303 protein-coding genes, 1 tRNA gene, 1 other RNA gene and 3 pseudogenes are annotated in these 357,100 nt (G+C 70.8%); 153 read left to right on the top strand and 155 right to left on the bottom strand.

The features are described from left to right. Window positions 1-1,000: 1,000 nt before the first annotated feature. Window positions 1,001-8,641 carry a polymorphic toxin-type HINT domain-containing protein gene (locus ACTOQ1_RS05025; protein WP_440064736.1) on the top strand — a complete coding sequence of 2,547 codons (7,641 nt, stop codon included), beginning with the start codon at window positions 1,001-1,003 and terminating at the stop codon, window positions 8,639-8,641. Then, on the top strand, window positions 8,638-9,039 hold the full coding sequence (locus tag ACTOQ1_RS05020; protein WP_440064735.1) for an Imm10 family immunity protein: 402 nt from the start codon (window positions 8,638-8,640) through the stop codon (window positions 9,037-9,039). The genes ACTOQ1_RS05025 and ACTOQ1_RS05020 overlap by 4 nt, the downstream gene beginning before the upstream one ends. 194 nt (window positions 9,040-9,233) lie before the next feature. Here ACTOQ1_RS05020 and ACTOQ1_RS05015 read toward each other — a convergent pair whose 3' ends face one another. Both ACTOQ1_RS05015 and ACTOQ1_RS05010 read right to left on the bottom strand, forming a co-directional pair. Next, a complete protein-coding gene (locus ACTOQ1_RS05015; RefSeq protein WP_440064734.1) occupies window positions 9,234-10,277 on the bottom strand; it encodes a tyrosine-type recombinase/integrase in 1,044 nt (347 codons plus the stop codon). A 245-nt stretch (window positions 10,278-10,522) separates the two neighbouring features. Next, entirely contained in the window at window positions 10,523-10,717 is a 195-nt protein-coding gene (locus ACTOQ1_RS05010) for a type II toxin-antitoxin system RelE/ParE family toxin (RefSeq protein WP_440064732.1), read from the bottom strand. A 720-nt stretch (window positions 10,718-11,437) separates the two neighbouring features. Here ACTOQ1_RS05010 and ACTOQ1_RS05005 point away from each other — a divergent pair. From ACTOQ1_RS05005 to ACTOQ1_RS04995, 3 genes are all read left to right on the top strand, one after another. Next, window positions 11,438-11,821: a type II toxin-antitoxin system RelE/ParE family toxin gene (locus ACTOQ1_RS05005; RefSeq protein ID WP_440064731.1), complete on the top strand. Its 384-nt coding sequence runs from the start codon at window positions 11,438-11,440 to the stop codon at window positions 11,819-11,821. Beyond that, on the top strand, window positions 11,818-12,159 hold the full coding sequence (locus ACTOQ1_RS05000; RefSeq protein ID WP_440064729.1) for a helix-turn-helix domain-containing protein: 342 nt from the start codon (window positions 11,818-11,820) through the stop codon (window positions 12,157-12,159). The genes ACTOQ1_RS05005 and ACTOQ1_RS05000 overlap by 4 nt, the downstream gene beginning before the upstream one ends. 109 nt (window positions 12,160-12,268) lie before the next feature. Then, window positions 12,269-12,409: a hypothetical protein gene (locus ACTOQ1_RS04995; protein WP_440064727.1), complete on the top strand. Its 141-nt coding sequence runs from the start codon at window positions 12,269-12,271 to the stop codon at window positions 12,407-12,409. A gap of 207 nt (window positions 12,410-12,616) precedes the next feature. Here ACTOQ1_RS04995 and ACTOQ1_RS04990 read toward each other — a convergent pair whose 3' ends face one another. Next, window positions 12,617-13,552: a general stress protein gene (locus tag ACTOQ1_RS04990; RefSeq protein WP_440064725.1), complete on the bottom strand. Its 936-nt coding sequence runs from the start codon at window positions 13,550-13,552 to the stop codon at window positions 12,617-12,619. A 302-nt stretch (window positions 13,553-13,854) separates the two neighbouring features. Between ACTOQ1_RS04990 and ACTOQ1_RS04985 the strand changes: the two genes are divergently transcribed. Beyond that, window positions 13,855-14,022 carry a hypothetical protein gene (locus tag ACTOQ1_RS04985; RefSeq protein ID WP_440064724.1) on the top strand — a complete coding sequence of 56 codons (168 nt, stop codon included), beginning with the start codon at window positions 13,855-13,857 and terminating at the stop codon, window positions 14,020-14,022. Window positions 14,023-14,137: 115 nt separating this feature from the next. Here ACTOQ1_RS04985 and ACTOQ1_RS04980 read toward each other — a convergent pair whose 3' ends face one another. Further along, a complete protein-coding gene (locus tag ACTOQ1_RS04980) occupies window positions 14,138-15,577 on the bottom strand; it encodes a GuaB1 family IMP dehydrogenase-related protein (protein WP_440064723.1) in 1,440 nt (479 codons plus the stop codon). Between the two features lie 134 nt (window positions 15,578-15,711). On the opposite strand from ACTOQ1_RS04980, the gene ACTOQ1_RS04975 reads away from it, so the two are divergent. Then, complete coding sequence (locus tag ACTOQ1_RS04975) at window positions 15,712-16,179, top strand: GyrI-like domain-containing protein (protein ID WP_440064722.1); 468 nt, start codon at window positions 15,712-15,714, stop codon at window positions 16,177-16,179. A gap of 161 nt (window positions 16,180-16,340) precedes the next feature. Here the strand turns inward: ACTOQ1_RS04975 and ACTOQ1_RS04970 are convergent, their stop codons facing one another. Then, window positions 16,341-16,853 carry a hypothetical protein gene (locus ACTOQ1_RS04970; protein WP_440064721.1) on the bottom strand — a complete coding sequence of 171 codons (513 nt, stop codon included), beginning with the start codon at window positions 16,851-16,853 and terminating at the stop codon, window positions 16,341-16,343. 64 nt (window positions 16,854-16,917) lie between these two features. Then, window positions 16,918-17,157 carry a helix-turn-helix transcriptional regulator gene (locus tag ACTOQ1_RS04965; protein ID WP_440064720.1) on the bottom strand — a complete coding sequence of 80 codons (240 nt, stop codon included), beginning with the start codon at window positions 17,155-17,157 and terminating at the stop codon, window positions 16,918-16,920. 173 nt (window positions 17,158-17,330) lie between these two features. On the opposite strand from ACTOQ1_RS04965, the gene ACTOQ1_RS04960 reads away from it, so the two are divergent. Continuing rightward, window positions 17,331-18,065, top strand: coding sequence for a polysaccharide deacetylase family protein (locus ACTOQ1_RS04960; RefSeq protein ID WP_440064719.1), 735 nt, complete (start codon window positions 17,331-17,333; stop codon window positions 18,063-18,065). A 118-nt stretch (window positions 18,066-18,183) separates the two neighbouring features. Here the strand turns inward: ACTOQ1_RS04960 and ACTOQ1_RS04955 are convergent, their stop codons facing one another. Continuing rightward, window positions 18,184-18,918 carry a nitroreductase family protein gene (locus ACTOQ1_RS04955; protein WP_440064718.1) on the bottom strand — a complete coding sequence of 245 codons (735 nt, stop codon included), beginning with the start codon at window positions 18,916-18,918 and terminating at the stop codon, window positions 18,184-18,186. Between the two features lie 164 nt (window positions 18,919-19,082). Continuing rightward, window positions 19,083-20,216: a CaiB/BaiF CoA transferase family protein gene (locus ACTOQ1_RS04950; protein WP_440064717.1), complete on the bottom strand. Its 1,134-nt coding sequence runs from the start codon at window positions 20,214-20,216 to the stop codon at window positions 19,083-19,085. 225 nt (window positions 20,217-20,441) lie between these two features. Between ACTOQ1_RS04950 and ACTOQ1_RS04945 the strand changes: the two genes are divergently transcribed. The 4 genes from ACTOQ1_RS04945 (at window position 20,442) to ACTOQ1_RS04930 (ending at window position 25,920) form a co-directional block, all read left to right on the top strand. After that, on the top strand, window positions 20,442-22,112 hold the full coding sequence (locus ACTOQ1_RS04945; RefSeq protein WP_440064716.1) for a serine/threonine-protein kinase: 1,671 nt from the start codon (window positions 20,442-20,444) through the stop codon (window positions 22,110-22,112). A gap of 70 nt (window positions 22,113-22,182) precedes the next feature. Further along, window positions 22,183-23,163, top strand: a complete 981-nt coding sequence (locus ACTOQ1_RS04940) for an NAD(P)-dependent oxidoreductase (protein WP_440064715.1) — start codon at window positions 22,183-22,185, stop codon at window positions 23,161-23,163. A gap of 133 nt (window positions 23,164-23,296) precedes the next feature. After that, a complete protein-coding gene (locus tag ACTOQ1_RS04935) occupies window positions 23,297-24,646 on the top strand; it encodes an FAD-binding oxidoreductase (RefSeq protein WP_440064788.1) in 1,350 nt (449 codons plus the stop codon). A 14-nt stretch (window positions 24,647-24,660) separates the two neighbouring features. After that, window positions 24,661-25,920 (top strand): class I SAM-dependent methyltransferase, encoded by a 1,260-nt coding sequence (locus ACTOQ1_RS04930; protein WP_440064714.1) that lies wholly within the window; start codon window positions 24,661-24,663, stop codon window positions 25,918-25,920. Between the two features lie 219 nt (window positions 25,921-26,139). On the opposite strand, the gene ACTOQ1_RS04925 is transcribed toward ACTOQ1_RS04930, so the two are convergent. Continuing rightward, entirely contained in the window at window positions 26,140-27,672 is a 1,533-nt protein-coding gene (locus ACTOQ1_RS04925; protein WP_440064713.1) for a long-chain-fatty-acid--CoA ligase, read from the bottom strand. Window positions 27,673-27,836: 164 nt separating this feature from the next. Between ACTOQ1_RS04925 and ACTOQ1_RS04920 the strand changes: the two genes are divergently transcribed. The 3 genes from ACTOQ1_RS04920 (at window position 27,837) to ACTOQ1_RS04910 (ending at window position 32,433) form a co-directional block, all read left to right on the top strand. After that, entirely contained in the window at window positions 27,837-29,414 is a 1,578-nt protein-coding gene (locus ACTOQ1_RS04920; RefSeq protein WP_440064712.1) for a GMC family oxidoreductase, read from the top strand. A 334-nt stretch (window positions 29,415-29,748) separates the two neighbouring features. After that, the gene (locus tag ACTOQ1_RS04915) at window positions 29,749-31,014 is read left to right on the top strand and encodes a cytochrome P450 (protein WP_440064710.1); all 1,266 of its coding nucleotides are present in this window, start codon (window positions 29,749-29,751) and stop codon (window positions 31,012-31,014) included. Between the two features lie 144 nt (window positions 31,015-31,158). After that, the gene (locus tag ACTOQ1_RS04910; protein WP_440064709.1) at window positions 31,159-32,433 is read left to right on the top strand and encodes a cytochrome P450; all 1,275 of its coding nucleotides are present in this window, start codon (window positions 31,159-31,161) and stop codon (window positions 32,431-32,433) included. Window positions 32,434-32,467: 34 nt separating this feature from the next. On the opposite strand, the gene ACTOQ1_RS04905 is transcribed toward ACTOQ1_RS04910, so the two are convergent. Then, a complete protein-coding gene (locus tag ACTOQ1_RS04905; protein ID WP_440064708.1) occupies window positions 32,468-35,062 on the bottom strand; it encodes a hypothetical protein in 2,595 nt (864 codons plus the stop codon). Between the two features lie 550 nt (window positions 35,063-35,612). On the opposite strand from ACTOQ1_RS04905, the gene leuS reads away from it, so the two are divergent. Then, complete coding sequence (leuS, locus tag ACTOQ1_RS04900) at window positions 35,613-38,081, top strand: leucine--tRNA ligase (protein ID WP_440064786.1); 2,469 nt, start codon at window positions 35,613-35,615, stop codon at window positions 38,079-38,081. A gap of 221 nt (window positions 38,082-38,302) precedes the next feature. On the opposite strand, the gene lexA is transcribed toward leuS, so the two are convergent. Next, window positions 38,303-39,013, bottom strand: coding sequence for a transcriptional repressor LexA (gene lexA / locus ACTOQ1_RS04895; protein ID WP_350975199.1), 711 nt, complete (start codon window positions 39,011-39,013; stop codon window positions 38,303-38,305). 748 nt (window positions 39,014-39,761) lie between these two features. Between lexA and ACTOQ1_RS04890 the strand changes: the two genes are divergently transcribed. The 4 genes from ACTOQ1_RS04890 to ACTOQ1_RS04875 all read left to right on the top strand — a co-directional run bounded on the left by ACTOQ1_RS04890 (window position 39,762) and on the right by ACTOQ1_RS04875 (window position 44,567). Further along, window positions 39,762-40,028 (top strand): LysM peptidoglycan-binding domain-containing protein, encoded by a 267-nt coding sequence (locus ACTOQ1_RS04890; protein WP_440064707.1) that lies wholly within the window; start codon window positions 39,762-39,764, stop codon window positions 40,026-40,028. Window positions 40,029-40,481: 453 nt separating this feature from the next. Continuing rightward, entirely contained in the window at window positions 40,482-40,943 is a 462-nt protein-coding gene (gene nrdR / locus ACTOQ1_RS04885; RefSeq protein ID WP_362682135.1) for a transcriptional regulator NrdR, read from the top strand. An 84-nt stretch (window positions 40,944-41,027) separates the two neighbouring features. Then, window positions 41,028-43,865 (top strand): vitamin B12-dependent ribonucleotide reductase, encoded by a 2,838-nt coding sequence (locus ACTOQ1_RS04880; RefSeq protein WP_440064706.1) that lies wholly within the window; start codon window positions 41,028-41,030, stop codon window positions 43,863-43,865. Between the two features lie 231 nt (window positions 43,866-44,096). After that, complete coding sequence (locus ACTOQ1_RS04875; protein WP_440064705.1) at window positions 44,097-44,567, top strand: NUDIX hydrolase; 471 nt, start codon at window positions 44,097-44,099, stop codon at window positions 44,565-44,567. A gap of 38 nt (window positions 44,568-44,605) precedes the next feature. Here ACTOQ1_RS04875 and ACTOQ1_RS04870 read toward each other — a convergent pair whose 3' ends face one another. The 8 genes from ACTOQ1_RS04870 to ACTOQ1_RS04835 all read right to left on the bottom strand — a co-directional run bounded on the left by ACTOQ1_RS04870 (window position 44,606) and on the right by ACTOQ1_RS04835 (window position 52,043). Then, window positions 44,606-45,520, bottom strand: coding sequence for an amidohydrolase family protein (locus tag ACTOQ1_RS04870; RefSeq protein ID WP_440064704.1), 915 nt, complete (start codon window positions 45,518-45,520; stop codon window positions 44,606-44,608). A 64-nt stretch (window positions 45,521-45,584) separates the two neighbouring features. Continuing rightward, window positions 45,585-46,856: a vWA domain-containing protein gene (locus tag ACTOQ1_RS04865; RefSeq protein WP_440064702.1), complete on the bottom strand. Its 1,272-nt coding sequence runs from the start codon at window positions 46,854-46,856 to the stop codon at window positions 45,585-45,587. Further along, the gene (locus ACTOQ1_RS04860; RefSeq protein ID WP_440064701.1) at window positions 46,849-47,790 is read right to left on the bottom strand and encodes an AAA family ATPase; all 942 of its coding nucleotides are present in this window, start codon (window positions 47,788-47,790) and stop codon (window positions 46,849-46,851) included. The genes ACTOQ1_RS04865 and ACTOQ1_RS04860 overlap by 8 nt, the downstream gene beginning before the upstream one ends. 116 nt (window positions 47,791-47,906) lie before the next feature. Beyond that, a complete protein-coding gene (locus ACTOQ1_RS04855; protein WP_440064700.1) occupies window positions 47,907-48,209 on the bottom strand; it encodes an EthD family reductase in 303 nt (100 codons plus the stop codon). A gap of 31 nt (window positions 48,210-48,240) precedes the next feature. Continuing rightward, a complete protein-coding gene (locus ACTOQ1_RS04850) occupies window positions 48,241-49,278 on the bottom strand; it encodes a xanthine dehydrogenase family protein molybdopterin-binding subunit (RefSeq protein ID WP_440064699.1) in 1,038 nt (345 codons plus the stop codon). A gap of 3 nt (window positions 49,279-49,281) precedes the next feature. Then, the gene (locus ACTOQ1_RS04845; RefSeq protein WP_440064697.1) at window positions 49,282-50,667 is read right to left on the bottom strand and encodes a xanthine dehydrogenase family protein molybdopterin-binding subunit; all 1,386 of its coding nucleotides are present in this window, start codon (window positions 50,665-50,667) and stop codon (window positions 49,282-49,284) included. Beyond that, entirely contained in the window at window positions 50,664-51,182 is a 519-nt protein-coding gene (locus ACTOQ1_RS04840) for a (2Fe-2S)-binding protein (protein ID WP_440064695.1), read from the bottom strand. Before ACTOQ1_RS04840 ends, ACTOQ1_RS04845 begins: the two co-directional genes overlap by 4 nt. 57 nt (window positions 51,183-51,239) lie before the next feature. After that, the gene (locus ACTOQ1_RS04835) at window positions 51,240-52,043 is read right to left on the bottom strand and encodes an FAD binding domain-containing protein (RefSeq protein ID WP_440064694.1); all 804 of its coding nucleotides are present in this window, start codon (window positions 52,041-52,043) and stop codon (window positions 51,240-51,242) included. A gap of 139 nt (window positions 52,044-52,182) precedes the next feature. Between ACTOQ1_RS04835 and ACTOQ1_RS04830 the strand changes: the two genes are divergently transcribed. Together ACTOQ1_RS04830 and ACTOQ1_RS04825 are read left to right on the top strand one after the other, a co-directional pair. Then, a complete protein-coding gene (locus tag ACTOQ1_RS04830) occupies window positions 52,183-52,872 on the top strand; it encodes a GntR family transcriptional regulator (protein WP_440064692.1) in 690 nt (229 codons plus the stop codon). A 247-nt stretch (window positions 52,873-53,119) separates the two neighbouring features. Further along, a complete protein-coding gene (locus tag ACTOQ1_RS04825; protein ID WP_440064691.1) occupies window positions 53,120-53,380 on the top strand; it encodes a hypothetical protein in 261 nt (86 codons plus the stop codon). A 180-nt stretch (window positions 53,381-53,560) separates the two neighbouring features. Here ACTOQ1_RS04825 and ACTOQ1_RS04820 read toward each other — a convergent pair whose 3' ends face one another. After that, on the bottom strand, window positions 53,561-54,376 hold the full coding sequence (locus tag ACTOQ1_RS04820) for an SDR family oxidoreductase (RefSeq protein ID WP_440064689.1): 816 nt from the start codon (window positions 54,374-54,376) through the stop codon (window positions 53,561-53,563). On the opposite strand from ACTOQ1_RS04820, the gene ACTOQ1_RS04815 reads away from it, so the two are divergent. Next, entirely contained in the window at window positions 54,375-54,554 is a 180-nt protein-coding gene (locus tag ACTOQ1_RS04815; RefSeq protein WP_440064688.1) for a hypothetical protein, read from the top strand. The genes ACTOQ1_RS04820 and ACTOQ1_RS04815 overlap by 2 nt on opposite strands. A gap of 121 nt (window positions 54,555-54,675) precedes the next feature. On the opposite strand, the gene ACTOQ1_RS04810 is transcribed toward ACTOQ1_RS04815, so the two are convergent. The 3 genes from ACTOQ1_RS04810 to sigJ form a co-directional block, all read right to left on the bottom strand. Beyond that, the gene (locus ACTOQ1_RS04810; protein WP_440064687.1) at window positions 54,676-55,395 is read right to left on the bottom strand and encodes a pyridoxamine 5'-phosphate oxidase family protein; all 720 of its coding nucleotides are present in this window, start codon (window positions 55,393-55,395) and stop codon (window positions 54,676-54,678) included. 657 nt (window positions 55,396-56,052) lie between these two features. Further along, window positions 56,053-56,517: a carboxymuconolactone decarboxylase family protein gene (locus tag ACTOQ1_RS04805; protein ID WP_440064686.1), complete on the bottom strand. Its 465-nt coding sequence runs from the start codon at window positions 56,515-56,517 to the stop codon at window positions 56,053-56,055. After that, entirely contained in the window at window positions 56,514-57,401 is an 888-nt protein-coding gene (gene sigJ / locus ACTOQ1_RS04800) for an RNA polymerase sigma factor SigJ (protein WP_440064685.1), read from the bottom strand. The genes ACTOQ1_RS04805 and sigJ overlap by 4 nt, the downstream gene beginning before the upstream one ends. Window positions 57,402-57,475: 74 nt before the next feature. Here sigJ and ACTOQ1_RS04795 point away from each other — a divergent pair, with 74 nt between their 5' ends. From ACTOQ1_RS04795 to sthA, 5 genes are all read left to right on the top strand, one after another. Further along, complete coding sequence (locus tag ACTOQ1_RS04795) at window positions 57,476-61,024, top strand: protein kinase domain-containing protein (RefSeq protein ID WP_440064684.1); 3,549 nt, start codon at window positions 57,476-57,478, stop codon at window positions 61,022-61,024. A gap of 300 nt (window positions 61,025-61,324) precedes the next feature. Next, a complete protein-coding gene (locus tag ACTOQ1_RS04790) occupies window positions 61,325-62,089 on the top strand; it encodes an SDR family oxidoreductase (protein ID WP_440064683.1) in 765 nt (254 codons plus the stop codon). A gap of 155 nt (window positions 62,090-62,244) precedes the next feature. Beyond that, on the top strand, window positions 62,245-63,564 hold the full coding sequence (locus tag ACTOQ1_RS04785; protein WP_440064681.1) for a serine/threonine protein kinase: 1,320 nt from the start codon (window positions 62,245-62,247) through the stop codon (window positions 63,562-63,564). 58 nt (window positions 63,565-63,622) lie between these two features. After that, entirely contained in the window at window positions 63,623-63,868 is a 246-nt protein-coding gene (locus ACTOQ1_RS04780) for a hypothetical protein (RefSeq protein WP_440064680.1), read from the top strand. A gap of 174 nt (window positions 63,869-64,042) precedes the next feature. After that, window positions 64,043-65,446 carry a Si-specific NAD(P)(+) transhydrogenase gene (gene sthA / locus ACTOQ1_RS04775; protein ID WP_440064679.1) on the top strand — a complete coding sequence of 468 codons (1,404 nt, stop codon included), beginning with the start codon at window positions 64,043-64,045 and terminating at the stop codon, window positions 65,444-65,446. Between the two features lie 141 nt (window positions 65,447-65,587). On the opposite strand, the gene ACTOQ1_RS04770 is transcribed toward sthA, so the two are convergent. Beyond that, window positions 65,588-66,136 carry a TetR/AcrR family transcriptional regulator gene (locus ACTOQ1_RS04770; RefSeq protein ID WP_440064677.1) on the bottom strand — a complete coding sequence of 183 codons (549 nt, stop codon included), beginning with the start codon at window positions 66,134-66,136 and terminating at the stop codon, window positions 65,588-65,590. 93 nt (window positions 66,137-66,229) lie between these two features. On the opposite strand from ACTOQ1_RS04770, the gene ACTOQ1_RS04765 reads away from it, so the two are divergent. The 4 genes from ACTOQ1_RS04765 (at window position 66,230) to ACTOQ1_RS04750 (ending at window position 68,437) form a co-directional block, all read left to right on the top strand. Continuing rightward, window positions 66,230-66,856, top strand: coding sequence for a DUF2867 domain-containing protein (locus ACTOQ1_RS04765; protein WP_440064676.1), 627 nt, complete (start codon window positions 66,230-66,232; stop codon window positions 66,854-66,856). After that, window positions 66,853-67,317: a hypothetical protein gene (locus tag ACTOQ1_RS04760; protein WP_440064675.1), complete on the top strand. Its 465-nt coding sequence runs from the start codon at window positions 66,853-66,855 to the stop codon at window positions 67,315-67,317. Before ACTOQ1_RS04765 ends, ACTOQ1_RS04760 begins: the two co-directional genes overlap by 4 nt. Before the next feature lie 150 nt (window positions 67,318-67,467). Beyond that, on the top strand, window positions 67,468-68,016 hold the full coding sequence (locus tag ACTOQ1_RS04755) for a hypothetical protein (RefSeq protein ID WP_440064674.1): 549 nt from the start codon (window positions 67,468-67,470) through the stop codon (window positions 68,014-68,016). Window positions 68,017-68,146: 130 nt separating this feature from the next. Further along, window positions 68,147-68,437 (top strand): hypothetical protein, encoded by a 291-nt coding sequence (locus ACTOQ1_RS04750; RefSeq protein WP_440064673.1) that lies wholly within the window; start codon window positions 68,147-68,149, stop codon window positions 68,435-68,437. Window positions 68,438-68,519: 82 nt separating this feature from the next. Here the strand turns inward: ACTOQ1_RS04750 and ACTOQ1_RS04745 are convergent, their stop codons facing one another. Further along, a complete protein-coding gene (locus tag ACTOQ1_RS04745) occupies window positions 68,520-68,882 on the bottom strand; it encodes a hypothetical protein (protein ID WP_440064671.1) in 363 nt (120 codons plus the stop codon). Between ACTOQ1_RS04745 and ACTOQ1_RS04740 the strand changes: the two genes are divergently transcribed. Continuing rightward, on the top strand, window positions 68,872-69,342 hold the full coding sequence (locus tag ACTOQ1_RS04740; protein WP_440064670.1) for a M28 family peptidase: 471 nt from the start codon (window positions 68,872-68,874) through the stop codon (window positions 69,340-69,342). The two genes, ACTOQ1_RS04745 and ACTOQ1_RS04740, sit on opposite strands and share 11 nt — an antisense overlap. 1,318 nt (window positions 69,343-70,660) lie before the next feature. On the opposite strand, the gene ACTOQ1_RS04735 is transcribed toward ACTOQ1_RS04740, so the two are convergent. Beyond that, window positions 70,661-71,317, bottom strand: coding sequence for an NADPH-dependent F420 reductase (locus ACTOQ1_RS04735; RefSeq protein WP_440064669.1), 657 nt, complete (start codon window positions 71,315-71,317; stop codon window positions 70,661-70,663). 63 nt (window positions 71,318-71,380) lie between these two features. On the opposite strand from ACTOQ1_RS04735, the gene ACTOQ1_RS04730 reads away from it, so the two are divergent. Continuing rightward, window positions 71,381-71,764: a winged helix-turn-helix transcriptional regulator gene (locus tag ACTOQ1_RS04730; RefSeq protein WP_440064667.1), complete on the top strand. Its 384-nt coding sequence runs from the start codon at window positions 71,381-71,383 to the stop codon at window positions 71,762-71,764. Between the two features lie 264 nt (window positions 71,765-72,028). Here ACTOQ1_RS04730 and ACTOQ1_RS04725 read toward each other — a convergent pair whose 3' ends face one another. From ACTOQ1_RS04725 to ACTOQ1_RS04715, 3 genes are all read right to left on the bottom strand, one after another. After that, the gene (locus ACTOQ1_RS04725) at window positions 72,029-73,201 is read right to left on the bottom strand and encodes a low temperature requirement protein A (protein ID WP_440064666.1); all 1,173 of its coding nucleotides are present in this window, start codon (window positions 73,199-73,201) and stop codon (window positions 72,029-72,031) included. Between the two features lie 97 nt (window positions 73,202-73,298). Beyond that, a complete protein-coding gene (locus ACTOQ1_RS04720) occupies window positions 73,299-74,114 on the bottom strand; it encodes a DoxX family protein (RefSeq protein ID WP_440064664.1) in 816 nt (271 codons plus the stop codon). Window positions 74,115-74,193: 79 nt separating this feature from the next. Next, window positions 74,194-75,738: an MFS transporter gene (locus ACTOQ1_RS04715; RefSeq protein ID WP_440064663.1), complete on the bottom strand. Its 1,545-nt coding sequence runs from the start codon at window positions 75,736-75,738 to the stop codon at window positions 74,194-74,196. Window positions 75,739-76,208: 470 nt separating this feature from the next. Here ACTOQ1_RS04715 and ACTOQ1_RS04710 point away from each other — a divergent pair, with 470 nt between their 5' ends. From ACTOQ1_RS04710 to ACTOQ1_RS04680, 7 genes are all read left to right on the top strand, one after another. Beyond that, complete coding sequence (locus ACTOQ1_RS04710) at window positions 76,209-78,101, top strand: tetratricopeptide repeat protein (RefSeq protein WP_440064662.1); 1,893 nt, start codon at window positions 76,209-76,211, stop codon at window positions 78,099-78,101. Between the two features lie 379 nt (window positions 78,102-78,480). Continuing rightward, window positions 78,481-80,847 carry an AAA family ATPase gene (locus ACTOQ1_RS04705; RefSeq protein ID WP_440064661.1) on the top strand — a complete coding sequence of 789 codons (2,367 nt, stop codon included), beginning with the start codon at window positions 78,481-78,483 and terminating at the stop codon, window positions 80,845-80,847. Window positions 80,848-81,095: 248 nt separating this feature from the next. Beyond that, window positions 81,096-82,079 (top strand): ABC transporter permease, encoded by a 984-nt coding sequence (locus ACTOQ1_RS04700; RefSeq protein ID WP_440064660.1) that lies wholly within the window; start codon window positions 81,096-81,098, stop codon window positions 82,077-82,079. A 7-nt stretch (window positions 82,080-82,086) separates the two neighbouring features. Then, the gene (locus ACTOQ1_RS04695; protein ID WP_440064659.1) at window positions 82,087-82,995 is read left to right on the top strand and encodes an ABC transporter permease; all 909 of its coding nucleotides are present in this window, start codon (window positions 82,087-82,089) and stop codon (window positions 82,993-82,995) included. 39 nt (window positions 82,996-83,034) lie between these two features. After that, window positions 83,035-85,194 (top strand): dipeptide ABC transporter ATP-binding protein, encoded by a 2,160-nt coding sequence (locus ACTOQ1_RS04690; protein WP_440064784.1) that lies wholly within the window; start codon window positions 83,035-83,037, stop codon window positions 85,192-85,194. A 142-nt stretch (window positions 85,195-85,336) separates the two neighbouring features. Further along, window positions 85,337-87,049 (top strand): ABC transporter family substrate-binding protein, encoded by a 1,713-nt coding sequence (locus ACTOQ1_RS04685; protein ID WP_440064658.1) that lies wholly within the window; start codon window positions 85,337-85,339, stop codon window positions 87,047-87,049. Window positions 87,050-87,103: 54 nt separating this feature from the next. Continuing rightward, complete coding sequence (locus tag ACTOQ1_RS04680) at window positions 87,104-88,192, top strand: DNA glycosylase AlkZ-like family protein (protein ID WP_440064656.1); 1,089 nt, start codon at window positions 87,104-87,106, stop codon at window positions 88,190-88,192. A gap of 159 nt (window positions 88,193-88,351) precedes the next feature. On the opposite strand, the gene ACTOQ1_RS04675 is transcribed toward ACTOQ1_RS04680, so the two are convergent. The 5 genes from ACTOQ1_RS04675 to ACTOQ1_RS04655 all read right to left on the bottom strand — a co-directional run bounded on the left by ACTOQ1_RS04675 (window position 88,352) and on the right by ACTOQ1_RS04655 (window position 92,597). Further along, complete coding sequence (locus tag ACTOQ1_RS04675; RefSeq protein WP_440064655.1) at window positions 88,352-89,311, bottom strand: biotin-dependent carboxyltransferase family protein; 960 nt, start codon at window positions 89,309-89,311, stop codon at window positions 88,352-88,354. After that, window positions 89,308-89,934 carry a 5-oxoprolinase subunit B family protein gene (locus ACTOQ1_RS04670; protein ID WP_440064653.1) on the bottom strand — a complete coding sequence of 209 codons (627 nt, stop codon included), beginning with the start codon at window positions 89,932-89,934 and terminating at the stop codon, window positions 89,308-89,310. The genes ACTOQ1_RS04675 and ACTOQ1_RS04670 overlap by 4 nt, the downstream gene beginning before the upstream one ends. After that, entirely contained in the window at window positions 89,931-90,686 is a 756-nt protein-coding gene (locus tag ACTOQ1_RS04665; RefSeq protein ID WP_440064652.1) for a LamB/YcsF family protein, read from the bottom strand. The genes ACTOQ1_RS04670 and ACTOQ1_RS04665 overlap by 4 nt, the downstream gene beginning before the upstream one ends. Window positions 90,687-90,693: 7 nt before the next feature. Further along, the gene (locus ACTOQ1_RS04660) at window positions 90,694-92,205 is read right to left on the bottom strand and encodes a hypothetical protein (RefSeq protein WP_440064782.1); all 1,512 of its coding nucleotides are present in this window, start codon (window positions 92,203-92,205) and stop codon (window positions 90,694-90,696) included. Window positions 92,206-92,408: 203 nt separating this feature from the next. Then, complete coding sequence (locus ACTOQ1_RS04655; RefSeq protein WP_440064651.1) at window positions 92,409-92,597, bottom strand: hypothetical protein; 189 nt, start codon at window positions 92,595-92,597, stop codon at window positions 92,409-92,411. Window positions 92,598-93,271: 674 nt separating this feature from the next. Here ACTOQ1_RS04655 and ACTOQ1_RS04650 point away from each other — a divergent pair. The 3 genes from ACTOQ1_RS04650 to ACTOQ1_RS04640 all read left to right on the top strand — a co-directional run bounded on the left by ACTOQ1_RS04650 (window position 93,272) and on the right by ACTOQ1_RS04640 (window position 98,346). Beyond that, window positions 93,272-95,365: a SpoIIE family protein phosphatase gene (locus ACTOQ1_RS04650; protein WP_440064650.1), complete on the top strand. Its 2,094-nt coding sequence runs from the start codon at window positions 93,272-93,274 to the stop codon at window positions 95,363-95,365. A gap of 244 nt (window positions 95,366-95,609) precedes the next feature. Beyond that, window positions 95,610-97,271, top strand: coding sequence for an RNA polymerase sigma factor (locus ACTOQ1_RS04645; protein WP_440064648.1), 1,662 nt, complete (start codon window positions 95,610-95,612; stop codon window positions 97,269-97,271). Window positions 97,272-97,380: 109 nt separating this feature from the next. Beyond that, complete coding sequence (locus tag ACTOQ1_RS04640; protein ID WP_440064647.1) at window positions 97,381-98,346, top strand: hypothetical protein; 966 nt, start codon at window positions 97,381-97,383, stop codon at window positions 98,344-98,346. Between the two features lie 77 nt (window positions 98,347-98,423). Here ACTOQ1_RS04640 and ACTOQ1_RS04635 read toward each other — a convergent pair whose 3' ends face one another. After that, on the bottom strand, window positions 98,424-99,164 hold the full coding sequence (locus tag ACTOQ1_RS04635; RefSeq protein ID WP_440064646.1) for a YaaA family protein: 741 nt from the start codon (window positions 99,162-99,164) through the stop codon (window positions 98,424-98,426). A 45-nt stretch (window positions 99,165-99,209) separates the two neighbouring features. Between ACTOQ1_RS04635 and ACTOQ1_RS04630 the strand changes: the two genes are divergently transcribed. Continuing rightward, entirely contained in the window at window positions 99,210-99,968 is a 759-nt protein-coding gene (locus ACTOQ1_RS04630; RefSeq protein ID WP_440064645.1) for a GNAT family N-acetyltransferase, read from the top strand. A 17-nt stretch (window positions 99,969-99,985) separates the two neighbouring features. On the opposite strand, the gene ACTOQ1_RS04625 is transcribed toward ACTOQ1_RS04630, so the two are convergent. Further along, entirely contained in the window at window positions 99,986-100,216 is a 231-nt protein-coding gene (locus ACTOQ1_RS04625; RefSeq protein ID WP_030920243.1) for a DUF7455 domain-containing protein, read from the bottom strand. Between the two features lie 240 nt (window positions 100,217-100,456). On the opposite strand from ACTOQ1_RS04625, the gene ACTOQ1_RS04620 reads away from it, so the two are divergent. Next, entirely contained in the window at window positions 100,457-102,529 is a 2,073-nt protein-coding gene (locus ACTOQ1_RS04620; RefSeq protein ID WP_440064643.1) for a DNA gyrase/topoisomerase IV subunit B, read from the top strand. 223 nt (window positions 102,530-102,752) lie between these two features. Here ACTOQ1_RS04620 and ACTOQ1_RS04615 read toward each other — a convergent pair whose 3' ends face one another. After that, complete coding sequence (locus ACTOQ1_RS04615) at window positions 102,753-103,247, bottom strand: beta-class carbonic anhydrase (protein ID WP_440064641.1); 495 nt, start codon at window positions 103,245-103,247, stop codon at window positions 102,753-102,755. A 166-nt stretch (window positions 103,248-103,413) separates the two neighbouring features. On the opposite strand from ACTOQ1_RS04615, the gene ACTOQ1_RS04610 reads away from it, so the two are divergent. Both ACTOQ1_RS04610 and ACTOQ1_RS04605 read left to right on the top strand, forming a co-directional pair. Continuing rightward, window positions 103,414-103,731 (top strand): hypothetical protein, encoded by a 318-nt coding sequence (locus ACTOQ1_RS04610; protein WP_440064640.1) that lies wholly within the window; start codon window positions 103,414-103,416, stop codon window positions 103,729-103,731. A 165-nt stretch (window positions 103,732-103,896) separates the two neighbouring features. After that, window positions 103,897-104,262, top strand: coding sequence for a VOC family protein (locus tag ACTOQ1_RS04605; protein ID WP_440064639.1), 366 nt, complete (start codon window positions 103,897-103,899; stop codon window positions 104,260-104,262). 276 nt (window positions 104,263-104,538) lie between these two features. Here the strand turns inward: ACTOQ1_RS04605 and ACTOQ1_RS04600 are convergent, their stop codons facing one another. Then, window positions 104,539-107,034: a DNA gyrase/topoisomerase IV subunit A gene (locus ACTOQ1_RS04600; RefSeq protein ID WP_440064638.1), complete on the bottom strand. Its 2,496-nt coding sequence runs from the start codon at window positions 107,032-107,034 to the stop codon at window positions 104,539-104,541. 224 nt (window positions 107,035-107,258) lie between these two features. Continuing rightward, complete coding sequence (locus ACTOQ1_RS04595; RefSeq protein ID WP_440064636.1) at window positions 107,259-107,873, bottom strand: GNAT family N-acetyltransferase; 615 nt, start codon at window positions 107,871-107,873, stop codon at window positions 107,259-107,261. Window positions 107,874-108,212: 339 nt separating this feature from the next. Here ACTOQ1_RS04595 and ACTOQ1_RS04590 point away from each other — a divergent pair, with 339 nt between their 5' ends. Then, entirely contained in the window at window positions 108,213-110,282 is a 2,070-nt protein-coding gene (locus ACTOQ1_RS04590; protein WP_440064781.1) for a RecQ family ATP-dependent DNA helicase, read from the top strand. A 153-nt stretch (window positions 110,283-110,435) separates the two neighbouring features. Here ACTOQ1_RS04590 and ACTOQ1_RS04585 read toward each other — a convergent pair whose 3' ends face one another. Continuing rightward, window positions 110,436-113,309: an ABC transporter substrate-binding protein gene (locus tag ACTOQ1_RS04585; protein WP_440064635.1), complete on the bottom strand. Its 2,874-nt coding sequence runs from the start codon at window positions 113,307-113,309 to the stop codon at window positions 110,436-110,438. 166 nt (window positions 113,310-113,475) lie between these two features. Then, window positions 113,476-114,369: a carbohydrate kinase family protein gene (locus ACTOQ1_RS04580; protein WP_440064634.1), complete on the bottom strand. Its 894-nt coding sequence runs from the start codon at window positions 114,367-114,369 to the stop codon at window positions 113,476-113,478. 211 nt (window positions 114,370-114,580) lie between these two features. Here ACTOQ1_RS04580 and ACTOQ1_RS04575 point away from each other — a divergent pair, with 211 nt between their 5' ends. Continuing rightward, window positions 114,581-117,199: a bifunctional acetate--CoA ligase family protein/GNAT family N-acetyltransferase gene (locus ACTOQ1_RS04575; RefSeq protein ID WP_440064633.1), complete on the top strand. Its 2,619-nt coding sequence runs from the start codon at window positions 114,581-114,583 to the stop codon at window positions 117,197-117,199. 5 nt (window positions 117,200-117,204) lie between these two features. Here ACTOQ1_RS04575 and ACTOQ1_RS04570 read toward each other — a convergent pair whose 3' ends face one another. Next, entirely contained in the window at window positions 117,205-117,738 is a 534-nt protein-coding gene (locus ACTOQ1_RS04570; RefSeq protein WP_440064631.1) for a hypothetical protein, read from the bottom strand. A gap of 498 nt (window positions 117,739-118,236) precedes the next feature. Between ACTOQ1_RS04570 and ACTOQ1_RS04565 the strand changes: the two genes are divergently transcribed. The 3 genes from ACTOQ1_RS04565 to ACTOQ1_RS04555 are packed head-to-tail and all read left to right on the top strand — an operon-like array spanning window position 118,237 to window position 120,784. Continuing rightward, on the top strand, window positions 118,237-118,827 hold the full coding sequence (locus tag ACTOQ1_RS04565; RefSeq protein ID WP_344918415.1) for a DUF5998 family protein: 591 nt from the start codon (window positions 118,237-118,239) through the stop codon (window positions 118,825-118,827). Next, entirely contained in the window at window positions 118,824-119,951 is a 1,128-nt protein-coding gene (locus tag ACTOQ1_RS04560) for an alkaline phosphatase family protein (RefSeq protein ID WP_440064630.1), read from the top strand. The genes ACTOQ1_RS04565 and ACTOQ1_RS04560 overlap by 4 nt, the downstream gene beginning before the upstream one ends. Beyond that, the gene (locus ACTOQ1_RS04555) at window positions 119,948-120,784 is read left to right on the top strand and encodes a sulfurtransferase (protein ID WP_440064628.1); all 837 of its coding nucleotides are present in this window, start codon (window positions 119,948-119,950) and stop codon (window positions 120,782-120,784) included. The genes ACTOQ1_RS04560 and ACTOQ1_RS04555 overlap by 4 nt, the downstream gene beginning before the upstream one ends. On the opposite strand, the gene ACTOQ1_RS04550 is transcribed toward ACTOQ1_RS04555, so the two are convergent. From ACTOQ1_RS04550 to ACTOQ1_RS04535, 4 genes are all read right to left on the bottom strand, one after another. Beyond that, entirely contained in the window at window positions 120,724-123,387 is a 2,664-nt protein-coding gene (locus tag ACTOQ1_RS04550) for a CHAT domain-containing protein (protein ID WP_440064627.1), read from the bottom strand. The two genes, ACTOQ1_RS04555 and ACTOQ1_RS04550, sit on opposite strands and share 61 nt — an antisense overlap. Continuing rightward, on the bottom strand, window positions 123,388-123,852 hold the full coding sequence (locus ACTOQ1_RS04545; protein WP_440064626.1) for a hypothetical protein: 465 nt from the start codon (window positions 123,850-123,852) through the stop codon (window positions 123,388-123,390). It lies immediately after the preceding gene. Continuing rightward, on the bottom strand, window positions 123,849-124,421 hold the full coding sequence (locus ACTOQ1_RS04540) for an RNA polymerase sigma factor (protein WP_440064625.1): 573 nt from the start codon (window positions 124,419-124,421) through the stop codon (window positions 123,849-123,851). Before ACTOQ1_RS04540 ends, ACTOQ1_RS04545 begins: the two co-directional genes overlap by 4 nt. A gap of 61 nt (window positions 124,422-124,482) precedes the next feature. Next, window positions 124,483-125,550, bottom strand: a complete 1,068-nt coding sequence (locus ACTOQ1_RS04535; protein ID WP_440064623.1) for a S8 family peptidase — start codon at window positions 125,548-125,550, stop codon at window positions 124,483-124,485. 206 nt (window positions 125,551-125,756) lie between these two features. On the opposite strand from ACTOQ1_RS04535, the gene ACTOQ1_RS04530 reads away from it, so the two are divergent. Beyond that, window positions 125,757-126,251 (top strand): DUF3145 domain-containing protein, encoded by a 495-nt coding sequence (locus tag ACTOQ1_RS04530; RefSeq protein ID WP_344747901.1) that lies wholly within the window; start codon window positions 125,757-125,759, stop codon window positions 126,249-126,251. A gap of 313 nt (window positions 126,252-126,564) precedes the next feature. Here ACTOQ1_RS04530 and ACTOQ1_RS04525 read toward each other — a convergent pair whose 3' ends face one another. The 6 genes from ACTOQ1_RS04525 to ACTOQ1_RS04500 all read right to left on the bottom strand — a co-directional run bounded on the left by ACTOQ1_RS04525 (window position 126,565) and on the right by ACTOQ1_RS04500 (window position 132,990). After that, a complete protein-coding gene (locus ACTOQ1_RS04525; RefSeq protein ID WP_440064621.1) occupies window positions 126,565-127,986 on the bottom strand; it encodes an acyl-CoA carboxylase subunit beta in 1,422 nt (473 codons plus the stop codon). 306 nt (window positions 127,987-128,292) lie between these two features. Further along, window positions 128,293-129,525: a beta-ketoacyl-ACP synthase II gene (fabF, locus tag ACTOQ1_RS04520; RefSeq protein ID WP_440064620.1), complete on the bottom strand. Its 1,233-nt coding sequence runs from the start codon at window positions 129,523-129,525 to the stop codon at window positions 128,293-128,295. Between the two features lie 57 nt (window positions 129,526-129,582). Further along, window positions 129,583-129,822 (bottom strand): acyl carrier protein, encoded by a 240-nt coding sequence (locus tag ACTOQ1_RS04515; RefSeq protein ID WP_350945978.1) that lies wholly within the window; start codon window positions 129,820-129,822, stop codon window positions 129,583-129,585. Window positions 129,823-129,887: 65 nt separating this feature from the next. Continuing rightward, the gene (locus ACTOQ1_RS04510) at window positions 129,888-130,844 is read right to left on the bottom strand and encodes a beta-ketoacyl-ACP synthase III (RefSeq protein ID WP_440064617.1); all 957 of its coding nucleotides are present in this window, start codon (window positions 130,842-130,844) and stop codon (window positions 129,888-129,890) included. Window positions 130,845-130,851: 7 nt separating this feature from the next. After that, complete coding sequence (locus ACTOQ1_RS04505) at window positions 130,852-131,763, bottom strand: ACP S-malonyltransferase (RefSeq protein ID WP_440064616.1); 912 nt, start codon at window positions 131,761-131,763, stop codon at window positions 130,852-130,854. 117 nt (window positions 131,764-131,880) lie between these two features. After that, entirely contained in the window at window positions 131,881-132,990 is a 1,110-nt protein-coding gene (locus tag ACTOQ1_RS04500) for a PucR family transcriptional regulator (protein WP_440064779.1), read from the bottom strand. A 185-nt stretch (window positions 132,991-133,175) separates the two neighbouring features. Between ACTOQ1_RS04500 and ACTOQ1_RS04495 the strand changes: the two genes are divergently transcribed. After that, window positions 133,176-133,418, top strand: a complete 243-nt coding sequence (locus ACTOQ1_RS04495) for a hypothetical protein (RefSeq protein WP_440064614.1) — start codon at window positions 133,176-133,178, stop codon at window positions 133,416-133,418. On the opposite strand, the gene ACTOQ1_RS04490 is transcribed toward ACTOQ1_RS04495, so the two are convergent. The 9 genes from ACTOQ1_RS04490 to ACTOQ1_RS04450 all read right to left on the bottom strand — a co-directional run bounded on the left by ACTOQ1_RS04490 (window position 133,411) and on the right by ACTOQ1_RS04450 (window position 141,258). Further along, complete coding sequence (locus ACTOQ1_RS04490) at window positions 133,411-133,893, bottom strand: DUF350 domain-containing protein (RefSeq protein WP_440064613.1); 483 nt, start codon at window positions 133,891-133,893, stop codon at window positions 133,411-133,413. The genes ACTOQ1_RS04495 and ACTOQ1_RS04490 overlap by 8 nt on opposite strands. Window positions 133,894-133,915: 22 nt before the next feature. Then, window positions 133,916-135,076 carry a glutathionylspermidine synthase family protein gene (locus ACTOQ1_RS04485; protein WP_440064611.1) on the bottom strand — a complete coding sequence of 387 codons (1,161 nt, stop codon included), beginning with the start codon at window positions 135,074-135,076 and terminating at the stop codon, window positions 133,916-133,918. Window positions 135,077-135,107: 31 nt separating this feature from the next. Next, entirely contained in the window at window positions 135,108-135,515 is a 408-nt protein-coding gene (locus ACTOQ1_RS04480; RefSeq protein ID WP_440064610.1) for a hypothetical protein, read from the bottom strand. A 121-nt stretch (window positions 135,516-135,636) separates the two neighbouring features. Further along, window positions 135,637-136,779, bottom strand: coding sequence for a sensor histidine kinase (locus ACTOQ1_RS04475; protein ID WP_440064609.1), 1,143 nt, complete (start codon window positions 136,777-136,779; stop codon window positions 135,637-135,639). Then, entirely contained in the window at window positions 136,776-137,429 is a 654-nt protein-coding gene (locus tag ACTOQ1_RS04470; protein WP_362681917.1) for a response regulator transcription factor, read from the bottom strand. Before ACTOQ1_RS04470 ends, ACTOQ1_RS04475 begins: the two co-directional genes overlap by 4 nt. Window positions 137,430-137,565: 136 nt before the next feature. After that, window positions 137,566-138,771, bottom strand: coding sequence for an ABC transporter permease (locus tag ACTOQ1_RS04465; protein WP_440064607.1), 1,206 nt, complete (start codon window positions 138,769-138,771; stop codon window positions 137,566-137,568). After that, window positions 138,768-139,688: an ABC transporter ATP-binding protein gene (locus ACTOQ1_RS04460; RefSeq protein ID WP_440064606.1), complete on the bottom strand. Its 921-nt coding sequence runs from the start codon at window positions 139,686-139,688 to the stop codon at window positions 138,768-138,770. Before ACTOQ1_RS04460 ends, ACTOQ1_RS04465 begins: the two co-directional genes overlap by 4 nt. After that, the gene (locus tag ACTOQ1_RS04455) at window positions 139,685-140,731 is read right to left on the bottom strand and encodes a peptidoglycan-binding protein (protein WP_440064604.1); all 1,047 of its coding nucleotides are present in this window, start codon (window positions 140,729-140,731) and stop codon (window positions 139,685-139,687) included. Before ACTOQ1_RS04455 ends, ACTOQ1_RS04460 begins: the two co-directional genes overlap by 4 nt. Beyond that, window positions 140,728-141,258, bottom strand: coding sequence for a hypothetical protein (locus ACTOQ1_RS04450; protein ID WP_440064602.1), 531 nt, complete (start codon window positions 141,256-141,258; stop codon window positions 140,728-140,730). Before ACTOQ1_RS04450 ends, ACTOQ1_RS04455 begins: the two co-directional genes overlap by 4 nt. A 426-nt stretch (window positions 141,259-141,684) precedes the next feature. Here ACTOQ1_RS04450 and ACTOQ1_RS04445 point away from each other — a divergent pair, with 426 nt between their 5' ends. Next, complete coding sequence (locus ACTOQ1_RS04445) at window positions 141,685-142,494, top strand: protein kinase domain-containing protein (RefSeq protein WP_440064601.1); 810 nt, start codon at window positions 141,685-141,687, stop codon at window positions 142,492-142,494. 41 nt (window positions 142,495-142,535) lie between these two features. On the opposite strand, the gene ACTOQ1_RS04440 is transcribed toward ACTOQ1_RS04445, so the two are convergent. Both ACTOQ1_RS04440 and aceE read right to left on the bottom strand, forming a co-directional pair. Beyond that, window positions 142,536-144,116 carry an alpha/beta hydrolase gene (locus tag ACTOQ1_RS04440; RefSeq protein ID WP_440064599.1) on the bottom strand — a complete coding sequence of 527 codons (1,581 nt, stop codon included), beginning with the start codon at window positions 144,114-144,116 and terminating at the stop codon, window positions 142,536-142,538. Window positions 144,117-144,210: 94 nt separating this feature from the next. Beyond that, on the bottom strand, window positions 144,211-146,958 hold the full coding sequence (gene aceE / locus ACTOQ1_RS04435; protein ID WP_440064598.1) for a pyruvate dehydrogenase (acetyl-transferring), homodimeric type: 2,748 nt from the start codon (window positions 146,956-146,958) through the stop codon (window positions 144,211-144,213). Window positions 146,959-148,082: 1,124 nt separating this feature from the next. Here aceE and ACTOQ1_RS04430 point away from each other — a divergent pair. The 12 genes from ACTOQ1_RS04430 to ACTOQ1_RS04375 all read left to right on the top strand — a co-directional run bounded on the left by ACTOQ1_RS04430 (window position 148,083) and on the right by ACTOQ1_RS04375 (window position 154,640). Next, a complete protein-coding gene (locus ACTOQ1_RS04430) occupies window positions 148,083-148,490 on the top strand; it encodes a secondary thiamine-phosphate synthase enzyme YjbQ (RefSeq protein ID WP_329084204.1) in 408 nt (135 codons plus the stop codon). A gap of 123 nt (window positions 148,491-148,613) precedes the next feature. Beyond that, window positions 148,614-149,042 carry a DUF3052 domain-containing protein gene (locus tag ACTOQ1_RS04425; RefSeq protein WP_329084203.1) on the top strand — a complete coding sequence of 143 codons (429 nt, stop codon included), beginning with the start codon at window positions 148,614-148,616 and terminating at the stop codon, window positions 149,040-149,042. Window positions 149,043-149,125: 83 nt separating this feature from the next. Continuing rightward, window positions 149,126-149,584, top strand: a complete 459-nt coding sequence (locus tag ACTOQ1_RS04420; protein ID WP_440064597.1) for a peroxiredoxin — start codon at window positions 149,126-149,128, stop codon at window positions 149,582-149,584. A 131-nt stretch (window positions 149,585-149,715) separates the two neighbouring features. Next, on the top strand, window positions 149,716-149,958 hold the full coding sequence (locus tag ACTOQ1_RS04415) for a hypothetical protein (RefSeq protein ID WP_440064596.1): 243 nt from the start codon (window positions 149,716-149,718) through the stop codon (window positions 149,956-149,958). A 212-nt stretch (window positions 149,959-150,170) separates the two neighbouring features. Further along, on the top strand, window positions 150,171-151,184 hold the full coding sequence (locus tag ACTOQ1_RS04410; protein ID WP_440064594.1) for an ROK family protein: 1,014 nt from the start codon (window positions 150,171-150,173) through the stop codon (window positions 151,182-151,184). A 32-nt stretch (window positions 151,185-151,216) separates the two neighbouring features. Continuing rightward, window positions 151,217-151,291 (top strand) — tRNA-Val (locus tag ACTOQ1_RS04405). Between the two features lie 232 nt (window positions 151,292-151,523). Beyond that, the gene (locus ACTOQ1_RS04400; RefSeq protein WP_362851602.1) at window positions 151,524-151,727 is read left to right on the top strand and encodes a hypothetical protein; all 204 of its coding nucleotides are present in this window, start codon (window positions 151,524-151,526) and stop codon (window positions 151,725-151,727) included. Next, the gene (locus tag ACTOQ1_RS04395; RefSeq protein WP_440064593.1) at window positions 151,633-152,142 is read left to right on the top strand and encodes a type II toxin-antitoxin system VapC family toxin; all 510 of its coding nucleotides are present in this window, start codon (window positions 151,633-151,635) and stop codon (window positions 152,140-152,142) included. The genes ACTOQ1_RS04400 and ACTOQ1_RS04395 overlap by 95 nt, the downstream gene beginning before the upstream one ends. A gap of 645 nt (window positions 152,143-152,787) precedes the next feature. Then, window positions 152,788-153,150 carry a type II toxin-antitoxin system RelE/ParE family toxin gene (locus ACTOQ1_RS04390; protein ID WP_350977175.1) on the top strand — a complete coding sequence of 121 codons (363 nt, stop codon included), beginning with the start codon at window positions 152,788-152,790 and terminating at the stop codon, window positions 153,148-153,150. Further along, window positions 153,147-153,485, top strand: coding sequence for a helix-turn-helix domain-containing protein (locus tag ACTOQ1_RS04385; RefSeq protein ID WP_440064592.1), 339 nt, complete (start codon window positions 153,147-153,149; stop codon window positions 153,483-153,485). Before ACTOQ1_RS04390 ends, ACTOQ1_RS04385 begins: the two co-directional genes overlap by 4 nt. Before the next feature lie 481 nt (window positions 153,486-153,966). Beyond that, window positions 153,967-154,332 carry a type II toxin-antitoxin system RelE/ParE family toxin gene (locus tag ACTOQ1_RS04380; protein WP_440064591.1) on the top strand — a complete coding sequence of 122 codons (366 nt, stop codon included), beginning with the start codon at window positions 153,967-153,969 and terminating at the stop codon, window positions 154,330-154,332. After that, on the top strand, window positions 154,332-154,640 hold the full coding sequence (locus ACTOQ1_RS04375; RefSeq protein WP_440064777.1) for a helix-turn-helix domain-containing protein: 309 nt from the start codon (window positions 154,332-154,334) through the stop codon (window positions 154,638-154,640). The genes ACTOQ1_RS04380 and ACTOQ1_RS04375 overlap by 1 nt, the downstream gene beginning before the upstream one ends. A 293-nt stretch (window positions 154,641-154,933) precedes the next feature. Here ACTOQ1_RS04375 and ACTOQ1_RS04370 read toward each other — a convergent pair whose 3' ends face one another. After that, window positions 154,934-155,176 carry a hypothetical protein gene (locus tag ACTOQ1_RS04370; protein ID WP_440064589.1) on the bottom strand — a complete coding sequence of 81 codons (243 nt, stop codon included), beginning with the start codon at window positions 155,174-155,176 and terminating at the stop codon, window positions 154,934-154,936. Between the two features lie 117 nt (window positions 155,177-155,293). Here ACTOQ1_RS04370 and ACTOQ1_RS04365 point away from each other — a divergent pair, with 117 nt between their 5' ends. Then, complete coding sequence (locus ACTOQ1_RS04365) at window positions 155,294-155,860, top strand: hypothetical protein (protein ID WP_440064588.1); 567 nt, start codon at window positions 155,294-155,296, stop codon at window positions 155,858-155,860. Between the two features lie 778 nt (window positions 155,861-156,638). Here the strand turns inward: ACTOQ1_RS04365 and ACTOQ1_RS04360 are convergent. The 3 genes from ACTOQ1_RS04360 to ACTOQ1_RS04350 are packed head-to-tail and all read right to left on the bottom strand — an operon-like array spanning window position 156,639 to window position 157,347. Beyond that, window positions 156,639-156,968, bottom strand: coding sequence for a helix-turn-helix domain-containing protein (locus tag ACTOQ1_RS04360; RefSeq protein ID WP_031170124.1), 330 nt, complete (start codon window positions 156,966-156,968; stop codon window positions 156,639-156,641). Then, window positions 156,965-157,195, bottom strand: coding sequence for a type II toxin-antitoxin system RelE/ParE family toxin (locus ACTOQ1_RS04355; protein ID WP_440064586.1), 231 nt, complete (start codon window positions 157,193-157,195; stop codon window positions 156,965-156,967). The genes ACTOQ1_RS04360 and ACTOQ1_RS04355 overlap by 4 nt, the downstream gene beginning before the upstream one ends. Beyond that, the gene (locus tag ACTOQ1_RS04350) at window positions 157,177-157,347 is read right to left on the bottom strand and encodes a hypothetical protein (protein WP_440064585.1); all 171 of its coding nucleotides are present in this window, start codon (window positions 157,345-157,347) and stop codon (window positions 157,177-157,179) included. Before ACTOQ1_RS04350 ends, ACTOQ1_RS04355 begins: the two co-directional genes overlap by 19 nt. A gap of 114 nt (window positions 157,348-157,461) precedes the next feature. Here ACTOQ1_RS04350 and ACTOQ1_RS04345 point away from each other — a divergent pair, with 114 nt between their 5' ends. Together ACTOQ1_RS04345 and ACTOQ1_RS04340 are read left to right on the top strand one after the other, a co-directional pair. Next, the gene (locus tag ACTOQ1_RS04345; protein WP_440064583.1) at window positions 157,462-157,599 is read left to right on the top strand and encodes a hypothetical protein; all 138 of its coding nucleotides are present in this window, start codon (window positions 157,462-157,464) and stop codon (window positions 157,597-157,599) included. A gap of 121 nt (window positions 157,600-157,720) precedes the next feature. Continuing rightward, window positions 157,721-158,296 carry an SMI1/KNR4 family protein gene (locus ACTOQ1_RS04340; protein ID WP_440064582.1) on the top strand — a complete coding sequence of 192 codons (576 nt, stop codon included), beginning with the start codon at window positions 157,721-157,723 and terminating at the stop codon, window positions 158,294-158,296. Window positions 158,297-158,850: 554 nt separating this feature from the next. Here the strand turns inward: ACTOQ1_RS04340 and ACTOQ1_RS04335 are convergent. Both ACTOQ1_RS04335 and ACTOQ1_RS04330 read right to left on the bottom strand, forming a co-directional pair. Then, a complete protein-coding gene (locus tag ACTOQ1_RS04335) occupies window positions 158,851-159,156 on the bottom strand; it encodes a hypothetical protein (RefSeq protein WP_440064580.1) in 306 nt (101 codons plus the stop codon). A 166-nt stretch (window positions 159,157-159,322) separates the two neighbouring features. Beyond that, complete coding sequence (locus ACTOQ1_RS04330) at window positions 159,323-160,525, bottom strand: poly(ethylene terephthalate) hydrolase family protein (protein WP_440064579.1); 1,203 nt, start codon at window positions 160,523-160,525, stop codon at window positions 159,323-159,325. Window positions 160,526-161,322: 797 nt separating this feature from the next. Between ACTOQ1_RS04330 and ACTOQ1_RS04325 the strand changes: the two genes are divergently transcribed. Together ACTOQ1_RS04325 and ACTOQ1_RS04320 are read left to right on the top strand one after the other, a co-directional pair. Next, entirely contained in the window at window positions 161,323-161,949 is a 627-nt protein-coding gene (locus tag ACTOQ1_RS04325; RefSeq protein ID WP_440064578.1) for a ClpP family protease, read from the top strand. Further along, window positions 161,946-162,536 (top strand): ClpP family protease, encoded by a 591-nt coding sequence (locus ACTOQ1_RS04320; protein ID WP_440064577.1) that lies wholly within the window; start codon window positions 161,946-161,948, stop codon window positions 162,534-162,536. The genes ACTOQ1_RS04325 and ACTOQ1_RS04320 overlap by 4 nt, the downstream gene beginning before the upstream one ends. Before the next feature lie 27 nt (window positions 162,537-162,563). Here the strand turns inward: ACTOQ1_RS04320 and ACTOQ1_RS04315 are convergent, their stop codons facing one another. After that, window positions 162,564-162,920 carry a helix-turn-helix domain-containing protein gene (locus ACTOQ1_RS04315; RefSeq protein WP_355564273.1) on the bottom strand — a complete coding sequence of 119 codons (357 nt, stop codon included), beginning with the start codon at window positions 162,918-162,920 and terminating at the stop codon, window positions 162,564-162,566. Between the two features lie 261 nt (window positions 162,921-163,181). Continuing rightward, window positions 163,182-163,928: a LysR family substrate-binding domain-containing protein gene (locus tag ACTOQ1_RS04310; protein WP_440064575.1), complete on the bottom strand. Its 747-nt coding sequence runs from the start codon at window positions 163,926-163,928 to the stop codon at window positions 163,182-163,184. A gap of 55 nt (window positions 163,929-163,983) precedes the next feature. Here ACTOQ1_RS04310 and ACTOQ1_RS04305 point away from each other — a divergent pair, with 55 nt between their 5' ends. After that, window positions 163,984-164,355, top strand: a complete 372-nt coding sequence (locus ACTOQ1_RS04305; RefSeq protein ID WP_440064574.1) for a DUF5997 family protein — start codon at window positions 163,984-163,986, stop codon at window positions 164,353-164,355. A 214-nt stretch (window positions 164,356-164,569) separates the two neighbouring features. Here ACTOQ1_RS04305 and ACTOQ1_RS04300 read toward each other — a convergent pair whose 3' ends face one another. From ACTOQ1_RS04300 to ACTOQ1_RS04285, 4 genes are all read right to left on the bottom strand, one after another. After that, the gene (locus tag ACTOQ1_RS04300) at window positions 164,570-165,688 is read right to left on the bottom strand and encodes a hypothetical protein (protein ID WP_440064572.1); all 1,119 of its coding nucleotides are present in this window, start codon (window positions 165,686-165,688) and stop codon (window positions 164,570-164,572) included. Between the two features lie 277 nt (window positions 165,689-165,965). Next, a complete protein-coding gene (locus tag ACTOQ1_RS04295; RefSeq protein ID WP_440064571.1) occupies window positions 165,966-166,439 on the bottom strand; it encodes a VOC family protein in 474 nt (157 codons plus the stop codon). Window positions 166,440-166,991: 552 nt separating this feature from the next. Next, complete coding sequence (locus ACTOQ1_RS04290) at window positions 166,992-167,477, bottom strand: RrF2 family transcriptional regulator (protein ID WP_440064570.1); 486 nt, start codon at window positions 167,475-167,477, stop codon at window positions 166,992-166,994. 47 nt (window positions 167,478-167,524) lie between these two features. Further along, on the bottom strand, window positions 167,525-167,824 hold the full coding sequence (locus ACTOQ1_RS04285) for a winged helix-turn-helix transcriptional regulator (RefSeq protein ID WP_440064568.1): 300 nt from the start codon (window positions 167,822-167,824) through the stop codon (window positions 167,525-167,527). Window positions 167,825-168,016: 192 nt separating this feature from the next. Between ACTOQ1_RS04285 and ACTOQ1_RS04280 the strand changes: the two genes are divergently transcribed. From ACTOQ1_RS04280 to ACTOQ1_RS04265, 4 genes are all read left to right on the top strand, one after another. Continuing rightward, window positions 168,017-168,532: a cupin domain-containing protein gene (locus tag ACTOQ1_RS04280; RefSeq protein WP_440064567.1), complete on the top strand. Its 516-nt coding sequence runs from the start codon at window positions 168,017-168,019 to the stop codon at window positions 168,530-168,532. Between the two features lie 83 nt (window positions 168,533-168,615). Beyond that, the gene (locus ACTOQ1_RS04275; protein ID WP_440064565.1) at window positions 168,616-169,530 is read left to right on the top strand and encodes an ATP-binding cassette domain-containing protein; all 915 of its coding nucleotides are present in this window, start codon (window positions 168,616-168,618) and stop codon (window positions 169,528-169,530) included. Further along, a complete protein-coding gene (locus ACTOQ1_RS04270; RefSeq protein WP_440064563.1) occupies window positions 169,527-170,369 on the top strand; it encodes a hypothetical protein in 843 nt (280 codons plus the stop codon). Before ACTOQ1_RS04275 ends, ACTOQ1_RS04270 begins: the two co-directional genes overlap by 4 nt. A gap of 391 nt (window positions 170,370-170,760) precedes the next feature. Next, the gene (locus ACTOQ1_RS04265) at window positions 170,761-171,024 is read left to right on the top strand and encodes a hypothetical protein (protein WP_440064562.1); all 264 of its coding nucleotides are present in this window, start codon (window positions 170,761-170,763) and stop codon (window positions 171,022-171,024) included. 472 nt (window positions 171,025-171,496) lie between these two features. Here ACTOQ1_RS04265 and ACTOQ1_RS04260 read toward each other — a convergent pair whose 3' ends face one another. From ACTOQ1_RS04260 to ACTOQ1_RS04230, 7 genes and pseudogenes are all read right to left on the bottom strand, one after another. Next, window positions 171,497-171,952, bottom strand: a complete 456-nt coding sequence (locus tag ACTOQ1_RS04260) for a GNAT family N-acetyltransferase (RefSeq protein ID WP_440064561.1) — start codon at window positions 171,950-171,952, stop codon at window positions 171,497-171,499. Between the two features lie 124 nt (window positions 171,953-172,076). Then, a pseudogene (locus ACTOQ1_RS04255) lies at window positions 172,077-172,217 on the bottom strand (family 1 glycosylhydrolase); the annotation flags it as partial. Window position 172,218: 1 nt separating this feature from the next. Then, window positions 172,219-173,823, bottom strand: coding sequence for an FAD-dependent oxidoreductase (locus tag ACTOQ1_RS04250; protein ID WP_440064559.1), 1,605 nt, complete (start codon window positions 173,821-173,823; stop codon window positions 172,219-172,221). Window positions 173,824-173,825: 2 nt separating this feature from the next. After that, the gene (locus tag ACTOQ1_RS04245) at window positions 173,826-174,677 is read right to left on the bottom strand and encodes a carbohydrate ABC transporter permease (protein ID WP_440064558.1); all 852 of its coding nucleotides are present in this window, start codon (window positions 174,675-174,677) and stop codon (window positions 173,826-173,828) included. Next, on the bottom strand, window positions 174,677-175,612 hold the full coding sequence (locus tag ACTOQ1_RS04240; protein WP_440064557.1) for a carbohydrate ABC transporter permease: 936 nt from the start codon (window positions 175,610-175,612) through the stop codon (window positions 174,677-174,679). The genes ACTOQ1_RS04245 and ACTOQ1_RS04240 overlap by 1 nt, the downstream gene beginning before the upstream one ends. A 13-nt stretch (window positions 175,613-175,625) precedes the next feature. Next, window positions 175,626-176,957 (bottom strand): extracellular solute-binding protein, encoded by a 1,332-nt coding sequence (locus ACTOQ1_RS04235; protein ID WP_440064555.1) that lies wholly within the window; start codon window positions 176,955-176,957, stop codon window positions 175,626-175,628. Window positions 176,958-177,120: 163 nt separating this feature from the next. Then, a complete protein-coding gene (locus ACTOQ1_RS04230; protein ID WP_440064553.1) occupies window positions 177,121-178,140 on the bottom strand; it encodes a LacI family DNA-binding transcriptional regulator in 1,020 nt (339 codons plus the stop codon). A 246-nt stretch (window positions 178,141-178,386) separates the two neighbouring features. Here ACTOQ1_RS04230 and ACTOQ1_RS04225 point away from each other — a divergent pair, with 246 nt between their 5' ends. The 8 genes from ACTOQ1_RS04225 to ACTOQ1_RS04190 all read left to right on the top strand — a co-directional run bounded on the left by ACTOQ1_RS04225 (window position 178,387) and on the right by ACTOQ1_RS04190 (window position 188,447). Beyond that, complete coding sequence (locus ACTOQ1_RS04225; RefSeq protein ID WP_440064552.1) at window positions 178,387-180,555, top strand: family 16 glycoside hydrolase; 2,169 nt, start codon at window positions 178,387-178,389, stop codon at window positions 180,553-180,555. 121 nt (window positions 180,556-180,676) lie between these two features. Then, window positions 180,677-181,174 (top strand): DUF2975 domain-containing protein, encoded by a 498-nt coding sequence (locus ACTOQ1_RS04220; RefSeq protein ID WP_440064551.1) that lies wholly within the window; start codon window positions 180,677-180,679, stop codon window positions 181,172-181,174. Beyond that, window positions 181,174-181,458, top strand: a complete 285-nt coding sequence (locus ACTOQ1_RS04215) for a helix-turn-helix domain-containing protein (RefSeq protein ID WP_440064549.1) — start codon at window positions 181,174-181,176, stop codon at window positions 181,456-181,458. The genes ACTOQ1_RS04220 and ACTOQ1_RS04215 overlap by 1 nt, the downstream gene beginning before the upstream one ends. A 607-nt stretch (window positions 181,459-182,065) precedes the next feature. Further along, window positions 182,066-183,505, top strand: coding sequence for an MFS transporter (locus ACTOQ1_RS04210; RefSeq protein ID WP_440064548.1), 1,440 nt, complete (start codon window positions 182,066-182,068; stop codon window positions 183,503-183,505). Between the two features lie 36 nt (window positions 183,506-183,541). Continuing rightward, the gene (locus tag ACTOQ1_RS04205; protein WP_440064546.1) at window positions 183,542-184,633 is read left to right on the top strand and encodes a lipase family protein; all 1,092 of its coding nucleotides are present in this window, start codon (window positions 183,542-183,544) and stop codon (window positions 184,631-184,633) included. An 83-nt stretch (window positions 184,634-184,716) separates the two neighbouring features. Continuing rightward, window positions 184,717-185,259: a hypothetical protein gene (locus ACTOQ1_RS04200; RefSeq protein ID WP_440064544.1), complete on the top strand. Its 543-nt coding sequence runs from the start codon at window positions 184,717-184,719 to the stop codon at window positions 185,257-185,259. A 152-nt stretch (window positions 185,260-185,411) separates the two neighbouring features. Next, window positions 185,412-185,900 carry a hypothetical protein gene (locus ACTOQ1_RS04195; protein WP_440064542.1) on the top strand — a complete coding sequence of 163 codons (489 nt, stop codon included), beginning with the start codon at window positions 185,412-185,414 and terminating at the stop codon, window positions 185,898-185,900. A 489-nt stretch (window positions 185,901-186,389) separates the two neighbouring features. Then, a complete protein-coding gene (locus tag ACTOQ1_RS04190) occupies window positions 186,390-188,447 on the top strand; it encodes a hypothetical protein (RefSeq protein ID WP_440064541.1) in 2,058 nt (685 codons plus the stop codon). Window positions 188,448-189,034: 587 nt separating this feature from the next. Here ACTOQ1_RS04190 and ACTOQ1_RS04185 read toward each other — a convergent pair. The 3 genes from ACTOQ1_RS04185 to ACTOQ1_RS04175 form a co-directional block, all read right to left on the bottom strand. Continuing rightward, window positions 189,035-189,973 (bottom strand): MerR family transcriptional regulator, encoded by a 939-nt coding sequence (locus tag ACTOQ1_RS04185; protein ID WP_440064539.1) that lies wholly within the window; start codon window positions 189,971-189,973, stop codon window positions 189,035-189,037. Between the two features lie 61 nt (window positions 189,974-190,034). Continuing rightward, window positions 190,035-190,685, bottom strand: a complete 651-nt coding sequence (locus ACTOQ1_RS04180; RefSeq protein ID WP_440064538.1) for a LysE family translocator — start codon at window positions 190,683-190,685, stop codon at window positions 190,035-190,037. A 250-nt stretch (window positions 190,686-190,935) separates the two neighbouring features. After that, entirely contained in the window at window positions 190,936-194,388 is a 3,453-nt protein-coding gene (locus tag ACTOQ1_RS04175; protein ID WP_440064537.1) for a S8 family serine peptidase, read from the bottom strand. Window positions 194,389-194,562: 174 nt separating this feature from the next. Between ACTOQ1_RS04175 and ACTOQ1_RS04170 the strand changes: the two genes are divergently transcribed. Then, on the top strand, window positions 194,563-195,531 hold the full coding sequence (locus ACTOQ1_RS04170) for a helix-turn-helix transcriptional regulator (protein WP_440064536.1): 969 nt from the start codon (window positions 194,563-194,565) through the stop codon (window positions 195,529-195,531). Window positions 195,532-195,612: 81 nt separating this feature from the next. Here ACTOQ1_RS04170 and ACTOQ1_RS04165 read toward each other — a convergent pair whose 3' ends face one another. After that, window positions 195,613-196,503, bottom strand: a complete 891-nt coding sequence (locus ACTOQ1_RS04165) for an NmrA family NAD(P)-binding protein (protein WP_440064534.1) — start codon at window positions 196,501-196,503, stop codon at window positions 195,613-195,615. Window positions 196,504-196,574: 71 nt separating this feature from the next. After that, complete coding sequence (locus ACTOQ1_RS04160) at window positions 196,575-196,841, bottom strand: Scr1 family TA system antitoxin-like transcriptional regulator (protein ID WP_440064533.1); 267 nt, start codon at window positions 196,839-196,841, stop codon at window positions 196,575-196,577. 109 nt (window positions 196,842-196,950) lie between these two features. Between ACTOQ1_RS04160 and ACTOQ1_RS04155 the strand changes: the two genes are divergently transcribed. Next, window positions 196,951-197,427, top strand: coding sequence for a hypothetical protein (locus ACTOQ1_RS04155; protein WP_440064532.1), 477 nt, complete (start codon window positions 196,951-196,953; stop codon window positions 197,425-197,427). Between the two features lie 392 nt (window positions 197,428-197,819). On the opposite strand, the gene ACTOQ1_RS04150 is transcribed toward ACTOQ1_RS04155, so the two are convergent. Beyond that, the gene (locus tag ACTOQ1_RS04150; RefSeq protein ID WP_440064531.1) at window positions 197,820-198,026 is read right to left on the bottom strand and encodes a DUF397 domain-containing protein; all 207 of its coding nucleotides are present in this window, start codon (window positions 198,024-198,026) and stop codon (window positions 197,820-197,822) included. Continuing rightward, window positions 198,017-198,844, bottom strand: a pseudogene (locus tag ACTOQ1_RS04145) (helix-turn-helix domain-containing protein). The gene ACTOQ1_RS04150 and the pseudogene ACTOQ1_RS04145 overlap by 10 nt, the downstream one beginning before the upstream one ends. Window positions 198,845-199,336: 492 nt before the next feature. On the opposite strand from ACTOQ1_RS04145, the gene ACTOQ1_RS04140 reads away from it, so the two are divergent. Then, on the top strand, window positions 199,337-199,813 hold the full coding sequence (locus ACTOQ1_RS04140; protein ID WP_440064530.1) for a hypothetical protein: 477 nt from the start codon (window positions 199,337-199,339) through the stop codon (window positions 199,811-199,813). Between the two features lie 10 nt (window positions 199,814-199,823). Here the strand turns inward: ACTOQ1_RS04140 and ACTOQ1_RS04135 are convergent, their stop codons facing one another. Both ACTOQ1_RS04135 and ACTOQ1_RS04130 read right to left on the bottom strand, forming a co-directional pair. Further along, window positions 199,824-201,824, bottom strand: coding sequence for a hypothetical protein (locus ACTOQ1_RS04135; RefSeq protein ID WP_440064529.1), 2,001 nt, complete (start codon window positions 201,822-201,824; stop codon window positions 199,824-199,826). A gap of 28 nt (window positions 201,825-201,852) precedes the next feature. Continuing rightward, entirely contained in the window at window positions 201,853-202,161 is a 309-nt protein-coding gene (locus tag ACTOQ1_RS04130; protein WP_440064528.1) for a hypothetical protein, read from the bottom strand. 209 nt (window positions 202,162-202,370) lie between these two features. Here ACTOQ1_RS04130 and ACTOQ1_RS04125 point away from each other — a divergent pair, with 209 nt between their 5' ends. From ACTOQ1_RS04125 to ACTOQ1_RS04100, 6 genes are all read left to right on the top strand, one after another. Then, the gene (locus ACTOQ1_RS04125) at window positions 202,371-202,667 is read left to right on the top strand and encodes a hypothetical protein (protein ID WP_440064526.1); all 297 of its coding nucleotides are present in this window, start codon (window positions 202,371-202,373) and stop codon (window positions 202,665-202,667) included. 384 nt (window positions 202,668-203,051) lie between these two features. Next, window positions 203,052-207,557 carry an Ig-like domain-containing protein gene (locus tag ACTOQ1_RS04120; RefSeq protein WP_440064525.1) on the top strand — a complete coding sequence of 1,502 codons (4,506 nt, stop codon included), beginning with the start codon at window positions 203,052-203,054 and terminating at the stop codon, window positions 207,555-207,557. 76 nt (window positions 207,558-207,633) lie between these two features. Continuing rightward, window positions 207,634-208,194 (top strand): hypothetical protein, encoded by a 561-nt coding sequence (locus ACTOQ1_RS04115; protein ID WP_440064523.1) that lies wholly within the window; start codon window positions 207,634-207,636, stop codon window positions 208,192-208,194. Next, a complete protein-coding gene (locus ACTOQ1_RS04110; protein ID WP_440064521.1) occupies window positions 208,191-208,802 on the top strand; it encodes a hypothetical protein in 612 nt (203 codons plus the stop codon). Before ACTOQ1_RS04115 ends, ACTOQ1_RS04110 begins: the two co-directional genes overlap by 4 nt. Window positions 208,803-209,050: 248 nt before the next feature. Beyond that, window positions 209,051-211,171: a phosphocholine-specific phospholipase C gene (locus ACTOQ1_RS04105; RefSeq protein WP_440064519.1), complete on the top strand. Its 2,121-nt coding sequence runs from the start codon at window positions 209,051-209,053 to the stop codon at window positions 211,169-211,171. 56 nt (window positions 211,172-211,227) lie between these two features. Further along, on the top strand, window positions 211,228-211,593 hold the full coding sequence (locus ACTOQ1_RS04100; protein WP_440064517.1) for an MmcQ/YjbR family DNA-binding protein: 366 nt from the start codon (window positions 211,228-211,230) through the stop codon (window positions 211,591-211,593). Window positions 211,594-211,959: 366 nt separating this feature from the next. Here the strand turns inward: ACTOQ1_RS04100 and ACTOQ1_RS04095 are convergent, their stop codons facing one another. Both ACTOQ1_RS04095 and ACTOQ1_RS04090 read right to left on the bottom strand, forming a co-directional pair. Next, window positions 211,960-212,400 carry a hypothetical protein gene (locus ACTOQ1_RS04095; RefSeq protein ID WP_440064516.1) on the bottom strand — a complete coding sequence of 147 codons (441 nt, stop codon included), beginning with the start codon at window positions 212,398-212,400 and terminating at the stop codon, window positions 211,960-211,962. Between the two features lie 630 nt (window positions 212,401-213,030). After that, complete coding sequence (locus ACTOQ1_RS04090) at window positions 213,031-214,281, bottom strand: amidohydrolase family protein (protein WP_440064515.1); 1,251 nt, start codon at window positions 214,279-214,281, stop codon at window positions 213,031-213,033. Window positions 214,282-214,485: 204 nt separating this feature from the next. Between ACTOQ1_RS04090 and ACTOQ1_RS04085 the strand changes: the two genes are divergently transcribed. Both ACTOQ1_RS04085 and ACTOQ1_RS04080 read left to right on the top strand, forming a co-directional pair. Further along, window positions 214,486-214,716, top strand: a complete 231-nt coding sequence (locus ACTOQ1_RS04085) for a hypothetical protein (RefSeq protein ID WP_440064514.1) — start codon at window positions 214,486-214,488, stop codon at window positions 214,714-214,716. Then, complete coding sequence (locus tag ACTOQ1_RS04080; RefSeq protein WP_440064513.1) at window positions 214,658-215,044, top strand: type II toxin-antitoxin system PemK/MazF family toxin; 387 nt, start codon at window positions 214,658-214,660, stop codon at window positions 215,042-215,044. Before ACTOQ1_RS04085 ends, ACTOQ1_RS04080 begins: the two co-directional genes overlap by 59 nt. A gap of 148 nt (window positions 215,045-215,192) precedes the next feature. Here ACTOQ1_RS04080 and ACTOQ1_RS04075 read toward each other — a convergent pair whose 3' ends face one another. Continuing rightward, window positions 215,193-216,695: a pyridoxal phosphate-dependent decarboxylase family protein gene (locus ACTOQ1_RS04075; RefSeq protein ID WP_440064512.1), complete on the bottom strand. Its 1,503-nt coding sequence runs from the start codon at window positions 216,693-216,695 to the stop codon at window positions 215,193-215,195. Window positions 216,696-216,756: 61 nt separating this feature from the next. Between ACTOQ1_RS04075 and yczR the strand changes: the two genes are divergently transcribed. Further along, the gene (gene yczR, locus ACTOQ1_RS04070) at window positions 216,757-218,100 is read left to right on the top strand and encodes a MocR-like transcription factor YczR (protein ID WP_440064511.1); all 1,344 of its coding nucleotides are present in this window, start codon (window positions 216,757-216,759) and stop codon (window positions 218,098-218,100) included. Window positions 218,101-218,153: 53 nt separating this feature from the next. Here yczR and ACTOQ1_RS04065 read toward each other — a convergent pair whose 3' ends face one another. Beyond that, window positions 218,154-218,411 (bottom strand): hypothetical protein, encoded by a 258-nt coding sequence (locus ACTOQ1_RS04065; protein WP_440064510.1) that lies wholly within the window; start codon window positions 218,409-218,411, stop codon window positions 218,154-218,156. A 503-nt stretch (window positions 218,412-218,914) separates the two neighbouring features. On the opposite strand from ACTOQ1_RS04065, the gene ACTOQ1_RS04060 reads away from it, so the two are divergent. After that, complete coding sequence (locus ACTOQ1_RS04060) at window positions 218,915-220,495, top strand: TROVE domain-containing protein (protein ID WP_440064509.1); 1,581 nt, start codon at window positions 218,915-218,917, stop codon at window positions 220,493-220,495. Window positions 220,496-220,845: 350 nt separating this feature from the next. After that, window positions 220,846-222,111 (top strand): hypothetical protein, encoded by a 1,266-nt coding sequence (locus ACTOQ1_RS04055; RefSeq protein WP_440064507.1) that lies wholly within the window; start codon window positions 220,846-220,848, stop codon window positions 222,109-222,111. 76 nt (window positions 222,112-222,187) lie between these two features. On the opposite strand, the gene ACTOQ1_RS04050 is transcribed toward ACTOQ1_RS04055, so the two are convergent. From ACTOQ1_RS04050 to ACTOQ1_RS04030, 5 genes are all read right to left on the bottom strand, one after another. Further along, window positions 222,188-223,189 carry a LacI family DNA-binding transcriptional regulator gene (locus ACTOQ1_RS04050; RefSeq protein WP_362851128.1) on the bottom strand — a complete coding sequence of 334 codons (1,002 nt, stop codon included), beginning with the start codon at window positions 223,187-223,189 and terminating at the stop codon, window positions 222,188-222,190. A gap of 43 nt (window positions 223,190-223,232) precedes the next feature. Next, on the bottom strand, window positions 223,233-224,045 hold the full coding sequence (locus tag ACTOQ1_RS04045) for a carbohydrate ABC transporter permease (protein ID WP_440064505.1): 813 nt from the start codon (window positions 224,043-224,045) through the stop codon (window positions 223,233-223,235). A gap of 77 nt (window positions 224,046-224,122) precedes the next feature. Further along, on the bottom strand, window positions 224,123-225,025 hold the full coding sequence (locus ACTOQ1_RS04040) for a carbohydrate ABC transporter permease (protein ID WP_440064504.1): 903 nt from the start codon (window positions 225,023-225,025) through the stop codon (window positions 224,123-224,125). Then, window positions 225,022-226,332 carry an ABC transporter substrate-binding protein gene (locus tag ACTOQ1_RS04035; protein ID WP_440064502.1) on the bottom strand — a complete coding sequence of 437 codons (1,311 nt, stop codon included), beginning with the start codon at window positions 226,330-226,332 and terminating at the stop codon, window positions 225,022-225,024. Before ACTOQ1_RS04035 ends, ACTOQ1_RS04040 begins: the two co-directional genes overlap by 4 nt. 38 nt (window positions 226,333-226,370) lie before the next feature. Next, window positions 226,371-226,523, bottom strand: coding sequence for a hypothetical protein (locus ACTOQ1_RS04030; RefSeq protein ID WP_440064500.1), 153 nt, complete (start codon window positions 226,521-226,523; stop codon window positions 226,371-226,373). Window positions 226,524-226,669: 146 nt separating this feature from the next. On the opposite strand from ACTOQ1_RS04030, the gene ACTOQ1_RS04025 reads away from it, so the two are divergent. Both ACTOQ1_RS04025 and ACTOQ1_RS04020 read left to right on the top strand, forming a co-directional pair. Beyond that, window positions 226,670-228,691 (top strand): beta-galactosidase, encoded by a 2,022-nt coding sequence (locus tag ACTOQ1_RS04025; RefSeq protein WP_440064499.1) that lies wholly within the window; start codon window positions 226,670-226,672, stop codon window positions 228,689-228,691. Between the two features lie 92 nt (window positions 228,692-228,783). Then, the gene (locus tag ACTOQ1_RS04020) at window positions 228,784-230,310 is read left to right on the top strand and encodes a glycoside hydrolase family 53 protein (RefSeq protein ID WP_440064498.1); all 1,527 of its coding nucleotides are present in this window, start codon (window positions 228,784-228,786) and stop codon (window positions 230,308-230,310) included. Window positions 230,311-230,502: 192 nt separating this feature from the next. On the opposite strand, the gene ACTOQ1_RS04015 is transcribed toward ACTOQ1_RS04020, so the two are convergent. From ACTOQ1_RS04015 to ACTOQ1_RS04005, 3 genes are all read right to left on the bottom strand, one after another. Beyond that, window positions 230,503-231,942, bottom strand: a complete 1,440-nt coding sequence (locus ACTOQ1_RS04015; protein WP_440064497.1) for a pectate lyase family protein — start codon at window positions 231,940-231,942, stop codon at window positions 230,503-230,505. A gap of 271 nt (window positions 231,943-232,213) precedes the next feature. Then, on the bottom strand, window positions 232,214-233,077 hold the full coding sequence (locus tag ACTOQ1_RS04010) for an NAD(+)/NADH kinase (RefSeq protein ID WP_440064496.1): 864 nt from the start codon (window positions 233,075-233,077) through the stop codon (window positions 232,214-232,216). 113 nt (window positions 233,078-233,190) lie between these two features. Further along, a complete protein-coding gene (locus ACTOQ1_RS04005; RefSeq protein ID WP_440064494.1) occupies window positions 233,191-233,625 on the bottom strand; it encodes a hypothetical protein in 435 nt (144 codons plus the stop codon). 244 nt (window positions 233,626-233,869) lie between these two features. Between ACTOQ1_RS04005 and ACTOQ1_RS04000 the strand changes: the two genes are divergently transcribed. The 4 genes from ACTOQ1_RS04000 to ACTOQ1_RS03985 all read left to right on the top strand — a co-directional run bounded on the left by ACTOQ1_RS04000 (window position 233,870) and on the right by ACTOQ1_RS03985 (window position 238,929). Next, window positions 233,870-234,754: a sulfotransferase family protein gene (locus ACTOQ1_RS04000; RefSeq protein ID WP_440064492.1), complete on the top strand. Its 885-nt coding sequence runs from the start codon at window positions 233,870-233,872 to the stop codon at window positions 234,752-234,754. Continuing rightward, entirely contained in the window at window positions 234,751-235,950 is a 1,200-nt protein-coding gene (locus ACTOQ1_RS03995; protein ID WP_440064491.1) for a glycosyltransferase family 4 protein, read from the top strand. Before ACTOQ1_RS04000 ends, ACTOQ1_RS03995 begins: the two co-directional genes overlap by 4 nt. Window positions 235,951-236,530: 580 nt before the next feature. Continuing rightward, a complete protein-coding gene (locus ACTOQ1_RS03990; protein ID WP_440064489.1) occupies window positions 236,531-237,826 on the top strand; it encodes a family 2B encapsulin nanocompartment shell protein in 1,296 nt (431 codons plus the stop codon). A gap of 62 nt (window positions 237,827-237,888) precedes the next feature. Then, entirely contained in the window at window positions 237,889-238,929 is a 1,041-nt protein-coding gene (locus ACTOQ1_RS03985; RefSeq protein WP_440064488.1) for a family 2 encapsulin nanocompartment cargo protein polyprenyl transferase, read from the top strand. Window positions 238,930-238,975: 46 nt separating this feature from the next. On the opposite strand, the gene ACTOQ1_RS03980 is transcribed toward ACTOQ1_RS03985, so the two are convergent. Together ACTOQ1_RS03980 and ACTOQ1_RS03975 are read right to left on the bottom strand one after the other, a co-directional pair. Beyond that, entirely contained in the window at window positions 238,976-240,127 is a 1,152-nt protein-coding gene (locus ACTOQ1_RS03980; RefSeq protein ID WP_440064487.1) for an acyl-CoA dehydrogenase family protein, read from the bottom strand. Window positions 240,128-240,314: 187 nt separating this feature from the next. Next, a complete protein-coding gene (locus ACTOQ1_RS03975; protein WP_440064485.1) occupies window positions 240,315-241,049 on the bottom strand; it encodes a hypothetical protein in 735 nt (244 codons plus the stop codon). Window positions 241,050-241,385: 336 nt separating this feature from the next. On the opposite strand from ACTOQ1_RS03975, the gene ACTOQ1_RS03970 reads away from it, so the two are divergent. The 4 genes from ACTOQ1_RS03970 (at window position 241,386) to ACTOQ1_RS03955 (ending at window position 246,129) form a co-directional block, all read left to right on the top strand. Further along, the gene (locus ACTOQ1_RS03970) at window positions 241,386-243,023 is read left to right on the top strand and encodes an ABC-F family ATP-binding cassette domain-containing protein (RefSeq protein ID WP_440064483.1); all 1,638 of its coding nucleotides are present in this window, start codon (window positions 241,386-241,388) and stop codon (window positions 243,021-243,023) included. A gap of 85 nt (window positions 243,024-243,108) precedes the next feature. Continuing rightward, the gene (locus ACTOQ1_RS03965; protein ID WP_362681620.1) at window positions 243,109-244,089 is read left to right on the top strand and encodes a LacI family DNA-binding transcriptional regulator; all 981 of its coding nucleotides are present in this window, start codon (window positions 243,109-243,111) and stop codon (window positions 244,087-244,089) included. A gap of 476 nt (window positions 244,090-244,565) precedes the next feature. Continuing rightward, window positions 244,566-245,117, top strand: a complete 552-nt coding sequence (locus ACTOQ1_RS03960) for a hypothetical protein (protein ID WP_440064481.1) — start codon at window positions 244,566-244,568, stop codon at window positions 245,115-245,117. A 37-nt stretch (window positions 245,118-245,154) separates the two neighbouring features. Then, window positions 245,155-246,129 carry a hypothetical protein gene (locus ACTOQ1_RS03955; RefSeq protein ID WP_440064480.1) on the top strand — a complete coding sequence of 325 codons (975 nt, stop codon included), beginning with the start codon at window positions 245,155-245,157 and terminating at the stop codon, window positions 246,127-246,129. Window positions 246,130-246,192: 63 nt separating this feature from the next. Here ACTOQ1_RS03955 and ACTOQ1_RS03950 read toward each other — a convergent pair whose 3' ends face one another. Then, the gene (locus ACTOQ1_RS03950; protein WP_440064479.1) at window positions 246,193-246,708 is read right to left on the bottom strand and encodes a hypothetical protein; all 516 of its coding nucleotides are present in this window, start codon (window positions 246,706-246,708) and stop codon (window positions 246,193-246,195) included. 130 nt (window positions 246,709-246,838) lie between these two features. Here ACTOQ1_RS03950 and ppgK point away from each other — a divergent pair, with 130 nt between their 5' ends. The 3 genes from ppgK (at window position 246,839) to hrpA (ending at window position 254,449) form a co-directional block, all read left to right on the top strand. Next, the gene (gene ppgK, locus ACTOQ1_RS03945) at window positions 246,839-247,570 is read left to right on the top strand and encodes a polyphosphate--glucose phosphotransferase (protein WP_440064477.1); all 732 of its coding nucleotides are present in this window, start codon (window positions 246,839-246,841) and stop codon (window positions 247,568-247,570) included. Between the two features lie 443 nt (window positions 247,571-248,013). Next, complete coding sequence (locus ACTOQ1_RS03940; RefSeq protein WP_440064476.1) at window positions 248,014-250,314, top strand: glycoside hydrolase family 6 protein; 2,301 nt, start codon at window positions 248,014-248,016, stop codon at window positions 250,312-250,314. A gap of 241 nt (window positions 250,315-250,555) precedes the next feature. Further along, complete coding sequence (hrpA, locus tag ACTOQ1_RS03935) at window positions 250,556-254,449, top strand: ATP-dependent RNA helicase HrpA (RefSeq protein ID WP_440064475.1); 3,894 nt, start codon at window positions 250,556-250,558, stop codon at window positions 254,447-254,449. 9 nt (window positions 254,450-254,458) lie between these two features. Here the strand turns inward: hrpA and ACTOQ1_RS03930 are convergent, their stop codons facing one another. Further along, complete coding sequence (locus tag ACTOQ1_RS03930; protein ID WP_440064474.1) at window positions 254,459-255,082, bottom strand: Uma2 family endonuclease; 624 nt, start codon at window positions 255,080-255,082, stop codon at window positions 254,459-254,461. A 241-nt stretch (window positions 255,083-255,323) separates the two neighbouring features. On the opposite strand from ACTOQ1_RS03930, the gene ACTOQ1_RS03925 reads away from it, so the two are divergent. After that, window positions 255,324-255,992, top strand: a complete 669-nt coding sequence (locus ACTOQ1_RS03925; protein ID WP_440064472.1) for an HAD family hydrolase — start codon at window positions 255,324-255,326, stop codon at window positions 255,990-255,992. A gap of 263 nt (window positions 255,993-256,255) precedes the next feature. Here the strand turns inward: ACTOQ1_RS03925 and ACTOQ1_RS03920 are convergent, their stop codons facing one another. The 6 genes from ACTOQ1_RS03920 to ACTOQ1_RS03895 all read right to left on the bottom strand — a co-directional run bounded on the left by ACTOQ1_RS03920 (window position 256,256) and on the right by ACTOQ1_RS03895 (window position 262,306). Next, window positions 256,256-257,329 (bottom strand): pectate lyase family protein, encoded by a 1,074-nt coding sequence (locus tag ACTOQ1_RS03920; protein WP_440064471.1) that lies wholly within the window; start codon window positions 257,327-257,329, stop codon window positions 256,256-256,258. 11 nt (window positions 257,330-257,340) lie between these two features. After that, complete coding sequence (locus tag ACTOQ1_RS03915) at window positions 257,341-258,396, bottom strand: pectate lyase family protein (RefSeq protein WP_440064469.1); 1,056 nt, start codon at window positions 258,394-258,396, stop codon at window positions 257,341-257,343. Between the two features lie 721 nt (window positions 258,397-259,117). Then, window positions 259,118-259,447, bottom strand: a complete 330-nt coding sequence (locus ACTOQ1_RS03910; protein ID WP_362843718.1) for a DUF5709 domain-containing protein — start codon at window positions 259,445-259,447, stop codon at window positions 259,118-259,120. Window positions 259,448-259,528: 81 nt separating this feature from the next. Then, complete coding sequence (locus ACTOQ1_RS03905; RefSeq protein ID WP_440064467.1) at window positions 259,529-260,023, bottom strand: NUDIX domain-containing protein; 495 nt, start codon at window positions 260,021-260,023, stop codon at window positions 259,529-259,531. A 100-nt stretch (window positions 260,024-260,123) separates the two neighbouring features. Beyond that, window positions 260,124-260,669: a GNAT family N-acetyltransferase gene (locus ACTOQ1_RS03900; protein ID WP_440064465.1), complete on the bottom strand. Its 546-nt coding sequence runs from the start codon at window positions 260,667-260,669 to the stop codon at window positions 260,124-260,126. A gap of 221 nt (window positions 260,670-260,890) precedes the next feature. Further along, window positions 260,891-262,306 carry a glycosyl hydrolase gene (locus ACTOQ1_RS03895; RefSeq protein WP_440064464.1) on the bottom strand — a complete coding sequence of 472 codons (1,416 nt, stop codon included), beginning with the start codon at window positions 262,304-262,306 and terminating at the stop codon, window positions 260,891-260,893. Between the two features lie 291 nt (window positions 262,307-262,597). Here ACTOQ1_RS03895 and ACTOQ1_RS03890 point away from each other — a divergent pair, with 291 nt between their 5' ends. Then, window positions 262,598-263,719 (top strand): sensor histidine kinase, encoded by a 1,122-nt coding sequence (locus tag ACTOQ1_RS03890; RefSeq protein ID WP_440064462.1) that lies wholly within the window; start codon window positions 262,598-262,600, stop codon window positions 263,717-263,719. Window positions 263,720-263,797: 78 nt separating this feature from the next. Continuing rightward, window positions 263,798-264,459 (top strand): annotated as a pseudogene (locus ACTOQ1_RS03885) (response regulator). A 55-nt stretch (window positions 264,460-264,514) separates the two neighbouring features. On the opposite strand, the gene ACTOQ1_RS03880 reads toward ACTOQ1_RS03885, so the two are convergent. Both ACTOQ1_RS03880 and ACTOQ1_RS03875 read right to left on the bottom strand, forming a co-directional pair. After that, a complete protein-coding gene (locus ACTOQ1_RS03880; RefSeq protein ID WP_440064461.1) occupies window positions 264,515-265,348 on the bottom strand; it encodes a helix-turn-helix transcriptional regulator in 834 nt (277 codons plus the stop codon). 41 nt (window positions 265,349-265,389) lie between these two features. Beyond that, a complete protein-coding gene (locus ACTOQ1_RS03875; RefSeq protein WP_440064459.1) occupies window positions 265,390-266,322 on the bottom strand; it encodes an SDR family oxidoreductase in 933 nt (310 codons plus the stop codon). A gap of 392 nt (window positions 266,323-266,714) precedes the next feature. Here ACTOQ1_RS03875 and ACTOQ1_RS03870 point away from each other — a divergent pair, with 392 nt between their 5' ends. Beyond that, on the top strand, window positions 266,715-267,716 hold the full coding sequence (locus ACTOQ1_RS03870; protein WP_440064458.1) for a hypothetical protein: 1,002 nt from the start codon (window positions 266,715-266,717) through the stop codon (window positions 267,714-267,716). Window positions 267,717-267,794: 78 nt separating this feature from the next. Here the strand turns inward: ACTOQ1_RS03870 and ACTOQ1_RS03865 are convergent, their stop codons facing one another. Next, entirely contained in the window at window positions 267,795-268,949 is a 1,155-nt protein-coding gene (locus ACTOQ1_RS03865) for an alkaline phosphatase PhoX (RefSeq protein WP_440064457.1), read from the bottom strand. A 198-nt stretch (window positions 268,950-269,147) separates the two neighbouring features. Between ACTOQ1_RS03865 and ACTOQ1_RS03860 the strand changes: the two genes are divergently transcribed. Next, a complete protein-coding gene (locus ACTOQ1_RS03860) occupies window positions 269,148-269,786 on the top strand; it encodes a TetR/AcrR family transcriptional regulator C-terminal domain-containing protein (RefSeq protein ID WP_440064455.1) in 639 nt (212 codons plus the stop codon). 18 nt (window positions 269,787-269,804) lie between these two features. Here ACTOQ1_RS03860 and ACTOQ1_RS03855 read toward each other — a convergent pair whose 3' ends face one another. Further along, window positions 269,805-270,239 (bottom strand): Lsr2 family DNA-binding protein, encoded by a 435-nt coding sequence (locus ACTOQ1_RS03855; protein WP_440064454.1) that lies wholly within the window; start codon window positions 270,237-270,239, stop codon window positions 269,805-269,807. A 31-nt stretch (window positions 270,240-270,270) separates the two neighbouring features. On the opposite strand from ACTOQ1_RS03855, the gene ACTOQ1_RS03850 reads away from it, so the two are divergent. Continuing rightward, entirely contained in the window at window positions 270,271-270,789 is a 519-nt protein-coding gene (locus ACTOQ1_RS03850) for a trypsin-like serine protease (RefSeq protein WP_440064452.1), read from the top strand. A gap of 52 nt (window positions 270,790-270,841) precedes the next feature. On the opposite strand, the gene ACTOQ1_RS03845 is transcribed toward ACTOQ1_RS03850, so the two are convergent. After that, a complete protein-coding gene (locus tag ACTOQ1_RS03845) occupies window positions 270,842-271,648 on the bottom strand; it encodes a hypothetical protein (RefSeq protein ID WP_440064451.1) in 807 nt (268 codons plus the stop codon). Between the two features lie 179 nt (window positions 271,649-271,827). On the opposite strand from ACTOQ1_RS03845, the gene ACTOQ1_RS03840 reads away from it, so the two are divergent. Continuing rightward, window positions 271,828-272,328, top strand: coding sequence for a DUF5753 domain-containing protein (locus ACTOQ1_RS03840; RefSeq protein ID WP_440064449.1), 501 nt, complete (start codon window positions 271,828-271,830; stop codon window positions 272,326-272,328). A 134-nt stretch (window positions 272,329-272,462) separates the two neighbouring features. Next, window positions 272,463-272,690, top strand: a complete 228-nt coding sequence (locus tag ACTOQ1_RS03835; RefSeq protein WP_440064448.1) for a DUF397 domain-containing protein — start codon at window positions 272,463-272,465, stop codon at window positions 272,688-272,690. A 195-nt stretch (window positions 272,691-272,885) separates the two neighbouring features. On the opposite strand, the gene ACTOQ1_RS03830 is transcribed toward ACTOQ1_RS03835, so the two are convergent. Continuing rightward, window positions 272,886-273,239 carry a hypothetical protein gene (locus ACTOQ1_RS03830; protein WP_440064446.1) on the bottom strand — a complete coding sequence of 118 codons (354 nt, stop codon included), beginning with the start codon at window positions 273,237-273,239 and terminating at the stop codon, window positions 272,886-272,888. 191 nt (window positions 273,240-273,430) lie between these two features. Between ACTOQ1_RS03830 and ACTOQ1_RS03825 the strand changes: the two genes are divergently transcribed. Beyond that, the gene (locus ACTOQ1_RS03825; protein ID WP_440064444.1) at window positions 273,431-274,210 is read left to right on the top strand and encodes an arylamine N-acetyltransferase family protein; all 780 of its coding nucleotides are present in this window, start codon (window positions 273,431-273,433) and stop codon (window positions 274,208-274,210) included. 56 nt (window positions 274,211-274,266) lie between these two features. Here ACTOQ1_RS03825 and ACTOQ1_RS03820 read toward each other — a convergent pair whose 3' ends face one another. Then, complete coding sequence (locus ACTOQ1_RS03820; RefSeq protein WP_440064442.1) at window positions 274,267-276,045, bottom strand: ABC transporter ATP-binding protein; 1,779 nt, start codon at window positions 276,043-276,045, stop codon at window positions 274,267-274,269. 78 nt (window positions 276,046-276,123) lie between these two features. On the opposite strand from ACTOQ1_RS03820, the gene ACTOQ1_RS03815 reads away from it, so the two are divergent. Continuing rightward, complete coding sequence (locus ACTOQ1_RS03815; RefSeq protein ID WP_440064441.1) at window positions 276,124-276,540, top strand: MarR family winged helix-turn-helix transcriptional regulator; 417 nt, start codon at window positions 276,124-276,126, stop codon at window positions 276,538-276,540. Window positions 276,541-276,656: 116 nt separating this feature from the next. Here the strand turns inward: ACTOQ1_RS03815 and ACTOQ1_RS03810 are convergent, their stop codons facing one another. Further along, complete coding sequence (locus tag ACTOQ1_RS03810) at window positions 276,657-277,724, bottom strand: amidohydrolase family protein (protein WP_440064440.1); 1,068 nt, start codon at window positions 277,722-277,724, stop codon at window positions 276,657-276,659. Window positions 277,725-277,866: 142 nt separating this feature from the next. Between ACTOQ1_RS03810 and ACTOQ1_RS03805 the strand changes: the two genes are divergently transcribed. Then, window positions 277,867-279,966 (top strand): M6 family metalloprotease domain-containing protein, encoded by a 2,100-nt coding sequence (locus ACTOQ1_RS03805; protein WP_440064439.1) that lies wholly within the window; start codon window positions 277,867-277,869, stop codon window positions 279,964-279,966. A 425-nt stretch (window positions 279,967-280,391) separates the two neighbouring features. Here ACTOQ1_RS03805 and ACTOQ1_RS03800 read toward each other — a convergent pair whose 3' ends face one another. Then, on the bottom strand, window positions 280,392-281,264 hold the full coding sequence (locus ACTOQ1_RS03800; protein WP_440064438.1) for a hypothetical protein: 873 nt from the start codon (window positions 281,262-281,264) through the stop codon (window positions 280,392-280,394). A 160-nt stretch (window positions 281,265-281,424) separates the two neighbouring features. Here ACTOQ1_RS03800 and ACTOQ1_RS03795 point away from each other — a divergent pair, with 160 nt between their 5' ends. Beyond that, window positions 281,425-282,222 (top strand): tyrosine-protein phosphatase, encoded by a 798-nt coding sequence (locus tag ACTOQ1_RS03795; RefSeq protein WP_440064437.1) that lies wholly within the window; start codon window positions 281,425-281,427, stop codon window positions 282,220-282,222. A 133-nt stretch (window positions 282,223-282,355) separates the two neighbouring features. Here the strand turns inward: ACTOQ1_RS03795 and ACTOQ1_RS03790 are convergent, their stop codons facing one another. Together ACTOQ1_RS03790 and ACTOQ1_RS03785 are read right to left on the bottom strand one after the other, a co-directional pair. Then, complete coding sequence (locus ACTOQ1_RS03790) at window positions 282,356-283,417, bottom strand: Gfo/Idh/MocA family oxidoreductase (protein ID WP_440064436.1); 1,062 nt, start codon at window positions 283,415-283,417, stop codon at window positions 282,356-282,358. Between the two features lie 81 nt (window positions 283,418-283,498). Then, window positions 283,499-284,407, bottom strand: coding sequence for a proteasome assembly chaperone family protein (locus ACTOQ1_RS03785; RefSeq protein ID WP_440064434.1), 909 nt, complete (start codon window positions 284,405-284,407; stop codon window positions 283,499-283,501). 102 nt (window positions 284,408-284,509) lie between these two features. On the opposite strand from ACTOQ1_RS03785, the gene ACTOQ1_RS03780 reads away from it, so the two are divergent. Further along, a complete protein-coding gene (locus tag ACTOQ1_RS03780; RefSeq protein WP_440064432.1) occupies window positions 284,510-284,902 on the top strand; it encodes an ankyrin repeat domain-containing protein in 393 nt (130 codons plus the stop codon). Between the two features lie 71 nt (window positions 284,903-284,973). Further along, complete coding sequence (locus ACTOQ1_RS03775) at window positions 284,974-285,969, top strand: 4-epi-cubebol synthase (protein ID WP_440064431.1); 996 nt, start codon at window positions 284,974-284,976, stop codon at window positions 285,967-285,969. A gap of 6 nt (window positions 285,970-285,975) precedes the next feature. On the opposite strand, the gene ACTOQ1_RS03770 is transcribed toward ACTOQ1_RS03775, so the two are convergent. Further along, window positions 285,976-288,090, bottom strand: a complete 2,115-nt coding sequence (locus ACTOQ1_RS03770; RefSeq protein WP_440064429.1) for an ATP-binding protein — start codon at window positions 288,088-288,090, stop codon at window positions 285,976-285,978. A 211-nt stretch (window positions 288,091-288,301) separates the two neighbouring features. Here ACTOQ1_RS03770 and ACTOQ1_RS03765 point away from each other — a divergent pair, with 211 nt between their 5' ends. Further along, entirely contained in the window at window positions 288,302-288,469 is a 168-nt protein-coding gene (locus tag ACTOQ1_RS03765) for a hypothetical protein (RefSeq protein ID WP_362682527.1), read from the top strand. Window positions 288,470-288,564: 95 nt separating this feature from the next. Here the strand turns inward: ACTOQ1_RS03765 and ACTOQ1_RS03760 are convergent, their stop codons facing one another. Both ACTOQ1_RS03760 and ACTOQ1_RS03755 read right to left on the bottom strand, forming a co-directional pair. Next, complete coding sequence (locus ACTOQ1_RS03760) at window positions 288,565-289,548, bottom strand: ABC transporter permease (RefSeq protein WP_440064428.1); 984 nt, start codon at window positions 289,546-289,548, stop codon at window positions 288,565-288,567. After that, on the bottom strand, window positions 289,545-292,316 hold the full coding sequence (locus ACTOQ1_RS03755) for an alpha/beta fold hydrolase (protein WP_440064426.1): 2,772 nt from the start codon (window positions 292,314-292,316) through the stop codon (window positions 289,545-289,547). Before ACTOQ1_RS03755 ends, ACTOQ1_RS03760 begins: the two co-directional genes overlap by 4 nt. Window positions 292,317-292,533: 217 nt before the next feature. Between ACTOQ1_RS03755 and ACTOQ1_RS03750 the strand changes: the two genes are divergently transcribed. After that, window positions 292,534-293,694: a hypothetical protein gene (locus ACTOQ1_RS03750; RefSeq protein WP_440064424.1), complete on the top strand. Its 1,161-nt coding sequence runs from the start codon at window positions 292,534-292,536 to the stop codon at window positions 293,692-293,694. On the opposite strand, the gene ACTOQ1_RS03745 is transcribed toward ACTOQ1_RS03750, so the two are convergent. Both ACTOQ1_RS03745 and ACTOQ1_RS03740 read right to left on the bottom strand, forming a co-directional pair. Further along, window positions 293,652-294,683, bottom strand: a complete 1,032-nt coding sequence (locus tag ACTOQ1_RS03745; RefSeq protein ID WP_440064423.1) for a copper resistance D family protein — start codon at window positions 294,681-294,683, stop codon at window positions 293,652-293,654. The genes ACTOQ1_RS03750 and ACTOQ1_RS03745 overlap by 43 nt on opposite strands. Further along, window positions 294,680-295,267, bottom strand: coding sequence for a copper resistance CopC family protein (locus ACTOQ1_RS03740; RefSeq protein WP_440064421.1), 588 nt, complete (start codon window positions 295,265-295,267; stop codon window positions 294,680-294,682). Before ACTOQ1_RS03740 ends, ACTOQ1_RS03745 begins: the two co-directional genes overlap by 4 nt. Window positions 295,268-295,570: 303 nt before the next feature. On the opposite strand from ACTOQ1_RS03740, the gene ACTOQ1_RS03735 reads away from it, so the two are divergent. The 4 genes from ACTOQ1_RS03735 to ACTOQ1_RS03720 all read left to right on the top strand — a co-directional run bounded on the left by ACTOQ1_RS03735 (window position 295,571) and on the right by ACTOQ1_RS03720 (window position 299,839). After that, window positions 295,571-295,828 carry a hypothetical protein gene (locus tag ACTOQ1_RS03735; RefSeq protein ID WP_440064419.1) on the top strand — a complete coding sequence of 86 codons (258 nt, stop codon included), beginning with the start codon at window positions 295,571-295,573 and terminating at the stop codon, window positions 295,826-295,828. A gap of 75 nt (window positions 295,829-295,903) precedes the next feature. After that, on the top strand, window positions 295,904-297,409 hold the full coding sequence (locus ACTOQ1_RS03730) for a condensation domain-containing protein (protein WP_440064417.1): 1,506 nt from the start codon (window positions 295,904-295,906) through the stop codon (window positions 297,407-297,409). Then, on the top strand, window positions 297,396-298,673 hold the full coding sequence (locus tag ACTOQ1_RS03725; RefSeq protein WP_440064415.1) for an MFS transporter: 1,278 nt from the start codon (window positions 297,396-297,398) through the stop codon (window positions 298,671-298,673). The genes ACTOQ1_RS03730 and ACTOQ1_RS03725 overlap by 14 nt, the downstream gene beginning before the upstream one ends. A gap of 236 nt (window positions 298,674-298,909) precedes the next feature. Continuing rightward, complete coding sequence (locus tag ACTOQ1_RS03720) at window positions 298,910-299,839, top strand: DMT family transporter (RefSeq protein ID WP_440064413.1); 930 nt, start codon at window positions 298,910-298,912, stop codon at window positions 299,837-299,839. Here ACTOQ1_RS03720 and ACTOQ1_RS03715 read toward each other — a convergent pair. The 5 genes from ACTOQ1_RS03715 to ACTOQ1_RS03695 form a co-directional block, all read right to left on the bottom strand. Continuing rightward, entirely contained in the window at window positions 299,784-300,386 is a 603-nt protein-coding gene (locus ACTOQ1_RS03715) for a TetR/AcrR family transcriptional regulator (RefSeq protein WP_440064412.1), read from the bottom strand. The genes ACTOQ1_RS03720 and ACTOQ1_RS03715 overlap by 56 nt on opposite strands. 66 nt (window positions 300,387-300,452) lie before the next feature. Continuing rightward, a complete protein-coding gene (locus ACTOQ1_RS03710; RefSeq protein WP_440064410.1) occupies window positions 300,453-301,835 on the bottom strand; it encodes a sensor histidine kinase in 1,383 nt (460 codons plus the stop codon). A gap of 196 nt (window positions 301,836-302,031) precedes the next feature. Continuing rightward, window positions 302,032-303,132 (bottom strand): o-succinylbenzoate synthase, encoded by a 1,101-nt coding sequence (gene menC / locus ACTOQ1_RS03705; protein ID WP_440064409.1) that lies wholly within the window; start codon window positions 303,130-303,132, stop codon window positions 302,032-302,034. Window positions 303,133-303,372: 240 nt separating this feature from the next. Beyond that, the gene (locus ACTOQ1_RS03700; RefSeq protein WP_440064408.1) at window positions 303,373-304,404 is read right to left on the bottom strand and encodes a dipeptidase; all 1,032 of its coding nucleotides are present in this window, start codon (window positions 304,402-304,404) and stop codon (window positions 303,373-303,375) included. Window positions 304,405-304,606: 202 nt separating this feature from the next. Further along, complete coding sequence (locus tag ACTOQ1_RS03695; protein ID WP_440064407.1) at window positions 304,607-306,046, bottom strand: flavin-containing monooxygenase; 1,440 nt, start codon at window positions 306,044-306,046, stop codon at window positions 304,607-304,609. A 258-nt stretch (window positions 306,047-306,304) separates the two neighbouring features. On the opposite strand from ACTOQ1_RS03695, the gene ACTOQ1_RS03690 reads away from it, so the two are divergent. From ACTOQ1_RS03690 to ACTOQ1_RS03665, 6 genes are all read left to right on the top strand, one after another. After that, window positions 306,305-307,141: a Nif3-like dinuclear metal center hexameric protein gene (locus ACTOQ1_RS03690; RefSeq protein WP_362681469.1), complete on the top strand. Its 837-nt coding sequence runs from the start codon at window positions 306,305-306,307 to the stop codon at window positions 307,139-307,141. Continuing rightward, window positions 307,138-307,878, top strand: coding sequence for a zinc ribbon domain-containing protein (locus tag ACTOQ1_RS03685; protein WP_440064406.1), 741 nt, complete (start codon window positions 307,138-307,140; stop codon window positions 307,876-307,878). Before ACTOQ1_RS03690 ends, ACTOQ1_RS03685 begins: the two co-directional genes overlap by 4 nt. Continuing rightward, complete coding sequence (locus tag ACTOQ1_RS03680) at window positions 307,875-309,311, top strand: bifunctional RNase H/acid phosphatase (protein ID WP_440064405.1); 1,437 nt, start codon at window positions 307,875-307,877, stop codon at window positions 309,309-309,311. The genes ACTOQ1_RS03685 and ACTOQ1_RS03680 overlap by 4 nt, the downstream gene beginning before the upstream one ends. A 287-nt stretch (window positions 309,312-309,598) precedes the next feature. Next, an RNA gene (rnpB, locus tag ACTOQ1_RS03675) (RNase P RNA component class A) lies at window positions 309,599-309,994 on the top strand. A gap of 404 nt (window positions 309,995-310,398) precedes the next feature. Further along, window positions 310,399-310,689, top strand: a complete 291-nt coding sequence (locus ACTOQ1_RS03670) for a hypothetical protein (RefSeq protein ID WP_440064791.1) — start codon at window positions 310,399-310,401, stop codon at window positions 310,687-310,689. Then, on the top strand, window positions 310,686-310,895 hold the full coding sequence (locus ACTOQ1_RS03665; RefSeq protein ID WP_440064776.1) for an Imm21 family immunity protein: 210 nt from the start codon (window positions 310,686-310,688) through the stop codon (window positions 310,893-310,895). The genes ACTOQ1_RS03670 and ACTOQ1_RS03665 overlap by 4 nt, the downstream gene beginning before the upstream one ends. 66 nt (window positions 310,896-310,961) lie before the next feature. Here the strand turns inward: ACTOQ1_RS03665 and ACTOQ1_RS03660 are convergent, their stop codons facing one another. The 4 genes from ACTOQ1_RS03660 to ACTOQ1_RS03645 all read right to left on the bottom strand — a co-directional run bounded on the left by ACTOQ1_RS03660 (window position 310,962) and on the right by ACTOQ1_RS03645 (window position 314,870). Further along, on the bottom strand, window positions 310,962-311,948 hold the full coding sequence (locus ACTOQ1_RS03660; protein ID WP_440064403.1) for a zinc-dependent alcohol dehydrogenase family protein: 987 nt from the start codon (window positions 311,946-311,948) through the stop codon (window positions 310,962-310,964). Window positions 311,949-312,028: 80 nt separating this feature from the next. Further along, on the bottom strand, window positions 312,029-312,625 hold the full coding sequence (locus ACTOQ1_RS03655) for a TetR/AcrR family transcriptional regulator (protein WP_440064401.1): 597 nt from the start codon (window positions 312,623-312,625) through the stop codon (window positions 312,029-312,031). A gap of 303 nt (window positions 312,626-312,928) precedes the next feature. Continuing rightward, window positions 312,929-313,408: a lamin tail domain-containing protein gene (locus tag ACTOQ1_RS03650; RefSeq protein WP_440064775.1), complete on the bottom strand. Its 480-nt coding sequence runs from the start codon at window positions 313,406-313,408 to the stop codon at window positions 312,929-312,931. A gap of 262 nt (window positions 313,409-313,670) precedes the next feature. Next, window positions 313,671-314,870 (bottom strand): MFS transporter, encoded by a 1,200-nt coding sequence (locus tag ACTOQ1_RS03645; protein ID WP_440064399.1) that lies wholly within the window; start codon window positions 314,868-314,870, stop codon window positions 313,671-313,673. Window positions 314,871-315,061: 191 nt separating this feature from the next. Here ACTOQ1_RS03645 and ACTOQ1_RS03640 point away from each other — a divergent pair, with 191 nt between their 5' ends. Next, on the top strand, window positions 315,062-315,976 hold the full coding sequence (locus tag ACTOQ1_RS03640) for a LysR family transcriptional regulator (RefSeq protein WP_440064398.1): 915 nt from the start codon (window positions 315,062-315,064) through the stop codon (window positions 315,974-315,976). 17 nt (window positions 315,977-315,993) lie between these two features. Here ACTOQ1_RS03640 and ACTOQ1_RS03635 read toward each other — a convergent pair whose 3' ends face one another. Further along, on the bottom strand, window positions 315,994-316,944 hold the full coding sequence (locus ACTOQ1_RS03635; RefSeq protein WP_440064396.1) for an NBR1-Ig-like domain-containing protein: 951 nt from the start codon (window positions 316,942-316,944) through the stop codon (window positions 315,994-315,996). 443 nt (window positions 316,945-317,387) lie between these two features. Between ACTOQ1_RS03635 and ACTOQ1_RS03630 the strand changes: the two genes are divergently transcribed. The 7 genes from ACTOQ1_RS03630 (at window position 317,388) to ACTOQ1_RS03600 (ending at window position 326,356) form a co-directional block, all read left to right on the top strand. Further along, a complete protein-coding gene (locus ACTOQ1_RS03630) occupies window positions 317,388-319,481 on the top strand; it encodes a BTAD domain-containing putative transcriptional regulator (RefSeq protein WP_440064395.1) in 2,094 nt (697 codons plus the stop codon). 144 nt (window positions 319,482-319,625) lie between these two features. Beyond that, complete coding sequence (locus ACTOQ1_RS03625; RefSeq protein ID WP_440064393.1) at window positions 319,626-320,186, top strand: NADPH-dependent FMN reductase; 561 nt, start codon at window positions 319,626-319,628, stop codon at window positions 320,184-320,186. 112 nt (window positions 320,187-320,298) lie between these two features. Then, window positions 320,299-321,381 (top strand): CE1758 family FMN-dependent luciferase-like monooxygenase, encoded by a 1,083-nt coding sequence (locus tag ACTOQ1_RS03620; protein WP_440064773.1) that lies wholly within the window; start codon window positions 320,299-320,301, stop codon window positions 321,379-321,381. Further along, entirely contained in the window at window positions 321,378-321,992 is a 615-nt protein-coding gene (locus ACTOQ1_RS03615) for an FMN reductase (protein ID WP_440064391.1), read from the top strand. The genes ACTOQ1_RS03620 and ACTOQ1_RS03615 overlap by 4 nt, the downstream gene beginning before the upstream one ends. Window positions 321,993-322,649: 657 nt before the next feature. After that, window positions 322,650-323,621, top strand: a complete 972-nt coding sequence (locus ACTOQ1_RS03610) for an ATP-binding protein (RefSeq protein ID WP_440064389.1) — start codon at window positions 322,650-322,652, stop codon at window positions 323,619-323,621. A gap of 268 nt (window positions 323,622-323,889) precedes the next feature. After that, complete coding sequence (locus ACTOQ1_RS03605; RefSeq protein ID WP_440064387.1) at window positions 323,890-324,759, top strand: alpha/beta hydrolase family protein; 870 nt, start codon at window positions 323,890-323,892, stop codon at window positions 324,757-324,759. A 115-nt stretch (window positions 324,760-324,874) separates the two neighbouring features. Further along, window positions 324,875-326,356, top strand: a complete 1,482-nt coding sequence (locus ACTOQ1_RS03600; RefSeq protein ID WP_440064385.1) for a carboxylesterase/lipase family protein — start codon at window positions 324,875-324,877, stop codon at window positions 326,354-326,356. On the opposite strand, the gene ACTOQ1_RS03595 is transcribed toward ACTOQ1_RS03600, so the two are convergent. Continuing rightward, the gene (locus ACTOQ1_RS03595) at window positions 326,334-327,446 is read right to left on the bottom strand and encodes a PucR family transcriptional regulator (protein WP_440064384.1); all 1,113 of its coding nucleotides are present in this window, start codon (window positions 327,444-327,446) and stop codon (window positions 326,334-326,336) included. The two genes, ACTOQ1_RS03600 and ACTOQ1_RS03595, sit on opposite strands and share 23 nt — an antisense overlap. A gap of 276 nt (window positions 327,447-327,722) precedes the next feature. Here ACTOQ1_RS03595 and ACTOQ1_RS03590 point away from each other — a divergent pair, with 276 nt between their 5' ends. Both ACTOQ1_RS03590 and ACTOQ1_RS03585 read left to right on the top strand, forming a co-directional pair. After that, window positions 327,723-328,241: a LuxR C-terminal-related transcriptional regulator gene (locus ACTOQ1_RS03590; RefSeq protein WP_440064383.1), complete on the top strand. Its 519-nt coding sequence runs from the start codon at window positions 327,723-327,725 to the stop codon at window positions 328,239-328,241. A 159-nt stretch (window positions 328,242-328,400) separates the two neighbouring features. Next, the gene (locus tag ACTOQ1_RS03585) at window positions 328,401-330,440 is read left to right on the top strand and encodes a glycosyl hydrolase family 28-related protein (protein ID WP_440064381.1); all 2,040 of its coding nucleotides are present in this window, start codon (window positions 328,401-328,403) and stop codon (window positions 330,438-330,440) included. Between the two features lie 173 nt (window positions 330,441-330,613). Here ACTOQ1_RS03585 and ACTOQ1_RS03580 read toward each other — a convergent pair whose 3' ends face one another. The 4 genes from ACTOQ1_RS03580 to fxlM all read right to left on the bottom strand — a co-directional run bounded on the left by ACTOQ1_RS03580 (window position 330,614) and on the right by fxlM (window position 334,604). After that, complete coding sequence (locus tag ACTOQ1_RS03580) at window positions 330,614-331,375, bottom strand: ABC transporter permease (protein ID WP_440064379.1); 762 nt, start codon at window positions 331,373-331,375, stop codon at window positions 330,614-330,616. Window positions 331,376-331,411: 36 nt separating this feature from the next. Further along, window positions 331,412-332,422 carry an ATP-binding cassette domain-containing protein gene (locus ACTOQ1_RS03575; RefSeq protein ID WP_440064377.1) on the bottom strand — a complete coding sequence of 337 codons (1,011 nt, stop codon included), beginning with the start codon at window positions 332,420-332,422 and terminating at the stop codon, window positions 331,412-331,414. Between the two features lie 304 nt (window positions 332,423-332,726). Further along, window positions 332,727-333,182: a DoxX family protein gene (locus tag ACTOQ1_RS03570; RefSeq protein ID WP_440064375.1), complete on the bottom strand. Its 456-nt coding sequence runs from the start codon at window positions 333,180-333,182 to the stop codon at window positions 332,727-332,729. A gap of 249 nt (window positions 333,183-333,431) precedes the next feature. After that, entirely contained in the window at window positions 333,432-334,604 is a 1,173-nt protein-coding gene (gene fxlM / locus ACTOQ1_RS03565; protein WP_440064373.1) for a methyltransferase, FxLD system, read from the bottom strand. A gap of 233 nt (window positions 334,605-334,837) precedes the next feature. Here fxlM and ACTOQ1_RS03560 point away from each other — a divergent pair, with 233 nt between their 5' ends. Continuing rightward, window positions 334,838-335,293: a hypothetical protein gene (locus ACTOQ1_RS03560; RefSeq protein WP_440064371.1), complete on the top strand. Its 456-nt coding sequence runs from the start codon at window positions 334,838-334,840 to the stop codon at window positions 335,291-335,293. Window positions 335,294-335,447: 154 nt separating this feature from the next. On the opposite strand, the gene ACTOQ1_RS03555 is transcribed toward ACTOQ1_RS03560, so the two are convergent. From ACTOQ1_RS03555 to ACTOQ1_RS03520, 8 genes are all read right to left on the bottom strand, one after another. Next, a complete protein-coding gene (locus ACTOQ1_RS03555) occupies window positions 335,448-335,876 on the bottom strand; it encodes a VOC family protein (protein WP_440064369.1) in 429 nt (142 codons plus the stop codon). A gap of 8 nt (window positions 335,877-335,884) precedes the next feature. After that, window positions 335,885-336,877, bottom strand: a complete 993-nt coding sequence (locus tag ACTOQ1_RS03550) for an NAD-dependent epimerase/dehydratase family protein (protein WP_440064367.1) — start codon at window positions 336,875-336,877, stop codon at window positions 335,885-335,887. Between the two features lie 68 nt (window positions 336,878-336,945). After that, a complete protein-coding gene (locus ACTOQ1_RS03545; RefSeq protein WP_440064366.1) occupies window positions 336,946-339,204 on the bottom strand; it encodes a SulP family inorganic anion transporter in 2,259 nt (752 codons plus the stop codon). A gap of 72 nt (window positions 339,205-339,276) precedes the next feature. Beyond that, window positions 339,277-340,878: a hypothetical protein gene (locus tag ACTOQ1_RS03540; protein ID WP_440064365.1), complete on the bottom strand. Its 1,602-nt coding sequence runs from the start codon at window positions 340,876-340,878 to the stop codon at window positions 339,277-339,279. A 183-nt stretch (window positions 340,879-341,061) separates the two neighbouring features. Continuing rightward, window positions 341,062-341,580 (bottom strand): YbhB/YbcL family Raf kinase inhibitor-like protein, encoded by a 519-nt coding sequence (locus tag ACTOQ1_RS03535; RefSeq protein WP_440064363.1) that lies wholly within the window; start codon window positions 341,578-341,580, stop codon window positions 341,062-341,064. Between the two features lie 589 nt (window positions 341,581-342,169). Continuing rightward, window positions 342,170-345,220 carry a DEAD/DEAH box helicase gene (locus ACTOQ1_RS03530; protein WP_440064772.1) on the bottom strand — a complete coding sequence of 1,017 codons (3,051 nt, stop codon included), beginning with the start codon at window positions 345,218-345,220 and terminating at the stop codon, window positions 342,170-342,172. A 443-nt stretch (window positions 345,221-345,663) separates the two neighbouring features. Beyond that, window positions 345,664-346,473, bottom strand: coding sequence for an ABC transporter permease (locus tag ACTOQ1_RS03525; RefSeq protein WP_440064361.1), 810 nt, complete (start codon window positions 346,471-346,473; stop codon window positions 345,664-345,666). Beyond that, window positions 346,470-347,456 (bottom strand): ATP-binding cassette domain-containing protein, encoded by a 987-nt coding sequence (locus tag ACTOQ1_RS03520; protein ID WP_440064359.1) that lies wholly within the window; start codon window positions 347,454-347,456, stop codon window positions 346,470-346,472. The genes ACTOQ1_RS03525 and ACTOQ1_RS03520 overlap by 4 nt, the downstream gene beginning before the upstream one ends. 243 nt (window positions 347,457-347,699) lie before the next feature. On the opposite strand from ACTOQ1_RS03520, the gene ACTOQ1_RS03515 reads away from it, so the two are divergent. Both ACTOQ1_RS03515 and ACTOQ1_RS03510 read left to right on the top strand, forming a co-directional pair. After that, window positions 347,700-348,308, top strand: a complete 609-nt coding sequence (locus ACTOQ1_RS03515; protein WP_440064357.1) for a PH domain-containing protein — start codon at window positions 347,700-347,702, stop codon at window positions 348,306-348,308. Then, window positions 348,305-350,281 (top strand): PH domain-containing protein, encoded by a 1,977-nt coding sequence (locus ACTOQ1_RS03510; RefSeq protein ID WP_440064355.1) that lies wholly within the window; start codon window positions 348,305-348,307, stop codon window positions 350,279-350,281. Before ACTOQ1_RS03515 ends, ACTOQ1_RS03510 begins: the two co-directional genes overlap by 4 nt. A 57-nt stretch (window positions 350,282-350,338) precedes the next feature. Here the strand turns inward: ACTOQ1_RS03510 and sepH are convergent, their stop codons facing one another. The 3 genes from sepH to ACTOQ1_RS03495 form a co-directional block, all read right to left on the bottom strand. Further along, window positions 350,339-352,255 (bottom strand): septation protein SepH, encoded by a 1,917-nt coding sequence (gene sepH / locus ACTOQ1_RS03505; protein WP_440064353.1) that lies wholly within the window; start codon window positions 352,253-352,255, stop codon window positions 350,339-350,341. A gap of 598 nt (window positions 352,256-352,853) precedes the next feature. Then, complete coding sequence (locus ACTOQ1_RS03500) at window positions 352,854-354,167, bottom strand: D-arabinono-1,4-lactone oxidase (RefSeq protein WP_440064351.1); 1,314 nt, start codon at window positions 354,165-354,167, stop codon at window positions 352,854-352,856. Between the two features lie 140 nt (window positions 354,168-354,307). Then, window positions 354,308-355,498 (bottom strand): MFS transporter, encoded by a 1,191-nt coding sequence (locus tag ACTOQ1_RS03495; protein WP_440064349.1) that lies wholly within the window; start codon window positions 355,496-355,498, stop codon window positions 354,308-354,310. A 171-nt stretch (window positions 355,499-355,669) separates the two neighbouring features. Between ACTOQ1_RS03495 and ACTOQ1_RS03490 the strand changes: the two genes are divergently transcribed. Next, the gene (locus tag ACTOQ1_RS03490) at window positions 355,670-357,025 is read left to right on the top strand and encodes a lytic murein transglycosylase (RefSeq protein WP_440064347.1); all 1,356 of its coding nucleotides are present in this window, start codon (window positions 355,670-355,672) and stop codon (window positions 357,023-357,025) included. Window positions 357,026-357,100 lie beyond the last annotated feature (75 nt).

Below are 357,100 nucleotides of genomic sequence, written 5' to 3'. Positions count from 1 at the left end.
CATCGCTCGCGCGGCGCTTGTCCTCACCCATTTCGAGCACAGTTATCTACCGGCTATTCGCTGAGATCACGTCAGTGCGCAACCACTGAGAATCGGTGGTTGCACACGCTTCTTACCGTGAGCTTTCTCATACTTCCCGCCGGCGGCCTCGGGAGTGGGCGGTGTGGAGTTGCTTGGGCTGGGATCGCTCAGTGACCTTGCCGGCAGCGGCCTACGTTTTCTCCTCCACCGGCTCACCTGTTCTGAGCTGCGGCTTCAGACTGAAAAGCTCATTCTCAACGACTTCCGGTCCGCCCGTTTCCGAGAGGCGTCCTTGATGCACATTAACCGGATGTGATTGTCACGTTGCCGTCCGGTGACTTCTTTCCCGATGCGAAGGAAAGGGTGCGGGCCTCGGGGCGGCCGCAAGGTCCGCAGGTCCGAAGCTGTTTGCGAAGGTGATGCCGATAGGGCCGCGCAACTCATCCACGTTCGGGCGACGTAGTGCGATTGACGCGTCACCGAGAGACGTTTGCCTTTTTCGCGAATTTTGATGTATGTTCCTGACCGTTTGCCGTGATCATCCTCCGACCTTCCTGTTGGCGCGTCTGAAAAGGCGTGCGGACGGTCGACGTGAAGAGGCTTTGTTCGCTTAGGGTTTCGGTCTGGAGGATGGCGGCTCATGAATAGGCTGCGCTCGTTTCTGCGAGAAATTCACTGGTTCCGTTGGTTCACGGTCACCGTACTGACGGTGACCATTCCAGGACTCGTGCAATTGGTCGCCCGGCCGTTCTCGGCGGGCCCGGCGGCTTACGCGAACGCGGCTACCTCGCTCCTGGACGGCCAGGGCGCGCCGGTCACCCCTGAGCAGTTGACGGGTTCAGCGGCAGGCTTTCCATCACTGGTCGACTCGGCGGCCACGGCGACGACGGCGAAAGTGGCCGAGACTTCCCCGGCCGATGGCGTCGCCAAGAGTGGGAAGAGGCCTGCGGGGGCGTTGTCGGTTGACGCCAAAGACGTTGTGCCCGCTAAGAAGTTCACCCGCTCCTCCCCGGGCAAGCCCGGTGCGGGGGTGTTGTTGCCGCAGGCTCGTGACAGCGCGTCGTTGATGGGCATGACATTCGCGGCCTACTACCCCGATGACCGATCCATGGTGGACACCCTCACCCCGGAGTTGCGTGCCGATGGCTACAACGGCCTAGGAGGATGGTCTTACGAGTACCGCTACAAGGTCTGTGTGCTGGAGAACGGCAATCTCGGCGCCTGCACGCTGTCGGAATGGCGGTCCTGGGTCGACGCCGGGTGGAAGGTGCCGGCGGGCACCCTGCAGTGGGGCAAGACGTACGTGTGGGAGGTGACGATCCGCGACACCACCACCCAGGAGACCGGCACCCTGTCGAATCTGAGCTTCCTGACCGCGGTGCGCCAGCCCGTGGTGAGTTCCCAGCTGGCCACCCGCGGCGCCAACGGCCAGGAGTTCCACCAGCTCGCGGGGAACTACACCACCACCTTCACCGACGCCTCCGTTGCCACCGCGGGCCCGCCGTTGTCGGTGGTGCGCTCCTACAACAGTCTTGATGCGCGCACCGACGGGATGTTCGGGGCCGGTTGGTCGACCCGGTTCGACATGAAGATCCAGCCCGAGGCAGGCACTCCGCAGTCGCTGCTGGTGACCTATCCTGACGGCCGCAGGCTGCGCTTCGGGTACAAACGCACCGTCGGGGGGATCACCTCCTTTCAGCCTCCGCCGGGCGTCAACGCCACGCTGGCCACCGTCTCCGGCGGTGGCTGGCGGCTGAAGGATTCCGCGTCGACCTCTTATGTCTTCGATGCCCAGGGGCGTTTGAGCACGCTGACCGACAGCCGGGGCCGCGCGCAGAGCCTGGTTTATGACGCGGGTGGCAAGCTGGCCACGGTCACCGCGACCGGCGGCCGTTCCCTGGCCTTCACCTGGACCGGGGATCGCGTCACGGCCGTGTCCACTGCCCCGGTCGACGGCCAGCCGCTGACGTGGACCTACATCTACGACGCGCAGCGTCTGAGTCAGGTGTGTGCGCCGGTGGCGGCGCCCAACTGCACCACCTACGGCTACACCAGCGGATCGCGGTATCGGGGGGTGGTGCTCGATGACCGCCCGCTGGGGTACTGGCGGATGGGTGAGGTCCGCACCATCAGCTATCCGGAAGGCACCTCCAGGTGTTTTCCCGACGAGAGCGGTCAAAACGGCTGCACCTCCCTGCCTTCGGGGGTGCAGACCGGCAAGCCCGGCGCGCTGAGCGGGACCACGAATGCCTCCGCCAACTTCCAGGGCAGCGGCACCAACTCGGGCATCGAGCATTGGGGGCTGTTTCCCAAGCTGGGCAAGAGCATGTCGGTGGAGTCGTGGTTCAAGACCACCGACTCGGGCTTCATCTTCTGGGCCGGCGGTAGCTGGTTCCCCTACCAGCTTTGGTATGGGGTTCCTGGCCTGTATGTGGGCACCGACGGCAAACTGCGCGGGCTCCTGGATTCGATGATGGAGGGCACTCCTACCCCCGTCACCTCAGCGCAGGTGGTCAACGACGGCCAGTGGCACCACGCGGTGATCACCGCTGGTGCCGGGGTGACGAAGTTGTATGTCGACGGCGCCGCCGCCGGCTCGATCAACATGGGGGTGGAGTCGATGAGCTGGATGGGCAGCACCATCATCGGCAGCGGCGCCGCCACCTCATCACTGCCCGGCTCCCCGACGGGCCGATCCGATCCCACGGAATTCGGCTTCAAGGGGAGCATCGACGAGGTCGCGGTCTATGACCAGGTGCTCAGCCCCGCCCAGGTCAGCGCTCACTACGCCGCCCGAGCCGAAGCGCCGTTCAAATTGAACACGATCACGCTGCCCTCAGGGCGCCAATGGATGGCCACCACCTACAACCCGGCCAACGACCGGGTCGCCACCCACGTCGACCAGCACGGCGGCACCTGGAAACTCGGCGAGCCGACCTACTCTTTCGACTCCGTCGACCTCACTGAGCTGATGACGGTCTCGGTGGCCGACCCCAACAACAACACCCTCAAATATGTCCACGACGCCTGGCGCAACCACCGCCCGGTCAGCCGAACGGACCAACAGGAAAAGGTCACCAAGTTCCAGTACGACACCGGCGGTTTCACCACAAAGGTCACCGATCCCAACGGCGTCGTCACCGAGCAGCTCAACAATGCGCAGGGCAACCCCATCGAGGTCAGAACCTGCCGGGAGACAGGGAGCTGTCAGAGCACCTACCGGGAGTTCTACCGCAACAGCGCCGATGAGTTCGATCCACGCAACAACCGGGTGACCGCCAGCCGCGACGCCCGCTCCGCCCACTCCTTCGATTCCACCTACGCCACCAAGTGGGAGTACACCGCCCACGGTGAGGTGGCCAAGCACACCACCCCGGCCACCCTTGACTTCCCCGCCGGCCGCTCGACCAGCATCACCTACACCGACGGCACCGAACCGGCGGTCGGCGGCGGAGACACTCCGGCGGGGCTGATGAAGGTGGAGAAGGACGCCAAGGGCAACGAGACGACCTACCGCTACACGGCGGCCGGCGACCTGGCCGAGGAGACCGATCCGTCCGGGCTCACCACGAGGTTCACCCATGACGCGCTGGGCACGGTGACCTCCCGGAAGGAGATCTCGCAGGCCAACCCGGACGGGGTCACCTCGACCTTCACCTACGACGGAATGGGCCGCGTGCTCACCCATACCGGCCCAGGGATCAAGAACGAGGTCAGCGGTGTCACCCACACCGCGCAGACGCGCTACACCTATGACGCCGACGGCAACAAGCTCACCGACGTCGTCGTGGACCTCACCGGCGGCGACCCGGAACGCAAGATCACCTATACCTATGACGACCACGGCCGCACCAAGTCGGTGACCGGCCCCGAAGGGGCGGTCGTCCAGCAGACCTGGGACCACGTAGGCGCGCGGACCGGCGTGACCGACGAGCTCGGGAACGTGTTCCACTACACCTACACCACCCGTGGTGAGCTGGCCTCCCGCATCCTCAAGAACTGGACGGGGAGCCCCGTCAGCCCGCAGGCTCCACGCGACGTTGTGCTCGAGTCCTACACCTATGACGCGGTGGGGCGCCTGGAGACGAGCGTGGACGCGATGGGCCGCAAGCTGAAGCAGACCTACTTCGGAGACGGGCTGCCGAAGCAGCTGACCGCCGAGGGCGCCAAGCTCAACGGCTCCACCATCGCGCAGAACGTGGTGCTGGAGACCAACACCTACGATGCGGCCGGAAACCTGGTCTCCGTCCTGGCGGCGGGGAACAAACAGCGCACCGACTACGTCTACGACGCCGCCGACCGGCTGACCTCGCGCACCTTCGACCCGAACGGGCTGGCACGTAAGACGGCGTTCGTCTACGACGCCAACGACAACGTCCTCAAGACCACCTCGACAGGTGGCACCGGTTCCCGGGCCGAGGTGACGGAGTTCGCCTACAACGCCGACGACATGGTGATCCGCCAGACCGTGGAGAACGGTGACGCCGACATCGTCACGAGCAGGACGCTGGACGACCGGGGGCTGACCACCGGGGTGACCGATCCGCGGGGGCACACGGCGGGCGCGAACGAGGCCGACTTCACCACCACCTACCGCTACGACCTCGCCGGGCAGCTCGTCGAGACGCGATACCCCGAGACCAAGGTGGAGAAGAACGGCTCGGCGTCCAACCTCAGGCCCACCGTCAAGAGCGGCTACGACAGCGCCGGTCGTGAGACCCACTCCGTCGACGCCGAAGGCGGCCTCACGACCACCGCCTTCGACAGGCTGGGCAGGGTGAGGACGGTGACCTCGCCGTCGTACACGCCGCCCGGCGGGCAGACGCTGGTGCCGAAGGTCAGCTACGCCTACGACGCCGCAGGACGGCAGACCAGTGTCACCAACGAGCGCGGCGCGGTCGGCGCGATCGAGTACGACGCTCTCGGCAACCCGGTACGCATGACCGACCCCGCTCCCGGAGGCCAGTGGGTCAGGGAGTACGACCTGCTCGGCGAGCAGCTCGCCGAGACCGACCCGACAGGCGCGCGCACCGAGGCGACCTACGACGACCTGGGCCGGCAGATCACCCGTACGGTGATCGAACGCAGACCCACCCCCGTGGCGCTCACCACCCGGATGGAGTACGACCACGCAGGGGGCCTGACCAAGACGATCGCCCCGGGAACCCAGGGAAACAAGGTCAGCCTCTACGAGCTCAACGCCGCGGGCGAGGTGACCTCGCAGACCAACCCGCTGAACAAGACCACCAAGATCGAGTACGACCTCGCCGGGCGCACGGTCAAGAGCATCGACCCGCTCAACAACGCCAGCGTGATCGAGTACGACCTGGCGGGCCGACAGGTCGCCGCTAAGGACCTGAACGCCGCCGGAACCGTTCAGCGTTCGGTCGGTTTCGGCTACGACGCGGCCTCCAACCAGGTGCGCACCACCACGGGCGAGGGCCACACCACCACGATGCGGTACGACGCGCTCGGCGAGCTGGTCGAACTGGTCGAACCGGTCTCCGTGTCCAAGACGAACACCACCACCTACGGCTATGACGCCACGGGCGCGCTGACCCGCACCACCGACGGGCGCGGCAACACCGTCTGGACCACCTACAACACCCTGGGCCTGGTCGAGTCGGTCGTCGAACCGGCGACCCAGGCACATCCCGCCGCGGCCGACCGCACTTGGACCAGTGTCTACGACGCGGCCGGAAACCTCACCTCCCTGCAGCAGCCGGGCGGCGTCCGCCTGGAACGTGAGTACGACGCGCTGGACCGGGTCACCAAGGAGACCGGCTCCGGCGCGCCCGTCGCGACCCCGGATCGGACCTACGGGTACGACGCCGCCGACCGCCAGACGGCGATCGGCGACTACACGCTGGAGTACAACGACCGTGGCCTGCTCACCCGGGTCGCGAAGCCTACGGGCCAGGTCGCCGCGTTCGGCTACGACGTGGCCGGAAACCCGGTGGAACGGACGGACTCCTCGGGCCGGACCACGTTCGGCTGGGACAGCGGCGAGAGACTGACCACCGCCGCCGACCCGGTCTCGGGCAGGTCGTTCGTCTACACATACGACGACGCCGATCGTATGACCAAGCTCACCTCGGCGACTCCGGTCACCACCCAGGGCTTCGACTACGACGCCATGGACCGGCTGACCGCGCACACGCTGAAGAACTCCGCGGGAACGCAGCTGGCGAAGGTCGGCTATACCTGGGACCGGGACGACAACCTGATCACCAAGGTCACGGAGGGCACTGCCGGAGCCGGCACCAACAACTACGGCTACGACCAGCTCGGCCGGATCACCTCCTGGAAGGCGCCGAACGGCAACACCGTCGACTACACCTGGGACGCCTCGGGCAACCGGACCTCTGCGGGCGACAAGACCTTCACCTACGACGAGCGCAACCGCCTGACCTCGGGAGCGGGGACCGACTACACCTACACCCCGCGCGGAACCCTCGCCGGCGAGACCACGGCCGGGACGACCAAGAACCTGGTCTTCGACGCCTTCGACCGGCTGATCTCCGACGGGGACGTCACCTACGGCTACGACGCGCTGGGCCGGGTCGCCTCCCGCAAGCAGGGAGCCGACGACCAGCGGTTCCTCTACTCCGGAATGGCCAACGACATCGCCGCCATCACCGACGGAGCAGGCGCGGTCAAGTCCCGCTACGGCCGTAGCCCCTCGGGTGAGCTGCTGGGCATCGAGGAGGGCGGCCAGAAGCTGGGGGTGATGACCGACCTGCACGACGACGTGGTCGCCACCTTCTCCGGCACCGCGTTGACCGACTCGGTGGCCTACAACCCGTTCGGAGAGGTCCTCGCGCAGACCGGTACCAAACGATCCCTGGGATACCAGGGCGAGTACACCGACCCCGCGACGGGCAAGGTCAACATGCACGCCCGCTGGTATCTGCCGGGCACCGGAGGGTTCGCCTCCCGCGACGACTGGACGCTGTCCCCGTACCCGTCGATCAACCTCAACCGCTACACCTACGGCAATGCCAGCCCGCTGGTCAACACCGACCCCACGGGACACTGCCCGATCTGCATCCCGCTGCTGATCGCCGCCGCCAGGGTCGTGATCCCGATGGTCGTGCGCGCCGTGCCCAGGGTCGTCCAGGCGGCCTCCCGGGTCCGGCCCCCCGCGGTTCGCCCCCCGGCGATCAGGCCTCCCGCGGCCCGTCCTCCGGCGGCTCGTCCCCCGGCCTCTCGGGCAGGCGGGAACAACAGGGGCGGGGCACCGCGAAACCAGAACACAAGGTCGACGAAGCCTCCGTCGAGGTCCGGCAAGCCGCCGTCGAGGTCGACCAAGCCTTCGCGGTCCACCAAGCCTTCCAAGGCCACCAAGCCGTCGTCGAGGTCGACCAAGGCGCCGCCCAAGACGAAGTCATCGCCCAAGACCAAGGCGCCGCCCAAGGCGAAGTCATCGCCCAAGACGAAGACGCCGCCCAAGGCGAAGTCATCGCCTAAGACGAAGACGCCCCCCAAGACGAAGACGCCGCCCAAGTCCAAGCCGACCACCAAGACTCGTAGTGGGCCTTCCCACAACACCACCAAGATTGAAATCAGCGCGGAGAGCATCTCTGACGTGTCGGGTGTCGACACGTCTGATGTGCCCGACTTCAACGGCTGCTATGGATGGCGGAGCTGCATCAAGGACGTCGTCGAGGAGTTCGTCGACAACACGGTCGACGAGACCGTCGAGGACCTGGTGGACGAGATCACCCCGGACCTCCCGTCGGCCCCGCCGGGGGACGGAGGCTCGGCGTGCGACGCGCGCGGGCTCAACAGCTTCGTGCCGGGAACCCGCGTCCTGATGGCCGACGGTTCGACGAAGGCGATCGAGGACATCAGGGTCGGCGACCGTGTCGTGGCCACCGACCCCGAGACCGACGTCACCAAGGCCAAACCCGTCATTACCTTGATCACCGGTCACGGCACCAAGAATCTCGTCAAGGTGACCGTCGATATCGACGGTCACCGCGGCGACGCCATCGATGTCATCACCGCCACGGACGAGCACCCCTTCTGGGTCCCGTCCCTGCGCGAATGGGCGAACGCCGGCGACCTCAAGCCGGGCATGTGGCTGCGCACCTCAGCCGGCACCCACGTCCAGATCACCGCGGTCAAGAAGTGGACCGCCGTCCAGCGAGTCCACAACCTGACGGTCGACGACCTGCACACCTACCATGTGGTAGTCGGGGACCAGGCTGTCCTTGTTCATAACGCTAGCCCTCACTGCCTTGAAGTCGATGTATGTGATGCCAGCGGGAACCCTAAGGTCAGCTATTGTCTGCAGAGTGGAAATATGACGGATGCAGAGGCTGGCTTGGGGGGTGGCTACAATTCTCAATCGGCGACTCATACTGAACATCGTTCAGCTCGAATGTCCGGAGCTTCGCCCGGAAGGAATCCCATCCCTAATGACCCATTCGCAAATCTTGTCCCTCTAGACCCTGGCGATCAGGTCACTATGCGGGGCCAGTTGCCGCCGTGCCCTCGTTGCAGGGGAGCAATGAATCGCATGGTGGATGAGTTGGGTGTCGGAGTCACCTACGAATACGATGGCCCTCGCGGTTCAGGGTCATGGGAAGCACCTGGGAGGAAGAGGCGTAGATGAGGTTTGCGGCAGATAAAGTCAACCTGGATGAAGACTGGGATGACGAAGTGCTGGAAGTGGTAGTTGTAGGAAGCGAGGGGGCGTTGACCCGTTCCCTCTCCTTTCAGAGAAGCCTCCATGATCCAGATGAACAGGAAATCCAGCTCGGATGGGACACCTACTCTGTCTCAATGGAGGATGGAAAAACCGACTATGGATGCCTGTCTGAGGTTCAACTGTCGGGAGGGCGGCTTACGCTGAATTTCCTGCCCGATGTTGCTGAATCTCTCGGCTGGCCAGAAGTGGTTGAGGTAGACCTTCGGGTGTCGGAAGAAGAAATTGCCGAGATGGCTACAGTTCTGCGGTCGATACTCGAATGGGGGAGGCGGGATTCTGTTCCTAGGATTTCTGGCATTTAAGGCCATTCTTGGATGCTCCGAATGAAAATGTGCCGCTATTCCTCTGGGTGGATTCTGGGGAGGTGTATTTATAATAGCTTCTATAATTGTCGATTCTGTAGTACGGGTGAAGCCTCGCATGGGCTTCATGCGAGGCTTCGGAGCCTTTGACGGCTAAGTTGACGGCTACGGCAGTCGTGATCGTTTTTTGACGGCTACGGTTCAGGGTCGTCGAGGGCGTCGTCCATGCGTTCGATGGCGTCGCGTTGGAGGCGGAGCCGGACGTGGGCGTAGGTGTCGGCGGTGATGGAGATGTGGGCGTGACCGAGCAGCTCCTTGATCACCACCAGGTCCACGCCCTGGTCCAGCAGGAGCGAGGCGCATGAGTGTCTCAGGTCGTGGAAGCGGATCGGGCGCAGGCCCGCGCGCTGGAGCAGGGCTTTGAAGTCGCGGCTGACGTTGGCTGGGTTGATCATGCCGCCGTGGCGGGTGGTGAACACGAGTCCGGTCTCGGGCCAGGCCGCTCCGACGGTTTCGCGTTCGCGTTCTTGACGCTCGCGATGTTCGGTCAGGGCGTCGATGCAGGAGCCGGGCAGGGCGATGCGGCGTTCGGAGTTGACGGTCTTGGTCGGGGCGAGGACCAGGCCGGTGCCGCCGGGGATGTACTGGAGGGTCTGGCGGATGGTCAGGGTGCCGCCGGTCAGGTCCACATCCGTCCAGCGCAGGCCGAGGAGTTCGCCGCGGCGCATGCCGGTGCGCAGGGCCAGCAGGACCAGGGCGTGCAGCCGGGAGCCGCGGGCGGCTTCCAGCAGGTGGCGGGCTTCGGCGGCGGTGAGGGGTTCGATGCGCCGGCGGCGTCCGGCGCTGACCTGGACGTTACGGGCGACGTTACGGGCGAGGTCGTCTTCTCGTACGGCGTGCTGGAGCGCCGAGCGCAGCAGGGCGTGCAGGTAGACGATGGTCAGCGGGGACAGGTACTGGCGGCAGCATCGGCCGAGGGCGCAGCAGCGGGGCCGGTTCCGCTCGGTGGCGGCGTTGGTGTCGCGGGCGGCGTCGGTGCCCTGGGCGCAGCAGCGGCAGGTGGCGCGGAGTTGGTCAAGCCAGACGCGGACGTCCTTGGCGGTGAGCCGGGTGAGCTTCTTGGCGCCGAGCGCGGGGATCAGGTAGAGCCGTACGCAGGTGCGGTAGCGGGCCAGGGTGGAGGGGCGGATGGTGTGGACGGCGACGTGGTCCAGCCAGTGCGTCAGGTAGTCGGCCACGGACGGGTCCTGGGTGGTGCGGGGAGTGTGCTGCCGGTGGTCGTTGATCTTCTTGGTGAGTTTGTCGGCGGCTTCGCGGCGGGTCTTGCCGTAGACGCGGACGGGGGAAGCTCATGTAGGCCTGATTACGCCGCCGGGCCTCAGCCACGATCTCCTCGCCGCCGGAGGTTGCCATGATGTCGGTGCGGACGTCGCTCCACTTGGGAAAATTCGTCATCGGTCCTTCTCCTCCGCCTCACGTTCGGTCAGGTACTTCTCATACAGCTCTTCGGCGCGGGGATGGCGCGCCGATACCAGCCCGACCAGTTGCCGGACTTGTCCCTGCCGACCAGCAAGATGGCCGACCGCCACGGATCGAACACAAACAAGATCCGGATCTCGGAGCGGCCTGCCGAGCCGGGACGCAGTTCCTTCAGGTTGTGGACCTGGGAACCTTCCAACTCGTCGACCAGCGGACGGCCCAGGCTCGGACCGGCCCTGGCCGGTCAGTCGATGGCATCGACGACCTGCACCCGGGATCGCTCGTCCAGGGCGTTGATCCATGCCAGGATCTCGTGGCGAGTACCCCAACGCCGGATCATCGACGACCATAGGGTGCATCAGCGTGATGACCTGGCGGCGAACCTTCCCCGGCACCTCCGACCAGATTCCTGATGTCCGCCACTTCGCCCGATGCCTCCCGGCTGGCGCCCCTTGCCGGGACGACGCCGAATTCATCGTTGCCGAGCTCGCGACGAACGCCCCCAAGCGCGCCAGCAGCGGCCGCCCGCACTGTACCTTCGTCGTCGAGATCACCCGCACGATTGCCGAGGGTCACCGTCGCGGTCTACGACTGCGGTTGGGGGCGGCGTCCCCTCCCAGGCCGCCGATGAGGTCGATCGTGTTCGCCTGCTCGGAACCTCACCGGGCAGCCAGACCAGCCCGGCGTCCGCCAACTCGGACCTCTCCGAAGAGCGCCATGGTCCGCGCCCGGCTCCGCAGGGCCGGCGGCGCGCTCGCCTCCCGGTAATCTGACCCTGGACATGGCCAGGAACCGCGGGCACCGGAACCCCGGCCCGAAGGCCATCGAGACGCCTGCCGGGTCGGAGGATGGACCTCTCGTTGCGGCGCAGTCGGGGCGTTGTCTTGAATATGTCGTCAGCGACATATAGCGTTGTGGGGTGGATGCGCTCTTTGCCATCGAGGTCGAGCCCGAAGTGCGGGATTGGTTGGAGGCGTTGCCGGCCAAGCACTTCCTCAAGATCGACGAGTATGTCGGGCTGCTCGCGGAACACGCTGCCGCGCTCGGCGAGCCCTATGCCCGCTACCTGGGCGACGGAGTTCGGGAGCTGCGGCCCACCCTCGACGGTGCTGCCATACGCATCACGTACTGGCTCACGCCGAACCGCACCGCAGTCCTGCTAACCGTCTTCCGTAAGACGAGAATGCGGGAGGACACCGAAGTCAGGCGCGCCAAGCTCGCTCAGAAGGTCTGCGAGGCCGAACACGGTCCAGCACACGAGGAGTTCATCCGCGCCATTGAGGAAGGAGAGGTGGAGCAATGAGCCACAGCCGCTGGAAGACCTTGCGCGAACGCAAGCTCGCCGAGGGTTTCACCGAGCCGGAGGACGTGGCCGAGGCTCGTCGCGAGATTCGACTGTCCATGGCCCTGGCGAAGGCGGTGTACGATCGGCGCGCCGAACTCGGGCTCACTCAGGCTGAATTGGCCGACCGCGCGGGCCTCACCCAGGCGAAGGTCTCCCGAATCGAAGGCTCTGACACCGTTCCCACACTGCCGCTTCTCGCCAAGCTGGCCGAGGCCCTTGACGCCACCCTTAACATCGCCCTCGACAACGATGACACCCAGGTGAGCTTCACCGGACACCGCAACAACGCGGCCTGAGTAGTCCAAGCACTCCGCGCTGTGCTTCGGCGGTGTGATGGGGATCGAATGACGAAATGTATGACAGCGGCCACGGTATACGGTATGAGGCGTATCTGAAGGAGTTGCCGTGAGCGCCGAGTTCCATTTCTTTACGCGTGAGGAGTTCATCACCGAGTTCGTCCACCCCGACGGCCGCCAGGCATTGGAGGAGGCACGGGAGCGCCGGGTGGCGCAGGTGCGCGGGGGTTCCTGGCCGATAAGGCCCTAGCACGCAAACTCCCCTTGAGTTCTTTTTCCTGAGCGCATGGGACGCCGATGGATGACGAGGCGTTCTCCTCCCGTCCAGCCTCAGATTCAGCGAGGGCGGAACGTCGCCGCCTTTGATCGGTTCAGTCGACACCGCCGGTTTTCCGAGTTCCGGAACAGGTCCGGCGGGCATTCCGTCCAGGACGCCCGCCGGATTTCTCTGCCTGCCTCAGGAGCCGGGACGCTCCTTGGCGGCCGAGGCGGTGGAGCGGCCGGGGGAGGTGGGCTGAGCGGGGATCTGGTGCTCGGAGGTGTCGGGCCGTGCGGGGGCGGGGCGCTCCTCGGTGTCCGGCGAGGTGCTCGGCGAGGTGACCGAGGAGGCGCTCGGGGAGGTGCTCGGCGACACGGGGGCCGGGGTGTCCTCGGTGGCGGGCCCGGTCGGGGCGTCCGCGTGCGCGGGAAGGTCGGAGGTGGCCTGTCGCGGGGTGAAGTCGGGGGTGATCGGCTGCGGGGGGAGGTCGGAGGTGACCGGGCGGCCGGAGATGTCGGGGGCGGTCGGCTGCGGGGGGACGTCGGTGGCGAGCGTCCGCGGGGGAGCGGGGTTGCTCGGCGTGGTGGTCCCCGCGGCGGACGGGTCGTACAGGCCGGCGGACGGGGGAACCTCGACCACCACGGTGTCGGCCGGACCGGGGGTGGACTCCAGGACGGCCCGCGCGTGGTCCATGTGCGAGGCCGCGACCAGCACGTCGTAGCGGCCGGCGACGATCGCGCTGCGCGAGGCGAAGTCACGCTTGCCGCCGGTGAACAGGTGGTTGATGAACCCGAACGCGGCGCCCATCACCGCGCCCCACAGGGCCGCCCAGAGCACGAGCACGAAGAACGACAGCGTGGTCGAGGTGAACAGGCCGAGGAACATCCCGACCACGGCGCCGAAGGCCGCGCCGCTCCCGGCCCCGGTGAGGGCGGCCCGCCCGTTGGTCATCCTGCCGGTGACGGTCTCCTCGAGTTTCAGGTCGCTGCCGACGATGGCCACGTTCTCGACGGGAAAGCCCGCGTCGGAGAGCCCGTCCACGGTTCGCTGCGCCGCGAGGTAGTTGTCGTAGCCTGCCAGGACCCTCCGGTCCACGACGACCTGCGTGTCCAGGCCGGTGGGCGTTCCATTCATGTCCGCTCGCCTTTCGGGGGTGGGAGATGGCTCGACGGGCCGACTACCCCGTGTCCGTAGGACGATGCGCGTCCCCCGCCGGGATCTGGCCGCGAACGGCGAACGCCGGGAACCGTGAGCGGCGAACCTCCGGGAACCGCGGGCGGAGGATCCGGGTGCCGCGAGGGGCCAACCCCATTAATTGGGAAAGAAATCCGTACAATTAGGACATTGGTAAGGGCTTACCGTTAGGGTTCCCACAAGATGGCGCCAGTGGAGGCGGGAGACGGGACACCGGTGTCAGGGTCACGAAGGAGCCGGAAATGATCGTGCTCATCGTGGTGGTGGAGGTGGTACTGGTGCTCGCGGCCTTCGCGGCGGTGTACAGGCTCACCCGCTACCGGAGCAGACCGACGTGCCCGGAGGACCGCCGCAGATCCGACACCCGTACCGATCCCGATGGCCGGGCACCGCGGACCGGCGGGAGGTGACCGGCGAGAGCGGGCGCCACGCGTACGGCGGCGCCGCGCTCTCACGGGTGGATCCGCCGCGGGCGGCGGCGCCGAGTCCCCGCGCGGGAGGTGGTGTCGCGCTCCCGCGGGTGGATCACCAGCTCTGGTGGAGCGGCATGCCCTCGGTGTAGCCGGACGAGCTCTGCACGCCGACCACCGCCCGCTCGTGGAACTCCTCCAGGGTGGAGGCGCCCGCGTAGGTGCACGAGGAGCGCAGTCCGGCCACGATGGCGTCGATCTGGTCCTCGACGCTGGGCATCGCCGGATCGAGATACATCCTGGAGGTGGAGATGCCCTCCTCGAACAGTGCCTTGCGCGCCCGGTCGAAGGGGGAGTCCTCGGCCGTGCGCAGCCGCACCGCGCGGGCCGAGGCCATGCCGAAGTTCTCCTTGTACTTGCGCCCGTCGGCGGAGGTGCGGGTGTCGCCGGGCGACTCGTAGGTGCCGGCGAACCACGAGCCGATCATCACGTTGGACGCCCCCGCGGCCAGGGCCAGGGCCACGTCGCGGGGGTGGCGGACACCGCCGTCGGCCCACACGTGGCGGCCCAGCCTGCGGGCCTCGGCGGCGCACTCCAGCACGGCGGAGAACTGCGGGCGGCCCACGCCGGTCATCATCCGGGTGGTGCACATGGCGCCCGGGCCGACGCCGACCTTCAGGATGTCCGCCCCGGCCTCGACGAGATCCCGCACGCCCTCGGCGGTGACGACGTTGCCCGCCGCGACGGGCACGTCGGGGCCGAGCGCCCGGACCGCCTTCAAAGCACTGATCATCTTCTCCTGGTGGCCGTGGGCGGTGTCGACGACCAGGCAGTCCACCCCGGCGTCGAGCACCTCCTTGGCCTTGGCGGCCACGTCGCCGTTGACGCCGACGGCCGCCGCGACGCGGAGCCTGCCCAAGTCGTCGACGGCGGGCCGGTACAGGGTGGCGCGCAGCGCGCCCGTCCTGGTCAGGATGCCGACCAGCCTGCCCTCCGCGTCCACGACCGGGGCGAGCCGGTGGCGGCCCCCGTGGAGGCGGTCGAAGGCCTCGCGCGGGTCGAGCCCGGCGGGCAGCGTGAGCAGGTGGTCGGACATCACCTGGGAGAGCTGGGTGTACATGTCCACGCCGGAACAGTCGCTCTCGGTGACCACGCCGGCCGGGCGGTTGTCCCAGTCGACGATGATGATCGCGCCGTGGGCCCGCTTGGGCAGCAGGTTGAGCGCCTCGCCGACGGTGTCGTGCGGGGTGAGCGTGAGCGGGGTGTCATGGACGAGGTCGCGCTTCTTGACCCAGTCGACGACGTCGGCGACCACGTCGATCGGGATGTCCTGCGGGATCACGGTGATCCCGCCCCGCCGCGCGACGGTCTCGGCCATCCGCCGTCCCGCCACGGCCGTCATGTTGGCGACCACGACGGGGATGGTGGTTCCGGTGCCGTCCCGGCTGGAGAGGTCGACGGCGAGCCGCGAGCCGACGGAGGAGAGCGACGGGACCATGAAAACGTCGCTGTAGGTCAGGTCGTAGGCCGGTGCCATCTCATTGAGAAATCTCACATTGATCCACCTTATCCCGTGAATTGCCAAAGATGAGCGTTCCCCTTTTCCGCTTCTCCGAAGAGGACCGGCAGGTCGGGCCGGAGGCTAAGATCCGGTTTGCGCGAATAAGTGGATGGCCATGAGGAGGCATTGTGATCGTGGTTGATCGGCCCGAGATGCTCGTCGTAGGTCATGCCGTACGGACGTCGAACGCCGACGAGGCGGAGCCGGGCCGGGGGAGGCTCGGCGCGCTCTGGGCGCGGGCGGGATCCCCGGGGGCCTTCGCCCACGTGCCGGGACGGGTCGACGAGAACATCTACGCGGTGCTCACCGACTATGAGAGTGATCATCACGGTGCCTACACCCAGATCGTCGGGGTCGCCGTGCGCAGCGCCGCGGCGCTGCCCGAGGGCATGGTGGCGGTACGGGTGCCCGGGGTGCCGTCGTTGAAGATCGAGGCCCGCGGGCCGATGCCGGGCGTCCTGCTGGAGGCATGGCAGCAGCTGTGGAAGCACACCGAGTCGGGAGGCACCCCGCCGAGGGCCTTCACCACCGACGTGGAGGTGCACCACCCGGGAGGCGCCGACATCTACGCGGCGGTGCTGTCCCCGATGCGCTGAGCGGGACCGTTCCCGGCGCCGCCGGGCCGGTCGTCCGGCGCGCCGGGCGGTGCGGCCCGGTGCGGCCCCCCGTGGCCGTACCGGACCTTCCTGTCGTGCCTTGTCGTGTCGGGATCCTGCCGCCGTACGAGCCGCTTCCGGCCGGTTCGCCCATCGGGGACTCAGGCGTCGTCACCGGGCGGATCGGGCAGCCGCCAGCCTGAGATGACCAGCGGGAGCACGAAGTGCGTCAGGCCCAGGGCGAGTGCCAGGGCGAAGAACGCGTCTCCCGGCATGGAGTAGTCGCGGCCCTGCGTCATGCCCAGCGCGATGGCCGTGACGAAGACGGCGACCAGGATGCCCATCGTGACCCGGTGGGCGATGGCGACGGCCCGCAGGCGCTCGCCTATCTGGCGCTCGTCCAGGTCGCGCTCGGACAGCTCGACGACGCCACGGGTCGCGACGTTGAGAAGCGAGACGGCGGGAAAGTAGATGACCATGCTGAGCGCCAGGAGCGTGAAGTCGGACAGATCGGCGCCGTCACTCGGCGCGCCGGACCAGGAGACGGCGACGTCCAGCCACAGGAGGGCCAGCGAGAGGATCACCGCCGAGGCGATCAGCCGCCTGCGGCCCCGGGTGGCGTACCAGCCGGGCAGGTAGTCGCGCTGCATGACCTCCACACGGGTCTGGCGCAAGTTTTCCTTCCACGTGTTCATCGAATACCTCCGAAGGAGACCCCGGCTTTCCGGCCGGGGAAAGTCAACTGATCTGGCCGCTGCCGAGCCGGGGGAACGGTTTGAGGGAGAACACGACTTCCAGCGGCACCTCGAAGTGCTCGGCGATCCGCATGGCGAGGAACAGGCTCGGGCTGTATTCGCCGCGCTCCAGATAGCCGATCGTCTGGTAGTGGACTCCCAGCGCGGCCGCCAGATCCTTGCGCGAGATCCCGCGCTCGGCTCTCAGCACCGAGATCCGGTTGTAGATGTCTTCCGCTGACATTCCGGTGCCTCCTGCTCAGGAGAGCCGCGCGGCCGGTCGCGGGGACGGAGTGCGGATACGTGATGCAGTACTCATGTGAATGAATGTAGTACATCTACTACATATGAATCAATACCTACAACGAACAGGGGTACGGCTACAGGGTTTCCGGGCCTGTGATTGCATGATCACCCATGAACGCGGCAACAACGACAGCGCGGAGAAGATGGTCCAAGCTCCTTGCGGTCCTTCTCGCCATCCTCCTCCTGGGAGCGACGGGCCTGTATCAGCTAATGAACGCGCGGACCTTGCAGCTGGCAGGAGAGCTGACCGACCGCGTGGCGACCGATGAGAAGGTCGTCGCCCTGACCTTCGACGACGGCCCTGACGAGCACACCCCCGAGATCATCGGCATTCTTGCCGAACAGCGTGTCCGCGCGACGTTCTTCGTCATCGGCTCCGAGGTCGAAGCCCGGCCGCAGGACGCGCGGGCACTGGTCGACAAGGGGCATGAGCTCGCCAACCACACCTACACCCATCGGCGGATGGTGTTCGTCTCCCCAAACATCGTGGCGAGTGAGGTTGAGCGCACTGATGCGGCCATCCGAATGGCGGGGCAGCGCGGCGAGATCCTGTTCCGTCCGCCAACGGGCAAGAAATTGCTTGTCCTGCCGCTGTATTTGGCCGGCAACCAGAGGCACACGGTCATGTGGGACGTGGAGCCGGACTCCGGTACGACTCCCACCGCCGCCGAGATCGTCTCGGCGGTGCGCGAGGAGACAAGGCCAGGATCGATCATCTTGCTCCACCCGTGGTACGCCGGCGGGCGGAACACTCGTGAGGCCATCAAAGGCTTGATCATGGACCTCCGTGACCGGGGATACCGATTCGTCACGGTCTCAGAACTGCTCGCCTTGCGACGTCGTTGACATGCGGTCCAGCCCTTCATCTCATTGCGCAGGGACCCTTTGGAGCTGCTGACGCAATGAGACGAAGCGAGAACGAGGCCAGAACGCAAGATCTTCGGTGGTCTTCAGCCGCCGGGGCTCAGCCCTCCTGCCTCCACAGGGGCTCGGGAACCTCGAAGCCGACGTCCTGGCCCCACCGGTTGCGGTAGCTCACCTCGTGCGCCGGGCGGCGGGGCGCGACGCCCCAGCGCCCGGTGGGATAGCCGAAGGTGACCGTGCAGGCCAGGGTCCAGCCCTTGCCCTCGGGCACGCCGAGCACCCGCAGCGTCTCCTCGGCGTGGAAGATGCCGAGCACGCTGGTCAGCGCGCTGCCCACCCCGTGGGCGCGGGCGGCCAGCTGCGCGCTCCACACCGAGGGGAAGATCGAGCCGCCGGACGGGTCGTTGCGGACGAACGCGAACAGCAGCAGCGGATAGCCCTCGAAGTGGTCGGCCAGGTGTTTGGCCGACTTCAGGACGTTGAGCGTCCGCGTGTCGCCCTCGGCCTCGGCCTTCTCGCGCATCGGCCGGTAGTGGCCCTCGAAGAGCCGCCCGAGCGCGTCCCGGTACAGAGGGCCGAGCCGCTCCTTCACCGCGAGGTCGTCGACCAGCAGGAAGCGCCAGCTCTGCACGTTGCCGCCGCTGGGCGCGCGGACCGCGGCGTCCAGGATGCTCCGCTGGACCTCCTCGGGGATCGGGTCCGGCTTGACCCTGCGCATCGCCCTGGTCGTGTAGAGGGCCTCGAAAACGTCCATCCCCGCCGGCCCGCCCGCTGCCCCGGCGGCCCCGGCGGCCCCGGCGTCCTCGGTGCCCGCCGGTCCGTCCTCGGTCCTCATGTCCCGCGTGCCCTCCATACCTGCCATGCCCTCCATACCTGCCGTGCCCTCCATACCTGCCGTGCCCTCCGTGTCTGCCGTGTCGTCCACGCCTGCCGTGCCCCCCGTCGCCTTCGTGCTCGCGGGCCCGCGGCCCGCCGCCCCCCTGCCCGCCTCGCCGCCCATCAGGCCAGCACCCCGGCCTCGCGCAGCCGCGTCGCGGTCTCGTCGGGCAGCCCCCAGGAGGACAGGTCCGCCAGCCGGGTGGCGGGGGAGAGGTCCTGCTCGGGCACGCCGAGCAGGCGCGGCGCGGGCGCGGGCTGCCTGACCCCGCCGACCTCGACGAACATGCCCCTGGCCTTGTTGTGCGGGTGGTCCGCGGCCTCGCCCCCCTCCAGCACGGGGGAGACGCAGGCGTCCGTGCCGTCGAACACCGCCTCCCACTCGGCGCGGGTCCTGGACCTGAACGCCTCGGCCAGCCGCTCGCGGAGCGCGGGCCACTGCGACCTGTCGTCGCGGTCGGGCAGGTCCTCCAGGCCCATCAGGGTGACCATCTCGGTCCAGAACTGGGGTTCCAGCGCCCCGACGGCCACGTACCGGCCGTCGGCGGTCTCGTAGGTGTCGTACATCGGCGCGCCGGTGTCGAGCAGGTTCGTGCCGCGCGGGCCCCAGCCGCCGGTCTGCACGCCGTGGTGGAACATCGCGAACAGCGTCGCCGCGCCGTCCACCATGGCGGCGTCGATCACCCGGCCCTCGCCGGTCCGCTCCCGCTCGATCAGCGCCAGCAGCACGCCGTACGCGAGCATGAGGCCGCCCCCGGCGAAGTCGCCGAGGATGTTGATCGGCGGGGTGGGGGGCTCGCCCGCGCGGCCCAGCATCGACAGCACGCCGGAGACGGCGATGTAGTCGATGTCGTGCCCGGCGGTCGTGGCGAGCGGGCCGTCCTGGCCCCAGCCGGTCATCCGCCCGTAGATCAGGCGCGGGTTGACCGCGTGCAGGTCGGCCGGGCCGATGCCGAGGCGCTCGGCGACGCCCGGCCGGAAGACCTCGACGACCACGTCGGCGTGGCGGGCCAGCTCCTTGAACGCGGCCACCCCCTCGGGGGACTTCAGATCCAGGCCGACCGTCCGTTTGCCCCGGTCCATCACGTCGGGGCGCGGCCTGTCCCCGGCCCTGGCGACGACGCTCGCGCGCTCGACGCGCAGCACCTCGGCCCCGTGGTCGGCCAGCATCATCCCGGCGAAGGGCCCGGGGGCCAGCCCCGCCAGTTCGAGCACGCGGACTCCGGCCAGCGGGCCCTTCCTGGTCACGTGCTCCATCGGCATTCTCCTCGGGTGCGTTCGGGGTCTCGTCGGTACGGCGTACCCGGGCGATCGCCTGGTTGCGAGCACTGCCGTCCTCCCGCCCAAGTAGAACAACATTCGGCTTTCTATGGCAAGACACATCGCGAGGAGCCGCGTGGCGCCCGCGCGCGTATGGGAAACTTGCGCCCTCTCCGAATGGGACCTAGGGGTTTTGCGATGACATATCCGCACAGTGAACGGGTGGTCGCTGGGCGCTATCGACTGCTGCGGGAACTCGGCAGGGGTGGGATGGGCGTCGTGTGGGAGGGCTACGACATCCTCCTCAACCGCTCGGTCGCCGTGAAGGAAGTGCTCCTACCGCCCAACCTCTCCCCGGCCGAGCACCAGGTCCAGCTGACCCGCACCTCCCGCGAGGCCAGGACGGCGGCCAGGCTCAACCACCGCGGCATCGTGGCGATCTACGACGTGGCGGAGCAGGACGGCCGCCCCTGGATCGTGATGGAGCTGGTCAGGGCCCGCGGGCTGGACGAGGTCGGCCTGCTGCCGGTGCGCCAGGTCGCCGACATCGGCCGCCAGGTCCTGTCGGCCCTGCGCGCGGCCCACGAGGCCGGGATCCTGCACCGCGACGTCAAACCGAGCAACATCCTGCTGGACGCCGAGGGCCGCGCCGTGCTCTCCGACTTCGGCATCGCCGTCATCGAGGGCGACACCTCGCTCACCCAGACGGGCATGGTGACGGGCTCGCCGAGCTTCCTGCCGCCCGAGCGCGCCACCGGGGTCGACGCCGGCCCCTGGTCCGACCTGTGGGCACTCGGCGCCACCCTCTACGCGGCCCTGGTCGGCCAGGGGCCCTTCGAGCGCCGCGACGCCATCTCCACCCTCGGCGCGCTCCTCACCGAGGAGCCCGACTTCGGCGTGGTGCCCCTGGAGATGCGAGCGGTGCTCACCGGCATGCTCCAGCGGGAACCCGCCCACCGGCTGACCGCGCAGCAGGCCGACGCCATGCTGGCGGAGGTCATCGACGACCCGTCGGCCGCGGCCCGCCGTACCGGGGAGACCGCCGTCCGCCAGGGGCGAGGCACCGGGGGCCACCGTACGGGAGGGGCCCCGAGCCGTACCGAGGAGAACTTCAGCCGCATCGGCAAGACCTCCCACCGCACCGGGGAGCGGGAAAGGCACGAGACCAGGAATTCGGCCGCGCCCGGCCGCCGCCGCGGCGGAGGGCGGCTCCCGCTGATCGTGGGGGCCGTCGTCCTGCTGGCGGCCGGGGGCGCCGCGGCGGCCGTGGCGATGTCGCAACCCGACCAGCGGCCGGTGGCGCGCTCCGCGCCCACCGTCGCGGAGGCCACGCCGGAGCCGGTGGAGGAGACCGAGCCGGCGACCGCCACCCCCACCCCGACCCCCACCCCCACCAGGACCAGGACGGCCGCACCCGCCGGAGGGCTGAAGACGTGGCGGGCCCGGCCTCCGGAGAACTGGTCGATCAGATACCCGGCCGGATGGAACGGCGACTGGGCGGCCGAGACGGGCTACACCCAGTGGCTGCGCCGCGACGGGGCCGCCCACCTGTCGGTGGAGCCACTGGAGGGAGGCCTCGAGGGCCTGGACTCGCTCCAGGCGACCGTCAGGGAGAACGTGGCCCAGTGGAGCGACATCCACTCCGAGGACACGGCCAAGATCCCCCTCGCCTACGGCGCCGGGCTCCAGTGGGAGTTCACCTGGACCATGAAGGACAGCGGAGGAGCCCCCTGGGCCACCGCCGGGGTGACCTATCGCGAGATGCGGCGGTTCATCGAGGTGGGCGACTCGGTCATGGTGCTCAGCTGGACCACCCACGACGCCGACTGGGTGGCCCAGCAGGCTCTCATGACCCGCGTGTTCGACAGCTTCCACCCCCGCGGAGGCGAGTGACATGAACCAAAGGCGCTCGGACCGCGTGCCCGGCGGTCCTCCCCCCGTGGAGGCGAGCGGTCCTCACCGCGTGGAGGCGAACAGCACGCCCTGGAAGGTGCTCGCGCTGCCGCCCCTCCCCGAGGAGGCGGTGCGCAACCTGCTCGGCTCGCTCGGCGACCGGGTCGCCGTGTCGGTTCCCGCGGCCCGCGACCGGGAGTCGCTGCTCGCCGCCCTCGGCGACGCCGAGATCGTGGTCGGCGACTGGAGCGGCGGGCTCGCCCTGGACGCCGAGGCCGTCCGGGCCGCGCCGGGCCTGGCGTTCGTGCAGCAGCCCTCCGTGGGCGTGGACGGTCACGATCTCGCCGCGCTCGCCGAGGCGGGCGTGCCGCTGGCCAACACCGCGGGGGTGAGCGCGATCGGGGTGGCCGAGTGGTGTCTCGCCGCCGCGCTCGCGCTGTCGCGGCGGCTGCTCGACGCCGACGCCGCGGTCCGCGCGGGACGCTGGCCGCAGCTGGACCTCGGACCCGCCGAGCTGTACGGCTCGCGCGTCGGCGTCGTCGGGTTCGGCCCGATCGGCGAGGCCGCCGCCCGGATGTTCGCCGCCCATGGATGCGAGGTCTCCTACTGGACCCGCACGCCGCGCGAGGTGCCCTACACCTACCGGGAGATCGGCGATCTCGTCGCGAGCTCCCACGTGCTCGTCCTGGTCGTCCCGCTGACGGAGGAGACCAGAAGGCTGATCGACCCGTCCCTGATGCCCGCGGGCTCGCTGCTCGTCAACGCGGCGAGGGGGCAGGTGGTCGACTCGGCGGCGCTGCTTTCCGCCCTGGAGTCGGGGCACCTGGGCGGCGCAGCGCTCGACGTCTTCGACACCGAGCCGCTGCCGCAGGACGACCCGCTGCGCGGCAGTCCGAGGGTCCTTCTCTCGCCGCACGTGGCCGGGGTGACCCCTCAGTCGACCGGTCGCCTGATCCGGTGCGTGCTGGACAACCTGGAGGCGGCGATCGAGGGCCGGCCTGTGGCCAACGTGGTCAACGGGGTTGATGCGGTGGTCGGCCGAAGATCGTAAGAAGGACGGTCGTAGAGTTTTCCCGTGTTTAACGCGCCCTGCCTGGCTCCGGAGACATCCGAGTTATAACGTGCCTAGGGGCGATCTTTCCAACGAGGTCATGGGGGTGATCACCGTGCGGCAGATGACGGGGATGTCTGCGCACCGGCAAGCGGTGGAGCAGATCAGGGAGTCCTACGCCGCCATCCCGGGAGGCGCGGTGCCCCGGCTCTCCAAGGCCACCACCAACCTGTTCCGGTTCAGGGACGGCGCCCGGTCGGCGAAGCTGTCGGCCAGGGACCTGGACCAGGTCATCGAGGTCGACCCGGTGACGATGACCGCCGAGGTCCAGGGGATGACGACCTACGAGAACCTGGTGGACGCCACGCTCGCCCACGGGTTCATGCCGTACGTCGTGCCGCAGCTGAAGACGATCACGCTGGGCGGGGCGGTGACGGGGCTCGGCATCGAGTCCACCAGCTTCAGGGAGGGGCTGCCGCACGAGTCGGTGGAGGAGATGGAGATCCTCACCGGCGACGGCAGGATCGTGGTGGCCCGTGACGACAACGAGCACCGGGACCTGTTCCGGGCGTTCCCGAACTCCTACGGCACGCTCGGCTACGCCCTCCGGATCCGGATCAAGCTCAAACCCGTCCAGCCGTACGTCAGGCTGACCCACATCCCGTTCGGCGACGCCGACAAGTGCATGCTCGCGATGCGCGAGATCTGCGAGCGCGGGGAGTACGAGGGCGAGCGCGTCGACTTCGTGGACGGCACGTTCTTCGGCCCAGGGGAGCTCTACATCACGGTGGGCCGCTTCGCCGAACGCGCCCCGTACCTCTCCGACTACACCGGGATGCGCATCTACTACCGGTCGATCCAGACCAGGACCCGTGACTGGCTGACCGTCCGCGACTATCTGTGGCGCTGGGACACCGACTGGTTCTGGTGCTCGCGCGCCTTCGGCGTGCAGACCGCGCTGGTGCGGTCCCTGATGCCGCGCAAGTGGATGCGCTCGGACGTCTACCGCAGGCTGGTCGGCCTCGACCGCAAGTACGGGGTGATCGCCAGGGTCGACCGCTGGCGCGACCTGCCCGTGCAGGAGTCGGTCATCCAGGACATCGAGGTGCCCGTCGAGCGCGGTGCCGAGTTCCTGGAGTTCTTCCACGACAAGGTCGGGATGGCGCCGGTCTGGATGTGCCCGCTGAGGTCCACCGGCGAGTGGCCGCTCTACCCGCTGGAGCCGGGACGGCTCTACGTCAACTTCGGCTTCTGGGGAACGGTCCCACTTCCCAGGGGGCAGTTCGACGGTTACCACAACCGTCTGATCGAGAACCGGGTCCACGAGCTGGAGGGGCATAAATCGCTGTACTCCACTTCGTTCTACCCGGAGGATGAATTCTGGCGGTTTTATAACGGAACCGCCTACTGGCCGGTCAAGCGGGCATACGACGGGGGTGGCCGGTTGCTCGACCTCTACGACAAGTGTGTTCGGGGGCGTTAAGAGAGGCTGATTCTGTGTTGCTCGCAGAGATCTTCGAGAAGGTCATGGGGCCCGAGGCGGACGTGCGCTTCGTCGCCTACGACGGAAGCAAGGCCGGACCGGCCGGCGCCGACATCAGTGTCGAGGTGAAGACCCCGGCGGCCGTCGCGTACCTGGCGCAGGCCCCCGGAGAGCTGGGTCTGGCCAGGGCGTACGTGTCCGGCCACCTCGATGTCGACGGGGACATGTACACCCTGCTGTCGCGCATGTGGTCGCTCACCGTCAACGACATCCCGGTCGGGCAGAAGCTCGCGGCCATCCGAGCCCTCGGGGTCCGCCCGCTGCTGACGCGGATGCCGCCGCCTCCGCAGGAGGTGCGGCGCAGCATGCTCGCCCGGATGGGCAGCAGGCACGCCAAGCAGCGCGACGCCGAGGCCATCCACCACCACTACGACGTCTCCAACAAGTTCTACTCGTGGGTGCTCGGCCCCTCCATGGCCTACACCTGCGCGGTCTTCCCCGAGCAGGACTCCACGCTGGAGGAGGCGCAGCTCGCCAAGTTCGAGCTCGTCGCCCGCAAGCTGGACCTCAAGCCCGGCATGAGGCTGCTGGACGTCGGCTGCGGCTGGGGCGGCATGGTCATCCACGCCGCCCGCGAGTACGGTGTGAAGGCGCTGGGGGTCACTCTCTCGCGCCAGCAGGCCGAGTGGGCGCAGAAGGCCATCGCGGAGGCCGGTCTCGGCGAGCTCGCCGAGGTCCGCCACATGGACTACCGCGACGTGCCGGAGACCGGCTTCGACGCCGTCAGCTCGATCGGCCTGACCGAGCACATCGGCAAGGACCAGCTGCCCTTCTACTTCCGCTTCCTGTACGACAAGCTCGTCCCCGGCGGGCGGCTGCTCAACCACTGCATCACCCGCCCGACGGGCACGGAGAAGACCCTCAACGCCGGCGGCTTCATCAACCGCTACGTGTTCCCCGACGGGGAGCTGGAGTCGGTCGGTTACCTGGCCCGCCAGATCGAGGACACCGGTTTCGAGATCCGCCACGAGGAGAACCTGCGAGAGCACTACGCGCAGACCCTCCGCTTCTGGTGCGCCAACCTCGACGACCACTGGGACGAGGCGGTCAAGGAGGTCGGCGAGGGCACGGCGCGGGTCTGGCGCCTCTACATGGCGGCCTGCGTGGTCGGCTTCGAACGCAACAAGATCCAGCTCCACCAGGTCCTCGGGGTGAAGCTCAACGCCGACGGCACGGCCGGTTTCCCGCTCCGCCCCTCGCTCGACTGGCCCTGACGCCCGGGACACGCGCACGCGGGGAGCCCCCGCGCGGGAGACGCTCGTACGGGATGTTCCTCTACGAGAATCCGCGCGGGCGCTCACGCGAACGCGTTCCCCCCGGGCCGTACGGTCCCTGCCGCGGACACCTCGGGGCCGGGTTCCCCGCGGCGTGACACGCCGCGGGGAACCCGGCCCCGCCGCCGTGGCCTCATCGGCCGGGCGGATACGGGCCCCTCAGCGGAGCTCGCGCTTGAGGATCTTCCCGGTCGCGGTCATCGGAAGCGTGTCGCGGAACTCGACGATCCGCGGATACTTGTACCCCGCCATGTTCTCCCTGCCCCAGGCGATCAGCTCGTCCTCGGTGACCGTCGCGCCGGGGGTGCGGATGACGTACGCCTTGACCTCCTCGCCGTGCGAGTCGTGGGCGACCCCGACCACCGCCGCGAGGGAGACCTCGGGGTGGGTGATCAGAACCTCTTCGAGCTCGCGCGGGTAGACGTTGAAGCCACCCCGGATGATCATGTCCTTGGCCCGGTCGATGATGGAGTAGTAGCCGTCGGCGTCGCGGGTGGCGATGTCGCCGGTGCGGAACCAGCCGTTCCGCATGACCTCGGCGGTCGCCTCGGGCCGGTTGTAGTAGCCCTTCATCACGTTGTGCCCGCGGATCGCGATCTCGCCGGGACCCTCGCCCTCGATCGTCTTCCAGTCGTTGTCGATCAGCTTCATCTCCACGCCCCAGATCGGCGTGCCGATCGTGCCGGGCTTGGTGGGCCTGCCGAGCTGGTTGAAGCTGGCCACCGGGGAGGTCTCCGAGAGGCCGTACCCCTCCAGGATGCCGACCCCGAAGGTCTTCTCGAAGTCCTTGAGCACCTCGACGGGGGAGGAGGCGCCCCCGGCGGCCGCGATCCTGAGAGAGGTGGGCACCTCGTCGCCGTCGGCGTGGATCTTCGTCAGCATGGCCCAGTACATGGTCGGCACACCCGCGAACAGCGTGATGTTCTCGGCGCGCATCAGCTCCAGGGCCGGGCCCGGCTCGAAGCGCGGCAGGAGCACGACGGTCGCCTGGCGCCGGAACCCGGCGTTCATGACGACGGTCTGGCCGAAGGAGTGGAACAGCGGCAGCACCGCCAGGTAGGCGTCGCCGCCCTCGGTGCGGGGGAACATCTCGTCGGAGACCATGGCGTTGAGCAGCATGTTCTGGTGGCTGAGCTCGGCGCCCTTGGGCTGGCCCGTGGTGCCGCTGGTGTAGAGGATCACCGCGGTGTCGTCGGGCGAGGTCTGCACGGTCTCGAACTCGCCGGACACGCCGTCCAGCGCCGCCCACAGCGTCTCCCCGTACTCGGACTCGGTGGCGAACGCGGTGGCGGGCAGCACGAAGAAGTGTTCGGCGGAGGACCCCTCGAAGCCGGCCCTGCCCCGCTCGCCCAGTGGCAACTCGGCAGTGCCCTCGAAGCAGAACAACGCCTTGGCCTGGGAGTCCTCCAGGTGGTAGGTGATCTCCCTGGACTGCAGCAACACGTTGAGCGGCACGACCGTGGCGCCGGCCTTGAGGATCCCGTAGTAGACGAACGGGAAGTAGGGCAGGTTGGGGCAGGCCAGCGCCACCTTGTCGCCCTTGCCGATCCCGCGGGAGACCAGCAGGTTGGCAACCTGGTTCGCGACGGTGTTGACCAGGGAGTACGGCAGCCGCAGGTCACCGAAGACCAGTGCGGTGCGGTCGGGGGCCTCCCGGGCGCTGTCCTCCAGTGCGATCGACAGGTTGAGCATCGTACGTCCTCCTCCGAGCAAGCTCTGACCCGCTCATACTGGCAGCCCGAGATACCGACCGGTAGGTAACACGATGACAAATTGACGGGCAAACCGTGGGGGAGTAAGCAGATAAGAGCGCGCTTACGGGGAGGCGAGCTGGCCGGCTGTGCGATGAAAGGTCAGTGAGCGTGGAGTACGACTACGTCATCGTGGGCGCGGGGTCAGCGGGATGCGTGCTGGCCAACCGCCTTTCCGCCGACCCCGGCACGAGGGTCGCCCTCATCGAGGCGGGCGGTTCCGACCGGAAACTGGAGGTCCGGATGCCGGCCGGCTTCTCCAAGCTGTTCAAGACCGAGCGCGACTGGGACTTCACCACCGCCAAGCAGCCCGAGCTGTCCGGCAGGGAACTCTACTGGCCGCGCGGCCGGATGCTCGGCGGATCCTCCTCGATGAACGCCCAGATGTGGGTGCGCGGGCACCGCGCCGACTACGACGGATGGAACGTGCCGGGCTGGTCCTACGAGGAGGTCCTCCCGTACTTCCGCAGGGTCGAGCGCCGCGCCGGCTCCAACCGCGGCGGCGTGTACGGCACGGAGGGCCCGATCCACATCTCGGAGCTGCGCTCCCCGAACCCCGCCACCGCGCTCTTCCTGCGGGCCTGCGAGGAGCTGGGCATCGCCCGCCTGGAGGAGCTGAACGGCCCCTCCAACGAGGGCTGCTCGCCGACACCCGTCACCCAGCGCAGGGGCCGTCGCTGGAGCTCCGCGGACGCCTACCTCGCACCCGCGGCCCGGCGGCCCAACCTCACCGTGCTCACCTCCTCGCGCGTACGCCGGGTGCTCGTCGAGGACGGGCGCGCGACCGGGGTGGAGTACGGCGGCGACGGCGACGACGGTGACGTCGGCGGCACCGCGGTGGTGCGGGCGCGCGGGGAGGTCATCCTGTCGGCCGGGGCGATCGGCTCACCGCACCTGCTGATGCTGTCGGGAGTCGGCCCGGCGGACGAACTGCGGTCCGCGGGTGTCGAGCCGGTCCACGAGCTGCCCGGGGTCGGCGCCAACCTCCAGGACCACCTCGCGTCGGGCGTCTTCCTGCACTGCCTCAAGCCGATCACCCTCGCCGGCGCCGAATCGACCGCCAACCTGCTCCGCTTCCTGGCCGGCGGCCGGGGCATGCTCACCTCCAACATCGGCGAGGCCGTGGCGTTCATCCGCACCTCCGAGGAGGAGCCCGCCCCCGACATCGAGCTGATCTTCGCTCCCGGCTCCTTCGTCAACCACGGCCTCACCCCGCCGCCCGGCCACGGCCTGACCATCGCCTCGATCCTGCTCCGGCCGGAGAGCCGCGGCCGCCTCTCTCTGGACGGCCGGGACGTCGTGATCGACCCCGGCTACCTGACGGCGGAGGCCGACGTCCGGCGGCAGGTCGCCGGGCTGCGGAAGGCGAGGGAGCTGTTCACCACCGAGGCGCTCCGGCCGCTCGCGGGGCCGCCGATGGACCCGTACTGGGACCCGAGGACCGAGGAGGAGCTCGTCCGCTGGATCCGCGAGCGCAGCGAGACCCTCTACCATCCGGTCGGCACCTGCCGGATGGGCGAGGATCCCGGGTCGGTGGTGGACCCCGCACTGCGGGTCCGGGGGATCGCCGGCCTGCGGGTGGCCGACGCCTCGGTCATGCCGCTCATCACCCGGGGACACACCCACGCGCCCACCGTCATGATCGCCGAAAGGGCCGCCGACCTCATCGCCGCAGACCGCTGACGGCCGGACCACCGGTCACCGGGCCATCGGATCGCGTGACCGTGTGACCGTGTGGCCGCGTGACCGCGTGACCGCGTGACCGCGTGACCGCGTGACCGCGTGACCGCGTGACCGTGTGACCGCGAGGCCGGGAGGCCGCCGTGGCCGCCAAGGCCGTGTGACCGCCGAGGGGCCGCGTGGACGGATCAGCTTGGCCGGGTCGTGGCCTTCCTTTCGCGGGGTGCCAGGGAGGAGCATGTTCCCCAGGCCGGGCGCTTCCCGCATCGGGAGCGCTCCGGGAAGGTCGACGATCTCGTTCCGAGCTGGTTGAGCCGAGGGTCCTGTGGCAGGATCCATGAAACAGAATGCGGTTCTAGTGGAGGCTGGCGTGACGGTTTCACTCGCGGACATCGATCTGTCGGACATCTCCTTCTGGGAGCGGCCGATGGCCGAGCGGGAGGCCGCCTTCGCAGTGCTCCGCGCGCAGCCGGGCCCCATCCTGTTCGCCGAGCCCGAGATCCCCTTCGCCCCGCCCGGCCCCGGCTACTACGCCCTGGTGCGGCACGCGGACATCATCGAGGCCAGCCGCCACCCCGACGTCTTCTCCTCGGGCCGGGGGGCGACGTCCATCCAGGACCTCGGCCCCGAGTTCGGCGAGTACTTCGGTTCGATGATCAATATGGACGATCCCCGGCACGCGCGGCTGCGCAGGATCGTGTCCCGGGCGTTCACCCCGAAGATGATCAAGCAGTTCGAGGCCGACGTCGACGCCGCGGCCGTGCGGATCGTGGACGATCTGATCGCGAAGGGGCCCGGCTGCGACTTCGTGACCGAGGTGGCGGCCAAGCTGCCCCTGAAGATCATCTGCGACATGATGGGCATCGGTCCCGAGCACTACCAGGCGGTCTTCGACGCCACGAGCATCATCCTGTCGGGTGGCGATCCCGAGTTCATCGCCGACGTCAGCCGTGCGGCCGAGTTGCTCCTCGGCGCGGGGCAGGGACTCCAGAACCTCGTCATCTCCCTGGCCGCCGAGGGGGGAGACAACCTCATCACCGCCCTGACCAGCGCCAACATCGACGGTGAGAAGCTGACGATGCAGGAGCTCGGCTCGTTCTTCATCCTGCTGGTGGTGGCGGGCAACGAGACCACCCGCAACGCCATCTCCCACGGCCTGCGCCTGTTCACCGAGCATCCGGGCCAGCGGGAGCTGCTGCTCCAGGACCTCGACGGGCGCCTGCCCGGTGCCGTCGAGGAGATCGTCCGCCTCGCCTCGCCCGTCGCCTGGATGCGCCGCAGCCTCACCCGCGACCACGAGATGAACGGCCACCTCTACCGCGCGGGGGAGAAGGTCCTGCTGTACTACTGGGCCGCCAACCGCGACGAGAGCGTCTTCACCGACCCGTACCGCTTCGACATCCGGCGTACCGAGGGGCCGCACGTCGGCTTCGGCGGCCCGGGGCCGCACTTCTGCCTGGGCGCCCACCTCGCCCGCCGAGAGATCACCGTGATGTTCCGCGAGTTGTTCACCCGCCTGCCCGGGATCCGTTCCGTGGGGGAGCCCGACCGTCTGCGTTCCAGCTTCATCAACGGCATCAAGCACCTTGACTGCGACTTCTGAGGACGGCGTCGAGCACCTCGACCGCGACCTCCGTGCGCCGCCCGGGGACGTCGCGTTGACGTGAGCGTTCGCTTTCCCGAATTCCGGGAGCCGCCGAGGGGCTCGCATTGACGCAAGCGTTTGCTTTCCCAAAGGATGGGCGCCATGAGCGTGACGCCAGCCGAGCGGAAGCCGATCGTCTCCGCCCGCGACTTCGACCTGTCGGACCACGACTTCTGGTCCAGGCCCATGCCGGAGCGGGAGCATGCTTTCCGGCTCCTGAGGGAGCTGGAGCGTCCGGTTTTCTACCAGGAGATGGAGAACCCGCTGATCCCGCGAGGGCCCGGCTACCACGCGCTGGTCAAGCACGCCGACATCCTGGAGGCCAGCCGCACTCCCGAGGTGTTCTGCTCGGGAGACGGCGGGGCCACCAACATCCTCGACATGCCCGCCGAGTTCGCCGAGTACTTCGGTTCGATGATCAATATGGACGATCCCCGGCACGCGCGGCTGCGCAGGATCGTGTCCCGGGCGTTCACCCCGAAGATGATCAAGCAGTTCGAGGCCGACGTCGACGCCGCGGCCGTGCGGATCGTGGACGATCTGATCGCGAAGGGGTCCGGCTGTGACTTCGTGACCGAGGTGGCGGCCAAGCTGCCCCTGAAGATCATCTGCGACATGATGGGGATACCGGAGACGGACTACCGCGCTGTCTTCGACAGATCCAACATCATCCTCGGAGGGTTCGACCCCGAGTACGTCGGCCTCGACATGAACACCGTCGCGGAGAGGCTGCTGACCGCAGGGATGGAGCTCCAGCAGCTCGTCCAGGACCTCGCCGCGCACCGGGCGGAACATCCCACGACCGACCTCACCTCGTCGCTGGTCAACGCCAACATCGACGGTGAGAAGCTGACGGTGCAGGAGCTCGGCTCGTTCTTCATCCTGCTGGTGGTGGCGGGCAACGAGACCACCCGCAACGCCATCTCCCACGGCCTGCGCCTGTTCACCGAGCATCCGGGCCAGCGGGAGCTGCTGCTCCAGGACCTCGACGGGCGCCTGCCCGGTGCCGTCGAGGAGGTCGTCCGCCTCGCCTCACCGGTCAACTACATGCGCAGAAAGGTCACCCGCGACCACGAGATGAACGGCCACCTCTACCGCGCGGGGGAGAAGGTCGTGTTCTACTACTGGGCCGCCAACCGCGACGAGAGCGTCTTCACCGACCCGCTCCGCTTCGACATCACCCGCAGTCCCAACCCCCACATCGGCTTCGGCGGCCCGGGACCGCACTTCTGCCTGGGCGCCCACCTCGCCCGCCGAGAGATCACCGTCATGTTCCGCGAGTTGCTCCGTCGCGTCCCGCGGATCGAGGGAGGCGCTCCCGAACGGCTCCACTCCAGCTTCATCAACGGGATCAAGCGGATGGAGTGCACCTTCTAAGCGTTCGCGGCTTTCGGGAATCCCTACGGGGTGGTCACTGCCCCACCGCGCGGATCGACTTGAAGACGGTGTTGATGTCGGGGAGCAATTCCTTCCTGCTGTCCGGCACCGACATGTAGACGACCGAGGGCAGGTCGGCGCCGGTGCTCACCGCCGCCACGACCATGGTCGTCTTCGAGTCGCCCGAGGTGATCTCGTACGCCGCGAGCTGGCCGGGCAGGCCGTTCACCGACAGGGTCTGCTGGGCGGTCTTGCGGGCGGTGTTGCCCTCGGGGAAGAACTTGTTGCGCCCGCTGGAGGCCACCGCGTTGATCACCGGTGCGAGGTTCTCCGGCGAGGTGTACTTGCTCTTCAGGCGCGGGGAGAGCGGGCCCGACATCAGCTGCGCGAACTGGGTCTTGCCCGTGGAGTCCGTACCCGCCGGGAGATACTGGCGGGTCGTGAAGCCGTAGGAGGCGGGCATGCCGGGACGCTGGTCCTGCCGCCAGGGGGCGCCGAGCCGTGCCAGGGTGATCCCCGCCTGCTGGTCGGTGAGCGTGCCCGCCACCGGCGACGCCTCACCGGTGAAGCGTGGCAGGCGGCCGATGGCGGCGGGCTTGGCCGGTTTCTTGGTGGCCGCCGCGGAGGGCTTGGGATCGGAGGGGATCTCCTCGCCGCCTGCCAGCGGTCCGGCCAGGAACGCCCAGAGCACCGCGCCGAGCAGCGCGATGACCACGGACCCGGCCAGCGCGAAGATCCAGACCGGCCGTCCCCGCTCCCCGAGTTCGTCCTCGTCCTCGATGGCCTGGTAGTTGTCGCCGAAGACCGTGTTCCACAGCTCCTGCTGGCGCTCGGGCGGAGGTGTCTTCGGGCCGCTGATCTGGCCCGCGGTGACGAACGGCTTGTTCGGGTCGGAGGGGTCGCGGCTCAGGTGATGGCCGGGCTGGCCCGGATGCCCAGGCTGGCCGGGGTGACCTCCCTGTCCGGGCTGGCCCGGGTGGCCGGGCTGGGGCTGGGACGGCCCGGGACCGGCTCCGGGGTGAACGGGGGCCTGGGGGGCGGGTGCGCCGGAGGCCGCCGCGTTCGCGGCCTGGGCCCACATGGCGGGGGTGTCCGGCACGCCGTAGCTGCGCCGCGCGTTCCCGGTGCCGTCGCCGTTCGGGGTGCCGTTCGGGGCGCCGGCCTCAGGTGAGGCGCCCCCGAAGGGGGGACCACCGGGGGCGACGCCGGAAGGGCCGCCCTGGGCGTTTCCCTGGGCGTTTCCCTGAGCGGTGCCGGGATGGCCGTTCCCGAACGGAACGGCCGGAGCGTCGGTGCCCGCCCAGGAGGCGGAGAACGCCGAGGTCTGCGCCTCGGCGAGACCCGCGTTCCCCGAGGAGGGGACCGGCGGCCACGCGCCACCGCCCGCCGGGGCCGCGGGGGGCCAGGGGGCGTTCTCCGCCGGCGCGGATGAGGACGGCCACCCGCCGTTCTCCGTCGGCTGTGCGGGAGGCCAGGCGGGGGCGTCGGCTCCCGGCGCGGTGGCCTGCCACGTCTCGCCCGCCGGTGCACCGGGACCCTGCCGGCGCGCGTCCCCCTGCGGGCTCGACGCCTGTGCCCAGCCGTTGTTCTGCGGGCTGGTCGCCTGCGCCCAGCCGTCGGCCTGCGGGCTCTGCGCACGGCCGTCGTCGTGGGGCGTGGCGCCGGGCCGGCCGTCGTTGGTCGGTGCGCCGGCCTGCGCCCAGCCGTTGGAAGAGCCGGTCTGGAGGGCGGAGGTGGGCTGGGCGTTGCCGTCCTGTGGCGGCGTGGACTGCGGCCATCCGTTGTTCGGGGAGGACGAGTGCTGGCCGTCGCCGTCGGCCTGCGGACCCGAGGCCTGCGCCCAGCCGTCCTGCGCGGAGGTGGCTTGCGGCCATCCGTTGCCGGGGGAGGTCTGGTGCGAGCCGTCGGCGCCCTGCGGGCCGGAGGCCTGCGCCCAGCCGTCGCCTTGAGCGTTTGATCCCTGTGCGCCTGATCCCTGCGGGCCGGAGGCCTGGGACCAGCCGTCACCCTGGGGAGCGGTCGCCTGCGCCCATCCGTCGTTGCGCGGGCTGGACGCCTGCGCCCAGCCGTCCTGCGCGGAGGTGGCTTGCGGCCATCCGTTGCCGGGGGAGGTCTGGTGCGAGCCGTCGGCGCCCTGCGGGCCGGAGGCCTGCGCCCAGCCGTCGCCTTGAGCGTTTGATCCCTGTGCGCCTGATCCCTGCGGGCCGGAGGCCTGGGACCAGCCGTCACCCTGGGGAGCGGTCGCCTGCGCCCATCCGTCGTTGCGCGGGCTGAAAGCCCCCGACCAGCTGTCGCTCCGGGGGTTCGACGCCTGTGCCCAGCCGTTGTCCTGGGGGCTGGTCGCCTGCGCCCAGCCGTCGGCCTGCGGGCGCTGCGTGCGGCCGTCGTCGTGGGGCGGGGGGCTCTGAGGCCGGCCGCCGGGAGAATCCGCCGGGGAGGCGGCGGGACGCTGCCCCTCGCCGCCGGGTGAGTTCTGCCACGAGGAGCCGTTGCCGCCCTGCGACTCGTCCTGCGGGCGGGGGAGCCGAGGGCCGGTACCGAGGGGGTCGTTCGTCCACGAGGGCGACGGCTCGGCAGCCTCCGGCCATGCCGAAGGCAGGTGGGACTGGCTGGACTGCTCCGAGGCCATGCTTTCCTTACCTCCCGCGCGGGTGCCCGAATTAGGCGTATTGGGCATGGTCTCACGTGAGACGGGGGGGCTCGCAGGGAAACCGGAGAACGCCCCCCTGAACTGGAGTCCGGTGGGGTCGGTCGGTGGATCCTGCATCGGCAGGCCGACCTCCATCGGATCCGGGCCCTGCCCCGGCTCTGCTGAATGTGCCACGGTTAGAAGAGTAAACGTGAGAGACATACGAGGTCACAACAGGCGCATAGCCATCGGGTCTCGTTGCCCCGCGAGTACGGGAACCCCATTCTGCCGACCTGGCCGGATCCTGTCCCCCGCTTGCCGCGATCGGCCCTGTTTTCCCTGGCCATGAATACGCCTTGCGGGCTGCGATAGTCTTGGTCTATGCGTGCCGCGACCCTGCTTATCGGGCCGCATCGGCTTTCCCGTCCCTGAGCGCCCTGCCGATGCGGCTGCCCTCCGCGTGAGCGGGGGGTTTTTGCATTGGGCCGGACGGGTCAGACCATCCACGCAGACACACCCCGAGGAAACCGACGTGAGCGAGCGAGCCGACATGCAGAGCGACGAGCAGCACTATGACCCGCAGGCCCTGCAGGTCAAGTGGCAGCGCAGGTGGGAGGAACTGGACCCCTTCCGGGCCTCCGACGACCCCGCCGACCCGCGTGAGCGGCGCTACATGCTCGACATGTTCTCCTACCCCTCGGGCGACCTGCACATGGGGCACGCCGAGGCGTTCGCCCTGGGCGACGTCATCTCCCGCTACTGGGTCCAGCGCGGCTACAACGTGCTGCACCCCGTCGGCTGGGACTCCTTCGGCCTGCCCGCCGAGAACGCCGCGATCAAGCGCAACGCGCACCCGGCGGAGTGGACCTACGCCAACATCGAGACCCAGGCCGGCTCCTACAAGCGCTACGGGATCTCCTTCGACTGGTCCCGCCGCCTGCACACCAGCGACACCTCGTACTACAAGTGGACCCAGTGGCTGTTCAACCGCTTCTTCGAGCGCGGCCTGGCCTACCGCAAGGGCGGCCTGGTCAACTGGTGCCCGAACGACCAGACCGTGCTGGCCAACGAGCAGGTCAAGGACGGCAGGTGTGAGCGCTGCGGGACCGAGGTCGTCCGCCGGGAGCTGACGCAGTGGTATTTCAAGATCACTGAATACGCCGACCGGCTGCTGAACGACATGGCCCAGCTGGAGGGCAACTGGCCAGAGCGCGTGCTGGCCATGCAGCGCAACTGGATCGGCCGCTCGGAGGGCGCCGACGTCGACTTCGTGATCGAGGGTCGCGACGAGCCGGTCACCGTCTACACGACCCGCCCCGACACCCTGTACGGCGCGACCTTCTTCGTGGTCGCCCCGGACGCGGCGCTGGCCGAGGAGATCGTCACCGACGACCGGCGCGAGGCCTTCGAGGCGTACCGGACCAGCGTGTCGAAGTTGTCGGACATCGACCGGCTGTCCACCGAGAAGGAGAAGACCGGCGTCTTCCTGGGCCGGTACGCCGTCAACCCGGTCAGCGGCGAGCGCATGCCGGTCTGGGCGGCCGACTACGTGCTGTCCGACTACGGCCACGGCGCCATCATGGCCGTGCCCGCGCACGACCAGCGCGACCTGGACTTCGCCCGCGCCTTCGACCTGCCGGTACGGGTGGTCGTGCACACCGGCCTGGCCGATCCGGGCGAGACCGGCGTCGCCACCTCCGGTGACGGCGCGATGGTCAACTCCGGCCCGCTGGACGGCCTGGCCAAGGCCGAGGCGATCCGGAAGATCATCGAGGTGCTGGGCGAGCGGGGCACCGGGCGGTTCACGGTCAACTTCCGGCTGCGCGACTGGCTGCTGTCGCGCCAGCGCTTCTGGGGTTGCCCGATCCCGATCATCCACTGCGCCGACTGCGGCGAGGTCCCCGTCCCCGACGACCAGTTGCCCGTCACCCTGCCCGACATGCGCGGCGAGGCACTGGCACCCAAGGGCGTCTCCCCGCTGGCCTCGGCCGAGGATTGGGTCAACGTCTCCTGTCCCAAGTGCGGCGGCCCGGCCAGGCGCGACACCGACACGATGGACACCTTCGTCGACTCCTCGTGGTACTTCCTGCGCTACGTCGACCCGGCGTACGAGAACGGCCCGTTCGACGTCGAGCGCGTCCGCAAGTGGGGCCCGATCGACCAGTACGTCGGCGGCGTGGAGCACGCCGTGCTGCACCTGCTGTACGCCAGGTTCTTCACCAAGGTCCTGCACGACATGGGAATGATCGACTTCGTCGAGCCCTTCACCCGCCTGCTGAACCAGGGGCAGGTCATCAACCAGGGCAAGGCGATGTCCAAGTCGCTGGGCAACGGCGTCGACCTGGGCCAGCAGATCGACGCCTACGGTGTCGACGCGGTCAGGCTGACCGTCGTCTTCGCCGGGCCGCCCGAGGAGGACATCGACTGGGCCGACGTCTCCCCGGCGGCGTCGCAGAAGTTCCTGGCCCGCGCGTTCCGGGTGATGACCGAGGCCGGCGCGGCCTCGGCACCCGGGGTGGACGTCACCGCCGGAGACCTGAACCTGCGCAAGGTCGTCCACCACACCGTCGACGAGGTCACCAAGCTGGTCGACTCCCACCGCTTCAACGTCGCGGTGGCCCGCATGATGGAGCTGACGAGCGCGGCCCGCAAGGCCATCGACTCCGGGCCCGGCGCGGCCGACCCGGCGGTCAGGGAGGCCGCCGAGACCCTGGCGGTCATGCTGTCCCTGGTCGCGCCGTACGCGGCGGAGGAGGGCTGGGAGCGGCTGGGACACTCCGCCTCGGTCGCCACCGCGGGCTGGCCGGTCGCCGACCCGGCACTGCTGGTCCAGGAGTCGGTCACCTGCGTCGTCCAGGTCGCGGGCAAGGTGCGCGACCGGCTGGAGGTCTCCCCGGAGATCTCCGAGGCGGACCTGGAGGCGCTGGCCCTGGCGTCGGAGAAGGTCCGGTCCTTCCTGCCCGGAGCGCCGCGAAAGGTGATCGTCCGCGCGCCCAAGCTGGTCAACATCGTTCCCTAGGCGGCCGGGGAAGCTCTGAGAACGCCGGATGGGTGGTGTCCCGACATCGGGACGCCACCCATCCGGCGTGTCGCGCGTCCTCCGGCGTGTCGCGCGGAGGCCGGAGGCGCGTGGTGTGGAACTCGCGCCGGAACGACGTGTTTCGAAGCTCGCTCAGCAGACGCGGAGAAGAACGGTCCGGAGCTCGCCCCGGAACGCTCGCTTCAGAGCTCGCGGTCGCGTCAGAGCTTGCGGAGGACCGCCACGACCTTGCCGAGCACGGTGGCCTCGTCACCCGGGATCGGGTCGTAGTTGGGGTTGTGCGGGACCAGCCAGACATGGCCGTCTCTGCGCTTGAAGGTCTTGACCGTGGCCTCGCCGTCGATCATCGCCGCGACCACGTCGCCGTTGTCGGCGACCGGCTGCTGGCGTACGACCACCCAGTCACCGTTGGCGATGGCGGCCTCGATCATCGAGTCACCGGTCACCTGGAGGAGGAAGAGGGTGCCCTCGCCGACAAGCTGCTTGGGCAGGGCGAAGACGTCCTCGATGCTCTCCTCGGCGAGGATGGGACCACCGGCGGCGATCCGGCCCACCAGGGGGACGTAGGCGGCGGTCGGGCGGCTGACCGGGGCCTCGTCCTCGCCGGAGTCGGGGTCCACCCACAGCACGGGCTCGCCGGGAAGGCGGACCTCCAGGGCGCGGGGGCGGTGCGGATCACGCCGCAGGTAGCCCTTGCGCTGCAAAGCCGTCAGCTGGTGCGACACGCTGGAGGTGCTGGTGAGCTGCACCGCCTCACCGATCTCCCGCATGGACGGCGGGTAGCCGCGCTGCTGCACGGAATCGCGGATCACCTCAAGGATCTTCCGCTGCCTGGGGGTGAGGCCAAGGGAGTCACGCCTTCGCACCGCCAGGTCGCTGGCGGCCGAACCGTTCTCGTTGTGCTGGCTCATACGAACTCCTCGCCTCCCGGTCTGTATTTAACGCGTCGCACACAGCGACCATACCTCGGCCGAAGATCATATTCAAACAATTGTTCGAATGTCCTCGAAATCGGCGACGCCGTGGTGTACAACATCGTACGGGAGTTCGATCGACATCGTGTTCGATTCGCCGATCTTTCTTCGACATGTGTTCGGCCAGGTCGAGGGGATGGGGGTCACCATGAAACCGACCACGACGACACCGCGATCCAGGACCGCGCCGGCATCCCGGGCGGCGCGGCGATCGCCGGAGGCGCCGCGCCTGCGGCTCGTGCCGCCCCCGCGACCGGAGCCGGAGCCGGAGGCCGAGCGAAGTTCTGAGGCGGGATCCGGGCGGGGGTCGGCGCCGGTGTCGGGGCCGGGGCCGGGGCCGCGTCCCGGCCGTGGGTCGGGACGGAGGTCCGGGCAGGGGCCCGAGCGGGCGTCCGGGCAGGGATCCGGGCAGGGGGCCGAGCGGCTGTCCGGGCGCGAACCGGGGCAGGGGTCCGGCCCGGAGTCCGGGCGGCCGTCCGGGCGTGAGCGGAGACGGCGACCCGGTCGCGAGCCGGGCCGGAGGCCTGGCCGTGAGCCGGAGCGGGGGCTCGGGAGCGGATCCGGGCCGAGGAGGGCGCCGGGATCGGCGGTGGCGCCCGTGGTGCGGGCCCGCCGTTCCGGCGTCGCCCGTCCGGCGCCCGTCCGGCGGCCACTCCGGCTCACCAGGCGTGGAAGGATTGTGGCGGTGACGGTGCTCGCGCTCCTCACCCTGGGGGTGCTCTGGATCGGCGGGCGCATCGACATGGCCTCGGCGGGCGGGCGACCGGACCTCGAGGGCCTTCCCCGGATCACGGTGCACGCGGGCGACACGCTGTGGGAGATCGCGGACGCGTTGACGGAGGAGGCCGACGCCGGCCCGACGGTCCGTCGTGTCATGGACCTCAACGGGCTGTCCGGCTCGACGGTCCGGCCGGGGACCCGGCTCTATCTCCCCGAGGGCCTCCTCCGCTGAGACCCCGGGAGGGCCTGTCCCCCGAGGCGGGTTCTCGATGTGGGGTCCCCGAGGTGGGGGAGGGGTGGCGGCGTACGTGGGGGAGGGGTCCGAGAGGGCGGTCGGCGGGCGGGGGGAGGGAGTGCGGGGCGTCTCGCCTGACAGATCGCCCGGGGCGTGTGTGAGGGAAGGGGCGCCCGGGACGAGAGGGGTCTCGCCCGGGTGGCGACACGCCGGGATGTGACGGCTGATCAGCGACTTCGTCCGGCAAGGTCGTTTCAACTTGCGTTCATGGTCGCGCACTTCTACGGTTGGACCACAACATCTAGTGGCTGCATCGCAACCCTTCACCACAGATTGTGTTTCCATTACCGCACCTCGACTATTCGAAGGTGTGTGCGCGAGCGTCTGGGCGTGCGCGTGGTGGGTAGGTGAAGTGGGTCGGCCGCTTCGGTAGTCAAGGAGGCGACACGCGTGCATTGTCCGTTCTGTCGCCATCTCGACACGCGAGTCATCGACAGCCGGGCCACCGAGGACGGCGGGGCCATCCGCCGCAGGCGCACGTGCTCCGAATGCGGGCGCAGGTTCACCACGCAGGAGACCGTCCTGCTCATGGTGAGCAAGCGCAGCGGTGTGACGGAGCCGTTCTTCAGGGACAAGGTGATCGCCGGGGTCCGGCGGGCCTGCCAGGGGCGGTCCGTCAGCGAGGACTCCCTGGCGCAGCTGGGCCAGCGGGTCGAGGAGAGCATCCGGGCCACCGGGTGCGCCGAGATCGCGGCTCACGAGGTCGGGCTGGCCATCCTGGGTCCGCTCCGCGAGCTGGACGAGGTGGCGTACCTGCGGTTCGCCTCCGTCTACCGGGGGTTCGAGACCCTGGCCGACTTCGAGGCGGAGATCGAGCGGCTCCGGGCGGAGCGCTCCACCGAGCAGGACTGATGCAGACCCCGGGCGCCGGGGGTGAGGCGGCGCGTTGGTGTGGTCCGATTCGAGGGTTCTACGGAGCCCCAGGAGGGGGAAGTCATGACGGAGACTGTCGGCGCGGTGACACGTGGGGGCAAGAGGCCTCGCAAGGGCCTGAAGATGAAGCGCATCTTCACCACGCCAGGCGTGCATCCCTATGACGAGCTGACCTGGGAGCGCCGTGACGTCGTCATGACCAACTGGCGCGACGGCTCGATCAACTTCGAGCAGCGCGGCGTCGAGTTCCCCCAGTCGTGGTCGGTGAACGCCGCCAACATCGTGACCACCAAGTACTTCCGCGGCGCGGTCGGCACCCCGCAGCGGGAGTGGAGCCTCAAGCAGCTGGTCGACCGGGTGGTGGGCGTCTACACGCGCACGGCGGTCGAGCACGGCTACTTCGCCAGTGACGAGGACGCCGAGATCTTCGACCACGAGCTCAAGCACGCTCTGGTCAACCAGGTCTTCAGCTTCAACTCGCCCGTCTGGTTCAACGTCGGCACCGCGTCGCCGCAGCAGGTCAGCGCCTGCTTCATCCTGGCCGTCGACGACCAGATGGAGTCGATCCTCGACTGGTACAAGGAAGAGGGCGTGATCTTCAAGGGAGGTTCGGGCTCCGGCGTCAACCTCTCCCGGATCCGTTCCTCCAAGGAACTGCTCTCCAGCGGCGGCACCGCCAGCGGCCCGGTCTCCTTCATGCGCGGCGCCGACGCCTCCGCGGGCACCATCAAGTCCGGGGGCGCCACCCGCCGCGCCGCCAAGATGGTCGTCCTCGACGTCGACCACCCCGACATCGAGGAGTTCGTCGAGACCAAGGCACGCGAGGAGGACAAGATCCGCGCCCTCCGCGACGCCGGGTTCGACATGGACCTGGGCGGCAAGGACATCGTCTCCGTCCAGTACCAGAACGCCAACAACTCCGTGCGCGTCTCCGACGAGTTCATGCGCGCGGTGGAGAACGGCGAGGAGTTCGGCCTGCGCGCCCGCCTCACCGGCGAGGTCATCGAGAAGATCGACGCCAGAGAGCTGTTCCGCAAGATGGCCAAGGCCGCGTGGGAGTGCGCCGACCCCGGCCTCCAGTACGACGACACGATCAACGACTGGCACACCAGCCCGGAGACGGGCCGCATCACCGCCAGCAACCCCTGCTCGGAATACCTGCACCTGGACAACTCCTCGTGCAACCTGGCGAGCATCAACCTGCTGAAGTTCCTGAAGGACGACGACACCTTCGACATCGCGAACTTCGTGAAGATCACTGAGCTGGTCATCACCGCGATGGACGTCTCCATCACCTTCGCCGACTTCCCGACCGAGAAGATCGACGAGACCACCCGCGCCTACCGCCAGCTGGGCATCGGCTACGCCAACCTCGGCGCGCTGCTCATGGCCACCGGCCACGCCTACGACTCCGACGGCGGCCGGGCGGTCGCCGGGGCCATCACCTCGCTGATGACCGGCGTCTCCTACCGCCGCAGCGCCGAACTGGCCGCGGTCGTGGGCCCGTACGACGGCTACGCCCGCAACGCCGACGCGCACAAGCGGGTCATGCGCAAGCACAACGACGCGAACGACGCCCTGCGCACGTTCGACGAGATCGACGGGGCCATCCACCGCGAGGCCTCCAGGCAGTGGAACGAGTGCCTGCGGCTCGGCGACAGGAACGGCTACCGCAACGCCCAGGCCTCGCTCCTCGCCCCGACCGGCACCATCGGCCTGATGATGGACTGCGACACCACCGGCATCGAGCCCGACCTCGCCCTGGTCAAGTTCAAGAAGCTCGTCGGCGGCGGCTCCATGCAGATCGTCAACCAGACGATCCCCCGCGCGCTGCGGCGGCTGGGCTACCAGGAGGAGCAGGTCGAGGCGATCGTCGAGTTCATCGCCGAGCACGGCCACGTCGTCGACGCCCCCGGCCTGCGGCGCGAGCACTACGAGGTGTTCGACTGCGCCATGGGCGAGCGCGCGATCGCCCCGATGGGCCACGTCCGCATGATGGCCGCGGCCCAGCCGTTCCTGTCCGGAGCCATCTCCAAGACGGTCAACCTTCCCGAGTCCGCGACGATCGAGGACATCGAGCAGGTCTACATGGAGGGCTGGAAGCTCGGCCTGAAGGCCCTGGCCGTCTACCGCGACAACTGCAAGGTCGGCCAGCCCCTCTCGGCCTCGGGCAAGAAGACCGAGGAGAAGGAGACGCCCGCCGAGCCGGCGATCCAGGTCGTGGAGATCAGCCGCCCGACCCGGCGCCGGATGCCGAACCAGCGCCCCAGCACCACCACCCGCTTCACCGTGGGAGGCGCCAAGGGCTACATGACCGCCTCGTCCTACCCCGACGACGGCCTCGGTGAGGTCTTCCTGAAGATGTCCAAGCAGGGCTCGACCCTCGCGGGCGTCATGGACGCGTTCTCGGTGGCCATCTCCATCGGCCTGCAGTACGGGGTGCCGCTGGAGACGTACGTCGGCAAGTTCGTCAACATGCGTTTCGACCCGGCCGGCATGACCGACGACCCGGACGTCCGCATCGCCGCCTCGGTGATGGACTACATCTTCCGCCGTCTGGCCCTGGACCACCTGCCCTACGACGACCGCGCGGCCCTCGGGATCTTCTCCGCCTCCGAGCGCGCCGCCCAGCAGCGCGGTGAGGACCCGGCCCCGATCCACACCGACGAGGTCATCGCCGAACTCGCCACCTCGGCCCCCATCGAGCCGGCCCCCGTCGAGGAGCCGCAGTCCCGCCCCGAGGCGGTACCCGTGGAGACCCCGCGCCGCACCGGCTCCCTGGAGTCCCACCAGGGCCGCACCGCCGACGCGCCGCTCTGCATGACCTGCGGCACCAAGATGCGCCCGGCCGGCAGCTGCTACGTCTGCGAGGGCTGCGGCTCCACCAGCGGCTGCAGCTAATCCCGGGCGGAAAGGTAGTGCCGGGCGGAGCTGCTGAATCCGCGTAGTGCCCGGTGACGAAGGGGGCCGGAATCGCATCCGGCCTCCTTCAGGCGTTTCCGGGGCAGCCTGACATGGTCGCTCGGGGGCGGCGGGGCGCTTGGGCCGCGCCTCCGGAAGGGCTCCCGGTAGGACAGTGGTCAATCAGGATCAATAACGGAGTGCGCGCGTCCCGGGCGGTAGCCTGCGGCTATGAGCTTCCGCCTGGCGGCGTACGCCGTGTGCATCGAGGACGGGCGGGTGCTGCTCGCCCACCACGTGGGATCGGGGGGCGAGCGGAACTGGACTCTTCCGGGCGGGAAGGTCGAGCACGGGGAGGATCCGTTCGACGCGGTCATCCGGGAGGTCGCCGAGGAGACCGGCTGTGACGGGGTGGTCGAACGCCTGCTGGGGGTGGATTCGAGGATGATCCCCGCGGCCGACCGTCTGCCCGGCCTGCCTGAGCACCAGAACGTCGGCGTCTTCTATCGGGTTCGTATCACCGGTGGCCGACTCCGGCCCGAACCGAACGGCGAAACCGTCGAGTCGGTCTGGACCTCCCTGCCCGATGTCGCGCACCTGCGCCGATCGTCGTTGGTCGATGTCGGACTCTCCCTGGCACGGACCCTTCCGGCGACCGGCCATGTCAATCCCGTCCCGGTCGGCGGTTTGATCCAGCACTGAGCGTTCTCATCCGGAGCGAACGGCGTCCGGGCAGATTTCTACAGGCGATAGACCCGGCGGGCGGTGGCGGCGAAGACGTTCTGGACGACCTGGGGGGACCGGCCGGCGAGGACCTCCTGCCAGGTGGAGACCAGGGTGGGCAGGTCGGTCCAGATCTTCTCGATCGGGAAGTTGCTCCCCCACATGCAGCGGTGCGAGCCGAAGGCCTCCAGGCAGGTGTCCGCGACCGTCTCGATCAGCGAGCGGTCCACGCGGTGTACGAACGTGCCCTGACCGGTGAGCTTCACCACGACGTTGGGCCGCTCGGCGAGCAGTCTCAGGCCGCGTTTCCACTCCGCCACCCGGGACACCTCGAAGTCGTCGAGCATCCCCGCGTGGACCAGGACGAACGTGACGTCGGGGAAGTCGTCCACGAAGCTCGCGGCGTCGGCCATCTGCCCGGCGAACACCTGGAGTTCGAACAGCCAGCCGAGGTCGGCGAGCGAGGCGATGTTACGGCGGAAGACGGGATCCTTCATGCGGTCGGGGGCGGAGGCGAAACGGAACTCCGGCCGCTCGTGCCAGTGCAGCTGCAGCCGGGTGCCCCTCATGAGCGGGGTGAGCGCGGCCTGGCGGCGCATCACGTCGGCCGCGCCCTCGTCGAAGAGGTCGGCGGACCCGATCACGGCCGTGGGCCAGCCGGTCTCGGCGTGCGTCTCGCGCAGCCGGCGCACCTCGTCCAGGGAGCGGTCGAGCGGCCAGTTGGCCTGCACGTAGACCGCGGAGGTGATGCCGCAGGCGGTGGCCTCCTCGACGTACTCCGACACCGGGTAGTCGCGGCGGATCGGTTCGTATGGGCCGAAGATGCGCGGGATCATCTCTCCCTGGAGCCAGGGCAGGTCGGCGGCGCGCCAGATGTGGTGGTGCGCGTCGACGATCCCGGCGGGAGCCGGACGGGCGGTGGTGTCGTTCATCGGATACCTCCGGCGTGGGGACCCTCGGCTCCGGCCCCGCGGAGGGGCCTGTCCGTGGGGGCTGTCATGAGCGGGCTCCCGTGGAGCGAGGAGTGGAGCGCGGAGCGGCCCACCGCCTGGCCGCCGCGCGCCGGGGGCCGGACAGGACCGCGGGGAGGCGGCGGACCTCCGCGAGAGCGGTGGGCAGGTCTCGTACGCCGCCGAGGTGGTCGAGATGGGGGAGGAGGGCGGCCATGGCGCGCGTGACCGGGCTGTAGGTGGGAGAGCACGCCAGCGGTGACCACCAGACGAGCCGGTGACCCAGCCGGGACAGGCGGGCGGTCGCACGGACCATGGGGACGTGGTCGCCGCGTTCGAGCCCGTCGGACAGCACGATCACGAGCGCGCCCCTCGCGAGCGCCACGAACCGCGGAATGCCCAGGAACTCCCGCAGCGCGGTCCCGATCGCGGTGCCGCCGTCGGCGTCCGTCACCCGCTCGGACACCGCTCGCAGCGCCCGGCCCGTGTGGGGGTGCGACAGCGCGGAGGTGATCCTGGTGAGCCGGGTGCCGAAGGTGAAGACCTCGGTGCGGGCCGGTGCCGCGCGCAGTGCCGTGTGCGCAAGGCGGAGCAGGTCGGGGGTGTGCCGCCGCAGCGAGCCCGAGACGTCGACCAGGATGAGCAGGCGGCGCGGGCGCGGGGGCCGGGCGCGCCGGCGCAGCTCGATGATCTCCCCGTCGTGGCGGTGCGCCCGCCGCCAGGCGTGCCGCACGTCCAGCCGGTCGCCGGTCCGCGCCGGGCGCCGCCGCCTCGACGGGGTCGAGGGCAGCACGGCGGGCCAGGCGGCCTCCAGGGTCCGGGTGACCGGACGCCACCGGTCGCCGGCCGCGTCGAAGTCCCGCCTGCCGTACGTGCTGAGCGTGCTGGCCTCGACGCCGTCGCCGGGCAGCACCTCCCGCGGGGCGGGGTCGTCCTCGCCCGGCCCCTGGGGGGAGGGGACGTCGCTCTCCCCGGCGGGGGGTGGCGGTACGGCGTCCGGGAGGCCGCCCTGCTGAAACCAGGCGGCGAAGACCCGGTCGAACGCGGCGAGCTCCTCGATGTCGTGCAGCAGGGTGATCCTGGCGTACCAGTACAGGGCGGTCAGGTCGCGCGGCGGTGACTCGCCGACGACGCGCAGCAGGTCGGCCTGTTTCGGCAGCGCGGTGGTCACGCCCGCGGCGCGCAGCGCGGACAGGAACCCCCACACGTGACCGGCCGCGAGGACGGCGGGTTCGCCGTCGCCTGGCGGTCCTCCCGTGAGGGCGGTGGGTTCGCCGTCGCCGTACGGCTCCCGCGCGAGGGCGGGGGGCTCAGGCATCGCCGAACAGCTCCTCCGCGTGCCCGAGGAGCAGCCGGGTGTCCTCCTCGTCCTTGATGAGCAGGCCGAGGGCCCGGCGCAGCGCCACGGGCCAGGGGCTGCCGCCCTCGGCCAGGGCCACCGCGCCCCTGGCCCACTCCACCGACTCGGCGATGCCGGGCCGCTTGAGCAGCGGCAGCCCGCGTACCCGCTGGACGGCGCGTACCAGCCCCTCCGCGGCCCGCTCCTCCAGGCCGGGCACGGCCGCGCGCAGGATCGCCCGCTCGCGGTCGACCTCGGGGAAGGCGATCCAGTGGTAGAGGCACCGCCGCTTGAGCGCGTCGTGCAGCTCGCGGGTCCGGTTGGAGGTCAGCACCACGACCGGCGGCGTGCGCGCCCGGATGGTGCCCAGCTCCGGGACCGTGATCTGGAAGTCGCCCAGGAACTCCAGCAGGAACGCCTCGAACTCGCTGTCGGCGCGGTCGATCTCGTCGATCAGCAGGACCGCGCCGCGGTCGGCCTCCAGGGCGCGCAGCAGCGGCCGCCGCAGCAGGAACTCCTCGCGGTAGAGGTCGCCGACCTCCTGGCCGCGGCTCTCGGCCACCCGGACCTGCAGGAGCTGCTTGGGGTAGTCCCACTCGTACAGCGCCTGTCCGGAGTCCAGCCCCTCGAAACACTGGAGCCGGATGAGCTCCCGGCCCACGACGCGCGAGAGCACCGTGGCGATCTCGGTCTTCCCGACGCCCGGTTCCCCCTCGAGCAGCAGCGGCCGGCCCAGCCGCAGCGCCAGGTGGACGGCCGTGCAGAGGCCCTCGTCGGCGAAGTACCCCTCCCGTTCGAGCGCCGCGGCGAGTGCGCGCTCGTCCAGGAGGCGGCCCACCGAGGAGGCCCCGGCGGCCACCGGGGAACCCGCCGGGGACTCGCCGGTCGCCGGGGACTCGCCGGGCGCCGACAAGGATTCACCGTGCACCGGGGGGAACCCGACGGTCGCCGGGGACTCTCCGGTCGCCGAGAAGGACCCACCGGGAGCCGGGGGGAACCCGCCGGCCACCGGGGAACCCCCGACAGGCGTCACAGTTGCGCGTGCTCGGTCGTGAGCAGGTGGACCCGCTGGGCGGTGTGCGCGGCGGCGTCGGCCGCGGCGGCCTTGCCGTGCTCGGAGCCGAACGCGGCGGCGCGGGCGTCCTCGTCGTCGAAGTAGAGCTCGTTCACCGAGTCGAACGGCGCGTCCTCGCCGTTGCTGACGCTCACCGTGTACTTGCGCAGCCCGGGAAGCCTCCTGGCGAACTCGACGTGGTCCTCCACGACCCACTTCGCGAACTCCTCGTGGGACATGTTCTCCGCGCGCTTGAGCAGCGAGACGACTTTCAGCATGGGTATCGGTTCCTCCGGATCGGATGGGTGTTCAGGCGTTTCCGCGCGAGGACACCTCGCGCGGGGCGTCCCGCGCGAGGGCGTCCAGCCCGCGCAGGACGCGTTCGGGGGTGATGGGCATCGCCGTGACGCGCACGCCGCAGGCGTCGAAGATGGCGTTGGCGATGGCCGGGATCGGCGCGTTGGCGGTCATCTCGCCGATGCCCTTGGCGCCGTAGGGGCCGTTGCCCGCCGGACGTTCCAGGAACAGGCTGTGCTGTACGGGAATGTCGGCCGGCCCCGGCATGAGGTAGTCGGCGAAGTCGCCCGGCCCGTGGTCGCGCCGCGGGTAGTAGGGCTCGGTGGTCTCGAACAGGGCGTGCGACATGCCCATCCATGCTCCGCCCTCGACCTGCTGGGTCGCCATCGCCGGGTTGAGCGCCCGGCCGATCTCGTAGGCGTTGTACAGCTCCAGCACCTCGACCGTCCCGGTCTCGTCGTCCACCTCGACGACGGCGACCGTGCACGCGTGCGCCTGGCAGGAGTCGGGGTCCATCTCTCCCGTCTCGGGCACCGGCGTGCTCGGCTCCTTGAGGAAGATGCCGCGCCCGGAGATCGTGCGGCCGTGCTTGAAGTGCGCGGCGAGGGCGAGGTCGGTGATGTGGATGCTCGGCTGGTCCGAGCCCTTGAGCTTGATGACGCCGGTGCCGTCGGTCTCCAGGTCCCCGGCGTCGACCTCCAGCTCCTCGGCGGCGACCTCCAGCATCACGGCGCGCGCCTCGGCCGCCGCCATGATGACGGCGTTGCCGACGCGGTGGGTTCCCCGGCTGGCGAAGGTCCCCATGCAGTGCGGGCCGGTGTCGGTGTCGGCGGTGTTGACCAGGACGTTCTCCATCGGCAGGCCGAGCGTCTCGGCGGCGCACTGCGCGGCGATCGTCTTGATGCCCTGGCCGAGGTCCACCGAGGACAGCGTGATCACGAAGGTGCCCGTGGTCGTGGCGTGGATCAGCGCCTGTGACGGGTCGCCGCCGAGGTTCATGCCGGTCGGGTAGTTCACCGACGCGTATCCGCGCCCGCGCAGCCTGGCCATGGCCTACAGCCCCTCTCGTGTCGTCGACGACATCCGGCGGTACGCCTCGGGCAGCTCGTGCCCGGACATCTCCGCGGCCTTCTGGATCACTTCGACCAGGGCGGTGCCCTCGGCGACCTTGCGGTGGGCCTTGAGGTCCCCGTCGCGGTAGGCGTTGAGGAGGCGCAGCTGGAGCGGGTCCATGGACAGGGCCCTGGCGATCCGGTCCATCTGCGACTCCAGCGCGAAGTCGCCGATGGTGACGCCGAACCCGCGCATCGCGCTGGACGGCGTGCGGTTGGTGAACACGCAGTGGCAGTCGGCCCACACGTTCGGGATCGAGTACGGCCCCGGCAGGTGGGCGGCGGCCTTGGTGGTGCCGTACGGGGTGTGCCGGGCGTAGGCGCCGGAGTCGACGTACAGCGTGACCTTGCGGCCGATGATCCGGCCGTCGTCCATCACGGCGTCCCTGATGTAGATGCGCTCGGCCGCGCGCGGCGAGGAGACCTGCATCTCCTCGTACCTGCTGTAGACGAATTTGACCGGGCGGTCGGTCACCATGGCGGCTACGCACGCGACCGGCTCGACGACGACGTCGACCTTGCCGCCGAAGCCCCCGCCGACCGTCCCGCCGACGACGCGCAGCTTGTTGAACGGGGTCTGGAGGATCAGCGCGGTGTTGTCGAGGGTGAAGAAGCACGCCTGGGTGTCGGAGTGGATGCGCAACCGGCCGTCGGCCTGCGGGACCACCACGCAGCCGGTGGTCTCGGTGGGGGCCTGCTCGATCGGCGCGGACTCGTAGCGCCACTCGAAGACGTGGTCGGCCTGCCCGAACGCCTCCTCCACGTCGCCGAACCGGATCCGCCGGCAGTGGTGTCCCTCGTAGGTGAAGAAGTTGCGGCCGTGGTACTCGTTGACCAGCGGCGCCCCCTCCGCCAGGGCCTCCTCGACGTCGAAGACCGCCGGCAGGTCCTCGTAGTCGACCCTGATCCTGGCCGCGCCCTCCAGGGCAGCCGCCTCGGACTCGGCGACCACCGCGCAGATCGGCTCGCCGAGGTAGCGGACCTTGTCCACGGCCAGGATCGGCTCGTCGTCCGGCCCGACGCCGATCAGCTTGAGCGGGGTGTAGATGTTGTTCGGGATGTCGGCGTGGGTGAGGATCCGCGTGACGCCCGGCACCTCGAGGGCGCCGGTCAGGTCGACGTTCCTGATCCTGGCGTGGTGGCGGGCCGAGCGGTGCATCTTCAGGTGCAGCATCCCCCGGGGGGCGACGTCCTCGAAGAACTCGGTCCTGCCGGTGACGTGCCCCAGCGCGTCGGAGCGCTGGACGACCGAGCCGATGACGGTGAAGTCGTCCTCGCGCTCGGCGGCGAAGGAGCCCTTGTCGATGGGGGCGAGTCGGTAGGTCATCGCGACACGGTCCCTTCCACCGGCTGTCCCTGCTCGGCGCTCTCCCCGCGCCTGCGCCTGGCCGCGTCCAGAATGGCGATCATGATGGGCTGGTAGCCGGTGCACCGGCAGACGTTGCCCGAGATCGCCTCGGCCACGTCCTCCTTGGTCGGGTCGGGGTTGCGGTCCAGCAGGGCCTCGGCGACCATGATCATGCCCGCCGTGCAGAACCCGCACTGGGTGGCGAAGTTGTCGACGAAGGCGCTCTGCACCTCGTCGAGGTCCCCGCCGGCGGCCACTCCCTCAAGGGTGCGGACCGAGCAGCCCGAGACCGTTTCCACGGCGACCAGGCACGCCGTCACGGGCCGGTCGTCGACCAGCACGGTGCAGGTGCCGCAGCTGCCCTGCGCGCAGCCGCGCTTGGCCGCGGTGAGCCCCAGCGAGTCGCGCAGGGTCGCCAGGAGAGTGGTGCCCGGTCTGGCGATGAACTCCCGGGGTTCGCCGTTGACGACGAGCGAGACGATCTGTGACGACATTGTCCGGCCCTTTCTGGGGGGTGGGCGCGTATGAGCACGTGGGGGCGCGGAAAACCGCTAGCCGGTGAAGGCCCGGCGCAGGTGCACGGGCAGGACGCGCGCCCGGTACCACGCGCTGGCGTAGGCGTCGTCGAAGGGCGCCGTGTCGGAACGGGCGGCCTCCCCGGCCTCGGTCAGGACCTCGGGGCTCAGCGGGCGGCCCGCCAGCAGCCGCTCGGCCGACACCGCGCGCACCGGGCGCGGGGCGACGCCGCCGAGGGCGATCCTGGTCGAGGTCACCACGCCGTCCTCGGTGCGCGTCACGGAGGCGACGGTCACGATGGACGCCGAGTTCAGCTTGCGGCGCATGGCCTTGTGGTAGTACCAGGTCCCCGGTTCCGGCAGGGCGACCACCACCGCCGTGACGAACTCGCCCGCGGCGACCCCCGAGGCGAGCACGTCGGCCACCGGGGCGTCGCGCCGCCCGCCGGGGCCCGCGATCTCGCACAGCGCGTCGAGGGCGAGCAGGCAGACCGCCAGGTCGCCGTACGGCTGCGCGACGAACAGGTTGCCGCCCACGGTCGCCAGGTTGCGGATCGTGGGGGAGGCGATGGTGCGCACCGCCGGGCGCAGGAAGCCGAGCCCGGGATGCTCCTCGACGGAGGAGAGCGGAGCCGCCGCGCCGATCCTGGCGACGCCGTCGCGGACCTCGATCCCCGCCAGCCCGGCCCTTCGCAGGCTGATCAGCTCGCTCCCGGTCGCGGTCCCGCCGCTGACCAGCGGCATCACGACGGTGCCGCCGCCCATGATCTGGCCGCCCCTCGCCGAGTGGACCGCCACGGCCTCGGCGGACTCCGGCACGTGGACCGCCTGGATCATCATGTCCGGACCCCCTGCGTTACAAGCGGGTTAACTATCGATAATTGATTATCGGAACCGTAGGCTGAGGGTCGTCCCTGAGTCAAGGGGAGGCCAAGAGGAGATCGATGAACGAGAATCGACACTCGGTAGGATGCGCTCCATGACCGAGGAGATGACGGGGGAGCCCTCCATGCTGCCGCGGCTGACGCTGTCGCGGCAGATCCGCGACTCGCTGGTCAGCCGGATCGTCTCCGGCCAGTTCAGGCCCGGTGAGCGGCTGGTGGAGACACGTCTCGCGGCGACGTACGGCACGAGCCAGGCACCCGTCCGAGAGGCGCTGCGCGAGCTGGAGGTCATGCGGCTGGTGGAGACCCAGCCGCGCAGGGGCACCTTCGTGCGCCCCTTCGTCCACGAGACGCTCAGGGAGAGCTACGTCGTGCGGGCCGCGCTGGAGGAGACGGCCATCCGGCTCGCCATCCTCGCCGGGACCGTCCCGCTGGAGGCGCTCGGATCGGACGTGGCGGCGATGCGGGCCGCGGCCGCCGAGGGCGACGGCGAGGCGTCCATGCGGGCGAGCGTGTCCTTCCACCGGCGCATCGTCGAGGCCGCTCGCAACGAGTTGCTCAGGCTCTCCTGGGAGGGGCTGCAGATCGAGGCGCGCACCTCGGTCACGATGCTCGCGACCGGGGTGGACCTCCACGACATCGCCCGCGACCACGCCGAGCTGCTGGCGGTGATCGAGCGCGGCGACCTGGAGACGGCCTGCAAGCACGCCCGCGACCACCAATGGCACTACGCCGACCTCCCGCACGACGCCCACGGCAGGATCCGCGACACCGCCGCCGGCTGAATCCCGTCTGAATCCCGCTGAATCACCTCGTATCCGGAGGATTCGCGGTTGGAAGCCGGTGACCGGGGTAGCCGGGCTGGGCTGTCGTCATCACCGGCCGGAACGGCGGGTCGCCCGATCCTTGTGAGGGGCCGGCGCCCGCCGCGGCACGGACGGCGAGATCGTGCGCGGCGCGGGAGCCCGCCCGACCTCACCGCCCCGGCCGGGGTGCGGGAAACGCGGATACGGTTCGAGGAAAGGTGAGATCGTGACGAGCAACTCTGGACAGACCGGTTCCGAGGCGGCGACGGCCGCGGCCAGGACGCTGGCCGACCCCAACGCGACCGACGAGGAGAAGTCCGCCGCCGCCAGCGCGCTCTCGCAGGCCCCGGAGAGCCACGGGGAGACCGGTGCCGAGGCGGCGTCGGCCTCGTCCAGGACGCTGTCGGACCCGGCGCAGGGCGACGAGGAGAAGTCGGCCGCCGCCAGCGCGCTGTCCCAGACGCCGGAGAACAACAGCGACAAGTGACGATCGCGGCTGCCCGGAGGTCGCCTCCGGGCAGCCCGCCGCCCAGGTCGTCAGGAGGTCGCCACGAGGTGCCTCCGGGCGGCCCGCCGTCCGGGGCTCACCTCCCGGCGGCCTCACCAGGCCAAACCACGCCGGACCAGGCCTCACGAGGTGTCCCCGGGTGGCCCGCCGTCCGGGACGTCACATCGCCCAGCGCCGGAACCCGCCCTCGGAATTGATCACCTGGCCGGTGATCCAGGCACCGTCGTCGGAGGCGAGCCAGCGGACCAGCCGGGCGACGTCCTCCGGTTTCCCCCATCGGCCCGCGGGCAGCGCCCGGCCCACCCTGCGGGTGATGTCGGGATCGGCCCAGCCGGTGTCGACCGGTCCGGGGTTGACCGCGTTCACGGTGATGCCCCGGTCGGCGAGGGCGTCGGCGAGGCTGAGTGTCATCTGGTGGATCGCGCCCTTGCTGATGGCGTACGGCAGCTCCTGGCTCATCGGGGCGAGATGCTGTCCCGAGGTGAACAGGATCACCCGCCCGCCGGGCCGCCGGTCGTCGTGCCGGGCGGCGAAGGCCTGCGCCAGCAGCACGCTCCCGCGGGCGTTCACCGCCCAGGAGAGGTCGAGCTCGGCCGCGGTCACCTCGTCGAGCGTTCCCAGCGCGCTGCGGGCGTGGTTGGCCACCACCACGTCGACATGGCCGAAGGACCGCGCCGCCAGCTCGATCACCGACTCGGGCGTCTCCGGTTCGGCGAAGTCGGCCTCCACGTGCCGCAGGCGCTCGCCCACCCCGCCGAGCTCGTCGAGGACCCCCGCCATCCCGGCGGGGTCGGCGCCCCACGGCTGGCCGGCGTCGTGCGGCGTCCACGAGTGCGCCAGCACGCTCGCCCCCTCGGCGAGCAGCTCGCGGGCGATCGCGAAACCGATCCCGGCCCGCCTGCTCACCCCGGTCACCACCGCGACGCGCCCCGCCAGCGATCCCCCGCCGTTACCGTCGCTCGTCTCGATCGTCATGGTCCGATCCTGCCGGAGGGGGCGGTGCGCTCGCGATCGGCCTCCGCGCGACCCGGCCGGGCTGGAGCGGCTGCTCGCCGACGACGCGGTCACCTGGTCCGACGGCGGAGGCAGGGTGAACGCCGCGCTGCGGCCGGTCGCGGGCCGGAGCGGGTACGGGACACGGGCGCGGCGGTGACCGGGACGGTCCCCGCCGTGCGGGATCGCGACCCGTCGTGCGCGCTGCCGCGCCGGCTCCGGTTCTCACGGGAGAGGCCTCCCGGGCCGGTGACCCCGTGCCCGCTTCGCCCGCCGGGAGATCAGGTGGCCCGCGTGCCCGTCCGGGCGGCGATGTGGTCGGGAGGGGCGATTCCGGCCGGAAGCAGGGGGTCGGGGACCGGGGCGAGCCAGGTGGTGGCCAGAGGCAGCCGGCCCGCCCAGAGCCCCAGCTCCGCGTCGGGCCCCTCGCCGTCGTCGGGCGGCCCGGAACTCACCTTGACCGACGCCTCGGCCAGGGAGATCGCGAGGATCGTCGTCGCGGCGAGCTCCTTGCGGCTGGGCCGCCTGGCGTAGTCCCACTGGCCGGGGGCGGCGCGCTCGGTCAGGATCCGCAGCGCGGCCAGCTTCTCCTCGCCCTCCAGGGAGCGGGGCACGCCGTAGACCATGGCGGAGCGGTAGTTGACGCCGTGCTCGAACACCGACCTGGCCAGGATGAGGCCGTCCACGTGGGTGACCGTCACGCAGACCGTTCCCGTACCCGGGCCCGCCGCGCCCCCCGGCTCGTCCGTGCCGGCGCCCGTTGTGGTCCCGGATCGGTCCGGGCCGGTCAGGCTCCTGCTGGCCACCGAGCCGTGCACGTAGAGGTGGTCGGCGTCGAAGCCGTAGACGGTGGGGACCACCATGGGCACACCACCTGAGATCACTCCCAGGTGGCAGACGAATCCGGCGCCCAGCACCTCGTACAGGGCGGCGCGATCTGTGCGGCCCTTCTCCCGCAGGCGTCGGTGGCGGGTGCGCTCGGTCGCGGACAATTCGCTCATGAGGCGATATTCAATCAGGTGACCTCGGAGTTCGGGGGCCCGTGGTTCGTGTGTCCCGTCATGTGGACCGCAGGGAAGGGGATCCGCGGCGAGCCCGCGGCCGGGACAGCGGCGGAACGGCGGCCCGAACGGAGAAAGACCCGCCGTGGCGGGTCTTTCGCGAGGAGGGCCGGACGGGGTCAGGCGGCGGATGTGGGGCCGCTCGTCCGTGGAAAGCGGAGGACGTTGCGGCCCGTGTAGGCGCTGAGGTCGACGACCTTGGTGTCACCGCTCACCCCTCGGCGTGTCGCGGAACGAATGTCCCTGATCTTGAGCCGTGCGACATATGGTGGCACGACCACAAGTCTCTTCATTGAGCCCCCCGGCGTGATGGTTCCGTTATAAGAAGTATCTACAGATCGCCGCATAAGACTGCCGTAAAGGCCAGGTCAGTAGGGGAGCGGGCGCCCCGAGGGGGAGCGCAGGTCCAGGCCCGAGGCGCGGTCGGGACGGCGTGTACGCCGCCGCCGGATGATCTGGGTGCGTCGCCGCATGATCTTCCCCTTTTCCGGGCTCGCCGTGCTCCGCGTCCTATGACACCGGTTCGCCGGACGCTCGCGCGCCTGGCCCGCACGGTCGCCCGTGCGAGCCAAACCTAGTCCGCCGGGCCCCTCTCGATCAACCGTTTTGGCTACGCAGGGTTCCCGCGACCATGCGGGTGGTGACGGCGATCCGGTTCCACGCGTTGATCGTCGAGATCGTCACGACCAGTGCGGCCAGCACCTCCGGCTCGTAGTGCCTGGCGGCCTCGTCCCACACCTCGTCCGGCACCGTCTCGCCGCGGTCGCTGAGCCGGGTGGCCTCCTCGGCCAGGGCGAGGGCCGCCCGCTCGGCGTCGCTGAAGAAGGGCGTCTCCCGCCAGGCCGCCACCGCGAACAGCCGCTCGTCGCTCTCCCCGGACGCCTTCGCGTCGTGGGAGTGCATGTCGACGCAGAAGCCGCAGCCGTTGATCTGGCTGACCCGCAGCTTGACCAGTTCCTTCGTGGCGTGCGGCAGCCCGCTGCCGGTCAGGTACTTCTCCAGCCGCAGCATGGCCCGGTAGGCCTCCGGGGCGAGCTCGCTGACGTTCATCCGCTCTTTCATCGGACACTCCTCAGTTTCTCGGGGTTCCTCACGATGTCGATCTCGGTGATCCGGCCCTCGGAAACGGTCAGCCCGTAGACGGCGAGCTCGCCGTTCCGCGCCCACAGCAGCCCGGCCCGGCCGTTGACCGTGGTCACCGTCAGCCTCCCGGTACCGCCGAACTTCCCGGCGATGCCGCGCATGAAGCGGCCCACCCGGTCGGCGCCGCGGACCGGCCTGCGGGCCGCGCCGACCACTCCGCCGCCGTCGCTGCGTATCACCACGTCCGGATCGAGCAGCGCCATCAGCGCGTCGATGTCGCCGTCCCCGCCCCGGATGATCCGCGCGAACGCCTCGACCACCCTGCGGTGCTCGGCCTCGTCGACCTCGAAGCGGGGTGCCCGCGCCGCGACGTGCCCGCGGGCGCGGGCCGCGAGCTGCCGGCACGCGGCGGCGGAGCGCCCGACCGCGCGCGCCACCTCCCCGAACGGCAGCCCGAACACGTCGTGCAGGACGAAGGAGGTGCGCTCGGCGGGGCTGAGCGACTCCAGCACCACCAGCATCGCCAGGCTCATCGACTCGTCCAGGGTCACCCGGTCGGCGGGGTCGCCCCCGCCCACCACGGGCTCCGGCAGCCACGGCCCGACGTATTCCTCGCGCCGTACGCGCGCCGAACGCAGTACGTCCAGCGCGAGTCTCGATACTGTGACCACCAGCCAGCCCGTGACGTCCCCGATCTCCGAACGCTCCGCCCTGCCCAGCCGCAACCAGGCGTCCTGGACCACGTCCTCGGCCTCGTCGAGGCTGCCGAGCAGGGCGTAGGCCACTCCGACCAGGCGTGGCCGGATGGCCTCGAACTCCGCCGCGAGGGCTTCGTCACCGTTCACGTAAGGAGGACGAGACATGTTCCAAGTCTGTGACATCGCCCGAACCCCACCGTCCTCCGGGGCGTCCTATCCACCGGTGAACGGAGTGTGAGTTGAGCACGACACTTATCGACGGTGATCCGCAGAGGCTGGGCGGCTACTGGCTGGCCGGGCGGCTGGGCGCGGGCGGCCAGGGCGTGGTCTACGAGGCGTACGACGCCGACGGCACGCGCGTGGCGGTGAAGGTCCTGCACGGTGACGCCGGGACCGACCCCGAGTTGCGCGACAGGTTCGGCCGCGAGGCCGCCGCAGCCCGCCGGGTGGCCTCGTTCTGCACGGCGGGCGTGCTGGACGCCGATCTCGACGGGCCCAGGCCCTACATCGTCAGCGAGTACGTGGAGGGCCCCAGCCTGCGCCGGGCCGTCGCGGAGGGGCGCCGCTTCACCGGAGGTGACCTGCACCGTCTCGCGACCGCGATCGCCACCGCGCTGACCGCCGTCCACGAGGCCGGGGTGATCCACCGCGACCTCAAACCCGACAACGTCCTGCTGGGCCCGGACGGCCCACGGGTGATCGACTTCGGTGTCGCCCGTACGGAGGACATGTCACTGACCGCGACGGGCATGGTCGCGGGCACCCCGACCTACATGGCCCCCGAGATCTTCATGGGCGGGCGCGCGACCGCGGCCGTCGACGTCTTCGCCTGGGGCGGGATCATGGTCTTCGCCGCGACGGGCGCCGACCCGTTCCGTGCCGAGAGCCTGGGCGGGATCATGCACCGCGTGCTGTCGGTGCAACCCCAGCTGGACATGCTCCCCGAGCACCTGCGGCCGTTCGTCGCCGCCTCGCTCGCCAAGGACCCCGAGTCCAGGCCCACCGCCAGGGACCTGCTGCTCGCCCTGGTCAGCGGCGACGGGGCCCTCAACACCTCCGACACCCCGAGACTGCTCGCGGCCGGCAGCGACGCCGGGGCCCAGGTCCGGGTGGTCTCGGCCGACCCCGCGCTCGGCACCCTCGCCGAGGACGCCTACCTCGCGCTCGGCCCCGCCGAGCGGGAGCTGGCCCCGGAGGTCTTCCTGCGGCTGGTCACCGTGACCGACGACGACCAGCTGGTCGTCCGCCGGGCGCAGTGGGCCGAGCTCCTCGACGGGCGCCGGGAGGGCGAGGCCGCCGCGGTGCGGCGCCTGGTGGAGGTCTTCGCGTACCTGCTCACCCACGACGACCGGGAGGTGTGGCTGTCGCGGCCCGCGCTGCCGCAGGCCTGGCCCAGGCTGCGCGCGTGGGTCCAGGCCAACCGGGACGGCCTGGCCGTGCACCGGGGCATCCTCACCGCCGCGCGGCGCTGGCAGCTCCAGGGGCGCAGGGACGGGGACCTGTTCCAGGGCGGCAGCCTGGAGAACGCCATGCGCTGGGCGGCCACCGGGCGCCGCAACATCACGCTCAGCCCGGTCGAGCGCGACTTCCTGGAGGCGGGCGCCGCCCTCGCCCGGCGCAGGGTCCGCAGGGGCAGGGTGCTCTCCGGCGCGCTGGCCGTGCTGCTGGTCGTCGCGCTGGCCGCGGGGGCGTTCGCCGTGCAGCAGAGCAGGGTGGCCGACGCGCGCAGCGCCGTCATCGCCTCCCAGCGCGACCAGGCGACGGCCGCCAGGCTCGCCGCGACGGCCGACACGTTGCGGATCGCCGAGCCGGTCAGGGCCATGCTGCTCAGCGTGGCCGCCTGGCGGCTGGCGCCGGTGGTCGAGGCGAGGGCGAGCCTGGCCGGTTCGCTGGCCCAGCGGGAGACGGCCGCCTTCCACGACCCGGCCACCGGGATACAGACCCTCAGGGCGCTGAGCGCCGACGGGCGCACCCTCGTCAGCGCGAGCGACGGCGAGGCGCGCGTCTGGGACGTGCGGACCGGCAGGCGCGTCGGCGGCTTCACCGGGATCGGCGGCGAGCTGCGCGGGATCGCGCTGAGCCCGCGAGGCGGCAGGCTCGCCGTGATCAGCGGTCAGAGGCTGAGGATCTGGGACGTGCGGACCGGCAGGCCGACCGGCGCCGTCATGGAGGTCCAGGGCCGGAACGCGGGCGGCGACACCACCGCGTCCTTCGGGCGGTCGGAGGACTGGCTCATGGTCGGGCAGGGAGAGGGGTTCATCGCCTGGAACGTCGTGACCGGCCAGAAGCGCTCCCCGGTCGGAGGAGCCGTCGGCGGCGACATCTCGGCGGACGGGCGCGGGTTCGCGACCGGGACCATCGACGGTGAGGCGCAGGCCTTCACCCTGGAAGACCTGCGCAGGATCCCGCTGGGGGGCCGCTGCGGCCTCTGTGTGCCGAGGGCGGCCTACAGTCCCGACGGCGCGACCATCGCCGTCGGCAAGGGGAAGACCATCGAGCTGCGCGACGCGTCCACCGGGGCGAAGCTGGACACCTTCTTCGAGGAGGGCATGACCGAGGACCTCGTCTTCAGCCCCGACGGGCGCTTCCTGGCCTCGGCGGTCGACACGGCCCTGCGGCTCTGGCGGGTCGAGGACGGCAGGCTGCTGCTCACCCAGCGGATCGACGCGTACGAGCCCGTCGTGGCCTTCGACCCGGACGGGCGCACCCTGCGCTACCTCACGGAGAACGCGGTGACGAGCCTCGACGTCTCCGCGCTGACCAGGCCCGTCACGCTGAAGGGCCCGGGTACCCGCTGGGCGGCCCTCAGCCCCGGCGGGCGGCTCCTCGCCTCCAGGGCGGACGGGGCGAGCGAGATCGTGATCCGCGACGCCGGGCGGCGCGTCCGCCTGGGCTCGCTGGAGATCGGGACTGAGGGCGCCGACAACTACTTCCGGATGGCCTTCAGCGCCGACGGCGGGCGGCTGGTGGTCAACGAGGGCTCGGAAAGCCCCCGGCTGACCGTCTGGGACACCGCCACCTTCAAGCGGATCGCCACCGTCACCCTCGCCCGCGGCGGCCAGGTGCCCGCCGTGGCGATCAGCCCCGACGGCACCGCCGTGGCCTCGTACACCCTCTACTACGACTCCGACGTGAAGCCCGAGGGAGAGATCCACGTCTGGGACGTGCCCAGCGGGCGGCTCCGCTGGTCGCGCCCCCAGGAGATGACCGACGGGCTGGTGTTCACCCCGGACGGCGGGGCGCTCGCTGTCGCGGGCGGTGAGCACCGGCTGCTGGACGCCGGCACCGGCGAGCCGTTCGGCGAGACCTACGGCTCGTCCGGCGTCGGCATCCCGGCGATCGCGCTCGCCTTCGGCGAGGACGGTGCCCGCTTCGCCGTCGCCGACCGGGAAGGGCGGATCTCGGTGTTCGAGACCCGGGGCAGGAAGCGGGTGGGCAGCATGATCCGGGGCGAGGAGGGAACGGGGACCCGCCTGGCGTACTCGCCCCGCGGCGACGTCATCGCCGCGGCGATGACCGAGCGGTCGGTGGGGATATGGGACACCGAGACCGGGCGCCGCCTCGGCCAGCCGATCGTCGCCCAGCCCGGCGATCTCCAGACGCTGGCGTTCAGCCCCGACGGCGCCCGGCTGATCGCGGTGGACGCGGCGGGAACCCTGAGCGAGTATCCGGTCGAGCCGGGGGCGGTGGCGCGGGCGGTCTGCGAGCGCGCGGGCCGCACCCTGTCGCGCGAGGAGTGGCGCACCTACCTGGGGGACCTGCCCTATCGCGACGTCTGCCCTGCTTGAGTGACTCGTTCCGGCGGTGACGCCACAGTGGTCTCCCGGCGGGAGCGGCACCTCCGGCCCCACCGCGACCTGGTTGGCGCCGCCCGAGCCCGTCGACATCACCCACCGGGCCATCCCTTCAAACTCATTTCAATGCGGATTTTGGACTTATTTGGGCGAGACCCCGCCCTGTGCCACCTCGGCACGGGGAATCCATTACCGGAGGGATTTCGGCCGAGCCGTCACAAGGTCGCGGGGCTGTCCTGTCTTGGCCGGTGACCGGGTGGCGAGGGGCGCCTTCGGGGGACAGGAAGGGTTGTCATGAGGATCGTGGTGATCGGCGGTACCGGCCTGATCGGGTCGAAGCTCGTGGCGAGGCTCGGAGAGCAGGGCCACGAGGCGGTGGCGGCGTCGCCGAACACCGGCGTCAACACCCTCACCGGCGAAGGTCTCGCCGACGTCCTGGCCGGCGCGGACGTGGTGATCGACGTGTCGAACTCCCCGTCCTTCGAGGCCGCCGAGGTCCTGGAGTTCTTCGAGACCTCCACCCGGAACCTGCTCGCCGCGGAGAAGGCGGCGGGCGTCGGCCACCACGTCGCGCTGTCGGTGGTGGGAACCGCGCGCCTGCCCCAGAGCGGCTACTTCCGGGCGAAGGTCGCCCAGGAGAAGCTGATCGAGGACTCCTCGATCCCGTACTCCATCGTGCACGCCACCCAGTTCTTCGAGTTCACCCGCGGCATCGCCGACGCGGCCACCGAGGGCGGTACGGTCCGGATGGCACCGGTGTCCTACCAGCCCCTCGCGGGCGACGACGTCGCCCGGGTGGTCGGCGAGGTCGCGGTGGGTCCGCCGGTGAACGGGAGGGTCGAGGTCGCCGGGCCAGAGAGGTTCCGGATGGACGGGTTCTTCCTGGACGCCCTGGCCGCCTGGGACGATCCGCGCGAGGTGGTCGCGGATCCGCACGCGCGCTACTTCGGAGCCGAACTGGCCGAGGGGTCCCTGGTACCGGAGGGCGACGACGCGATCCTCGGCGAGATCCGGTACGGGGACTGGCCGGGCCGGGCCACCGCCGCCACCGGAAAATAACGCCTCCCCACCGGGCGCGGGCCCCCGGCCGGGCGTACCTGAGGGAAGGCGCGCGGGCCGGCCGGGGCCGGGCGAAGGGACCGGGAACACCGGGCGCTCCTGCGTTCGTCCTCGTCGAGGGAAACATTTCTTCCGCGGGTCGCATCAAACACCGCATGAGAGTGGCGCGGGAGTTGATCGTGGGCGATCCCTGGCGGCTGGGCGGCTACCGTCTCGCCGGGCGGCTGGGGACGGGCGCCCCGGGCGTGGTCTACGAGGGGTACGGCCAGGGCGGGGAGCGGGTCGCGGTGACGGTCCTGCACGGCCGCCCGGGAGGTGAGGCGCCCGCCGCCGAGGCCGCCGCCGCCCGCCGCGTCGCCTCTTCCTGCACGGCGAGCGTGCTGGACGCCGACCTCGACGGGCCCAGGCCGTACATCGTCAGCCGGTACGTGGAGGGCCCCAGCCTGCGCCGGGCCGGGCGGGTCTTCGGCGGCGACGACCTGCACGGCCTCGCGGCCGCGGTCGCCACCGCGCTGACCGCCCTCCACGACGCCGGGGTGGTCCACCGCGACCTCACGCCCGACAACGTGATCCTCGGCGGGGACGGTCCCAGGGTCATCGGATTCGGGATGACCCCCGGGCGGGTGACGTCGCTGACCGCCACCGGGCTCAGGGCGCGGGTGCCGTCGTACACGGCGCCCGAGGTGTTCACCGGCGGCGCGGCGGGCACGCCCGCCGACGTGTTCGCCTGGGGCGGGATCGTGCTGTACGCCGCGACCGGCGAGGACCCGTTCGCGGCGGGCAGCCTGGGCGCGGTGATGCACCGGATCCTCTCGCTCGACCCCGACCTGGGCCCGCTGCCCCGGCTCCTGCGGCCGCTGGCCGCCGCCGCGCTCGCCAAGGACCCCCGCGCCAGGCCGGCCGCCCGCGACCTGCTGATCGCCCTGCTCCCCGGGTGCGCCCCGGATCCCGGGACGGCCGCGCCGCCGCGGGCGGGAACCGATCCTGGGACGGCCGCGCCGCGGGCGGGGACCGATCTCGGGACGGCCGCGCTGCTGCGGGCGGGGGCCGAGATGGCGGCCGGGATCCGCACGGCCTGCGACGACCCCGGGCTGGGGGCGCTGGCCGAGTCCGCGTACGCCGCGCTCGGCCCGGCGGACCGGGAGCGCGCGCCCGCGGTGTTCCTGAGACTCGTCGCCATCGCCCCCGACGGGCAGCCGGTCGCCCGCGAGGCCAGGGTGCCCGCCGGATCCGAGCGCGTCCTGCGCGGCTTCGCGGGGCTGGTCGCGCACCGGGGGAAGGAAGCGCGTCTGGTCCACCAGGCGCTTCCGTACGCCTGGCCGAGGCTGGGGGCGTGGATCGAGGCCGACCGCGCCCGCCTCGTGGCGCGCGAGAGGTTCGCCCGGCTGCTTCCCCCGCTGCCGGTCGCGTTGGTGGTGCTGGCGCTGCTGGCGCTGCTGGCCGCCGGGGTGATCGTGGCGGGACGGATTGTCTGACCTGCGGATACCTGGGTACGACTTTCCCCGGAGATGCCGATGGTTTTCGGGGGGAAACATGGCGAGCTGTGAAACGTGCGGTAACGACTACGACATGAGCTTCGAGGTGCACGCCCAGGGCAAGGTGCACGTCTTCGACAGCTTCGAGTGCGCGATCCAGCGGATGGCGCCCGTCTGCGAGCACTGCGGGGTCCGGATCGTCGGGCACGGTGTCGCGGCGGGGCGGCGCTGGTTCTGCTGCGCCCACTGCGCGAGGAAGGAGGGGGCGACCGCGATCGTGGACCGGGTCGCCGCGGAGGTGTGAGATACCGGAGTCGCGTCGCGGCCCGGGCCGCGACGCGGTGACGGCGCTCGGCGCCGTCCGGACACCGGCGACGTCGAGCTCACCCGGCGGTGTGAGGCGGTGTTAACGAGACTGGCACGATCTGGTATTCCGTGAGTCTGGTTGAGACCGCCTCCTGCCTTCACACTGGGGCCTATGTGGGATTTTGATGTCCTCGTTCTTGGTTCCGGGCCGGGCGGGCAGAAGGCCGCGATCGCCGCGGCGAAACTCGAACGACGTGTCGCGCTCGTCGAGCGGCGCAACATGCTCGGCGGGGTGTGCATCAACACCGGCACCATCCCCTCCAAGACGCTGCGCGAGGCCGTCCTGCACCTGACGGGCCTCAACCAGCGCGGCATGTACGGCCAGAGCTACCGGGTGAAGGACGAGATCACCGCGGCGGACCTGGGGATCCGTACCCAGCACGTGATCGGCCGGGAGATCGACGTGATCCGCAGCCAGCTGTCGCGCAACCACGTGGCGACGCTCAACGGGCACGGCCACTTCGTGGACCCGCACACGATCGGCGTCGTCGACGAGCACGGCCACGAGACCAAGGTCACCGCCGACAAGATCGTCGTCGCCACCGGCACCCGGCCGGCCCGCCCCGACACCGTGGAGTTCGACGGCCACACGATCATCGACTCGGACGGCATCCTGCAGCTGCAGGACATCCCCGACTCGATGGTGGTCGTGGGGGCCGGGGTGATCGGCATCGAGTACGCCTCCATGTTCGCCGCGCTGGGCACCAAGGTGACCGTGGTCGAGCGCCGCGACCGGATGCTCGACTTCTGCGACCTGGAGATCGTCGAGGCGCTCAAGTACCACCTGCGCGACCTGGCGGTGACCTTCCGCTTCGGCGAGACCGTCGCAGCCGTGGAGCGCCGCCCCCGGGGCGCGCTGACCGTGCTGGAGAGCGGCAAGCGGATCCCCGCGGAGACGGTGATGTACTCGGCCGGACGCCACGGCATGACCGACGATCTCGCCCTGGAGGCCGCTGAGCTGTCCGCCGACGCCCGGGGCCGCATCCAGGTCGACGAGCACTACCGCACCGCCGTGCCGCACATCTACGCCGTCGGCGACGTCATCGGTTTCCCCTCCCTGGCCGCCACCTCCATGGAGCAGGGCCGCATCGCCGCCCACCACGCCTGCGGCGAACCGCTGCGCGGCATCCACCACCTGCAGCCGATCGGCATCTACACGATCCCCGAGATCAGCTTCATCGGTCCCACCGAGGACGAGCTGACCGCCTCCCACGTCCCCTTCGAGGTCGGCATCTCCCGCTACCGCGAGCTGGCCCGGGGTCAGATCATCGGCGACACCTACGGCATGTTGAAACTCCTGGTCTCCCCGGACACCCGCGCCCTGCTCGGCGTGCACGTCTTCGGCACCGGCGCCACCGAACTCCTGCACATCGGCCAGGCCGTCATGGGCTGCGGCGGCACCATCGACTATCTGGTCGACGCCGTCTTCAACTACCCCACCCTGGCCGAGTCCTACAAGGTCGCCGCCCTGGACGCCATGAACAAGCTCCGCCGGGTGGCCCGCTTCGAGCTCTGACCCCCGCCCCCCGAAGGCCGGTCCGCCCCGCCGGCCCCGTCGGAGGCCCTGTCCCCATCGGAGACGCTGTCCTCGGCGAAGGCCCTACTCTCGGCGTTCCCGGCGAGAACCCTGTCAGATGCCCTGCCCGGACCGGGGCGTTCACGGTCGCGGGCGCAGGAGGTAGTCTCCGGCGAGCCTGACGGCCTCGCGTTTGGTGTGCCCGGGGTGGTCCACGACGATGAAGTGGCGGCCGATCGCGAGCGCGAACGCCAGGGTGCTGCGGGCCTCGATCTCGTCGGGATCGGTGACGAACGTGCCGAACATCCTCCGCAGGAAGTCCATGCGCTCGTTGTCGACACGCCGCAGGCGCGTCGCGACGGACTGGTCGTGGCGGGCCCAGGCCCGGACCGCGAGGTCGATCCGGTGGAAGTCCTCGGAGAAGGTCAGCTCGCCGGCACGCCTGATCCTCTCGGCGGCGTCGCCACCGGCGGCGTCGACCTGGGCGAGGACCTCCTTGGTGCAGCGGCGCTCCCACTCGTCGAGCATCTCCGCGAGCAGCGCGGGACGGCCGTCGAAGTATCCGTAGAACCCGCCCTTCGTCACGCCGAGCCGGGTGGCGAGCGTCTCGACGCGGACCGCGTCGGGCCCTCCCTGGGCGAGGGCTTCGAGGCCCGCCTCTATCCAGCGGGTTCGTGGTGTACGGGCCACGGCGGGAATCCGGCTCCATCCATTGATCGCGTTGAAGTTGTACGGTACCGTACAAACGAAATATACGGCACCGTATAAGCGAAGGGCCGAACCGTGCCGCGACTCGCAGAGACCACCCATACCGAGCGCCCATGGCGCGTCCACGAACTCACGAGTGACTTCACGGTCGAGGACGTGTGGTCGTTCCGCACCCCCGGAGCCGGGCCCGACGACTTCCCGGTGATGCTCGCGGCGTTGCGCGCCGCACTCGAATCCACGAAGCAGCCCTGGCCGGTGAGGTTCCTGTTCGCCGTCCGGTGGAAACTCGGCGCGCTCCTCGGCTGGGACAGACCGTCGGCGGGCGTCGGCGCGCGGGTCGTCTCGCTCCGCGACCGCCTGCCGAGCGACCTCCGCGACGCTCCGCGCGGCCTGGACGACGTGAGAATGCCCCTCAAGGCGGTCTACGAGCTCGACACGGAGGCCGCGCGCGAGCTGGCGAACAAGACCGTGCACGGCGTGATGCATCTCGGCTGGGTTCAGGGAGCGAACGGCGACCACGAGCTGCGGATGGCCGTCCTCGTCAAGCCCAACGGATGGTTCGGGCGGCTCTACATGGCCGCCATCGCGCCTTTCCGGTATCTCATCGTCTATCCGGCTCTCACCCGGCAGTGGGAACGCGCCTGGCGCGACCGCGATCGTGCCCGCGCGGGGGCGGGGCACGAGGAAGGACGGTCACGATGAGGTCCGGAAGGCGGCTGCTCCGATGGGCGAGCGGGATCATGCTCGTGCTGGGAGCGGGGCATCTGTCCCTGCTGGCGCTCTTCGCCCGGGAGGACGTCACCGGCTGGGCAGGTCGGGGGATGTGGGCGGCCGTCCCGCTCGTGCTCACGGACGGGGGCGCCGGCAAGACGGTGGAGTCCCTCCGGAACGAGGTCACCTTCTGGGCCGGTCCGGGAAGCTTCGCCGTGCCCCTGGTTCTCCTGGGGTGTCTGACATGGCATCTGGCCGGACGCGGGGTGGCCGTGCCGGCCGGGATCGGCTGGGGCCTCGCGGCGTGGTGCGCGCTGGGCGGCGTCCTTCTCGTGCCGTCCCCGTTCTTCGCCGGGACCGTCGCCGGGGCGCTCATCGTCCTGGCGGCGCGGAGGGAGGACCGCCCTGTCACCCCGGCGACAGGGCGGGAACCCTCTCCCCGGTCGGCGTAGAGATCGTCTCCCACCGGACCGAGGAGGACGCCGCGAACGGTTCACGGTCCGGCCGACTCGCCGCCCATGGTAGGAGGCCGGTGATCAAGTGGCCGGGACGATGCTCGCATGCGCCGGACCTGAACTGATCTTTGTGGTGGAATATACCGAATGGAGAGAGCAAGGCAGCTGGTGGGCGAGATGCTGATCTACTGCTTCGTGATCGTCCTGCTCACCGGCGGCTTCCTGGCGTTCTTCTACACGCCCAGTGGCGAGACCGTGTACTACGACGGCAGCTACACGCCGCTGCACGGTGTTCCGATGAGTGCCGCCTACAGGTCGGCGTTCGATATCAGCTTCGAGGTGCGCGGCGGCCTGCTCGTGCGGCAGGCGCACCACTCCTCCTCGATCCTGCTCGTCCTGGGAGCCGTCGTCTGGACCCTGCTCGGCGGGTTCCGGTACGTGTTCGCGCTGCTGGGCCTGGGACTGGGCATGCTCGGCGCGCTCTCCGGCTACGGAGCCGTCGACGACCTGCTGTCCGGGACCTTCCTGGGAAGGCTGTCCACCCCCTGGTGGTACGGACTGCACCTGCTGACGGCGCTGGGCCTGGGCGCCGTACTGGTGATCTCCTCGCGGCGAGAGGCCGCCCGGCACCCCAGAACGCCGCAATTCGTGGCGCTGGGCTTCGGCCTCACCGTTCTGGTGATCTTCTTTCTCTAGCGTGACCGTGACGGGGATGGACGGTCGCGTCCGCAGGTGTGGTGTAGGAATATCCGGATCCGGTACGGGGTGTCGCGCCTGGAACCGGTCGGCGGAAAAGCGGGGTGGGCACATGCGGGGTCGGCGCTCCTTGATTCTCCTGCTGGTCATGGCGCTGGCGGCACTCCCGTCGGTCGGTGCCGCCGCGTCGCGGAGCCTGGGCTGTCCCTCGCATCCGACCGAGGTCGCCGCGCAGGAGGTGACCGAGGTCACCTCGCAGGAGGTCATCGACTTCTGGAAGCGGCATACCGCTTCGCAGCGGCCCGAACCGGCTCCGGCTCCCGTTTCGGACGAGGGCCGCTACTCGGACAGCAAGGCGGGGATGATTCCACCCATCGGCATCGAAATCGTGTCTTCATTGAATTGCCCCGCGCGGCCCTGAGGTCGGAACATTCTCACGGCGTTCCGCTGCGACCACGCCGGGCCACGCGAGTGCGCCGAAAGCCATGGAACGTGGTCGGCTCTCACCCCCCGTCTACTGAAGCCGCCTGCCCCATCGCGTGAGTCAGATCGTCGGCGAGCGTGTTCATGCCGTGGGCGCGGGCGTCGGACACCATCATCCGCAGGTCGCTCGCCACGCGCCGGGACCGGACACCGGTGGCGTCCCGTACGGCTTGGCGCGCTTCGCGTTCACCGGCTTCGCGGTCTCCTGCGCGCATGTGCAGGACGGCCAGCCGGGTACGGCAGCGCAGCCCGGTCCGGGTACGGCCGGAATTCAGTCGGTTCAGGGCCGAGGACAGGCGTTCACGCGCCCGGGTGTCCTCGTCCAGGGCGGTCGGGGCCCGCTCGGCCGCGGGGCTCGCGACGTTCGGGCGGGTGGACAACATCGTGGCGACCCTGCCCGGGAGGGACCCGACGGGCACGGTCATGGTCGCCGCCCACTACGACTCCGCGGCCATGGGACCCGGCGCGTCGGACGACGGCGCGGCCGTGGCCGCGATGCTGGAGACCGTGCGCGCGTTGCGCGCCCAAGAGGACCAGGAAGGCCGGGGCGGCGGGGGGAATCTCCGCAACGACCTGGTGTTCCTGATGACCGACGGGGAGGAGGACGGGGTCCTGGGGGCCGAGGCCTTCGTCAGGGAACACCCGCTGGCGATCGCGGCAGCCTGCAGCACCACGGCTCGAACATGCTGGCGCTCACCCGCGCCCTGGGCGACGCCGCCCTGCCCACCCTGGTCTCCGGCGGAGACGTCACCTACTTCCGGGTCCTGGGAACCATGGTCACGTACCCCGGCCACCTGGTCCCGCCCCTGGCGGCGCTCGCCGTGCTGTCCCTGGCGGGACTGACCCTCCTCGCGCGGCGGCGGGGGCTGCTCTCCATTCCACGGGTGCTCGCTGGCGCGGCGTCCGCGGTGCTCCCGCCGGGCCTGTCGGTGGTCCTCGCGCAGGGGATGTGGGAGCTGCTGGTGGCCTGGCGGCCCGCCTACGACACGATGGGCGGGCTGCTGCACCGGCCGCTGGCCTACCAGGCCGCCGTCGCCGCCATGGCGGGACTGGCCCTGCTGAGCTGGTACCTCCCCCTGCGCCGCCGGATCGGGCCCGCGGCCCTCGCGGTCGGGGCGCTGGCGTGGCCGGCCGCGCTGGGCGCCCTCTGCGCGTGGGCGGCCCCGGGAGCGTCCTTCGTGTTCACTTTCCCGGCGCTGTGCTGCGCGCTCGGCGGGATCGCCGCGCTGCTGCTCCCGCGGTTCCCGGTGTGGCGGGTCGCCGCAGTGACCTTCGGGGCGGTCGCGTCCGCGCTGCTGCTCCCGGCTCTGGCCGTGAACGCGCTGGACGGGATGGGACTCGCGCTCAGCGGCGCGGGAGCCCTGGTGTTCGCCGTCTTCGGCCTCACGCTGCTGCCGCTGGCGGAACTCCCGCTCCCCGCTCCCCGCCGGGGCCTGAGCCGCCGCGCGGCCGTCGCGGCGCCCTCGGCCGCGGTCGCGCTCACGGTGTCGCTGGTCGGCCTCGGGCTCGCGGTGGACAGGTTCGACGAGAGGCATCCTCGGCGTACGCATCTGGCGTACGTGCTGGACGCCGACACCCGGGTGGCCCACTGGGTCAGCGCCGACGCCGAGCCGGCCGGGTGGACCCGGAGGTACGTGTCCGGCCGGGACACGGGGTCGCTTCCGGCGGGCTACGCGCGTGGCGGACTGTGGACCGGCCCGGCCCCGGCGATCAGGGCCGGAGGGCCCCGGGTGTCGGTGCTCGCACGAAGCGGGGACGGCGGGGACGGCGGGGATGCCGTGACGCTGCGGGTGACCGCGGGACGCGCCGCGCGCGGGGTGACGCTGCGGGTGGACCGTCCGATCACCGGGGCGACGGCGGCCGTCGACGGGCACGGGCCGGTGACCGTCGCCGTCACCGGGACCCGCACGGGCACCTGGCCCGGTGAGGTCCGGTTCCGCGACCTGCCGCCCGGCGGAGCCGAGATCACCCTGCGCGTCCCGCGCGCGGACCGGCTGCGGGTCACCGCGATCGCCGAGACGTACGGGCTCTCCACGGTGCCCGGTTACCTGCCGAGACCGCCGGGCCTGGTGGCCTCGACCCGGGAGGACGGCGACCTCGTCGCGGTCACCAGGATGTACGACCTGTGACCACGTGCCGGGTGGGATCCCCCGGCACGCGGTCAGCCGGGGGCGCCGAAGGCGTACTCCAGGGGTGGCAGCACCGCGCGGGCGTCCGCGCCGCCGACCCAGAGGCCGATCATGAACGCCGCGGTCGCCTCCAGCAGGCCCGCGCGTTCCAGGCCGCCGCCGTCGACCGGCACGCATCCGAGATCGGTGACGAGGGAGCGCACGGCGGCCAGCGCGGTTGGGTCGTCGCCGCAGAGGGGCACCGCCAGCGGGACGCCGTCGAAGGCGGGCGGCGTCATCCGCCAGACGTCCTCGTGGCACAGGTTGAACGCCTTGACGACGTGAGCTCCGGTCGTCTCCGCGACGCGCCGCGCCATCGAGGGGCCGCCCTCGGTGGCCAGGGTGAACCGTTCCTGCACGACCGGGTTGACGCAGTCGGCGAGCACCCGCCCGTCCAGCGTCCCCCGAGCGGCTCCGGCGGCCTCCAGGACCTCGGTCACGGCGTGGTCGCGTACGGCCAGCAGCGTCACCTCTCCGAAGACCGCCGCCTCCTCCCAGGTGCCCGCCCGCGCGGCGGGTCCGAGCCTGTCCGCGAGGGCGGCGGCCTTCGCCGGGTCCCGGCCGCTCACCGTCAGTTCGTGGCCCGCGCGGGCCCAGTGCGTTCCGAGCGCGTCCGCCATGCGGCCCGCCCCGAGGATGCCGATGCGCATCCGTCCTCCCCTGCTCGGCTGCTGGTGTAGGACGAATGTAGAAAGTCCGTCGGGCACCGTTTGGTGCGTGACGCCTCGGAGAGACTGGAGGACCCCGGAGTGTTCCTCGCCGACTGCCGCGCCCGGCTCGCCTTCGACCTGGTCGGCAACACCTGGAACGCCGTCGTCGTCTGGGCCCTGCGCGCCGGTCCACGGCGCCCCGGCGAGCTGCGCGAGGAGATCGGCGGGATCAGCGCGAAGGTGCTCACCGAGACCCTGCGCAGGCTGGAGTACAACGGCCTCGTCTCCCGGCGGGCCTACGCGGAGGCGCCGCCCCGGGTCGAGTACGGGCTCACCGACCTGGGCCGCACGCTGGTGCCGCTGATCGGGGCCTTCGGGGAGTGGGCCTTCGACCACGGCGACGAGGTCCTCGACGCCCAGGACCGCGCCGAGGGCGTGACCGAGTGAGGTTCTCGGCGGCCCGCCGTTCGGCGGTGACACGTTCTCGGCGATCGCGTACCGGATCCCGCACGGCGAGCCCGAACTCGGCGACCTGGCCGAGCCGCTCCGGTGAGGTCCGGGAAGGCCGGGAAGGTGGCCGTTTCGACTGGCGCGCCCTGCGACACGGAAGCCGGAGGACCTCCCCTTTCCGTACCGTCTACCGCGACCGGCGGCCCGGGACCGTCACCGTCTCCTAACGGTGGTGGCTCCGGCGACGGTGACGCCGGAGGGTCAGCGGCTCTCTTCCCCGGCGTGCCCCAGGGGCGCGTGTGAGGCGACCCGGCGGCGTTCCAGGACGATCACCGCGATCACCAGCGCGGTCAGCGCGGTGAGCTGCGCGAGGGCCGACCAGAGGCCGAGCGCGACCGTCAGGAGCGCGACCACCGCGCCCGCGGCCCGCAGCCCGTTTCCCGTGATGCCGAGGACGCGCCGGAACCAGGCGTCGCCCGCGACGAACAGGGCGACCCCCGCGGCCAGGGTGAGGGCCGCGCTGAACTTCAACGGGTCCACCGGGTGGCCGATCGCCTTCTTGACGCCCGCGGCGACCGCGACGATGCCCAGCAGCATCGGGATGTGCGCGTAGAAGTAGGCGCCGAGGATCAGCCGGGTGCGCCGCACCGGCTCGGCCGCCTCCAGGGTGTGCTCGGCGCGCGTCTCGTCGTCGCCGCCGAAGTAGAGCCACCACAGGCAGGCGGCCAGCGCGAGGCCGAGTACCGCCGCCAGGCCGAGGGCGAAGCCGACGTGGAGCCCCTTGGCGCCGATGCCGATCGCCACGATCGACTCGCCGAGCGCCACGATCACCAGCAGGCCGTGGCGCTCGACGATGTGCCCGGCCCGGAGGTTGAAGCCCTTCTGCCCGATGAAGTACGGGCTGCCCCAGAGCAGGGCCACCGCGCCTGCCCAGAGCAGGTAGGTGTACGGCGCGGGGACCAGGGCGGCCAGACCGATGAGCGCGACCCCGCCGAGGTTGAACGGGAGCACCCGGGCGAAGGCCGAGGTGACCTGCAGGTACAGCCCGGCGTGCACGGCGATCAGCAGCAGGTACCCGATGGCGAACGCCAGGCCGTCGCCGTCGAACACCGAGGGGATCGACAGTGCCACGATCATGAATCCGGCCATGCCCAGCAGGATCAGCACCCTGCGGGCGGGACGTGTCGGCGGGACGGCGTTGGTCAGCCAGGCGTAACCGGCGTACATCCACCAGATGGCGCCGAAGACCAGCAGCGCGCGCAGCGCGCTCTCGGCGGGCCTGCCGTCCTGCAGGCCGTCGACCATGAGGCCGGTGAGCTGGGTGACGGTGAAGACGAAGACCAGGTCGAAGAAGAGTTCGAGGGTGGAGACGCGGAGTTCGGTCTCCGGCGGGGCGGGCTCGACCCGCTCCGCGAACCAGCCGGGAAGGCGCATCCGATCATTCTGCGGGTACGGCGCCTCCCCGTGAATCTCATTAAACGAAGAAGAAAGCCCTCTTATCCTTAAAGGGGAGATATGTCGCCTTAAATGGTCAGCTTCCGGAGGGCTCGTCCTTCTTTCCGGCCACGAGGGTGTCGCCGGTCTTGCCGGGCGCGGGCGCCGAGACCGGCGTGGGCGTGGTCGCGGGCGTCGCGGGCGTCGGGGGAGGCGCGGGAGGCACGGACGCGGCGGCACCGGAGGGGGACTTGCGGGTGCGCGTACGGGGACGGGTGGCGGCGGGGAACTCCGCGGTGTCGGTCGCGCCCTCCGAGGTGGGTCCCTCCGAAGCGGGTCCCCCGGCGGGCCGCTGCGAGGCGGGAGGAGCGGACTCGCCGGGCTTCTTCCCCCCGGTGGTCCGGGCGGAGGCGGGCGCGGGGGGAGTCTCAGGCTCGCGCAGCGCGGCGATGACGTCGTCGGCCTCGGCCTCGGCGGCGAAGTCCTCGGCGGCCTCGGCCTCGCGGCGCTTGATCACCACCATGTGGTCGACCGACAGGCGGCCCGCGCCGCCGACCGCGAGCAGGATGGAGGCGGCCCCGAGCGCCACGATCAGCTTGGCGTCGCCACCGGTGAGCGGCAGGCCCACCTCGCCGCTGGCCAGGATGAACACGGCGAGGGCCTCGGCGAACAGCAGGAGCCCGCACGCGGCCACCGCGAGACCGGCCACCAGCAGCGCGCCGCCGATGAGCTCCGTCAGCATGGTGGTGGCGGCCCACACGTAGGACCATGACCCGGAGGCGCCCAGGCTGGCGAACTGGTCGGAAGTGGCGTTCAGGCCCGCTTCGAGCTTGTGCCAGCCGTTGGCGAAGAAGATCCCGCCCACGCCCAGCCTGGCGGCCAGGGAAGCAAGATCATGGAGGGTTTGTCGCACGGTTCCTCATTCTGGTTAGATTCCCCGTTCCTGCCCATGCTTGACCGATAGATGACCGAGCAGGGGCTTTCCAAACCCTTCACGAGGGGTCGTCCTCCTGTCCACCGGGGCGGCGGGGCACCAGGAGCGTCACGGCCAGCGCGGTGGCGCCGAGCAGGAACACGCTCACCGCCACCGTCGCGTGCAGGCCGGAGACGAACGCGACGCGGGCCGCGCCGAGCAGGGCGTCCCCCACGCCGCCGCCGATCTCCCGCGCCACGTGTGCGGCGGAGGCGAGCGACTGGCGGGCCTCGTCCATCATCGCGGGCGCGACGCCGTGGACCGAGGCGAGCGCGGGGGCGTACACGGCCGTGGTGATCGTGCCGAGCACCGCGACCCCGAGCCCCGCGCCCAGCTCGTAGGCGGTCTCCTCGACCGCGGCGGCACCGCCCGCGTGGGACTCCGGGGTGGACGACATGATCGTGTCCGAGGCGGCCAGCAGGGCGACCTGGATGCCGAAGCCGATGCCGACGAAGCAGAATGTCAGGGCCACCGGGTGCCCCTCGGTGTGCCAGGTCAGGGTGGGGGCGAGGGAGACGGCGGTCAGCGCCAGCCCGCCGCCCATCGTGGCGCGCAGCCCGAACCGGCGCAGCAGCCGCGCCCCGGCCAGGCCGCCGGTGATCGAGGCGATCATGAGGGGGAGCATCCGCACGGCCGCCTGGAGCGGGCTGTCGCCGAGGACGAGCTGGAGATACTGGGCGAGCATGAGCTCCAACCCGACCAGGGCGAAGACCGTGAGCAGCACGGCGCCCACCCCGGCGCGGAACGCCCGCCGCCGGAACAGGCTCAGGTCCAGCAGGGGGAAGGCCAGCCGCCGCTGCCTGCGGACGAACCAGACCAGCAGCCAGACCCCGCCCAGGAACGCCGCCAGCCCGCCCGGATGCCCGGCCCCGGCCTCCTTCAGGCCGAAGGCCACCCCGAGGATGCCCAGCACCGACAGCAGCGCGCTGAGCGCGTCCCACGGCTGTCCGGCGCGCTTGCGGGACTCGGGAAGGAGCCTGGCCGCGACGGGCAGCAGGACCACCAGGATGGGAACGTTGATCAGGAAGACGGCGCCCCACCAGAAGTGCTCGACGAGCACCCCTCCGACGAGCGGGCCGACCGCGGCCCCGGCCGCGGCCACCGCGCTCCACACGCCCAGCGCGATCGCCCGCTCGTGCCGGTCGGTGAAGACCTGCCGGATGATCGAGAGCGTGGCGGGCATGATCATCGCTCCGCCGAGGCCGAGCAGCGCGCGTGCGGAGATCAGCGCGAGCGGGGTCGGCGCGAACGCCGCCGCGGCCGAGGCGACGCCGAAGACCAGGTATCCGGCCAGCACCAGGCGCTTGCGCCCGTAGCGGTCACCGAGGGTGCCGAAGGTCAGCAGCAGCGGCGCGACCATCAGCGAGTAGACGTCGATGATCCACAGCAGCTCTACGGAGGAGGGTTCGAGGGCGGCCGTCAGCGCCGGTACCGCGATGTGCAGCACCGTGGCGTCCACCGCGATCAGCAACAGGCTGAAGCAGAGGACGGCGAGGACCGACCACCGGCCGGCCCCGGACGCCCGCGGGTCGCCGTCCGCGCGCCTGGCCATGACGGTGGTCATGAGCCGCTCAGGATCTGCCGGCCTGGACGAACATGCGTCGCAGCTTAGGCGAAGTCGGGCAGTGCCCGGGGCGGCATTGGGTGATTGATTCACGTAGTTATGTCCGTTTTACGGCTCCGATTGGGTCAATATTCGGCCCCTCACGAGGTCGTCGGCGACCTCTCTAGAGAGATACAGGCATATACCGCCGTCTAGGCAAAAGGTGATCTCGCACGGACCATGGCGATCGTGGGGAGTCAGCGCGAGGCCCGTGAGCCGCCGTGGTGAGCGGGCCCGGCGGAAACGACTCCGCCCAGGTCCCGCCACCGCGGGACCCCACCGATCCCCGGCATGGGAAGGACTCCGGCCGGGTTCCGCCGCCACCGCGGGACCCCGCCGACTCCCGGCATGGGAAGGACTCCGGCGGGGTTCCGCCGCCACCGCGGGACCCCGCCGACTCCCGGCACGGGTATGACCCCGGCCGGTCCCACGTGCCACCGCGGGACCCCGCCGATCCCCGGCACGAGCGCGAGCACGACCCCGCCTTGGTCCCCGTCCCGCAGCCGCGGGATCCCGCCGACCCCCGGCAGTGGTGCGCCGTGGCCGCCGCGTGGCTGGGCCGCGACCGGCCCGAGGCCGCGCTGGAGGCGGCCCGCAGGGCGCTGGATCTCGATCCCCGCTCCGAGTCCGGCGCGGACTGGGGATACCGCCTGGCCAGCCTCGCGTTCGAGCGGCTCGGCCGCGACGCGGAGGCCGTGGCGGCCGCAGAGGAGGCCGTACGCCTCGCGCCGGGCTCCTGGGCCGCGCGGATGCGCCTGGGAGCCGCGCTGCGCAGGGTGCCGGGGCGCTGGCGCGAGTCGCGGGCCCAGGCGGCCAGAGCCGTCCGCTACGCGCCGGAGGAGCCGGACCCGCACGTCCTCGCAGGTGACCTCGCGCTGCTGAGAGGCGAGTACGACCTCGCGGAGACCGCCTACCGCGAGGCGCTGCGCCGCCTGCCGGACCACCCCGGCGCCAGGGTCAACCTCGGCCTGACCCGGCTGCGCTGGGAGCGCCCGCGCGCCCACCACGATCCCGCCTGGCCGGTCGACCCGCGCGAGACCGGCCGGGCCAGGCGCGCCCTGGAGAGGTGGTCGCGGCAGACCCGCATCCTGCTGGCCGTCGCCCTCGTCGTGGTCTGCGCGGCGGAGTTCGGCTTCGGCCTGGCCTCCGTGGCGAGGATCGGCGGCGGGCTGGTGCCGCTCGCGGTCCTGGCGATCACCCTCAGGCAGGCGCACCGGGTCAGGCTCTGGTCGTACGTGCCGCGCATGCTCGTACGCGACCTCTGGCTCGGCATGTCGATCTCGATCACCCTGGTCGCCGTGGCCGCGTACGTCGCGGCCGTGGCCACCCTCCCCGCGGAGGCCCCGCCCCTCCTCTCCGGCCCGGCACCGGGCGCGCCGGGGGTGGTCTGGGCGGGTCTCGCCGGGCTGGTGCTCCTCAACGGGACGGCGCTGCTCGTCCTGCGCGTGCTCGTCGAGGCGTGGCGCGGACGGCCGATCAGGGCGCTGGCCGAGTTCGCCGCCGCCGCCGGCGACCGTACGGCCAGGCGCGACGTGAACGTGACCCTCTGGCTGGTGGCGGGCCGGGTCTGGTCGGTACCGGTGGCGGTCGTGGTGGCGGTCGTCGTGCTGGACGAGCGGAGCTGGGCGCCGGTCGCGCTCGTCGTGCCGCTCGCGCTCGGCTGGGCCCGCGGCCGGGCCGGTACGGCCCCCGGCCTCGCCCGCGCGCTGGCCTCGGACCACGGGCTGGCGGCGGCGCTGGCCCTGTCAGCCTCGGCGTCGGTCCTGCTCGGCGCGGCCGGAGCGGCTCCGGCCCTCGGGCTCGTCACGGTGGGCGAGTGGGCCTGGTGGGCCGGGATCGCGCTGCTGGCCGTACCGATGGCGATATTCGCCGCGAGGTCGGTACGGGCGTGGTGGCGGGGCGCGCCGGGGCCGTGGCGGGCCTCGCTGGTCATGTGCGACGGCTGCGGGAGCCGCCTTCCCGGCGACGCCGGGCCGCCGGTGGGGCTCAGCGGGGAGGTGCGCGCGGCCTTCACCTACGCGCGGGGAGTGGTGCTCGCTTACGCCGACCCCAGCGGCCCGCGCGCGCTCGCCGTCGGCGCGGTCAGCTCGGTCGGCCCGAGCGGCGAGCTGCGCCTGATCGCCGCCTCCGACGCCTGGGAGGCCGCCGAGCGCGACCCCAGGGTGGCGGTCTTCGTCGCCGATCCGCTCGACCGCCGCTTCTGGGCCGAGGTACGCGGCATCGCCATCGGCGACACCGAGGCCGACCTGCTGAGGATCACCCCCAAGGAGGTCGTGGTCGGCGAGTATCCCGGCCGCCACCAGGGCCGGGCACACCGCGGCTGAACCGCCTCCCGGAGCGCCGGGCACACCGCGGTTGAGCCGCCCTCCCGGAGCTTCGTGCCGCCTTGCCGGGCGGTGACATTTCCATGCCCGTCTCCCGGTGCGTCTCCCCGTGCGGAGGGGCGACGGGCGGCGGCCGGGACCGGGCCGTACCACCGGCCGGGAACGCGGGCGCGGGCCGCCGCGCGCGGGGCGCGGCGGCGGCACAGGGAAGTGCGGGGCCGGAGGGACGGTGCGGGGCGAGCTTGCTGCCTCGGACGTTGGTTTCATCCGTTCTCATCCGTATATCTGATCGTGCCCGCGCGACGGCGTGGCGTGACCCTCAGGCACGCGCAAACGTCCCCTTGTTGCGGTATAACCGGGGGCGGACCGGGGAGGCGTGATGCGGGAATCCAGCAGGGCCCGTCCGGCGGGGCGCGCGGCGGCACGGGATCTGTTCGAGCAGGTGCGGCTGGGATACTTCCGGCTCTCGCCGCCCCTGCGCAGGCTGATCTACGTCGCGGTGCTGGCCGGGGCGGTCGGGCTGGCGCTGGGACTCGGCTGGCCGATCCTCAACACGATCTTCGTCACGCTGACGCTGCTCGGCTTCGCGGCGCTGACCCTGAGCTTCCCCCGCGCGGCCGCCACCCTGCTCGTGGTGCTCGGCTGGCTGGCGGGAAACCTGATCTTCCAGACCGTCGTCTTCGGCCTGAACTCGCCGATCCCGACGGCGCTGATGCTCCTCGGCCCCCTGGTCGCCGGAGCCGCCCACCTCATCCGCTGGGTCCCCCCGTGGATGACCACGGTCATGGCGCTGGTGCCCGCCGGGCTGACGGCCGTCCTGCTCGGCGCGGTCATCCCCGGGATCGGGGCGTACCCGGCCATCTGGGCCGCGTACGCCGTGGCGGCCGGGGTGCTGGTCCACCGGTTCCTGCAGGCCCGCCGGGCGCGGGTCGTCCTGGAGCCGGGAGAGCGGCACCAGGCAGGCCTCCGGGTCCGCGAGGGCGGCCACCTCCCCCCCGCCCAGGGGACCGGCGAGCGGGACGCGCCGCCGCCCATCTCGGTGGAGGAGGCGCTCGGCGAGCTGGACGCCATGATCGGCCTAGCCCCGGTGAAGGAGCAGGTCCGCTCGATCGCCGCCTCGATCGAGGCGGCCAGGCTGCGCAAGGAGGCCGGATACTCCACCGAGCCGCCGATGCGGCACTTCGTGTTCGTCGGCCCGCCGGGCACCGGCAAGACCAGCGTGGCCAGGACCGTCGCGAAGATCTTCTACGCCTTCGGCCTGCTGGAGACCCCCTATGTGGTGGAGGCCCAGCGGGCCGACCTGGTGGGGGAGTTCCTCGGGGCCACCGCGATCAAGACGAACGAGCTGGTCGACCGGGCGCTCGGCGGGGTGCTCTTCGTCGACGAGGCGTACAGCCTGATCAACTCCGGCGACGGCCAGCCCGACAGGTTCGGCGCGGAGGCCGTGCAGACGCTGCTCAAGCGGGCCGAGGACGACCGCGACCGGCTGATCGTCATCCTGGCCGGATACGAGAAGGAGATGGCCACCTTCCTGGCGTCCAACCCCGGCCTGTCCAGCCGGTTCTCCAGCAGGGTCCGCTTCCCCAGCTACGCCCCCGAGGAGCTGCTCCAGATCACCGAGCTGCTGCAGCGGCGCCGGGGCGACCGGATGGCGCCCGAGGCCGCGCCCGCCCTGCTCGCCCGCTTCGAGGACATCCACCGGCGCGCGATCGTCGACGACCTGGGCAACGCCCGGTTCGTCCGCAGCCTCGTGGAGGCCGTCGCGCAGGCCAGGGACGTGCGCGTGGTGGGGGCCGGCGGCGCGCCCACCACCGAGGACCTGGTCACCACGGTCGAGAGCGACGTGGTCAAGGCCTTCGACGAGCTCACCGCCCGCTACCGGGGCTACCAGGTCGCCCCCTCCCTCGAGGAGGCGCTGGCCGACCTCGACCGCATGGCGGGCCTGGAGCCGGTCAAGCGGCAGGTGCACGCGATCACCGCGCAGCTCAGGGTGGCGAAGATGCGCCAGGAGCGGGGGCTGCCGACGCCGCCGCAGATGCGGCACTTCGTCTTCGCCGGGCCGCCCGGCACCGGCAAGACCACCGTGGCCCGCATCCTGGGCCGCATCTTCGCCGCGCTGGGCCTGCTCGCCCAGCCCGACGTGGTGGAGGCCCAGCGGGCCGACCTGGTCGGCCAGCACCTCGGCGCCACCGCGATCAAGACGAACGAGCTGGTCGACCGGGCGCTCGGCGGGGTGCTTTTCGTCGACGAGGCGTACGGCCTGGTCAACTCCGGCTACAGCGGGGGTGACGCCTTCGGCGCCGAGGCCGTGCAGACGCTGCTCAAGCGGGCCGAGGACGACCGCGACCGGCTGGTGATCATCCTGGCCGGGTACGAGCGGGAGATGAACGCCTTCCTGGCGTCCAACCCGGGCCTGGGCAGCAGGTTCAACCAGCGGGTGCAGTTTCCCTCGTACTCCCCGGGGGAGCTCACCGAGATCGCGGTGCTGCTCGCCGACGAGTCGGGCGACAGGTTCGACGACGCCGCCCGCCGCGACCTGGCCGAGGTCTTCACCTGGGTCTGCGACGAGGGCCTGATCGACGGTCTCGGCAACGGCAGGTTCGCGCGCTCGCTCTTCGAACGCGCCGCGATGCGCAGGGACGTCCGCCTGGCCGCCCTCGGCGGCGCCACCGCCAGCGCCGCCGACCTGACCACCATCACCAGCGCCGACCTGCGCGCCGCCGTGGACGAACTCGCCGGGAAGTGACCCGGCTCGCCGGGAGGTGACCCCGGTTCTCCGGGAGGTGACCCCGGTTCTCCGGGAGACGGTCCCGGGCCCGCCTGGAAGTGCTCCGGACCCGCCCGGCACCTTCACGGATCCGGCCGGTTGACCCGAGGGCCCGGCGAGGCCGTCTCTCAACCGAGATCCCTCCGATTCGGTACGCTATGCAGCCCACCGGTCGCCGAGTGTAGCAAGATGGTCACCGACAGCGGCGGGGCTCCGGAGGAGGAAAGATGGCGGGATTCCTTGCCCGCAGGCTGCTCAACTACCTGGTGCTGATCGTCGTGGCCACCAGCCTGGCCTACATGCTGGCCGCCTCCGCCCTCAACCCGCGCTCCAACTACGAGGGCCGCAACCCCCCGATCCCCCCGGCCGTCGTCGACGCGCGCCTCACCGACCTCAACCTGAACGACCGCACCCCGCTGTTCGAGCGCTACCTGACCTGGGCGGGCGGTCTCGCGCGCGGCGACTTCGGCAAGACGGTGGCCGGAGGCTCGGTCGGCGACGACCTCGGGCGCCGGATCGGCGTCACGCTGCGCCTGATCACGATCGGGCTGATCCTCGGCAGCGTCACCGGCGTGCTCATCGGCGCCTACGCCGCGGTCCGGCAGTACGGCCTCTTCGACCGGGTGTCGACCGGCCTGTCCTTCGTCGTCCTCGCGGTCCCCACGGTGGTGCTGGCCAACATCCTGATCATCGCCGCGATCCGGCTCAACGAGGCGGCCGGCACCCGGATCCTCCTCGTCAGCGGCGAGGCGACCCCCGGTCTCGAGGGCGGGTTCGCCGCCGCCGCGCTCGACCGGATCCGGCACCTGGTCCTGCCCACGCTGTCGCTGTCGCTCGGGCTGGTCGCCGTCTACAGCCGCTACCAGCGCAACATGATGCTCGACGTGCTGGGCGCCGACTTCATCCGCACGGCCATGGCCAAGGGGCTGAGCCGCCGCGCCGCGCTGACCCGGCACGCGCTGCGCACCGCGCTGATCCCGGCGGTCACCTACTTCGCCTTCACCTTCGGGTCGCTGCTGGTCGGCACCACCTTCACCGAGAAGATCTTCGGCTGGCACGGCATGGGGGAGCAGCTGGTCGACTCGATCTCCACCAACGACGTCAACACCGTCGCGGCGATCAGCTGCTTCGCCGCGCTGGCCGTGCTGCTGGCCTCGCTCGCCTCCGACGTGCTGCACGCCGTCCTCGACCCGCGCGTCCGGGTGGGGTGAGCCGGAGATGACCATCGCCGACGAGGAGCTCGCCGAGCAGCGGGCGTCCGTCGACAGGATCAAGGCGCCCTCGCGGCTGCGGGTGGTCATGGGCCGCCTCCTGCGCTCGGGCCGGGGCAGGACCGGTTTCGCGCTGCTCGTGCTGATCTTCCTGCTCGCCTTCGCCGGGCCCCACCTCACCCGCTGGACGTACGCCTCGAAGGACTACACGGCCTTCCTCGCGCCGCCCTCCGCCGAGCACTGGTGGGGAACCCTGCAGACCGGCGCCGACGTGTACGCGGTCACGCTGCGCGGCATGCAGAGGTCACTGATCGTCGGCCTGCTCGCCGCGGTGGTAGGCACCGCGCTCGCGGCCGTGGTGGGCGCCTTCGCCGGATACTTCGGAGGCTGGACCGACCGCGCGCTGACCTGGCTGACCGACCTGCTGCTGGTGCTCCCGGCCTTCCTGATCCTGGCGATCATGTCCCCGCTCTTCACCGGGGGGCAGTGGCCGGTGTTCGTGCTGGTGCTGGCGCTCTTCCTCTGGATGGTCACCTCGAAGATCGTCCGGAGCATGACCATCTCGCTCAGGGAGCGGGAGTTCATCCACGCGGCCAGGTTCATGGGCGTGCCCCCGACGAGGATCGTCTTCCGGCACGTGATCCCCAACATGTCCTCGCTGCTGGTCGTCGACGCCACGCTCAACGTCAGCGCCGCGATCCTCACCGAGACGTCCCTGTCCTACTTCGGGTTCGGCATCCAGCCGCCCGACGTCTCGCTGGGCAGCCTCATCGCCGACGGCGCGCAGACGGCCCTCTACGCCCCCTGGACGTTCTGGTTCTGCGCGGGCCTGCTGATCGTCACCGTGCTCGCTGTGAACCTGGTCGGCGACTCGCTGCGCGACGCCTTCGACCCCACGTCCCACCGGGGCGGGTGACCGGTGACGAGCGAGCGGCCCTCGGGCGCGACATCCCGGATCCACGGGACCGGCGGGCGTGCGGCCGCGCCTGACCCGGTCGCCCCCGTGCTCGAGGTGCGCGACCTCGACGTCACCTTCGGTTCGGGTCCCGGCGCGGTCCGCGCGGTCAGGGGCATGGGGTACGCGGTCCGTCCCGGCGAGGTGCTCGGTGTCGTCGGGGAGTCCGGCTCCGGAAAGTCGGTCACCTCGCTGGCCGTGATGGGCCTGCTCCCGGCGCACGCGCGCGTCACCGGCTCGGTGCGGCTGCTCGGGCAGGAGATCCTGGGCGCCCCGGAGCGGACGCTCACCGCGTTCCGCGGCAAGACCGTCTCGATGGTCTTCCAGGACCCGCTCTCCGCGCTCACCCCCGTCTACCGGGTCGGCGACCAGGTCGCCGAGGCGATCCGCGTGCACCAGAGGGTGAGCGCCGGCCAGGCCGCCAGGCGCGCCGTCGAGCTGCTCGACCTGGTCGGCATCCCCAACGCCGCGCAGCGGGCCAGGGCGTTCCCGCACGAGTTCTCCGGCGGCATGCGCCAGCGCGCGGTGATCGCGATGGCGATCGCCAACGACCCCGACGTGATCCTCTGCGACGAGCCGACCACCGCGCTCGACGTGACCATCCAGGCGCAGGTGCTGGAGGTGCTGAAGACGGCGCAGCGCGAGACCGGCGCGGCGATCGTCATCATCACCCACGACCTGGGGGTGGTGGCCGGGTTCGCCGACCGGGTCCTCGTCATGTACGCCGGGCGTCCCGTCGAGGTCGGCCCGGTGGACGAGGTCTACTACCGCAGCCGCATGCCGTACACCATGGGACTGCTCGCCTCGATCCCGCGCCTCGACCGCGGCCGGGAGCAGCCGCTGGTGCCCATCGAGGGCAGCCCGCCGTCACCGGCGGCGCTGCCGCCGGGCTGCCCGTTCGAGCCGCGCTGCCCGATCTCCGTCCAGGAGTGCGCCGAGGTCGAGCCGGAACCGGAGCCGGTGGGCTCGCCCGGCCATCTGGCGGCGTGCCTGCGCTCCGGAGAGATCGAGGCGGCGGGCTGGTCACCCGCCCAGGTCTACGGCGTACGCGGCCCCGAGGCAGGTCTCACCCGGCGCCCCGGCGACCCGGACACCCCGGTCACCGCGGCCGGCCCGGCCGCACCCGCCGTCGAGGAGCCGCCGCGCCCGCGTGACGAGCGTGACGTGGTCCTGGCGGTCGAGGACCTGGTCAAGCACTACCCGCTGGTCAAGGGGACGCTCCTGCGGCGGCGGGTCGGCACGGTCCGCGCGGTGGACGGCGTCGGCTTCGACGTCCGCGGGGGCGAGACGCTCGGCCTGGTCGGCGAGTCGGGCTGCGGCAAGACGACCACCCTGATGGAGATCCTGGAGCTGGCCGCGCCGCAGCGCGGCAGGATCGTGGTGCTGGGTCGCGACACCTCGCGGATGGGCGCCCGCGACCGGATGGCTGTGCGGCGCGACATGCAGGTCGTCTTCCAGGATCCGCTGGCCTCGCTCGATCCGAGGATGACCGTCTACGACATCCTCGCCGAGCCGCTGCGCGCGCACGGCCGCCGGGACCCGGGGCCGAGGATCGGCGAGCTGCTCGGCCTGGTCGGGCTGGAGCCCGGCCACGCCGCCCGCTACCCGCAGGACTTCTCCGGGGGCCAGCGCCAGCGCGTCGGCATCGCCCGCGCCCTCGCCCTGGAGCCCCGGCTGGTCGTGCTGGACGAGCCGGTCTCGGCACTCGACGTGTCCATCCAGGCGGGGGTGCTCAACCTGCTGGAGGAGCTGAGGACCCGCCTGGGCCTGTCGTACCTGTTCGTGGCGCACGACCTGGCCGTGGTCCGGCACATCGCCGACCGGGTCGCGGTCATGTATCTGGGAAGGATCGCCGAGATCGGCCGGGCCGGCGGGGTCTACGACACCCCGATGCACCCCTACACGCGGGCCCTGCTGTCGGCGATCCCGCTGCCGGACCCGGTGCTGGAGCGTTCCAGGCGGCGCGTCCTGCTGGAGGGGGACCTGCCCAGCCCGGCCGACCCTCCCTCGGGGTGTCGCTTCCGCACGCGCTGCCCCCTGTTCAAGGCGCTCGACGAGACCGCCAGGCGGCGCTGTGCGGACGAGGAGCCCCAGGTGCGGCAACTGGGGGACGACCACGGCGTCTCGTGTCACTTCGCCGAGAGGATCGACGCCGTATGACCCGGTCGCGCGCCCGTTCGAGCACCCGTCCACCATCCGGTCGCGCGCCCGGTCGCACCCGGCCGGATGCCCGGCCGCACGCCGGGACCGGACAGATCGCCCGTCATTCGCACGCCCGTTCGTATGCTCCGGGAGGAACACCGTGATATCGATCCGGCGCATGGGCGCGCTCGCCGCCGCGCTGGCCGTGGCCCTGGCCCTCGTGCCGGGGCTCGCCGGATGCGGGAGCGGGGGCGGGGGCGGGACGCCGGGCGGGCCCGCCTCGGCGGTCAGGGCCTACGACATCAACCCGGTCGCTCGCGACCGGGTCGCGGACGGGGGCGTGCTCCGCTGGGGAATCAACGAGTATCCGTCCAACTGGAACCTCAACCACATCGACGGCAACCTGGCGACGGTCAAGAAGGTCATGGACGCCCTCATGCCCTCCCCCTTCCGTTCCGACGCCAAGGGGCAGATCTCTCCGAACACCGACTACCTGTCCGAGGGCAGGGTCACCGCGCGCAAGCCGGAACAGGTCGTCACGCTGACCCTCAACCCGCGCGCCAGATGGTCCGACGGCACCCCGATCACCTGGGAGGACTACCGCGCCCAGTGGCAGGCGCTGAACGGTCACGACGCCGGCTACCGGGTGGCGAGCACCACCGGTTACCGGGACATCGAGAAGGTCGTCAGGGGCAGGGACGACCACCAGGTCGTGGTGACCTTCGCCAAGCCCTTCGGCGACTGGCAGTCGCTGTTCGCGCCGCTGTACCCCCGGAGCACCAACGCCACCCCGGAGGCGTTCAACAACGCCTGGCTGAACCGCGTCCCGGTCACCGCGGGCCCGTTCGCGTTCGCCGCGTTCGACCCCACCGCCAAGACCGTCACCCTCGCGAGGGACGACCGCTGGTGGGGCGAGCGGGCCAAGCTGGACCGGATCATCTACCGGTCCCTGGAGAGCGACGCGCTCGTCGGCGCCTTCAGCAACGGCGAGCTCGACACCTTCGACGTCGGCCCGTCCGCGCCCGACTACGCGCGGGCCAGGAGCACCCCGGACGCGATCGTGCGGCAGGCGGCCGGACCCGACTTCCGGCACATCACGATGAACGGCGAGAGCGCCGTCCTGTCCGACCCGAAGGTCCGCAGGGCCGTCGCGATGGGTATCAATCGCCAGGCCATCGCGCAGTCGGACCTCCAGGGCCTCGACTGGCCGATCGTCCTGCTCAACAACCACTTCTTCATGAACACCCAGGAGGGCTACCGGGACAACGCCGGTGAGATCGGGACGTACGACCCCAGCAGGGCCGGGCAGGAGCTGGACGCCGCGGGCTGGAAACTGGAGGGCCGGACCCGCAGGAAGGACGGCAGGGAGCTGAACCTGCGCTTCGTCCTGCCATCCGGACTGCAGGTCGCCAAATCCGAGGCCGAACTCGTCCAGGACATGCTCGGCCGGATCGGTGTCGGGGTCACCCTGCAGTCGGTGCCCGGGGACGACTACTTCACTAAATACGTAATTCCCGGCAATTACGACATCACTGCGTTCGCGTACGTGGGCACGCCCTTTCCCGTCTCCAGCTCCTACGGCCAGTACGCCGACGCCGTCATGCGCCCCGACGGCACCAGGCAGTGGAACGCCAACCTCGGCCGCATCGGCTCCCCGCGGATCGACGCCGCGATGAACAGGGCGACCGCCGACCTCGACGACGCCAGGGCCATCGCCGACACCAACGCGGCGGACAGGCTCATCTGGCAGGCGGTCAACGTGGTGACGCTCTACCAGCGACCGCAGAACGTCGCGGTCAAGAACACCCTCGCCAACTTCGGCGCCCGCGGTTTTCACGACCTGCGCTACCAGGACATCGGCTTCGTCCGGTAGCCCCTGATCCCCGGCGGGCCGCGTTCTGTCGGGGCCGCGGTGTAGAAGTCGGTCATGGCTATCTCGGTGACCTGGCCCCAGGTGCTCGCCTGGCGGCTGAGGCGGCAGTTCGTCGACCCGTCCGACGGGCCCGACGCGGTGTCCGTGGTGCGGAGACTCGCCGGGGTGCAGGCGCAGGTGGCCTCCTCCGCCGCCCTGGCGGTGGCCGTGCGGAGCGCGCGGCCGGATCCCGGTGAGATCGACCGCGCGCTGTGGCGAGACCGCAGCCTGGTCAAGACCTGGACGGCGCGCGGCACCCTGCACCTCGTCCCCGCCGACGAGCTGGCCTCCTACGCGGCCGTCCTCGGCTCGTTCCGCACCTGGGACAAGGGCTCCTGGCAGCGCGGCCACGGCGTCACCGCCCCCGAGGTCGCCGCCATCCTCGACGCCGCGCCCAAGGCGCTCGCCGGCCGCGTCCTCACCCGCGAGGAGCTGGTCGACGGGGTCATCGAGGTCACCGGCGACGCCCACCTGCGGGAGGCGCTCACCTCCGGCTGGGGCGCCCTGCTCAAGCCGTTGAGCTTCCTCGGCGAGCTCTGCCACGGCCCGCCGCGCGAGGGCCGGGTGACCTTCGCCGCCCCCCGCGACCAGGTGCCCGGCTGGCCCGGCGAGCTTCCCTCGGCGGAGGAGGGCGGGGTGCGCCTGCTCCGCTCCTTCCTCGGCGCCCACGGCCCCGGTGCCCCCGAGACGTTCGACGGCTGGCTCTACCGGGGGGCCGTCCGCAAGGCGACGCTGCGCGGCTGGTTCCGCGACCTCGCCCCCGAGCTGGCCGAGATCGAGGTGGCCGGCCGGCCGATGGTCGTGCTCGCCGAGCACCTCGACGACCTGGCCGCGACCCGGCCCGCCACCGGGGTCCACCTCCTGCCCGGTTTCGACCAGTACATCCTGGCCGCCCCGCGCGACCTGGAGCCCCTCCTGCCCGCCGAGGCGAGGGCGAAGGTCAGCCGGGCCGCCGGCTGGATCTCACCGGTCGTGATCCACCGGGGCCGGGTGGCCGGGGTCTGGGAGGCGAGGGACGGGAAGATCACGGTCGATCTCCTGGAGGAGGTCCCCGCCGCCGCCCTCGCCGCCGAGATCGAACGGGTCTCCGCCCTCCTGCGCTGACCGGGGCCGCCGGGCCGAGCCCGCGACGCCGCACCACCGTGGCTCGCCGGCGACCCATCGGCGCCGGATCGCCGCACGCCCGGCGGGATCCGGCCGCCGGGCGGTCAGTCAGGCGATGAGCCAGATCCCACCGCGAGGCGTTCAACCACATCCTCACTGTCAGGCGAGGCGGAAGCGCACCCGGTCGCCGGGGCGGAGCTGGGCGGCCCCGGCGAGGCTCGCCGAGGTCAGGACTGCGATGACCGGGTAGCCGCCGGTCGGCGGATGGTCGGCGAGGAACACGATCGGCTGGCCGCTGGGCGGCACCTGCACCGCCCCGGCCACCATGCCCTCGCTGGGCAGCTCCCCCTGCCGGGCGCGCTCCAGGCGGGCGCCGCGCACCCGCACGCCCACCCGGTTGCTGTCCTGGCTGACCTCGTACGGCCCCGCGCACAGGGTGGCCAGGGCTCCGGGGGCGAACCAGTCGTCCCGGGGACCCGGCAGGACCCGCAGCACACCCGCCCCGGGCCCCGGCCGCGGCGCCGCGTCCACGGTGATCGGCGGCAGCCCGCCGGTCGGTCCCACCGGCAGGACCGTCCCGGCGGCGAGCGGGGCCGGGCCGAGCCCGGAGAGCGAGTCGGTCGAGCGGCTGCCCATCGTGACGGGCGCCTCGACACCGCCCCGGACGGCGACGTAGGTGCGCAGGCCGGCCCCGGGCATGCCCAGACACAGCTCGCCGCCCGCCGGGACCCAGAAGGGCGCGCACATCCCCTGAGAGACCGTCACGCGCCGGATCGTCTCGCCCGGGGGGGCGCCGCCTGTGGACGCCCCGCTCACGGACGCCCCGCCCGCGACGGCCAGGACCGTCCCGCCCGGGACCGCCGCGCGCGGTCGTACGAGGTCCACAGGGCAGGCCGCGCCGGTGACGGCGACCCAGGCCCCGGCGGTGAGGCGCAGCCGGGCGCCGCCGAGGGTGAGCTCGATCCCCGCGGCCCCCTCCGGATTGCCGACCAGGCGGTTGGCCAGCCGCAGGCTCGGCTCGTCCGCCGCACCCGAGCGGGGCACCCCGAGATGGGCGTACCCCGGCCGGCCGAGATCCTGCACGGTGGCGTACGGCCCCGGAGCGATCACCTTGATCATGGCTCGCCGACCGCCAGGAACCGTACCCGCGTCCCCGGGGTGAGCAGGGCGGGCGGCTCGGCGGCCACGTCCCACACCGCTGTCGCGGAGCGGCCGAGCAGCCGCCAGCCACCGGGGGAGGCCGAGGGGTAGACCGCCGAGTAGGGGCCGGCGACCGCCACCGCCCCGGCGGGCACCGAGGTCCGAGGGGTGTCCAGCCGGGGGACGTGCAGCGCCGGGTCCAGCCCCGTGAGGTAGGCGAACCCGGGGGCGAAGCCCAGCCAGCCCACCACCAGCTCCCGTCCGGTGTGCCGCTCGACCACCTCCCCGGGGGAGAGCCCGCTCAGCGCGGCGACGTCGTCGAGGTCGGCGCCGTCGTACACGACGGGAAGGACCACCTCGAGCGCGTCCGCGGCCACCGTCGCGTCCGCGGCGGACGCCGTGTCCAGCAGGCGGGAGAGTTCCTCCCGCAGGCGCGCAGGGTCGGCTCCCGGCGCGGTGACGAGGACCGTGACGGGGCCGGGCACGATCTCGACCACCCCGGGGGGCCGGTCGGCCCGCAGCAGGGCGTCCAGCCGGTGGGATACCTCCAGCGAGCCGGTCTCCACCAGCAGCGCGTGCTCCCCGGTCCGCCGGATCCTCACGTGAAGGACCTCAGCGTCACTCCGGCGTCCACCAGGCCGTCGCGGACGGCGCGGGCCATCAGCACGGCGCCGGGGGTGTCGCCGTGCACGCAGATCGAGCGCGCCTCGACGGGGACCCGCGAGCCGTCCACCGCCTCGACCACCCACTCGGTCGCCATCCGCACGGCCCGGTCCGCGACCGTGCCGGGGTCGTGCAGCACCGCGCCGGGGGAGCGGCGGGAGACCAGCGTTCCCGCGCCGGTGTAGGCGCGGTCGGCGAAGGCCTCGACGACGGTGGTGACCCCCTCACCGGCGGCGATCTCGTGGACGACCGAACCGGGCAGGGTCAGCAGCGGCAGGCCCCGGTCGTAGTCGGCGACCGCCGCCACGACGGCCCCGGCCTGCTCGGGGTCGCGGCAGATCCGGTTGTACAGCGCGCCGTGCGGCTTGACGTAGGAGACCCGGCCGCCCATCGCCCTGGCGATGCCGTCCACCGCCCCCAGCTGGTAGAGAATCTCGGCGCAGAGCTCCTCGGGGTCGACGTCCATCTCGCGGCGGCCGAACCCGGCCAGGTCCCGGTAGGACACCTGGGCGCCGATCGCCACCCCCCGGTCGACCGCCGCCGCGCACGTGCGGCGGATGTTCAGCGGGTCGCCCGCGTGGAATCCGCAGGCGACGTTGGCGCTGGTCACGATGTCGAGCAGGGCCTCGTCGTCGCCCAGCTGCCAGATCCCGAAGCCCTCGCCCAGATCGGCGTTGAGATCGATCACCATGGCTCACCTACACCGGGGGTTCGTCGGGAATGTCCGCGATGTCATCGAGGGCGATGGCCAGCTCCTCGGGGTCGTCCCCGATGCGTTCGGCGATCTCGATCAGCACGTGCAGCACGTCGTGCCGGTCGTGGCCCAGGTCCAGCAGCCGCTGCGCCGCCTCCCAGAGCTGCGGCGGGTCGCCCTCCCAGAGCCGGGCGGCGATCTCCTCGTGCCAGGCGAGGTGCTCGTCGTAGTCGCGCCGGTCGAGCTCACCGGCGTGGTCGATGCCCAGCAGGATCCGCCGGTCGGTGTCGTCGGCCGGGTTGAGCAGGCTGAGCTTGATCTCGCCGTGCGTGCCCTGCAGGAAGGGGAACGCGAACACCCGCCTGGCCAGTGCCGACAGGTCGCCGTCCGGCAGCAGCCGGTCGAGCAGGTCACGGTCGAGCCCGAAGGTCGTCGGATCGCGGTAGGACTCCGCGAACTTGCCGGTCGCCTCCCAGACCGCGTCGAGGGTGGCCCGCAGCCCCTCGTCGGGCAGGCCGGTCCGGCCGGCGGCGAACCGCGCCCACGCGCCCAGCACGTGCGGCACCGCCTCCTGCTCGGCGGTGGTGAGCATCACCTTGCGCGGCAGCCAGTCGAGGAGGAACGTCTCGCACTTGGTCGGGCTCACCCGGAGCGGGCGGCCGAAATCCTGGTCGCAGCCGTAGTCGATGATGTGGTCGGCGCACCGGGAGGCCGCCGAGGGGTCGGACAGGTGCTCGGCCGCGTCCGAGGAGAGGAACTCGGCCGCCAGCATCGCCCGGCGGTCGCGGCTGTAGGGGGCCTCGCTGTGCAGCGGGGCCGGCCGCTTCCTGCCGGGCGGCAGCGCCTTGATCCGGGACCTGGCGAAGGCGTGGTAGGCGCTGTAGCTGTCGCTGACCGGCGCGGACGTCCTGCGCTGGCCGTACTCGGCGGTGGCCTTCATGGCCGATTCGAGCAGCGCCCTGGCCTGCTGCGGCTCGATCTCCCCGAACCTGAGCATCGGGTTGCCCTCGGCCTCGGCCCTGGCCTGCTCCAGCAGCTTGTCGACGTGCGAGGAGACCCAGGCGTCGCGGGCGATGCCGCGCATGTTGTAGTCGACGATCACCACCAGCGCGTGCCGGTCCTCGACGCTGTCGGCACCCCGGTAGCCGAAGGTGCACACGACGGTGTCCTGGTCGCCGTACGCGTCGCGGGAGACGAAGCAGCCGTTCGTCTTGACCACGCCCAGCCGGTCGGCCCAGCGGGGCCTGGCCACGCCGCGCTCCATGAGCGCCAGGGCGGCGCCCTCCGCCTTGGCGGCCTGGCGGGCCGTGCCGAGGTAGGCCAGCGCGATCAGCAGGGTGAGCGCGGCGGGCGAGCCGGCCTTGGCCGCGTAGTCGACCAGGCCCTCACCGAGGACCTGCTCGGCGTCCCCGCGTCGCAGCCGGCGCCCCCACCAGGCTCCGACCATGTCGGAGACCATGAGCTCGGCGTCCAGCGGGCTGCGTACGGCCAGCAGCTCGCGAGCGGCGAGCAACATCTCGGAGAAGACCGCCTCGGGGGACTGGCTCTCCCTAAGGTCTCGACGATGTCGCCGGCTCAAGCAGCCTCCCCCGTCGGGCGCGCGAGCCCGTCGCGGACGCCGCCGCGTCGATTGGCCCGCTCGCTTCCCTCGCTCACGTCCCAACCTTCTCGCATTCCCGGTCCAAACGGTGCGTAGAAGACGGCCGGGTGCTCCCGATGCTACCGGGGACCGCGGGGCGGCGGCGCGGAGTTGACGAGGGCGAGCAAATGCTCGCGGGCGACGCGCTCGACGACCTCGGCCGTCGCCTCGATGCCGAGATGCTCGGCACAGGCGCAGACGTCGGCCACGCACCTGTCGACGGTGTCGACGGGAACCGTCAGGAACTCGGCGGCCAGGTGAGAGGTCACCGGCTCGTGGAGGACCGTCGGAGGCGCCGAGGACGCGGCGGACGCCGAGGACGCTGAAGGCGCTGAAGGCGCTGAAGGCGCGGCGAGGGTCGGGGAGGGCCCGGCGAAGCGGGTAGTCAAAACGGGCATGGATGTCGCATTCCTCCGGAGTTTCCCGGGGGCATCCCCCGGATGTGTCGGCGAGGACGTGCGTTTTCATTCCACAACTTATCTCGGGAGTGTCAACCCTTGGCGCCGTGATATGGAAAGCTGGCCCCGTGTCTTGACTGAATCCTGCAACAGGGGAGTAAGTGAGTGTCCCCGAACAGGGAGCCGAATTGACGGCGAGTCAGTAGCCTGATCTCGCCTGCAAGCCCGACGGAGATGAGGTGGGCAGTTGCCGGGACGGTCCGGCCCGATCCTGCTATGGTCCTGGCCGCAAACGTTCGGAGGCACAACGCCGGCCGGTCGGCGCTCGTGCGGGGGCCCCCTCGCGCCGGTGCGAGGGTTCCGGTGATCGGAGCGGCGGTGTTCCCGGGGTGCGCGGACCGCATCCTGGGCGGGGCTTCCGTCCGCACCTGCCCATCGCCGATGATGTACTCCAGGATCCGGTCCCCCGGAGCCGCGCTACGCCAATTCGCAAGTTTGGAGATGTGCCTCGTGGGAGACCCTGGCACGCGACGGAGGTGCCGACCATGAGCGCCGAAACCTCCGTGCCCCGTCCCCGGGAGTCGGGTGTGGACATCTCAGACTCCGGCCTGCTGCAGGGCCTGCTTTCACAGTCGCCGTTCGCCTTCGCGTTCTTCGACCCCGACGGCCGCTTCGAGCGCGTCGACGAGGTCTTCGCCGACGTGGTCGGCCTGCCCGCCGAGCGCCTGGTCGGCCGGGCCCCCGGCGAGCTGCTCTCCGCCGACCTGACCGCCCTGATCGAGGGCTCGGTGCGCGGCATCGTCGCGGGGGCCGAGGTCGAGGGCGACCAGCGGATCCGCGTGCGCACCGCCGACGGGCGGACCCACCACTGGTCGCTGACCTTCTCCCCGATCCACGACGACAAGGGCGCGCTCCGCGCGATCTGCCTGGTCGGCGTCGACATCACCGACAGCAGGCAGGTCGAGGAGGACCTCAGGCGCAGCGAGGAGCGCTACCGCTCGCTGGTCGAGGCCCAGTCCCAGCTCGTGTGGATCACCGCGCCCAACGGCGTGGTGGAGGAGGACGCGCCGCAGTGGCGGGCCATCACCGGCCAGGGGCTCGAGGAATACCTCACCCACGGCTGGCTGGAGGCCGTCCACCCCGACGACCGCCCGCACACCGAGGAGGCGTGGCGCGAGGCGCTGCGCGGCCGGATCATGTTCGAGTGGAGCTACCGGGTCCGCACCCGGGCCAGCGGCTACCGGCACTTCGAGGTGCGCGCCGTCCCGATCATCCGGCACAACCGGGTCGTCGAGTGGGTGGGCGCCAACACCGACGTCACCCCGCAGCGCGAGGCCGAGGAGATGCGCGGCCGCCTGACCGACCAGCTCGGTGCCGCGGCCCTGCGGACCGCGCGCCTGCAGGGCGCCACGGCGATGCTCGCCGAGGCGCTCACCGTCGAGCAGGTGGTCCAGGTCATCATCGACGTGGGCCGTACGGCGCTGGCGGCCGACCGCTCGGCCGTGGCGCTGCTCGACGTCGACCGGGCCGCGCTGAAGCTGGTCAACAGCGGCGGCATCCCCGACGTCCCCGGTGCGCCCGGGGAGGAGATCCCGCTGTCGCACTCCAGCGTGATGACCATGGCGGTCAACAGCCGGCGCCCGGTCTTCGCCGAGTCGCCGGAGAGCCTGCGGTCCCAGCTGGTCGACGCGGGCGGCGACAACGAGGCCATCACCGGATTCATCGCCCACAGCGACGAGCGGGCCTGGGTGGGCCTGCCGCTGCTGGCCGCAGGTCGCGCGCTCGGCGCGCTGAGGTTCTCCTTCACCCGCCCGCAGAAGATCTCCCAGGAGGACGGGGTGTTCCTGGAGGCTCTCGCGGGGCAGTGCGCCCTCGCCGTGGAGCGGGCCACCCTGTTCGAGCGCGAGCACCGCACGGCCGAGACGCTCCAGCGCAGCCTGCTGCCCGACCGCCTGCCGGTGGTCCGGGGCCTGGTCCTCGCCCAGCGGTTCCGCTCGGGAAGCCGCCACGTGCAGGTCGGCGGCGACTGGTACGACGCGTTCGTGCTCCAGGACGGCCGGGTCGCGGCGGTGGTCGGCGACGTCATGGGCAAGGGCGTCAAGGCCGCGGCCGGGATGGGCCGTATCCGCAACGCCATGCGGGCCCTGGCGCTGACCAACCCGCCGCCCGCGGCGGTGCTCACCGGCCTCGACAGGGTCTTCGAGGCCACCGAGGAGGAGGAGCAGGTCACGACCCTCGCCTACATGGTCGTCGAGCCGGGCACCGGAGAGGGCACGCTGGCGCTCGCCGGGCACCCGCCGCCCCTGCTGGTCTCCCCGCAGGGCGTGCCGTTGCTGTGCGACGGCGAGCCCGGCACCCCGCTGGGCTGGCCCACGAGCCGCCGGCAGTTCAGGTTCTGCGTCCCGCCAGGCCACACTGCTGTCCTGTATTCGGACGGTCTGGTGGAGAACCGGAAGCGTGGTCTCGATGCCGGACTTGCCGATCTTTGCTCTGTTGTGACCGAAGCGCCGGCCGAAGTGGTGGGAAGCCCCCACATGTTGCTAGATTTTCTTGTAGATCGCATGCTGTCCGGGTATGAGCAGGATGACGACGTCACGGTGCTCGCGATTCACGTTCCTCTCGCCACGAAGAGTGACTGAATGAAACAGTCATAACGGTTGCTTTCGGGTATCGGTGCCTCGCTTCCGTACGCACTACTCTCTTGGTCGGCCTAGGGTGGAGGGCAACCGCCAGGAGGCGGCCGTATGGATCACGGTGTCATGCCACAATGCTGGACAGGTGCGTCGCGGTTCGCGCGGCCTCGTTAATCACAACTAGAGGTAAAACTGCCCCTAGTTGGGCATCTGGGTCCATTCTCGTCACGCTTTCCTTCGAGAGGTGTTCGTGTCGCCTGCAAGTTCGACTCGCTCGAAGCCATCCGAGCTGAACGAGCCCGTCATTCAGCAGCTGATGGAGCGGGGGCGCTCGCAGGGGTTCCTCGAGTCCGAGGATGTCCGCAAGGCCGTCGAGGAAGCGGACATTCCGATGGCGCAGGTCGCTGGAATCCTGCGAAGCCTCAGCAAAGAGGGCATCACAGTACGGCTGACCGCCGAGGACTCCGCGGCTCCCAAGAAGCCCCGCACTCCCGCCAAGCGCCGCACTGCCCCGGCCGCGCCCGCCGCCGTCAAGAAGACCAAGACCGCCGCGGCGGCCAAGGAGCAGCCGGAGACCGTCACCGCGGTCGTCAGCGGCTCCGAGTCCGCCGCGACCGCGGCCAAGAAGCCGGCGGCCCCCGCCAAGGCGGCTCCGGCCAAGAAGGTCGCCCCGGCCGCCAAGAAGCCGGTTCCCGCCCCGCCGCCGAAGAAGGCCGGGCCCGAGGCCGGGGGCCCCGCTCCGGCGTCCGCGCCGAAGCCGGTCACCGGTGACGACGACGAGGTCATCGACCTCGAGGACGTCGAGATCGAGGACTTCGACCTGGAGGCCGTGGCCGAGGTCGAGGTAGAGGTGGAGGTCGAAGCCGAGGTCGAGGTGGAGGCCGAGGCCGAGGCCGAGGAGGAGCCCAAGGTCGAGGCCGTCGAGGTGAACGAGGACGAGGTCCTCATCCTCACCGACGACGACGATGACGCCCCGGTTCCCCAGGTCGCCGCCGCCGGTGCCACCGCGGACCCGGTCAAGGACTACCTCAAGCAGATCGGCAAGGTCCCGCTGCTCAACGCCGAGCAGGAGGTCGAGCTCGCCAAGCGCATCGAGGCCGGCCTGTTCGCCGAGGAGCAGCTCGGCACCGACGGCGAGAAGCTCCCGGTCGACGTCCGCGCCGAGCTGGAGTGGATCGCCGAGGACGGCCGCCGGGCCAAGAACCACCTGCTGGAGGCCAACCTCCGCCTCGTGGTCTCGCTGGCCAAGCGCTACACGGGGCGCGGCATGCTCTTCCTGGACCTGATCCAGGAGGGCAACCTGGGCCTGATCCGCGCGGTCGAGAAGTTCGACTACACCAAGGGCTACAAGTTCTCCACCTACGCCACGTGGTGGATCCGGCAGGCGATCACCCGTGCCATGGCCGACCAGGCGCGGACCATCCGCATCCCGGTCCACATGGTCGAAGTGATCAACAAGCTGGCCCGCGTCCAGCGGCAGATGCTCCAGGACCTGGGCCGCGAGCCCACCCCGGAGGAGCTGGCGCGCGAGCTCGACATGACCCCCGAGAAGGTCGTCGAGGTCCAGAAGTACGGTCGCGAGCCGATCTCCCTGCACACCCCGCTGGGTGAGGAGGGGGACAGCGAGTTCGGTGACCTCATCGAGGACTCCGAGGCCATCGTTCCCGCGGACGCGGTCAGTTTCACGCTTCTGCAGGAGCAGCTCCACTCCGTTCTGGACACGCTGTCCGAGCGCGAGGCGGGCGTGGTCTCGATGCGGTTCGGCCTGACCGACGGTCAGCCGAAGACGCTGGACGAGATCGGCAAGGTCTACGGGGTGACGCGCGAGCGCATCCGGCAGATCGAGTCCAAGACGATGTCCAAGCTCCGCCACCCGTCCCGGTCGCAGGTGCTGCGCGACTATCTCGACTGATCCTTCCTGACAAAGGGTCCGCACCGTACGGTGCGGACCCTTTGTCGTTAACGCCGGTGTAACGGGTCGGTAGCACGTCGGGTGAAACGGACTTCTAGGCTGCCGCCTCATGGGTGTGGCCGAGGCTGACAGGATTCGCGCCCGGGGGCTGCAGGTGATCGTCGATCGTCCGTGGGCGGACGCGATGCTCGACGACGCGGTCGCCGCGGTCCGCCGGAAGGCGTTCGAGGCCGGTCCGATCACGATCGGCGCGGCTCGCGGCGATCCGGAGAGGCGTGCGCTCAGGGTCGAGGCGCTGGCCAGGGCGGCCGTCGGCCACAGCCGTGCCATAGAGGCGTTGGCGGCCCGCGACCGGGCCAATCCCGACCTCTGGCTCTGGCTCGGGCGCACCCGCATCGAGGAAGCCTGGACGATCAAACCGGATGCCAGGGCGCGGGCCGTGCAGGCGCGGCGCGTGCAGGCGTTCCAGCAGGCGATGGAGTCGGCCAGGGGGCCGCTTTTCACCGCGGCGTCGCTCGAGCCGTCCGATCCGGTGCCCTGGGAGTCGATCATGTGGCTCTACCTCGGTCTCGACCGGCCGCGCCAGGAGAAGGACGCGGTCTGGTACGAGGCCGTTCGCCGTTATCCGACGCTGTTCCCGGCCAACGTGGCCCGGCTCATGATGCTGTCCCCCGCCTGGGGCGGCAGTGCCCAGGAGATGCTGGAGTTCGCCAGGCAGGCCGTCTCGCGGGCGCCGGACGGGGATCCGATGGCGTCCCTGATGCCGTTGGCCCACTTCGAGCGGGTGGCCGCCGAGCGGTCGCCGATGTCGCGCGGCGGCTGGTTCTCCGACGAGGCGCTGCGCGAGGTCGTCTCGCACTCGGGTCGCTGGCCGGGCCGGGACGGCCATCCCCGGTCGGTCGAGGCGCACAACCTGTTCGGGGCCGCCTTCTACCTCGCCGACCTGCGGCGGCCCGCGCGCGGGCACCTGATGCGGACGGGAGGCAGGGTCAGCCGGTTGCCGTGGTCCTACCTCGGGGATCCCGCCCAGCAGTTCCAGCGGGCCTGCGGGCGGCTCCACCTCGTCGCGGCGTGAACCCGGCCCGGGTCCTCAGGCGCGGCGGGACACGCCGGATCCCGTCCCCGGCGCGGCCCCGGCGCGCCCGCGGAGGATCACACCATGACGTCGAGCGTCCACGGCCGTTTCCCGGCGGGCGGCGCGCCGAGGACGACGGAGTGGCCCAGGTGATCCAGAACCTTGGCGAGCTCCTCGGGGCTCCCCGGATCGACGCCCCCCTCGAGCAGAGAGCGGGCGATCACGCCGCGGGTGGCCTTGGCCATGTGGCTGACCACCTTCCCGTCCCTGAGCACCCGGACCGCCACCGCCCGCCCGCCCGGCTGCCACGCCGCCGCGTACGTGCTGGAGCGCAGGTCCACGACCAGGCCGGGCGCGGCGTCGAGCAGCGGCGTGACCGACCGGCGCCAGAAGGCGCCCAGGCCGCCGAGCGGCGGCAGCCGCACCCCCATCGACAGCCGGTACGGCGGCACGCGGTCGCCGATCCGCAGTAGGCCCCAGAGGCCGGAGAAGATCAGCAGGCTCTCCGAGGCCCGTGCCGCCGCCTCGGGGGACAGCGAGGCCAGGCCGAGGTTGTCGTAGAGCACGCCGGTGTACAGGTCGGCCGCGGCCAGCGTCGGCGCGGTCCGCAGGAGCAGGTTCCTGCCGACCTCACCGGCCTGTCCCGGCGACAGGCCGAGGGTGTCCCGCGCGGCAGGGTCCCGGCACAGCTCGGTGAGCGCGTCCAGGACGGTCTCCCTGGGCGAGCCGAGAGCGGGAAAGCTCAGTCCGGGCAGGTCGAGGGCCGGGCCGTCGCCCCGCGCGGCCTTCCCCTCGGACGGAGGCAGCAGAATCAGCACAGTCGCCGAGCGTAGTGGGACGATCGGGGGTTAGGATCCTTCAGCATGATCGATGAGGTCTTCGACCGGCTGGTCGACCAGGCCTGGCCGGCGATCCAGCGGGTGGACGCCGGAGGCTGGACGCTGCGCGCCGCGGACGGGGTGACCAAGCGGGCCAACTCCGTGCTGCCGCTGGGCGAGCCGGAGGATCTTCGAACGGGCATCGAGAGAGCCGAGAAGTTCTACGCCGACCGGGGCCTGCCCTGTGTCTTCTCGGTGGGAGGCGGCGCCACGCCCGGCCTGGACGCGTCACTGCGGGCGCGCGGCTACCGGGTGGTGGACCCCACATTGATCATGACGGCGCGCCTCGCGCCCGGGGACGGGCCGCCTGAGGAGCCCGGAGGCTCGCGGGAGGCCGGAGAGCACGAAGGGGCCAGGGAGAGGGTCGAGCTCGCTGAGGCGCCCTCGCAGGCGTGGCTGGACGCCTGGTGGAGCGTGGACGGGAGGTTCGGTGGCGACGGTCTGGTGACGGCCGCGCGGATCCTCACCGGCGTGCCCGCCGTATACGCCTCGCTCGGCCGGGAGGCCGTGGGACGGGGCGTGGTCCAGGGGGAGTGGTTCGGGATCTACTCCATGGCCGTACTGCCGCACGCGCGGCGCCGGGGGCATGGACGGAAGATGTTGCGTGCCCTGCTCTCGCATGCGCGGGCGCAGGGCACACAGCGGGCATATTTAGTCGTAGTGGAGTCGAACACCGCTGCCAGGGCGCTCTACGAGCGGCAGGGCTTCACGGTGGCGGGCCGATATCACTATCGGGTCCGATGATGGCTCCATTCGTCTGGTTATCGTTCGTCGTTGCCTGCCGTTGCCGGGGCGTCGCTGAGACGAGCGGACTCGTCCTGGATGTTGGCGCCCTTGTCTCGCAGCACGGCCACGTGCTGCCGCCCGTGGTGGGCGCAGAACAGCAGCTCCCCACCTACGGGCAGGGTCGCGCGGATGTAAGCCTGGGCGCCGCACCGGTCACAGCGGTCAGCAGCTGTGAGCTGCTTGGCGGGGGCGAGGGTTCCAGTCACGTATCGCCTTTCAGGTCATCCCCTGAGGTGGAGGATCTGGCGTCAGTCACTTGAGAGAACATCTAACCCGATACGAACGTTCCCAACCGACCCCCTGCTACGCCCAGAGCGGAAAGTGTCCGAAAGTAACGATGATCACGCCGGATGTAACACCTGTGCCCACCGGATGGCAAGCTTGTACGCGTCGTGGTGGGAAGAACGGTAAGCTGCGCACACGTGTTCGACAGAGTGGGAGTGGGCGTGACCGCAGTTAGCGCGGAGACGGGTTATACGGCCCGCCACCTGTCGGTGCTGGAGGGTCTGGAAGCCGTCCGCAAGCGTCCAGGCATGTACATCGGGTCGACCGACAGCCGCGGTCTCATGCACTGCCTGTGGGAGATCGTGGACAACGGGGTCGACGAGGCCCTGGCCGGCTACTGCAGCCGCATCGAGGTCGAGCTTCACCCCGACGGCTCCATCGAGGTCCGCGACGACGGCCGGGGCATCCCGGTCGACGTCGAGCCCAAGAGCGGCCTGGCGGGCGTGGAGCTCGTCTACACCAAGCTCCACGCGGGCGGGAAGTTCGGCGGCGGCTCCTACGGCGCCTCGGGCGGCCTGCACGGCGTCGGCGCCTCCGTCGTCAACGCCCTGTCCTCGCGGCTGGACGTCGAGGTCGACCGCGACGGCCGGATCCACGAGATCAGCTTCCGCAGGGGCGTTCCCGGCGTCTTCGACGGCGACGGCCCCAAGGCCAAGTTCAAGAAGAAGTCCGGGCTGCGCGACGGCGGCGCCGTGGCGAAGAACGTCACCGGCACCCGCGTGCGCTTCTGGGTCGACCACCAGATCTTCCTTCCCGAGGCCGAGGTCTCCCTCGACGAGATCCACGTCCGCCTCCGCCAGACCGCGTTCCTGGTCCCCGGCCTGACCCTGGCCGTGCGCGACAGCCGCGGCGAGGAGGCCGTCGAGGAGGAGTTCCACTTCGACGGCGGCATCTCGGAGTTCACCGAGTTCCTCGCCCGCGACGAGGCCGTCTGCGAGGTGCTGCGCCTGCAGGGCGCCGGCCACTTCCACGAGACCGTTCCGGTCCTCGACGACCTGGGGCACATGACCCCGACCGAGGTCCAGCGGGAGCTCACCGTCGACGTGGCGGTGCGCTGGGGCAAGGGCTACGACAGCACCGTCCGCTCCTTCGTCAACGTGATCGCCACCCCCAAGGGCGGCACCCACGTCAACGGTTTCGAGCGCGCCCTCGTCCGCACCCTGAACGAGCAGCTGCGCGAGACCCGCCTGCTCAAGAACGGCGACGCCCCGGTGACCCGCGAGGACATCATGGAGGGCCTCACCGCCGTGGTGACCGTCCGGGTGCCCGAGCCGCAGTTCGAGGGCCAGACCAAGGAGGTCCTGGGCACCTCCGCGGCCTCCAGGATCGTCGCCCACGTCGTCTCGCGAGAGCTCAAGGAACTGCTCGCCAACCCGCCGCGCAACGCCAAGGCGCAGCTCCGCGCGGTCCTGGAGAAGATCGTCGCGGCGGCCAAGGCCCGCATCGCCGCCCGGGAGCACCGCGACAACCAGCGACGCAAGACCGCCCTGGAGAACTCGGCGCTCCCCGCCAAGCTGGTCGACTGCCGCAGCGACGAGGTCGACCGCAGCGAGCTGTTCATCGTCGAGGGCGACTCGGCGCTGGGCACCGCCCGCGCGGCCCGCAACTCGGAGTTCCAGGCGCTGCTGCCGATCCGGGGCAAGATCCTGAACGTGCAGAAGGCGTCCGTCGCCGACATGCTCAAGAACGCCGAGTGCGCCGCGATCATCCAGGTCATCGGCGCGGGTTCCGGCCGCTCCTTCGACATCGAGGCCGCCCGCTACGGCAAGGTCATCCTGATGGCCGACGCCGACGTCGACGGGGCGCACATCCGCTGCCTCCTGCTGACCCTGTTCCACCGCTACATGAAGCCGATGGTCGAGGCCGGGCGGGTCTTCGCCGCCGTGCCGCCGCTGCACCGCATCGAGGTCATCAACCCCACGCGCGGTCATGGAAAGTACGTCTACTGCTACTCCGACGCCGAGCTGCAGCGGGTGCTGCGCGACCTGGAGCGCCGGGGCAAGCGCTGGAAGGACCCGATCCAGCGCTACAAGGGCCTGGGCGAGATGGACGCCGACCAGCTGGCCGAGACGACCATGGAGCCTCGGCACCGCACCCTGCGCCGGGTCCGCATCGAGGACATCGAGGAGGCCGAGCGCATCTTCGCCCTCCTGATGGGCAGCGACGTGGCCCCGCGCCGGGAGTTCATCGTGAGCAGCGCGGCCGAGATCGACCGCGACCACATCGACGCGTGACCGTGACCGTCCCCGCCGGGTGATTCCCCGGCGCGGACGGCTGACGGCGAGCTCCGCGGCCCGATCGGCCGATCGGGCCGCCGCCGATCGGGCGTGCCCGTGAGTCGTCCGCCGGGCCCGGTGCCTTCGAACGCAGGCGAGCACGGCCGATCGTGAAACCGGGATCCGGCCCCTGCCGGGACCGGATCACGAGGTTCGGATCACGAAGCCCGGATCACGAGGTTCAGATCTCGACCGGCATCAGCTTGCCGGTGCGCACGTCGTAGATGGCCCCGCCGACCGGCATGCCGACGGGCAGGAACGGGCTCGTCCTGATCCGTACGAGATCATGACGGAGCGCCGCGTCCTGGTCGGGGACGGTGTGGAAGTCCAGGCTGCGGGTGTCGACGCCGCGCCGGGCGGCGATCGCGTGCACCTCGTCGTCGGTGACCTTGTTCATGCCGCAGTCGGTGTGCGGCATGACCAGCACCCGCTCCACGCCCAGCAGGTTGACCGCCAGGACGAGCGTGCGCAGGACGTCGTCGGTGACCCGGGCCCCGGCGTTCCGGAGAATCTTGGCGTCGCCCGGCTTCAGGCCGAAGAGCCCCAGCGGATCGATCCGCGAGTCCATGCAGGTGACCAGGGCGAGGCCGCAGGCGGCCCTGCCGGTCAGTCCGGCGTCGGTGAACGTGGCGGAGAACTCCTCGTTGGCGGTCAGCAGGTCGTCAAAAGCACTCACGTGCGCACCCTTCGGTCGGCGCAATCAACGGACTAATGATGCTTCATGCCCGTTTCCGGAACGTTGCCGGGGGCGCACCTGGTGACGACTTCACCAAGATCCCGCCGTCGCCTATCACTCTAGGTCATGATGTCGTCACCCAACGTCCGGAAGTGTGGAGAGGCTGATGAGCAGGACCGAATCGCTGGCCGACTATCTTCGTGACCAGGGCAGGCGAAAGCTGGACCGGGTCGAGGCCAGGGACGGGGGCCGCAACGCGCGCTCGGCGCTGGCCCTGCTCGACGCGGCGGTCTACACGCGGTCGCTCAAGGACGACGACCCGTTTGTGGCCGTTCTCGCGGAGGCGGGGTGTTTCGGCCCCCAGGGGACCGGTGAGTTCGAGCCGACGGACCGGGTCGCCCGGGTCGTCCGCTTCTGGGAGTCGGGTGAGCCCTGGCAACTGCTGATGGCGATCCGGTTCGCGCTCCAGGGCGTGCTCACCTGAGAGCCCGGGTTTCAGCCCGTCCGCCAGGGAAAGGCGGACCCGGACCGTGGCCGTGGCACCGGGCCGGGGCGCCCCGCGTGCCCCTGGCCGATCGGTACGGCAGCCGTTGAGGCTCCCGGTGACACCGCCATAGGATCTTCGTCGGTGCCGAGTCTGGGAGGAAGCATGGGAATCGCGCAGCTGAGGTCGATCGTTCTCGATTGCCCGGACCCCAAGCAACTGGCCGACTTCTACAGCGCGCTCCTGGGCTGGCAGGTCGCCAGCGTCGAGGACGAGTGGGTGGTGGTCACCGGGGGCAGGCCCGGACGCCTCTGCTTCCAGCTGGTCCACGACTACCGGCCGCCGGAGTGGCCCACCACCGAGCGGCCCCAGCAGTTTCACCTCGATCTGACGGTCGAGAACCTCGACGAGGCCGAGAAGGAGGCGCTGGCGCTGGGCGCGTCCAAACACCCGTACCAGCCGGGCGAGAACGAGGGTTTCCGGGTCTTTCTCGACCCCGCCGGGCACCCGTTCTGCCTGTGCGTCGACTGACCCTCCTGAGTGATCTCAGGGCCTCCGGGCCGATCCTGGCGTCCGGCGGGCTCCCGGCGTCGCGGCCGGCCGGCCGTCCCCGTGCATGTCGCTCCGTGCGCGCCGGGGCCTCGGGGCCGGAAGCCTCACGGAGGCCCTCACGGAGGCCCTCACGGAGGCCCTCACGGCCCGCCGGCCGCCTCCCGTGATCTCGGAGCCCGCGAGGGTTCGCCGCGCGAGGCCCCGGGAACCCCGCCGTCCTGGCGGGGCCCCGGGGCCTTTGTCGCGGGCGGGTGGTCACTCCTCGGGGGCGGGAGCCGCCGCCGAGCCCTCCTCGCCGCCTCCGGCGCCGAGGGCGCCGCCCACGGCCGAGACGGTGTGGGTGAGCCGTACGCCGGAGCCGTCACGGCGGCCCAGCTCCTCGGGCAGGGGCACGGGCTTGCCGACGGCAGAGACCGCGCGGGCCGGTCCGGGGCCCGCCCAGGCGAGCAGCAGGACGTCCTCGCCCTTGAGGAACCGCTGGACGCGGACCCCGCCGGTGCCCCGGCCCTTCGGCGGATATTCGGCGAAGTCGGAGATCTTGGCGCCGCCGATCTGGGTGCCGGGCAGCGCCGTCGAGGAACCGGCGATGGTCACGACCTGCGACTCGCGGGCCGGATCGACCGCGCCGAACCAGATCACCACGGCATCGCCGTCCAGCCGTACACCGGCCATGCCGCCCGCGGGACGGCCCTGCGGGCGGACGACGGAGGCGGAGTAGCGCAGCAGCTGTGCCTCGGAGGTGATGAAGACGAGATCGTGGTCCTCGCTCTCCAGTTCCACCGCGCCCACCACCGTGTCGCCGTCCTTGAGGGTGATCACCTCGAAGTCGTCGCGGTTGGCCGGGTAGTCGGGAACGACCCGCTTGACCACCCCCTGCGCCGTGCCCAGCGCCAGGCCGGGCCCGTCGGGATCGAGCGAGCCTATGCCGACGACCGTCTCGCCCGGGTTGAAGGTGACGTACTCCGTGACCGGGTGGCCACCGGACAGCGACGGCGGGTTGGCCGAGCGGGGCAGCGTGGGCAGGTCGACCACCTGGACCCGGATCATCCGCCCCTGGTTGGTGACCACGCCCACCTCGCCCCTGACCGTGCTCCGCACGGCGGAGACCAGCACGTCGTGGGACGAGCGGTCACCGTCGCCGGCCAGCGGCGAGGCGTCGAAGGTGCGGGCCAGCAGGCCGGTGGAGGAGAACAGCACCAGGCAGGGGTCGTCGGCCACCTCCAGGGGGACCGAGACGTTCCTCGTGACCCCCGAGGACTCCAGCAGCACCGTGCGGCGCGGGGTGCCGAAGGTCTTGGAGACCTGGGCGAGCTCGTCGGAGACGACCTTGCGGAGCCTGTCGTCGGAGGACAGGATCGCGGTCAGCTCGGCGATCTCGTCGCGCAGGGTCTGGCTCTCGCGGTCGAGCTCCAGCTTGTCGTAGCGGGTCAGGCGGCGCAGCGGGGTGTCGAGGATGTAGTTGGCCTGGGTCTCCGACAGCTCGAAGACCTCCGTCAGGCGCTCGCGGGCCTGGGCGGAGTTGTCGGAGGAGCGAATGACCTGGATGACCTCGTCGATGTTGAGCAGGGCGACGATGAGGCCCTCGACGAGGTGCAGCCGCTCCTCGCGCCTGCGCCGGCGGTACAGGGAGCGGCGGCGGACCACGTCGATGCGGTGGTCGACGTAGACCTGCAGCAGCTCGCGCAGGCCCAGCGTGCGCGGCTCGCCGTCGACCAGGGCGACGTTGTTGATGCCGAAGGTCTCCTCCATCGGCGTGAGCCGGTAGAGCTCCTCCAGCACGGCCTCGGGGATGAAGCCGTTCTTGATCTCGATGACCAGGCTCAGGCCCTTGTGCCGGTCGCTGAGGTCCTTGAGGTCGGAGATGCCCTGGAGCTTCTTGGCGGTGACCAGCTCCCTGATCTTGGTGACCACGCGCTCGGGGCCGACGTTGAAGGGCAGCTCGGTGACGACGATGCCCTTGCGGCGGGGGCTGACCTGCTCGACGGCGCACTTGGCGCGCATCCGGAAGGTGCCCCGGCCCTTGGCGTACGCGTCGCGGATGCCGTCGAGGCCGATGATCGTGCCGCCGGTGGGCAGGTCGGGGCCGGGGACGAACCGCATCAGGTCGTCGAGCGTCGCGTCGGGCTTCTTGATCAGATGGCGGGCGGCGGCGACGACCTCGACGAGGTTGTGCGGCGCCATGTTGGTGGCCATCCCGACCGCGATGCCGGTGGCACCGTTGACCAGCAGGTTGGGGAAGGCCGACGGCATGACCGTGGGCTCGGTCTCCTGGCCGTCGTAGTTGGGCTTGAAGTCGACCGTGTCCTCGTCGATCGACTGGACCACGGCCATGGCCGCCGAGGCCAGCCGGGCCTCGGTGTAGCGCATCGCGGCGGGCAGGTCGTCGGGGGAGCCGAAGTTGCCGTGCCCGTCGATGAGCGGCAGGCGCATCGAGAACGGCTGGGCCATGCGGACCAGCGCGTCGTAGATGGCGGTGTCGCCGTGCGGGTGGAGCTTGCCCATCACGTCGCCGACGACGCGCGACGACTTGACGTGGCCCCGGTCGGGCCGCAGGCCCATCTCGCTCATCGAGTAGAGGATGCGGCGCTGGACCGGCTTGAGGCCGTCCCTGGCGTCCGGCAGCGCACGCTGGTAGATCACCGAATATGCGTATTCGAGGAAGCTGGTGCGCATCTCGGTGGAAACGTCGATGTCGACGATCCGCTCCTCGAAGCCCTCGTCGGTCGGGGGTGTGGTCGTCCGTCGAGCCATCTGATTTCCTGCGCGCGCGCCCCGGCCGTCTGGCCGAGGGGAGGCGCATCCTCCTTCTGTCTTCGTGGTCCAACCGTTGGCGCCGGCTCCCCGGGGAGCCTTGGCCGGGATGTCCGGTGGGAGGCCGGTGACGGGGGCGACCGGGCATCATACCGAGACTCGATACCATACCCAGCCCATCCGACACTTCCGGGCCTTCCCCGGCCTGCCCGTGGGTACTGCCGCTACGGCGCCGTGCCGGGGGCGGCCGATGTGCCGGGGAGGCCTCGGGTCCTGGGGCCCGCTCCCGGCCAGGGGCCGGGGGTCTCACCCTCGTACTCGTCGCCGGGGACGTTCACCTTGGTGTCGTAGACCCTGAAGCCGCGCGCCTTGTAGTTGGCGAGCGCCACCGGGCTGTCGAGGGAGCAGGTGTGCAGCCACACCCGCCGGGTCGCCTCCCGCTCCGGCTGCCGGTCGGCCAGGTCCCAGGCCCTGGCCGCGCCGATCTCCAGGAGGTGACCGCCGATGCCCTTGCCGATCGCCCACGCCAGGAGACCGAAGGAGGCGATCTCGACGGTCCCGCCGTCCTGGGGGACGAGCTCGACATAGCCCGCGGGGGTGCCGCGGTGGTAGGCCACCCAGGTCTCCACGCCGCCGGCCAGCCAGTCCGCCCACTCGTTCCAGGTCCACGGCAGCTTGTTGGTCCAGTGCCAGTCCCCGCCGACGGCCGTGAGGAGGAACCGGTTGAACTCGGGCGAGGGCAGCTCGGCGCGCACGACGTCGACCTCGACCGACGGCGGCTTGGCGGGCAGCAGGTCCGAGCGTGAGGTCTGTTCGAGGTACCAGGTGGTGACGTCCATAGTGGATGCATCAAATCACGGCTCGGAGCCCGTCAGGTCCCCAGCTCCCGGCGCCGCGGGTGCCGGTGGCGCCGGTGGAACGGGCCGCGGCCCCCCGGCGGCGCCTCACGGAGTCCCGCCGCGCACCCGCCGCGCGCCCGCCGGGCACCGGTCGGGCACTCATCGGGCGTCTGCCGGGCGCCTGGAGGCCCGCCGATCACTCCTCTCGGCTCCCGTCCGGTACGGCCCGCGCCGGGCGCCGTTCCCCTCCCGGGTACGGCAAGTGCCGCCCGTGTATGCCGTACCGGGGAAAAACAGTCGGCGAGACCTGGTACCAATGACCGGGTGAGCGAAGAGCTGATGCTGCGCGAAGAGGCCGAGGGGCGGCTGCGGGCGCTCGCCGGGGAGCACGCCCGGCTGCGCGAGGACCAGTGGGCGGCGATCAAGGCGCTGGTCATGGACCGGCGCCGGGTGCTCGTGGTGCAGCGCACCGGCTGGGGCAAGTCGGCGGTCTACTTCATCGCCACCGCGCTCCTGCGCGAGCTGGGCGAGGGGCCGACCGTCATCGTGTCGCCGCTGCTGGCCCTGATGCGCAACCAGATCGCCGCCGCCGAGCGCGCCGGGATCACCGCGGTCACGGTCAACTCGGCCAATCCCGAGGAGTGGGAGCAGGTCTACAACCAGGTCGCCGAGGGCGAGGTCGACGTGCTGCTCGTCAGCCCCGAGCGGCTCAACAACCCCGACTTCCGCGACCACGTGCTGCCCGAGCTGGCCGAGAGCGCGGGCCTGATCGTGGTCGACGAGGCACACTGCATCTCCGACTGGGGCCACGACTTCCGCCCCGACTACCGGCGGCTGCGCACGCTGTTCGAGGAGCTCACCGAGGGCGTGCCGATCCTCGCGACCACCGCCACGGCCAACGCCAGGGTCACCCGCGACGTCGCCGAGCAGATGGGCGAGGAGACGCTCGTGCTGCGCGGCGCGCTGGAGCGCGACAGCCTCCACCTCGGGGTCGTGCGCCTGCGCGGCGCCGAGCAGCGCCTGGCCTGGCTCGCCCGCACGCTGCACGAGCTCCCCGGCTCCGGCATCGTCTACACGCTCACCGTGGCCGCCGCCCAGGAGATCGCCGCCTACCTGCGCGAGCAGGGCCACGAGGTGATCGCCTACTCCGGGCAGACCGAGCAGGCCGAGCGGCTCGCCGCCGAGCAGGCACTGCTCGACAACAAGATCAAGGCACTGGTCGCGACCTCCGCGCTCGGCATGGGCTACGACAAGCCCGACCTCGGCTTCGTGGTGCACGTCGGCGCGCCCCAGTCCCCGGTGGCCTACTACCAGCAGGTCGGTCGTGCGGGCCGAGGGGTCGAGCGGGCCGAGGTGATCCTGCTGCCCGGCGCGGAGGACCGCGACATCTGGGCCTACTTCGCCTCACTGGCCTTCCCCCCCGAGCCCGTCGTGCGCTCCGTGCTGGCCGCGCTGGAGGAGGGCGGCGTGATGTCCACGGCCGCCCTGGAGAACCGGGTGGACCTCAGCCGCAGCCGCCTGGAGACCATGCTGAAGGTCCTCGACGTCGACGGCGCGGTGCGCCGGGTCAAGGGCGGCTGGGAGTCCACCGGCGAGCCATGGGGCTACGACGCCCCGCGCTACGCCAGGGTCGCCGCCGAGCGCGAGGCCGAGCAGCGGGCCATGCTCGAATACCTCGACACCACCGGCTGCCGGGAGGAGTTCCTGCGCCGCCGCCTCGACGACGACACCGCCTCTCCCTGCGGCCGCTGTGACAACTGCACCGGCCTCCACCGCTCGCCCGAGGTGGACGAGCAGGCCGTACGGTCGGCCGCCGACCGGCTCCAGCGGCCCGGGGTGGACGTCGAGGCGCGCAAGCAGTGGCCTACCGGGCTGGCCGACCTCAAGGGCCGGATCAGGCCGGAGCTGGGCGCCGAGCCCGGCCGGGCGCTGGGCAGGCTCACCGACATCGGCTGGGGCAACCGCCTGCGCGGCCTCCTCGCCGACGGCGCCGCCGACGGGCCGGTCCCCGACGACGTCTTCGCCGCTGTGATCAAGGTGCTGTCGTCCTGGGAGTGGGCCCAGCGCCCGGTCGGCGTCGTCGCGGTGCCCTCGGGCAGCCGCCCCCAGCTCGTCCGCAGCCTCGCCGAGCGGCTGGCCCAGGTGGGGCGCCTGTCCTACCTGGGCGACCTCGGTTACCGGTCGGGCCCGCCCGGACGGCAGTTCAACAGCGCGCAGCGCGTCCAGGCGATCAGGGGCACCCTGGCCATGCCCGCCGCCCTGGGCCCGGCCGTCGCCGGGGCCGGAGGCCCGGTCCTGCTCGTCGACGACCTGGTCGACACCGGCTGGACGATGACGCTGGGAGCCGCCATGCTCCGCCACGCCGGGGCCCCCGCCGTGCTGCCCCTCGCCCTCGCGGTCACCAGCTAGAAGCCGGTCGGGAGCCCGTCGGGAATCGCCGGGAAGGGGGCGGCGGGCTCCCTGGAAGGCGCGGCCCCGACGAAAGGCGCGGCCCTCAAGAAGGCCTCAAGAAGGCCTCAGGAAGGCCTCAAGAAGGTACGTCCCCCAGGAAAGGCGCGGGTCTCAGGAAAGGCCCAGATCGACGTAGTCGTAGTCGGAGAAGGCGTGGCTGACGTGCACGTTCGTCAGGCGCTTGCCGCGGAGCAGGACGCGGGTGTCCCACTGGACGGGCAGCACGACGGCCTGCTCCATGACCGTGCGGTCGACCCGCGCCCACAGCTCCTCGCGCCGGCCGGTGTCGAGCTCGGCGCCGGCCTGGTCGATGAGGTGGTCGGCCTCGGGCAGGCGCACGCTCACGTTGAACGACAGGCCGTCCTCCAGGATCTCCCTGCTGTCGGTCAGGTACGGCAGGTAGCTGGCGCCCTCCGGCCAGTCGGCGGTCCAGGCCCGGATGGAGAGGCCGATCTTCTCCTTCCGCAGGTAGGAGGGGCTGCCGCCGTGCTGGGCCGTGTGCTCGGCCTGCGACATGCCCCTGAGCGTGAGCCGGATCCCGACGCGTCCCAGGGCCGTCTTCAGGGCCTCGGCGGCCTTCCGCTCGGCGGGCTGCCCGGCCCGGAAGACGATCGTGGCCGCGAAGCCGCCGGGCCGCCCGCACGCGGCCAGCTGCCCGCGAGCCGCGGCCACGTCGCCCTTGCCGGTCTGGTACAGGTTCAGCGGACGGTGCCCGGAGATGGTCGGCGGGAGCAGCCCGGTGGCGATCGTGCCCGCGCGCAGGCCGCGGCCGTAGGCGTCGCGCAGGGCCTCCCGGTCCGCCGCGGCGAACACGGCCCTGCGGCAGGCCACGTTGTCGAAGGGCAGCACCTGCGGGTTGATCGCGACGTACCGCAGCCAGCCGATCGTGGGCGCGTCGGCCCTCGCCCTGAGCGCGGGATCGGCCGCGATCCGCTCCGGCAGGTTCGCGCTCGCGCCCGAGTCGAGGTCCAGGTCGAGGTCGCCGGAGACGAGGCCCTTGTCGACGGCGTCCTGGTCCATGTCGAAGGTGATCTCGTAGCGGTCGGGGAGCGCCCGGCGGTTCGGGTCGGTCGCCGGTGACCAGTGCGGGTTGCGGACCAGGACGAGCCGCTTGCCCCGCTCCGCGCTCTCGAACATGTAGGGGCCCGAGGAGAGCACGTGCTTCTCGTACGCCGCGCCGGTGTCCTTCGCCTCGGGGACCGGCATGGTCTGGGGGACCTGGGCGACGTGGTCGAACGCCCCGTGCGGCTTTCTGAGGTGGAACACGACGGTCCGGTCGTCCGGGGTCCGGATCGCCCCGTCGGTGTCGGCCTTCGGCGACGCGAAGTAGCCCCGGTAGCCCGAGGGCAGGTTCAGGAGCTCCTCGAAGTGGTACGGACCCCGGCTGAGCGTGTCCTTGCCGATCGCGCGGAGCACGGCGTGCTTGACGTCCGCGGCGACGATCGGCGTGCCGTTCTCGTACTTCAGGCCCTCCCTGAGCCGGTACGTCCACGTCCTGCCCCCGTCGCTGGGCACGCCGGGGCCCTCCGCCAGGTCGCCGACGAGTTCCCGGCTCCCGGCGCCGGGAACGGGCCGGTACATCGTCAGCGAGCGTCCGTAGAGCCGCGCGACGTTCCACAGCGACGGGTAGTAGGTGTTGCCGGGATCGAAGGAGTCGGCGACGAAGCCGGCGCCGAACCGCATCGTCCCGCCCCTGCGTGCCGAGGGGTTGACGACCGAGGCCGAGGCGGCGTCGAAGCCGGTCGGCGCCGGCTTCGGCGTCACCCGCGAGACGGCGCCGGGCTCGCCGGACGGCAGGACCAGCCAGGTGGCGACGCCCAGCGCGCAGGCGGTCGCCAGGGCCGAGGCGGCGAGCAGGATCCGCCGGCGCCCCACCGTGCCGGCGAGCCGGGCGAGCCGGCCGGGTGACGGCGAGGAGAACCCGGTGGAAGGCGTCGCGGGAGACGGCGCCCCCGGCGGCGCCCCCGACGGCGCTCTCGACGGCGCTCTCGACGGTGCTCTCGACGGTGCTCCAGACGGTGCCGGGGACGGGACGGAGGACCGGGGCGGGACCGGCGCGCGGCCCGGCAGGGGGGCCGGTGCCGGGAACGCGGCGGAGGAGCGGGCCGTTCCCGGCGCGCGGGGTGGCGGGGGAGGCGCGGGGGGCGGGAACGTTCCGGAGACCGGCCCGGGACCACCGGCCGCGTTCAGCAGCATGTCCAGCACGTCGGCCGAGCCGGGCCGGGAGCGGGGGTCCTTGGTGAGGGCCTCGCCCAGCAGCGGGCGCAGCGACTCCGGCACGCCGGACAGGTCCGGTTCCGCGATGAGGATGCGGCGCATCACCACGGCCAGGTTGCCCAGCCCGAACGGCGGCTGCCCGGTCGCCGCGAACACCATGGTCCCGGCCCAGGCGAACACGTCGCCCGCCGGTCCGACCTCCTGCTCGTGGAACTGCTCGGGCGCCATGTAGGCGGGCGTGCCGACCAGGTCCGTGGTCAGGCTGTACGCGGCGTCCAGGGCTCTGGCGATGCCGAAGTCGATGACGCGGGGGCCGTCGGGACCGAGCAGGACGTTGCTGGGCTTGAGGTCGCGGTGCACGATCCCGGCACGGTGGATCGCGGCCAGCGCGGTGGCGGTGGCGACGGCCAGCCTGACCAGCGCGTACTCCTCGCGCGGGCCCTCCCTGGACACCACCTGCTGCAGCGACTCGCCGTCGACGTACTCGCTCAGGATGTACGGCCGGTCGCCGGTGGCGTCGGCCTGCAGCACCCGGGCGGTGCAGAACGGGGCGACCCGCCGGGCGGCGTCGGCCTCCCGCTGGAAGCGCCGCTTGGCATGCGCGTCGTCGGAGAGCCTGGCGTGCAGCACCTTGAGCGCGACGCGCTCTCCCTCGGGGGTGCGCGCCAGGTAGACCACGCCCTGGCCGCCCTCGCCGAGGAATCCGACCAGCCGGTGCGGGCCGATCAGCTCCGGGTCACCCGGCCGCAGGGGGCGGGGCTCCGGCATGCGTCACTCCAGGGGGTCGCCGCGAACATGGTCCCACCACATTATTGGATCACCGTGGAGAGCGGGAAAACCCGGGACCGCACCCGGCGCGGACCGGCGGCCGGCAGCGGCACGGGCGGTCGGCGGCACGAGGGGTCAGAGGCAACGGGCGCCCAGGCGGGAACGGTCAGAGGCGGGGACGGGCGCCCAGGTGCGAGATGGCCCGGGAGGCCAGGTGGCAGCCGGAGGCGAGGGCCTCGGCCGGGGGCTTGCCGCCGAGCCAGGCGGGCAGGAAGCCGGCGGTGAAGGCGTCACCGGCACCGGTGCCGTCGACCACGCGCTCCACGGGCTCGGCGGGAACCCTGATCGGGTCGGGGCGGTTGTTGGCGTACCAGAGCGCGCCCTCGTCGCGAAGCTTCACGACGACCTGGGGGAACCAGGCGGTGAGGACCTTGGCGGCGGCGGCGGGGTCGTCGCGGCCGGTGAGGACCTTGGCCTGGTCGGCGTTGGCGAACAGCAGCTTGGCGCTCTGCGTCCACTCCAGGAAGGGCTCGGCGCCGGTGCGCTCCAGGGGGGCGGAGGAGGAGCAGTCGACCGAGACGGACATCCCCGCGCGGCGGGCCATCTCCAGGGCGGCCATGCCGGCGTCGCGGGAACCCTCGTTGATCAGGGTGTAGCCGGACAGGTGCAGGTGCCCGCCCTGGGAGAACAGGTCGCGGGGCAGGTCCTCGGGGGACAGGGCCGCGTTCGCGCCCGGGTCGGACAGCATGGTGCGCTCGCCCTTGTGGGTGACGAGCACCACGCAGGTGCCGGTCGGGCGCTCGGGATCCATGACGAGGCGGGCGTCGACGCCGTAGCCCATCAGCTCCATGTCGCGGTTACGGCCCGTGATGTCGGCGCCGCGCCGCCCGATGAAGGCGACCTCGGTGCCCTCGACGGCGAGCCAGGAGGCGATGTTGGCACCCGAACCACCGCCGTGCATGGTGACGATCGCCGGTGTGTCGCTGGCCCTGGCCAGCGGGTAGCGAGCCCGCGCGACCGCGTCGGTCATGAGATCGCCCACCACGACCACCCGCGTCATGATGTCACCACCTTGCTGCCTTCGATGCCGACGTGCCTCTAGACATGCTTCAAGCCATACCTCTGGTCGTGCCTCTAACCGCGAAAAACTTAACAGCTTCCGGCCAGCGTATGGGGTCTTGACCGGACACCGGGCCACAGTCGATGCACAAGCGTTGCGTGAATCCGTCCGGGTGGTCTGCCGTCTGAGATTCGCGTCTACTCTCGGGACTGTGGAGGCTGCTCAGTATCCCGCTCACTGGGAGGCGGACGTCGTTCTCTCGGACGGCGGCACCGCCCACGTACGCCCGATTCGGCCCGCCGACGCCGACCGGTTGCGTTCCTTCTACGGCCGGCTGTCCGACGAGTCGATCTACTTCCGCTTCTTCGGTCCCCGTCCGCGGCTGTCGGAGCGGGAGATCACCTGGTTCACCAACGTCGACTACGAGAGCCGCGTGGCGTTGATCGCCACGATCGGCACCGAGATGGTGGCGGTCATCCGCTACGACCGGATCGAGCCCGGTGAGGCCGAGGTCGCCTTCCTCGTCGAGGACGCCCACCAGGGCCGGGGGGTCGCCTCGGTGCTCCTCGAACACCTGGCCGCCACCGCCAGGGAGCAGGGGATCGCACGTTTCGTCGCCGACGTCCTGCCCGCCAACCAGAAGATGATGGCGGTGCTCAAGCAGGTCGGCTACACCGCGCAGAGCCGCTTCGCCGACGGCGTGGTCAGGATGACCCTCGACCTCACCCCGACCGAGACCGCCCAGGAGGTGACCACCGCCCGCGAGCACCGCGCCGAGTCCCGCTCCATCGAACGGCTGCTCTCCCCGGGCTCGGTGGCGGTCGTGGGAGCGGGCCGCGAACCGGGCGGCGTCGGCCAGACCGTGCTGCGCAACCTGCTCGGCGCCGACTTCGCCGGCCCGGTCTACCCCGTGCACCGCGAGGCGCGGGCCGTCGCGGGGGTGCGGGCCTACCCGAGCGTGACGGCCATCGACGGCGAGGTGGACCTCGCCGTGCTCGCCGTACCCGCCGACGGGGTGATCGAGGTGGTCAAGGAGTGCGCGGAGAAGGGCGTACGCGGGCTGATCGTGGTCTCCTCGGGGTTCGGCGAGACCGGGCCCGAGGGCCGGGCCAGGCAGGACGAGCTGGCGCGCATCGCCCGCGCGTACGGCCTGCGGGTCGTCGGCCCCAACTGCCTCGGCATCGCCAACACCGACCCCGCGGTACGGCTGAACGCCACCCTCGCCGCGACCCTCCCGGGGCTCGGCCGGGTCGGCTTCTTCAGCCAGTCGGGCGCCCTGGGCACCGCGCTGCTGCAGCGGGTGGCCCAGCGCGGCATGGGCATCTCCTCGTTCGTCTCGGCGGGGAACCGCGCCGACGTGTCGGGCAACGACCTGCTCCAGTACTGGGAGGAGGACCCGCGGACCGACGTGATCCTGCTCTACCTGGAGTCGCTGGGAAACCCCCGCAAGTTCGCCCGCCTCGCGCGGCGCATCTCGCGCCGCAAGCCGATCGTGGTCGTCAAGAGCGGCGGCACCACCCAGGGCGTGCCCACCGGCCACGCCGCGCCCGTGCTCGGCCTGCCCGACACCGCGCTCAGCGCGCTGTTCGAGCAGGCGGGGGTGATCAGGGTCGACGACCTGATCCAGCAGTTCGACGTGGCGCAGCTGCTGGCCTACCAGCCGCTGCCGGCCGGGTCCAGGGTCGGGCTGGTCAGCAACTCCGACGCGATGGCGCTCCTCGCGGCCGACGCCTGCGTGCGGGTGGGCCTGGAGCCGAGCCCGCCGGTCAACCTCGGCGCGCGGGCCTGCGCGGAGGAGTTCGGCGCGGCCCTGACCTCGGTGATCCCGGACGTGGACGCCGTGGTCGCGATCTACATGCCGCCCATCCCCGGCGACGGCGCGGAGGTCGCCGCCGAGCTGCTGCGCGCCTCCCGCGACTGCGGCAAGCCGGTGCTGGCCACCTTCGAGGGCAGGATCGGCATGCTCGACGAGCTGCGGGTCGGCGCCGTACCCGGGCGGGGCTCCATCCCCTCGTACGCGGCGCCCGAGGAGGCGGTCCGCGCGCTCGCCCACGTCGTGCGGCACGCGCGCTGGCTGGAACGGCCCGCGGGACTGCCCGAGGAGATCGAGGGCGTCGACGCCGGCGCCGCGCGCGACCTCGTGCTCGCGACGCTCGGAGACGCCCCGGCCGAGATCGACGCCTCGGAACTGCTCGCCCGCTACGGGGTGGAGGTCTGGCCGTCGGAGACGGTGGAGTCGCCGGAGGAGGCCGTCGAGGCGGCGTCGAGGCTCGGCTGGCCGGTCGTGCTGAAGGCGGCGGGCCCCGAGGCGGCCATGCGCGCGGGGACCGTGCGGCTGGGGCTGTCAGGGCCCGACGGGGTACGCGACGCCTACGCCGACCTGACGCGCCAGCTCGAACCGGAGGCCGTGCTCGCGGTGCAGCGCATGGCCCCGCAGCCCGCGGTGCCGACCGTGGCCGGGGTGATGGACGACCCGGCCTTCGGCGCGGTGGTCTCCTTCGGGCTCGGCGAGATCACCGCGAGGCTGCTGCGCGACGAGGCGTACCGGCTGGCCCCGCTGACCCGCGAGGACGCCGCCGCGCTGGTGAGGTCGCCGCGCGCCGCGCCCCTTCTCCTCGGCGAGTACGGCTACCCGCCGGTCGCCGTCGAGGCCCTGGAGGATCTGCTGATCCGGCTCGGGCGGCTGGCGGACGACCTCCCCGAGGTGGCGCGGCTCACCCTCGACCCGGTGCTGGTGGGGGAGTCCGGGGTGATCGTGCTGGGCGCCCGCGCCGTGCTCCGCAGCCACGAGGGCCCGCGCCCCGACGGCGGCCCCCGGCGTCTCGGCTAGAGGACTCACCCGTTCTGGCCCGTCGGCCGGGCCGCGGGGACGATCTGGACCGTGCTGGCGACGGTGGCGGGCGCGGGGCCGGTCTCCATCGCGGTCTCCGTGCCTGTCTTCGTGCCCGTCTCCGCGCTGGGGTCGACCACGTCCTCCATGCCGTCCCGGACGGCATGGACGGCCCTGCCGGACGCGGTCAGCGTCCCCGAGGCGTTCCGCGACACGGCCACGCCGACCGTGATCCGGGGAAGCTGGAACCCGGGGGCGACCAGGCCGCGCGTGCCGCAGCCGACGACCCTGGCCGTGATCCGGCACCTCCAGCCCGTACCCGAGGCGCTCACCGGGGTCAGGCCGGAGGGGAAGTGGTAGGCGACCTCGGTCGGGCGGGTGATCCCGGCGGAGCCGGGGGCCGCGGTGACGTCGATGGAGAACGTGCCGGCGCCGCCCGCCTCGAACGGGCCGTCGTGAACCGTGGTGAGGATCAGGTCGCCGGGGAGCTCCGCCCCCGAGACGGACGGGCCCACGGCGGTCGCCGCCGCTGCAGTCATGGCGGCCGTCACGACGGTCACCGGGACGGTCGCCGCGAGGCGTGAGAGGCCGGTCCGCCACGCGGGCCGGGCCCGTTGCGGCGAATCCGGCCGTGCTCCTCCGGTCCCTCCGGTCCGCCCCGCTGAATCCGGACCTTCACCGGCCATATTCCTCGCCCCCGATTCCGATAGGAATGCACCGCTTCCGATTTCGGGGCGGTGAAAAGCATTCCCAGATATGTAAAGCAAGGCGGAGAATGCGGAGAATCGCCCGTTACCGCTCCCCGGACGTACGCGCACGCCACCGCTATCGCTCCCGATAACCCCGACGGGATCACGCCAAACCGATCGGAGGGTAAAGCCGCGGGCGGGAACGGGCTCCAGGCGGCTCCCGGAACGCCCCTGCGACGCCTTTCCGGCCGGAGAAGCCGATGGCGGGCCGCATCACGATTTGCACCGCGGGCCGAAGCTCACGTGCTCCCGGTGAAAGCGCTGCCCCGGACAGGGCAGGATGGACCCATGAGGGAAACCCGACTCTCGTCCGCCGGCCTGCGCGACGCCATCGACCGCAGTGGCTACTATCCCGACCTGGTCGCCGACGCGGTCGAGTCCGCGCTCGGCAAGGAGCAGGTGGACGCCTACGTCGTGCACCACGAGGCCACCTTCGACCCGGCCATGGAGGTTCGCAGGCACGTCACCGTGCTGGTGCTCTCCCCCACCCGGCTGCTCGTCTGCCACACCGACGAGCACCCGCCGGTGGAGGGGGTGTCGGCGTCCCACGCCTCCACGACCACCGAGGCCGTGCGCCTCAGCCGGATCCAGTCGGTCGCGGTCACCCGGGTCGTCCCCGACCCCGCCTCCTACGTGCCGGGAGTGCCGCCCACGGAGGTCACGCTCACCATCGGCTGGGGGGCCATCTCCCACGTCGACCTGGAGCCGGCCACCTGCGGCGACGAGAACTGCGAGGCCGACCACGGATACACCGGCGCCATCACGGCCGACGACCTCTCCCTGCGGGTGAGCGAGGCGGCCGACGGGCCGGAGGCCGTCTCCCACGTGCTGGCCTTCGCCAAGGCACTGTCGGAGGCCACCGCCCGCACCGCCTCATGAACCCCCTGGTCCCCGCGTACGGGACGGCCTCGCTCGCGGACCTGTCCGCCTCGCTGCTCGCCGCGGTCGGGGTGGACGGCGACAACCCGCTGGATCTCGCCCCGGCAGGGCGGGTCCTGCTGTTCCTCGTCGACGGCATGGGCGCCGAGCTGATCCGCGCCCACCCCGACGTCGCGCCGTTCCTGTCCTCCCTGTCCGGCGGGGTGTCCGGCGGGGTGCTCACCGCGGGCTTCCCCGCCACGACCGTGACCAGCCTGGGCACCCTCGGCACCGGCATGCCGCCGGGCGGGCACGGCATGCTCGGCTACCAGCTCGCCGTGCCCGGCGCCGGATACATGCTCAACTGCCTGCGCTGGACCGCCCCGGGCCCCCTCGTCGAGCCCGGGGAGTGGCAGCCGGCCCCGACCGTCTACGAGCGCGCGGCGGCGGCCGGCGTCACGGTCAGCTACGTCGGCCCGGCCAAGTTCGAGACCACCGGCTTCAACAGGGCCGTCTACCGGGGCGTGCGCTTCGTCGGGGCCGACGAGGTCGACGACCGGATCGCCGGGGTCCGCCACGCGCTGGCCGAGCCCCGGGCCCACGTCTCGGTCTACTACGGCGACCTCGACTCCACCGGCCACGTCAACGGCTGGGGCTCCCCGGCCTGGCTCGACCAGCTCGCTCTGGTCGACCGGATGGCCGAGCGGCTGGCGGAGACGCTCCCGCCGAACTCGGCGATGTACGTCACCGCCGACCACGGCATGATCAACGTCACCGACCGCGTCGACGTCGACGCCCTCCCCGAACTGCGCGAGGGCGTCACCCTGCTCGGCGGGGAGGCCAGGGCCCGCCACCTCTACACCGCCCCCGGCGCCTCGGCGGCGGTCCTCGACACCTGGCGCGACGTCCTCAAGGGGAAGGCGTGGGTGGTGTCCCGGGAGGAGGCGGTCGAATCCGGCTGGTTCGGGCCGGAGATCCGTCCGGAGTGGCTGCCCAGGATCGGCGACGTCCTCGCGGTGCCGTACACCGACTGCGCCGTCGTCGCCTCGGTCGCCGAGCCGCACGAGGCGGGGTTCCTCGGCTGCCACGGCTCGCTGACACCCGCCGAGCAGCACGTTCCCCTTCTGGAGGTAAGCACCCGATGAGCCCGCTGATCACCCCCGCCGAGCTGGAGGGCATGACCGGGGTGAGCGTCCTCGACGTGCGCTGGAAGCTCGCCGTCCTGCCCACGGGACCGGCCGGGATCGACTCCTACCGCGAGGGGCACATCCCCGGCGCGGTCTTCTGCGACCTGGAGACCGACCTCGCGGCCCACGCCGGGCCGGGAGGCGAGGGCGGGCGCCACCCGCTGCCCTCCGCCGAGGCGTTCCAGGAGGCGATGCGCCGGCTCGGCGTGTCCGGCTCCCGGACCGTCGTCGTCTACGACGGGGCCGACTCCACCGCGGCCGCCGCCCGCGCCTGGTGGCTCCTGCGCTTCTTCGGCCACCCCGACGTGCGGGTCCTCGACGGGGGCCTGCGCGCCTGGGTCTCGGAGGGCCTGCCGGTCTCCGTCGAGGAGCGCCGCCCCGAGCCCGGCGACTTCGAGGCGCGGCCGGGCGGGATGCCGGTGCTCGACGCCACACGGGCCGGCGAGCTCGCCGCCGACGGGGTGCTGCTCGACGCCCGCGCGGCCGAGCGCTACCGGGGCGAGGTCGAGCCGATCGACCCGGTCGCCGGGCACATCCCGGGCGCGGTCAGCGCCCCCACCGGCGAGAACGTCGACCCCTCCGGACGCTTCCACCTGCCCGACTTCCTGCGCGAACGCTTCAACACCCTGGGCGTCGTCCCCGGTGTGGAGGTCGGCGCCTACTGCGGATCCGGCGTGACGGCCGCGCACGAGGTGCTGGCCCTGGAGGTGGCCGGCATCCCGGCCGCGCTCTACGTCGGGTCGTGGTCCGACTGGGTGACCGACTCCTCCCGGCCGGTCGCCACCGGCTGACCGCCCCGGACGATCAGCTCCTTCCGGCCGGTCGCCACCGGCCGGCCGCCCCGGGTGACCGGCTCCCGCGGGCCGGTCGCCACCGGCCGGTCCCCGCACCCGAAGCAGACGAAGCCCGCCACGCCGGTCTTCCCGCTCGCGACGGCCAGCGCCCGCGCGGGCGGGTCGCCGGCGGCCAGCGCCCCGTGGAAGGCGGTCATCAGCGTCAGCGTCTCCTCGTCGCGCACCGGCACCAGGCTGGCCACCACGCATCGCGTCCCCAGCGACAGGAACGTGCCCGCCAGCCCCAGGGGCGCCCCGTCCGCGGGGGCGTGCGCCATCCCCGCGTCGCACGCCGACAGCACCACCAGCGCGGGCGGGGTGCGCAGCCGCAGCAGGTCGTACGCCATCAGCGGGCCGTCGTCGAGATCGATGCTCGACAGCAGCGGGCTGCGCGGGGAGAACATCCCGTGCGCGGCCAGGTGGGCCACGTCGGCCCGCCCCAGCGCCGCCATCACCTCCGCCCGCCGCGCCGCCACCCGCTCGGTCCCCGGATGGCACTCGCCGACCATGCGGGCCTCGGCCTCCGCGTACCGCAGCCCCGGTCCCGCCACCACCACCGGCACCGCCGCCCCCCGCCCCTCCCGCACGGCCGGCACCCGCCACCCGGCCAGCCAGGCGGCGGCGCTGGCCGCCACGGTCACCGGCCGGTCGGCGTTCATCGGCAGCAGCGGCCAGGGCAGGGTGTGCAGCGTCCCCGTCGGCACGATCACCAGCGGCCGGCCGCCCAGCCGGTCACGCAGCGAGCCGAAGAGGAGCCGCTCCAGCTCCGCGGCCTCCGCGCCGGGCTCGGGGGCGCTCCCGTCGAGCAGGTGCGTCCTGCGCAGCCCGTACCGGAGGCGGACGGTGGCCTCGGCGACGGCGGCGAACGGTCCGAGACGGCGCAGCGTCACGCGGTCCCGGGCGACCACGACGGCCACCAGGTCACCCTCGTGGCGGACGAACTCCACCAGGATCGACTCCCCGAGCGCCGCCCGCAGCGCGGCCAGGCCGGGCGCGAGCGGCCGGCCGGCACCCCCGGTGACCGCCCGCCACCGCTCGGCCCAGGCCAGGACCGCGCGGCCCCGCCCGGTCCGCATCGCCAGGGCCAGCCCGAACCCGGCCAGCGGCTCACCGGCCCTGGCGGCGTGCGCGCGCACCACCGGATCCTCGAACGTCCTCGTCCCGGCGCCCACCTCCGCCAGCCCGGCCAGCACCGCGGCGAACGCCCCTCTCCGATCTCCCGTCAGGGACCGTCGCAGCGCCGTCGCCTGAAGGGCGACCACCCCGCGGCCCGAGCGGGCCAGGAGGGCCAGCTGCTTCTCGGCGGACGGCCGGTCTCCCAGCCCGAGCGAGACCTCGGCGGCGGTGAGCCTGAGCGCCGCCGAGGTGTCCCCGTGCCCGGCGGCGTCGAGGGCGTCGGCGCACGAGAGCATCGCCGCGGGCAGCTCCGCCGAGGGCGGGTCCAGCGCGAGCCGGGCCCGCAGGACGATCTCGTCGGCCACCGGAGCCAGCACCGTCCGCCCCTGCGCGGCCAGCTCGCGGGCGGCCAGTTCGGCGCTCTCCCGGGCGCGGCGCGGATCACCGGTGCGCAGCTCGACCCTGGCGAGCAGGAGGAGGGCCTCGGCCAGCGCCGTCCCGGCGCCCGCCGCCGCCAGCTCGGGAACCGCCATCTCCAGCAGCACCCGCGCCTCGCCGGGCAGATGGGCGCCGACCAGGGCCTCGGCCAGGTCGCAGCGCACCGTCGCCAGCCGTTCCGGGTAGCCGACCAGGACGCTCTCCGCGCGCCGGTAGGCGCTGAACGCGGCGGGCAGGTCACCGCGCCGCGCGGCCAGGAACGGCAGGTTCCCCTCGGCGAGCGCGAGAACGTGTTCCAGGCCCGCGTCCCTCGCCAGCTCCGCGCACCGGCTCAGATCGTCCTCCGCCGCCCCGAACTCCCCGAGGAACACCCGGGCGAGCCCGCGGTTCAGCATCGCCCCGGCGAGGAACCTGACGTCGCCGCCGAGGACGGGCACGGCCCGGTCGCAGTGGTCGACGGCCTCGCGGTAGCGGCCGAGCCGCGCCAGGGCCACGGCCCGGTGCACCCCGAGCTTGCCCACCTCGGCCGGGGTCAGGCCGGGCTCGGCGTCCGCGGCGACGGCCAGCGCCTGCTCGGGGTGCCCCAGCTCCGTGCGGACGTGGACCAGCGACAGCCGCGCCTGGGCCGCCCGGTGCGGCAGCCCCGCCGAGAGCGCGATCCGCACCGCCCGGCCCAGCCGCTCCTCGGCGAACGGCAGGTCGCCCAGCTCGCGCGCCGCCACCGCCAGCGCCCGGTGCGCCACCGCCTCCGCCTCGCAGTGCCCGCACCCCGCGACCCGGCCCGCGACCGCGCCGCCGTCACGACCGCCGCCCGAGTCGCTCTCCGGATCACGTTCCGGGGCGCCGCTGCCCGAAGCGCCACCCGGGCCGGGCCGATCGGCCGCCTCCCGGCAGGACGCGGGAAGCGCGGCGAGCACGGTGCGGGCGAGCGCGAGGGCGCGGGCCGGGTCGCTGCCCGAGAGCTCGACCGCGTGCTCGGCGGCGGCGAGCGCCTCGTCGGAGGTCACCTACGGGCGGATCCGGGTCCAGCTGGTGACCACGGGACAGCCCTCGGGCCGGTGGCACACCACGCTGAACCAGCCCGGCGGCAGGCCGGTGACGGCGAACTGGCCCGTCGCGGACAGCGCGCGTGACTCGGTGAGGTGCAGGGTGCGGACCTCGACCAGCGTGCCCGCCTCGGGGCAGGGGGAGATCTGGCCCGCCAGGTCGACCAGGCCGTCCACGGAGGTGATCTCCAGCTCCACCGTGAGCTCGCCGGCGGTGAACCTCAGCAGCCGGGGCTCCTCGGCGGACCGGACGCCTCGCGGCACGGGCGTGGCCACGGGGCGGGCCGTGGTGGCGTCGGGCAGCCGCAGGCCGAAGGCCGCGCGGGCGGCGGCCGTCACCCGCGCGGGCACCGGGTCGTTCCCCGAGGCCAGGCGCAGCGCGGCTATCAGGGACTCGTCGTCGATCGCCGTCGGATGTCGCGTCACGGTGTCGCCTCCCGGGCGGTGAGCAGGGTGCGGAGCCGGTTCAGGCAGCGGCCCCGGGTGGGGCCGTAACTGCCGCTGGGCATGCCCAGACGCCCGGCCAGCTGGTGGACGCCCGCGTCGGGGGCCGTGGCCATCAGCCGGAACAGCGAGCGGCACGGCTCCTGCATCTCGTCGACGGCCTGCCACAGGCGGCGGCCCTCGTCGGCGCTCAGCACGGCCAGCGCGGGATCGGCGTGGGCGTGCCCGGCGCCGGCCGGGGCGAGGTGCGCGTGCTCGACGTCCGCCGGGTCGGCGACCAGCCGCTCGCCCCGGTGCCGCCGGCTCAGCAGGGACGCCTCGCGCTTGGCCGTGGTGAACAGCCAGGGACCGATCCTGTCCGGATCGCGGATGGTGTGCAGGCTCTCCAGCAGCCGCAGCCAGGTGCCCTGCACCGCGTCGGCGGCGTCGGCCGGGCTCAGGTCGTAGGCGCGCACGGCCGACCACAGCAGCCCTTCGAAACGGGTGACCAGCTCGTCCCAGGCCGCCTGGTCGTCCACCAGGATGGCGTCGATCGTGTGCTGGTCGCCCACCGGCACCTCCATGGCCGCGTAGAACACTCTGGGTATTCGCGTGAAGACTTTGGGTGAGACTTTAGCCGGGCATGGGCACGACGACTCCCAAATCGGGGATCCGCCTGCTCCCGGACGGGTCGAGGACGTGCTTCACGGCCTCCGGGGCGGGCCGGTCCGCGCACGCCGCGGCGATCGCCCCGCTCACCAGGGCGGTGGCGAAGGAGGTCCCGCTCCAGCGCGCGTAGCCCTGGAACGCGCCGTGCTCGAGGAAGGTGCTGGACAGCCACTCGCCGGGGGCGCACGCGTCCACCCACGGGCCGTACGCCGAGAACGGGGCCCGTGCCTCCCCGCCGGAGTCCAGCGCTCCGACGGCGATCACCCCGGGTGACGCGGCGGGCCAGAAGGGGCGGTCGGAGGCGGTGTTGCCCGCGCAGGCCACCGTGACCGTGCCGGCCAGCTCTTCCAGGGCGGCCTCCACGAGCGGGGAAGGCCGGTCGTCGAAGGTGTGCCCGCCGAAGGACAGGTTGAGCACCCGTGGCGGTTCGGCCCGCAGCCGTCCCAGGACGTGCAGCAGCCCGGCCTCGTCCCCGATCCCGTGGCCGTCCAGCACCCGGATCGGCCGCAGGTGTGCCAGCGGGGCCGATCGCAGGATCAGCCCGGCGACGAACGTGCCGTGTCCCGCCTGGAGGTCCAGCTCGCCGTCGCCGTCCGAGTCGGGTGTCTCGGCGGACTCCCGTCCCCGTTCCAGGAACCACGGCCTCTCCTGCCACCAGGGGTGCTCCGCCAGGCCGGTGTCGGCCAGCGCCACCGTCACGGCGCTCGCCGGGGGCCCGGCCGGGGCGGGCTCGGGCGCGGGGAGGGCCGCGCGGGGGAAGGGGCGGGAGGCCGGGCCACCGAAGTAGAGCGGCTGGCCCGTCAGGACGTGGTTGGGGGAGGCCCGGACGCCCCGTGCCCGCACCGACGCCACCAGGTCGCAGACGTCCACGCCCGGTGAGAGCCGCACCCGGTAGATTCCCCCGGTCTCGGTGACGGCGTCGGCCCAGCGGGCGGTGGCCGCGAGGCCGGAGGCGTCGGTCAGCATCTGGCCTTTCCTGATCAGGGCGGGCGAACCGGGGATGGGTTCGACCCGTTCGATGCCGGTGTTCATCTGGTCCTCCGGGGGGCGATCACCAGTTCGTGGGGTTTCCTTCATTCCCGAGGATGCCCCGGCCAAGTGCCCGCGCCGCAACATCTCGGTATGACCCCCCTCTGGTGCGACGTCACAACCGACGGTAGTCTCTCCTTCAGTCACTTGTGATCATCCTGGTATGAGGCCGTTGGGGAAGGCGCACCTCGTACGAAACGGGAGGTCCGGTGTCTGCTCGTGGCGTGCTTTACGTCCACTCGGCTCAGCCTGCGCTGTGCCCTCATATTGAATGGGCGGTCGCAGGTGTCCTTGGCGTGCCCGTGGACCTGACCTGGACGCCACAGCCCGCCGCGCCCGGTCACGTGCGCGCGCAGGCCGAGTGGGAGGCCCGTGTCGGTACCGCGGCGGCCATCACCTCGTCACTGATGGGCTGGCAGCGGATCCGCTTCGAGATCACCGAGGACGCCTCACCGGGCGCCGACGGCACCCGGCACGCCTACACCCCCTCCCTCGGCGCCTTCACGGCCGTGGTCGGGGCCACCGGCGACATCCTGATCCCGGAGGACCGGCTGCGCTCCGCCATGCTGATGGCCCGCCAGGGCCGCGTGGTGCTCGAGGAGGAGCTCGACCGCCTGCTGGGCAAGCAGTGGGACGCCGAGCTGGAGTCGTTCCGCTACGCGGGCGAGGGCGCTCCGGTCCGCTGGCTGCACGCCGCCGTCTGATCGGGCATGTCCCTGCCGGCGCCTTCCGCTCTCTCGCGTGGAACGGCCGCCGCGGACACGATTTTGGAACGTGCCCGGCGGCCGTTCCGCCGGGACGGACGCGGCCCGCGGCGACGCCCTCGCGGCCTCGCGGCCCGTTTCGATCCCTCGCGCGGACGGCTCCCACGGGCCGCCCGGCCACGATCGTCCCGCTCCGGGGAACGGCGTCATCGCGCGGAGGCCTCTCCCGCCGCGGGGGAAGGGCGGCGGGAGAACGGGTGAGCCCCCGCCGGCGGGACCGGCGGGGGCTCGTCGAACGACCGCGAGAAGGGGATCAGAGAGGGATGTTGCCGTGGGCGCCCCTGGCGGGGGTCGCCTGGGCCAGGACCCTGGCGATGGCGCCCCGGGTCTCCTCGGGCTTGATGACCTCGTCGATCACGCCGAGCTCGACGGCCCGGTCGAGGCCGCCGGCGAGGATCTCGTGCTCCTCGGCGAGCCTGGTCTCCAGGGCTGCGCGCTCCTCCTCGGGGGCGGCCGCGAGCTCGCGGCGCTTGAGGACGCGGACCGCGGCGACCGCGCCCATGACCGCGATCTGGGTCGTCGGCCAGCCGAACACCTTGGTCGCGCCCAGCGAGCGGGAGTTCATCGCGATGTAGGCGCCGCCGTACGCCTTCCTGGTCACCAGGGTGATCCGCGGTACGGAGGCCTCGGCGAAGGCGTGCAGGAGCTTGGCGCCGCGGCGGACCACGCCGTCGTGCTCTTGGCCGACGCCCGGCAGGTAGCCGGGGACGTCCACCAGGACGACCAACGGCACCCCGAAGGCATCGCACATCCGGACGAACCGTGCGGCCTTCTCCGCCGAGGCGGAGTCGAGGCAGCCGCCCAGACGCAGCGGGTTGTTGGCCACCACGCCCACGGTCCGGCCCCCGAGGCGGCCCAGGGCGGTGACGATGTTGGGCGCCCACTTGGCGTGCAGCTCCACACCCGGCTCGTCGAGCAGGCCCGTGACGAGCGGCTTCACGTCGTAGGCGCGGCGCACGTTGTCGGGCAGCAGGCCGGAGAAGTCGACCTCCTCGACCTCGGTGCGCGCCCGGCCCTGGTGACCGAGGAGCACCGCCAGGCGGCGGGCCTGCGCGTAGGCGTCCGTCTCGGTCCCGGTGACCACGTGGACGACGCCGCTTCGCCTGCTGTGCGGCTCGGGACCGCCCAGGGCGGCCATGTCGATCTGCTCGCCGGTGACGCTGCGGACCACGTCGGGGCCGGTGACGAAGATGCGCCCCTCGTCGGCCAGGATCACGATGTCGGTCAGCGCCGGGCCGTACGCGGCACCGCCGGCGGCGGGGCCGACGACCACGGACAGCTGCGGGACCACGCCGGAGGCGCGGGTCATCGCGGCGAAGACGCGGCCGACCGCGTGCAGTGACTCCACCCCCTCGGCGAGGCGGGCGCCGCCGGAGTGCCAGACGCCGATGACGGGAACCCGCTCGCGGACCGCGACGTCGTAGGCGTGCACGATGTGCTCGCACCCCTCGCTGCCCATCGCACCGCCCTGGACGCGGGCGTCGCTGACGAACGCGACGACCGGCACACCCTCCAGGCGGCCCGTCGCGGCGAGGATGCCGCTGCGGTCGACCGGCGAGATCAGACGCGGCGAGCCCTCGTCGAGCAGGGCGGAGAGACGCGCCTGGGGGTCACGGGGATCGAGAGGGTCCTGTCCGGACTCCTCGCTCACCACCCTGTTGCCGAGCACGGTCATCAGCTACCTCCAGCATGGAGACCCCGGAGCTCAGTCCTGGGCGGGAAACGCGGCGCGTCGCCGCGCGGTGTTGGCGGGCTTCCGGCCGTCCGGCGGCGAGAACCGAGCCGCCGGACCTACCGCCGGGCCGGCGAGATGTGCGGCCGGCGAAGGCCGCCGGCCGGTTTCCCGTCCCTCGCCTCGACCGGAACGGCGACCGCCCGCGAAGAGGGGAGGCCCGGCCCGTGAGGGCTGGAACTCCCCGGCTCGCGTCGCGGGAGGGAGGCCGGCACGGGCTTCCTGTCAGAGGCCGGTGAAGGCCACGGCTCAGAGACTGGTGAAGGCCACGGCGACGTCGTGTCCGCCGAACCCGAAGGAGTTGTTGATCGCGGCGATCTGGCCGTCGGGCAGGGCGCGCGGCTCGTCGCGCACGATGTCGACCTCCACGCCGTCGTCGAGGTCGTCCACGTTGATCGTCGCAGGCGCGCGACGCTCGTGCAGCGCGAGGACGGTGAAGACGGACTCGATGCCGCCGGCGCCGCCGAGCAGGTGACCGGTCATCGACTTGGTGCCGCTGACCAGGGGGTGGTCGCCGATGACTTCCTTGATCGCCATCGTCTCCACCACGTCACCCGCGGGGGTGGAGGTGGCGTGCGCGTTCACGTGCTTGATGTCCTGGCCCGTGAGGCCGGCGTTCTCCAGGACGCGGCGCATGGCCAGCATGACCCCGGCGCCGGTGGGCTCGGGCTGCGCGATGTGGTGGGCGTCGGCCGAGTAACCGACGCCGGCGGCCACGGCGTAGATCGTGGCGCCGCGCGCGAGGGCGTGCTCCTCGGACTCCAGCACCAGGATGCCCGCGCCCTCGCCGAGGACGAAGCCGTCGCGGCCCTTGTCCCACGGCCTGGAGGCGCGCTGCGGCTCGTCGTTGCGGGTGGACATGGCGCGCATGGCGGCGAAGGAGCCGATGTTCAGCGGGTGGATGGCCGCCTCGGTGCCGCCGGCCACGACCACGTCGGCCCGGCCTGAGCGGATCATCTCGATGGCGTACCCGATCGACTCGGCGCCGGTGGCGCAGGCGCTCACCGTGGCGTGGACGCCGGCGCGCGCGCCGACCTCGATGCCGATCCAGCCCGCCGAGCCGTTCGGCATCAGCATGGGGACGGTGAACGGTGAGAGCCGCTGCCAGCCCTTCTCCTTGAAGGTGTCGTAGGCGGCGAGGATCGTGGTGATGCCCCCGATACCGCTGCCCACGACGACGCCGAGCCGCTCGGGGTCGACCTTGTCGATCGCGGCGTGCGCCCACGCCTCACGGGCCGCGATCAGGGCGAACTGCTCGGCCCGGTCCAGCCGCCGTGACTCCGGCCGGGGCAGGACCTCGGTCGGTTCCACGGCGGAGAGGCCGGCGAACTTCACCGGGACGGAGTCGACCCAGTCGGCCGTGATGGTGCTTATCCCCGACTGACCGGCGAGGAGCGCCGACCAGGTCGAGGCGACGTCCCCACCGAGGGGCGTGGTCGCGCCGAGCCCGGTGACGACGACACGTACCTGGTCTGTACTCACTGCTGCGCTCCTTGTGAATCGCTGGTCAAATCGGTCGGGGGAGGAAGCCGGGACGTCTCAGTTCTGGATGAAGTTGATGACGTCCTTGACGGTCTTGAGGTGCTTGAGCTGGTCGTCCGGGATCTCGACGCCGAACTCGTCCTGAGCGGCGACGGCGATCTCGACCATGGACAGCGAGTCGATGTCGAGGTCGTCGACGAAGCTCTTCTCCGGGGTGACCTCGGTGGCCGGGATCCCGGTGATCTCATTGATGATCTTGCCGATACCGGCGAGGATCTCCTGCTCGGTCAGAGCCATGTCGCGTGTTCTCCTTGCGATCGGGTTTCTTCTGGTTTCCCGTGCGGCGGGGCCGCGCGGAAGCTCTAGGGGATCTCGATGACCTGGCCCGCGTAGGTCAGGCCCGCGCCGAACCCCAGCAGCAGGGCGAGCCCGCCCGACCGCACCTCGCCGCGCTCGATCATCCGGGACAGGGCCAGCGGGATCGAGGCTGCGGAGGTGTTGCCCGCCAGGACGATGTCCTTGGCGACGACGGCGTTGTCCGCGCCGAGCCTGCGGGCGATCGCCTCGATGATGCGGAGGTTGGCCTGGTGGGGCACGAAGGCCGCGAGGTCGGCCGGGTCCACCCCGGCACGGTCGCAGATCTCCTTGGCGATGGGGTGAAGCGCGGTGGTCGCCCAGCGGAACACGGTCTGGCCCTCCTGGTGCAGGAAGGAGTCGCGGTCCTTGATGATGATCGCGTCGAACTTGTCGCCGGCGCTGCCCCACACGACGGGGCCGATCCCCGGCGTGTCTGAGGGGCCGACGACGGCGGCGCCCGCGCCGTCGGCGAAGATCACCGCGGTGGCCCGGTCGGTCCAGTCGATCCACTGGGAGAGCTTCTCGGTGCCGACGACGAGCACGTGGGTGGCGGAGCCCGCGCGGATCGCGTCGTTGGCGACCGCGAGCGCGTAGCAGAAGCCCGAGCAGGCGGTGTTGACGTCGAACGCGCCGGGGGCGTCGATGCCGAGCCGCGTGGCCACCCGGCCGGCGGCGTTGGGGATCTGCGTCTCCAGCGTGCAGGTGGCGACGATCACCAGGTCGATGTCGGAGGCCGCCAGGCCGCTCGCGGCCAGGGCCTTGCCGCCCGCCTGCACGGCCAGGTCGATCTCGGACTCGCTGTCCGGGGCGATCCGGCGTTCCTTGATGCCGACGCGGCTCTGGATCCAGGCGTCGTCGGTCTCCATGGTCGCCGACAGGTCGTCGTTGGTGACCACGTTGGAAGGCTGGTAGTGACCGAAGGCCAGGACCCTCGCGCCCGGCGCGCCCTGTGAGATCTTCATTCGTCGATCACCGTTCCTCATGCGACCCGAGGGCGGCTCGCGCGGCCTCCAGGTCGTCGGGGGTCTTCAGGGCGACGGTCGTCACCCCGCGCAGAGCACGCTTGGCCAGGCCGGTGAGCGTGCCGCCGGGGACAAGTTCGATCATCGTGGTGACACCGCGCTCGGCCATCGTGGCCATGCAGGCGTCCCAGCGCACCGGGTTGGCGACCTGGGTGACCAGGCGCTCCATGAACTCGGCGCCGCTCGTGACCGCCGCGCCGTCGCTGTTGGACAGCAGCGTGACGGAGGGGTCGGCCGGCGTGATACCCGCGGTGGCCTCGCGCAGGTGGCTCGCCGCGGAGGCCATGTGCTCGGTGTGGAACGCGCCGGCGACCGACAGCGCGATCACCCGGGCCCGCGCGGGCGGCTCGGCCTTGAACGCGGCCAGCTGCTCCAGCGTGCCGCCGATCACGATCTGCCCGGCGCCGTTGATGTTGGCGGGGGTGAGCCCCTTGTCGGCGATGGCCGCGAGGACCTCCTCCTCGACGCCGCCGAGAACGGCGGACATGCCGGTCTCTGTGATCGTCGCGGCCTTGGCCATGGCCTGGCCGCGCTCGCGGACGAGGCCGACGGCCTGCTCGGGGGTGATCACTCCGGCCAGGGCGGCGGCGGTGAACTCGCCCACGCTGTGCCCGGCCACGATGTCGGGAGAGGCACCGAGGACCTCGGCGACCGCCAGGCCGGCGGCCACGAGCAGTGGCTGCGCGACGGCGGTGTCACGGATCTCGTCCGCGTCGGCGGTGGTTCCGTAGGCGATCAGATCGAGGCCGGCCAGCTCCGACCAAGCGGTCAGCCGATCGGCCACGCCCGGGAGTTCGAGCCATGGACTGAGAAAGCCTGGAGTCTGGGCACCCTGGCCCGGAGCGACGATGACGAGCACAAAATCCAGCCTGCCCTGTAGAGGTTCACTACATGGATAGAGATCCAGACGAAGTTTGTCCCCACTTCTTTGTAGGGAAGCTACAGCGAGAGTTTCGCAAAGGTTAAGTAAAGAGCTCTAAGCCGGTGGCGTTTCGGACAGACGCCCGAGAATCAGCCCCACCTGGAGGGTGAAGGCGGACCGTCCCTCGGTCGGCTGGTAGCCGGTCAACTCCGTGATCTTACGAAGACGGTAGCGCACCGTGTTCGGATGGACGAACAGCAGCCGGGCCGTCGCCTCCAGGGAGGTGCCCTGCTCCAGATAGGTCGCGAGGGTGTCGAGGAGCGGCGTGCCGATCAGCGGCAGGTAGACGTTCTCGATCAGCTGCGCCCTGGCGTCGCCGTCGCCGTCGATGGCCCGCTCGGCCAGCAGGTCCTCGGCGTGGACCGGCCTGGGCGCGTCCGGCCACCCCGCGGCGGCCCGCAGCCCGGCCATCGCCGCCCGCGCCGAGCTGGCGGCCGAGTGCAGGTCGGCCACCTCGGGCCCGATCACGATCGGGCCGGGGCCGAAGCGCGGCACCACGTGCCTGGCCGCGGCGGCGACGCTGTCCGCCCCGCCCACGATCACGATCAGCCGGTCCCCCTGCACCCCGGCCAGCATGTCCAGGCCCGACCTGCGGCCCCGGTCGCGCAGCGCGTCGATCACCGCCTGCGGGTCGTCGTCCGGGGTCTGCCCGGCCAGCACCACGACGGGGGCGGAGGTCCAGCCGAGCGCGGCGGCCCACGAGTGCAGGCCGTCGTCGACCTCGCCCCTGACCAGGGCGTCCACGATCAGCGCCTCCAGTCGCGCGTCCCATGCCCCGCGGGCCTCGGCCTCTCGCGCGTACACCTGCGCGGCGGCGAACGCGACGTCGCGGGTGTAGCGGAGCATGGCCTGCTGGAGCTGGTCCTCCCCGCCGGGTGCGGCCAGATCCCCGGTCTGCGCCTCGACCACCTCGACCACGACCCGCACGATGTCGACGGTCTGCTGCAGCGAGATGGACCGCTTCAGCTCCCTGGGCGCGGTGCCGAAGAACTCGATGCTGGGCGTCGGGCGGCCCTCGCCGGCGTGCTGGAACCACTCCACGAACGCGGCGATCCCGGCCTGGGCCACCAGTCCGACCCAGGATCTGTCCTCGGCCGACAGGGCACGGAACCACATGAGCCGGTCGTCCATCCGGGACATGGCGGCCGTGCCCAGCGTGCCCATGGCCCGCTCCAACCGGCGGGTGGTGTCCTCCCGGATCCGGTCCGAGTCGAGATCACTCCCGTCTTCCCCGGTCACGACGTCGCTGTTGCTGAACCCTCGCTCGTTCCGCTCCCTCACGCCACTAAGAGTGCCAGGTCGCGCGAGATGCGCCAGCCGCGGTCACGGACAGCGCGCGCTCCCCTGTCTTGTACGTCCCGCACGAACCGATCCCGTACGTCCTGCACGAACCGATCCCGTACGTCCTGCACGAACCGATCCCGTACGTCCCGCACGAACCGATCCCGTACGTCCCGCACGAACCGATCCCGTACGTCCCGCACGAACCGGTCTCGTACGTCCTGCACGAACCGGCCCCGTACGTCCGCCGGGGCGCGGACGTACGGAACGGGGCGGGCGCGGCCGGACGGCCGGTACAGGGGCTCAGATGACCGCGACGGCGGTGATCAGCCCGATCGCCAGGTGGGTGACCGCGAGCAGCCGGGCGCCCGGCTGGAGCTCCGGCTCCGTGACCAGCTCGCGCACCGAGATGCCGGCCACCTTGTCGAACGCGAGCATCGCCACGGTCTGCACGGCGATGCCGACCAGGCCGAAGACCAGCGTCGCGAGCAGGCCCTCGTGCAGGGCGCCGCCCGAGGACCAGATGGAGGCCGCCACGATCAGCCCGACGGCCGCCAGCCCCGAGCCGGTGAGCAGGGTCGCGTTGGGGTTGCGCTCCTCCTTGATGAGCTTGCTGAGCTTGCCGGGGGTGACCAGGTCGATCACGTAGAAGCCGACGATCAGCAGGATCACGCCGAGCGCGGCGTACGAGGCGATCGCGAGCGCGCCGCGCCCGAGGGTCTCGGCGAGCGAGATCGTCACGTCGGGCAGCGCGGGCGGCGTGGGCGGCGCGGGGGTGGGACTCATGTGTCGTTTCTCTTTCCGGGACTCAGAGCTCGATGCGGTGCGGGACGAATGACGACGTGTCGTCGGTGATGAACCCCGAGGTCTCGCGGATGCCGACACCCGCCGCCTCGTCGTGGACGACCCAGGCGCCGAGCACGGGGCGCCAGCCCTCGAAGACGGGCAGCGCCTGGAACTCCTGGTAGACGTATCCCTCGGCGCCGTAGCCGCCGGGGGTCTCGACGCGCTCGCCGGGGGTGACGATCCGCATGCCGGCGCCCTCGCGGCCGAGCAGCGGCTTGACGATGTACGAGGACATGTCGCGGGGACCGTCGAGGTAGGCGGGCAGCAGGTTCGGGTGCTGCGGGTACAGCTCCCAGAGCACCGCGAGCAGCGCCTTGTTGGACAGCAGCATCTTCCACAGCGGCTCGATCCAGGTCGTCGAGACCTGCTGGCGCACCGCCCGCGTCCCGAACGGGTCGGCGACGGCCCACTCCCACGGGTACAGCTTGCAGAGCGAGCGGATCACCCTGCGCTCCATGTCGACGAAGCGGAGGTTGAGGTCGTCCCAGCCGATGTCCTCCATGGCCACCGCGACGGTCTTGAGCCCCGCCTGGTCGGCGGTCTCCTGCAGGTAGGCGAGGGTCATCACCTCCTCGCCCGACTCGTCCATGTTGGTCCAGGCGAAGTGCGTGGGCCCGGTGGGCAGGCCGGTCGAGATCTGCTGCCACCTGGCGATCAGCCGCTCGTGGATGGAGTTCCACTGGTCGTCGTCCGGGTAGCGGTCGCGCAGCCAGAACCACTGCACCACCGAGCTCTCCAGGAGGCTGGTGGGGGTGTCGGCGTTGTACTCCAGCAACTTGGCGGGACCGGTCCCGTCGTAGCGCAGGTCGAAACGGCCGAACAGGTGCGGGTCGTTCCGCTCCCAGGAGGCGGCGACCTCCGGGGCCAGCCACTCGGGGATCGCGAAGTCGGCGTAGCGGCCCTTGGCGACGACGTGCTCCACGGCGTGCAGGCACATCCGGTGCAGTTCCTCGACCTGGTTCTCCAGATCGAGGACCTCGTCCATGGAGAAGACGTACTGGACGGTCTCGTCCCAGTACGGGCGGTCGAGGCCTGCCGGATGGGCCGAGCGGTGGTAGGCGAGGCCGTGGCTCTCGATGACGCTCTCCCAGTCGTCGCGGGGGAGCGAGGTCTCGCGTCTCATCTCCTGCTCACCTGCTGCTCATCGGTCCGGATCAGCTTCCGCCGCCCGATCCGCCGCGCCCGCCGAAGCCGCCCCGCTGGATCACCGTGCCCTTACGGGTGGTGATGTGGACGTCCGAGGGACGCACGGTGGTGCCCTTCCTGATGTGGGCGCCGGACCTGATGCCACCGTAGTACCAGCCGTAGGCGCCCCGTGACCCGTAGTAGTGCCTGTCGTCGTCGCAGTAGTCCTCGTCCACGACCGCGTAGGTGCCGTCCGGCTGGCGGCTGTTGAGGTCGACGCACTCGGCGCCCACCTCCTCGTAGTCCTCCTGCGCGGAGCAGTAGCCGATCAGGAGCAGGGAGACGACACCGATCCCGGTGATGGTGACCGCCTTGGAGGCCTTGAAACCCGAGGACTTGGGAGGCGTTTTCCCCGAGGGGTTCCGCGGTGCGGCCATCGGGTGTTGTGGTCGTGCGGCCATCGAGCTCCAATGAGATACGTCGCCACAGGTTATCGAGGTGGTTTTGTCTGTTCAACCGTCATCCGGATCTTTCGCGGGAAATCGCCGGTGCCCGGGCTCACAGCCGTACGGTGACCACCAGCCCCCCGCCGGGACGGGGACGGGCCTCGGCGGAGCCGCGGTGGGCCTGGGCGATCGCGCGGACGATGGACAGGCCGAGGCCGGCACCCCCGGCCGAGCCGGTGCGGTCGTGGTCGAGGCGGCGGAACGGCTCGAAGAGGTCCTCGACCCGGCCCGAGGGGACGACGCGGCCGGTGTTCTCCACGGTGACGACGCTTCCCCAGCGGTCGCTGCGGGTGCGCAGGAGGACCAGGGCGCGCTCGTCGTTGTACTTCACGGCGTTGTCCAGCAGGTTGCCGATCATCCGCTCCAGGAGCACCGGGTCACCCTCCGCCGGGGCCGGGCGCAGGTCGGCGGTCGTCTCGGGAACCGAGGCCATCGCGCTCGCCGCGAGCTCGGCGAGGTCCACGGGCAGGCGTTCCGCCGGCTCGCGCTCGCTCTGCGCCAGCAGGAGCAGACCCTCGATCAGCCGCTCCTGGCGGGCGTTGGCGTTCAGCAGCTCGGTACCGACCGTCCTGACCTGCCGGGGCAGCTCGGGGTCGGTCATGGAGACCTGGAGCAGCGCCCGGTTGATCGCCAGGGGGGTGCGCAGCTCGTGGGAGGCGTTGGCGACGAACCTGCGCTGGCTGTCGAAGGCGCGGCTGAGGCGTTCCAGCATGGAGTCGAAGGTGTCGGCCAGGTCCCGGATCTCGTCGCGGGGGCCTCCCAGGGCGATCCGCTCGTGCAGGGTGCTCTCCGACAGGCGGCGGGCCGCCTCGGTCATCGTCTGCAGCGGGGCCATCGCCCGGCGGGCCACGATCCAGCCGATCCCCAGCCCGGCCACCCCGACGATGGCGACCGCCAGCAGGGACCACTGGAGCATCGACCCCATCACGTCCTCGCGGTACTGGGCCCGCGCGTCGCTGACGGCCCGCAGGAAGAGCGTGTCCTTGGGCACCGACATCATGACGGACGGCTGCGCCGACGGTTTCAGGGCCGCCAGCGCCTCCGGAACCCCCTGGATGGTCATCTTCGAGGGCCGGGAGAGCACGTCCCGCACGAACAGGTAGTTGACCCCGACGAGCACGACCCCCACCCCGAAGAACAGGCTGCCGTAGACCAGGGTCAGGCGCAGCCGCACCGAGACGCGCCGCGAGGTCAAAGCCGGTATCCCGACCCGGTCACCGTCTCCACCACCGGCGGGGCGCCGAGCTTCTTGCGCAGGGTCATCACGGTGACCCTGACCGAGTTGGTGAAGTGGCTGATGTTCTCGTCCCATGCCTTCTCCAGGAGGTCCTCGGCGCTGACCAGGCCGCCGTCGGCGCGCATCAGGATTTCCAGCACCGCGAACTCCTTGGGGCTCAGCGCCACGTACCGGCCGTCGCGGAAGACCTCGCGGCGGCCGGGGTCCAGGGTGATGCCCGCCCTGCTCAGCACCGGCGGCACCGACTGGGGAGACCGGCGGGCCAGCGCGCGCAGCCGGGCGACCAGTTCGGGGAAGTCGAAGGGTTTGGTGAGGTAGTCGTCGGCGCCGATCGACAGGCCCTCGACCTTCGAGCGCAGGTCGCCGGCGGCGGTCAGCATGATGATCCTGGCGGGGATCCGGCCGGCCACGAGGCGGCGGCAGACCTCGTCCCCGTGCAGCACCGGCAGGTCCCGGTCCAGCACGATCACGTCGTAGTCGTTGACCGCCGCCCGCTCCAGCGCCGCGTCGCCGTCGTAGACGACGTCCACGGCCATGGTCTCCCGGCGCAGGCCGGTCGCCACGATGTCGGCGAGCACCCGCTCGTCCTCCGCAATGAGCACTCGCATGGGTGTCATCCTGCTTTTCCATGGCTAAACACCGGATAAAGGGTCCCCGGCCCGCGCCGGTCGTACCTGCCCATCCCCGGCTCCCTCCCCCGGGCAAGCGGTGCCGAGGGAGGGGCGCGGGGGAGGGGCGCGGCGTTCAGGCGGTGCTGAGGGCGAGGGTCGGCGACATGCGCGCCGCGCGCATCGCGGGGTAGATCCCCGCGACGGTCCCGACCAGCAAGGTCGCCCCGGCACCGCCCGCCAGGGCCCAGAGGGGAACCACGGCGGGCAGGTCGCCCACGGCCGCGTACCCGACCGTCACCAGCGTCCCCAGCACCGCCCCCGCGGCACCGCCCGCGCCGGACAGCAGCAGCGACTCGGCCAGGAACTGGGCGCGCACCTGGCCCCTGGTGGCGCCGAGCGAGCGCCTCAGGCCGATCTCCCCCCTGCGCTCCAGTACCGAGATGACCATGGTGTTGGCCACCCCCACCCCGCCGACCAGCAGCGCCACCGCGCCGAGGCCGAGCAGCAGGCCGGTGAGAGCCCCGTCGGCCGCCGCCCTGGCCACCAGCGCGTCGGACGGCCGGCTGACCTCCACCTCCTCGGGGTTCTCCGGGTTGACGGTCCTGGGCAGCACCTCCCGTACGTCGCCGACGGCCTCGTCGGCCGAGCGGGTGTAGAGCGTGGTCGGGTGGCCGTCGAAGCCCAGGTGGGTGCGGGCGGCCTCGAAACCGGTCAGTACGGACCGGTCGATCTCCGGGGCGAGCGGCGAGGGGGCCAGCACGCCGACGACCGTCCACCACTGCCTGCCGATCCAGACCTGGTCGCCCACGTCCCGCAGGCCCAGCCGCGAGGCCGCCACCGCTCCGAGCACCACCGCCCGCTGCTCCGCCGTCGCCCTGTTGAGCCAGGCACCTCGCTCGACCCGGGTCTGGAGTGTGGCCGGCAGGTCCGGCGAGGCCGCCCGGACGGCGATCCCGCCGGTGTGCTCCCGGGGGATCGCGGCGGTCCGCCGTACGCTCTCGCCGGTGTCGCCCGTGGCGCTCGCGCTCGTCACGGGGCCGATCCCGGCGGCCATGGCGACCGACCTCTCGGGCAGCGTGGCCGTGTCGCCGAAGAGGGTCCGGCCGGGGGTGACGGTGAGCAGGTTCGTACCGAGCCGGTCGAGCTCGTCGAGGAGCCTGGCCTTGCTGGAGGAGGAGATCCCGACGACCGAGACCATGGTGGCGACGCCGAGCGCGATGCCGAGCGCCGACAGCACCACCCGTCCCGGCCGGGTCCGCAGCCCGGACGCCCCCACCCGCAGCAGGTCCGCCCAGCCGAGCCGCCCCGGCGCCAGGTCACGCCCGGTCCCGGCGCTCATACGGTGCCTCCTGTGCTCTCCGTGCTCCCCGCGCGGGTCACGCCGGGAGACCGCTCGTCGGCGACGATCACACCGTCGCGCAGCCTGACGCGGCGCGGGGCGGCGGCGGCCACCTCCTCGTCGTGGGTGATGATCGCCACGGTGGTGCCGGAGGCGTTGAGCTCGCGCAGGATCGCCAGCACGTCCTGGCCGGAGGAGGTGTCGAGGTTTCCCGTCGGCTCGTCGGCCAGCAGCAGCGACGGTCCTCCGGCCACCGCCCTGGCCACCGCGACCCGCTGGCACTCGCCACCGGACAGCTCGTGCGGCCGGTGGGCCAGCCGGTGCCCGAGACCGACGCGCCCGAGCGCTTCGGCGGCCCGTTCCCGCCGTTCCCGGCGCGGGGTGCCGCCGTACAGCATCCCGTCGGCGACGTTGTCGAGCGCGCTGACCCCGGCGGCCAGGTGGAACCGCTGGAAGACGAAGCCGATGTGCCGGGCGCGCAGCGCGGACAGCTCCCTGTCGGGAAGCGTTCCGGCGTCGTGCCCGGCGATGCGGACGGTCCCGGCCGAGGGGCGGTCGAGAGTGCCGATCAGGTGGAGCATGGTGGACTTTCCCGACCCCGAGGGGCCGACGATGGCGACGAGCTCGCCCTCGTCCACGCGCAGGTCCACACCCCGCAGGGCGCGCACCCCGCCCGGGTAGCTCTTCTCCGCCCCCGACAGCTCGATCACCGGCCGTCGCCCGGCCCGCACGGCGGGGTTCCGGGAGGCGGGGGCCTGCGCGGCGGGGCTCTGTGAGACGGGGTCCTGCGCCGCCCGGTCCTGTGCCGCCCGGTCCTGTGCGGCCCGGTCCTGTGCGGCCCGGTCCTGTGCGGCGGGGTGCCGGGAGGCCGGATCCTGTGCGGCGGGGAGAGACGGTCGTTCGAGGTTCCGGCTCATGACCGCGGGACCTCGGCCTTCATGCCCTCGGCGAGACCGCTCCCCGAGACCTCGACGCGGCCCGCCGCGAACAGGCCGGTCTCGACCGGGACGATCCTGCCACCCGCCAGGCGCAGGCCGTACCCGCCCTCGCGCAGGGCGAGCAGGGCCTCGACCGGTACCGACAGCACGTCTGCGCGCCGCTCGCTGCGGAGGTTCACCGTCACGGGGGCCTGGTCGAGGCGGCCGAGGTCGCCGGGGTCGTCCAGGGTGACGTCGAGGTCGACGGTGGACTCGCCGGTCGGCTGCCCGTTCTGTCGCACGGGCTCGGCGACCGTGCCGACCGAGGTGATCCGGCCCCTGCCCTCGCCGCCGCCCGGCAGCTCCACCGTCACCCGGGCGCCGATCTTGGCGAGCCGCTGGTCGCCGGAGTCGAGGTCGACGTGGACGACCCTGCGGGTGCTCGTCGTGGTCACCACGGACCGGCCGGCCGCGGTCCCGGCCTCCGCGACCACCTCGGCGATCCTGACCGGGCCCGAGGCGACCACGACCTGCGCCGCGCCGACCGTGCCGGTCTCGGCCAGGCCCGCCTCCTCCTGCCACTCCCGTACGGCTCGCTCGGTCCGCCAGGAGAAGTCTCCGTCGACGGTCCCGGGGTCGTGGCCGAGGGCTTTGAGGTTGCGTTCCAGCTGCTCGACGTCCTTGCCGCCGGTCCCGGAGGACAAAGTGCGGTATATCGGTATATCGCCGTACATGAGGATCACCGGTCTGCCGTCCACCCGGTAGAGCCAGCCGCCCCGGCGCACGACGGCGCCCGCCTTCCTGACCCGGGTCACCGTTCCGGGGGCGTGGTTGGGCAGCTCCCTGCGGCCCGCGTAGCCGAGCATGCCGTCCACCGCCTTGGTGTCCACCAGATCCGAGCGGGTGATCTCGGCCACCGGCGCCGGGGCCGCAGAGGCGGCGGCCGGGGCCCCGTCCTGGCCGGTCAGCGCGACCGCCGTCACGCCTCCCGCGCCGAGGAGGACCGCCGCGGCCGTCCCGGCGAGGACCGCGCCCCGCCTCACGGCCGCCTCCCGAGACCGCCGGGCAGGTGCTCCTGGCAGGCGTCGATCGCCTTCCTCGTCCGCGGCGACTGCGGGTCCATCCCCTCGCCCCCTATGCGGACCGGCCCCCCCGAGAAGTCGGGGTCCAACATGTCGACCCCGTTCTCCCGCATGCACCGGGCGAACCTCAGGAGGGCGTCCTGAGTCTTCGGGTCGTTCAGCATTTTCTTTCCGGAACCGATCGGATTGTATTTCCGGCAAGCATCCGATGCCTTTTTCAGGGTCGCGTCATCGGTTTTACCACGCAGCATCACGTTGCCGCCGCCCGGTTCCGGATCGGGCATGTCGACCCCGTTCTCCCGCATGCACTGGGCGAATTTCAGCCCGTCGGCCTGCGACGACGCGGAAGACGACGCGGAAGACGACGCGGAAGGGGTGGCCGAGGCGGCCGTTTCCCCAGCGGAGGCGACCTTCGCGCCCTCCGCCTGCCCGCACCCGGCCAGCGTCGCCAAAGAGATGAGCGCCGCCGCTGTCACGTATTTTTTCATCGCCGTTCCCTTCGCATGGGAACAGGTATAGCGAAGACCCTGTTAAACATTCCTTAAGCGAATCCGCTTAACTCGCCTTTACGTCCGCCGTCCGGTGGAGGAGGGTGATCGCCGCCGTCCGGGTGTGTGATGTTCCGGCAAAGCGCAGGGGTGAGGGGTTCGCGGTGCCGGAGATCAGACCGTTGCGGCCGGGGGACCCGCCGCGACTGGGGAAGTACGCGCTCAGGGGCAGGCCGGGGGAGGGCGGGCAGGGGGTCGTCTACCTCGGGGAGTCCGAGGACGGCGAGCGCGCCGCCGTCAAGCTGCTGCACGTGCGCTTCACCGAGGAGACCCACGCGCGCTCCCGCTTCGCCCGCGAGCTGGCGGCGGCCCGCAAGGTGGCCGCCTTCTGTACCGCCCGGGTGCTCGCCGCCGACCTCCAACGTCATGCTCGCCACGGACGGCCCCCGCGTCGTCGACTTCGGCATCGCGAAGATCATCGACGAGAGCGGGACGATCACCACCCGCGCGGTCGGCACCCCCGCCTACATGGCGCCCGAACAGATCGCCGGAGAGCGGGTGGGGTTTCCCGCCGACGTGTTCGCCTGGGGCTCGACCATCCTCTTCACCGCCACGGGCAAGGCTCCCTTCGGGAGCGACACGATCGTGGCGACGCTCAACCGGGTCATCAACCACGAGGCCGACCTGAGCGGCCTGCCCGACGGGCTGCGCGAGGTCGTCGCCGCCTGCCTGCACAAGGACCAGAGGCTCCGGCCCACCTCGGACGTGCTGAGGATCGACACGCTGAAGGACCTGCGCGGCAAGAGGATCTGCCTGTCACCGGGTCAGACCACGGGCACGATGATCCGCGAGAGGGGCGTCGACTTCGTCGACGTACGGGGGCTCGACCCCGCGCAGCGCGCGTCCCAGGCGGCCGACGGCAGCGCCGACGCCATGGTCGGCGACGACCTGCTGATCGCCGGCTTCGGCGCCCGGCTGCGCGACGTCAAGGTCGAGGTCGCCGGGCTCAGGCTCACCACCGAGAGGTACGGCGTCGCGCTCAGGTCCGGAGACCCCGCGGCGTGCCGGAAGATCAACGAGGTGATCACCTCGATGTACGTGGACGGGACCATGGAGCGCCTGCTCGAAGAGCACCTGGGCAGGGTCGGCTTCCGCTTCGAGACCGCGCGACCCCGCGGGGAGATCTGCCGAGTCCGCCGTTCCGAGACCAGGCCGTTCCGCCCGGAGACCTGCTGAGGCCCGGCGGGGATCCGCCGGGCGTCTCCCGGGAAGTCGCGTCACGAGCCGGTGCAGACGACCCCCCTGTCCGGGACCTTCCCATCGATCAGGTAGGCGTCGATCGCCTTCTTGACGCACGCGTCACCGGACAGGTAGGCGCCGTGTCCCTCGCCCTTGTAGGTCACCAGCACGCCCGTCCTGAGCTCCGCCGTCAGCTTCGGTGCCCACTCGTACGGCGTGGCGGGGTCGCCGGTGCCGCCGACCACCAGGATCGGCGCCGAGCCCGTGGCGTTGATCCGCCTGGCCTCGTCGCTGCCGGGGACCGGCCACATCGAGCAGATCAGGCCCATTCCCGCGCCGCCGAACAGCGGGGAGACCTTCAGCGTCTCGTCCTCCAGCGCGTTCAGCTGCTCGGGGGTGGGCCGCTCCGCGGTGTCCACGCAGCTGATCGCGGGGAAGCTGCTCATGAGCGTCGTGTAGCTCCCGTCGGGCTGGCGGCCGCTGTAGCTGTCGGACAGCGCCAGCAGGATCCGCCCGTCGCCCTTCGCCGCCTGGCTCAGCGCCTGGTCCAGCAGCGGCCAGGTCATCTTCGAGTACAGCGCGGCGGCGATGCCGGTGCCCGCCAGCCCCTGCGTCAGGAGGCGCTTGCCGACCTTGAGCGGCTTGTCGTTCAGCTCGTCCATGAGCTTCATGACGTTCTTGTCGGCGATGGTCGCGTCACTGCCGATCTCGCACTCGCGGGGCTGCTTCACGCAGTCCTTCAGGAAGGCCTCGTAGGCGTGCTGGAACCCCTTCGTCTGGACCATCGTGCGCGTCGCCAGGGTGACGCTCGGGTCCAGCGGGGCGTCCAGCACGAACCGGCCCACGTTCTTCGGGAACCTGGTCGCGTAGACCGCACCGAGCTGCGTCCCGTACGAGATGCCGAAGTAGTCCAGTTGCTTCTCGCCCAGGGCCGCGCGGAGGCGGTCCATGTCCGCGGCGGCGTTCACGGTGCCGATGTAGGGCAGCAGCCTGCCCGAGGTCTGCTGGCAGGCCGTCACGAACTCCTTGGTGGTCTCCCGGCTCCTGGCGCGCTCGGCCTCGTTGGCGGGCAGGGTGTCCATCGCGGTGAACCGCTCTATCACCGCGCTGTCCCCGCACCTGACACCGGCGCTGCGGCCGACCCCGCGCGGGTCGAAGCTGACCAGGTCGTAGCGGCTGTTCAGGGTGGTGAAGGCCTTGGCGGCCTGGCTCATGGTGTCGACGCCCGAGGCGCCGGGTCCGCCGAAGTTGAAGACCAGCGAGCCGATCCGCCTGCCGGGGTCCGTGGCCTTGACGCGGATGACGGCGATCTCGATGGACTCGCCGTCCGGTCTGGCGTAGTCGAGCGGGACCTTGAGCCTCCCGCACTGCTGGGCGGTGTCCTGCTTGGAGGGGGTCTCACCGCCGGGCCGCTTGATGTCGGTGCACGGGCCCCAGGCGATCGTCTCCGCGGGGGTGGCCGTCGTCGGGGAGGCGACCGGTCCGGAGGTGTCCGAGACGGCACCGCCCTCGACGGTCCCGCCTCCGCCGGCACCGTCCCCGCCGGTGCCGCCGCCGCAGGCGGAGAGCACGGTCGACAGGGCCGTGACCGTCGCGGCCACTCTAAGGATTCTTGCCATGGAACAGCTCTCCCCTGGAATCGTTCGCCGGGGGGAGCGATTAACACTAACCGGGCGGGCCCTCCATGGAAAAGGAGAACCCGCCCGGGGACGATCAAACTCCCATGGACTGGGTGTCGTTGCTCTCGGCGCCCGCGGCCTCGGTCACGCCGTTCTTCAGGTGGTACATGGAGATGGCGTCGCCAAGCACCTCCTGGTCGAGCTCGCCCCGGTTGACCAGCTGGGTGAGCACCGCCAGGGTGATCGAGGCCGCGTCCACGTGGAAGTGGCGGCGCAGCGCCGACCGGGTGTCCGACAGGCCGAAGCCGTCGGTGCCGAGCGAGCTCCAGTCACCGGGAACCCACTGGGCGATCTGGTCCTGGACCGCCCGCATGTAGTCGCTCACGCCCACGAACGGCCCCTGGGCCCCCGACAGCGCCTGCGTGACGTACGGCACGCGCTTCTCGGCGTCGGGGTTGAGCATGTTGTGCTCCTCGGCGGCGAGCGCGTCGCGGCGCAGCTCCGCCCAGGAGGTGGCCGACCACACCTCGGCCGCCACGCCCCAGTCCTCGGCCAGCATCCGCTGGGCCTCCATGGCCCACGGCCCGGCCACGCCGGACGAGAGGATGTTGGCCTTCGGCCCGGACACGGACGGAGCCGGAGCGAACCTGTACAGGCCCTTGAGCAGGCCCGCCACGTCCAGGTCCGCGGGCTCGGCGGGCTGGAGGTAGGGCTCGTTGTAGACGGTCAGGTAGTAGAAGACGTTCTCCGGCTCCTCGCCGTACATCCTCCGCAGGCCGTCCTTGATGATGTGGGCCACCTCGAACCCCCACGACGGGTCGTAGGAGATCGCCGCCGGGTTCGTCGAGGCGATCAGCGGGGTGTGGCCGTCCTCGTGCTGCAGTCCCTCGCCGTTCAGCGTGGTGCGGCCGGCGGTGGCGCCGAGCAGGAAGCCCCGGCCCATCTGGTCGGCGAGCTGCCACATCTGGTCGGCGGTGCGCTGCCAGCCGAACATCGAGTAGAAGATGTAGATCGGGATCATGTGCTCGCCGTGCGTGGCGTACGACGAGCCGACCGCGATCGTGGAGGCCATCGAGCCCGACTCGCTGATGCCCTCGTGCAGGATCTGACCCTCGGTCGACTCCTTGTACGACAGCAGCAGCTCGCGGTCGACCGCCTCGTACGTCTGACCGTGCGGCGAGTAGATCTTCGCCGTCGGGAAGATCGCGTCGAGACCGAAGGTGCGCGCCTCGTCCGGGATGATCGGCACGAACCGGTGGCCGATCTCCTTGTCGCGCATGAGGTCCTTGAGCAGGCGGACGAACGCCATGGTGGTGGCGACGTTCTGCTTGCCGGAGCCCTTCTTCAGCTGCGCGTAGGCGGCGTCGCCGGGAAGCGTGACCGGCTTGGCGCGCGTCACGCGCTTGGGCAGGAAACCGCCCAGAGCCGCGCGCCGCTCCTTCATGTACTGGATCTCGGGGTCGTTCTCGCCCGGGTGGAAGTACGGGGGGAGGTCGCCCTCGAGGGCGGAGTCGGGGATCGGCAGGTAGAGCCGGTCGCGGAACTCCTTCAGGTCGGCCTTCGACATCTTCTTCATCTGGTGCGTCGCGTTGCGCGCCTCGAAGTCCTTGCCGAGAGTCCAGCCCTTGATGGTCTGGGCGAGGATGACCGTCGGCTGGCCGACGTGCTCGCGGGCCGCCTTGTAGGCCGCGTACACCTTGCGGTAGTCGTGGCCGCCGCGCGACAGCTTGCGGATGTCCTCGTCCGACAGGTGCTCGACCATCTTGCGCAGGCGCGGGTCGTCACCGAAGAAGTTCTCGCGGATGTATCCGCCGGTCTCGACGGAGTACGTCTGGAACTGGCCGTCGGGGACGGTGTTCATCTTGTTGACCAGCACGCCGTCGACGTCGGCCGCCAGCAGCGGGTCCCAGTCGCGGCCCCAGACGACCTTGATGACGTTCCAGCCGGCGCCCCTGAAGTAGGACTCCAGCTCCTGGATGATCTTGCCGTTGCCGCGCACCGGGCCGTCGAGGCGCTGCAGGTTGCAGTTGATGACGAAGGTGAGGTTGTCGAGCTCCTCGCGGGCCGCCAGGCCGATCGCGCCGAGCGACTCGGGCTCGTCCATCTCGCCGTCGCCGAGGTAGCACCAGACGTGGCTGCGGCTGGTGTCCTTGATCTTCCGGTTCAGCAGGTAGCGGTTGAACCGGGCCTGGTAGATCGCCCCGATCGGGCCGAGACCCATGGAGACCGTGGGGAACTCCCAGAAGTCGGGCATCAGGCGCGGGTGGGGGTAGGAGGGCAGGCCCTTGAACCCGTGCGAGAGCTCCTGCCGGAAGGCGTCGAGCTGCCCCTCGTTGAGGCGGCCCTCCAGGAAGGCGCGGGCGTAGATGCCCGGCGCGGCGTGGCCCTGGAAGAAGACCTGGTCGCCGGACTCGCCGTGATCCTTGCCGCGGAAGAAGTGGTTGAAACCCACCTCGTAGAGGGACGCGGCGGAGGCGTAGGTGGCGATGTGCCCACCGACGTTGGTGCGGGCGTTGGCCCGGGTCACCATCACGGCCGCGTTCCAGCGCGTGTAGGCGCGGATCCGGCGCTCGACGTACTCGTCGCCGGGGAACCAGGGCTCGCGCTCCGGCGGGATGGTGTTGATGTAGTCGGTGCTGCGCAGGCCGGGCACCCCGACCTGGTGTTCGCGGGCGCGCTCCAAGAGCCGGAGCATCAGATAACGGGCCCGAGTGCGACCTTCCGTCTTTATGACGTTGTCGAGCGACTCGAGCCACTCCTGGGTCTCGCTGGGGTCGACATCAGGAAGCTGGCTGGGTAGGCCGTCGCTGATGATCGAGAAACGCTGGCGTCCGGAAGCCACTGGGTCTCGCCTTCCGAGGATGGACTTTTGTCTGGTGTAGGTCGTCTTCCATCCTGGTCGCTTACCCCGGAAAGTGCATCTCTACTTACCGGTAACCAGGAGATCCCTGCTGGCAGTGATACGAAAGTGGCCTAGACCACCGATGGTAGGACGAATCACCACCAAAGGTTACATCGAGGTTCCCCCTTTTTTACAGGTTCCCGTACCCCTGGGAATCCGGGACCCGCCGTCTCGCCTGTCCTGTCGCCTGTTCTGTGAGGTCCTCCGGGGCTCCAGGGGGCTCCGTGAGGTCCCCCGGGAAGCATCGCGAGGTCCTCCCGGGAACTCCGTGAGGTCCTCGCAGAAGCTCCGTGAGGTCCTTACGGAAGCTCCGTGAGGCTCTCCAGGGAGCGGAGGGTGCCCTCCCGCCGCCGCGCGACATGCCCGGACATCGTGGTCGAGACCCTCACTTGTATGCAACGTACGATCCTCCCCCGAAGTGCCCTTCCTGGCACCTCCCGCACCGGCTTTCGCCCTGTTTCCCGCTACTTTCCCGTTACCTCTTCGGGTTGAAGGCCGGCCGCGGCTCCCTGTGAAGATCGGCCGCGGCGGGATCGGGCTCGCCGTCCCGTGGCTCTCCCCTTGGTTTTCTCACGGTTTTCCTCGCGCAGGGAGTGCGGAGGAAGCAAGGAGGGGGTGGGGATGAGGGCAGGGGTGGGCCCCGGACCGCGGTGCTGCGTGCCGAACTGGTAACGATTCGCCCACCGGCCGGGAGCGGTCCGCGGCCGGCGCCGGGACGGGAAGGCCACGCGCCACTGCCCAGGTCGCCCTCGATCGCGGCGAGACCCCTGTCCGGCGAGTCCTCGCCGACCGGAGCCGACCGTCGTGGCGTCGGCGGCGGCCGTAGCGCGAGGCCGTCGTCGGACCCCGTGGCCCGACATGTCACATCCGGCCGGGACATCCTGCAACCGCACCCCGGCTTTCTCCTGTCGGAGGAACGGTCCAGGCGCGGACATTCCGGGAACCGGACACGGCGATCTTGCCGCCGTGCCGGCAGGGGATCGGGCGGCGGCGGGGACCACCCGTCGCCCCCAGGACCGGGTGCGGTCGTCATCGCAGCTCACGATGGATCGTAGGATCGGTATGTGAGATCTCAGACGATCGAGGTGGTAACGGGTTCCCGGGAACGGGTGCACGACATCACCTCCGAGTGCGAGAGCTTCGTCCGGTCATGTGGGGGCGACGGCCTGTTGAACGTCTTCGTGCCCCACGCGACCGCGGGGGTCGCGCTGCTGGAACTGGGCTCAGGCAGCGACGACGATCTGCTCGCGGCCCTGGAGGGTCTGCTTCCGGCCGACGACAGATGGAGGCATGCGCACGGATCACGAGGGCATGGACGGTCGCATGTCATGCCCGCCCTCATTCCGCCGTACGCCACCGTCCCGGTTCTCTCCGGGCGGCTCGCGCTGGGAACCTGGCAGTCCATCGCCGTGGTGGATCTCAACGTCGACAATCTGGAACGCCAGGTCCGTTTGTCATTTTTGTCGGACTAATTCATACGTAGCCCAGTCGTTGCCGTGGCGACCGTTGACGACTGAGGGTCACAGCGTGTGGACTGTGCCGAAGCACTCTGAGCACCGTGTGATTGCGGGGCCATTCAAGCAGGAGGGACAAACGTGAGCGCGACCGCGGGTCAGGCGCAGGGCGAACGCGGCCTGGCCGAACGACTCGGCCTCAAGCCGGGTCAGGTGGTGCAGGAGGTCGGATGGGATGAGGACACCGACGACGATCTGCGCGACTCCATCGAGGAGCTGACCGGTAACGAGCTGGTCGATGAAGACTTCGAGGACGTCGTCGACGTCGTGCTGCTCTGGTGGCGTGACGGTGACGGCGATCTGTTCGACGCCCTGAGCAGCGTGGTGACCAACCTCACCGACGGCGGCCAGATCTGGCTGCTCACTCCCAAAGCCGGCCGGGACGGGCACGTGGAGCCGAGCGACATCGGGGAAGACGCGACCACTGCGGGTCTTTCGCAGACCAGCAGCATCAGTGCCGCTCCCGACTGGTCGGGGACGCGTCTGGCGACGCCCAAGGCGCGCCGCTAAGGGTCCGCCCTGCCGTACGGCTCACGCGGGCCGTACGGCAGGATGATGACGCCTGCCGTCAGTCGAGGAAAGGAGCCCCGATCATGGCGATCGAGGTGGGTGGCCAGGCTCCCGACTTCGAGCTGAGGGACCAGCACGGCACCCCGGTCAAGCTTTCCGAGCATCGGGGCAAAAAGATCGTGCTGATCTTCTACCCTTTCGCCTTCAGCGGCGTCTGCGGCAACGAACTTGACGCCGTCCGCGACGAGTTCGGCGCCGACATGCCGGAAGACATTAAAATTCTTACGATTTCAGTTGATTCAATCTTCGCTCACCGCGCGTGGGCGGATCAGCGAGGCTACGCCTTCTCACTGCTCTCCGACTTCTGGCCGCACGGACAGGTCGCGCGGGCATACGGTGTATTCGACGACGAGAAGGGCTGCGCGGGACGCGGGACCTTCGTCATCGACGGCGAGGGTGTGGTCCGCTGGCGTGTCGTGAACCCGGTTTCGCGGGCCCGCGATGTCGCCGAGTACCGCAAGGCGCTCGCCGAACTTCCCTAAGCGGTGATCCGGCGGACGCCCGCTCGCGAGGTGCCTGCCGGTCCGACCTCTCGGAGGCGATCATGCCCTGCTTCTCCTGCGGGGCCAGGCAGACCGACCCGATCCGTGGTGCCAGTCCGTGGACGCGCGGAGTGCGCGACGAGACACAGGTGCTGATCTGCCCGGACTGCCGGCGCACCCACGAAGCCGACCTCGACACGTGCTCCTCGTGCGGCTCCGTCGCACTCATCTGCCGGTTGGGCGAGGTGGAGTGCCGCTCCTGCGGCTCGGTACGTCCGGCGCGAGGCGACGGCAGCCTGGCCGCCTCCTACGCGCCCGGCCTGGCCGACGAGGTGGAGGCCGCCCTGGCCAGGGTCCTGCGCCGGGTCCCCTGAGGACCCACCCGGCCCGGCCGTTCCCGGAGCCGTCCGGGCGCGCATCGGGCACGGGCGTGTCCCGGTCAGACGGGGCGGATCCCCGGGCGATGGACGGCCCGCCGGGGTCGCCCGCCTGCCCGCCCGTACGGGGGAGATCCCTCCATTCCGGCGTGCCCGGCGTGCGCTAGTGTCGGGCTCGGTCCCGCCCCTTCGACCCGCTGGATAGGTGCATGAGCTCCTTCGTTGTGGCCCTTGACGTCGGTGGAACGTCGATGAAGGGCGGCCTCGTCACCCGTTCCGGCGAGATCCTCCGCACCGACCGGCGCGCCACCCCGCGCGACAGGGGGCCGGCGGCCGTCATCGCGACGATCCGGTCCTTCATCGACGACCTCGCAGCCGCGGGAGGCGGCACTCCCGAGGGGGTCGGTCTCGCCGTACCCGGCCTGGTCACCGCCGAGGCGGCTCTCTACTCCGCCAACATCGGCTGGCGCGACATCCCGGCGACGGATCTCGTCCCGCTGGACGTTCCCGTCATGCTCGGGCACGACGTCCGCACCGGTGGTCTCGCCGAGAGCGTCCTCGGTGCGGGCCGCGAGCTCTCCGACTTCCTGTTCCTACCCATCGGCACCGGTATCGCAGGTGCCACGATCCTGCACGGCGAGCCGTACGGCGGGAGTGAGGGATGGGGTGGCGAGATCGGCCACATCCCGGTCTTCCCGGAGGGCGAACCGTGCGCCTGCGGCCAGATCGGCTGTCTGGAGACCTACGCCTCCGCCTCCGCCGTGGCCCGCCGCTACTCCACCCGCGCCGCCGCCTCTTCTCCCGGCGCCCCCGGTTCCCCTGCCCTTCCCCCCTCCACCGGCACCTCACCCGCCGCCGTCCCGGTAACCGCTGAGCGGGTCGCCGCCCTGACCGCCTCCGGTGACCCGCTCGCCACGGAGATCTGGGGAGACGCGGTCGAGGCGCTCTCCCTCGCCCTGGCCACCTACACGCTTCTCCTCGACCCCTCCGCCATCGTTCTCGGCGGCGGCCTCGCCGAAGCGGGCACCCTCCTCTCCGCCCCCTTGGCCGAACGGCTCCAGCAACGCCTCGCCTTCCGCCAGGCCCCACCCCTGCGCCACGCCGCCCTCGGCGTGTCCGCCGGAATGCTCGGCGCGGCCCTCCTCGGCTGGCGCGCGGCCGGCTTCACCGACGCGGGAACCACGTGGTCTCTCGATGTACTGAAGTCCCCCCGGGTGGCGTAAAGTGTTATCCCGTCTGTCCAACGGGATTCCCCGGGCGCTTAGCTCAGCGGTAGAGCGCTCGCCTTACAAGCGAGATGTCACTGGTTCGAACCCAGTAGTGCCCACCACAAGGCTCTGACCTGCGTTAATAGGTCAGAGCCTCTCATGTTTTCAGAAGATATGCGTGTTTCATCACTTGGCGATCGCTCGCCAAATCAGCGAGTTACGTTGGCTGGAGCCAGCTTTCTCCCCTCGAAGGGACTGCTCTGTCGCCCATGACCAGATCAGGTCGCCTCTTCTGATCATGCTTTGGGAGGATGAGCCCGATGCACGGAAAGTAGGCGACCTACACTTGTAGGTATGAGCGTCATGCGTGAGGAACTGCATCACCTGGTAGATCAGCTGCCGGAGGCGGAGCTCCGTCCGGCCCTGGAGCTCATCCGCGGTCGCTTGGGTGAGCCTGAGTCAAGTGAGCGCGATCTTCCGTTCTTCGCGTCGTTCGAGGCCGCCTCCGATCTCGCTGAGCGGCACGAAGAGATCCTCCGCTCGGAGTGGGGCCGCTGAGGTGCTCCTGTGTGACACGGGTGTTCTTCTCGCCGCAGGTAACGTGAAGGACCAACATCACCGGGCGTGTCTGAGACTCCTCCGGCAGGCGGAAGGTCCACTGCTCGTTCCCTCGCCGGTGATGGGCGAGGTGGGCTATCTGCTCGACTCTCGTGTGGGGCCGCAGGCTGAGGTGACGTTCCTCAAGTCGTTCGGCGGTAACGGCTTTCACGTGGCCGAGTTGAAGGATGAGGACTTGCCGCGCATGGCGCAGCTCGTCGAGACCTACCTCGATCTGCCGTTGGGGCTCGTCGACTCGGCAGTGATCACCATCGCTGAACGCCTCGGGCTGAAGGAGATCGCCACGGTGGATCATCGACATTTCAGGGTCGTCCGACCTCGCCACATATCGGCGTTCAGGCTGCTGCCTGATTGATCCGAGATGCCGTACCTGAGTGACTGACTGGGTGACAACGACCACGGACGGGCCTGGACAACGGTGGACGGGTGTGGACCGTACGCCCAGGTCAGGGCTTGTATCGGTCCTGGTCGCGACCCCGTTCGGATCGCCTTACAAGCGAGATGTCACTGGTTCGAACCCAGTAGTGCCCACCAGTAAGCAGTGCCCACCAGGCAAAACGTCCCTCCTCTCGCCTTGGAGCCAGAGCGAGAGTGACTGCTGGGTGACTAACTCTTGAAGACTTCGCCTAATGCCTCCGTGCCTGTAGGTGTGCCACTCTGATCTACTTGCGATATGCAGTCTTCGTGATGACCGCGTTGCGATGATCGACGAGGTACGAGGTGTTCTCGACGGGACGTTGGGCCAGGTCGGGCTGAGCGAACACGGCGAAGGCGCACCCACAAGCATTGTGGTCGGTCGGCATGGAGGGTCTCCGATCGCGTCCTCACCTGGGGACAGTCGATCGCTCGGGCGACTCCGACAAGATCCCTTCTCTCGGCCACTCATGATTCCTGCCTCAAGATCTCCACATCAAGAGGAGAGGGAGGTCTTGTTGCGCTGGCAATACGCTGAGTTGTCAAAGCTCCTCTTGGATCAACATAAGAAATTTATTATGCTTGAGTGAACTGGCAGATAGTGATCGTTCCAGAGGTCCGTGACTGGCTTCACGAGCTACGGAAGGTGGATCGGCAGACGCTCTTGCTGATCGCTGCGGCCTTGGATCGGGTGGCCGAGGAAGGTCCCGGTCTGGGGCGGCCCTTGGTGGACACGCTTCATGGATCGACCATCCGTAACCTTAAGGAGCTGAGGCCTGGATCCAGCGGGCGGAGCGAGGTGCGCATGCTCTTCGTCTTCGACCCTTGGCGCCAAGCTGTGTTCTTGGTCGCCGGAGACAAATCCGGCGACTGGAGCGGGTGGTATGACGTGGCGATCAAAACGGCAGAGGTGCGTTTTGCCCGGTACCTCAAGGAGAGGGAGCGATGAGCGATCAGGCGGTGACATGGGAGGAACTACGTGCCGAACTTGTTCAGCCCGGTGATGAGCAAGAGGTTGCCCAACTCCGAGATGGGCTCGTAGCTCGCCAGCGCGCCTACCAACTCGCTGAAGCCAGACGCAAGCTTGGCCTGCGACAGGAGGATGTCGCTCAGGCGATGGGCGTGTCACAGGCCCGCGTCTCACAGATCGAGAGCGGAGTGATCAGCGAAGTGGCCACCCTGGCCGCTTACGTGACGGCGCTCGGAGGTCAGCTCAAGATCGTGGCCGACTTCGGAGACTCGGCCATGGTGCTCGATACGCCTCGCGGTCGACGTACGGGGTGATCGTGCTCACGATGGATGCCGTGGTTCCGGTGTTCTTCTCTGCCTTGCGGGCTTTCACGTTGCTGCCGCGCCGCCTGGTCGCGTCTCGTATCTGAGTGACCAACTGGGTGACAACGACCCCGGACGGGGGCGGACAACGGTGGACGGCCGTGGACCGTACGCCCAGGGCAGGACTGGTATCGGCCCTGGTCGCGCCCCCGTTCGGATCGCCTTACAAGCGAGATGTCACTGGTTCGAACCCAGTAGTGCCCACCACATGCCCTTGGCCTGCTAAGACAGGTCAAGGGCTTTGCTTTTCGGTCGAACCCTCTCTGCCGCATCGTTCGGTCACACCTCGCTTAGGTAGTCGGGCCGTATGTGAGCGCGCACCTGTGCTGTTCCGCTCTTGGCGATTCAGGCAGGGGAAGGTAGGTTCCATGCCCGTCGCCATCGGCAATGACTCGCTACCCTCAGTAAGGTGCCTGGGTGGAGGGAGTCTCAGTTGCGCAAACCGTATGGTTTTGAGATCGAGCCGGAGGTTCGCGAGTGGCTCGACAACCTAAGCGACACCGACTTTAAGCGCGTCGACGAGGTGGCCGGTCTACTGGCGGAGAAAGGGGCCGAGCTTGGCGGTCCATGGTCGGATCACCTGGAAGGGCCGGTCTGGGAACTGCGTGTTCGGTTGCGTGATGTTGCAGCTCGGGTGACGTACTGGTGTACTCCGGGTAGGACGATCGTGTTGCTCACGGTTTTTCGTAAGACGAAGCAGCATGATCAGCGGCAGATCGACAGGGCGGTCCGGGCGCAGAAAATCTGTGAACGCGACCACCATGGGCCGGTGGCCGAGATCTATGAGAGGCAGGCGTGATGACTGGTTATCACACCCGCTGGGTGCGGCCTGAACCCTCGGTTGAGGATCCCGAACGGATCATGATTCGAGAGGCGTTGGCCTTCGGTAAGGCTTTGTACGACCGGCGTAGCGCGCTTGGACTGACCGTGGCGGAGCTGGCTGAGCGTGCGGGCATGACCGAGGACGAGATCGAGTGCATCGAGGAAGGTGGGACCGCGCCGACGGTCGCCTTGCTGCGGCATCTGGCCGCGGCGCTGAACGCTGATGTTCGTCTTACCTCCGGTCATGATCTGGGTTCGGTCTGGTTCGAGCCACACGCGGCCTGATCGATGGACACTGGTCACCTGGTGCGTAAGATCTCACTCGCTGTTGGTGTGCTGTGGGACACCAAGATCAGCCCTGATGGCAGGACGCGTAGAGAGTGGTGTGCCTCGACTCCACCGAACTCGGGGTACATCAAAGCCTCCATCAATCCCGGCGCGGTTCAGTGTTCTTCCCCCCTTGTGGACTTTCGCGTTGCTGCCTGCCGTGCTTGAGTGACCAACCGGGTGACAACGCCGTGGGACGGGGCCGGACGCCAGTGGACGGGCATGGATCGTACACCCAGGTCAGGCCGGTATCAGCTCTGGTCGCGCCCCCGCTCGGATCGCTTTACAAGCGAGATGTCACTGATTCGAACCCAGTAGTGCCCACCAGCCAGAACGCCCCGTACCCGATCTTCGGAACGGGGCGTGAGTGACCGACTTCCGAAGATGTCGTCCATGGCCTTGGCGCCCTGCATCAGCATGGGCCGGATCTGCTTCCTGCGGACGGCCTCGGTGGCCACCGTGTTCCGGTGGCCGACCAGGCGTGAGATGTCCACGATGGCTGGGCGTCACCTCGGAGGCTGTGCAGGTTTCGTTGAGATTCCATGCACTGAGCGGTTGCGACACCGCGATGCTGTCATGATCTCGGTGGCACCTCAGCGATGGGATCTGCGATGTCTGCTCGCTCACTCGTACTGCTGGCCGCCTCGCTCTGCGCGGGCGGCCTCGCGGCCCTGGTGTACTTCCATGACTCTGACCTGGTGCTCTTGAGGGAACATCTGAACCATCCGTTCGCGCTCGGTCTGCTGGCATGCCTCCTGATGGCGCTGGCCGCCGTCAGACTGCGATGGATGTGGCTGCGCGTCGTGATCGTCGTCCTTGCCGGGCTGGGCGCGAGTGCCGCGCTGTTCGGGGGGTGGGTCTCTCTTACGTTCGCCTCTACCAAGGAGGTCGGCTTCATCGACGGACCGGCCCCGTACAGGATCCGGCTCCAGCAGTCGCTGGCGGGTCTCGGGCCGGACACGGTGATGTGGCTCAGTGTCCGTAGGGATGGCGGGTTGCTCAGCAAGGAGTGGGATCTTGGCTGCTTCAACGACGACGTCCCTGATGACGCCTTTGATTCGGTCAGGTGGACAGGGCAGAGTTCGCTTGAGATGCGGGCAGTCGACGGGCGAACATTCCGCGTAGTCTTGGATCCCGCCTCGGGCCGGCCCCAGACCACTACCGCCCTCAATTGTTGACAGCGGCTCGACAAGCAACGCAGTTGGAAGTGGGCTGTCGGCTAATCGACCGGGGAAGGACGCGATCGCGTCAGCCGAGGGCGGACGGTTTCCGCGTTGTGGAGTGCGCCGGATACCGCAGCCCGGCCGTCGGCTCGGAACCAGGTTCGGCGGCGAACAGGTCCATCCCCTGCGGGGGTGTTCACGGACATGCCATGACTCGACCCTTTGAAGGAATTGAGTGACGTTCCTTAAGTCGTTTGGCGATAACGGCTTTCATGTGGCCGAGTTGGAGGACGATGACTTGCCGCGCATGGCGCAGCTCGTCGAGACCTACCTCAATCTGCCGCTGTGGCTCGTCGACTCGGCAGTGATCATCATTGCTGAATGCCTTGGATTGAGGGAATCGCCACGGTGGATCATCGACACTTCAAGGTCGTCCGGCCTCGCCGCATATCGGCGTTCAGGCTGCTGCCTGATTGACCGGCGGTTGCTGCACCTGAGTGACCAACTGGACGACAACGACCACGGACGGGACCGGACAACGGTGGACGGTCGTGGACCGTACGCTCAGGTGAGTCGGTGTCGGTCCTGGTTCCGCCCCTGCTCGGATCGCCTCACAGGCGAGGTGTCACTGGTTCGAACCCAGTGGTGCCCACCACAAGGCTCTGAACTGCAGAAACAGGTCAAGGGCTTCTTTTTTGCCCGCTGCACGCATCGCAGCGTCGGTTGGACAGATGTCGCCTTCATGCGCGAGATGTCCTCGCTGGGCAGCTGTCTTGAATGGGCTCGGCTAATTTCAGGCGACCTTGACGGAGTGTGGGCCGACGCTGATCGTCACCTCGACGTGTCCACCCAGCGCGGCCGCGTAGGCCCGGAGGGTTTCCAGCTCCATGGCGTCGAGGTCGCCGTTTTCGATCTGGGAGACCCGTGACTGGGAGATGCCGAGCGCGGCAGCGACCTCGGCCTGGGTTTTGCCCAGCGACTTACGCAGCTCTTTCAGGTGATACCCCGCCACGTACGCGTCCAGTTCGGCTTCGGCGGCAGCCTGTCGCTCGGGAGTGGCCAACTCGGGATGGAGCCGGTGGGCCTCAGCCTTGACCTCCTGCCAGCGGCGCGCAGGGCTCATCGCCTGTCCTCCTTGGTCTGCTCGGCCTTCTTCTCCGCGCGATACTCCGTGTAGCGAGACTTGGCCAGCGGGATCGCTTCGTCATACCAGCGCGACCACTTACCTGCCTTGTCTCCGGCCACGAGGAAGACCGCTTCCCTGTCGGGATCGAAGATGATTCTAATCTCTGACCGCCCTCGCAACCCTGGACGAAGCTCCTTCAGGTTGTTCAGGTCTTCGTCCTCCAACGTGTCCACCAAGGGGCGCGCCCGAGAGCGGGGCCGACCTCGGCGAGCCGGTTGATCGCCTTCTCGACGAGGGCCGCCGAGTCCGGATCACTCTCATAGAGTTTGAGGAACCAGGACTCTGCGGGTTCCAGCAGGACGATCTCCCAGGTCATCTTCAGAATATAACCTCTGGCTCATATCTGGGGTGGAGCTTCAACCGGGTTGGAAAGACTTCTTCACAAGATTGACCGGTTCGCCTGTGCCGTGGGCGCGGAGGAGAATCGCCGATGATGCGCTTGTGTCGCTACCAGGACGACGGCCTGTTCGACCGGTTCGGCTATCACGCCTCAGAGCTGTGGAGCAACGGCCGGGACGCCTGGGTGGAGGAGCCGTGCAAGCCTGCGGAGAGCGCCAGTTCTGGGTGACAACGACCCCGGACGGGGGCGGACACCGGTGGACGGTCGTGGGCCGTACGCCCAGGTCAGGGCCACTATTGACCCTGGTCACGCCCCCGTTCGGATCGCCTCGCATGGGTAAGATGCACCCATGAATCCCCCCGACGCTTCCCGTCATCCGTGGGCTGATCGTCTCCGTGCCGCCTATGCGGGGCCGTACATGTCCCCGGATGAGCCAAATTGGCTGGGAATGGCTCCTGCCGACGAAGCTGAGATTCGTCGGCAGGAGCAGCGTCTGGGCCGGCTTCTGCCCCCCAGTTATCGAGAGTTTCTTCTGGTGAGCAACGGCTGGGACCAACAGTCCTTCACCAGCCTTCACCTGCTGCCGATAGCCGACGTCGGCTGGACTCGCGACGTCGCCCCGCATCTCGCACACCGGTGGGGCGCTCCCCTGGACGTCCCGGCACCGGAGTTGCCCATCGGGTATTCCTTCGACTACGACGCGCCGCAAGACCCGAACGACTTCGAACTCGTAGACCATGTTCCTCACACCCTGCAGATCTCTGAGGATGTCGAGGGTCGCGTCTACCTGCTCAATCCGCACGTCATCACCGACGGTGGCGAGTGGGAAGCATGGTGTTTCGATGCGCTGTTCGAATCCGGGGGTATTCGTCTCCGGTCGTTCTGGCATTTGATGGAGCGCGCGTTCCAGGGCGAACTGCACTGACCTTTTCATCTTCAGGTGGATCGGTGGTTTTGAAATACGGCGATGGTCTTGATCGGGTGTCTGGCCTTGCTTGGCCCTGCACCGTGGTTTCGGAGGATGCGCCGGCTCACCGAGTCTGCGGAGCTTGGCGTGGGATCGGTTGGCCCGCTCCTGGGGCGGGCTTGTTCTTCCCCTGCAGCGGGTGATTACCGTCTCGGCTACCGCCCCCTGATAAGCCTTGTCAGCAGGGTGATGTCGGTCGTGGCCGTGACTAGCGGCTTCCCCGCCCTGGCGCGCGCGTCCGACTTTCAGAGGACCGGCGTGAACTCGTTCTGTTGCCGTGAGCAGGGCGACGCCACCCGCGCGGAAGCACCTCCCTGAGGGCACAGCAGACCTCGCAGCAGCGCTCGAGTTCGCCGAACCATGGCCCGATAGCTCAAAGGTGGGTGACAATCTGGGTGACAACGGCGACGGACAAGCGTGGACATCGATGGATCTCTGTGGATGAGAACCGCAGGTCAGACGGGGTATAGCCGCTGGTCGCGCCCCGCTCGGATCGCCTTACAAGTGAGATGTCACTGGTTCGAAACCGGTAGTGCCCACCAGCCAAAATACCCCCGCCAGAGATCTTCTGGCGGGGGTCGCTGCCATGAGAGTACGGATCTTGGACGTGTCGGCGCCGATTCCTCGCGCTGCTCGGCCGGCCGTACCGGTTCTCCGGTCATGCTGTTCATGGTGTTGGCGATCTTCCGATCAGCCTGCGCCGTCCTGGGCTGATAGATCATCGCCGCGCGCACGCTGTCATGCCCCATGCGCTTCCTCGCCGGCGCCTTCGACGCGGTAGGGATCGCGGGGATGATCCGGTCGTCCGCCGCGGTCATGAGCGCCACGTCAGTTCAGGCGGAACTCGTTTCCTCAGGTAGTGCCAGGTCTCGTACGACGGCCATCGTGACGCGGGCGGGGCTCCTGCCGTGGAGGGATGGCTCAACGACGCCGGGAGGGGAGGGGCACCTGACCGACTGACTGCCACAGCGTGCCGAACGGGTGTCACGGGCGACCGCTGCAGGTGAGGGAGGGGGGCGACGGCGTACCGCCGGCCAGGAAGCCGAAGGTGGTCGTGCCGGACGCCGGGATCGAGCCGTTGTAAGAGGCGTTCGTCACCGTCACAGCGGGGCCGTCGGCGGCCAGCGTGCCGTTCCACACCTGGCTGACCGTCTGGCCGTTGCCCGGCGTCCATCTGACGGTCCATCCGCTGACCGCCGAGCCGCCTGCCCGCACCGTGACCTCGCCCTGATAGCCGCCCGGCCACGAGTTCGTGGTGCGGTAGCTCGCGGTGCAGGCGCCCGCAGACGGGGAGGGTGACGGGGTGACCGAAGGCGAGGGTGACGGGGTGATCGAGGGCGAGGGTGACGGGGTGACCGAAGGCGAGGGTGACGGGCCGCCTGGCGGCACGTATGGGCACTTGTTGCGGTACATCGAGATGCCGGTGGAGTCCATCAACGGACACAGGAACTGGGTGTACCGGGTGTCGTTGTCAACGAAGATCTTCAGCCATGGGATCAGCGTCCGCATCTCGGTCGTGTTCGCCCTCGTCGCGAACAGGTGGTCCACGCCGGTTATCTCCACCCAGGCGCTCTGCGCCGTGGCCGGGAGAGTGCTGTACAACCCGTTGAGGTAGGACGGCGTGACCACCGTGTCCCTCTGTCCGGAGATGAACATCGTGGGCACCCGGTCATCGGCCAGGCTCAGGTTCCCGGTGGGCGAGCCGGGTGCGAGCCCGACCGCGGCCTTCAGCGAGGGCCGCCGGAGCGCCGCGATGAGGGCGCCGGCGCCACCCGCGGAGTGGCCGACCACCGACAACCGGCTGGAGTCGACGCGGTCGCGTACCGAACTCCGCTGAGTGAGATAGTCCAGGGCGGCGAGCAACTGGGTCGCTCGGGGATCGGCGCCGTCGGTGCGGCTGTTGGTCTCGATTCCGATGACGACGAAACCGAAGGACGCGAGCCAGGGGCCCATCCAGGCCTCCTCGTCGGCGAACAGGGCGGAGTAGCCGGGCACGATCGCGACCGCGCCGAAAGTCCCCTGGCCGGTGTCCGCCGGATAATAGATCACCCCACCGCCGAAGCCGTTCCCGGGCGGCACGCTGATCTGCGCGGTGGCGAAGCTCCCCCTGGTGGCGGCCACACTGGCCAAGGTAGGGTCGGGACCTCGCTGATAGGGATTGTCGGCGGCCGATGCCGGCCGAGTCACGACGGTCACCGCGAGCAGCCCGAGGACGACGACCGCCGCGGCTATCGCACGCTTCGCCCACCCGCCCTGTGGCCCGGGCTCTGATCGGACCCTCCAGGCGGCACGAGGCGCCGGAGTCTCCCTCACACGTCGTCGCACTGTGGTGTTCCTTCTCTTCGGGTGAGCCCCTCATCGGGATCAGCACGTGACGGCCATCGCCGAGTGGTCTTCGGTACGGCGGCTCCGCACCGCACCGCTCGCCTCCTCGTCCCGGCACCGGGCCTACCATGAGGGCGTCGTGATCGGCGGCCCCTGCATCACCACCCGGCAGTGGAAACCGCTCCGGGGGTTTAGTGTGGAAACATCTCCGAAATGTGTCATGATCCGTGTAAAACTTTCGGCGACCCGCTTTGGCGTATACGCGTCCTATGGTGTGTCGACGCAGGACGTCGACGATAAAAGCACCTGAAACTTTCATCGCGATCTTGGAGCCGGCCGGGCGTGGATCGCTGCCCGTCAAAGGCGCGTCTGGTGACCGGAGTTCCGTGAACCACGGACCGGCACCGCCACTTCACCCTCACCAGAGCTGACGTGATGTTCCCGGGCCGCGCGAAAAGGGGGCCGAGCTTTGAGGGGATTGCCGGGTGGTCGGTCCCGAGACACCGCGGGGAGTCGAGGAGGGAGGCTCAGCACAGCCTGGTGGCCATTCACCGCGATGCTGCGAACCGGACCGGAAACCGGTTTTTCTCTGCTCAGAGCAGATCTGCCCCAGGCGGATCGCGTCGACGCCGATCCGGACAGCCCCACATGATGGACGCATGGGTGAAGAATCGAAACTTCCACTGTTCAACGCGCGGGTGAGACATCAGCTTTACGAGCGGCGTGTTCTCGTTCTCGACGGCCCTCTCGATGATGACAACGGGACGTTGCTCGCCACGCAATTGATAGCACTCGCCACGCAGGACGCGTCGACCGATATCGCATTGTGGATTCACTCCCCGGGCGGCTCGGTTCCATCGATGCTTGCGATCCGTGACATCATTCGACTCATTCCCTGTGACGTGTCGACCCTCGTGCTGGGCATCGCCTACAGCGCCGGGCAGTTCTTGCTGTCATCGGGTGCCCGAGGGAAGCGCCGCGCCCTGCCGCACGCACGTGTCCTGATGCACCAAGGCTCGGCCGGAATCGGCGGCACCGCGGTCGACATCGAGCTGCAGGCCGACGATCTTCGGCATACTCGCGACACGGTGCTCGGTCTCATCGCCGAGGACACGGGTCAGTCCGTAGAGCGCATATTCGAGGATTCTCTGCATGATCGCTGGTACACGGCGCAAGAGGCACTGGACTACGGCTTCATCGACGCAATCGTCCAGAGCTTCGACGAAATCGCGCCACACGATCGCCCGCGGCCCGGATTCGGCGTCACCAAAGGAGTCGGCCAGTGACCACGTACACGATCCCCAACGTCATCGCCCGGAATCCTCGTGGCGAGCGGATCATGGATGTCTACTCGCACCTGCTCACCGAGCGAATCGTCTATCTGGGAACCGCAATTGATGCGGGCGTCGCGAACGCGCTCGTCGCACAGCTTATTTTCCTGGAGTCGGACAACCCCGATGGCGTCATACAGTTCTATATCAACTGTGAAGGCGGGGATCCGAGCGCGATGCTCGCGATATACGACACCATGCGCTATATCCGCCCGCGGGTTGAGACGACCTGCGTTGGACAGGCCATCGCGGTGGGTGCCGTCCTTCTCGCCGCGGGCGCCGAAGGAAAACGCGCCGCTCTCCCGCACGCACGAGTGATCCTGCACCAACCGGCCGCCCAGGGGCGCGGAACGATCCCCGACCTCATCCTGCAGGCCGACGAGGTCGTACGTGTCCGGGCGGACATCGAGCGCATACTGTCACGGCACACGGGCCAGACGATCGAGACCCTGCGCGCCGACACCGATCACGACCGCGTGTTCACCGCGAGAGCGGCCCTGGAGTACGGGCTCCTCGACGAGATCATCGAGGAGCGTTCGTAGGCTCGTGGACGATCCCGGCAGGCCACGCTACGCGGCCAGGGCGTACGCCGCCGAGCAGGTGGCACCTCTCGACGTGCTGCTCTGAGCGGACCGCAGGCTCTCGGCGACGGCAAGGGTCAGATCGACCAGGGTGACGTCCAGCGCGCCGGCGACCGCGGCGATCATTTCGCTCGATGGCTCTTTGAGGCCTCGTTCCATCTCGGAGAGATACTGCGGCGAGACGCCGGCGCGACGCGCCGTCTCGCTCAACTTCTCGCCCCGCTCGTGGCGAAGACCTCTGAGACACTCACCGAGCGCGTGCCGCCACAGCGGCTCGCGAGCCGGAGACGGCTTGGGATCGGTCCGATCGATCGCCGGACGTAGCGGCGGGACAGAGGAGGCCATGCCTCACCATAGGTAGACGGTGCGTTCGAGTTCTGCCGGCTTCGCGCAGAGCGGAACCCTCCTCGCCTCCTTCGTCCCGCCCCGCGGGGTCGGTGAGGCTCGCACATCGAACTCTTGATGTGCGAGCCGGACTGATACCGCCGGAGGGCGAGCAGCGCGTCCCGGGTGACGTACCGGTGTGCTCCGGGTAGGACGATCGTGTCGCTCACGGTTTTCCGTAAGACGAAGCAGCATGATCAGCGGCAGATCGGCAGGGCGGGGTCACCGAGGCCGGTTGCCCTTCTTCTTGCGGCCGGCCGGTACGGCCCGGCGACCGGAGCCGTTCTGTGCGGGTTTTTGTGCCTGCCGCTGCGCCGGTTTCCGTACAGGGGAGGCGGGAGTGGCGGGAGTGGCGGGAGTACGGCCCCGCGAGCTGTTCACCGTCCGGCCGCGGACGATGCCGATGAAATCTTCCACCAGGTCAGTGGTCGCGTCCGTGGGCCAGGTCAGCGCGACCTGAGACTGCGGCGCGTCCGGCACCGGCCGGTATGTGAGGTCCCGGCGGTGGTGGAGGCGTGCCAGCGACAGCGGAACCAGGAGAATCCCGGTTCCGGCCGCTACCAGCTCGACCGCGTCCTCCGTCGTGGCCGGGCGGGTGAACGCGGGCAGCCCGGGCCGGGCCGTCCACTCGATGCTGTCGTCCAGAGGATGGAACACCTCGTCGTCGACGAGGTCGGCGACGGACACCTCGTCGGCGGCGGCCACCGCGTGGTCCTTGGGGACCACGGCCACCGTGGTCTCCACGTAGAGAGGAATCACGCTGAGCCCGTCCCGGTCGATCGGCAGCCTGACGAATCCGGCGTCGGCGCCGCCGCTCCGCAGGAGTCCCACCGCCTCGGCGGCGGGAACCGCGACCAGGGTAACCGGCACGCCGGGCATTCTCTCGGTCCAGACGTTGACCCATTTCGCGGGTGTCACCCCGGGCACGTAAGCCAGTCGAAACGTCCTGCCGGTCTCTGCATCAGTCACTTCCTCAGGGTACCGATGACAAGAGAACCTGTTCCGGCTGACTATTCTTGACGCCATGACCTCGTCCAAACCGAAGACCATCCAGACGATGAAGCCCGCGACCGCGGCCAAGAAGCTGGGTGTCCCCCTCTCGGCCACTCCCGCCGAGTTCCAGGCGGGTGTCGTCTCCAGGGACGAGTTGAACGAGTTGCAGTCGACGCCACCTGCCTGGCTCGTCGACCTGCGCCGCAACGGCCCGCACTCCAAGCAGGTCATCGCCGCGAAGCTCAAGGTCTCCGTTGCGGGCCTGCTCAGGGGTGGGATCACCGGACCGCTCACCACCGCCGAGATCGATGCGCTGAAAGCGGAGAACCCGGCGTGGCTGGAGCGCGAGCAGGCCCTCCAGGTCGAGGTCCGCAAAGAGGCCCTCCGCCTCAAGCAACGCTAGACACTGAGATCCCGCACGTTTCCGGCCCCGGACGCGTCTTCAGGCTGCCGCCGCCTCGCTGAGTGACCCATTCGCCGGCTCGGCCCCGAGCGCCGGGGCTACTTGCACGGCTCGCCCGGCCGGGGTTACCGGGAGGCGCACCGCCCGGCAACCCCGGCCTGGAGCGCACCGCACGGTGAAGAACCGGCTCCGTTTCCTACGGGATGATGATTTCCTACGGGATGATGATCGCCAGGCTGGTCTGCCGGTTCACGGGGAGTCGCCTGATGGACAGCGCCTGCTCGCCGGGCCTCCAGGTGGCGATCATGCTGGTGTGGTCGCCCTCCCGCGGATGGGCGTCGGTGGTCGTGACGAAGGCGCCCGCGAGCACCAGCCGGCCGTCCGGTGTCCAGCGCATCCTGCGGGTCTTGACGTCGATGGGCACGGGCATCGACGGCAGGTGTGCCCATTGCAGGGTCCTCGTGTCCAGCACCCGGACGTCGAGATGTTCGTGCGGCCCCGTGGTGGGGGCGAGGAACGGGACGGCGATGTACCTGCCGTCGGGGCTGACCTCGCCGTCCTTGATCTCGCCCGCTCCGGTCGGCCTGCCGATCGGCCGCTCCTCCTCGGTGCCGGGGGTCACCATGGCGAGGTTCCCGCCCCGCTGCCGCACCAGCAGTTCCTGGGAGGTGGCCGCGATGATCTGGGGGTATCTGCCGGTCTTCCGCAGGCTGTCATGAGTCAGGAGGATCGACTCGTCCCTGTGCCTGGTGTGCAGGCCGTACGGCGTGTCGAGGAACGGTAACGCGCCGCAGTAGCTCCAGCGGGGACGGCGCAGGACCTTCCCGTCCTCGGCCTGCTTCCGCACGGTGCACGGACCGTCGTGGACCGGCCGGTCCGTGATCCAGAAGCCGGAGTCGTCGAAGGCGGGGAACGCGTACCAGCCGGTGGCCAGCTTGCGCGCCTCGGCGCCCTTGAGCAGGTACAGCCGTCCTTGGCCGACCGCCGGTCCGCTCACCACGATCACGGTGTGCCTGCCGTGGGCGAAGGTCGAGAGGGTGACGCGCGGGTCCGGATCCGGCAGGCCCGTGACGGGCGTCGAGGCGCCGGTGTCGACGTTCAGTATCGCCGGGGTCTGGCCGGCGGGGCCGTCGCCGCCGACGAGCAGACGAATCCCGCTGCCGGGGCCGAGCGGCCGTCCGGAGAAGGGGCCATAGTGGCTTTGCGCGTGGCTCGCCGTGACCTGCGGGGCCGCCGCGGTGGGCCGCACGGCCCGGGGCGTGGAGGTGCAGCCCACCAAGCACGCCAGGATCACCACCGGAAACTTCCTGATCCCGGACAAGCTCCGCGTCATGGGCAGAAGCTACATGATGCTTCCAGGAGGACAGGGAAGACCACGTACGGCCGGCGACCGCAGGTCGCCGTGAAGGTGTGAGCCGAATCGAGCGCGACGATCTCAAGATCCACCGCGCCCGTGCCGGCGGCGGTGAGAACTGACCCCGTGGCGACGCCAGGGGGTCAGGATTCAGATGTCGTCGGCAGCGCCCGGAGCCCCGGCCATCGGGCTTGATGACCGCCACCGCTGTCCTCTGTCGCGGCCACCTTGGCGGCGTTGGAGGGCCGGCGTGGTGTCAGCGGCCGGGGGCCCGCTTCTTGACCTCCTGGAGCACCCAGCCGTTGCCGTCCGGGTCGCCGAAGGTGGCGTAGGAGCCGTAGTCGGCACGGTCGGGGTGCGGACCGGCCGTCGGCCCCTGGCCCTCGATCCGGTGGGTGACCTCTCCGCCGCCGTGGCCGTGGTAGAAGAGCCCTCCGGCATCGTGGAAGATCTCGCTCACCTCGACGCCCCGGCCGACGAGCTCGGCGCGGGCCTCCTCGATGTCGGAGACGACGAGGTAGAGGCCCTGGACCGAGCCGGGCGCGGCGGAGGTGATCCCCTCGCCGAATATGATCGAGCACTCGGAGCCTGGCGGCGTGAGGTGCACCGCGCGCCAGTTCTCACTGACGGCTTTGTCGAGATCCAGGCGGAATCCCGCCGCCTCGTAGAAGGCCTTGGCCCGGTCGACGTCGGATACGGGCAGCACGATGAGTTCGAGTTTCAGGTCCATCTGGGGTCCATCTTTCTTGACGTCGGTGAATCACACGCCGTGCGTCACCGGTTCAGCAGGTGATTATGATCGGCGGTGCGGCACATGCCGCCGCCGCATGGTTTCTCTCTTGATCCACAGCCGTACCCTGTGTGCGGCTGCGGTGCAGGTTGCCGGACAGGGCTCGGCCCGATGCGCCGTCCCCGGCCGTGAGCGACGGTTCCTGCCGGTCATCCGCGTCACGGCGGCCGCTTCGGCCTCCGCTCCGCCGGCTGATCACGGCCCTGACGCGCGCCACCGGCAGTCGGGGATGTCGTTGAGGAATGCGTCGACAGCGCCGGACGGCAATGTCGTCAAAGACCGGGCAGGGTTTTTCCGTAGAGGCGGCGATCGGCCGCAGCCCTCAGGGTCCTCGACGTGAGTGCTGACCCGAGCCTTTTCCGCTCGCCCGGGGCCGGCGACGTATTCCTTGACGGTGCCGCGCACCGGCGAATCCACCGTCAACAATCTAGATATATTTTATCCAGGTTAACCTCCGAAAAGATCGCGCGATCACGCCGCGCGGGAAAAGGGTCAGTCGTGCCCGAGCGCCTGGCGAACATGTGCCCCCACGGCGGGGGCGTGTTCGTCGGCCGCGGCCTGCACGTCGGCGAGGCTCTGCTCGGCCAGTGCCTGCCGCCAGGCTGCTTCGGCTCGCCCCATGGCGATCTTCACCGCACACGGCTGAGCGAAGCTGGCATCGGGGCATCGCTCACCAATGGTGCCGCACCTGCGGATCTCGGTGCAGCGGAAGAGCGGCGCATCCCCCTCAACGGCAAGGACCACGTCCAGCACCGACATCGCCGCCAGGGGGCGGGTCAGGCGAAAGCCGCCCCGCGCACCCGGAACGGACTCCAGCAGGCCCCCCTTGACCAGTTGCTGAAGCTGCTTGTTCAGGTAGGACGCCGACAGGTTGTGGCCGGCGGCCAGCTGGGCGGTCGCCACCGGCTCGCCGTCCCCCAGCCACGCCAGATTGAGCAGCGTATGCATCGCCCACTCGACGCCCTTGCCCGTTCGCACAACCTGGACATTAGACATCCAGTTTCAATCTGTCAAAAAATGCCTGCTCACCGGCCACGGCATGCCGCCCGGGCGCTGTGGATGGCCTCGAGATGCTTGTCGGTCCAGCGTGCGACCCGGCCGATGATGGCCAGCAGCTCCCGCCCGGCGTCGGTGAGGTCGTACTCGACCTGGGGCGGGACGGTGGGGTGCACGGTGCGCGTGATCAGCCCGTCACACTCCAGGCCGCGCAGTGTGGCCGTCAGCATGCGCTGGGTGATCGGCGCCAGCAGCCGCCGCAACTGGTTGAAGCGTCGTGGCCCGGAGACGAGCTCCGCCATCACCAGGGGCGCCCACTTCTCGCCCACACGCGAAAGAATGCTCCGGAGTTCGTCGCAGGAGGACTCCAATTCCGCGGCCTGTTCGGCGATTTCCGCCATGTCGGTTCCCTCCTTGGTACTACAGCACACACAACTGCCTTCTTGCGGGTGTCCCGGGGGGAACGGCAGCTTGTTCCCGACCTCCCGAAACTTACCTTGTGAAAAGAGCAGGAGATTGACGTGAGCCTTCCCTACCAAACCTCCGAGGACCCCCGATACACCACCCGCGGCGCCCTCTACGTACCTTCCGGGCAGGGTCCGACCGTGTGGGCCGTCGGCGACGTCTACACGATCAAGGCGACGGGAGCGCAGACGAACGGCGGTTTCGGCCTCATCGAGGCCACCGTCCCGGCGGGCGGTGGGCCGGGCCCGCACATCCACCCCGAGCAGGAGGAGACCTTCTACATGCTCGACGGCGAGCTGGAGTTCCTGGACGGCGACCACCGGTTCACCGCCGTCGCGGGCGACTTCATCCACGTTCCGCGGGGCATCCGCCACAGCTTCCAGAACAAGCGCATGCACGCCGCGAGGATGCTCTTCATGTTCACCCCGCCCGGACCCGAGCAGGTCTTCGTCGACCATGCGACGCCTGCCAGGGACGGCGAGACGCCGCCGCCCCTGGACGATGAGCAGATCGCCCGGCTCGAGACGATGGCCAGGTTGATCAAGCCGATCATGCTGCCTGACCCCGCCTGAGGGTTCGTATGACCGTGGGCGGACGCGGAAGTTCCGACCGTGGTCAGACGCGCCGGCGGGGACGGTTTTGTCACCGTGTTCATGTGATCGAAGTAAGAGAGCTGACGAAGAGATACGGTTCGACACTCGCACTGGACCGGCTGTCCTTCCAAGCCCGCCCCGGGCGGGTGACCGGTTTCCTGGGACCCAACGGCGCGGGGAAGTCCACGACCCTGCGCGTCATCGTCGGCCTGCACGGCTCGACGTCCGGCGTGGCCCTGGTCAACGGGCGCCGATACGCGGAGATCAGCCGGCCGCTGTACGAGGTGGGCACGCTGCTCGACGCCGGTGCCGTGCACCCGGGCCGCACCGCGTTCAACCAGCTCGCCTGCCTGGCCCGTGGTCACCGCATCGGCTCCTCCAGGATCTCGGCGCTGCTGGAGCAGGTGGGGCTGCGGGACGTGGCGCACAAGCGCATCGGGGGTTTCTCGCTCGGTATGCGGCAGCGGCTGGGCATCGCGGCGGCACTGCTGGGCGATCCCGGCGTCGTCCTGCTGGACGAGCCGGTGAACGGCCTGGACGCCGAGGGCATCCGCTGGATACGCGACCTGATGCGCACGCTCGCCTCGGAAGGCCGGACGGTACTGCTGTCCAGTCATCTGATGAGCGAGATGGCGCAGACCGTCGACCATGTGCTCATCATCGGACGGGGCAGGCTGATCGCCGAGACCTCCATGGAGGACCTCGCCAGGCGCTTCCACCGCGACACCCTGGTCCGATCCCCGAGACACGTGGAGCTGGGCAGGATCCTGCAGGGCGCCGGCGCGTCGGTGTCGTACGGGCCGCGGAGCAGTCTCGCGGTGACGGGCGCCGATACCGCCACGATCGGCGATCTCGCCGCCGAGCATCGCATCCCGGTCCACGAGCTGACGCCGCGCAGCGCCACGCTCGAGGACGTCTACCTCGAAATGACCGACGAGACCGCCGATTACCGCGCCGGCGGCAGGAAGAGCCTGTGATCCTCATGTCGCCGCAGACCACACCGCCGGGACATGCCTCGCCCGAGAACGCCGTGTCAGGGCTCGCGTCCGTGAAGGACGTCGTCGCGGCGGAATGGCTCAAGCTCCGGACCATACGCTCCACGTGGGCGGTCTGGGGCGGAGCGGCCGTGTCCACCCTGATCGGCCTGGTCGTCCTCATCATGCACGTCGGCTCCTACGATCGGGCTTCGCCGGAGGAGCAGGCGTCCTTCGAGGGCGCCGATCCCGCCGTCCTCGTCATGCCGGTCGTGGCGTTCTTCATCGGCTGTCTCGGTGCCCTGGCCGTCACCACCGAGTTCTCGACCGGCTCCATCGGTCCCAGCCTGGTCGCGGTCCCTCGGCGGCGGATGCTGCTGGCCGCCAAGACCGTGCTGGTCGCCTGCGTCGCGTTCGCCGGCGGTGCGCTGTTCGCGGGCCTGTCGCAGGTCGTCGCCCTGCTCGTCCTGGGCGACCGGCCCGCGCCGCTCAATCCCTGGGCTCACTGGTGGGACGCGATCCCCTCCGCGGCCGGTACGGCCGTCACCACGCTCGTCACCGGTCTCGTGGCCTTGGGGCTCGGAGCGGCCATACGGTCGACGACCGCGACGGTGACGGTGATCGTGGCGCTCACCCTGGTGATACCGAGTTTCGCGCATTTCCTGCCGGCGCCCCTCCACCTGTGGGTGGCCTCGGTGCTGATTCCCAACCTCGCTCCCCAGGTCGTGGGTGCCGAGTCGGCGTACCTGCTGTCGCCTCCCGCGGCCGCGGCGGTCCTGGCGTGCTATGTGGTCGTGGCACTGGGGGCGGGATGGCTCGCTTTCTCTCGCCGCGACGCGTGATCCACCCGTACCTCCCGTCCCCGGACGGGAGATGCGGGCGCCGGAAACCCGGTCGCCTCCGTGGGGTGCGGGCGTCGCCCAGGTGAAGCCCGGCAGGTCGGCACCTCGGACTCGTGCCCGGCCAGGCGCGCAGAACATTCGTGAGAGATGACCGAGGGGGATCTGCACCGTATCCTCACATTCCCTGCGCTCAACGAGCATAGGCGTCTGTTTTGATTGCGCCGTGACTGAGCGAGACGCCCCAGGGGCGAGTGATGTGCTCTGGGCCACGGGCTGTGGGATATCGGCGTTTATCGCGTTTAAGTGTGCAACATCGGGAACTTGCCTGGATATCGTGCTGGCGGCCAGGACGCAAGGTTACTGCCTTGGTGATTCAAGTGCCGGAGAGAGTTTGGCCGGCCTGATCTGGGCGGCGAGCCGGTTCGTCATCTTTCCCGTCCTTTCCGGCATCTCCCTGCTCGCCTCGCTGCCGATCATTCTGCTTTCCCGCCTGCCCTGGTTCGCGAATCGCTCCTGGCTGAGGGCGACTCTGATGCTTCTGGCCGCCCTGGTCTCGATCGTCGGGCCAATGGTCATGATCGTTCACGACGTGGCCACCGAAAGGATCACGGGTGATTGCGAACCGCCCTGGTGGCCGTCCTGGCTCCCTTCTTGATACGACTTCGGAGATTTCGCGGCCTGGGAGAGTTGTCGTCATGGTTTCCGGACTCTGAGCACGGCTCCGGGTCTCCGGCACTCCGCGCTTGTCGCGATCCATGGACATGATTCGCGTGGATCACGAGATTTCTTATATTGAGAGACAAAGAGGAAATGCGAGATAAATGGGTATCGGCACCTCGGTGAACCTGTCCGGCCACGGCACCGGACCGAGGACCGGCTCCGTGCCGTGGGGGTAAGCGCGAGCATCACGGGGACCGGGCTTCCCCGTGTTTCGGCGGGTGTGGTGCGGGCAGGGAGGACCCCCTCGCGGCCCCTCTCCGCTGCGTCGTGTGGTCGTACCTCGCTTCGGTGACCGGGCCGTGAGCGGGCACGCGCCCGCGCCGTGCCGTCCTCGGCGACCCGGACAGGGCGAGACGGGTTTCGCGGCCGTCACCGGGAAATCGTCAGGATCCGTAGATCAAGATCTTTCAAAGCACCTTTGTCATGAACACGCTGTACGGGTCGGGCCGGTAATCCGCGAACGGCTCGCAGTAATCGAACCCGAACTTCTCGTACAGTTTCCGGGCGGGCAGGAAGAACTCGGTCGCGCCGGTCTCGAGGCTCAGCCGGGTGAACCCCATGCGTTTCGCCTCGGTGATGATGTGCTCCAGCAACAGGGACGCGGTCCCGCTCCGCTTGCGCGCCGGCGCGGTGCGCATCGACTTCACCTCGGCGTGATCCGGGTCCAGCCTCTTGATCGCACCGCAGCCCACCAGGCTGTCACCGTCCATGACCGACCAGAACGTGATCTCGGGCTTGCGAAGCCCGTCCAGGTCAAGGGCGTGCTTGCTCTCCAGGGGCGTGATGGATCGCATCTCCTGGACGTGCTCGTCGAGAAATCCAGCGATCTCCGGACCGGAGAGGTCGTCGAGGACGATTTTCATGTGCCGGCCTTTCTTCTGGCTTCGGTCCTGCGGGTACCACCTCACATTCTCGGGCCGCCCGGAGCCGGTCGCGAAGACGGCTCGGGCGCGGACCTCGGCGACAGGATGAGACCGCGTCGCCCGCCCGCCCGGCCGTCCGGGAGAAGGTGTCCCAGATCGACGGTCCGCGCCCGTCCTCACGGGCGGCGCCCTCGATCTGGTAGGCGGCGGAGGCGGCGCCCCAGACGAAGTCGGCGGGAAACGCCGGGCCGGTCGCCGCGGTCATGTCAGTCCTCCACGAGCTGGGGTACGGCGGGCTGGCGGCCGCACGGGGTGGTTCTGATCTCCTGCGACCAGGCGAGGGTGACGCCGAGGGCGTCGGTGAGCGTCCGCTGGAAGTCGGCGAGCCGGGCCGGATCGGCGCGGATCTTGCGCGGCGGCAGGTCGGCGGCGAGTGCCTGGACGGCCAGCGCGCCCACGGCCTCGCCGATGCTCCACTCGACGGGGTGGAGCCGGTAGCAGCCGTTGGTGACGTGGGTGGTGCCGATGTTCTTGTTGGCGGGCAGCAGGTTGTCGACGCGCTGGGGCAGCAGCGCGCCGAGCGGGATCTGGAAGGGGTAGCAGTCGACGTCCACGTAGGTGCGGCCGGAGGTGCTGGGGTGCAGGTCGATCCGGTAGGAGCCGAGCCCGACCGAGTCGGCGAACACCTCGGACCCGGCGAGCGGGCCGCGCGCCTCCACCCCGACGTGCTGCTCCAGCACGGTGAACTCCGCCTTGATCCGCCGCGACTCCCGGACGTACACCGCCTTGGCCAGGCCGTCCCCGGTCCCGACGAGATCGGGACGCAGCCGCAGGCCCGGGTATCCGGCCTCGGTCTGCATCCAGTACAGGAACGACAGCGACAGGTCGCGGGCGCCCGCCAGCGCGGCCTCTCGGTCCGCGCCGGGACCGATCAGCGGCCGGTCCCAGTAGTCGATCTGCGGCCAGTTGACCAGGGTGACGTCGTGCGAGATGGTGCCGGGCTCGTACTGCTCCGCGGCCACGATCCGGCGGAAGTGCCACAGGTCGTGCTTTCCGGGGATGTGCCCGTTGTCGTGGAACAGGCCGCGCGAGCGCACCGACAGGTCGATCGGCTCCACGTCCGTCCACGACAGCTGGGGTCCCGGCCAGAACGGGGCCTTGTGGGTGCTCCAGTGGTCGTAGCCCGCCGGGCGGTCGATCGTGTGGTCTTCGCCCGGCCGGTACTCCAGCGGGAAGCACCAGCTGACGGCCTGCTGGTCGAGGGGGTTCGCCACGGGGGCGGCGTGGAGCTCCCCGGTGTCGGCGACGCCCTCCGCGCCGATCACGTGCTCTACCCCGGCCAGCGGGAGCAGGTCGCCGAGCTCGGTGGCGTCCACGACGTAGTCGGCCGCCACGACCAGTTCGGTCCCGTCGGGCCGGGTGAAGGTGACCGCCTCGACCCGGTCGCCCGTCACCTCGACCGCCACGGGCGTGTGCCGCGGCAGGACGGTGACCAGCCCGGCGGTCCGGTACGGCGCGAGCATCTCCTCGATGACGGCCAGCGCCGCCCGCGGCTCGTGGCACAGCCCGCTGACCACGCCGAGACCCGGATTGAGCAGGCGCTGCGCGGCCACCGAGGCGCGGAGCGGGTAGTTGCGGCGGTAGTACTCGCGGATGCCCTGCCGCAGCCTGCGGTAGCTCGACGAGGCGTACCGCGACTCGATCCACGGGTTCTCGTCCGGCGGGACCGCCTGGCTGGTCAGCTGGCCGCCCAGCCAGTCGGTCTCCTCGGTGAGCACCACCCGCCGGCCGAGCCTCGCGGCGGTCAGCGTCGCGGCGACACCGCCGAGGCCCCCTCCGACCACCAGCACCGGCGTGTGCGTCTCCTGCATGATCATCCCTTCACGCCGCCCTCGGACAGGCCGGCGACGAAACTGCGTTGGTTGAATACGAAGACGGCCAGGATCGGCAGCAGCACCAGCACCGAGCCGGCCATCGCGGGTCCGTAGGCGACGTTTCCGCCGGTCAGGAACTTGCTCAGCGCCAGCTGGACGGTCTGCGTCCCGGGCGAGCTCGTCACGACGAGCGGCCAGAGGAAGTCGTCCCAGACGGCGGTGAAGGCGAACACCGCGACGGTCGCGACCAGCGGCCTCGCCAGCGGCAGATAGATCTTCCAGAAGAGCCTGAACTCGCTCGCGCCGTCGACCCGGGCGGCCTCGCCCAGCTCGTCGGGGAGCCCGAGGAAGTACTGCCGGGCGAGGAAGACGTTGAGCGGCCCGATCAGGTGCGGCAGGGTCAGCCCGGCCAGCGAGTCGAGCAGCCCGGAACCGCCCTGCCCGGTGATGTCGTTCCCGCCCGCCAGCGGGATCCCCTTCGCGATCAGGAACAGCGGGATGAGGGTCACCGCCACCGGCACCATCGTGGTCGCGACGATCGTCATGAAGATCGCGTTGCTTCCCCGGTAGGGGAGTTTGGCGAAGGCGTACCCGGCCAGGAGCGCGAACACGCAGTTGGCGACGACGACCAGCAGGGCGACGATCAGCGAGTTCGTCATCGCCGTGCCGAGGTTGCCCGCGTCCAGGGCGGTCGAGAAGTTGTCGAGGACCGGGTTCCGCGGCAGCAGCCGCGGCTCGGCCGAGAACACCTCGGACTCGGGCTTGAAGGCGATCGAGACCATCCACCAGAACGGCACGAGCACCAGCAGCGTGGCGATGACCAGCGCGAGGACGGATCCTGGTCTCCGCATCACTTCCGCCCGTTCCCGCGCATCGCGACGAGCGCGAAGGCGAAGATCGCCGCGAACAGGACGAAGGCCATGGCGCTGGCGGAGCCGAACCGGTTGTTCTGGAACGCCTCCTGGTAGATCAGGTAGTTGGTGGTCGTCGTCGAGCCGAGCGGCCCGCCGCCGGTGAGGATGAAGATCTCGGCGAACGACTGCGACAGGTAGACGATGTTGATCGTGATCACGTAGACCATGACCGGCCGCAGGCCGGGCAGCGTCACGTGCCGGAACCTGGCCCAGGCGCCCGCGCCGTCCATCTTCGCGGCCTCGTACAGGGTGGCCGGGATCGCCTGGAGCCCGGCCAGGAACAGCACCATGTTGCCGCCGAGGGCCTTCCACACCCGCATGGCCGCGACCGAGTGCAGGGCGGTGTCCTCGTCGAGGAGCCAGTCGCGCGGATCGAGGCCGAGGGAGCCCGCGAGGTCGTTGAACCAGCCGTCGGGGGAGTACATCCACAGCCACACCAGGCTGACGGCCGTCAGCGGGACGATGCGGGGCAGGAACAATCCGGCCCGGAACAGCCCGATGCCGGGCATCTTCCGGTTGGCCAGCAGCGCGAGCCCGAGCGCGATGCCGACCGCGAACGGCAGCACCTCCGCGACGAACTGGGCGGTCACCCGCAGGGACTTCAGGAAGTCGGCCGAGCCGAGCAGCGCCGCGTAGTTGTCGGTGCCGACCAGCCGGGGCGCGCCCCGGTCGAGCGGGCTGTAGCCGGTGAAACTCAGGTAGAACCCGTACAGCACGGGGAACAGCTGGAAGACCGCCATGTAGGCCAGGACCGGGGCGGTGAAGGCGAGCCCGACGAGCTTGCGGCGGCCGGTCGGGCCTCTTCCCCGGGCCCCGGCCCGCGGCGGCGCCGCCGCGGGCCGGGTCTTGCCGTGCTTGGTGAGGAGCGCCATCACTGGATCGCCGTCACCGGGCCGCGAGCAGCGGCCCGGCCTCGGCCGCCGCGTCGTCCAGCGCCTGCTTCGCGGTCGCCTTCCCGGCGAGCGCCGTCTCCAGGTGCTTGTCGAGCACGTCGCGGACCTGCACCCAGGCCGGGACGTTCGGGCTGCCCACGTACGCGGGCGCGGCGTCGATGAACGGCTTCAGCAGCGGCTGCCCGGTGACGTAGGCGCCCTGGGCGGCCGAGGCGCGCACCGGCAGCCCGCCGACGGTCTCGGCGTAGCGCTCGTTCACGCCCTTGGAGACCATGAACTCGACGAACTTCCAGGCGAGGTCCTTCTTCGCCGAGTCGGCGTTGACGAACAGGCCGGTGGTCGCCCCGCCGAAGGTCTTGGCGTCGACGGCCTTCAGCGGGGGCAGCACTCCGATCTTCGAGGCGAGGTCGGGCACGGCCTTGACCATCTGGAGTATCTGCCCGGTGGTCGCGGTGACCATCGCCGCCTTGCCGGTGGCGAGCGGGTTCTGCCCGGCGGGCTGGTTGGCGAAGTCGAGGCCGAGCTGGTCGCTGACCTTGCCGTCGCCGCCGTAGAGCCCGGCGAAGTACTCCAGCGCCTTCACGCCCTCGGGCGAGTTCCAGGTGACCTCCTTGCCGTCGGCCGACAGCAGCTCGCCGCCCTCCGAGCCGATCAGCCCCTGGAAGCTCTGCACCCGCTGGATCTTGGCGGACTGGAGCATCAGGCCCGCCTGCTGGATCGCTCCACCGTCGCGGACGGTCAGCTTCCTCGCCGCCTCGGCGGCCTCCGTCCAGGTGGCGGGCTCGGTGACACCGGCCTTGTCGAGCAGGTCCTTGCGGTAGGCGACGAGGACGCCGCTGCCGCCCAGCGGGATCAGGTACTGCCCGCCGGCCACCTGGCCGCTCGCCAGGTAGGGGGCGAGGTCGGTCCTGTCCGCCTCCGGCAGGGCGGCGATCCGGGCGTCGAGCGGCTCGATCCGCTTGGCCGCGGCGAAGCCCGCGGCGGCGGCCGGACCGTGGCCGAACACGTCGGGGGCGTTGTTGCCGGCGAAACCGGCGTTGAGCTTGGGCGACATCTGGGCCCAGTCGACGAAGGTCACCTGGACCTTCGTCTTGTTGGCGGACTCGAACTCGGGCACCAGCTTCTTGGTGACGAGCTCGATCTCCGGGGCGGAGTTGCCGGGGAACCAGACGGTCAGCGTGTCGGCCGTGCCCCCGCCGCCCCCGCCGCCCCCGCTGCCGCCGCCGCCCGTCCCGCAGGCCGTCGCGGCGAGAAGAACGCCCGCGCCGACCGCGACGGCGAGGAATCCGCGTCTGCCGACGGCTGTCCACCGGTTGATGATCATGATTTTCTCCTGTTTCGGAGTATGGGGGGTTCGGGGTGTGGGAGGCCGGCTCCCGGCGCTGGATCGCCGGGAGCTGGGAGTATTCGATTGTGGTCAGGCTCCGGAGGGAATGATCATGTGATCTGTGGTCGGGTTCCGGGCGGGCCGATCATGTGATCCGTGGTCAGGTCCTGGGCGGGCCGATCATGTGATCGTCGGGAAGGCCGCAGGGCAGCAACTGCTGGTGGTCGCCGGGGGTGTCGGAACCGGTCAGGATCCGGGTGAGCATCTTCACCGCGCCCCGGCCCATCTCGTTGCGGGGGATCCGCAGGCTGCTCCAGCCGCTCTCGGTCATCGTCACCAGGACGACCACCGACATGTCCGCGGGGGCGGCCAGGCCGCGCTCGCCCAGCGCGGCGACGAGCTGCCTGGCCAGGGGCTCGTTCTCGGCCAGGACGGCGGTGACGCCGCCGGCGTGCGCGGCGTCGACCCAGGCGGGGTCGAGCTGCGACGTGACGTACATCAGCTCGGGCAGCCCCGCGTCGGCGCAGCCGGCCCGGTAGCCGGCCTCCTTGTCGAGGAAGACCTCCATCCGGTCCGGTCCCGTGACGTAGGCGATGCGCCGGTGGCCCAGCGCGGCGAGCCTGCCGACGGTGTCCCTGGTGGCGCTGGCGTAGTCGGCGCCGACCCAGGCTATCTCGGTGCCGGGCACGGTCCTGCGCCCTATGTGAACGAAGGGGTATCCCTCGGCGGCGAGTCTGGCCAGCTCGGTGGAGCCGGGCTCGACGCCGAGCAGCACGCTGCCGTCGGCGAGCGCGAGCCGGTTCACCCCGTCGCTGTAGACCCGGCGGCGGCCGTCGAGATCCTCGGTGGAGGCGAACAGCACCAGGTCGTAGCCGTCCGCGACGGCCTGCTGCTCGATGCCGACCAGGAACTCGTGGTAGAAGTCCAGCTGGTCGAGGGGGAAGATTGACTCGAAGGTGTAGACCCCGAGCAGCCGGTTGCGCTTCCCGCGCAGGCTGCGGGCCGCCGGGTTGGCGACGTAGCCGAGCTGGCGCACCGCCTCCAGGACGCGCTGGACGGTCTGCTCCGGGATCCCGGTCTCCGGACCCCGGCCGTTGATGACCGCCGAGACCGTCGCCTGGGAGACGCCCGCGAGCTTGGCCACGTCGGCCTGACGGGCTCGGCGCCGCACTCCGTCCATCGCGATCTCCTGATTCGTATCAGTTGAGGGGGAACAGCCAGGAGAGGGTGGCTGGCTGATTCGTATTGGCGAAACCGTTGCAAGACGGACGGGGCGCTGTCAACACTCCCGGCGAAAGAATCTTGAAACATGCCGGAAATCTGCCCTTGACGACCATGAAGACCGCGGATTATCTTCCCGTTACGAATCGGGGGATCTCATATTTCTGCAGGTCAGATATTACTAATACGAATCAGAGGTATCAGCGTGGGGCTCCCCGAAGCCGCAGCCGTCCTGGCGCTCGCCGCCACCCTGCTCCTGCCCCAGTCCGTCCACGCGGCCGGGACCGTCCACCGTGCCGGCGCCGGCACGGCCGGGACCGTCCACGGCGCCGCCCACGCCGAGGTGTCCGGGACCGTCCGCGGCGCCGGTGCCGACGCCGCCGTTGACGCGCGCGGCGCCGGGACCACCTACTACGTCGACGCGACCGGCGGCTCCGACGGCGCGGCCGGGACCTCGCCCGCGGCCGCCTGGCGGACGCTCGGCAAGGTCAACGCCCAGACCTTCGGTCCGGGCGACAGCGTCCTGCTCAAGGCCGGCGGCGTCTGGACCGGCCAGTACCTCGACCTGCACGGCTCGGGCGCGGCCGGGGCGCCGATCGTCCTCGGCCAGTACGGCACCGGAGCGAAGCCCCGCATCGACTTCGCCGACACGGCCGTCGACGGCGAGGGCTTCGGGGTGCGGCTGAAGAACGTCTCGCACTGGGAGATCGGGGGGCTCGAGATCACCAGCGGGCAGCAGCCCACCGACCGGCGGCGCAGCGGGGTCCTCGTCGTCGGCGAGGGCGCCGGCGCGGGGAACTTCACCCACATCCACGTCAAGAACACCTATATCCACGACGTGTTCGGCACCGACCGGCGGACCGGCGGGATCAACTTCCACGCCCGCGGGACCTCCACCGGACCCGAGAGCACCTGGACGGACGTGCTCATCGAGGGCAACACCGTCGACAACGTCGCCGACACCGGCATCCAGACCATGACCGACGCGCTGCTCAACACCACGTGGGCGCACGACCTCGACGCCTTCCGCGAGCTGGTGATCCGCGGCAACACCGTCACCCGGATCCACCGCGACGGGATCCTCGTCCGGTCCGGGCTGGCCCCGCTCGTCGAGCGCAACACCACCGACCGGATCGGCGAGTCCACCACCTCGACCCTGCCGTACCTGGACGACATCGCGGTCGTCGCCGCGCAGTGGATGTACGCCACGACCGACGCGGTCTTCCAGTTCAACCAGGCCTTCCGCACCCGCAAACTCGACGGCGACGGCCAGCCCTGGGACTTCGACCAGCAGGTCTACCGCAGCGTCTACCAGTACAACTACAGCCAGGACAACGAGGGCGGCACGTTGCTCGTCATGGACCAGACCGACGACAACGTGTTCCGCTACAACATCTCCCAGAACGACCTGGACCGCAGCGTCGGGGTGTTCCACCTGGTCAGCGGGTCGGGCGACCTGAAGGTCCACAACAACGTCTTCTACCGCTCGGCCGGGCAGACGGGCCAGATGACCGGGACGTCGACCGGCAAGGTGGCCTACACGAACAACATCTTCGTCAACCAGGGGAGCGGGGCCTACAGCATCAGCGGCAACGTCACCTACGACCACAACCTCTACTCGGGCACCAACGCCGCCCAGCCCAACGACCCACACAAGATCATCGCCAGCCCGCAGTTCGTCGCGGCGGGCGGCGCGTCTGGGCTGGCCTCCGCGGGCGCCTACAAACTCCAGCCGGGCTCGCCCGGGATCGACAGCGGCGTCGCGGTCTCCTCGCCCGGCGCTCAGGACTTCTTCGGGACCGCGCTCTACCAGGGCTCTCCCGACCGGGGCGCGCACGAGTCGGCCGCGGCGCCCGTCACCACCCTGCTGTCGGACGACTTCGGCGACGGCGACGCGGCGGGCTGGGCGAGCACCGGCGGTTCGTGGTCGGTCGCGAACGGCGCGTACTCCCAGACCTCCACCGCCGCCGCGGAGAGCCTCTCCGTCACCGGCTCCGCCGGCTGGACCGACTACACCGTCCAGGGGCGGATCCGGCTGGACAACGCGAGCGCCAACGCGGGCCTGGTCCTCCGGTACGCCGACGCCGCCAACTTCTACCTGTTCCGCCTCAACGACGGCACCGACACCGCCGACCTGTACAGGAAGGTCGGCGGTACCCTGACCCAGGTCGCCGGCGCCTCCGTCCCGATCACTCCCGGCGCGTTCCGCACGCTCAGGGCGACCGTGTCCGGCTCGACCGTCACCGGCTTCGTCGACGGGAACCAGGTGCTCACCTGGACCGCCCCCGCCGGCGAGCTGACGACCGGCAAGGTCGGTCTCCGCATGCACTCGAGCACCGCGACCCTCGACGACCTGCGGGTCACGGCGCCTTAGGACTCCAGGGCGCCGAGCCGCGCGCCCGTACCGGAGTCTCGCCTCCCCTACCGGCCTGACAACTTGCCGTACCTATCGAATATCGATACATTTCCATCGCTAGTCGATTGAAGGGGAGACGATGGGAAAGTTGACAGTGCTCGCGCTGCGCGCCGTGCTCGTGGTGCTGCTCGCCGGCTCGGTGTTCGTACAGGCGGTGATGGTGCCGTTGCTGGCCGCCGACATGGAGCAGCTCAACCCGGACTACGCGTACCTGCGCACCCCGTTTCTCGTGATCACGGTCCTGGGTGTCGTGACGGTCCAGGTCGTCCTGGTCTGCGTGTGGCGGCTCGTGACGATGGTGCGCCGCGGGACCGTGTTCTCCCACGCCGCCTTCCGGTACGTGCACATCGTGATCGGCGCGCTCGTGGCGGCCGCCCTCGTGGTGTTCGCGTACGCGGTCCTCCTGGCGCCCGGCGAACCCGTCGCCCCGGGGGTGGTCCTCCTGATATGCGGGGTCGTCGTGGCGATCCTGGGGGTCGCGCTCATCGTGCTCGTGCTGCGGATGCTGCTCGCCCAGGCCGTCGCGCGCGACGTCGAGGCGGCGCGGATGCGGGCCGAGCTGGAAGAGGTGATCTGATGCCGATCACCGTCGACATCGACGTGATGCTGGCCAGGCGGAAGATGTCCGTGGGCGAACTCGCGGACCGCGTCGGCATCACGCCGGCCAACCTGGCGGTGCTCAAGAACGGCCGTGCCAAGGCGGTGCGCTTCACGACGCTCGCCGCGCTCTGCGAGGTGCTGGAGTGCCAGCCGGGCGACCTGCTGCGCTGGGAGGCCGGGGATGTCACGGAGGACGAGGACACCGGGAACACCGGGAACACCGGGAACACTGCGGACGCCGTGGACGCCGCGAACGGGTGACGCTCGGCCGCCGGTGACGGTGGCCATGGACGGTGCGTCGCGCCTCCCGGGGCTCACGGGTGTCGACAGGTCGGCGCGCGCCCTCACCCCGTAGGCCGTCACCCGGCCGGGCCGGCGGTCCGGCCTCCCGTGAGGCGACGGCCACACCCGCGTCACCGCCGCCCTGGGCGAGACCCGCGGGAAGAGAACCCCAACAAGACCCTGACCTGTGAAAACAGGTCAGGGTCTTTCGTGTTTCCGGGGACGGCGCCGGGTGGCTTCCCGTCCGGACACCGGGTCCGCGGCGCCTCGTCGAGCCGACCTGCGGGCGGCTCGTGCCGCCGGTGATTCCCCGCTCGATCCCTCCGGTCGGCTCGCCGAGGAAGGCCGAGAGGGGGAGGGGCCCGGGATGGAACGGGGGGTGGAACCGGATGGAACACCTTAGGGGTGTCCGGCTCGCCGGCCCTTCTCCCGAAGGGGGTCGGCGCGTTCCGGGCAGCGTCGCCTTTCCGTGGACGAGCGGACGAGCGGACGAGCGGACGGCGCGGGTTCCACGACCTCAAGGCACCACCGCAAGGCCTCAAGGCACCACCGCAAATCTCAGGCACCCACGGCGAAGGAGACGGCGATGACCGCGGTAAACGTTCTCGGAAGGTCCGGGAAACGGCTGAGCGCGTTCGCGATACCGCTCATCTGCACGGCGCAGTTGATGGCGACCCTGGATGTGACGATCGTCAATCTGGCCCTGCCCGCGATGCAGCGGGAGTTCGCCCTGTCGAACGCCGGGCTGGCCTGGGTGATCGACGCCTACACCCTGGCCTACGCCGGGCTGCTGCTCCTGGGCGGGCGGGCCGGTGACCTGGTCGGGCATCGCCGGACCCTCATGGCCGGGATCTTCGTGTTCACGGTCTCCTCCCTGCTCGGCGGGCTGGCGTACGATCCCGCGCTCCTGCTCGCCGCGCGGGTCGGGCAGGGGCTCGGCGCCGCGCTCGCCACCCCGACGACCCTCTCCCTGATCACGACGCTCTGCCCGCCGGGTCCGGCCCGTACGAAGGCCATGGTCGCCTACGGGGCGATGGCGGGCCTCGGCATCACCATCGGGCTCGTCCTGGGGGGCGTCCTGACCGAACTGGCCTCCTGGCGCTGGGTCTTCCTGCTGAACGTGCCGATCGGCGTCGTGCTGCTGGCCACCGCGCCACGCGTACTGCCCGAGTCGACCGGAGCGCGCCGCCGGCTGGACGTGCTGGGCGCCGCGGTGGGCACCGCCGCGCTGACCTCCCTGGTGTACGGCATGATCCGGACCGGCAGCGACGGCTGGGGCGACCTGACCGCCACCGTCGCCCTCGGCGCGGCCGCGCTGCTCCTCGTGGTCTTTGTCCTGGTCGAGCGTGCGACGGCCGAGCCGATGCTGCCGCTGAGGCTGCTGGCCCATCGCACCCGGCTGGGCGCCTACCTCATCGCCGGGTTGCTGTTCGCCTGCCTCTACCCGGCCTTCTTCTTCCTCAGCCGGGCGCTGCAGGACGTGCTCGGCCAGGAGCCGATCGAGGCGGGTCTCAGGTTCCTGCCGGTCGGGGCCGGCGTGCTCGTCTTCGCGATCGTCACCCGAAGGCTCATGCACGTCACCGGGTCCCGGGTGCTGGTGATCGGCGGCACCGCCGCGACCGCGGCCGCGGCGCTGTGCCTGGTGATGCTCGACACCGGCAGTTCCTATCCGGCCCTGCTGCTGCCCGCCCTCATCGGACTCGGCGCCGGAGTGGGGACGACGTTCGTGGCCAACGCGGCCTCGGCCATGACCGATGTCGCCGACGCGGACGCCGGTATCGCGTCCGGGCTGCTCAGTACCTTCCAGGCGGTGGGCGGCACGATCGGCGTCGCCATGCTCGCCGCCCTGGCGGCCTCGGTGACCGAGGCGGAGCTGGCCGACCGGGTCCGGACCGCCTCCGCCGCGCCGGCGCCGGCCGTGATGCGCGAGGCCCTCGTCTCCGGATTCGGTCAGGGCTTCGCCGCCGCGGGCGTGCTCGCCGCGCTCGCGCTCGTCGTCGCCGTGTGGACAACCCGGAAGCGCTGACCGGCGCCTCCCCTCCCAGCTCGGAAAGGTCGTGTCATGTCCATCCCTCCTCCCAGCGCCGACCCGTTCTACGCGCCGGACGACCACGTCGGCCGTCCCGGTGAGCTCCTGCGCTCCCGGCGGGTCGAGATCAAGATCGACACGGAGGCCACCGCCTGGCAGGTGGTCTACACCTCGACGGACTCGCTCGACCGGCCGATCGCGGTCTCGGGAACGGTCCTCGTCCCCTCCGCCGCCTGGCCGGGTACCGGCCCGCGGCCGATTCTCGGCTACGGGGTCGGCGTGCACGGTCTGGGCCGCGACACCGCGCCGAGTCACCTGATGCGGTCGGGCACCGAGATCGAGATAACGCTGATCGAGCTCGCGCTGGCCCGCGGCTGGGGTGTCGCCGTCACCGACGGCGAAGGACTCGGGATGCCGGGTCCGCACACCTACGGCGCGGGCCGGTCGGGCGCCCACGCGATGCTCGACATCGTCCGCGCGGCCACCGGGCTCGACGGAGGTCCGGTCGCGGGAGGGCCCGTGCTGGTCTGGGGTTACTCGGAAGGCGGACGCTACGCGGCCTGGGCGGCGGAACTGCAGCCGTCCTACGCGCCGGACCTGGACCTGCGGGGCGTGGCGGCGGGCGGGGTCTTCCCCGACCTGCGGGCGGCGGTGAAGGCGATCGACGGGGGACCGTTCTCCGGGCTCGGGCTCGCGGTCCTCGTCGGCCTGGCCCACGCCCACCGGGATCCCGCCCTCGGCGCGATCCTCAGCGAGAGCGGGAGGGCGGCCGCGGCGCGGGCCGCGACCCTGGACGTGACCGGGCTGATCGTCGAGTTCCCCGAACCCATGCACCACCACACGGTCCGCGAGAATCCCTGGGACGAGCCCGTCTGGCGGGAACTCCTCGACCGCGAGAAGAACGGCCGTCACGCGCCGGGCGCGCCGCTCTACCTCTACCACGTCGCCGACGACGCGCTGGTCCCCACCCATCTCGGCAGGGAACTTTTCGCGGACTACACCGCCCTGGGCGCCGAGGTGACCTGGGCCGAGGTACGGGCCGAGGAACACCTCTCCGGCGCGTTCGCCGGCGCCCCGGACGCCGTCGAGTGGCTCGCCGGCCGCCTGGCCCAGGGGCTCCACTGATTTCTCTCCGTACGGCGAGTGAGCCGTACGTGGAGTGAGTTGTACGGCAGATGAGCCGTGCAAAACCATCGAAAGGAACACAGATGAGTGACCACATTTCTGCCACGCACCAGATGGCAGGCGGTAGCGCGTACCAGCCCCGCAGGCCGGGGACGCTGCTGGTCGCCACCCTGGCCACCGCGGTGGCCGCGGTGTCCATGCTGTCGTCGGCGGCGGTCTCCCTGATCGCGGGCAGAAGCCTGCTGCGGAGCTACGTGAGCGACGAACTCGGCCTGGAGATCGACTCCGAGGCCGTGGGTTCCGTCGTGGACACCGCGGTGGAGGCCGCGTTCGGCTCCCTCCAGGCTCGGGCGTACGTCTGGCTCTTCCTCGCGGCGATCGTCGTCCTGCTCCTGCTGCCCGTCCGCGACGGCAGGACATGGGCCCGGGTGGTGCTGAGCGTCCTCACCCCCGTCGTCGTTCTCCTCGGGTTACGCGATCTCACGGACATGGTGTCCCCGATCACCGGATTCGCGGCCGCGCTGGCCGTTTTGGGCACGCTGCTCGCCGTCGTGGCGTGCTGGCTTCCCGCGACCAACCGCTACGTCAGGACGCGCAAGCAGTCGCGTCGGTCCCAGCCCCGATGAACGCCGGACCGACCGAGACGAACGCGGCTCCGCCCCGGGCGAACGCCGGTCCAGCGCAGACGAACACCGACCAGACGAACACCGACCAGACGAACACCGATTCGACCTGGGCGAACACCCGCCCGGTCCAGACGCACACCGGAGGAACGACGATGTCCGCAGTCAAGAGAACCGCCCGCCTGGCCGCCGCGCTGGGTGCCGCCACGGCGCTGGCTCTGAGCCTCGCGGCCACGCCCGCCCAGGCCGACGACGTACCCGGCGCGCTGACCGCCCGGCTGACGATCACCAAGGAGGCGGCCGGCTGCAAGGTCCTCACCTTCGGCAAGGTCGGCATGACGCAGGCCCAGGCGCAGTACCTGGTCGACAACGGCGCGACGGCCCAGGTCGAGATCTGGGGCGAGGACGCCGTCTACGACAACCGGCTGTACAAGGCGGGCTACGCGCAGCTGAGCGCGGGATCGGACCGGAACGGGGGAGGGCTGATCATCATCTCCGCTCCCACGATCCGGTGCTCCATCCTCGACGAGGACGACTCCTCGCTCGAAGGTGCCGGCGACGAGGTCTACGCCAAGGTCGTCTTCAACGCCCCCGGGTACTCCCGCATGACGAAGAGAACGAACACGGTGCACGGTCGCTACTGATCCGGTGATCCCCGGATCCCGGACCCCGGGCGGGGAGTGCGAGGTACCTCCTCGTGAACGGCCACCGGGGTGCGAGGCACCTCCTGGTGAGCGGCCGGCGGAAGGCCATGGGGGCGCGGCCGGCGGCGACGGCCTCGCGGGCCTGGACGACCAGAGCCCGCGAGGCCGTCAAGGCGGTTCACGGCCTCGCCGCCTCGCCGTTTCACGGCCTCGCCGCCTTGTCGCCGAGGCCGTGAAGCCGGGCCGGACGGTGAGTGTCACGGGCGTTCGGACGCCTGCGAGGGCATGCGGCAGGTATGGCGATTCGCACGCAAGGATGTTGCAAGACGAGTGCAACCGCCCGGCGGCAGCCTGATCGCACACCGATCCGAGGAGCCCCGACATGCCCGCCGCTGTGGAGATCGCCACGGTCGTCGTCGACCGTGCGGCCCCCGTTCCGCCCGCCGACCCGCAGGGGCTGTTCCGCCTCACCGCGAGCTGAGGCGCGCCGTGGATCGCCAGCCACTGCTCCTGGTCCAGGACCCGGTCCACGACAAGATGGACAGGGGGCGCAGAAACCCCGTGTCCCGCCGGTCACGGGCCGGCGACTGCCTGCCGTACCACGACGGGGTGACGCCGAAGGCGGACAGTGTCGAGTCACTGTTCCTCAGCGGGATACGCGCCCGGTGCGTCCACGGTGACCTGCGGTCCAGCCGGGAGTGCTTCGACGCGGCGTACCGCGCGGCCGAGAGCGAGGGCGACGGTCAGGCGATGGCCTTCGCGGCGTTGGGACTGTCCGGTCTGTGGGTGCACGAACACCGTGGTGTCATGGCCGCCGCGTCGATCGAGGCGCGCCTGCGGCACGCGTTGTCGGTGGTGGACCCGCGGTCGTCACCGGCCCTTCGGCTCAGGGTACGGCTGGCCGCCGAGGCCGACTACCGGTCGGGCGGGCACACCGCCGTCCTCGCCGCGCTGGAGGAGGCCAGGCGGGCGGGCGATCCGGCGGCGTGGACCGAGGCCGTCAGTCTGGCCCACCACTGCCTGCTGGGTCCCGGTCAGAGCGAGACGCGGCACGAACTCGCCCGGGAACTGATCGCCGCGGGCTTCCGGACCTCGTGCCGTGGCGATCTGCTGATGGGACTGCTGTGGCGCACCGTCGACCACGTTCTCGACGCGGACCCGCACGCGGAACGCCACCTGGCGGAACTGCGCGGCCTGCTGGCCCAGCAGGACCACCTGGCGATCGGGTTCGTGGTGCGGGCGATCGACGTGATGCTCGGCATCCGCGCGGGGCGGCTGGAGCAGGCCGAGGCCGAGGCCGCCGCCTGCGCCGAACGGGGGAGGCGGGCCGGCGACGCGGACGCCGCCGGCTGGTACGGCGCGCAGATGGTGGCCATCCGCTGGTACCAGGGCCGCATCGCCGAGCTGGTTCCGATGCTGGCCGAGGAGGTGAACTCGCCGACGCTCAGCGCCGTGGACAACTCCTACCTGGCCGCGCTGGCGGTCGCCGCGGCCACCGCCGGGGACCACCGGCAGGCGGCCGGCGCGCTGGCGCGGCTGCGGGGCGGCGATCTGGCCCTGCTGCCCCGGTCCAGCAGCTGGCTGGTGACCATGCACGGCGTCGTGGAGGCCGCGCACCTGCTGGGGGACACCGAGGCCTCGGCCGCGGCCTACGAGCTGCTCGGCCCGTTCGCCGGGCTTCCGATGGTGGCCAGTCTCGGCGTCGCGTGTTTCGGCTCCGCCCGGCACGCGCTGGGCGTGGCCGCGCTGACCATGGGTGACGCCCAGCGGGCGGTCGAGCATCTGCAGATGGCCGTACGGGGCAATCTGGCCATGGGGCACTGGCCGGCGGCGGTCCTGTCGCGCGTGCGGTGGGCGCAGGCGCTGGCACTCCGGGCCGAGGCCGGGGACGCCGCCGAGGCGGCCCGGCAGCTGGAGGTCGCCACGAGCGAGGCGGCCGAGCTGGGCATGGTCCTGCCCGGTGGAAGGGGACCGCACGCCGCGGTCACCGCCGCCGGGCACGGCGGGCGGCGACCCCTCATGGAGTGCCGGCGCGAAGGCCGCCGGTGGAGGGTCGGGCTGGGCTCGCGGAGCGTGCACGTCGAGCACAGCCTGGGGATGGCCTACCTCGCGATCCTGCTCGCCAACCCCCGATACGAGATTCCGGCCATCGAGCTGGCCGCGGGCCCGGTACCGCGCGACAGGGTGGTCGCGGACGCCGGCACCGGGACCGCCCAGCCGGCCCTGGACGAGGAGGCCATCAGGGCCTACCGCAAGCGTCTGTCGCTGTTGCAGGAGGAGATCGACGGATACGAGTCGGCCAACGACGTCGTCCGGGCCGAGCGGCTGCGGGCCGAGCGAGACTGGCTGATCGACGAGCTGGCGTCCGCGACCGGTCTGGCCGGACGGACCCGGAACTTCACCGGCAACGAGGAACGCGCCCGTGTCTCGGTCGGCAAGGCCCTCCGGCGCGCCGTCGACCGCGTCGCCGCCGCCGACCCGGCCCTCGGCGAGGAACTGCGCACGACACTGCGAACCGGACGGCTCTGCTGCTACCAGCCGAAATAGCCGTACCGGGTCTAACCGGCGTGCCAGAGTGCCCCGCGGGACCGTCCCTCCGCGGTGACCGAGCCCAGCGCGTAGATCCCGTGGCCGGTGGCCACCAGGTCGGTGACGTGCGGCTCCACCGAAGCTCACCCAGCCGCCGTGCGCGTGGGCGACGCTGTTCCCCATCTCCTGATCCGGCAGGGCCAGCACCAGCTCCCGCCACCCGTCGCCCTCGCGTACGCCCACCTTCCACGTCCCCGTCCCGTGCCACGCCCCCGTTCCCGGCTCGACCGCCCAGATCCCGCCGCCGGGACTCGTCGCCAGGGCCTTGACGGCCTTCACCCTGGACGGTGCGGCCGTCGTCTCCCATCGGCCGTCCTGCCACCGCCTCAGTGTCATGGGGGCCTTCCACGTGTCGTGCAGCGCCCACAACACCCCGTCCGAGACCATCGCGAGCGCCGCCACCGCCACCGCGCCCGTTCGCCGCATGAAGCCCCGCCTTCGCCCGTATCCGGTCCGGGAGCCCAACGGTAGGGCGGATCCGGGAACGACGCACGGCCGCGCGAGTGGCACGGGCCGGATCCCCGGCGCTCGTGCCGAGGAGCGCGTCAACCCGGTGTGCGGACGCGCAGGGCCTGGACGAACCAGTCGAGTACCGGCGTCAGGCTTTCCGGGGCCGGCCAGCCGTTGATCACTGAGAGCAGCCGGAGATACGACTCCCTGCGGGGGTCGTTCGCGCTCTCCAGCCGGACCAGCAACCGGCGCCGGAGGTCGGCGTCGTCGGGGCGGCCGACGACGTGCGCGTACCGTGCCGTGACCGTCGCGACGACCGGATCGCTCAGGGGCGAGGCCGGGGCGATACCGGCCGCCAGGGCGGGGCCCGCCTGGTCGCGGACCATCGCGACGGGATCGCGGCGCGGGCCGCCGGCGTCGTCCAGGGCGCGCTCGGCCGCGTGCTGCTCTGCCAGGCGTCGCATGACGCCGCGGAACTCCGGGTCCTGGGACAGCTCGGCCAGTTCCACCCAGGCCTCGACCTGCGCGGGTTCGGGGTCGTCGGGCAGCTCGGGGGTCATCGTGCGCCTGATCCCCGCGAATCCGGGGTCGGCGTCCAGGCCGCCGAAGGCGGCGTCGAGGAAGTCGCCGATCAGGCGCCGGCGTTCGTCCTCGGAGAGCTTTGCCAGTTTGTGCATGAGATCCATCTCCTCGGGGGTGGACCCGCGCCTGGTCACCGCCGTCAGCACCGCGCGCCGCAGGCGCAGCGTCCGGATCTGCACCGCCAGCGCCTCGGCGTGCGCCGCGGCCACCTCGGGAAGCGAGATCTCCCGTTCCACGACCCTGCGGATCGTGGGGAGGTCCACTCCCAGGTCGCGCAGCGTCCGTACGAGGTCCAGGCGTGCGACGGCGTCGATGCCGTAGAGGCGGTGACCGGCCGGGCTGCGGCCGGTCGGCGGCACGATCCCGCGGTCGGAGTAGAACCGAACGGTCTTGACCGTCAGCCCGGTCCGCCGGGCCAGGTCACCGATCGAGTAGAGCGTGTCGCCGTCCATGCCCCCACCCTCGCGCCTCCCTCCAGGGGAGGTGCAAGCGGGAGTACGAGCCCGCGCGGCGTCAGCGGGTCGCGGCGGCCATGCGCAGGCCCAGGACGATGAGAACGGTGCCGCTGACGGCCTCCAGCCGGCGACGGATCACGGGCCTGCGGAACCACGCGCCCGCGCGCCCCACCACCGCCGCCAGGGCGAGGTACAGAGCGATCTCGACGGCCACCTGCAGGAGCGCGAGGAGCGCGGTGGTGGAGAACAGCGGCCGGTCGGCCGGTACGAACTGGGGATAGAAAGCGATCATGAAGGCCGCGGCCTTCGGGTTGGCGAGCATCACGAGGGCGCCCTCGCCGAAGGCCCTCCACCAGCCCCGCCCCGGGCCGGGCGGCGTGTCTTCGGCGATCTCCCGCGCGGGCCCGGCCCTCCGGATCCGCCACGCGGTGCGCCACGCCTTCAGCCCGAGGTAGAGCAGGAAGCCCGCACCGACCACGCGGAGGACGACGAAGGCCACTTCCGAGGCGGCCACCAGGGCGGCCAGGCCGGCGGCGGCGAACAGCGCCCAGGCGTACAGACCGGCCTCCAGGCCCAGCACCGTCGGCACCGCTCCCCGGAAACCGTGCAGCGCGGCACGGCGCAGGATCAACGCCATCGCGGGACCCGGTGACGCCGAGATCAGCACGACGGCGACGACGAAGGCGGGCAGGGACGCGACGAGATCCATGAGCCGATCATGTTCGCGTCCGTCACTCCGGCTCAACCCTTTTTCCCGGCGTGAGAATCCTCTTTCCGGTGCGAGAATCCTCTTTCCCGCGTGAGAGTCCTCTTTCCGGTTCCCGCGTGGGAATCCTCTTTCCGGCGTGAGAATCCTCGCCCCCGGCCGGTCGCGGGCTGGTGCGCCGCGACCGGCCGGGGGCGAGGTCACATGGTGGAGCGGTGTCACCCGCGTCCGGTCAGTGGCGGTCCACAGCCCGTCAGTGGCCCTTCACCACGAACCGGCCGGTGAGCGGGCCCAGCTCCACGGTGTACGTACCCGCATCGCTGCGGCGCGTGTCGAACGAGAGCCGCACGGCCTTGTCGGCGCGGACCTGGACGGTCTGCCGCCGTTCGACCTCGCCGTTGACCCGCAGGACGGCGTCGTACCCGCCCGCCCTCTCTCCCACGTTCTTCACCCACGCGGTGATCCGCACCGGGCGGCCGGGGCGGGTGTGGTCCGGGCTGACGTCGAGGCCGGCCAGGGTGAAGCGCGGCTCGGGACCCGGGGTCCGGTCGTGGACGAAGATGTCGGACCGCCGGTTGGTGTCGTCACCGACGAGGTTGGCGGAGTCGCTCTCGAAGGCGACGTACCGCCCGTCCCCGCTGATCGACGGTATGCCCGCCGAGCCGTCACCCTCGACGTCCTTGGGACCCGCGGAGACCCGCGTGGTGGTGCCCGCCTTGAGGTCGCGCACGTACACGTCCGTCTGCCCGTTGGTGTCACTACCGGCGAGGTTGGTGGCGTAGGTGTAGAACGCCACGGTCTGCCCGTCGTCACTCAGCGAGGGAGCGAAGGACCAGTCGTTGGCCATGCTCCCGTCGGACGCCGCCGACGCGAGCCTCCTCGTGCCGGTCTGCCGGTCGTGGACGTAGATCTGGTATCCCTCCATCCCGCCACTCGCGATGTAGACCACCATCCGCCCGTCGGCGCTGATCGACGGGGTGCTCGCCTCCCTCGCGTCCGGCGCGGGGATCAGCTCGGTCTTCCCGGTCTGCCGGTCGCGGACGAAGACGTCGGCGTGCCCGTTGGTGTCTCCCGGTACGAGGTCGGTGGCCTGGCTCTCGAAGGCGACGAAGCGGCCGTCGGCGCTGATCGACTGCTCGCGCGAGTTCCCGTCGCCCGTGGCGCCGCCGGTCCCGACCGAGACGGCCTCGGTCTTGCCGGTGGTCCGGTCGCGGACGAAGACGTCGGTCCGGCCGTTGACGTCCCCGGGCACGAGGTTGGTGGCGTCGCTGTTGAAGACGGCGAACCGGCCGTCGGCGCTGAACGAGGGGGACGAGGAGAGCCCGTCGCTCTGGGCGCCGTCGGAGGCCACCGAGACCCGCTCGGTCTTCCCCGTCTCCCGGTCACGGACGAAGGCGTCGGTCTGGCCGTTGGTGTCCCCGGGCACGAGGTTGGTGGCCCCGCTGCCGAACCCGACGAGGCGCCCGTCCGCGCTGATGGTCGGGCTCAGCGAGAAGCTGTCACTCTGGGCGCCGTCGGAGGCCACCGAGACCCGCTCGACCGCCCGGGTACGCAGATCGGTCACGAAGATGTCGAGGTCGTTGTTGGTGTCGTCGGCGACGAAGCCGGACCCCAGGCTGGCGAACGTCACCACCTCGCCGTCCGCGCTCATCTTCGGCCACCACGCGTCGCCGTTGCCCTGGCGGCCGTCCGAGGTCACCGAGACGCGCTCGGTGGCCAGGGGCCGGGGGAGGGCGAAGTCGGCCCGCGCGGGCTTCGTCCCGCGTACGGTGACCTTCGCGGGCTCCGACCTCGACACGTCGGGAGCCGCCGCGACGACCTGGTAGTCGCCCTCGGGCACGTCGTCGATCGTGTACCGGCCGTTGAGGTCCGTCGTCGCCACGAGGCTGTCGGGCACGCCGAGCACCGTGACCGTCGCGCCCGGCACCGTCGAGCCGGTCGGGCCGTAGCTCACCTGCCCCGAGATCCTCCCCCAGCGGGTCCGGTCCAGCGCGACGCGGACGTCGGAGAAGCGGTCCGCCGCGACGCGGACCCCGGCCGTCTCCTGCCGGTAGCCGAACCTGGACAGCGTCAGGTCGTACGACCCGGCACCGAGCCGCATCTCGAACCGCCCCTGCTCGTCGGTCTCGACGGTCCGGCCGGTGTCCGTCCGGGTGACCGTCACACCGGCGAGCGGCTTGCGGGTCTTCTCGTCGGTGACGACGCCCCGGACGCCGCTGTTGAGAGCCGCCTCCGCGACGGCGGCGTACGCGTCGATCCGTCCGGCGCCGAAGCGCGGGTTCGGGCGCTCGCCGTAGCGCTCGTCGAAGAAGGACGTACCGGCCAGGATGCCCAGCGCCTCGTCGACGCCGAGGTCGCGGCGGGCCTCGACCATCAGCGCGACCGTGCCCGAGACGTGCGGGGTCGCCATCGAGGTGCCGCTCAGCGATCCGTACTCGCCGCCCGGCAGGGCCGAGAGCACGTCCACGCCGGGTGCCGAGATGTCGGGAACGACGTACGACTCGGGCCACTCGGCGGGCGCGTCGATCCAGTCGGTCCTGCGGACCACCCCGCCGCAGGAGAACTCCGGCACGTCGTCGCCCGCGTCGGTGGCGCCGACGGACACGGCCTCGTAGACGTTGCCGGGACTGCCCGAGCCTCCTTCGAGGCACTCGTTGCCGATGGCGAAGGACGGGAAGGCGCCGGCCAGGTAGATGTTCCTGGCCGGTTCGATCATCTCGTCGGCGTACCCCTCCGCGCCCAGCGACATGCTGACGACGTCGGCGGGCTTGCCCGCGGGGGTGCCGTCGGCGGTGTACGGCGCGATCGCCCACTGCATGCCGGCGACCACCTGGGCGAACGTCCCGTTGCCGCCGGGGATGACCAGGCCCGCCATCAGCTCGGCGCCGGGTGCGACACCGATCTGCGTGCCCGACGCGTTCCCTCCGGCGATCGTGCCCGCCACGTGCGTGCCGTGGTAGCTGCTGTCGTGGGGTGAGGAGGGCACCGGCCTGCCGTCCGGGCCGAACTCGATCCAGCCGCCCGGGTAGGACGGGTCCGAGGCGTCGTCGGTGACGAGCTTGCCGGTGAGGTCGGGGTGGGCGATGTCGACACCGGTGTCGAGAACCGCCACGCGCACGCCGTCACCGGTGAGCCCGCGCTCCTTCCGCACCCGGTCGGCGCCGATCTTCTCGATGCCCCAGGCCGATTCCCCTTCCTTGGCTTTCGCGGCGCTGCGCGGCGCGGGCGGGGCCTTGAGCTCGAAGTTGGGGATGATCCGGTCGACCAGTTCGAGCGCGGCCAGCGCCTCCAGGGTGGCGGGCCTGGCCCGCACGAGGACCATGTTCTTGATCCAGAACGTGTTGAGCACCTGGTCACCCTGGGACTCGACCAGCTGGACGACGGGGGCCTGCACGGCCTCGGCCGTCTCGGTCAGGGCCTTCCGCGCCTCGCCCGGCGAAGGGGCCGTCGATCGGAGGCCGGCGCCCGCGCCGAGCACGACGACGGCCTCGACGCGGTCGTCGGCACGGGCACCGGCGGTTCTCGTCCGGTCGATCAGTTCGGGGGCGATCTTTCCTCGCCGGGCCGGCTCCGCGGGAGGCTTCTCCGCCGAGGGCTGTTGGGCCATGGCCGGGGCCGCCGGCAGGGCCGTGGCGAGTGATCCCAGGACGAGGAGTGCGGCGAGTGACAGGCGTTGCCCGCGAGAGCGCAGGGCGGACAGCGACATGGAGGGACTCCTTCGTTCAGGTGCGCGCTGTGATGCTCCTGAACGCTGGCATCAGCCGTCATCCCCTGACAAGCTGGGTCAGAGGCGAGTTCCTGTCAGGTGACGTAAACACGACAGGCGAAGTGGCGGGCTGTTCCCGGTACCGGAGCTCACCGTACAGGCAAGGAGAGTGTGATGCTTGAGGCGATCGGGTTGAGCCGGCAGGACGAGGCGGTGTACGACGCACTCGTCCGCAGGACGCAGGCGACGGTCTCCGAACTCGTCCATGACTGTCATCTCCCGGTGTCAGCCGCGAGACGGACGTTGCGCTCGCTCGTCGACCTCGGCCTGGCCACTCGTTCCACGGGACGCCCCGTTCGCTATGTCGCCGTCTCACCGGACAGCGGGCTGGAGGCCGTGCTGCGCGAGCGCGAGGCCGGGCTGCGCGACGTCCGCCTGCACATCGGGACGCTGGTCAAGATGTACCGCGCGGGCACCCGGTTCGCCCATCCGGGCGATCTGATCGAGATCGTCTCGGGACGCGACGAGGTCAACCACCACTGGGTGCAGATGCAACAGAACACCCGGACCCAGATGCGGGGGTTCGACCGCCCGCCCTACGCCGCCCCGCATGCGCACAGGGAGCCGAACCAGGTGGAACTCGCCCTGCTGAAGCGGGGGGTGAAGTACCGGGTCATCTACGACAGGAGCGCGCTCGCGCTTCCCGGCTGGCTGGACGACGTCACGGCCGGGATGCGGCACGGGGAGCAGGCCAGGATCGCCGCGGACCTGCCGATGAAACTGGCCATCTCCGACGACCGGCTCGCCATCATCCCGCTGCTCCGGCCGGTGGACGACATGATCGCGGCGTCCTACGTGATCCACCCCTCCCCGCTCCTGGACGCGCTGGTGGCCCTCTTCGAGACGACGTGGACACGCAGTGTCCCGGTCCAGCTGAACTCACCCGACGCGGAGGTGCTGTCCGAGGAGGAGGCGCGACTGCTCACGCTGCTGGCCTCGGGAGCGACCGACAAGGCCGCCAGCCGGGCCCTGGGATGGAGCGAGCGCACCGTGCAGCGGCACGTCACCAAGCTGATGCACCGCGTCGGAGCACAGACCCGGTTCCAGGTCGCAATGGAGGCCACCCGGCGCGGCTGGATCTAGGACCTGCTCGACGTGGCTCACTGACAATCGACGTGGCTCACCGACACGACCCACTTCGGCACGGAGGCCCAGATCCAGGTCCTACGCCTCCGGGGACTCCGGGACCTCCGAGGCTTTCACGGTCTCCGGGACCTTCGGGGCCTTCACTGCCTCCGCGCCGAAGTGGGCGGCGTGCTCGGCGGCCCACTCCGCGAACGAACGCGGCTCGCGACCGGTGATCTCACGCACCGCGGGCGAGACGGAGGTGGACTCGGGCGGCGGGTTGCGCTGCCAGGAAGTGAGCAGCTCGATGAGCTCCTCACCGTGTCCCGCCTGCCGCCAGCGCCGGCGCGCCTGCTCCTCGGTGAGCTCGACGAGGCGGAGCGGACGGCCTGTCGCCTCCGCGATAGCGGCCAGGCGCTGACGCCGGCTGAGCGTCTGAGGCCCCGTGAGCACATATGTCCTCCCCGCGTGGCCGCCGCGTACGAGCACCGCCGCCGAAACGGCGCCGACGTCCGCCTCGTCCACGACCCCGCCCGGAACGTCGGCGAACGGCTCGCGTACCTCGCCCTCCGCTCTGATGGCCGACGCCCAGGCCAGCGTGTTGCTCATGAAGTCGACCGGCTGCAGCCTGGTCCACTCGACGCCACTCGCCGCGAAGGCCTCCTCCACCGGACCCACCCGACCGTTCCACAGCAGCGCGACCCGCCGCACTCCGACCTTCTCCGCCAGCCCGGCCAACTCCGGTCCGGTCCGCAGCGTGGCGTAGTCGTCGCCGCCCGCGGTCAGCAGGTGCACGCCCTCGACACCGTCGAAGGCCGGCCCCAGCGTGCCGGGATCGGTGAGATCGCCCCGCACCACCTCCACGGACTCCGGCAGGCCGGCCCCGGCCGGATCCCTGGTGAGCGCACGCACCCTCCGACCCGCGCGGAGCAGGTGGCCGACCACATGCCGACCGACCTTGCCCGTCGCTCCGGTCACCAGAAACGTCATTGGATTACCCCTCTGTGGACGAGAGGCCGACGTTACGTCCCGTCCCGCGCCCGCCACATCGGACCATGGACCTAGGACCGGCCTGGAGGCGTGGCGATCGACGAGCCGAGGGGATGAAAGGTCAGGTCAGAGTGTCGAACTCGCCGGTCTTGACGCCACCGATGAACGACTTCCACTCGGCGGGGGCGAAGAGCATGAAGGGCACCTGGTTGTCCGTCTGGAAGTTCGGCGATCGTGAAAGCGCCCATCAGGCCCGTGAGACACTCCGGGCTGACAATCTGGATGGAAACGGTTGTCCTCCGAGTGATTTCCAGCAGGTGGCCGAGTTGTTCGCGCATCTCGCGAATCCCCTTGGTCGACGAACAAGCATGGAAAGGGTGTGGCGAACGCGTGCCGCGTGGGCAAAGATCGGTACGTCCCAGCGCCCGCTACCCCCGGAGGTCCTGAATGCGCTTCACTCGGTCACTCGCCGTCGGTCTAGTGCTGGTGACAGCGGCCTCGGGATGTGCTTCCGGCTCTTCCCTGAAGAACGCGGTGGCGGAGTTGCAGAAGGACGTGCAACGCCTGGAAGCCGACGATGCCTTCAAAGTCCCAGGCAGGAAACTGCGTATCCTGCAACGCCCCGACAAGGACATCCCTTGTGACAACGACAAGTTCAAAAGGGTGCTTCGGGCTACGGCGGACTACGAGAATAAAGGCTCTGACGTGGACAGCCACCTTGATTTCGCTCACGGGCTGATGGAGAAAATGCTTGTGCAAGCGCTCGGATACAAGCTTGATTTTGATTTCAGCCAGACGGATGCAGAGGATGGACGATTCATCTACGGCACGAAGGGGGATCCGGAGGTCAAGATGACTGTGTACGTGGCTCCTGACGCCCCTGCTTGGCGGCTGCATGCGATGACTGCTTGTCTGTCGCGGTAGGGAATATTTTCTTACTTCCAGAATCCGGACCGAGGAGCCGGAATCGGCCATTCGCGACTACGAGGCCCAAAAGGCGAAGGCACCCCTGCCTGAGGCCGACATTGTCCTGAACCGTGGGTTCCACGACCACAGCCAGGGCACCCGTTGGACGTCCTCGACAAACTTCTGGTCCTCAACCACTACCGCCACCGGCAGGAACCGGAGGCGGGCCTCCGCAGCCCCAGGAAGACCAGCCGCACCAGGAAGACGACCCCCACCGCCCCGGTACCCTCTTCTGACATCCCTTTTCCAACGCCTCCAGCCGGGACGGACGACCATTCTCAGGTCGAACGTCCCGGCCGCCGCTTCGCAGTCTGTAAGCGTGGTGGTCGACGAACCGAGGGGACGAAAGGTCAGGTCAGAGAGTCGAACTCGCCGGTCTTGACGCTGCCGATGAACGACTTCCACTCGGTGGGGGCGAAGAGCAGCTTGGGGCCACCGGGGTTCTTGCTGTCGCGAACGGCGACCACCCCGGCCAGGTTGGAGGCCACCTCAACACACTGGCCGCCGTTTCCGCCGGAGCGCGATGACTTACGCCATACCGCAGCGCTCAGGTCCATTCCTGCCTCACATCCTCGATCATTTTGAGGGACATGTGCTCAGGATAGGCCCAGAGCCGGATCGTCTCATAGCGCTTCCAAATTGCGGTTACGGACTCACGATCGGTCGTGACATGTCCTGCGTCCGATGAGTCCACATGAATGGCGTCTGGCTGCTCATGAGGAAGCTCAGCGATCATGAATGCGCCCAGCAGGCCGGTAAGGCATTCCGGACTGACGATCTGGATAGATATGGTTGGCCTCTGGGTGATCTCCAGGAGATGGCCAAGTTGCTCATGCATCACTTTGGTCCCGCCAACCTTACGGCGTAGCACACCTGCATCGATAAGCATTAAAACCGAGAAAGGAGGATCCCGATCGAGGATTTGCTGCCGCTCTATGCGATTTTGGACTCGTCCTTCAATCTCCTCTGAAGTTGTCTGAGGTTCCTAGCTAAATATATGTCGAGCATAGGGCTCTGTCTGGAGAAGGCCGGGAACAAGGAGAGGGTCCCAGGAACGTAGGACGAGGGCGGTCGGCTCGATCTCCTCGACCCAGCTCTGGAACCAGATCGGGCCGCCAGGCTGGGCCAGGATGCGCTGACGGAGGCGAGTGAAGGCGTTGCCGTCAGCAGTGTTGAAGAGCTGGTCCAGCTTCTCCGCGTCGGACTTCGACGGTGTGCGGGTAGCTCCCTCCAGGCGGCTTATCTGAGTCTGGGTGCAGCCGAGTCGCCGGGCTACGGAGGACTGCGAGAGCTGCGCGGCCTCCCGCAGCCGACGCATCTCGGCGCCGAACCGCACGCGAGGGGATCCAGGGTCGAGGGGCAGCACCTCATCCATTGCATTTCCTCCCGAATTAGAAAAAACGGACTTAATGGTCGGCCGGTGATATCAAATCCAGTCCAGGTAAACCAACGGCTGTCATGGTCCGCTCTATCCTGGGTTGCCTATCCAGTAGTCGGTCGACTACCGATAAGGCATTCTAGGCACAGGAATCCTCTTCACGAAAGTGCTGACAAGAAAGCAGTAAATCCCTTCCCTGGTCGGAGGCGAATCGGGTCGGATATGAATGAGATAACCCTATTTTGGTCTCTCGCCGCGAGCACCGGAAAGCATTTGAAAGGCGAAACCATGACGACGAGCGAGCCGCCGGCTGAGCGGATCACGGCTTCAACCCGCGAGGACATGCTCCTGCCCTGGCTGACGACAGCGATCGGCGTGACCTGGCAGCTCCCCTTGCCTGACGAACGAGTATGGAAAGGGTGTGGCGAACACGTGCCGAGTGGGTAAAGATTGATACGTCTCGGCGCCCACCACCCCCGGAGGTTCCAAATGCGCTCCACCCGGTTACTTGCCGTTGGTCTGGCGCTGGTGATGGTGACTGCGGGATGTGCTTCCGATCCTTCCCTGAAGGACGCGGCGGCGGTGTTGCAGAAAGACACTCAGCAGCTGGAGACCAACAGCATCTTCAAGAACCCACTCAAGAAGCTGCGCATCCTGCAGCGTCCCGACAAGGATATTCCTTGCGGCAAGGACAAGTTCAAACGAGCGCTGCGAGCCACGGCAGACTATGAGCGCGTCGATGAACCATTGAACGCTCACCTGGATCGAGCTCAAACGCTAATGGAGAACACCCTTGCCCAAGTTCTTGGGTACAAGTTGGAGTTCGACTTCAGTCAGATGGAGACTGAGGAGGGGAGATTTATCTATGGCACTAAAACGGATCCGGATTTAAAAGTGACCGTATATATAGCTCCTGAGGCCCCTACCTGGCGGCTGCACGCAGTGACCGCCTGTCTGTCACGGTAATGAAGTTGGCTCAATCCCAGATGTTTATTTCTTCCTTGGGGCGCTCGCTACCTTGGTAGGTTGAGGCATCCTCGGCTTTGTCGTCTAATTTTCTGTTGCTGTCCATCCAGCGTTCGTAGGGTGTCAGCTTTTCCTTTAACACTTGCTCCCATTCCTTACCGTTGCTGGCTTCTTTCTTCGCTTCGGCCATGAGTTCGTCATAGGTCTTGAGTTTTCCGGTGTCCATGTTCATGGCTTCCGCAGGTGGTCCGCTCGCCGGATAATCGGCCTCGTGAAGGAGACGAGCCATATCGTATTTCAGGCGCAGAACGAAGTCTGCCCGAGCCCCGGTAGCTTCCTCTACTCGCGTCTCGATTCTGTCGGCCGCCTCGTCAAGGCCCATGCTGACGCCGTGTGCCTTGAGTAATTCCCACCCCGCTATAAGACCCCTACTTGTGGGTGAAACCCCGTCGATCACGAAGGAGGCGGTGTTCTTGACGATGTTAAGGGCTACTTCGTCGATGGCGTCCTGCTCTCCACGGACGTCTAGCGTCGCCTTGAACTCGATACCGGCCAGGTCGCCGAACATTTTCGCTGAGTCCTCGAAGTATCGGGTCGTGCCTTGAGCGTCCAGGCGAGCCGCTGCTATCAACGTGTCATGACGAAACTGAGCCGCCGTCGCGTCGAAGTCGTCGGTGAGCTGTTTGTCTCCGACAAAGGTCTTCAGGAAGCGAAAGGTGTCGCCCGGACTGAGGTAGAACGCCGGGGTCACGGGAGGAAGATGAATCCAGCTTTCTGGAACTCCCATGCCGGAATCGCGGTAGACGGCCTTGTCGAAGCGGGCGCCCGAGGCCAGTTCGTGGATGTAGGACTTCGCGATCACGCTCATGGAGTCCCAGCCGACCTTGGGCAGGTCGCTGCCCAAGGAGCCCGCGACCTTTATCGCGTCCAGGGCGAAGGCGGCGGCCTCCGGGCTGTGCTGGCCGGCCTTTTCGGTCTTGGCCTCGGTGCCCGCCTCCATCGCCCGGCCGAAGGCGTCGGCCACTTCGTCCCCGGTGCCCGCCATCTTGGCGCGGTCGAGGAACAGCTTCATCTTGTCGACCTGGCTGAGCTTGACGTCGTTCCCGCCCATCTTGGCGAAGGTGTCCCGTACCGCCGCGCCGTCTCCGGCGAGCACCTCCAGCCCCATGGCGACCAGGTCTTCGGGCAGGCCGTATTTCTTCGTCTCGGTGGGGCCGCCGGCCCGCCAGTCCTGCTTGGGCTTCTTCGCGAACTCGTCCAGAACCAGTGCGCGGGCCGCCGCGCTGCGGACGGAGGAGGGGGCGTTGGCGCCGCTGAGCAGCGCGAGCCGGCTCCAGGCGGTGACCTTGCTGCCGGCTGGTTTCACCAGGTCGTCCCTGACCTTGGCGAAGGCCGGGACGAGGGTGGGGGCGTTCAGAGCCGCGCCGAGGGCCTTGCTGAAGACGGCCAGGTCCTTCTTGGCGGTCTTGCTGCCGGTCACCGCGATGAGATTGGGCAGGCTGTCGCGGACCTTGGGCGAGAGCAGGGCGAAGAATGCGGCGGCGGCCTGGGGGTTTTCGGCGATTTTGGCGACGTCGTCGATGTGCTCGTGGATGAGCTTGGCCTGCAGGTCGCTGTGGAAGTTCACGAGGATGTCCTCGCCGTACATCCTGGCCAGGCCCTGGGCGAGGTCGTAGTCCTTCAGCTCGTCGGGAAGACGGATGAGCCCCTGCCCGCCCGCCGCCACCGAGGCCGCGCCGCCCGTGCCACCCGCCCCGCCCAGCTCGGGGGCGCCGTCGCCCAGGGCTTTGATCAGGTCGATCCGGCCGTGGAGCATGGAGACCTGCCGCCCGCCCCAGTCGGCGATGTCGGTGATCTCCCGGAGCGCGGGGGTCTCGACCCCGTTCTCGCGAAGCTTTCCCTCGAACTCCCTGCTGAAAGCGGTCAGCCGGTCGGCGGCACCGCGCAGGGAGGTGGCGAGCTGACCCATCTGTTCAGGGTCGATGCCGCAGAACTCGGCGGTCGGTGCCATGGAACGTTCCCCCTCATGGTCATGACGGTCACGTGCGTCCGGCCATCTCCCGGCGCATGGCGTTCGCCTCGGTCTCGGTCACCAGCGGGGGAGAGCGGCGCAGCTCCTCCTCGACCGCGTCCACCACGCTCTGAGCGAGCCGCCCCAGCCGTTGGTGCCGGTCTTCCAACTCGGTGGTCCAGGTGGTGGCCGTCGGCCCCGTCCACACCTGCCCGGACCGCATCGCCGAGGAGGTGCGCTGGTATGCCTGCCGCACCTCATTTGCCCGGTATTCGGCTTCGGCGAGCAATTGCCTCAGCCGTTCGTGCCGGGGACTGGGCACCATCCGCTCGGCCACGCCACCCCCGCCCTTTTCGTGACCCCGTGATGAAGGAGAAAGTCGCATACCAGGTTAGGTATTGATCGTCTAAGTCGGCAAGTCCCGTACTCGACCGGTATCGCGCTTCCGCCGGTGGGTCTATGACCCGTGAGCGGACGGAACTGGTATTTCGGTCATTCCCTCTCATGCCGGAGCGGCTACTCCACCCACCACCATCGGAGTAACGCATGACGCTGTTCGAAAAGCACATCGACACGATAGAAGTCGCCGTCAAAACCGCGTACTGGATATATTTCGTCGCCGGTTTCGTGCTGTTCCTCGCCGGCCACGTGACGATCCTCATGGCCATCGTGATCGGCATCATCTGGCTGTCCCGTGTCGCCCTGTACGAGATCCGGCGGACCCGGGCGCGCTGGGACCGCGAGAGCGCCGACGAATCGGAACTACGCCGAGAGCAACGACGCGAGCACCGCGAACGAGAGCTGCGCCTCCAGATCCGGCGCCTCCAGCAACCGGACCGCTGACCACTGCTGCCGCCCCGGTCACATGCGCGGGAAGTTTCCGGGCGCTCTCCTCGCGGCACCTGTCCGGCTCAATCGCCGCATCGGACTTGATTACGGAGCATTCCTTTCCCGTTACTGAAAACGATCTTTGCTTTTGGTTTCGTCTCGTGTGATGATCGGCCTGTTTTCATACATACGTTCGAAAGGCTGTGAGCGAACACACGCCGATCAGCGTCCGGCTTATCCGCCCGGACGCACCGCCACGCTGCCCTGCTGGGCGCACTGGTGCTGCCGATCTCGTTGATGGCCGCGCCGGCAAGTGCCCAGGGCTCCACGCCATCCCCCACCACTGCGATTCCGACACCTCACACCAGTTCCCCGGCAGGTAAAGCCGCGCCCGCCCACGTGGACAAGGCGCTGAACGTCGCCAAGGCGAAAGCCGCCGAGACCGGCAAACGTGTGCCCTTGCCTTCGCGTTACACCGAGACCATGAAGGTGTGGGCGAACACCGACGGCAAGACCCTGCACGCCGAACTGAGCACCGAACCGGTGCAGTTGGAGGTGCCCGGCAAGGACGGTAAGAAGTCCTGGCAGCCGGTCGACACCTCGATCGTGGCCAGGGCCGACGGCACGCTGGCGGCCAAGCTGGTCAAGACCCCGCTGGCCTTCGGCGGTGAGGGCGCCACCACCCTGGTCACCGCCAAGGACAAGGATGGCACCGTCGCCGTCGGCTGGGACGGCAAGCTTCCCAAGCCGACCGTGGACGGCAACACGATCACCTATCGGGACGCGGTGGCCAAGGGCGCCGACCTGGTGCTCACCGCCTGCCCGAACGGGTTCACCCAGAACGTGGTGCTGCGCACCCGCCCCCAGGAGCCGGTCAAGGTCAGCCTGCCCGTCACGCTGCCCAAGGGCAAAACGTACAGCAAGGCCGACGACGGTAGACCTCAGCTCAAGTCGGCACAAGGCGTCGCTGAGACCGCCCCGCTAGCGACACAGGCGATCGACGCGAAGGCCGCCGAGGCACCTGATCAAGGCAAGCTCGGCAAGGTGGAAGCCTCGGTGACCACTGATGCCTCCGGCAGGTCCTCGCTGGTACTGACCCCCGACGCGGCCTTCCTGGCGGATCCGTCGGTGACCTACCCGGTGGTCGTGCCGATGAGCGGTGAATGGATCGGCGCGGGGGACTCCTCCGACACCTTCGTCTCCAGCGTGCAGTACCCCAACTCGGCGACCCTGTTCACGTGGCTCCGGGCGGGCAAGTCGGCCGACGGGGAACTGTGGCGCACCTACCTGCGCTATGTGATCAACGGCACCGACCTGGACTACGCCACGATCCACGACGCCGACCTGCGCTTTTGGAACTACCACGCCAGCGGGTGCGGTACCAACGTCGGTGTGGGCATCGTCGCGCGGCGGCTCACGTCGGCGTATCACTACTCCACCTTGACGTGGGCCAACCAGCCCTCCAGCACCGGTACCAACGCGGTGGTCGCCCCTGGTGGCTACAGCGCCACACTGTCCGGCTGCTCGGGCAGCGGCGAGCTGTACCACTCGATCCAGCACATCGTGCAGGAGTGGGCGAACGGGACAGCGGACCACGGACTGATGATCCGCGCCGCCACCGAGGGCGCCGCCGGAGCCAACTGGCGCCAGTACCGCTCCGACCAGTACACCGGCGGCGACGGCCGCGGCCCGGTGCTGTTCATCGACTACGAGCCCGCGCCACGTGCCTCGATCGCGTTCTCCACACTCAACAAGTTCTCCACCCTGCCGACCTACGAGGAGGCGGTCGCCCTCCAGGACTATCAGTCTGATGTGAACGAGACCGGGCCGGTCAAGGAGGCCTTCGCCACGGTCATCCAGGGTGCTCGCGGTCAGAACGACGCGGTCGAGGCGGACAAGGTGGGCACGGACCAGATCGACGTCCCCGAAGGAGGGGGCTCGGGAGGCGAGGAGACCCAGCCGCCCAGCTTGATCGGGGTCACCCCGGAGCCCGGGGCCACCGGTGTGCCCGCCGAGACCACGGTCTCAGCCACTTACTCCGAGATTGTGGTCGGCGCGCAGATCGTGCTGAGGGCACCCGACGGCACACCGGTCGAGGGAGCGACCACGTTCGACGGTACCGGCACGGCGGTGACGTTCACTCCCGCGCAGCCGCTGACGCCGGGGACGACGTACTCGGCGACGGCATCGGACGCACAAGACATCTGGGACAACGTAGCCGACGACTACACCTGGTCCTTCACGACCGCAGGTGCGGACACGACGCCGCCCGTGGTCATCGCGAGGAACCCGAACGCCGACGCGACCGACGCGCCGGTCGGCACGACGGTCTCCGCGACGTTCAGCGAGCCGGTGACCGACACTCGGATCGTCGTCGAGGACGCGAACGGCACCGCCGTCGCCGGAGGCGTCACAGTGACCGGGACGGTCGCCACGTTCACCCCGGCTGAGCCGCTGGCCGTGAACACGGCCTATCACGTCGAAGTGACCGGCGCCAAGGACGGTGCCGGGAACGTGATGACGCCGGTGACCTGGACTTTCACCACTGCGACAGCGCCTCCCGCCGACACCGCACCACCGGCTGTGGTCAGTGCCACGCCGTCGTCCGGGGCCACCGGCGTGGCCGTCGGCACCGCGGTCACCGTGACGTTCAGCGAGCCGGTGCACTCGGCCGTACTCACTCTCAAGGGGGCTGCGGGGGCCACGATCGCGGGTACGGCGACCATGAACGGGGCGGCGACCACGCTCACCTTCACTCCGGCGCAACCACTTGCCGCCGGTGTCCTCCACACCGTGGGGATCAGCGGCGCAAGTGACGCGGCGGGCAACGTCATGGTCCCGTCGACCTGGACGTTCACCACGGCTACGCCACCTCCCACGCAGCCGGTCAATCCCAATCCGTTCTTCGAGACGACCATCGAGCCGTGGACGTCCTTCTGGGACGTGGACGTGCTGTCGCGCTCGACTGCTCGGGCCCATCAGGGCACGGCGTCCGCCAAGTTCGTGCCTGAGGAAGACACCTGGGGCTACGCGATCGAGGAATTTCCGCTTACCGGCGGCGGCGGAGATTACCGGTTGTCCGGCTGGTTCTACCTCTCGGTGCCCGACCCCTTTGATTACGGATTTGACTACGGGGTGGAATGGTATGACGCCGACTGGGAGATGCTCTCCACCGACAATCTCACCGGCACGCCGACCACCGGGCAGTGGCAGCAGGTGTCGGGGATCGTCACCGCTCCCGCCGGGACCGCGTACGCGATCGTCAACGTCGGCGTCGGCACCACGATTTTCATGGACGAACTCACGCTGACCCCGGTGACCGGGGCAGCGGCGGCGCAGACCGCCAAGCAGCCGGCTCCTCAGCGCGTGCGCCGCGGAGAGGTGCTCTCGCTGCACGACCGCGACCAGGGCAGAACGATAGCCAAGGAACGTGCGTCGTCGACGCGGGCCGCCGTACGGGCATCGAGCGGCGGGTTCACCTACAACCACGCCTCACTTGAGGAGTGCATCGCGGCTCACAACGCCACCGGGCAGCAGCCTGCCGACGGCAAGCCGGCGAGCGCCAGTCTGCTGGTCCGGCCGTACAGCATGTGCTGGAGCAGCTGGTACTACGTGATGGACTTCATCTGGGCGGGAACCAGGGGCGGCTGGGTCCGGAAGGCGCTCAAGAACGGTGCGAAAGCCGACGCGCTCGAATTCCGCGCCACCTGGGTGATCAACACCTACCTCGGCACGGCCGACGGCACCGGGGTGGTCGGAGGCGGGGGTTACCGGCCTCAGGAGATGTCGGTATGGACCCGCATCAGCGAGATCACCGCCTATGACGGAAACTGGGCCACCAACGAGGAGAACCAGCGGGTCTTGGAACTCACGGTCACACCGAGCGGATCGGCGGGCTCCACGTGCACTCCCACCGCCGGGACCGACGTGGACCGCGACGACACCATCGCCGAATGGAAGGCGGACGGGGACGACTCCTTCCGTTACGTCATGGGGGACACCGACAACGACCGGGTGGACGTCTGCACGTTCCGCCCGATATTGCGGGACGTTCACCAGGAATGGGCTATCAAGCCCCTCCGACTCTGGAACCAGATCGCGTACGACAACAGCTCGGGCCAGGTCAAGGGCAAGTGGATCGGCGGCGGCGATCCGTCCGACAACGACCCGCAGGAGCTGCCCTACATTCCGCACGTGCGCTGCGATTGGTTGCACCTGGGCGCATCGACGTCGCAGGAGAGCGCGAGGGCCATGGCCGCCCCGAACGAGCCCACCGGCCACAAAGGCGGCTGCATCCATACGCTGGCGAAGCGTATCTTCACCATGAAGGAATCCCGGGACAATCCTAATTTCGGTGAGGTCATCAAACACATCAAGGAGGCGCGAAACCAGTCGACGAACAAGGGGACGTTCCCGCCGCTGCGTGACGGCGAGAACTACGGCAACCCGCTGAGCCCTCCGCTCAAGGGGTCGAGCGGCACTGAGAAGCCGAAGGTGATGCGGGGAGACTGGCTGGCCCCCCATCTGACGGAGGCGGCCAAGCCCTTCATCAAGGCGACGGACGAACAGGAAAAAAACAACCGGAAGGTGTTCAGCCTGAATCCGAAGGACAATCCACCCAAGGGCTTGTTCGAAGCGGAGGGCAAGACCTATCAAGGCAGCTGGTGCAAGTACTACTGGGAGGGGGTCTACGCCACAGCGCCCAAACCCACGTCGGCAAATGTCCACTGTGATGAGTTCCCCTGGGCCAAAACAACGCAAGGTGCCGCGAATGCGAACGGGCATTTCTCCATCAGGGCCATATCGGCGGCCCACAACCTGTCTCACGGCGGCACCATGGGGGCGTGGTACACGAAACGACGGGTGATACCAGGCGACAGCTTCTGGTATGAGATCATTCCTTAAAGATACGTTCCAGTAGGTGGCCGCCGGCTTCGCCGGCGGCCACCTCGCCCATCCGATCCCCCGCAATCGGAGCATCGTGACGAGTCGCGACAAATTAGACCAGTGGTCGTATTTCGAGGAGCGAGGCCTGGCGGAGAGGTTCGAGTGCTCGTGGGTCGAGGCGCCCGACTACCGCACGGTGGTCGCCGCGTTGCGGGCGGAGGAGGAGACACTCGCCTGCGACCTGGACCAGGCGCGGCGATGGTATCGCACCTACTCAGAAGAGGACCTCGTCTGGGTGGCCGAGCAGAGCCCCGGCTGGGTCAAGATATTCGCCGTGTCCGGACTATCCCCGTGGCGCGCCCTCGATTCGCTCCCGCAGCCGGGCGGGCGGGCCTACCATCTGTCCTGCTACGCGGGCGAAATCACCGAACCGATCTATTTCAACGGGGACGAGTGGGAGGACACCATCCCCGACGATCACTGGGACCTTCCCAGACAGGAGGGAGCAGATCTCGTCGGCTCCCCTGTCATCGCCCAGGAGATGAACTTCTACCTCGCCGCGATGGCGTACACGACTGGCAGGTTCATCGATGACACCTGGTTCACCACACCAGGACTGCTCTGCCGCATCCCGAAAGGGACCTGGCCCCGGTGACTGACCAGTGGGAGTACCTGCTCGGCGCGGGACTGGGCCGCGGATTCACCGGCACCTGGGTCGAGTCGGGCGACGCCGAGGCGGTGGCCGCCCTGCTCGGCGCGGATCTCACCTCCCGCCAGGACTGCGAGCTCGCGAGCGCCATGGCTCACTACCGGCCGATGGCCTTCACCGAACGCATCTGGACCGGCCCCCACGCCGACGGCTGGACCCACGCCCTCACCATCAGCGGCCCACCCCCGGTCACCACCGGCCTGACGGAAGCGGGCCTGCGTTTCCTCCAGATCCGCACCTTGGACGCCCTTGTCTACGACCTCCTCTACGGCGATGGCGTCACGACCGCCTGGGCGACTCAACGCTGGTACGGCGAGGTCATCGCCGACCCCGGCTCCATGATCGAACCGTACCTCCGGGAAGCCGGGCCGCCCACGAACATCCCGGAGGCCGTGCACTCCGGATCCTGGGTCACCGAACCCGAAGATCACGGACGGACCTGCCTGGAGACCTATCTTTTCCTCACCGGGCGCATGAGCGGCCGGTTCATCGACAGCGAATGGCTGGCCGAGAAGAGGGCCCTCTACACGATCCCGTTGTCAACGGTGATGTAGCGGAGCACGTTGCCTCGGAAGTGCTCCGCCCGTCGATCACGTTCTGAGCCTGGGCGGGCAGGGCGAAGGCCGGCGGCTCGGTTCCCATGCTGCATGCGAAGGTCGTCGCCGCGGACGAGAATGTGCGGCAGGGTGACGGTCCGCTGCGTCCTGTCGGGGGGCTACGAGGCCGGATCCCGGGTGTGGGAAGGACCGGCCCGGGTTGTTAGGTTGAGGCTTGCCCGAAATGCCGTTAAAGGGATGCGTCAATGTCGGCAAGGTCCGCACTTCCCCCCTCTCTCGTGCGCCTGCTGGCGCGGCCCGCCCCTCCCGGAACCCTCTCCGACCTCAAGCACGTCGTCTTCGTCATGCAGGAGAACCGGTCGTTCGACCACTACTTCGGCCGGATGCGCGGGGTGCGCGGCTATGGGGACCGCAACGCGGTGTCCACCCGTGCCCTGCGTCCGGTCTTCGAGCAGGACGGGATCCTGCCCTTCTCTCTCAGGGAGGCCGCCGGGCGCGCGGGGGCCGACCCGATGCTGCTCGACACCCACGACCACACCTGGCTCGGCACCCAGAACGCCTGGGCGATGGGCTGGAACGACGCCTGGGTGCCCAACAAGGGCCCGTCCACCATGGCGTACTACGACCGTGAGGACCTCCCGTTCCACTACGAGCTGGCGGACGCGTTCACGATCTGCGACGCCTACCACTGCTCGGTGCTGAGCTCCACGACGCCGAACCGCAACTACCACGTCTCCGGCCACACGGGCTACGAGCCCGGCACCGAACAGCGGGCCGTCGACAACGGTGCCTGCGAGGAGGACGGGCACCCCGGCTACTCCTGGACCACGGTGCCCGAGCTGCTGACCAGGGCCGGGCACTCCTGGCAGGTCTACCAGGAGTGGGACAACTACCAGTGCAACAACCTGGAGTTCTTCGCCGCGTTCAAGGCGGTCATGGCGAAACTCGGGCAGAGCAGCATGCACTCCTTCTACGAGAAGGTACGCGCGTCCGAGGACCCCGCGCCGATGCTCGCCGAGCTGGAGGAGAGGGTGGCACGCCTCGACCCGGCCGACCGGGTGCTCTACGACCGGGCGCTGCGCCGCACCCGGACGGGCGGGCTGGGGGACTGGTTCGCCGCCGACGTGGCGGCCGGACGCCTGCCCGCGGTCTCGTACGTCGTGACCTCGCTCGCCGACTCCGAGCACCCCGAGGGGTCCTCGGCCGTGGAGAGCGGGAAGGTCGTCTACCGGATCCTCGACGCGCTGGCGTCGAGTCCTGAGGTGTGGGCGAATACCGCGGTCTTCGTCACCTACGACGAGAACGACGGCTTCTTCGACCACGTCCCCCCGCCCGTCCCGCCGGACGGGACTCCGGGGGAGTTCGTCGCCGGGCGGCCCATCGGGCTGGGCATGCGCGTCCCGATGATCGTCGTGTCGCCGTGGAGCGTGGGAGGCCACGTCTGTTCCCAGACGTTCGACCACAGCTCGACGGTCCGGTTCCTGGAGACCTGGCTCGGCATCAGGGCCCCCGACATCAGCGACTGGCGGCGGACCGTTGCCGGGGATCTCACCTCCGCCTTCGACTTCGCCCGCCCGGAGGCGTGGCCCACGCCGGCAGCGGCAGCAGCGGCAGAAATGCCGGATACACAGGGAATGCCCGGAGTGCCGGTTCCCGACGCCTCTGAGGGTGCCTCGCCCGCTCGGAGTACCTCGCCGGATCAGGGCGGTCCACCCGCCCGGGACACCTCACTCGCCCCGGGTACCGCGCCCACCCAGGCGATCCTGACCGGCCGCTGGTACCCCGACGCCCCCGCCGAGCAGCGGATGCCCGGCGGGGAACCGGGTGTCAGGCCCGCCCGCGCGCTGCCGTACCGGCCCGACGCGTCGGCGCGGACCCGCGGTCGCGCCGTCGAGATCGCGATGAGCAACACCGGTACGGAGAGCGCGCACCTGGCGCTGTACGGCTACATGGGAGAGCTCGTCCGCCCGCTGCACTTCGACGTGCTCGGCCACGCCCGCGAGGTGGTCTACTTCCCGTGTCCCACCTACGCCCTCGTCCTCACCGGGCCGAACGGCTTCCGGAGGGAGTTCCGGGGCGGGACGGACGACCCGGTGGAGACATCCAGCGTGATCGACGCGGCCACGCGGACGATCGAGATCGTCGTCGTCAACACCGGTGACGAACCGGCCGACGTGACGATCTCGCCCCTGGCCTACGGCGGGGCGGCGCGGACGCTGCGGCTCGCGGCCGGGGAGACCGCGCGGGTGCCGTGGCGGGCCGCGACCGGATGGTACGACCTGTGGATCACCGTCGCAGGGGACACCGGCTTCGCCCGCCGCCTGATGGGACACATCGAGAACGGCGAGCCGGGCGTCACGGGCTGACGGACGCCGGGGGCGATAGGGGATAAATGTCGGTGCGCTCTGGTAGACCGTGGGCCATGGGTGTGAGCGTGGATGAATTCCTGGACATGGTGAAGCAACTGCCCGAGACCGAGCAGGGCGACGGCGGCGAGTGGGTCTCGCTGAAGGTGCGGGGCAAGGGCTTCGGCTACCTGTGGGAGAAGACGGAGACGGTGGGGCTCAAGTCGACGATCGAGGAGCAGCTCGCGCTGGTGGCGGAGCGGCCGGAGGTGTTCGAGATCCAGTTCACCGCGGGCCGGTTCGGCTGGGTCGTGGTGCACCTCGCGAAGATCGACGCGGATGAGCTGTTCGAGCTGGTCACCGAGGCGTGGTGCCTGACGGCTCCCAAACAGCTCGTCGACGCTCACGAAGCCGCCGCGCCCATGTCCACGTACGAGCGCTGACCGTACACGCACGAGAGCCGCCGTCCACGTACGAGCGCTGACCGCACACGTCGTACGAGAGGCGCGGGGCATTTCACAGCCTGCACGTGTAAGCCGGGGATTCCGCGGTGATCGGTTGCGTTTCGCGGCGGGCGCGCGCGGGCGAGCTCGCCGGGCACGGAGTGACGGGCGGCCCGCCCCCGAATGCTCGGTGGGTCGGGCCGTCCGTCGCGGGACGGTCTCCTCTGAGCCTGGCCCGGCCTGCCTCGCGAGGAGACGCCTGCGGGCCGGTCTCACGGGGAGGTGAGCGTGCGGCTCGCGGTCACGGTGGCGGCCTTCGGGCCTCCTGGCCGCCGGTGACCGTTTTAGCCGCCCGCCGGCCGCCTGTCAGTTGTTGATCCCGCGGCCGGAGCCCCTGCCGCTGTCGCTGATGCCGCCGCCGATACCGGCGCCCCTGCCGGTGCGCTCGCTCATGCCCTCGCGTCGACGTTCGCCCCTGTACTGGCTCATGCCCTCGCGTCGACGTTCGCCCCTGTACTGGCTCATGCCCTCGCGTCGACGTTCGCCTCTGTACTCGCGTCCGCGCTCGCGCCGGTCCTCGCGTCCGCGCCGGTAGTCCCGCTGACTCTCGCGCCGGTACTCGCGCCGGGCGCGGCACCTGTCGGGGTTCTTGTGCTCGCGGCAGGGCTTCAGGACGGAGGTGGCGCTGGCCGGGGTGGTCACGGCCACGGTGCCCGCGGTGGCGGACGAGGCCGGCATCGCCATGGGGACGATGAGAGCGGAGGCCATCATGGCTCCGGCTGCGAGGGCGTTCCTGATCATGGTCATGGCAGATCACTCCACGTCGAATCGGTGTCGAATCGGTCGAGCCCTGGGCGATGCCCGGGCTGGCGGAGCGCCGTGCCGCGTCAAGGAGGACGCCGACACGATGCGTAACCTACTCTCACGGTAAGTGGGGGAGTCGCGGGAGTCTGCTAGCGGAGCCCCAAGCCTTGGGGCGGTCGGATTACCCGGAGGTAGCGGAAAGGCACAGAAAGAGAGTGATCGGTAACGCTCGGCTACCGGATCCCGCCGAAGGCTCGTGCCCCGAAAGGTTGCCATCCGCGGCGGAACCGCCAGAGTTCAGTAGATCATCCCCGCCCGAATGCCTGTTTTCGCGGGAAGAATCCCACCGATCCGGAGCCGCCACGGCGCCCGGACGCCGGTTTCCCGGCTTCGCGCGTCCGTCGCCCCGCTGGTTTTTTCCAGCTTCGCGGGTTCGTCATCGTGCTGGTTTCCCTTGCCTTGCCCGTTTGCCGCCGTGCGGGCTTTCCCGGCCTCACTCGTTTGCCGCCGTGCCGACCTCCCCGCCTCGGCCGTACGGTGCCGAGCCGGTCTCTGCGCTACCTGCTTTCCGCCGTGCCGGTCTCTCCGCTTCGGCCGTACGGCGCCCGGCGTTCGTCCTCGCGCCCGCGCCCGTCAGCGCGGAACGTCCGGCCCGAAGGAGGTGCGCAGGACGGATGAGGCCACGACCCGGCCCGCGACGACGACGTGCCGGGGCGGCGCGTGCCGGGTCAGGGCCTCGCGGACGGTCCGCCCCTCCAGGATCACCAGGTCGGCGGGGGCGCCGGGCTCCAGGCGGTGGGCGGGCAGGCCGGTGACCCGCGCGGCGTCGACGGTCACCATGTCGTACAGCCGCTCCAGGTCGGCGTCGGTGCGGGCGTCGAGCAGGTGTGCCGCGAGGAAGGCCACCTCCAGGAGGTTGTGCCGCCCGAACGGGTAGTAGGCGTCCTCGATGTCGTCCTGGCCGAGCGCGACAGGGACCCCTGCGTCGGCCAGCCGGAAGACCGGCAGGTGGAGCGGTCCGGTGTGCGGATCGCTGACGAAACCGAGTCCGGCGGCGCGGCACAACCCCGCCAGGCGGCGCAGGTACGGCTCGGGGTAGAGCGCCATCGCCCTGGCGTGCTGGGCGCTGCCGCGTCCGATCATGTTCCGCTCCAGCAGCTCTCGCGCCAGCATCTCGGCCGTGCGCAGCCCCGGGTCTCCCGCGTCGTCGACCAGCATGGCGACGCGCAGGCCGTGCCGCCTGGCGAGGTCGACCATGCGCCTCACGTGCTCGGCGGCGTCGGCGTCGGTCCACTCGATCCAGGGGATGCCGCCCACCACGTCCGCGCCGCGCCGTACGGCCTCGGTGACGAGTTCCTCGGTTCCGGGTTCGCGGAGCAGGCCGTCCTGCGGGAACGCCACCACCCGCACGTCGACCATGCCGCGGAACTCCTCGCGCAGCGCCAGCAGGGCCTCCAGCCCGGTGAGTCCCGCCTTCGGGTCGATGTCGGCGAAGGCCTGCACCGCCCGGACGCCGTGCCGTACGGATTCCAGGAGCACCGGACGGGCGCGTTCGAGGACGGATTCCACGGTCTGGCCGGCCTTGACGGCGGCGGCCGTCTCGATGGCGCCCATCGCGGCGCCCATCGCGCCCCCGGTGTACTCCGAGAGCGCGGCGGGCCCGGCCCTGTCGAGGGTGTGGACCTTGCACAGGTGCAGGTGGGCGTCCACGAACGGCTCGGTGACCAGGGCGCCGTCGGCGTCGAGGGTCACGCCGGTTGCCGGGCCGAGATCGGGGTCGTCCTCGGCGATGAGGCTGATGAGCCCGCCCGTGGCGGCCAGCGACCACCTGCCGGGACGGCCGCGCAGGGTGGCGTTCCTGATGAGGAGGTCCGGAGTGTCCATGACAGCACGGTAGAAGCACGCCGCGAGGATCGTGACGGCCAGACCTGCCAAAACCGCCGTCTGCGAGCGACCGTCCACCGGATCGGACATGGCGGGTGGAGAACTGGCGGCGTCCGACTTATCGGAACGTCGTCACGGTAAGTATCCGAGGGTTCACGAAATTCGATCGAAAGCCTGCGAGACGCCTCGTCGTACAGTGAAGATATGGCCATGTTGACTGTCGAGATCGATTCGGACACGGAGAGGATCCTCTCCGAGCTGACCTCCGAGGGCAGGTCCACCACCGATGTGATCCGTGAGGCGATCCACGTGGCGGGACGACTCCGCTGGTTGGAACAGGCGCGTGCCGACGCGGAGAGATTGGCCAACGACCCTGATGATCTGGCCGAGATCCGGGCGATCCACCGTGAGTTCGGTGACGCGGATGCGGGGTGACGTCTACCGCCTACGCGCTCTTCGTGACGCGGTCGGTCACGAGCAACAAGGCGAACGATTCGCGGTGGTGTTGCAGTCGGATGCCTTCGCCATGCTCTCCACCCTGGTCGTCGCCCCCACCTCGACCAGTGCCGGCCCCGCGATTTTCCGTCCCGAGATCGAACTGAACGGCAAGGCGACTCGCGTGCTCATCGACCAGATGAGATCCGCCGACGTCTCCCGGCTTGGAGACTTCGCGGGCCGCCTCGACCCGGGTGAGCTCCACGAGGTCGGTAGAACACTGCACGGCTTTCTCGGTCTGCTCTGCAGAGACAGCAGAGAGATGTAGTAGATCGTTCCCTCACCGTGACTCCACAGCCGGTGCCGACACGAGGGTCGCGTCGGGGAAATTGATCGGAGACTTTTCCGACACCTCGGATGCGAGACCTGTGTCAGGAATCGGCCATGGTCGTCACTGACAAGTGCGCCGGGCGAACTCACGGCTTGAACGCGACCTCCCCGAGGACCTTCGCGACCCGCTCCACGTCCGCCTCGGTGGTACGCCAGTTGCTGAACGCGGCGCGCAGCGCGGGCACCCCCTCGTAGACCGTCGGCGTGAGGAAGGCCTCGCCGGACGCGGTGATCGCGTCGGCCACCTCGCCGATCCGGGCCTGGGTGGGGGAGGAGGCGAGGGTGAAGCAGACCACGTTGAGCCGTACGGGGGCGAGCAGCCGGTAGCCGGGCATCGCGGCGATCCGCTCGCCGAGCCCGGCGGCGAGGGCGGCGTCGCGCCGGACGATCTCCGCGTGTCCCTCGCGCCCGTACGCGGCCAGGGTGAACCAGGCCGGCAGCGCGCGCAGGCGGCGCGAGTTCTCCGGTGTGAGGTGTACGAAGTCGGGGTCGTCGCCCACCGGGCCGAGGTAGGCGGCGGAGTTCTGGAAGACGCGGGTCTGCAGGTCGCGGCGGCGGGTGAACTGGATCGCGCTGTCGTAGGGCACGTTCAGCCACTTGTGCAGGTCCACGCAGACCGAGTCGGCCGCGCCGAGGCCCGCGACGAGGTGGGCGTGCTCGGGGGAGAGCGCGGCGAAGGCCCCGAACGCGGCGTCCACGTGCAGCCAGAACGGGTGGCGCTCGCGCAGGGCCGCGATGGCGCGCAGGTCGTCGAAGTCGACGGTGTTCACCGTGCCGGAGTTGGCGACCACGATCGCCGGCGCGCCGTCCAGCCGGTCGAGCTCCTCGGCGAGCCCGGCCACGTCCACCGCCTCCCGCCCCGGCAGCAGGCCGACCCGCCGGATCGCCGACCGCCCCAGCCCGAGCATGGACAGCGACTTGACGACGCTGGAGTGCGGGCTTCCCGACAGCACCGTCACCGGTCCGAGCGCCGCCGCGCCCTCCTCGGCCACCGACACGCCGCGCAGCTCGCCCAGCCACTCCCTGGCGATCGCCAGGCCCGCGAAGGTGGACATGGTCGCGCCGCTGACGAACGTCCCCTCGTGCTCGGGCGGCAGGCCGAAGAGGTCGCGCAGCCAGGCGGCCGTCTCCCGTTCGAGATCAGGGGCGAGCGAGTCCAGTCCCGACGTGGGGTTCTGGTCGAGGGTGCCGGTCAGCCAGTCGCCCGCCAGCGCCGCGGGCGTCACGCCGCCCGTGACGAAGCCCAGGTAGCGGGGGCCCGCGCCGGCCGCGAAGCCCGGCTCCCACCGCCGCGCGAACTCCTCCAGCGCCCCTTCCAGGCCGATCCCCGCCTCCGGCAGGGACGCGGGCGCGGGTCTCGCCGGCGTCCGCGCCACCGGCCGGTCGCCGAGCCCGCCGAGCAGGCGCACCGCGTACGCGCGGGTGGCCTCCAGCAGCTCGGGGACGCGGGCGTGGTCGGCCCCGAGCGTCCCGCGAACGCGACCGGCCTCGCCGGCGCCCGGCTCCTCCGGCGCGCCCGGCCGGTGATCGCCGCCGGGGTGTGCCGATCCGTGGGTGGGCGGGGTGTCCGCGTCGTGTCTGGCGTCCATTCTTCGACGCTAAGGGGTGGTCACGGTGAATGTCGTGGTCCAATTACGGCAAACTGGACCAGTGTCCACGTACGTTCAGGCGGGCTGGCGACAGCCCGGACGCCCTCTCGCGAGCTCGCTGGCCGCCGCGTTGCGCGAGGCCGTGCTCGACGGGCGGGTGCGGGTCGGGGACCGGTTGCCCTCGGAGCGGCGGCTGGCCGCCGAGCTCGGGGTGAGCCGGGGAACGGTCGTCGCCGCCCTGTCCCGGCTGAGGGAGGAGGGCTGGCTCGTCACCGGGCACGGCAGCGGCAGCAGGGTCCGGTTGCCCCGGAACCTCGGTGAGCGCTACGCGCCCCTGTCGGTGGACGGCCGGGACTCGCTCCTCGACCTGCGGCGCGCCGTACCCGCCGCCCCGCGTGAGATCGTCACCGGCGCCGTCACCCGCGCGCTCGCCAGGTCGGCGGGGCTGCTGCTGGAGAGCGGCGAGCCCGGTGCCGGTCTGCCCGAGTTGCGCGAGCTGATCGCCCGGCGCCACACCGCCGAGGGAACGGCCACCCGGCCCGAGCAGATCCTGGTCACCTCCGGGGCCCGCGCGGCGCTGGCGATGCTCGTCACCCACCTCGGCCCGCGCAGGACCGTCGTGGAGAGCCCCGCCTTCTTCGACACCCTCGCCACGCTCAGGCGCTTCGGTGTGCGGACCGTCCCCGCGCGGGTCACCGCCGAGGGCTGGGACGGCGACCAGCTCGCCACCGCGTTCCGCGAGAGCGCCGGGGGAGCCGCCCTCCTGACCCCGGACTTCCAGAACCCGACCGGGGCGCTGATGGCCCCCCGCGTCCGCCGGGAGGTCGCGGAACTGGCCGCCCGGCACGGGGTGACCGTGATCGTGGACGAGACCCTGCGCGACCTGGACCTGCGCGACAGGCCCGTGCCCGAGCCCAGGATCGGCCGGGCCGTCACGATCGGCTCCATGAGCAAGACCGTGTGGGGAGGGTTGCGCGTCGGGTGGATCCGGGGCTCGGCGGCACTGATCCGCGAGCTCCTCCTCGATCCCGTCAGCGGCCTGTACGTCCCCCCGCCCATGGAACAGCTCGTGGCCTGCGAGATCTTCCCCCTCATGGACGGGCTGCTGGCCCAGCGCAGGAGTGAGCTACGCCGCCAGCGCGACCATCTGGCGAGCCGTCTGGGGGAGAACGACGCCTGGAGCTTCTCCCTGCCGCCGGGCGGCCTGGCGCTGTGGCTGCGCCTCGACGGGGTGTCGGGTGAGACCCTGGCGGGCAGGGCGGCCACGGCGGGGCTCAGCCTGCTCCCGGGCTCGGCCTTCTCTCCCGACGGGACCCTGACCGGCTGGCTCCGGGTGCCGTACACCGCCCCCGTCGAGACCCTCGACCGGGTCGTCGAGCACCTCGAGCCGGCTCTGCGGCCCTGAGCACCGCCGGTCTCCCGGCGGGGGAAGGGCCGAGCGCGGCCGGGAAGTCGTGGTCAGGTCGAGAGGGAGAGGGAGGGGCGGACCCGGCCGGCCTCGCACAGCGCCCAGCGCATCCGGCTCGCGTACGCCTCCGGGTGGTCCCCGGCCTCCTGGGCGACGAGGGCGGCGCAATCGGAGAGATCGGCGTGGCAGGCACGGATCCGGCCTTCGATGATCATTCGTACCTGATCAGGGGAGGGGTGGTCCGAAGCCTGCAGAGTGGAGACGAAGAGAACCTGTGCCAGGTCGGACACGTTCATCGGGGTCGTCATCACGTGATCCTTTCCCGGGAGGCGCGGAGGTCCTGCGGAACTTCGATCGCGTCCCCGTCGGTGGTTCGGCCCGTGTTCACCTTCCATCGTCTCTCCCGGCACTGACATTTTCGCCCCGTAGCCGCCCCCTGGCACCCCTGTTTTCCGGCGAATAATGAGATGTGACGCACGGCGGTGGTCGCTACCGTTGTAAACGCCTCGGGGTTCGGAAACGAAACCGGCCGTCCAACGCGAGAAGCACATCGTGGGAAGAGCATCGCGGGAAGAACGCGCCGGAGCCGTCTCCGGAATACGGGGTTCCGACAACTTGACACGCGCCTCCCGGTGCGCCGATCGCGGTTACTTCCAGGTTCGATTCCTGGCGGCCCCACTCAGCGGGGCCGCCGCCCGCCAGGCAGGGCACCCGCGGTCACCTCGATCTCGGGAGGCGCACGGCCGTGCGCGCGTGACCGGCGCGCGGGGAGACACGGAATTCGCGGAGACTCGCAGAGAAAGGCCCGACCATGTCCAAGTTCGACACCGCGACCAACCGGCCGGCCGTCTCCAGCCCGGTCAGGACCGGGCGCGTCCCCTCCGGTCTCACCCACGAGGGCGCCCCCGGATACGCCCGCGACGCCAAGGGCGAGCTCTTCCTCCTCGCGGTGTCGAACATGGTCGGCGAGAACACCTTCTACGAGAAGGCCGGTGACCGCGACGACCGGTTCCGCCGGCTCGTCCACCGGGTCGCGGTCGAGGACGGCGAGTGGATGGCCCGCTTCCTGCCCTGGCTGCGCGGTGAGGCGAACATGCGTACCGCCCCGGTCGTCGCCGCGCTGGAGTCGGTCAGGGCGCGGCTCGCCGCGGGCCTGCACGGCCTCAACCGGCAGCTGGTGGACGATGTCCTGCAGCGCGCCGACGAGCCCGGCGAGGCCCTCGCCTACTGGACGTCCACGTACGGGCGGGCGATCCCCAAGCCGGTCAAGCGCGGCGTCGCCGACGCCGTGCGGCGCCTGTACACCGAGCGCGGCCTGCTCAAGTACGACACGGGCACCAGGGGCTTCCGCTTCGCCGACGTCATCGACCTCGTCCACCCCGCTCCGGCGGCGGACAAGGCGTGGCAGGGCGAGCTGTTCGCGCACGCCCTGGACCGCAGGCACGGCCGTGACAAGCCGATCCACGACGCGCTGGCGACGCTGCGCGCCCGCGCGGGGCTGGCGGCACTGCCGGTCGAGGCGCGGCGCGCCGTCCTGGCCGACCCCGGTCGCCTGCGTGCCGCGGGCATGACCTGGGAGGCGCTCGCCGGGTGGCTCCAGGGCCCGATGGACCGCGAGGCGTGGGAGGCGGTCATCCCGTCGATGGGCTACATGTCCTTGATCCGTAACTTGAGGAACTTCGACGAGGCCGGTGTCTCCGACGAGGTGGCGGGACGGGTCGCCGCGAAGCTCACCGACCCCGGCGAGGTCGCCGGGTCGCGGCAGCTGCCGTTCCGGTTCTACTCCGCGTACCGCAACGCCCCGAGCACGCGCTGGGGCCACGCCCTGGACAGGGCGCTGACGCTCGCCACGGGCAACGTGCCGTCGTTCGGCGGACGCACCCTCGTCCTCGTGGACACGTCGGCGTCGATGACCTCCGGCACGGTCTCGGCGCGCTCGGCCGTCACGCCCGTCCAGGCGGCGGCGCTGTTCGGGGTGACGCTCGCCGCCCGCGGCGAGCGGGTGGACCTGTACGGCTTCGCCGACGGCGTGTTCCGGCACAGGGTGGGCCGGGGCGCGTCGGTCCTGAAGGAGATGGACCGGTTCTGCGGGCGTATCGGCGAGGTCGGCCACGGCACGCAGATCGCCACCGCAATCCGGCGCGCCTACCGCGGGCACGACCGGGTCGTCATCCTGTCGGACATGCAGACCATGGGCGGCCACCACGGCGCCGAGGTGACCCGCGCGGTGCCGGAGCGTGTTCCGATGTACGGATTCAACCTGCAGGGTTACCGGCGGGCGGCGATGCCGACCGGCTCGGGCGACCGCCACGAGTTCGGCGGCTTCTCCGACGCGTCGTTCCGGCTGATCCCGCTGCTGGAGAGGGGCGGCGACGCGAGCTGGCCGTTCTGACCCGGCCGGGCGGCCGATCGATCCGCCCGTCCCGGGCGCGGCCGGCACGCTCCGGCCGCCCAGCCCTCGCCGGTGGTTCCTGCCGTCGTGCCCACGAGCGTCCCGGCCGTCACCGCGGCCCGGCCGGGACGCCTCGGCGAGCCGGCCGGGCCGACCTCGACCGGAGAAGAGATCAGGTGAGAGGCCGACAGGCCGATATCCGTCCGGGCGTCGTGATCTTTACTCGCCTTCATCGCAACTGTGTTCACATCTGTCACGCCGGTGGGCGCCCGTTTCACGAACAAGCCGCCGACATTCTGGAATGATCGCTGCATATCCTGTCGGACATCGAGACTGACGGACAGTGACTGATGCCCCCCATCGATCAAATCACCACCTTCGCATCGGACCAGCCGGTTCTCACGGTCATCATCGGTGTGTTCGCCCTCGTCCTCCTGGTCGTGGCGTATTTCGTGCTGCGCGCGACCCGGCGCGTGGCGGTCCGCTTCTACCATCGTCACATCGCACCCCGTCCGGCCGAGGACATCCTCACCATCGTCGCCGCCAGCATCGCGACGGGCGTCTCCGCCCAGGGCATGTGGCGTTTCTCCGGTGACGTGCTCGGCTTCGACGGCCCCCTGCGACTGCTGCTCTTCGCCTTCATCGAGGTCGCCGTCATCACCAGCGCCGTCCGGGCGCGCCGCAACATGCGGGAGAACTTCTCCGCCGGCATCGACGGCGTCGCCGTGTGGGCGCTCACCGGCCTGACGGCCGTGCTGTCGAGCATGGACGCCCGCAGCGTCGCCGAGGCCGTCTTCCGGCTCGCCGCCCCCCTGGTGGCGGCCTGGCTGTGGGAGCGCGGCATGGCGATCGAACGCCACCGCATCACGGGGCGCTCCCGCATCAACTGGCGGATCACTCCGGAACGCGCACTGGTCCGCGTCGGGCTGGCCGAGGTCAGCGACCGTACGGCGAGCGAGGTGGACGCCCACCGCAGGCTCACCCGGGTCGCGCTGGCGGCCAAGCGCGCCCGCGCGCTCCGCGCCTCGGGGGCGTCCGACAGGAAGATGCGCGCGGCCCTCACCAAGCTGGACCGTGCCATGGACCGGGCGGTGGAGCACAGCGGCCTGGCGGTCGACTCCGCGCGCCAGGAGGCCCTGCTCTCCCAGATCGGGGCCCTCTACAACACCTCCGCGCTGATCGACCTGACCCCGCCCGTGCCGTGGGCCCCGGAGCCCGGAGAGCCGGCGGGGCCGTCCGGGCGTCCCGCGGTGGCCGCGGGCCCCGCGGCGCTGCGGCCCCCGCTCGACGATGACGACGAGGAGTTCCACGTGCTGGACGTCCCGCCGCCGATCGTCGACACGGCGCGGCGCGCGGCCCAGATACGCGCCGCGCGGGAATACTGGGACAAGCAGATCGAGCGGAAGTTCGTGCCCCGCGCGGACGACATCGCCCACGAGACCGGCGTCTCCCTGGTCACCGCCCGCGAGTGCCGGGCCCTGTGGAAGCTGGAGCCCAAGGCTTACGCGCTGCTGGAGGCCGCCTTCCGCGAGCACGGGATCGTCGACACCGGCACCTTCCCCGCCATCGAGACCGAGCACGTCCTGACCGTGAACGGGTCCTCACCCGGTCGCTGAGCCACGCCGCCGATCCCGCTCGATCCCGCTCGATTCCGCCGCTCGCCCGGGCGGGCCGCCTGGTCGGCCCGCCCGGTCAGGTCGACTCGCGCACGATGAGGGTCGTGGGCAGTATCACCGGCTCCAGGTGCTCGGCGCCGTCGATCAGGGCGAGCAGCAGGCGGACGGTCTCCTCGGCGACCCGTTCCAGGGGCTGCCGGACGGTGGTGAGCGGCGGGTGGGTGGTGAGAGCCACCGCCGAGTCGTCGAAGCCGCCCACCGCGACGTCCTCGGGCACCCGCCGCCCGGCGGCGCGCAGGGCGGAGAGCGCGCCCGCGGCCATCAGGTCGGAGGCGACGAAGACGGCGTCGATGTCGGGGGCACGTTCCAGCAGCCGGGCCATCGCGCTCTCCCCGCCCAGCTGGGTGTAGTCGCCGTGCTCGATGAGCCTCCTGCTCGCCTTCCTGCCGAGGATGTCGGCGAAGCCCTCCAGTCGCAGCGCGCCGCCGGGGGTGTCGAGCGGGCCGGTGATGGTGGCGATCCGTTTGCGGCCCCGCTCCACCAGGTAGCGCGTCATCTGCCGGGCGCCCTCGCGGTCGTCGGCCGCCGCGTAGGGGATCACGTTCTCCCGCCCGATGACGGCCCCCTGGGCGACGGCGGCCACCGGGATGTCCACCAGCGCGTCCACCAGCCTGTCGCCGGCGTGGGTGGAGACCAGGAAGGCCCCGTCGGCGTGGCCGCCGCGCAGGTAGCGGATCACCCGGTCGCGGTCGCCGTCGTTCCCGGCGATCATCATCACCAGCGACACGTCCCGCTCGGCGAGCCGCCGGGTGGCGGTGCGCAGCAGCACGCTGTAGGTGGGATCCTCGAACAGCTTCTCCTGCGGCTCCGACAGGACCATCACCACCGAGCCGGTCCGCTGGGTGACCAGGCTGCGGGCGGCCCGGTTGAGCACGTAGCCCGTCTCGGCGATGGCCCGCTTGACGGCGGCGTGCGCGGCGGGGCTGACGTACCGGTCGTCGTTGAGCACCCGGGACACCGTTCCCCGGGACACCCCCGCCACCGCCGCGACATCGTGGATGGTCGGACGCTTCGCCATGCTCCTCATTGTCCCCTCGACCGGCCGCTGGTCGGCCCGGCCGCTAGCTTTTCACGGCTCCGCCGGCCAGGTCGGTCCGCCAGTGGCGCTGCATCGTGAGGAACAGCGCGATCAGCGGAATGATCGACAGCAGCGTGCCGGTGAGGATCAGGTTGTAGAGCGAGGGCTGGTTCGCCCCCGCGGCGAGCAGGGTGTAGAGCCCGACGGTCAGCGGGAACCTCTGGTCGTCGCCCAGCATGATGAAGGGCAGCAGGAAGTTGTTCCAGATCGCGACGAACTGGAACAGGAAGATGGTCACCATGCCCGGGAGCATGAGCGGCAGGGCCACCCGGCGCAGCAGCAGCCAGTGCCCGGCGCCGTCGATGCGCCCGGCCTCCAGCAGGGCGTCGGGGACGGCGGCGGTGGCGTAGACGCGCGCGAGATAGATGCTGTACGGGTGCAGGATCTGCGGGAGCAGGACCGACCAGTAGGTGTCGGCCAGCCCGATCCGCGAGAACAGCAGATACTGCGGGATGGCCAGCACGACGGCGGGCACCAGGATGCCGCCGATCAGCAGATTGAAGATCAGGTTCCGGCCGGGGAAGCGATACTTGGCCAGGGCGTAGCCGGAGACGGCCGAGACGGCCGTGGACAGCAGGGCGCCGCCGCCCGCGTACAGCAGCGTGTTCAGCATCCACAGCCAGAACACGCCGTCGCGGTAGGCGAGCAGGTCCGAGAGGTTGGACAGCAGCCCGGTGCCGGGGGCGAAGGTCGAGGTGGAGAACAGCTCCGCCTTCGACTTGGTCGCGGCCACCAGCACCCAGCTGACCGGCAGCAGGCAGTAGAGCGCGCCCAGCAGCAGGATCGCGGTCGGCATGACACCGGCCGGGCGGCGTCTCCGAGAAGGCCCCCGGGAAGGCCCCCGAGAGGCCCCTGTGAGGGTCGTGGTGGCCATCAGCCCTCCCCGAAGGCGCGGTCGCGGACGACGCGCAGGAAACCGAACGACAGGACGAGGGAGATCGCCGCGATGACGATCGAGGTGGCGGCGGCCGAGTAGAGGTCGCCGGTGACGAAGGCGTCGCGGTAGACCTTCATGAGCGGGCTCCAGGTCGAGCTGATCGTGTTGGTCAGCGGCCGCAGGGTGGTCGGCTCGGTGAACACCTGGATCGTGGCGATGATGGAGAACACCGTGGTCAGGATGATCGCGGGCAGCAGGATCGGGACCTTGATCCGCAGCGCTATCTGGATCTCGCTCGCCCCGTCGATCCTGGCGGCCTCGTAGTAGGTCCTGGGGACGGCGCGCAGGGCGGTGTAGAGCACCAGCATGTTGAAGCCGACGCCGCCCCAGACCGCCACGTTCGCCATGGACAGCACCACCGTGCCCGCGCCGAGCAGGTCGACGTCGAGCACCTGGCGGAACGGGCTGAGGCTCGGCAGGTAGAGGAAGCCCCACAGCAGGGTGGCGGCCACGCCCGGCACCGCGTACGGCAGGAAGAGGGCGATCCTGGAGAAGCGCGCGAGCCGCACGTGTGCCGAGTCCAGCAGCAGCGCGAACAGCAGGGCGAGCCCGAGCATGACCGTCAGCACCAGCAGGCCGTAGCCCAGGACGCGCAGCCAGCCGGCCCACAGCTCGCCGTCGGCGAGCGTCGCCGCGTAGTTGTCGAGGCCGACGAAGATCTCGCGCCGGGAGTTCTTGCCCAGGCCCAGGCCGGAGACCTTCGTGCGCCGCAGGCTGAGGTAGGCCGTGTAGCCGATGGGAATGGCCATGAAGAGTGTGAACAGCGCCATGGCCGGTGCGAGGAAGAGGTAGGGGACGGCGCTCGCGGTGCGGGCGCCGCCGCCGGGGCGTCGTGTCATGGGGTGAGCTGGAATCCGGACTTCCGCATGTCGGCGACCGTCGCGTCCTGCATCTTCGCGAGGGCGCCGGAGAACGCCGACCCGTCCTGCAGGGCCTTGTCGAAGGCGTCCTTGAAGGCGTTGTAGGTCACGTTGACGTTCGGCCCGAAGGTGAAGCCCCGCGCGGTGGCGGAGATCGCGGCGGCCTGCTGCCAGAAGTCGGGCTGGTTGGAGAAGTAGTCGGGGGCCTCGCCGAGCATGGTGCCGCCCTTGGTGGCGGCCGGGTAGACCGCCCCCTCCTTGACGAGCAGGCCGAGCGCCTCGGGGTCGGTGTTGAGCCAGGTCGCGAACTTCGCGGCGGCGGCCCGGTTGGGGGACTTGGCGGAGACCGCGGTGGAGGAGCCGCCCCAGAAGCCGCTGGAGCTCTCGCCGGCGCTCCACTGCGGCAGCGGGGCGATCGCCCACCTCCCCTTGGCCTTGGGGGCGTTGCTGGACAGCACTCCGGGCGCCCAGATCGCCGAGGGCCAGGTCAGCAGCCTGCCGTCGTTCAGGGCCTTGTTCCACTCGGGGGTGAAGTACGGCTGGTCGTCGATGGCGCCCTCCTTGACGAGGCCGCCCCAGTAGTCGGCGACCTTCGTGGTGGCCGCGTCGTTGACCGCGACCTTCCAGGACTCGCCGCTGATCGACCACCACTGGGCGCCGGCCTGCTGGGCGAGCCCGACGAAGGAACCGGGGTCCTTGCTGGAGAAGGTCCCCAGGAAGACCTTGGGGTCCTTCTTCCGTACGGTGCGGGCGGCCTCGGCGTACTCGTCCCAGGTCTTGGGCACCTCGACGCCGTACTTCTCGAACAGGTCCTGGCGGTAGTAGAGCATCATCGGGCCGCTGTCCTGGGGGAGCGCGTAGACGGCGTCGGTGCCGAGCGTGACCAGTCCCCAGACGCCCTCGCCGAACTCGCCCTTCGCCTGCCCCACCTCGGCCGTGAGGTCGGCCACCGCGTCGGCGGCGACGAAGGAGGGCAGCATCTGGTACTCGGCCTGGACCAGGTCGGGAGGGTTGCCGGCCTTGGCGGCGGTCAGGAACTTGGTGGCCGCGTCGTCGCCGCCGGCCTGCTTGCTGACCGTGACCTGGATGTCGGGGTTGGCCTTGTTCCAGACCGCCGTGATCTTGTCCATGTTGGGGACCCAGGTCCAGTAGGTGAGCTTGACCGGCCCGGCGGGGGCCGAGTTCTGCGATTCCGGGGCGGCCGGCTCCTGGGGAGTGCCGGAGCACCCGGCCAGGGCGGTGGCGAGGATCGCGGCCGCCACCGCTACGAGCCGGTTTGTCTGCATGTGTTCCTCCGGGTGGGGTTCCGTGTGGGAGTTTCATGTCAGGGAGTCGGCCGCTGGGAGGCCGCTGCGGGGCCACCGGCGAAACCACCGGCGAGCCCCGGCGAGGTCGCCGGGGAGGCCGCCGACGAGGCTCCGGCCTGGTCGCCGGGGAGACGGCGGGAGGACCGCCGGAAGTATCTGTGAACGTTCACAGACTGAAATCCATCGACGGGTGCTGTCAATGACCGTTACGTTCTTGTTAACCCCCGTACGCGCCAGGCATCTCGCGGGTGGTCTTCCGTGGGCGCCGGTCGTACATTACTGTGCACGTTCACAGAAAATATTCGAGGGGGAGTCGTTGCCCGGATATCCCGCCCTGCCAGGGGGCATCGCGTACGGCGGGGACTACAACCCCGAGCAGTGGCCGGAGGAGGTCTGGCGCGAGGACGTCCGGCTGATGCGCGAGGCCGGGGTGAACCTGGTCAGTCTCGGCGTGTTCAACTGGAGCCTGCTGGAGCCCGCCGAGGGGGTCTACGACTTCGGCAGGCTGGACAGGATCGTCGACCTGCTCGACTCCGCCGGAGTCATGATCGACCTCGCGACGCCGACCTCGTCCCCGCCCGCCTGGTTCAGGACGGCCCACCCCGGCGCCCGCCTGGTCGACCGCGAGGGCCGCGTCATCGCCGGTGGCTCCCGGCACAGCTTCTGCCCCAGCTCCCCGGAGTACGCCGCCGCCTCCGAGCGGATCGCCGAGCGGCTCGCCGCCCGCTACGCCGGGCACCCGGCGGTCGCCATGTGGCACGTCCACAACGAGTACGGCTGGGCCAACGCGCGCTGCTACTGCGAGACCTCGGCCGAGGCGTTCCGCGACTGGCTGCGCGAGCGGCACGGGGACGTGGCGGCGCTCAACGCGGCCTGGGGGACCACGTTCTGGGGGCTGACCTACGGCTCGTTCGAGGAGGTGGAGCCGCCGAGGATCGCACCGGCCGGCCAGCTGACGGCCCTGCAGCTCGACTACGCGCGCTTCTCCGTCGACGCGCACATCGCCAACTTCCGCCGCGAGCGCGACGCCATCCGCCGCTTCTGCGACCTGCCGGTCACCACCAACTTCATGATCCCCAACTGCGAGCCGATGGACTACTGGCGGTGGGCGGGCGAGGTCGACGTCGTCTCCAACGACCACTACCTCGACGCCGCGCGGGCCGACAACCACATCGAGCTGGCCATGGCGGCCGACCTCACCCGCTCGGTGGCGGGCGGGCGGCCGTGGATGCTCATGGAGCACTCGACCGGCGCCGTCAACTGGCAGCCGCGCAACCTCGCCAAGCGGCCGGGGGAGATGCGGCGCAACAGCCTCGCCCACGTCGCCCGCGGATCGGACTCGGTGCTGTTCTTCCAGTGGCGCGCCTCCCGCCACGGCGCGGAGAAGTTCCACTCGGCGATGCTGCCGCACGCCGGGACGGACTCCGGCCTCTGGCGCGACGTGGTCGCCCTCGGCGCCGACCTGCGCGGGCTGGCCGGGGTGCGCGGCTCCCGCGTCGAGGCCGAGGTCGCGCTGGTGTGGGACTGGGAGTCGTACTGGGCGCTGGAGCTGGAGTGGCGCCCCTCGGTCGACCTGCGCTTCCGCGAGCGCGTGGAGGCCTACTACGAGGCACTCTGGCGCGAGCACGTGACCGTCGACTTCGCCCACCCCGCCGCCGACCTCTCGGCGTACCGGATGGTCGTCGTCCCCAGCTCCTACCTGCTCACGGAGGCGGCGGGCAAGAATCTGCGCCGCTACGTCGAGGCGGGCGGGCACCTGGTCGTCTCCTGCTTCTCCGGGATCGTCGACGAGAACGACACCATCCACCCCGGCGCCCACCCCGGCGCGCTGCGCGACGTGCTCGGCCTGTCGGTGGAGGAGTTCCACCCGCTGCCCGAGGGCGGCACGGTGCCCGTCGGCGACGGCGGTCTGACCGGCCGGATCTGGTCCGAGCGGATCCGCCTCGCCGGGGCGCGCGCCGTCCACGCCTTCACCGGCGGGCCGGACGCGGGCCACCCCGCGGTGACCCGCCACGAGCTGGGGGCGGGCACGGCCTGGTACGTCGCCACCGCCCTCGACCCGTCCCCCGACTCCGACTCCCGTGGAAACGGCCGGGATCTGCGCGCGGTCCTGCGTACCGTCCTCGACCTGGCGGGCGTGTCCCGGCCGCGCGGCCTGCCGGACACGCTGGAGCTCGTACGCCGGGGCCGGCACCTCTTCCTCCTCAACCACGGCGACGAGCCGGTCACCGTCCAGGGGGTGAGCGGGACCGGGGTCTTCGACGGCGCCGCGCACACCGGGCCGGCGACCGTGCCCGCCGGCGGCGTCACGGTCGTCGAGCTCGCCGGGGACACATGATCGTCCCCGGGGTCGCGCCGGCCACCTGACCGCGGCGCGTCACCCGGGGTCTTCGGGGATCGTCCACATCACTCCTGACCAAGTGAGGACCCATGAAGAAGATCCTGGTGGCACTGCTGGCATGTGCCGCCGCCGTCCTGGTGCCGTTACCGGCCCGAGCCGCTCCCACGGTCGCCAACGGCGGCTTCGAGAGTGGAGGCGGCGTCGCCGCACCGCCCTCGTGGAGCACCACGGGCTCCGCCGCCGCCGACTTCACCGAGGCCGGCGGCCACGCGGGCTCCTACCGCCTGTCGCACTGGTCCACCGCCGCGTACACCGTCGAGACCCACCAGACGCTGACCGGGCTGGCCTGGGGCACCTACACGCTCCGCGCCTGGGTCAGGTCCGGGACCATGAGCCAGAGCTGGATCGCGCTGAGGAACTGCGGCTCCGCCGAGAGGCGGACCCACGTGCCGGTCAGCTCGTCGGAGTGGATCCAGATCGCCGTCACCCAGACCGTGACGGGCGGCCGGTGCACGATCGTCCTCGGCTCCGCCGCCGCGGCGGGCGGCTGGGCCAACTTCGACGACGTCACCTTCGCGGCGGGGTCGGCGACGCTGGCGGTCAAGGGCGCCGACACCTCCAGCCTGCCCAAGTCGGAGGCGTACGGAGGCAGGTACCACGACGCCGGGGGCACGCGGGGCGACGCCCTCGCGATCCTGGCGGCGGCCGGAGCCAACTACGTCCGGCTGAAGGTGTGGGTGAACCCGGCCGACGGCTACAACAACAAGGCGCGGGTGCTGGCCATGGCCCAGCGGGTCAAGGCCCGGGGGATGCGCCTGCTGGTCGACTTCCACTACTCCGACACCTGGGCCGACCCCGGCAAGCAGTACAAGCCCGCGGCGTGGACCGGACACTCGTTCGCGCAGCTCAAGGCGGCCGTCTACGACCACACCTACGACGTGCTGAACGCGCTGAAGGCGCAGGGCACCACCGCCGACATGGTCCAGGTCGGGAACGAGATCAACGACGGCATGCTCTGGGAGGAGGGCCGCAGCTCCAACTTCGGCAACCTCGCCCAGCTGCTCAACGCGGGCCACAGCGCGGTCAAGGCCGTCTCCTCCTCGACCAAGGTCGTGCTGCACCTGGCCGAGGGCGGCGACAACGGGCTCTTTCGCTGGTGGTTCGACAGCGCCGCGGCCAACGGCGTGAACTACGACGTGATCGGCGTCTCCTACTACCCCTACTGGCACGGCACGCTCGGCGCGTTCCAGGCCAACATCAACGACATCGCGTCCCGCTACGGCAGGCCCGTCCTGCTCGCCGAGACCGCCTACCCCTTCACCACAGGCAACGACGACGGCCTCACCAACATCATCACCGCGGCGACCCCGTACCCCGGGTACCCGGCCTCACCGGCGGGCCAGTCGGCGATGCTGCGCGACGTGATGAGCATCGTGCAGGCCGTGCCCGGCGGGCGCGGGCTCGGCGCCGTCTACTGGGAGCCCACCTGGACCGCGGTGGCCGGCAACGGCTGGGACCCGGCCGACCCGTCCTCGGGCAACGGCTGGGAGAACCAGGCATTGTTCGACTTCGCCGACAGGGCGCTGCCCGCGCTCGCCCAGTTCGCCCACCAGTGATCCTCGCGTCCGCGCGGCAGGACGTTCCTTCCGCGCGGTCGCCGTGAAAGCCGCCGGCCGGACCCCGCGGGGTCCGGCCGGAAAGCTTGTGTCCGGGCCCCGGCGGGGCCCGGACACGCTCGGCTGCCGCCGCCTCTCGAATCCGGATCGGACCCGGGTCAGGTGCGGGTCGGATCCAGGTGGGCGTCGGCGTCAGATGGAGATCCGGCCGGCACCGGCGCCGCCGGTCACGATCGACTTGACGCTGGAGGCGGTGTCGAGGGAGTAGGAGTAGGGGATGGAGGCCACGCTGCCGCCGGCCTGGCCGCTGCCGGAGTTGACGAAGTGGTTGTTGCGGGCGACCAGGGTGCCCGGTCCCGAGTCTCCCTCGCCGAGGTGGTAGGGGTCGTCGGTGTTCTCGAAGTAGTTGCCCTCGACCAGGACGCCCGCGCCCTCGGTGGAGGCCACGCCGTAGCCGCCGACGCTTCCGTAGTAGTTGTTGTAGACGTGCACCGGGTTGCCGAAGCGCACGCGCGGGTGGCGCTGGGTGGTGCCGTCGAACCAGTTGTGGTGGTACGTCACCCGCAGGTGCCCGCGGTCCTCGCCGCCGTTGCCGTCGTCGTGGCCGAGCAGCATGGACTTGTCGTGGTTGGTGACCTTGTTCCAGGAGATGGTGACGTAGTCACTGGCCCGCTTGACGTCCACGGCGCCGTCGTAGCCGTTGCTGAAGGTGTTGTGGTCGATCCAGACCCGGGTCGAGTACTGGACCTGGATGCCGTCGTCGTTCCAGTCGCGGAAGGACAGGTTGCGGACGATGACGTTGGAGGCCTGGGAGATGTTGAATCCGCAGCCCGCGATGGTGGCGCCGGAGTTGCCGATGATCGTCTTGTTGGAGCCGACCCTGAGCATCCCGGAGCAGGAGATCGTGCCCGACACCCGGATGACGGCCGCGCCGCTCGACGAGAGCGCGCTGCTCAGCGCCGAGGAGCTGCTGACCGTGGTGGGCGAGGCGTTGCCGCCGCCGGTGGTGCCGCCGCCCTGGGTCGCCCAGCCGACCAGGCCGCCCGGGTTGCCGGGGGTGGGGGTGATCGTGGGTGTCGGGCCGGGGGTGGGGGTGACCGTCGGGTCGGGGTTGCCGCCGCCCGCGGGGACGAGCCGCCACTGCTTGGTGGCGACGGAGTCGCAGGAGTTCTGCTGGACGAGGGCGCCGGAGGAGGTGGAGTTGTCCTTGATGTTGAGGCACTTGCCGCCGTTGGCGTTGACCACCCGGTAGTTCGACCCGGACTCGGTCAGGTTCCACGTCTGCGACGACGCGCCCGAGCAGTTCTCCTGCTGGACGGCCTTGCCCGCGGAGGTGCTCGCGTCCTTGACGCCCGCGCACAGGCCGCTGTGGACGGCCTTGAGCTGGGTGCCGCTCCCGGTCACGGTCCACGCCTGTCCCGCGCCGCCGCAGCCGTTCTGGGTGAGCTGGACGCCGGCGGAGGAGCCGGCGCCGGTCAGGCACAGGCCGCTGCCGTTGTTCACCAGGTTGTAGTTTCCCGGAGCGGGTGCGGCGGCGGAGGCGGCGGAGACGCCGGCCACCGTTCCCGACAGGGCGAGGGCGGCGACGGCGACGAGGACGCCGGCCGCCTTCCCGTTGGCTCTGTACAGCACAGTCGAGCTCCTTGCTGGTCCGGCAGGCCGGTACGACCTGCGGTTCGGAGTCCCCCCAGCGAGCACTCGCCGTTCACATATGCGATTCGCGTACATGTGAGCGAACAACCCACAAGTTAGGTAAGCGCTTTCCAGCTGTCAAGCGGGACCTGAAAGTTTCATGACGGACGCTGTCACCTGACCGCTCCCGTCGCGCTCCTGACCGGCGGAGGGGGTGCGGGAAAGAGCCCGGCCCGGCGGGCGCCGGGGCGGTGCGAGGGTTCCGGGAGGTCTAGTCGACCTCGGCGCTGCCGTTGACGCGGAGCTTGCGGCGGGCGCGGTCGTAGAAGCTCTTCGGGCCGAGCCGGACCACCCAGGCGGCGGCGCGGATCGCGGTGACGCCGAGCCCGTCCCCGGGCGTGAGGTGCGCGGCCACCGTGCCGTCCACCTCCACGGCGAGACGGCCGCTCGTCGGCAGCAGGTCGAGCATGACCCGCTCGTCGGCCGACAGCACGATGGCCCGGTTGAACGACGAGTGCGCCGCCGCGGGGACCACGAGGAACCCCTCGACCGTCGGCGACACGATGGGACCGCCCGCGGAGAAGCTGTAGGCGGTCGACCCGGTGGGAGTGGCCACGATCACCGCGTCGGCCGCGTAGCGCACGAAGGGGTGCCCCTCCACGGTGATCGACACCGCCGACAGCCCGTCCCCCGGGATCCGCACCAGGGCGATGTCGTTGAACGCGGTCACCGCCGTGCCGTCGGGCAGGGCCGCCCGCACCGCCATGCGCGGTTCGACCGTGTAGTCGTGGTTGTCGATGGCCGACAGCGCGGGGGGCAGCTCGTCGACGTCGATCTCCGCGAGGAACCCCAGCTTGCCGAGGTTGACGCCGAGGACGGGGGTCTTGCGCCCCGAGATGAGGCGCATGGTGCGCAGCATCGTGCCGTCGCCGCCGAGGCTGACGAGCAGGTCGGCGCGGTCGACCAGGGTGGCGCCGTCGACCGAGACCGCGCTGCAGTCGATACGCCCGACCTCGTCGGGCAGACCCAGCACCGTGACGTCGCGGGCGCGGGCCCACTCCACGATCGTGTCGATGGCCACCTTCGAATCGCGCTGCGGGTGCAGAACCAGCCCCACGGTCTTGACCATCCCCATGCCTCACACTGTACGTGGCCCGCCGCCGATCCCGTACGACGCGATCCCCTGTGGGCGGTGAGGGCCGGGAGCGCGTGCCCGGCACCCCGGGGGGGCCGGGGGCGCGGGACGGATCAGCGCTGGCGCCGTTCCTTCATCCGCGCCTCGTGGAGGTGGCGGCGCCCGCCCGCCAGCCGTTCCCTGACCCGTCTCTCCACGTCGGTGAAGACGCTGTGGTAGCCGTCCTCGTACTCCTCCACGACCTGGAAGGTCCACCGGCCGGGGATGACGTCGAGGCCGATCAGCTCGCGGGTCACCACGTCGGCCATCTCGGGGTGGCCCGCGGCGCGCAGCAGCTCCACCGCCTCGTCGAGCTGCAGGTCGGCGTGACCGGTCAGCTGATGGAAGGAGTAGAGGTGCCCGCGGGCCCGCTCGGTCGTCTCCAGCGCCTCGGATAGCTTTCCCAGGGCCTCGGCGGTGGCGTCGTCGACGTCGTGGGACGCGGCCCGGGACGAGGCGCCCGGCGAGGCAGGGGAGGAGGCCGGATCCGGCCGTACGTCGTGGGTCACTCGATCTCCTCCTCGAAGGGGCGCGGTAGATCAGAGAAGGCGCGCCGGAGCATGGTCGCTGAACGGCCGCATGCCATCTGAGCTGTGGGAACGTGTCACTACCCCGCGGGGGGAGGGTGAATCGCCGGCTCGTTCCGCCCTTCCCCCGGGAGCCGGGAAAGGCGCGGGCACGCCCGCGGACGGTGAGGTGTTCTTGAGTGAACACACAGTTAAATGCCAGGAAAGGTGGCTACCCTCCCTGGGCATGGAATGGCAGCGCAAGGCCAACGACGCCCTTGTCAGGCTCACCGGATTCCAGATTAACCGAGTAGGGAAAGTTGGTCCGGCGGCCACCGTGAAGCCCCCCGCGGCCGCGGAGGAGGCGTTCAGGCCGCCCGCGGACCCGAAGGTCGACCGGCTGCTGGTCGCCCCGATCTTCATCCTCTCGCCGGTCAGGTCCGGCTCCACGCTCCTGAGAGCACTGCTCAACGCCCATTCCATGCTGCACGCCCCGCACGAGCTGCACGTGCGCAGGCTCCGGGTGGAGTTCGGCACCTCGCTGGCGGAGAAGGCGATGGAGGCTCTCGGGCACGAGCGGGCCGACCTGGAACACCTGCTGTGGGATCGCGTGCTCCACCGCGAGCTGGTCAAGAGCGGCAAGACGTTCGTCGTGGACAAGACACCGGCCAACGCCTTCGCGTACCGGCGCATCGCCGCGTGCTGGCCGGACGCCCGGTTCGTCTTCCTGCTGCGCCACCCGGCGTCCGTCGCGAGTTCGTGGTACGAGGCCGGCGCAGGCAAGAGGACGCCCGAGGAGGCGGCGCTCGACGCCCTGCGCTACATGAAGGCCGTGCAGCGGGCGCGGGGGGCGCTCAGCGGGTGCACCGTGCGCTACGAGGACCTGACCGCCGACCCCGCGGCCGAGGCGCGCCGCCTCTGCGAATTCCTCGGCATCCCCTGGGAACCGGAGATGCTGGCGTACGGCGAGCAGGCCGTGCTCGAGAAGGGGCTCGGCGACTGGAAGGACAAGATCCGCTCGGGGAGCGTGCAGCCCGCGCGCGACCTGCCGAGGGCCGAGGAGATCCCCGAGTCGCTCAGGCCGATGTGCGAGAGCTGGGGATACCTGCCGCGCGCCGCGGAGCCCACGTGACGGCGCCCGGGGAGCCCGGAGCCCCCGCGGCCATGAAGATCCGCTACATGCTCCTGCACGCGTACGGCATGGGCGGGACGATCCGCACGGTGATCAACCAGGCGAACGCGATGGCCGCCGCCGGGCACGACGTCGAGATCGTCAGCGTGGTGCGCCGCAGGGAGACACCCCAGTTCCCGATCGACGCGCGTGTCCGCCTGCTGGCGCTGTCGGACCAGCGGGACGGCAGGCCCTCGGACTCGGTGGGGCGCAGGGCCTGGCGGCGGATCCGCGGCAAGATCGTGCCCGCCGGGGAGTTCGCGGCCTCCTACTTCACCGAGCGCGTGGAGCGGGCCGTCATCGACTACGTCTCCGCGCTCCAGGACGGCATCCTGGTCACCACCCGTCCCGCGCTGAACCTCATCTCCGCCCGGCGCGCTCCCGCGAGCGTCGTCAGGATCGCCCAGGAGCACATGAACCTGGCCACCCACCCCGAGGCGGTCCGGGCGGCGATCGCCCGTCACTACGGAGACCTGGACGCGGTGGCCGTGCTCACCGGGACCGACAGGAGGGAGTACCAGGAGCTCCTGCCCGGCACCCCCGTCGTGCGCATCCCCAACGCGGTCGGCCTCGTGCGGCAGCCGCTCTCCCGGCAGGAGGACAGGCTCGTGGTCGCGGCCGGGCGGCTCGTCGGGCAGAAGGGCTTCGACCTGCTGATCCCCGCGTTCCGGCAGGTCGTCGACCACCACCCCGACTGGCGGCTGCGCATCTACGGCACCGGCCCGAAGAAGGACGCGCTGCGCGGGCTCCTGAAGGAGTACGGACTTCGTGACAACGTCACCCTGATGGGACGGACCGACCGTCTCGACGAGGAGCTGGCCAAGGCCTCCTTCTACGTGCTCAGCTCACGGTTCGAGGGCCTGCCGATGGTGATGATCGAGGCGATGACCCAGGCGCTGCCCGTCGTCGCCTTCGACTGCCCGACCGGTCCGGCCGACGTGCTGACCCCCGGGGTCGACGGGCTGCTCGTCCCTCCCCGGGACGTCGACGCGCTGGCGGCGGCGATGATCCGGCTCATCGAGGACCGGGGGCTGCGGGAGCGGATGGGGGCCGCCGCCGCCGTCACCGCGCGTGACTACACACCCGAAGTGATCATGCCGCTCTGGGAGAACCTCTTCGCCGAACTCCTGGGCCGCGCACCGGAACGGCTACGCTGACCGGTTCTGCCTGATTTTCATCTTTTATGGGAGATGTCGCCCGGGACGGCACTTCGCCTTTCTCGCCGTCGTCGTGCCGTGCCCTCCCGGCGGGGTGGTTCACGGGATTTCCGATGCCGCGCGAAGGGGATTTCCGCTGTACCGTGCCGGCCGCCGGGGATACGCGGCACGATGTCTGGCATGACGGATATTCCCAGCTCACAAAGCCCTTCATATGAGCCGGACCGCCGATATGAATAAGACATTCAATCTTTTTCGGGCATTTGACGATAGCGACTTTTTTAATTATTGGCCGGATCGTATTCAATGCTTGACAAGATATTTAAGGGCAACCCAAAATTGAGGCGTCCACGATGGCGGGCCATATCCGGGCTCCGCGCATCGGGGGGTCAACGATTCTGCCGTTTCTGTCGCGGGTAATTGGCGTGCCCCCCTGGTTGATCCATGTCTTCTTTCCCCTGTCGGTACGAGTACGGATCGGTGGTGTGTTGTGACGGAGTTCGAGGCTGGCCGGTCGCAGCTGAGTCTGAGTACGGACGCCGCGCGTAACCTGGCGACGACGACCAAGTCGACTCCCCAGATGCAGGAGATCACCTCACGGTGGCTGCTGCGGATGCTCCCCTGGACGCAGGTCTCGGGCGGCACCTACCGCGTCAACCGGCGGCTGACCTACACGATCGGCGACGGGCGGGTGAGCTTCACCAACTCCGGGTCGCAGGTGGCGGTCATCCCGGCCGAGCTGTGCGAGCTGCCCCTGTTGCGCGGGTTCGACGACTCCGACGTCCTCGACGCGCTGGCGGGCCGGTTCGTCCAGCGGGAGTTCCAGGCCGGCGACGTGCTCGTGGAGGCGGGGCGACCGGCCGACGAGGTCGTGCTCATCGCGCACGGCAAGGTCAACAAGGTCGGCACCGGGCCGTACGGCGACGAGATCGTGCTGACCGTGCTGGCCGCGGGCGACCACTTCGGCGACGACACCCTGGTCGGCGACGAGGGCGAGTGGCCGTTCACCGCCAAGGCGGTCACCAGCGGCACGGCGATGGTCCTGCCCCGGCAGGCCTTCCTGGAGCTGACCGAGCAGGCGGAGCCGCTCCAGGCCCATCTGCGCCGGCGGGAGACGGCCTCTCGCGGGCCGCAGAACAAGTACGGCGAGGCCGCCGTCGAGGTGGCCGCCGGCCACGAGGGAGAGGCCGACCTGCCGGGCACGTTCGTCGACTACGAGCTCTCCCCGCGCGAGTACCAGCTGAGCGTCGCGCAGACGGTCCTGCGGGTGCACAGCCGGGTGGCCGACCTCTACAACGACCCGATGGACCAGATCGAGCAGCAGCTCCGGCTCACGATCGAGGTGCTGCGCGAGCGGCAGGAGCACGAGCTGATCAACAACCGTGAGTTCGGGCTGCTGCACAACGCCGACCTCAAGCAGCGGATCCACACCCGCACCGGCCCGCCCACCCCCGACGACCTCGACGAGCTGCTCAGCCGCCGCAGGAGCACGAGCTTCTTCCTGGCCCACCCGCACGCCATCGCCGCCTTCGGCCGCGAGTGCAACGCGCGCGGGCTCTACCCGCAGGGCGTCGACGTCGGCGGCAGCGGGGTGCCCGCCTGGCGTGGCGTCCCCATCTTCTCCTGCAGCAAGATCCCCATCACCGAGACCCGCACCACCTCGATCCTGGCCATGCGCGTCGGCGAGGACAACCAGGGGGTCATCGGCCTGCACCAGACCGGCATCCCCGACGAGTACCAGCCCAGCCTGTCGGTCCGCTTCATGGGCATCAGCGAGAAGGCGATCATCTCCTACCTGGTCAGCGCCTACTACTCCGCCGCCGTCCTGGTGCCCGACGCGCTCGGCATCCTGGAAGACGTCGAGATCGGCCACTGACGAAAGGTGAGGACAGGCGACGACAGGGCTTCGGACCGGCCGCTAAGCGAGGGAGAGCGATCATGACGACCATCGAGACGTCGACGGACGGACGGTCCGCGGGCGAGGTGCTGGCCTGGAGCCGGGACATGGTCGAGGCGACCCTGCGCCCGGCGGCCGACACGCTGCCCGCGTCGATGAGGCGCATCGCCGGATACCACTTCGGCTGGTGGGACGAGCAGGGCCGGCCGTCCACGACCGGCGGGGGCAAGGCGATCCGCCCCGCGCTGGCCCTGCTGTCGGCGGAGGCCGTCGGCGGCACCGCGGTCTCGGCGCTCCGGCCTGCGGCCGCCGTCGAGCTGGTGCACGACTTCTCCCTCCTGCACGACGACGTGATGGACGGTGACCGGACCCGCCGCCACCGCCCCACGGCCTGGGCCGTCTTCGGGGTCAGCCCGGCCATCCTGGCCGGTGACGCGCTGCTGACGCTCGCCTTCGACGTGCTCGCGACCGGAGGACACCCGGGCACCGCCGAGGCGACCCGGATTTTCAGCACCGCGGTCCAGGAACTGCTCGACGGCCAGAGCGCGGACGTCGCCTTCGAGGAACGCCGGGATGTCGGGCCGGCCGAGTGCATGAGCATGGCGGCCGGCAAGACCGGTGCCCTGCTGGGCTGCGCCTGCGGACTCGGCGCCCTGTTCGGCGGCGGCGGCCCCGAGCAGGTCGAGCACTTCGTCGCCTTCGGCCGGGACCTGGGGCTGGCGTTCCAGCTCGTCGACGACCTGCTGGGCATCTGGGGAGACCCCGAGGCGACCGGCAAGCCGGTCCACTCGGACCTGCGCAGCCGCAAGAAGTCCATCCCGGTCGTCGCCGCCCTGACCTCCGGCACCCCGGCCGGACAGGAGCTGGCCGGCCTCTACCACCGAAAGCAGCCGCTCTCCGACGCCGAACTGGTCCGGGCGGCCGAGCTCGTCGAGGCGGCGGGCGGGCGGGCCTGGACCCAGGTGGAGGCCGACGAGCTGCTCGCACGGGCCCTGCGCCACCTGGCGGCCGCGGGCGCGCTGTCCCGGCCCGCCGCCGAGCTGACCGCACTCGCCCGTCTCGTCACCCGCCGCGACCACTGATCGGAGCGTCGTACGCCTGGCGTCGGCGACGCTCCGGCGAGGGGGCTCAGACGAAGGCGCTCGTACCGGTGATCGCCCGTCCCACGATCAGGGTGTTGATCTCGCGCGTCCCCTCGTAGGAGTAGATCGCCTCGGAGTCGGCCACGAAGCGGCCGACGTCGTAGTCGAGGACGATGCCGTTGCCACCCAGGATCTCCCTGGCCCATCCCACGGCCTCGCGCATCCGCGCCGTGCAGAAGGCCTTGGCCATGGCCGAGTGCTCATCCTTGTAGACGCCCGCGTCCTGGAGCTGTGCCAGCCGCACCACCATGCCCAGCGAGCAGGTGACGTTGCCCAGCATCCGCACGAGCAGGTCCTGCACGAGCTGGAATCCCGCGATCGGCCGCCCGAACTGCTCGCGCGTCCTGGCGTACTCCAGCGCGAGCTCGTAGGCGCCCGTCATGCAGCCCACCGCCTGCCACGCCACGCCTCCCCGGGTCTGCCGCAGGATGGTGCCGGTGTCGCGGAAGCCGTTGGCCCTCTGCAGCCGGTTGATCTCCGGCACCAGGCAGTTGGTGAGCGTGATGTCGGCGTTCTGGACCGTGCGCAGGGCTATCTTGTTCTCGATCTTCGTGGCGGCGAAGCCGGGCGTGCCCTTCTCGACCACGAATCCCTTGACCTGGCCGTCGGCCTCGTCCTTGGCCCACACCACGATCAGATCGGCGAAGGTCGCGTTGCCGATCCAGCGCTTGGCCCCGTTGAGCACCCACACGTCGCCCTCGCGCCGGGCCGTCGTGCGCAGCCCCGCCGCGACGTCGGATCCTCCCTCGGGCTCCGTCAGCGCGAACGCCCCGATCTTCTCCATCGCCGCCATCGGCGGCAGCCATCGCTCCCGCTGCTCCTCCGAGCCCAGCCGGTCGACGCTGCCCATCGCCAGACCGTTGTGGACACCGAAGAACGTGCCCATCGACGGGTCCACCCGGTTCATCTCCAGGACCACGAACCCGGTCAGCAGGCTGCGTGCCCCCCGATAGGCCAGGCCCGCGATGTCGAGCTTGGCGAACTCGGGAATCAGCTGGTGGGGGAAGCGCGCGTTGGTCCACGCCTCGTTCGCGATGGGCGCGACCTCCTGCGCCATGAACTCCCGTACCCGGAGCACGATCTCCTTCTCGTGCTCCTCCAGCAGCTCGGAGTAGTCGTAGAAATCACCCGTCGTCATCGGCGCGGTTTCCCTCCGGTCGTCGTCCCCCTCCACTGCCCGAAAGCCGGGGGATCAAGCGGAAGACCTCACCGGGAACCACGGGAAACGCCGGAAACGCCGGAAACGCCGGAAACGACGGAAGCCCGGGTCGCCCCGGGCTTCCGCGTCGACTGCCGACCGGTCGCGGCGCGACCGTCAGGCGGGACTACCAGCGGCGGGTGTAGACGCGCACCCAGTCGGACCGGCTGCGGCTCTCGGAGAGCTCGTCGTTGCCGTCGAAGATCGCGCGGTACTCGCCGCTGCTGTACGCGCGGGCCTTGGCGCGGAAGGTGCCCTTCCAGCCGGTGTCGGGGGAGGTGACGAACTTCCACGTGTTGGTACCGCGCTTGCGGAAGTAGATCTCCACCTCCTCGCCGCGCACGCCCTTCCAGCGGTCGTCGTCGACCTGGAGACGGCCGGTGAAGTAGACCGTGCGACCCTTGCGGACGGTCCCGGGGTTCGCGGAGAACCGGTAGATCCGGGTGTCGGCCTTCTCGGCCTTCTCGTGGACGACGGAGAAGTTGACCTCGTCGGTCACCTTCTTGCCGTCCTTGTCGTACGCGTCGGCGATCGCGACCCAGCGACCCTCGAAGTCGTTCTCGTCGAAGCTGGTCGTGAAGCGCCAGAGGTCACCCTTGTGCAGGAGCCTGGGCTCCGGCGCCGCCAGGGTGCGGGCCTGGTCGGAGACCGGCCTGAGGCGAAGTTCGACACGGGTGGCCTCGGTGGTGCGGACCTCGATGCTGACCCTCTTGTCGTCGTCTCCCTTCACGACGACCGGGTTCGGGTTCACGTTGTCGATGCGCACGCTGAGAGCGACTCGCTCCGCGGAGGCCGTTCCGGCGGACAGGAGCAGCGAGCTGCTCACCGCCGCTGACAGCAGACCGATGGCGATTCGTTTCATCAAGATGCTTCCTCTTCTCCCCGTTTCGGGGGCGACCTGTTGGCCGTCCCCGTCCCATAAGACGGCACAGAAGCGACTGATGTTGCCTGAAGTGTCGAAAAAAGAGGGTTTAGATCTCCGTAAGGTAACGTTTCCCGGCAAAAACGACCAGGTCAACCGCCGGTTGCCGGGCCCCAGAAATTTTTCTGCGATAAGCGTGATATGTCCGATTTGTCGGGAATAGGGTTCGGCGGATGGGGTGGGGCTGGGCGGCCGGGGGATTCTGAGCCTCTAATCGGTCATAACAGACATATCGGACATGGCGTCGCGGTGCCGGCGGGCGGATAGCGTTTGCGTATGAGTGCCACCATCGTCGCCAAGGACCTGGCCGCCGGACACGGCGACCGAGCGCTTTTCACCGGGCTCGACCTGGTGGTCGCCCCCGGCGACGTCGTCGGCCTGGTCGGCGTGAACGGCGCGGGCAAGTCCACCCTGATGCGGATCCTCGCGGGGCTGCTCCCGCCCGAGCACGGCTCCGTGCGGCTCAGCCCGCCTTCGGCGTCGGTCGGCTACCTGCCCCAGGAGCGCGAGCGCCGCGCGGACGAGACGATCGCGGACTTCCTGGCCCGCCGTACCGGGGTGGCCGCCGCGCAGCGCGCGCTGGACGCCGCGACCCAGGGGCTGGTGGAGGGAACCCCGGGGGCGGACGACGCCTACGCCACCGGCCTGGAGCGCTGGCTCGCCCTGGGCGGTGCCGACCTGGAGGACCGGGCCGCCGAGGTCGTCGCCGAGCTCGGCCTCGCCGTGGAGCTCGACCGGCCGATGACGGCGCTCTCCGGCGGCCAGGCCGCGCGGGCGGGCATGGCCTCCCTGCTGCTCAGCCGCTACGACGTCTTCCTGCTCGACGAGCCCACCAACGACCTCGACCTGGAGGGGCTGGAACGGCTCGAACGCTTCGTCACCGGGCTGCGGGCCGGGACCGTCCTGGTCAGCCACGACCGCGAGTTCCTGGCCAGGACCGTGAACCGGGTCGTCGAGCTCGACCTCGCCCAGCAGCTGGTCAGGGTGCACGGCGGTGGCTACGAGGCCTATCTCGCCGAGCGCGAGGTCGCCCGCCGGCACGCCCGCGACGAGTACGAGGAGTACGCAGGCACCGTCGCCTCCCTCAAGCAGCGCGCGGGGATGCAGCGCGCCTGGATGGAGAAGGGCGTCAAGAACGCGCGGCGCAAGGCATCCGACAACGACAAGGTCGGCCGCAACTTCCGTACCGAGGCGACCGAGAAGCAGGCCGCGAAGGCCCGCCAGACCGAGCGGCTGATCGAGCGGCTGGAAGAGGTCGAGGAGCCCCGCAAGGAGTGGGAGCTCCGCATGGAGATCGCGGTGGCCCCGAGATCGGGGGCCGTCGTCGCGACGCTGCGCGACGCCGTGGTCCGGCGCGGCGCGTTCACCCTCGGCCCGGTGAACCTGGAGGTCGGCTGGGCCGAGCGGGTGGCGGTCACCGGCGCCAACGGCTCCGGCAAGTCGACCCTGCTGGCCGCGCTGCTGGGCCGGCTCCCGCTGGACGAGGGCAACGCCTCGCTGGGTCCCGGGGTGGTCGTCGGCGAGGTGGACCAGGCGCGGGGGCTGTTCCTCGGCGACGAACCCCTGGTGGAGGCCTTCGGCGCCGCGGTGCCCGACATGGTTCCCGGCGACGTGCGCACGTTGCTCGCCAAGTTCGGGCTCCGCGCCGCGCACGTGCCGCGCCCGGCCGTCACCCTGTCTCCGGGGGAGCGGACCCGGGCCGCGCTGGCGCTGCTCCAGGCGCGCGGGGTGAACCTCCTCGTGCTCGACGAGCCGACCAACCATCTGGACCTGGCCGCGATCGAGCAACTGGAGTCCGCGCTCGCCTCCTATCCCGGTACGCTGCTGCTGGTCACTCACGACCGCCGGATGCTGGAGGCGGTGCACACCACCCGGCGGGTCCACGTCGACGGCGGCAGGATCGCCGAAAGCTGACCGGGACGGCCCGCCGGACCTGACTGTTGACGTAACTTTCGCAAGCAGCCGCAAGTAATTGCTTCTCTTGCCTTATAGTTTCATCATGACGCGACGGCTTGCAGAAGTGGCCAAGAAGGTCGGGATGAGCGAGGCGACGGTCAGTCGCGTGCTCAACGGGAAGCCCGGGGTGTCCGAGGCGACCCGTGAGGCCGTTCTCACGGCGCTCGACGTGCTCGGCTACGAGCGGCCGACCCAGCTGCGCGGTGACAGGGCGCGGCTGGTCGGGCTCGTCCTGCCCGAGCTGCAGAACCCCATCTTCCCCGCTTTCGCCGAGGTCGTCGGGGGTGCGCTGGCCCAGCAAGGGTTCACCTCCGTGTTGTGCACCCGCACCTTGGGGGGCGTCTCCGAGGCGGAGTACGTCGATCTGCTGCTCCAGCAGCAGGTGTCCGGTGTGGTCTTCGCCGGAGGCCTGTTCGCCCAGGCGGACGCCTCCCACGAGCACTACGAGCTGCTGCGGGAGCGGCGCCTGCCGACCGTGCTGGTGAACGCCGCGGTCGCGCACCTCGCCTTCCCCCAGGTCTCCTGCGACGACGTGGCCGCCGCCGAGATGGCGCTGGGCCACCTGCGGTCGCTGGGCCACGAGCGGATCGGCATGGTGCTCGGCCCTCCCGACCACGTGCCCTCCCGGCGCAAGCTGGACGCGGCGGACCTCGACCCCGAGTTCGTGGAGCACACCATGTTCTCCCTGGAAGGGGGGCACGCGGCGGCCGCGCGGCTGATACGCAAGGGGGTGACCGGCGTCATCTGCGCCAGCGACGTGATGGCCCTGGGCGCGATAAGGGCGGCCCGCAGGGCGGGGCTCTCCGTGCCCGACGACGTCTCCGTGATCGGCTACGACGACTCCGCGCTGATGAACTGCACCGACCCGCCGCTGACGACGCTGCGCCAGCCGATCGACGCGATGGGCCGCGCGGTCGTCGACCTTCTCGCCGCCCAGATCGACAAGGCCCTGGTGCCGGCCGACGAGCTGCTCTTCGAGCCCGAGCTGGTGGTCAGGGCCTCGACCGGCCCGGTCAGGCGCTGAGGGGCCTCGCCGGTCCTCCCCGTGCTCCGAGGCCGGGGACGGCGGTCGCCGCACCGCCGGGCCCGTTCCGGTCGCCCGCCTCGGGTCCCGTTCACGGACCATCCGGCATGCGGGCGTCGCCATCTTCCGGATCTTCGTTCGCTTGTTACAAATATATGTCGTAAACGAGAAGGTAAAATGTTCAGAGTTTCCCGGAAGTGATCCTCCGCGGCTGGAGGCGGCCCACGTGCTCCCCCGGCCCGGGGTGGCTCGCGCGACCGGTTCGCACCCTCCGCGGGCTCGCCGGAGGGGCATCGCGCGTCCCTTTCGCCGCGGTCCGGCGCTTTGGCCCGCACCGGAACATCTCGGGGCCTCCCGTTTGCCGTTTTCGTCACTCTGAGTAGTTATTGATCTCTTACAGTTATCGCGACAAGTGTGGAAGATCCATGGCTTGCCGCCCCCCGAAGACATGCTTCGTCATTCGGAAGGAAGAGATCTTGCGTAAGAGATTTGCCGCGCTCACCTCGGCGGGCGTAGGCGCTTTGATGGTCATCCTGGCGGCACCGGCGGTGGCCGCCCCCACCGCCGACACCATCGTCACCTTCTCCGTGGAGGCGGGAAGCCTGGACATCGTCGCGCCGGCCGGCCCGATCGACCTCGGTTCGGCTCCCCCCGGTGGCACGCTCACCGGCCAGATCGGCCCCGTGTCGGTCTCCGACACCCGCGGTGGGGCCGACTCGGTCTGGACCGCGACGGTGTTCGCGACGGACTTCACCGCCGCCGCGCTGACGATTCCCTTCGCCTCCCTGGAGTACTGGTCCGGGCCGACGACCGCCACCACCGGCGGCGGCACCTTCATCCCCGGACAGCCCACGGTGGGCGACGCGGTCCCCATGACGGGTACCACGCTGACCGCCATCCCGGCCATGGCCCACACGGGAGGCACGGGAGGCAGCACGGCCACGTGGAACCCCACGCTGATCGTCAACATTCCCATCACGGCGCAGATCGGCGACTACACCGGGACGGTGACACATCAGGTGGCATAGCCGGATCGCTGGACCGTTCGCGCTGACGCTGCTGGCCGTGCTGTGTTCCAGCGTGGCCGGCGCGTCGGCCGGTGTGCCGGCCGGGGAGAGCCTGGTCGCGGCCGACCCCCGGGGCACGATCGGCATCCGCCTTCTCGAAGCACCGGTCAGCCGTCGCGGCGATCCTCGCGCGCTCTCCTACATCGTCGACCATCTCCATCCGGGCACCACCATCCAGCGGAAGGTGGAGATCTCCAACACGTCCAGGAAACCGCAGCACGTCAGCCTGTATCCGGCCGCCGCCAACGTCGTGCGGAACGGTTTCCACGCACCGGCGGGCCGCCCCAGGAACGAGCTGGTGAGCTGGATCTCGCTCGACCGCGACTCGGTCGACCTGCCGCCGGGGGGCACGGCGACCGCCCAGGTAACGATCAAGGTGCCGCTCGTCGCCTCGCGTGGTGAGCGGTTCGCCGTGGTCTGGGCGGAGGTCGCCGCCGAAGCCAACGACTCCCACCCCGTGCGCGTCGTCAACCGGGTCGGGATCCGCGTCTACCTCGATGTCGGGCCGGGCGGGGAACCGCCGTCGGACTTCCGCATCGAGAAACTGACGCCCATGCGCGCCGCGGACGGCAGCCCGCAACTGCTGGCACTGATCCGTAACACCGGAGGGCGGACCCTGGACATGAACGGGGCGCTGTCGTTGACGGACGGCCCCGGTGGCCTGCAGGCCGGGCCTTTCCCCGCCGACCTGGGGGTCACGCTGCTTCCCGGCGCCGTCGCTCCGGTGACCGTGACCATGGACCGGCGCATGCCGGAAGGCCCGTGGAAGGGCAAGGTCACCCTGACGAGCGGCATGGTGAAACGGGCGGTCACCGCCACCTTCACCTTCCCGGCGGAGGGCCAGGGCTTTTCCGTCGAGCCCGACGAGAACCACCTGCCCCTGGTGGGGCTGGTGGCCGGAGTGATCGTGCCCGTCACCGCCCTCGGCCTCATGGTGCGCCGCAGGCGCCGGGCCGCCGCCCCGACGAGCTGACGCTCCGCGTCGGGACGGCGGCCCGGTGGCCGTGCCGGACGGGCGGGGAGACCCGCCCGTCGCTCACTTCGAGACGTAGAGGACCTTCCAGCTGCCCGCGTACAGGCAGTTCAGGGAGGGCTTGGCGGCCTTGGCCTCGGAGCAGACCTTGAGCTCGACCTGGTAGAGGTCGCGCTGGGTGAACGTGAACGACTTCGGGGTGCCGTACGAGCAGTCGACGATGCTGCGGTGCTTGAACGGCAGGTTCTTGCCGTCGGCGCTCCGGTAGGTGAGGCGGAAGACCGCCCAGCCGCAGGAGGGGCCCTTCGTCAGGTCGTAGACCTTGCCGGAGATCCTGCCTCTCTCGGCGGCGGGGATGTCCGCGTGGTCCTCGCCGGAGACGGTCAGTGAGCCCTTCGCCTTCGCCCTCCTGCCGGGGGCGTAGTAGGTGCCCCACGGGCCGGCGCCCTGCGCCGCCGTCGTGCCGGTGGTGGCCGGGCCGGTCGGCGCCTGGGCGGTCGCCGCCAGGGCGGTCGCCGGGGCGATGGAGACGAGGGCGGTGGCGAGGGCGAGTCCTGTGAGGAGGCGGCTGATCGTCATGGGAGGGGTTCCTTTCCGGCTGCTGTGTCCACAGTGTGTGACGGACCGCTTTCAGCCGGGTTGACCGCTCACTGCAAACGAGTATCAGCCGCCTATCAGGGGGAAGGGGGAGTCAACAGGAGGTAAGTACATGGAAGCGCTGGGAATCGACATCGGCGGGTCGGGGATCAAGGGCGCGCCGGTGGACGTCGCGAAGGGGCGGCTGACGCGGGAGCGGCTGCGCATCCCCACGCCGGACCCCTCCAGGCCCGAGGCCGTGGCCGCGGTGGTGGCGGAGATCGTCGAGCACTTCGCCTGGGACGGGCCGGTGGGGGTGACCTTTCCGGGGATCGTGGTCGACGGGGTCGCCAGGTCGGCCGCCAACGTGGACAAGGACTGGATCGGCACGGACGCGCGGCAGCTGTTCACCAAGGCGACGGGGCTGCCGACGGCCGTGCTGAACGACGCCGACGCGGCCGGCCTGGCCGAGGTGGCGGCGGGCGCCGCCAAGGGCAGAACGGGCGTGGTGATGCTGCTGACCTTCGGCACCGGGATCGGCAGCGCCCTGCTCATGGACGGCCGCCTGGTGCCCAACACCGAGCTCGGCCACCTGGAGATCAGGGGCAAGGAGGCCGAGAAGCGCGCCTCCGACCACGCCCGCGAGGCGCACGACCTCGAATGGGACGAGTGGGCCGAGAGGGTGCAGGAGTATCTGGAACACGTCGAGGCGCTGTTCTCCCCGTCGCTGTTCATCATCGGCGGAGGGGTCAGCAAGAAAGCCGACAAGTTCCTGCCCCATATCAAGCTGCGCACCCCGATCGTCCCGGCGGGTCTTCAGAACGAGGCGGGCATCGTGGGCGCCGCCATGGCGGCCGTGGGGTAGCGGCGGCCCTACCCGGGTGCGCGCTTCGCGCAGGCGGCCCGGGGAGGTCGGCGTATGCCACGGGCGAGCGGCGGGGATCGGGAACGGCGGGGGGTCGGCGGGGACCGCGAACGGCGGCGAGGAGCGGGAACGGCGAGGGGCGGGAACGGCGGGGAGCGGCGGGGATCGGGAACGGCGGCGAGCGCCCGGCGGAGGCCGGGGAGTCTGCGGCGTCTGCGGCGTCTGCGGCGTCTGCCTGAGGGTTCGGCGGCGGCCGTCGCGCACCGTCCGGGAGAGGCTCCGAAGAGGAGTCTGAAACTTTCATCGTGCTAGAAATCTGTTCGGTGAGGTCAGAGGCTGGGACGGCCCTATTCGAGAGCCTCAGACGTGCAACAAGCTGTACACATCCGTGAAACATCCGGAATATGGGAGCGCTCCCACCATCCTCCTGGAGATGATCACGAATGACAGTCAATCCGCGCCGCCATGCCTGGCGCAACCGGCTTGCGGCCACGGCGGCCATGCTCGTGGCCGCCGCCGGTCTCGCCACCGGGCAAGCCGCCACGGCGCACGCCGCAGTCGCCTGCGACGTCGCCTACACCACCAACGACTGGCAGGGCGGATTCACCGCCAGCGTCACCCTCAAGAACCTTGGTGACCCGCTCAACGGCTGGACCCTGGGCTTCGCCTTCACCGCCGGGCAGACCGTCCAGCAGGGCTGGTCGGCGACCTGGGCCCAGTCGGGCACCCAGGTCACCGCGAGGAACCTCTCCTGGAACGGCGCCCTCGCCACCGGCGCCTCCACCAGCATCGGCTTCAACGGGTCGTGGAACGGGAGCAACCCCAAACCCGCCGCCTTCACGGTCAACGGCGTGACCTGCGGCGGGCAGAACCCGGTCAACCAGCCCCCCACGGTCAGCCTGACCAGCCCCGCCTCCGGATCCACCCACCAGGCCGGTGCCGCGGTGCCGCTCGCGGCGACCGCGAGCGACGACGGCTCCGTCAGCAAGGTGGAGTTCTACGTCGACGGCGCGCTGGTCAACACCGACACCAGCGCTCCTTACTCCTACTCCGCCACCGGCCTGTCGTCCGGCTCCCACACGGCCAGCGCCAAGGCCTTCGACAACGCCTCCCCGGCGCTGTCCACCCAGACCGCCGCGGTCCCCTTCACCGTGGGTGGCACCCCGACGCCGTCGATCATCGCCTCCCCGGCCTCCCTCAGCGTTCCCGAGGGCGCCTCTAGGACGACCAGCTTCAGGCTCAGCCAGGCGCCGAGCGGCAACGTCACGGTCAACCTGACCAAGACGGGTGACGCGGACCTCACCATCACGCCCTCCACGCTGCTCTTCACCCCCGGCAACTGGAACGTGGCGCAGAACGTGACGGTCTCGGCGGCCCAGGACGCCGACGAGGCGAACGGCACCGCCACCGTCGCGGCCGCCGCCACCGGCCACACCGGTGCCTCCGTCGCCGTGACCGAGGCCGACGACGACGGCGACACGACGCCGATCACGCACGTCGACAACCCGTACGACGGAGCCGACGGCTACGTGAACCCCGACTGGTCGTCCAAGGCCGCCGCCGAGCCCGGTGGCGACGCGATCGCCGACATCTCCACCGGCGTGTGGCTGGACCGCATCGCCGCCATCGCGGGCTCCTCCTCGGCCATGGGCCTGCGCGAGCACCTGGACGAGGCCCTGGAGCAGGACGCGGCCAACGGCAGCAGGCCGCTGACGATCCAGGTCGTCATCTACAACCTGCCCAACCGCGACTGCTCGGCGCTCTCGTCCAACGGTGAGCTGCTCATCGCCGAGAACGGTCTGAACCGCTACAAGACCGAGTACATCGACCCGATCGCCGCGATCATGGGCGAGTCGAAGTACGCCGGTCTGCGGATCTCGACGATCGTCGAGATCGACTCGCTGCCGAACCTGGTCACCAACCTCAACCTGGCGAAGTGCCAGGAGGCCAAGGACAGCGGCGCCTACGTCAACGGCGTCCGCTACGCCCTGGACAAGCTGCACGCGATCAAGAACGTCTACACCTACGTCGACGCCGGGCACCACGGCTGGCTCGGCTGGGACAGCAACTTCGGCCCGGCCGCCGACCTGTTCGCGAGCACCGTCGCCGGCACCGCCGCGGGCTTCGACAGCGTGGACGGCTTCATCACCAACACCGCCAACTACTCGGCGCTGCGCGAGCCGCACTTCACCATCAACACCACCGTCAACGGCCAGAGCGTCCGCCAGTCCGAGTGGCTGGACTGGAACTTCTACGTCGACGAGCTCTCCTTCGCCCAGGCCTTCAGGACCACGCTGATCCAGAAGGGCTTCAGGTCCAACCTCGGCATGCTGATCGACACCTCCCGCAACGGCTGGGGAGGCTCGGCCCGCCCGGCCGCTCCCAGCACCTCGACGAACGTGAACACCTTCGTCGACCAGTCGCGCGTCGACCGCAGGTTCCACGCCGGCAACTGGTGCAACCAGAGCGGTGCCGGACTGGGCGAGCGCCCGCGGGCCAACCCCGCCACCGGTCTGGACGCCTACGTCTGGATCAAGCCCCCGGGCGAGTCCGACGGCTCCAGCGAGCCGATCCCGAACAACGAGGGCAAGGGCTTCGACGAGATGTGCGACCCGGCCTACGAGGGCAACGACCGCAACGGCCACAACATGAGCGGTGCCCTGGCCGACGCGCCGATCTCCGGCAAGTGGTTCTCCGCCCAGTTCCGCCAGCTGCTCCAGAACGCCTACCCGCCGCTCCCGTAACCCGCTGACCCTCCGGTCCCGCTCCCGCGGGACCCGGATGGGTCCCGAACACGGCGGCCCCGTCACCCCGGCCCCGGGGAGGCGGGGCCGCCTCCTTTTATTGGGATGCGGTGGAGCGGCGGCTCGGGCAGCATGGTCGGTCGGGCCTTCGCACAGGGGCCTTCAGGTGTGGAGCCTCACACGCGCCTTCGCGGCCGCGGGTGGGCCTGCACACGTGGGCCGAAAGTATCCTGGGTTCAGTATGGGAACGCCTCCTTTGACATCGCCTCTCTCCGACCTGCACGCGCGCCTGCCCGAGCTCACGCTGCGTGACCAGCGGCGACTTCGCCGCAGGCTCGACGGGGCCCGCAGGGTCAGAAACCGCGCCGCGCAGCAGAAGATCGCCGCGGAGATCACCTCCGACATCGAGCGGGCCGAGCGGCGGGTCGCCCAGCGCCGCGCCGGCGTCCCCGCGATCACCTATCCGGAGGCGCTGCCGGTCAGCCAGCGCAGGGACGACATCCTGGAGGCGATCCGCGACAACCAGGTCGTGATCGTCGCCGGAGAGACCGGTTCCGGCAAGACCACCCAGCTGCCGAAGATCTGCCTCGAGCTGGGCCGGGGCGTCAGGGGCCTGATCGGGCACACCCAGCCTCGCCGCATCGCCGCCCGTACCGTGGCCGAGCGCGTCGCCGAGGAGCTCGACACCCCGCTCGGCGACGCCGTCGGCTACAAGGTGCGCTTCACCGACCAGGTGAGCGACGGCACCCTCGTCAAGGTCATGACGGACGGCATCCTGCTGGCCGAGCTGCAGAACGACCGCGACCTCGACCAGTACGACACGCTGATCGTCGACGAGGCGCACGAGCGCAGCCTCAACATCGACTTCATCCTGGGCTACCTCAAGCAGCTCCTCCCGCGCCGCCCCGACCTGAAGGTGATCATCACCTCGGCGACCATCGACCCCGAGCGCTTCTCCAAGCACTTCGGCGACGCGCCGATCGTGGAGGTCTCCGGCCGGACCTACCCCGTCGAGGTGCGTTACCGGCCGATCGCCGAGGACGACGACCAGATCCAGGCGATCGGCAACGCCGTCGACGAGCTGTGCGCGGAGGGGCCCGGCGACATCCTGGTCTTCCTCAGCGGCGAGCGGGAGATCCGCGACACCGCCGAGGCGCTGTCGAAGCGCAAGGACGCCGAGATCCTGCCGCTGTACGCCAGGCTGTCCGCCGCCGAGCAGCACCGGGTCTTCCAGCGGCACACCAACCGCCGGGTCGTGCTGGCCACCAACGTGGCCGAGACCTCGCTGACCGTGCCGGGCATCAAGTACGTGGTCGACCCCGGCTTCGCCAGGATCTCCCGCTACAGCCACCGCACCAAGGTCCAGCGCCTGCCCATCGAGGCGATCTCCCAGGCCTCGGCCAACCAGCGCAAGGGCCGCTGCGGCCGCGTCTCCGAGGGCATCTGCATCCGGCTGTACGAGGAGGACGACTTCGTCACCCGGCCGGAGTTCACCGACCCGGAGATCCTGCGCACCAACCTCGCCTCGGTCATCCTGCAGATGACCTCGATCGGCCTGGGCGACATCGGGGCCTTCCCGTTCGTCGAGCCGCCCGACCAGCGCCAGGTCAGGGACGGCTACGACCTGCTGCTCGAACTGGGCGCCTTCGACCAGGCCAGGCAGATGACCCCGCTCGGCCGGAAGCTGGCCGGGCTCCCGGTCGACCCGCGCCTGGCCCGCATGGTGCTGGAGGCCGACCACAACGGCTGCGTCCGCGAGGTCATGGTCATCGCCTCCGCCCTGTCGATCCAGGACCCGCGCGAGCGACCGGCCGACAAGCAGCAGGCCGCCGACGAGAAGCACCGCCGCTTCGCGGACAAGGAGTCCGACTTCGTCTCGTACCTGAACCTGTGGGAATACCTGCAGGAGCAGCAGAAGGAGCTGTCGTCCAGCGCGTTCCGGCGACTGTGCAAGGCCGAGTTCCTCAACTACCTGCGCGTCCGCGAGTGGCAGGACGTCTACAGCCAGCTCCGCCAGATGTCGAAGAGCCTGGGCGTCACCCTCAACAGCACCCCCGGTGACGAGCAGAAGATCCACGTCTCCCTGCTGTCGGGCCTGCTGTCCCACGTCGGCGTCAAGGACATCGACAAGAAGACCGCCGACGCCGGCGGCGGCCGCCGTCCCCCGAACGAGCCACGCAGGCCCATGACAGAATACGTCGGCGCGCGCAACGCCCGGTTCGCGATCTTCCCGGGCTCCGCGCTCGCCAAGAAGCAGCCGCTCTGGGTGATGTCCGCCGAGCTGGTGGAGACCTCCCGGCTCTGGGCCCGGGTCAACGCCAAGATCGAACCCGAGTGGGTCGAGCCGCTCGCCCAGCACCTGATCAAGCGCACCTACTCCGAGCCGCACTGGGAGAAGAAGCAGGGCTCGGTGATGGCCTACGAGAAGGTCACCCTGTACGGCGTCCCGATCGTGGTCCAGCGCAAGGTCAACTACGGCCGTATCGACCCTGAGCTGAGCCGGGAGCTGTTCATCCGGCACGCCCTGGTCGAGGGCGACTGGGAGACCCACCACGCCTTCTTCAGGGAGAACCGCAAGCTGCTCGAAGAGGTCGAGGAGCTGGAGGAGCGGGCCCGGCGCCGCGACATCCTCGTCGACGACGAGACGCTGTTCGACTTCTACGACCAGCGCGTCCCCGCCGACGTCGTCTCCGGGCGCCACTTCGACTCCTGGTGGAAGAAGGCCAGGGCCGACCAGCCCGACCTGCTCAGCTTCGAGAAGTCGATGCTGATCAGCGAGACGGCGGGCGACGTCAGCCGGCGCGACTACCCCGACGTGTGGCGTCAGGGCGGTCTGCGCTTCCCCCTGACGTACCAGTTCGAGCCCGGCACCGACGCCGACGGCGTCACCGCGCACATCCCGCTCGCGCTGCTCAACCAGGTGAACGTCGAGGGCTTCGACTGGCAGATCCCCGGGCTGCGCGAGGAGCTGCTCACCGCGCTCATCCGGAGCCTGCCCAAGCAGATCCGGCGTAACTTCGTCCCCGCTCCCAACTACGCCAAGAAGGCCCTGGAGCGGGCCGAACCCACCCAGGAGCCGCTGCTCGCGGTGCTGGAACGCGAGCTGTTGAACCTGACCGGCGTCCAGGTGCCGCGCGAGGCCTGGCAGCCCGACCTGGTCCCCGACCACCTCAAGATCACCTTTCGGGTGATCGACGGCCGCAGGCAGAAGCTGGCCGAGAGCAAGGACCTGGCCGAGCTGAAACGGCGGCTCGCCCCCAAGCTCCGCCAGACCCTGTCCAAGGCCGCAGGCCTGGAGAAGAGCGGCCTGACGGGATGGACCGTGGGCGCGCTGCCCAAGACGTTCGAGCAGCGCAGGATGAAGGCCTACCCGGCGCTCGCCGACGAGGGCGCCACCGTGGCCGTACGGATGTACGAGACCGAGGCCGAGCAGCGCCGGGCGATGTGGGAGGGCACCCGCAGGCTGCTGCTGCTCAACACCCCGTCACCGGCCAAGTGGGTGCTCGGCCGCCTCGGCAACCAGTCCAAGCTCGCCCTGAGCCGCAGCCCGCACGCCGGGGCCACCGCCCTGTTCGACGACTGCATCGCCTGCGCCGCCGACCACCTCATGACCGAGCACGGCGGTCCGGTCTGGGACGAATCGGCCTTCGCCGCGCTCCACGACAGGGTCCGGGCCGAGCTGTTCGACACCACCGCCGAGGTGGTCGCCAGGGTCGAGAGCATCCTCAAGGTCTGGCACACCGTCTCGAACCTGCTGCCGGGGTCTCGCTCCACCCCCGCGATCGAGGACATCCGCGACCAGGTGGCCAACCTCGTCTACCCGGGTTTCGTCACCGAGACCGGCTACAAACGCCTGCCCGACCTGCTCCGCTATCTCAAGGGGGCCGAACGGCGGCTGGAGAAGGTCCACGAGGACGCGTTCCGCGACGGGGAGCGGATGGACAAGGTGCACGACATCGAGGACGACTATCACGAGCTGGTCGAGAAGCTCCCCCCGGCCCGCCGCTCCGACGACGACGTCCGCCAGATCCGCTGGATGATCGAGGAGCTCAGGGTCAGCTACTTCGCCCAGACCCTCGGCACCCCGTACTCGATCTCCGACAAGCGCATCCGCAAGGCGATGGAGAAACTCTGAGTCCGGGGGTCACAGGAAGATCGAGGTGTCGAGGTCGAAGTCGACGGGGGAGGGGATCCGGAGCGGCTTGCCCATCTGGGTGTGGGTGGTGGTCCGGTAGGTGCCCTCCTCGGGGTCGCTGAGAACCGTGACCATCGGCGGGGAGGCGACCGGATCGACGATCAGCATGATCGGGACGCCGCAGCCCGCGTAGATCCTGGGTTTCGTGGCGCGGTCCATCTCCATGCTCCCGGGTGAGACGATCTCCGCCACCAGGACGAGCCCCGAGGAGAGGATCTCGCGCTCGCCCCACAGGGGCGCGTTCACGGGGACCAGGCAGTAGTCGGGGACGATCGTGTCGCGGGGACCCTCGACGCAGATGTCGACGTCGCCGGAGAAGCTTTCCCAGCCTTTCTCGTCCTCCACGGGGATTAGGGCCCTGCTGAGGCATCTGGCTATGCGTGCGTGCCGGGGGGTCGCGGAAGGACTCACGATCAGGTTCCCGTCGATGACTTCGGCCCGGAGGCCGCGGACAGGGGGAAGGGACTCGAAGATCTCCCTCGGAGTCCGGGTGAGTGGCCGGTCCTCTGAAGTGGCGGGCTGGGCGGATGGCTGGGGCGCGGTGCGCTGGGCGGATCGCTGAGACGCTGTCATCACCATCGGCCTGTATCCCTTCGTGTCCGAATGAGCACTCTGAGTGTCGCACGCGGGCGTGCCTGGACGCGAAGCGCATGCCCTGCGGTTATGGGACGGGCCGCCGGAGGGGTATCGGCCGGTGCGCTGTCCGGGGCGCACGGCTCTTCTCGCGAGTGCCCGGTCATGCTCCGTGACGCCTGAACGCACTCGCGCGATCCCGGCCGTTGCCGCCCCGGTCGGCCGGGCTACGATCGTGAGCTTGAACGGAAAGGGAGGCACCGTGGTCCGGGCGCTGGTGTTCGACGTGGGCGAGACGCTGATCGACGAGACGCGCATCTGGTCGCGCTGGGCCGACCGGCTGGGCGTCACCCGGTTCACCATGCTCGGCGTGCTCGGCGGCATGGCCGCGCTCGACAGGTCGTTCGAGGACGCCTTCCGGCTGCTGCGGCCCGGTTTCGACGTCGAGGCCGAGCAGGAGGCGTGGAAGCGTGACGATCCCGACGGGCTACGGGTCGACTTCGACGCCGACGACCTCTACCCGGACGTGCGGCCCGCCCTGGCGGCGCTGCGCGACCTCGGCCACGAGCTGATCATCGCGGGCAACCAGCCGCCGCAGGCGCGCGACGCGCTCGTCGCGATGGACCTGCCCGTCGACGCGGTGCACACCTCCGACGGCTGGGGCGTCTCCAAGCCGGCCCCGGAGTTCTTCGCCAGGGTCGTCGCGGTGTCGGGACGCGAGGCCGGCGAGATCCTCTACGTGGGCGACCGGCTGGACAACGACGTGCTCCCCGCGCGGGCGGCGGGCATGCGGACCGCCCTGATCCGCCGGGGTCCCTGGGGGCACCTGCACGCCGAGCGCCCCCGGGCCGCCGAGGCGGACCACGTCGTCGACGACCTGCACGCCCTGGTCGCCGCGCTCGCCCGCTGACCGTCGTACGCCGCACCTTGCCCGGTGAAGCCCCGCGCGGTGAAGCCCCGCGCGGGGAAGGTCAGGGAGTCCCCCACCGCGTGCCGACGCCGGCGCCGGCGCGCACCGCCGACGGGACACCGGCGGGGGCGTCGAGCGTGTAGGGACGGGCTTTCGCGGACGTCCCGGGACGAGCGTCCTGGGACGTCCCAGGGAGGTTCCAGGGGAGGGGCCGCCGCCCGCCGGTGGGGGGAGTCCGGCGGGCGGCGATCCGGGGGAGGGGGCTAGCAGCCGATCTTGCCGACACCCGCGCCGGCGGACACGGTCGCCGGGACGGTCGCGGGGTCGTCGACGGTGTACGCGTAGTACGTGCGCGGCTCGACGACGGTGCCGGCCGTCTGGGGGGTGCCGGAGCCGACGTAGCGGTTGTTCCGCTCCACCACCCGGCCGGGACCGCTCTTGTCGTAGCCCACGTAGATCGGGTGGGCGACGTTCTCGAAGTAGTTGCCCTCGACGAGCACCCCGGCGTTCTCGGTGGACGCGACGCCGTAGAGCGCGTTGTCGCGGTAGTAGTTGTTGAGGACGTGGACCGGCTCGGCGAAGCGCACCCGGGGGTGCCGCTGGTCGGTGCCGTCGAAGAAGTTGTGGTGGTAGGTCACCCGCAGCTTCCCGACGTCGGCGGTGTAGTTGTCCGAGTGGCCCAGCAGCGCCGACTTGCTGTGGTGGTGGAAGTGGTTCCACGAGACCGTGACGAAGTCCGACTCCCGCTTGATGTCGAGCAGGCCGTCGTAGCCGTCCGAGAGGTCGTTGTGGTCGATCCACACGTGGTGCGCCTTGTTCGTGACGCTGATCGAGTCGTCCTCGGCGCCGGTGAACCGGATGTTCCTGATGATCACGTTGTTGCCCGGCCGGGTCGTCGAGCCGAGCTGGAGGCCGCCGCCGGTGATCTCGGCGGTCGTGCCCACACCCAGGATGCTCTTGTTGGCGACCACGGTGAGCATGCCGGACACCTGGATGCGGCCGGAGACCTGGATCACGTACGGGCCGGGCCGGCCGACGTGGTCCTTCAGGGCCGCGGCCGTGGTCACGGTGACGACGGGCCCTCCGGCGCCGCCGGTGGTGCCGTTCTGGCCGAGGGCGTCGACGGTGGCGAAACCGGTCGGCGTGCCGGTGCAGGCCGCGGCGAGTTTCCCCGCCGCCTGCCCTGTCACGGAGCCCGTCCTCGCGGTGGCCGTACCCGGGGCGGTGGTGTCGGCGCCGGCGGTGCCACCCGCGCCGGCGAGCGCGGCGACCAGGAGGGCCGCGACGGCGGCCGAGCGGAGACGGGGGCAGGGGTGGGGGCGGTGTTCGGCGTTCATCGTCGTCTCTCTCAGATCTTCCCGACGCCGGCACCGGCGGGCACGATGGCCGGCACCGCGGAGGCCGGATCCGCGCCGTAGGAGTAGTAGGTGCGCGGCTCGGTCACGGTGCCCCGGGTCTCGATGGCGTGGTTGCAGTCGACCAGGATGTTGCCGCGCTCGACCAGGCGCCCCAGGTCCCCGCTGAACTCCACCCGCCCGGGGTTGTTGACGCTGTGGAAGTAGTTGTTCTCGACCAGCACCCCGGCGTCGTAGGTGGACGCGACGCCGTAGCTGTTGTCCCGGTAGTAGTTGTTGTAGACGTGCACGACGTTCGCGAAGCGCACCCGGGGGTGCCGCTGGTCGGAGGCGTCGAAGAAGTTGTGGTGGTAGGTGACGTGCAACCGGCCGATGTCCTGCGGGCCCGCGTCCTCGTCGTGGGAGAGCAGCAGCGTCTTGTCGTGGTCGTGGAACCTGTTCCAGGAGACGGTCACGAAGTCCGAGCCGCGCTTGATGTCGACCGCGCCGTCGTCCCCGTTGGAGAAGTCGTTGTGGTCGATCCAGACGTGGTGGCTGAACATCTGCACGTTGATCATGTCGTCGGTGGCGCCGGAGAACGCGATGTTGCGGATGATGATGTTGTGCACGGCGTTCGCGGGCGGCGAGGTGACGGAGTCGCTGACCGGCAGGCCGATGTTCAGCCCGCCGCCGACCAGCGCGGCGTTCGCGCCGACCCCGATGATCGTCTTGTCCGACGTGACGTCGTGCATGCCGTCGCTGGAGCCGGTGGGCAGGGTGATCCGGCCGGTGACCTGGATGACGTACGGCCCGGGGCGGGCGATGTGGTCGAGGAACTGCGCGGTCGTGGCCGCGGTGACCGTGGGGCCTCCGGCGCCGCCGGTGGTGCCGTTCTGGCCGAGGGCGTTGACGGTGGAGAAGCCGATCTGGGCGTTGACCGGGTCCGCGTACCGCGCGGTTCCGGTCTCCGCCACGGCGGGGCCGATCAGGGCGGAGATCAGGAGGGTGAAGGCCGTGAGGACGAGCGCCGTGCGCGGGGCGGCTCCGGGTGCGGAGCGCGGCGGCTCCATCGGCTCCGGGTGAAGGCGCCGTGGTGGCTGAGGGGGAGTGGGTCTGGGGGACACGTGTTCTCTGCTCTCTGCGCGCGGTCGCGGTCGCGGCGGCGTGCGGTCAGGCGGCAGCGTGAAGCCGGGAGAGGAGTACGGGATGTCCGCGGTGCGCGGCTCGTCGGCGCGCCGGCCCGGTCTCCGGTGCGGATTTCCAGCACGGATCTCCGGTGGGGAAAACGGTGCGCGGGTCGCGCGGGAGGCGGTGCGTTCCCACCGCGCGGCGGTCGTCGTCTCGCCGGGCCGGTCCGCCCGTGGGGTGAGGCCGCGCGGCGCGCCGTGGGAGGTGAGGCGGGAGTGGTCACCGCACTCGGGAAAAGGGAGGGCTCGGGTCAGTGCGCGGTTATGGCATCACCACCTTCCAGCGGGTGGGGCGCTTCCCGGCGAGGCGCTAGGAAAGCGCTTTCCAGACGGGCCCGAGTTTATGTTTCCAACAAGTTTCTGTCAATGCTCCCCGCGTGCCATCGGGAGGCGCGGTCGCGGGCCCGGGTTCACGGGGGTGGCGTACGGTGCGCGGGGGGAGAACCGTTCCGTCGGGCGGGGCTCGGGCGGGGAGGCGGTTCCGGCGGACGAGGTGCGCGGGCGGGAAACCGTTCGCCCCGGGCCTCGCCGTGTCGATGAGGCCCGGGGGCGCGTCCGGTGATTCGTGCCCGGTTCGCGAGTGCCGGGGTTTCCGGAGTGATTCTCAGGTGTCGCGGTACTCGATGTCGGGCTCGATGTGGACGGCGCGCTCCTCGGCGGACAGGTCGCCGTCGTCGAGACCCACCTCCGAGGCGTACTCCTCGGAGGTCTCGTCGGGGCTCAGCCCCTCGTCCGGTGCCACCAGGCGGGTCCCGTCGCGCGGGCTCCGCTCGCGGTCCGGTGCCTCGCGCCGGAGGCGCTCGTCGAGGGTGTCCTGGTGCTCGTCGTCGTGTTCGACGATCTCGTGGTTGAGGCCGAGGTCGTCGGTCCACTCCTCGACCTCGATCGCCTGCTCGTCGCTCAGACCCTCGCGGTCTGGGGGTGTTTCGGTCATACCGCGGCCCTACCCGTTTTATCGCCTTAAATCCCAGGTCAGCTCTCCGTCGAGCCTCCGCCGGGCCTCTGACCGGCTTTCTCAGCCGTCGGCCCCCGCGGGGTCGTCCGGCAGGTAGACGGGGTGCTGGTTCTCGCGGGCCAGGCGCCCGGCGGCGAGGCGGGGCACGAGGTGCGAAGGCAGGAGGGGGGCGGCGGCGTCCCAGGGGAGGAACGCCGCCTCGTCGAGCTCCGCGACCTGCAGCCGTATGCGGGCGGGATCGTCCAGGACGCCGCCGTCGAACATGAAGTTGATCATCGCGCGAGGGCGGTCACTCGCCGGCGGAATCCACTGGACCACGAGCAGCTCGCCCGCCTTGACGGACACGCCGAGCTCCTCGGCCACCTCGCGCGTGGCGCCGTCGTGGGGTGCCTCGCCCTCCTCGACGATCCCGCCGGGGAAGTTCCAGCCGGGCCGGTAGTTGGGCTTGACCAGCAGGACACGGTCCTCCGCGTCGGTGAGCAGCATGCAGGCCGAGACGAACACGCTGGGCAGGGTGGCGTACCAGGCGGCGGGGTCGGGGTAGGGCTCGCTCATCCCCGCCACGCTACCTCCGCGACCGGCCGGTCACGGAGGGATCCGCCGATCCGTCCGCTGCGAGGGAGCCCTTCCCGCCCGGCGGGTCGCCGCCTCTCGCTCAGCCGAGTTTCCTGACCAGGAGTTCCATTTCCAGGTCGTCCCGGGTCGGCACGCCGACGCTCTCGTCGTTGTAGGGGAAGGGGATCACCTCGCCGGTGCGGGTGTAGCCGCGGCGCACGTACCAGGCCAGGAGTTCCTCGCGTGCCGAGATCACCGTCATGCGCATCTCGCCCACGCCCCAGGCGTCGCGGGCGAAGCGCTCGGCCTCGGCGAGGACCGCCTTGCCGAGGCCGCCGCCCTGAAGGGTGGGGCGTACGGCGAACATCCCGAAGTACGCGTACCCGCCCCGGTGCTCCACCTGGCAGCAGGCGACGATCTCGTCTCCCACCTCCATGACGATCATGTGGCTTTCCGGCTTCTCGATCTCGGCGGTCACGCTCTCGGCGTTCGTCCGCCGCCCGCCCAGCAGGTTCGCCTCGGTCGTCCATCCGGCGCGGCTCGACTCGCCCCGGTACGCCGAGTCGACCAGGAGCACCAGGGCGGGCACGTCCGCGACGGTGGCCGCGCGGAACGTCGGCCGCGCGGTCCGGGAGGGGCTGTCCATGCGGATGATCCTCTCAACAGATGTGAGACGTGTGCGAACACCGAGTCGTCTGATCTCGTAAATCATAGCTAAATAGGGTTTTTGTCCTAGTTTTTCATGCTGAAAGCTTTTCGTGTGGATAAAGGTGGATAAACGGGTCCGGCCCGCGCGAGACAGGACTCGCGCGGGCCAGACGTGGGGAGGCCGCGGACCCAGGCCCGGGTCCTTGGCGATGATCTAGGTCACTCGGCCGCCTGGAAGGCACGGCCCGCCGGGGTGGCGACGCCGTTGCTCCGGAACAGCCCGCTGTTGGGCTCGGTGTCGGAGGAGGGCAGGCCGAACCAGGCGTAGCGCTGCACGTACGGCAGGGAGGCCAGCATCTTGGTGGACGCGGTGACGAAGGCGGCCTGCTGCGCGTCCGTGGGGAAGCGGACGCCGTTCGAGAAGTCGATCAGGGCGTACTCGGTGAGCCAGATCGGCTTGCGGTAGCGCTCGTACACGGCCTGGATGTACGACTTGAGCTGGCTGGTCGCCGCCTCGGCGCGGAAGTCGCCGCCGTACCAGTGCAGCGTGATGAAGTCGACGCGGTAGTTCTTCTGGGCCGCCCCGGTCATGAACCGGTCCAGCCAGCCGCCCGCCCGGTCGCCGCCCCAGGCGACGGCGGGGCTGCCGACCTTCAGGCCGGTCGCGGTGAGCCTCGGCCACAGTGACAGCGCCTGCTCCACGCTCATGTTGGACTGCTCGGCGAAGTCCGGCTCGTTGAAACCGAGCAGGTAGGGAGAACCGGCGTTCTTCGCCTGGGTGAGGTTCTGGTCGGTGACGCTGGCGGCTCCCCAGATCATCGGGACGAACTCCGCCCCCTTGGGAGTGGTGACGCCGTTGTGGTTCGTGGACCACGTGTAGTACCAGTTCGCGCCGGAGGCCGCGAGGGCCGCGCTGACGTTGGGCGCCTGCCACACGCCCACGCCCTTCTTGCCGGAGGTTCCCGTGGGGGGGACCTCCGGGACCGGCGTGGTCGGGGTCTTGCTGGGGGTGGAACTCGGGGTCGAGCTCGGGGTGGAGCTCGGCACCGGCTTGGTCGGCGTGGCGCTGGGGGTGGAACTCGGGGTGCGGCTCGGGCTCGAGCTCGGCGTCGGCCTGGTCGGGGTGGCGCTGGGCGCGGGGGTGGCCGAGCCCTTGCCGAAGACCTGGAACTCCCAGAGCGAGACACCGTACTGGCTGGACCGCTTGGTGGCGTGGAGCCGTACGTACCGGCCGGTGGCCGAGACGTTGAGGGTCTGCACGCCGCCCTTGCCCGCGGTCGTGCTGTGGATCGTCTTCCACCGGCCGCCGCCGGAGGACGTCTGGATCCGGAACGCGGTGGCGTAGGCGCGCTCCCAGTTCAGCACGATCTTGTTGATCGCGGTGGGCCTGCCCAGGTCCACCTGCAGCCACTGAGGGTCACTGAACTTGCTGGACCAGCGGGTGCCGCCGTCGCCGTCGACCGCGGCCGCGGCGGACAGGTCGCCTCGCTCGACCGAGGAGGCGACAGCCGCCCGGCCCTGCGACAGGGGGGCATCGGCCGCGCCCGCGGGGAGGGCGCCGTTCACCGCGGAGGCGCCCACGACGGCCAGGAGCGCGCCTACGAGCGCTGCGCGGCGTACCTGACGAACAGCCATGCGACCTGCTGCGATACCACGCGGAACAGTCTCACTCATATGGATGAGGTCCTTCGTACGGGGAGTAGAGATCGGACATTGTCGGCGTATCGGGAGGCGTGCCGGATGGGCCGGACCGCGGATTTCCTGTCGGTCGTGTCCGGTGCCGGACGTGTTCGCTCCTGTACAGGAGACCGGCGGGCGGGCCGGGGACAACGGAAATCCGGAAAGGGATTGATTCCGCGTCCTTCCCCGTCGCCCGCACCGCTCGGGCTCGCGATGGGGTGGTGACCGATCTGCGATACTCCGGAAGTGCGCCGTTCGTCCCGCAGCCCGCTCCGGTTGGTCGCCGACGTCGCCGTCTCGCTCGTCGTGGGGCTGTATCTGGTCGCCCTGGTGATGGACGAGGTGGTGCCGCGCGTCGGGCCGCTGGTGATCCTCGGGGCGGTCGCGGGTGCGGCGCAGGGCGTGGCGCTGTGGTGGCGGCGTTCCCATCCGGTGCCGGTGATGGCGATCGCGCTCGCCGGAGGGGCCCTCGTCCACTTCCTCGCGCCGCAGGGGATCTTTCCGTTCGCGGGCCTCATCGCACTCGGCTCGCTGGCCGCCGCCCGGCCGCCCCGCGTGTCGCTGCCCGCGCTCGCGGCGCTGCTCGCGCTGACCGCGTCGAACTTCCTCACCGCCTCCAGCGAGGAGGCGCAGTTCGCGATGGCGTTCCCGGTCGTCGCCTGGGCGCTCGGCGAGGTCGTGCGCAACCGGCGCGTGGCGATCGACCAGGAGTCGCGCAGGGCGGTCGGCGAGGAGCAGGCGCGGATCGCCCGGGAGGTGCACGACGTGATCGCGCACAGCGTCTCGGTGATCGTCGTGCAGGCGGCGGCGGCCGACGACGTCTTCGACGAGCGCCCCGACCAGGCGCGAGCCGCTCTGCGCTCGATCGAGGCGGCGGGGCGCGACGCGCTCGGGGAACTGCGCCGGCTGCTGGCCGTGGTACGGCCGGAGACGGGCGAGGAGCCGCTCCGGCGGCCGGGACTCGACCGGCTCGGGGAGCTCGTGGAGCCGTTCCGCGTCGCCGGCCTGGAGGTCGCGGTGCGCAGGGAGGGAACCGGCGCCGGTACCGGTGGTGCGCTGCCGGCCGGGGTCGACCTCTCCGCCTACCGGATCGTCCAGGAGGCGCTCACCAACACGCTGCGTCACGCGGGCGCCGGCCGCGCGGAGGTGACCGTCAGGGCCGCCGCGGGGATGCTCGAACTGGACATCCTCGACGACGGGCGTGGGAGCGGCACGGGTGACGAGGGGGGTGGCGACGGCGGCACCGGCCACGGGATCGCGGGGATGCGCGAGCGCGCCGCGATGCTCGGCGGCACCCTTGACGCGGGCCCGCTGCCCGGCGGCGGGTTCCGCGTCCACGCTCGCCTGCCGTTGGAGGCGGTGCGATGAACGTTCGTGTCCGTCTGCCGTCGGGAGCGCCGCGATGAACGTCCGTACCCGCGCTCGCCTGCCGTTGGGGGCGGTGCGATGAGCATCCGGGTGGTGATCGCCGATGACCAGGCACTGGTCCGCGGCGGCTTCCGGATGATCCTGGAGGCCAGGGCGGATCTCGAGGTGGTCGGCGAGGCCGGGGACGGCGGGGGGCCGCGATCCTGGTCGAGCGGCTGAGGCCAGACGTCGTCCTGATGGACGTGCGGATGCCCGGCGTCGACGGGCTGGAGGCGACCCGGCGGATCGTCGCCTCGGGAAGTCAGGCCCGGGTCATCGTCCTGACCACCTACGACGTCGACGAGTCCGTGTTCGCCGCCCTGCGCGCCGGGGCGAGCGCGTTCCTGCTCAAGGACGTGCGGCCCGCCGAGCTGGTGGAGGCGATCCGCGTGGTGGCGCGCGGCGACGCGCTGCTCGCGCCGTCGGTCACCCGCAGGCTGCTCGACCGTTTCGTCACCGTTCTGCCTGATCCCGGTGGCTCGCCGCCCGATCTCGGCTCGCTGACCGGGCGGGAGGTCGAGGTGCTGCGGCTGGTCGCGCACGCGCTGTCCAACGCCGAGATCGCCGAGCGGCTCGTGCTCACCGAGGCCACGGTCAAGACGCACGTCTCCTCGGTGCTGCGCAAGCTCGGCCTGCGCGACCGGGTCCAGGCCGTCGTCCTCGCCTACGACGTGGGACTCGTGCGCCCGCGCTCCACCTGAACGAGGGCCGGGTCCGCCGGGAGCCGCGCTCCGTACGGCCCTGACGGGTGCGGATTCAGACGCGCAGGTCGCCGAGGGCCGGGAGCAACTGGAGCTTCTCGTGGCTCTCGCTGCCCGGCACGGCGGTGAAGACCAGCAGCATCTGGGACTGGTCGGGATCGACCAGGGTCTGGCAGTGCAGCTCCAGCAGGCCGAGCCGCGGGTGCAGGATGCGCTTCGGCCCGCAGAACGGGCCCAGGACGGGGTGCTCGTGCCAGAGCGCGGCGAACTCCGGGCTCGCGGCCAGCAGCGCGTCGACCAGCGCGGCCGCGCGCGAGCCCCTGCCGTCCCGCGTGTACGCGTCGCGCAGGCTGGCCGTGAAGAGGCGGTCGTGCGTCGGGTGGTCCTCCTCGGGATAGATCAGCCGCGCGGCCGGGTCGGTGAACCAGCGGTAGTGCATGCTGCGGGCCATCCCGGTGTGGACGCTCTCGTCGCCCATCAGCGCCACCGCGAGCCGGGTCTGCCTGAGCGTCTCGCCGAGATGGCTCATCACCTGGGCGGGGGTGTCCTCCAGCCGGTCGAAGATGCGCATCATCCCGGGGTTGATGTGGTCGCCGCGGAAGACCCGCCGCGGGGTGGCGTGGCCGGCGAGGCGGAACAGGTGGTCGCGCTCCTCAAGGGAGAGGTGCAGTCCCCGGGCGATCGCGGCGAGCATCTGCTCGGACGGGTTGGGGCCGCGCCGCTGCTCGATCCGGCTGTAGTAGTCGGCGGACATGCCGCACAGCGCGGCGACCTCCTCGCGCCGCAGCCCGCCGGTGCGCCGCCGCCGCCCGCGAGGCAGCCCGACGTCCTCGGGTTGCAGCGCCTCCCGCCGGGTGCGCAGGAACTCGGCCAGCTCGGCCCTGTCCATAGATGAGTCTCCCCTTTCCGGGAACGGCCGCCGTGAGGATCTCAGGCGGAGGCGAATTCGACCCTGGCCAGCCGCTCGGAGACGTCCCAGAGCCGGGCCGCGGCGGCCTCGTCACGGGCCGGCCTGTAGACGGCCAGCTCGGTCGGGCCCCCGGTGAACTGGCCGAAGCCGTCGGGCCCGTAGAGGCGGCCTCCCCGCGCCCGCGGGTCGGTGGCCGCGTACAGGGCGGGGAGCGCGCCCTTGTCGACGGTCTGCACGAACAGGCCCACGCGGGAGAGCCGGGTCATGATCGCCTCAAGCGGTGAGGGGCGCTCGCGGCCCAGGTTGGGGCCGGACGCGTAGAGGTTCGTCAGGGTCGTGCCGGGGTGCGCGACGTTGCTGACGACGCCCCAGCCGCCGGCCCGGCTGCGCCGGTCGAGCTCGAGGCCGAACATCAGGTTGGCCAGCTTCGACAGCCCGTACGAACGGATCGGGGAGTATTTCCGCTCGCTCTGCAGGTCGTCCCAGTCGATCTTGGCGGTGCGGGCGGCACTGCTCGACATGGTGGTGACGCGGGCCCGGCCGGCGCGCAGCAGCGGCAGGATCCCGCCGACCAGCGCGACGTGGCCGATGTGGTTCGTGCCGAACTGCAGCTCCAGGCCGTCGGCCGTGGTGTGCCGGATGGGGGGCGACATGACGCCCGCGTTGTTGATCAGGATGTCGACCGGCCGGCCCTCGGCGTTCAGCTTCTCCGCGAGCGCCGCCACGGAGTCCAGCGAGGCCAGATCGAGCTCGCGGAGGGAGGCCGTCGCCCCGGGAGCCGCCGCGCGGACACGCGCGACGGCCGCCTCGCCCTTGACGGGGTTGCGGACCGGCAGCACGAGCTCGGCGCCCGCCCGGGCCAGGCGTACGGCCAGGCCGAGGCCGACGCCGTCGCTCGCACCGGTCACCACGGCGAGTTTCCCGGTCAGATCGGGCACGGACACGTCTTTCATAATAACTCCCTGGTCAGAGGCTATTTCCGGTCGAATTAAGCGTCGCAAACGCCACGGGACGGGTCCATGTCGCGCTTATCCACGGATCACCTGTCCGTGGATGAGCGGATGAGCGGCCCGGTGCGTGCCGCCGTCTCCGTCCCAGGGGGGAGGGGCGCGGCCGGGCTCGGTCCGGAGGAGGGGGCGAAGGCCGCTCCCGCGTTCGATGCGCGCGGGGGCCGCCCGGATCTAGCGTCACCGCCATGACCGGAAACCCTCCCGACGACCGACGGCCCGCGACCCGGATGAACCGGATGTCCGAGACGGCCCGGACATCTCATGCGTCCCAGACGTCCCAGGCGGATCAGGCGGATCAGGCGGATCAAGCAGCTCAGGCGGCTGAGGCGACTCAGGTGGCTCCCGGCGGGCGTCCGGGGACGTTACGGCGCGTCGCGCCCGCCCTCGGGCTGTTCCTTCTCTCCCCGCTGGTCGCCGAGTACCTGCTCGGCAACGTCCCCTCGTCCGACATCTGGGGCCTGGTCATCCTCGCGCCGATGTACGGCGGCGGCGCGATCATCATCCGCGAGGTGGTCCGGCGCACCGGGCGCGGCTGGCCGGCGATCATCCTGCTGGCGTGCGCGTACGGCGTGCTCGAGGCGACCCTGATCGACCAGACCCTCTTCAACCCCGCCCCGCTGTTCGAGGGGGACGTCTCCCGCGCCGCCACCCTCATCCCGGCACTGGGTTTCAGCGCAGGCAACGCCGTGGGGTTCACCGCCGGACACGTGATCTGGAGCATCGGTGTCCCGATCGCCCTCGTCGAGATCCTGGTGCCCCGGCGCGCCACCACCCCCTGGCTGGGCGTACCCGGTCTGATCGTCACCTGCGTCGTGTTCGTCCTCGGCTCCCTCGTTCTCTTCAGCGGCATCTACGACGACAGCGGATTCATGGCCTCGCCGCCGCAGCGGGTCGGCGCCGCCGTCGTGGTCGCGCTCCTGGTCGTCGCCGCGTTCCTCGCAGGGCGGCGTCCCCGTCCGGTGGTGGAAAGGCGGCCGCCGGGGCCCTGGCAGGTGGGCGCGCTGGGGTTCGTCGCGTCCGCGGCGTTCTTCTTCCGTCCCGAGGACTGGTGGGGGGTCGCCGCGGGCATCGCGCTGCTCGCCGCGATGACGGTCGTGATCAGCCGGTGGTCGCGACGCGAAGGCTGGGGCGCCGAGCACCGGCTCGCGCTGGCGGGCGGCGCGCTGCTGACCTACGCGCTCGGAGGCTTCCTCCTGCTCATGCTGCACGGCACCGCGAACACCGCCAACCTGACCGGCCAGGTGATCCTCGTCCTCGGCGCGCTCGTCCTCTTCCTCGTGGCCCGCCGGACCGTGCGCGGGACGTCCGGCGCGCGAGGAACGGCCGGGGTGGGGTGACCCCGGCGCGTTCCGCGAGCGGCGCCCGGCGCCCGGCCAGGACGCCGGGCGCCGCTCGGGAGGACCGCCGGGGCCGCGTCAGGGCTGGGCGCGGAAGGGGCCGGTCACCTCGTAGGTGATGCCGCCGCTGCCGGTCGACGACCCCGAGGTGCCGCGCTGGGAGGAGAAGTACAGGCGCGAGCCGTCCGGGGAGAACGCGGGACCGGTGACCTCGGAGGAGGACTGGCCGAGGATCCGCAGGAACGGCGCCACGACGCCCTCGGAGGTGATGACGTTGATCTCCATGTCGCCGCCGTCCTCGGCGACGAACAGGTCGCGGCTGTTGGGCGCTCCGGTGATGTTGTCCACGCCGGTCAGCGGGGCGGTGCCGCCGGTCACCAGCGAGTCGTCGTAGGCCAGGTCGAGGGTGGAGGCGGCGGTGTCGTACGCCCAGACCCGGTTGTCGCCCTTGGTGGTGAAGTAGCAGACGCCGCGGTCGTACCAGCAGCCCTCGCCGCCGTCGAAGTGCTTGGCCGCGCCGACCTGGAGCCGCGTCGCGACGGGGAAGCCGTCACGGTCGGGGATGTCCTGCCAGGTCACCGGGCCGGTGACCTGGCCGGCCGGGGCGCAGAGCACCTGGAGCCTCCCGGTGCGCAGGTCACCCCAGGTGTCGGGGACGAAGCGGTAGAAGCAGCCGTCGTCCTCGTCCTCGGTCAGGTAGACGACCTGCCGTACGGGGTCGCAGGCGGCGGCCTCGTGCTTGAAGCGGCCCATCCGGGTGCGCGCCTCGCCGGAGCGCCCGCCCGCGGGCCAGGTCTCGAAGACCCGGCCGAGCGCGATCTCCTCGCACGACAGCCAGGTGCCCCACGGGGTCGCGCCACCGGCGCAGTTGATGTTGGTGCCGGACAGGATGCGGTACGCCGACGTGATGGAGCCGTCGGCGGCGAAGCGGACCGCGGAGGCCCCTCCGGCGAGCGGGATCTCGGAGTTGGACACGTAGATCCAGCCGGCGCCGTCGGGGAAGCACGCCCCGCCGTCCGGCGCCCAGTGCCAGGTGTGGCTGGCGACCCGCTGCCCGGATCGGGCGATCACCCGGCTGGTGAACCCCGGCGGGAGCTGGATGCCGTTCGCGTCCGCGGCGAGCAGGCCGCCGTACGGGCTGGGTCCTGGCTGTGCGACGGCGCCGAAGGCCTGTCCCCACAGCGCTCCGGAGAACGCCGCGCCCCCGCCTCCGATGACAGCAGCGCGTAACACGGTCCGACGATCCATCGTTGCCTCCGGGTTGGCCGATACATGGTCATCAGCCGGAACGTAAATCGCCCAGGCGACCTTCGCCACCCCTTGGCGTGAACACGAGGTGATCTTCTGGAGCCCGGCTCGCGCGGATCCGCGGTCCGAGCGCCTCTGGCCAGGTGAAGTTATCGTCGATAACGGGACGTGGGGAGGCAACGGATGCGACACACGCGCGCCACGGTGATGCGTACGGCGCTGCGGCTGCTCAACGAGGTCGGGCTCGACGGGCTGACCACCAGGCGGCTGGCGCAGGAGCTCGACGTGCAGTCACCGGCCCTGTACCGCCACTTCGGCAGCAAGCGGGAGCTGCTCGACCACATGGCCGCGGCCATGGTCGAGGACGCGTTCGCGCACCTGGCCCGCCCGGGACCGGGCCAGGACTGGGCCGGCTGGCTCGCCGAACGGGCGCGGGCACTGCGCCGGAGCCTGCTGACCTACCGCGACGGCGCGCGGCTGCACATCGGCACCCGGCCCGTCGGGAACCAGGTCGCGATCTCCAACCTCGTGATCGACGTGCTCGGTGAGGCGGGCTTCCCCCCGGCGGACGCCCGGCGGGCCGTCCTGGTCATCAGCCGCTACACCGTCGGGTGGGCCGTCGAGGAGCAGGCGAGCGCCGACCGCCCGGCACCGGAGGAGTCCCGCGAGGCGGCCGACGCCGACTTCGAGTACGGGCTGAGCGCGATCCTGGCCGGTCTGCGCGCGACCCTGGACGGTGTCAGTGCTGTTCGTGTGAGCCCGGACGGTGTTCGCTTGAGCCAGGATGGTGTTCGTTTTCGCCCGGACGGTGAGGCCCGCTGACGCGGTCCTCGTTCAGGCTCACGCGGCGCCGGGCGACCACCTGGCGCGGCCAGGCCGTCGCCGCACAAGGACGTGGCCGATCAGTTGTCGGCCTCTCCGAGCCAGACGAGATCCGAACCGGCGCAGAACCTCACCCTCGTCCAGGCCCTCGACGAAGGTGAGCGTGTAGTGGGGACCCAGCGTCCAGGAGTCGTCCTGCCAGGCGTAGTCGTCGGGGGTCGCGCGCCCGTCACCCGGTTCCCGGACGGTGGCGCGGACCAGTTCGATCCGGTCCGCGGCCGCGAGCGCGTCGGGATTGGCCACGAAGAAGGCGTCGATGACCTGAGGGGCGATGCGACCACGCTCGCTGACACTCAGCCCCTGGGTCTTTCCCCATTCGCGGACGCGTTGGCTCAGCTCCCGGTCGAAGACGAAGTACGACACGCGTAACGGGGAGACATCGCGATCCGGCACGGAAGAGAACCTATCGGCCGGCGGGCGGGGCTTGTGGCGCTGCGTTCCGCGGCATGTTCGCCGTCCAAGACAAAACCTCGGCCAGACGCTCCTCGAAAGAGCCGACCACGACCTGGCGCTGATTCAAGCTCCAAGCGGCACGGGAAGGTATATGCGGGACGGCGGAGTGCCGGGAGGGTGGAACACGTCGGGCGAGTTCTCGAAGCAAATCGCAGGCTGGGACCACGTGTACGAAGGACAGTGGCTCTGCCAGTCCGGGCAGACGAGTGGCGCGGTCTGCAGCTTCGAGGTCGTGACCGGCGGGGATTATGCTTACTGCGGTAGTGACGCATACGGCAACTACGAGTGCTACTACGACCTGTTCCGTGCCAACCAGTTAAACGGGCAGGGGGCACGCGGCGGCGACAGCGGAGGGCCGGTTTTCTATCCGAACACGGGCGGGCAGGTTCACCCGGTCGGCGTGACATCCGGGTCGAGTTCGAGCAGCCTGATATTCCAGGACATATTCACTGCGCTGATGGATTTCCCGATACAGATGCGAACGTACTGACGATCCGCGAGCAGGTACGACCGGGAGTGAAACTCCGCCGGAAGCGGTGATCTCATGGCATTTCAACCGGCACGGGATTACCGTGCTGATCGACAACGACCCTTCCCCCCAGTGGCCGATCGATTCGTACGGTTGCTTTTTTCTGTATCGCGAAGGCCGGCCCGTCGCAGTCGGACCGCGCGGTACTCGATTCACCGGTAAAGATCACCACGGCTGACCGGAGTTGACCGGCTTCTAAATGATCGCCCCCCGTTGAGCCGTCGCAGGGGTCCGGGGCGGCGATCATTTCGAAGGAAAGTGAGGTTTTCGACGGGTCCAGAGAGACACGGTCGATTGCCGTCGACCGCCTTGTCTGCCCCAGGCGCCAGAACGCGTCGGGTGTCACCGCCGGCCAGCTTACCGATCCTCCCCTGTCCGTACGGAAGCTCCATGAGGGAAGCGACAACGAGCCCCTGTCCGTCATCCATTCCAATTGATCCAGGCGTGCCTCGACGACGGTCATGGTCTCGCCGGGCAACTGCCGGAGCTGTTCCGAAAGGCGGGCAAAAGCATTTGCGGCTGATATCTGAGTAAGATTCACCCTGCCTCCGTGGAGGAGGACCTCCCGGCTTTCCGGCGGATCATCGGACAGTTTCTCCCGCAAGGTGAACCGCGTTCCCGGCTTGGCGTTTCCCGTGGCTTTCGGGAGATCATCGACGATGACTATCGGGCGTGGATCGCGTTCGTACGGGAAATCGCGCCATCGATCCGCTGCCACGCTAGAGTCACCGCCCACTCCTGCCTGTCCGGAACAGGCCGACACGAGCGCAATCGCGGAGTACAATAGAATTATTTTTTTGATGGTATGAATGTCACCCATGCCTGAAACGCTACTTCATGGTATGACATCACGCCAGTGTCAGATAAGTCATGATGTGTATTCCGAGGTGCGGATGGTGTCCTGCGGCAACGAGCCCTTTTAGTTCTGACTGCGTGTTTGAGTGGTGATCATTTCGTTCGGCGGGCTCGTGTGAGGGGGCGTCCGGGCCGATCGGCGAGGTGGCCTCGGGTGATGCACCGTGCCAGCATGTTGATCACGGCCCAGCGGATCATCGCCTCGCTGATCGGTGGCCGGCGCTCATAATCACGGGCCAGCCGCCGATAGGCCATCAGTCAAGCCAGCGCCCGCTCCACGCTTCGGCATATGCGCGAGCGGCGATCACGGCGGCTGAGTATGACGCGAAAGGCGAGCGGATCGATCGCTGGGTCGAGCTCCGCGCGACTCGTCAAGGGATTCTCGCAGGAGACGACCCACCCCGCTTGCTGTCGATCATCGACGAGTCGGTAGTGCGCAGGCAGATCGGTGGTGCCGTATGTCTGGCGACGCAACTCGAGGAACTGGCCAGGCATGCCGTCCGGCCGAACATCGAGATCCGCGTCCTGCCGTTCAGCGCCGGGGCGCCTGCCAGTCCAAGCGGCGCGTTCCGAATTCTCACGATGGAAGAGCCGTTTCCCGAGGTCGGCTACGCGGAGACCCCTAAAGGGGCTATTTATATTTAATCGCCAGATACTCAGCGCTTCATGCGGACGTACGGTGAACTGCAGGAGCTGGCTCTGCCTCCTGAGGAGTCAGCTGTGCTGATCTCTGCGATAGCAGAGGAACTATTGCGGTGAACGCGAGGAAAGGGCGTGAAATGCCTGATTCCACGAACCTGGCCCACGTTGCCTGGCACATCAGTACGAAGAGCGACAACGGTGGCGGGAACTGCGTCGAGGCCGGGCCGCTGGGCGACGGCAGCGGGCGGGCCGCCGTACGGCACAGTCACCGGCCCGACGGCGAGGTGATCGTCTACACCCGCGCCGAGTGGGAGGCGTTCGTCGGCGGCGTCAAGGACGGCGAGTTCGACTTCTCCACCACGTGAGACGCGCGACGGCGGCCTGAGCCCGCCGTGGTGCGGGCGGCGTCACGAGCTGCCGCATGAACGTCTCCATGTCTCACGTCAACGAGCGATCATCGGCCAAGACGCGCTCGAACGGCCCCTGGAGATGACCGGATACCGGGGACGGAAGGTGCCGCCGCTGCCACTCGCTGGAACAGCTGCCACGGGAAGGCGAAGCTACTGCCAGTCCCGCACGCACGTGCAGACGGCCCACGCCGAGATCCGTTGCCCGATCGCGTCGGTGACCACCACGTCGATTCGCACGTCGCGGCCAGGAGTGCAGCCGAGTCGCAGAACGTGGCCGGTGAACTGCGCCTTGTGGACGCCGTCCTTGTACCACTCGTACGTATACGGGGTGACGCCACCCTCCACGGTGATCGCGCACCACATGAGGCTGCCACCCGGATCGCAGTCCCACGCCGAGACCGCCGGTGAGGTGATTGCCTGAGCGTTCGACGCCGCACCGCCGGTGAGAACCAGCAGCAGGGCGAATGGGAGAGTGGCGACCGCTGACCGGAGCTTCCTGCGCATGGAATGACTCTCGTTCTGAGGTGAATCTACTCATATGTCGTACCACGCAACGCTTGCTTTTGACAGGGGAGACCTTGTCGACGAATTCGAGGCCCATGCCAGGACACCGAAGTTCACGCCGGAGGCGATACGCGACCTTGCTTTGTCGGTGGTGGAATCCGGCGGGCACCGGAACGTGGTTTGCTTGCCCCATGGACGAGTCGCAGATCACTCATTATCTGGACAGATTAGGCGTCACCCGGCCTGCGGAGCCGGATGTTCGGAGCCTACGGGCCCTGCAGCTCGCGCACCTGAGGACGGTGCCGTTCGAGAATCTGAGCATCCATCTCGGTGAGGCCATCTCCCTCGAACCCGACGCGCTGTTCGACAAGGTCGTCGGCCGTCGTCGCGGGGGCTTCTGCTACGAGTTGAACGGGTTGCTCGCCGAGCTGCTGACCGGCCTCGGTTACCGGGTCACGCTGCTGGCCGCCAGGGGCTTCAACGGCAGCGTGCCGGGGCCGCTCTTCGACCACCTGGTGCTCCGCGTCGATCTCGACGAGCCGTGGCTGGTCGACGTCGGGTTCGGCGACTTCGCCGACGAGCCGCTGCGGCTCGACGAGCGCGCGGAGCAGAAGGACGGCGGGGGCGTGTTCCGGATCACGCCCGCTCCCGGCGACCACGGCGACCACGGCGACCTCGACATCACGCACAACGGCGACCCGGCCTACCGGCTGACCGCCCGGCCCTACGAGCTGGCGGACTTCGTCCCGATGTGCTGGTGGCAGGCGACCTCCCCGCGGTCGCACTTCACCAAGGCGCCGGTCTGCTCGATGCGTACGGCCCGGGGCAGGACCACGCTCCGCGACCGCAGGCTGATCCAGACCGTGGACGGCGAGCGCACCGAACGCGTCCTGGACGAGACCGAGCTCCTTCCCGCCTACCTCGACCATTTCGGCATCACGCTCGACCGGGTCCCGCCCGCCGGCGCGTGAGCTCTCGTCCCCGGCCCGCGCGATGACGGGGGGTGGGACGGGCGCGGTGACCTCGGTCAGGCGGAGGTGAGGGAGCGGTCGCGGTTGACGAGGGCGGCGTAGGGGCCGTCGGCCGCGAGGAGCTCGTCGTGGGTGCCGCGTTCGACGACGCGGCCGTGGTCGAGGACCGCGATCTGGTCGGCGTCGCGGATCGTCGACAGGCGGTGGGCGATCGTGATGGTGGTACGGCCGTGCGACAGGGTGTCCAGGGCCTCCTGGACGGCGCGCTCGGTCTGGGTGTCGAGGGCGCTGGTGGCCTCGTCGAGGATGAGCACGGGCGGGTCGCGCAGCAGGGTCCTGGCGATGGCCAGGCGCTGCTTCTCGCCGCCGGAGAAGCGGTAGCCGCGCTCGCCGACCACGGTGTCGTACCCGTCGGGCAGTGACGCGATGTGGTCGTGGATCCGGGCGGCCCGCGCGGCGGCGACGATCTCCTCGTCGGTGGCGGAGGGTTTGGCGAACCGCAGGTTGTCGGCGATCGAGGAGTGGAACAGGTAGGTCTCCTGCGAGACGACGCCGACCGTCTCGGCCAGGGCCTCGAAGGTGAGGTCGCGCACGTCCACCCCGTCGATCGTGACCCGGCCGCTCGTCACGTCGTACAGGCGGGGCAGCAGGTAGCTCAGCGTGGTCTTGCCCGAGCCGGTCTCGCCGACCACGGCCAGGGTGGTGCCCGCTGGGACGGTCAGGTCGACGTCCGAGAGGGTCGGGGCCTCGCCGTAGGAGAAGCCGACGTGCTCGAAGCGGATCTCGCCGCGTACGGTCTCCGGCGTGCGGGTGCCGGGGTGGATGTCCACCGGCAGGTCCAGATACTCGAAGATCCGGCCGAACAGCGCCAGGGAGCTCTGCACGTCGACGCCGAGCCGCAGCAGTGACACGGCGGGCCGGAACAGGTTCATCTGGAGCGTGGTGAAGGCGACGACGGTGCCGATGGAGACGGCCGAGGTCAGCCCGGTGGCCCAGTAGATCACCGCGGGCATGGCCGCCATGATGATCTGGATGGTGGACTGCCGCCAGCGCCCGGCCATGCTGGAGCGGACCTCCAGGTCGGCCAGCTCGTCCGAGGCGGTGGAGAACCGGCCGGTGAGCTCGGGGCCGCGGCCCATCGTCCGGCCCAGCAGGATGCCGCTGATCGACAGCGACTCCTGGACCATCGACGACAGGGCGGCCATCTTCCGCTGCCGCTCGGAGGTGATCTTCCTGCGTTCCCGGCCGACCCTGCGGCTGATCGCGACGAAGACGGGGAGCAGCAGCAGCGACACGATGGTCAGCCGCCAGTCCAGCACGAGCATCGCGATGATCGTCGCCACCACGGTGGTCAGGTTGGAGACCATCGAGGCCGCGGTGGAGGTGACCACCAGCTGCATGCCGCCGATGTCGCTGGCGATGCGCGACTGCACCTCGCCGGTCCGGGTGCGGGTGAAGAAGGCCATGGACATGCGCTGCAGGTGGCCGTAGACGCTGGTGCGCAGGTCGTGCATGACGCGCTGGCCGACACCGGTGGAGATCAGCGTCTGGACGACGTCGAGCACGCTGGTGACGACGGCGACCGCGACCATGCCGAGCGCGAGCAGCGTCAGCAGGCCGGTCCTGCCGTGCGGGATGGCGTCGTCGAGGACCGAGCGGAGCATGAACGGCGAGGCGAGCGAGACGAGCGAGGACAGCCCGATGAGGGCGCCCACGACGGCGAGGCGGCCCCGGTAGGGGCGGAACAGGCCGACGACGCGCCGCAGGGGCGCGCGGGGTTCGTCGTTCATATCGGGTGTTTCGTGCCGTACGGCACTTCCGGTTTGTTTGGTCATGGAACTCCTTTGCGATGTTTACTCAAACAGAGGTTACCTCACATTCATTCCGGGCGACACTGGGATAAGTTCGGCGCTGTGGAGACGGAACTGGCCGACCTGGTGCACGGCGTGGGCCATCGACTGCGGCGGGGGTACGGCGAGCGGCTCGGCCCGCTCGGCCTGAGCCCCGGCCAGGCGCGGGCGCTTCGGGTCATCGTCGACTCCGAGCCGCCGCTGAAGATGGTGCAGCTCGCCGAGAGGCTGCGGATCGTGCCGCGCTCGGTGACCCCGGTGGTCGACGCCCTGGAGGAGGCCGGACTGGTCCGCCGCGAGGTCGACCCCGCCAACCGCCGTTCCACCCTGCTCGTGGTCACCGGCGAGGGCCGAAAGCGGTACGAACAGGTGCGCGAGGCGCGCAGGCGGGTGGCCGAGGAGCTGTTCTCGGTGCTCACCGCCGAGCAGCAGGACCGGCTCAGGGAACTGCTGGGCGCGGTCGACGCCCAGCACGTCTAACCCGCCGTCCGGACCAGGCCGGTGCCCGTTCTCGGGCCGACGTCTGGTCCCGGGCCGAGGCCCGTTCCCCGGTCGACGTCGTTCTCCGGCCGGGCGACCGGGGAGAGGCCACCGGGTCAGGCCGGCCGCTTGGTCTCCGCGTCCTCGGCCTTCGCCTCGGTCCGGTCGAGGCGCCAGCGCGGCCGGCCGCCCACGAACGTGGCCACGCACCGGCCCGGCCCCTCGTGCAGCAGGAGGGTGTAGGCGTCCCGCTCGCAGGCCTCGCCGGCCTCCACGGCGAAGACGGCGAAGTCCGCGCGGCCGCCCCGGTCCAGGGAGCCCAGGCGGCCGGGGCCCTCGGCCATGCCCAGCGCCCGCGCGCCGCCCAGCGTCACCGCCTCGACCAGGAGCCGGTCGTGGCCCGGCGCGTGGGAGAGCGCGCGGGCGGCCGACAGCGGGTCGCCGCCCGTACGGGTGCCGACGGCGATCGCGCTCCCGCCGTCGAGGAGACCCTCGGCGGCGAACGGCGACGAGATGGCGATCACCGTGCCGCGGGCACCGAGGAGCTTGCGGTCGGTCTCGTCCAGCGGGCCGGAGATCGCGACGTGGCAGCCCGCGCCGAGCACCCCCACCTCGTCGAGGAACGCGATCGGGTGGCGGCCGGGCTCGGCGTGCAGCCGGAGCCCGAACGTCCGTGACAGGACGGCCAGGTCCTCCATGACGTGGGGGTCGGGGGAGTGGGCGGCGATGCCGATGACGCCCGGGTGGTCGACCTCGCGGATCGCGGTGATCAGCCGGTCGCGCCCCTCGTCCTCCCAGCGCTCCTCGTCCTCGCAGCGGGTCTCCAGGTAGGTCACGCCGCCCAGCCCGGCCTCGCCGAGGGTGGAGGCGGCGTCGAGGTCCGCGGCGACGCCTCCCGCCGCGGTGACGCCGTGGACGGACGGCGTGGCGGCGGCCCTGTCGAGCCGGAGGTGCGCGTCGATCAGCCCCGGCACGATCATGCCCGGCCAGCGGGTCGGGGACAGGAGGGGGTGGGCGGCCTCGATCTCGGCCCGCGGCCCGACCCTGACGATCCGGTCGCCCCTGACGACGATCGCCCCGTCCCTGATGGGAGGGCTCGTGACGGGCAGGACGAGGGGGGCGCAGTGAACGGAGACGATTCCCCGGGGGCGCGTGCCGATGATCCGCCCGGCACGCGTCGACATAGGCACTCCCGTGAGTTCGTCCCCTTTGGAGAGGTTAAGGGGAGCGACGGGAGATCTCAAATGCATCTCTGGCAAACGTCTCTCCACCTTCCTGACAGGAGATTGTTGATCTATCTGAAAACGGTCTATACCGTCTTTTAGCGTGATACGACCCCCCAGGTTGCTGAAAGTGCTGCTCGCCGCGATCGTGCTGATCCCCATCGGCCTCACCTCCGTTCCCGCCTCCGCCGACCCCGCCCCCGAGCCCGAACACCCCTGGCGCCTGGACCACTGGCCCCGGACCCAGCCCTGGCAGCAGGACGCTCCCGAGGCCGGGACCGCGCGCCGCGCCGACCCCGGCGGCCCGGCGCCGATCGACCCGCAGAACTGGAAGAACCCGGACCACATGACGTGGGCCGACTACCGCAAGCCCCCCGGCACCAACTGGGCCGACCCCGCGGTCAAGGGGTCCAAGCGCACCTTCCGCGGCGCGCTCGTCCTGGCCGACTATCCCAACCAGCCGTTCGTGGTCACCCAGCCCCAGGGCTCGACCGTCTTCAGGAACCCCAGCGCCGAGGCCCACGACATCCCGCGCGACCAGGTCGCCCAGTTCTACAAGGACTTCCTCAACACCCCCAACGAGCTCAACCGGGGCCACACCATCCACGAGTACTGGATGGAGGACTCGGGAGGCCGCTACGGCGTGGAGCTGACCGCGTTCGGCCCGTTCCGGATGCCGGGCAAGTCGCACGAGTACGCGATGGAGTTCCAGGGCGGCACGGCCTGCCCGGCCGGCGACACCTGCACCCGGAACATCAGGACCGACGCGCGGGCGGCGTGGGTCGGCTCCGTCGGCCAGGAGATCCCGGCCGGCTTCGACTTCGTCTTCTACCTGAGCGCGGGCCAGGACGAGTCGGCCACCTGGCAGGAGTTCGGCCCGATCAAGTTCCCGACCAAGGAGGCGGTGACCGACGACTTCGGCCCGCCCGACCCGGCCCTGCCCAACTGGGCCAGGACCCGCTACGTGGAGTGGACGTCCTGGGCCTCGGCCTCGTCCATCTGGCCCAACGCCGGGGGCGGCTCCTCCACCCAGGCCGAGAGCTCCGGGCAGGGCGTCTACGCCCACGAGCTCAGCCACATCCTCGGCATCGGCGACAACTACAACAACCCGTTCGGGGTGCCACCGCGCCGGGCGTACACCGGCATCTGGGAGATGCTCAGCCGGGGCAGCTTCAACGGCCCCGGCGGCCCGCACAGCCGCTGGCTGATCCCGCCCACCTCGGGCGGCTCGATGGGCGCCCAGCACATGCTCCGCAACAAGATCAAGCTGGAGATGGTGGACGAGGCCAACGTGCTGCGCCTGTCCAGGGAGGCGCTGGCCGAGTCGGGGCTCGTCGTGGCCAAGGTGACGGCCCGGGTGGCCCAGCCGGGACCCACCGGCCTGTCGGGGGTCAACATCGCCTTCGGGGACGGCGACCGCAGCCCGGCCTGTGACGCGAACACCGACCCGTTCTGCGACGGCGGCGGCTATGACAACTACACCGTCGAGGTCGTTGACAGGATGGGCGCCGACTCCTTCACCCCCGACTCCGGCGTGCTGCTGGCCAAGACCAAGAACGAGGACCGGGCGCCGTTCGAGTGGGTCGTCGACGCCAACCCGCAGGACATCGGCATGACCGACTACGTGCTGCCGGACGGTACCGCCGTGCCCATCACGGTCGGCGACTACCGCCAGCTGTCGGACGCGCTGTTCCACGCGGGCACCGGCTCGGGCTCGGAGTTCGAGTACGTGGACCAGGCCAACCGGCTCCACTTCTACGTCCTCGACCTCAAGCGCGACCGCAAGGGCATCCTGTCGTACACGGTGGCGATCCGCTCCCTGGACGGCGCCGGGCCCAACAGGCGCGGCGTGAAGGTGCTCCCGTCCGTCGGCGTCCCGTCAGGAAAGGACCTGACGTCCTGCCGCTTCCCGCTGTTCAACACCGGCAAGGTCGCCCAGGCGCGGGGGCAGCACCCCGAGGACGTGAGCGCCTACCTCAAGGGTGACGTCTACCGGCTCTCGGCGACCGTCGACGGCCGCGGCTGGACGGCCTCGCTGCCCAACGAGCTCGCGACCGCCGACTCAGGCGAGAACACCGTGGTCACCGTGAACGCCCGGCGCGGGTCGGGAGGCGCTCACCTCGCCAAGGTGACCCTGACCGCCACCTCCGAGAGCGACCCGTCCAAGACCGCCAAGGCGACCTGCCTCGCGCTGGGGCGGTAGGGCGGCGGAAGGCCGGACGCGTCACCCGGGCGCCGTGGCAGGGCCCGGGTGACGTGAAGGGCACCTCGCGCGAGGGCGCCCGCGAACCCGTGAAGGGCGCGCCCGCGCGGGGGAAGCTCCGGGAGAAGCGGGTCCACTCGCCGGCGGTGACCAGGTCAAGGACCTGATCCCGGCCGAGGCCGGCTGCGCGGTGATGGTCACGTCGAGGCAGCCGCTGGACCGGTCGGCGGTGGCGGGCGAGGAGCCTGCGCTACCTGGGGAGGCACACCTGGAGGCGGGGGAGCGGGAGGCCTCGGTCTCCGTCCTGCGGCAGGCCCGGAGCATCTACCGCAGCCGCGGCAACCAGGCGGGGATGAACGGCACCCTGGAGCTGTCGCGCCGCGCGGACGGCTGGGAGCGTACGCGGAGCCGGGGGTCCGGGGGCGTCAGGACTCGGCGGCCGTCAGCAGGTGCCGGGCGGCGTCGCGCGCCTCGTCGATGCTCTCGTGGAACAGCTTCCTGACCTGCTGGGCCTGCTCGGTCAGGTGCTCCAGCCCGGGGAGGGAGAGCGCGTCCTCCGCGGTCTCCGCGACCAGCGCCTCGTACTGCGGGGTCCGCTCGGCGAGCACCTGGAGCTGCCGGTAGGCGCGGTAGACGCCGTCGGCCTTGCGGACCTGCCTGGCGTACTCCTCCAGCGCGCGGACCCGCCTGGTCAGTGAGATCTCGGCGGTCTCCAGGGCCTTGACGTAGGGGGTGAAGGCCGCGGCCACCTCGGGCGGAGGCGAGCCCGGTACGAGCCGGTTGTGCTCGGACCTCATGTCCGACAGCCGCACCAGTTTCCTGGCGATCTGCCAGGTCTGGTCGGGCAGGGTCACCGCGTTGTCGATCGTGTCGAGCAGGCGGGCCCGGTTGATCTCGGAGTTGAGGACCGCCTCGGTGGCGTCCTGCGTGCGGCGCAGCAGGTCACCGCAGTCGTCGTCGAGGTCCTCCGGCAGGATGAACCTGTCCTTGTGCTCCATGGCCACCCGGACGCGCCGCCGCTCCCGCCGGTTCTCGGGGTCGTCGCTCAGGCCGCGCAGCGCGGAGAAGGAGATCAGGACGAGGACGGCGATGAAGCCCACCGTGGCGCTCAGGCTCGCCATGAGCAGCAGGAGCCCGGCGATCGCGATGAGTTTGACGGGGTCGGGCCCGCCGCGGCGGGGAACCTGTCCCAGCCGGGCCGCGCGCAGTGCCTGCGGGCTGGCACGTAAGACCGAGGAGATCGGGTCGGGCAGGGCCGGATCGATCAGCAGGTGCGGGGGGCGTCTCCTCGGATCCACGCGACCTCCTTGTGACGGGGTACAGGCGGGTCCTTCCACTGTCCCCCATAGATTGAGGTATGGCGCATTTATGGATGGCATATGAGGACATCGGTAATTACGGAAACCGGCGCCGGGTGTTAACTGCCCGGGCGTAAAGCGACGTATAAACTCGAAGGCGATGAACGACTTAACGCGTTGGATCGATCTCGAAGGTGCCGCCAACGTCCGCGACCTCGGCGGGCTCGCCACGGTGGACGGCGGGACCACACGCTTCGGCCGGATCTACCGGTCGGACAACCTGCAGGGGCTGACCGGGCGGGACGTCCGGCAACTCGTCACCGACCTGAAACTCCGCAACGTCGTCGACCTGCGCTCGGGTGCCGAGGTGCGCCTGGAGGGACCGGGGCCGCTCACCGAGGTGCCGGAGGTGAGCATCCACCACCACACCCTGTTCGCCGAGGGCGGCGTGTACACCGACGTCGAAGCCGACACCATCGAGGGCGACAAGGTGCTGCCCTGGACCGAGCGGGACGAGGAGGATCTCGCCGAACTCAGGGTGACCGGGTTCTACTACGGCTACCTCCGAGACCGCCCCGACTCGGTGCTGGCCGCGCTGCGCGCCATGACCCGCGACGAGGGGGCCGCCCTCGTCCACTGCGCCGCGGGCAAGGACCGCACCGGTGTCCTCTGCGCCCTCGCGCTCGAGGTCGCCGGTGCCACCCGCGAGGCGATCGTCGACGACTACGTCGCCACGGCCGACCGCATCGAGGGCATTCTGGTGCGGCTGCGCTCCAGCAACACCTACCGCACCGACCTCGACACCCGCCCGGCCGACGACCACCGCCCGAGGCCGGAGTACATGGAGCAGTTCCTGAGCGTCCTCGACGACCGGTTCGGCGGCCCGCTGGAGTGGCTCGCCTCGCACGGCTGGACCGAGGCCGACTCGCGGACCCTCCGCGCCCGTCTGCGCGACTAGCGGTTCCCCAGGACGAGCCCGCCCGCGCGTGGCGGTTCTCCAGGGGCGAACCCGCTCGCGGGCAGCGGTTCTCCGGCAGGACGGGCCCGCCCGTGCGAACCAGGGGTTCTCCAGGTCGAGCCCGTCCGCTCGGCTAGGGGTTCTCCAGGACGACGACCCGGCGCTCGGCGGCCGAATGCCGGGCGGCCTCCAGCACGGTGAGAGCCTCGACGACCTCTTCGGGGGCGACCGGTGGCGGGGCGCCCTCGCGCAGGCACGCCAGCACGGCCCGGTAGAAGCCGGCGTAGGCGCCGGGCTCCGTGGGGACGGCACGCGCATCGCCACCGGAGTCACCGGAGCCCGCGCCGAGAGTGCCCCACCGCTCGGCCGGCTCCTCGCCGAAGCCGGGGGAGGCGGGGGTCAGACCGGCGCGCAGTTGCTCCTCCTGCACGTCCAGGCCGTACTTCAGGTAGCCCGCCCGCGAGCCGAGCACCCGGAAGCGGGGCCCCAGCCGGGGAGTGACCGCGCTGACCCACAGGTGCGAGCGGGCCCCGCTCGCGTGGGAGACGGCGATGAAGGTGTCGTCGTCGGCGTTCACCCCGGAGCGGCGCACGTCCGACTCGGCGTAGACGTCGACGGCCGGGCCGAGCAGCCGCAGGGCCTGGTCGACCAGGTGGCTGCCGAGGTCGTACAGCAGTCCGGCGACCTCCTCGGTCCCGCCCGTCTCGCGCCAGCCACCCTTCGGCACCGGCCGCCAGCGCTCGAAACGCGACTCGAACCGGGTGACCTCGCCCAGCTCGCCCGCCGCGACCAGGCGCCCGAGCGTGAGGAAGTCGCCGTCCCAGCGCCGGTTCTGGAACACGGTCAGCATCAGGCCCAGATCGCGCGCCAGCTCCGCCAGGGCGCGCGCCTGCGCGGCGGTCGCGGCCAGCGGCTTGTCCACCACCACCGGCAGGCCCGCCTTCAGCGCCGCCTCCGCCAGCGGGACGTGCGTGCGGTTGGGGGAGGCGATCACGACCAGGTCGACGGAGTCCCAGAGCTCGGCCGCGTCCCGGACCGCTCGCGCGCCGTACTTCCCCGACACCTCGGCGGCCCGCTCCGGGTCACCGGTGACCACCGCGGACAGTCTCAGGCCGGGCGTCGCGGAGATCAGCGGGGCATGGAAGAACGCCCCTGCCACCCCGTACCCGACGAGGCCCACGCGCAGGTCGGTCATCGCGCGGCCAGGGAACCGGTGGACGGGGTGCCGGCGGTCAGGGTCTCGTGCGGGTGCCCCGTCCCGTCCCCGGCGTGGAGTTCAGTCACCGCGCTGCTCGTCACGCTCGGCCAGGAACGCCTCGAACTGGGCGGCGAGCTCGTCGCCGGTCGGCATCTCCGAGGACTCGGCCATCAGGCTCTCGCGCTCGGAGCCCGCCGCGAACGCGTCGTACTGCTGCTCCAGGCCGGTGATGGCGGTGGACAGCTCCTGGGAGGCCTGGATCTGCTCGGCGATCTCGGCGTCGGTCTTCTCCGCGGCCTCGCGCAGGCCCTCCAGCGGGAACACCAGCCCGGTGCTCCTGGTGACCGCCTCCAGGGCGGTCACCGCGGCCGACGGGTATTCGGCCTGGGCCAGGTAGTGCGGCACGTGCACGGCGTAGCCGAGGGCGTCGTGCCCCTTGGCGCCGAGCCGGAACTCGATCAGCGAGGCGACGCTGCCGGGCACCTGGACCTTGCCGAAGGCGCTGGTCTGGCCGGTGACCAGCTCGGGGCGGCTGGCGTGGCCGGTGACGCCCAGCGGGCGGGTGTGCGGGACGGCCATCGGGATGCCGTGGACGGTCACCAGCCTGCCGACGTTCAGCCGGGTGACCAGCGTGCCGACGGCGGCGGTGAACAGCTCCCACTCCCGGTCCGGCTCGGGGCCGCTGAGCAGCAGGAACGGGGTTCCGGTGGTGTCGTGCAGGAGGTGCAGCGACAGCTCGGGGCTCTCCAGGTCCACCCAGTGGTCGGTGTCGAAGGTCATGGTGGGCCGCCGGGAGCGGTAGTCCAGCAGACGGTCCACGTCAAAGGTCGCGACGACCCGGTGCTCCAGCTCGTCGAGCAGGTGGGTGATGGCGAGCCGCCCGGCGCCGCCCGCGTCCACGAACCCGTCGAAGTGGTAGAGCAGCACCGGATCGGTCAGCTCAGGGACGTCTCCGCTGAGCCGGTAGAGATCCGTCGGGTCGAACACCGTTTTCCAGCCTTTCGTCGGTCGTCTCTTCAGCTCAACCCGCGGGGGGTCCGCTGAATTCCGCCTACCCTCGGCGATCACACGGCACCCTACCGGGGCACAATGGGTCACATGCAGTCTGACCCTGAGCTCGAGGAGTTCGCGACCCGTCTGTTCGACCTGGCGAGGTCCGGCGAGACGGAGCGACTCCGAGCCTACGTCGGAGCAGGGGTCCCGGTCGATCTCACCAACGACAGGGGCGACACACTGCTGATGCTCGCCGCCTACCACGGCCACGCGGAAACGGTCCGGGCACTGACCGAGCTGGGCGCCGACCCCGGCAGGGCCAACGACCGCGGGCAGACGCCGCTGGCGGGCGCGGTCTTCAAGAAGGAACCCGACGTGATCAGGGCACTTCTGGAGGCCGGGGCCGATCCGCACGCCGGAACCCCCTCGGCGGCGGACGCGGCCCGCATGTTCGGCCAGCACGAATACCTGGAATGGTTCGCGCGATAACTCAGAAACCACGATATCCAGGTGTTTCCTGATGTATAGGAAAACGGGCCACCTTCAGCCATCCTGGGGTGGTGGGAACTACTACTAAGCGTAGGTCAGGCCTATCTCTCCGCATCCCCCCGTTACCCTGTCCCTTCCCCAGTGAGGTCAACCCCCATGTCGAGAGGGTCAACGCCGAGACCCTCGACTGGCTCGTCGACAGGGGCATCCTGGAGGACGCCGAGACCGTCGAGCGCTACCGTCAAGCCAAGTACGGCTGGCTGGGAGCCCGCACGTACCCCTATGCCGAACACCACACGCTCCGCCTGGCGACCGACTGGTGCGTGTGGCTGTTCGCCTTCGACGACGCCTTCTGCGAGTCGGGCCGCGGCGCCGGTGAGATAACCCGCGCCCTGCCCCGCCTCTTCACCGTCCTCGACGACCTGGAGGCCGGCCAGGAGGTCGACGACGTCTTCGCCGGGGCGCTCCTGGAGATCAAGACCAGGATCTCCACGTACGGCGACGACGACCAGCTCGACCGCTGGCGCGCCGTCACCAAGGACTACCTCTTCGCCCAGGTGTGGGAGGCCGCCAACCGCGAGGCCGACGTCGTGCCGAAGGTGGACGACTACATCTTCATGCGGCGGCGTACCGGCGCCATGCTCACCGTCTTCGCCCTCATCGACCTCGCCAGCGGATGCAGCCTCACCCCCGAGGAGTGGCGCCACCCCGACGTCAAGGCGATCACCGAGAGCGCCAACGACGTCGTCGTCTGGGACAACGACCTCATCTCGTACGCTAAGGAGAGCGACAGCGCCAACTCCCGCAACAACCTGGTGAGCGTGCTCGCCAGGCACCGGGGCTACTCGCGGCAGCAGGCCATGGAGGCGATCGGAGCCATGCGCAACCGGGCCATCGCCGACATGGTGGCGCTGCGCCCCTCGCTGGAGGCGCTCGGCTCCGAGGCGGTGCTCGCCTACGTGCGCGGCCTGGAGTTCTGGATCAGCGGCAGCGTCGACTACTCGCTGACCAGCTCCCGCTACACGGGCGCCTGGCAGCAGGAGGCGCCGAAGCCCCCCGCGGGATGAACGAGCTCACCCCTGGAGGACCTGGCCGTCCTCGTGGTCTCCGAGCGCGAGGACGATCAGCTCCTCCAGGTTCAGCTTCCTGCCCTGGGCGAAGGCCTTCTCGTGAGCCTCCTCACCGAGGACGCGCTTGCACTCCTTGACGCAGCGGTCGTGCTCGGAGTTGAAGAACGGGGAGCCCAGCTGTGGCATCCCGAAGGTCCGCCAGTTGGCCTGGCCGCCGCCCATCAGCCGGGCGGCGAGCGCCGCCTGGCCGTCCTCCAGCGCCTGCTTGGCCACCACCTCGATCGCCAGGCCGATCCCGAGCACGTCGTGGAAGTAGCGCTTGAGCCGGAGCGCCTCGCGCGCGTTCGACATGGCCTCGGGGGAGCGGCCCATCGCCTGGTACACGCTGGCGAGCGCGTAGATGGCGTACGAGCGCAGCCACAGCTCGCCGCGCTGGGTGCAGACCGCGATGCAGTCGCGCAGCAGCACCTCGGCCTCGGCCGGTTCGTTCTGGATGAGCAGCACCATGGACAGCTCGACGATCGAGGGCAGCAGGCCCGGGTTGAGCTCGCGCCCGCTCTTGTGGAACTCGATCGCCACGCCCAGCAGCGCGCTCGCCTTCTGCAGGTCGTTCTGCAGGAACGCGGCCGTGCCGAGCATCTTGGTGGCCAGGATGACCGCGCCCGAGTCGCCGACCCTGACGGCGTCGGAGCTGCACTGCTCCGCCGCCTCGATGGCGCCGGTGATGTTTCCCTGCGCGCTGTTGATGTAAGACAGCACCCACAGCGCCTTGCACCGGTCGGGGCTCGGCTGGGGCGCCAGCTCCAGGGTCTTCTCCAGGTAGAGCCTGCCCTCGCGGGCCAGCCCGCAGGCCACCCACATGAACCACAGGGAGGACAGCAGCTTCAGCCCCGCCTGCACCTCGCCGGGGGTGCGCAGGCAGTGGTCGAGCGCGACGCGGATGTTGTCGTGCTCGTGGCGCATCCTGACGTACCAGTAGACCTGGCGGGCGCCCGACCAGGCGTCCTCGCTCCGCTTGGCCAGCTGCAGGTAGTAGTCGCGGTGCTTCTCCCTGATCGCGGCCGTCTCGCCGAGCTTGTCCAGCCACTCCTCGCCGTACTGCCGCAGGGTGTCGATCAGCCGGTAGCGGTGCCCCGAGGGAGTGCCGTCGCTCAGCAGGATCGACTTCTCCACCAGGCTGGAGATGAGCTCCATGATGTCCTCGGACGGGAGGCTGTCGCTCGAGCAGACGTAGCGGGCGGCGTCGAGCTCGAAGTCTCCGGCGAAGACCGACAGCCGCGCCCACAGCAGCCGCTCGGCCGGCTCGCACAGTTCGTGGCTCCAGCCGATCGCGGCCCGCAGCGTCTGGTGCCTGGGCAGCGCCGTGCGGCTGGCCCCCGCGAGCAGGCTGAACCGGTCGGCCAGCAGGCCGAGGATCTGCTCCACCGACAGGGCGCGCATCCGGACCGCGGCCAGCTCGATGGCGAGCGGGATGCCGTCGAGGCGGCGGCAGAGCTCGGCCACCGGGCCGACGTTGTACTCGTCCAGCATGAAGTTGGGCACCACCGCGCTGGCCCGCGCGACGAAGAGCTGCACCGCCTCGTTGGTGAAGACGTCCTCGCCAGGGGAGTCGCCGGGAACGGCCAGCGGCGGGATGGTGACCGTGTGCTCGCCCCTGGCGTTCAGCGACTGGCGGCTGGTCGCCAGGATGGTCAGCCCCGAGGCGTTGCCGAGCAGGTCCTCGAAGAGGGCGGCGCACGCGTCGACCAGGTGCTCGCACGTGTCGATGATCAGGAGGATCTCGCGGTCGCCCAGCCACTCGACCAGCGTCTCGTCCGCCGAGCGGGCGGACTGGTCGGCGATCCCGAGGGCCGAGGTGATCGTGTGGCGGACCATGCCCGAGTCCTGGAGGCGGGCCAGGTCGGCGAACCAGACGCCGTCCTTGAAGTCGCCCCGCATCTGGTGCGCGATCCGCAGGGCGGTGCGGGACTTGCCGACGCCCCCGATGCCGGTCACCGTGACCAGGCGGTGCTCGCCCAGCCGCTGCCGGAGTGTGGTGAGCAACCTGGTGCGCCCCACGAAGCTGGTCAGCTCGTTGGGCAGATTGCCGTCTCGCCGCCATCCTGCTGGCGTTGTCATGGCGCCTCACGGGGGGATAGCCGGAACCTGCCACCGCATCGTACCGTCTGGGCTCCCGCCTGTCCCCGGCGTCACGGGGTACGGGGCCGGGCTTTCAGGACGGCCGGGGAGGAAACGGATCTTCTCCCGGGCCGGGCTTTCTCCGAGGGCGAAGGGCGACCTTTCCGCGGGAGGGAGGGCGCGGGCGGCGCGGGTGGCTAGCATGGAGCGCGTGACAGTGCGCGAACCCGATGACCTGCGTCCCGTCGATCTCGCCGACGACGGGCTGCCGATCCTGCCCGACCAGACCGCCGACGACACCGATCTCGGCTGGAGCGAGTGGCGCGAGGCCGACGACGACGCCCGCCTGATCGAGGACCGCCCTCCCCACTGGGGATGACCCCGCGGGCGGGGTCCCGACATGGGAACCCCGCCGTGAGCCGCCCCGTGAGCCGCCCCGCCGTGAGCGGCGCCGGGAGACGGGCTGGGGACGGGCTAGGAGACGACGTCCTTGACGCGGAAGCGGCGGAAGGCGAACGCGATCAGGATCGCCGAGTAGGTGACGGAGACGGCCACCCCCTTGAGCATGCCGTCGTACTCCGGCTGCGGGGCCAGGGCGTCCAGCCACGCGGTGTTCCAGAACGTCGGCAGAAACTCCCTGAGCCGGCCGAGGGCCTCGACCGCCTGCAGGATGTTGCTGACGATCACCAGGCCGACCGCCCCGCCGACCGCTCCCAGCGGGGAGTCGGTGCTGACGGAGAGCAGGAAGGCCAGGGCCGCGACCACGAACTGGCTGACCAGGGCGTAGCCGATCACCACCCCGAACCGGGGCAGCACGTCCAGGGCGGCGATCGTCTCACCGGTCCCCGGCACCCGGACGTCGTTCCACCCGAAGGCGAGGGTCCCGGCCAGCAGGGCCATCACCGGCAGGCAGATCACCGCCGCCGCCGAGTAGCCCATCGCGACGACCAGCTTCTGCCGCAGCAGGCGGTCGCGCGGGATCGGGGCGGCCAGCAGGTAACGCAGCGACGACCAGCTGGCCTCACTGGCCACGGTGTCGCCGCAGAACAGCGCCACCGCGACGACCAGCAGGAAGCTCGCCGACACCGACAGGGCGAAGGCCGCGAAGTTCAGCCCGCCCTCGGTGGCCAGGTCGGAGATGCGCAGCGTGGTGGTGGGCTGCCCGGATCCGGCGCCGACCTTGAAGGCGATCACCAGGATCCACGGCAGCGCGAGCAGCAGGCCGAACATCACCAGCGTGCGGCGCCGCTTGAACTGCCGGACGATCTCCACGGCGAGCGGCAGCGTGCGCCCCGGCGCGTATCCGCGCGCCGAACCGTTCTCCGCGACGCCGTTCTCCGGGGCGCCGTCCCGCGCGGGGCCGTTTCGCGCGGGACCGTTCTCCGGGACGCCGTTTCGCGCGGGGCCGTCGCCCGTCGCGCCGGTCATGGTGCCGCGGGCACCGTCGGTGTCGCTCACGCCTTCTCTCCGATCAGGTCCAGGAAGACGTCTTCCAGGCGGGTGCCGGAGCCGTTGACCGGGGTGCGGCTGCTCAGCAGCTCGGCCACGGTCCCGGCCGTGACGAGGCGCCCGCGGTGCATGACCACCACGTGGCTACAGGTCTGTTCCACCTCGGCGAGCAGGTGGCTGGAGACGATGACCGTGCGGCCCCCCCTGGCGTAGCGGATCAGGACCTCGCGCATCTCGCGGATCTGGGGCGGGTCGAGACCGTTGGTGGGTTCGTCCAGGACGAGCAGGTCGGGCAGGCCGAGCATGGCCTGCGCGATGGCCAGGCGCTGGCGCATGCCCTGCGAGTAGGTGCGGACGGCGCGGTCCAGGGCCTTGCCGAGGTCGGCGATCTCCAGGGCCTCGGCGAACCGGGCGTCCTCGGCGGGCCGGCCGGTCGCCTTCCAGTACAGCTCCAGGTTGTCGCGGCCGTTGAGGTGCGGCAGGAAACCCGGGCCCTCGACGAACGAGCCGAGCCTGGACAGGACCGGCGCGCCGGGCACCACCCGGTGCCCGAAGATCCGGATCTCGCCGCCGTCGGGTTTGATCAGGCCCATCAGCATGCGCAGGGTGGTGGTCTTGCCGGCCCCGTTGGGGCCGAGCAGGCCGAGCACCTGGCCGTGCTCGACGGTGAACGACAGGTCGTCCACCGCGAGCTCGCCGTTCCGGTACGCCTTGGTCAGGCCGTGGATCCGCAGCGGCACGGAGTCCAGCTCCGGGTCGTGCTCGTCGGCGGCGCGGCGGCGCCCGGCGAGCAGCAGGGCCGCCGCGACGGCGAGGGAGAGCAGCGGCAGCGCCCAGATCCACCAGGCGGGGCCGGTCGAGGGGGTGCGCAGGGTGGCGTGGGTGGGGACGGTCACGGCCGGCGAGGCCAGGGCGACCTTGTAGACGGCAGGGGGCGCGGGGGTGCTGTAGCCGAGGTCGGTGGTGGTGAACGCGACGCGCAGCCGGTGCCCGACCTCGAACCTGTGGTCGACGGCCGGCAGGGTCACGGTGGCCTCGCCGGAGCCGCCCTCGGGGATCGCGATCCTGACCGGGGCGACGAGCCCCTCGGGCAGGATCGGTGCCTGCGTCGCGCCCGCGACGTCGTAGAGCTTGGCGAACAGCGTCACCTCGCCCGCCGCGCGCGTCCCGCCGCTTCCGGCCCGCGTCTCGGCGGCCTCGGCGGCCCCCGCTTCCGCCTCGCCGGTGTCCGAGCCGCTCCCCGCGGCGTCACCCGCTGCGGCGTCACCCGCCACGGGGGCGGACGGTTCGGGCGTCACCCGCACCCGTACGGTCGAGCTGCCGGTGACCTGGAGCGGGGCGGCCAGCGGGGCGGAGTCGAAGGCGGCGCTCTGGCCCGCCATGTCGATCGACAGGTTCGCGGTGGCGCCTCCGCCGAGACCGCCGAAGCCGGGGACCGCGGAGATCGAGGCGGGGGATCCGCCGGGCGGGTTGGCCACCCGCTGGTCGGGCCCGCTGAGCGGTACGGAGGTCTGGCCGGTGCCGGACAGTCCCGGATAGCCGCCGGCGACGGCGTGCAGCTGGACCGGGCGCCGGGTGCCGGGGTCGCGTCCGCCGTCGCGGGTGACGGTGAAGGCGCCGCCCTCCCGGCCGGCCCCTTCGTCGTCCTTCAGGTGGCGGTCGAACCAGCCGAGCGTCCTGTCGTGCAGCCAGTCGACCTCGCCGTTGCCGCCGTCGTGGCCGCCGTCGAACCAGGCGACCTCCACCGGGGCGCCGGTGGCGGCGATCGCCCTGGCGTTGGCGTCCGCCTGGCCCAGGGTGAACAGCGAGTCGCGCTGTCCCTGCAGCAGCAGCGTCGGAACCTTGATCCTGCCGGGCACCGAGATCGGGCTGGACCTGCGCAGCGTCGCCACCGCGTCCGCCGTCGCCCGGCCGCTCTCCGCCACCTTCTGGTACATGTCACAGATCTCCGGCAGGAACCGGCCGCACCGGACCTCCTCCGCGGTGAGCGGCCGGGGCGGCGCGGACGGCGCCCCGGCTCCGTTCTCCCCGTCCTCCCCGTTCTCCCCGCCCTCTGCGTCCTCCTCGCGGCCCGCGCCGCTCCCGCCGCCGAGGGCGGCCAGGCCGGCCGCGCCCGGCGCGGGACCGCCGCGGCTGAAGAACAGCCCGGCCCACATGCGCTTGAACACTCCGCTCTCCGGGCCCTGCCCGGTGGCGTTCGGGAACAGCGCGTCGGCCAGGTCGTACCAGGTGATCTGCGGGACGATCGCGTCGATCCTGGGGTCGTGGGCGGCGGCCATCAGCGCGATGGCCCCGCCGTAGGAGCCGCCCGCGACGCCCACCCTCGGGTCGCCCGCCGCGTCGAGCCGGACCTCGGGCCGCCTGGCGACCCAGTCGACCAGCTGGCGCACGTCCTTGACCTCGTAGTCGGGGGAGTTCAGCGCGATCTGCCCCGAGGAGCGGCCGAAGCCCCGCGCGGACCAGGTCAGCACGGCGTAGCCGTCCTGAGCCAGCCGTACGGCGGCGTCCCTGACGCTCTGCTTGCTGCCGCCGAAGCCGTGCGCGAGCAGCACGGCCGGAGCCCTGCCGCCTCCGGCCGGAGGGAAGAAGCTCGTGTCCAGGGTGACCCGCTGGTCGTCACCCGGCCCGTCGACCACCGTGATCATCTGGTTCCGGGCCCGTACGTCCGGCTCGGACGGCCACACCAGCCAGACCGCGACACCGGTGACCAGCACGGCGATCACGGCGATCACGGCGATCCCCGGGACCCGGACGGCCCGTTTTCCCCCACGTTGCATGACGAGAGCCTACTGATCGGAGCTGAGAGCCTCCTGAGACCGCTCTCAGGAGCGTTCCCGCCGGTCAAGCGCGGGCAAACCGCCGGCGGGACGCCGCGGCCGGCGGTGGAACCGGACGCGGGTGATCACCTGCGGGGCAGGAGGGAGGGAGTGGTCCCGATGCTCAGGGTTGTCCCCGATTGCGGAGCGAGGTAAAGGAGCGGCATCATTTCGACGCGTGAAGCCAGTAGAGAGCCTTCGAAGAAGAGCCACTCCCGTCCTTGAGTGGGCTCTGCCGTATTGGACGCGTGGGAAGGCCGGCAGGGAGACCCCGGAGGACCTGTTCAGGCTCCTCTACCTCGGGTGGCTGGTGGCTTTCTCGTTCAAGGTGCTCGGAGCGTCCTGGGACGTCTCCTGGCACTTCAAGTGGCTCCGCGACGACCTGGCCCCGCCGCACCTGCTCAACAGCGTCGGCACCGCCCTCGTCCTCGCCCTCACGATCATCCACGTCTACACCGGCTACGGCGTGGACAAACTCGCGCAGCGCCTCATCACCTGGGGCACGGGCGTCTTCCTGGTCGCGGTCCCGCTGGACCTGATCAACCACCGGATCAACGGGCTCGACATCACCTCGTGGAGCCCGTCGCACCTGATGCTCTACATCGGCACGCTCTTCATGGTCTGCGGCGTGATCCGGGGCTGGTTCGTCCGGGCGGTCCCGGGGCGGACGCGCACGCTGGTCCTCGGCGGGCTCTTCGTGTTCCTCTTCGAGAACGTCTGGTTCCCGGCCCAGCACCAGGAGTACGGCGTGTACGCCATCGCCGCCTGGGACCGGGGGGCGCCGGAGGCCGAGCCGATCCTGATCCAGTTCGCCGCCGAGCAGATCGGGCTGCCGGTGAGCGACAGGGCCGTGGCGCTCCACTTCGCGCTGCCCGTCCCCGACCAGCTCTACCCGCTCTACGCGGCGATGGCCGCCGTCATGGTGGCCGTCTACGCCCGCGCGATGATCGGCCGGATGTTCTCCGCCACCGCCGTGATCGGCGCCTACATCGTCTTCCGCACCCTGATCTGGCCGCTCCTGGCCGTGGCCGACTTCCCGCGCTCGGCGATCCCGGTCTTCCTGATCGCCGGGGCGCTCGCCGTCGACCTGGCGTTCCTGATCAGGATGCCCGTGGTGAGGGCGCTCGTCGGCTCCGTCGGCGCCACCCTCCTCATCGACCAGGCACTGCGCTTCCAGCACTCGATGTTCATGGCGCCGCCGCTGGTGCCCCCCACGACCATGCTGGTCGGGGGGGCCGGGCTCGCCGTCCTGTGGCTGGCCGCCGAATGGTCGTTCAGCCGTCACACGCTGCGGGCTCAGGACAGGGAGGCGCTGGTCAGCGCGACCGCGACCCCGTAGGCCAGCCCCATCACGGTGATCTCGGCCGCCGCCCACGCGACGACCGCCGTCGCCCGCCGCTCGGCGATGTGCGGCAGCAGGCGGAAGCGGATGTGGGCGGCGAACGGGATCAGCAGCGCCACGCACGCGACCTTGGCCACGACCAGCAGGCCGTACTCGTTGGTCAGCAGGGCCCCGGGCAGCTCGACCCCCGGGGTGAGGGCCATCGTGGCCAGGCCGTTCACCAGGCCGGAGAGCCCGACCACGACCAGCGCCAGGGTCGCCAGCCTGGAGAACTCCGGCAGCACCCTGGCCAGCAGTTCCCGGTCCGCGGCGACCAGCAGGACGACCGCGAGCAGGCCGCCGGTCCACGCCGCCGCGCCCATCACGTGCAGTTCCATCGAGATCATGATGGGGTCGTGCCAGGCGGAGTCGACCGCGTGGCCGGTGACCGGGATCGGCAGCAGCCCGAAGAGGGCGATCACGATCCGCAGCTCGGCCGGCACCTTCTCGCCGTACCGCACGGCCAGCAGCCCGATCCCGGCGTAGGACAGCGCGCAGGCGGCGCTGAAGAGCATGCCCTGCCCGGCGCCGACGCTGTCGACGTACTCGGCGATCATCCCGGGGGTGGGGACCAGGCCGGGGTTCAGCTCGGCCGTCTGGAACACGATGACGGCCAGCGCCAGCAGCGCCCACGCCCAGGCGAAGGTCACGGCCATCGGCCGGGCGCGGCGCATCACCGGCTCGGTGCGGTCCGGGTCGTCGAACCCGAGCAGCTTCGGCAGCAGGCTGAGCCCGACCACCGCCACCGCCGCCAGGTCCAGCAGCACCCGCAGCACCGGCAGCCCGTACTCCACCAGCGGCCCGGGGATCGCGATCCCCGGCACCGCCTCCTGGGGGGCGAGCGCCGTCGCGGCCAGCACGGCCAGCAGGGCCGCGGAGACGAACCCGCCGATCACGAGCCTCCTGGCGGTGCCGGCCTCGGCGGCCCGCTCGGTGGTCACGGTCATCCCGTGCCTCCCTGCTCCCTCGTACGGCGCATCGCCACGACGGTGGCCCCGCCCAGCAGGACGATGGAGCCCGCGATCCACAGCACGGCCATCCCGGCCCCGCCGTTCTGCGCGGCCTCGGCGGCCTGGGCGCCCAGGCCGGGCTCCTGCGGCGCGGCGGCGGAGACCACCGGGGCGGAGGTGGCGGGCGCCTGAGCGGAGCCGCCGGAGCCGCCCTGGCCGGGGGCGGTCAGGGTGAACGTGATCTTGCTGGAGACCGGGTGGCCGTCGGAGGAGAGGATCCGGTAGCCGACCGCGTACACCCCGGCGGGGCCGAGGGGCTTCACGGCGACGCTGACCTTCGCCCTGTCGACGGTGGTCTTCCCGTCCTCCCACCGCGTGCCGTCCGGGCCGATCACGCTGATCTGCGCGAAGCCCTGCCGGACGGGCTGGTCGAAGGTGAGTGTGATCTTCTCGGGTCCGGTGGCCAGCTCGGTACCGTCCTTGGGGTCGCTGCTGATCAGCACGTTGTGGGCCTGCGCCGGGGCGACCGCGCCGAGCAGCGCGGCGGACGCGAGCAGCAGGACCGTGAGTAGCCGCCTCACCGGTCGTGGCCTTCCTTTGGGATCGTCATGACGAAGGACATGCTCCCACCCCGGCCTCCCGCCCGGGAATCGCGCTCGCGCGGGTCACCCGTGCCCCCGCTCGGGGTCACGCCCCGGCGAGGGGGCCCGGGGACCTCCCGGCGGGGAGTAGGAGCCCGGGGGAACGGAGTCAATGACTAAGAGGATGACAAAAATTCAAAAAATGAAGAATATGCGGAGTTATCTGGTAAAAGCCCCTCAGGGATAGTTTGTTTGGATTTATCGGGATGGAAAACAACTGTGAAACCTTGACGAATTCGGCACGTGATCCTTAGCCTCGCTTCGAGCAGCGGCACCGATTCGCCGCGCTCGCGCGCGGCAGAGGCGGCAGAGAAGGCGCCGTTCGCCCGCGCCGGTGTCTGGTCGCGGGTCTTTTCGGTGGAACGCCGCGCCGGGCACGAGACCCCTGGACGGATGCTCGTCGTCGACGCCCTGCTCGGGAACCGGTCGGGAAAAGTCAGCACAAGGGAGCCGCGGGGCCATTTCGAGGCCGCCGCGACAGGCCGGACGGAAGGCGCCTGAAATGTCGATGTCGCTGGTGAACGGATGGGAAAGGGCGTCCCGCACGGGCGTCGTCGAAGAGATCGGCCGGACCCGATGACGGCCGGCCCCGCGCGGCTCGGCGCGACGTCCGTGGAGTTCACCGGAGCGCGGGGCGGCGAGTCGCCGCTCAGCTGGGGCCAGCTGGCCATCTGGCGGCTCACCCGGTGGCTGGACGACGACGACCCGTACTTCAACATGCCCTGGGTGCTGCCCGTCTACGGCAGGCGCGACCTCGACGCCGTCCTGCGGGCGCTGCGCGCGCTCGTCGAGCGGCACGAGACGCTGCGGACGACGTACGAGGAGACGCCCGGCGGGCTGGTCCAGCGCGTGGCGCGCCAGGGCCGGTTCACCGTCGAGACGTACGACGCAGGGGAGGCCAGGCCGCTCGCCGCCGCCAGGGAGCTCTCCGTCCGGCTGGCCGCCACCGCGTTCGACTACGCGGCCGACCTGCCGTTCCGCTGTGCCGTCGTGACCGTCGACGGCCGTCCCAGGACGGTGGCCCTCACCCTGTCCCACCTGGCCGTGGACGGCGGGGCCCTGGAGGTGCTGGCGCGCGACTGGCGGGACCTGCTCGCCGGTGGCGAGATGGCCGCTCCCGGCTGGCAGCCGATGGACCAGGCCGCCTTCGAGCGCGAGGGGGCCGGCGCCGCCCGCGGCGAGCGGACGCTGCGTCACTGGCGCGCGGTCCTGGAGCGGGCGCCCCTGACCATGTTCGACTTCCCCCGTACGACGCCGGAGGAGCCGCGGTTCGTCAAGGTCGGCATGGAGTCGGCCGCCACCGCGGCGGCGGCCGAGGCGCTGGCGGCGCGCTGGTCGGTCAGCACGGCCAGCGTGCTGACCACGGCGAGCGCGGTGCTGCTGAGCGCGCTCACCGGCCACCGCGAGGTGGTCATGCAGCTCATTGTGGCCAACCGGCACGACCCCAGGGTCGCCGCCATGGCGGGCAGCGCCGTACAGGACGGGATCTTCGTCCTCGGCCTGCCGGGTGGAACGTTCGCGGACGCCGCCCGCGCCGGGCACCGGCAGGCGCTGACCGCCTACCGGAACGCGCACTACGACCCGTACCGGATGATGGCGCTGCGCGAGGAGATCGGCCGCGAGCGCGGGCGGCCCGTGGACCTGTCGGCCTACTTCAACGACACGAGGGCCGTCGGCCACTGGCCCCACCTGCCCGCGGTCGAGCCACCGGGCGACCCCGCCGCGATCGCCGCCCTCACCGGGCGGACCAGGACCTTCCACGTCGGGTCCTGGCCGGAGGTGGACGCCACGGCCCTGTTCGCCACCGGCACCGCCACCGACACCTGCGAGCTGTACCTGATGGCCGACACCGCCTACCTGCCGCGTCCCACGGCCTACGCGCTGCTGCGCGGGCTGGAGACCCTGCTGGTCGCCTCCGTGGCCGGGGACGTCCCGCTCGACGAGGTCGCCGGGCTGTGCGGCATCGTCCCGGTCGAGCGCCCCGTCCCCCGGCCCGGCGGCGCGCCCGGCACCGGCACGGCGAAGGCCGCGGGGGACCCCGGAGCGCAGGGACCGAGGGCGGTGGCCGGTGACCACGTCTGACCGCCACGTCGCGCCGGACGGCCGCGCGGCGCTCGCCGAGCCGACGCGCAGGGTGGGGCCCTGGTGGGTGGCCGGCATCTCGCTGGCCAACCTGGCGCTCTGGATGGCCTATTTCGGGCCGCTCCAGGTGCTGCTGCCCTCGCAGGTGGCGTCGATCGACCCGGTGGGCAAGGAGGGGTCGCTGGCGCTGGTGACCGGGGCGGGGGCCGCCGTCGCGATGCTCCTCAACCCTGTCGCCGGAGCGTTGTCCGACCGTACGGCCGGGCGGTTCGGGCGCAGGCATCCGTGGTCGCTGGGCGGGGCGCTGGTCGGTGCCGGGGCGCTGGTCCTGCTGGCGGGTCAGGGGTCGATCCTCGGCGTGGCGGCCGGATGGTGTCTCGCGCAGGCCGGGCTCAACGCGATGCAGGCCGCGCTCGGCGCGGGGGTGCCCGACCACGTTCCGGTCGGCCAGCGGGGTGAGGTCTCCGGCTGGATCGGGATTCCCCAGTCGCTCGGGGTGGTGCTCGCCGTGGTCCTGGTCACCATGGTCGCCACCACCACCGAATCCGGATATTTCTTGATAGCGGCGCTGGTCCCGCTCTGCGTGCTCCCCTTCGTCCTCACCACTCACGACCCCCGCCTGGCGACCAGGCCGCCCTTCGAACCCCGGGCCTTCCTGAGGGGGTTCTGGATCAGCCCTCGCCGCCACCCCGACTTCTTCTGGGCCTGGCTGACACGCTTCCTGATACAGCTGGGCAACGCCGTCGCCACGCTCTACCTGCTGTACTTCCTCACCGACGCGGTCGGCTACGAGCGGCTCTTTCCCGGCGAGAAGGCCGAGGACGGCCTGCTCGTGCTGATCCTGATCTACACCGCGGCCGTCGTGCTCACCACCGTCGTCGCGGGTGTGATCTCCGACAGGCTCGGCCGCCGCAGGGCGCTCGTCACGGTCTCCGGCCTGATCAGCGTGGTCCCCGCGGTGATGCTCGCGTTCTGGCCCCAGTGGCCGGTGGCGACGGCCGGCGCCGCGATCATGGGGGTCGGCTTCGGCATCTACCTGTCGGTCGACAACGCCCTGGTCACCCAGGTCCTGCCCGCCGCCGAGGGGCGCGCCAAGGACCTCGGCGTCATCAACATCGCCAACTCCGGCCCCCAGGTGCTCGGCCCTGTCATCGCCGGTCCCATCGTGGCCGGTCTCGGTGGCTACCCCGTCCTCTACCTGACCTCGGCGGCCCTCGCCCTCCTGGGCGCCGGCCTCGTCTGGAAGATCCGCTCGGTCCCCTGAGCGTCCGGCTCCCGGCTCACCACGCGGACGCGGGAGTGGGAACGGTCTCCCGAGGCGGTGGTGACCCTGAGCGTCCGGCTCCCGGCCCTCACTTTCCGGAACGGCCCGAGGAAAGGCCGGTAAAGGTATGAGGTCCCTCGTGCCGGTGTGGCGTCCTTCACTCAGGGTTGTATCCATGCCACTCCCGATCCGATCGGTGACCTTACGGTCGCTGCGGGTGATGGAACCCTTCGGGTATGGCAGTGGTAGCTCCCCGGCCCGTCTTGGGAATCGTGCTCCTGATCTTCGTCAGCGCCGCATGGGGATCGGCTTTCCCGCTGATGAAGGACCTCATCGTCCGCATGCCCGTGGCGGACCTTCTCGCCGAGCGGTACGGCATCGCCACCCTCGTACTGCTCGCTCTCCGCCCGAAAAGCCTGCGGGGGCTGTCGGAGAGCACCTGGCTGACCGGCATCCTGCTCGGCCTGCTGTTCGGCGTGGGCCAGACGGCCCAGGCGGTCTCGCTGCACGATCTGCCCTCGTCGGTCTCGGGGTTCACGGTCGGCTCGTACGTGGTGATCACCCCGGTTCTCGGGCTGTTCCTGCTCGGGGCCAGGACCTCGGTCCGCGTCTGGGCGGCGGTGGCGCTGGCCATGGCCGCGATGACCGCGTTCACCCTGATGAGGGGGGCGGAGGGTGACATCGCCCTGCCCGCGCTGGCCGCCACCCTGCTGTCGGCGGTCCTGTACGCGGTCCACACGCTGGTGCTCGGCAACTCCGCCGAGGCGCGGCAGAACGCCTACGCGGTCACGGTGATCCAGCTTGGCACCATCGCCGTCATGACGGGCGTCCTCGCCGCGCCGGACGGCCTGACCCCGCCCTCGACGCCGGGTGACTGGGCGATTCTCGGCCACCTGTCGATCGTGGCCTGCGCCCTGGGTTTCCTGGCCCGCTCCTGGGGCCAGGTCCACGTCTCGCCGGTGTCCGCCGCGGTGATCCTGTCGGCCCAGCCACTCTGGGTGACCGCGCTCGCCGTGGCGCTGTACGGGGAGCCGCTCACCACGGGCGTATACCTCGGCGGGGGGCTGATCGCCCTCGCCATGCTCCTGGTCGTACTGCCCAAGGGGCTGTTCAGCTCAGTTCGGCGAGGGAGAGACCCAGTTCCGCCGCCGCGGCCGTCCGGATGAACTCGATCATCCGCGCCCGCGAGAGCACCCGCCGGTGCACCGTCACCTGCGTGGACAGGCCGTCGATGAGGGACATGACCCGCCAGGTCGCGCCCTCGGGGTCCGCGCAGGTGAAGATCCCCGCCACCACGCCGTCGTCGATGATCGCGCGGAGGGCGCCCTTCCAGCGCATGTCGATCCTGCGGGACGTCTCCTCGAGTTCGGCGTTGCGCATCGACTCCGCCCAGGCGTCGATCCACAGGGCCCATGACTTGGACTTCCCGCTGGGCGGATAGAACCTGAGCAGAGCTCGCAGCCGGTCGAGCGGGGAGCCGCCCGACTTCTCCACCTTGACGAGCGCGTCCAGGTCGAGCTGGGCGGCGTAGGAGAAGGCCTGGGCGAACAGCTTCTCCTTGGTCTCGAAATGGTAGAAGAGCAGCGCCTGGCTGACACCGGCCGCCTGGGCGATGTCAGCGGTCCGCGTGTGACCGAACCCCTGAGCCGCGATGACATCGCAGGCGGTCCGGAGCAGATCTTCACGACGTAATCGCCCAAATCCCCTTGCCACAAGGGAACCCTAGCGGGTCGCGGTGCGCCGTCAGGGGCAGGGGGAGGGGGCAGGGAGGAGACGCGGTCAGGGGTTGGGCGAGGGAGGGCGGGGGACGCCGCCCGGACCGGGGTGCAAGGGGATGCGTAGCACGAACCGGGCGCCCCGCGTGCTGTCCTCCAGCCTCAGGAGGCCGCCGTGCGTGCGGGCGATCTCCCTGGCGATGGGAAGTCCCAGTCCCGTGCCTCCCGCGTCCCGGTTGCGGGAGGCGTCCAGCCGGGTGAACCGCTGGAAGACCAGTTCCCGCTGCGCGGGCGCGATCCCTGCGCCGTCGTCGGACACCTCCATGACGGCCGTTCCGCCGTCCAGGTTCACGCGCACCGAGACCTGGGAGACGGCGTGCCGCTCCGCGTTGTCCATCAGGTTCGTCAGCAGCCTGGCCAGCCGGATCCGGTTACCGATGATCGCCACCCCGGGCTTCAGATCCCTGTCGACCGGGACGCGGCGCTCGCGTCTGTCCAGCTCGTCGCCGACCAGCGCGCCCAGGTCGATCCGCTCGTGGCGGGCCGGGACCCCGGAGTCGAGTTCGGCCAGCACCAGCAGGTCCGAGACGATCGCCTGGAGCCGGTCCAGACTGCCGAGCATCGCGCGGGTCTTCGCCTTCCAGTCGACGTCGTCGGGGTAGTGCAACGCCTCCTCCACCTGGGCGCGCATCGCGGCGAGCGGGCTGCGCAGGTCGTGGGAGGCGTCGGAGGTGAACCTGCGCTGCTGTTCGGCCGCCGCCTCCAGCCTGTCCAGCGTCTGGTTGATCGTCTCGGCCAGCTCCCTGATCTCGTCCCGCGCGACCGGGACCGGCACCCGGCGGCCGATGTCGGTCGCGGTGATCTCCTCCAGCTCGCGCCCGATCGCCTTCACCGGTACGAGCGCGCCGGTCACCGTTCGGTAGGTGCCGGCCGCCGTCACCGCCATGATCGCCAGGGAGGCGCCGATGACGAGGGCGAACAGCTCGGGATGGACGTGCCAGGGAACCGGGCCGGCCGCGGCGTAGAGAATCCAGTCCCCTTCATCCTGGTAGATCCGGAAGGCCACGACGTCCATGCACCTCCCGGGGTACCGGGGGATGTCGCACACCTCCCTGTCCTGCCTGACGCTCGTAGCGGGAGGGGTGAAGTTCGCCATCCGGGGGGCGCCGACCAGGTTGGGGGTCGATGCGATGATCTCGCCCTTCGCGTTCAGCAGTTGCATGCCGTCGGTTTTTCCCGGCGGTACCACCGGAGGCAATCGTCCACGTTTGGCCAGATGGACGCTCTGCAGCGCGGCGCCCGCCGCCTCCTCGGTCCTGAAACTGCCCGCCAGATCGTGAACGGAGAACGTCGCGATCGCGATGAGGGCGATTCCCGACACGACGGTCATGGAGACGGCGATCAGCGTCAGCCGGAGCCGTACGGACCACCTTCTCCCCGTGAACACGTCGCTCTCCAGCCATTCGACAAGGACATTAGGCAGATTGATTACCGTTTAAAGATGATTAATCGCCAAGGAGCGGCAAACATCCTTATACCTATGTAAATAGGTACTGATTCGAATGAATATGGAATTTCGCCAGTGCCAGTGCCAGTGCCGGTGCCGCCCGCCGTCCCCCGCTCGTCTTCGCCGCCGTCCGGCCCTAGAGGGTGATCCATTCGGTGGAGGTGGTGACCTCCTCGAGGACGGCGGGGATGGGGTCGACGCCGATGCCGGGGGCTGCGGGGACGTCGAGGTGGCCGTCGTGGAGTTCGAAGGGCGGGGTGAGGTCGGTGGTGTAGTAGCGGCGGGAGGCGGAGGTGTCGCCGGGCAGGGTGAAGCCGGGCAGGGCCGCGAGGGCGAGGTTGGCGGCGCGGCCGATGCCGGTCTCGAGCATGCCGCCGCACCAGACGGCCAGGCCGTGGGCGCGGGCGAGGTCGTGGATGCGCCGTGCTTCGAGGTAGCCGCCGACGCGGCCGGGCTTGATGTTGATGATGGAGCAGGCGCCCAGGGTGATGGCGGCGGCGGCGTGGGTGGCCGATTCGATGGATTCGTCCAGGCAGATGGGGGTGGTGATCTTCTTGGCGAGGTGGGCGTGTTGCAGGAGGTCGTCGTGGGCGAGGGGTTGTTCGATGAGCAGCAGGTCCAGGGGGTCGAGTTTGGCCAGGTGGGGGGCGTCGGTGAGGGTGTAGGCGGCGTTGGCGTCGACTTGCAGGGCCAGATCGGGGCCGAAGTGCTCGCGGACGGCGCGGGTGGGGGCGAGGTCCCAGCCGGGGGCGATTTTGAGTTTGACGCGCCGGTAGCCCTCGTGCAGGTATGCGGTGACGGTCTCGAGAAGTTCGGGAATGGTGGGCATGATGCCGATCGAGACGCCGGCGGGGACCCGGTCGGCGGCGGCGCCGAGGTAGCCGGCCAGGGATTGGCCGCCGGTGCGCAGCTGGGCGTCCAGTACGGCGGTTTCCAGGGCGGCTTTGGCCATGCGGTGGCCTTTGAAAGGGTGCAGGGCGCGGTTCACGCCGTGGGCGTCGGTGTGGGTGGGCAGGGCGGGGATGAGGAAGCGGCGCAGCACGTCGGCGGCGGCGTCGACGTATTCGGGGGAGTAGAGGGGGTCGGACATGGCCACGCACTCGCCCCAGCCCTCGGCCTCAGGGGTGACGACGCGCACCAGGAGCACGTCGCGTTCGGTTTCGGTGCCGAAGGAGGTGCGAAACGGGGCGACCAGCGGCATCGCCACCCGCCGCAGCTCGATACCAGTGATCCTCACGCGTCTCTCTTTCCTTCGCCGTGCGATGTCCCGCCACGGCGGGACCCGTCACGCCGGTCGCGGTGGTCGTAGGGGATGTCGTAGGGGATTTCGCCCCCGGGGTGCGCCGCCCGGTGCCCGGGCCACCTGCCGTTCGCCGTTCCGTTCCCCTCCGGGACGTGCCGCTCGGCGCCCGAGCCATCCGTACCGGCCGAGGTCGTCATCCGGTCCTCCTCCGGTGGTGCCCCCAGCCGGGCTCGTTCAAGCGGGCCTGCCCAGCTGGGCGCGGAACAGCCGGTGCACGTTCCCTCCGATGATCTTCACGATCTCCTCGTCGGCGAAGCCGTGCTTGAGCAGGGCGTCGGTGACCAGGGGCAGCCCGCTCGGACCCGACAATCCCGGCAGGGCTGCGAGGGGATCGACGTCGTAGTCCATCTCGCAGCACGGGGGAGTCACGTCGTGCATGACCTCGCGGACGAAGTCGGGGCCGAGTCCCACGTGGTCGATGCCGCCGACGCTCGCGATGTGCGCGATGTGGTCAACCAGCCGGTCCACGGTGTACTCGGCCGGATCCTCCGAGAGGAAGGCCGCCAGGAAGTTGACGCACACCACGCCCCCGGTCGCGGTGACCGCGCGGATCTGGTCGTCGGTGAGGTTGCGGTGGTGGTCGCGCAGCGCGCGGGCCGAGGAGTGGGTGGCCATCACCGGCCGGGTCGCCAGCTCCAGCACGTGCTCCACCCCGGAGGCGCCCAGGTGGGAGACGTCGAAGATCATGCCGAGTCGTTCCATCTCCCGTACCGTCTCCACCCCCGCCGCGGTGAGCCTGCTGCCGGTGGCGTCCTCGCCGCTGCCGTCGGCCAGCGCCGTACGGCCCCAGTGCGCGATCGAGGCGACCCGGACGCCGAGCCGGTGCAGTGTCGGCACCAGCTCGACGGCGTCGTCCAGGCCCGGCATGCTCTCCAGCGCCAGGACCAGGGCGATCCTGCCCTCGGCGAGCGCCTCGTCGATCTGCGTCCCGTCCAGGCAGAGGCGTACGGCGTCGGCGTTGCCCTCGGCCAGCACGTGCGCGCACTCGATCATGCGAAGGGTCTGCCGGAGCGCGCCCTCGGGACGGTACTGGCCGTCGATGAAGACCGGCAGCACCTGGAGGTTCACCCCTCCCTCGCGCAGCTGGGGCAGCCAGCGGTCGCGGAAGAAGGACGCCCACCGGTGCGGGGGCCTGGCGGTGACGGCCATCAGCAGGTCGTTGTGGGTATCGGCGACGACGGAGTCGCTGTGGAGGACGGCGGACACGGGCGGGCCCTTCTGCGCGGACGGCTCTCGTTCGCCACGACGGTACCGGCACCCCGGCCCGTCGCGTGCTTCCGCGCCGCCTCGACTCCCCCGGCTTTTGGACGAGGGTCCCTCGGCTTCTGCGCGAGGGCCCCTTCTACGAGGACGCGGACCCGCGCGCGGCTTTCCGGCGGAGGCGGGTCGGCCCCCGGCGGGGGCGGGGTCAGCGCGCGAAGCGGAAGGCCTCCGGACGCGGGGCCCTGGTGATGCGGCGGTAGGTGGTCGCGGTGCCCGGCCAGTTGTTGGTCACCCGGCCGGACGCGTTCTTGTACCAGCTCGTGCAGCCCGCCTGCCAGACCATGCCCTCCATGGCCCGGTCGAGGCTCCGCCGCCAGGTGGCCATCGCCTCGGGCCGGACCTCCATCGGCCCGCGCGAGGCCAGGTGCGGCAGGCAGCCCATGACGTACCGGACCTGGCATTCGATCATGAAGACGATCGAGTTGTGGCCGAGGTTGGTGTTGGGGCCGTACAGCAGGAACAGGTTGGGGAAGCGCGGTACGGCGATGCCCAGGTACGCCTCCGCGCCGTCCTTCCACTCCTTGGCCAGCTGCCGTCCCCCGCGCCCGGTGACCTGGACGGGGGCCAGGAAGCCGGAGGTCTCGAAGCCGGTCGCGTAGACGATGACGTCGGCCTCGCGGAGTCCGGCGGTGGTCTCCACGCCGCCGGGGACGATCCGGGTGATCCCGTCGGTGACGACGTCCACGTCGGGACGGGTCAGCGCGGGATAGAAACCGCTGTCGATGACGACCCGCTTGCAGCCGACCGGGTAGCGGGGGGTCAGCTTGGCCCGCAGCAGCGGGTCGGGGACCTGCTCGCGCAGGTGCCCCAGAGCCCGCTTGCGCAGCAGGCCCGCGCTCCAGCCTCCGGCCAGGGCCGGGTAGAGGGTGTTCTCCGTGTACCGGTAGAGCCACTCGCGGTAGGCGCGCTGCAGGAACGGCGCGAGGCGGAAGGCCGTCCGCGCACGGGGGCCGAAGACCGCGTCCGGCTTGGGAATCACCCAGTTGGGGGTCCGCTGGAAGACGTCCAGGTGCCCGGCCACCTCGGCCACTCTCGGGATGAGCTGCGCCGCCGACGACCCGTTCCCGATCACGGCCACCCGCCTGCCCGCCAGGTCGACGGAGTGGTCCCAGCGCGCGGAGTGGAAGGCCGCTCCGCTGAATGACGACATTCCCGGAATGTCGGGTAACTGGGGCCGGTTCAGCTGTCCCACGGCCGACACCACCACGTCGAACAGCTCCTCCCCTGCCGTCGTACGGACCCGCCATTTGCCCAGCGACTCGTCGAAGGTGGCGGCGGTGACCGCGGTGTTCAGCCGGATTCTGGGGCGCAGGCCGTACTTGTCGGCGCATCCCTCCAGGTAGCGCAGGATCTCCGGCTGCTCGGGATAGCGGCGCGTCCAGCTGGAGTATCTCTCGAAGGAGAAGGAGTAGAGGTGCGAGGGGATGTCGCAGCCCGCCCCCGGATAGGTGTTGTCGCGCCAGGTTCCCCCGACGTCGGCCCCCTTCTCGAAGATCGTGTACGAGCGGATGCCGGCCTTCTCCAACCGGATGGCCATGCACAGCCCGCCGAATCCGGCACCGATGATCGCGACATCAGGCCTCATGCGCACGCCCTCCGGGTGTCGGTGTCCACTTACGCTAGGCGATCTGTCCGCGCAGGGAAAGCCGCGGGGGAAGCCACCGTGGAAGCCGCCGGACGCCGGTGTGGAAACCGGTGCGGAGGTCGCTGCGAACGTCGGTGCGCAAGCCACCGTGGAGGTCGCTGTGGACGCCGGTGCGCAAGCCACCATAGAGGTCGCTGTGGACGCCGGTGCGGAAGCCGCCGTGACGAGCCCTCCGGGGGAGGCCGATAGTCTGCGCACGTGCCTACGCTTGCCGACATCGTCACAGAGCTGGAGTCCCGTTACGACCCGAGATGGGCGGAGTCGTGGGACGCGGTCGGGCTCGTCTGCGGGGACCCCTCCGCCGAGGTGCGCAGGATCCTGTTCGCGGTCGACCCGGTGGCCGTCGTCGCCGAGGAGGCCCTCGACTGGGGTGCCGACCTCGTCGTCACCCACCACCCGCTCTACCTGCGCGGCACCACGAGCGTCGCGGCCACCACCTTCAAGGGCCGGCTGGTCCACACGCTGATCAAGAACGACATCGGGCTCTTCACCGCCCACACCAACGCCGACGTCGCCGACCCCGGCGTCTCCGACGCGCTCGCCCGCGCCGTCGGCCTGACCGGCCCGCTCGTCCCCCTCAGTCCCGCCGCCGACGACCCCAGGCGCGGCCTGGGCCGCGTCGGCTCGTTGCCGGCCCCCGTCTCCCTCGCCGAGTTCGCCCGGCTGGCCGCGCGCGGGCTCCCCGCCACGGCGGGCGGCCTGCGGGTCGCCGGAGATCTCGACCGCCCCGTCCAGCGGATCGCGGTCAGCGGGGGATCGGGAGACTCCCTCCTCGGCACGGCCCGCGCCGCCGGGGTGGACGTCTTCCTCACCGCCGATCTGCGCCACCACCCGGCCAGCGAGTTCATGGAGGCCTCCGGCGGCCCCGCGCTGATCGACGCGGCCCACTGGGCCACCGAATGGCCCTGGCTCGCCGACGCGGCACACCATCTCGCGTCCGCGTCGGCCGCCAGGGGGATTACTGTTGAGACGCGCGTATCCGAGACGGTCACGGACGCCTGGAACACAACAGCAAAGTGCGAGGATTTCACGTGAAAGCAGCCCCTGCGGCCCAGAAGCGTCTGCTTGACCTGGCCGAAATCGACTCCGCCATCGACCGGCTGGCCCATCGCCGCCGCACCCTGCCCGAACTGGCGCAGATCGACGAGCTCTCCGGGCGCATCGCCCGCATCGCCACCCAGGTGATCGCCGCCGAGACCGAGTCCGGCGACCTCGCCCGCGAGCAGAGCAAGGCCGAGGCCGACGTCGACTCGGTCCGCACCCGTGCCGAGCGCGACCAGAAGCGCCTCGACTCCGGCCAGGTGTCCTCCCCCAAGGACCTGGCCAGCCTCCAGTCCGAGATCGTCTCCCTGAAGCGCAGGCAGGGCGATCTGGAAGAGGTCGTGCTGGAGATCATGGAGCGCCGCGAGGCGGCCGACGGGCAGGTCGCCAGGCTCGTCGCCGAGCGCGACGAGCTCGCGGGCACCCGCGGCACCGCCGAGGACCGCAGGGACGCGGCCTTCGCCGAGATCGACAAGGAGAGGGACGAGCTCCAAGGCAAGCGCGCCGGGGTCGCCGAGGACATCCCCGCCGACCTGCTCACCCTCTACGGGAAGCTCAAGGAGCAGTTCGGGGTGGGCGCCGCGATGCTCCAGGGAGCCCGCTGCCTCGGTTGCCGCACGAGCCTGTCCATCGCCGAGATCAACCGCATCAAGGCCGCCTCCCACGACGAGGTCATCCGCTGCGAGGAGTGCCGCCGGATCCTCGTCCGTACCGCCGAGTCCGGTCTGTGAGCTCCGTGACCTCGTACGTCATCGAGGCCGACGGCGGCTCGCGGGGCAACCCGGGCCCGGCGGGTTACGGCGCCGTCGTCAAGGACGCCGCCGACGGCCAGGTGCTGGTAGAGACCGCCGCGTCGATCGGCACCCAGACCAACAACGTCGCCGAGTACCGCGGGCTCATCGCGGGCCTGACCTCCCTCCTCTCTCTCGCCGGCGACGGCGCGAAGGTCGAGGTCAGAATGGACTCCAAGCTGGTCGTCGAGCAGATGGCCGGCCGCTGGAAGATCAAGAACGAGGGCCTGCGCCCGCTCGCCCTGGAGGCCGCGGCCCTGGCCAGGCGCCTCAAGGTGACCTGGCGCTGGATCCCCCGCGAGAAGAACAAGGACGCCGACCGCCTGGCCAACGAGGCCATGGACGCCGCGGCCAAGGGCCGCGCCTGGACCCTCTCGGGTTCCTCCGCCGCCGCCGCGGAAGCGCCCGGTGGCAGGGTTCCCGGAGGCGGCGTCTCCGGAAGTCGAACCTCGGAAAGCGGCGTCTCCGGTGGCCGGGCCCCTGACAAGGGTGCTCTCGAGAGCGGCGCCTCAGGAAGAAGTGCTTCCAAAAGCGATTCCCCCGCCGGCCGTACCGCTCCCGCCCGTCCCGCCGAGGACCTGCTGCTCTTCGACACCGGCGACCTCGGCGCCGGTGCTCCCGACGCCGGTGACCTCGGGGTCGGCGACCTTGGGGTCGGGGATCTTGGGGTCGGGGACGGTGGCGGGACCACCACGCGCGAGCGAGCGGGCCTGGCCACCCCCACGGGCACGGGCACCGGTTGGCGTTCGCCCACCTCCGTCGCGACCTCGCTGTACCTGCTCCGGCACGGTGAGACGCCCCTCTCCGTCGAGCGCAGGTTCTCCGGGCTCGGCGACCCCGAGCTCACGCCCAACGGCATCGCCCAGGCCGAGGCCGCCGCGGTGAAACTCGCCGGGAAGCCGTACGACATCCAGGTGATCGTCAGCTCGCCGCTCAGGCGCGCCCGCGCCACCGCGGAGATCATCGCGGCCAGGGCCGGGCTTGAGGTTCTCATCGAGGAGGGCCTGCGGGAGACCGACTTCGGAGACTGGGAAGGCCACACGTTCACGGAGATCCAGCGCCGCTGGCCCGACGAACTCGCCGCGTGGCTGGCGGACCCGTCCGCCGCGCCGCCGGGTGGGGAGAGTTTCGGGGAGGCGGCGCGGCGGGTCCAGGCGACCGGGGACATGCTGATCGAGCGTTACGAGGGCAAGGCGGTCCTCGCCGTCTCCCACGTCACGCCGATCAAGATGCTGCTGCGGTTCGCGCTGCTCGCTCCCCTCGGTGCGCTGTACCGCATGCATCTCGACCTGTCGGCCCTGTCCCTGATCGAGTATTACGCCGACGGCCCGGCGGTGGTGAAGGCGTTCAACGACACCTCGCACCTGCGCTGAACCTGCGGTCTCACGTCCACGACAGACCTCGGCCATGGGGGCGGTGGAGCACCACCCGTCCTCCACCGCCCCCATGGCCGTGTCCTCCACCGTGTCCTCCACTGCGTCCTTCGCCGTGGCCGGAACCCTCGCGGCGCGCGGAAGCGGTCGTCCCGCCGGTCGTCGGTGTTCTCATCGGTCCCTCCGGTGCTCGTCCGGTCCGTCTCGCTTGATCTATATTCCAGCGCGGACGACTTGCCGCTCGGTTGGAGTCCACTTGGGAGCCGTTAGGCTTGGAACACGGCGGACGAGCCGGCCGGGCGGCCGCGTCGGGTCTCTTCTGAGACCCGCCGAGGAAGGTCCGGGCTCCACAGGGCAGGGTGGTCGGTAACGCCGACCCGGGGTGACCCGCGGGAAAGTGCCACAGAGAACAGACCGCCTCGTCCCAGGACGAGGTAAGGGTGAAACGGTGGTGTAAGAGACCACCAGCGCCCACGGTGACGTGGGCGGCTCGGTAAACCCCACCCGGAGCAAGGTCAAGAAGGGGCGCTCTCCGGAGCGTCCCGCGCGCGACGCTTGAGGGCTGCCCGCCCGATGCCGCGCGGGTAGACCGCTTGAGGCCGACGGCAACGTCGGCCCTAGATGGATGGTCGCCCCTTCACGCAAGTGAAGGACAAAACCCGGCCTACAGGCCGACTCGTCCGCCCTGTCCTCCTCCGATCTGCGGTGAAGCCCTGATCGAGCAAGATCGAAGCCACAGTGGGGCACATTCAGGCGAGCCCGCCCGCCGCGGCGGGGACGTGGTCCAGGGTCGTGCGAGCTCGCTCGGACGCCTCCGGGCACACCCGGGTCCATCGAAGCTCCAGCGATCTCAGCGCGTTTCAACCTTGCGCTCTTCGCCCAGGCTGGAGCCGTATTTGGGGTACATCACCCACGTGCGGCACATCCCCATCGCCGTAGGCGCCGGCCTCATACGCCACAGGCCTCGTCGAGGCCGTGAGTCTGGTCGTCCAGGCGCCCGGGAACGCCGAGGTCGGCAACGTCGTCCTGCGAAGACGGGGCTAGGGAGGACGCTGAAAGATTTCCACACCGGCCGCATGCTTCTCACATGGCCGCCGAACGGGGCGGGCCCGACAAGAGAAGCGGACGATCAAACATGAGCATGAAGGCGCATTCGGTCGGCAGCCAGGGCTTGGTGACCTCGATCGAGGGACTCGGCACGATGGGCATGACCGCGATGTACGGCACTCCCGGCGACGCGGAGGACGTGCAGTGCGATTTCGTGCTCAGCTCCACCACCGGGCACCGCTTGGTGATCTTTCGGCCCCAGCCCGGGTCGGCCACCGCGGAGAATTTCGAGTTTCTGGACGTCCTCGGCCGGCAGTCCTTCGAAGGCTGACCACCATTGGCGGGCCATCTCGCCTGCGGTACCGCGAACGCACCACGTCATGGGAAGTGCGAGAGCCGGTCGTGCTCTTCGACTCCGCGATTCCCGGCGCTGAGTCGGAGCCCGGCGATCGGCTCGTCATCGATCTCGATCCTGGGGAGTACAGGGTCCGGGCCACCTGTACGAAGGACGAGGACGACTGGATGATCCTCTCGTGAGAGCCCGACGCTCTCGGCGCCCTTCCACGCCCCGATGACACACTCGCAAGGAAACCGAAGCCGGGCTCACTCCTCGATGTCGATGACCACCTTGCCCCTGGCGGTGCCGCTCTCCACCGCGGTGTGCGCGTCGGGGACGGTGGCGAGGGTGAAGTGCCGGGTGTCGAGCAGGGGCTTCAACGCCCCCGAGTCGGCCAGGGAAGCCGCTTCGCGAAGGATCTCCCCGTGGTGCTCTCGTCCTCGGCCGGTCAGCATCGGCAGCAGGGTGAAGACGCCGGAGTAGGTGGCGCCCCGGAACGACAGGGGTGCGAGGCTGTGGGTCCCCCAGCCCAGAGCGCTGAGGACATGGCCGGTGTAGGTGCGTACCGCGGCGAACGAGGCGTCGAGGGTCGCTCCGCCGACGGTGTCGTAGACGATGTCGAAGCCCTCGCCATCGGTGTGCCGGGCGACGTACTCGTCCACCGATGTGGTGGTGTGGTCGATCGCGGTGGCGCCGAGGTCTTCGATGCTCTTCAGGCTCTGAGGCGATCCGGTCGCGTAGACCTCGGCGCCGCGGGCGCGGGCGATCTGGACGGCCACGTGTCCGATGCCGCCGGCACCGCCGTGGATCAGTACCTTCTGGCCCGCGCGCACCTGCGCCCGGTCCACCAGGCCTTCCCACGCGGTGATGACGACGAGCGGCAGCGCCGCGGCCTGCCGCATGCTGAGGGACCGCGGCTTGTGCGCGAGCAGCCTGGCGTCCACGGCGACGTACTCCGCGAGCGAGCCCTGGAGGTCGCCCACTCCTCCGGTCAACCCGTACACCTCGTCCCCGGGGGTGAAGCCGATGACCTCCGCGCCGGCCTCCTCCACCACACCGGCCAGGTCCATGCCGAGCACGGCCGGCAGGCGGCTCTTGGCGTGGCCGGCCTTTCCGGCCCGGATCTTGGTGTCCAGCGGGTTGACCCCGCTCGCCTTGACCTTCACCAGCACCTGGCCCGGGCCGGGGACAGGTTTGTCGATCTCGCTCAGGACCAGGGGGGTGTCGAACTGCTCCAGTACCACCGCGCGCATGGTGCCGCCTCGTTTCGTGTGTCGTCGATGAGCTGATGGAGTGTGATCGGGCCGGGGTGCCGTTCAGGCCCGAAGGCATGTCATTGGTCTGCGCCTGCGTGGCGGCCGGTGTGGGCGGCGACGAGCCGGACGGCCATGTCCTTCGCGTCGTCCACGACCGTGCGGTCCTGGAGGAGCCGGCCGGACGCGAGAGCGCCGTCGATGAGGAGTCCGATGTGGCGGGCGAGCGCCCGCGGGTCGTCGGCTCCGGCCTTCGAGCCGAGCTCGGCCAGCCAGTCCTGGCGGCGCCGCACGTGCTGGACGGTGATCGCTCGTGCTTCCGAGTCCAGAGGGGCTTCGACGCCGGCGCTGACGAACGGGCAGCCGAAGAAGCCGTGTCTGTCGAAGGCGTCCTGGAGCGCGTCGAAGAGTCCCACGAGCTGGTCGCCGGCCGCGTCGCCGGCGCGCTCCGCGGCGGCTTGCAGCTGCGCCATCCAGGAGTCGTCGGTCCTGCGCAGATAGGCCGCGACGAGGTCGTCCTTCGTGCGGAAGTGCACGTACAGCGTGGACTTCGCGACACCCGATTCGGCGATGACCTGATCGACGCCGACTCCTCGCAGCCCGTGGGCGTAGAACAGTTCGGCCGCCGTGGCGAGGATCTTCTCTACCGTGTTCGTCTTTCTCGTCTTCGTCACCATGATCTGCCTCCTTAATCGAACAGACTAGTACGTTCGATTAAGGAGGCAGATCCGGGGGGCCTTCTTGCGGCGCTCCTGCGTCCGGTCCCTCGCCACTGACGCCGTCCGAGCCCGCTCACGCCGCGACGCGCCGCAGCGGGGCCCGTCAACGGGAAGAGCCAGGTGAAAGTGGAACGGCTTCCCGGGCGGCGTCGGCGTCGAGGCCGCCCAGGGCGGTCGTGCTCGCGGACCGGGCTGATCGTCCGCGGGCGGACGCGACGAAGCCCCCGCTCCGAAGAGCGAGGGCGTCGTCACGCTGTACGGCTACAGGCAGTTGACCCATTCGACCCGGGAACTGTTGTACGAGCAGGAATCGACGAGCTTGCCGGACGGGTTGTGGACGTATCCCGTGTCCGAGGTCTGGTTCCAGATGTACGCGAACGTCCCTCCGGCGCGCCCCCAGTAACGGTTCCTGGCGTCGTCCTTACCCTTGCCCGTCCGCACGGTGACGGTCTTTCCGGCGCCGAGGGTGAACGCGCCGAACCGGTAGATGTGATCCGTTCGGTTGGTTTTGTCGCGAAGCGTCCATCCGCTGAGGTTGATGGCTTTCCTGGTGGTGTTCTTGATCTGCGCCCATTCACCGTTCAGGCTGCTGTTCGCTCCGAAGTCCGGCGACCCCGGAGAGTTGTAGTAGATCTTCACGATCTGGATCGTCGGCAGCGCGGCGGCCTGCGCCGGCGCGACGGGGACGAGCGCCACGGCCAAAGCGGCAGCGGACAGGGCCAAGGGAATGGAACGCACCATTGAATCCTCAAGTTGGAAGAAGCGGGCAGTGGTGAGACGGCTGGCCCAGGCGCGCGGTTGGCCGGTAAACACCGTTTTGTTGGAGGTTCTGGCGCTCCACGAGGGCAGGGGCCAGGCCTCCGCTGGAGGTACCGTCATGTTCACGGCGTCACGCGGGTGCCGGTTCAACCAAGGCGGAACGCGAGGTGCTCCAAACGGGACAGGCGAATGGTGCGGGTGTTCGTTCTCAGACAGGTGCTCCATCTGGAACAGCTGAAGACGATTACTGCGAATGCGGCGACTTCGTGGAGGCGGCGACTGCGGCGAGGGCACCCACGGAGAGTGCGACGGCGAAGCCGATCATCGTGGGATGCAGGCCGAGGTACTTCGAGACCACGCTGAAGGCGATCGAGGGCAGGCCCATGCCCAGGTAGGCGATGACGAAGAACACGGCCAGCACGCCCGCGCGGGACGTGGGCCGGGCGGCATCGGCGCTCTGGCCGACCGATGCCTTGAACAGCAGTCCCGCGCCCGCTCCCGCGATCGCGGCCGCGGTGAGGTAGAGCCACAGAGCGGGGTGGAAGAGTGCCACCGCCGTCAGCGTGAGTCCGGCCGGGAAGAGCACCACCCCGCTCACCAGCATCCGCCCGGGCGACAGGTGTCTGAGGGCGATCTGCGCGACGGCGGAGGCGGCGAAGACCGAGAACGGCGCCAGCCCGGCGACCAGGGGTGAGGAGATGCCCAGGACGTCGTGGACGACGACGGCCCCCAGCGAGGAGAAGAAGCCCATCACGGCGAACGAGAAGAAGCCGGTGCTCGCGGCCGCCGCGAATCGCCTGCCGCCACCGGGCCGCAGGGCGAAACGGGCAGGGACCTCGGAGGCGGCGCCGCGGTCGATGGTCTCGGGACTGCGCAGCACCAGGATCACGAGCACCAGCGCCGCCGCGGCGAACAGTGCGAAGGGGGTGACCAGCGGCGCCGGCGCCCATTGGGCGAGCACGCCGGCGGCCAGCGGCCCGAGCGCCAGTCCCCCCAGGTTGGCCACGGCCGCGACGAGTCCGGGCGTCGCCGACCCGGGCCGTTCCGGGTGCGCCTGCTGGTAGAGATCACTGAGGTAGGCCGTCGCGGTCGAGGCCATGAGCCCCACGGCCAGTCCGGTCAGGACCCGGCCGGTGAGCAGGCCCGCGACCGAGGGCCACAGCACCAGGACCAGTGACGCCGCCACCAGGGTCAGCAACGCCGGAACGACGACGCGGCGGCGACCCAGACGGTCCGACAGATGCCCGAAGAGGAGGAAACCCGCTGCCGCGCCCACGACCATCGCCGCGAAGGCGATGGTGACGACGGTGGGGCCGAAATCGTCACGCTCGGCGAACAGCGGCCACAGCGGGGTCGGAAGGGTGCCGAAGGCCATCAGTGCGGTGAACGCGGCCGCGACGAACCAGAAGCCCCGGGCGTGCGCGGCCCGCGTGGCACGTTCCACACCACGTGGGCGTTCTTGGACGGCCGTGGGGGGCGTCATGGACATGGATCTCCGCTCGGATGGATCGAACCAAGCGACCGCCTTCGTGAACGGCCGCACCCTTGGCTCAACCGCGGAAGCCGTTCCGGTCATTTCCACTCCGGCACAGCTGAATCAGATGCCGACCATCTCCATCGGAGATGATAGTACTCATGGAGTTGCGTCATCTGCGGCATTTCGTCGCCCTCGCCGAGGAACTGAACTTCACCAGGGCCGCCGCCCGGGAGCTGATCGTCCAGTCCGGCCTCTCGTCCTCCGTGCGCGCGCTGGAGCGTGAGGTCGGCGCGCAACTGTTCGTGCGCGGCGTCCGCCCCGTACGCCTGACGGCGGAGGGGCTGGCCCTGCTGCCCGCGGCCAGGCACACCCTCGAGGCGGCGTCCGCGGCACGGCAGGCGGTACACGACGTGCGCGGGCTGCTGACCGGATCGCTCCGGATCGGCACCTACCCGGTCGACATGCGACTGCTGCCGCTTCCCGTCTGGCTCGCCGATTTCTCCCGTGCCCATCCGGGCCTGGAGATCACGGTCAAGCAGGCCGGAGGATTGACCATGGCCCGCATGGTGGCCGAGGGAGAGCTGGACTGCTCCCTGCTCGATCCACTGCCCGCGAAGGTGCCGGGCCTGCGGGTCCTCCCCCTGGCCACCGAGACGCTCATGGTGGCCTGCCCCGCGGACCATCCGCTCACCTCGGAGAGGGACGTCACGCTGGAGCGCCTGAGCCGGGAACCGTTCATCGAGACCGATCCCTCCTGGACCACCCGGATACGCATCGATTCGGCGTTCGCCGCCGCCGGGCTGAGCCGGCGGATCACCTGCGAGGTGGCCGACTGGACTCTCCTCATGAACCTCGTGGGCGCCGGCCTCGGCGTGGCACTGGTCCCGCCCAGTTGCGCACGTGTCGCGGGAACGGACTCGCCGGGCGGCGGTCCCGTGGCGCTCCTGCCCCTGGCGGCAGAACCCCTGGTACGCGAGATCGCGCTCGTCCTGCCCGCGGGGCAGGCGTCATCTCCAGCCGCCCGCCGCTTCGCCGCCTACACGCAGTCGAAGGCCACCGGCCGCGCGGCCTGACGACACGGAAACGGGCCTCAGTCGACGATGACCTGGAAGTTGAGCGGCCGGCCTCCGGGGAACGCGACCCGTCCCGAACCGTCCATCATCTTGAACCGCACATAGCAGAAGCCCGGGTTCTTCGGCGCGGTGATGTCGGTCCGGATGTCGACCATCCTCCCGGGGCGCGTGTCCTTGATCGGTACGTCGGAGACGGTCCGGCATTCGTCGGGTCGCTGGGGGTCGAGGCGATGCAGTGAGTATCCCTTCCACGGCACGGTCCCGGCGTTCTTGAGCCGCCACACCTTGGTCGTGGTCTGGCCGGGGTCGACGCGCGTGCAGTCGGGGAGCGTGATGTCCCCGACGAACACCGCCGAATCACCCTTGTGCGCGGGCGGGCCCCACGGCGGGTTGGTCGGGCTCACCGGGCAGTCGGCCGCCGACAGTGAGTCCTTCGACGGGCTGCCGGACGGGTTCGGGCTGTGCCCGTCGGTCCCGGAGCCGCGATTGACGGTGGTCGTGATCAGGACCGCTGTCCCCATACCGACGGCCGCCGCCGCGAGCGCGGCCGCGGCCAGGTGGGTCAGCCGGAATCGCCCTCGGTCCCCCGGCGCGGGGAGGGGTGGCCGGAGGTCGCCCCTGATCTCGCCGGGCGGTGGCGGCGGCGCGGGTGCCGAGGTCTCACCGGCCGGCCGTGGCGCCTGCGACCCGATGGCGACGTGCACGGCGCGGCTTTCCGCGGGGCCCGGGGCGGAGGCCGCGAGTCCACCGGGCGGACGGGCCACCGAGGTGCCCGCGCGAACTGAGAGATCTCCGGCGCTCGCCGACCTGACCGCCAGATTCGCCCTCTCCCAGCGTTCGCGGTACGCGGCCGGGTCCGCGCCGCACGCCTTGGCGAACTCGACGGTGGTCTCCCAGCTCGGAAGCCGGTTCCCCTTCGTGGCTTCGTGCAACGTCGTGTGCGAGATCGCCCCCGATCGGCCAGACATCTCCCGAAAAGGTGGGTTTCCGACCGATTTGCGAAGTTCTCGCAGAGCCGCCGCGAAGTCCTCGATCGTCTCCGTTCGTGCCGCCATGTCGTCCACCGGGTGAAGCTAACAGCGCCCACGGTGTTTACTCAAGCTCGAACCCGCAGTGGCGGGGGAAGTAAGGCGGTCTGGTACCGCCGGGCCGGATCCGGATCACCTGCCGGCGAAACCGCCGATCCCGCCGGGTTTCCCGACGGGGTTTCGCGGGAGCGGCCGCACCCCCCGCTCCGGCAGTTCGCGTCCACCGGCGGGCGGGCGGATGATAAGCGCTGGCCAGGGCGTTCTATGGGGCTGTGTGCCGCCGGGGTGCGGCGGTGTCATCACTATTCGCATGCGGACTCACGGGAGGCGGCGTGTCCACGTACCGGGTTCATCACTCAGGTGGCTTGCAAGATGAGCGCGCGGTGACCGAAGGGCTGCGCTGGGAGCTGCTCGGACCGGTCAGGGCGTGGCGCGGGGAGGTCGAGATCGACCTCGGCGCCCCTCAGCAGCGTGCGCTCCTCGGCGTCCTGCTGCTGCGCGAGGGCGCGGTGACGTCGCAGGACCAGCTGATCTCGGCGATCTGGGGCGAGGAGCCGCCGTCCGCCGCGGCGGGGATGATCCGGTCCTATGTCTCGCGGCTTCGCAGAGTCCTGGAGGACGGTCCGACGGCCGTGGTGATCGAGTCCGTGGCCGGTGGCTACGCGTTGCCGGTGACGGCCGGGGCCCTCGATCTCGCCGGCTTCCAGCAGAGGATCAGGGCCGCTCACGACGCCCGGCGGATCGGTGACCACGAGACCGAGGCGACCGAGCTGCGCGCCGCCCTCGGGCTCTGGAAGGGCACCCCGCTGGCCGGCGTACCGGGCGGGTACCTCGAGAACGAGCGCACCCGGCTGATCGAACTCCGGTTCGCGGCGATCGAGGACCTGGCCGCCGCCGACCTCCGGTTGGGCCGGCACGCGGAGGCCGGTCCCTCGCTGGCGTCGATGGTGATCGAACAGCCCCTGCGGGAACGGCCCCGCGAACTGCTCATGCTGGCGTTGTACCGGTCGGGGCGGAAGGCGGACGCGCTCGCGCTGTTCCAGGAGACGCAGCGGTTGCTGGCCGACGAGCTGGGCCTCGATCCGGGGCCGGGGCTGCGGGAGATGCAGCGGCGGATCCTGGCCTCGGACCCCTCGCTGGACACCCCGGGGCGGGACGGGCCGGCGGTGGCCGGGTCGCGGCACGCCGGGGCCAGGGCGATCGAGACCCCCAGATCACTGCCGCCCGACCTGCCGGAGTTCACCGGAAGGTCCGGCGAGGTGCGCCGGCTGGCCGGGATGCTGGAGGCCTCCGACACGCAGGTGCCGGTGATCGGTATCGCCGGGCTTCCCGGCATCGGCAAGACCACTTTGGCGGTCCACCTCGGGCACAGGCTGGCCGGCGAGTTCCCGGACGGCCAGTTCTTCGTCGACCTGGGCGCGCCGGGGGACCCTCTCGCGGTCCTGCTGCGCGCGGCCGGGGTCGAGGCACCACCGGAGTCCTCCGGTGAGCGTGCCGCGCTCTGGCGGTCGCTGACCATCGGCCGCCGGTCGCTGGTGGTGCTGGACGACGCGCGCGACGCGGACCAGGTACGGCCGCTCCTGCCCGGCGCCGGCGGGGCGGCGGTCGTCATCACCGCCCAGCGGCGGCTGTTCGGGCTGTCCCACGCGCGCTGGACCAAGCTCGACCCGTTCTCGGAGCCGGAGGCACGCGCGTTGCTGGAGTGGATGCTGGGCGCGGCACGGATCCGGGCGGAACCCGGCGAGGCCCGTCGCCTGTACGAGTTCACCGCGGGACTGCCGCAGGTGGTCCACACGGTCGGGGCCCGCCTGGCGTCGCGGCCGGACTGGAGCCTGGCGACCGCGGTGAGAAGGCTGGGTGTCCGCGGTCACCACCCGGAGTGGGGGTTCGAGGAGTGCGGGGTGATCGAGGGCAGGTACGAGTCCGCGGTGCGCGCCCTGCCCCGGAACCAGATCCGGGCGCTCCGGCTCCTGGCCGTGTCACAGGCGGCCGACTTCTCGCTGAGCGCGGCGACGGCCGTGCTCGATCTGGCGCCGCACAAGACCGAGAGCCTGCTGGAGTCGCTCGCCGACATTCACCTCGTGGAGACCGCCGGCGAGCGCTACCGCTTCCACAACCCGATTCGCAAGTACGCCTGCTCCCGGGCGTTGCTCGAGGAGGGCGAGGCCGCCTGCCACGCCGCGCTGGCCAGACTGACGCGGTTCTACGCGGCCACGCTGCGCAACGCCCTGCTGGCCACCGACCCAGGCCTCGTCCCCGGCCTCGTCCCCGGAGAGGCCGGGGACGAGGCCGGGGGAGAGGCCGGGCTGGAGTTCGACGGTGCCGGGACGGCCCGGGCCTGGATGCGGGACGAGTGGGAGAACCTGCGGGAGACCGCCGCGCAGGCCGCCGGGATCGGTGAGGCACCGGCACGGTGGCTGGCCGACATGATCGGTCAGGCGGACCTGGGAGAGCCCGGCCGCCGTCAAGCCGGGTAGGCGCGTCCCGCCCGCCGCGAGGGGGCGGGACGCCCCTGCACAAAACGTGAACAAAAAATGCACGCCGAGGTACCAGGCTCAGAGCCGGCGCGGAACCTCCGTCGCCGGTGCGGGATGCCCGCGCACAACCTCTGAGAGGACCTCATGCCCAAGATCGCGATCATCATCGGAAGCACCCGTCCCGGCCGTGTCGGCGAGTCCGTGGCCAGGTGGGTGCTCGACATCGCCGGACGGCGCGGTGACGCCGAGTTCGAGCTGGTCGACATCGCCGATTTCAAGCTGCCGCACCTGGACGAGGAGCTCCCGCCGTCGATCGGTCGCTACAGCAGGCCGCACACGCTGGCCTGGGCGGAGAAGATCGCGTCGTTCGACGGTTTCGTCTTCGTCACGCCCGAGTACAACCACTCCACCTCCGGCGCGCTGAAGAACGCCATCGACTTCCTGTTCGCGGAGTGGAACGACAAGGCGGCCGGCTTCGTCAGCTACGGCTCCGTCGGCGGCGCCCGCGCCGTCGAGCACCTGCGCCTGGTGATGGCCGAGCTGAAGGTCGCCACCGTGCGCGCCCAGGTCGCGCTGTCGCTGGCGACGGACTTCAAGAACTACACCGAGTTCGCCCCCGCCGAGTACCACGTCGCGGGGGTCGACGCGATGCTCGACCAGGTCGTCTCCTGGAGCAACGCCCTCGCGACGGTCAGGGCGGCGTGATCCGAGGCACCTCGACGGGAGCCGCGGTGTTCCCGGCCGGCCGGCACCGCCTGGGGAGCGGTGCCGCACCGGGGATCGATCAATAACGAATGCCGAAGCAACGGGGATGAAGATGCAAATCGGGATCTTCGGGGTGGGGGACGTGGTCGGTGACCCGGTCACCGGCCGCCCTGTCACGGAGCGCGAGCGGATCAAGGCGGTACTGGAGTACGCCGAGCTGGCCGAGCAGGTCGGCCTCGACGTCTTCGCGATCGGCGAGCACCACAACCCGCCGTTCATGCCCTCGTCGCCGACCACGATCCTGGGCCACGTCGCCGCCCGGACGGACCGGATCATCCTGTCGACCTCGACCACGCTGATCACCACCAACGACCCGGTGAAGATCGCCGAGGACTACGCGATGCTGCAGCACCTGGCCGACGGCCGGGTCGACCTGATGATGGGCCGGGGCAACACCGGGCCGGTCTACCCCTGGTTCGGCAAGGACATCCGGGACGGGATCGCCCTCGCCGTCGAGAACTACGCGTTGCTGCGCAGGCTCTGGCGGGAGGAGGTCGTCGACTGGGAGGGCCGGTTCCGTACGCCGCTGCAGGGATTCACCTCGACGCCGCGGCCGCTGGACGGCGTACCGCCGTTCGTCTGGCACGGCTCGATCCGCAGCCCCGAGATCGCCGAACAGGCCGCGTACTACGGTGACGGGTTCTTCCACAACAACGTGCTCTGGCCGAAGCGGCACGTCCGGCAGATGGTCGGGCTGTACCGCCGGCGGTTCGAGCACTACGGCCACGGCCCTGCGGACCAGGCGATCGTCGGTCTCGCCGCCCAGCTGTACGTCCGCAAGAACTCCCAGGACGCGATCCGCGAGTTCCGCCCGTACTACGACGCCTCGCCGGTCTACGGCGGCGGGCCGTCGCTGGAGGAGACGGCGCGGGACACCGCCCTGCTGGTCGGCAGCCCGCAGCAGGTGATCGAGCGGACGATGGAGTTCCGGGAGTTCGCCGGCGGCGACTACCAGCGGCAGCTCTTCAACGTCGACGCGCTGGGGGTGCCGCGCGCGGTCGTGCTGGAGCAGATCGAACAGCTCGGGGAGATCGCCCAGGTGCTCAGGAAGGAGTTCGCCGCCGACCGGCCCGCGCACGTGCCGGACGCCCCCACGCACGCCTCCCTGAGGGCGGCGAAGGAGGCCGGACGTTGAAGCGCACCATCGCGGTGGTGGCCGCCGGCCTGCGGCAACCCTCGTCCACGCGGTTGCTCGCCGACCGGCTGGCCTCCGCGACGCGACGCGAGCTGGAACGGCTCGGCGCGGAGGTGGACCTCGAGACGATCGAGGTACGTGACCACGGCCACGACCTGGTCAACAACCTGATCGTCGGATATCCGTCGGAAGAGCTGGAGCGGGTGCTCCGGAAGGTCGCCCGAGCCGACGGGCTGATCGCGGTGACGCCGACCTTCACCACGTCGTACAACGGGCTGTTCAAGATGTTCGTCGACGTGCTCGACGACACCGCGCTGATCGGCAAACCCGTGCTGATCGCCGCGACCGGCGGCACGGCGAGGCACTCGCTGGTGCTCGAACACGGGCTGCGGCCGCTCTTCTCCTACCTGCGGGCCGTGGTCGTCCCGACCGGGGTCTTCGCCGGTCCCGAGGACTGGGGCGCCGCCGAGGGCGCCGAGGAGCCCCTGGCGAGGCGGGTCGATCGAGCGGCCGTCGAACTCGCCCGCGAGGTCGACCGCCGCGACCCACCCGCCTCCGGCGACCCCTTCGAGTCTCCGGCGCCCTTCAGCAGCCTGCTTCCTCCCTCGTAGCCGACCGCGACCTGCTCCCCACGTGATCGGCCGCCCGCTTCCCACGCGACCGGCCGCACGCCCGCCTCCGCCCCCGACGAAGGTGAGACGGGCTCTCCGCTCCGCCGCCCGGTGGGCGTTCACGGCCCGGGAGGGCGCGGGAGACGGCCCTCCGGGTGCCGCTCGGGCGCCATCGGAGGCCGATACGCACCCCCCTCACAGGGCCGGGTGGCCCATATGGTCCACTGGCCAGGGGGAACCGGAGGATGAGCACAGGACGGCGAAGCTCGATCACAACCCGCATCACTCTGTTCACGGGTGTGGTGGCGCTTCTGCTGTGCTCGCTGGTGGCGACGATGCTCATGTTCTCGATCAACCATTTCGTCACCGATTCCCTCATCAAGGAGATCACCGCCGCCGGCGGCCGCGTGGCCGTGCAAATAGAGCGGAACCGTCTGGAGTACCCCCTGGCGCAGCGCCGGTCCCGCAACCTGCAGGTCGTCGACTCGAAGGGCAAGGTCATCGCCTCGACCCCGAGGCTGTACGGCAAACCGCCCATGGCGACGTTCACCCCCGACGGCACGAACGTCTCCACCTCCGTCGTGTGCGGCGGTGACTTCCTTCTCGGCGAATGCGACCTCGTGGTCGCGCAGTGGGCCCATCGGGGGGGGAGAGAGGTTGGTCGTCTACAGCGCCTCTCCCACGGTTCCCCCGCTGGTCGATCCGTGGCTGGCCACGGCGGTCATCGGGGGCATGGCGGTGCTCGCCGGCACCATCACCTACATCGGCCACCGGATCGTCACCGTGTCCCTCAAGCCGGTGACCGCCGTTCGCACCGAACTCGACGAGATCAACGCGAACTCCCTCGATCGCCGGGTGCCCGTATCACCCGGCGATGACGAGATCCACGAGCTGGCCGACAGCGTCAACCGCACGCTGGCCCGCCTGGAGGGCGCCATGGAACGTCAGCGGCAGTTCACCGCCGACGCCTCCCACGAGCTGCGCACCCCCCTCGCGGGGCTTCGCGCCCAGCTGGAGGAGGCTCGGCTGCACCCCGGTGAGACCGACCTGAACGAGCTGCTGGCGCACTCGCTGTCCGACCTCGACCGGCTCCAGTCGATCATCACCGACCTGCTCCTGCTGGCCAAGATCGAGTGCAGCCCGCCCCAGCTTCGGGAAAGGGTCGATCTGGCGACGCTGGTACGGGCGGAGGTCTCGCGGCGGGCGGACCCGCAGAAGGTGCGACTCGTACTCGCTTCGGAAGTGCCCGTCGACGCCGTGCACAGCCAGATCGGCCGCGCCGTCACCAACCTGCTGGACAACGCCGAGCGGCACGCCAGGGAAACGGTGGTCGTCGAGGTGCGGGCGAACGGCGACGGCGCCGAGGTCATCGTCGACGACGACGGGGAAGGCATCGCCGAGACCGACCGGGGACGGATCTTCGAACGGTTCGCCCGGCTGGACGCGGCCCGCAGCCGCGACCGCGGAGGCACGGGCCTGGGCCTCGCCATCGCCCGTAGCATCGCCCACGCCCACGACGGGACGCTCCAGGTCGGAACCTCACCCTTCGGAGGCGCACGCTTCGTCCTGCGCCTGCGCAAGGCACCACCGGATGACGGCGCCACGGAACGGACTCGCGACTCCTCGTAGCCGAGCCGTCTGATCCGTCCACGTCCGGCCAGGCCACCGAGCCGGCCCGCACCGGCGGCCTCCGCCCGGCCGGGTTCCGGCTCGCCGGACGTGAGCGGGAGGCGTCTCCCGTCCGTTCCCGCGGCGGTCGGGACATCACACAAACTCCCGCGTCGGTGATTGCCGCGATTGCGCAGAGACGGCCGTCGATTCCTCCTTCAGGATGTGCGATCAAACAAGGTGTGAGCCGGACGAAACCTCCGGTTCACCGTGGCGTCAGGAGTTCGCCGTGCCGTGGAGAAAGCTGCTCGTCCCGCTGACCTCGATCGTCCTCGTCCTCGTCCTGTCCGCCCCGGCCGGCGTGGGCGCCGCCTCGGCGTCCGCCGCCCCCGCCGCCGGCGTCGCGTCGTCCGCCGGTTTCGGCGCCCTCGGCCCCTACGCCACCGCCGTGGAGATCGGGGCGGTGAACACCCTGTACTACCCGCGTGACATCGCACAGAGCGACCGCCGCCATCCGGTGATCGTGTGGGGCAACGGCACCTTCGCCTTCCCGGTCGTCTACCGGGATCTGCTGCTGCACTGGGCCAGCCACGGCTTCGTCGTCGCCGCCGCCAACACCCCGCAGTCCAACCTCGGCATCTCCATGCGCGCCGGCATCGACCTGCTCACCCGCAGGAACGCCGACCCGAGCAGCGTCTTCCACAACCGCGTCGACCTGGAGCGCATCGGCGCGTCCGGCCACTCCCAGGGCGGCGCGGCCGCCATCGTCGTCGGCGCGGACCCGCGCGTGGACACCATCCTGCCCATCCAGCCCGGACCGCTGGCCAACATCAACGCCGTACACGGCCCGGCGCTCCTGCTGGCCGGCCAGCGCGACAGCATCGTCCTCCCCGCCCTGGTGAGGGCCTTCTACAACGCCGCCGACCACATCCCGGCCATCTACGGCGAGCTGCGCGGGGCCGACCACTTCACCGTGGTGGGCGGGGCCGGGCCGTTCGCCGCGCCGACGACCGCCTGGTTCCGCCTGCACCTCATGGACGACCAGGCGGCCCGTACCCAGTTCTTCGGCCCCGGTTGCGGCATCTGCGCCGACACCCGCACCTGGTCCGACGTCCGTCGCAACGCCCGGGCCACCCAGATCCCCGCCACCGCTCCCTGACCCTGCCTGGAAGATCGCTCCCGCCGCGACCCGCGGCGCCCGATCCCCGTCGTACCCGCCCCTGGCCCCGCCACTGCCAGGGGCGGCCCGCGGGCCACCCATCGAAAGGACCGAGATGGACATCATCGCGACCACCCGGCACGGCAAGGTCCGGGGCCGCGTCCAGGACGGGATCGCGACCTTCCTCGGCGTCCCCTACGCCGCCCCGCCCTTCGGCGCCCGCCGTTTCCTCGCCCCGGCCCCCGTCGAGCCCTGGGAGGGGGTGCGTGACGCGCTGGAGTACGGGCCGACCGCCCCCAAGAGGCCCTACCGGCCGCCTCTCGACCGGCTGATCCCCGATCCGGACATCCCCGGCGACGAGTGTCTCAACCTCAACGTCTGGACTCCGGCCGGCGGTGAGGACCGGCTGCCGGTGATGGTCTGGATCCACGGGGGCTCGATGCGCAACGGCTCGGCGAGCCTGCCGCTCTACGACGGGCGGGCCTTCGCGCGCGACGGCGTGGTCCTCGTCTCGATCAACTACCGGCTCGGGGTCGAGGGGTTCGGCGTCTTCCCCGACGCACCCGACAACCGCGGCCTGCTCGACCAGATCGCGGCCCTGACCTGGGTCAGGGACAACATCGCCGCCTTCGGCGGGGACCCGGGCAACGTCACCGTGTGCGGGGAGTCCGCCGGAGCCATCGCCATCGCGGCCCTGATGACCAGCCCGCGCGCGGCCGGCCTGTTCCACCGGGCGATCCTGCAGAGCGGCCCGCCGCACACGGTGCCGCGCGGCGAGGGCGCGAAGATCGTGAGATCGATGGCGAGGGCGCTGCGGGTGCCGGCCACGGCCGAGGCGTTCGCGGCGGTGGATCGCGAGCGGCTGCTGGACGTGCAGGCCGCGGTGGTCGGCAGGGCCGACCCCGTCGGCGGCGGGCCCGGCTTCCACATCGTGGTCGACGGCGACGTGGTGCCCGCCGACCCCCCGCCCTTTGAGGTCGACCTGCTGCTGGGCTCCAACCGGGAGGAGTACCGGCTGTGGTTCGTGCCGGACGGGACGGTGGACCGGATCAGCGGTCTCACTCTGCGGCTGGCGCTGCTGAGGTTCCGGATCCCGGGCCGGGTGGCGCGGCTGTACCGGGCCGCCCGGCCGGGGGCCCGGCCCGGGGAGATCCTCGGCGAGATGGCCACCGACCTGCTGCTGCGCGGCCCGCTCAACCGGCTCGCCGACTCCCGGCCGTCCCGGACGTTCGTCTACGAGTTCGCCTGGCGTTCGCCCGTCATGGGGCTCGGCGCGTGCCACGCGCTGGAGATCGGTTTCGTCTTCGACACCCTGCGCGCCGGCGAGGAACTGACCGGGCCCGGCGCCCCCCAGCCGCTCGCCGACGCCATGCACCGCGCCTGGGTGGCCTTCGCCACCTCGGGAGACCCCGGCTGGGTCTCCTGGGACGCGCGCCGGCCCGTCATGGTCTTCGACCATCCCGGCACGGGCGTGGTCCTCGCGCCGCGGGAGGAGGAACTGAGTGTGTGGCTCCAGGCTCGCCGTGCGAGCCATGTGAGCCATGTGAGCCGGACGAACCGGGTGAACCGGCGAACTAGGCGAGATCCCTGGAGATGAGCGCCGCCTGCAGCAACCGCGCCTCGGCGGGGACCGCCAGGTCCAGCCCGGTCAGCGCGCGCACCCGGTGCAACCGGTAGTCCAGGGTGTTGCGGTGGATGCACAGCTCCAACGCGGTCTGGCGGCGGTTGTATCCGCGGTCGACGAACACGCGCAACGTCTCCAGCAGGTACGGATGCTCCTCCAGCGGGTCGAGCTTGGCCGCCAGCCGGACCAGCCCGTCACCCGGGCGCGCGAGCTGGTACTCCAGCAGCACGTCGTCGAGGCGATAGAACCCGGGCGGGCGGCCGAGCCGCTGGACGAGTTCCAGCACGCGGCCCGCCTCCTCCGCCGCCGCCGGGATGGCCGCCGGTCCGGCGGCCGGGGCGGCGGCGGCGAGAACGGGCCCTCCCACCTCCTCCGCGAGCCTGGCCACCAGGCCCGGCAGGTCGGACCCGCCGGGCAGCAGCGCGATCCCGGCGACATGGTCCATCAGCACCGGGATGCCCGTATGGGCGTCGAGGGAGGACTGCACCAACCTGGCCGGCGGGTTCGACGCGAACGCGAACGCCGCGACCTCGTGCTCGCCGGCCACCACGACCCGCGCCGCCTCGGCCGGTTCCTCGTACGGCCGGCCGGCCAGCAGAGCGGTCAGCAGGGCCCGCCGTATCCGCTTGTCCTCGCTGTGGATGTCCTCCTGGGCGTGCAGGTGGGCGAGCACGACGGCGGGCATGGCCGCGCGCAGGCAGGCGAGCAGGCTCGCACCCGCCCCGGCCAGTTCCCCGGGCTCCGCGACCTCGGTCAGTGCCTGCCACCACACGTCGGCGCCGATCAGGTAGGCGGCGATCACCGCCTCCAGGGGCACGCGTTCCTCGGCCCGGCGCGCCGACCACTCGATGAGCCGGGTCAGGTCACCCGGGCCCATCGCGTCCTCGTCACGCAGTCCCCGCAGCAGCAGGCCGTGCACCGCCACGATCGACCGGGTCACCTCGCCGTCGAGGGTCTGGCGCGGCAGCGCCCCGTAGAACGGCACCTCCGCCGAGCAGCGCGCGACCACGGCCGCGGTGAGGTCACCGGCCAGGGAGGCCATCCGGGCGTGGAGATCGGGCATCGGCGAATCGTCACATCGCCCGAACCCCGCCGTCAACGCGTCACAGCCGATCTTGGAGGCGTGGGCCGGGCGATACCCTGGAGCGGGTGGCGACGCCCGCGGCCCCGCGGCCCCTCGGCGGTCGCGCGCCCGGCCCGGTTCCGGGGGCCGGCCACGGATCGGGGTGGCGCGGCACCGCCCGGACGGGGCCATCGTCGACATCCGCCTGCCCCCACCCAGACCGACGAGGGACTGCGGGCGGCCCGGGAGATCCGCCGGCGCCGTCCCGGCGTCGGGGTGCTCGTCCTGTCCCAGTACGTCCGCGTCAGCTACACCCTCGAACTGCTCGACGACGGCGCCCACGGTGTCGGCTACCTGCTCAAGGACAGGGTGTCCGACCTGGCGGGGTTCGCGGCGTCGGTCCGGCAGGTGGGCGGCGGCGGTTCGGCGTTCGACCCGATCGTCGTCGACCAGCTGGTCGGCCGCCATGGTCGCGCCGACGACCCGCTGCGCGCGCTCACCGGCCGCGAGCGCGAGGTCCTCGCGCTGATGGCCGAGGGCCGCACCAACCAGGCCGTCGCGGAACGGATCGGCGTCGCCGAACGGACCGTGATATTCGTCCTCGCCTGGTCGGCGGCCGTCTGGACCGTGTCGCTCTGCACGTACATCACGCGTGGAGCCTTCTCGGACGGAGCGAACCACCTCGCCCTGATCATTCCCAGCGTCGTGGCCGCCGGGCTGCCGGCGGTCAGTGCGAGACACCGCAACGACATACGACAAGCGCTGCAAGAACCTAAGAGGTATCCGCAGCTATAAGGCAAGATTACGAAACTATTTCGCAGGAGCCTTGTGGAACGAGGCATCGGAGTCCTACTGTCACCTCACCCTCGTGGCGTTCGCTCCGCCCCGAGTGCCTTCAGGTGTTCACCCCCCGACAGAAACGAGCATCCGATGTCACGGAGCATCACAGGAGCTGTGGCGAGATGGACCGGCAGGCCACCGCGAAGGGCGTCGGTGGCGGTCGCGGCGGTGGTCGCGGCCTTTGCCGGTCTCGGCGTCGTGCCCGGCGCCCCGGCCCTCGCCGGCACGGGCGGGGCACCGGCTCCCGTGGTGACGCGCGCCGCCCTCGACCCGTCGCTCGTCGCGGGCCGGGGCGCCGACGTCGCCTTCGCCGAGCAGGAGGCGGAGAACGCCACGACGAACGGCACGGTCATCGGCCCGGACCGCGCCGCGTACACGGTGGCGGGGGAGGCGTCCGGCCGCAGGGCGGTCAGGCTGACGCCGGGCCGGCACGTCGAGTTCACGCTGCCGAAGACGGCCAACGCGATCACCGTGCGCTACAGCATTCCGGACGCCCCCGACGGCGGCGGCATCACCGCGCCGCTCGACGTCACGGTGAACGGCAAGGGCAAGCGGGTGATGACCCTCACGTCGCAGTACTCGTGGCTGTACAACCAGTACCCGTTCACGAACGACCCGAACGCCGACCTGCTGCACCCCGACTGGTGGATCACCGAGTGCGCCTGCGTGCCCAGCGCCACGACACCTGCCCCGACGATCACCAAGCCGTTCCGCCCGACCCACTTCTACGACGAGCAGCGTCTCCTGCTCGGCAGGACGTACCGCGCGGGTGACAAGGTGCGGCTCACGGTCCCGGCCGGGAGCAACGCGGCGTGGACGGTCATCGACCTGCTCGACTCGGAGCTCGTCGGCGCGCCGCACGTCAGGCTCGTCGCGGCGAACGTGCTGGCGTTCGGCGCCGACCCGCTCGGCCGGCGCGACTCCGCCGACGCGATCGACAGGGCGATCGCCTTCGCCAAGCGCAACCGCCTCAAGGTCTACATCCCGCCGGGCGTCTACCAGGTGAACCGCCACATCATCGTCGACAACGTGACGATCGAGGGCGCCGGCAACTGGTACACGATCATCAAGGGCAAGGAGGTCACCCTCCCCGCCCCGGCCCCCGACGGCTCGGTGCACACCGGTGTCGGCTTCTACGGCAAGGACGCGGCGGACGGCGGCAGCAGGAACGTGCACCTGTCCGGCTTCGCGATCGAGGGTGACGTCCGCGAGCGCATCGACACCGACCAGGTGAACGGCATCGGCGGGGCGCTGAGCGACTCGACCGTCGACGGCCTCTACATCCACCGCACCAAGGTGGGCATGTGGTTCGACGGGCCGATGAGGAACCTGAAGATCACGAACAACATCATCGTCGACCAGATCGCCGACGCCCTCAACTTCCACGGCGGCGTCACGGACTCGGTCGTGTCGAACAACTTCACCCGCAACACCGGCGACGACGGCCTCGCCCTGTGGTCCGAGAAGATCGCCAACGCCCGCAACACGTTCGACCGCAACACCGTGCAGACGCCGACCCTCGCGAACGGCATCGCCGTCTACGGCGGCACGGACAACACCGTCTCGAACAACCTCGTCGCCGACCCGATCCGCGAGGGCAGCGGCATCCACGTCGGCTCCCGCTTCGGCGCCGAGGCGTTCGCCGGAAAACTGTCGATCAAGGACAACACCACGGTCCGGGCCGGCACGTACGAGCTGAACTGGAACATCGGCCTGGGGGCCATCTGGCTCTACGCGCTCGACAAGAACATCGAGGCGGACATCCAGGTGGTCGGCAACCACTTCCTCGACAACACCTACAACGCGATCATGCTGGTCAGCGACTGGGGCGTGAAGGACCTCTACTCGATCACGAACGTCCACTTCAAGGACATCAGGGTCGACGGCACCGGCACCTCCGTGGTCAGCGCCCGGGTGAAGGGGTCGGCCTCCTTCGAGAACGTGGACGCCCGCAACGTCGGCGCGGTCGGTGTCAACAACTGCGGCTCGTTCAACTTCCCGCCCACCGGTTCCGAGTTCTCGCTGACGGACCTCGGCGGCAACGACGGGGGCGGCACCACCGGAGCCTGGCTCGCCCCGTGGATGCTGCCGAACACCATAACCTGCGACGACCGTCCGCCGGTCGTCGCGCCGCCGGCGCCGTCCCCGTGGTGATTCCGCGGTGATCCTTCGCCACGGCGCGTCTCCGGCGTCGTCCACCTGATCGGCCGGTCGCCCGGGATCCCCGGGCGGCCGGCCGTTCCCGGTACCCCGCCGAGGTGCGCGTCTCCACGACGGGCGGCCCGGCACCCCGGTGATCCGGTGGGCCGGTGACCTGTCAACGGGCGTCAGACGCCGCGGCGCATCGCCCTGGTGCCGATCACCAGGCCCACCGCGGCGACGGCGCAGGCGCAGAGCGTCCCGTACAGCACCGACGGGTCCGCGAACCGGCCGGAGAACAGCGCCCGCTCCGCCTCGACGACGTAGGCGACCGGATTCAGCGCGGCGACGGCCCGGAGCCACCCCGGGCCGGAGTCCACCGGCAGCAGCACCCCCGACAGCAGCATCAGCGGGAACACCACCAGCTGGGTGACCCCGTAGAACAGATCACCGCCCGGGCTGGACGCGATCGCGAGGGCGAAGGAGAGCGCGCCCAGGCCGATCCCGAACACGGTCAGCACCGCCAGGCCGGCCGGCACGCCCGCGGGGTGCGGGCGGAATCCCAGAGGCACCGCGAGGGCGATGATCAGCGCGGCCTGGGCCAGCAGGATGGCGAACTCCTTCATCGTCCGGCCGATCAGCATCGCCGTGCGGTTCAGCGGGGTGACCAGCATGCGCTCCATCGAGCCGCCGATCAGATCGATCAGCAGGGAGTATCCGGCCATCATCGGCCCGGACAGGCACATCATGATCAGAATGCCGGGCACGAACCACTGCCACGGCGAGCCCTGCCCCTCGAAGCCTCCCGTTCCTCCGAGGAGCGGGCCGAACAGGAACAGGAAGAGCAGCGGCTGGCCCATGGTGAAGAGGAGCCCGAGGGGTTCGCGCACCACGGGGGCGAACTCGCGGGAGAAGACGGTTGCGGTGTCACGGAAGAACTGCACGCTCACGATGTGGCCTTTCTGGCCGGTGGGGGGAGGGGACGGTCAGACACCGCTCGTGCCGTTCGAGGGCCCGCCGGTCTCGGCCGGGAGCTCGCCGGTCTCGTCGCTCTCGCGCAGGCTGCGGCCGGTCAGCGCGAGGAAGACGTCGTCCAGCGTGGGACGGGCGGTCTCGGCGGTGGCGACCTTCACCCCGGACGACTCCAGCGATCGGAGATACTCCGGCAGTGCCGCGCCCGCGTGGGGCACCCGCAGCCGCACCGTCGTCCCGTCGACGGTGACCGCGCCGGGACCGGTGATCCGCCCGGCGATCCCTGCGGCCCTCGCCGCCCCCGGCTCGTCGCGGACGGTGATCGTGACGCGGTCACCGGCCAGGTCGCTTTTCAGCCGCTCGGCCGTCCCGTCGGCGATGATCCGGCCGTGGTCGATGATCACCACCCGCTCGGCCATGTTGTCGGCCTCCTCCAGGTAGTGAGTGGTCAGGAAGAGGGTCGTGCCGTGCAACTCGCGCAGCCGCAGGATGTGCTCCCAGATGTCGGCGCGGCTCTGCGGGTCGAGACCGGTCGAGGGCTCGTCCAGGAACAGCAGCTCGGGCCGGTGGACGAGCCCCAGGGCGATGTCGAGGCGGCGGCGCTGGCCGCCGGACAGGGTGCCGGGCTTGCGGGCGGCCAGCGGCTCCAGGTCCAGCAGGCCGAGGATCTCGTCGGCCCGCCGGCGCGCCTCCGGCGGGCGGAGGCCGTAGCAGCGCGCCTGGGTCACCAGCTCGTCGCGGACGCGGAAGTTCTCGCCCGAGCCGTGCTTCTGGCCGACGTACCCGATGCGGGCGCGAACCCCCGCCGGGTCCGACACGACGTCGCGGCCCGCGACGATCGCGGTTCCCGACGTCGGCGGGAGCAGGGAGGTCAGCATCCGCAGGCTGGTGGACTTCCCCGCACCGTTGGGGCCGAGAAAGGCCACCAGCTGGCCCGCCTCCACATCGATGTCGAGGCCGCGTACGGCGTCGACACTTCCCTTTCTCACCTTGAATCGCCGGGTCAGCCCTCGGGCATGGATCATCGTCCCCTCCTCGGGGTGGGCGCGGGCGGTGGGTGGCATGCCGAATGAACCCCTGGTCGGGGGCTCGGTCGGAGATGCTCCATCCTTGACCGGGCGATCCGCGTTTGGCAAACGTGAAACGTATGTTCACGTTCTGCCTGACCTGCGGAAACGCGCCCTCACGCGGCGTGCCGCACGGCCTTGCCGGCCTTAGCCCCGAGCCGGTCCAGGCGCCCTGACGTGGGCTTTTCGCGAATCTCGCAGAAGAGATGAAAAAGATGCGGATTTCCGCCGTGAGCCCGCCGGACCCCGTGCGTTCCGGCGGTCAGTTTCCCCCGGAACGCACGGCGACATGGGCGGGACCGGGCTCCGGGGAGTCCTCCCGGTGGCGCTGGAGCAGGCTGTCGAGCGCCCACGGGCCCGCGCCCAGTACGGCGATGAGCAGGAACGACCAGCAGAACATCGCCGAAGGCTCACCGCCGTTGCGCAGCGGCAGGAGCTCCTGCGGCAGGTGCACCACGAAGAACGCGTACGCCATCGAACCGGACGCGAGGATCGCGGCCGGACGGGTGAGGAGGCCGGCGAGGACGAGACCGCCGCAGAGCACCTGGACGAGCGCGGCCCACCAGCCGGGCCAGACCGCGAAATCGACGGCCCGGCCGGTGGCGGGGTTACCGCCGAAGACGCCGAACATCGACGCCACGCCGTGGCAGAGGAAAAGGAAGCCCGTCACCATGCGGAAGAGCGAGAGCACCGGCCCGCCGAATCGGTCGATCTTCATCGATTCCCCCTGTTCCCGCGACGCGAGGCCGACCCTCGTCTCAGCCTCGCATCGCCACCGCCAGGGGACGCGCCCCCGCGCGCGTCCTGGTGATCCTCTGCCAAGATTTGGCGTCGCCCGGGGACCCGGCACGGGGGAAGGCCGAGGCCTGCCGCTCTGCGTCGCCAACCGGTGCTCCAAGTAAGAACGTGAGGCGGTCCCGGCCACCGGCCGGGACCGCTTGCTTTCTGGCGTGTGCGGGAGGTGCGGTCAGAGGTCTTTCCAGGACAGGGCGAGCGTGGTGTGGCGCTTTCGGAGGAGCAGCCCGCCGTCGGGCGGGTCACCCCGGTAGGCGTCGATGCGAAGCCCCGACGTCATGGGCCTGTCCGCCATGTCCCACGCCTGGATGTGGGCGACCAACTCGCTCGCCAGCCGCATCCTGTCCGGACCGTGGCCGCGCGCGATCAGAGTCCCGTCCGGTGACGGCTCCAGCAGGCAGAGGTTGTCGCGCTCGACGATGCCGACGGCCATCCTGAAGCCCGTCATGTCGAGCGGGGGCGAGGCCAGCCACCCGGGCCGCGCCTCCGAGATCGTGCACCAGCGGGGCTCGTGCACCGCGAGCCACAGGCTCAACCCGTCGAGGAGCTGGGAGAGGCCGGCGCTGATCTCGGTGGACAGCTCGACCACGGGTCCGTCGAGCGCCCCCAGCACGTCGCCGATCTCGCTCGCCTCGGGCAGCGAGATCGCCAGGTCGGACTCCCGGTCCAGCACCAGCGTCGTCTCCGGACCGGCGAAGGGGCCGCGCATCCGCATGAACCCGCAGGGCAGCACCGAGCGGCTCGTCCAGTGCCCGTTGTCCCGCTCCATCGCCACCGAGCGCTGCACCCCCCGCAGGTCCAGCGGGGCGACGAGGCGCCCGCCGGGCGCGAGCTGATCCAGCCACGCCGGGGCGAGATCCCACACGCCGACCGTGGCGATCACCCGGTCGTAGGGCGCCTCCGGGGAGAACCCCTCTGCGCCGTCGCCGCACACCAGCCTCACCTCGGGGTGGCCCGCGGCCGCCAGGTGCTCACCGGCCGCCGCCACCAGGTCGGGGTCGATGTCGACGCTCACGACCAGGCCCTCCGGTCCCACCAGATGGGCGAGCAGGGCGGCGTTGTAGCCCGTTCCCGTCCCGATCTCCAGCACCCGCTGTCCCGGCCGCACGCCGAGCTGGTCGAGCATCAGGGCCATGATCGCCGGCTGGGAGGAGGAACTGATCGGGCGGCCCTCCGCGTCGCGCTTGGTCACGATCGCGTCGTCCTGGTAGACGGCCTCCGCCGCGAGCCGCGGCAGGAACACATGGCGCGGCACCGCCCGCAACGCGTCGGCCACGACCCTGCTGATGCCCCGCGTGCGCACCCGCGAGACCAGCTCTTCCCGTAACGCGTGCCACTCAGTCATCGCCGACCTCCGTGCCGTATGCGTAGTGCCCTGAGTTATATGCCCCCGCACATGTCGAACGTCCCCGTGGTGCGCCGTCTCCCGGCCCCCGTGCCGGAATCGGGCGGGAAAGCGCACGGGTCCGGGCGCCGTGACGGTACCCCTCATACGGGTGCCGCGCAACGCCCGCGCGGGCGCGAGATTTCTGCGCCCGATCGGCTGAGAATGTAAGAGAACGGCTTTAACATCCCAGCATGAACAGCGATTTCGACTTCCTGCACGGCACCTGGGACATAGACAACCGCAGGCTCCTCAAACCGCTGAGCGGAGAAGACGAGTGGGAGGAGTTTCCCAGCGTCGCCGTCTGCCGCGGTTTCTTCGACGGCGCGGGCGTCTTCGACGAGATCACCTTCCCCACGAAGGGCTTCAAGGGGGCGTCGATACGAACCTTCGACATCGAACGCGAACTGTGGGCGATCTACTGGATCGACAGCAAGACCGGAGTCATGCACAATCCCGTCTTCGGCAGGTTCGCCGACGGCAAGGGCGTGTTCCACGGCGACGAGACCCGCGAAGGCACGCCCATCCGGATGCGGTACACCTGGTCGGAGATCACGCCGACCTCGGCCCTGTGGGAGCAGGCGTTCTCCGCGGACGGGGAGAAGACCTGGGAGACCAACTGGACGATGAGGCATACCCGCCGCGCGTGACACGGCACAGGGCCCGGGTGGGTGGAGGGCGGAATCGGCCGCCCTCCACCTTCGGCCCTGGGAGCGTGGACCGCTGTCCGGCATTCGGGGGACGGAGCCGGACAGCGATGAATCTATGCGTCCACCAGCGCGATGTATGCGTAGAAATGCATGCTTACTGCAGGCAGAACTCGTTGCCCTCGGGATCGGTCATGACCGTCCAGTACTCGCCGTGCTCCTCCACCGTCCGCACCTCGACGGCCCCCAGCGCGACGAGCCGTCCCACCTCCGCCTCCACGAGCTTGCGGCGCTCCTCCAGCGGCGTGCCGGAAGGACCGCCCACGTTGACGTCCAGATGGAGGCGGTTCTTGGCGGTCTTGCCCTCGGGCACGCGCTGGAAGTAGAAGCGGGGCCGCCCCTCGGCAGGGTCCACGATGGCGGACCGGTTGGAATGCTGCTCCTCGGGGATGCCCTGGGCGTTCGCCCAGGCCTCCCAGCTGTCGAACCCCTCGGGAGGCGGCTGGAGGCGGTAACCGAGGGCCTCCGCCCAGAAGGCGGCGAGCGACGGCGGATCGTGGGCGTCGAAAGTGAGCTGGATGTCCATGGAAACCCCTATGCCCACTCGGCGAGGATTCTGGCCTCCTTCTCGGGATCGATGCCGTGCGCGCGGAACGACCGCTCCGCCGGGGGGACGTCGCGCAGCCACGCCCAGGTGTCGCGTACGGTCTCGGCGACCGGGCGGCAGGTCAGCCCGGCCGAGAGGGCCTTCGCCGACGACGTCAGCCAGACCGCGGCGAACTCGGGATCGTCCGGCGCCCAGACGGGGAACTCCGTCCACGGCCGCACCTCCCGGTCGAGCAGGAACCGGTCGTCGGCCCAGACGAACTCGGCGTCGGAGCCGGTCACCGCGCGGCACTCGGCCAGCCAGCCGCCGTAGGTGACGTTGCCCGGCACCCCGCCGGCGAGGAACCGATCGGCCTTCCCGGCCTCGGTGCGGTCGAGGACGAACGCGGCGAGGTCACGCACGTCGATGACCTGCATCGCGCGGTCCGGGTCGCCAGGTGCCAGGACCCGCCCGCCCCGGGAGATCCGGTCCAGCCACCAGGGCAGGCGGCCCACGTCCTCGTACGGGCCGAGGATGAGACCCGGCTGGACGATCAGAGCGTTGCCCTCGAAACCCTCCTCCACCGCCCGCTCGCACCCCGCCTTGAGCATGCCGTACTCGCCGTCCTCCGGCCCCGCGTCCGGCGCGCACTCGTATCGTGGCGAGCTCTCGTCGCACTCCTTCACCGGGAAGTCGGCGAGCGCCGAGATGCTGGAGATGTACGTGTAGACGCCCGCCCGGCCGCTGAGCCGGCGCACCGACTCGCCGACCACCCTCGGGATCCTGCCCATGACGTCGATGACGGCGTCCCACTCCCGGCCCTCCACCAGGCGGTCCAGGTCGGCGGGCACCTCGCGGTCGCCCCTGACCGCCTCCACGCCCGGCAGGTCCACCCCGCTGCGTCCCCGGTTGAACGTCGTGACCTCGTGCCCGCGCCGCAGCGCCTCTTCCGTGATCGCCCGGCCGAGGAAGACCGAGCCACCGATGATCAGCATTCTCATAGCGCCTCATCCTGGGCGCCCGGCCGGCGCGTGACCACAGGCTTTCACCCGTGGCGCAAGGCATCCGCTCAGAGCGGACGGCTCGCGGTCGGAGGATGCTCCAGCAGGTGCACCCGGGCGGTGCCGATGTCGAAGTACATGCCGACCAGCTCCAGGTGCCCGGCCCGGAACAGCCGGTCCACCTGCGGGTAGGTCCGCAGGTTCTCCAGCTGCTGGATCACGTTGACCCGGCAGAGGCGGTCCAGCGGCCCGTCGTCCTCACCGGCGCTCTCGCCCGAGATGAACCTCGCCAGGGTGTGGTTGCCGTGGCGCATCCAGCGGCCGAACGCGGGCAGGCCCGCCGCCTTCTCGCCCCCGCTGAGCAGCGCGGCCATCGCCCCGCAGCCCGAGTGCCCGCAGACCGTGATGGTGCGGACGTTGAGCGAGCCCGTGGCGTACTCGATCGCCGCCGCCACCGAGTCGTCCGCCGGAACCGACCCCAGCCGGGGCACCAGGTTGCCGAGGTTGCGGACGGTGAACAGGTCGCCGGGACCGCTGGCGGTGATCAGGTTCGGCACGATGCGGGAGTCGGCGCAGGTGATGAAGAGATGCGAGGGCTCCTGCCCGCGGGCCATATCGTGCAGGAGGGGGCGGACCAGCGGAGCCGTCCGCCGGTGGAACTCCCGCGCCCCGGCCAGCAGATCGGGCACGGCGGGACTCGCAGGGCCGTCGTCGCGGGGCGCGTGCCGGGAGGCGAGCAGCGGCTGGCGGTTCGTCCGCTGCCCGTTCCGCCGGTGGGACCAGGGCAGCCACCACCGGTCGGGAGCGCGGGGCGGCGTCTTGGCGGGGAACACCCGGACCCCGCTGGCCGCCATGGCGTACCACTCGTCGTGGATCTCGTCGATGTTCACGGTCCCGCCGGCGCGCTCGTACTCGTTCCGCCAGTCGTGGATGGCCTCGAAGGCCGCGTTGTCCATGAAGTCGATGTTCAGGTCGAGGTCCACCGCGGCCCCCGCGGGGATGGCCCGCAGCTCCGAGGTGAGCGTGGGCACCCCCAGGAAGGTCAGCGAACCGGCGATCACCACGTGCCAGCGGCCGTCGGGCTCGGCCATGGCCCGCACGGTCACCCGGGTGAGGCGGCGCAACGCGAACAGCGCGGCGAGACCGAGGCCGACCAGCACGCCCTCGGCGAGACCGAGCAGCACCACCCCGGCCATCGTGACGACGTACACCGGGACCTCGCTGTGGCCGCGCAGGTTGCGCAGATGCCCCATGTTGACCATCTGCACGCCGATGAAGACCAGGAGCGCGGCCAGCGCCTCCATCGGGATCAGCGCGATCATCCACCCCAGCCCGACCGCGAACAGCAGGATCCAGACCCCGTGCATGATCGTGGACCACCGGCTGCGGGCCCCGGCGCGGACGTTGGTGGTGCTGCGGACGATGACCCCGGCCACGGGCAGCCCGCCCAGCGCGCCGGTCACCATGTTGGCCACGCCCTGGCCGGTGAGCTCCCTGTCGAGGTCGGAGCGCCTGCCGTCGTGCAGCTTGTCGACCGCCACCGAGCAGAGCAGCGACTCCACCCCGGCGAGCAGGGCCACGAGCAGCACAGCCCCGATGATCCCGTGCCAGTCGCCCTGGGGCCAGACGGGGCCGGCCCAGGAGTCCAGGCTGGCCGACAGGTCGATCCGGGTGACCTCCCAGCCGAGCGCCCAGGCGGTCACCGAGGCGACGAGCAGGGCCGCCAGCGGCGCCGGGAGGTTCCGCAGCGGCTGCGGCAGGCGCGTCCAGGCGACCAGGACCGCGATGGTCAGCAGACCGGCGAAGACCGCGTGCGTGTGATTGTGGATGATCTGGTGGGGCAGCTCGATCAGGTTCTCGATCGCGGAGCGCTGCGGGCTTCCGCCGAGCACCACGTGCAACTGGGCGAGGGCGATCACCACGCCCACCCCGGCCAGCATGCCGTGCACCACGGCGGGGGAGACCGCCAGCGCCGAGCGGGCGACCCGGCAGACGCCCAGCAGCAGCTGCAGGGCGCCCGCGAGCAGAGTGATCATGCAGGTGGCCCGCCAGCCGTACGTGACCACGAGATCGGCCACCACCAGGGAGAGCCCGGCCGCCGGCCCGCTCACCTGGACGACGGAACCGCCCAGGAAACCCGCCACGACGCCGCCCACCACGCCGGCGATGAGTCCCGCCGCCAGTGGCGCTCCCGAGGCGACCGCGATGCCCAGAGAGAGGGGTACGGCCACCAGGAAGACCACCAGGGAGGCGGGCAGATCATGTCGCAGCACGGGGGCGAGGCCACCCGCTGTCAGAACACCGTCGCTCTTCGTGTCCGTCTCCATGGGGCAGACCTTACGGTGCTGCCCCTCGCCATCCGGGTGTTTACCCGAGGCCTTTACGGAGGACGGAAAGAATCAGCGGTAATAGTCGGGGTAGTCGGGCTCCTGGGCCCGGTGGTGGTTGCCCCGCGAGCTTGCCCGGCCTCGTGCGTCGGAGCCGGTGGCCGCGGCCTCGGGGGCCGGCGCCGTGCCGTAGAGCTCGCCGTAGCTCGGCCAGCTCGCCGCGTCACTCCCGTTGGGAGTGCCGGGCTCCGGCCAGGCGGCCGGGCTGGCCGGGCTGGCCTGCCGGGGCTCGTAGCCGTATCCACCCGGCGATCCGCCCGTCGCCGCCCCGCCCCGCGGGTCGGCCGGACGGTCCGGGGTGGAGGAGAAGGTCCGGGAGGGGCCGGTCGAGGTGGAGACCGCCGGGCTCGGGCCGGTGATCGCGTCGTCCTCGATGGTGGCCCAGCCCGAGCTGACCTCGTACGAGCCGGAGGGCGGAGCGCTGTAGACCGGCGTCTGGTAGGAGGAGTAGGAGGGGCCGGGGTCGTCGAGGATGTCGGCGGTGTTCGCCGCCGGCCAGCCTCCCGACGAGGGGTTCGTGGCCTGAGCCCACGGGTTGTCCGCCGGGTTGCCGGTCTTGGGCGGCTGCGACGGGGTGCGGTAGGAGGCGGCGAGCGGGTCGGGCGCGGCCGCGGCGGGGAAGCCGCCGCTGGTCGTGGGCCCCATGGGGGGCATCGGGGCACCGCCGCCGGGACCGGCGCCGGGACGGCCGCCGGCCGGGCCGGGACGGGCGCCGGGGGCGCCGTTGCCGGCCGCGGGGGAGGCGGCGCCGCTGGGCCGGGAGCCCGCGCCGTTCGCCGCGGAACCCGCGCCGCGGCGGGAGTAGGAGCCGCCGAGCGGGTCGTTCAGCGGGTCGGGCCGGGTCGGGCCGCCGCCCTGGGCGGACCGGGGCGAGCCGCCGTTGCCCTGGGCGGCCGGCTGCGAGGACGCCCTGTTGCCGCCGCGACGGGAGCTCGCCCGCGAGGGGCGGGCCTCGCCGAAGGCGCCCGGAGTGGGAGCCGCGAAGGTCACGGTCTTCTGCTCGGCGAGCGAGGCGGCCGTGGGAGCCGGGTTCGGCTGGACCGGGGCCACCAGGTCGGAGAGACCGGAGGGCAGCGAGGCGGAGGCGATGGCCGGTTCGGCGGCGGGCCTGGCCGGCGGGGCCGAGGGGCGTTGCGGGGCGCCGCGGGACGGCTGGGGCCTGGTCGGCAGCGGGGCCTGCACGGTCACCGCGTCGGCGTCGACCTTCTGGTCGTCCTGCTCGACGGGACGGCTCGCGCCCATCCGAGCCGCCAAGGACCCTCCGAAACCGCCCTCGTCGGCCTGGAGCCGCGTCCAGTAGTCGTCGTCGTAGTCGTCCACCTGGCCGAACTCGTTCAGCCCGCGCTTGCCCCGCGAGCTCGGCGGCCGCGGCTGGCGCGGCGGCTTCGGCTCGTCGAACGGGGTCAGGTCGGGGGTGAAATGGTTCATCTTCGGTTCTCTGGTGGCGAAGTCGTCGCTGGACATGGTCGGAGTCAGCGCCTCCTTCTCCGCCATCTCCCGCAGACGCTCCGCGGGGAGTGCGCTCTCCCTGCGGTTCATCGACCGCATTCCCAGTGCCACGACGACGAGCACGAGGAGCACGACGGCGACCAGGCTTACTACGACCGCGATCATTGCACCACCCTCAAGGCCATGGCCTTACAGCGGCGCCGGTGAGGTCGCGCGGCCATCGACGCGACCTGCCCCCATGCATCACCTGCGCTCGGACATTGGATCTGATTGTGTCGGACCACTATGAGCGTTGTCACACCCTAAGTGAAGAATCGGTAACCATTACTACCTCCGGTGTTCGGCCAGTCACTCGATGTGCGCCACGGTGAGCCGTCCCCAGGCGATCGTCTTGTCCGCGATGCTCTTCAAGGTCTTGTCGAGGAAGGTTCCCTTACGAAGATCGACCTTGCCGTCCAGCGCGTAGACAGTGAAACGATAGTTCTCCTGGGCGTCGCACGGAGGGCTATAGCCCACCTTGCCACTCGTCGTGCTCCCTTCGACGGCTCCCACCGGGACGCTACCCTCCGGTAGCTCATTAGTCCGCGGATCGATGTCGAAAACGACCCAGTTCACCTCGCCGCCGGTCCGGGAGTTGTTGTCCACCACGATCGCGACGGACTTCGTTCCCTCCGGCACGCGGGACCAGCGGAGCGGCGGGTTGCCGGCCGAACCCTTGCACGAGTAGTCGGACGGCAGGGGGCCGCCGTCTCTGACCTGAGGGCTGGAGACGGCGATCGGCTCCAGCTGCAACCGTTCCGTCGAGGCCATGCCGTTGGCCATCCCGCAGCCCGAGGACATGACGACGAGCGCCGCGGCCACTGTCACCTTCGAGATGTGCCGCGGGCGGCGCGTAGACGTTTTCGGCTGCCCCATGCCCGATGATGCTACGCGGGTCTGGAAGATGTGCAGACCGGATCGCGAGGTTCTGCCGCGGGGAAAAAGCCGGAAATATGGGAAAATCGAGGGACGGAAGGGGTTGGAGTGACTTCCAAAACGAGTTTCGCCCGCCGGAGCGGCGGGCCCGGAGCCTCAGTCGCCGCCCAGTTCCCGGTAGGGCTTCCTGAGCAGATCGACCAGAGGGATGTGCCGCACCTTGACCGCGGGCGGCTCGAGAGCCCGCAGCAGCAGGTCGGCCGGGGCTCCGGCGACGTCGGGCCGGGGCCGCACGCGGCTCAGGGGGACGGCGGGGGAGTAGAAGTCCCCGATCCGCTCCTCGAAGGTCCGCTCCTCGAAGGTTCGTTTCCCGGAGGTCCGCTCGTCGGCGGTTCGTTCGTCGGCGGTTCGCTCACCGGCGGTCAGTCCTTCGGAGGCCCGCTCCCTGGCGGTCCGTTCCTTGGAAGCTCGCTCCTTGGCGGTTCGTTCCCCGGAGGACCGCCCGTCCAACGGCCTGCCGCCGGATCCGGTGTCGTCCATGTCAGCTCACTGCCTCGGGACCGAGCCGGAACAGCTCGCGCAGCTGGTCGGTGGACAGGTCGGTGATCCAGTCCTCGCCGGTGCCGACCACGCTCTGGGCGAGGGCCTTCTTGCGTTCGATCATCTCGTCGATCCGCTCCTCCAGCGTGTCAAGGCAGATGAACTTTCTGACCTGGACGTTCCTGGTCTGGCCGATCCGGAAGGCCCGGTCGGTCGCCTGGTCTTCGACGGCGGGATTCCACCAGCGGTCCACGTGGACGACGTGGGTGGCGGCGGTCAGGTTCAGGCCGGTGCCGGCCGCCTTGAGCGACAGCAGGAACAGCATCGGCTCGTCGTCGTTCTGGAAGCGCTCCACCAGCGCGTCGCGTCTGCCCTTGGACAGCCCGCCGTGCAGCCACAGCACCGGCCGGTCCAGGTGGGCGGCCAGATAGGGCTGCAGCAGGGCGCCGAACGCGGCGTACTGGGTGAAGACCAGGGCCTTGTCGCCCTCCTCGACGATCTCCTCGGCCAGCTCCTCCAGCCGGGCCAGCTTGCCCGACCGGCCCGCCAGCCGTGAGCCGTCCTTCAGCAGCTGGGCCGGGTGGTTGCAGACCTGTTTGAGCTTCGTCATGGTCGCCAGCACGTTGCCACGCCGCTCGATGCCGGTGGAGGCGTCGATCTTTCCCAGCATCTCGCCGGTCACGGCCCTGTACAGCTCCGCCTGCTCCGGGGTGAGGGTGCACCAGACCTTCATCTCCTGCTTGTCCGGCAGGTCGGAGATGATCGAGCGGTCGGTCTTGAGCCGCCGCAGCACGAACGGGCCGGTGGCCCGCTTCAGCGCCGCGGTGGCGTCGGGGTCGCGCCGGGTCTCGATCGGCTCCTGGTAGCGGGTCCTGAAGCGTCTGGCCGGGCCGAGCAGGCCGGGGTTGCAGAACTCCATGATCGACCAGAGCTCCGCCAGGTGGTTCTCCACCGGCGTGCCCGTCAACGCCAGCCGGGTGCGGGCGGGAATGGACCGCACCGCCCTGGACTGCTGCGCCGAGCTGTTCTTGATCGCCTGCGCCTCGTCGCAGACCACCCGCTCCCATTCGAGTCCCGCGAGCGCCCCCAGATCCCGCAGCGCGGTGCCGTACGTGGTGACGACCAGGTCGGCCTCCCGCACGGCGGCGGCGAGCTCCTCGTCGCGCCTGCGCGCGCCGCCGTGGTGGACGTGGACGCGGAGCGACGGGGCGAACCTGGACGCCTCCTTCTGCCAGTTGCCGATCAGCGACATCGGGCAGACCAGCAGCGTCGGGGCGGGCGTGCCGGTCTCGCGCTCGGCCAGCAGGAGCGAGAGGGTCGAGATGGTCTTCCCGAGGCCCATGTCGTCGGCCAGGATGCCCCCCAGGCCGAGCCCGGACAGGAAGCTCAGCCAGGACAGGCCGCGTTCCTGGTAGGGGCGGAGGGATCCGCGCAGCGCCCGGGGCGTGGCGACCGGGGTGAGACGGCGGTCGGCCTCGCCGGAGAGAAGGTCGCCCAGCAGGCCGTCCGCGTCGACCGCGATCAGCGGCAGCCTCTCGTCGCCGCCCTCCACGACCTCGCGGATCACCTCGCTGACGGTCCTCTCGCCGCCGCCGCGCTGCTCGATCACCTTGAGGGCGGCCTTGACCTGCTGGTCGTCCAGCTCGACCCACCGGTCCTTGACCCGTACCAGGGGGATGCGGAGCCCGGCCAGCCCGGCCAGCTCCTCCGCGCTGATCGTGTGGTCGCCGACGGCGACGTCCAGCCGGACGCTCACCCGCCCGCCGAGGCCGAACCCCCCGCCCCCGCCGTCACTGCCGTCGCCGCCGTCGCCGGCGAGCGTTCGGGTGGTCAGCTTCAGGCCCAGCCCCTGCCGTCCGGCCCAGGCCGGCAGCCGTACGCCGTATCCCGCCGCCCTGAGCATGGGCGCGCCGTTGCGGAGGAACGAGAACGCCCACGCCGTCTCGACCGTCAGGGCGACCGGCTCGGGGGCGCGCAACGCGACGTGGAGGTCGGGATGAAGGCGTACGGCCCGGCCGAGGCCGGCGCGGATCAGCTCCTCGGGCCGCTCGGGCAGCCACGGCGCCCGCTCGCCGGCCCGGATCCGCTCGGCCGACAGATACCGGGCGGGCCCGCGGTCCGCACGCCCCCGGCCGGTCCCGCCGTCCTCTCCGCTCCCGCCGCCTTCGCTTTCCCGGTCTCCCGGGCGCTCCGCGAGGCTTTCGCCTTCCCGGTCTCCCGGGTGCTCCGCGAGGCTTTCGCGTCCCCCGCCGGGGGCGGTGTCCAGGTCATCCGCCGGGGCGAGGCCGAACTCGACCCTCCAGGAGCCGTCGTCGCCGGCGGGTTCGATGAGCCGGAAGCAGACCCTGACCGGCCCGTCCAGCTCGTGTGCCGACGTGAGCCAGCCGGTCAGGGCCTCGCCGAGCTCCGTGACCTCGTCCTGTCTCGCACCGGGGAGCGAGGCGTCCTCGCCGGTCAGCGCGTACAGCCAGCGGTCGGGCAGGGCGGCCTTGGGGCCGGGACGGTTGCCGAGGATCAGGCGGCCGGGCAGCGACAGCCGCGCCGCGCCGTCGACCAGGGCCTCCAGAACCTCGCCCAGCACCTCCCCGGCCGGTCTCTCGCGCACCGCCGCCCTGCACACCGGCGGCATCGCGCCGGCGAGGCCGGGCAGCGCGGCCAGGTCGGCGCCGGTCAGCACCGGGCGCCAGCGGGCCGCGTGGACGCCGCCCTCGAAGGCGAGCTGGGGCAGGATCCGGCCGCGCCGGACCAGGCCGCGAGCGTGCTCGGCGACCACCGCGAGGTAGCGCAGCGAGAGGGCGGGCTCCCAGGCGAGATCCTCGGCGCCGCCCCCGCTTCCGGCGGTGAGACCGGCGGGGACGGGGCCGAGGTCCGACAGCGAGCCGAGCAGGTCGAGCGCGCCGGCCGGCCGGAACAGCAGGGCGGGGACCCGCCAGGCGGAGATCCTCGGATTCCGGGCCCGGCTCGCCAGGCCGGACTCGGGAGAGGGCAGCGGGCCCGAGGCCGAACCGGGGAGCAGGACGACCAGCTCCGCCTCGACGGCCGTGGTGTTCATCAGGGTCACAGCGCTCCCGCCGCTCCCGCCGCTCGTGACGCTCCCGCCGCTCGTGACGCCCGGGATACGCGCGACGGCGGGGACGCCCGTGGCTCCAGGGGTGCCCGGGACGGCCCCCTGGAGGCCCGTCCCGCCCCCGCGGCCCCTGCCCGCACCTCGGGGGAGGGCCCCACCCGAAACTTCGCTTAGGGGCTCATTCGCGGCTTCTTTTGATAAATCCCCCGAAACGCCACCGAGGACGGCGGCCAGCGCGGTCGTGGACGCCGCGAAGGGGTGCGGGCGCAGGGCGGCGCGGGAGACGGACGCGGGGGTCCGGGCGGTGTCCTCCGCCCAGACCCCCACGAACCCGTCCACCCACACGCCATGGACCACGAGCACGTGTGACCACCCCTGGTTCTTCGTCGCACAGCGGGCGTCACCCCCGAGCCCGGCCTGCCGACAGACTAGACGTGGCTGCGGAACGCGCGGATCGCCAGCGGGGCGAAGACCACGGCGAAACCCGCGGCCCAGAGCAGCGAGAAGAAGGTGGCCTGGCCGACGTCGCCGCCGATGAGCAGGCCGCGGATGGCGTCCGCCAGATGCGTGACGGGGTTGATGTCCGACCAGGTCTTCAGCCAGGACGGGAAGGTGGCGGAGGGCACCAGCGCGCTGCTGGTGAAGGTGAGCGGCATCATCGTGGAGAAGGAGATCATCTGCACCTTCTCGGGGCTGGAGGCCTTCAGGCCGATCAGCACCGACATCCAGGACATCGCCAGGGCGACCACGACCAGCAGGGCCAGCGCACCCAGCAGGCCGAGGACGCTGGTGGTCACCCGGAAGCCCAGCACCATGCCGAAACCGATCAGCAGGGCGAACGCCCACACCTGCTTGACGGTGTCGGCGATGATGCGCCCCGACAGGGGCGCGGTGCGGGCGATGGGCAGGCTGCGCAGCCGGTCGAAGACGCCCTTGGTGATGTCGGTGTTGAGGCCGATCGCGGTGGACAGCGTGTAGAACAGGGCGTTCTGCACGAGCAGGCCGGGCAGGGCGAACTGCAGGTAGTCGCCGGTGGACCCGGAGATGGCGCCACCGAAGACGTAGGTGAACAGCAGCAGGAACATGATGGGCTGGATGCTCAGATCCAGCAGCTCCCACGGGTTGTGCTTGATCTGGACCAGGCTGCGCCAGGCCAGTGTCATGGTCTGCTGCAGCGTGGCCAGGGGAGTGACGCGCTTGGCGGCCACCTGCGGGATGGTCGTCGTCAGCGTGGTCATGCGAAGATCTCTTCTTTCTGAGGGGTGCCCTCGTCCTTGGGGTCGCTCTCGTCGTCGGGCAGGCGGCCGGTGAGGGACAGGAAGACCTCGTCCAGGCTGGACTTGCGCAGCGCGAGCTCCGAGGCGATGACGCCCTGGTCGTCGAGGAGGCGCACGATCGCGGGGACGACCGCGGGGTCGTGGACGGGGGCGGTGGCCCTGCCCCCGTCGAGGTCGGGCGCCTCGCCCAGCACGTCGGCCATGATCTTGCCCACCAGGTCGAGGTGCTCGGCCCGCAGGGGGCGCACCTCCAGGACCTGGGCACCGGTGGTCGCCTTGAGCTGGTCGGAGGTGCCGGAGGCGATGACCTTGCCGTGGTCGAAGACGACGATGTCGTCGGCGAGCTGGTCGGCCTCCTCCAGATACTGGGTGGTGAGCAGCACCGTGACGCCGTCGGCCATCAGGCCGCGCACCACGCTCCACAGGTCGGTGCGGCTGCGCGGGTCGAGCCCGGTGGTGGGCTCGTCGAGGAAGAGCACCTGGGGGCGGCCGACCAGGCTGGCGGCCAGGTCGAGGCGGCGGCGCATGCCGCCGGAGTAGGTCTTGGTGGCACGCCCGCCGGCGTCGGACAGGTCGAAGCGCTTCAGCAGCTCGCTCGCGCGTGCCCGGGAGTCGGCACGGGTCATGCCCAGCAGGCGGCCGATCATCATCAGGTTCTCGACGCCGGTGAGCATCTCGTCGACGGCGGCGTACTGGCCCGTCAGGCCGATCAGCGAGCGCACCTGGTGTGCCTGGCGCGTCACGTCGTAGCCGCCGACGCTGGCGGTGCCGCCGTCGGGACGCAGCAAGGTCGCCAGGATGCGCACCGCGGTGGTCTTGCCCGCCCCGTTGGGGCCCAGCACGCCCAGCAGCCGCCCCTGTGGCACGACGAGATCCACCCCGTCCAGCGCGCGGGTCTCTCCGTAGCGCTTCACCAGGCCCTCGGCCTGGATCGCATAGGTCATCGCTCGCACCTTTCAGTAATCATCGGACCTCCAGCATGCACTGCGGCACCGACACTTTTTGAGCCTCAGCTGGGCCGGAGACGGGGAAACCTTGGTCGATCGCCGAAATGCGGCCGACGGGAGGCGTCCTGCCGAGGCGCCCGTTTCCCGGCCCGCCCCGCCGCTCTCCCCGGCGCCCGGAGGAGTCCCTTCCGTGACGCCGCCGGAACGCCCCGCCGGGACAAGAGCGTTTAGGCTGACAGCGTGAGCGACCGAGCCGATGAGCACAGCGCCGCCTCCGAGGAGGCCAAGGCGGCCGGTCTGCCGGGTGAGCGCCGCGCCGGCGCTCCCGGGCGCACCGGCGTCTCCCTGCGCGCCCCCGCCAACCCGGTCTCCCGCAAGGCCATCCTGCTGTGGTTGCTGGAGGGACTGTTCTGGTCCGTTCTCCTGGCCGGGGGTTCCTTCTTCCTGGCCGGGTGGATCGACGAGGACCCGTGGTCCTGGCTGCCCGGGTGGGCGCTCGACAACATCCGGTGGCTGCCGTGGCTGGTGGTGCTGCTCCTGGTCCCCGGCACGCTCGTCGAGCCGTTCTGGCGGTACGCCGTGCACCGGTGGGAGCTCAGCGGGGACGTCGTCTACGCCCGTTCCGGGTGGCTCAGCAGGGAATGGGTGTTCGTCCCCGTCAGCAGGATCCAGACGGTCGACAAGGCGCAGGGCTGGTTCGAGCGCCTGCTGGGCCTGGCCACGGTCGAGATCCGCACCGCCTCCCACGCGGGCTCGTCCACCATCAAGGGTCTTGAGTACGAGGTCGCCGCCGGACTGGCCGAGAGCCTCGCCCGCCGCGCGGAAGAGCTCAGGGACGACGCGACATGACCGAATCCTCCTCCGACTCCGGACGTCCGCCGGCCGCACACGTGCCTGACGGGCGTCCGCCGGCCGGATCCGACCCGCAGGCCGGGCCGGACGGTCCCGCGGCGGGCGCGTGGGCCGCCCCCGACGGCGGCGCCCCGGGTTCCCCCGGTGGCGTGCCGGGCCACCCGCCCGTCCAGGGCGGTGACGGGACGGATCTCCCCCAGGTGCCCGGCGGTGACGGGACGGGTCTCCCGCGTGTGCCCGGCGGCGAGGTGGCCGCGGGAGCCGTACCGGGAGGGGTCCCGGTCCCGCCGGGCGCGGAGGGGACGGGAGGCGTGCCGCCGGAGAGGACGCCGACGGAGAGGCCCCTGCGGCTCAGCCCGAAGGTGCTGCTGACCGATCCGATCAGGATGTTGCCCTCGCTCCTCCTGCCGCTGGCCGGTGTCCTGTTCCTCGGCGGTTTCTCCCTCGGGTCGTTCGGGTGGGCGGCGATGGCCGTCGTCGGCTCCGTCGTGTTCGCGGCCGTGCGCTGGGCCACCTTCACCTACCAGATCGTCGGCGACAGGCTGGAACTCACCCGGTCGCTGATCAGCAGGTCGGTGCGGACGATCCCGCTGGAGCGGATCCGCGGCGTCGACGTCAGCGCCCCGCCGCTGCACCGCCTGCTCGGCATCGCCGTCCTGCGGATCGACACCGGCGCGGGCGGAGACGAGAAGCAGGAGGGCGAGCTCGACGGGGTCACCGTCGAGGAGGGGGAGCGGCTCAAGGCCGTGCTGCTCTGGCACGCGCGCGCCCGGACGGCGAGACGTGTCCAGGCGCGCGGGGCGGCTTCGGCGGCCGGGGCCGCCTCCGGTTCCACCGGGCTCACCGCCGGCGTGCCCGGCCCGCCCGGCGTGCCCGCCGGGTCGCGGAAGGGAGCCTCCGGATCCTCCGCTCGCCACGAGGTGGGCGACACGACCCCCGACCGGGTGTTCTTCGTGATGCCGCGGAAGTGGCTCGCGTACGGCCCCCTCTCCGGCGCCTACCTGCTGACCCCGTTCGCGCTGGTGGCCGGTGCCGTGGGCCTGGCGTTCCAGTGGGGCAGCGAGTTCAGGATCGACAGGCGGGTCGTGGTGGGTGTGGGGGAGTGGATCTGGCAGCATCCGCCCCTGCTCGTCGCGGCCGTGGTGCTGCTGGTCCTGGCCATGCCGGTGATCGCTGTGATCATGTACGCGGTGTTCAACTGGGACTTCACCCTCCGCGCGAGCGAGGGATACCTGATCGCCGGGCGCGGTCTGATCACGCGCAGGAGCGTGTCGCTGGAGCGGCGCAGGGTGCGGGGGTTCGAGTTCGTCGAGGGACCGGCCGAGCGCCGGGCGGGGCTCGGCCGCGCGTGGGCGATAGTGACCGGTCTCGGCGACTCGGAGACCCGGGGCCAGCTGATGCCCGTGGCCCCGAGGGACATCGTGCTCGACGTGGTGGGCGAGGCGGTCGGCCCGATCGCCACCGGGCTGCGGCCGCACCCGCCGGCGGCGCGCAGGCGCAGGCTGTTCCGGGCGATCTTCCCGTGGGCGGTGATCGCCGCCTGTACGGTGCCGGCCGCCCTGCTGTGGTCGGGGCTCTGGTGGGTGCTCGCGGCGCCCGCCCTGCTCCTCGCGCTGCTTGGCGTACCACTCGGCCTCGACCGGTACCGGTCCCTCGGTCACACGTACGACGGGAGCCGCCTGTCGGTCCGGTCGGGGTCGCTGCGACGCTCCCAGGCGGTGGTGGAGGAGCGGGCCGTGGTCGGCTGGACCCTGAGCCAGACCTGGTTCCAGCGCCGCGCCGGCCTGCTGACCGTGACCGCGGGCGTGGGAGCGGGCACCGGCGGCTACGCCGCCCTCGACGTCGGCGAGGCCGAGGGGCCCGCCTTCGCCGCGGAGGTGACTCCCGCCTGGCTCACCCCGTTCCTCATTCCGGATATTCCGGATATCCCGGACGCCGCTGCCGCTCCGGACGCCGCCGGGGGCGGCTGACATACGACGAGGCGGGGACGACCGGTGTCCCGGTCGTCCCCGCCTCGCGCGGTGCGGTCAGTCCTGGCGGCGAGCGCCGAACATGATCTCGTCCCAGGTGGGCACGGACGCGCGCCGTCCCCGGGACTTCTTGGCAGGCCGCGCCGGAGCCGGTGCCGGCTTCGGCGGCTCCGCGGGCTTCTCCGCCGCGGGCTTGTCGACCTTGGTCTCCTGCATTGCCCCCGTGTCCCCCTGTGTCTCTTGCCTGCCCGGCTCGGCCTTGGCCCGCTCGTCCACGCTGACGCGCGCCGCCGGTACAGCTATCGAACCCTCCTGGGCCGATCCGGTCTCCGGCGCGGGTTCGGAGGCGGGGGTCTCCTTCGCCGCGACGGTCTTCTCCGCTTTCGCGGAAGCCTGCTCGACGGTCTTTCCGGCGGCGGGGGATCGCTGGTCGGCGGGGCCGGACGGGACGGCGGCCGGAGCGGGCTCGGCCGGCTCGGGCGTGGCCGCCGCGGGGGGCGGCGAGGGCTTCGCGACCTCGGCGACCTCGGCGACCTCGGGAGTCTTCACGATCTCCGGGGTCTTCGCCACCTCCTGTGCCCGCACGACCTCCGGCGCCTTCGCCGCCGCGGGCTCGGCCACGGTCTCCGGCCCGGTGACCGCTTCCCCGGGGGGAGTGGCCGGTCCGTGCTCGGGAGACGGCTCTCGTGGGATGACCTGTCCCCCCGCGATGGCGGATCCGTGCGCGGCGGGCACCGGTTCCGGCGCGGTCACCGCGGGCGGTTCGGCCGCCGTCGCGGCGGGCTGCGGCGCTGGGACGGGCCGCGGCGCGACGGGCGCCGGGGGGTCCGGCTCCGGGGCGGTGAGCGGCTCGTACGCGGCCGGCGTGACCGGCTCGTACGCGGCCGGCTCGTACGTGACGGGCTCGTGCGCCGCCGGTGTGACCGGCTCGTACGGGGGCGGGTACGGGGCGAGGGGCTCGGGCAGCACCGGCTCGGGGGGCCTGACCCGCGTGACGGGATCGGCACCCTGGGCCGCGGGGGAGGCCGGCTCGGGGGCCCTCTCCTGCTGGTGCCCGGCCGGGTCGGGAGCGCGCAGCGGCGGCACCGACACCCTCGGCGCCTCGTATCCGGCGGGGAGCGGGGGCATGGGCGGCTGCTGGTAGGCGGCCGGGGACGCCGAGGGCACCGAGGGCACCGAGGGCGCTGCCGGCGCGGAGGGCGTCGGGGACGCGGGGGGCGCCGAGGGCTCGACCTGGGCGTAGGCGGGCCGGGGCTGGACCGGGGTCTCGTGCCGCAGGACCGAGGGGAAGGCCACCGGTGGCTGGTTCAGCGGCTCGGGGGCCAGCGGCGGCACCGGCGCGAGCTTGGCCACGCGCGGGACGAACGGCGTGACCGTGGTGTCCTCGAACGGCTCGACGTCCTCGCCGCTGGACAGCCGCAGGGCCTCGTCGTCGTGGGGTGTGATGTGGCGCCGGCGCGGGTCGAAGAGCCACTCGGCGTTGCGCGTGTGACCGTTCCACACGAAACCGAGCTTGATGCGCCACATGTTGTCGTCCCGCTTGGCGGAGTCCCACTCGATCTCGTCGGCGGGGACGCCACGGCGGGTCAGCCGCTCGGCGACCAGGTCGCCGAGGGTGGGACCGGGAGCGGAGTCGCCGGGCAGGCGTACGGCGCAGCGCTGCGCCTGCTGTGCCATGTACTCACGTTCCTGGAGCACGGGGCCCTCGAACCACCGCACGCGCTCGACCGGGATTCCCGCCGTGTTGGCGATCTCCTCCGCGGTCTCGCCGGCACGGATCCGGGCCTGGATCTCCTTGGGGCGCAACGGACTCTCCACTTCGATCTCGTACTGGCCGAGACGGGAGAAGTTGCCGCGGACGGCAGCACGGAGCCGGTCGTCGACGGGCAGCGTGAACCGGGTTCCCCGGCCGGCTGTCGCCAGCACGAGATAGGTCCCGTCCTCACTCACCGCGACGAGTCGGAGCTCCTGCATGCGAGTCCCTTCGTCGTCGTGCTCAATCTTCCCCCGGACCCTTGAGTCTCTCGCGTGTGCCGGTTGCCTGCCAGCACCGTACCCGGCATGTCCGAACATCGCCTTCCTGGATGGGGCTCGCAGCGATGTGACGCCGGTCACATTTGCTCCATTCATCTAATTACAGGGCACCGGTCTGGAGCAGCAACTTCGGGGTCCTCAAGGGATTCTCACGGATAACACCGGGAACCGCTGCGGACTTCCACCAAGAACCGGGAGATGGCGGTGAGGCCGGTCCGCCGGTCCAGGGCGGGTATGCCGCGATTGCGGCGATATGTGGGGGCCGGTCGTCGCGGTCCGTGACGACGGGACGCGGCGGCGGCTGACATGGACGGCGGGAGAAGGTCATCTCCAGCGGACTCCCTCGGGGTCGAGCGGCACGGGCGTCTGCGAATCTGCCCCTCGTGCGCGCCAGGGAACGACGGGACACGCGGACGCGTCGCTCTTCGAGCGAGCCTTTGCGCCACCCTTTACCGAAAGCTGGCGAGAAGCGGCCGATTCGGGGGAACGGGGCGCGGCCCGGGGACCGTGCGACGGGGGAGGCGGAGGGCGCCGTCCCTCAGCCCAGGACGGTGTCGAGGTGGTCGTTGGCGAAGACGCGGCCCGGGTCGAGAACATCCCGTACCGCCAGGAAGTCAGCGAAACGGGGATAGACCTGTGCCAGGTAGGCCGCGTCGCGGGTGTGCAGCTTGCCCCAGTGCGGCCGGCCGCCGAGCCTCGTCATGATCTCCTCGACGCCCTCGAAGTAGGCCGGGTTCGGTGTGGGCCGGTAGACGTGGCAGGCGATATAGGCCGAATCCCTGCCGTAGGCGGTGGACAGCCAGGCGTCCGAGGCCGGGGTGACCCGCACCTCGATCGGGAAGCTGATCTTCCAGTCCCGCCGTTCCAGCAGGTCGCGGACCTCGCGGAGGGCCTGGCCGAGGTGCTCGCGCGAGATGGCGTACTCCATCTCCAGGAAGCGCACCTCCCGCACGCTCGTGAAGACCCGGTGCGAGGCGTCGGTGTGGGCCGAGGCCGACAGCGTGGCGGCCGAGAGCGCGTTGAGCCGGGGGATGGCGCCCGGGTAGCGTCCGCCGACCCCGCACAGCGCGCCGAACAGGGTGTTCTCCATGAAGTGGTTGTCGAGCCAGTATCTCAGCGCGGCCGGGGGCCGGGCCGGCCCGGGGCTGCGGTTGTTGCGCTTGGTCAGGCAGGTGTCGGTGTGCGGTAACCAGAAGAAGTCGAGGTGCTCGTTGCCGGCGACGAGCGTGTCGAGGGAGCCGAGGATCGCGGTCAGCGTCATGGGCTCCCGGACGCAGTGCAGCAGGAAGGCGGGCTCCACCCGGAAGGTCACCGCGGTCACCACGCCGAGCGCGCCCAGGCTCACCCTGGCGGCGTCGAACAGGTCCCGCTCGGCCACCCCGCGGATCTTCCCGTCGCCGTCGCCGCGGACCGTGACGATCTCCCCGTCGGCGAGCACCATCTCCAGCGCCAGCACCTGGTCGGCCATCCCGCCGACGTCCCTGCCGGTGCCGTGGGTACCGGTCTGGATGGCCCCGGCCACGGTCTGGGCGTCGATGTCGCCCATGTTGGCCAGGGCCAGGCCCATCCGGTGCAGCTCCCGGTTGAGGGCGCAGACCGTCGTCCCGGCCTCGGCCGTCACCCAGCCGTCACCGCTCTCGCGGATCCCGGTCAGCGCGCCGGGACGCAGCAGGAGGCCGTCGGTGAGCGCCACCGGGGTGAAGGAGTGGCCGGTGCCGGTCATGCGTACCCGGCGGCCCGCCGCGGCGGCGTCCCGCACGGCCCGCGCGACCTCCTCGGCGGAGGCGGGCGCGCGGACCTCCGCGGGGGTGGCGGACTGGTTCCGGGCCCAGTTGCGGAAGGTCTCGCCCATGGTCACTCCTGCCCCGCGGGCGGCACCCGGCCGGCCGGGTGCGCCGGCGCCCCGCTCGGGGGGAGGCTCGCCCGGGATCAGGGGGTCGCCGCCGGCTCACGTTCGTGTGGTTCGCCAGCGAATATGAACGATACTCACGATCACTGCTGGGCGACAGGGGTTCGCAGCCAGGCGGAGCCGCCGACGCCGATCGTCACGGCCAGCAGGGCGCAGGCGAAGGAGAACCCGTAGGCGTTGGAGGCGCCGAACGCGTCGGTGAGCCTGCCCCCCGCCCACGCGCCGATCGCCACGCCGAACCCGACCGAGGTCGAGATCCACGACATCCCCTCGGTGAGCAGGCCCGCCGGGACCAGCTGCTCGGTCAGGCTGTAGCCGGTGATGATCGTCGGGGAGATGGCCAGCCCGGCCAGGAACAGCGCGCCCGCCATGAGCCTGATGTCGCCGATGAGCATGATCGGGGTCAGGCCCGCCGCGAACACCGCGAGCGAGCGGACGAACCTGCTGCTCAGCGGGATGCTCCATCGCCGCGCGCCGTACCAGAGGCCGGAGACCAGGCTCCCGCCGGCGAACGAGGCGAGCAGCAGCCCGGCCGCGGCCTTGGCGCCCCGTTCCTCGGCGAACGCGACCGTGATCAGGTCGACCGAGCCGAACACCGCCCCCATCGCCAGGAACGCGCCCGACATCAGGGCCACGCCGGGGATGGTGATCGGGGTGCCCGAGCCGGTCTCCCTGGGGCGGACGGGCGGCTCCGTGCCGCGCTGCAGGGCGAAGGCGATGCTGCCCACGACCGTGCAGGTCAGAGCCACGATCAGGCCCGCGTACGGGTTGATCATGGTGGCCAGGGCGGTGACCAGCGCCGGGCCCGCGACGAAGATGACCTCGTCGGCGACCGACTCGAAGGAGAACGCCGTGTGCAGCCTCGCCGACCCGGCCAGCAGGTGCGACCAGCGGGCCCTCACGAGCGAGCCGAGCGAGGGCGCGGTCGCGCCGACCACGACGCCGGTGGCGAAGAGCGTCCAGCGGGGGGCGCCGTGGTGGGCGCAGAGCATCATGCCGGCCAGCGTGGCGCCGTGCGTCAGCGTGAGCGGGATGACTACTCTGGCCTGGCCGAACCTGTCCACCAGGCGCCCCGACAGCGGGGCCGCGACGGCCAAGGAGACGCTGACGGTGGCCGCGACCGCGCCCGCCGTCGCGTAGGAGCCGGTGAGCGCCTTGATGAGCAGAATGATGCCGATGCCGAGCATCGACATGGGCATCCGCCCGAAGAATCCCGCGACGACGAAACCCTTGACGCCGGGCGTGCTGAAGAGCCCCCGGTACGGCCCGACCACCGATCATCTCCTTGCTGCCCCGCGCGTGGAACAGGCCGACGATTTCGCACAGAGCCGCCGATCGGCAAGTGATTTTCCGGGCAACGGCTCACGACACGGTCCGTTGGAGCTAACGTGAGCGCGGTGTCACGTCTTCCCGGGTTGCGGTTGTTCGTCCCAGTAGCAGTGGTCATGACCGCCCTTCTCGCCCTCGGCGGCGTCGCGCTCGCGGTGATCAACGCCGGTCGCCCCTCCGCTCCCGCGGCCTCCGCGGCCTTCGGCGAGAGCGCCGTCGTGGAGTCCCGCATCAGGGACCTGTCGGCGATCGCGCCGGTGGCCGCCCCTCCCACGGTCCCGGCGGGCTCGGCGAACCCGAACCCGAACCCGGACTCCGAGTCGGATCCGGACGCTCCGGCCGGAGAGGACCCGGCTCCGCGGAACCCAGACCCGCGGAACCCGGACCCGCGGGATCCGGGCTCGCGAGACCCCGCCTCCCCGGGACCGACACCCGGGCCGGAAGCCGGGCGGACCCCCGTCCCCGAGCCGGGGACGACGGGAGCTCCCGGACTCGCCTCCACCCCGCCCAGGCTGCTGGTCATCTCCCCCTCGACGCTGACCGAGCAGACCAAGGAGGACATCTCCCGGCTCAAGTACGTCCAGAAGATCGACTCCTTCGACGGCGGGGCGGTCAAGGTGTCCGGGGTCGGGCTCAACCTCATCGCGGTCGATCCGGACCGCTTCCGCGCGTGGGCCCCCAGGGCCGTCGCCGAACAGCAGGGGATCTGGAACGCCCTCACCAGGGGGGAGTTCGTCGCCGACAGCGCGGCGGCACGCCGCCTCGGACTGGTCCTCGGCTCGGAGTACCAGGTGGACGGCGGCCCCCGGCTGCGGGCCGCGGCCTCCGCCGGGTTCGGCCTGCCCGGCGTGGACGGCATCGTGGGGGAGGAGACCGGCCGCAGGCTGGGCCTGCTGCCGGGCGTGGCGCTGCTCGTGCACAGCTCGGAGAAGGCCGCAGGCGTCCTCAGGACGCGGGTGGGCAGGCTGCTCGGCCCGGGTTCCCAGGTGGTCGCCGTCGGCGCCCGTACGGTGAAACCCACCCTGAAGCCCACCACCGGCGCGACGACCGGGAGGGCGGGCGCCGGCCGGGTGCGGCGGGTCGCGGTCGGCAGGCCGGGCAGCTACCTGGAGCTCTACCGCAAGGCGGCCGGAGTCTGCCCGGGGCTCTCCTGGACGGTCCTGGCCGCGATCGGCCAGGTGGAGAGCTCGCACGGGCGCAACAACGGCCCCTCCTCGGCGGGCGCGCGGGGACCGATGCAGTTCATGCCCGCCACCTGGAAGGCCTACGGGGTGGACGGCGACGGCGACGGCATCGCCGACATCTGGAACCCCTACGACGCGGTCCCCGGCGCGGCCAACTACCTGTGCGCCAACGGGGCGGGCCGGGGCGGCAAGAAGCTGGAGAAGGCCATCTGGTTCTACAACCACTCCTGGTCGTACGTCGCCAAGGTCATGGGCATCTCCCGGGGCTACGCCGCCGCCTACCCCTGAGGCGCCCGCGCCCGTCTCCGGGGCACCCGCGACCGGCCGGCCGTGCCCGCGACCGGCCGCGCCCATGACCACTCG

The sequence above is a fragment of the Streptosporangium sp. OZ121 genome, assembly GCF_051918885.1.
In the GTDB taxonomy this organism is placed as follows: Bacteria; Actinomycetota; Actinomycetes; order Streptosporangiales; family Streptosporangiaceae; genus Streptosporangium.
Note: the sequence above shows the minus strand (reverse complement) of the source record. Positions and strands in the feature narration are given on the sequence as shown.

What these genes read in the sequence shown, in the direction of transcription:
- ACTOQ1_RS05020 (WP_440064735.1), top strand. Translation starts at nt 8,638, where the DNA reads ATGAGGTTTGCGGCAGATAAAGTCAACCTGGATGAAGACTGGGATGAC.
- ACTOQ1_RS05000 (WP_440064729.1), top strand. Translation starts at nt 11,818, where the DNA reads ATGAGCCACAGCCGCTGGAAGACCTTGCGCGAACGCAAGCTCGCCGAG.
- ACTOQ1_RS04990 (WP_440064725.1), bottom strand. Translation starts at nt 13,552, where the DNA reads ATGAATGGAACGCCCACCGGCCTGGACACGCAGGTCGTCGTGGACCGG.
- ACTOQ1_RS04985 (WP_440064724.1), top strand. Translation starts at nt 13,855, where the DNA reads ATGATCGTGCTCATCGTGGTGGTGGAGGTGGTACTGGTGCTCGCGGCC.
- ACTOQ1_RS04965 (WP_440064720.1), bottom strand. Translation starts at nt 17,157, where the DNA reads ATGTCAGCGGAAGACATCTACAACCGGATCTCGGTGCTGAGAGCCGAG.
- ACTOQ1_RS04960 (WP_440064719.1), top strand. Translation starts at nt 17,331, where the DNA reads ATGAACGCGGCAACAACGACAGCGCGGAGAAGATGGTCCAAGCTCCTT.
- ACTOQ1_RS04955 (WP_440064718.1), bottom strand. Translation starts at nt 18,918, where the DNA reads ATGAGGACCGAGGACGGACCGGCGGGCACCGAGGACGCCGGGGCCGCC.
- ACTOQ1_RS04950 (WP_440064717.1), bottom strand. Translation starts at nt 20,216, where the DNA reads ATGGAGCACGTGACCAGGAAGGGCCCGCTGGCCGGAGTCCGCGTGCTC.
- ACTOQ1_RS04935 (WP_440064788.1), top strand. Translation starts at nt 23,297, where the DNA reads ATGTCTGCGCACCGGCAAGCGGTGGAGCAGATCAGGGAGTCCTACGCC.
- ACTOQ1_RS04925 (WP_440064713.1), bottom strand. Translation starts at nt 27,672, where the DNA reads ATGCTCAACCTGTCGATCGCACTGGAGGACAGCGCCCGGGAGGCCCCC.
- ACTOQ1_RS04915 (WP_440064710.1), top strand. Translation starts at nt 29,749, where the DNA reads ATGAAACAGAATGCGGTTCTAGTGGAGGCTGGCGTGACGGTTTCACTC.
- ACTOQ1_RS04910 (WP_440064709.1), top strand. Translation starts at nt 31,159, where the DNA reads ATGAGCGTGACGCCAGCCGAGCGGAAGCCGATCGTCTCCGCCCGCGAC.
- ACTOQ1_RS04905 (WP_440064708.1), bottom strand. Translation starts at nt 35,062, where the DNA reads ATGGCCTCGGAGCAGTCCAGCCAGTCCCACCTGCCTTCGGCATGGCCG.
- leuS (WP_440064786.1), top strand. Translation starts at nt 35,613, where the DNA reads ATGCAGAGCGACGAGCAGCACTATGACCCGCAGGCCCTGCAGGTCAAG.
- lexA (WP_350975199.1), bottom strand. Translation starts at nt 39,013, where the DNA reads ATGAGCCAGCACAACGAGAACGGTTCGGCCGCCAGCGACCTGGCGGTG.
- ACTOQ1_RS04880 (WP_440064706.1), top strand. Translation starts at nt 41,028, where the DNA reads ATGACGGAGACTGTCGGCGCGGTGACACGTGGGGGCAAGAGGCCTCGC.
- ACTOQ1_RS04875 (WP_440064705.1), top strand. Translation starts at nt 44,097, where the DNA reads ATGAGCTTCCGCCTGGCGGCGTACGCCGTGTGCATCGAGGACGGGCGG.
- ACTOQ1_RS04870 (WP_440064704.1), bottom strand. Translation starts at nt 45,520, where the DNA reads ATGAACGACACCACCGCCCGTCCGGCTCCCGCCGGGATCGTCGACGCG.
- ACTOQ1_RS04865 (WP_440064702.1), bottom strand. Translation starts at nt 46,856, where the DNA reads ATGCCTGAGCCCCCCGCCCTCGCGCGGGAGCCGTACGGCGACGGCGAA.
- ACTOQ1_RS04855 (WP_440064700.1), bottom strand. Translation starts at nt 48,209, where the DNA reads ATGCTGAAAGTCGTCTCGCTGCTCAAGCGCGCGGAGAACATGTCCCAC.
- ACTOQ1_RS04850 (WP_440064699.1), bottom strand. Translation starts at nt 49,278, where the DNA reads ATGGCCAGGCTGCGCGGGCGCGGATACGCGTCGGTGAACTACCCGACC.
- ACTOQ1_RS04845 (WP_440064697.1), bottom strand. Translation starts at nt 50,667, where the DNA reads ATGACCTACCGACTCGCCCCCATCGACAAGGGCTCCTTCGCCGCCGAG.
- ACTOQ1_RS04840 (WP_440064695.1), bottom strand. Translation starts at nt 51,182, where the DNA reads ATGTCGTCACAGATCGTCTCGCTCGTCGTCAACGGCGAACCCCGGGAG.
- ACTOQ1_RS04835 (WP_440064694.1), bottom strand. Translation starts at nt 52,043, where the DNA reads ATGATGATCCAGGCGGTCCACGTGCCGGAGTCCGCCGAGGCCGTGGCG.
- ACTOQ1_RS04830 (WP_440064692.1), top strand. Translation starts at nt 52,183, where the DNA reads ATGACCGAGGAGATGACGGGGGAGCCCTCCATGCTGCCGCGGCTGACG.
- ACTOQ1_RS04815 (WP_440064688.1), top strand. Translation starts at nt 54,375, where the DNA reads ATGGTCCGATCCTGCCGGAGGGGGCGGTGCGCTCGCGATCGGCCTCCG.
- ACTOQ1_RS04820 (WP_440064689.1), bottom strand. Translation starts at nt 54,376, where the DNA reads ATGACGATCGAGACGAGCGACGGTAACGGCGGGGGATCGCTGGCGGGG.
- ACTOQ1_RS04810 (WP_440064687.1), bottom strand. Translation starts at nt 55,395, where the DNA reads ATGAGCGAATTGTCCGCGACCGAGCGCACCCGCCACCGACGCCTGCGG.
- ACTOQ1_RS04805 (WP_440064686.1), bottom strand. Translation starts at nt 56,517, where the DNA reads ATGAAAGAGCGGATGAACGTCAGCGAGCTCGCCCCGGAGGCCTACCGG.
- sigJ (WP_440064685.1), bottom strand. Translation starts at nt 57,401, where the DNA reads ATGTCTCGTCCTCCTTACGTGAACGGTGACGAAGCCCTCGCGGCGGAG.
- ACTOQ1_RS04790 (WP_440064683.1), top strand. Translation starts at nt 61,325, where the DNA reads ATGAGGATCGTGGTGATCGGCGGTACCGGCCTGATCGGGTCGAAGCTC.
- ACTOQ1_RS04785 (WP_440064681.1), top strand. Translation starts at nt 62,245, where the DNA reads ATGAGAGTGGCGCGGGAGTTGATCGTGGGCGATCCCTGGCGGCTGGGC.
- ACTOQ1_RS04780 (WP_440064680.1), top strand. Translation starts at nt 63,623, where the DNA reads ATGGCGAGCTGTGAAACGTGCGGTAACGACTACGACATGAGCTTCGAG.
- sthA (WP_440064679.1), top strand. Translation starts at nt 64,043, where the DNA reads ATGTGGGATTTTGATGTCCTCGTTCTTGGTTCCGGGCCGGGCGGGCAG.
- ACTOQ1_RS04760 (WP_440064675.1), top strand. Translation starts at nt 66,853, where the DNA reads ATGAGGTCCGGAAGGCGGCTGCTCCGATGGGCGAGCGGGATCATGCTC.
- ACTOQ1_RS04755 (WP_440064674.1), top strand. Translation starts at nt 67,468, where the DNA reads ATGGAGAGAGCAAGGCAGCTGGTGGGCGAGATGCTGATCTACTGCTTC.
- ACTOQ1_RS04745 (WP_440064671.1), bottom strand. Translation starts at nt 68,882, where the DNA reads ATGTTGTCCACCCGCCCGAACGTCGCGAGCCCCGCGGCCGAGCGGGCC.
- ACTOQ1_RS04735 (WP_440064669.1), bottom strand. Translation starts at nt 71,317, where the DNA reads ATGCGCATCGGCATCCTCGGGGCGGGCCGCATGGCGGACGCGCTCGGA.
- ACTOQ1_RS04725 (WP_440064666.1), bottom strand. Translation starts at nt 73,201, where the DNA reads ATGCGCCTTCCCGGCTGGTTCGCGGAGCGGGTCGAGCCCGCCCCGCCG.
- ACTOQ1_RS04715 (WP_440064663.1), bottom strand. Translation starts at nt 75,738, where the DNA reads ATGACCACCGTCATGGCCAGGCGCGCGGACGGCGACCCGCGGGCGTCC.
- ACTOQ1_RS04705 (WP_440064661.1), top strand. Translation starts at nt 78,481, where the DNA reads ATGCGGGAATCCAGCAGGGCCCGTCCGGCGGGGCGCGCGGCGGCACGG.
- ACTOQ1_RS04700 (WP_440064660.1), top strand. Translation starts at nt 81,096, where the DNA reads ATGGCGGGATTCCTTGCCCGCAGGCTGCTCAACTACCTGGTGCTGATC.
- ACTOQ1_RS04695 (WP_440064659.1), top strand. Translation starts at nt 82,087, where the DNA reads ATGACCATCGCCGACGAGGAGCTCGCCGAGCAGCGGGCGTCCGTCGAC.
- ACTOQ1_RS04680 (WP_440064656.1), top strand. Translation starts at nt 87,104, where the DNA reads ATGGCTATCTCGGTGACCTGGCCCCAGGTGCTCGCCTGGCGGCTGAGG.
- ACTOQ1_RS04675 (WP_440064655.1), bottom strand. Translation starts at nt 89,311, where the DNA reads ATGATCAAGGTGATCGCTCCGGGGCCGTACGCCACCGTGCAGGATCTC.
- ACTOQ1_RS04665 (WP_440064652.1), bottom strand. Translation starts at nt 90,686, where the DNA reads ATGGTGATCGATCTCAACGCCGATCTGGGCGAGGGCTTCGGGATCTGG.
- ACTOQ1_RS04660 (WP_440064782.1), bottom strand. Translation starts at nt 92,205, where the DNA reads ATGTTGCTCGCCGCTCGCGAGCTGCTGGCCGTACGCAGCCCGCTGGAC.
- ACTOQ1_RS04650 (WP_440064650.1), top strand. Translation starts at nt 93,272, where the DNA reads ATGAGCGCCGAAACCTCCGTGCCCCGTCCCCGGGAGTCGGGTGTGGAC.
- ACTOQ1_RS04640 (WP_440064647.1), top strand. Translation starts at nt 97,381, where the DNA reads ATGGGTGTGGCCGAGGCTGACAGGATTCGCGCCCGGGGGCTGCAGGTG.
- ACTOQ1_RS04630 (WP_440064645.1), top strand. Translation starts at nt 99,210, where the DNA reads ATGATCGATGAGGTCTTCGACCGGCTGGTCGACCAGGCCTGGCCGGCG.
- ACTOQ1_RS04610 (WP_440064640.1), top strand. Translation starts at nt 103,414, where the DNA reads ATGAGCAGGACCGAATCGCTGGCCGACTATCTTCGTGACCAGGGCAGG.
- ACTOQ1_RS04605 (WP_440064639.1), top strand. Translation starts at nt 103,897, where the DNA reads ATGGGAATCGCGCAGCTGAGGTCGATCGTTCTCGATTGCCCGGACCCC.
- ACTOQ1_RS04600 (WP_440064638.1), bottom strand. Translation starts at nt 107,034, where the DNA reads ATGGCTCGACGGACGACCACACCCCCGACCGACGAGGGCTTCGAGGAG.
- ACTOQ1_RS04595 (WP_440064636.1), bottom strand. Translation starts at nt 107,873, where the DNA reads ATGGACGTCACCACCTGGTACCTCGAACAGACCTCACGCTCGGACCTG.
- ACTOQ1_RS04590 (WP_440064781.1), top strand. Translation starts at nt 108,213, where the DNA reads ATGCTGCGCGAAGAGGCCGAGGGGCGGCTGCGGGCGCTCGCCGGGGAG.
- ACTOQ1_RS04585 (WP_440064635.1), bottom strand. Translation starts at nt 113,309, where the DNA reads ATGCCGGAGCCCCGCCCCCTGCGGCCGGGTGACCCGGAGCTGATCGGC.
- ACTOQ1_RS04580 (WP_440064634.1), bottom strand. Translation starts at nt 114,369, where the DNA reads ATGACGCGGGTGGTCGTGGTGGGCGATCTCATGACCGACGCGGTCGCG.
- ACTOQ1_RS04570 (WP_440064631.1), bottom strand. Translation starts at nt 117,738, where the DNA reads ATGACTGCAGCGGCGGCGACCGCCGTGGGCCCGTCCGTCTCGGGGGCG.
- ACTOQ1_RS04565 (WP_344918415.1), top strand. Translation starts at nt 118,237, where the DNA reads ATGAGGGAAACCCGACTCTCGTCCGCCGGCCTGCGCGACGCCATCGAC.
- ACTOQ1_RS04560 (WP_440064630.1), top strand. Translation starts at nt 118,824, where the DNA reads ATGAACCCCCTGGTCCCCGCGTACGGGACGGCCTCGCTCGCGGACCTG.
- ACTOQ1_RS04555 (WP_440064628.1), top strand. Translation starts at nt 119,948, where the DNA reads ATGAGCCCGCTGATCACCCCCGCCGAGCTGGAGGGCATGACCGGGGTG.
- ACTOQ1_RS04535 (WP_440064623.1), bottom strand. Translation starts at nt 125,550, where the DNA reads ATGAACACCGGCATCGAACGGGTCGAACCCATCCCCGGTTCGCCCGCC.
- ACTOQ1_RS04525 (WP_440064621.1), bottom strand. Translation starts at nt 127,986, where the DNA reads ATGACCGTGCTCGGCAACAGGGTGGTGAGCGAGGAGTCCGGACAGGAC.
- ACTOQ1_RS04515 (WP_350945978.1), bottom strand. Translation starts at nt 129,822, where the DNA reads ATGGCTCTGACCGAGCAGGAGATCCTCGCCGGTATCGGCAAGATCATC.
- ACTOQ1_RS04510 (WP_440064617.1), bottom strand. Translation starts at nt 130,844, where the DNA reads ATGAAGATCTCACAGGGCGCGCCGGGCGCGAGGGTCCTGGCCTTCGGT.
- ACTOQ1_RS04500 (WP_440064779.1), bottom strand. Translation starts at nt 132,990, where the DNA reads ATGGGCACGCTGGGCACGGCCGCCATGTCCCGGATGGACGACCGGCTC.
- ACTOQ1_RS04490 (WP_440064613.1), bottom strand. Translation starts at nt 133,893, where the DNA reads ATGAGTCCCACCCCCGCGCCGCCCACGCCGCCCGCGCTGCCCGACGTG.
- ACTOQ1_RS04485 (WP_440064611.1), bottom strand. Translation starts at nt 135,076, where the DNA reads ATGAGACGCGAGACCTCGCTCCCCCGCGACGACTGGGAGAGCGTCATC.
- ACTOQ1_RS04480 (WP_440064610.1), bottom strand. Translation starts at nt 135,515, where the DNA reads ATGGCCGCACCGCGGAACCCCTCGGGGAAAACGCCTCCCAAGTCCTCG.
- ACTOQ1_RS04470 (WP_362681917.1), bottom strand. Translation starts at nt 137,429, where the DNA reads ATGCGAGTGCTCATTGCGGAGGACGAGCGGGTGCTCGCCGACATCGTG.
- ACTOQ1_RS04465 (WP_440064607.1), bottom strand. Translation starts at nt 138,771, where the DNA reads ATGAGCGCCGGGACCGGGCGTGACCTGGCGCCGGGGCGGCTCGGCTGG.
- ACTOQ1_RS04460 (WP_440064606.1), bottom strand. Translation starts at nt 139,688, where the DNA reads ATGAGCCGGAACCTCGAACGACCGTCTCTCCCCGCCGCACAGGATCCG.
- ACTOQ1_RS04450 (WP_440064602.1), bottom strand. Translation starts at nt 141,258, where the DNA reads ATGAAAAAATACGTGACAGCGGCGGCGCTCATCTCTTTGGCGACGCTG.
- ACTOQ1_RS04445 (WP_440064601.1), top strand. Translation starts at nt 141,685, where the DNA reads ATGCTCGCCACGGACGGCCCCCGCGTCGTCGACTTCGGCATCGCGAAG.
- ACTOQ1_RS04440 (WP_440064599.1), bottom strand. Translation starts at nt 144,116, where the DNA reads ATGGCAAGAATCCTTAGAGTGGCCGCGACGGTCACGGCCCTGTCGACC.
- ACTOQ1_RS04420 (WP_440064597.1), top strand. Translation starts at nt 149,126, where the DNA reads ATGGCGATCGAGGTGGGTGGCCAGGCTCCCGACTTCGAGCTGAGGGAC.
- ACTOQ1_RS04410 (WP_440064594.1), top strand. Translation starts at nt 150,171, where the DNA reads ATGAGCTCCTTCGTTGTGGCCCTTGACGTCGGTGGAACGTCGATGAAG.
- ACTOQ1_RS04400 (WP_362851602.1), top strand. Translation starts at nt 151,524, where the DNA reads ATGAGCGTCATGCGTGAGGAACTGCATCACCTGGTAGATCAGCTGCCG.
- ACTOQ1_RS04385 (WP_440064592.1), top strand. Translation starts at nt 153,147, where the DNA reads ATGAGCGATCAGGCGGTGACATGGGAGGAACTACGTGCCGAACTTGTT.
- ACTOQ1_RS04375 (WP_440064777.1), top strand. Translation starts at nt 154,332, where the DNA reads ATGACTGGTTATCACACCCGCTGGGTGCGGCCTGAACCCTCGGTTGAG.
- ACTOQ1_RS04365 (WP_440064588.1), top strand. Translation starts at nt 155,294, where the DNA reads ATGTCTGCTCGCTCACTCGTACTGCTGGCCGCCTCGCTCTGCGCGGGC.
- ACTOQ1_RS04360 (WP_031170124.1), bottom strand. Translation starts at nt 156,968, where the DNA reads ATGAGCCCTGCGCGCCGCTGGCAGGAGGTCAAGGCTGAGGCCCACCGG.
- ACTOQ1_RS04350 (WP_440064585.1), bottom strand. Translation starts at nt 157,347, where the DNA reads ATGACCTGGGAGATCGTCCTGCTGGAACCCGCAGAGTCCTGGTTCCTC.
- ACTOQ1_RS04345 (WP_440064583.1), top strand. Translation starts at nt 157,462, where the DNA reads ATGATGCGCTTGTGTCGCTACCAGGACGACGGCCTGTTCGACCGGTTC.
- ACTOQ1_RS04340 (WP_440064582.1), top strand. Translation starts at nt 157,721, where the DNA reads ATGAATCCCCCCGACGCTTCCCGTCATCCGTGGGCTGATCGTCTCCGT.
- ACTOQ1_RS04335 (WP_440064580.1), bottom strand. Translation starts at nt 159,156, where the DNA reads ATGACCGCGGCGGACGACCGGATCATCCCCGCGATCCCTACCGCGTCG.
- ACTOQ1_RS04325 (WP_440064578.1), top strand. Translation starts at nt 161,323, where the DNA reads ATGGGTGAAGAATCGAAACTTCCACTGTTCAACGCGCGGGTGAGACAT.
- ACTOQ1_RS04315 (WP_355564273.1), bottom strand. Translation starts at nt 162,920, where the DNA reads ATGGCCTCCTCTGTCCCGCCGCTACGTCCGGCGATCGATCGGACCGAT.
- ACTOQ1_RS04305 (WP_440064574.1), top strand. Translation starts at nt 163,984, where the DNA reads ATGACCTCGTCCAAACCGAAGACCATCCAGACGATGAAGCCCGCGACC.
- ACTOQ1_RS04300 (WP_440064572.1), bottom strand. Translation starts at nt 165,688, where the DNA reads ATGACGCGGAGCTTGTCCGGGATCAGGAAGTTTCCGGTGGTGATCCTG.
- ACTOQ1_RS04295 (WP_440064571.1), bottom strand. Translation starts at nt 166,439, where the DNA reads ATGGACCTGAAACTCGAACTCATCGTGCTGCCCGTATCCGACGTCGAC.
- ACTOQ1_RS04260 (WP_440064561.1), bottom strand. Translation starts at nt 171,952, where the DNA reads ATGAAAATCGTCCTCGACGACCTCTCCGGTCCGGAGATCGCTGGATTT.
- ACTOQ1_RS04250 (WP_440064559.1), bottom strand. Translation starts at nt 173,823, where the DNA reads ATGCAGGAGACGCACACGCCGGTGCTGGTGGTCGGAGGGGGCCTCGGC.
- ACTOQ1_RS04245 (WP_440064558.1), bottom strand. Translation starts at nt 174,677, where the DNA reads ATGCGGAGACCAGGATCCGTCCTCGCGCTGGTCATCGCCACGCTGCTG.
- ACTOQ1_RS04240 (WP_440064557.1), bottom strand. Translation starts at nt 175,612, where the DNA reads ATGGCGCTCCTCACCAAGCACGGCAAGACCCGGCCCGCGGCGGCGCCG.
- ACTOQ1_RS04235 (WP_440064555.1), bottom strand. Translation starts at nt 176,957, where the DNA reads ATGATCATCAACCGGTGGACAGCCGTCGGCAGACGCGGATTCCTCGCC.
- ACTOQ1_RS04230 (WP_440064553.1), bottom strand. Translation starts at nt 178,140, where the DNA reads ATGGACGGAGTGCGGCGCCGAGCCCGTCAGGCCGACGTGGCCAAGCTC.
- ACTOQ1_RS04220 (WP_440064551.1), top strand. Translation starts at nt 180,677, where the DNA reads ATGGGAAAGTTGACAGTGCTCGCGCTGCGCGCCGTGCTCGTGGTGCTG.
- ACTOQ1_RS04215 (WP_440064549.1), top strand. Translation starts at nt 181,174, where the DNA reads ATGCCGATCACCGTCGACATCGACGTGATGCTGGCCAGGCGGAAGATG.
- ACTOQ1_RS04210 (WP_440064548.1), top strand. Translation starts at nt 182,066, where the DNA reads ATGACCGCGGTAAACGTTCTCGGAAGGTCCGGGAAACGGCTGAGCGCG.
- ACTOQ1_RS04205 (WP_440064546.1), top strand. Translation starts at nt 183,542, where the DNA reads ATGTCCATCCCTCCTCCCAGCGCCGACCCGTTCTACGCGCCGGACGAC.
- ACTOQ1_RS04200 (WP_440064544.1), top strand. Translation starts at nt 184,717, where the DNA reads ATGAGTGACCACATTTCTGCCACGCACCAGATGGCAGGCGGTAGCGCG.
- ACTOQ1_RS04195 (WP_440064542.1), top strand. Translation starts at nt 185,412, where the DNA reads ATGTCCGCAGTCAAGAGAACCGCCCGCCTGGCCGCCGCGCTGGGTGCC.
- ACTOQ1_RS04185 (WP_440064539.1), bottom strand. Translation starts at nt 189,973, where the DNA reads ATGGACGGCGACACGCTCTACTCGATCGGTGACCTGGCCCGGCGGACC.
- ACTOQ1_RS04180 (WP_440064538.1), bottom strand. Translation starts at nt 190,685, where the DNA reads ATGGATCTCGTCGCGTCCCTGCCCGCCTTCGTCGTCGCCGTCGTGCTG.
- ACTOQ1_RS04175 (WP_440064537.1), bottom strand. Translation starts at nt 194,388, where the DNA reads ATGTCGCTGTCCGCCCTGCGCTCTCGCGGGCAACGCCTGTCACTCGCC.
- ACTOQ1_RS04170 (WP_440064536.1), top strand. Translation starts at nt 194,563, where the DNA reads ATGCTTGAGGCGATCGGGTTGAGCCGGCAGGACGAGGCGGTGTACGAC.
- ACTOQ1_RS04165 (WP_440064534.1), bottom strand. Translation starts at nt 196,503, where the DNA reads ATGACGTTTCTGGTGACCGGAGCGACGGGCAAGGTCGGTCGGCATGTG.
- ACTOQ1_RS04160 (WP_440064533.1), bottom strand. Translation starts at nt 196,841, where the DNA reads ATGCGCGAACAACTCGGCCACCTGCTGGAAATCACTCGGAGGACAACC.
- ACTOQ1_RS04155 (WP_440064532.1), top strand. Translation starts at nt 196,951, where the DNA reads ATGCGCTTCACTCGGTCACTCGCCGTCGGTCTAGTGCTGGTGACAGCG.
- ACTOQ1_RS04150 (WP_440064531.1), bottom strand. Translation starts at nt 198,026, where the DNA reads ATGGACCTGAGCGCTGCGGTATGGCGTAAGTCATCGCGCTCCGGCGGA.
- ACTOQ1_RS04140 (WP_440064530.1), top strand. Translation starts at nt 199,337, where the DNA reads ATGCGCTCCACCCGGTTACTTGCCGTTGGTCTGGCGCTGGTGATGGTG.
- ACTOQ1_RS04135 (WP_440064529.1), bottom strand. Translation starts at nt 201,824, where the DNA reads ATGGCACCGACCGCCGAGTTCTGCGGCATCGACCCTGAACAGATGGGT.
- ACTOQ1_RS04125 (WP_440064526.1), top strand. Translation starts at nt 202,371, where the DNA reads ATGACGCTGTTCGAAAAGCACATCGACACGATAGAAGTCGCCGTCAAA.
- ACTOQ1_RS04105 (WP_440064519.1), top strand. Translation starts at nt 209,051, where the DNA reads ATGTCGGCAAGGTCCGCACTTCCCCCCTCTCTCGTGCGCCTGCTGGCG.
- ACTOQ1_RS04100 (WP_440064517.1), top strand. Translation starts at nt 211,228, where the DNA reads ATGGGTGTGAGCGTGGATGAATTCCTGGACATGGTGAAGCAACTGCCC.
- ACTOQ1_RS04095 (WP_440064516.1), bottom strand. Translation starts at nt 212,400, where the DNA reads ATGACCATGATCAGGAACGCCCTCGCAGCCGGAGCCATGATGGCCTCC.
- ACTOQ1_RS04090 (WP_440064515.1), bottom strand. Translation starts at nt 214,281, where the DNA reads ATGGACACTCCGGACCTCCTCATCAGGAACGCCACCCTGCGCGGCCGT.
- ACTOQ1_RS04085 (WP_440064514.1), top strand. Translation starts at nt 214,486, where the DNA reads ATGGCCATGTTGACTGTCGAGATCGATTCGGACACGGAGAGGATCCTC.
- ACTOQ1_RS04080 (WP_440064513.1), top strand. Translation starts at nt 214,658, where the DNA reads ATGATCTGGCCGAGATCCGGGCGATCCACCGTGAGTTCGGTGACGCGG.
- ACTOQ1_RS04075 (WP_440064512.1), bottom strand. Translation starts at nt 216,695, where the DNA reads ATGGACGCCAGACACGACGCGGACACCCCGCCCACCCACGGATCGGCA.
- ACTOQ1_RS04065 (WP_440064510.1), bottom strand. Translation starts at nt 218,411, where the DNA reads ATGACGACCCCGATGAACGTGTCCGACCTGGCACAGGTTCTCTTCGTC.
- ACTOQ1_RS04060 (WP_440064509.1), top strand. Translation starts at nt 218,915, where the DNA reads ATGTCCAAGTTCGACACCGCGACCAACCGGCCGGCCGTCTCCAGCCCG.
- ACTOQ1_RS04055 (WP_440064507.1), top strand. Translation starts at nt 220,846, where the DNA reads ATGCCCCCCATCGATCAAATCACCACCTTCGCATCGGACCAGCCGGTT.
- ACTOQ1_RS04050 (WP_362851128.1), bottom strand. Translation starts at nt 223,189, where the DNA reads ATGGCGAAGCGTCCGACCATCCACGATGTCGCGGCGGTGGCGGGGGTG.
- ACTOQ1_RS04045 (WP_440064505.1), bottom strand. Translation starts at nt 224,045, where the DNA reads ATGCCGACCGCGATCCTGCTGCTGGGCGCGCTCTACTGCCTGCTGCCG.
- ACTOQ1_RS04040 (WP_440064504.1), bottom strand. Translation starts at nt 225,025, where the DNA reads ATGACACGACGCCCCGGCGGCGGCGCCCGCACCGCGAGCGCCGTCCCC.
- ACTOQ1_RS04035 (WP_440064502.1), bottom strand. Translation starts at nt 226,332, where the DNA reads ATGCAGACAAACCGGCTCGTAGCGGTGGCGGCCGCGATCCTCGCCACC.
- ACTOQ1_RS04020 (WP_440064498.1), top strand. Translation starts at nt 228,784, where the DNA reads ATGAAGAAGATCCTGGTGGCACTGCTGGCATGTGCCGCCGCCGTCCTG.
- ACTOQ1_RS04010 (WP_440064496.1), bottom strand. Translation starts at nt 233,077, where the DNA reads ATGGGGATGGTCAAGACCGTGGGGCTGGTTCTGCACCCGCAGCGCGAT.
- ACTOQ1_RS04000 (WP_440064492.1), top strand. Translation starts at nt 233,870, where the DNA reads ATGGAATGGCAGCGCAAGGCCAACGACGCCCTTGTCAGGCTCACCGGA.
- ACTOQ1_RS03990 (WP_440064489.1), top strand. Translation starts at nt 236,531, where the DNA reads ATGCAGGAGATCACCTCACGGTGGCTGCTGCGGATGCTCCCCTGGACG.
- ACTOQ1_RS03985 (WP_440064488.1), top strand. Translation starts at nt 237,889, where the DNA reads ATGACGACCATCGAGACGTCGACGGACGGACGGTCCGCGGGCGAGGTG.
- ACTOQ1_RS03980 (WP_440064487.1), bottom strand. Translation starts at nt 240,127, where the DNA reads ATGACGACGGGTGATTTCTACGACTACTCCGAGCTGCTGGAGGAGCAC.
- ACTOQ1_RS03975 (WP_440064485.1), bottom strand. Translation starts at nt 241,049, where the DNA reads ATGAAACGAATCGCCATCGGTCTGCTGTCAGCGGCGGTGAGCAGCTCG.
- ACTOQ1_RS03970 (WP_440064483.1), top strand. Translation starts at nt 241,386, where the DNA reads ATGAGTGCCACCATCGTCGCCAAGGACCTGGCCGCCGGACACGGCGAC.
- ACTOQ1_RS03965 (WP_362681620.1), top strand. Translation starts at nt 243,109, where the DNA reads ATGACGCGACGGCTTGCAGAAGTGGCCAAGAAGGTCGGGATGAGCGAG.
- ACTOQ1_RS03950 (WP_440064479.1), bottom strand. Translation starts at nt 246,708, where the DNA reads ATGACGATCAGCCGCCTCCTCACAGGACTCGCCCTCGCCACCGCCCTC.
- ppgK (WP_440064477.1), top strand. Translation starts at nt 246,839, where the DNA reads ATGGAAGCGCTGGGAATCGACATCGGCGGGTCGGGGATCAAGGGCGCG.
- ACTOQ1_RS03940 (WP_440064476.1), top strand. Translation starts at nt 248,014, where the DNA reads ATGACAGTCAATCCGCGCCGCCATGCCTGGCGCAACCGGCTTGCGGCC.
- hrpA (WP_440064475.1), top strand. Translation starts at nt 250,556, where the DNA reads ATGGGAACGCCTCCTTTGACATCGCCTCTCTCCGACCTGCACGCGCGC.
- ACTOQ1_RS03930 (WP_440064474.1), bottom strand. Translation starts at nt 255,082, where the DNA reads ATGACAGCGTCTCAGCGATCCGCCCAGCGCACCGCGCCCCAGCCATCC.
- ACTOQ1_RS03920 (WP_440064471.1), bottom strand. Translation starts at nt 257,329, where the DNA reads ATGAACGCCGAACACCGCCCCCACCCCTGCCCCCGTCTCCGCTCGGCC.
- ACTOQ1_RS03915 (WP_440064469.1), bottom strand. Translation starts at nt 258,396, where the DNA reads ATGGAGCCGCCGCGCTCCGCACCCGGAGCCGCCCCGCGCACGGCGCTC.
- ACTOQ1_RS03910 (WP_362843718.1), bottom strand. Translation starts at nt 259,447, where the DNA reads ATGACCGAAACACCCCCAGACCGCGAGGGTCTGAGCGACGAGCAGGCG.
- ACTOQ1_RS03905 (WP_440064467.1), bottom strand. Translation starts at nt 260,023, where the DNA reads ATGAGCGAGCCCTACCCCGACCCCGCCGCCTGGTACGCCACCCTGCCC.
- ACTOQ1_RS03900 (WP_440064465.1), bottom strand. Translation starts at nt 260,669, where the DNA reads ATGGACAGCCCCTCCCGGACCGCGCGGCCGACGTTCCGCGCGGCCACC.
- ACTOQ1_RS03895 (WP_440064464.1), bottom strand. Translation starts at nt 262,306, where the DNA reads ATGGCTGTTCGTCAGGTACGCCGCGCAGCGCTCGTAGGCGCGCTCCTG.
- ACTOQ1_RS03880 (WP_440064461.1), bottom strand. Translation starts at nt 265,348, where the DNA reads ATGGACAGGGCCGAGCTGGCCGAGTTCCTGCGCACCCGGCGGGAGGCG.
- ACTOQ1_RS03875 (WP_440064459.1), bottom strand. Translation starts at nt 266,322, where the DNA reads ATGAAAGACGTGTCCGTGCCCGATCTGACCGGGAAACTCGCCGTGGTG.
- ACTOQ1_RS03860 (WP_440064455.1), top strand. Translation starts at nt 269,148, where the DNA reads ATGCGACACACGCGCGCCACGGTGATGCGTACGGCGCTGCGGCTGCTC.
- ACTOQ1_RS03845 (WP_440064451.1), bottom strand. Translation starts at nt 271,648, where the DNA reads ATGGGTGACATTCATACCATCAAAAAAATAATTCTATTGTACTCCGCG.
- ACTOQ1_RS03835 (WP_440064448.1), top strand. Translation starts at nt 272,463, where the DNA reads ATGCCTGATTCCACGAACCTGGCCCACGTTGCCTGGCACATCAGTACG.
- ACTOQ1_RS03830 (WP_440064446.1), bottom strand. Translation starts at nt 273,239, where the DNA reads ATGCGCAGGAAGCTCCGGTCAGCGGTCGCCACTCTCCCATTCGCCCTG.
- ACTOQ1_RS03825 (WP_440064444.1), top strand. Translation starts at nt 273,431, where the DNA reads ATGGACGAGTCGCAGATCACTCATTATCTGGACAGATTAGGCGTCACC.
- ACTOQ1_RS03820 (WP_440064442.1), bottom strand. Translation starts at nt 276,045, where the DNA reads ATGACCAAACAAACCGGAAGTGCCGTACGGCACGAAACACCCGATATG.
- ACTOQ1_RS03810 (WP_440064440.1), bottom strand. Translation starts at nt 277,724, where the DNA reads ATGTCGACGCGTGCCGGGCGGATCATCGGCACGCGCCCCCGGGGAATC.
- ACTOQ1_RS03795 (WP_440064437.1), top strand. Translation starts at nt 281,425, where the DNA reads ATGAACGACTTAACGCGTTGGATCGATCTCGAAGGTGCCGCCAACGTC.
- ACTOQ1_RS03790 (WP_440064436.1), bottom strand. Translation starts at nt 283,417, where the DNA reads ATGACCGACCTGCGCGTGGGCCTCGTCGGGTACGGGGTGGCAGGGGCG.
- ACTOQ1_RS03780 (WP_440064432.1), top strand. Translation starts at nt 284,510, where the DNA reads ATGGGTCACATGCAGTCTGACCCTGAGCTCGAGGAGTTCGCGACCCGT.
- ACTOQ1_RS03770 (WP_440064429.1), bottom strand. Translation starts at nt 288,090, where the DNA reads ATGACAACGCCAGCAGGATGGCGGCGAGACGGCAATCTGCCCAACGAG.
- ACTOQ1_RS03755 (WP_440064426.1), bottom strand. Translation starts at nt 292,316, where the DNA reads ATGCAACGTGGGGGAAAACGGGCCGTCCGGGTCCCGGGGATCGCCGTG.
- ACTOQ1_RS03745 (WP_440064423.1), bottom strand. Translation starts at nt 294,683, where the DNA reads ATGACCGTGACCACCGAGCGGGCCGCCGAGGCCGGCACCGCCAGGAGG.
- ACTOQ1_RS03730 (WP_440064417.1), top strand. Translation starts at nt 295,904, where the DNA reads ATGACGGCCGGCCCCGCGCGGCTCGGCGCGACGTCCGTGGAGTTCACC.
- ACTOQ1_RS03720 (WP_440064413.1), top strand. Translation starts at nt 298,910, where the DNA reads ATGGCAGTGGTAGCTCCCCGGCCCGTCTTGGGAATCGTGCTCCTGATC.
- ACTOQ1_RS03695 (WP_440064407.1), bottom strand. Translation starts at nt 306,046, where the DNA reads ATGAGGCCTGATGTCGCGATCATCGGTGCCGGATTCGGCGGGCTGTGC.
- ACTOQ1_RS03670 (WP_440064791.1), top strand. Translation starts at nt 310,399, where the DNA reads ATGGCCGCCGAACGGGGCGGGCCCGACAAGAGAAGCGGACGATCAAAC.
- ACTOQ1_RS03660 (WP_440064403.1), bottom strand. Translation starts at nt 311,948, where the DNA reads ATGCGCGCGGTGGTACTGGAGCAGTTCGACACCCCCCTGGTCCTGAGC.
- ACTOQ1_RS03655 (WP_440064401.1), bottom strand. Translation starts at nt 312,625, where the DNA reads ATGGTGACGAAGACGAGAAAGACGAACACGGTAGAGAAGATCCTCGCC.
- ACTOQ1_RS03650 (WP_440064775.1), bottom strand. Translation starts at nt 313,408, where the DNA reads ATGGTGCGTTCCATTCCCTTGGCCCTGTCCGCTGCCGCTTTGGCCGTG.
- ACTOQ1_RS03640 (WP_440064398.1), top strand. Translation starts at nt 315,062, where the DNA reads ATGGAGTTGCGTCATCTGCGGCATTTCGTCGCCCTCGCCGAGGAACTG.
- ACTOQ1_RS03635 (WP_440064396.1), bottom strand. Translation starts at nt 316,944, where the DNA reads ATGTCTGGCCGATCGGGGGCGATCTCGCACACGACGTTGCACGAAGCC.
- ACTOQ1_RS03625 (WP_440064393.1), top strand. Translation starts at nt 319,626, where the DNA reads ATGCCCAAGATCGCGATCATCATCGGAAGCACCCGTCCCGGCCGTGTC.
- ACTOQ1_RS03620 (WP_440064773.1), top strand. Translation starts at nt 320,299, where the DNA reads ATGCAAATCGGGATCTTCGGGGTGGGGGACGTGGTCGGTGACCCGGTC.
- ACTOQ1_RS03600 (WP_440064385.1), top strand. Translation starts at nt 324,875, where the DNA reads ATGGACATCATCGCGACCACCCGGCACGGCAAGGTCCGGGGCCGCGTC.
- ACTOQ1_RS03595 (WP_440064384.1), bottom strand. Translation starts at nt 327,446, where the DNA reads ATGCCCGATCTCCACGCCCGGATGGCCTCCCTGGCCGGTGACCTCACC.
- ACTOQ1_RS03575 (WP_440064377.1), bottom strand. Translation starts at nt 332,422, where the DNA reads ATGATCCATGCCCGAGGGCTGACCCGGCGATTCAAGGTGAGAAAGGGA.
- ACTOQ1_RS03570 (WP_440064375.1), bottom strand. Translation starts at nt 333,182, where the DNA reads ATGAAGATCGACCGATTCGGCGGGCCGGTGCTCTCGCTCTTCCGCATG.
- fxlM (WP_440064373.1), bottom strand. Translation starts at nt 334,604, where the DNA reads ATGACTGAGTGGCACGCGTTACGGGAAGAGCTGGTCTCGCGGGTGCGC.
- ACTOQ1_RS03560 (WP_440064371.1), top strand. Translation starts at nt 334,838, where the DNA reads ATGAACAGCGATTTCGACTTCCTGCACGGCACCTGGGACATAGACAAC.
- ACTOQ1_RS03555 (WP_440064369.1), bottom strand. Translation starts at nt 335,876, where the DNA reads ATGGACATCCAGCTCACTTTCGACGCCCACGATCCGCCGTCGCTCGCC.
- ACTOQ1_RS03550 (WP_440064367.1), bottom strand. Translation starts at nt 336,877, where the DNA reads ATGAGAATGCTGATCATCGGTGGCTCGGTCTTCCTCGGCCGGGCGATC.
- ACTOQ1_RS03545 (WP_440064366.1), bottom strand. Translation starts at nt 339,204, where the DNA reads ATGGAGACGGACACGAAGAGCGACGGTGTTCTGACAGCGGGTGGCCTC.
- ACTOQ1_RS03540 (WP_440064365.1), bottom strand. Translation starts at nt 340,878, where the DNA reads ATGATCGCGGTCGTAGTAAGCCTGGTCGCCGTCGTGCTCCTCGTGCTC.
- ACTOQ1_RS03530 (WP_440064772.1), bottom strand. Translation starts at nt 345,220, where the DNA reads ATGAACACCACGGCCGTCGAGGCGGAGCTGGTCGTCCTGCTCCCCGGT.
- ACTOQ1_RS03525 (WP_440064361.1), bottom strand. Translation starts at nt 346,473, where the DNA reads ATGACCACGCTGACGACGACCATCCCGCAGGTGGCCGCCAAGCGCGTC.
- ACTOQ1_RS03520 (WP_440064359.1), bottom strand. Translation starts at nt 347,456, where the DNA reads ATGACCTATGCGATCCAGGCCGAGGGCCTGGTGAAGCGCTACGGAGAG.
- ACTOQ1_RS03510 (WP_440064355.1), top strand. Translation starts at nt 348,305, where the DNA reads ATGACCGAATCCTCCTCCGACTCCGGACGTCCGCCGGCCGCACACGTG.
- sepH (WP_440064353.1), bottom strand. Translation starts at nt 352,255, where the DNA reads ATGCAGGAGCTCCGACTCGTCGCGGTGAGTGAGGACGGGACCTATCTC.
- ACTOQ1_RS03500 (WP_440064351.1), bottom strand. Translation starts at nt 354,167, where the DNA reads ATGGGCGAGACCTTCCGCAACTGGGCCCGGAACCAGTCCGCCACCCCC.
- ACTOQ1_RS03490 (WP_440064347.1), top strand. Translation starts at nt 355,670, where the DNA reads ATGACCGCCCTTCTCGCCCTCGGCGGCGTCGCGCTCGCGGTGATCAAC.